The following is a 461,373-nucleotide window of genomic DNA, read 5'->3' on the forward strand; positions in this document are numbered from 1 at the left end:
TTGCAAATCCGTCTGGCTCAATTGGAACGACAATTCCTCTTCATCAATATCCAACGCTTGATTCATCTCGGCTTCCCAATGTTCGCGACCCCATAATTCCAAACGATTGGCGCGCCCTACCAGCGTTACTTCCTTATCGAAATCGACACGGCGGCGCAGGTTGGCAGGCAGCAAAACACGCCCTGCCGTATCCAGTTCCAAAGTATCCGCATTGTGCAACAGCAAATTTTGATAGCGCTGCAACGTGGGATTACCCGCAACTTTCAATGCTAACAATTGGTTAGCCACCCTACCCCACTCCGATTCGGGATAAATCAACAAACGATGGCGCGAATCCAATGTTGCCACGACTGCCGGCGTATAATTGCGCAGCAACAGCTCGCGGAACTTGGCAGGAATCGCCAACCGCCCTTTGCTGTCTATGCTCAATTCATGAACGCCGCCAAACACTTTATCGCACTCCGTTATCAAATTCGGGCAATAGCGACACTTTGACACACATTACCCCACATGCCTACACTATAAGAAATTTCATAGCGTCGGTCAAATCGCTCTTTTCTAAAAAATAAGCGTCCCGACAACCACTTAACCCCTAAAAAATCAGGCATACGCCCTACTTTGGCATATGCCTTGATGCATAAAACACCATATATAGTATCTTGGTAAAAAACAAACCACTATATCTAGTAAAAATAATACCTACAGTAGCATTTTTTAATCCACGTTATAATATGCCTACGCACATATAACATTTACATTATCTAACAATTATGACAGCCCAACTCCCTACCCCCTCCGCAACAGCATTAGCTTCTTCCGAAGCCTTACAAAACCTGATTCGCGAAGCCATCCGCCACAACGGCAACTTCATTCCGTTTTCCCGTTTTATGGAACTGGCACTATATGCCCCCCGATACGGCTACTACACCGGCGGATCTCATAAAATCGGCGCCGCCGGCGACTTTATTACCGCCCCCACGCTTACCCCCTTATTCGCCCAAACCCTTGCCCGACAAATCGCACCGCTGCTATCGCAAACCGACGGCAATGTATATGAATTCGGCGCAGGCACGGGCGAACTGGCCGCAGGCTTGCTACAAAGCCTTTCAGACGGCCTTAAACACTACTACATCATTGAAGTATCAGAAGAATTAGCCGAACGGCAATATCAACATATTCTGGAAAGAGCACCCGATGCTGCCGACAAAGTGATTCACCTCGCCGAACTACCCGAACACTTCGACGGCATCATTATCGGCAACGAAGTATTAGATGCGATGCCCTGCGAAATCATCCGGCATGAACAACACCAACTCCTGCAAACCGGCGTTTCCTTAGAAGGCGAATCCTTTATTCAAAGCACCCGCCCGCTCACAGACCACACGCTATTACAAGCCGCCGCCGAATATTTCCCACCCGACGAACCCTACACCAGCGAACTACACCCCGCCCAACATGCCTTTATCCGCACATTGGCCGAGAAACTGCTTCGCGGCGGCATGATTTTTATCGACTACGGCTTTGATGCCGCCCAGTATTACCATCCGCAACGCAAAATGGGCACCTTTATCGGGCACTACCGCCACCACACCGTACACGACCCGTTTTTCCATATCGGGCTGACCGACCTGACCGCCCATGTCAATTTCACCGATATCGCTCAAGCAGGTACCGATACCGGATTAGATTTAATCGGCTATACCACACAGGCACATTTTTTATTAAACCTAGGCATTACCGGCTTATTGGCGCAAACCGCCGACCCCGAATCTGCCGATTACATCCGCGAAGCCGCCGCCATACACAAACTGCTCGGCCAACATGAAATGGGCGAACTGTTTAAAGTAATTGCATTCGGCCGCGATATCGATATCGACTGGCAAGGCTTTATATCAGGCGATATCTGCCATAAACTTTAAACCCACCATAGGCCGTCTGAATAAAAACCAACAATCAACTTTCAGACGGCCTATCGCAATACATAAAAAATCAACATTCAAACAACACACAAAAGCTCAAGATTTTAGAAAAATTTTTCTATAAAAATCAAATAAAAACAAACATCAGCCTATAAATTGGTTGCCCCGTTTCAAAAAAACCGTATAATCACGTTTTCACGAAACGGCGAATTAGCTCAGTCGGTTAGAGCAGAGGAATCATAATCCTTGTGTCCGGGGTTCGAGTCCCTGATTCGCCACCAAATTTCGGGGGTATAGCTCAGTTGGTAGAGCGCTTGCATGGCATGCAAGAGGTCAGCGGTTCGATCCCGCTTACCTCCACCAGAAGTAAAAATCCCGGTTTATACCGGGTATTTTTATATCTGCCACTAGGAAAATAAATAGCATCAAAAGGCCGTCTGAAAGTTTTTTCAGACGGCCTTTTTGCTGATTTTATTCTTATCACTCAAACAAAGCATCCACAAAAGCACGGGCATCAAACGGGCGCAAGTCGTCGATACTTTCACCCACCCCGATATAGCGGACGGGAATCGGCCGGTTTGAGGCCAGCGCTGCAAGAATACCGCCTTTTGCCGTGCCGTCCAGCTTGGTCACAATCAAACCGGTTACGCCCAAAGCATCATCAAACGCCACGACCTGATTCACTGCGTTTTGGCCGATATTGGCATCCAACACCACCATAATTTCATGCGGGGCATCGGGGATGGATTTTTGCAAAACACGCTTCACTTTTTTAATTTCTTCCATCAAGTGAAGTTGTGTCGGCAAACGGCCTGCCGTATCGGCTAAAACAATATCGATATGGCGGGCTTTGGCTGCCTCTACCGCATCGAAGCACACAGCGGCGGAATCGCCGGTGGTTTGTGAAATCACGGTCACACCGTTACGTGCGCCCCACTCTTGCAATTGTTCGCGGGCAGCGGCTCTAAAGGTATCGCCCGCCGCCAGTAAAACGGATTTTCCCTGCGATTGAAAATATTTGGCCAATTTGCCGATAGAAGTGGTTTTGCCCGCACCGTTGATACCGGCCAACATAATCACAAAAGGCTGATCGCTTTCGGGGATAGGCAAAGGCTCCTGCAAGGGTTTGATTAAATCGTAAATGGCATCTTTTAATGCACCACGCAGCTCGTTGCCGTCTTTCAAACCTCTCAGGCTCACCCGTTTGCGCACATCGTTCATCAAATATTCAGTGGCTTCGATACCCATATCGCTGGTAATCAGCACGGTTTCGAGCTCTTCGTATAAATCTTCATCGATTTTACCGCCGCCGAACACGCCGGCCAGTGATTTGGCCATCTGGTTACGCGATTTGGACAAACCTTGCTTCAAGCGTGCCGCCCAACTGAGTTTTTCTTCCGCCTGCGGTGGTTCCGGTACCGCAGGCACGGCGGGATCCACCGGATCGGCTACCGTAGCAATACTGTCGCCGGTTTTTAATGCCTCTGCCACATCATTACTATTTAACACAGCGGCTTCTTCGGTTGGTACCGCATGACTTTCTTCGGCTGTTGTCGGTGCATGGGTTGCCGTTTCATCGGTTTGTTCCGATACATCTTCATGATCGGTCATAACATCGGATACCAATTGGCTGACGATATTATCTTCAATATGTTCGTCTACTGCCTGCTGTTGTGCTTCGGTTAACGGCTCCACATCCGAAACGTTTACATTGATCTCAACCGAAGGGGTTTCAGGTTCGGCGACGGTTTCCGTTGTCGGGGTTTGCACCGGCTCGGAAGCAGTTTCAACGGTTTCTTGTTTTTTCTTACGTTTAAAAAAACTGAACATGGCGTTCCCTTATTAAATAAAGTGGTTTTTATAAGCTAATTGTAACGTATTTTTAGAGAATGCCAATCCGTAAACCGTATGGTAAATCGCAACACAACCCGCTTTGATACTTCGCCCGCCCCCAAGCCGTTTCTTTCATCTTAATTTTTGATGATAAAATCATTTATTCAAAATCAATCATAAGGGTAAAAAATGGCTTTTGGCTTAGGTAAATTGGTTCAGGGTATGCTCGGCAATATGAGCGAAATTTCCTTAGAAGAATTGGAACAACAGTTTGGCCGTTATCTCTTTGAAGGTGAAAAAATCTCTATCGGCTACAAACTGATTCGCGATTTAATTGTTTTTACCGACCAACGTATTTTATTTATTGACAAACAAGGGGCAACAGGCAAAAAGCAAAGCTTTAAATCCATCTATCTGATGAATATTGTCGATGTGGAAATGGAAACGGCGGGTATGGGCTTGGATGACAGCGAATTAACCATCACCTGCCTGCAAAGCGTGTATCGGAAAGCTTATAACGAACAATTAACCAGCTATACGTTTGAGTTTCCCAAGTCTACCGACATTGTGCCGCTTTATACCATGCTGGGCACTTTGGTGTTACAAAACAGGCAGGATATCAATAACCAACATTAAATACCGGTTGTTTTTTGTCGATATATCAAAGGGCCGTCTGAAAAATATTCAGACGGCCTTGTTTAATCAGACGGCAAAAGCTATTATCACTTTAATGTTTTTAAAGGGAATGCTTATGTTACGCCGAATGATTTTATTGTTTTTGCTCTCTACTTCACCCGCATGGGCGCAAACATTATCCAAAACACTGCCCAACGGATTAAAAGTTATCGTTAAAGAAGACAACCGTGCCCCCGTTGCCGTATCACAAATTTGGTATCGGGTCGGCAGTATAGACGAAAAAGAAGGCAAAACCGGCTTGAGTCATGCGTTGGAACACATGATGTTTAAGGGCACACCGAGCGTACCGTCTGGCGAATTCAGCCGCCGTGTATCGGCATTGGGCGGGCGAAACAATGCCTATACCACACGCAACGAAACGGTATTCTTTGAAAATATAGCGGCAGGCAACCTCCCCGAAGTATTGGCGATGGAAGCCGACCGCATGAAAAATTTAAACTTCAGCGATAAGGATTTCGATAATGAAATGAACGTTATCCGCGAAGAGCGCCGCCTACGCACTGAAGATAGCCCCTACGGCAAACTATGGGAACATATTTTTCTCAACAGCTACCAAACCCCCGCTCTACGCGCACCCGTTATCGGCTATATGAATGATCTCAATATCTTAAAAGCCAACGATTTGCGCCAATGGTATCAGAAGTGGTATGCTCCCAATAACGCCACACTGGTGATTGTTGGTGATGTCGATGCCAAGCAAACACTCAATACGGTCACCAAGCTATTCGCTCCTATCCCCTCGAAAACCCTGCCGGCACGCAATCGGTTTAACAACGAGAAGATGGCCACCAAACCCGTTCGTGCACAAACTTTTTCCGCCGTTACCCGCCAACCGGTCTTCGCCTTGTCTTACCGCGTTCCCAAGCTGAGAAACATTGGCGATAAAATGCCTTATGCCTTGGATGTTTTATCCGATATTCTCAGCGGCAACTCATCCAGTCGGCTGGATAAAAATCTAGTTCGGGGCAAACAAGTGGCTTTAAATGTCGGCACCAATTATGATTTATTCAACCGGGAAATGCCTTTGTTCACCATTGTCGGCATGCCGGGTGCGGGTACGGACGTCGATACCCTCGTCCGCCTTATGCGCAATGAAATTGACGATATCGCCCAAAACGGTATTACACAGGAAGAATTAGACCGAATCCGTAAATTGAGTGCCGCTTCGGAAATTTATGCCAACGACTCCATCACTGCCCAAGCCTCCCTTATGGGCAAATTGGAAACACGCGGCTTCAAATATAGCGATGAAGCAGAACTACGCCGCCGCCTGCAACAAGTAACCATTGCAGAAGTGCAGGCCGCTGCAAAATTGCTGACGCCGGAACGTTCAAGTTTGGTTGTGGTACAACCCCAATCGGCACAAGTACGTTAAAAAGCCTTGATATAAAATATCTGGCTGAATATATACAATAAGCCGTCTGAAAAATTTCAGACGGCTTATTTTTATATCAATATTTAGATTAGTCTAAATTACCTAAAATAATCCGCAACATACGGCGCAGCGGTTCGGCAGCACCCCATAAAAGCTGGTCGCCTACGGTGAATGCGCTGATATATTCGCCACCCATACCCAATTTACGGATACGGCCTACCGGCACGCTTAAGGTTCCGGTAACGGCGGCAGGGGTTAAATCGTTAATACTGGCTTCTTTCTGATTCGGAATCACTTTCACCCAGTCGTTGGCACCGGCCAATAATGATTCGATTTCCTCAACCGGCAAATCTTTTTTCAATTTCAAGGTAATCGCTTGGCTATGGCAGCGCATAGAGCCTACCCGTACACATAAGCCGTCGATAACAATGGGATTCTCACCACCTAAAATCTTATTGGTTTCAACGCCGCCCTTCCATTCCTCTTTAGATTGGCCGTTACCTAAATCGGCATCAATCCAAGGAATCAAACTGCCCGCTAAAGGCACACCGAAGTTGGCTTTCGGATAGCTGCTGCTACGCAAGAAATCGGATACTTTACGGTCGATATCCAAAATAGCACCGGCCGGATCAGCCAATTCTTTTTCTACCTGATGGTGGATAGCGCCCATGCCTTCCAGCAATTCGCGCATATTTTTGGCGCCCGCACCGGATGCGGCCTGATAAGTCATACTGGTTGCCCACTCGACTAATCCGTTTTGGAACAAACCGCCCAGAGCCATAAGCATCAACGATACAGTACAATTGCCGCCGATATAGTTTTTAACACCTTTTTCCAATGCCGCATCAATCACATTGCGGTTAACCGGATCCAACACAATCACCGCTTCATCATCCATACGCAAAGAAGATGCCGCATCAATCCAATAACCCTGCCAACCGCTGTCCCGCAACGGTTTGAAGATGGTTTTGGTGTAGTCGCCGCCTTGGCAGGTCACAATCACATCCATCTCTGCCAACTGGCTAATATCGTTAGCATCTTTTAAAATTTTAGCTTTCTGACCAAAATCAGGGGCACTTCCGCCAACATTTGATGTCGTAAAAAATACTGCTTCGGCAATATGGGCAAAATCATTTTCTTCTCGCATACGTTGCATCAATACAGAGCCGACCATACCACGCCAGCCGACAAATCCTACTTTCATTGTGTGCTCCTCAAAGGAAATATGTTTACAAATATGATAACAATCACAAAAGTAGCGTTTTAACGCCGGCATAAATAAAAGTAAAGTTTTTTTTGATATTTGCTAAGTAAAAGCCGCCGATATCGGCATTTAACAATCAATCTATATAAAAAAGGAGTATTAAAAATGAATGAGATTCATACAAATAATGCTACATTGCCGCCGCTTGAAACAGAGGTTGTTGTCGACCCTGCCACACCGGGTAGTCGTATAGCTGCTTATCTTATCAATGTTGTTTTTACCCTCATTGCCTATATTCCGCTTATGGTGATGATATCCTCTTCCTTTAATGACTTACCGGCTCATAGAGCAGATCTGTCCAATATAGGAGAAGCTTTTAGCTGGACATGGCTTATCGGCTTCTTAATTCTGTTGGTTTATGCCCTGTTGCAAATTCGAATCATGAGCCGTGATGGTCAGTCTTTCGGCAAAAAAATTATGAAAATCCGTTTATTAACAACGGATGGTACCAACCCCGGATTCCGTGGCGCCGTATTGATGCGTGAAATTGTTTTTAATATTGCCCTAACCGCCGCCGCATCATTAATAGGCAGAATGTTAGGAACAGGATCAACAGCTGGTGATATTGCCAATCTGGTATCACTGCTTGTTTGGCTCATCTGTTTTATTATGCTGTTCAATCGTTCGAAAAACCGCAGAACGCTACAAGATTATTTCGCGAAAACAGTAGTGGTTAAACTACCGGGTAAATAATATTTGATTTAAAAACCACAATATAAGGCCGTCTGAAAACTTTTTTCAGACGGCCTTATATTGATTTAACTAAATATTCTTACCCAGCACTACAACAGAAGCAGCTGCCAATATATTCAAAACAACTAAACTATTCCTTTATAAGGTAAAATATAACCTTAATTATTCTTAGTTTAAATAACAGTCTGCTTCATAAAAAGCTAATTTTATCATAATAAATAATATTTTATATTTAAAAGGTTTATATTAAAAATGAATGAAATCTATACAAATAATGCAATATCACAATCGTTTGAAACAGAGGTTGTTGTCGAACCGGCATCAGCAGGTAGCCGTATCGCTGCTTATTGTTTAAACATTCTCTTCACATTTATTGCCTTTCTGCCACTCATCATCACTATAGGCTATTCCTTGGAAGATTTTTTAGGCAGCACAAAAGTGACTGTATATGATCAAAGCTCATTCAATCAAATGGCGGTTGTTGGACTAGTCATCCTACTTGCCTATGCTATTCTCCAAGTCATCATGATGAGTAAAAGCGGGCAGTCTTTGGGTAAAAAAGTAATGAAAATCCGTGTATTGAAAACAGATGGTACCAACCCTGGATTTGGTGGTACGGTATTAATACGCGAGATTGGCTTCAATTTTATTCTTTCCCTTGGTTGTACTCTAATCAGTAAGATATTGGTATTAGCCATAGGGGGCGATGATGAATTAACAGAAGGTATTTCCAGCTTACTTTCAATGATTGTATGGCTGGTATGCTTCATTATGATGTTTAACCGCTCGAAAGACCGTAGAACATTACAAGATTATTTAGCCAATACAGTAGTCGTTAAATTACCTAATAACCGATAATTTCGATTGAAATACTGTAACGTAATAAGGCCGTCTGAAAGCTTTTTTTCAGACGGCTTTATTACATTGCATTGATTAAAAAGTTTTTTCCAAGGTAATAAACCATTGCTTGTTTTGCCGTGAATAGAAAGCAGGAATATTACTTTTTACTTTTAAATACTGAAAATTAAGCTTAGGGGTAATGCCGTATAAATGTACACTGCGGTGCCATATCGCAAAATTAGCCTGATACTCTTTATCGCGCCGGACAATACCAAAATATTGGTTCGGCGCATCAAAATTCCGATGCGTATAACGAAGGTTCACACGAGTACTTAAACCGTTTTGCCACTCTTTCAGCACACCAGTACGCAAGCCTTTACGTTTTGATGATTCCTGGCTTTCTGCTGCTCGTTCTCGACCATAATCAGCACCACTATAAATCATTAATCCGGCTTGGGGCAGCCAAGCGGCTGTTACGGAAAGGTTATTCAAGTGCCCATTATAGCGTTCTGAAAGATAACTTTTGGCATAACGCCTTTGAAGATGGGTAAACGCCCCAACCACCTGCCAGTTATCATTCAACCAACGCCCATGTTGTGTGCTGATACCAAAATTTCGACTGTATGCCTCCCCACCCAAACGGTGATAGCCAATAAAAGGGGTCACCGATGTCCATTGTTGGATATTCTGATTTTTATATCCGGTACCTAAATGGACGCTTTGCTCACTATAATCTTTATTATCCCAATACTGCACACCATCAAATGAAGCTTCTGTTGTTAAATAATGATTACCTGCAATATTCCAATCGCGTTCAGCAGAAAAGTTGTATCTCAGACCATTGGCTTTTTTTGGTAGAGAATCTTCATTACGCTCCAACCTCCCCAATGATGTATCCACATGGCGTATCGAAGAAGCATTATTTACATTATCATTGCGTTCATATTGCACACCGGCATTCACAACCCAACCTTGTTGTTTTTGAATACGCATTAAATAAACATCAGCCATCATTCTGGCTTCCTGCGTAATATCATCCGCCTTGACGCGCTCAAACTGATCTTTAGATGCCTGATATTGCTTGTTTTCATACAACATACCGGCCAAGTCCAAGCGCACATAACTCAAATCCGGATCTTTCGCAATAATCCGCCGATATGCCGCAATAGCCTCTCCATGTTTTTTCTGAGAACGCAGCAATGCACCATTGGCATAGTCATAAAGTATTTCATCATATTGAGACAAGCTACGATAAAGTGGAAGTAAATCGGCCAAAAGCGCCCAATTCTGACTACGTAACGATTGCTCAATTAATTGGGCAGTCAATTCCGGATTTTGGCGTAAATCATGTTCTCCGATTTCTACTGTATTATCTTTTTGAGACGGAACATTAACTGACTCAGCTACTTCTGTTTTTCGAGTTTCAGGTTTAGCTATGGCTTTGTCTGCATTCTCAAAACGAGGAATATCCGACGGAGGTAAAACACCTTGAGTCGTGGGCCCAGCAGCAGTAACAAACGCTGCTGCACTAGATATTATGACAAAAAAATATTTTTGCATGGGGTATTGTCCGAAAGGCCGTCTGAAATATTTCAGACGGCCTTCTAATATTAATAAAAATAGTTTATTTCAAATAAAACATTGTCTTATATCAATACATTATTAAAATAATAACTTAAGATAAATTTTTAAATACTTCGTTGAAATCATTTTTCTTTTCTAAATCAAAAATCACTAAAAAGTATTTATTTAAGATAATTACTTACTATTTACTATTTACTATTTATTCACGATATAGTAACAAAAATTTCAAATTTTAACAAAATTTATGAATTTTAATGCTTACTCAATTATCAATTCAACAACAATAAAGCCTATCTATATTTAAATAATAAATTTAAATCAACTATTCATAAGAATCTATAAATACTTTAAACTAGATACTTTATCCAACTTATATTGAAATCAATTGAATGAACCGCTTATTTTCATCCTTACCCGTTTGGATTATATTAATTGATATGATCTACGGTTTCATATTGAATATTTTACAAAATTTTTATCCTGATCAAAAGAATATATTTAAAGACGGATTAACTATTTCACCTAATATCGCCTTTAACGGGCTACAAGCCATTACGAATGCCGGCATGATTTTAATTATTGGATTTGGACTGTATACCTTAATTCAACTCAATAAAAGTGTATTACAAAAAAATTTTTTATCCATAGGCATATTCCGCACATTAGGGCTAATTGCCGTATTAGCTTTTAGTATTCCTTCTTTATGGCAATGGTTTTGGGCAACCCTTCATTTCATAGATGGTACGCAGACTATAAATTTTGATTCTGTCCGCTATTTAATCGTTGCCCTCTGCCAACCATTAATAGCTATTTTGTGTCTATGGCGCTTATTTGGATGGTATCGTTTAGGAACTACTATCAATTCTTTACATTAAATAAGCTCTCCCCTTAAAAGCTTTTTCCGAAACTAAAGCAGCCGGGCTCATAGACGAATCCGGCTGCTTTATTCTCTCCCAGTCTGCCAAGGCGGCTGTATTTACTTTTTCAGGGCGGGTTTGGCTTTTTTATCGGCATTGTCGGCATTGTCGGCGGTAACGGCCTCTTCGCGCACCTTCGCTAAAATACCGTCGCCAATCCCCTTCACATTCTTCAACTCTGCCACCGACTTAAAGGCACCATTCTCATCACGGTAGGCCACAATCGCCGCCGCCTTCGAGGGCCCGATACCCGGCAGCTCGGCCAACTCCTCCGCCCCCGCCGTATTGATATTCACCGCTGCCGCAGCCATCGTCACCGATAGCGCCGCCCAGATGCCCAACAAATAACGCTTCATCACTGCTCCTTTGTCGTTGTGTATAAGATACCGTCTTCTTCCCAGACAGCAGCCCCATCATAAAGCAGCATACAAGTATTAACAATTATTATCACTGCATTTATCATATCTGTTGTCATGACGTCACAATAAGTATTTGTAATATATCTCTGTAAAAAGCAAAAACCCCTGATAGTATTCTATCAGGGGTTCGGTATAAGTGTCTGGCAGTGACCTACTTTCACATGGGTATCCACACTATCATCGGCGCTGAGTCGTTTCACGGTCCTGTTCGGGATGGGAAGGCGTGGGACCAACTCGCTATGGCCGCCAGACTAAACTGTCAAATCGGTAAAGCCGTTTTTATTTCAATCAACTGTTTCGGTAATGTTTGTATCGTATCCTTTTGAAGGATACAGTAAGCTTTCATCTGAAGTTCTTCAAATGATAGAGTCAAGCCTCACGAGCAATTAGTACAGGTTAGCTCCACGTGTTACCACGCTTCCACACCCTGCCTATCAACGTCCTGGTCTCGAACGACTCTTTAGTGCGGTTAAACCGCAAGGGAAGTCTCATCTTCAGGCGAGTTTCGCGCTTAGATGCCTTCAGCGCTTATCTCTTCCGAACTTAGCTACCCGGCAATGCGACTGGCGTCACAACCGGTACACCAGAGGTTCGTCCACTCCGGTCCTCTCGTACTAGGAGCAGCCCCCGTCAAACTTCCAACGCCCACTGCAGATAGGGACCAAACTGTCTCACGACGTTTTAAACCCAGCTCACGTACCACTTTAAATGGCGAACAGCCATACCCTTGGGACCGACTACAGCCCCAGGATGTGATGAGCCGACATCGAGGTGCCAAACTCCGCCGTCGATATGAACTCTTGGGCGGAATCAGCCTGTTATCCCCGGAGTACCTTTTATCCGTTGAGCGATGGCCCTTCCATACAGAACCACCGGATCACTATGTCCTGCTTTCGCACCTGCTCGACTTGTCGGTCTCGCAGTTAAGCTACCTTTTGCCATTGCACTATCAGTCCGATTTCCGACCGGACCTAGGTAACCTTCGAACTCCTCCGTTACTCTTTGGGAGGAGACCGCCCCAGTCAAACTGCCTACCATGCACGGTCCCCGACCCGGATTACGGGCCTGGGTTAGAACCTCAAAGACACCAGGGTGGTATTTCAAGGACGGCTCCACAGAAACTAGCGTCTCTGCTTCAAAGCCTCCCACCTATCCTACACAAGTGACTTCAAAGTCCAATGCAAAGCTACAGTAAAGGTTCACGGGGTCTTTCCGTCTAGCAGCGGGGAGATTGCATCTTCACAACCATTTCAACTTCGCTGAGTCTCGGGAGGAGACAGTGTGGCCATCGTTACGCCATTCGTGCGGGTCGGAACTTACCCGACAAGGAATTTCGCTACCTTAGGACCGTTATAGTTACGGCCGCCGTTTACTGGGGCTTCGATCCGATGCTCTCACATCTTCAATTAACCTTCCAGCACCGGGCAGGCGTCACACCCTATACGTCCACTTTCGTGTTAGCAGAGTGCTGTGTTTTTAATAAACAGTCGCAGCCACCGATTCTCTGCGACCCTCCAATGCTTACAGAGCAAGTCTTTCACATCGAAGGGCATACCTTCTCCCGAAGTTACGGTATCAATTTGCCGAGTTCCTTCTCCCGAGTTCTCTCAAGCGCCTTAGAATTCTCATCCTGCCCACCTGTGTCGGTTTGCGGTACGGTTCAATTCAAACTGAAGCTTAGTGGCTTTTCCTGGAAGCGTGGTATCGGTTACTTCTTGTCCGTAGACAATCGTTATCGCTTCTCGGTGTTATGAAAGTCCGGATTTGCCTAAACTTTCCACCTACCGGCTTGAACAAGCTATTCCAACAGCTTGCTAACCTAACCTTCTCCGTCCCCACATCGCATTTGAATCAAGTACGGGAATATTAACCCGTTTCCCATCGACTACGCATTTCTGCCTCGCCTTAGGGGCCGACTCACCCTACGCCGATGAACGTTGCGTAGGAAACCTTGGGCTTTCGGCGAGCGGGCTTTTCACCCGCTTTATCGCTACTCATGTCAACATTCGCACTTCTGATACCTCCAGCAACCTTCTCAAGTCACCTTCTTCGGCCTACAGAACGCTCCCCTACCATGCATGCAAGCATGCATCCGCAGCTTCGGTTACAGATTTGAGCCCCGTTACATCTTCCGCGCAGGACGACTCGACCAGTGAGCTATTACGCTTTCTTTAAATGATGGCTGCTTCTAAGCCAACATCCTGGCTGTCTGGGCCTTCCCACTTCGTTTACCACTTAATCTGTCATTTGGGACCTTAGCTGGCGGTCTGGGTTGTTTCCCTTTCGACAACGGACGTTAGCACCCGCTGTCTGTCTCCCATGATTGCACTTTCCGGTATTCTTAGTTTGCCATGGGTTGGTAAGTCGCAATGACCCCCTAGCCATAACAGTGCTTTACCCCCGGAAGTGATACATGAGGCACTACCTAAATAGTTTTCGGGGAGAACCAGCTATCTCCGAGTTTGTTTAGCCTTTCACCCCTATCCACAGCTCATCCCCGCATTTTGCAACATGCGTGGGTTCGGACCTCCAGTGCGTGTTACCGCACCTTCATCCTGGCCATGGATAGATCACTCGGTTTCGGGTCTACACCCAGCAACTAGACGCCCTATTAAGACTCGGTTTCCCTACGCCTCCCCTATCCGGTTAAGCTCGCTACTGAATGTAAGTCGTTGACCCATTATACAAAAGGTACGCAGTCACACCTAAAGGTGCTCCCACTGTTTGTATGCATCAGGTTTCAGGTTCTATTTCACTCCCCTCCCGGGGTTCTTTTCGCCTTTCCCTCACGGTACTGGTTCACTATCGGTCGATGATGAGTATTTAGCCTTGGAGGATGGTCCCCCCATATTCAGACAGGATTTCACGTGTCCCGCCCTACTTGTCGTATATTTAGTACCACCAATGAAATTTCGAATACGGGGCTGTCACCCACTATGGCCAAGCTTCCCAGCTTGTTCTTCTATCTCAATGGCTATCGTATACAGGCTCCTCCGCGTTCGCTCGCCACTACTTGCGGAATCTCGGTTGATTTCTTTTCCTCCGGGTACTTAGATGGTTCAGTTCTCCGGGTTCGCTTCTCACTCCCTATGTATTCAGGAGCGGATACTGCACAGAATGCAGTGGGTTTCCCCATTCGGACATCACCGGATCATAGCTTTATTGCCAGCTCCCCGATGCTTTTCGCAGGCTTACACGTCCTTCTTCGCCTATCATCGCCAAGGCATCCACCTGATGCACTTATTCACTTGACTCTATCATTTCAAGAACCTCTTTGACTTCATCTAAATTACCGTTGACGAGTAATCAGATTAGATGTTCATACTTTGATAAAGCTTACTGCTTTTGTTGTGTGTAACTTATGCCTTTTGTCTTTCATAAGTTACTCGATACAATCATCACCCAAATACTGTACAACTTACCTTTCGGTAAATCGACATTGTCTTTGTTTGTTGATTTCGGCTTTCCAATTTGTTAAAGAGCGATGCATGCCTACTAAACAACGACTGTTGCTTAGTCACTTTGCAAATTAAAAACAGCTTTTAAAGCTGGCTTTAATTTAAAAAGTAGCAATATGTTTTAACCTAGCGGCTTTTGGTGGAGGCAAACGGGATCGAACCGATGACCCCCTGCTTGCAAAGCAGGTGCTCTACCAACTGAGCTATGCCCCCTTATCCGTCCGGACAGCTTCTACAACCTGCCCGAAGAATCTCTGGTGGGTCTGGGAGGACTTGAACCTCCGACCCCACGCTTATCAAGCGTGTGCTCTAACCAGCTGAGCTACAAACCCAAGGTCTCTATTGTCTTAACAACAGACAGCTTATAGCTTGCGCATAAGCATTCTTAAAACTTCTCATGCATCTTTTACACAGCTTACCGATAAGTGTGAGTACCCAACAACCTCTTCTTTTCTCTAGAAAGGAGGTGATCCAGCCGCAGGTTCCCCTACGGCTACCTTGTTACGACTTCACCCCAGTCATGAAGCATACCGTGGTAAGCGGGCTCCTTGCGGTTACCCTACCTACTTCTGGTATCCCCCACTCCCATGGTGTGACGGGCGGTGTGTACAAGACCCGGGAACGTATTCACCGCAGTATGCTGACCTGCGATTACTAGCGATTCCGACTTCATGCACTCGAGTTGCAGAGTGCAATCCGGACTACGATCGGTTTTATGAGATTGGCTCCACCTCGCGGCTTGGCTACCCTCTGTACCGACCATTGTATGACGTGTGAAGCCCTGGTCATAAGGGCCATGAGGACTTGACGTCATCCCCACCTTCCTCCGGCTTGTCACCGGCAGTCTCATTAGAGTGCCCAACTTAATGATGGCAACTAATGACAAGGGTTGCGCTCGTTGCGGGACTTAACCCAACATCTCACGACACGAGCTGACGACAGCCATGCAGCACCTGTGTTACGGCTCCCGAAGGCACTCCTCCGTCTCTGGAGGATTCCGTACATGTCAAGACCAGGTAAGGTTCTTCGCGTTGCATCGAATTAATCCACATCATCCACCGCTTGTGCGGGTCCCCGTCAATTCCTTTGAGTTTTAATCTTGCGACCGTACTCCCCAGGCGGTCAATTTCACGCGTTAGCTACGCTACTAAGGCATCAAGTGCCCCAACAGCTAATTGACATCGTTTAGGGCGTGGACTACCAGGGTATCTAATCCTGTTTGCTACCCACGCTTTCGGGCATGAACGTCAGTATTATCCCAGGGGGCTGCCTTCGCCATCGGTATTCCTCCACATCTCTACGCATTTCACTGCTACACGTGGAATTCTACCCCCCTCTGACATACTCTAGCTACCCAGTTTCAAACGCAGTTCCCAGGTTGAGCCCGGGGATTTCACATCTGACTTAAGTAACCGTCTGCGCCCGCTTTACGCCCAGTAATTCCGATTAACGCTCGCACCCTACGTATTACCGCGGCTGCTGGCACGTAGTTAGCCGGTGCTTATTCTTCAGGTACCGTCATATGTTCGTGGTATTAGCACAAACCCTTTCTTCCCTGACAAAAGTCCTTTACAACCCGAAGGCCTTCTTCAGACACGCGGCATGGCTGGATCAGGGTTGCCCCCATTGTCCAAAATTCCCCACTGCTGCCTCCCGTAGGAGTCTGGGCCGTGTCTCAGTCCCAGTGTGGCGGATCATCCTCTCAGACCCGCTACTGATCGTCGCCTTGGTAGGCTCTTACCCCACCAACTAGCTAATCAGACATCGGCCGCTCGAATAGCGCGAGGTCCTAAGAGCCCCCGCTTTCCTTCTCAAAGCGTATGCGGTATTAGCCATCCTTTCGGACAGTTATCCCCCACTACTCGGTACGTTCCGATGCATTACTCACCCGTTCGCCACTCGCCACCAAAAGAGCAAGCTCTTCCGTGCTGCCGTTCGACTTGCATGTGTAAAGCATGCCGCCAGCGTTCAATCTGAGCCAGGATCAAACTCTTATGTTCAATCTCTAACTTATAACTTCTGGTCTGCTTCAAAGAAACCGACAAGATTTTATTCCTGTCTGTTTTTGTCGCAGTGTGAGGCCGTCAGGCACTCACACTTATCGGTATTCTGTGTTGTTAAAGAGCATTCCCGCCACTGCGTCAGCAGCGAAGAAACCGAACTATACCGACTCAAAAACACCCAGTCAATACCCATAAACTGAAAAAATACACACCCCTTCACCACTACATTGTTTATCTTGAGAATTTTTTTAGAAAAATTTTATAACTGACAATAATGCGAAATAAACGCCTAACAAAATGCCTTTTTATCACACTGTCCAAACATAACCGAACGATGATAAAAAGGCATTTTTAATTTTTAAGCAAATATCAAATACTTTTTGAATATTTAATCTGCAAATTGTTTTTTGAGTTGTTCGCGGCGCTCTTGTGCTTCTACCGACAGCGTAGCGGTTGGACGAGCCAATAATCGCTTCAGGCCAATTGGCTCTCCGGTATCTTGGCAGAATCCATATTCACCCTCATCAATGCGGCGGATAGATGCCTGAATTTTATTCAAAAGCTTACGCTCGCGATCTCGGGTACGCAGTTCTAAAGCATACTCTTCTTCCTGAGTGGCGCGATCGGCAGGGTCGGGGGCAGACTCATGTTCTTTCAGATGACCCGTCGTAGTCGTAGCGTTATCAATTAACTCATCTTGCAGTTTAATCAACAGCTCACGAAAAAATTCTAATTGGTCTGCATTCATGTAGTCTTCTTCAGGACCATTCCAATTGAGGATATCTTGTTCTGTCAGCTTTGCCATGATGATTCTTTCTTCCCTATTGCCATGAGTAACTTTTTAAGCCAGTCATCGCTGTTGTTAGTTTGTTATTGATTATTCGATAAATTAACTCGCCGTTAGGCGGATGGCATCATAACATAATTTTATTTATGTACCTTATATTTCCCATTTGCAAACCATAGTTTGATTTACAATCAGGTGATATAGCCAAGTTAACTTATTGATAAATCAATTCAACAACCATAAATTTAATTTGCTTGTCAGCTGTGGCAAGATTGCACTCAACCAAAACCACAACACAATCACCAGAACGCTTCCTGAAAAATCGTAGCGCCCGAATTTTAAAAAGACAAATGGTTCTGACAATGGTTCAAATATTCTATGCAAAGATACTTGTAAAGAAGCGTATGGGTTTTGAAAACTCATAACCATTCTTAATACCAACCCCAGCAATAAAACATAAGCGATTGCTTTTAAAACGCTTAAAACGGTGAAAAACATATTGGCAGCAATAATTTTGATGCTAAAACCACCCGGTAGGGCAATTAGCGATATCAGGGTAAACGCCAGATAGTAGATTAAAATCGAAGCCAACACACAGGCGGTATCCCAACGGCCGATTGGCGGCGTTACCTTACGCAACGGCTGAACCAGCCAATCGGTCGTATGGGCGCAAAATTGTGCGAGCGGGTGCTTATATTCCAATTGCGCCCATTGCAGCAAACAACGCGCCAAACAGACAATCGAGAGGCCGTCTGAAAACAGAATCAGTAATTTTGCAATCATTTACCACCCTCGAATTGTTGAGCGATTTCTTTCGAACGGGCGACACAGGCATCTACGCCGGCACCAATGGCTTGAGCGACTTTTCGCTCTTTAAAAGTTTCGAGGGCAGCAAAAGTGGTACCACCTTTTGAGGTTACATTTTGTTGCAAAACTATGAAGTCTTCCCCGCCTTGCTCGGCCAAACCGACGGCACCTTTAAAGGTAGCCAGACTGAGCTGCCGTGCGGTTTCGTTATCAAAGCCTTGCGCCAATGCTGCTTCTTGCAGTGCATTCATTAAATAAAACACATAAGCGGGGCCGCTTCCGGTGATTCCGGTAATCGCATGTATTTGCGCTTCATCTTCCAACCAAACCACCTGCCCTATTGCCGACATCACCTCTTCTGCCGCTTGTTTATCGGCATCGCTTGCACCATCGGCGGCAAACAAGCCCGACACGCCCAAACCAACCCGTCCGGGCGTATTCGGCATGGTTCTGATAATACGGCGTGTATCGTTCAAATAACTGCTCAGGGTATTCACACTCAAGCCTGCCGCCACTGACAACACCAGCGCACCATTGGTTTCCACTCCCGCACACGCCGCCTGCATATCTTGTGGTTTCACCGCTAGCACCAAAATATCTTCGGCATTTAATGCCGGTAATTTTTCCGATACGGCCACGCCGAGGCTTTTTGCCAAACGTTCACGTTTTTCCGCACCACGGTTGACAATATGAATCTGATAACCGCCTTGTCGAACCAAGCCACCGGCAATGGCTTCGGCCATATTACCGCCACCTAAAAAATAAATAGTCATATTTAACTTCGAAACCTTTTCAATAATTGAACTGCTGCCACACAAGCCGCCTATTCGCCTGCTTCAAAACATAGTAACAATGCGGCCTGTGTAAAGATAATCACACTATATCTTACCTGATTATGTCAAACACTGTTTTAACAACACGATTGAGTTTCTTTAAGTATAAATTACCTCAATAATCAAACAGGCCGTCTGAAACGGTTTCAGACGGCCTTAGCTGTTTATTCAAATATCTGTTTACTTATGCACGTTGCTCCAATACGGCTACGGCAGGCAGTGTTTTGCCCTCTAAGAATTCCAAGAATGCACCGCCGCCGGTAGAAATATAGCTGATTTGTTCGGTAACGCCGAATTTGGCAATGGCCGCCAAGGTATCGCCGCCACCCGCAATCGAAAATGCTTTACTTTCAGCAATTGCTTTAGCCAATACTTCGGTGCCGCCGGCAAAGGCATCAAACTCAAACACACCGACGGGGCCGTTCCAAACAATGGTGCCGGCAGCATTAAGTGCTTCAGCCAATACCGCAGCAGACTTCGGCCCGATATCCAGAATCATATCGTCTTCGGCCACCTCATCAATTGATTTAACGGTTGCTTCGGCATCAGCGGCAAACGTTTTTGCCACCACCACATCACTCGGCAACGGCACTACGCCGCCTTTGGCCGCCATTTTTTCCATAATCTTTTTAGACTCACCAACCAAATCATGTTCGGCCAATGATTTACCGATAGACTTTCCTTGTGCCAATAAGAAAGTATTGGCAATACCGCCGCCGACAATCAATTGGTCAACCTTATCGGCCAAGCTTTCAAGAATGGTTAATTTGGTAGAAACCTTACTGCCGGCCACAATTGCCACCAACGGGCGGGCGGGATTTTTCAGAGCCGTACCTAAAGCATCCAACTCATCTGCCAACAATACGCCGGCACAAGCCACAGGGGCGAAACGGGCAACAGCTTCGGTGGAAGCTTGCGCACGGTGTGCCGTACCGAAGGCATCGTTCACAAACACATCACACAAAGCCGCATAAGCCTGCCCCAGCTCGGTATCGTTTTTCTTTTCACCTTTATTAATACGTACGTTTTGCAGCATTGCTACTTCACCTGCCGCTAAAACAGGTTTGTTTTCACGCCAGTCGTTCAATACTTTTACTTCCTTGCCCAGCAAGCCGCCCAAATGTGCTGCAACAGGAGCGACATCGTCTTCAGGGTGAAACTCGCCCTCGGTCGGCCGACCCAAATGCGACATCACAATCACGGAAGCACCGTTATCCAAACAATACCGAATCGAAGCCAAAGATGCGCGGATACGGGTATCGTTGCTGATTTTGCCATCTTTAAAAGGCACATTCATATCGGAGCGGATTAATACGGTTTTGCCTTGTACGTTTTGTTCGGTTAATTTCAAAAATGCCATAGCGGTGTTCCTTTTTTGGAAGTCAATTTTCAAAAGTCAATGAAACGAATCAGCCGCATTATGAGGGAAGCGGCAAAAGCGGTAAAGGCACAATAGCCAAAGGGTTGTTTAAAATCATAAAAGGCCGTCTGAAAAAATATTCAGACGGCCTGATTTTGACTAATCAAACTTTAAACAGATATATCCAACTCGACGCGTTTTTAATATTAGTGCTTAATTTCTTCGCGCATCAGGGGATTTTCTACCACCGAAGCCGATATTGACATCTTGGTTGTTAATCTTCAATTGTGCCTGACCGGCAATTTCTTCGCCTTTGGGGCCAAAGAAGCCTAACTTATACGAACCGGAAGTACTATTGCCATTCTTAGCTATGCCTTCTATACCGACTTTACCCTGAATCGCACCACCGGCTTTCAATCCGGCAATACTACCTTTTTCCAAGTCAACCTTACCATATTGACCCAAACCTAAAATCGAACCTGAACCCTGTCTGCGGTCGAAATCAACAAAGTAGCTTAATTGGCCATGGGTGTCTTTACCGGTAAACGCCTGCCCTTCATACAAATAAGAACCTTGAGTAGGCAGATTCGCCATAGCCGTTGCATCACCCTGAACCGCTAGCACACGGAATTTATCTACATTGCGGCTGACATTACTATCGGTTTCTTTATCAACATGTGCAGCCAACACAGCAGAATATTTGTTTTTATAAATTCGTGCCGTACCCGACTCTTTAATCTCGCCTTTATTTCCCACCTTCTGAGCCGTTAGTTCATACGACTGATTATGTACCGTATTCTGATGCAGGGTAGCAATATCAATCTTATCACCGACACGATACGTTTTACCGTTGATTTTCAAGCTTACATCACGGGTATTCGTACTGCTCAAATCGGGCGTGGTAATCACCTGATAACCATTCTTACCGGACGGTGGTCGTATGGAATTAATCGCCTCTTTCGAGCCGCATGCAGAAAGTGTGAACGAAGCAATACCTGCCACCATGAGTAAATTCAAATACGTTTTCATAATATTTCCTTGCTTATTATTAATAGCCTCTATAACCGGATATCCGGCTATTCAGCACAACACTATCGGGTATTTAACCAACTTTTGAAAACACCCTAATAGCAGAAAATTTATTATTAATAAGCTTATGAAATATTTTTTTCAAATGCAATATAAATAGTGCAAAAACACTAGAGAAATTGACCCAACACAATAAAATATGAAGTTTAATATTTTTTTGCAATTTATTTAAAATAATATAGAAAGTATAAGAATAATGTTTGAAATTTCCACATCAACATCTCAAAGCAAATCCCTCAAAACAGCTATATTTTTTTAATATGATTATTAACAATATTGCAAAAGGCCGTCTGAAATATATTCAGACAGCCTTTTTTATCCAACCCTATTCATAAAAAATATTTCCATGAAAAAATCATATTTATATTTTCGATATGACCGACAATTTGCCAATGTATCCAATTCGTACTGTCTTTTTAAGTTTAGTTAATTCATTACACATCGGCACACCTTGGGAGTATGATAATTTTTAAAATATTATTTCTATATTTGTGATTTTTTTGCAACTCATCTTAAAAGGAGTTAGTCATGGAAGGTAAAATTGCCCTTGAAGAGCACTTCTCAACGGAGTTAAACAATAAATACTGGGACGCCAAAGGTGAAGAAGACCGTAACGGCGTGGAATATACTCAAGACGTGAAACGCAAACTGGCCGACCCCGATCTTTGCGTGGCCGAAATGGATCGTGCCGGTATTGAAGTGTGTATTATGTCTTTGACTTCCCCCGGCGTTCAGTCGATTATCGACCCCGAAGAAGCGGTTGAATTGGCACGCTCTGCCAACGATTATGCCCATTCGTTTATTCAAAAACATCCTACCCGCCTGACTTCTTTTGCTTCCGTGGCGCTGCAAAACCCCGAAGCAGCCGCCGACGAGTTGGAACGCGCCGTTACCAAACTGGGCTTGAAAGGCGTATTGATTAACGGCTACACCAATGTAGGTCCCGACGAAAAAGTTCAATACTTAGACGAAGCACCTTTAGATGTATTCTGGGAACGCATGGTGAAATTGAATGTGCCGATGTATCTGCACCCGCGCGAACCGCTGCCCAGCCAACGCCGTTCTATTCAAGGCTATCCCGAATTAGTGGGTTCCGCTTGGGGCTTCGGTTATGAAACAGCCAGCCATGCCGTGAGATTGATGTTGAGCGGTTTATTCGACCGTTATCCTACCCTGCAAGTGATTTTAGGCCACTTGGGCGAAGGCCTGCCTTACATGCTGCCCCGTCTGCAACACAGATTGGATATGCAACGCTTTGGTGCCAAAGGCTCTAAAGCCAAACACCGTGTCGGCTACTATTTGGCCAACAACTTCCACTTAACCACCAGCGGCCATTTCCACTCCAAACCTTTATTGGAAGCCATTGAGCAAGTGGGCATTGAGCGCGTGATGTTCTCTACCGACTATCCTTACGAACACATGGATGCCGGCTCACGCTGGTTTGATGATCTCTTAATGGACAACCAATCCAAACTGCGCATCGGCCGTGACAATGCCAATAAACTATTCTCCTTAGGCTTGCCGCCTTTATCTGAGAGCTTCGCGGCTACTTCTGCTTCTTAAGTAAAAGTATCTGCAATAATGCGCAGTTAAATGATTAGGCCGTCTGAAAACTTTTCAGACGGCCTCTTTAAATCATAAATTGGAGAGGAGCCAGTTTAGTTTATGAGTAAGGAAGTAAAGTCGTGTAATTCGATTACATGGAAAAATAATGAAATAAGTTTTTCTATGCCAGACAAAAATTAACACAAAAAATATAATATAATCACAGAAGAAATAAAGCGTTATTTAGAAAGTGGAATATTTAAAGGGTTATAAAGAAGAAATATTGCCATTAGATAGTCCAAAGTTGATGAAGCATTTTAAAGAAGAAGGAGGTAAATACTATGGGAGCTTGGGGAACAGGTAATTTTGAAAATGATGAGGCATGTGATTGGTTGTATGAATTTGGAGAACAGCCGACTAGAGGTTTTTTAGAAAAAACTTTAGATGCGGTCTACGAAGACGAATATTTAGAGTCTAATATCGCCGTAGAAGTTCTTGCAGCAATTGAAACTATTGCTTTGATAATGGGTAATTCTAAAGAAAATCCACCGGGGTTAGAAGACATTGATATTGATTTTGAAACTATAAAAAATAGTTTTGATAAGGCTTTATTTGATAAAGCTATCAAATCCATTAATCGTATTTTAGATAAAAACGACAATGAACTTTATGAGTTATGGGAAGGAGATGAGGATTGGGAAAATGTTGTTTTAGACTTAAGAAAGCGTATTAATGAGCTAATGAACCAAAATTAGTGATACAGGATATTGTTCTTTGAAATAGAATATATACGGAATATATAAACCATTTAAATTTAGGGGCTAATCTACGTTAGCCCCTAAATTTTATTGGCTGCCTTTACCGGCCAAGTCGGTAATTTTCTCTAATAAACGCGCAACTCTATCCAAACTTGAATCATCCCGACTGCGTTTGTCTTCGCTTTGAGCATCGGCTTGATACTGGAAATGCTGCATAGACAGCAAACGGTCGCGGATTTGGGTAAAGGTTTCCTGTACATATTCGGCGGCTTTATCCGGATTGCCCAACCCTGCGGCAGCGTGTTGCGATGCCTCCAATAAACCACTGTATAACTCGACTTGGTGTTTCATGGCGGAAAAATAGCGCACTTCATTAAGTAAGGCTTTTTGATGGCGCAATAGTGTGGTAGCAATCAGAATTAAAGTAATGACGGGGAAAGTGTAAAATAAAATATGCCAGTTATTTTCAGGAAATAAGTTATGCTGCCATAAGTAATATGGAATAAATAACAATAACACTAAAGAGCCAATTAAAATTAATGTTCCCACAAAACCTAATATCAAAGCATATATTTGATTAATTTTAATTTGTGTATCTGTATTTTTCAGTGCTTTTTCTAAAGATTCTTTAGCGTCTTTGATTTTACCACTCAACTCAGTCTTCAATTTAGTAATTTGCATTTTCAAACTGTTCAACTCATTTTCTTGCTGTCGTTTCTGTTCTTCGAACTGTTGTTTCTGTGCTTCGAGCTGTTGTTTCTGTGCTTCGAGCTGTTGTTTCTGCGCTTCGAGCTGCTCAATTTGACTTTCTAACTCCTTAACTTCTTCTGCATCATTGCCTGCTTGTTTCAATTGTTCCTTTAATTGAGTAATTTCTTGTTCTCTCCGAACAATTTCTTGTTCTCTCCGAACAATTTCTTGTTCTCTCCGAACAATTTCTTGTTCTTTTTGTTGAACACCGGTTTCTAAAGTAATTGTATTGCGGTTAGGAATATTAACTCCTATTGTTCCCTTAAGGTTTACCTCCTCAAGGTTTGCTCTCTCAAGGTTTGCTCCCCAAAGGTTTGCTCCCCAAAGGTTTGCTCCCCAAAGGTTTGCTCCCCAAAGGTTTGCTCTTCTAAGGTTTGCCTCCCCAAGGTTTGCCTCCTCAAGGTTTGCTCCCCAAAGGTTTGCCTCCTCAAGGTTTGCTCCCCAAAGGTTTGCCTCCTCAAGGTTTGCTCTCTCAAGGTTTGCTCCCCAAAGGTTTGCTCTTCTAAGGTTTGCTCCCCAAAGGTTTGCCTCCTCAAGGTTTGCTCTCTCAAGGTTTGCTCCCCAAAGGTTTGCTCTTCTAAGGTTTGCCTCCTCAAGGTTTGCCTCCTCAAGGTTTGCCTCCTCAAGGTTTGCTCTCTCAAGGTTTACTGCTATAAGGATAGCTCCTGCAAGATTTACTCCTTCAAGTCTTACTCTCGCAAAGTTTACTTCTATAAGGATAGCTCCTCGAAGATCCGCTCCTCTAAGGTCCACTCCCTCAAAATTTGCCCTTTCACCTTCCTTACCGCCACTTCTCAACCATAATTCATGTTTTTCAAGAATCTGCTTTAATTCTTCTGGTGTTATTTTTCGTTCCATCTCATTCCCTTAAATCTATTCTCTAACCACTCAAAATATTGCCGCTTATTGTATAAAAATCGTTGGCATATCAACAAAATCTTTTCAGACGGCCTCTAATTTCGCAAACTTGGTATCCAACTCTTTTACCCCTTGTTTGCCAAAGTTCACCGTAAGCCGTGCCGATTCGCCTTTATTGACGGCATCAATAATGACACCGGTGCCGAATTTGGCATGACGTACGTTTTGGCCGATACGGAAACCGGCATATTCCTGCGGCAGGCTGTAGTTTTCGACCACGCGGTTTTTCACTTTGGGTGCGTCGGTAAAGCTATTGAAGCGTTGGGCGGCGGATGATAAGCGGTAAACGACGGCTTCGGGGATTTCTTCGACAAAGCGCGAAACAATGCCGAAATGGGTTTGGCCGTGCAGCAGGCGTTGTTGTGCCATGCTGATATACAGGCGTTTGCGGGCGCGGGTGATGGCGACATACATCAGGCGGCGTTCTTCTTCTAGGCCGCCGCGTTCGGCAAGGCTGTATTCGCTGGGGAAAAGCCCTTCTTCCATGCCGCTGAGGAAAACAATATCAAATTCCAGCCCTTTGGCGGCGTGTACGGTCATTAGCTGTATGGCCTGTTCGCCCTGCCCGGCCTGATTTTCACCCGACTCCAGCGCGGCATTACTGAGAAAGGCGAGAATGGGGAACAACGGATTATCGGCGGCGTTTTCGGGCAGAATCTCAAAATTGCTTTCAGAGGGCTTAAAGGCTACGGCGGCATTGACCAGTTCGTCGAGGTTGTCGAGCCTATCTTGATGGTCGCCTTTTTGGTTTTGGTAATAGTCTATCAGGCCGCTGTCGCGGGTAATGCCGACCATCATCTCTTGCAGGGAAACGTTCGGCGCCTGTTCGCGCAGGCTGTCAATCAGGCGGACAAAGGCGGCGACTTTGGCGGCTTTCGCACCCATACCGCAGGCGGCCTGCCATAGGGAAATACCTTGTTCGGCAGCAGCCGCTTGGATGTTTTCAATGGTGCGGGCGCCGATACCGCGCGGGGGCATATTAATCACACGCAAAAGGGCGTTGTCGTCATCGGGGTTGACCGAAAGCCGCAAATAGGCCAGCGCATGTTTGATTTCCTGCCGCTCATAAAAGCGCAAGCCGCCATAGATTTTATAGGGTACGCCGGCATGAAACAGGGCTTGTTCGAGAATGCGCGATTGGGCATTGCTGCGGTAGAGCACGGCCATTTGATCAAGCGGCCAACCTTCTCGGCGTAGGTTTTGCGCTTCTTCAATAATAAAACGGGCTTCGTCGGTATCAACCGAAGCGGCATAAAAGCGGATTTTTTCACCCTCGGCGGCATCGGTGCGTAGGTTTTTACCCAAGCGTTCGGCATTGTTTTCAATCACGGCATTGGCGGCGGTGAGAATATTGCCGTCCGAACGGTAGTTTTGTTCGAGTTTAATGGGTGCTTCGATATCAAATTCACGCATTAAGGCGGTCATATTACCGACATGCGCACCGCGAAAGCGGTAGATGGATTGGTCGTCGTCGCCTACGGCAAATACGGCGGTATGCTCGCCTGCCATCAGCTTGAGCCATGCGTATTGCAGTTTGTTGGTATCTTGAAATTCATCAACCAAAATATGGTTAAAGCGGTTTTGATAGTGTTGGCGCAGGGTTTCGTCGGCCTGCATGATTTCATAGCTGCGCAACATCAATTCGGCAAAATCCACCACGCCTTCGCGTAAACAGACTTTATCGTATTCGGCATAGCATTCGATCATGCGTTGGGTGTGCGGATCGGGTGCCTGCAAAACAGAAGCGCGCAAACCGCTTTCTTTTTGGGCGTTGATAAAGCCTTGCAGCGAACGCGGGGCGATGATTTCTTCGGCAATATTGAGCTGTTTGAGCAGGCGTTTAATCAGGGCGAGCTGGTCGCTGCTGTCGAGAATCTGAAAGGTAGCGGGCAGGCCGGCGTTTTTATGGTGTAGGCGTAAAAAACGGTGGCATAAGCCGTGAAAAGTGCCTAGCCACATGGCTCGAACATTAACCGGCAGCATGGCACTCAGGCGGGTTTGCATTTCTTTGGCGGCTTTATTGGTAAAGGTTACCGCCATAATGCTATGCACACTGGCCTGCCCGCTTTGCAACAACCAGGCGATGCGGGTGGTGAGTACGCGGGTTTTGCCGCTGCCCGCCCCGGCAAGCACCAGCGCAGATTGGGGCGGCCAAGTAACGGCGGAAAGCTGTTCGGCATTCAAGCCTTGTAAAAGGGCGGAGGCAGTCGGGTCGGAAAACATGGTGATAAGGCCGTCTGAAAAAAAGATACGGTATTGTAATGGATAAGGCCGTCTGAAAGGCTATTGACTGCCCGATAAAGCGGAAAAACTTGATTCGGGTAATGTAAAAACGATTTGCCGATATGCGATTCAGACGGCCTTTTAAAAATAATCACCTTAATGATTTTTCTTTATAGTAGCCCGATGGTTATCAAACTCTAATCAATGCATCAACCGATAAAATACTTTATATTACAAACGTTAAGCATGCGCGAAATCATGTAATCACTGCAACACAGCGGGCTTAACGGAGTCTTATGGTTACCACTGGATTACCGTTGGTGTTTAATGATGCTAAAACCACACCACACTATAATGAACCCATAATGACTCTAATAGGAGCTTCGCTATGAAAAAAATATTATTGGCTGTTTTGATTGCCGGTTCAGCGGCAGCAGTGTCAGCACAATCTATGTCTAGCTTTACCGGCACCGGTGTTGAAATTGGTGCAGGTGTGAGCAAAACCGATTTTAAAAACAGCAATCTGGATGAAAAAAATAGAGCGGATTTTGCAATCCGCGGTAGCCACAATGTGGAATTTGGAAACAATTGGATCGGCGGCGGTGAAATTGCATTGAAACCGATACACCGTAAAGTTGGCACAGCCGGCTCAATTAATTTAAAGCAAAAATATGATGTCGGCCTTTCTTATGTGCACGGCTATCGCTTTGCACAAGATTTGATGGCATACGGTAAAGTAGGCTATCACTATGGCAAATTCTCTAGTACGAATAGCGGCGGAAGCCACGGTATGCATGGTGTTGGCTATGGCGTAGGGATGAAATATGCTCTGGCTCCAAATGTGGAGGCTGGCATAGAGTGGGAACAAACACGCTATAAACGCGATGATAATAAAGCAACCAACAATGCCTATATGGCTACTGTCGGCTACCGCTTCTAATTTGTTTACGAGCGTATATTACTGATTTCTTGATTACAACAAACCGACATAAATATAATATTAGATAATATTATAATAATGTCGGTTTTTTTATTTCATTATTTATCTTACTCAATATTCAAGTCTTTCTATCTTATGCTTACCTACTTATCGAAAATAACTTGATTTCACATCCTGCTATCACATCCGTTGTATTCCGATTACAAAAAAGATTACTAATGTTATCTTTTTATTCTTTTGGTTTATAATTATTTTTTGGAATTTTATGCCATATATTTTTATAATTTGAAATTTTTAATAAATTTAAATAAGATTAAAAATAGATAGTTATAATTTATTTCATTAGTCATAATAATTGTCAGGTAATATATTGATTGCCACTACTGTTTTTTATTAATTAATATTGATATAAGTTATTGTTCGGGATAGGATGTGTACTCTAACCTGCCTATAATCAGGCAATTTTGCTGTGCGCTATGCTGTCATAAGCGACTTTCTCGGTTATTTAAAATTGAATGACCTGTTTATAAACAACCGACAGACTGATAAAGATATGCTGAGTGCCATTATTGTTGAAGATGAAGTTCTTGCTGCAGAGCGCCTGAGAGTGCTGCTGGAAGAATGTAATGTCGTACTACTGAAAATTTTTCACCACGCCCAACCGGCTTTGGATTGGTTGAGCGTTCATGAAACCGATATTGTTTTTGCCGATATAGGCCTGCCGGAAATCACCGGCCTAGAGCTGGTCGAACGTATTAAACGCGTCGCCAAAAAACAACCCGACGTTATTTTTACCACGGCATACGAAGAACACGCCTTGCGTGCCTTTGAACTAGCTGCCGCCGATTATCTGCTCAAACCCATTAAGGTATCCCGTTTACAGACGGCCTTAGAGCGTTTAAATGAAAAACATCGCGAAAAAGCCGATGATTTTACCCACTTCAAAGTGTTTAACCGCAACCGTATGGTTGAAATTCCTTGGCAGCAGGTTCGCTATTTGATGGCCGAACACAAAACAGTATTTCTGTTTACCGGCGACGGCCAAAGCTACGAATTGCCCAAAACGCTGGTTTATTGGGAAGAATTGTTGGGCGATAAAATTATCCGTATCCACCGTAATGCGTTGGTGTTCCGCCATACTTTGGACTGCCTGATACGCTTAGACTCCGGCGACGAAGATGACAATAACGCCACATGGGGTGCCCGTGTTTTAGATATTGAAAAACCATTGGCTGTGAGCCGCCGCCAATTGGCTGCTATCCGTAAAATTCTGCGTGAAGGCTGATTTTGCAATTATCTGATAAAGATATAAACAAGGCCGTCTGAATTTTCAGACGGCCTTGTTTATATGGCTTTTTTATTTGGCTAGTTCCTGATCAATGGCTTTATAGAGTTCGCCAAAATCCGGTTCACCGACAAAGGTTTTTAATAATTCACCTTTTTTATTGATAAAGAAAGAAGTCGGAGCGACTTGTACGCCGAAATCTTTGCCTGTTTTGCCGTCGGCGTCATACATGACGGTAAACGGCAGTTTGCGGTCGGCAGCATAATTGCGCACGCTTTCAATCGGGTCGTATGGCAGGGAAATGGCAATCACTTGAAAATCTTTGCCCTCGTAATCGTGGGCGGTTTTAATAATCTTGGGCATCTCGCTCACACAGCCGGGGCAGGACGGATACCAGAAGTTAATTAAGGTAACTTTGCCCTGCAAATTATCATTGTTCACAACTTGGCCGTTTAAATCAGGCAATGAAAAGGCTTGAACCGGTTCGTTTTTTGGCCAAAGCACCAAACCGAGTAAAACGGCGACAACAAGGGCGGCGGCAATAGTCAGCAATTTTTTCATAATGATCTATATTGAGTAAGGAAATGATAAAGTTCGGGCGGTAAATCGGTTGATCTGCCGCTTCCGCTGCTTACAGGCACCAGTGTAATGTCGGCTTCGGCGACGGTTTTTCCGGTATCGCTGCGGCTGATGGTTTGTGTTAACACTACTTCGCGGCGTTCAACCGAGCGGATATGCGTATTAATACGCAATATCTGGTTTTCTTGTGCCGCCCGTTTATAACGGATATCAATACGTGAAACCACCATCATCAAACCTGTCAGATGATTCAACAGATCATGCTGCTCGAAAAAAGCCCAACGCGCTTCTTCAAGGAACTCAAGATAGCGGGCGTTGTTCACATGGCCGTAACCATCGAGATGATAGCTTCTTACGCGGATTTCCGTCATGGTTTAGTTTAAAGTAATCGGTTGGAAAATCTCACGGCCGAGCGGCTCTTGCTCCAAATCGGTCAAGACGGTGGAAAGCTGCACATCAAACCATTCTTGAAAAATGTCGGCATCCAAGTCGGGCCACTGACTTTCGTCTTCACACCAATCGGCCAATTCGGCTGCAAAAATCTGTTCGAAGCGGGTTTCGATTTCGTCCCACACTTCATCAGCCGTTTCACACGGGCGTATCAGATAAGAATTGGCATCGGCCTGTAAATCTTCGAGGGTAATATCCAGCGGGGTTTCAGGCAGGGATTGCAACCAATTCCAAAAAGGCTCCAATGGGATCAGTAAAAACACACTACGGTTCACTTCATACATGGTCATGCTCCGGCGACAGGTAAGGGGAATTATAACAAATATGTGTGAAAATCCATACGGTAGCATTGCTAAAACCAAAGCTCAAGGCCGTCTGAAAAATTTCAGACGGCCTTGATAATACGCACAATCATTCACGATGATAAGGATGGTTGTGCAAGATAGAAACGGCACGGTAAAGCTGTTCGGTAAGCAATACGCGCACCATGCCGTGTGGTAGCGTTAAACTGGATAAACGTATGCTCAAACGTGCCTGTTGTTTGAGGTGATCGGTCATGCCGTCGGCGCCGCCAATCACAAAACAAACATGTTCGCCGTTTTGCTGCCAGTTTTTCAGATAGTCGGCCAATTCGACCGATGTCGGTGCTTTGCCCCGCTCATCCAGCACCACTAAAAACGCGCCCTGCGGTATGGCTTCGAGAATACGCTTTTCTTCCGCCGCCATACCTTGGGCGGCATTCACGCCCGCACCACGCTTTTCAGGTTTGATTTCTTTTAAGGTGTAGTGGATATCACGGCCAAAACGCTTGGCGTATTCGCCAACGGCTTCATCGACCCAACGCGGCATTTTGGTGCCGACGGCTAAAACGGTTATATTCATTTGTGCTATAAAATTCTTAAATACTGGAAAATAGATTATTCAGGCCGTCTGAAAACGGATTCAGACGGCCTGATATCTGAGTTAAAACTTAAAACAATCGTGTTTGCCGTTTAATAATGCGGCGGTATTTCGTCCATCAAACTATAAGGTTCGTCTGCATCACCCGGGCTTTTTTCCTGCATGCGTTGATACAGCAACCTCAATTGGGCTTGTTGTAAATCCAATGTTTGCTGCATCTTCACAATGGTATCGTTCAACGTGGCCAGCAAATCTTCCTGCAAGGCCGTCTGAATTTCCAATTCGGTAACGCGGGCTTCTAAGTCGTCCATATTACAGCACCATCGCGGCAACCCAGCCGGATATCATCAACGGCAGATTGTAATGCAGGAATGTGGGAATCACCGTGTCGCGTATGTGGTCGTGCTGGCCGTCCATATTCAAACCGGAAGTCGGGCCAAGCGTAGAATCGGAAGCGGGGGAACCAGCATCACCCAATGCACCGGCAGTACCGATAATGGCCAAAGTCGCCATCGGTGAAAAACCCATGCTGATACACAAAGGCACATAAATCGACGCAATAATCGGTAAAGTGGAAAACGAGCTGCCGATACCCATAGTTACCAGCAATCCGACCACCAGCATCACCACAGCCGCCATACCTTTATTGCCGGCAAACATATCTGCAGAAGCTTGAACCAACGGTTCGATCTGTCCGGTGGCTTTCATCACTTCGGCAAAGCCCTGCGCGGCAATCATAATAAAGCCGATCATCGCCATCATTTTAACGCCGCTATTGAATACGGAATCGGCCTCTCCCCAACGCACTACTCCTGCCGCCATAAAGACGGCAAAGCCGATCATGGCACCCAGCAATAAAGAATCCGCCCAAAGTTGCACAACAAAAGAAATCACAATCGCCAACAATGCCACCATGCTGCGATAAAGCGACATTTTCGGTTGGCTTGAAGCCTGATGATTGGCTTCGACATCGGCAGTTGTGTTTTGATAGATACGCGGCTTGCGATAGCTGATAAAAATAGCAATCAACAAACCGGTAATCATGCCTAGAGCAGGAATCGTCATCGCTTGAACAACATTAATATTACCGACATCCAAACCTGCATTATCAATATTGGCGACTAAGATTTGTTTCAAAAAGATTTCACCAAACCCTACGGGCAACCACATATAAGTAGTCACCAAACCGAAAGTCATCACACAGGCCAACAGACGGCGGTCGATTTGGATGCGGTTAAATACTAGCAACAGCGGCGGAATAATCAACGGAATAAAGGCAATATGAATGGGAATCAGGTTTTGGCTCATCACGCTCATTGCAAGCAGTGCCAGCAGTAAACCCCATTTGATGGTATTCACACTGCCGGGCACACTATCGCGCACATGGTTATTATCTAAACGGCGGATAACCGCATTGGCCAACATTTGCGGCAGACCGGAATGGGCAATGGCCACCGCAAATGCGCCCAACATTGCATAAGAAAGCGCAATCTGCGCCCCGTTTGCCAAGCCTGTTTGAAACACTTCCATGGTTTTGGGCAAGCCCAATCCACCTGCCAATCCGCCGGCTAACGCACCCAGCAAAAGACTCAGCACCACATGCACCCGCGCCAGCGACAAAATCAGCATCACGGCAACGGCAATCACAACGGCATTCATATTTCTTCCCTTAGTATTCAGAATATAAAAGCCGTTTCATATTATTTCGTTTGAAACGGCATCAAGACAATATTTTTCTAATCCTTCAACCTACCTATGAATCAGAAACACTACCAAGCTCAAAGGCCAAAACAATACAATCTTACCGCGGCGGCAGATATACCGGCTTGCCACCGACCAATAACATACGGTGGGATTTTACATCTGCCTGATTTGATTTACAAATCAAAACAATCGGCAGCTTAAAATTAAAAAACAGCGCCAATATCTTTTTATTGCACTTTTTTAGCAGGCAATACTTCCTTGCCCGCCCCCACAACAACGGTATGAATACCATTCATTTTCACACGGCGCTGCCATGCGGATTTGATATCATCTACCGTTACCGCCTGAACGGCTTTCGGATAAGCTTCAAGATAATTATTCGGTAAATCATAGAAACCGATAAGGTTGAGATAGCCCAAAAGCTTGGCATTGGTATCAAACCTTAATGGAAAGCTGCCGATAATATTGGCTTTGGCTTGTTGTAACTCTTCTTGAGTCGGGCCGTTGGCAATAAAATCAGCCAATACTTTACGCGCGGCTTCCAATGCCGGGGCAGTATTATTTTTTTGAGTTGCCAAACCAATGGTTAGCGGACCGGCTTCGGTAGCTGGGGAAAGACTGCTGTGTGCACCGTAGGTATAGCCGTATTGATCACGTAATACTTTCATCAAACGACTGTCGAATCCACCGCCGCCAAGAATATAGTTGCCAACCACCAAAGCATAATAATCGGGATCATGGCGTTTGATGAGCGGCATACCCATCATAATTTGCGCCTGCTCACCTGCAAAATCAATATTCTTCTGCTCTGCCGGGCGGAAAGGCACTGCGGGAATATTACCTTTAACCACACTCGCTTCAGGCAATCCCTCTAATACCTGTTTCACTAATGCATCCGTTTCTTGACGGTTAATATCCCCGACAACCGACACAATGGCATTATTTTTAGCATAGCGGCTGAGATAAAATGCATGGATATCGTCTAAATGAACACGACGAATACTGTCTACACTGGTTTCGGCAATCCGACCATAAGGATGGCCGCTATAATTCAATCGGGTTAACTCACGCCCTGCAATAAAATTGGAATCGGTTTCCTGCTGTTGCAACCCGGTTATACTTTGTTTGCGGATACGCTCAAAAACAGCACTATCAAAACTAGGCTGCGTTAAAGCTTGATTTACCAAATTAATGGCTGGTTGAAGATTGGCTTTTTCGCTCAAACTGCGGAAAGTGATACCCGCACCTTCTTCACCACTTGAGCTATGGACTTCGGCTGCCAAATCGTTAATCTTATCTTGAAAGGCTTCTTCATTCAGCTCACGGGTACCGCCGGTTAATAAAGCCGCGGTAAACTCGGCAACTTCATTTTTCCCTTCTGGATTAAACGCACTACCCGCGCCTTTAAAACTGATTTGCACATCCACAATCGGATTCTCATGCCGCTCAACCAATAAAACCTGCGTACCTTCCGGCGTATGCCAACGCTGGATATTAACGGCCGCATGAACGGAAAGCGGTAAAAACATGAGGGAAAGAAGTAGTTTGGCGTACATAAAATCAGCTTTCATGGTGATAACAGGCCGTCTGAAATTATTTGCCTTATCAATATCATCAAATAATAACAACCACTTTCTCTGCTTATCTTCAATCAATATTGTATCGGCAAGCGCTTCAGAAACTTTCAGACGGCCTGAAAGAAAAGTTTAAAGTTTTGTGCATTATAACGAAGAAAACGCTTCATGAAAGCAAACATTAAACTGAAAATAATAGGATTGAAAAGGTGGCTTATTGCAAAAGTTTTTGAGTAATCTCTTTTGGCATAATGAAAACTATATAAAAACAAGCTTCAATACCGCCCTTAGTAGTTGATAAATAAACAAAACAGCCGAAACCCTAAATATTAGGTTTCGGCTGTTTGATGATTTATTTTCATCAATTATTGCATGCTTTTTGCTTATTCCAAAATACTGCAACCTGATGTTTAATAAGAAATTAACCTTTGCGTGCCGGCAATTTTTCTTTAATACGGGCAGCTTTACCGGTCAGGCCGCGCAAGTAGTACAGTTTGGCACGGCGCACGTCACCACGGCGTTTCACTTCGATTTTCACAACATTGGGTGAATACAGTTGGAAAGTACGTTCCACACCTTCACCGCTTGAAATTTTGCGTACGATAAAGTTGCTGTTCAAACCACGATTACGGCGGGCAATCACCACACCTTCATAGGCTTGCAAACGGGTACGGTTACCCTCTGTTACACGCACGGATACGACAACGGTATCGCCCGGTGCAAAAGCAGGAACTTCTTTGTTTAAGCGAGCAATTTCTTCTTGCTCTAATTGTTGGATCAAATTCATTGTATTTTCCTAATTATGATTGGCTGTCCTGTTGCTCTTGTTTGATTTCTGCCAAGAGGCGGGACTCCTTTGGGATTAAAATGCGCTTTTCCAGTAAATCCGGTCTGCGCTGTAATGTGCGCCGCAGCGATTCTTTCAACCGCCACGTTGCAATCAGGCCGTGATTACCCGAACGTAATACTTCGGGAACCGTCATGCCCTGAAACTCTACCGGTTTGGTGTAGTGCGGACAGTCTAACAGGCCGTCTGAAAACGAATCCTGCTCGGCCGACCGGTTATCACCCAACACACCAGGTATCAATCTTAATACGGCATCTGTCAGCATCATGGCAGGCAGTTCGCCCCCCGATACCACAAAATCGCCGATACTGATTTCTTCATCAACACTACTGAGCAAAAGCCGCTCGTCTATACCTTCATAACGACCGCAAAGCAAAATCAGATTATCCAATTTTGCCAATTCTTCTGCTTTGGCATGCGTGAGTGGTGCGCCCTGAGGGCTGAGGTACACCACCCGGCTGCTGCCGGAACCGTTTTTTTTTGCTTCTTCGATGGCGGCCTGCAAAGGCGGTGCCATCATAATCATACCCGGCCCGCCACCAAAAGGCCTGTCGTCGATATAGCCGAGTTTGTTATCGGCAAAGCGGCGCGGATTAATGGCTTGAAACTGCCAAAGCCCCTGCTTTAATGCCCTTCCGGTCACACCGTATCCGGTTATGCTGTCAAACATTTCCGGAAACAGGGTAATGGCTTGAATCAACATCAGTAATCCAAGCCCCAGTCGGCAGTGATGGTTTTATTTTCGGTATCTACTTTGCCGATATACTGCGATACGAACGGAATCAGTTTCCGACCATATTCGCCGCTTATCATTAAGACATCATGTGCGCCGGTTTCCATTAGGTTATCCACCTTACCCAACACGATGCCTTCGGTATTCACCACCGTCATTCCCACTAAATCTGCCCAATAATATTCACCTTCTTCGGTCGGGGCAAAATCTTCGCGGTTGATTTCGATGGTATAGCCGCGCAATGCAAATGCTGCTTCGCGGTCGTCTATTCCTACTAGCTTTACCTGCAATTCACCATTGACGACTTTGCCGGTTTCAACCGTAACCGACAAGCGTTGGCCGTCTTTACTCAGCTGCCATTCCGGATAATCCAGCAGGCTGTCGCTGTATTCGGTATTGGCAGCTACTTTCAGCCAACCTTTAACGCCGAATACGCCTTTAATGTAGCCCATGGCTACGTTTTGCCGGTTATCGGTCATAACAGTATGTTCCGACGATAGATGAATTAAGCAGCGGCTTTTTGTGCTTTAACCAATTTGGCAACGGCTTCGCTTACTTGCGCGCCTTGGCCTACCCAGTGGTTCAGGCGGTCTGCATTCAAGCGTACACGTTCTTGTTTTTCGTTAGCAACGGGGTTATAGAAACCTACGCGCTCAATAAAACGGCCGTCGCGGCGGTTGCGTGAATCGGCAACCACGATATTGAAAAACGGACGGTGTTTTGAGCCGCTGCGGGCTAAACGGATAACTACCATGAAAAATTCCTTTTATAAAAGTCGGATGTATAGAAAACCGCTAATTTTAGAATAGATTACAATTTGAGCGCAAGTATTTGTTGTTTTAAATTTTGCTTTATGTTGTTTACCGGCTTTTCTTCGTCTTCAATCAAACTAAAAACAGCTTCGAGTAAATCTTTATCGTGCGGCGACGGCGTTAGGGCAAAACCGAGTTTTTCCGCCAATTTCTGCATGGCTACGTTCTGCTTCAAGATTTCCGCACTCATGACCGAATAGCCCTGCTGTTTGGCCAATCCGACAATCTGTTTCATCAGATAAACAGCCAAACCCTGCCCCTGCGCCGCTTCCGCCACACTGATGCCAAACTCGCACCGTTCCCTATCTTCCGTGCTGCCGAATCGGGCAACACCCAACCAAGTGCCATCTTCAACGGCTTCAGCAACAATGGCCGCTTCGGAAGCATAATCGAGATTGCAGGCTTGGGCGAGCATGGTCGGACTGAGTTCGTTAAGGTGCGTCATATAGCGGGTATAGCGATCCTCTTTCGACAAATGGCGCACAAAATCCTGCTTGGCTTCGGCATCTTCGGGCAATAGCGGCCGGATACGGGCTTTTTGGCCGTTTTTTAATGTAAACGTGTGTGTTAAAGCAACAGGATATGCTGCCAACACTGTTTCGCTATCGTCTGCGTCGTCTGTTTCCGCTATTTCACATTCCGTATGCGTTTTGCCGTCGGGATACACTTCCATCTGTATCGAGCGGATTTCCGGCACCTGCCCGACAACCGCATTTAAACTGTATAGCCATTGGTAAACCGTTTTATGATGGCGTTTTAACTCAACCTTATCAATCAGCTGTTCGGCATCAAGTGTTGTAAACGGCGGCAGAACGGCCATAGTTTTACCAGCCGAACAGGCAAACACAACCGCGCCATAATACGGATGCCGTCTGAAAATCAATCGGGCGCACAATGGTTGTACCTCGTTATGGTTTTCAGGCAGATACAATGTTTTCAGCAGTTGCGGCAAATCCTCTGCCGCTTGCTTTATCTCTTTAACAGACGGGCTTTCCACATCAGACGGCCACGGCTTCGCCACATGCTGCCGAAGCTGTTTCAATGCTTTGTATTTTTTTTGGAAACCAAATGCCGACAATGCCTGATCAGTGTCTTTAAACTGCATCAGGCCGTCTGAAAGCGGACTGCTAACCAGCAACGGCTTATCAGATTGTTTTTGTATATCCGCCAATAAGCGGATAATGTCGGCGGCTTTATCGGCAGCGGGGGAAACCACTGTCAATAACGCTTCGGTTTGATGATGATGCAGGCTGTTTTCCACACATTCGCGGAAACGCAGGGGCGACGGATTGCTGCCGATATAACCTTCGGTATTTTCGGGCGGTCTTTGTGTTTCATCGGGCAGCTGCAAAGCAATATCTAATTCGTCGGCCTGCGTTTTCAGACGGCCGCAAGGAATATTGGCCACGACTTTCAATGTATCGGCAGCTTGTTTTTTCGCGGCGGCCACATGCACGGCGGCTAAAAATTCTTCGCGGGAAAATGCTACCACACAGCCGCTATAACGCGACAATGCCTGCAATACCGCCCGCTCTTCCGCATCGGCATAACCGCTAACCGAAAGAATCACCGGTTTACGGCGTGCCACCTTGCGCACGACACTAAACAGACGGCGTAAATTTTCATTCGGATTGTATTCCGCCACGATTAAACTTGTGCCCGCATCCCTGCCCAACATTTCGATAATATCGGCCGAAACGGTTGGGCTTAGGGCATATTTCAAACCCACATGGCAAGAAACACCCAACCCCGCCTGCCGTAAACATGCCAGCATATCTACGCTTTCGGCGGCATGTCCGCTAATCAGCCCCACTGTGCCGACCGGCATATCCGGATAAACCCCTGCGTTCAGGCGTATAGCAGGAATCTGAACCGAAGCAGCATGGCAAACCACAATCCGTATATCGGTTTTCCTATTCTTTTTCAATACCGCTTGTGCCTGTTTATATTCTTCGTCGGAAAGGCTGTCCCAATCTTGGGCAAAAACCACATAGCCTATATTTTGTTTGATACACGACCGCAACACGCTCTCATAGCTTTCCGGCCGAGTCAGCACCAAAACCGCATCGGCAGCTTCCGGCACGCGGCCGACATTGCTATACGCTTTCATGCCGCCCACGGTTTTGTGCCGCAGGTTAACCAGTGTGATTTTGCCGGTAAACGGGGCGGCCAGCAGATGAGTAAGCACCCGCTCGCCGACACTATTGGGGCGTTCGCTGGCACCGACCACAATCACATGATGAAAAGGCGGCAGGGGCTGTGGCTGCTGATACTGATGGTTCATAGCAAAATTCCTTCCGTTAACGGATCGGCTTTATTATTATAAAAGCATAAAAACAAGCTTTGAGAAATAGTAACATAGAATCCCGCCTGCCCGAATGCCGATAGCAAGGCTATCCATACGACAGAATAAACAATACCGACAAACAGCATACTGTCCGAGCAATTGAAAAACAGACTGGAGGCCGGGTCTATATTCTCTATCTATTGGATTCAGGCCGTCTGAAAAGTTTCAGACGGCCTGAATGTTTTGTTATCCAAATACCGGCAACTACCGTGCCTTTAAAACATGCTGCAATTTTTTCAACGCCTGCCATGCCTGCCGTTTCAATTGCGGCTGCCTCAACAACCGCGCCGGATGCGGTACGACAAAATAAGGTGTATTACCGCATAACTGCGCAATTGTTTCCGCATAATCAGACTGTTCGAATACCTGTCCCAGAAACAACACCGCGCCAGCTTGAGATGCGGCCAGTTCGGCCGATATCTGCGGCAATGCGGCAGCGGCTTGTTCCGGTGTCGGCTGCGGCATAAAAACCGTGGTTTCCTTTATCCATGTGGTTTTATGCACATCATCGGGCTTCAAACCGACCGCCGCCAACATATTATCCAGCAACACGCCGACACTACCGCTAAACAATACGCCGGCGGTACGGTCTTCGGGTGCCGGGCAAATGCTGACTACCATCACCTCGGCCGACACAATATCTGTCGTATCGAAAACAGGGGCGGCAGGAGCAGTTTCCGCCACCCTATCCGTTGCTTTCACTGCCATTTTTTCAGACGGCCTTGGCTGTTCTGCTATCGGTTGCGGTGTTTGTTCCGCATGTTGTTTATTCAGGCCGTCTGAAACCGTTTCCTTTTGATGGACGGCAGCAATGGCAGCCAGGCGTGCAGGCGCTTTGGCCGTAGCGGCCATATGCGGTTCGGCCGCTACCGTTGCCACCTTGCCGCCGCTATCCGGCCGCACTTCGGCGCTATGGTCGGCAGGCAGCACTTTCGCGCCCTGCTTCAACCACATCGGCCCCAGCCCTAAGGCTTCGTGCAAATGCAGATAACGGCTGCTTAACATGATTTCTCCATCAAAACCGCATCTTCCCGACCACCATCGGGCAATGCATAATAATTTTTGCGACGGCCGCACTCGGTAAACCCGAATTTGCCATAAAGCACTTTTGCCGCTTCGTTAGTGGCACGAACTTCTAAAAACAACCGTGTTACCTGTTGCTCCGAGGCCGTCTGAAACCAATCCTGCATCAATTGCGAAGCGGCACCGCTACGGCGGCGGTTAGGATGAACCGCAATCAAATGCAGTTCCGATTCATCGCATACGGTTTGCCATACCGCAAAACCGATAAGGCTATGCTCGTCTGCCAATACCTTAACCGTATCGACACGACTGTTCAAGGCCGTCTGAAACTGTACGGCCGACCACGGCGAAGGATTGCATAATGCATCCAACGCTGCCAATGCGGCTATATCCCGTTCTTCCGCCAGCCTGATAATCACGGCCGCCCGCCTTTGCGCTCGGCTTGTTCTTTTGCCGTTAACGCGATTTTATTGCGAACATACAATAGCTCGGCATGCGCCGCATCTGTCGCCGGATAGCGCCCCGAAGATGCCAATTGCAAATAATCGGCTGCCGTCGGCATATCGGCACGCCCGGCAAACGGCGGTTTATCATCCAAGGCAAACGCATTGCCGACACCTTGCGGCATGCTTTCTGCTGCCGGTACTTCGATTTCCGCTGCTTTGCCTACCAGATAATCGCTTAAACGTTGTTGCCGTTCCGTATCGAACCAAGCATAAAAGACTTCGCCCATGCGCGCATCGGTTGCCGCCAATACGCATGGTGCCGTTATCTGATAAGCCACCGCATCCAAACACGGTACGCCCACCAAGGGAATATCAAACGGGGTAGCCAAGCCCTGCGCCACACCGGTACCGATACGCAAGCCGGTAAACGCACCCGGCCCTTGTGCATAAACTACTACACCCAAATCGGCGGCGGTCATGCCGGCTTCCGCCAACATAGCGCCGATATGCGGCAAAATCAGTTCGGATTGTTTATTACCTACTTCTTCGTGCCGGATAATCGTTTTGCCGTCCACACGCAACGCCAGCGACAAAAATGATGTGCTGGTATCAATGGCCAAAACAGGGCGCGAGAAATCGGTTTGTATCATAAGGGAACCTGCAATTTTTCAGACGGCTTTATAACGGTAACGGCTTATTCCAAACCGCTTTCTTTAAATAGTATGGCGGACAATCATGCCCGCCGCTATGAAACACTAACAACCATGGCGATATTTGAGACCGCCGTTTTCAGACGGCCTCAAACGGTACTATACACCCTGCTTCAGACTGGCTTCGATAAAGCCGTCCAAATCACCGTCCATTACGGCTTTGATATTGCCGACTTCATAAGAAGTTCTCAAATCTTTAATGCGCGATTGGTCGAATACATACGAACGAATCTGATGCCCCCAACCCACATCGGATTTACTGTCTTCCAACGATTGTTTTTCTTCGTTGCGGCGGCGCATTTCCAATTCAAACAGCTTGGCTTTCAGCATATTCATGGCTTCTTCGCGGTTGCGGTGTTGCGAGCGGTCGTTTTGACATTGCACCACAATGCCGGTGGGGTTGTGGGTAATCCGCACAGCCGAATCGGTTTTATTGATGTGCTGCCCGCCCGCACCCGAAGCACGGTAGGTATCAACACGCAAATCGGCAGGGTTGATTTCCACTTCGAAGCTGTCGTCCACTTCGGGATAAACGAAAACGGAACAGAAAGAAGTGTGGCGTTTATTGTTGGAATCAAACGGGGAATAGCGCACCAAACGGTGGATACCGGTTTCCGTACGCAACAGGCCGTAAGCATATTCGCCTTCCACTTTAATGGTGGCACGGTTAATACCGGCAATGTCGCCTTCGTCTTCTTCCAATACTTCCACTTTAAAGCCTTTGCGCTCGGCATAGCGCAAATACATGCGGTAGAGCATGCCGGCCCAGTCTTCCGCTTCGGTACCGCCCGCGCCGGCGGTAATGTCGATAAAACAGTTGTTCACGTCGGCCGGCTGGTTAAACATCCGTTTGAATTCCAAATCGGCCATCATTTTTTCAAGCTCGCCGACATCCTCTTGTACAGCGGCAAACCCGCTCTCATCTTCTTCTTCGACAACCATTTCAAGCAATTCGCGATTGTCGTCGATACCGGCGGCAATTTTATCAAGCGTTAAGACGATGCCTTCCAATACTTTACGCTCTTTACCGATTTCTTGGGCTTTTTTAGGATCGTTCCAAAGATCGGGGTCTTCCGACAGGCCGACCACTTCTTCAAGGCGGTCTTTTTTGCCGTCGTAGTCAAGATAGCTGCGGATATCTTTGCTGCGTTCGGAAAGGTCGTTCAGCATAGCGTTCAACTGGTTGACGATTTCGGCTTCAATCATGGCGGTTCTCTTTATTATTCCTGAATTCAAGAGGCGTATTGTACTGAATTTTACAATGGCTTGCTATGTAGGATAGGCCGTCTGAAAAGTTTCAGACAGCCTTTTTAGCCCGCTTGTTTTAAGGAAAGATTGTTCCGATATAAACAAAAGCATATACTCAAACATGCTGTACATTCCAATATACGGGGCAATACCATGTGGGACACCATTCTCCACTATATCCAAAACGGGCCGGTCAAACTGGAAATCATTGAATCTATTCTGATGATTGCCGGTATTTTGCTGTTGCGCACTATTTTGCTTCAGGCACATTTCCGCAGCCATCCCACCATGCCGATTGAAGAAAAACGCCGTTGGGCGGTGATGGGGCGCAATGTTACCCTGATTTTGGTGATATTCGGTTTAACGATTATTTGGGCGGCACAAATCCATACTTTAGCCTTATCGATGTTTGCCGTGGCCGCTGCCGTTGTGTTGGCTACAAAAGAACTGATTATGTGTTTGTCGGGCAGTGTTTTACGGGCGACAACCAAGCAATACTCGGTAGGCGATTATATTGAAGTCAACGGCCTGCGCGGGCGTGTGGTCGATATCAACCTGTTTAATACGTTAATGATGCAAATCGGCCCCAATACGCAAGTCGGTCAATTAAGCGGTAAAGCCGTATCGTTTCCCAACAGTCTGCTGCTTTCGCATTCCGTACAACGCGATAATGTGATGGGATCGTATATTATTCATACATTTGATATTCCGGTGCCAATCCATCTGGATTCCGATCAAATCGTGCCGCCGCTACAACAACTCTTGGAAAAACGCTGTGCACCTTTTGTTCCGGCTATTGAAAAACACTTAGAGGCCGTTCAAACCCAAAAACTGTTTATTACACCGGCCGCCCAACCTCGGATTACCCGTGTTCCCCACGATGATAAAGTGTATAACATTGTGGTACGCTTCGCCTCGCCGCTCCAGCTCAGATTGGACATCCAACAAACCGTATTAGACGAATATATCCGCATACAATATCGTTTATTGAATCCGTCTGCTTAACCATACCATGCAATAAAGCCGCATTAAATGCGGCTTTTGTTATTCATATCTCAATAGAATTGGGTATTAAGCTTGTTTAGCCGCCCACTCTGTCGGTGTGGCAGCAACGGTAATCGATAAAGCATGCAGTTCGTTGCTGGCCAATTTGTCGGCCAAGCCGTCTTTAATCAAACGGTGGCGCGCCAAACGTGCTTTTCCTTCAAAACCGGAAGAAACAATCTGAGCGAAAAAATGGTGGCCGTCTCCCTCTACTTCAACGTATTCGCAAGGGGTAACGGCTTCAATCATATCTTTAACTTGTTCGGGTGTGAGCATGGTGGTTCCTTTTTAATCATCATTTTTCAGACGGCCTCTTATCTGATAAAGGCCGTCTGAAACTACGCTGTATTATATAGGATTCCGTCTGTCAGTGGCAGCTGAACAGTTAGGCATTATTCGGTATAATCCGCCGTAATTATTTTCAGACGGCCTCTTTATTACTTAAGGCCGTCTGAATCCCACTTACAACGAGAATGCTTATGATTCGTTTCGAACAAGTTTCTAAAATTTATCCCGGTGGTTTTCAAGCCCTGAAAAATATCAGCTTTAATATCCGCAAGGGTGAAATGATTTTTGTGGCCGGCCATTCCGGTGCGGGAAAATCAACCGTGCTCAAGCTGATTTCCGGTATCACCAAACCGACAAAGGGCAAGGTTTGGATCAATAATCAGGATATCGGCAACCTAAGCGACAACCAAATCGGCTTTTTGCGCCAACATATCGGCATCGTCTTCCAAGACCATAAAATCCTATTTGACCGCAATGTGTTGCAAAACGTATTACTGCCGCTGCGCATTATCGGCTACGACCTCAAACAAGCCGAAAAACGGGCACGGATTGCCATTGAAAAAGTAGGCTTGGGCGGGCGCGAGCTTTCCGACCCGATAACACTTTCCGGCGGCGAACAACAACGTTTGTGTATTGCCCGCGCCGTTGTGCACCAACCCAGCCTGCTGATTGCCGACGAGCCTTCCGCCAACCTAGACCGCGCCTATGCCTTGGATATTATGGAACTCTTCAAAACCTTTCACGAAGTAGGTACCACCGTTATTGTAGCCGCACACGATGAAACCCTGATGGCAGACTACGGCCACCGTATTTTACGTTTGCAGGAAGGCAGGTTTACTTCATGAATCCTTATTTGTCGCTCCACATCGATGCCGCCGTGAATGCTGCCCGACAGCTACTCAAGCAGCCCGTCGGTACCATCCTGATTTTGCTAATGCTGGCCGTAGCCATGACACTGCCGCTCACATTGTATCTCGGCGTAAACAGTGCCCAAGCTGTTTTGGGCAAACTGAACGAGTCGCCGCAAATCACGCTTTATATGGAACTCAATGCCGCCCAAGCTGATAATGAAACGGTTAAATCCCTATTGGCCAAAGATACCCGTATCAGCGAGAGTACATTTATTGGCAAACAGGAAGGTTTGGAAGAATTGCAAACCAGTTTGGGCGGGCAAGACTTGGTTTCCATGCTAGATGAAAATCCGTTGCCCGATGTGTTTATCGTGACACCCGACCCGGCCACACCGCCCGAAGTAATGCAGGCATTGCAACAAGACTTGGCCAAACTGCCGATGGTGGAATCTGCCAAACTGGATACGGAATGGATGCAAACGCTTTATCAAATCAATGATTTTGTCCATAAAATCTTTTGGTTTCTAGCCATTACCCTCAGTGTTGCTTTTGTTTTGGTAGCGCACAATACTATCCGCTTGCAAATTTTAAGCCGCAAAGAAGAAATTGAAATCACCAAGCTACTTGGCGCCCCCGCCTCGTTTATCCGCCGCCCCTTTCTCTATCAGGCAACATGGCAGGGCATATTGTCGGCCGCATTGAGCCTGATTTTATGTGCATGGCTGGTAAACCTTTCACAGCCACTGGTCAATCAAATCTTCAAACCTTACGGCCTGAATATTGTTTGGCGCTATTTTCATATTTGGGAAGTATTGCTGATTATGGCTGCCGTATCCGCATTAGGCATTGCCGGTGCATGGCTGGCGACACAACAGCATTTACTGGGATTTAAAGCAAGAAAATAAAGCTAGCTTAAGTTCATCTATATAAATGGCCGTCTGAAAATTTATTCAGACGGCCATTTGATTTATTTGAAAAATAAAATATCAGCTGTCGACCTATTTAGGCATCTCTCACACTTTAATATCTCACTGCCACTTACATCGGTTAAACAATAGAAAAAGGTACGATATTCATATCGTACCTTTTACAAACGCTACCGACAAAATTATTTATTTTTTTGTGCGCGGATATAATCCAAAGTTTTCAGCTGTGCGATTGCCGCCGCCAATGCCGCATGGGCTTTAGCCAATGATTCATCGTCTTTAGCTTGAGAAATATGTGCTTCGGCAGCTTTTTTAGCCTCCTCAGCTCTGGCTAGATCCATTTCATCACTGCGCACGGCCACGTCGGCCAATACCATCAGTTTATCGGGTTGAACTTCCAATACCCCGCCTGAAATGGCAACCAATATTTCCTCAGACTCTCCCGGTACGGTTAAACGCAATACACCGGGACGCACCAAACTCATAATCGGCTCATGTCGCGGATAAATACCAAGCTCGCCATTCAAGGTCGGCACAACAACAAAACTTGCCTCACCCGAATAGATATTCTGCTCATTACTTACCACTTCAACTTGCATGATATTCATGCCGGCCTCCTTAGTTTATGGTTTTTGCTTTCTCTACAGCTTCTTCAATACCACCAACCATATAGAAAGCTTGTTCCGGCAGATGATCGTATTCGCCGCTCAAAATAGCTTTAAAGCCGGCAATGGTATCGCGTAAAGAAACATATTTACCCGGAGAACCGGTAAATACTTCGGCCACATGGAACGGTTGAGACAAGAAGCGTTGGATCTTACGGGCACGCATCACTGTCAATTTATCTTCGTCAGACAATTCATCCATACCCAAAATGGCAATAATATCACGCAGTTCTTTATATTTTTGCAAAGTAGACTGAACACCGCGCGCAACATCATAGTGCTCTTGACCCAATACCATCGGATCCAATTGACGTGAAGTCGAATCCAACGGGTCTACTGCTGGATAAATACCTAAAGAAGCAATATCACGGCTCAGAACGACGGTTGCATCTAAGTGAGCAAATGTTGTTGCAGGTGACGGGTCAGTCAAGTCATCGGCAGGTACGTATACGGCTTGGATAGAAGTAATAGAACCGGTTTGCGTAGAAGTAATACGCTCTTGCAAACGACCCATCTCTTCAGCCAACGTCGGCTGATAACCCACCGCAGAAGGCATACGGCCTAACAATGCGGATACTTCAGTACCGGCAAGCGTATAACGGTAAATATTATCTACGAAGAATAAAACGTCACGACCTTTGCCGTTTTCGTCTTTTTCATCACGGAAATACTCAGCCATAGTCAAGCCTGTTAAGGCCACACGCAAACGGTTACCGGGTGGTTCGTTCATTTGACCATAAACCATGGCCACCTTATCCAATACATTGGAATCTTTCATCTCGTGGTAGAAGTCGTTACCTTCACGGGTACGTTCACCTACGCCGGCAAATACGGACAAACCACTATGTGCTTTGGCGATGTTATTGATCAATTCCATCATATTAACGGTTTTACCTACACCGGCACCACCGAACAAACCTACTTTACCGCCTTTCGCAAACGGGCACAGTAAGTCGATCACTTTAATACCTGTTTCCAAAAGCTCGGTAGCACTTGATAATTCATCAAATTTCGGAGCTTCTTGGTGGATGGCACGTTTTACATCTGAAGCAACCGGACCGGCTTCGTCAACCGGATTACCGAGTACATCCATAATACGGCCTAATGTTGCCTTACCCACCGGCACGGAAATCGGGGAACCGGTATTGCTTACCATCATTCCACGTTTCAGTCCGTCGGAACTACCCATTGCAATGGTACGGACAACACCATCACCTAGAAGTTGTTGTACTTCTAAAGTGAGATCGGTATCAACCAATTTTAAAGCATCATACACGTGCGGAATGCTGTCTCGTGAAAACTCAACATCAACTACGGCACCGATGATTTGTACGATTTTGCCTTGGCTCATTATCGTATCCTATTTTAATGCACGGTCGCGGCAACCTTATACGGCAGCTGCTCCGGCAACGATTTCTGACAATTCTGTGGTAATTGCAGCTTGGCGTGATTTGTTATATACCAAACGCAACTCTTTAATAGCATTTCCTGCATTATCGGTTGCAGCTTTCATTGCAACCATACGTGCGGCCTGCTCTGAAGCCATATTGTCACTCAATGCCTGATAAACCACAGACTCTAAATAGCGGCGGACCAAATATTCCAAAACAGCCACCGGAGTCGGTTCATAACGATAATCCCAACTATAATTGCTGTCTATATCAACACTTTCAATTGTGTTTTGGCCGATAGGCAGTAAGATTTCGTTACGAGGTTCTTGGCGCATCGTATTCACAAATCCCGAATACACCAAGTGAATGGTATCTAATTGCTTTTTCTCATAACGCTGAAAAATCTCAGTTAAAGCACCGAGCATTTTTTCCATATTAGGGGTATCGCCCAGATTGGTCACGCTGGCAATCACATTCAAGCCGATACGCTGACAAGCTGCCAATCCCTTACTACCCAAACAAACAACATCAACCTCAATGCCTTGTTCTTGATATTCTTGAACTTGTGCTAAGAATTTTTTTAAAACATTAGCATTTAAGCCACCACACAAACCTTTATCGGTTGTGATTAAAACAAACCCGGCACGCTGCACACTACGATGCGGCTCTAACAGCTTAATACCGTGATCGGATTGGGTTTGTGCCAAATGGCTCATTACCATACGTACTTTTTCAGCATACGGACGCGCCAAGCGCATCCGCTCTTGAGTCTTCCGCATTTTGGAGGTCGACACCATTTGCATCGCTTTAGTGATCTTTTGAGTATTTTGAACACTGCGGATTTTGGTGAGAATCTCTTTCCCTACTGCCATTTCAGACTCCTTTCATCTCTAACGACTTACTGATAGTTGTAAGAAGATTTAAAGGATTTCATTGCCTGAACCAACACTTGCTCATTTTCATCAGACATAGCGCCTGAAGCATTGATGGCATCTAAAACGGCAGGATGCTGAGTGCGTACGAAGCTTAAGAATTCAGCTTCGAATGCCAATGCTTTGGGAACCGGAACGTCTTCATACGAACCATTATTGATTGCCCACAATGTCAATGCCATTTCAGCAGTATTCAGGGTACTGAATTGTTTCTGCTTCATGAGTTCGGTAACCACCTCACCATGTTGCAATTGTTTGCGTGTTGCTTCATCCAAATCTGATGCGAACTGAGAGAACGCAGCCAATTCACGATATTGCGCCAGCGCCAAACGAATACCACCACCTAATTTCTTAATAACTTTAGTTTGTGCTGCACCACCAACGCGCGATACGGAAATACCGGCATTGATTGCAGGACGGATACCAGAGTTAAATAAGTCTGTTTCCAAGAAAATTTGGCCGTCGGTAATAGAAATAACGTTGGTCGGTACGAATGCAGACACGTCACCAGCTTGTGTTTCAATAATCGGCAACGCAGTCAATGAACCGGTTTTACCTTTTACTTCGCCATTGGTGAGTTTTTCAACTTCATCGGCATTAATACGCGCAGCACGTTCCAATAAACGGCTGTGTAGATAGAAAACGTCGCCCGGATAAGCTTCACGACCGGGAGGGCGGCGGAGCAATAGGGAAATTTGACGATAAGCAACCGCTTGTTTAGATAAATCGTCATATACAATTAAGGCATCTTCGCCACGATCTCGGAAGAATTCGCCCATAGTACAACCGGCATAAGGTGCGATAAATTGCAACGCAGCGGCTTCAGATGCCGTTGCAGCAACAACAATGGTATGTTTCATTGCACCATGCTCTTCCAATTTACGAACCACGTTGGCAATTGAAGAAGCTTTTTGGCCTACGGCAACATAAATACAAACAACACCGGTATCTTTTTGATTAACAATCGCATCCAAAGCAACGGCTGTTTTACCGGTTTGGCGGTCACCAATAATCAACTCACGCTGACCACGACCAATCGGTACCATAGAGTCAATAGATTTCACACCGGTTTGCATCGGTTGATCCACTGATTGACGGGCAATAACGCCTGGAGCGATTTTTTCAATCGGTGCAGTCAATGTGGTATTGATAGGGCCTTTACCATCGATAGGCTGTCCCAACGCATTAACCACGCGACCGACAAGCTCACGACCAATGGGTACTTCCAAAATCCGGCCGGTACATTTAACTTCGTCGCCTTCTTTAATATGCTCATATTCACCCAACACTACGGCACCTACGGAATCACGTTCCAGGTTCATTGCCAAACCGAAAGTGTTGCCGGGGAACTCAAGCATTTCACCTTGCATAACATCTGATAAGCCATGAACACGTACAATACCGTCTGTTACGGAAATCACAGTACCACGGGTACGAATTTCTGTATTTACAGACAAATTGTCAATTTTGGCTTTAATCAAGTCGCTAATTTCAGCAGGATTAAGCTGCATGAAAACTCTCCTAATTTGTCATAGCCGTAAACAAAGCATTTAATTTACCTTGTAACGACAAGTCCAATACTTGGTCACCTATTTCTACTTTTACACCACCGATGAGATCCGGATCTACTTCGGTTACGGTTTCTAAGTTGGTACCGAAACGTTTTTGTAATTCTGCGGTTAACTCATTCAGCTGTTCATCATTTAAGGCATATGCGCTGTAAATAACGGCACGCTTAGTATGGTTAAGTGCCAAGGTTAAGTCTTGAAATTGTGCATATACTTCCGGGAGAATCTGTAAGCGCTTTTGTTCGGCAAGCACCGATACAAAATTTTTCAAGTTCGAATCGCTTAAATCTACCAGCCCAACCAACATATCTGCTTTTTCTGAAGCATCTTTTTCCGGTTGTTCGATAAATGCGGCAATTTTTTCTTGCTGCACTACAGATGCCAGTTGTTCCAGTCCGCCCAACCAAGACTCTATTTGGTTTTTTTCTTGCGCCAAACCGAACAATGCTTTTGCATAGGGTCTGGCAATCGTTGCGAACTCAGCCATAAGTTACAGCTCCTGTTTTAAGGCGCTAAGCATTTGCGCATGCTTCTCAGCATTAACCTCGCTACGCAAAATAGATTCGGCACCTTTGACAGCCAATACGGCAACTTGCTCACGTAAAGCTTCACGGGCACGGTTAGTTTCCTGCTCCACATCGGCTTTTGCCTGTGCTGTAATACGGGCAGCTTCGGTTGAAGCTTGTGTTTTTGCTTCTTCTACTATTTTAGCTGCACGTTTTTCGGCGTTGGCGACCATTTCGGCAACCTGATTACGCCCATCGGCCAAGAGTTCTGCAACTTTCTTTTCCGCCTGTTCAAAATCACTTTTTCCGCGTTCGGCAGCAGCCAAACCTTCTGCAATTTTGTCGGCACGCTCGTCCAATGCTTTCGCGATAGGCGGCCATACGAATCTCATCGTGAACCACACCAAGCCGAAAAAGACAAGGATCTGCGCAAATAAGGTTGCATTAATATTCACTTTACTTAACCTTCGTAATTAGGGTTAATCAAACAAACGGCGTTTCGTCATTATAATTGAAACACTTACCGTTTGGATTAGCCTGCAAACGGGTTAACGAACGCAAACAACAGAGCAATAGCCACACCAATCAAGAATGCGGCATCAATCAAACCGGCAATCAAGAATAGTTTGGTTTGCAGAGGGCCAATCAATTCAGGCTGACGAGCAGAAGATTCCAGATATTTAGAACCCACCATTGCGATACCGATAGAGGCACCCAATGCGCCTAAAGCAACGATCAAACCACATGCAATAGCAATCAAACCCATTTTAAACTCCTTAATGAAAAACAAAGGTTAAACTACGTTGAAAAAATATAAAATACTCAATACATCAAAAAAACAACTACAAAATCAGTGTGCATCGTGAGCTTGACCTATATATACAAACGCCAATGCCATAAAAATAAATGCCTGAAGGGTAATCACCAAAATATGGAAAATTGCCCACACCATACCGGCAAGGATATGGAATACGAACATAATCGGATCCATAATGCCGACACTACCGGAAGCCGCCCAAGCACCACCTAAGAGTGCAATCAACAGGAATACCAGCTCGCCGGCATACATATTGCCAAACAACCGCATACCATGTGATACGGTTTTAGATAAAAATTCCACAATATTCAAAACAAAGTTTGCCGGAGCCAATGCCGGGCCGAAAGGGGCGGTAAACATTTCATGCATCCAACCGCCAAATCCTTTGATTTTGATATTGTAAAAAATACAAATCAGTAGAACGCCAACAGCCAAAGCCAATGTGGTATTCAAATCAGCAGTAGGTACAACACGCAATAATGCATGATGCTCTCCTGTCGCACCCTGCCACGCCCAAGGTAATAAATCTACCGGCAACATATCCATGGCGTTCATTAGGAAAATCCAAACGAATAATGTCAGACCTAATGGGGCAATAACTTTACGCGACTGCTCGTTGTGGATAATGCTTTTACACATATCATCAACAAACTCAAACAGTATCTCTACTGCCGCTTGAAAACGTCCGGGCACGCCTGCGGTTGCTTTTTTAGCGCCAAGCCATAGAAAAAAACTACCGATCACACCAAGCAATACTGCAAAAAATATGGCATCGATGTTGATAAATGAAAAATCGGCTATATTTTTAAGGCCCTGTCCCTGTGTTATATCCTGCAAACTCGTCAAGCTTTGTAAATGGTGCTTGATGTAGTCGGCAGCGCTCATTGATTCACTTGCCATAGTCTCGAACTCTCAACAATGCTAAAAAAACCAGATGGCTGACGGTAACCAGCCCTAAGATATAGGGTAGAAATTTCAATGTTTCATGCCAAATAGCAAAAACCAACAACATGAACACCAAAGCCAGCATTACTTTTAAACCCTCTCCCAACAGAAAAATCTTTCCCGCCAAATGCGGATAAGGCTTGAAAAGTTTTAAAAGTAAAACTGCTGCCGCCGAGGGCAATAGGTAACTTAAACCGCCGGCGATTGCCGACCAAAAACCGCCTATTCCGCTGACTGCGGCACACAATACGGCGGTGACTGCCAATGCGGCCAATTGCATATATAAAATCTTATTCATACAAAATGACCCTGAGGCATATTAAGCGGGGCTACTATAATCAAGATGTGTTTAAGCGTCAAGACAATTATTAACCTTTGTGACCGATATTTTAATTTTGATTTTCGTTTATTTTACTTAAACTTATTAGCCTACACCCTCAAGTAGACTACATGATACTACATTCTATTAAATATGAGACAGAAGTTTTTATAAAATATATGGATAATCTACTTTTTAACTTCTGGTTATTCCATATATGAATTTTTACACTCGATTCTGTAGATACCAATACAAATAGAGCCGTCTGAAAGAATATTGGGCGACTCTATTTATACTCAAAATATTAGAAATAGTTTCCTTTTTTGATATTAAAATAAGATAAAAGTATTATTTTACTCATCATATTCCACACCCAATTTTTGCAGAAGATTATCCAATGTTTCCGGTGTGTCAAAATACAATACGATCTTACCTTTTTTCTGATTGCTACTTTTCACCTCGGCATTCACACCCAGTTTTTCGGTAATCGCTTCATTTAAACGGCGGATATCAGGATTGATTCTCTTACCTGTAGCGGCAACGGTTTTCTTACCCTGCTGCACCAATTGACTGCGTCGTTCGACTTCTCTGACAGACCAACCGTTTTTAACCGCTTTTTGCGCCAACAGTAATTGCTCGACGACAGGTAGCGTCAACAGCGCACGGGCATGACCCATTTCAAGACGACGCTGATAAAGCATATCTTGAACAGGCTCGGGCAATGCCAATAAGCGCAGGCTATTCGAAATAGCACTACGGCTTTTGCCTACGGCTTTAGCAATAGTTTCGTGTGTTAGGCTGAATTCATCAGCCAAACGTTTTAAACCGCGTGCTTCTTCGATAGGGTTGAGATTTTCCCTTTGCAGGTTTTCAATCAAACCCATGGCCAATGCCGTTTCATCGCTAATGCTTTTAATCACCACGGGAATTTCCGTTAACCCTGCCAATTGGCTAGCACGCCAACGACGTTCACCAGCAATCAATTCGTATTGCGACAGCCCTCTCTCTCTGACAATCACCGGCTGAATCACGCCTTGGGCTTTAATCGACTCTGCCAATTCATGTAAGGCTTCATCATCCATTTGAACACGCGGCTGATAGCGGCCGGGCTGAATATCGGATACTGCCACCGTCGTCAGACGGTCGCTGCCGCCATCATCAATATTATTAGAAATAAGGGAATCTAATCCGCGGCCCAAGCCGCCTTTAGGTTTTGCCATAGTTGAAGTTATCCTTTTTTCAGACGGCCTTAATTGTATCGGATATCGGGCTTGACTGCATTCACTGCTTTTGGGGTGGGTGTCGGTTAGCTTTCAGCCCTGTACACTTTAATATCAATATTGGATATGTAAAAATTTTTTAGAAATTAGTCTGTCATTGTTATTTAAAGGTTTCAGACGGCCTAAAAATTGCTATTCATACCGTTTCACCACAATATATTCAAAACCCTATTTGTATCGCTTAAGCCGCCCACCTGAAAGCCAGTGTATAGTGAAGTTTTTTGACAGCATTTACTATACAATAACGTTTTTTCCATACAACAACAGCCATTATGAAAAAATCTGCCGCCCCGAAATCTTTCGAAGACGCACTCAAGCGTTTGGAAACCCTCACTCAAGCCATGCAAAGTAGCGAAATGCCGCTGGAAGAGGCATTGGCTGCCTATCAGGAAGGCAACGAATTGGTGAAATACTGCCAAGCCAAATTAGCCGAAGTCGAACAAAAACTACAAGTATTGGACGCGGAAGAACTGAAGGAGCTGAATCTTGAGCAAAGCGAATAATGAAACAACATGGCGGCAAAAAGCGCAGGCGCAAACCGAATTGGCACTTGAAAGATTGATGCCGTCTGAAAAGGCTGATCCACAAACACTTCATGAAGCCATGCGCTATGCCGCACTAGACGGCGGCAAACGCCTACGGCCTCTATTGGTTTTAGCCGCATCCGAATTAGGGGAAACCGACCCGATTGCCCTAGAACACGCTATGGCGGCAGTTGAACTGATTCATGTTTATTCGCTTGTTCATGATGATATGCCCGCCATGGACAACGACAGCCTGAGACGCGGCAAACCGACCTGCCATGTGCAATACGGGGAAGCCACTGCTTTATTGGCCGGCGATGCCCTGCAAACCTTGGCTTTTGATGTTCTCAGCCAACCTACCAATCTACCGCCGGCACGGCAATTAAAAATGATGAGCGTGCTGGCACAGGCATCAGGCAGCCTCGGTATGGCCGGTGGCCAAGCGATTGACTTGGCCAATGTCGGCCTACCCATGACACAAACCGAATTAGAACACATGCACAGTTTAAAAACCGGTGCGCTGATTCGTGCCGCCGTAGTATTGGGCGCATTAAGTTGTACCGATGTGAATGACGGTGATATTGAACGGCTGGATCACTATGCCCGTAAACTCGGCTTGGCTTTCCAAGTGATTGATGATGTACTCGACTGCGAAGCCGATACCGCCACACTGGGCAAAACTGCCGGTAAAGATGCCGACAACAATAAGCCGACTTATGTGAAACTGATGGGACTGGCCGAAGCCCGCCATTACGCCGAAACATTAGTTGAAGAAGCTGTTGCTCTGCTTAACCCATTTGGTGATAAAGCAGATCGTTTACGTTCATTGGCACTGTTTGTCACCGAACGAAAAAACTAGCATACGGCCATAAACATCGGTTTAACTGATTTCCTTTAGGCCGTCTGAAAAAAATATTGGCTGCCATACTAAAAGCATATTTAAATAAAGCTGTTTAATATAAGTATCATTTATACCATTTCCCGAGCCTGAATAAAGGGGTATATTTCAAAATATTAATATTTTAACAACCTTTACCATACCATTTATTATGCTGAAATTATCTGATTTTTCCGCCTCACATTTCTCTGCAGCGGTTTCCGCCATATTAGTTTCCTATGTAAGTGCAGCGGCGATTATCTATCAGGCAGCATTGACATTAGGTGCCTCGCCGACACAAATTATTTCATGGTTCACTGTAATGGCTTTGGCTTGCGGACTATTAACCATGATTTTAAGTATCCGCTATCGGATGCCGGTCATGGTTGCTTGGTGTACGCCCGGCGCAGCGATATTGGCCGGGATGACAGGCATGCCGCTTGCTCATGCCATATCGGGATTTATAGCTGCATCGGCTTTAATGTGGCTGATATCGGCATTCGGTTGGTTTGACCGTTTGGTTCGTATGATTCCGACCCCATTGGTTGCCGCTATGTTGGCAGGGATTCTGTTGAACTTCGGCAGCCAAGTATTTGGTGCGATGGAATACCAACCTTTATTAATATTTTTTATGCTGGTGGTATTCTTTCTTAGCAAAATCCGCCTACCCGGCTATAGTGTCATGCTGATGTTATTGGCAGGGGTTGTTTATGCGACTTGGGCGGGGTTGTTCGATTGGAGCCAATTGGAGTGGCGCAATCCTACCCTAGAATGGGTACAGCCTGCTTGGGATTTCGGCCATATTATGAGTGTCGGCCTGCCATTATTTATTGCCTCATTGGCCACACAAAATGTACCGGGTATGGCCATTATGCACGGCTATAATTACCATCCGCCTGCCCGACCTTTGGTAGAAAGTTGTGCAATAACGACGCTGCTCACCGCACCTCTCGGCAACTTTACCGTGAATCTGGCAGCCATCAGTGCCGCTATTACTATGGGTAGTGATGTTGACAAAGATCCGGCACGACGCTACTTATCCAATGTGATTTTAGGGGTGTTCTATATATTAATCGGCTTATTAGGCGGTGTTGCGGTATCCCTCTTATCTGCCCTGCCTGCGGAGCTTACTGCCGCGTTGGCCGGTATTCCTATTTTTGCCGTACTCCAAGCCAATCTGGTGGGGGCATGGAAAGATGAAACCACTCGTGAAGCAGCCTTAGTAACCTTACTCACTTCTGCTTCAGGGATGACACTGCTCGGTATCAGCAGCCCTTTCTGGGGATTAGTTTTCGGTATGATGGTTTACTGGCTACATAAGAAAATGATGAAACACTGTAAGTCATAATTTTGGCAAACGGTGTTTTAGAAAAACCTGTAACAACTAATAATATTTTTTCTAAATAACTCATTCAAAAAACGTTTAAACAAGCTTCAAAAAAGATATCAGGCAGTAACCACATCGTGGTATTTACTGCCTGATCAATCTTCAACCATTATGCTATATAATTAAAAATCTTTATAATCTACAATCATATACTTAGCAGTCAGTTTTTTATCAACATCACCTTCATCGCTCATAAAAATCAATCTTGGCTGGCCGTTGATTTTAATAGAATCAACAGCTTCCACATTAGTCAAATGGCGCAAATTAGGTAAATCTACTGCTTTGGGTGCTGCCTCCGGATCCCCGTTCCATGTCCAGAATTGCGAAAACTTACTACCATCTTCATCTTTAACTTCATTGGTCATAATGAAAGCTTTCAATACCGGATCATAGTTTAATGAACGTATACCGCCACCTTTAATATCTAAAAATACTACATTTGAAAAATGTGGTTGTTCTTTTGATTCAAAAACAGCTTTCGGATTATCAATATAGATAATCATGGATTTTTCATTAAACTCAGGATCGCGGAACCCCAACAGCAAATTATTAGAACGCGGATCATAGGCCAAGCCTTCAATATTAGTTGATTTAAAATCCAACGTTGTGCCGGTTTTTTCTTTAAGCATTGCCGCCAACTCTTCTGAATTTTCCAAAGTATCAACCAAGCTATTGAAAGAACTCAGCTCGACAACATCATTACCTTGAATTTTAAAGCGTAGTAGATGTTCACGATCGGGGCGGCGTAGTCCTTCACGGTTTCGCGAATGTGAAGTAGCAGCATAAATATAACCTTCATTATCTCGGGTCAGCCCCTCCAAGTCGCTAAGTTTACGCTTTAATCCACGGATAATTCTTGTGTCAGCTACATCATTTTCCACTAAAGTACCATCTGCATTAAAAGCCAAAATACTTGCTGCTCTATCCGCTTCGTCTTCTACAACCAACAATCTTCCGTCTGGAATTTGCTGTACTGCTGATGGTTCATAAACACTGCTGAATGTATAAATACCTTCACCACGTAACTTAGCTGCATTTTTCCTAGCTTCAGCATCAGATGAAATACTCGGCAATGTTTTCATACCGATAAATGCCAATACAGATGCCAATAACCCCCAACGGAAAATTGCATAAGAAATGTTGAGATATTTAAATTGTTTGTTGGCCAATAGCCCAAGCCAATACAATTCATCACTCATCTTATGGTAGACCTGTTCTCGATCAGACATAATTTCCTGCATCATCTCCCAATAACGTTGTTTAGGAATTTTCACCCTATCTTCATAAATCAAAATATTCGGCTTTTCATCAAAAAAATGCACACGAGGCGATAAAACTCTTGTCTTAAAATGACGCCATTTAGCCTTACCCTTCAACAAATCTTTCCACCAATTTAAGGCCGCATTTATTTTACCTATACGATCCGGAGAGGCAGAAAACAAAGCAAACACAATCGATGCTGCACCTGTTGCCATAAAAATACCTGCCGGCACAAGAAACTCCGGAGAAGAGGAAAAAATAAAAGCACCTGAAATCATCAAAGCAGATACAATAAAGCCATTTAATGAAATCATAATATTGGCCTTTGTAGCCGCTAATGCCAATAATTCCATTTCCGTACGGAAGGCATTACGAAACATGGTTTCTACACCTTTTGCCGTACCCATTTGCAAAATAGGCTCAGGGGGCTGAATATTAGATTTTGCTTTTTTTGATTTACCGCCTATTTTCTCTTTACCAGCTTTCTTTTTTGATTTTTTTTCTTTTAAATTTCGTATGTTAGCACCTGCCATACTTTCTTCACAAAAGACTTCGTCGGGTAACACTTCAGTTTCTTCAAGATTCTCCAAAAGCAATAACGGCTCTTTATCTAATAAAGAGCTGCTGCCATCAAGATCTTCTTTTTGGCTGTTTTCATTGTTTTTTAATGAGTTATCAACTATTTTAGGATTATTATTTTTATCTTCATTCATATAAAACCTTTTACTATTCTATTTTATAAAAAATGTTATTGTTAATCAGTTTAATTAATATATAGAAATTAGCTTGAAAGTATATTTTGATCACCCAAATAGTCAATCTTATTTACATCATTAATATATGTAAAATAATTTACTAATCATTTCTTTAATAAACATTAAAATATTATTTAATAATAGTTAGCATATTTATATTTATTAAATTTAATAAAAATCAGACTGGAATATTATTGACTTTATGTTAAATAATATTCCAGTCTTTGTAATAGATAACCCATTAACCTATTGGTGATCAGGTTTTCTGCCCAATAAGCAAATAAACGAACTCATACCGCGATGGCGGATACCTTCATTGATTTCCCGTACCTCATGTTCTGCTATTACCCACTCCAAACCGGATAAAGCCTGTTGCATTTCCGTTAATGTTCCCAACATAGCCGGATCACTCGGGCCACCGGTTCCGTAACCGATTTGGTCGGGATGGTAGAAAACACCGGCAAACAGCCCGCCCGGTTTTAAAGTGCTGACAATTTTCTGCATGGTTTGGGTGCGTGTGGGTTCGGCGAAATGACAAAAAACCGAAGTCACGATTTCATAATATTCAGACGGCCATTCCATCGCAGTAATATCCGCCAGGCGGGTATGAAAACGCACACCTTTTTCATCTGCCAGACTTTGTGCTTTTTCTAAACCCTTTGCCGACATATCCACACCTTCCACATCCAAGCCGTGTTGTGCCAGAAAAATACCGTTGCGCCCCTCACCCGTTGCCAAATCCAATGCTTTTCCGGCAGAGGGCAGATAAGGCTCGATACGGGCGATAAATTCATTTGGCTCTGTGCCGAAAACATATTCTTCGGTTTGGTAACGCTCATCCCACTTTGACATACAAAACTCCTTTTATTATTTTTCAGACGGCCTGTATCCGCCATATACTTAAAAATACAGCCGTATCAACTCGGTCGATACGGTCTCACGAATCATTCAAACCATATAGTATAAACGAATAAAACATATCTGCCCGCCCAAGCCTTTCAGACGGCCTAATAAAGACAGGCAGATATACAAGCAAATATTATTCAATGCTTAAACAACCTTAAGCCTGCTCACCATAATGACGGCTACCGAAAATCGCACTGCCGATGCGCACATGCGTAGCCCCGCACGATACGGCCACCGCCATATCTGCCGACATCCCCATCGACAACACATCTGCCGGAATGCCCGCCGCATTCATATCCGCCAACAATTTCTGCATGGTACCGAACTGTTCGCGCAATGATTCATCATCACTGTCGGCTTTAGCCACACACATCAGGCCGCGTACTTTTAAATTCGGCAGTTTGGCTACTTCAAGCGCCAAGGCCACCGCTTCTTCGGGGGCAACGCCGTGTTTGTCCGGTTCGGCCGCAATATTCACCTCGATACACACCTGAAGCGGCGGCATGGATTCGGGGCGTTGATTACTTAATCTTTGAGCGATTTTCAGACGGCTGACCGTATGCACCCAATGCGCACGCTCGGCCACATATTTGGTTTTATTCGATTGGACATCACCGATAACATGCCAAACGATATCCGGCAAATCGGCCAATATTTCGGTTTTTTCATACCATTCCTGAATATAGTTCTCACCAAAATCACGGCACCCCGCCTCATAAACCTGCCGAATCAGTTCGACCGGATGGGTTTTACTCACAGCCACCAAACAAACGCTATCTTCAGGCCGGCCGGCAGCGGCTTCGGCACGGCGTAATTCGGAAAGCACCTGCTGATAATTGTGTTGCACGCTTGTCATAATTACTCCCGTATTCGTCTGTTTTCACCAAATTAGCAAAAATAATTAAATTTTTACTTGGTTTAACAACATTATCTATTTAAAATAAACAGCTATATCAATAGCCGCTGCCGTTAGACAGCCTATCGGCAGTAAAACTTTAACTAAATAAAAATTTTAACTGAAAAAGTAAGGCCACATTATGCAAATTACCGACTTACTCGCATTCGGTGTGAAAAATAAAGCCTCCGACCTCCATTTAAGCTCAGATTTACCGCCGATGATCCGTGTTCACGGCGATGTCCGCCGCATCAACCTGCCCGAAATGAGCAGCGAAGAAGTCGGCAATATGGTTACCTCCGTGATGAACGATTACCAACGTAAAATCTACCAACAAAATATGGAAGTGGATTTTTCGTTCGAACTGCCCAATGTTGCCCGTTTCCGTGTCAACGCCTTTATGACCAACCGCGGCCCGGCAGCGGTATTCCGTACCATTCCCAGCACCGTACTGACCCTTGAAGATTTGAAAGCCCCACGCATTTTCCAAAAAATTTCCGACAACCCGCGCGGCTTAGTTTTGGTTACCGGCCCGACCGGTTCGGGTAAATCCACCACACTGGCGGCCATGATCAACTATATCAACGACACCCAGCCCGCCCATATCCTGACCATCGAAGACCCGATTGAGTTTGTGCACCAAAGTAAAAAAGCTTTGATTAACCAGCGCGAACTGCACCAACACACTCACAGCTTTGCCAACGCCTTGAAATCCGCACTGCGTGAAGACCCCGATGTGATTCTGGTCGGCGAGATGCGCGACCCCGAAACCATTGGCTTGGCACTGACTGCTGCCGAAACCGGCCACTTGGTTTTCGGTACCCTGCACACCACCGGGGCTGCCAAAACCGTTGACCGTATTGTCGACGTATTCCCCGCCGGCGAAAAAGAAATGGTACGCTCCATGCTCTCCGAATCCCTGCGTGCGGTGATTTCACAAACCCTGCTGAAAACCCGCGACGGCAACGGTCGTGTTGCTGCGCATGAAATTTTGGTTTCCACACCTGCCGTGCGTAACCTCATCCGCGAAAACAAAATCGCCCAAATCAACTCGGCACTGCAAACCGGCCAATCATACGGTATGCAAACCCTCGACCAAGCATTGCAGACACTGGTTCGGCAAGGCGTTATCAGCCACGAAGTCGCCCGCAGCAAAGCGCAAAGCGCCGATATGATTGTCTAATCAAACCAAGATATAACACAGATAAGGGTAAAACATCATGAGCGAGTCCAACCAACTGCACAACCTGCTGACGGAAATGGTTCAGGCTTATTCGCAGAAAAACCAACCGCCGCATATCCCTACCCCTGCCGAAATCGGCACCCAACTGCACCCCCTGCTCGACCGTATGTGTCAGGAAGCCGAACAACGCAGTGCATCCGATATTTTCATCAGTGCCGGTTTTCCCCCGTCAATGAAAATCAACGGCGTGCTTACCCCCATGCCGCACAAAGCCCTAAGCGGTGCCGATACCGCCGCGATTACCGAGTCGACCATGAACGACGAACAACGCGAAGCGTTTAATCGTGATTTGGAACTCAACTATTCGGTACAATCGCGCAGCAATACCCGCTACCGTGTCAACGCCTACCATGAACAAGGCCGCCCCGGCATGGTATTGCGTCGTATTAACCAACGTGTGCCCAGTGTCGAAGAACTTTCCCTTCCACAAAAATTAAAAGATCTGGCCCTCACCCGCCGCGGCCTGTTGATTCTGGCCGGCCCGACCGGTTCGGGTAAATCCACTTCGATGGCGGCTATGATTGACCACCGCAATCAAAAAGTGCCCGGCCATATCGTTACCATCGAAGACCCGATCGAATACCTCTACCAACCCCGCCGCTGTATTATCACCCAGCGTGAAGTCGGCATCGATACCGCCGATTGGAAACTGGCTGTACAAAGCGCAATGCGGCAAGCGCCCGATGTGGTCTGTATCGGTGAGGTGCGTAGTGAAAGCAGCATGGAATACGCCCTCCAGCTTGCCCAAACCGGCCACTTGTGCGTGTTTACCATCCACGCCAATAATGCCGTGCAAACCATCGAGCGGATTATCAACTTCTATCCGGAAGAGCGGCAGGCACAAGTATTAATGGATTTAGCCATGAATATGACTGCCATTATCGGCCAACGTTTGGTAATTAAAAAAGGCCGCAACCAACGTACCGCCATTATCGACCTTTTGCTCAACACCCCCGCCGTTCAAGACTTGATTTTCAAAGGCGACTTAATGGATATTAAAGAGCAAATGGTACGTTCCGTCGGCGAAGGTATGCAGACCTTCGATCAAAACCTGTTCGACCTTTATATCAAAGATCAAATCGAATACGACGAAGCATTGCGCCAGGCCGATTCGGCCAACGACTTGCGCCTGCGCATCCAATTGCATGAAGAGGGCGACAACCCCGAACGCTTATACGACCGTATCAGCGATTTAAACCTTATGTAACATTAATTAAATACCTCACTTTTTATCAGGCCGTCTGAAACCGTTTCAGACGGCCTGAGACCTTTGCAAAAACCCTAAAAATCCCTTAAATTCTTCACCAAAGATATTTAAGGGATTTCTCATGAGTACGTTCTTTCAGCAAACCGCCCAAGCCATGATTGCCAAACACATTGACCGCTTTCCTTTATTAAAGCTCGAACAGGTAATTGATTGGCAGCCGGTAGAGCAGTATCTGAATCGTCAGAAAACCCGTTATATCAGAGATCACCGCGGCCGTCCCGCCTATCCCTTATTGGCTATGTTTAAAGCCGTTTTACTCGGCCAATGGCACAGTCTTTCCGACCCCGAACTCGAACACAGTCTCATTACCCGTATTGATTTCAACCTGTTTTGTCATTTTGACGAGATGAATATTCCCGATCACAGTACCCTTTGCCGTTACCGCAACTGGTTAGCACAAGATAATACCTTGGCCGAACTGTTGGATTTGATTAACCGCCAACTGACTGAGAAAGGCTTAAAGGTAGAGAAGGCACAGGCTGCCGTTATTGATGCGACGATTATTCAGACGGCCGGCAGTAAACAACGTCAGTCCATAGAGGTTGATAGCGAAGGAGAGATAACCGGTCAAACCACACCGAGCAAAGATAAAGATGCCCGTTGGGTGAAGAAGAACGGTCATCATCAATTAGGCTATAAGCAGCACACCCGTACCGATGCGGAAGGTTACATTGAGAAGCTGCATATTACAGCGGCCAATGCCCACGAGTGCAAACACCTGTTGCCTTTGTTAGCAGGCATTGCCAAAGAGACCACCGTCTATGCGGATAAAGGTTACGACAGTGCGGAAAACAGAAAGCATCTGGAAGAATATAAACTGAAAGACGGCATTATGAGTAAATCCCATCGCAACCGTCCGCTGACGGAAGCGCAAACCCGCCGCAACAAACATTTATCGAAAACCCGTTATGTAGTGGAACAGAGTTTCGGTACGCTGCACCGTAAATTCCGCTATGCCCGGGCAGCCTACTTCGGGCTGGATAAAGTAGCGGCGCAAAGTCATCTGAAAGCGATATGTTTGAACCTGTTGAAGGCGGCCAACAGGCTACGTGCGCCTATTGCTGCCTAAAAGGCAGCCGGATGCCTATTAATTAGGCATCTGAGGAGTAATAAAGGGGATATTGCGGTCAAAAACAGCCGAAATCCTGTGTTTGGAGTTCGGCTGTCGGGTGAAGGACTATTTCGCAAAGGTCTCAACCTGATACCGTTTGTTTCACAACACTAACGACTCTTTTTAAAATCCTTTATAATCGCGTGTTTATCAAAAGTGAAAAACAGATACGCCGCACCGGAATACACGGTTTATATCCGAATCCTATCATTATCGGGCAATACCAACTGATACGGCTGTTTTCAGACGGCCTATACACAATCTAAAGCTATATTTTCCGGTTGCCCCGCTAAAACATGACAATACAGGCCGTCTGAAACGCCTGTTTTACTACCGAAAGAACCATCGTGGACAAACTCAAAATTTCCGCCAACGGCCCTTTAAACGGGGAAATCACTGTATCCGGTGCCAAAAATGCCGCCCTGCCGCTGATGTGTGCCGGCCTGCTGACCGCCGAAACCCTACGTTTGAAAAACGTGCCGATGCTGCGCGATGTAAAAACCACCCAAAAACTGTTGCAAGGCATGGGCGCACGCGTGTTGACCGACAATATTCACGAATTCGAAATCAACGGCGGTACGGTCAACAATACCGTTGCCCCCTACGAATTGGTGAAGACCATGCGCGCTTCGATTTTGGTACTCGGCCCCACTTTGGCGCGCTTCGGCGAGGCTCAAGTCAGCCTGCCGGGTGGTTGTGCCATCGGCTCCCGCCCTGTCGACCAACACCTCAAAGGTTTGGAAGCCATGGGCGCCGAAATCACTATCGAGCATGGTTATGTTAAGGCCAAAGGCCGTCTGAAAGGCGCGCGAGTGGTTATGGATGTCGTTACCGTCGGCGGTACTGAAAACCTATTAATGGCCGCCACCCTGGCAGAAGGCACCACCATTTTGGAAAACTGCGCCATCGAACCGGAAGTAGTGGATTTGGCCGAATGTCTGGTCAAAATGGGTGCCAAAATCAGCGGTATCGGCACATCGGTAATGACGGTAGAAGGCGTGCCTGAATTACACGGCTGCGAACACAGCGTCGTACCCGACCGTATCGAAGCCGGAACCTTCCTATGTGCCGTTGCCATGACCGGCGGCAAAGTAGTATTACGCCATGCGGCCCCGAAAACCATGGAAGTCATTCTCGACAAACTGGTGGAAGCCGGCGCCATTATCGAAGCGGGCGACGACTGGATTGCCATTGATATGCAGCAACGCCCAAAAGCCGTCGATATCCGCACTGTGCCGCACCCCGGCTTCCCAACCGATATGCAGGCGCAATTTATGGTGATGAATGCCGTTGCCGAAGGAACCGGCAAAGTAGTGGAAACTATTTTTGAAAACCGTTTTATGCATGTGCCCGAATTAAACCGCATGGGCGCGGATATTTTTGCTGAAGGCAATACCGCCATTGTAAAAGGTGTAGACAAGCTTTCCGGTGCAACCGTTATGGCAACCGACTTACGCGCATCCGCCAGCTTGGTAATGGCCGGCTTGGTGGCCGAAGGGGAAACCATTGTCGAACGCATCTACCACCTCGATCGCGGCTATGAAAATATCGAAACCAAATTGGGCAAAGTAGGCGCCAAAATCGAGCGGATTTCTTAATATTCGATACGCAGACAAAAGCGGGCAGATATTTATCTCTAGAACCTTTGCAAAAAACCAAAAATCCCTTAAATTCTTCACCAAGATATTTAAGGGATTTTTGGTTTTTTGCAAAGGTCTCATGCCTGTTTAAAACCGCCTCTCATTCATATTCTCAACAACCGAAGACAAATTTTCTACCATACGATCCGCCATACGCTTACTGGCACCATGATGTTTTTCCACAAACTGTGCTGCATGTTCGGCATATTGTGCTCTGTTTTGCGGGTTGACCAACCACTGTGCCGCTGTATGCTGCCATTCTTGAGCACTAAAAATCTGCTTAGCCGCCCCTGCTTCCACCGCACCTTTACAGGCATCGGCAAAATTATAAGTAGAGGGGCCGAATAAAGTCGGCACGCCGCAGGCCACCGGTTCGATAACATTTTGGCAACCGGCATCCACCAGACTACCGCCGACAAAAGCCACATCGGCCACCAGATAATATGCGGTTAATTCACCCATGCTGTCGCCAATCCAAACCTGCGTTTCAGCGGCAACCGGTGCATCATCACTACGCTTTTGTACGTTAAACCCCAAAGCAGCCGCGGCATCATAGGCCGTCTGAAAGCTTTCGGGATGGCGCGGCACAATTACCAACAACGCATCGCCCTGATAAGTCTGCCAAGCCTTTAACAATAATTGCGCTTCATTCACGCCCTTATAATCGCGCGTACTGCCGCAAACCACCACCGGGCGGCTGCCGATACGTTCTTTAAACCGCGCTGCCCGTTCGTGCATGGCTTCGGTCGGCGTAATGTCGTATTTACTGTTACCGCAAACATGCACATTCGACGCGCCGATTAAATGCAACCGCTCGGCATCGGCCGCCGTTTGCGCATAGCAGCCGCATAAGGTCTGCATGGCGGGCTCTACCAGTTTGCGCACTTTCAGATAACCGTTTTGCGATTTTTCCGATAAACGCGCATTGGCCAAAAACAAAGGCACACCCGCTTCGGCGCAACCGTGCATTAAATTCGGCCAGATTTCCGTTTCCATCAACACCCCGAAACGGGGGCGGTGTTCGTTTAAAAACTGCCGAATCCACTCCGGCTTATCATAAGGCAGATAGCGGCACTGCGCATCGGGATACAGCATCTCGGCCGTGGCACGGCCGGTAGGCGTCATCTGCGTCATCAATAACGGCGCATCGGGGAAATGATGCCGCAATTCGCGGATTAACGGCTGCGCCGCACGGGTTTCCCCCACCGAAACGGCATGCACCCAAATCGGCTGCTGCACCGGATTCGGAAACACCCCGCCGAAACGCTCCGGCCAATGTTCCAGATAAGCCGGTGCTTTTTCTGCGCGCTTTCGCAAATAGCGGCGGATAAAAAACGGGGCGATGTGCCAAAGTTGCGTATAAAACCAACGTGTATTCATAAAATAACTATAACGTCCGACCACCCAAAAGCACGGCAGATAACCGTAGGCGGTGTAAAAATTTATGCGGCCAAGCCAATCCTCTCAAAACCGAGCCACGAATCAAATAAACCTATTGTAACGCAACCGTGCCCTGCCGTTTTAATCGCACAATTCTTAAGAGGCCGTCTGAAAGCGCATGATGCCTTGTTCGCAGACAAAAGCATCCAATTGCCTGTCATGTGCCTCACGAGGCAGTCGTTCGCACAACTGGCAGGCAAAGCCCACACCGACCGTATGCGGTTGCAGCCTGCCGCGCAATGCCGCCAGCGACACATCATAATAACCGCCGCCCTGACCAAGCCGGAAACCCTGTTTATCAATACCCACCAGCGGCACCAGCAAAACATCCAAATGATGGGCACGGATTTTTTTACCTGAAAATTGGGGAATATACAAAGCCGACTTACCGCGCCGCCGTTCTGCGTGCCGGGCATCCGCCCGATAAGGCGTAAACCACAGGCGCAAGGTGTTTTTCTCAATATAGGGCAGATACAGTTTCGCCCCGCGCTGCAAGGCCGTCTGAATAAAACCGTCTAAACGCAACTCGCTGCCAATCGGCCAATAAATACCGATACGCCGCCCCCTGCGGATATAACGCTTGAGCGCACGGCCTGCCGCACGGGTCGCGCGGGTGCGTTCATGCTTATCCAACTGCTGCCGCGCACGGCGGAAGTGGCGGCGTAAATCCGATTTCTCTTGAGCCAGCGACATATTTCAGACGGCCTTTCTAATCAAATAATTGCCATGACACAAGTCGGTACAAACCTAATACTCAACCGACTGGAAACAATAACGCATATAGCAGGCCGTCTGAAAAAATTTTTTCAGACGGCCTATTGTTAAACATCAAGCTTGTTTGGCATCTTTAAACCCGCGTTTCAAATGCACCATCAATAGGGTAACGGCAGCCGGAGTGATGCCGGAAATACGGCTGGCCTGCCCTACGGTTTCGGGGCGGTTTTGGTTGAGTTTTTGCTGCACTTCCGCCGATAAACCTTTCACTTTGCTGTAATCGATATCGGCCGGCAGTTTCAGGCTTTCTAAATCGCGGCGGCCTTCGATTTCTTCGTTTTGGCGGTCGATATAGCCTTGGTATTTCACCTGAATTTCCACCTGTTCCAACACTTGCGGGCTAAGCTCGGTTTCGGGTTGGGCGCCGGGCAGGGTCATCAGGGCGGCGTAGTCGATATTGGGGCGGCGTAATAAATCATGCAGATTGGCTTCGCGGCTGAGTTTTTGGCCGAATACGCGGACTTGGTCGCCCTCGGGCAGTTTGGCCGGGGTGTACCATGTGGTTTTCAGGCGTTGGATTTCGCGTTCGATTTGTTCGCGTTTTTGCTCGAATGCCTGCCATTGGGCTTCGCTCACCAAGCCGATTTTGTAGCCTGCTTCGGTAAGGCGCATGTCGGCGTTGTCTTCGCGTAGTTGCAGGCGGTATTCGGCGCGGCTGGTAAACATGCGGTAGGGTTCGTTCACGCCTTTGGTAATGAGGTCGTCCACCAATACGCCCAAATAAGCCTGCTCGCGGCGCAATAGCAGCGGGTCTTTTTCGCGCACATATTGCACGGCATTGGCACCGGCCAACAGGCCTTGTGCGGCGGCTTCTTCGTAGCCGGTGGTGCCGTTTATCTGGCCGGCGAAAAACAGGCCGGCAATGGTTTTGGTTTCCAAGCTGGCTTTCAGGTTGCGCGGGTCGAAATAATCGTATTCGATGGCATAGCCGGGGCGCAGGATATGGGCGTTTTCCAAGCCTTTCATCGAGCGGACGAGTTCGATTTGGATATCAAACGGCAGGCTGGTAGAAATGCCGTTAGGGTAATATTCGTTGGTGTTTAAACCTTCCGGCTCAAGAAAAATCTGATGGCTGTCTTTATCGGCAAAACGGTTGATTTTGTCTTCAATCGAGGGGCAGTAGCGCGGGCCGACGCCTTCGATTTTGCCGGTGAACATCGGGCTGCGGTCGAAACCGGAACGGATAATATCGTGGGTGCGGCTGTTGGTATGGGTAATCCAGCACGATACCTGATGCGGGTGCATGGCGGCATTGCCGCGTACGGAAAATACCGGTACGGGATTGTCGCCGGGCTGTTCGGTGAGTTGTGAAAAATCAATGGTGCGCCCGTCGATACGCGGCGGCGTACCGGTTTTCAAGCGGCTTTGCGGCAGCTTGAGCTCTTTCAGACGGCCTGATAAGCCTTGTGCGGCCGGATCGCCTGCCCGTCCGCCCGGATAGTTTTCCAAGCCGATATGGATTTTGCCCGCCAAAAACGTACCGGCGGTCAACACCACGGCACGGGCTTTAAATTCCACACCCATAGCGGTTTTCACACCGCTGACGTGTTCGCCTTCCAAAGTAATATCTTCAACGGCCTGTTGGAAAATATCGAGATTGGGCTGGTTTTCCAACATATCGCGGATGGCGGCTTTATAAAGAATGCGGTCGGCCTGTGCACGGGTGGCGCGTACGGCGGCACCTTTGCTGGCGTTTAAACGGCGAAACTGAATACCGGCTTTATCGGTAGCCAGTGCCATCGCGCCGCCGAGTGCATCGACTTCGCGCACCAAGTGGCCTTTGCCGATACCGCCGATAGAGGGGTTGCACGACATTTGGCCGAGGGTTTCGATATTGTGGGTCACCAATAGGGTTTGTGCGCCCATGCGGGCGGCAGCCAATGCGGCTTCGGTTCCGGCGTGTCCGCCGCCAACCACAATGACATCATAAGTTTTAGGGTAAATCATTATCTTGACTGTGCTTTAAAAATGAGCAGAATTGTACGCCCTTTTGAGGCCGTCTGAAACTGGTTTGATATTTTTCAGACGGCCTTAGCGCTATCGGCTGGCTGATGCGTTCTGCTTGATTATTTTAATAAAATGTTTATATCAATAAGCCATATTGATATAAAAGAGTGCCTATATTTCAGACGGCCTGTTCGCTATGATACAGGCCGTCTGAAATCTTAATAAAAACTTTCTTCGCCTTCGGGGCGGGTTTTGAAACGTTTATGTAGCCAGAAATATTGCTCGGGATGTTCACGGATACGCGCTTCGATAAAGTCGTTCATGCGTTGGGTATCGGCTTCAGTATCGTCGGTCGGGAAGTTTTCCCAAGCCGGATAAAAACGCAGGGTAACGGTACCATCATCTTCACGCGTAGGAATAGCGGGAATCACACGGGCTTTCGTCATTGCGGCAATACGGCTTAATCCGGCAATGGTGGCGGTGGGAATACCGAAAAAATTCACAAAAATCGAATCATTGCGACCGAAGTCCTGATCGGGCAGATACAGAAACGGAGCATCGCTTTTTCTCATCTGTTTGATAATCGCGCGCAAGCCTTCGGTGCGGCCAATCAAAAAAACATTATTGTAACGGTGGCGGCCTTTGAGGATTTGTTCGTCTAAGGCTTTGTTTTTTTGATGCGAATACATACTGGTGAGCGGTACATCCTGATTCAGCGTATAAACCGCCATTTCAAAAGCAGTAAAGTGCGGGTAAAGCAAAATCACTTTTTCTCCGGCGGCCAGTGCATCATCTAAATAATGTTTATCGCGATAATGCACTTTTTCACGCAGCTTTTCTGCAGAGCTATACCAATACACACCGTATTCGAGCATCAGCTTGGCCATGTGCTGAAAGTGTCGTTTCAGCAATGCACGGCGTTGTTCTTCGTGCCAATCGGGAAAACATTTGCGCAGGTTGATTTCACCGATTTTCCGTCGCGGTGCTACGGCATAATACGCCAGCGTGCCGATAAAATCGGCCAATTTCTGAATCATGCCGAAAGGCAGCAATTGAATCAGGTAAAGAATAAAAAAAGCAAATTTCATATCATTATTTATATTTCATGGTTATGGCGGCATTCCCTATACATTCAATCTGATAATTCTATATTACAAAGCTTGGTTAACAAACTTCATCAACGTTGGAAGCGCCCGCGTTTCACTTGCAAAGCTCCTTGTTGGAGTTGTGCCCCCAAGCTGTGGTTACGCAAAGCATGGGTCAGGGCAACGGCCAAACCGTCGGCAGCATCGGCTTGCGGTGTACCCGACAGCGACAGCATTTGTACCACCATATGCTGAACCTGCTCTTTGGCCGCCTTCCCTTTGCCGACTACCGCCTGCTTCACCTGAAGCGCGGTATATTCGAATACGGGCAATTGATGCATCACCAAAGCAGCAATAGCCGCCCCGCGCGCCTGCCCGAGCATCAGCGTGGATGCGGGATTCACATTCACGAATACTTGTTCGACTGCCGCCTGATGCGGTTGGTAGTGCCGGATAATTTCATCAATGTGTTTCACAATCACGGCAATCCGTTCTGCCAACGGGGCGGCCGGCGGGGTTTTGATACAACCCGAAGCGACATAAAAATGTTCGCGGCCGCTTACATCAATCACCCCGAAGCCAGTAACGCGGCTGCCGGGGTCGATACCTAAAATACGGATCGTTTTATTCATTTGCACGGTCTTATGGTTTCAGACGGCCTAAACCGACGATTAACGCCGGGTACCGCTCAAACATGCCCAACCGTCATCGGTTTGCACAGGGGCAAGTTCGAACCATTCATTGTAAATACTGCTCATTTCTTCGACTTGTTCGTCAAGAATGCCGGATAACACAATCCGGCCGCCCTGTTTGGTACGTTCGGCCAGCAAACTGCCGAGCATCCGCAAGGGGTTGGCTAAAATATTGGCAACCACAACGTCAAACTGATGCGGCGGCAAGGCATCGGGCAGCAGGAAGGTGGCCGATACATTGTTTTGCGCGGCATTATTGTTGCTGGCACGGATCGCCTGTTCGTCGATATCCACACCGGTGGCACTGCCGGCACCCAGTTTCAGGGCGGCAATGGCGAGAATACCCGAACCGCAACCGTAATCCAAAACGGATTCGCCACCTTTGAGGTTGTTGTCCAGCCACTGCAAACACAGGCGGGTCGTCGGATGGCTGCCGGTGCCGAATGCCAAACCGGGGTCTAATTGCAGGTTAACGGCATTTTCATCGGGTGCATCATGCCATGACGGGGTAATCCATAAACGTTCGGAAATCTGAATCGGATCAAACTGCGCCTGAGTCAGCCGAACCCAATCTTGCTCGGCCAATAATTCTGTTTCATATTCGGGAACGGCGATACCGCAATCTTCGGCGGCTGAGGCCACAGCGGGGGCAACATCGGCGGACTCATCAAACAATGCAATCACTTTGCTCTGCTGCCAAATTTGCTCGGCCGGCATTCCCGGCTCACCGAAAATGGCCTGCTCATTGGCCGTTCCGGCATAAGCATCTTCAATGGCAGCCGAAAGCGCACCGTGTTCCATCAGCGCATCGGCAAGGCGTTCGGCAACATTATCTTTAACGGCAATCGTGATTTGTTGGTAAGACATAGCGGATATTCTTTCTGAGGCCGTCTGAAAACAAAACGGCCGGTGATTGGAAAAACAAAGACAACCGGCAATCTATAAACTTAACACAGCCGGAACCTGAAGCGGTTTGTTGCGCGATTCTAACAAAAAAAGGCATCAGGTCAAACTGAAAAACCATATATCTTGAATAAGATACATCAATAAACACTTTGCCGTTATTCATATAATGAGGCCGTCTGAAACCTTTCAGACGGCCTCCAATAGAAACGGCCAATGCTTACAAAGGCATACAGTTTCTCATTATAATGTCATCAACATCAATCATTTCACTGGCGACTTCTTGTTTTTCAGTACGGGTCAAGAAGCCGTTGCCTTCGGCATATAAATCATTGCTGCCTTGATTGTCTACGCGCCAAGTATAAGTGCCGTTGCCGAATGTAATCGTGTCGGCATTGCTGGCTTCAGTATCATGGTTTAGTTTGAGTGTTTCGTTGTCAAAGCGCACCTCAGCCACCGCACCATTGTTTTCCATATAATAACGGGCATCCAGAGTATTACCGTCGCTACACTGGAAAGAGCGCCAATCCGCATCTTTTTCCGCAGCCAGTTTACCGAGAGAGGCAGGCGCGGCATCGGATGTTTCTACGGCAGAAGTGGCGGCGGCAGATTCGGTTTCCGCAGGTGCGGCCGCTTGTTCCTGACTACAAGCCGCCAAAACAGGCAGCAACATAAAAGGCAAACATAATTTAAGCAGTTTCATATCGATTTCCGAAAATGATGATAAGAATAAACGGATAAGAATCAGGCCGGCTTATCTAACGGCTTGATTCCGCTACAGCAGGCTTCAAACCTAATATTCAAACACCTGTGCCATAACATAATTATTCTAATATAGAATATCAAAACGCAGTATAGAATATTTACAGTCAATTTTATTTATTGACAAGCATAGGGCTTTCAGACGGCCGGTGCATACCCCGCTATACAATCTCTTGCTATAATGACACGCTATACGCCGTTATCCAGCCAAAATAAAGACCACACCATGAGCCAAACCCCTTTACTCGACACCATTAACCTGCCGGAAGATTTACGCGGCCTAGATGCCAAACAACTGCCGCAAGTAGCAGAAGAATTGCGTACCTTTCTCTTGGCATCGGTCGGGCAAACGGGCGGGCATTTCGCCAGCAATCTCGGTGCGGTCGAGCTGACGGTTGCGCTACATTATGTTTACAACACGCCGGAAGACCATTTGGTTTGGGATGTCGGTCATCAAAGCTATCCGCACAAAATCCTGACCGGCCGCAAAGACCGCATGAACACCATGCGCAAATACGGCGGTTTGGCAGGGTTTCCCAAACGCAGCGAATCCGAATACGACGCTTTCGGAGTCGGCCATTCTTCTACTTCGATAGGAGCCGCACTCGGCATGGCAGTGGCAGACAAACTGGCCGGCAATGATAAACGCAGTGTCGCCATTATCGGCGACGGTGCCATGACGGCAGGCCAAGCTTTCGAAGCCTTAAATTGTGCGGGCGATATGGATATTGATCTGCTCGTAATTCTCAATGACAACGAAATGTCGATTTCACCCAATGTCGGCGCCCTGCCCAAATACCTTGCCCGCAATGTGGTGCGCGATATGCACGGGCTGTTGAGCACGATTAAAGCCCAATCCACCAAAGTATTGGATAAACTGCCGGGTGCCTTGGAAATCGCCCAAAAAGTCGAACACAGAATCAAAACCATCGCAGGCGAAGCGGAGCACGTAAAACAATCTTTATCACTGTTTGAAAACTTCGGCTTTCACTATACCGGCCCGGTCGACGGTCATAATGTCGATAATCTGGTGGAAGTACTTCAGGATTTGCGCCATAAAAAAGGCCCGCAAATCCTGCATGTGATTACCAAGAAAGGGCAAGGCTACAAACTGGCCGAAAATGATCCGGTCAAATACCATGCCGTTTCCACACTGGCACAAGACAATAAAGAAACCGTACCCAGCACACCGAAACCGGCCGCCAAACCGACTTATACGCAAATCTTCGGCAAATGGTTGTGCGATCAGGCCGCCGCCGACAGCCGCTTAATCGCCATTACCCCCGCCATGCGGGAAGGCAGCGGCTTGGTCGAATATGAAAAACAGTTCCCCGAGCGTTATTTTGATGTCGGCATTGCCGAACAGCATGCGATTACCTTTGCCGGTGGCTTAGCCTGTTGCGGTAGCAAGCCTGTTGTCGCCATCTACTCCACCTTTTTACAACGCGGCTACGACCAACTGATTCACGATATTGCCTTACAAAACCTACCGGTTTTATTTGCGATCGACCGTGCCGGCATCGTCGGTGCCGACGGCCCTACCCATGCCGGTTTATATGATTTAAGTTTCTTACGCTGCGTACCAAATATGGTCATCGCCGCACCGAGCGATGAAAACGAATGCCGGTTGCTGCTATCAACCTGCTATCAGATAGACGGCCCGGCTGCGGTACGCTATCCGCGTGGTTCGGGTATCGGTGCCGATGTTTCAGACGGCCTGAATACCGTGCCCGTCGGCAAAGGATTAATCAAACGCGAAGGTAGAAAAACCGCATTTATCGCATTCGGCAGTATGGTACAAACCGCACTCGAAGCGGCAGAAACATTGGATGCCACCGTAGCCGATATGCGCTTTGTGAAACCTTTAGACGAAGCCTTAATCTGCAGCTTGGCACAATCGCACGATTATCTGGTTACCATTGAAGAAAATACCGCACAAGGCGGTGCGGGCAGTGCGGTATTGGAAGTATTGGCCAAACACAATATCTGCAAACCGACCCTATTATTGGGCGTGGCCGATACGGTTACCGAACACGGCGACCCCAAACGGCTGATTGATGATTTAGGCTTGAGCACCGAAGGCGTATTACGGCAGGTTCAAAACTGGCAGGCTCAAATTTAATGTGCCTTGCCGTCTGAAAGATTCAACACTTTTTCTAATGCGTTGATTTGCCCGCTACCCAAACGCGGACGTGCCAAATCCAATGTTGCGGCCGCCCAAATACGGTATTTCTGCCGCTCGGCTTCATCCATCACCGACAAATGCCCTTCTACCGTCGAATCGTCTCCCCGCACAATAGGGCCGGTGAGTGCCGATAAAGGCGGCAGTTCGGCCAGATTGTCAACACTCTGCCTCATTAAGCCGGACACCAGCTCTCTCACCAATTCGTCTGAAAAATGTAGCGGTGCCAATAAATCTTGGGCAAACGCCGCCAACGTAACCGAAAAATTAGACGCCGCCGACAAAGCCGCATGATAACGGGCTTTCTGTTGCGAAGAAATTTCAAATGCTCGCAATCCGGCAGCTTCAGCCAACTCATGTAGTTTTGTCATACCCTCGGCATCGGCCGCTTCTAAAGCACATAAATTTCCCGCCAATTCCCGTATGGATTTTTCTACATCGGCAAATGCGAAAACAGGATGTAAACTGCCGACTGTCGCACCGCATTTGACAACTTCATCTAATACGCATATTGTTTTTGCTCCGCTGAAATGCATTACTAAAGTTTCATTGGCCAACCAAGGCAGTTGAGCCACTTGTGCGGCCGTATTTTTCAATACATTATCCGGCGTAGCGATTAATACTGCGTCTGCCGGCGGCAGATCTTGGATACGGGGAACTATCATATTGGCTGAATAGTCTGCCAAAACGCCGGGTTTGTTTTTTCGGGAAACCGCAGCAGCCCATTTCCACCTGCCGCTTTTCGGCAAAACGGCGGCAAAAGTCTGCCCGACACGGCCCATACCGACAATATGGAAGCTTTTTTTCATTTCAGATGGCTCTAACGGATTGAATAGCTAAGGTTAACACGGTAAACTTAGCCCCATTAAATTTTTTTATGACTGCCTTTAAAATGAAAACAGCTTTTGAAGTGAAATCAGCACGTCTTGATGTGCTTTCCGTACAGTTACATACTGCGGACTTAGGGGAATTGGAAGATTTTTTACAACAGCGTGTCAGCCAACACAAAGAACTCGGCAGTATGCTGTTTTTATTGGATGTACAGGAATTCAACAGCCCCGGCGAATTAAATATTCCCGGCATTGTGTCGCTGTTTGCCCGTTACGGCCTGCAAATCATCGGCCTGCGTCATCAAAATGAAGCATGGGCGGCACACGCCCAAGCCTATCATCTGACCTTCAGCCGTAATGACAGTAAAATTTCCGAACCACCGGCTAAAACCGCACCTGCCGCATCCGAACAGGTTCAGGCAACCGTTATCAGCAAGCCGACGGTATTAGTCAGCACCCCGATTCGAACCGGACAACAGGTCTATGCTGAAAATGCCGATTTAATCGTTACCGGCATCGTAAACGAAGGTGCGGAAATTATTGCCGACGGCAATATCCATGTATACGGCGCCATGCGCGGCCGTGCATTGGCCGGCGCAACGGGCAACCGTGATGCCAGAATTTTTATTCATTCCATGCAGGCCGAATTGGTATCGGTAGCGGGAATATACCGTAATTTCGAACAAAGCCTGCCGGCGCACCTCCATAAAAAAGCCGTGCAGGTATCGCTCCAAGAGAACCGTCTGGTCATTAGTGCCATAGACGAAGAATAATTGTTTTGATTGCTCAATAAAGGAAACATCGTGGCAAAAATCATTGTAGTAACTTCAGGTAAAGGCGGCGTAGGCAAAACCACTACCAGCGCCAGTATCGCCTCCGGTTTGGCTCTGCGCGGCCATAAAACCGCCGTTATCGACTTCGACGTGGGTTTGCGTAACCTCGACCTGATTATGGGATGCGAACGTCGTGTGGTTTACGACTTAATCAACGTTATCCAAGGTGAAGCTTCGCTAACTCAGGCACTGATTAAAGACAAACATTCCGACAACCTCTACATCCTCCCCGCTTCGCAAACCCGCGATAAAGACGCTTTAAACCGTGAAGGTGTGGAAAAAGTATTAAAAGAGCTCGCTAATGATATGAGCTTCGAATACATTATCTGCGACTCTCCGGCCGGTATTGAGCAAGGTGCGCTGATGGCACTTTATTTTGCCGATGAAGCCATCATTACCACCAATCCGGAAGTTTCCAGCGTACGCGACTCAGACCGTATTTTGGGCATTCTGCAAAGCAAAAGCCGTAGAGCCGAACAAGGCGAAACCGTTAAAGAACACCTGCTGATTACCCGCTATTCACCCGAACGGGTTGAAAAAGGCGAAATGCTTTCCGTTCAAGATATTTGTGATATTTTACGCATTCCGTTAATCGGCGTGATTCCGGAATCGCAAAACGTATTGCAGGCATCTAACTCGGGCGCACCGGTTATTCATCAAAACGAAGTCGTTGCGGCGGAAGCTTATAAAGATGTCGTGTCGCGATTGTTGGGTGAAAACCGAGAAATGCGTTTCCTCGAAGCCGAGAAAAAAGGCTTCTTCAAACGCTTATTCGGAGGTTAAACAATGTCATTGATTGATTTATTGTTTGGCAAAAAAAATAAAACGGCTGCCGTTGCTCGTGACCGCCTACAAATCATTATTGCGCAAGAGCGTGCCAAAGAACAGGCGCCCGATTATCTGCCAACCCTGCAAAAAGAACTGATGGAAGTATTGTCCAAATACGTTCACGTATCTTTGGACGATATCCGTATTTCCCAAGAAAAACAAAACGGCATGGATGTGCTCGAATTGAATATAACCCTGCCGGAGCAAAAAAAGGCTGAAGAAGCATGACTTTAACAGAATTGCGTTACATTGTCGCAGTAGCACAGGAGCGTCATTTCGGGCGCGCCGCCCGTCGCTGCTTCGTCAGCCAGCCTACTCTTTCGATTGCCATCAAAAAATTGGAAGAGGAGCTGGCCGTATCGCTGTTTGACCGGAGTAGCAACGACATTATCACCACTGAAGCGGGTGAGCGCATTGTTGCTCAGGCCCGTAGGGTGTTAGAAGAAGCCGATATGATTAAGCACCTTGCCAGCGAAGAGCAAAACGAGTTGGAAGGCGCGCTCAAGCTCGGTTTGATTTTTACCGTTGCCCCCTATCTGCTGCCCAAACTGATTCTTTCCTTGCGAAAAACCGCACCCAATATGCCTCTGATGTTGGATGAGAATTACACCCAAATTCTCACTGAATCACTTAAACGCGGCGATTTGGATGCGCTTATCGTAGCCGAGCCTTATCAAGAACCCGGCATTGTCACCGAGCCTTTATATGATGAGCCGTTTTTTGTGATTGTGCCGAAAGGCCATCATTTCGAAGAGCTGGATACGATTACCCCCGAAATGCTGTCACAAGAGCAGGTATTGTTGCTCACCGAGGGGAACTGCATGCGCGATCAGGTGTTGGCAAGCTGCTCCGAATTGGCTTCTCGCCAAAAAATTCAAGGGCTCACTAATACCCTACAGGGTAGTTCCATCAATACCATCCGTCACATGGTTGCCAGCGGATTAAGCATCAGCGTATTGCCGGCTACGGCATTAACCGAAAACGACCATATGCTGTTCAGCATCATTCCCTTTGAGGGCGAAGCGCCGCACCGTCGCGTCGTATTGGCATACCGCCGCAACTTCGTACGCCCCAAAGCACTATCCGCTTTACGCCAAGCAGTGCTGACTTCTCAATTAAATGGTGTGGACTTTATCAATGAAAATGCCGGCTAAGGCCGTCTGAAACAACGATATAAAAATAACCAAACAACCGTATTTCACACTGAGATACGGTTGTTTTATTTTCCACATATCTATTCTTTTATTTCATTCACAACCGCTTCCTTTATACCTTTAATCGCTTGAAAAACAGCATAAAAAGGTTAGCCTATTAAGATCAAGAAGGCCGTCTGAAACAACGATATAAAAATAACCAAACAACCGTATTTCACACTGAGATACGGTTGTTTTATTTTCCACATATCTATTCTTTTATTTCATTCACAACCGCTTCCTTTATACCTTTAATCGCTTGAAAAACAGCATAAAAAGGTTAGCCTATTAAGATCAAGAAGGCCGTCTGAAACTTTTTTCAGACGGCCTTCTTATCCCTTCAATAAACACTCAGTTATTTATTAACGGCTTTCAGTACGACCCAAGTGTTCATAATTATATTGGAAAACAGAATCATCAATTCCGGTACGCGGTGCAATAAATTGGATGCTGTCTTCTTTATTATTATTGGTTGCTTGTAAACCGGCAATCGGGCCTGAATCATTGGCATAGTCGTATTTAGGCATATGCGCACCGCGGGCAGAAGCAAAAGAAGTGGCTAAAGTAGCTAAAGCGGCGAAAGTAAGTATGGTTTTTTTCATGATGATTATCCTCATTATGTATCGTGTTTTATGTAGTTAAAAGTCAAACAACGTTTTGAAACTTGCTGCTTGTTATGTTGATGTGTGTATTTTATAAAACAACCATAAATTGATAAATACCAATTTTATTTAACATTCATTTCCTATTTGGAAACATTAAAATTGTTTATAAACGATATGGAAAACCGATAAATACTATTTTTCAGACAGCCATATTCCTCACAATAGGTAAAAACCAATCTATATACCAATGAAATCTAGTGATATAAAACCGCTTATTAAAACCCAAATAAAAGGCCGTCTGAAAGCTTTCAGACGGCCTCACTTTATCCATTAAATTAGTTTAGAAGTATTATTCCGGACGCATTTGCGGAAACAGAATCACATCGCGGATAGATTGCGCATCGGTTAACAACATCACCAAGCGATCCAAACCGATACCGCTGCCTCCGGTGGGCGGCAAACCGTATTCCATAGCGCGGATATAGTCGGCATCATAATGCATTGCTTCATCATCGCCGGCATCTTTTTGCGCGACTTGCGCTTTAAAGCGGGCGGCCTGATCTTCGGGATCGTTTAACTCCGAATAGCCGTTTGCCAGCTCGCGACCGACGATAAACAGCTCGAAACGGTCGGTTAGGCCGGGCTTGGTATCGGATGCACGCGCCAGCGGGGAAACTTCAACCGGATAATCCACAATAAAGGTCGGGTTCCACAATTGGCCTTCGGCACAACCTTCAAATAGCGCCAATTGCAGGCTGCCGATACCGGGCGACGGTGGAATTTTCTCGCCGTGTTTCACAATTTCCTGCTTCAACCATGCTTCATCGTTAAGCTGTTCGTCAGTATATTGCGGATTGTATTTTTTAATTGCTTCGAGAATGGTTAAGCGTTCAAACGGGCTTTCCAAATCCACTTCCTTGCCGTTGTAGCTTAACTTGGCCGTTCCACACACTTCCAACGCCGCATTGCGGATAACGCCTTCGGTCATTTCCATCATACGCTCGTAGGTTGAAAACGCCTCATAGAATTCCATCATCGTGAATTCGGGGTTATGGCGGGTACTCATGCCCTCATTGCGGAAACTGCGGTTGATTTCAAACACGCGTTCCAAACCGCCGACGACCAACCGTTTCAAATACAATTCCGGTGCAATCCGCAGATAAAGCGGAATATCCAGCGCGTTATGATGAGTAATAAACGGCTTGGCCGTAGCCCCGCCCGGAATCGGGTGCATCATCGGCGTTTCTACTTCCAGATAACGCTCGCCAACCATGTAATTACGCACGGCCTGAATGATTTTACTGCGCTTGATAAACACATCGCGCGAATCTTGGTTCGTAATCAAATCGGCATAGCGCTGGCGGTATTTTTGCTCTTGATCGGTCAGGCCTTTATGCTTATCGGGCAGGGGGCGCAAAGATTTGGTTAACAAATGCAGCTTGCTTGCGCGCACGGTTAATTCACCATGATTGGTTTTAAACAATGTGCCTTCAATGCCGATAATATCGCCCAAATCCCAATGCTTAAACGCATTATGAACGTCTTCACCCACACCCTGATTATTCACATAAACCTGAATCTGGCCGCTCATATCCTGAATGGTGGCAAAACTGGCTTTACCCATCGCCCGCTTCAGCATCATGCGGCCGGCCACTTTAACCGGAATGGCTTGCGGGTCTAACTCGGCTTTTTCCAGATTGCCGTAGCGCTCTTGCAAATCACCGGCAAACGCATCACGCCGATACTGATTAGGGAAAGCAATACCGTTTTTACGGATTTCATTCAGTTTTTCACGACGCAAGGCAATGATTTGGTTTTCATCCAATTGCGTTTCGTTTTGCTCGGGGATAGAAGGCTGTTCACTCATATTATTTTCCAAAAAAAATCAGGCGGTTTGATACTGCCCGAATAGTTGAATATTTGGGTGTTATTGTACGCCTTTTCTGCCTTTTTATCTATTCGGGCAAAGGCCGTCTGAAAACTTAAAAATAGAGAAAAACCTGCTCATACTTATCGGCTGTGCCCGTTATTAAGCAAAAATACCGGATTCATGGTTATATTCATTAAAATATCGTGCATACTCTGCCCAATCAGGCTACCGTTAGCTATAGCATATTTCACCGCCCCTCTATACAATACAACTTTCAGTATTATCGGAGCATTTCCATGACTATCCGCACCCGTTTTGCCCCCAGCCCCACCGGCTACCTACATATCGGCGGCGTCCGCACTGCGCTGTTTTCTTGGGCGTTTGCCAGAAAACACAAAGGTGAATTCCTGCTGCGTATCGAAGATACCGATTTAGAACGTTCCACTGCCGAATCCGTCAATATTATTTTAGACGGCATGCGGTGGGTCGGTTTGGATTACGACAATGCCGATAATGTGATTTATCAAACCCGCCGTTTCGAACGTTATAAAGAAGTGCTGAACGAGCTTTTACAGCAAGGACAGGCTTATCACTGTTATTGCAGCAAAGAAGAGCTGGAAGCCATGCGCGAACAGGCAGAAAAAAACGGCACGGCCACTTACGACCGCCGCTGGCGGCCTGAGTCCGGTAAAACACTTCCGCCGATTCCCGCCGATGTCGAGCCTGTTATCCGCTTTAAAACGCCTATTGAGGGCACAACCACTTGGTATGACTTGGTGAAAGGCGAAATCAGCATTCCTAATTCGGCCTTAGATGATTTGATTATCGCCCGTGCCGACGGTACACCCACTTATAACTTCTGCGTGGTGGTTGACGATTATGATATGGGCGTGACTCATGTGATTCGCGGTGATGATCATGTCAACAACACCCCGAAACAAATCAACATTTTAAAAGCAATGGGCACTAAACTGCCTGAATATGCCCACCTGCCGATGATTCTGAACGAGCAGGGTAAAAAAATATCCAAACGCAGCGGTGATACCGTAGCCATTACCGATTTCGGCCAAATGGGTATTTTGCCGCACGCAATGTTGAACTATCTGGCGCGCTTGGGTTGGGCACACGGCGACGATGAATTCTTCACCATGAAGCAGTTTATCGAATGGTTTGATTTAAAAGACGTTTCGCCGTCTCCCAGCCGTATGGATATGAAAAAACTATATTGGATTAACGGCGAGCACATTAAAGCGACACCCGATAACGAATTGGCGGAATTGATCCGCCCCCGTTTGGCGGTTCGCGGTGTGGAAGAAACCGAGAAGCCCTTGCTGGAAGATGTTTTAGATTTGGTGAAAGACCGCGCCCAAGATTTAAATACTTTGGCCGACGAGTGTATTTATTTCTACCAAAAAGGCACGCCTAGCGAAGCCGATATGCAAAAACATTGGGATGAAGACACTCAGGCGCGGATGTTGCGCTTTGCCGATAAACTGGAAGCATTGAGCGACTGGAATCCCGAAGCCATTCATGATTTATTCAAACCTTTCTGCGAAGAAGAAGGCATTAAAATGGGCAAACTCGGTATGCCCTTGCGGTTGGCCGTGTGCGGCACAGCCAAAACACCGAGCATAGATGCCGTATTGGCATTAATTGGCAAAGAAGAAGTTTTAAACAGAATCCGCAATTAAACATTATTTTTGCCGATTGTTGTTAGAAAAGGCCGTCTGAATATGTTTTCAGACGGCCTTTTAATATCATTTTCAAATAGTTAGCATTATAGAAATAAAGTAACCCATTATTTTATTTTCAGACTTCCATGCTTATAACCGCATGCTTGCCCACACCAATCAAACCCCAACCTTAGCCCAATAAGGCTTTAACGCAGCCGCTTTCCGGTTTCCCCATCAATAATCTGACTGGGGGATTTTTGGTTGCCGATACGCCCGCCGACAATCCATACATCACGCCCGAACTGCCTTTTCGCTTCTCGCAAAGTTTTGCAAGGACGGCGGCCGGAACGGTTGCATGATGTCGAAACCAGCGGCGTATCAAGTATCGCACACACATCCCGCGCACCCTGATGCGCAGGCACGCGTACGGCCAGCTTATCGCGCATCCGTCCGCGCAGGAGCATCGGTAAACGGCGGCAAGGCAGCAGAAAGGTTTTCGCGGCCGGCCATTCGGCAGCGAGCATAGCGGCCGTATTTTCAGACGGCCTTTTTAATAAAGGCAATAATTGCGGCAAGCTGCTGCCAATCACAATCATGCCTTTATGTTGCGGCCGCTTTTTAATACGAACCAGTTTTTGCAACGCCCGCACATGAGTAGGCAGGCAGCCCAAGCCGTAGCACGATTCGGTAGGGTAAGCCAGCAGTCCGCCGCGTTTTAAATGGGCGGAAAGTTTGATACGGGCAGCGGCAGAAAGGAAACAGGTGTGTTTTATCATAGGCGTTTATGCTATCAATTTATTTCACGACAAGCTATTTCTTTTTACGGCATATTCTTGTATTAAACAGTCGGGCTATGCCACAACATAATATATCGAAAAAAACCGACATTCATTATTTGAGATAGATGAAGATTGATATTGTCTTTATAGAAATAAGCCGTCTGAAAACCAATGCATGCAGGCTTGGCATACTGTTTAATACAATCTACTTTATTTTAATTCAATACCAACAATGAGGCCGTCTGAAAAAGTTTTCAGACGGCCTCATTTACCTCAAAACCGATTAACGCTTAATGGCTTTATCGGCAATATCGGTCCGGTATTGCATGCCGTCGAAATGAATTTCAGCTAACGCTCTATATGCTTTGGTTTTTGCCGAAGCAACATCATCGCCCAAGCCAACCACGCACAAAACACGTCCGCCGTTGGTGACAATATTGCCGGATTCATCGGCTGCAGTGCCGGCATGGAATACTTTGCCGATTTGGTTTGCAGCCTCCAAGCCGGTAATCACATCGCCTTTTTTCGGTGATTCGGGATAATTGGCTGCCGCCAAAACCACACCCACCGCAGTTTCGTCATACCATTGCGCTTCAACCTGATCCAGTTTGCCATCAATAGCGGCCGCAACCAAATCGGATAAATCGCTTTTTAAGCGGCTCATAATCGGCTGCGTTTCCGGATCACCGAAACGACAGTTAAATTCAATGGTAAACGGTGCGCCAGACGAATCAATCATTAAACCTGCGTATAAAAACCCTGTAAAATCATTACCTTCTGATTTCATACCTTGCACGGTCGGCAAAATAATTTCATTCATGGCACGCTCGTATACTTCAGGGGTTACCACAGGCGCGGGGCTGTACGCGCCCATACCGCCCGTATTCGGCCCTTGGTCGTTATCCAGCAAACGTTTGTGATCTTGGCTGGTTGCCATCGGTAAAACATGGTCGCCGTCCACCATCACAATAAAGCTGGCTTCCTCGCCCTGCAAAAAGTCTTCAATCACCACACGGGCGCCGGCATTGCCCATTTTATTGCCCAACAACATATCATCAATGGCGGCATGGGCGGCTTCTTCGGTTTCGGCGACAATCACCCCTTTTCCGGCAGCCAAACCATCGGCTTTAATCACAATCGGCGCCCCTTTGCTGCGCACATATTCATGTGCCTGTTCGGCATGTTCAAAGGTTTGATATTGTGCGGTCGGAATTGCATATTTCGCCATAAATGCTTTGGCAAAATCTTTAGAACTTTCCAAACGCGCGGCGGCACGGGTCGGGCCGAAGATTTTCAAACCGGCCGCACGAAAATCATCTACTACGCCGGCTGCCAGCGGTGCTTCGGGGCCTACCAATGTAAAGGCGATATTTTCGCGTTGGCAAAATTCAATCAATTCACGATGAGCGGTTAATTCAAGGTTTTGCAGCTTCGGTTCAACCGCCGTGCCGGCATTACCCGGCGCAACATAAACCGTTTCCACTTTAGAGGATTGTGCCAATTTCCACGCCAACGCATGTTCGCGTCCGCCGCCGCCGATAACGAGTAATTTCATAGGGTTTCCTTGATAAATGAAGGTGCTCTGACCGTGAATTGAAACGTTAGATTATAGCCGATTTCCACATCAACAGGGCAGGCTGTCTGAAACATTTCAAACGGTCTGCCCACAGAATTAAAACCATTTATTAAACGACACCAACCAATAAAAAACAATTGTACAACTACAAACATACCGATTCTATTTTAATCTGCAGTTTCTTCCATTTGTTCAAACCGTATATCAATCGCCCGTGTATGCTGCCAGGCAGCGACACAGGCATCATAGTTTGCCAACGGAATGCTCACAGTTAACCGGCAATCCAGTTGCAAATCCTGTTCAATAATATTGGCCTGATATTGCCCGGCAATTCGGATGGCATCGTTTAAATTCGGGTAATCGCAGCGTAGCCAAACTATTTTTTCAATATTTTTTTCAACAACTTCCGCAGATTTAAGCGCTTCTACCGTGGCCGTTTTATAGGAATGAATCAAACCGGGCACACCCAATAATGTTCCGCCGAAATAGCGAACCACAACCACTAAAATATCGGTGAGTTCCGCCGAATCTATCTGCCCTAAAATCGGCCGCCCGGCACTGCCCGAAGGTTCGCCGTCATCATTGGCACGAAATTGCATGCCGTCGGTACCTAAACGGTAGGCATAGCACCAATGGCGCGCTTTATGATGTTCGTTGCGCAAACTATCCACATATTGCTTCACCTCCGCCGCAGTCCGAACCGGATAAGCAAACGCAATAAAGCGGCTGCCTTTATCTTTAAATTCGGATTGGGCAGGGGAAGCAATGGTTCGATAAGTGGTTACCGCCATTTCAGATGGCCCCGTTAACAGCTTTACGCACCAAAGCTAAAAATAAATCAACATCTTCCGGTTGAGTATCAAAGCTACACATTAGGCGAACCGTACCCTGTTCATCCCAATCATAAAAAGCAAAATGCTCTCGAACCGTATCGGCAACACCTTTCGGCAACCGTGCAAATACACCATTAGCCTGTTGCGGATATTTCAGCGACACCCCTTCAATCTGTTGCAAACCGTCAGCAAGGCGTGTTGCCATTGCATTGGCATGTTGCGCACTCTTCAACCATAAATCTTTTTCCAATAATGCGATTAATTGGGCGGATATAAAGCGCATTTTAGAAGCCAATTGCAGGTTTAATTTACGCAGATATTTCAGGCCGTCTGAAACTTTTTCCGGATTCAAAACCACCACGCACTCGCCAAAAAGCAAACCGTTTTTAGTGCCGCCGAAAGAAAGAATATCCACACCCACATCAGTAGTTATCTCACGCAAAGGCACATTCAACGAAGCGGCGGCATTGGCCAAACGCGCACCATCCATATGCAGCGCCATACCGTGTTTGCGGCACAAAGCACTGATGGCTTCGATTTCAGACGGCTGATAAACCGTACCCCATTCGGTACTTTGCGTGATGCTGACGGCCAAAGGTTGTGCCCGATGCTCAAAGCCGTATCCGTGCGCTTCGCGCGCAATTAGATCAGTATTGATTTTTCCTTCTTCAACAGGAACCGTCCATAATTTAAACCCGCCAACTGCTTGCGGCGCATTGCTTTCATCTTCATTAACATGCGCAGATTCACCACAAATCACCGCGCCCCAACGGGGTAGGCAAGCTTGCAAAGACAACACATTAGCACCTGTACCGTTAAACACCGGCCAGGCCTCGGCCTGTTCGCCGAAATGCTGCTTAACCAAGGTTCGTAAATAAGCGGTGTAGGGATCATTGCCATAAGCGCCAACATGGCCACCATTGGCATCGGAAAGTGCAGAAAGAATCTCAGGATGTACACCTGAATAATTGTCAGAAGCAAAAGAAATTTGCTCGGGGTTATGTAAAGTAGTCATCGTCTCTCTCCCAAAATATCAGGCCGTCTGAACCTACTATTCAGACGGCCTGATGCCTTTGCGAAACAATACCTTTTAATATTAATACATCACCATGAAAGATTAAACCTTCATCGGGTTCTCACGGTTCAGATATGTTTCACGTGAAACAGTTAAGCTTTTAAGGCCGAAATCAGCTCAGGCACAATCTGGAACAAATCGCCCACAAGTGCATAATCTGAAACATTAAAAATCTGTGCATCAGGATCTTTATTAATCGCCACAATCACTTTGCTGTCTTGCATACCGGCAATATGTTGAATGGCACCGGAAATACCAACCGCAATATAAAGTTTCGGCGCCACTACCGTGCCGGTTTGACCGACTTGAGCGGAATTCGGTGCATATTCGGCATCAACTGCAGCACGTGAGGCACCTATCGCCGCACCCAAAGCATCGGCAAGTGGGGTAATCACGGCATTAAATTGCTCCGCACTACCCAAAGCACGACCACCGGAAACCACGATATCGGCCCGTGCCAACTCGGGGCGGTCGGATTGAATCAGTTTTTGCGATACAAAACGGCTTAAATTTTGCTGATCGGCGGCTTCTACCGCAACCACTTCGGCATTACCACCCGAAGAGGGTGCCGCTTCAAAAGCGGTAGCACGGAAAGTCAGCACCAATTTAGCCGCATCGCTTTGCACGGTTTCAAAGGCATTGCCCGCATAAACCGGCCGAATAAATGTTTTATTATCAACCACTTCGGTTAAATCGGAAATTTGTGGCACATCCAAAAGAGCAGCAATTCGCGGCAATAGGTTTTTACCAAAAGTTGTTGCCGTAGCGGCAATATGTTGATAATCACCAGCCAATTTCACTGCCAAAGGCGCAATTTCTTCAGCCAAACCGTTTTCATAGTAGGGCGCATCGGCAAGCAGCACTTTAGCCACACCGGGCACTTGCTTGGCCGCTTCGGCAACACCTGCCGCCTGATGGCCGGCCACTAAAAGGTGCACTTCGCCCAATTTAGCCGCCGCCGTAACTGCATTCAAGGTAGCAGGATTCAATTGCTGGTTATTATGTTCTGCAATAATTAAAACACTCATTTCACAACCCTTCAGATGACTTTGGCTTCGTTTTTCAATTTTTCAACAAGCTCGGCAACGCTACCCACTTTCACCCCGGCCTGACGCTGTTTCGGCTCGGCCACTTTCAGCACTTTTACATTAGCGGCCACATCCACGCCCAAATCGGCAGGGGAAAGTTTTTCCAACGGTTTTTTCTTGGCAGCCATAATATTCGGCAGCTTCACAAAGCGCGGCTCGTTCAAACGCAAATCGGCGCTCACAACAGCAGGCAGTTTCAATGCTAAAGTTTCTTCACCGCCATCTATCTCGCGCGTTACCCATACTTCGCCATCCTTCATTTCCAACTTGCAGGCAAATGTGCCTTGTGGCGCATTCAAAAGGGCGGCCAACATTTGCGCGGTTTGGTTGGCATCATCGTCAATCGCTTGCTTGCCCAACAAAAACAAATCGGGCGATTCTTTTGCGGCTACGGCTTTCAGCAATTTGGCAACATGAAGCGGCTCCAGCTTGGCATCGGTTTCCACATGTATGGCACGATCCGCACCCATGGCCAACGCCGTGCGCAAGGTTTCTTCAGATTTTTTACCACCCAACGATACGGCAACGATTTCATTGACTTTGCCGGCTTCTTTCAAACGAACCGCTTCTTCAACCGCGATTTCATCAAAAGGATTCATCGACATTTTCACATTACCGATATCCACATCCGAACCATCGGCTTTTACCCGCACTTTAACGTTGTAATCCACCACTCTTTTTACTGCAACCAGTGCTTTCATGAACACTCCTTAAAACCGGAAGCTATCCGGTATTGAATCAATTATTATTGCCAAAATAAACTGTTTTTGCAGAAAAAACCCTGCATTTTCTTTGCAAAAACGGCTCGATAGATTTTGGCATTATACCTGAATTAAAACCCTTTTTTCAGGCTTTTACGGTATTTCAAAAACCATATACAGATATATGAATCCGTATTTTTAACTCCCCGTATTTCAGACGGCCTACGCTTTGGCTTCGATACACGCCAACAAACTATCAAACACTTCGTCTGCCGTAGGTATATCCGCCACATTGCCCAAATTCACCGCCCACGGTGATTCTTGAACACCGGTTTTTACCGGATCGGTATCGGTATAAACCCCTACCACCGGCTTATCCAATGCATTGGCCAAATGCAGCAACCCCGTATCCACGCCGACAATACCGGCCGCATTATCCAGCAGATAAGCCGCCTGCAACAGGCTCAATTTATCGCATACCCGCACAAAAGGCCGTTCTGCCGCCATTTGCTCCGCACGCTGTTTTTCAGCTTCATTACCCCACGGCAAATAAACAACCGCTTTATTATGCTGATAAAGCTTATCAAATAACGCCAGCCAGCGGTCTACTGGCCATAGTTTGCTGTCGCGGCTGGTTGCATGCAGGCCGACATAATAATGCGGTGCAAGTTCGGTCAATTCGGCTTCAGGCGGCACAACCAAACCAAACCGCTGTTCAGACGGCATCTCATAACCAAACGTCTGCGCAAACAACGCCCGATTTCGCCAAACTGCACTGCGTCCTTTCGGCACGGCATAGCTCTGGTTATAACTCAACGCCGCCCACCGTTCCCGTGCGCTATGAAAATCCAAACCGACTACCGGCGCATTGGCTACTTTGGCAAACAAAGCACTTTTCAATAACCCTTGTGCATCCAAAACCATATCAAAATGCTGCCCGCGCAAATCGTCTTTCAGACGGCTCATTTCACGCCAAACATCTATTTTTTGTAATTGTTTGCGCCACTGCCGCCAACGCATCACATGGACTTTTTTCACAAAAGGATGTAGGCGGGCAATATCGGCAAAACCCGCCTCGCACAGCCAATGCAACTCAATATCCGGCCGCATGCGCGATAAATCTTCAACAGCAGGCATGGTATGGATTAAATCACCCATACTGGAAAGTCTGACCAACAGCGTTTTCATAACCATGCCTTATTCCGATTTACTATGTTTCACGTGAAACAAAATCAAACTATTGATTTTTAATATATTTATCAATAGCTTCTGCATTTTCTAGCACCACCGCGCCGGCATCCATCATTTCATTCCAAGCCGTTTCGATGGTTTCCGGCGCAATGCCGCGACAAGCTGCCGCATTCACAATCACTTTCCAATCGCCACCTTTAAGCAACTGTAAAACCGTGGTTTTAACGCAATAATCGGTAGCCAATCCGCCCACCAACACAAAATCGGTTTGTTTGCTATGCAGCCATTCCAACAAGCCCGTGCTTAGTTTTTCACCAATATCATGAAAACACGCGCCATAAGGGTGAAATTCAGGGTCGACACCTTTCCACACGCAATAATCGTATTCGGTTGCTTTCGGCAGGCCATCGAGCAATTCATAACCCTCGCTGCCTACCACCGCATGGGCTACCCACGTTAAATCGGCTTCAGGCAGGCCGGTTGGCTGCAACATATCTTCAGTATTGTCTACCAACCACTTGGCCGACATACTATGTGCATCTTTGGTCATCACCCGTAAATCCGCCAATGCAGCCTGAGCATTTAACTCTTCAACAATGGTATCCCCCTCGGCCACCGGCAATTCTTTCGGACACAAAGGGGTAAAGGTTTTCTGAGCATCCACATCAATCGACACGATCATATATACGGCCTTCTTGTTTTAAGCAGACGCCATTATAACAAAGGCCGTCTGAAACCGATAACAGTGTTATGATACCGCTTTTATAACGGCTTTCAGACGGCCTATGCAATACACTATTACCCCCATCGGCACCGTACATTCCCCTTATACACAGAAATTCGGCGTCGCCCGCCAGCCAGGATTGGTGCCTGCCGCCGAAGTTTGTATCGAACTCGACAAACGCTTCACAGCCGACAGTGTGCGCGGCTTAGACAGCTTCGATTATGTATGGATTAGTTTTATTTTTCACGACGTTTTAGATGAAGGCTGGTCGTTATTGGTGCGGCCGCCACGTTTGGGCGGCAAACAGAAAATGGGCGTTTTTGCCACCCGCAGCCCGCACCGCCCCAACCATATCGGCTTGTCGCTACTCAAGCTGGAACGCATCGAAACCGATAAAACCGTACGCCTGTATTGCAGCGGTGCCGATTTATTGGATGCCACCCCCGTTATCGACATCAAACCGTATATTCCTTTTGTCGAAGCCAAGCCCGAGGCCGCCGGCGGTTTCGCTGCCGCCAAACCGGAAGAATTATCCGTTAGCTGGCAGGCTGCCGTAGGGGCGGAATATTTATCCCCATCAGAACGCAACCTGATCAGCCAAAGCATCGCCCAAGACCCGCGCCCCGCTTATCAGGATATTCCCGAACGTATCTATATAATGAATATTGCCGGATATGAAGTGAAATTTCAGATTCAAAACGGTAATGCATCCGTGCTTTCCGTTTCAGCAAGTGCCTAAATATCTGATAAACCAGTCTAAAAAAACAATGAATCTATTAAATATAATCAATAAAAAAATAAATTATCTTGGTTATCTGTTAAAATTAAAGCTAAAGCTCAAAAACAGACCGTCTGAATAATCACGGCTTTCCATTATCCAATCAGATAAAACGGAATATCACAATATGAAAAAACTCATTGCTACCTTATTATGCTGTGCATCCTTCAACGCCCTTGCACAAACTGAAATCACGGTTCCCGTTTCACTGCTTGACCCAACCAATGGCGACACCCCCATCGGTACGGTTCACATCAGCCAAAGCCCCTACGGTGCCGTATTCACACCGAAATTAAAAGGTTTGAAAGCCGGTATCTATGGTTTTCACATTCATGAAAACCCAAGCTGTGCGGCGGCTAAGAAAGATGGCAAAACTGTAGCTGGATTGGCTGCCGGCGGCCATTGGGATCCCACCCATACCGGCGCACATAAAGGCCCGTGGGATGACAGCGGCCATTTGGGCGATTTGCCTGCCTTAGCCGTATCCGCCGACGGTCATGTTCAACCTGTAGTAGCACCCCGTATTAAAAATATTGAGTCGCTACACGGTCATGCCTTAATGATTCATGCCGGTGGCGACAATTACAGCGACCACCCCGCAGCATTAGGCGGTGGCGGCAGCCGTATGGCGTGTGGTGTTATCCGCTGATTGACCAATGATCAAACCAGGCCGTCTGAAAGGCATTCAGACGGCCTTTATGCTTTATGAAAGCGGACAAATGTTTCAGACGGCCTCAACGATTCCTGTTAAAATCACGCGAGTTTTTAAATAATTAAATTATATGAACATATTTTACGAAGAATCCGGCCAGTTCAAAGTGGCTGCTGTCGTTCAAAAAAACGATACCAACTACCAAGCCGACACCATGCACGGCAAGCGTACCAAAGTGAAAGCGGCCAATGTATTCGTCGAATTCGACACACCGGCGGAAGATTTTTTCACTAAAGCCCAAAGTGAAGCCGCCGAAATCGACACTGATTTACTCTGGGAAGTATGCAGCGACACAGAATTCACCGCCGAAGCAATTGCCGAAGAATATTTCGGCCACACACCGACCAAAATCGAATTGGCGGCTACTTTAATCGCCCTATATTCCGCCCCCGTATATTTCTATAAAAAAGGCAAAGGCGTATTCAAAGCCGCGCCCGAAGAAACCCTCAAGCAGGCATTGGCCGCTATCGAACGCAAAAAACAGCAGGAAGCACAAATCGAAAGCTGGGCGGAGCGTTTGCAACAGGGCAAGATGCCCCCTGAAATTGCCGCCGATTTAAAAACCATCCTACACGCGCCCGACAAACAGGCACTAACCTATAAAGCCTTTACCAAAGCAGCGGGTGCCATGAAATCGACACCGCTGGCATTGGCCATGCAAACCGGCGCGGTTCAATCGATTCCCCAATATCTTTACGACGGTTTCGAAGTCAAACACTTTCCGCAAGGCACGGGCTTTCCCCATATCGACATACCCGCCTACACACCGCTGCCGCAAGCCGACGTACAGGCATTTTCCATCGACGACGACAGCACCACCGAAGTCGACGATGCCTTGAGCGTTACCGACTTAGGCAACGGCAGCAAACGCATCGGCATCCACATTGCCGCACCGTCGCTCGCCGTCACTCCCGGCAGCGATATCGAAAAAATCATTATGGCACGCCTGAGCACTGTTTATTTCCCCGGTGGCAAAATCACCATGCTGCCGGAAAACTGGATTGCCGGATTCAGCCTTGATGCCGGCGCACACCGCCCCGCTATCAGCATCTATTTTGATGTGGACAGCGAATTCAATATCAGCGCACCCACCCACAAAATCGAAGCCGTTTATATTAGCGAAAACCTGCGTATTCAAGCCATTGAACCGCATTTCAATGCCCAAACAGGGCTGGATGCCGAAGGCCGCGTCATGTTCAACCACCATCAAGATTTAATCTGGTTGCACCAATTCGCCATTGCCCGTCAAAAAACACGCGGCAAATACGATCCCGAACGGCCTCCGCAATACGATTACAGCATAGAACTCAACGACGACGGCCACGTTGCCGTTGCCCGCCGCGAACGTGGTTCACCTATCGATACTTTAGTGAGCGAAATGATGATTCTCGCCAACAGCACTTGGGCGGAAATGCTTGACCAAAACGACCTGCCCGGGCTGTTCCGCGTGCAGCCCGGCAACAGCAAAGTACGCATGAGCACCCAATCCGAACCGCATAGCGGCATGGGCGTTCAGCATTATGGCTGGTTTACCTCGCCATTGCGCCGCGCCGCCGACTACATCAATCAAAAACAACTCATCAGCCTGATTGATGAAAATGCCGAGCCTTTGTTTCACAACAACGATGCCGAGCTCTTCAGCGCGCTACGCAATTTTGATACCACCTATACCGCTTATGCCGATTTCCAACGCCAGATGGAAAGCTACTGGAGCTTAGTGTATATCCGGCAGGAAAACCTCAAAGAACTCAGCGCCACCCTGTTGAAAGAAGATTTAGTGCGTATCAACGGATTGCCGCTAGTCGTACGCGCCACCGGCATCCCTTTTGACGCATTGCCGAAATCCCAACTATTGCTGGCGGTGACCGAAGTGGACACCGATAAACAATTTATTGCATTAAACTACTTGAAAGCCGTCGCACCGTCGGCTTTGCCGGTGAATTAATCGGGCGGTAACGCCATAAATAAAGCCGTCTGAAACTTTCAGACGGCTTGCTTTATTCAATCAAGGCAAAAAATCAGCGTTTTTTCTGACGGGTATTTTTAGTCCCTTTCGGCTTTTTATCGGCAGCCGCCAAACGCGCCGCCACATAATCCACCATCAAATCTTTTTTCTCCCAAAAAAACTTCTGCATCTTCTCCAGCGAATAAATTTTTCTCACCATCGCAGGCAAGCCGTTATGCACAATGGCCGCCACTTCGCGGTTTAAAGGCTCGCTATCCATCGCCGTTTTCAAATCGGTATTACGGCCGTCGAGAAATTCCTGAAGTTGTTTTTTTACCCCGCCATGTATTTCAAATTGTTTAATCATTTTGTTTTCCTTTCCGTAAAATGCGGATGTATTTTAGCAAAAAAGCCGCCCGTGCCTGCAAATCTTAACCGTTGGGCGTTATTTAACGCTACAATATGTCTGTTATTTTCCAAAGGCCGTCTGAAATGTATTTATGGTTCAAGCTGCTACATATATTTTTTATTATCTCGTGGTTTGCCGGCCTATTTTATCTGCCGCGTATTTATGTGAATCTGGCACAGGTCGAAGCGGGCAACCGCAGCGAATACCAACGTTTGCTCGGTATGTCGGAACGGCTGTTTAAATTTATGACTCCGTTAGGTATCGCCGCCGTGCTCACCGGCTTTACCATTCCCTTTATTAACGGTTGGTGGGGTATGGGCTGGGTGCACACCAAAGTCACTCTGGGCGTGATATTGTTGGCCTACCATTTTTACTGCTACCGCATACTGCTGGATTTTAAAGAAGACCGAAACCGCTATTCGCACAAATGGTTTCGCGTTTTTAACGAAATCCCCGTGCTGATTATGATTGCCGCACTTTATCTTGTTGTTTTCAAACCATTCTAAAAGGCCGTCTGAATCCATGACCATCGAAATCGAACGCCGCTTCTTATTAAAAAACGACAACTGGCGCACCGAAGCCGGTACGCCTGAAAAAATGTTGCAAGGCTATTTGAGTGTAGAAAAAGAAGCCGCCATACGCGTCCGCATCATCGGCGATAAGGCATGGCTCACCCTGAAAGGTTATATTTCCGACGTTACCCGCAGCGAATTCGAATATGAAATTCCGCTACAACATGCCGAGCAAATCATGCAGACCATGTGCCGCTTCAAGCTGGAAAAACACCGCTATAAAATCAACCATCAAGGCTTTATTTTCGAGATTGACGAATATTTCGGCGAAAACGCCCCGTTAATCGTGGCCGAATTGGAATTAGACAGCGAGCAGGCCGAATTCCCCAAACCTGATTGGCTAGGGCGGGAAATCACTTCAGACGGCCGTTTCACCAATGCCTATTTAAGCAAACACCCTTATTCTTCTTGGGTAAATCATACCGCTTGTCATTAAAAAATATATCAATATCATATTCTATATGGATTTTATAACAGTATAGCTATAATCTGCTTCCTTCAACCTCCAAATCAAATAATTATGATCGTTAATAAAATCGCCCATAAAAAGCTTTTTATGGTGTGCGATTTCTTTTTTGTCTCCCAGCGTAGCCCCACCTGTTCTTTTGTTTACCTATTCGGGCAGCACTAAAATCGTTGCCAAAGACGTTCTAAACGGAGATACCATTAACCGATATCGGATGCGGCAAATTACGAAGTTTCAGACGGCTTGGAAGATATACTTATCTATACCGATGCAGGCAGCTACGAATCTTTAGCACAAATCCGCAATTGGAAAAATACGGCTGGGGAAAATTAGAGGAAAAGGCCAATTTAAAAAAATTAAAAACCTTATGCTACGACAAAAATAGGAGACGGTCTGGGCGGAAGGGTAACTGCCAATATTGGATATCAAAAAATTTTAATATAGAAAGTATTTTATGATGGATAGTTTAATTTTATCAATAGCCATACCAGTTGGTTTTTTATGGGTATTTTTTTATTGGTATTGTGCTTATTCTATTTATAAAAAGTATAATACTGTAAATTCTTTTATCGATTTTTTATTTGTAAAAAATATCGAAGCAAATAAATTTATTTGGGGGATTGTTCTTAATAAATCCACTATAACTATAGAAAAAGATTATAAATTTTATGTTGTGAAGTATGGTGTTAGGATATTTTTGATTATATTTATAATCCTTTTATTCAAATCAATATTTATATATTGATTATCTATTAAACATATAAAAGTAAAGAATCTAACTTAAATCCTATTGAAGAAAAAATGCTAATAACTTTTATAATTATCTTTGTTGGTTTAGGATACTGGTTTTTTTTAATGTATGTAAATAGTCGAGTACAAGGGTTTCTTGATGAATTATATAAATACCCTGAATTATATAAGAAAGCAGGAAAACCTTCTGATACTTATTTCTTTTGGGAGTTCATTCGATTAAAGTATAAATTTGCTATATTTTTATATAAAAATAAAGAAGTTCCACCGCCATTACAATTTGATTCAAAAGAATATAACTCTATTAGATTCCTTGTTAAATTATCTCTTTTCTTAGAGTGGACTCGTGGATTAGTCATTATATTAGTACTCATCCTTAGCCAATTATTATATTCTTATAATTAAGACAATATAAGCAATAGGCCATAAATACACATAATAAAGTATGTACTTTTTAAAAATTAAAATTAATTTAGATTATAGATAATATATGTACAAAAAAATAAATAAAAAAATTATTCGAATAATAGGGTATATTATTTTGTTTATAATAAATAATTATAATTTATATATTTGTAGCTTAACCGGATATTGTGGGATGAATCATAGTATAAACTATAATATTGGTAGTTTTGGATATTATTTTTGTATTTCATTATATATACTAGTGGATAGTATAATAATACTTTTATGTTTTAGTATATTAAAAGAAAAAAGTAAATAGTCTGCATAAAACATATCAAAATGGTTTTTTCTATCTTATTTCATTTTTATTTTTCCTATTATTAAATATTTATCCATTTTCCATTCATAAATTTAAAAATAAGGGATAAATATATAGTAGCCTATATTTTTAAATACCTATTCAAATCATAAAAATTACTTTCAGACGGCCTCAAAAAACCTACAACGGTATCAGCTATTATTAAGGTTGGGGTAAGCTGAAGAGTGAACCCAATATTACCGGAACACATCAGCCGTTTAGATTACAAAACCAGTATTGTGATACTGAAACAGATTTTCATTATAACTTTTTTAGCTATTATGAACCTGTTTGCAAGCGGTTTATTAATCAAGATCCGATTAAACCAGAAGAGGTAATAATTCATATACTTTTTCGTTGTGATCAGAATAAAGTATTTGCTGTTCCCGCCAAATGTAAACCCATGAATAAAAAAGATTTTCAAGAAAAATTTATTTTAAAAGAAGGAAGAGTAGTACATTACGTTGATTGATACCTGTCCGAGAGAGTTCACATCCAGACTCAATTCTCGAAACAGTAAAGCTATTGAGTTTTGTACATGGAGGGTCATTTTGGCTTATATGGTAGAAACCCAACTTAATCATATAAATCAATAATTTTAGGATAAATATATGAGAAAGAAATACATGAAGATTTTAAATAGAGACGATATCATGGAAATTTATTTATTATTAGAAGAATTGAATAGAATTTTCCATGACCCATACAGATCTGGAGATATTGATATAATACAAAAATTTGGAGATGAATATTACCCTACAATTCATAAATTATATTATGAAACATTGTGGAATGCATTGACCATAGACCAAAGAAAAGAAATTTTAGGGGAAGATTATGACCATAAAATATATGGACAATATGATTGATTTGGCAAACTAAAAGTATTACAAATAAATCTAATTTATATAGTAGGTTAGAGCTTGCTATGTATAGTACAGATTAAAACTATACTCTACTATTTAAAGCTGTTGGCTCTGACCATCTACTTTTTTAAATAGTTTTTTTTATTAAAAATAAAAGTATACCAATTTTGGGTTTGGTAACCCATTATAAAAAGATGGCATTATGAAAAAAGTTATATCTTTAATTATTTTATCTATTATAAATATATTATTTTCTTATAGTTATGGGTCAAATAAAGATGATATTCAAGTATGTAAACAATATGAAGTTAGATCGGAATTCAAGAGATTAAAAGATTGTTTGTATCCATATGCTAAAAATGGAAATGCAAAAGCTCAATTAATTTTAGGGACACTTTATAGTGATGGATTAGGCACTAAAAAAGATTTATCAAAAGCCCAGAATTGGTATTATCATGCAGCTAATCAAAATATACCTGAAGCACAATATTTATTAGGCTTAACATATAGTGAAAAAAATGAATTTACTAAAAGTAAATTTTGGCTACTCAAAGCTGCAAAACAAAATTATGCACCTGCTCAAAATCAGTTAGGTGTGATGAATTTATATCCTTATAAAATGAAAGAAGTTAAATCATCTCCTAACTATAAAGAAGCATTATATTGGTTTAAAAGAGCAGCATTATTGAATAATACTGATGCTTATTATTGGTTGGGCGTGATGTATTATCAAGGGTTGGGAGTAGATAAAAATCATACATTAGCTTTAAAATATCTCAAAAAAGCAGAACAAAAAGGCAATCAAAAAGCTATTACTGCTTTAGAGACATTAAAAAATAGCTCTTACAATAAACCATAGCTCTATGAGTGTTTTCATCAAAAGTATATCGTATATGCTCTTTAGCACACATACGTTTCTGATACTTATCAAGTTGAGCAAGTTGCAGCCTGCATAAAAATATCTATTCAAAGTGTAGGGGCGGATTAGATATCCGCCCATTTTTTGTATTTTAGGTATGCACCTGCACCAATATGGCATTTCATATAGAAGCAAGAAAATGTTTTGAAACAAGAAAGTGTAATGTAGGCCAATAGAATACATTAAAAAATATGTATAATGATTATCCTGTAGATACTTGGGCAGAATTAAAACGTATTAAAGGCAAACAGTAAGTTTTTAATGCCAATAACAAGGAAATAATATGCAAAATAAAAAATTAATGCTAATCATTTTATTCATTCTCTCAGCTTGCCATTCGGAAAAAAATCAATATGGTAATTGGAGTCAATATGAAGAAGACGGTCCGTCAAAAAGACATTCACATTCAGTAATTAGAAACGAGCATAATGGTTCTTATGTGGGAATTGTGAAAACTGAAAATGGATTAAGTGCCGTAGGCATTACTAATGGAATAATAAATCCAGAAACTCGAATAGGTATCCAATTCGATGAGCGTAATAACAAGATTCAATACATAAGTATAAGTGAGAGAAGCACACAAAATAACCAAACCATTGACATTACTACTTTTTTAGAAAAAAAAGATAATGTTTGGAAATTAAGGGAGGAAAAAAGCATTATTGATTGATAATAGTGAACCATAATGGGTTACATTAAATACTAAAAATGCTGATTCAAAATACAGTAGGCGTACCCAAAGGGTACGCCTACTGAGATTTTTAATGGGATATTAATTATATGAAGAATATAATATTATTTTTACTTATACTAAATATATATTTCTTTTATAAATGTTCTATTTATTCAAAATGTGGAATAAGAACTTGGAGAATAGTAGAAACTGGAGGATTTAATTATTTTTTATATTTATCAATGTATAGCTTAACTATTCTTGGTTGCCTTATAGCATTATTTTATATAATAAATAAAATATTTAATAAAAAATCTAATTCCTAAAAAAATAAAAAGTAATTTTCATTAAATAGATAAAAAATTAATCAATAAATTTTTATATAATAGCAATTATATATTAAGATATACTAAATTTTTCATAGTTAAAATAATACTCATATACATAATCCTGAAACGTCTATTCAATGTAGGAAAATTAAAAAATGACAAGAAAAATCATAATAATAATCAGCATTATTTTAATAGCATTCGGCTATTTATTATCTTATGGTAATAAAAAACAAGAAAATTATAAAAGAATTGCTGGTAAAGATATTTTAGTAATAGAAAGTACTCGCTTGGGACGTGATAATCTTGGAAATTATTTTGTTGTTTCCAAGTGGGATGAATCTTCATTTAGAGATTTAAAAAGCAAAGCAGAAAAAGGAGATATTCCTTCACAACAAATGTTGGGTTATCTGTATTTGAGTGGAGATTTTCCAAATCGTGATTTAATAAAAGCAAAATATTGGCTACAAAAAGCTGCTGATAAAAATAACAGTGTTGCTCAAGCACAATTAGCCTATTTATATCAACAGCAAGGTAATTTTAATGATGCAGAAATATGGTATAGAAAATCGTCGGATAACGGAAATTTTGAAGCGCGTAATAATTTAGTTTTGCTTTTAATGGATCAAGAGGTTAATAACCATAAAAGAATTAATAAACTAGAAATTGTATCTTTATTAGAATCACTTGTTAAAGGGGAATATAAACCGGCATTTTATACTTTAGCGTGGGTTTATTTAGAAGACGATGAGATGAAAAATGAGCAACGTGGATTAGAATTATTAACTAAAGCAGTTGAATATGAAGATGTTGATGCGGAATATATGCTTGCTCAATTGTATGAAGAAGGGGTGCTAGTACAAAAAGATTTAGATAAAAGTAAACAACTATATGCAAGAGCCGCTGCAAAGCAAATGCCGGAAGCAATAAATAAATTAAATCAGTGGAGATATAATTCTAATAAACCGTAACCTAAGATGTTTATTTAGGATACGGCCAATCAGCTATAAGCAAAAGCACAAACACATAACCGCTTTCAGACGGCCTTTTGCTATACTGATATTATTTTTGAGAATATCCTTATGCTTCCGTCTAATCCCACCATTGCCGCTATTGCCACCGCGCCCGGACGCGGGGGTGTTGGTGTTATCCGTTTATCCGGTAAAAATCTGCTGCCGTTGGCGCAAGAAATTAGCGGCGGCAAAAATCCTAAGCCACGTGTTGCCCTTTATACCGATTTTTTTGATTCGGACGGCCAAGCCATTGATAACGGCCTGATGCTTTATTTTGCCGCGCCTGCCAGCTTTACCGGCGAAGATGTTATCGAGCTGCAAGGACATGGCGGGCCGGTGGTGATGGATATGTTGCTACAACGCTGCCTGCAATTGGGTGCGCGTATGGCCGAGCCGGGGGAATTTACCAAACGCGCTTTTCTCAACAATAAACTGGATTTGGCACAGGCCGAAAGTGTGGCCGACCTGATTGATGCTTCCAGCCGTTCCGCCGCCCGTATGGCCGTGCGTTCGCTAAAAGGCGCGTTCTCGCAACATATTCACACTTTGGTTGACGAGCTGATTACCCTGCGCATGTTGGTTGAAGCCACATTAGATTTTCCCGAAGAAGACATTGATTTTCTCGAAGCCGCCGATGCCCGTGGCAAACTGGCCAATCTGCAAAGCCGTCTGAAAACCGTAATCGACAGTGCCCAACAGGGCGCAATTTTGCGCGAGGGCATGAATGTGGTTTTGGTGGGAGCGCCCAATGTCGGCAAATCCAGCCTGCTGAATGCTTTGGCCGGCGATGATATTGCGATTGTTACCGATATTGCCGGCACCACCCGCGATACAGTACGTGAACAAATCACGCTCGACGGTGTGCCGGTTCATATTATCGACACCGCCGGTTTGCGTGAAACCGATGATATTGTCGAAAAAATCGGTATTGAGCGCAGCCAGAAAGCGGTTAGCGAGGCCGATGTCGCTCTGATTCTAATTGATCCGCGCGAGGGCATTAATGCCAAAACACAGGCGATTCTCAACAGCCTGCCGGATGGCCTGAAAAAAATCGAAATCCACAATAAAAGCGATTTAACCGGCGAAACAGTACGCCTGATTTCAGACGGCCGACAAACTGAAACCGGTGCCGATACGCTGATTAAACTTTCTGCCAAAACCGGCGAGGGTTTAGACTTGCTCAAACAGGCATTATTAAAAGAAATCGGTTGGCAGGGCGAAAGCGAAAGCCTGTTTTTAGCCCGCAGTCGCCACCTTACTGCTCTACATGCGGCAGAAATCGAATTGGAAAACGCCGCGCTATGCGGCAACGACCAAATCGAATTGCTGGCTGAGCATTTGCGTTTGGCACAAGCAGCTTGTAGTGAAATTACAGGTGAGTTTACTGCAGATGATTTATTGGGTGTTATCTTTTCCAGATTCTGCATCGGTAAATAAAAAACCATATTAAAAAATAAGGCCGTCTGAAAGCTTTTCAGAACGGCCTGTTTGATTAATGGAGCAATGTAATTAAATATCGTATGTTGTCGACGCGGTGTCACCGCCTTTACCCGTCCAATTAGTGTGGAAAAACTCGCCGCGCGGTTTATCGGTACGCTCATAGGTATGCGCGCCGAAATAATCGCGTTGTGCTTGCAACAGATTGGCCGGTAAGCGCTCGCTGGTATAACCATCAAGGAAAGTAATGGCTGAAGTCATACAAGGCATAGGAATGCCACATTCAATGGCTTTGGCAGTAACCTTACGCCATGCATCCAAACAATTTTCAATGATTTCTTTAAAATAAGGATCGGCACCCAAAAAAACCAAATCGGGATTGGTTTCATAAGCATCGCGGATATTGCCTAAAAATGCACTGCGGATAATACAGCCTTCACGCCACAGTAAAGCGGTTTTGCCGTAATTCAAGGCCCAATCGTGGTTTTCGCTGGCTTCGCGAATCAACATAAAGCCTTGTGCATAAGAAATAATTTTTGATGCCAATAATGCTTCACGCAATGCTTCCACCCATTCGGTTTTATTGCCTTCTATGGGTTTGATGGTTTTATTGAATAGTTTACCTGTTTGGGTACGCTGTTCTTTTAAAGCCGATACGCAGCGGGCGAATACCGATTCGGTAATTAATGTAAGCGGAATACCCAAATCCAAAGCGTTAATGCCCGTCCATTTTCCGGTACCTTTTTGGCCGGCGGTGTCCAAGATTTTTTCTACCAACGGCTCGCCGTTTTCATCTTTGAAGCCTAAAATATCGGCTGTAATTTCAATCAGATAGGAATCCAGTTCGGTACGGTTCCAAATGCTGAAAATTTCATGCATTTGTTGATAATCCAAACCTAGTCCGTCTTTCATAAACTGATAGGCTTCGCAGATGAGCTGCATATCGCCGTATTCAATACCATTATGCACCATTTTTACAAAATGCCCGGCACCGTCACGGCCGACCCAATTACAACAAGGTTCGCCTTCGGGCGTTTTGGCTGCAATCGCCTGCAAAATCGGTTTGACATAAGGCCAGGCCTCTTCATTGCCGCCAGGCATAATCGAAGGGCCGTGTCGCGCGCCTTCTTCACCACCGGAAACACCGGCACCAACAAAACGGATACCTTTTTCAGCCAATTCATGCGTTCGACGGGTTGAATCGGGAAAATTAGCATTACCACCGTCAATAATAATGTCGTCTTTATCGAGAAGGGGAACAAGTTGGCTGATAAAGTCGTCTACTACTTCACCGGCTCTAACCATCAGCATAATTTTTCTGGGTTTTTCCAATTTATCGACTAATTCTTGTAGAGAATGGGCACCAATAATATTTGTGCCTTTGGCAGCGCCGTTGAGAAAATCGTCTACTTTGGAAATAGTACGATTGAAAGCAATGACTTTGAAGCCTTTATCGTTCATATTGAGAATCAGGTTTTGACCCATAACGGCCAAACCAATTACACCGATATCACCTTTCATTGGAAAATCCTTTTGTATGTGGATGTTTATAGTGTGAACTTTAACTGATTCAGTGTAGTTAAACAACGCTTATAAAGAAAAGGCTAAGTAAAGAGATTTTATTTGGAAGCGTGTTTTTAAAGTATTACAACTTATATTTAAATAATAAAAAGATATTGATATTGAAACATAATCTTTTTTGTGAATAACTTATTTTTTAATTTAATTTCAATTTGTTATTTATATTTTTTGGTTTGGGAAAACCCCACTTTTTCTTTACGGATAAATGTGGATGATTTTTCCATTTTTTAAGTGTTTGTGGACTATAAAATAGTTATCCACAGCTTTCAGACGGCTTATCCCTTTTAGACTGTTTTTCTAAAAGCGGTTTTTTGAAGGATGGTAAAGAATTAATATTTTATATTAAACAATTAGTTATATTATTTTTGTGGTATCAGTTAATATTTTTAATAAATATAGATAAAAACAGATGGGAGAAAAATAATGAAGATAAAAGTTTTATGGGGTTTGCTGGCAACCTTAACTTTGGTCTCACAGGCAGCACCTTTACCGGATTTGAACGCTATAACTCAGGGTGTTGAAATTTCCGTTCAAAGTGTTGAAAAACGGGCACCGGAACAAGGTACGGGGCTGACCGATCAGAAATTGGTACGTGCAAAGGAATTTATGGCGGCATCGGCCAATCCGTTAGCAACCGAAGCCGGCTATGACATTTTAAAGCGTGGCGGTAGTGCCATTGATGCCATGATTGCCATGCAGACTACATTAAGCCTTACCGAGCCGCAGTCTTCCGGTTTGGGTGGCGGTGCTTTTTTGGTGTATTGGGACAATAAAGAGAAAAAACTCACCACTTTTGATGCGCGTGAAACCGCGCCGGAATCAGCTACACCTGAGCTTTTCTTAGATGAAGAAGGCAAACCGTTGCAATTTATGGAAGCGGTTGTCGGCGGCCGTTCGGTCGGGGTGCCGGGTATTCCCAAACTATTGGAAGACGTGCATAAACGCTATGGAAAACTGCCGTGGAATATCTTATTCGATAAACCGATTGCATTGGCACAAGAAGGTTTTGCCGTATCGCAGCGGATGGCACGTTCTATCGAGCAGAACCGCGAGCAATTACAACGTTATCCCGCAACAGCAGCTTATTTTTTACCCGGCGGCAAACCACTCGAAGAAGGTATGGTTTTAAAAAATCCTGAATTTGCCACTACAGTGAAATTATTGGCTGAAAAGGGCAGCGAACCATTTTATAGCGGCCAGCCCGCTATGAATATTGCAAAAGCGGTGAGCAATGCACAGGATAATCCTGGCTTGATGACGCCTAGTGATTTGCAAAGCTATCGGGTTATCGAGCGGCCACCGGTTTGTTCACCTTATCGAGAATATGAAATTTGCGGTATGGGCGCACCGAGTTCGGGCGGGATTGCTTTGGGTCAAATTTTCGGTATTCTACAAAATTTCGATATGAAAGCATTGGGGCCGGAAAGTATGTTGAGCTGGCGATTGTTGGGTGATGCTTCCCGCTTGGCATTTGCTGATCGCAATTATTATGTAGCCGATCCTCAATTTACCGATGTACCCGAAAAGATAATGCTTCATCCGGCTTATTTGAAACTGCGTGCCGGTTTGATTGCCGATCATTACGGCGCTTTAAAAAATATTACACCGGGTGGTTTTTCACGAACGGAACAGGCAGGCAAAAGCAATGATTTGGAGCTGCCCTCTACCAGCCATTTGGTGATTGTGGATAAAGAAGGTAATGTGGTTTCCATGACGACATCTATTGAAAATGCTTTTGGTTCGACCCTAATGGCCAATGGTTATCTTCTGAATAACGAATTAACCGATTTTTCGTTTACGCCGGTTGACGAAGAAGGTAGGATTATTGCCAACAGCGTGGCAGGCGGCAAACGGCCGCGTTCTTCCATGTCACCGACTATTGTTCTGAAAAATGGTGAACCTTATCTAGCGCTCGGTTCCCCCGGCGGCAGCCGTATTATCGGCTATGTGGCTAAAACTCTGATGGCACATCTTGATTGGGGTATGGATATCCAGCAGGCAATTTATTATCCAAACTTTTTGAATCGCACCGGTGTTTATGAACTTGAAGAAAATACTTCCGTTGCGACCAAGGCTCCTACTTTGGAAAGGTTGGGCTATCAGGTACAGGTACGCGATTTAAATTCAGGTGTACAGGGCATCGTTATCACACAAGAAGGCTTGGAAGGCGGGGCGGATCCGCGTCGGGAAGGCAAAGTGATGGGGGATTAAAATGATTTGGTAGAATGATTGAAGGCTGTCTGAAAATTTCAGACGGCCTTTTTATTAGAATAAGTTATGCGACATTCGGTAAACCATGAAATGCTGCCGGTAGGTCTTTATCGTTTGGAAATTCCACCCATTCATAAGCAGTTTCATCAGCCAAAATAGCGCGTAATAAAGCATTGTTAATGGCATGACCGGATTTATAGCCTTCGAAAGCGCCGATAATCGGATGGCCTAAAATATATAAATCGCCAATGGCATCTAAAATTTTATGGCGCACAAATTCATCCGGATAGCGCAAACCTTCGGGGTTTAAAACATCGGTATCGTCGATCACAATGGCATTGGAAAGATTGCCGCCCAAGCCAAGATTGTGGGAACGCATCAGCTCAACTTCCTGCATAAAACCAAATGTGCGGGCACGGGCGATTTCGTCGATATAGGATTTACCGGCAAAATCAATTTCAAAAGTCGGATTGCTGCGGTTGAATACCGGATGGTCGAATTCAATTGTTAAGGTTACTTTAAAGCCATTATAAGGCGTGAAGCGTACCCATTTTCCGGTTTCTTTGATTTCTACGGTTTTTAAAACTTTCAAAAAGCGTTTTTGTGCCTTTTGATCGATAATACCGGCATCTTGCAGCAGATAAATAAACGGCAGGCTCGAGCCGTCCATAATCGGGATTTCGGGTGCGTTTAATTCGATTAATACATTATCCACACCATAAGCAGCCAATGCAGACATAATATGTTCGATAGTACCGACGCGAACGCCGTTCTCAGTAACGATGGTTGACGATAAGCGGGTATCGTTAATCAGATAAGGCGTTAACGGAATCACATCGTTTTGTTCACCCACTAAATCGGTTCGACGGAAAGAAATGCCGCTGTTTTCCGCTGCCGGATGCAGGGTAAGCGCGACACGTTCGCCGGAATGGAGGCCAACACCGGTAACATGAATGGATTTTGCCAGTGTTCTTTGTAGCATATTGTTGTCCTTAGTTTCTTGCTTATTTTGATAATACGATAAAATAGAACGACCAACATAATATTTTTAATAGTATTTACTTATTATGAGATAAGAGCTTTATCTATTATCGGTTATTTTAAAAATATAAAGATTATTTTGTATACCTTTGTGTAAAAAATGTGGATAAATTAATTTTATCCACAAAATGAAATTTTATTTCATTCTTTATCCTTTATTACACTACTTTATTACGAATATTTGCCTACAACCTTTTTTGTAAAATAGCCTTCTGTTTTTTATATTTAAAATAGAGTTATCCACAAAAATAACAGCCATTCATTATTATCACCTATTTATATTTTAAATAATATTAAAAGAATTATTTTCAGTAATTTAGCCAACCTATTTACTTAACCTGAATCACATTTTGTACATTTTTATAAAAATAACACTAGGAAGTAATTTTATTTCATGATACAAAGGGTACATCTACTTAAAAATTTTACAATAAGGAGCAAATAAATGAGTATTAAAGTTGCTATCAACGGTTTTGGTCGTATCGGTCGCTTGGTTTTGCGTAAAATGATTGATCACAAAGATTTTGAAGTTGTGGCTGTGAATGATTTAACACCTGCCGATATGTTGTTGCATTTGTTTAAATATGACACCACACAAGGCCGTTTTCAGGGAGAAGCTGCATTAAAAGATAATGCTATAGTGGTAAACGGCAAAGAAATCAAAGTGCTTTCCGAACCGAATCCTGAAAATCTGCCTTGGGCTGAGTTGGGTGTTGATGTAGTTCTGGAATGTACCGGTTTCTTTAATAAACAAGAAAAAGCCGAAAAACACATTCAAGCCGGTGCTAAAAAAGTGATTCTTTCCGCACCCGGCGGCGATATGAAAACCATTGTTTACGGTGTGAATGAAGATACTTTAGATGGTAGTGAAACGGTGATTTCCGCTGCTTCCTGCACCACTAACTGCCTTGCGCCTATGGCCAATGTGTTACAGAAAAAATTCGGTATTGTCGAAGGTCTGATGACCACAATTCATGCTTATACCGGCGATCAGAATACTTTAGATGCACCGCACCGCAAAGGTAATTTCCGCCGTGCCCGTGCTGCTGCTATGAATATTGTGCCGAATACAACCGGTGCGGCTAAAGCCATCGGTTTGGTGATTCCGGAATTGAAAGGCAAACTTGACGGTGCCGCACAACGTGTACCGGTTGCCACCGGCTCTTTAACCGAACTGGTTTGTGTTTTAGAACGCCCTGTGACTATTGAAGAAATCAATGCCGCCATGCAAGAAGCGGCCAGTGAGGTTTATGCTTATAACGAAGATCCGATTGTATCTTCCGATGTGATCGGAATTGAGGCCGGCTCTATGTTTGATGCCACTCAAACCAGAGTGATTACAGTTGGCGATAAACAATTGGTGAAAACTGTTGCTTGGTATGATAATGAAATGTCTTATGCTTGCCAGTTGATACGTGTATTGGCCCATTTTGGCAAATTAATTCGATAATCTTTTATAAAATAATGCAGGCCGTCTGAAAATTGAACTGCACCCCAAAAGTTGGACACTCCTCCAACCCATTAAGGTGCAGTTTTCTTATGAGCAAATATACATTAGACTTTAAATACCAAGCCGTACAATATTATCAGCGCGTACGCAGCCAACAGCGTACTGCCGATCACTTTAATATTTCCCGTACCCATTTACGCCGTTGGATAGCCGCATACAACCAAGGCGGCATCCGCGCACTTGAGCATCCGCAGGCCATTATGATCATCAAACGCAAAAACCCCTTTATCGTCGACAAACCCGACCACGAAAAAACACAGGCGGAACTGATTGAAGAGTTGCGCTATATGCGGGCGGAGAACGACTATCTAAAGGAATTAAAAGCCCTCAGGCAGAAAGAAGCGGCCGCCAAAAAAGCGAAGCCGTCCAAGCACTGAGGGCAAAACATCCGCTTAAATACCTGCTGCACAGCGCCGCTCTGCCCAAAAGCAGCTTTTATTACCGCTTTCAGATGGCCTGTTTTGTTGATGGATAAGCAGCTAAAAGCACAATGCTCTGCTTTAATATAATGAGAAGCAAATACTGTCGATTTAAATACATCAAAGGCCGTCTGAATTTCTTTTTCAGACGGCCTTTGCTTATCATACCGATCCTCTATTACATTTTTCTACTTCAAACCGTAGGTTCAGGTTCCGGTTTTGCTGTTTCCTGTTCCTGTACGATTTGATTTGCATACGCTTGCGCTTCTTCCTCGTCAAACGGTCTGGTGACACCACAATCATTTCGCGGGTCAAGATCGGCCACAGCCGGGCCGGCTGCGGTAGCCGGCATATTAACATGCATACTGCGGCGATCTTCCGGTACTGCCTGCTGGCGCCATGCGAAAACGGCCAAGATAGATGCAAACACTATGAAATAGCCATAAAACCCATAACGTCCGATCTGATCCATAGTCAAACCTAAGATAATCGGTGCCAATAGCGAACCCATACCGTAGCTAAATAATAAGCTGCGGCTCACTTCTACGGTGCTCATTTCATGCGGTATCTGGTCGTTGGCACGGGCCACACTCAATGCATAAAGGGTAAACAGGCCGATACCGAAAAATACGGCGGTCACATAATGAATCCACATAGCCTGAATGCCCATAAACATCAATACAATGCCGGTTACCGCACCTACTGCAGAAATCACCGAACAAATACCAATTGCCGAACGGCGGCCGAAATGGTCGGAAAAACGGGCAATCGGCAATTGCACGACAAACCCCAGTGCCATAGCAATCATCAGATAAAACGAAATCTGGCGCACATTAAACTGTTGTTGCAATAAAAATACCGAAGCCATAGTAAAAAAACCGTTCATCAGCAAACCGGCCACAAAACTGCCGACTAAGGCCAAAGGGGCGATGGCAAACAGGCGCGGCAGGCTGATGCGTTGACGTGGTGGTTGCTCGGGTGCTTTTGAGCCCGTCATGGTCACCGGCAACATTGCCATCATCACCATAATGGCTGCCAGTGTAAAAATATCATGGCTGGAAAGTTTGAAACTCAACAGGCCTATACCGGCGGTAAACGAAATATAGTAAACCACATTATAAAGCGCCAATGTTTTGGCACGCGCTACGGCGGCACTGCGCTCAACCAGCCAGCTTTCCACAATCATCAGCAGGCTGTAATAACAGAAACCGAGCAATACCCGCAATACACCCCATACCCATAAATTATCGGTCATGGTGTGGCCGAGTGCAGCAATAGCAAAGATCGCACCAAATACACTAAAACCACGAATATGCCCGACACCGGAAACAACACGGTGTGCAACTACCGCGCTCAGTGTCGCACCAATAAAAAAGGCGGCATTCAATATACCGATGGCGGTATTATTCACACCCATCTGCGATAATTCCACACCGGCCGAGTTCAAAAACAAACCGAACCCTGCGAATAGAAAAAATACCGAAAAGAAAAGTGAGTAAAATTTATTAGACTGTTCAGCCATTAAAACGCTTTCATTTTATAGTTGTGATAAAAAAATCAGGCACGCACAGCGTACCCTGTCGGAATATTCAATATTGTATTTATAAAGTTATCAGGCCGTCTGAAACCGTTTCAGACGGCCTGTATATATTGTTGCCTCAATTTATTTCAATCCGAAAAAGGCCAATATGCTGTTGCCCCAGCTTTCAAAATAATAAATAAACAAAGCATAGCTTTCCTGAAGCAGAAACTTGGTTTTCTTTTGAGCTTGAGTATAACGGCTGGTCGGCGTACCGGAAGTTTTTGCATCCATACCCAAATCTTTAGCAATCACCGCAGCCCGTGCGGTATGATAAGGATCACTGACGATAATAATGGTGTGAATATCGTTGGCACGTAGCAACGGACGGATATTCAACAAATTTTCATAAGTATTGCGTGAGGTGTTCTCAAACAAAATACGATTCGGTGGCACGCCCTGCTTCATGGCATAACGCCGCCCGACTTCCGCTTCGGTCATAAACCCTTTTTTCGGGGTACCGCCGGTAAACACCAATTTATCGACCCGTCCGCTTTGATAAAGGGTAATCGCATGGTTAATCCGCTCCTGAAAAACCGGTGAAGGGCGTTTATCCCACGCAGCCGCCCCCAATACTACCGCCGCATCGGCATGCACATCGGCAGGCAGCGTTTCATTGCCCGTGCGGTATACCAGCCACACACAGCAAGAGAAAGTAAACACCACCAGCAACAGGCTTAATAAAAAGCCGTTTAACAGGTGATAGCGCAAGCCGTTTCGGCTTCGGTAAATCCGGGAACTCATATTTCGGCGTTTGCAGCGGCTTTAGTCAAATAAAAAATAATGGGATTTTTACAACAATGCTTCAATGTTTTCCAACGGCCTGCCGACGGCGGCTTTATCGCCGATAACGGCAATCGGGCGTTCAAGCAAAGTGGGATGCTCGGCAATGGCTTTTAATAAATCATCATCACTTAATTCGGCGTTATCCAATCCCAGTTCGCGGTATAATGAATCTTTAACCCGCATCATACTACGTGGCGAATCGGTACCCAGTTTGGTAAAAATATTTTGCAGCTCTTCAAAAGTAGGAGCAACATCAAGATAATTCACCACTTGGGTTTTAATACCGCGAACCTGCAACAAGGCAAGCGCGGCACGCGATTTGCTACAACGGTTGTTGTGGTACAGTATAACGATTTTCGACATGGCGGTTCCTGAAAGTTGGTATATTTTACTTGATTGTAAACCAATCTTTACATTTTGTCTTGCCATATCAGGCAATTACATTCATGCTAAAAATCTATGGTTTTACAACTGCCCGAAAACCCTATATAGGCCGTCTGAAAAGATAAAAAATCCAAATTTCAAATATAATCTATCCATTAAAATGATGTTGTAAAACCGCGATAAAATCTATTTTTCCGAAGTGGTTAACAAGAAAGAATATAAAATGAAAGCCTTATCTCTTTTTTTCATTGCCGCTGTTTTCAGCACAGGCACTTATGCCGCCACAAGCGATCTGCAAAATTGGAACAGCACCGCCCCCAGAAGCACCGCTTCATTAAAAGCGCCCGTACGCATTATCAATTTATGGGCGACATGGTGCGGCCCCTGTCGCAAAGAAATGCCTGCTATGTCAAAATGGTACCGTAAGCAGAAAAAAGGCAGTGTCGATATGGTTGGCATTGCACTGGATTCTACCGACAAAATCGGAGCCTTCCTCAAACAAACTCCGGTCAGCTACCCGATATGGCGTTATAGCGGTTCGGACAGCCGTGCCTTTATGAAATCATTCGGCAATACCGTCGGCGCGCTGCCTTTTACTGTAGTCGAAGCGCCGAGATGCGGTTACAAACAAGCGGTTTTAGGCGAAATTACCGAGAAAAAGCTTGATGAAGTATTAAAAGCCGCACGAGCTCAATGCACTGTTTAAACCATTCAAAATCAAATATCAAAGGCCGTCTGAGTGATTCAGACGGCCTTTGATTAGGTGAGTATTTAATAATTAATTACGTCTTTCAGTACGGCCCAAATGGTCGTAGTGGTATTGGAAAACTGCGTCGGAAGTTTCGCCACGGGGTGCAATAAATTTAACACGATCATCATTTTTAGCTGCACGTCTCATGCCCTCATAATGAACTTCTTGTAAACCCGGGATAGGGCCTGAATCGTTAGCATAGTCATATTTAGGCATGTGGGCGCCTTTAGCAGAAGCGAAAGAAGCGGCAAAAGTAGCTAAAGCGGCGAAAGTAAGTACAGTTTTTTTCATGATGGAGATCCTTTTAATATGTGTTTTATATTAGTTAATATGCCAGGCAATATTTGAAATTTGCTGCCTGCTTTGTTGATGTGTGTATTGTATGAAACAACCAATAATTGATAAATACCAATTTTATTTAACATTCATTTCTTAATAAGAAATCATAAAATACTAATGTCTACAAGCATTATTAAAAGGCATAAACCGACATAACAAGGCCAAGTTTAAAACACATCAAAAAGCCAAATAAAACTCGCCCTTATCATTTTATTTTCATATTCGATATCAAAAATTACTTAAATAATTTAAATATAATCAATTTGTTAAAATCAGCTTGATATAAAATAGGCCGTCTGAAAATTTTTTCAGACGGCCTATTGGTATAGAAAATTTATTTTTTATTGTCCGCTTCATCATCTTCGCAAAAAAATGAATACAGCAACTTAATAGTCTGGCCGACACGTTCATCAGCAATATAATACAAACGTTCCCTATGCCTGATTTCACAATCCACCAAACCGGCTTCTCTTAATAAAGCCAGCTGGCTCGACATAGCCGCTTGCGGCAAACCTGTCATATTGGCCAATTCGGTTACATTATATTTCCTGTCTTGCAAACTACATAACACAGCCAACCGGTTTGTATTAGCCATTAACTTTAGAAAAGCAGTAGCTTCATCATATTTGGCAAACATATCCTGCATATTGATTCACTTTATCTAAACTTTCGTGTGAGCAAATTGTATAACCAAACACTGCCAAACGGTGACAATATTTTTTAAATGCTTTTTATTACACCCGCCGGTTCCAAGGCATCAATGCCAAAATCCTTGCCATCCCGCAAAAACCGGTTAACCCCGCAGTCAGCAAACCTGCACCGACAAAAGCACACAATAAATAAAATAACGGCGACACCGCCCACCCCAATAAAGCACCCAATAAAGCCAACGAGCCGGCAGCAATTTGAACCTGACGCATCATTTCTAAAGGTTGGGAATGATCTTTTTGTGTCGGCAGTCCCGATGATTTCCAACCATCCAGACCTTTTTCCAAAATAAATGCCTCTTTACCTGCCGCTTTTTGGCTCAAAACTTCTGCCGCATTACGGGTACGCATACCTGATTTACAATGAAAAATTAGACATTCCGCCTTTTGTAAGGTTTCAGATAAACCATGTTCGTTAATTTGATTTAAAGGCTGCAATACCGCGCCTTCGATATGCTCGCGGCGGTATTCATCCGATTGGCGGATATCCACCAATACCGCGCCTTGCTGTAATTTTCTTTTTGCATCAACTGCATTAATAGTATCTACAGGCATAAAAATTCCTCAATTTAAAATATTTTATTTTTATGATTGTTTAACAAAAAACCAAACCGTCTGAAAAGCTTTCAGACGGCCTGAAACCTCCAGATTTATTTTTTACCGGTCGGGCAAGTATTGATGCCGAATAAAGTATAGAGCAAACAATAAGAAAACAATCCCGTAGCCAACGGAATCACACCCAGCCAGCCCCACCAACCAACTTTACCAGTAGCGGCTGCAATAATTAAAGCCAAACCGACCACAATACGGATAACTCTATCTATACCGCCCACATTAGTTTTCATAAAATGCCCTTTATCAATTTTTTAATATTTCATTTTAAATATATAATAAAAATATTATATTTGATAAATTATATATGATAAAAATAATTTGTCAAAAGAAAAAAGCCGTCTGAACCTTTTCAGACGGCTTTTTTAAATAAATTCAATCATATTTATCAGGCTTTTTTCACAAATTCCGATTTCAAATTCATCGAACTGCCATCAATGCGGCAGGCAATATCATGATCACCTTCCTGCAAACGGATACCTTTCACTTTAGTACCCTGTTTAATCACCATCGAGCTGCCTTTTACCTTTAAATCTTTAATCAAAACCACCGTATCGCCATCCGCCAGCGGCGTACCATTGGCATCTTTTACCGCCAAAATATCTTCGCTATCGGCCGCTTCGCCTTCCTGCCATTCATAAGCACATTCAGGGCAGACAAGCTGGATACCGTCGTGATAAGTGAATTCTGAGCCGCATTGCGGGCAGGCAGGAAAAGTCATATTGTGTTCCTTAAATATCGTTATTTTAAAAACAGCATTATAAGCGATAACACCTACCAGTACTTGATTACTTTATATAAAGAACACCATTTATTTTGGAGCTGAATAAATCTGCCTTTTTATAAATTCCTTTATCCTTTCAGACGGCCGTTTCACCAATACCTATTTAAGCCAATATCCTTACTCTTCTTGGGCAAATCATACCGTTTGTCATTAAAAAATACATCAACATCATATTCTATATGAATTTTATGACAGCGTAGCTATAATCCGGTTTCCTCCCATTTCCGAATCAGATGATTATGGCCGTCAATAAAATCGCCCGTAAAAGCAGTAAATTCAAAGTAATTTTTATGGTGCCCGATTTCTGTTTTGTTCCCGGTGTCGTCCCGCCCGTTCCTTTCCCTTTATTTGCCGATTTGGGTAGTGCCAAAACCGTTGCCAAAGACGTTAAAATCAACCGCAAACCCGCTTTTGTATACAATGCCAGTAAGGCCCCCAATACCTACGGCGACCAGCCCGGTATCCGTAAAGGTGTCGTTTCCCGCACCGTCGGTAAAGCAGCCTGGCCGATGATGCATTCTTCTTCGGTTAAAATCCGCAAGCGCTATATTATCCGCACCGGCGATATGTTTCACATGAACGGCAAGTTCAAAAAACGGTTGCCGCCCAAACCCTGTATTTCCTGTAAAGCCGCCGCAGGGGCAGGCCGCCCGGTCAACCCGATACACGGCCTCAAGTTTTTAACCGACGAAACCGATTTTGCCTTTGAGGGCATACTGCCTCTGGTCTGGAGCCGCAGCTATTATTCCGACCAAGACGGCACCGGCTGGCTGGGTGAAGGTTGGAGCATACCGGGCAGCCAACGTATGGTACGCAGCGCAGCGGGTTTGGCCTATATCGACGATCAGGGGCGGTTGTTTCCGTTGCCGGAAGTGGAGGAAGACGACGAAGAGCCGGTATTGTTTGAGAGCGAGCAGATTTGGTTTAGTAAAAACCCCGACGGCCATTATGTGATTGCCTCTTTAGACGGTTCGGTATCATTGCGTTTCGCCCCGTTAACGGTTTCCGACGACGACCCGAACGGTGAACATTGTGCCGAACTGCCTCTGGTTGCCGTAGAAGACGCCAACGGCAACCACCAGCGTTTTATTTACCATCCCGTTAGCGGACTGCCGCAATACATTATCGACGGCAACGGGCGGGTATTTCATCTGGCCTTCGGCAATGTCGGCGACGCAGCCGACCCCAAAATGCGGCTGCTGTCGGTGTCGTTGCTCGAAGCACTGCCCGCAGCGGGCGCAGATGCCCCAAGCGGTGAGGTATGGGTGCGCTACCAATACAACCGCAGCGGCGATTTAATCCGCGTTATCGGCCGCGACGGCGGCACCAAACGCAGCTTCACCTACCGCAACAACCTGATGGTGTCGCACACCGATGCCGCCGGCCTCAGCTCTTTCTACGAATACGACCATTACACCCCCACCGGCAAAGTGCTGGTTAACCGCACCAGTTTGGGCGAAGAATGGCGTTTCACTTATCACAACGGCTATACCGAAGTCACCGACGTTCTCGGCCGTACCGAACAATACCATTACGACTATAACAACGAGCTGACCAAACGGGTCTATGCCGACGGTAGCGAAGTATTGATGGAGCGCGACCACCTCGGCCGGCTGCTCAGCCACACCGACGCGATGGGGCGCATTACCCGCTACCAATACAGCAACGAAGGCCAAATCGAAAGCCTCACCCGTCCCGACGGTGCCATTCTGCATTTCGACTACGACGACAGCTACCGCCTTATCCGCCAAAGCGATGCCGAAGGAAACTACGACAGCTACAGCTACGACGAAGCCGGCAACCTCCTCACCCACACCAACCCGATGAAGCACATCACCCGCTTCGAGTATGCCGACAACGGCCTACTGCTGTCGGTCACCGATCCCAAAGGCAGCACCACCGGCTATCACTACAACCGCTACAACCAGCCCGACCTCATTACCGACTGTTCCGGCTATGAAACCCGGCTGGCCTACAATCAGGAAGGGCGGCTGACCCGTATTACCGACGCACTCGGCCAATATACCGAATATCAATACGACCCCAACCAAAACCTCACCCTCGCCGTTTATCCCGACGGCAGCAGGGAGCGCTTTCATTACGACACCGCCGGCCGCCTCACCACCCATACCGACGGCGAAGGCCACACCACCGCATACGAATACGGCCAAGACGGACTGCCGACCCAACGCACCAACGCCCTCGGCCACACCTTCGGCTACCACTACGATAAAGCCAGAAGACTGATCGCCCTCACCAATGAAAACGGCGCCCGCTACCGCTTCGCCTACGACGACAACGACCGCCTGATTGCCGAGAGCGGCTTCGACCACAAACTGACCGCCTATCACTACAATCAAGGCGGCGAACTCGTTCAGCAAAACGAATACGGCGACGATACCGCCACCGCCGCCAAACTCATGGCACAACTAAGCGGCCAATCCGCCCCAAGCACAGACAGAACCCCGCTTTCAGACGGCCTCAAAGACAAAACCGCGCTCAGAGTCACCGAATTCCAACGCGACATCTTAGGCCGTCTGACCCGCACCACCGCCCACGACAATCAGGGTCATAGCCAAGAAACCGTTTACGGCTACGACAGCAACGGCAACCTCGTCCGCGCCGCCAACGAAAAAAGCATTACCTGTTTCGACTACAACCCCAACGGCCAACTTATCGGCCAACACCAATGGGCGGTACCGACCCGAGAAGAAAACACCCGAAACGGCCTGCCCGACACCGACTGGCGCGACCCGCAATACGACATGCTGTTTCTGCCGCAGACTCAAAGTATCCATTACCATTACGACTTCAACGGCAACTGCACCGCCACCGTACTACCCGACGGCAGAAGCATCAACCACCTTTATTACGGCAGCGGGCATTTACACCAGATTAACCTAGACGGCGACACCATTACCGACATCGAACGCGACAAACTGCACCGCGAAATCGAACGAACACAGGGCAAACTCACCAGCCGCTACGAACTCGACCCCTTAGGCCGTCTGAAAAAACAGATTGCCGCACTCAACAGCTTGTCGGAAAGCGGCAAAGGTAAAAACAAAACCGCTGCCGGTCATACCGCCGTCAAACGCAGCTACGGTTATGATAAAACCGGCAATCTCATTCACAGCAGCGACCAAAGAAGCGGTGTAACAAAGTTCGAATACGACCAACTCGGCAGAATCACCAAAGCCGGCAAAGAAACCTTTGCCTTCGACCCCGCCCACAATATCCTTTCAGACGGCCTCAAAGACAATATTGCCGATAACCGTTTAAAAACCTATAACGGCATCAGCTATTACTACGACGACTTAGGCAACCTGATTCACCGCGAACTGGCCGACGGCGAAGTGCAGAACTATTTCTACGATCTGCACGACCAACTGGTTAAAGTGGAAATCTTCAAAAAAGATAACAGCAAAGAGACTTGGGTTTATAGCTACGACGCACTAGGCAGAAGAACCGGCAAAGGCCGTCTGAAAAACGGCCAAGAAGTTTCAGACGGCTTGGAAGATAAAACCGACTTCACTTGGGACGGCAGCCATTTAATACAGGAAACCCGTTCAGACGGCCTGTACACCTATATCTATACCGATAAAGATTCTTACGAACCTTTGGCACAAATCCGTAATTGGACAAACGAAGAAGGGGAAAGCTACCAGGAAACCAACTACTTCCACTGCGACCAAATCGGCATTCCGCGAGAGATGACGGATAAAGACGGGAATTTATTGTGGTTTGGGAAATATAAAGGTTGGGGGAAATTAGACCAAGAGACCAATATCACTAATGCCCATCAGCCGTTTAGGTTGCAGAACCAGTATTGCGACCAAGAGACGGGTTTGCATTATAACTTCTTTAGGTATTACGAGCCGGATTGCGGACGGTTTGTGAATCAGGATCCGATTGGGTTGTGGGGTGGGGATAATCTGTATATTTTTGCTGAGAATACACAGGTTTGGATTGACCCATTAGGACTAACGCCTAAAATCGGTTCGTGTTCCTCTTGTGGTTCTAAAAATGTTCAACAAATGGCAGAAGAGTTGGCTAATGAAATTGGTCAAAATAGCCTTTCTTTTATGACACCTACTACAATAGGGCATATTGATTTAAGAGGAAGGGCACATTTTGATAAAAAAATACAACAATCTATAGCTACTCCTCATATTCAAGAATCTCCTAAAGGTAAAAATCCTAAAACTGGAGAATGCTTTCCTGTAAAAAAACATGAAACAGTTAGGCCTGCTACAGTACAAGATATTCGTTGGGCTAGGAAATTAGCTAAAAAGCAAGGATTAATTTTATGAGTAATTTATTAACAAGCCTACAAAATTGGTATAAATCAAAATGTGATGGGGTTTGGGAACATTCGTATGGAATTGAAATTGATACTTTGGATAATCCAGGATGGAGAGTTTCTCTTTCTGGGGAAAATAATAAAAAAAATATAAATATTTTCCTTGAGAGATCTGATAAGAATTGGGTGTCAATAAAAGCCGATAGCAATGAATTTGTAGCCTATGGTGGGATTGATAATTTAGATGAAATGTTACATCACGCTTTGATATGGATTAAAAATGAAAAAATTGTCCTAGATGACTAGTAAATCGTAGCTTGTATTAAATACTTATACAAGAGGTAAGCAAGCCGTAGCCTGCATAAACATATCTATTTAAAGTGTAGAGTGTTGTGCCCTTTGGGCACGCACGCTTTTTTTGGCACTCATCAGGCCGTCTGAAAAATCAAATCGCCGAATTAAATACCGTTACCCAACCCAAAGGCAAAAACCAAACCGCTGCGGGTCATACCGCCATCAAACGCAGTTACGGCTACGATAAAACCGGCAACCTTACCCAAAGCAGCGACCAACGAAGCGGCATAACACAATTCGAATACGACCAACTCAGTCGAATCACCCAAGCCGATAAAGAAACCTTTGCCTTCGACCCCGCCCACAATATCCTTTCAGACGGCCTCAAAGATAAGATTGCCGATAACCGTTTAAAAACCTATAACGGCATCAGCTATTATTATGACGAATCAGCTATTATTATGACGACTTAGGCAACCTGATTCACCGCGAACTGGCCGATGGCGAAGTACAGAACTATTTCTACGATCTGCACGACCAACTGGTGAAAGTGGAAATCTTTAAGCCCGAACAGGAAAAAGAGACTTGGGTTTATAGCTACGACGCGCTAGGCAGAAGAATCGGCAAAGGCCGTCTGAAAAACAGCCAAGAAGTTTCAGACGGCTTGGAAGATAAAACCGACTTCACTTGGGACGGCAGCCATTTAATACAGGAAACCCGTTCAGACGGCCTGTACACTTATATCTATACCGACAAAGATTCTTACGAACCTTTGGCACAAATCCGCAATTGGACAAACGAAGAGGGGGAAAGCCACCAAGAAACCAATTATTTCCACTGCGACCAAATCGGCATTCCGCGTGAGATGACCGATAAAGACGGGAATTTATTGTGGTTTGGAAAATATAAAGGTTGGGGGAAATTAGAGGAAGAGACCAATATCTCTAATACTCATCAGCCGTTTAGGTTGCAGAATCAGTATTGTGATACCGAAACAGGGTTGCATTATAACTTCTTTAGGTATTATGAGCCTGATTGCGGTCGGTTTGTGAATCAGGATCCGATTGGACTAGGAGGGGGGAATAATTTGTACCAGTTTGCGCTTAATGCTCAAACATGGTTTGATTTATTTGGATTAAGTGCAACGGCTGCAGTATTAACTGGATTGGGTACGGATGCCGGAATATTGGAGCCGACGGATGCAGTCCCTCAAAAATGGGCAGGCTGGGGAATTGCACTTGGTGCAGCAGTCGCAGTGGATGTAGGAGTCTGGGCATACTCGAAATTACAAGCAAATTCAAAATCACAAGATGCAGAAAAGCAGCGTGAATATGAAATAGCAAAAAAGTTCTGTGACAATCCCCCGCCAACTGGAGAAAATAAATGCGCATCTTTGCACAATCAAATTGAACATGCGAAAAAATGTATTAATCTTTATGAAGAATGGGATAAAAAATGGCTACCTGGTAGGCATGCTCAAAAAATACAAGAATATAAAAACAGATTAAATAATCTAAAAAATGAGCATAAGAAAAATTGTGTCACTAGTAAGAAATAAATAAGAAATAAAATCTAAAATATTCAATTTATAAATTTACAGTTATAGGTGTTATAAATGGAAAAAGAACTATCAAATATTTTAAAAAGATATGAAATACATCCTGATTTTTTGGGTGTATCTATTGAAGATATCAATCAAGTAGGAGGCATGGATGACACAGTCTTACATATTGCAGCTAGAAATAATTATTTAAACGATGCTCTTATATTTCTTCAAAATGGAGCATTGATTGATATTAAGGGTGATTTAGGATATACGCCACTACATTATGCATGCATGTTTGGAAATATAGAAATGGTGAGATTACTCCTTGATAATGGCGCTAACAAAAATATCCAAAATGAATTTGGAGAAAATGCCATTAAAATTGCAATTAACTCATCAAGTGAAAATAAAGATATGATAGTAAAACTACTAAATAATTTTAAAAGAAAAAAACATAAATAACACAATAGCCTAGTAAGAAAACTTAGTTGCAAAGTGAGTTTCACAACATCTTGAATACAAATTTAGCCGCAGCCTGCATAAAAGTATCTATTCAAAGTATAAGGTGCTGTGCCCTTTGGGCACGCGCGCTTTTCTTAGTACTCATCAGGCCGTCTGAAAAAATAAATCGCCGCATTAAATGCCGTTAGAGGATAAAATAATTATGCATTATTATGATGGAACAAAGATTCAATTGGCAGATAGGGTTAAATTAGGTAATTCTAAAGGTATAGTGGTGGCTTTGATTGGAGAAGGATTGTATGAGAGTGAATATCTTTTAAAAGATTGGTCATATCTTAAACATGGATTACTAATATATTTTGACAAATATGGCTTAATTTATTATGTAAATATTGAACAAGATATTTCTTTCATTGAAAGAGGTTTATCTGCGTAGGTATAGTTAGTTCCATTGAGTGTAACTATATGCATGTTTTTCATGCTGTCTGAAAAACCATCACTCTTTTTTTTCAACAGTATAACTTAGCCCATTGCCTACTGCTTCGAAGCAAGTCGTAGCCTGCATAAAAACATCTATTTATCTATTCAAAGTGTAGGGTGTTGTGCCCTTTGGGTACACTTTTCTTAGCCATCATCAGGCCGTCTGAAAAAACAGATTGCCGAATTAAATGCCGTTACCCAACCCAAAGGCAAAAACCAAACCGCTGCGGGTTATACCGCCGTCAAACGCAGCTACGGTTATGATAAAACCGGCAACCTCATTCACAGCAGCGACCAAAGAAGCGGCGTAACAAAATTCGAATACGACCGACTCGGCAGAATCACCAAAGCCGATAAAGAAACCTTTGCCTTCGACCCCGCCCACAATATCCTTTCAGACGGCCAAAAAGATAAGATTGCCGACAACCGTTTAAAAACCTACAACGGCATCAGCTATTACTATGACGACTTAGGCAATCTGATTCACCACGAACTGGCCGACGGCGAAGTACAGAACTATTTCTATGATCTGCACGACCAACTGGTGAAAGTGGAAATCTTTAAGCCCGAACAGGAAAAAGAGACTTGGGTTTATACTTATGACGCGCTAGGCAGAAGAACCGGCAAAGGCCGTCTGAAAAACGGCCAGAGACCTTTGCGAAATAGTCCTTCACCCGACAGCCGAACTCCAAACACAGGATTTCGGCTGTTTTTGACCGCAATATCCCCTTTATTACTCCTCAGATGCCTAATTAATAGGCATCCGGCTGCCTTTTAGGCAGCAATAGGCGCACGTAGCCTGTTGGCCGCCTTCAACAGGTTCAAACATATCGCTTTCAGATGGCTTTGTGCTGATACTTTATCCAGCCCGAAGTAGGCTGCCCGCGCATAGCGGAATTTACGGTGCAGCGTACCGAAACTCTGTTCCACTACATAACGGGTTTTCGATAAATGTTTGTTGCGGCGGGTTTGCGCTTCCGTCAGCGGACGGTTGCGATGGGATTTACTCATAATGCCGTCTTTCAGTTTATATTCTTCCAGATGCTTTCTGTTTTCTGCACTGTCGTAACCTTTATCCGCATAGACGGTAGTCTCTTTGGCCATGCCTGCCAACAAAGGCAACAGATGTTTGCACTCGTGGGCATTGGCCGCTGTAATATGCAGCTTCTCAATATAACCTTCCGCATCGGTACGGGTGTGCTGCTTATAGCCTAATTGATGATGACCGTTCTTCTTCACCCAACGGGCATCTTTATCTTTGCTCGGTGTGGTTTGACCGGTTATCTCTCCTTCGCTATCAACCTCTATGGACTGACGTTGTTTACTGCCGGCCGTCTGAATAATCGTCGCATCAATAACGGCAGCCTGTGCCTTCTCTACCTTTAAGCCTTTCTCAGTCAGTTGGCGGTTAATCAAATCCAACAGTTCGGCCAAGGTATTATCTTGTGCTAACCAGTTGCGGTAACGGCAAAGGGTACTGTGATCGGGAATATTCATCTCGTCAAAATGACAAAACAGGTTGAAATCAATACGGGTAATGAGACTGTGTTCGAGTTCGGGGTCGGAAAGACTGTGCCATTGGCCGAGTAAAACGGCTTTAAACATAGCCAATAAGGGATAGGCGGGACGGCCGCGGTGATCTCTGATATAACGGGTTTTCTGACGATTCAGATACTGCTCTACCGGCTGCCAATCAATTACCTGTTCGAGCTTTAATAAAGGAAAGCGGTCAATGTGTTTGGCAATCATGGCTTGGGCGGTTTGCTGAAAGAACGTACTCATGAGAAATCCCTTAAATATCTTTGGTGAAGAATTTAAGGGATTTTTAGGGTTTTTGCAAAGGTCTCAGAAAGTGAAATAAATGTTAACCAAAAAAATTGCGAAAATTTTTAAAGATTCATCCATTCAGTTTGAAGAACTTCTTTTTGATTATGAGACATTTGAAGAACCCCCTTTAATTAACAGATATACTAAAGTAAAAAAAATAGCAAAAGATATAGATAGAAAGGATTTAAATACTTTTTTATTTAATTTGGCTTTGGCACATTTAAACAATGTGGTGTTATATGCAAAAAATAAACTAACCTCGGAAGAGTTTGCTAATTTTTTTATTTGTTTGGTTTATCATGGTGATGAAAATAAAGTAGATTCAGGTATAAGCGAATTTGGTTTTTATATGCCAACTTTCTGTGTTACAAGAAAAGAAAAGCAATTAGATATAAAAAATCAAATTAAAAAGGAGGCTATTATTAATCTGGAAAACTACCCTATCATAAAAAAAACGCTAACGGATTTAAACCTAATTCAAATTATGGATGTCCATCTTGAAAGTTTTACTGACCAATTTGGCTCTGAAATTAAAAGATTTTTCTTTTTATATAAGGAAATTTAAATAATTGTATTTTTTATAGAATTTCTATTCAAAGCGTGAGGTATGTGCCCTTTGGGCATGCACGCTTTTTTTTGGTACTCATCCGGCCGTCTGAAAAAATAAATCGCCGCATTAAATGCCGTTACCCAACCCAAAGGCAAAGACAAAACCGCTGCGGGTCATACCGCCGTCAAACACCGCTATGGCTACGACAAAACCGGCAATCTGATCCATTCAACAGACCAAAGAAGCGGCGTAACACAATTCGAATACGACAAACTCGGCCGAATCACTAAAGCCGACAAAGAAACCTTTGCCTTCGACCCCGCCCACAATATCCTTTCAGACGGCCAAACAGATAAGGTTGCCGACAACCGCCTCAAAACCTACAACGGCATCAGCTATTACTACGACGACCTGGGCAACCTAATCCAGCGCGAACTGACCGACGGCGAAATATAGAACTATTTCTACGATCTGCACGACCAACTGGTGAAAGTGGAAATCTTCAAACCCGAACGGGAAAAAGAGACTTGGGTTTATACGTACGACGCACTGGGCAGGAGAATCGGCAAAGAGCGGGCGGACGTTTCAGACAGGCATACTGCAGATAATGCCTGTCTGAAAACCGGATTTATCTGGGACGGCAGCCACCTGATACAGGAAACCCGTTCAGACGGCCTGTATACCTATATTTATACCGACAAAGATTCTTACGAACCTTTGGCGCAAATCCGCAATTGGATAAATGAAGAAAAGGAAAGCTACCAGGAAACGAACTACTTCCACTGCGACCAAATCGGTATCCCTAGAGAGATGACGGATAAAGACGGGAATTTATTGTGGTTTGGAAAATATAAAGGTTGGGGGAAATTAGACCAAGAGACCAATATTACTAATGCCCATCAGCCGTTTAGGTTGCAGAACCAGTATTGTGATACTGAAACGGGTTTGCATTATAACTTTTTTAGGTATTATGAGCCGGATTGTGGTCGGTTTGTGAATCAGGATCCGATTGGGTTGTGGGGTGGGGAGAATTTTTATCAGTTTGCGTTTAATACTCAAGAATGGACTGATCCCCTGGGACTTGCTAGAAGAAGAAAAAATGCTAGCGATGAAGTAGGTAGCTGTGCATCTGATAGTTCCAAAAATGAAAAACATGGGGATGGTGGACGAGCTATTTCAAAATCTCAACAAGATATTGCAAGATTAAGGGAGCAATTAAAAACAGCAACTGGCCGGGAGAAAAAGAAAATAGAGCAAAAAATTCAAAATATTACTAAAGCTGCACAAAGAAAAGCCAAAGGAGAGGAACATAGCAGAGGAGCAAAAAGATGAGATTGGAATTATTTCCTCTAAAGTCGGTGGGGCACTTCAAATTTGGTAATCATATTCAGCACTACACATCTCTGTTAAAGGATTTTAAATGTAGTGAACCTGATGAGTTCGGCTATGTTCACTATGAAGCTCCTGATGAAAGTTTTTTCATTACAGTAAAAGACAATAGAATTGATTCTATATTTTGTTATAAAGAACTTTGGTTTAAGGATGTGAATTTAATTGGGATAAGTATTGAAGAGTTTCAAAAAATAACAGAAAGCAGTTTTGTAGGAGAGATTGATGAATTACATGTTGAAGATGATAGTATTCCCCAGTTAGTTTACCAGTTTGAAGAACTTGGGCTACAAGTTTGGGAGAAAAATAAAGTGATTGTAACTATAGTTGCGGACTCTGGTCGTTAGCTAAAGATACTCTCAGCCGATTGACTGCCGAAAGCGGCTTCGACCACAAACTGACCGCCCCGAGGTCCAACGCACCGTCTACCACTACGATGCCGAAGGCCGTCTGGTACGGGCGGCCAATCCCGCCGCCATCACCTGTTTCGATTACGACAGCCTGGGGCGGCTCATCCAGGAAAGCTTCCGGGCGCACCGCCCGCAGGACGACGTAGCCGAATACCTGCCCGCCACCGACTGGGACAACCCCGAACACGACCTTATCCTACTGCACAAACACCGCCACATCCGCCACCACTACGACTCCAACGGCAACCGTACCGCCACCGAACTGCCCGACGGCAGAAGCATCAACTACCTCTACTACGGCAGCGGGCATTTACACCGGATCGATCTGGACGGAGAAATCATCAGCGACATCGAGCGCGACAAACTGCACCGCGAAATCGAACGGACCCAGGGTAGGCTCACCAGCCGCTACGGCTACGACAAAACCGGCAACCTCACCCAAAGCAGCGACCAACGAAGCGGCACCACACAATTCGAATACGACCCACTCGGCCGAATCACCCAAGCGGATAAAGAAACCTTTGCCTTCGACCCCGCCCACAATATCCTTTCAGACGGCCTCAAAGATAAGATTGCCGACAACCGTTTAAAAACCTACAACGGCATCAGCTATTATTATGACGACTTAGGCAACCTAATCCAGCGCGAACTGACCGACGGCGAAATATAGAACTATTTCTACGATCTGCACGACCAACTGGTGAAAGTGGAAATCTTCAAACCCGAACGGGAAAAAGAGACTTGGGTTTATACGTACGACGCACTGGGCAGGAGAATCGGCAAAGAGCGGGCGGACGTTTCAGACAGGCATACTGCAGATAATGCCTGTCTGAAAACCGGATTTATCTGGGACGGCAGCCACCTGATACAGGAAACCCGTTCAGACGGCCTGTATACCTATATCTACACCGACCAAAACTCTTACGAGCCCTTGGCACAAATCCGCAACTGGACAAATGAAGAAGGGGAAACCCGACAGGAAACCAACTATTTCCACTGCGACCAAATCGGCATCCCGCGGGAGATGACGGATAAAGACGGGAGACTGCTTTGGTTTGGCGATTATTACGGTTGGGGTAAGCTAAAGAGTGAAACCAATATTACCAATGCCCATCAGCCGTTTAGGTTGCAAAACCAATATTGCGACTAAGAAACGGGGCTGCATTATAACTTTTTTAGGTATTACGAGCCTGAATGCGGGCGGTTTGTGAATCAGGATCCGATTAAATATTTTGGAGGTACAAATTTTTATACTTATGCTTTTAATATTACAAATTGGATAGATCTTATAGGTTTGAACCCGTTTAGAATTTATTCACAATTAAAGCAAATATTTAATAAAATAAATAAAAAAAGCAAAAAAACCAATAAACGTGATCAAGAATATCAACTAGCAAAAAGATTTTGTGATACTCCAGTTCCACCGCAGGCATCTAGATGCGCAACTTTAAGTGCACAGATTGAACATGCCAAAAAATGTATTAAACTTTATACGGATTGGGATAAAAAATGGCAACCAGGTAGGCATGCGATTAAAATTAAGGATTGGCAAAATAGATTGAATGCTTTGAAAGAGAAAGAAAAATCTGAATGTTCTAAATAAAGCAAAGATTAATTCGGAGATAAAAAATGAATGATTCATTACTAAAACTTTTTTCTAAATATCAAAATTACCCTAGTTTTTTTACTTATCCTCCCATTACCTCTGTACATGATTTGGGTTCTATGGGAGAAACATTATTAAATTTAGCGGTGAATTCTCAAGCTAAAAAAGATGTTCTTTTATTAATAGAGAATGGTGCAAATGTTAATCAATCAGGAGAATTAAGTTTTACTCCTATCCAAAATGCTTGCCTCAATGGGAATACAGATATTATTATGATTCTTTTAGAAAACAAGGCCAATATAAATATAAAAAATGAGTTTGGATATAATGCTAAACATTATGCTACAGAAGAATATCATGATAAAAAGAAATCGAAAGAAATATTAAACTTATTAAAAAATTACAAATATAAATAGAATATTCTTTTTAGGCCGTCTAACCCACACCACTGTCCACGACAATCAAAGCCATACCCAAGAAACCATTTGCGGCTACGATACCAACGGCCAGTTAATCGGCCAACATTAATGGGCGTTACCCGCTGACGAACCAAACTAACAAAGCGGCCTGCCCACCACCGACTGGGACAACCCCGAACACGACCTTATCCTACTGCACAAACACCGCCACATCCGCCACCACTACGACTCCAACGGCAACCGTACCGCCACCGAACTGCCCGACGGCAGAAGCATCAACTACCTCTACTACGGCAGCGGGCATTTACACCGGATCGATCTGGATGGAGAAATCATCAGCGATATCGAACGCGACAAACTGCACCGCGAAATCGAACGGACCCAGGGTAGGCTCACCAGCCGCTACGAACTCGACCCGCTGGGCCGGCTGAAACAACAAACCGCCATAGCGGACCTTCCCGAAACCGGCACGGGCAAAACCCGTACCCTCACCGCCGTCAAACGCCGCTACGGCTACGACAAAACCGGCAACCTCACCCAAAGCAGCGACCAGAGAAGCGGTGTAACACAATTCGAATACGACAAACTCGGCCGAATCACCAAAGCCGACCAAGAAACCTTTGCCTTCGACCCCACCCACAATATCCTTTCGGACGACCAAACAGATAAGGTTGCCGACAACCGCCTCAAAATCTACAACGGTATCAGCTATTACTACGACGACTTAGGCAATCTGATTCATCGTGAACTGGCCGACGGCGAAGTGCAGAACTATTTCTACGATCTACACGACCAACTGGTTAAAGTGGAAATCTTTAAAAAAGATAACAGCAAAGAGACTTGGGTTTATAGCTACGACGCACTAGACAGAAGAATCGGCAAAGGCCGAGACCTTTGCGAAATAGCCCTTCACCCGACAGCCGAACTCCAAACACAAGATTTCGGCTGTTTCTAACCGCAATACCCCTTTATTACTCCTCAGATGCCTAATTATTAGGCATCCGGCTGCCTTTTAGGCAGCAATAGGCGCACGTAGCCTGTTGGCCGCCTTCAACAGGTTCAAACATATCGCCTTTAGATGGAAATTTATTGTGGTTTGGGAAATATAAAGGTTGGGGGAAATTAGAGGAAGAGACCAATATTGCTAATGCCCATCAGCCGTTTAGGTTGCAGAATCAGTATTGTGATACCGAAATAGGGCTACATTATAACTTCTTTAGGTATTATGAGCCGGAGTGTGGGCGGTTTGTGAATCAGGATCCGATTGGGTTGGATGGTGGGAGAAACTTCTACACTTTTTCGGCTAACTCCCAAATGTGGACCGACCCTTTAGGTTTAGAAGGTGAAAGTCTACTTCAAAAAATTGATAAATGGGTTACAGGGGTAAATATAGAAACAACGGCAGCATTAGGGTTTGGTGTGAATGGTGGTTTGGAATATGCAGGGGAAGGTAAATTCATCTGTAACATTGCATTGACAGCAGGAGCAGTTGCCGAAATTGGGGCTGGTAGATCTATACCTTTAACAGGAAAGAGAGATGACGGCTTCTACAGTGAAATATGTGGGACAGCTAAGTTCTTAGGATCGGTTGGAGCATGTGCCAGTTCTACTTTAAAGAGACATCAAAAGCTTTATACATCAGCAAAAGTAGGGGTTGGTCTGGGAGGAGGTTTGACATATTACCAAGCCTTTTTCTCATACAAAGAAAAGCCAATAACAAAGTTATTAACCATATACCATGGTAATCTAATATAGGAAAGATAATCATATGACTTTAAAATCAATATCAGATTCAATTCTTCTTTTTTATTCATTTTTTAATTTGTATTGTGGGTTTTATCTTTGCAAAAAATATGAGGTTATTGATTCTTTTATCGATTTTCTTTTTTTCAAAAATATAAAAGCAGGTAAATTTCTATGGAAAATTGGACTTAATAAATCTTCTATAAATATAGAAAAAGATTTTAGATTTTATGTGATAAAGTATACAATACATTATTTTATACTACACCATATTGTGTTTATCGCAATAGATTATTTTCTATACAATTAAGTAATAAAGCTTATTTTTTAGGTAAAACTTTAATATAAAATATTTCATTATGGATAGTTTAATTTTATCAATAGCCATACTGGTTGGTTTTTTATGGGTATTTTTTTTATTGGTATAGTGCTTATTCTATTTATAAAAAGTATAATAATGTAAATTCTTTTATCGAATTTTTTATTTGTAAAAATATCGAAGCAAATAAATTTATTTGGGGAATTATTCTTAATAAATCCAGTGTAAATATAGAAAAAGATTATAAATTTTATTTTTTAAAGTATGGTGTCAGAGTATTTTTGATTATATTAATAATATAATTTATATAACAGAACCCCACTTTCAGACGGCCTGTACGTCATTTTACTAATTTCAAAGGGATTACAGGTATTCAATCTTCAAATATTATTATTCCACGTGATCAGAATAAAGTCTTTGCCGTTCCCGCCAAAGGTAAACCCATGAGTGCAAAAGATTTTCAAGAAAAATTTATTTTAAAAGAAGGAAGAGCAAAACATTACGTTGATTTTGATACCTGTCCGGGGGAGTTCACACCGAGACCCAACTCTCTAAACAGTAAAGCTATTGAATTTGTACATGATGGGCCATTTGGCTTATATGGTAGAAACCCAACTTATCATAGAAATCACTGATTTTAGGATGAATATATGAAAAAGAAATATATGAGAAAACAATATGTCAAAAAGAAATACATGAAGATTTTAAATAGAGACGAGATCATGGAAATTTATTTATTAATAGAGGAATTAAACGATATTTTTCATGATTCGGACAGATTCGGAAATATTAATATAATACAAAAATTTGTGGATGAATATTATCCTACAATTCATAAATTATATTATAAAATATTATGGAATGCATTGACCATAGACCAAAGAAAACAAATTCTAGAGGAAGATTATGACCATAAAATAGATGGACAATATGATTGATTTGGCAAACTAAAAAATAAATATAATTTATATAGTGAGTTAAGGACTGTATAGACACTTATGTAGTGTACAGGCTACAACAATACTCTGCTATTTAAAGTTATTAGTTTTGACTATCTACTTTTTTAGATGGTTTTTTTTATTAAAGATAGAAGTATACCAATTTTTTGGTAAAGATGATAAAGACTTTTTATTTTGTCATGGCTGGAACACATAGACAGTAAGTAATTGAAATATATAGAAAGTGAAATAAATGTTAACCAAAAAAATTGCGAAAATTTTTAAAGATTCATCCATTCAGTTTGAAGAACTTCTTTTTGATTATGAGACATTTGAAGAACCACCTTTGATACACGGATACCCTACAGTAAAAAAAATATTAAAAAATAATATAAATAGAGAAGATTTAAATACTTTTTTATTTAATTTGGCTTTGGCACATTTAAACAGTGTGGTGTTATATGCAAAAAATAAACTAACCCCGGAAGAGTTTGCTAATTTTTTTATTTGCTTAACTTATAATGACGATGAAAATGATGAGGTATATTCAGGTGTAAGTGAGTTTGGTTTTTATATGCCATCTTTTTGGGTTACAAGAAAAGAAAAGCAATTAGATATAAAAAATCAAATTAAAAAAGAAGATATTGCTAACTTGGAAGACTATCCCATTATTAAAAAAACGCTAACGGATTTAAACCTTATTCAAATTATGGATGTCCACCTTCAAAGTTGGACTGAACAATTTGGTTCTGAAAGTTATGATAATAAAAGATTTTTCTTTTTATATAAGGAAAATTAAATAATTGTATTTTTTATGGAATTTCTATTCAAAGCGTGAGGTGTGTGCTCTTTGGGCACGCACGCTTTTTTGGCATTCATCAGGCCGTCTGAAAAAACAAATCGCCGAATTAAATGCCGTTACTCAAGCCAAAGGCAAAAAAGTAGGGCGGGTTATACATCCGCCCAAACTGCCGTCAAACGCAGCTACGGCTACGACAAAACCGGCAATCTGACTCACAGCAGCGACCAAAGAAGCGGCGTAACACAATTCGAATACGACCAACTCGGCCGAATCACTAAAGCCAATAAAGAAACCTTTGCCTTCGACCCCGCCCACAATATCCTTTCAGACGGCCAAACAGATAAGATTGCTGACAACCGTTTAAAAACCTATAACGGCATCAGCTTAGAAGATAAAACCGACTTCACTTGGGACGGCAGCCATCTTTATCGTATAAGATTGGTTCAAATGTAAGTGAAATTATTGATTTAATTAATCCTGCTAGTAAAGCTAAAAAAGGATATGAAGTCTATAAAAAAGGAAAAAATGGAAATGCGAGATGAAAAAACTTTCCAAAACAGCAAAAAACAAGGAAAAAAAGATGGAGAAAGGTAAAAATATGATAAAAAAATGCAAGCAAAAAAATATATAAAAGATAAAGTTGAATCTAATATGGTTACTAGAGTTATGGGTAATATATGTCCAAAAAAATAAATAAGAAAATTATTAAAATAATAGGGTATATTATTTTACTTATGGTAAATAATTATAATTTATATATTTGTAGCTTAACTGGATACTGCGGTATGAATATTATTAAAAATTACAATATTGGCAGTTTTGGGTATTATTTTTATATTTTATTATATATACTAGTGGATAGTATAATAATACTTTTATGTTTTAGTATATTAAAAGAAAAAATTAAATAGTCTGCATAGAATAGAAAATAAAGATATGTTTAAAAAATTTTTCAAAAAAACTAAATATTATTTTTATGGATGGACATTTAATAAATATCGTAGGCATTTTATATATTTATTGCTTTTAATCGGATCATCTTTCAAACTATATAGTTGTTATTTATATGGGAAATGTAATACAAATAATAACTATGTGTCTATTACCATAGGAAATATAGAACATATCAAAATGGTTTTTTTCTATCTTATTTCATTTTTATTTTTCCTATTATTAAATATTTATCCATTTTTCATTCATAAATTTAAAAATAAGAGATAAATACATAGTAGCCTATATTTAAATACCTATTCAAGTTATAAAAACCACTTTCAGACGGCTTCAAAGACAAAAAACTGCACCGCGAAATCGAACGGACACAGGGCAAACTCACCAGCCGCTACGAACTCGACCCCTTAGGCCGAGACCTTTGCAAAAACCCTAAAAATCCCTTAAATTCTTCACCAAAGATATTTAAGGGATTTCTCATGAGTACGTTCTTTCAGCAAACCGCCCAAGCCATGATTGCCAAACACATTGACCGCTTTCCTTTATTAAAGCTCGAACAGGTAATTGATTGGCAGCCGGTAGAGCAGTATCTGAATCGTCAGAAAACCCGTTATATCAGAGATCACCGCGGCCGTCCCGCCTATCCCTTATTGGCTATGTTTAAAGCCGTTTTACTCGGCCAATGGCATAGCCTTTCCGACCCCGAACTCGAACACAGTCTCATTACCCGTATTGATTTCAACCTGTTTTGTCATTTTGACGAGATGAATATTCCCGATCACAGTACCCTTTGCCGTTACCGCAACTGGCTGGCATAAGACAATACCTTGGCCGAACTGTTGGATTTGATTAACCGCCAACTGACTGAAAAAGGCTTAAAGGTAGAGAAGGCGCAGGCTGCCGTTATTGATGCGACGATTATTCAGACGGCCGGCAGTAAACAACGTCAGTCCATAGAGGTTGATAGCGAAGGAGAGATAACCGGTCAAACCACACCGAGCAAAGATAAAGATGCCCGTTGGGTGAAGAAGAACGGTCATCATCAATTAGGCTATAAGCAGCACACCCGTACCGATGCGGAAGGTTACATTGAGAAGCTGCATATTACAGCGGCCAATGCCCACGAGTGCAAACACCTGTTGCCTTTGTTAGCAGGCATTGCCAAAGAGACCACCGTCTATGCGGATAAAGGTTACGACAGTGCGGAAAACAGAAAGCATCTGGAAGAATATAAACTGAAAGACGGCATTATGAGTAAATCCCATCGCAACCGTCCGCTGACGGAAGCGCAAACCCGCCGCAACAAACATTTATCGAAAACCCGTTATGTAGTGGAACAGAGTTTCGGTACGCTGCACCGTAAATTCCGCTATGCCCGGGCAGCCTACTTCGGGCTGGATAAAGTAGCGGCGCAAAGTCATCTGAAAGCGATATGTTTGAACCTGTTGAAGGCGGCCAACAGGCTACGTGCGCCTATTGCTGCCTAAAAGGCAGCCGGATGCCTATTAATTAGGCATCTGAGGAGTAATAAAGGGGATATTGCGGTCAAAAACAGCCGAAATCCTGTGTTTGGAGTTCGGCTGTCGGGTGAAGGACTATTTCGCAAAGGTCTCAGGCCGTCTGAAAAAATAAATCGCCGCATTAAATGCCGTTACCCAACCCAAAGGCAAAAACAAAACCACTGCAGGTCATACCGCCGTCCAACGCAGCTACGGCTACGACAAAACCGGCAACCTCATTCACAGCAGCGACCAAAGAAGCGGCGTAACAAAGTTCGAATACGACCGACTCGGCAGAATCACCCAAGCCGACAAAGAAACCTTTGCCTTCGACCCCGCCCACAATATCCTTTCAGACGGCCTCAAAGATAAAATTGCCGACAACCGCCTCAAAAACTATAACGGCATCAGCTATTATTATGACGACTTAGGCAACCTGATTCACCGCGAACTGGCCGACGGCGAAGTACAGAACTATTTCTACGATTTGCACGACCAACTGGTGAAAGTGGAAATCTTTAAACCCGAACGGGAAAAAGAGACTTGGGTTTATACTTATGACGCACTAGGCAGAAGAACCGGTAAAGGCCGTCTGAAAAACGGCCAAGAAGTTTCAGACGGCTTAGAAGATAAAACCGACTTCACTTGGGACGGCAGCCACCTCATACAGGAAACCCGTTCAGACGGCCTGTACACTTATATCTATACCGACAAAGATGCTTACGAACCTTTGGCACAAATCCGTAATTGGACAAACGAAGAAGGGGAAAGCTACCAAGAAACCAATTATTTCCACTGCGACCAAATCGGCATTCCGCGTGAGATGACCGATAAAGATGGAAATTTATTGTGGTTTGGCAAATATAAAGGTTGGGGGAAATTAGAGGAAGAGACCAATATTGCTAATGCTCATCAGCCGTTTAGGTTGCAGAATCAGTATTGCGATACCGAAACGGGGTTACATTATAACTTCTTTAGGTATTATGAGCCGGAGTGTGGTCGGTTTGTGAATCAGGATCCGATTGGGTTGGATGGAGGATTTTATCTTTATGTATATACCCCGAATATACAAATGTGGATAGATGGTCTAGGGCTTTCACCTTATTATGAAATGGGTAGCCAACAAATTTATAATAGTACTTCAAGTATAGGATGGCTTGGGGGAGCAGATTTTAAATTTCATGGCAATTGGTGCGGACCCGGCTGGACAGGCGGTCACCATGAAAGTTATAGCAAAGATATAGATAATAATGGTTATTATAAAAAGCCAATTGGTTTATTAGATAGTGCTTGTAAGCGACATGATATGTGCTACGCTGAATGCAGAGAATTGTTAGCCTGTAATGGATTTGCCAAAAAAGAATGCATGATAAATTGTGATGATCATTTAGTTAATGCAGCTAAAAATATCCAGTCGGATTCAAGTTCTTTTAAAGTAGAAAGAGATCTTCTTGCTTTGGCTATTAATCAAAATATGGGAATTGAAGGCAGTTGCTTAAAAGCATCCCCCTAAATTAATAATTAACCCGATAGGAATTTATAAATAATGATTAAAAAGAGAATTATGTTTGCCATTAAAGCACTTGGTATTTATTGGGCATTTTATATAATTATTTCCCTAATATTTGGACGATTTTTTATGGAAGTGGCATTCAACTTCTTTCTCATTTTACCTACTTCTTTATATTTATATGATATAGTCGAGTGGATTTTAAGACATATGGGTTTTTCTACCGATCTGCCATCAGATTTAATAAGATCACAATGGATACGTACAATTATCCATTATATTTTTTATTCTATTCATATTTTTACTGTTTCTTTTTTATTGACATTTTTTCTTTTTTCTAATGATCATGGTAGTAATGATGAAGATAAGTCATAGAAAAATTTATGTATATTTATTTAGAAATAATACAAGTTTATATAATAATTCCTATCAGCAAATGAGATTTTAAATCAATTTTCTGGGACTTATCCGTGATATTAAAACAACTATTGTTAATTTTAAAATTATCATTAATTTATATTGTAATATATATGTTAATATTAATATTGCAGCCATGGATTGCTGAAATATTAAATATATTTTTTACCTTACCATGGTCAATAATAGAGGAAAATATATTGGGTTTTTTTAATTTAAATTTAGACTCAACCTTGAATAATATTTTTTGGCGTAGAATTATACATTTATTATATAGTTTTTTAAGTATTTTCATTAATTTATTTACAATTGGTTTTATATTAAAGTTAATAAATAAAGTTAAAATCAAATAGAGTATGACTCATAATAATTTATTCAATATTTTTTGGGTAAGACAAATTAGAACAAAGAAATAGTAAAAAAATATTGCTATTCTTACTATTAAGTAGTCATTATTTCTTTGAATAGAAAATATACTTCCTATTTGTAAACACAATATTACATATTAAAAAGAGATTATTTATGAATTTTATAGTTAAAAAAAGAATTAAATTTTCTTTAGCTATACTTTTAATCTATATTTTGATATTTATTCTTCTTCTTCCTATTGCAGATGGTTGGATTGCCGGTATTTATTTATTTTTAACTACTTTACCGATAGCTTTAATTAAAATCTATTTAGTTGATCCACTTTCCATTCATTATGAAATTTTAAACTATCAACTATCTAGTTATCTTGTTAAGGAAATTATTTATTATTTTCTAAGTATTATCTATATTTTTTATATTGGATATTTAATTAGTATATTTTTCTGTCGTAAAGATTAAGAAGCTTTTTAAGCAGAAAGCTGTAGTTGGTTGAAAACAACCTACCTAAAAGCCTATAACAGAATCAGCTATTACTATTATGATGAATTAGTAGCGAAACATATTTTGTATAGAATATCTATTTGTAGAGAGAGTGTACCTTTAATTTTACTAATGGAAAGAATATAACGATACAAAAGGATACTTCATATGATACATAATAAAAATAAATTAGGTATTTATTTATCAGCAATATATGGGGTTATTGCATTGATTATTTTAGGAGGAAATACAGAAGGTAGCTGGGATGGATTTATCTTATTTATTTTAGCAATTCCATTTTCATTTCTATCTATCTTTATTACACATTATCTAAATAATATATTAGGTAATATACTATTTGTTTTTTTGAACATGCTTTGGTGGTATTTTGTAGGGTGGTTATTTACTAAAATTATTCACAAAAAAATTTAATTATGAGTAAACCATAAAGCTCATCATCTATTTAAAATGCAGGGGGGTATCTGCTTTTGAATACAAACTTTTTGCTTGATACTTACCAAGCCGCCTTCTGAAAAAATAAATCCCCCACTCGAATTACTCACTCGGCAAAACTGTAGGCGGCTGGTCAAATATTCTCACTTAGCTCTTCCTTTGATTCCACCTACAATATTCTTTCAGACGGCCATTTCACCAATACCTATTTAAGCAACCACCCTTTTTCTTCTTGGAAAAATCTAGAATAAACGGCTTTGAAAGGTGTATCCGAAACCGTTTCAATACCTATCCAATGCACCGTTTTTCACAATCGCACCGACTTCTCTGAGCAATACCAATAAATAAGCACCGCTATTGTCATAACAATTATGATGATGGGCATAAACCTGAATCTGTTTATCCGGCCATTGGCGGGCGGCCAGCCAGCTTGCACGCGGCATATGGAAGCCCGAACTCACCAATATCACACTATGATCATCTTGCAATAAAGGCGTGCTGTATACGATATTTTTAAAGGTGTCGTCCGCTTCGGTTTCTTGCTGAATGGCTGAAGCAGGCACGCCCATTTTTTCGGCCATCGCCTGCATGGTTTTCGAACCGTGTCGGAAATCGCGGTTAATGCCGCCGCTCATCACCAATTTTTTCACTTTTCCCGCCCGCCAAAGCTCAACAGCAGCGCCGACTCTGGCCGATAAACACGGATTCGGTTTGCCGTTCATATAAACTCTGGTGCTCAACACCAACGCACTATCCGCCGTTTGCATCATATCCGGCGTGCGTTTGCTGATGACGGCATCCTGATAGCCTACCCAAGACACCGCCGCCAATAATAAGATAAAAAATAATGCCATGCATATAAATATGGCTTTTTTGATATTTGATAAATTCCAATTCATTGGCTTTAGAAAAATATATAGCGTAAGCGTTTGTATATTGCAGGTAAAAGTATGGTAGTTAATTCTTCTAACTATTGTTTGACGAGAATATATTTCAGCTTAACTAGCTGTTATTTATAAAGATTAATTTAATGGGTTTATGTCATATCACATATCAAGCAACCCTTTTATTTTTTAATTCATTAATATATAATTTTTCTAAGATTTTGGGCATAACCTTTTTTATTAATTAGGTTTTTTTAGAAACTTTTTAGGGAACAACTATAATGAAAGTTAAAATATTAGCTTCGTTAATTTGCGCTTCTGCCTTTTTAGCAGGTTGCGATCAAATTTCAAGTATCGGCGGGAAAGAAGAACCCAAACAGGAGCAAACGGCAGTACCTCCTTCTTCAGGTGAAAATTTAATCCGCTCGGAAGAAACCCCGCAAGTTTCTCAAAAAGCAGCCGTGGCTATGCCTGAAACAACACCGATTCAAACCCAAGAATACGGCGATGGTGATATGGTGCATTTAACCAAAGCCCGTGTGGTTGGTCAGATTCTGACAGTCGAATTTTTATTCGTACCAAAGCGTAAACCTGATGGTAGCTATCGGTATGTAAGCTACGAGACCAAACTAGACAATGTAAGCTATATTGATGATGCCGCAGCGCAAAAGGTAAGTTTATTACAAGATGAAGCCGGTGTTTACATGGCTTCCCCATTAGCTTCAAATAAAACTGAAATTCGTATCAATGACGACGACCCTATTAAAATGACTTTGAAGTTTCCGGCACCCCCTCCCAGCACTCCCAGCATCAGCATCGATTTACCCCAAATCGGTTCGTTTGACGCTATACCTGTCAGCCGATAATAAACATTATGATATTAAGCTGTTTGAAAGATTCAAGCAGCTTTTTACTTAAATCAATTGTTTCTACAACGGAAGTAAGAATATGATAAATCTGAAAACCGTATCCGGTATTTTAATACCGATGTTTTTGTTATCTGCCTGCAGCCCCCAAGAAATAACGGAATCGGAATCTTCGCAAGAAATACCGACTGATGCAGAAATATCAACTGATGCAGAAATGCCGACTAATCCAAGCATATCAATGGATGAAGATATGCCGACTGATGCGGAAATAAGAGCGGCAGAACGGGCACCTTTACCCAGTAAACTTTCTGCCCGAGCCAGCAAGCTTAGCGGCAATGTAGTGAATATGAATGCAAACCAAGACGGAATCAATGGTGGTAATAATGGTTTGAATTCAGGCGGCTCCCAGCTTCATGGCAACGTTACCGGAATTTCTACCAAAGAAACCGAAAAAGGCGTGGAAGTGAATATGTCGTCCGACGTATTATTTGATTTTGATAAAGCCGATTTAAAACCCGATGCAACTGCCGTATTGCAACAAGCCGCTGCCATTATCAACGAGCAGGGCACAGGCAAAATTACCATCACAGGCCATACGGATAGCAAAGGCGAGGAAGATTATAATATCAAACTCTCTGTTGCAAGGGCCCAATCTGTTAAAGACTGGTTGGCAAAAAACGGCGTAACAAAAGACATGGAAGTCGAAGGCAAAGGCGAAAGCCTCCCCATCGCAGACAATGAAAATGCCGATGGCAGCGACAACCCCGAAGGCCGCGCCCAAAACCGCCGTGTAGAAATTATTATTGCCAAGCAAAAATCTACTCAATAAAAATACACAATTGATGCCTCGGCAAAATAGAATTCAATCTGCTGATGCCTTGGCATCAAATCTTTTTAAATGATGGGTTTAGTCAATCAGAACCTTATCATGCAACATACTTGATAAAGAAACAAAAGCCTCAAATATCTTTTTATTTACCCGGATATTGATATATCCATTCCACATCGGCATGGGTAAAGGCTTCGGGAAACAGGTATTCACCGCCAAAAACGGCAATATCCAAATACTGCCATTGCGGATTGAAATCCGGATTTTGTTGATGTACCGCATCGAAAACCAACAATGTGCAATAAAAAGGCTCTTCGGAACGCTTGGTCATGATAAAAGCCTTTCCCACCATATTTTCCGCACTTTTGGCACTTTGCGCCCGTTGATATCGGTTTAAAAACCTAGGGCGCACAATAGCAATAGCATCGGCTTTGTCTGCCGCCGTAAACTCATTTAATGACGTTAACAATACCTGATTCGGATGTTTGGGATCATCATCGGTGGTTGCGTGGGCAATGATAATATCCGGTTGGGTTTGAACAACCATGCCAATATGCGAATAGCGGCTATGACTCACCCTTTTGATAAATTGGCTATCCGCCGAACGGCCACTTCGAAAAATCCAATCGCCGGTTTGCAATAATTCAGCCGGCGGAAGAATAATAGCCGTACCTTGATTATCTTCCGACTTATCAAAATAAATAATTAAAATAAATAAAAAACATAATGGAATGAACAAAAAAGATGGCTTTAATTTAATATCAGCCATCTTTTTCCGAATATGTTTTTTTATAATCGAACTTTCCATCCGTCGTCGGTTTTGATTAATCTAACATTGTCATCTTTGGTTTCGCCCTGTTTAAAACGGATATGTACCTCTACTTGGGCGGCATCATTATTCTCTCCGGAAATAACCGCGGGATCAGCAGAAATCTCATCTATACCGCCATATTCATCCGCATAAGCTTTTTGTTGAGAAACAGCGGCTTTCACTTTGCCATTCAGCATATCTTCTACACCGGGTTTATTTTTTTCTTGATCGGGAAAATGAATCATCGCAATAACAGCTTCTGCATCGCCTTCATAACTTTTTTGAGTAAAATCTTTAGCGGTATCCTCGGGAGAATGGCCGGAACAAGCAACCAACATCATCACGGCAAGGGTAGAAAGTGACTTTGACAATATACGCATATTAAATGTCTCCTTATAGAAATAATGTATTAATCAGGTATTGGTTGGTTTTAGATTTCTGATTATTTAGAATCATATTCTAAAATCCGGTAATTGCATACTTCCAGTCATATAGTAATCACTCATTATGTAATAAAAGTTAAAACAAACATCGCTTGCCAAAACATATAAACAGAGGCCGTCTGAAAAACTTTCAGACGGAGACCTTTGCGAAATAGTCCTTCACCCGACAGCCGAACTCCAAACACAGGATTTCGGCTGTTTTTGACCGCAATATCCCCTTTATTACTCCTCAGATGCCTAATTAATAGGCATCCGGCTGCCTTTTAGGCAGCAATAGGCGCACGTAGCCTGTTGGCCGCCTTCAACAGGTTCAAACATATCGCTTTCAGATGACTTTGCGCCGCTACTTTCTCCAGCCCGAAGTAGGCTGCCCGGGCATAGCGGAATTTACGGTGCAGCGTACCGAAACTCTGTTCCACTACATAACGGGTTTTCGATAAATATTTGTTGCGGCGGGTTTGCGCTTCCGTCAGCGGACGGTTGCGATGGGATTTACTCATAATGCCGTCTTTCAGTTTATATTCTTCCAGATACTTTCTGTTTTCCGCACTGTCATAACCTTTATCCGCATAGACCGTTGTCTCTTTGGCAATGCCTGCCAATAAAGGCAACAGATGTTTGCACTCATGGGCATTGGCCGCTGTAATATGCAGCTTCTCAATGTAACCTTCCGCATCGGTACGGGTGTGCTGCTTATAGCCTAATTGATGATGACCGTTCTTCTTCACCCAACGGGCATCTTTATCTTTGCTCGGTGTGGTTTGACCGGTTATCTCTCCTTCGCTATCAACCTCTATAGACTGACGTTGCTTACTGCCGGCCGTCTGAATAATCGTCGCATCAATAACGGCAGCCTGCGCCTTCTCTACCTTTAAGCCTTTCTCAGTCAGTTGGCGATTAATCAAATCCAACAGCTCGGCCAAGGTATTGTCTTGTGCCAGCCAGTTGCGGTAACGGCAAAGGGTACTGTGATCGGGAATATTCATCTCGTCAAAATGACAAAACAGGTTGAAATCAATACGGGTAATAAGACTGTGTTCGAGTTCGAGGTCGGAAAGACTGTGCCATTGGCCGAGTAAAACGGCTTTAAACATAGCCAATAAGGGATAGGCGGGACGGCCGCGGTGGTCTCGGATATAACGGGTTTTCTGACGATTCAGATACTGCTCTACCGGCTGCCAATCAATCACCTGTTCGAGCTTTAATAAAGGAAAGCGGTCAATGTGTTTGGCAATCATGGCTTGGGCGGTTTGCTGAAAGAACGTACTCATGAGAAATCCCTTAAATATCTTTGGTGAAGAATTTAAGGGATTTTTGGGGTTTTTGCAAAGGTCTCAGACGGCCTGTTAATGAATATCGAAACAATTATTAATTAAGGGCGATATTCCGGCATAACACCATTCGGTAATAGCTGCCATACATAGCCGGTATGTTTCTGCTTGCCTGCTACCGCGCCGGCTTCGTCACCGTAGCCCCAGAAATAATCGACACGAACCGCGCCTTTAATTGCGCTGCCGGTATCTTGCGCCATAATCAGGCGGTTAAGGGCATATTTTTGGGTTGGGTGAACCGTGGCCACAAATAGCGGTGCGCCCAAGGTAATGTAATGGCGGTCAACCGCGCCGGCATATTGTCCCAATAACGGCGTACCGAGTGCACCAATCGGGCCTTCGCCATTACCCGGCAGTTGGCGGAAGAAAATATAGCTGGGATTTTGCCCCAAAACTTCGGCCAAGCGTTGCGGGTTCTGCTGCATATAGGCTTTGATGCCCTGCATAGTGGTTTGGCCAAGCGTCAAATAACCGCGGTTGGCCATATAGCGGCCGATAGACACATAGGGATATTCGTTTTTATCGGCAAAACCCAAACGGATAAAGCGGCCGTCGGGTGTTCTCAAACGACCCGAACCTTGAATATGTAAGAAAAATAATTCAACCGGATCATCTGCATAACCGAGTATGGGTGCTTTACCGTCGAGTGCGCCGCCGTTAATTTGAGCACGGGTGTAATAGGGTACAAATTGATTGCCGACAAAGCGCCCTTTTAAGGCACGGGTACGATTGCTGATGGGGAATTGTGCCAGATTGGCACTATAAGGGCCGTTGGCATCAATCACGCCTTTATTTTGCCCGGTTTGGCGCACATGTATGGTGCCTTTGCTGTTGCGCAAGTTGGCCGGTAAATCAATGGAAACAAAATCATTGGGAATACCGTATATCGGAAAGCGGGCTTGGCGGGTTTGTTTGGCATCGCCGTGTAAAACCGGCTCGTAATAACCGGTAATCGTGCCGCCCAATTTACCGTTTTCACTTACTTCCCACGAGGTAAAGTATTGCTCAAAAAAAGATTTAGCCTGAGCGTTTTGATAAGGTGTTTGCGCTGCTTGTACACAGACATTACGCCAATTAGGTTGGCCTTGAAGCTTTTCACAACCGAGGCGGAATGCTCGTAAGCTTTCGACAAAATTCTGCTGCTGCCACTGCGGCATGGTTTGGTGCGACACCACCTTATAGCTGGCTCCGCCACCCGGTGTATGGATATAACCTAAAGGAGAGGGGGTACCGGTAGGCATCGGTGCTCCGGGTTTCACGGGCGGCATGGGTTGCGGCGTCGGCAGGGGTTTGGTTTGTTTGGTACCGCAGGCGGCTAAAAAAGCGGCGGTAAGACTCAAAATAGCAAAACGATAGATTTTTTGGTGATTCATAACTCAATTTATCATACAGGCTGTTTAAACACTTGGTTTCAACAGCAAATTTTTAAAATATTTCCACAGCAAAACAGCATAAAACAGGGCTTCGCTGCACCTAAGCAGACTAATCTGCCCCTACTTGGTTCATTTTCAGACGGCCTTGAGAATGTAAAGACTGTCTGAAAACACCAATCTAATCGGAAGCATTCTAACATAAGCATAAATTATGCTGTGCTTTCCTATTTCACATATATAAAATTTTGTTTTAAAAAGTAAGTTTTTTATTATGAGGCCATCTGAAACAGTTTCAGACGGCCTTATTATGGTCATAATTTTAATTGCAATTAATAATAAAAATAATTTGCATTTAAATTTAAACAGGTATACCGTAAAAAAGAATAGCCGTTGAAAAGTTTGGTTTTTATGTTTATTGCTTTTTTAATTATGTTGCGCGAAGGCATTGAGGCCGCGCTGATTGTCGGTATTGTTGCCGGTTTCCTGCAGCAATCCGGAAACAGCAGACTCATGCCTAAAGTTTGGCTGGGGGTTGTTCTAGCCGTGCTGATGTGTGTCATTTTAGGCTATACCATATATACCGTAACAGGTGAAATCCCGCAGAAACAGCAGGAATTGGTTGTCGGCCTTATCGGGCTGGTGGCCGTCGGTATGCTGACCTATATGGTCTTATGGATGAAAAAAGCCGCCCGTTCGATGAAGCAACATCTTCAAGAATCCGTTCAGGCGGCCTTAAATCGAGGGAATGGTCAGGGCTTGGCCTTGGTCGGCATGGCGTTTTTAGCCGTTGCCCGCGAAGGTTTGGAAAGCGTTTTCTTTCTGATTGCGGTTTTCGAACAAAGCCCTTCTTGGCGAATGCCTGTCGGTGCATTGGCCGGCTTGGCCGTTGCCGTTTTAATCGGTGTATTGATTTATCAAGGCGGTATGCGCTTGAATCTGGCCAAGTTTTTCCGTATTACCGGCGCCTTTCTAATTGTGGTGGCCGCAGGGCTTTTGGCCGGTTCGCTGGGTGCTCTGCACGAGGCGGGTGTATGGAACCATCTGCAAACCATCGCATTCGATACTTCGCATATTTTGCATCAAGACAGCCCCTTAGGCGTTTTGCTTGGCGGCTTCTTTGGCTACACCGACCATCCGACCCAAGGCGAAATATTGGTATGGCTGATATATCTCATACCGGTTATGTATTGGTTCTTACGCGGCAGCAAACCTGCTGTTCCTCCACAATCTTTAAAAACACATGAAAAAGAGGTTTAACATGAAAACACTGAATATGACTGCTTTATCAGTCTTACTGGCATTCGGTTTGGCTGCCTGCCAACCGCCCGAAGCGGAACAAACCGCTCAAACAACCGACGGTAGCGGCGCATCGGCGGCTCCTGCAACCAATGAAGACGGTTCGGTGAACGTATCGGTGAACGATACGGCCTGCGAACCGATGGAATTGACTATTCCCAGTGGTAAAGTCGTGTTCAATATTAAAAACAACAGCGGCCGCAAACTGGAATGGGAAATTCTAAAAGGCGTGATGGTGGTAGACGAGCGCGAAAATATCGCCCCCGGCCTGAGCGATAAAATGACCGTCACCCTGCTGCCGGGCGAATACGCCATGACTTGCGGCCTGTTAAACAACCCGCGCGGCAAACTCACCGTAACCGACAGCGGCTTTAAACGTGCGGGCGGCGAAGCCGATTTGGAAAAACTTGCCCAACCGCTGGCCGAATATAAAGTTTATGTTCAAAAAGAAGTGGATCAACTGGTTCCCAAAACCGCTGCATTTGTTGCCGCAGTTAAAGCCGGTGAAATAGAGAAAGCCAAATCCATGTTTGCCGATACCCGTAGCCATTACGAACGTATCGAACCGATTGCCGAATTGTTCAACGAACTCGATCCCGCTATTGACGCGCGTGAAGACGATTTCAAAGCCGGCGCCAAAGACGAAGCCTTTACCGGTTTCCACCGTATCGAATACGGCTTGTGGGTGGATAACAGCACCGAAGGTTTGGCACCGATTGCCGACAAACTTCAGGCTGATGTCAACAAACTTCAAGCAGAAATTAAAGATCTGACCTTCCCGGTAGGCGGCGTGGTCGGCGGAGCTTCCGAATTGATTGAAGAAGTTGCCGGCAGCAAAATCAGCGGCGAAGAAGACCGCTACAGCCATACCGACTTGAGCGACTTTAAAGCCAACGTTGAAGGTTCGCAAAAAATTGTCGAGCTGTTCCGCCCGATGATTGCCGAGAAAAACCAAGAAATCTTGGATAAAACGGATGTTAACTTCAAGCAGGTTAATGAAATTCTGGCGAAATATGAAACTGCCGACGGTGGTTATGAGACCTACGATAAACTCACCGATGCCGACCGCAAAACCCTACAGGCGCCGATTAACGCATTGGCTGAAGATTTATCTAAATTACGCGGTACTTTAGGTCTTGAATAACCCTATCTGAAGTATTTGCCGACCCTTTTCAGACGGCTTAAAAACAATATTTAGGCCGTCTGAAAATCATTTAAGAAATACCAAATAAATATATATCGATTATGAATAAAGACAACCCATCCCCAGCCCAACCCGAAAAACGCACCCTGCTGAAAACCGCATTGGCAGCAGGCGCCACCGGCATTGTCGCCGCAGCAGGCGGTATTGCATGGGGTACAAAAAAGGGCAAAGAGGAAGAAAAAGCCGCCCTTATGCAGCATAATCCGCAAAGCTATGATTGTTATGGTACACATCAGGCCGGCATTACCACGCCACCGCAGCAATTCGGCATTATGGCCGCATTTGATGTGTCCGCCAAAAATCAAAAAGATTTGGAAAAGCTGTTGCGTGTTTTAACCGCACGGATTGAGTTCCTTACCCATGGCGGCGAACTGCAAGACGAAGACATCAAACTCCCGCCTTCCGGCAGCGGTATTCTCGGCAAAGTTTTCCAACCCGACGGCTTAACCATTACCGTTAGCGTCGGCTCCAGCCTGTTTGACGAACGTTTCGGTCTGGCCGATAAAAAGCCCATACATTTGCAGGAATTAAAAGATTTCTTTAACGACAAACTCCAAGCCCAATGGTGCGATGGTGATTTAAGCGTGCAAATTTGTGCATTCTCACCCGAAACATGCCAAAACGCCTTGCGCGATATTATTAAAAATACCGCCAATTGGGCCGTTATCCGTTGGAGTATCGACGGCTTCCTGCCCAAAACCCAACCCGGTTCCGCCCCGCGCAACCTACTCGGTTTCCACGACGGCACCGCCAACCCCGACGTATCCGACCCCAAAATTGCCGACGAGGTATTATGGACGGGCATCGCCGCCAACAGTATGGACGAACCGGCTTGGACCAAAAATGGCACTTATCAGGCCGTGCGCATTATCCGCCATTTTGTCGAATTCTGGGACAGAACACCGTTGCAAGAACAACAAACCATTTTCGGACGTGAAAAATACAGCGGCGCACCCTTGGGTATGAAACATGAGCAAGATGCCCCTGATTACAGCAAAGATCCCGATGGCGAAGTGATTCCGACCGACAGCCATATCCGCGTAGCCAACCCGCGTGATCCGGAATTTATGAAGAAACACCAGCTATTCCGCCGTCCGCTCGATTATTCACGCGGGCTTTCCAAAGCGGGGCAGCTTGATGTCGGTTTGGTCTTTATCTGCTATCAGGCCAATCTTGAAGACGGTTTTATCTTTGTACAGAAACTTTTGGATACCGAGCCTTTAGAAGAATACATCAGCCCGTTTGGCGGCGGTTATTTCTTCACCCTGCCCGGTATTGAAAAAGGCGAATTTTTAGGACAAGGTTTGCTGACTGCTTAAAACAAGCCGATAACGTCAAATATTCAAATCAAATGGGGCGGATAAACTATCCGCCCCATTTTTGTTTACTCAACTACTTAATAACGTGCATCCTTCGGTTTTTTACCATTCGGCCAGTCGTTTACTTTACCGGCAAAATCAGGGCGCGGTTGGTGGGTGAAAAATTCGGCAATATCTACCGCATCTTGTTCACTTAGCAAATTACCTTCCCCCCACATACCTTTGGTGTGAACCCCCATCGGCATAGCGGCTTTAATAAAGGCGGCAGCTTTATAAGTACGCGCCATACCTGCTCCGATATTAAACGATTGATCCCCCCACAAAGGTGGAAAAGCAAAATGGCCCGTTCCGTCTTGCTTACCCTCACCATTACTGCCGTGGCAGCTGGCGCAATATTGAGCATAGAGCTGTTTGCCCCGGCCGGGATTCGGTATTAAATCGGTATTAATAGAAACGGCATTGACAACATCTACTCGCTGACCTTTCGGTACATCCTGCCCCAGCCATTTCATATAAGCAATCATGGCTTGCATCTCTTCACTGTCTTCAGGCAGAGGTTTGCCATTCATAGAACGTTGGAAGCAACCATTAATCCGGCCTGCCAAATCCAATTCTTTACCCGCACGGGGCATTTCGCGCGGATAACTATTATATGTATTGATATAAGGATTACCGCCCGGCACTTTACCTTGGGCAATATGGCAGCTATTACAGTTGAGCTGATTGCCCACATATCCGGGCAACAATCTTTTAGTTTCGTTTAACAAGCGTTGGCCATAACGTATTTGCGTTGCATTAGGCTGTTTGTCTATATCGCTGTCTGATGGTAAAGCATATTCACCAACCACTTTTTTATCTTCACCCTTACCAACAACTACAGGATAACTATCCACTTTATTTTCAAAAGTTTGGCTACTATTATCCCGACATGCAGACAAACTCAACCCTAATCCCACAATCGCCGCAGTCAATATCGTGTATTTATTCATGATGCGCTCCTGATGCGGTATTCGGAACAAAATTTTGGGCTTTCCCATTCACAAATGCACGGATTTCAGCCACTTCTTTACTATTCGTTTCCGGTGCCTGATTGGTCCAGCCGTTACGTACAAAATTCACCACTTCAGCGATATCTTCATCACTAAGATTCTTGAATCCGGGCATACTGAACGCCATCACATCATGACCGTTTTCCGGCATACGACCGCCTTCCAAAGTAATTTGAATCACCGATTGCGGGTAGCCGGCATAAACCGCACTATTTTTATTTAAAGCAGGGAAAATGCGTTCCACACCATTCCCGTCAGCACGATGGCAGACTTGGCAGTGTTCAGCATAAAGTAAAGCTCCTCTCCCCACATACTGACCACTTTGTAACATAGCGGTTGTCTTATCCACTTTAGCGGGTAATGCCGTAACCTTACCGGGAGTAGGAGAGAGTGTTTTTAAATAAGCCGAAATGGCTTGAATATCTTCCGGCAACCAATAACGAGTACTATGTTCTACTACATCAGCCATCGCACCAAAAGCCGCGCTGCGTTCGGTTCTGCCTGTCGCCAGAAAGTCTGCTATTTCTTTGGTATGCCAAGAAGCCAGTCCACGGGCATCACCACGTAAACTTTTGGCTCGCCAACCATCAATCACCGCACCATTTAAGAAATATTTACCATCTTCGCTTAAAGCTTTTTCCTGATAAGCGATACCGCGTGGCGTATGGCATGCGCCACAGTGTCCCGGCCCTTCTACCAAATATTTACCACGGTTGAGCTGTATATTGTAACGACCATCCGGTTCGAAACTGCGTTTGGGCGCAAACATCGCCTGCCAATAAGCCAGCGGCCAGCGCCAATTTAATACAGGTGGAATCGTGCTGCCTGCATTCTTCTGCTTCACACTCTCCACACCCTGCATAAAATAAGCATAAAGTGCCTGAATATCGTCATCCGGCATTACCGCATAAGAAGCATAAGGCATGGCCGGATATAAAGGCGTACCATCCGAACGGATACCATGTTGTACTGCTGCTTTAAATTGATTGTAGGTATATGAACCGATACCTGTTTCTTTATCGGGTGTGATATTGGTGCTGTAAATGGCACCCAGAGGCGTTTGCATTGCCAAACCACCCGCATAAGCACGGCCTTTCGGTGCGGTATGACAAGCAAAACAATCGGAAAGTGCGGCGATATATTCTCCCCGCCGGATTTGCTCTGCATTAATTTTTACGGTAGCTTGGCCGGTTTCATGGCGCTGCCGGGTAAGCAATTCGCTGCCACCATAAGCCAGACCCAGCAATATAGCCGCTGCCAAAACGGTTTTACTGACTGTTTTCATAGTGTTCCTGCTATTCTCATTTGTAGAAATTTTTTCGCAACGGCATACTTTTACATTTGAAATGTATTTCCGCTGCAAAAAATTTATGGATTATTTTTTATAAAAACCATTTATTTTCAATTAATAATCTCTTATATTCTATATATAATATATATCAGCCACAAAAACCACCAGTTATAAATTAAATCTTATATTTTTTGATTTAAATCAATATAAATAACAACTTATAATTATTTATATTATCTTCCTTTATTTTCTATTCATATAAAAATAAGCCGTCTGAACCATATTGCTCAGACGGCTTATAATCATTTCCAACAAAAAATTAATCAATACCTATTTTATTAAAATATCCAATACCATAAGTATTATCATTTCATACAAATAGGATTAAATATAGTATTGTTTTATTTATATTAATCTTGAATTTTTTCAACAATACCGATGCCTATCGCATCTAATCCCGTATATACGCCGACAGCAGGCGAAACCGGAATACCGCTTTCTAAATGTAAACCTGTTTTTTTATTCAATTTACACGCAAACTGATTATACAACGCACCATCACCACAATACCCTCCTGAAATCACAAGATGGGTCGGATTTTTATCTGCCGTTATCACCATGAGCGCTTCAATCAACCGATCAATCATCTGATCATTATTTTGAATACTGGCTAAATGTGAAATACCTTTTTCATTAAACCGTAATACAGTTTTCAAACCCAGCCAATCATTAAAAGCAGCTCCCATGCGCAATAAGCCGTTATTCCGTGTTAATGGTGTTAACGATTGAACTGCCAACAGAATTTCACAACGCGGTTTGAGTCTTTCTAAATAATCCACCACTTCGGCAGATGTTTTTCCCAAAGAAAGCAATCTGATGGCTTCTAATGCAAAAAAACCTTCCGGCATAGCGGTGGTACCGGTATCAATCACGTGAATTTTCAGATCATTGGCCATTTCTTCCGCCAATTGACGTATTAATTCTGCTGTATCGCTCAATCGGCTACTAATTGTCGTAACAATAGCTTCGTGATAACCCTGAGATTTAAGATAATAAAATGTTTTACGCAAAGACTCTTTATCCGGTGGGGAAGTAGTAATGACCTCTTTGGGATGGCTGCGCAACCAATCTGACAACTCTTCTGCTTTTAAATCCAATCCGTCTGCATATTTTTCGCCGCCCATCTGAACGGATAAGCGCAAAATATCGATAGGACTATTACGGTCGAGTACACTATCAAGCATACCGGTAGAAGTTGATAAAACGGCACAACGGTAGAGTGAATACGAGCCGGCCACAATGTTTCCCTTCATTTCTTAAAATAATTAATATGCATAATAAAAAGTCGGATTATTTTCATTGCAGTTACACAGCACTTATATTTTTTATTTTGTTTTTTATAAGAAAATAATCGGTTTAATTTAATGATAAGCGGTATTTTTTATTTTGTCTATGACAATCAATAATAGACTAATATCTAAAATGAAATTTTTATCGTTTAATAGATATTTCATTAAAAATAAATAACGAAATATTTAAAATAAATAAAATTTTGATGTTGGAATATATAAAACCCAAAAATTAAGGAAAAATACAGCTTCAGACAATATTTGGATATTCGATTAAAATCTACTTATTCAAATACCAAATCATGGGAAAATCTATGCAAAAAATCACCCTTATCGCTGCTTGCGCTCAAAACGGCTGCATCGGCATCAACAACACCATGCCTTGGCACTTGCCCGAAGACTTCGCCTTTTTCCGTGCCTATACCACCGGAAAACCCGTTATTATGGGACGCAAAACCTGGGAATCCCTACCGAAGAAACCCCTACCCGGGCGCCGCAATATCGTGATTACCCGACAAGCGGACTATATTGCCGAAGGCGCGGAAACCACGCCTTCTCTAAAAGACGCATTGGCAAAATGTGCCGATGCCGCTGAAATCATGATTATCGGCGGCGCGCAAATCTATGCCGAAGCACTCTCAGTCGCCACTGATTTACGCATCACGGAAGTAGATCTAAAGATAGACGGCGATGCCTTTTTTCCGCCCATAGGCAAAGAATGGCAAATAAAAAACCGTGAACAACATACTGCCGCAAACGGTACCGTATATGCTTTTGTGCATTATGAAAAACCAAATTCAATATAAATAAAAAAGAACTGAATCTGTTTGAATACATGATTCAGTTCTTAATAAAATCAAAAAATTATCGATTTAATAAATAAAATAGACTAGTTTTCAGACGGCCTTTCTTACAAGCCCAATTCCCAAGTATTGTTTTGTGATTCGCACATACTTTCCAAACGGTTTTCATAGTGGGCGAAAATATGTTCGATGATTTCGTCTTCATCATCAATCAGTTGGATTAAATCCAAATCTTCCGGTGAAATCAGGCCGTTGCCGAGCAGTTGTTCTTTAATCCAATCGAGCAGGCCTTTCCAGAAAGCGGAGCCGACTAAAATAATCGGGCGGCTGGGGGTTTTGCCGGTTTGTACCAATGTTAGGCTTTCAAACAATTCGTCCATCGTGCCGAAACCGCCGGGCATCACCACATAGGCAACGGCATGTTTCACAAACATCACTTTGCGTGGGAAAAAATGTTGAAATTTAATAGATAAATTCTGATACGGATTGGCATTTTGTTCGTGCGGCAATACGATATTCAAACCGACAGCCGGGCTTCTGCCGGCAAATGCGCCTTTATTGGCCGCTTCCATAATACCCGGCCCGCCGCCTGAAATCACGGAAAAACCGGCGTCGGAAAGTTTGCGTGACAGGCTTTCGGTAAACAGATAATCGGGGTGCTCGGCTGGTGTACGCGCACTGCCGTAGATACTGACGGCAGGCTGAATCGCCCGCAGCTCTTCACCTGATTCGACAAATTCGGAAATGATTTTCAACACATGATACGATTCGCGCGCCTGAATATCGCGGCGGGTCTCTTCCGGTAAAATCGGTGCGGGTAGTTTATGGTAAAGGTTCATAGTATGACTTTCGCTTTAGGATGCGGCATTTTAACCGAATATGTGGGAAAAGGCCGTCTGAAAAATCGAATATGTTTATTTTATGCTTTTGGGCTATGATATAAACCGTTTATGAAACCTTTTTCAAGGCGCTTATCCGTTCTCTTGCGCCCGGGTGAGAATCATAAAAACGGGCATACCATTTATCGGATACCAAACTGGCGGCATTGCTGCGGTAGAGCTTGATTAAGGCGTTAATCAAGTCGTTGCCGGAAGCGGTTTTGGCGGCGAAACGGTCGGCTTCAAATTCGTTTTTACGCGACATCAAACTGCTTAAAGGTGAAAACGGAAAGGTAAAAAGCGGCAATACCATAAAAAACAGCAGCAGTGCCATGGCATGGCTGGGATAAGCGACCCCCAAGCCCTGATAAAAAGCGGCCTGCGGCATGAGCAGCCCTAGAATAAATAAGATAACCAACGCTAAAACAAAGGTTATTATCATCTGTTTAACAATATGTTTGTGTTTAAAATGGCCGAGTTCGTGTGCCAATACGGCTTCGACTTCGTCCGGCTGCATATCTTCAAGCAGGGTATCGTAAAACACTATCCGCTTATTGGTGCCCAAGCCGGTGAAATAGGCATTGCCGTGCCCCGAGCGCTTGCTGCCGTCCATCACAAAAATGCCGTTGCTTTGAAAACCGGTACGGTTAAGCAGATTTTCAATTTGTTGTTTCAGACGGCCTTCGGGCAGGGGTTCGAAACGATTAAACAAAGGGGCAATCCATTTCGGAAAAGCCCACAACATCAACAGGGAAAAGCCGAGCCACACACACCACACCCAAAGCCACCACAAGCTGCCGGTAACACCCATTAAATAAATCACCGCATACAATAGCGGTACACCAATCACCGCACCCAATAATAAGCCTTTGAAACGGTCGGCAAAAAATGTAACCGGTGTGCTGCGGTTAAAGCCGAAGCGGGCTTCGAGCTTGAATGTCGAATACCATTCCATCGGCAGGCTGAGTATGCTGTTGACCAAAGTAAAAAGAACAATCAGCAATACGCCTTGTGTAATAGGGCCGTCTGAAAACTTGATGCTGAGTGCGGCCAAAACATTCAAACCGCCGCCTAGTGTGAACACCAGCAATAAAAATGCTTCGAATAGAATTCGGTAGCGGGCAAAGCGTTGCTTGGTCAATGTGTAATCAGCGGCTTTCTGATGTTCTTCAAGCGATACGGCCGATACAAAATCGGCAGGCACATTGCCCCGATGCCTCAATACCGCACGGCTTTGGCGGATGGAAAGATACAGTTGCAGCAAAGTGGAAAAGGCGAAGAAAAATAAAAATAAGATATAGATGGTGTGGTTATTCATTTAAAATATAAATCCAATAGAAACAATATTGTAGCGTAAACCCTACAATGTTTTAACCAATATACGGCTATGCTGGCTTTAAATAAACCGCCTCAGTATAATAATTAACAGCAACTTTTCATAACTGTTTATCCTTTCGGAAAAACATGAAGTTCGGCCCTTGATTGATTTCAAGGGTTTTTTTTATGCGTTTATTTTGCTTAAACAATAACGGTTTATTGTATTTTTAAGGCGAATATTTTCAGACGGCCTCTTGCCTAATATGGCCTTCAAACCACATTCTTAGGCGTTCCGGCAACAAAATGCTTAATATTATCCAACAAGATATCAAATAAACGGCTGGTCGCTTCATTGCTGCCCCATGCCATATGCGGCGTAATAATCAAATTCGGCAAACGGGCTTTTAGCAGCGGATTTCCATCACGCGGCGGCTCTTGCGTTAATACGTCTACACCCGCCCCGCCCAGTCCGCCGTATTTCAATGCCGCCACCAAAGCATTTTCATCAACCAAACCGCCACGGCCGCAATTAATCAATACCGCGCCGATTTTCATCTGCTGTAATTCTGTTTCCCCAATCATATTGACGGTTTCCGCCGTAAGCGGGCAATGTAGGGAAATCACATCGGCGGATTGAATCGCTTCATCAAAAGAAACATAATCCTCACGCACGGTTTGCGCGTGTTTGTGTTCGCCGAATATCACATTCATACCGAATGCCCGCGCATAACCGGCCAAAGTGTTTCCGGTACTGCCGCGCCCGAAAATAGCCAGGGTTTTGCCGTTTAAATCGTGTATCGGTGCGCCGAAATGGCAGAAATAAGGCGATTTTTCCCACACCCCTGCTGCGATATCGCGCTGATAAGCCGGCAGATTACGCATAAGCGCAATCATCAGCATAAAAGCATGTTCAGCAACGGAATCATTACCATAATTACGAACATTGCACACGGTAACACCAGCCTGATTGGCCGCCTGCATATCAATATGGTTTACACCGGTCGCCCCCACGGCAATTAGTTTAAGATTTGCGGCGGCAGCAATGCTTGTTTTATCCAACACCACTTTATTGGTAACCACAATATCCGCTTCTTGAATACGCTCGGCGGTTTCTTCGGGTAGGGTATTTTCATATTCTTTGATTTCAAATGGAAAATCAAAAACAAACGGTTTGCCCGGCAATGTGCCGCGATCTAATACCACGATTTTTAAAGTATTCATTATTTCTCTTTCCATTACATTATATTATGCGTTTTTATATTGCTGATTATGATACACGACAAGCCATCGGGAAACACAAACTGTTTCCACGTTTCTTCAATATGCCGAATTTATGATAGCGATAACCGGTTTATGGTTTTTTCACCGCCGGCTCTATGCTATCCTTGCGGCTTAAAAACCGATAAAGAAAGTAAAACACCATGAGTTTGAAAATTGAAGATATTGTTACCGGACACGGTGCCGAAGCCGTTAAAGGTAAAGAAATCACCGTACATTACACCGGTTGGTTGGAAGACGGCACCAAGTTTGATTCCAGTTTAGACCGCCGCCAACCACTCACCATCACTTTAGGCGTCGGCCAAGTGATTGAAGGCTGGGACGAAGGTTTCGGCGGTATGAAAGAAGGCGGCAAACGCAAACTGACCATTCCGCCGGAAATGGGCTATGGTGCACATGGAGCCGGCGGCGTGATTCCGCCTAATGCCACTTTGATTTTCGAAGTGGAATTATTGAAAGTTTATGAATAAAACATTTTGTTTTATCTGATATAAAAGTGGCCGTCTGAAACCTTTCAGACGGCCTTTATAATAAATATCAATTACTTATTATGTTGGGTATGATAATGCGGTGATCTTGGCCCGTACAAAATACCTTTAGGCGTACCGGCCGACAACAAACGAGAACCAGTCATCTGTGCAATATCATAACTTCTATCGCTCACCGAGCTGGCAATCTGTTCAACTACAGCCTGCACCAATGCGCCCAATAACCCCGCTTGATTATTGCCTCTTTCAAGCGAGGAAGCGGTTGCCGAACCTGTCCATAATTCTTTGCCGGTGCGGGCATCTACCAGTTTCGCTTCGGCGCTGACACGGGTATTGCTTTGAATAACCTGATATTTCGTACCATATTCGGTTACCTTGATATACAAAACCGCATCGGCACCGAAAATTTCATTTAGCTTATCCAGTTGCACATCATGAATATCACCCGGATTGGTCAAACCGTTTTGTTTAAACGTTTCTTCCACCACCGCTACCGGAAAAACATAATAACCGGATTCGGCCAAAGGCAAGGTAACCGCAGAAGCCATACCTGCCGTTGCGTTTACATCGGGCGATTCGTTTAAAGGCGGTAAAACCAGAATCGATTTGGGATCACTTTCTTTAAAAGCTGTGTAATCATACGGTTGTTGTGTGGCACAGGCCGATAATGCTAAAGCGGCCACCAAAGGTAATAATTTTAAGCTGCGCATTATAATTGACCTCCACGGGCATTTTTCAACAAGAAATCCATAAATACCCCAGATTCGGGGAACAATTGTTTTTCTTGTTCAAAATGTTGGATAGCCTCATCATTATTGCCGCTATCAATCATCAACAAACCCATGTGAGCATGAGCACCGGGGGCAACGTTTTGTTTTTTACTCTGAGCTTTTTTAAAATATTGCGTCATCGCATCAACTTGTTCGCCAATCGGTTTACCGTCACTCTTTAAATGTTGATAAACGGTTTTGCTGTTGTCACCCCAATAATAGAGGTTTTTATTACCGCCCATCGAACAACCGGCCAAAACAACCGCAGCAGCCACCATCACGGCATATCTGATCTTATGCATTTTCATTTTCAGACGGCCTCTTAACGTAAAGGTGTCCAAGCGCCGTTTTCAATACCGGCTACCAAATTATTCACGGCTTCACGGATGGCTAAATCCAATACTTTGCCGTTTAAGGTTGCGTCGTAACCGGAAGTACCGCCAAAGCCGATAATTTCACGGTTTGATAATGAGTATTCACCGGCACCTTGAACTGAATACACCACTTCGGAAGTACGCACATTCACCACATTTAATGCGACTTTTGCATAAGCAATTTGCGATTTACCACGGCCTAAAATACCGAAGAGCTGATGATCACCGACATCTTTACGGCCGAATTCGGTTACATCGCCGGTAATCACAAAATCGGCTCCTTTTAATGCTTGGCTACGGCCACTGATATTGGCTTCTTGTTTCAATGCGCTCAATTCAGTACGGTTCAATACATTAAAGCGGTTGGTTTGTTGCAGATGTGTTACCAAAATGGTTTTAGCCTGACTGCCCAAACGGTCTTGGCCGTCTGAAAACACACCTCTTTGGAAACTTGAACGGTTGTCGAAATTACCCACAGAAATCGGTGCCCGAACCCCGTGATATTGCGTGTTATAAGAAGCGACCTTAGCTACTTCAACCGCACGGGAAGATTCAGTCGCACAACCGGCAGCCGATAGAGCCACAGCAATCGCCAAGAAAATTTTTTGTTTCATAAACGTACCACTTTCTAGAAAACGTAAGAAATAACAAAATGATATTAAGCTGTTATATAAGCCGCTTTCATATCGCCCATATCCGACAATCTAAAATCGGTTAATCAGATTAAAATTTATCAAAATTTAATTTTAAATTTCTTAAATTAACATTTATATCATACGTTTATAAAGAGAACAACTGTATTTTTTACTTTACATCAATGCTTGGTTCTATAAAAAATTTATCTTTATAAAATATAAAGTTAAATAAAAAAATAATTAGTAATACTGTATTATATCTGCACATATTTAAATCGTAATTTAAGCCTGTGAAAATAGGTTTATTAATCATAAAATTGTTGATAAATGTTAAATTTTAATATTTATCATATAAAAAGGCCGTCTGAAAGGTGAACTGCACCTTAATGGGTTGGAGGTGTCCAACTTTTGGGGTGCAGTTCAACCTTTCAGACGGCCTGATCATTCAAACAACCGGCTTCAATCAAACCACAATATTCACCAAGCGGCCGGGCACGACGATAATTTTCTTCGGTGTTTTGCCGTCCATAAATTTAATCGCGCCGTCGGTGGCCAGTGCGGCGGCTTCAACCGTGGCTTTGTCGGCATCGGCGGCAACGGTGATTTTACCGCGCAGTTTGCCGTTTACCTGCACCATGATTTCGATTTCCGATTTCACTAAGGCGGCTTCATCGGCTTGCGGCCAGCCGTTTTCCCACAAGGCGGTATCGGGGCGCAACGTGCTCCACAATGATTCACAGATATGCGGCACAATCGGCCATAGCAATTGCGTTACCGTTTCCAATACTTCTTGGGCGACGGCGCGGCCTTGTTCGCTGCCGGTGTCGGTTTTGTCGTATTGGTTGAGCAATTCCATGATCGCGGCGATGGCGGTATTGAATTGTTGGCGGCGACTGTAATCGTCGCTGACTTTCACAATGGTGGCGTGCAGTTTGTGGCGTAATTCTTTGAGCGCCTTATCCAAACCGTCTTGGCTGCCTTGGAAGGCTTTTGCCGGTGCGCCGGCTTTAACGTATTCGAAAACGGTACGCCACAGGCGGCGCAGGAAGCGGTGCGCGCCTTCCACGCCGGCATCGCTCCATTCGAGCGACTGTTCGGGCGGCGAAGCAAACATCATAAACAGGCGGGCGGTGTCGGCGCCATAGGCATCAATCAGCTCTTGCGGGTCGACGCCGTTGTTTTTCGATTTCGACATTTTTTCCACGCCGCCGATAATCACCGGTTGGCCGTCGGCACGCAATACCGCAGCAACGGGGCGGCCCTTTTCATCGGTTTGCACATCCACTTCGGCGGGGTTGAACCATTGTTTTTTGCCGCTTTCGGTTTCGCGGTAATAGGTGGCCTGTAATACCATACCTTGTGTGAGCAGGCTGGCAAACGGTTCTTTCACGGGCACAATATTTTCTTCGTTCATCAGCTTGGTAAAGAAACGGGCATACAGCAGGTGCAGAATAGCGTGTTCGATACCGCCGATATATTGGTCGGCCTGTTGCCAGTATTGCGCGGCTTTGGGGGCGACCATGCCGTCTGAAAACTGGGGCGACATATAGCGGAATTGATACCAGCTCGATTCCACAAACGTATCCATGGTATCGGTTTCGCGTTTGGCCGCGCCGCCGCATTTCGGGCAGGTGGTTTCATAAAATTCGGGCATTCTGGCCAACGGCGAGCCGCTGCCGTCGGGTACGACGTCTTCGGGCAACACAACCGGCAGTTGGTCGGCGGGCACGGGCACGTCGCCGCAGTGTTCGCAGTGGATAATCGGAATCGGGCAGCCCCAATAACGTTGGCGTGAGATGCCCCAGTCGCGCAGACGGTATTGGGTTTTCGGTTCGCCCGCACCCAATGATTGCAGTTTGGCGGCAATGGCATCAAAGGCCGTCTGAAAATCCATGCCGTCGAATTCGCCGCTGGCGGTTAGGCGGCCGTTTTCTTTATCGCTATACCAATCCTGCCATTGATCGGCATCAAACTGATTGTCGCCGACGGCAATCACCTGTTTAATCGGCAGGCCGAATGTGTGGGCGAATTCAAAATCGCGTTCATCGTGGGCGGGCACGGCCATAACCGCACCGTCGCCATAACCCCATAAAACATAGTTGGCAATCCACACTTCCAGCCTGTCGCCGTTGAGCGGGTTTACCACATAGCGGCCGGTCGGCACGCCTTTTTTCTCCATGGTCGCCATATCGGCTTCGGCCACGCTGCCGGCTTTGCATTCGGCAATAAAGGTTTGCAAATCAGGGTTTTGAACAGCGGCCGCAGTGGCCAGCGGATGCTCGGCAGCTACGGCAACGTAGGTGGCGCCCATCAGGGTATCGGGGCGGGTGGTATAGACTTGCAGGTATTCGCTGTCTTTGCCGGATAAACCTTGTTTGCTGTCGTCGGCAATGGCGAAGCGTACGGTCATGCCGCGCGATTTGCCTATCCAGTTGCGTTGCATGGTTTTGACTTGCTCGGGCCAGTTTAAGCCTTCCAAATCGGCCAACAGCTGTTCGGCGTAATCGGTGATTTTGAAGTAATACATCGGGATTTCGCGTTTTTCGATTACTGCGCCCGAACGCCAGCCGCGCCCGTCGATAACCTGTTCGTTCGCCAATACGGTTTGGTCGACCGGATCCCAGTTTACGGTGCCGTTTTTACGGTAAATCACGCCTTTTTCAAACAGTTTGGTGAATAAAAGCTGTTCCCAACGGTAATATTCGGGGGTGCAGGTGGCCAATTCGCGTTCCCAGTCGAAAGCAAAACCGAGGCTTTTGAGCTGGTTGCGCATATAGGCGATGTTTTCATACGTCCATTTGGCAGGAGCGATTTTGCGGTCGATGGCGGCATTTTCGGCCGGCATCCCGAAGGCGTCCCAACCCATAGGCTGTAATACGTTGAAGCCGTTGAGCAGTTTGAAACGGCTTAATACGTCGCCGATGGTGTAGTTGCGGACATGCCCCATGTGCAGCTTGCCGCTGGGATAGGGAAACATGGAAAGGCAGTAGTATTTGGGTTTGGAATCGTCTTCGGCCACGTTGAAAATACGGGCGGCTTCCCATTTGGCTTGTGCTGCCGGTTCGACGGCGGATGGTTGGTATTGTTCTTGCATGATTTTTAGCAGCTTATTAAAAGTAAAGAAATAAAGCGGAATTATAGCAGTTTCGGGCAGGGATTCGGGGAAATGTATGCGGGTGCGGTTTTAGTGCGGACGGTGTTTGATGGCCGCGTTCGGCTTGTGGGGATTTCAGGCCGTCTGAAAAGTTTGGTATGCGTGTTGCGGTGCGGATTGCTTCGGGTCGGCAATCCGCACAATATAACTATCAAAATATTGATATTAAAATAATTTTTTCACTTCGGCTTCGATATCGTCGGCGCGCATAAAGGTTTCGCCGATTAAGAAGGTGTGTACGCCGTGGCCGCGCATAAAGTCGATGTCGTCTTTATTGCGGATGCCGCTTTCGGTCACCACGGTTTTTCCGGGCAGTTCGGGCAGCAAATCCAAGGTTTGTTGCAGCGATACCTCGAAGGTGCGCAGGTTGCGGTTGTTTACGCCCCATAAAGGGGTTGTCATATTGCGGCATTTGGCCAGTTCGGACGGGTCGTGCAATTCAAGCAATACCGTCATGCCCAATTCGTGTGCAACCTGTTCGAATCGTTCGAGTTGTTCCGCTTCTAAGGCGGCGGCAATCAGCAACACCGCATCTGCGCCCCATGCGCGCGCCTGATAAATCTGATATTCGTCAATCATAAAATCTTTGCGCAAAACAGGCAGCGGAACGGCGGCTTTTACTTGTTTCAGATAGTCGGGCGAGCCTTGAAAATAGTGTTCGTCGGTTAACACCGAAATACAGGCGGCACCGGCGCGGGCATAGGCTTCGGCAATCGCGGCCGGGTGAAAATCAGGGCGGATTAAGCCTTTAGACGGGCTGGCTTTTTTCACTTCGGCAATCACGGCGGGCAGGTTGTCGGCATGTTTGGCTTGTATGGCGGCAAAAAAGCCGCGCGCAGGCTCGGCGTCGGCCGCTTGTTGTTTGATTTGGTCGAGCGAAACGGCGGCTTTGGCAGCGGCGACTTCTTCGGCTTTGGTCGCCAGAATTTTATTTAAAATATCGGACATAATCGGCTTTCGTTAAACAAAGTGTTTCAGACGGCCTGAAACGCTGTGCCGCCCATAAGGTTGAAGCGGCTTATTATACAAGCTGCGGGCGGGCAGATATAGTTGGCCGTGTTATCGGGTTGGGTAAGGCTAGGCCGTCTGAAACAACAGTATGGTTTTTCAGACGGCCTGATAACAATATCGGCTAAAAGCGGGGCAGCCGCCACGAAACGCGGTATGCCCACAAGCGCAGCAGATAACCGCCGACCAATAACAGATTTAATGTAAACGGGTTAATCCAACCCAGAGCATGCAAGGCATAGATGGCCAGCCCGACAATAATCGATACCGTGCCGTAAAAATCTTGGCGCAAAATCATCGGAATATCGTTCACCAGCGTATCGCGCACAATGCCGCCGCCCACTGCGGTAATAAAGCCGAGCAGCACCACGCCGAAGATATTCAAGTCCATCATCAGGCCGGCTTGGGCGCCGGTAATCGTAAACGCCACCAGCCCCAACGAGTCGGCCAATAGAAAAACCGCCGCCAGTTCGCGCTTTTTGCTTTGTTGCAATTTAAACAGCCACGACAACAACAGCGTCACACCGATCACCCACCAAGCGGTATTGTGGGTAAACGCCAGCGGAATGCGGCCGATAATGGCATCGCGGATAATGCCGCCGCCTACCGCCGTTAATATGGAGGTAATCAATACCCCGAGCAGGTCGAGCCGTTTGCGGACACCCACCAGATAGCCCGACATGGCAAAAGCCGCCGTGCCGATCATGTGGATGATTTCGGTTGCATTCATAAAATAAAACGCTAATTCATTTGTCAAAAAAGAGGCCATTATAAAGGCGTAAACGCTGCCGACTAGAGGCCGTCTGAAATATTTCTGCACCGAGGCGGATACACGGCTATAATCGGCTACTTATTTCTACCGCATTCAGACAGCCTGAATGCTTCCACACAAAGAAAGTATCATGACTCAATATTCCCTATTTGCCACCTGCCCGCGCGGGTTGGAAACCGCACTATCCGAAGAACTCACCGCACAAGGCTGCAAAGATATCCGGCCGACCGACGGCGGGGTATCCTGCAAAGGCACGCTGGAACAGGTTTACCGCATCAACCTGCATTCGCGTACCGCCAGCCGCGTGTTGCTGCAATTAACCAAAGGCAGCTACCGCGATGAAAAAGACATCTACACCCTCGCCCGCAATATCCGTTGGAGCCAGTGGTTTAAACTCGAACAAACCTTTAAAGTGAAAGTGGAAGGCCGCCGCGCCCGTGTGAAGAGTTTGGATTTTGTCGGCCTGAAAATCAAAGATGCCGTGTGCGATGCGTTTCGCGAAACCCATCAGGCGCGCCCCGATGTGGCCAAAATCCGCCCCGATATCCGCATTCATGCGTTTGTGAGCGAAGACAGTGTGCGTATTTTTATCGACACCAGCGGCGAGGCCTTGTTTAAACGCGGTTATCGGCAAGACAGCGGCGAAGCCCCTTTGCGTGAAAACTTAGCCGCCGGATTATTGCTGTTGGCCGGTTATGACGGCTCCCAACCGTTTCAAGACCCGTTTTGCGGCAGCGGCACCATCGCCATCGAAGCAGCATGGATTGCCACCGGCCGCGCGCCCGGCCTGATGCGCCGTTTCGGTTTTGAAAAGCTGCAAGGGTTTGATAAAGCTTTATGGACGGCTATCCGCCGCGAAGCCGAACAGCAGATTCGTTTTCAGACGGCCGCCCCCATCGAAGGCAGCGACAACGACCGTTATATGATCCGCACCGCCCAAACCAATGCGCAGGCGGCAGAAGTGGACGGCTTGATTCGCTGGCAGGTTTGCGATGCGCAAGCCGCCCGCCCGAATGGTGAAAACGGCATTATGATTGCCAATCCGCCTTATGGCGTGCGTTTGGCCGAAGTGCAGGCCCTGCAAGCCTTATATCCGCAACTGGGCACATGGTTGAAACAGCATTATGCCGGCTGGCTGGTCGGCATGTTTACCGGCGACCGCGACATGCCCAAGCTGATGCGGCTGTCGCCCAAACGCAAAATCCCGCTTTATAACGGCAATATCGACTGCCGCCTGTTTTTGATGGATATGGTAAAAGGATCGAACCGCTGATTAAGCCGGAAATCGGCGCATAAACGCCCTTTTCGCAACAGATGATTGTCAGACCTACACAAACTGGCTAAACTTCCCCTCAGGCCGTCTGAAAGATTCAGACGGCCTGAACCACACCGCTGCTGCAAACATTGCGCTTGCAGCCCTGCACGTCAGCGACATTGCGCCGCTGCAAACTTGAAAGAAAGACACGCCATGACCGTATCTCCTGTTGCCCTGCGCCGGAAAACCGAGCGCAAACCGCACCCTACCGCCCGCTACTGGCGCAAATGCCAAGTGGAAGAACTGTTCGAACTGCCGTTTCTCGACTTGGTTTATCAGGCCGCCGAAGTCCACCGCCAACATTTCAATCCGCGCGAAATCCAATTGTCCACCCTGCTGTCTATCAAAACCGGCGGCTGCCCCGAAGATTGCGAATATTGCCCGCAATCGGCGCACTACAACACCGGTTTGGAAAAAGCCCGCATGATGGATGTGGAAGAAATCGTCGAGAAGGCCAAAATCGCCAAAGCACGCGGTGCCAGCCGTTTCTGCATGGGCGCGGCATGGCGCGGCCCCAAACCCAAAGACGTCGAAACCGTATCCGAAATCATCAAGGCCGTTAAAGGCTTGGGTTTGGAAACCTGCGGCACCTTCGGCATGCTCGAAAACGGTATGGCCGAAGACTTAAAACAGGCCGGCCTCGATTACTATAACCACAACCTCGACACCGACCCCGAACGCTACAACGACATTATCCACACCCGCCAACACGAAGACCGCATGGATACATTAGGCAAAGTGCGCAGCGCCGGTTTGAAAGTATGTTGCGGCGGTATTGTCGGCATGAACGAAACCCGCCCTGAACGCGCCGGCCTGATTGCCAGCTTGGCGAATCTCGACCCGCAACCCGAAAGCGTGCCCATCAACCAATTGGTGAAAGTGGAAGGCACGCCGTTGGCCGATGCCGAAGAATTGGACTGGACGGAATTCGTGCGCACCATCGCCGTTGCCCGCATCACCATGCCGCAAAGCTATGTACGCCTTTCCGCCGGCCGCAGCGACATGCCCGAAGCCATGCAGGCCATGTGTTTTATGGCCGGTGCCAATTCGATTTTCTACGGCGACAAACTGCTCACCACCGAAAACCCCGAAGAAGACGGCGACCGCATGCTAATGGAAAAACTGGACTTGTATCCGCTGCAACATCAGAGTGATTCGTAATACCGCTGCCGTTTAAATATAGTGAATATCATCAGGCCGTCTGAAAAACCCTTTTCAGACGGCCTCATCTATTCACCCTTTTGCTACAATATCGTTTCTTTTTGCAATACAAAGGCCGTCTGAAATGACCAAACCCGCCGTTTCACCGATGATGCAGCAATATCTCGACATCAAAGCGCAGCATACCGACAAGCTGGTGTTTTACCGCATGGGCGACTTTTACGAGCTGTTTCTGGATGATGCCGTCGAAGCGGCCAAATTGCTTGACATTACCCTTACCACGCGCGGGCAGCTGAACGGCGAGCCCATTAAAATGGCCGGCGTGCCGTTTCATGCCGCCGAGCAGTATTTGGCGCGGCTGGTGAAGATGGGCAAAAGCGTCGCTATTTGCGAGCAAACCGGTGAAGTAGGGGCAAGTAAAGGGCCGGTAGAGCGCAAGGTCGTGCGCATTGTAACGCCCGGCACCCTAACCGACAGCGCCTTTTTAGAAGACAAAGAAACCAACCGCATTGTGGCCGTGAGCGACGGCAAAAAACACATCGGGCTGGCATGGGCATCGCTACAAAGCGGCGAGTTTAAAGTTAAAATCACCACCGCCGACAAATTGCCTGACGAGCTGGCGCGTTTGCAGGCCGCCGAAATCCTGCTGCCCGACAGCAAAACCGCCCCGCAGATTCAGGGTGCCAATATCACACGGCTCAACCATTGGCAGTTTGCCCCCGATACCGCCGCCAAACTGCTCACCGATTACTTCGGCAGCCAAGACCTGCTCGGCTTCGGTTTGAACCCCGACGAACATGCCGCCGCCATCGGTGCGGCCGGAGCGCTGCTCAACTATATCCGCCTCACTCAAAACCATCTGCCGCAACACCTCGACGGCCTGTCGCTGGAAACCGACCACCAATATATCGGCATGGATGCCGCCACCCGCCGCAACCTTGAAATCACCCAAACCCTCACCGGCAAAAAAGCGCCGACGCTGTTTTCAGTATTGGACGAATGCGCCACCCACATGGGCAGCCGCCTGTTGGCTTTATGGTTGCACCACCCTTTACGCAGCCGCCAACATATTCAGGCACGGCAGCAGGCGGTTCAGGAGTTGCAAGACCATCATGCCGATTTACAGGGCCGTCTGAAAACCATTGCCGATATCGAACGCATTGCCGCGCGGATTGCCGTCGGCAATGCCCGCCCGCGCGATTTGGCATCGTTGCGCGATAGTTTGTTTGTGCTGGCCGAAATCAAGCTGCCCGAAACCGGCGGCAGCCTGTTGCAAACCCTACAAAATATCTTTCCCGAAACCCTGCCGCTGGCCGAAAAGCTTAAAGCCGCCATTCTGCCCGAGCCTGCCGTATGGCTGCGCGACGGCGGCGTGATGAATCAGGGCTTCAATACCGAATTGGACGAATTGCGCCATATTCAAACCCACGGCGATGAATTTTTATTGGCACTCGAAGCACGCGAACGCGAACGCACCGGCCTATCCACCTTAAAAGTGGAATTCAACCGCGTACACGGTTTTTATATCGAGTTATCGAAAATACAGGCCGAACAGGCGCCCGACGACTACCAACGCCGCCAAACCCTGAAAAATACCGAGCGCTTTATTACGCCCGAATTGAAAACCTTTGAAGAGAAAGTGCTCACTGCCCAAGAGCAGGCGCTGGCGTTGGAAAAACAATTATACGAAGCGCTCCTGGCCGATCTTCAGACGGCCTTGCCACAATTGCAAAAAGCCGCCAAAGCCGCCGCATCGCTAGATGTATTGGCCACGTTTGCCAAACAGGCGCAAGAGCGCGCTTATGCCTGCCCCGTGTTTACCGATTATCCCCTTATCGACATCGGCAACGGCCGCCATCCCGTTGTCGAGCAGCAGGTTCGCCATTTTACCGCCAACCATACCTTGCTCGACCACAAACAGCGGCTGATGCTGCTCACCGGCCCCAATATGGGCGGTAAATCCACTTATATGCGGCAGGTCGCGCTGATTGTTTTGCTGGCGCACACCGGCGCGTTTGTGCCGGCCGATTATGCCAAAATCGGGCCTATCGACCAAATTTTCACCCGTATCGGCGCATCCGATGATTTGGCCGGCAACCGTTCCACTTTTATGGTCGAAATGAGTGAAACAGCGTATATCCTCCACCACGCCACCGAGCAATCATTGGTTTTGATGGACGAAGTCGGCCGCGGTACTTCCACTTTCGACGGGCTGGCACTGGCGCAGGCCATTGCCGAACATCTGATACAGAAAAACAAATCGTTCAGCCTGTTTGCCACCCATTACTTCGAGCTGACCCGTTTGCCCGAAGCCCACGCCGGCGCTATAAATATGCATTTATCGGCCTTGGAAGAAGGGCGCGATATTGTTTTTCTACACCATATCGAGCCCGGCCCGGCCAGCAAAAGCTATGGTATTGCCGTTGCCAAACTGGCCGGTATCCCCGCCCGCGCCCTCAAAGCCGCTTATAAACATTTGGGCGAACTCGAAGCCCAAGCCGCCGCCAACCGCCCGCAATTGGATATCTTTGCCATGCAGCCGTCTGAAAATGAAGATAGCGATTCGGATATCACCGCAGAAGAAACCGCCGAACCCAATCCGGCATTGGAAGCTTTGGCTTCTATCCATCCCGACGAACTAACACCGCGCGAAGCCTTAGATTGGGTGTATCGTTTGAAGAAATTGCTTGAAAACGGTGATAGTGAATCATAAAGATAGTTGATTGATTCAGACGGCCTGAGACCTTTTCAAAAAAACCAAAAAACCCCTTAAATTCTTCACCAAGATATTTAAGGGGTTTCTTATGAGTGCTTTCTGCCAACAAACCGCACAAGCCATGATTGCCAAACACATCGACCGCTTTCTTTGAGTAAAGCTTGAGCAGGTGATTGATTGGCAGTCGGTAACACAGTATCTAAACCACCAGAAAACCTGTTTTAAAGTGATATGTTTGAGCCTGTTAGTCGCCTTCTAGGCATCAGAGGAGAGGTGTTTGATGCATAAAAATGCATTTAAATATCTGCAACTAACTAAAAACTTTCTAATTTTTAATAAATATTTTTAGTTTGCCAAATCAATCATATTGTCCACGTATTTTATGGTCATAATCTTCTCCTAAAATTTCTTTTCTTTGGTCTATGGTCAATGCATTCCATAATGTCTCATAATATAATTTATGAATTGTAGGATAATATTCATCTCCAAATTTTTGTATTATATTAATATTTCCGAATCTGTCCGGATCATGAAAAATATCGTTTAATTCCTCTATTAATAAATAAATTTCCATGATCTCGTCTCTATTTAAAATCTTCATGTATTTCTTTCTCATATATTTCTTTTTCATATATTTATCCTAAAATTAATGATTTCTATGGTAAGCTGGGTTTCTACCATATGGACAGGCATCAAAATCAACGTAACGACCTGTTCTTCCTTCTTTTAAAATAAATTTTTCTTGAAAATCTTTTGAATTCATGGGTTTGTATTTGGCAGGACGGTAAATGCTTTATTCTGATCACGTGGAATAATAATATTTAAAGATTGAATACCTTTCATTTTTTTGGAATTAGTAAAATGACGTATCAGTATTATCCGGTTGTAAAAAGGCCGTCTGAACAAACCGGATTAATGGTTTTATTCAGACGGCCTTTGATTGACGTTGGCTAAGCAGTCATTTATTTGTTGATTTGACTACCCACTACGCCACCTAAAGCAGCACCACCTAAAGTAGCACCGGTGTCGCCACCGATCAGGTTGCCGGCTACACCACCGATAACGGCGCCGGTAGCAGTGTTACGTTGAGTGCGAGACATGCTTTCGCAAGCAGTCAATGAACCGGCAACGGCCAGCAAAGCAATAGCTTTAACGATAGTAGATTTCATAATATCCTCCTGGAAGAAAGAGTAAGTGTTGGTATTAAAGGGCAGTTTGCTTGTGTTCATAACTTTATAGTGTTGATTAAGCGGACTACCCATATTGACATGACTCAGTATGGCATATTGGGCAAATAATGGTATATTGTTCGATGTAAAGAGTATTAAAACTGCGAAAGAGTTTGAAAGCATATTTTATGAGCGTTTATTCTGTTGCACATATCATACATCTTTTCTGCGCGATTGCTTTTGTGGGCGGGGTATTTTTTGAAACATTGGTGTTGTCGGTGGTTCACAGCAAGCAGGTGTCGCGGGAAGCGCGGCGCGAAGTGGAAAAAGCGATTGCCCGCCGCGCGGTGCGGGTGATGCCTTGGATTGTGGGCGGGGTATTTTTGTCCGGCTTAACGATGGCACACCGTTATGCCGCCATACTCGCCGATCCGTTTGCTTCTTCTTTCAATACCCAGCTTTTTTTGAAAATATTGCTGGCGTTTAGCGTGTTGGTGCATTTTTTGATTGCAGTCACCAAAATGCGGCGCGACACGCTCACGGTGGCTTGGTCTAAATACATTCACCGGGCGGTATTAGTGCATATGATATTGATTGTATTGCTGGCAAAAACGATGTTTTATGTGACTTGGTAGTGCCAACCTGTTTTCAGACGGCCTGAGATTGCCCTTTGTCGGGTTTATCGGTATCGGTTGTGCTAGAATAACCGGCTTTGATGATTATTGCGTTATTTTAGGAATTTTATGGTTGAGCATCCCTCGGTTGGGACACCCTTGTTTTACGGGGTGTTTTTTATTGCCGTTTTTATTATGATTATTATCGACATGCTGTCTTTGAAGAAGACGGGTGTGCATAAGGTCAGCGTAAAAGAGGCATTAGTATGGTCTTTAATATGGATTAGTGTATCGTGCCTTTTCGGCGGTTGGTTGTATTTCGAGCTGGCAGGCAATCCGCTATACGGGCATGTGGTGGCTAAGCAGAAAGTGCTGGAATTTTTTACCGGCTATGTATTGGAAAAATCATTGGCTGTTGACAATATCTTTGTGTTTTTAATGATTTTTTCTTATTTTAAAGTTCAGCCCAAATATCAGCACCGGGTTTTGCTGTATGGTGTGTTCGGCGCCATTGTGCTCAGAATGTTGATGATCTTTATCGGTGCGGTATTGGTTGAAAAATTCGAGGCGATTCTTTATGTGTTCGGCGCATTCTTGCTATATACCGGCGTGAAGATGATTCGCGAAAGTGATGAAGACGAAGATACGGATTTGTCTCAAAACAAAATGCTGAATTGGATTAAACGGCATGTTCCCGTGAGCCGTAATTTTCATGGTGAAAAATTCTTCACTGTTGAAAACGGCAAGTATATTGCCACACCGATGCTGTTGGTGCTGATGATGGTGGAGGTAAGCGATATTATTTTTGCCGTAGACAGTATCCCGGCGGTTTTTGCAGTTACCACCGACCCCTTTATTGTGCTGACTTCCAATATTTTTGCCATTCTCGGTTTGCGGGCGATGTATTTTCTATTGGCCGACATTGCCGACCGCTTTATTTTCCTGAAATTCGGTCTGGCTTTTGTGTTGAGCTTTATCGGTATTAAGATGTTAATAACGCCGTGGGTACACATACCGATTGCTTTATCTTTGGTGATTGTGTTTGGGGCTTTGGCGGTGTCTATTATTGTTTCACTGATATATAGCCGCCGTCAGCAAAGTTGAATGCGAAATATATTGGAGTCGGGCAGATGCATGAGTATCTGCCCGATTTTTGATGGGATGGAAATTGGGCCGTCTGAAAAAAATGATTTATCGGCCGTGTAAAGCATAAGCAGAAAAAAAGGCAGTCCGTACGGACTGCCCAAATATCTCAATCAGAGATTTACGCTTCACAAACAATACTACACAGGCTGTTGCCTGCCTTTATCTGTGCGGTAAAACCGTAACGGCGGAACCGTACAGATAAAGAGGGCGGCTTCAGAAACCTCCTGGAGTAAAAGGTCGTCTGAAGCCGTTCTCTTACGAGAATTGGTTCATGGTGTTGTCTTTACCGCCTGCTTTCAAAGCAGCTTCGCCGGCAAAGTATTCTTTGTGGTTGTCACCGATATCCGAACCGGCCATATTTTGGTGTTTCACCGTAGCGATGCCGTTGCGGATTTCCTGACGTTGAACGTTTTTCACATAAGAGAGCATGCCTTCTTCTGCGAAGTAGTCTTTTGCCAAGGTGTCGGTAGACAGGGCGGCGGTGTGGTAGGTCGGCAGGGTAATCAGGTGGTGGAAAATACCGGCTTCGCGTGAAGCATCTTTTTGGAAGGTGCGGATTTTCTCATCTGCTTCTTTAGCCAAGTCGCTTTCGTCGTAATCAACACTCATCAGTTTGGCGCGATCATAAGCGGAAACGTCTTTACCGGCTTCTTTCCATGCATCAAACACTTGTTGGCGGAAGTTCAGTGTCCAGTTGAATGACGGGCTGTTGTTGTATACCAGTTTGGCATTCGGAATCACAGCGCGAACTTTATCCATCATTTCTTTAATTTGGCCGACGTGCGGTTTTTCGGTTTCGATCCACAATAAATCGGCGCCGTTTTGCAACGAAGTGATGCAGTCTAAAATCACGCGGTCGATACCGGTACCTTTACGGAATTGGAACAGATTGCTCGCCAAACGGGTTGGTTTGATGGTTTTACCGTTGGTGTTCACAATCAGATCACCCGGTTTGATTTGTGAAAGATCGGTAACTTCTTCGCCTTCCAAAAAGCTGTTGTATTGGTCGCCCAAGTCGCCTTTTTCGGAAGAGAACGCAATTTGTTTGGTTAAGCCGGCACCAAGAGAGTCGGTACGGGCAACGATAATACCGTCGTCTACACCCAATTCTAAGAATGCGTAGCGAACGGCACTGATTTTGGCCAAAAAGTCAGTATGCGGTACGGTTACTTTACCATCTTGGTGGCCGCATTGTTTTTCATCGGATACCTGGTTTTCGATTTGGATACAGCAGGCACCGGCTTCAATCATTTTTTTCGCTAAGAGATAGGTCGCTTCTGCATTACCGAAACCGGCATCAATATCGGCAATAATCGGCACCACGTGGGTTTCAAAATTATCGATTTGATTTTGAATCTCTTTGGCTTTGGCACTGTCGCCAGAACGGTTGGCTTCATCTAAAGCGGTGAACAGCAGATCTAATTCGCGTGCGTCGGCTTGACGCAGGAATGTGTAGATTTCTTCGATTAGTTCAGGCACGGTGGTTTTTTCGTGCATGGATTGGTCGGGCAGGGGGCCGAATTTAGAACGCAAACCGGCAACCATCCAACCTGAAAGGTAGATATAGCGTTTGGCGGTATTTTTTTGGTGTTTCTTAATAGAAATCATTTTTTGCTGGGCAATAAAGCCGTGCCAGCAGCCTAGCGATTGGGTGTATTTGGCATGGTCGGCATCATATTCGTCCATGTCTTTACGCATAATGGCAGCGGTATATTTAGCAATGTCCAAACCTGTTTTGAAGCGGTTTTGCAAACGCATACGGGCAACATATTCGGGGGTGATATTGTGCCAACCCTCGCCATGCTGGGTTTTCAGTTCGTCTGCAACTTTAATCTCGTTTTGATAATTTGCCATTTAAGTAACTCCTTTGTTCTCGCTTGATTTTTGGATAACCGGTGTACATCATTCTTGTAACTCGGTGTAGTCGGAATGTACCTTTTTTTTTCAGGCTTGCCAAGATGTTCAAACAAGGGCATACCAGCTTTTAAAATGAATAGATAATTATATTTTTAAAATATTTGGCATTTATTATCAAATAAATAGCTAATTTTGTTTTTTAATTTTTATATAAGTTGTTATTCAGCATTTATTGTTGTAATGTAAAAATTATAATTTATATGCTTTTAATATAAGAATAGATTAATTTATTGAAATAAAAAGAAATTTATTTTTATTTTTATAAAATGATAATGAATGGGTTAAGATGTTGAAAATAATATTTTTATTTTATTAAGTAGTTTTATGTAGTAATGATATTAATAAATTTCTTTTTAAATAAAAACGTTGTAAATGGTTGTTGTTTCAGGCTTATGATGATTTCAGACGGCTGGGATATAAACAATGTGATATCTCCATACAGTCGGATAGGAATAAAATAAAAGCAGATAGGCTTTGGTATCAATACCGCTTATCTGCTTTTATTAAAGGGCTTGCGCGCACTTTTTTACAGTGTACGTTCTAACAGATTCAACATATTTTGCCATGCGGTGGCAGCGGCTTCTTCGTTATAAGCCAAGTCGGTGCCGTTTTTCTCTGCATTTCGGGTAGCTTGGGGGTTGGTAAAGCCGTGTTTGGCATTGGGGAATATGTCAACATGGTAACGTACTTTGGCGTTATCCATTTCTTGGCGGAATGCGGCAATATTATCCATAGTAACCATGCTGTCTTGACCGGCATGTTCAACGAGTAATTCGCCTTTAATAAAGCCTTCTTGTACAGGGGCTTCTGATGTCACAAAGCCGTGAAAGCTGGTAACCGCTTTTAAATCCATGCCACGCCGTGCCATATCCAAAGCAACGCGGCCGCCAAAGCAGAAACCGATAACACCAATACTGTGTGGGTTGACTTCAGGTTGTGCGGCCAGTGCATCATAAGCCAATTGGGTGCGATCCGCCAAAATAGTGGGGTCAGACAGGGTCTGAGTCATCCATTCATTGGCTTGGGCGGCATCATCTGTTAAGCGTGCTTCGCCATATAAATCCATAGCTAATGCAGCATAACCCTCTTCTGCCAAGCGCTCGGCTGAATGCTTGACATGTTCGCTCAAGCCCCACCATTCCGGTGCCACTAATACGCCGGATAAGTCTTGAACAGTTTGATTAGGCAGATAAAGTTGGCCTTTAAAAACCATGCCGTCGGCAGTGGTATATTCAATGGTTCGGGTGATAACTGACATAAAGAGCTCCTTTGTTGGATGATGAGGTTTCAGACGGCTTAAAGCTTAATAGAAGGTTTTTCGGTAGGCAAGAGGTGTTACCGCAAAGAAGTTTAATGATTTTGAAATCGTGATGGTTTTATTGTGGAAGCCGTGCTGATGAATACAAGTAATGCCTTTATTTTCAAACTGTTTCAGACGGCTTCCTGGTATTTCAGCGGTCGAACCATACAATTTTATCTTCGTCTACCCGCAGCGGCCATTGGCTGCCGGTTTGCAGGTCTAAGCCTTCGGTTTGGGCGGGGTCGGGCAGTAGTAAGATTTCGCCGTATTGGGGGTGTTGCATACCGAGCAGGTTGCGGTCGGGCAGGCGGGAAAATTGGGTTACGGTGCAGATGGTGCCGCCGGCTTGGTTGAAATGCAGTGCTTGTTGGGGAATATAGTGGGTGTCGTTCACATTATAAGCACCGATTAAACGCGCTGCCCGTGCGTTCACCGGTCGGTTAATCAAGGCGTCTGGTGTGGCCGTCTGAAGGATTTTGCCGCTATCCATCAGCGCGATATGGTCGGCGAGGGTAAATGCTTCTTCCGGGTCGTGGGTCACCATCACGGCGGGGATATTGCGGCGGCGGATATGGTCGGCGGTAAATTGCCGCAAATGGTGGCGCAGGCCGGTATCCAAGCTGGAAAAAGATTCGTCGAGCAACATCAGTTTCGGATCGGTGACTAAAGCGCGCGCCAGGGCGACACGTTGCTGTTCGCCGCCGGAAAGGCTTTCCACCCGCCGTTGTGCTTCGTTGCCCAAACCCACTTCGGCCAACATTTCCATGGCTTTGGGATAGGATTCTTTGCGCCCGATGCCTTGCATTTTGAGACCAAAAGCAACGTTTTGCAGGGTGTTGAGGTGGGGCAGTAGGGCATAATCTTGAAACACCAGCGAAATGCCGCGTTGCTCGGGCGGCAGCTGAGTATGGTCGGTGCCGTTTATCCATACTTCGCCGCTATCGGCTTGCACCAATCCGGCGATTATTTTTAATAAAGTGGATTTTCCGCATCCGGAACGCCCGAGGATGGCCAATAGTTTGCCGTCGCCGACTTCAAGGTTAATATCGTCGGCAACGGTTTTTTCGCCATAGTGTTTATGAATGTGTTTGAGTTGCAGCATATTGGCGGATTCCTTTTCAGACGGCCTGTTCGCGTTTTTCAACGGCATCGAGCAAGATAAAAACGATAAAGGCGATAAACATTAAAATGGCCGTCAGCACCATGGCGCGGTCGTGATTGTCGGCACCGGCCGTACCGAGATAATGATAGATTAAAGTGGTAAGTGTTTGCCATTCGGGGCGGGATAAAAATAAGGTGGCGGCAAATTCGCCCACACAAGTGGCGGCGGCCAATGTGAGGCCGCGCCGCAATGAGGGCAGCAATAAAGGGGCGGTAACCGAAACGGCCGTCTGAAAAGGTGTCGCGCCCATACTGCGGGCGGCTGCCGTATAGCCGGCGGGTAGGCCGTCCCATGCGGCCAGTAGGTCTTTGGTGATAAAAGGATAGGCCAACAGCGCGTAGGTGGAAACCAATAAAGGCAGCGAAGCCGTCCATTCGGGATAGAGCAGCAGCAGGCCGAAAGCCACGCAAACGGGCGACACCATAAACGGCAGAAAAGTCAGCCCGCGCACCCATGCCGCCCTTCGAGCCAATGCGGCATGGAAAATGCCGAGCAGCATGGCCAACAGCATGGCCGAAAAAGTAAAGCGCAGCGTATTCCATACCGCATGCAGGGTGTCCGCTTCCCGCCATACCTGCCAAGAGCTGCCGGCCTGAACGGCTTGGAGCAATACTGCCAATAAAGGCAGGGCACAACACACGATCAACAATAGCCATGCAGTGGCCAACAGCGCTTTGGCTGCAGGGCTTCGGGGCGGGGACGGCGGCAACGGCTGTATGCTGCGGCCGCTTGCGGTACGGCGGCTTAACCAAGCGTAAAGCAGCCCTGCCAATGCGGTAATACACAACACCAGCAAAACCAATACCGACGCTTGCGCCATATCCAATTCATAGGCAATCAGTTGGTAAATTTCCACTTCAACCGTTGCATAGCGGTTGCCGCCCAAGAGTATTGCCAGCCCGAATCCTGAGAAACAATACAGAAACACCAAGCACATGCCGCCGGCCAGCCAAGGCTGCAATACCGGCCTTTCCACATACCAAAAGCGTTGCCAAGTGCCCGCACCCAGTGTTTGCGCCGTATAGAGCCGTGCGGCGGGCACTTGTAAAAAGCCCTGATAGGCCGCGCGGATAAGTACGGGCAGATTGAAAAACACATTGCCGTATAGCAATAAATAAGGCGTGCCGTCCCAACCCGCCCACAATAAACCGTGCGGACCGAACAGCGCCAATACACCCATACCGGCCACTAAGGTCGGCATCACAAAAGGCAGCATCAGCAGCCGCAAAATCCAACGCCGCCCCCGAAAGTCCAACCTAGCTAACACCCAAGCAATCGGCACGCCGGTTAATAAGGTGAGCAGACAGGTAATCAATGCTTGCAGGGTCGTCCAGCCGATACGGGTTTGAATGTAAGGGTCTTGCAACACCTGCCACACCGGGCTGGCGTTGTCGTATAGTGCCAGCGCAATCAGCGGCGCCACAACCATTACGGCCAGAAAACCCAGCGGCAACAGGGCGATGAGTAAGGTGGAAATAAAACGGGGGCGTGCCATGAGCGATTATCCGGAAAGCGGCCGTAGCCGACGGGTGGGGCTATTATACAAGCTGCACAGTGCTAGGATAGTGGCGGCCGCTTTGGCTGTTTAAATAGGATGAAATCTGAATGTGAAAGGCCGTCTGAAACATTCAGACGGCCTATGGTTAAAGCATTGTATTGAACATATTTTCAGACGGCCTGATGATGCAACATCATACTTCGCTGCCGCCGACAATCAGGCCGGAATCAATCCGCAACGTCGGCTGACCAACGCCGACGGGTACGCTTTGGCCGTCTTTGCCGCACACGCCCACGCCGCTATCCAAAGCCGTATCGTTGCCGATCATGGAAACGTGTTTCAACACATCGGGGCCGTTGCCGATAATGGTGGCGCCTTTGACCGGATATTGCAGCTTGCCGCCTTCGACCCACCACGCTTCGGAAGCGCTGAACACGAATTTGCCGCTGGTAATATCCACTTGGCCGCCGCCGAAGTTTACGGCGTAAATCCCTTTATCGACCGAAGCGATAATTTCTTCCGGATCATGGCTGCCGTTTTCCATAAAGGTATTGGTCATGCGCGGCATGGGGGCGGACGAATAATTTTCACGGCGGCCGTTGCCGGTTACCGGCACGCCCATTAAGCGGGCATTGGTTTCATCCTGCATATAGCCCGTTAGAATACCGTCTTCGATTAAAACGGTACGGCGGGTTTCGTTGCCTTCGTCGTCGATATTAAGCGAACCGCGGCGGTTGCTAATATCACCCTGATCCACGACGGTAACGCCTTTGGCGGCAACACGTTCGCCGATGCGTCCGGCAAAGGCGCTGGTTTCTTTACGGTTAAAATCCCCTTCCAAACCGTGCCCTACCGCTTCGTGCAGCAGCACGCCCGGCCAGCCGTTGCCCAAAACAACCGTCATGGCGCCGGCCGGAGCGGGGCGGGATTCGAGATTGGTAAGCGCTTGTTTCACCGCTTTTTGCACATAGCTGCTGATGCGTTCGTCGTCGAAATAATCCAAGCCGTAACGCCCGCCGCCACCGGCACTGCCTTGTTCGCGGCGGTCGCCCTGTTTGGCAATCACGGTTACATTCAGGCGGATCATCGGGCGGATATCGGCGGCATGTTTGCCGTCCAAGCGGGCGATATAAATCAAATCATATTCGCAGGTCAGCCCCGCCATCACTTGTACGATACGGGGGTCGGCCGCTTTGGCCAAGGCTTCGACTTTGTGTAAGAGTGCCACTTTGGCGGCGGAATCTAATCCGTTAATAGGATTGTCCATAGTATGGATCTGTTTGCCGTAATAAGGCGTGGGAATCTGAACCTTAGCCGTTTGGCCGCCTGCCGCCCCGATTGCCCGCACGGCTTGGGCGGAGCGTTCAATCGAAGAGGTATCCAAACTATCGGCATAGGCAAACGCGGTTTTATCACCCGACACCGCCCGCACGCCGACGCCTTGGTCTATTTGGAAACTGCCCGATTTCACCATCCCTTCTTCTAAGTGCCAGCTTTCAAAAGCAGTGCGTTGGCAATAAATATCGGCATAATCCACATGATGACTGCCGATAATCTTGAGGTTACGGCTGAGTATTTCAGGTGAAAGTTGGTTGGCTTCCAATAAATCACGTTGTACGGTTTGGTAGGTGTGAGGCATTTTCTGATTCCGTCAAACAGATATCGAGGTATCTGTTTATTATGAAGTGGGTTTGTAATATGGGGATATTATACGGGATTTACAGCCCGATTGTGGGCAGTTTGGTTAAGTTTGGCTATGAGTAATATTAAAAAAACAGCATGGATAAAAATTAAATTATGTTGTTTTTCATATACTTATAAAAACAAAGTAATTTAGTTTGTTTTTATTATTGATAATTATTATTATTTATTGCAAAATAAAGACACTTGGCAGACATCCTAATGCCGAGTCCATTAAACACCCAAATAGCTTAAACTCATTTTTATCCCTCTTAAATCTTATTTAAATCGGAGTGCGCGTATACGAGAAAATTTGTTCCCTTTACACCAAAATACTCAAAACCGAAACACAAAGCCGCTAGTTATATAGCGGCTTTGTGCTTTTGCAGCTTATTTTCATGGTTATCTAGCATTTTTACAGGTTTTCTAAATATCTGCTGCTATTTTATTTATTATTAGAATCACACCTTTCAGACGGCCTTTTTACCATTCGACGGCAAATAACGGTACAATTCAGCCAACTTTAAAAAACAGGCAGCATAAGAATGGGCATCAATATTATCGCCGTTGCCAATCAAAAAGGCGGGGTCGGCAAAACCACAACCGTGGTGAATTTAGCCGCTTCATTGGCGGCGCAGAAAAAACGCGTATTGGTTATCGACCTCGACCCGCAAGGCAATGCCACCACCGGCAGCGGCATCGATAAAAGCAATATTTCCAGCGGCATTTATCAGGTTTTATTGGGTGAGGCCACAATTAAAGAGGCTTTATTGCACAGCAAAAACGGCGGCTACGATATTTTGGCGGCCAACCGCACGCTGGCCGGAGCGGAAGTGGAGCTTGTTCAGGAGCTTGCCCGCGAAATGCGTTTGAAAAACGCCGTGGCTGCGGTGACGGATGATTATGATTTTATATTGATAGACTGCCCGCCCACACTGACGCTACTGACCTTAAACGGCTTGGTGGCGGCCAACGGCGTGATTGTGCCGATGGTGTGCGAATATTATGCGCTTGAAGGGATTTCGGATTTGGTTGCCACCATTCGGAAAATCCGCCAAGCGATTAATCCGAAGCTGGATATTCTCGGCATTGTGCGCACACTTTACGACAGCCGTAGCCGCTTGTCGCAAGAGGTTTCCGAACAGCTTCAGGCGCATTTCGGCAAACAGCTTTTTGAAACGACCATTCCGCGCAATGTGCGCTTGGCCGAAGCCCCCAGCCACGGTATGCCCGCCTTGGCTTATGATGCCAAAGCCAAAGGCACGGTGGCTTATTTGGCTTTGGCAGACGAACTGTTGAAGCGCGTTGCCTCTTAAAAGAAAAGTATTGTGTTAAATCACTGAATAAAATCAATAAAGGCCGTCTGAATGGTTTTCAGACGGCCTTTCATTTGATTGAATCAGATGCAATTGAATTAAAGATAGAATTTATCCAATACTTTCAAATTGTCGTCCAAACGGTATACCAACGGTTGGCCGGTTGGAATTTCAACGCCCATAATATCGTCGTCGGAAATGCCTTCGATATGTTTCACCAAAGCACGCAGGCTGTTGCCGTGTGCGGCGACCAAAACACGTTTGCCGTTCAAAATAGCGGGGGCGATTTGGTCTTCCCAGAAGGGCAAGACGCGCGTTAGGGTTACTTTTAAGTTTTCACCGTCGGGCACCACATCGGCAGGCAGGTGGGCATAGCGGCGGTCGTTGTGTGCTGAAAATTCATCGTTGCTGTCGAGCAGGGGCGGTAAGGTGTCGTAGCTGCGGCGCCAGATATGCACTTGCTCGTCGCCGTATTTTTCAGCGGTTTGTTTTTTATCCAAGCCTTGCAACTGGCCGTAGTGGCGTTCGTTCAAGCGCCAAGTTTTGATTTGCGGCACCCATAATTGGTCGGATTCTTCCAACACGATATTGCAGGTTTTGATGGCACGGGTTAAAACGGAAGTGAACGCGATGTCGAATAAATAGCCTTTTTCTTTCAATTTCCGTCCGGCTTCGGCCGCTTCCGCCAAACCTTTTTCGCTTAATTTTACATCGCGCCAGCCGGTAAACAGGTTTTTGGCATTCCATTCGCTTTGCCCGTGGCGGATAAATACTAATTCCATCGTATTGCTCCAAAGAAAGTGTTGGTTGAAAAGCCTATTTATAACATATTTTCCGTTTTTCGTTATCGATTGCCGCTGTTTTACCGGTATTTTTCTATCGCTTGAAACCGTGTTTGATTTTTCTTAAAAAGGCCGTCTGAAGAGTCTTTCAGACGGCCTCATCATATCGCCGACGCTATGACAGGCCGTCTGAAATATGTTATAAAGAAAAATAAATATCAATAACGCAAAGTGACTATTTGCACACCTATATACGGCAGCCTGCTGCTTTTCTATGCTCGAACACAAATCAAAGCCTCTAAATGTTTCTACTGCCGTATTCGTTTTATTTATCCGTCCGAACCGCCAAGTTTCAAGCCGGTTGGGCATCTGCTAAGAAAGATTACCTGATATGGAAAAATTAACCGCCTATATTAACGGCGCCTATATTGCCGAGAACCCACAAGCCGAAACCCTGCAAAACATTAATCCTGCCAACGGCGAAGTGCTGGCCGAGATTCAGCAAAGCAGTGCTGATGAAATTGAAAGTGCCGTACAGGCCGCAATTGCCGGACAAAGGATTTGGGCGGCGATGACGGCGGTAGAACGCAGCCGTATTTTATTAAAAGCCGTAGCCATTTTGCGCGAACGCAATGACGAATTGGCCAAAATCGAAACCTTGGATACCGGCAAACCGTTGTCGGAAACGCTGTATGTAGATGTGGTAACCGGTGCCGACGTAATTGAATACTATGCCGGATTGGTGCCGGCTATCGAAGGCCGCCAAATTCCGTTGCGCGAAAGCAGCTTTGTTTATACCCGCGAAGAGCCGCTTGGCGTGGTGGCCGGTATCGGCGCGTGGAACTATCCGATTCAGATTGCCATGTGGAAAGCCGCACCGGCTTTGGCAGCCGGCAATGCCATGATTTTCAAGCCCAGCGAAGTCACGCCGAGCGGGGCTTTAAAACTGGCGGAAATTTTCACCGAAGCAGGTTTGCCCGATGGCGTGTTTAACGTGGTGCAGGGCGATTGGCGCGTAGGTGAAGCATTGAGCACCCATCCGCAGATTGCCAAAGTATCGTTTACCGGCGGCGTGGTGACCGGTAAAAAAGTGATGTCGCAAGCAGCCGCTTCATCCTTAAAAGATGTGACGATGGAACTGGGCGGCAAATCACCGCTGATTATTTGCGACGATGCCGATTTAAATCTGGCGGCCGATATTGCCATGATGGCCAATTTTTACAGCTCCGGCCAAGTGTGTACCAACGGTACCCGCGTGTTTGTGCCGGTGAAAATGAAGTCTGCTTTCGAAGCCAAAATTTTAGAACGTGTGGAACGTATCCGTATCGGCGATCCGCTTGATGAGCAAACCAATTTCGGCCCGTTGGCCAGCTTCCCGCATATGGAAAAAGTGTTGGGCTATATTGAAAAAGGCAAAGCGGAAGGCGCAACATTGCTCACCGGCGGCACCCGTTTGCAAGATGGTGCATTGGCGCAGGGGGCTTATGTGGCGCCGACGGTATTCACCGATTGCACCGATGAAATGGCGATTGCCCGCGAAGAAATTTTCGGCCCGGTAATGAGTATTTTGCCCTATACCACCGAAGAAGAAGTGATTGTCCGCGCCAACAATACCGAATATGGTTTGGCGGCAGGCGTGGTATCGCGTGATATTAAGCGCGCCCACCGTGTGATCGGTCAGATTCAGGCCGGTATCTGTTGGGTGAATGCGTGGGGCGAATCGCCGGCGCAAATGCCCGTAGGCGGTTATAAACAATCGGGTGTTGGTCGCGAAAACGGTATTCAAACCCTCATGCACTATACGCAAACCAAATCGGTGCAGGTTGAATTGGGCGATTATCAGTCGGTATTCTGAGAATAGCTTGTGTTATTTCCCAATATAACTCAGCCTATACCGTTGGAGTATCGGCTTTTATGGCAGTAAAAAAGCAGTGATATTGTTTTGTATCGATAAAAAGCTGCTTCAATGACGAACGCAGCTTTTTAGTTGAATACTATTAAATTATTTTTTCAGACGGCTTAAGCCATAAAAAAGCCGGGCAATATACCCGGCTTTCTAGCTTTTACAATCTTATAGATTCAAGATTAGCCATTGTAGGTGTCAAATTTTTCGTTTTCACCAACGATGTCAATATAGCTTGAGTTTAAATCAGACAATTTGGCCGCGCCAGACAACAACATGGCAGATTTCAAGTCGTTGTTGAGGTAGTCAATGACTGATTTCACACCTTGAGCACCGCCCATAGCCAAACCGTAAAGCATAGGACGACCCACGGCAACAGCATCGGCACCCATGGCAATAGCACGGACAATATCGATACCATAGCGAACGCCGCCATCTAAAATAATCGGTACACGTTTGTTAACCGCTTTAGCAATAGCAGGCAATGCAGTCATGCTGGCAGGAACGCCGTCGATTTGGCGGCCACCATGGTTGGAAACCTGAATGGCATCGGCTCCGGCACGGATGAATTTGTCAGCATCGTCAGGACGCAAAATACCTTTAACAATCACAGGCAGGCCGGTAAATTGTTTGATAAATTGAACGTCTTTAGTGGTTAATGATGTTTTTTGGTTAAAGAAGTTGCCTGAACCGCCTTTTTTCGGATCGTGGTTACCGAAGTTTCTATCCGGACGGAAAGGGCTGCCCATAGCTTGGAATTCTTCAGGTTGACCCGGGCCTAAGGCATCGGCAGTTAAAATGATAGCAGTGAAACCGGCTTTTTTGGCACGGGTTAACAGTGAGCGGGTAACGGCTTCGTCATTGTTGTAATACAACTGGAACCATTTTGGGCCGGTAGTGGCGCGGGCGATTTCTTCCAAAGTAGCATTTGATGCACCGGATGAGCAGTATAAGGTATTGGCTAGGCCGGCACCGCGGGATGTATCGATTTCACCTCTTTCGTGAACCATGGCGTGTGCGCCCATAGGTGCAACCATAACAGGAGAAGGCATATTCAAGCCCAGTAATTTGGTAGAGATATCGATGTCGTCGCGAGACAAACCAACCAAACGCTTGGCGGCAATGCGGTAATCATTAAAAGCACGGCGGTTTTCGTGCATGGTCCATTCAGCACCGGCAGCACCTGATACGAATGCGAAACCTGCTTTAGGAATGACTTTGCTGGCTTCTTTTTCCAAACGGTCCAAGCCGACAACTTTAATTGCTTTCTCTGCTGTGCTGGCACCGTAAGCAGAAGAGCGGGCACGTGTTGCCGTAGCTGCAGCAGCCGCAGAATTGTTATTGGCCGCAAATGCGCGGGTTCCCAATAAGGGCAATGCACCCAGTCCGGCACCGGCAGCTAAAAGTTTGCGTCTGGAGATGCCGTTGTCTTTCAGAATGGCTGAAGCGGATTTTTCCTTTTCTTCTGATGGAGTGTTTAATAAGTTTTTGTTTGAACTCATGCTTATATCCTTAATATATAAAATTATTTGGAGGCATAAATAAATTGTATCGGAGCGAATATTGTAAAATATTAAATATGTTAATATTCATAAAATGAAATATCAATAATGCATGATATGTCTATATGTATATAGCTGCTCGAAATAATTTACGATAACCATCATAAGATGATATGTTGCTTAAAGCAAATTTACCAAGTAATTAATTTTGGTAATAGTTAAATTAGTTGCAAAAGAACTGAATTTTGTGATGTTTTATCATCAATTGCTTTAAACTGCTTTATTATTCTGTGACATAGTAAAGAAATTTTCGGTGAATACAACAAATATGAAGAAAAACACTATTCAATATAAGTTAATGTTTTGTAAATATTGGCTTTATTTTTCACTAAAATAAATGAATAACCTATTTTTGTTATATTGATACCAATAAAAACCATACAGATAATGATTGTAATGGCTATATTTGATTTATATTGATGATAGAACCAGTTTTAATAAATATTTAATTAGTTAAAGTGTTGTATGTAAATAATTTTTATTTTTAAATTATTTGATTTTATACAATACGGTTAACACGAATTCTCTATAAAGTTTATTTTAAAAGATAAAGAAAGAAGGAAGCTTAATGTCATTAAAAACTGCTTACGACTACATTATTATCGGTGCCGGTAGTGCCGGTAATGTGTTGGCTGCACGGCTAACCGAAGATGAAAATGTCTCCGTATTACTGCTGGAAGCGGGTCTGCCAGATTATCGTTTGGATTTCCGCACACAAATGCCGGCCGCATTGGCAATGCCGCTGCAAGGCACCACCTATAACTGGGGTTATAAAACCGATCCCGAGCCGCATATGAACAACCGCCGTATGGATTGCGGGCGGGGTAAAGGTTTGGGCGGTTCGTCGTTGATTAACGGTATGTGTTATATCCGCGGCAATGCGATGGATTTCGATAATTGGGCGCAACAGCCCGGTTTGGAAGATTGGACTTATCTCGACTGCCTGCCTTATTTTAAAAAAGCAGAACAGCGCGATGCCGGTGAAAACGATTACCACGGCGGCAGCGGCCCGGTGCATGTAACCACCGCTAAGCCCGGCGTGAATCCGTTGTTTGAAGCGATGATTCAGGCCGGTGTGGATGCGGGCTATCCGCGAACCGACGATTTAAACGGCTATCAGCAGGAAGGTTTCGGCCCGATGGATCGTTTTGTAACGCCTAATGGCCGCCGTTCTTCAACCGCACGCGGTTATTTGGATATGGCCAAACACCGCGACCGCCTAACCATTCTCACCGGCGCACTGACCGACACGATTTTATTCGACGGCAAACGGGCGCGGGGGGTGCGTTTCAGCCATAAAGGGCAAACGCACAGCATTGATGCCCGCCGTGAAGTGTTGTTGTGTGCCGGAGCGATTGCTTCGCCGCAGATTTTACAACGCAGCGGTGTCGGCCCCGGGGCATGGTTGCAAGAAGCCGGCGTGAGCGAAATTCTTGATTTGCCCGGCGTAGGCAATAATTTGCAAGACCATCTCGAGCTTTACATGCAGTATGAATGTAAAGAACCGGTTTCGATTGCACCGGCAACAAACTGGTGGAACAAACCCGCTATCGGTGCCGAATGGATGTTTATGGGCACCGGCCTTGGCGCAACCAACCATTTCGAAGGCGGCGGCTTTATCCGCAGCGATGAAAAATTCGCTTGGCCGAATATCCAATATCATTTTCTACCCATTGCCGTTCGCTACGACGGACGCAATGCCAGCAAGTCGCACAGTTTCCAAGCACACGTTGGATCGATGCGTTCGCCCAGCCGCGGCCGTATTAAACTGAAATCACGCGATCCGGCCGAGCATCCGAGCATTCTGTTTAACTATATGAGCCATGAACAGGATTGGGAAGAATTCCGTGCCGCCATCCGCATCACGCGCGAGATTATGAATCAACCTGCGCTCGACCGTTATCGCGGCGACGTGATAACCCCGGCTGCCAATCTGCAAAGCGATGCCGAGCTGGACGAATATGTGCGCAACCATGCCGAAACCGCTTATCACCCTTCTTGCACCTGTGCGATGGGTGAGGGCAATGATGCTGTGGTGGATAATGAAGGCCGCGTACACGGCATTGAAGCCTTGCGCGTGGTGGATGCTTCGATTATGCCGACCATTATTACCGGCAACCTCAATGCCACCACCATTATGTTGGCAGAAAAAATCGCCGACAAAATCCGTGGCCGCCAACCGTTGCCCAAATCAACTGCGGCTTATTATGTGGCCGGAGATGCGCCGGTGCGCGGAGAAGCCAAGCGCAGTAGTTAAATATTTTTCAGACGGCCTAAAGTATCGTATGGAGGCCGTCTGAAAACCAAGCGGCATTAATTGATTGTCGCCGGATGGCCGTTATGGTTTAGGCCGTCTGAAAAAGGAGAACATAACAAACAGTTTGATCATGTTTATTCAGACGGCCTCACAGGCTGTTTGAGGCCGTCTGAAACTTATTGTTCTTGATTTTAAAATAATATAAGGAGAACGCATGCATAATGCCTCTAATCACACGGAAGCGGAGCTACCGAAGCTGGCGGTGAACAAAACCGTGTTTACCGCCGCTTCGGTAGCATCTGTTGCCCTTATCGTATTTACGATTATGTTCCCCGAGCTCAGCGAAAATGTGCTCGGCAGCGCTTTGCGTTGGATATCGGATAAATTCGGCTGGTATTACATGCTGGTTGTGGCCGCTTATTCGATTTTCGCTATTTTTGTCGGCGCATCGCGCTATGGCGATATCAAATTGGGTAAAGACCAAGACCGTCCCGACTTTCCCTATCTGGCTTGGGCCGCAATGTTGTTCTCGGCCGGTATCGGGATCGATTTGCTGTTTTTCGGTGCTTCCGAACCGCTGACCCACTATCTCACCCCCAATATCGGCGAGGGCGGTACACCCGAAGCGGCACGGGCGGCGATGGCGCAAACTTTCTTACACTGGGGTTTGCACGGTTGGGGTATTTACGCCTTAATCGGTATGGCGCTGGCGTATTTCGCTTACCGCAAAGACATGCCGCTTGCCCTGCGCAGTGCTTTGATGCCTATTTTTGGCCGCAAACGTACTGAAGGCTGGCTGGGGCACACCGTTGATACCTTCGGTGTGGTGTGTACCCTGCTCGGTATTGCCACCAGTCTCGGTATCGGCGTATTGCAGGCCAATGCGGGTTTGAACCATGTATTCGGTATTCCGACCAATAAAATGGTACAAGCCATTATTATTGTTTCGGTGGTGATTGTGGCCGGATTATCGGCGATGTCGGGCGTGGAGCGCGGTGTGCGCCGTCTTTCTGAAATCAATATGTTGGGCGCTACTGTTCTACTAATCGGCCTGCTGTTTATGGGCTCGACCGTGTTCCTATTGAACGCGCTTACTGAAAATATCGGTGATTACTTCCAAACCATTATCGGCAAAACTTTCCAAGTGTATGCCTATAACGGTGATCAAGGCGCGGAATGGAAATCAGGCTGGACCATATTTTTCTGGGCATGGTGGGTAGCATGGGCGCCGTTTGTCGGCCTGTTTATCGCCCGCATTTCACGCGGCCGTACTTTGCGTGAATTTGTGTTCGGCGTGATGTTTATCCCGCTTGGCTTTATCTTTGCCTGGTTCTCGATTTTTGGTAACAGCGCCATTGAAATGGTGAATAACGGTGCGGTGGCTTTAGGCGAAACCGCCCTGCAAGACCCGGCAATGGGCTTGTTCGCACTGCTTGAGCATTATCCGCTTTCCTCTATGTGGTCGTTGTTGGCGGTGGTAATCGGTTTGATTTTCTTTGTTACCTCTGCCGACTCCGGCGCGCTGGTATTGGCAAACTTAAGCTCGAAAAACCTTGCTTCCGGTGCCGATGCGCCGATTTGGATGCGCCTATTCTGGGCGGCTGCCACAGGCCTAATCACCCTCGGCCTGCTTTTTGCCGGCGGCTTTGGCTCGTTGCAATCGGTATCGGTTGTCGCAGGCTTGCCGTTCTCGCTTATTTTGGTGCTTTACATGATTTCTTTGTGGATATGCTTGCAACAAGAAGGCAACAAGCGCAAAGCCAACCTTATCGACCGCGCAATGGTATTGGATAACGGCCGCAACTGGCGCAACCGTTTAAGCCGCTTGGTGAACTTCCCCGATGCCGAAGATGCTTCGCGCTTTATGACTCAAAGCTTGCAACCGGCTATGCTGGAAGTAGCGCATGAATTGCAGGAAAAAGGCATTGAAAGCAGGCTCACGGAAGACAAAGAAAACCGTGCCTTGAAATTGGCTGTATTGCATGGTGAAGAAATTGATTTCTTATATGAAGTCCGCTTATTAGAAGCCGTTAAACCGGTATTCGCTTTGAGTCAGGCTTCTAATCTGGCACCGAAAGGCGAACAAGAAGTCTATTACCGTGCCGAAGTATTCTTGGTTGAAGGCAGTCAGGATTACGATATTGTCGGCTACACCAAAGAGCAAATCATTATTGATATTTTGAATCAATATGAACGGCATATTCAGTTTTTGCATTTTGAGCGTTAAAGTAAAAAACTAGGTTGTTATGCAACTTAAATAAACAAGAGGCCGTCTGAAAGGATTTCAGACGGCCTCTTGTTTATTAATTAAACGTATTACGGATAATTAGCTAATTAGTTTTAACGGAATTTTTTATTGTTTTTCCCAATCTTGTTGGCACGGCATCATCTAGTTTTCTATGCAATAATGATAACAGCGAAAGATAGTCGGCAGTATCATTTTCTCCGCTCCATAGTATTTTAGGTTCATGAGCAAGGGGGTTTCTGATTGCTGCAAAGCATCCTTTTAGTAACTGAGCAAAGCCCTTATGCTCCGATTTTTCTGTTTCAGTACGTAAAGTATTTATTGCTAGAAGTGGCCTTTCGACAGAAAAAACTTTATCAATTAACTGTGCCCCGTCACCGTCTGTACCAGATAATTCCCGAATTCGTTGTGCGAGCCCTTTTGATGCTTCGAAAACGGCATGAAAGTAGTTTTCCTGCATTAATTCTGCACGACAGTATTTCTCAACTTCTGAGTGTATCGCTCGGCCTTTTAAACGTTCACGAATGGTTTGTACTCGTTTCTCTGCCTCATCAAGCGTAGTTGCTGGATGAACAATTCTGAACTGGCCGTCTTTCCCTAACTCAAGCCCAACCATCACAAGAATAGTATTAAGTTTGGTTCGGTGGTTTTCTAATTCTTCGTTACGACCGACAAAGCGGGCAGGGGTTAAAAAAGAGCGGATAAAATCCAATATTTTATTAGGGCTGTTTGTTTCTTTTTGCGAGGTTAGGAATATAAAGTATAAGCGTCGCCATTTGGTCGACTCTCCCGAATGATCAGGTAAACCTCTGTCATTTAGTATCCGTGTAATGTCTGTTCCAGAACCACACTCACCTAAAACTCGGGCAAGTGCTTCTATGGTTCCTTCATTAAATGGTTGTTGTTGGCTCATTGTAGTCTCATATTACTTGATTACATTTGCAATATTCCTGATAAAAATTTCAATCCTTTTATATATCAAGCTTCAAATCCCCATCACGAATCCAACCGCGGCGGCGCATCCAAGCGGCAATCAGCCAGGTTAGCAGGGCGGGGAGTATGAAATGTAGTAGGGCAATGGCGAACCAGATTGTCGGAGTACTGCCCATGGCGTTGATTGTGCCTACTTGGCCGACTAATCCGCTGGTGCCCATTCCTGCGCCGGAGGGGATATTGCTCATTTGAAAGCCTAAGGTGGCTAATGGTGCCAATAATGCGCCGGTTAACGTGGGCGGAATCCAGATTTTCGGGTTTTTAATGATATTGGGCATTTGCAGCATGCTGGTGCCTAGGCCGTGGCTGAGTAGGCCTGCCCAGCGGTTATCCCGAAAGCCCATAATGGCAAAACCTATCATTTGTGCGCAACAGCCTACGGTGGCCGCGCCTGCTGCCAGCCCGCTGAGGGAAAGGGAAATGGCAATGGCGGCGCTTGAGATGGGCAAGGTTAATAATACGCCCATTAATACGGCCACGACCATGCTCATGAGTAAGGGCTGTAATTCTACCGCCCACATCACCAATTCTCCAGTTTGGGTCATTAAGGCGGCAACGGCAGGGCCGATAAATTGGGCAATGGCAATGCCGACGCTTAAGGTGGCAGCCGGGGTAATCACAATATCAATCGGGGTGGTTTTATGAAGTAATTTTCCGGCTTCGGCGCCGGCTGCTGCGGCGAGAAAACAACCGACCGGGCCGCCTAAAGCTGCGCCTGCGGTGCCGGTGACTACGCTGGCGAGCAAGACCAGCGGCGGTGCTTTGAGGGCAAAGGCTACGCCCGTGCCGATGGCCGCGCCCATAGCGCTTTGCGCTTGCGTGCCGACATCTACCAGCCATTGCCATGAGGCCCATGTGCCGATGGTTTTTAAAATCAGTCCGACAATAAGCGAGCTGAATAAGCCTAAAGCCATAAAATTGAGTGCGTCTATACCGTAGCGGCGCAAACTGAATTCAATATTCCGTTCGGCTAAAAAAGCTTTGAAACTCATTGATTTTCCTTTGTTATATTGATGTGCTTTAGAGGTTTATAAAGGCCGTCTGAAAGTTTTCAGACGGCCTGTTTGTTATGTGGCCGGTTTATTTGAGTACGGTTCTTATCCAACGGCTGACCCATTGTTTTTGTTTGTCTGCCATTAGGTTGCTGCTGGGGGTGTAGTGCTGTTTCGGTGTTTGGGCGAATTCAAACACTTGCGGCAATGGTGTGCCTTTGGCGGCAGGGTATACCCACATTTCAGAAGGCAGAGTTTTTTGTACTTCGGCACTTTGCAGGTATGAAGCCAGTTTCATGGCCAACCCGGGGTTTTCTGCCCCATTCAATACAGCAGCCCCTTCTATTTGGCGGAATACGCCGCCTTTTAGGAATAAGTTTCCGGTTGGCGGTACACTGTATTTACCTTTGCTGTAATAGACTTCGGCGGCAGGGCTGGTGGCATAGCTGACGATTAAAGGACGAGAGCCGCCGTTTTGGGTGAAGTCGGTATAGTAGGCATCGCTCCAGCTTTGGCTTACTTTTACACCGTTTTTACGCATATCGGCCCACCATTTGAATGCTTGCTCTTCACCGAGCCCGCCGATATTGGCCATCAGGAAAGATAACCCCGGGCTGGATGTGCTGGGATTAGGTACGACTAATAAATCTTTATAGGCCGGCTTGGCTAAGTCTTCCATTGATTGTGGCAACGGCAGCTTTTTATCTTCAAACCATTTTTTATCGTAGTTCAGCACCACATAGGCGTAGTCAACGGCCAATACACCGGATAAAGAGGCATCGGTGGGCACAGATGTCGGTTGTTTTGAAGATAAAATCCCGTTTTCCCATGCTTTGGTGATGTTGACATTGTCTAAGCCATAGACCACATCAGCAATCGGTTTGGCACGGCTTAAAATCAATTTATTCAGCATTTCATTACCGCTACCGGCTTTAATAATGGTGAGCTTCGTATGATTATCTTGCTCGAATTTTTTGATTTGTTCGTCGGGCAGGCTGAAAGAACCGTGTACAGCCAGTCGGACTTCCGATTGTGCGGCAGCTTGGAAGCTGAGTAGGCATAAGCTCAAGCCTAATAATAATTTCTGTGTTATCTTCATTGTGTATGATCCGGATATATGATGATGCCCTTATGGGAAATAGCTATTTTTCAAAGGGTTTTTCTTTGGAAAATTATTTGTAAAGTATTTTAAATAAGATGAATTGTCAAACAGTTTGGTTGTTCGATCTCGACAACACCCTGCATCATGCCGATGCGGGTATTTTTTCTTTAATCAACAAACAGATGACGGCATATATGGCCCGTCATTTAAATTTAAGTGATGAAGCGGCTTCCGATTTAAGGCAAGACTACTGGCACCGCTATGGCGCAACGCTGGCGGGCCTACAAAAGCACCATCCCGAAATCTGTGTTAATGACTTTTTACAAAAAAGCCATCCTTTACAAGATATATTGCCGGCATTGGTGCCGATGGAAAATGCCATAGAAACTTTAAGCGGTTTGGGTGGTCGAAAAGTTGTATTTTCCAATGCACCGTCATTTTATGTGCAGGCATTGGTTGAGCAGTTGGGTATAGCTGCTTATTTTGATGCTTTGTTCGGCACCGATGATTTCGGCTTGTATTACAAACCGCATCCTCAGGCTTATCGGCATGTGTGCAAAGTATTAGACATAAGCCCGAACTGTTGCATTATGGTTGATGATAGTGCCGACAATCTGCATGCTGCCAAAACATTGGGTATGCATACAGTATGGTTTGGTAAACAAGCACATGCGCTGCCTTTTGTAGATTTTGCCGCACCTGATATGGTTTCGTTGTCCGAGTGGGCAAAAATACCAATGAATGGTTCACTATCAATTGGTACACAATTTGATTAAAATGAATAAGGTTAGACCTAATCATTCATATTTTTCACACCGAAGCAATTTTTAAGGAATCATTATGCGCTCTTTTGCCCTTTTGGCTGTTTTTTCCCTACTGAGTGCCTGCTCTTGGGAAACCTATCAAAAAGCCGACGGCCACACTGCTTTAAAACCAAAATACCAACCCGGCACACCGGTGGTTTACCAAGATGGTACTTATTCGCGCAATATGCGCTATAACCAATTCCGTCCCGAACAACGTGCCGTCACTTCAGGCGGTCACACGGAAAATGTACGCGGCACCAACTGGGAAGCCCCAAGTATGCCAAATACAGTGCAATAAAACGGTATGGAATGATTAAGGCCGTCTGAAAATCATTCAGACGGCCTACTTAAAAATTTAATATCCATTTCTAAAACCTATCAAATTAAGGCAAAACAATAATATGAGCCAATCTTCTTTACATGTCGTTATTCTAGCTGCCGGAAAAGGCACCCGAATGTATTCCAAACTGCCTAAAGTATTACACCAAATCGGTGGCGAGCCGATGGTTCAGCGTGTTATCGACACCGCCCGCAGCTTAAACCCCGAAAGCATCAGTGTTGTGATCGGGCATGGTAAAGAAGCAGTTTTGGCGCAGGTGAAGCGTGATGTGAATTGGGTAGAGCAAAACGAGCAACTGGGCACCGGCCACGCGGTAAAAATTGCGCTACCACATTTGCCGGAAGAAGGCCGTACTTTGGTGCTCTATGGTGATGTGCCGTTAACCGATACCGCTACACTGGAAGCTTTGCTGGAAGCAGCCGGTGATGAAGTCGGCCTGCTAACCGATGTTTTAGACGATCCGACCGGATACGGCCGTATTATCCGCGACAACGGCAAAGTGGTGGCTATTGTCGAAGAAAAAGATGCCGATGCCGCTCAAAAAGCCATTCAAGAAACCAATACCGGTATTTTGGTATTGCCCAATGCCAAGCTTGCCGGATGGCTGAATAGCCTGCAAAGCAACAACGCACAAGGCGAATATTATCTGACCGATTTAATCGCCTTGGCCAATCGTGACGGCATTGCCGTTCACCCCGTGCAAGTTGCCGCATCTTATCTGGCGGCAGGCGTGAACAATAAAGTGCAACTGGCCGAATTAGAACGGATTTTCCAAAAACAACAGGCACAAGCTTTGCTGAAAGCAGGCGTTACCCTGCGCGATCCCGATCGTTTTGATTTAAGAGGCCGTCTGAAACATGGTCAAGATGTGGTGATTGATGTGAATGTGGTATTGGAAGGTGAAGTGGAATTGGGCGACGATGTGGAAATCGGTGCCAATTGTATTATCCGTAATGCCACAATTGCTTCAGGTTCGAAAATTGCCCCGTTCTCTCATTTAGAAGGCTGCGAAGTGGGTGAAGATGCCCGTATCGGCCCGTTTGCCCGCCTGCGCGCCAATACCAAATTGGGCAACGGTGTTCATATCGGTAATTTTGTCGAAACCAAAAATACAACGATGGGCAATGGCAGCAAAGCCAACCATCTGACTTATCTGGGTGATTCCGAAGTCGGCAGCCAAACCAATATCGGCGCCGGTACGATTACTGCCAACTATGATGGCGTAAACAAACATAGAACAAAAATCGGCGATGATGTGCGTATCGGTTCGAATGTTGTGTTGGTGGCACCGGTTAGCTTGGGCAATAAGGTTACTGTGGGCGCGGGCAGTTCGATTACCAAAAGTTGCGAAGACAATACTTTAGTACTCGCACGTGCACGCCAAACCGTTATCGAAGATTGGATACGGCCGGAAAAAAATCAGAAATAAATTTGCTGCTCAATAAAGCAATGGTCCGATCAGGCCGTCTGAAAGTCAGCCTGCCTGATTTTTTTACAACTTGATACTAAGGAACAATTATGTGCGGTATCGTAGGTGCTATACGCGCCAATCACAATGTAGTGGATTTTCTAACAGACGGCTTAGAGCGTCTGGAATATCGTGGCTACGATTCATCAGGTATCGCCGTCAGTATCGACGGCAAAATCAAACGTGTCCGCCGTGTCGGCAGAGTGGCTTTAATGGCACAGGCAGCCAAAGAAAAAAATCTGTTCGGCCGTATCGGTATCGGTCATACCCGTTGGGCGACACACGGTGGTGTTACCGAGCCGAATGCACACCCCCATATTTCAGGCGGCACCGTAGCGGTGGTGCATAACGGTATTATCGAAAACTTCGAAAGCGAGCGTCAGCGCTTACAAAAGCTCGGCTATGTTTTCGAATCACAAACCGATACCGAAGTGATTGCCCACAGCGTGAACCACGAATATCTGCAAACCGGTGATTTGTTTACCGCCGTACAAGCAGCCTGCAAACGTTTTCACGGTGCTTTTGCCATTGCCGTTGTCGCACAAGACAATACCGAAAACATGGTGGTGGCGCGCATGGGTTGCCCGCTTTTGGTGGCTTTCGGTGAAGACGAAACCTTTATTGCTTCCGACGTATCGGCCGTCATCGCCTTTACCCGGCATATTGCTTATCTGGAAGACGGCGATATTGCCCTGCTCAGCACCAAAGGCATTGAAAAACTAATTGATAAAGACGGCCAAGTTGCCGAACGTAAAGTAAAAATTTCCGAGCTTTCTCTTGCCTCATTGGAATTAGGCCCATACAGCCATTTCATGCAAAAAGAAATACACGAGCAGCCGCGCGCAATTGCCGATACGGCTGAAGTATTTCTAGAGGGCGGTTTTGAACCTGAAAACTTCGGCAGTAATGCCCGCGAGGTTTTCGATGATATCCACAGCATTAAGATTTTAGCGTGCGGCACTTCTTATTATTCGGCCTTAACCGCCAAATATTGGCTGGAAAGCATTGCCAAAATGCCGACCGATGTCGAAATTGCCAGCGAATACCGTTATCGCGATGTGATTGCCGACCCCAAGCAAATGGTGATTACCATTTCCCAATCCGGTGAAACATTGGATACGATGGAAGCCTTAAAATACGCCAAATCGCTTGGGCATAAACATAGCTTATCCATTTGTAATGTGATGGAATCCGCCCTGCCGCGCGAAAGCGAACTTGTGCTTTACACCCGCGCCGGTGCCGAAATCGGCGTGGCTTCAACCAAAGCATTTACCACTCAATTGGTGGTATTGTTCGGCTTAACCGTAACCTTAGGCAAAATGCGCGGCCACGTTTCCGCAGAGCAAGAGCAACACTATACGGAAGAGTTGCGCCAACTGCCCGGCAGCATTCAGCACGTATTGAATCTGGAACCGCAAATTACCGCTTGGGCGCAAAAATTTGCTTCCAAACAAAGCGCATTATTCCTAGGCCGCGGCATTCATTATCCGATTGCATTGGAAGGCGCGCTTAAATTAAAAGAAATCACTTATATTCACGCAGAAGCCTACCCGGCAGGCGAATTAAAACACGGCCCGCTGGCGTTGGTAGATGAAAATATGCCCGTTGTCGTGATTGCCCCCAACGATATGTTGCTGGATAAAGTCAAAGCCAATATGCAGGAAGTCGGCGCGCGCGGTGGTGAGCTGTTTGTATTTACCGATCTAGACAGCAATTTTAATGAAGACGAAGGCGTGCATGTTATCCGCACCCCACGCCATGTCGGTGTACTATCCCCGATTGTTCATACTATCCCTGTTCAGCTGTTGTCTTACCATGCCGCGTTGGCTCGTGGTACTGATGTGGATAAACCGAGAAATTTGGCGAAATCTGTTACGGTTGAGTGATTGAAAAAAGAAGATTTTTTGCTAGCAAGTAATAAAATATCAAACTGTTGACACCAATATTTCTACCTACTAAAGTTAATATAACTTTGGTAGGTTTTTTATAATCTTAGGTTTAGTATTTTTAAATTAAAGAGCTATTTTAGTTTTAGATATACAGAGTTTAGGTATATGAAATATCAATCATTTAGTAGTTATTATTTGAACTAAACTATCCGTAAGAGTGATTTTGAAAATTTAAGTTGGAAATTTTAAGCCTAAATTAAAAGGGAATCATATATGCAGCAATATATAACTAAATTAAAATTAACTAATTTCAAAAAGTTTAAACATCTAGAAGTGCAGTTTCAAGATGGTATTAATACTATTATTGGAGATAACGAATCAGGGAAAAGTACGATTTTACAAGCAATCGAATTAGTATCTAAAGCTAGCCGGAATAGAGTTGAAATAATAGGTTTTGAGTCATTAATTAATAAGGAAGCTTGTCAGGAATTCATTCAATTAGAAATTAAATCATTTAATGATTTACCTAGAGTTCATGTCGAGTTGTTTTTAAGTGAGGATATAAAAAGCGAGCTTTCAGGGAAATATAATACTGATGAAATTGAAACGGTGGGATTACATATGGAAATACTGCCTAATGAGAGTTTAACTAGAGAGATAAAACAAGTTATTGAGCAAAATCCTGATAGTTTCCCTTTCGAATTCTATGTGGTTAAATTTTTTACATTTAGCGGGGAGTCTTATACGGGGTATAGTAGATATTTATCAACTTTAATAATTGATAACTCAAATATTAATGGTGAATATGCGAATAAAGAATATACGAAAACAGTATACAAATCAGCCGTTAGTGATGTGCAAAATGTTTGGTTAAAAAACCAATATAGACAACACAAAGAAGATTTCACATCGAACAATTTAAATACCATTAATTCAAGATTACAAGGAGAGTTTACTTTTGCTATACGCTCTAATTCTAAATCCAACTTGGAAACTGATATAGGACTTATACAAGATAATATACCTATTGAGGAAAAGGGTAAGGGGCTACAATGCTTTGTTAAAACAGAATTTGTATTGTCTCAAAATATAGAAAGAAAAATAGATGTTTTATTACTTGAAGAGCCTGAAAATCATTTAAGCCACACTAATATGAAAAGACTTATTTCGAGAATTTCAAAATCAGCGCAAAGTCAAATTATCATTACAACACATAGTAGCTTAATTAGTAGTCGTTTAGATTTAAGAAAGGCAAAACTACTAAATAGTATTAGTGAAAATATTGGGACACTTTCTAATATATCGGAAGATACTGCAAAATTTTTTATTAAAGCACCAGATAGTAATATTTTAGAATTTATTCTATCCTCTAAAGTTATTTTAGTAGAGGGTGATGCTGAATATATGTTGTTTGAGACAATTTATAAAAGTATGGGGCGTAGTATTGAGAATGATAGCTTACATATTATTTCTGTTGATGGTCTTAGTTTTAAAAGGTACTTAGAGTTAGCTAGAATTCTGCAAATTAAAGTTGCTGTTATTAGGGATAATGATGGAAATTGGCAGAAAAACTGTATCGATAACTATAGAGAATACAATGATATAGATAATATTAAGATATTCTATGACGGAGACGAAATTAATAGAACCACTTTTGAAAAATGCATTTATCAAGATAATAAAGAACTTTGTGATGATATATTTAAAAATTTAAGGTCAAATACCCCTGAAGAGTTTATGCTTGCCAATAAAGCTGAATCTGCTTTTAGGATTGCTGATAAATGTGATGAGGAAAATATAACACTAAATGTACCTCAGTATATACAAGAGGCGATTAAATGGATAAACGAGTAATTTTTGCTGTAGCAGGTTCAGGGAAGTCAAAAACTATTATAGATAGAGTTCACGAAGATAGTAGGATTTTAATTTTTACATATACTGAATTAAATACATCGCAATTAAAGCAAAGGATCATTAAAAAATTAGGTTATATTCCTGAAGGTGTTAGGGTCTATACTTACTTTTCATTTCTCTACTCTTTTTGTTATAGACCATTATGTGGCTATGAATTAAAAACTAGAGGTATTGTATTCCCTAAAGAACCTGTTTCAAGGGGTATAAAAAGATATACCCGTGAGTATTATATAGACAGTAATGACCTAGTATATGCTCACAGAATAGCTAAACTTTTAATTGATTTTGAAGTCATGCCCGAAGTAATCAGTAGAGTAGAGCGATATTTTGATTTGATTTGTATTGATGAAGTACAGGACTTTGCTGCAAATGATTTTAATTTTTTATGTGAATTGTCCAAAGCCACAATAGAAATAATGCTAGTTGGTGATTTTTATCAGCATACTTTTGATACTAGCAAAGATGGCAATACTAGACGTAATTTACATGATGATTTTGAAGGTTATTGTAAAGAATTTCGCAAAGCAGGTTATCAAATTGATACGTTTTTATTATCTAAGAGTTATAGATGTAGCCCTACAATTTGTCGCTTTATATCAAATGAATTACATATCAATATTGAGTCGCATAGAAGTGATGAAGTCAATATTAAATTTCTTGAAAATGCGGATGAAATCAAAAATGTTTTTTTAGATGAATCTATAGTTAAGCTGTTCTATCAGAATAGTAACAAATACAAAGGCAATACTCAGAATTGGGGGAAAGTAAAAGGTGTTGATTGCTATGATGATGTGTGTGTGGTCTTAAATAAAAACACTTATGAGGCTTATCAAAACAATGAGCTTTATAATTTGAAACCCCCTACACTAAATAAACTATATGTTGCTTGTACACGGGCAAAACGAAATTTGTATTTTATCGAAGAGCAAAAGTTGAGAGATTATAAAATATAATAAGACAAACAGCCCTTGTTATAATAGGATACTTTATCTTTCTATTAATGTTATAAATCTTATTAAATTTTTGAACGTGACGATCCTTTCGTCACGTTCAAAATTTCCCATGTAACTATATCCAATAAGTACCTACTAACTTACCATACAATTCAATTCTCGTATGCGGTCGGTTTTTATAGATAAATTGATAACCTTAAAGCTCATCAGGCACCCAAATCCCTAAAGCCTGCGGTTGTGCTTCTTCGGGTATGGTTAGGCTGCTTTGTGGTGCCATGTCTGATACAGGTTTATAGGTGTCGACAGATACTTCTTGTTCAACCGTTGAAGACTCAACCGGGGAGGAGGGCTCGTCAACCAAATCATCAATATCAATATCGTCTTCTATACTTTCAGGCAATTTTGCGCCTGTTTGCCGTGCTCTCACTCTCATAAAAATATCACGGGTATAAGTATATTTATCAATGGCTGCATCGTCTAAACTGTCGGTTAAATCTAAATATTGTTCACGTACGCTGACTGCGTTTAAGGTCGCTGTACCGACACGGCCTGCACTGGTTTCAAAAACGGCATTTTTAACCGGGTAAACATAAGTAATGGTATTGCCGATACCGTCACGCACGGTAGAAGGGCCGGCTAGGGGATAAACAAAGTAATTGCTGTTTTTCCAGCCCCATGATGCAAAGGTGTCACCCAATGTATTTTTATTGTTGGGCACTCCTCCGGCACCGGCAACGTCAATCAGGCCGCCTAAGCCGAAAGTGGTGTTAACGCCGACGCGGACGAGATCTTCACTGGCGCGTTTGATATCCAGCCGGAGCAGGTTGCTGCCCATACTGACGACATCGCGTAGGTTGTTGAAAAAATTGCTGACACCGGTACGAACCGGTTTGGGGGTAACCTTGCGGTAGCCGCGTGCTACCGGGCTGAATATATATTTATCCGCTTTCTCGTTTATTTTAAACATGGTGCGGTTATAGGGTTCGTAGGGATCGGCGGGGTTATTTTCGGCTGAAGCAGGCTGTGTTATGGCTAAGCTCAGCATAATAAGAGGTATAGTGGTGGTTTTTTTTATGTTCATGGGGTTACCCATTCTTTTATTTCATATAACTCGGATAAAGCATTCACGGAATCAGGGATGCCACGCAAAGATATTGAATCGGGTTTTAGACGCAATGCGGTGAGTAATAAAGAAATACAGGCTGAATCTGCGCGGGAAACTCCGGATAGATCAATAGCTTCGATTTCTTTCAGACGGCATTGCTGTTCGAATTGCGTGTAAGCAGCTGATGTTACCGTTTTTACGGTAACATCGCCGCTAATATGCAAAATACCGTTGCGTACTTCAGATTTCATGTTTTATTTGCTGCCATTTTTAGATTTCAGTTCGCTAATTAGACCATCAATGCCTTTGGCTTTAATGGTTTCGCCGAATTGATTGCGGTATACGGTTACCAAGCTGGCGCCTTCAACGGCTACATTGTAGGCACGGTATCTGTTGCCGCTTTGATAAGTGGTGAAGTCCATTTTGACAGTTTCACCATTTTCGGGCGTTACATCTGCATGAACGATAACTTCTTTACCTCCACGGTTCACAATCGGTGTATTGCTAACGGTTACTTTGGCATTTTTGAATTTCAACATAGTGCCCGAATAAGTACGGATCAGCAGGGTTTGAAATTCTTTGGTTAATGCCTGTTTTTGAGCCGGAGTGGCTTGGCGCCAGGGATTGCCTACGGCTAAAGCCGTCATGCGTTGGAAGTCGAAATAGGGGATGGCATAATTTTCGGCTTTGCGGCGGACAGCGGCATCATTGCTGCCATTGGCATCCTTCAAGATATTTAATACCTGAGTGGCATTGGTGCGGATTTGATTAACAGCATCGGCAGGTGCGGCAGCGGCAAGGCTGATACTTAAAAGGCCAATACTCAGGGCACTGATAAAAGCTGATTTTTTCATGATGTATGTTTCCTATGTTGTTCTATTAAAGATTATTCAGACGGCGCTTGTACGGGCTCTTCCGTGCTCGAACCGTTTGCGTTTTGCTCGGTAAAGTTGGTCATAAATTTACCGATCAGGTTTTCCAATACTAAGGCAGAAGCAGTGAGGGTAATTGTGTCGCCTGCTTCAAGGTTTTCCATGTCGCCACCTTGCATTAAGCCGATATATTGCTCTCCGAGTAAACCCGAAGTGAGGATTTGTGCGGATACATCGCTGCTGAATTGGTATTGGCTGTTTAAATTTAGACTGACTTTTGCTTGATAAGTTTGTGGGTCGAGACTGATGCTGCCTACCCGACCAACCAATACACCGGCAGCCTTAACAGGGGCATTGGTTTTTAAACCGCCGATATCGGTAAAATCGGCATATACGGTATATGTTTTTCCTGAGCCGCCACCAACTGATACGCCGCCGGCAACGCGGAATGCAAGGAAGCCTATGGCAAAAATACCCAATAAAACAAATAAGCCGACCCAAAATTCTAAAACACTTTTTTTCATCGTATCACTCGGTAAACATTAATGCGGTTAAGATAAAATCAATAGCCAAAACAGTCAGTGCGGAAGAAACAACCGTACGTGTGCTGGCGCGCAGGATTCCTTCGGAAGTGGGAACACTGTGAAAACCTTGATGAACGGCAATCAGTGTTACGGCCAAACCGAAAACGGTTGATTTGATCAAACCGTTCAATACATCATAGCCAAATGAAATATTACTTTGCATTTGCGACCAAAAAATACCGCTGTCCAAACCCAAATATTGAACACCGATTAAATAAGCACCGTAAATACCGGCAACATTAAAAATCGAAGCCAACAACGGCATAGAGAAAACACCTGCCCAAAACCGCGGTACCACAACACGGGCAACGGGATTCACAGCCATCACATTCATGGCTTCAAGTTGTTCGGTTGTTTTCATCAGGCCTATTTCACTGGTCATGGCACCGCCGGCGCTGCTGGCAAATAAAATAGCTGCCAATACTGGGCCGAGTTCGCGCAATAGGCTGGCGGCAACCATATAACCGAGAATATCGGCAGATTTGAATTTGGAAAGTTGCGTATATCCTTGTAATCCTAACACCATACCAACGAACAAACCGGAAACAGCAATAATCAATACTGATAAAACGCCGGCAAAATAAACTTGGCGGACACTTAATTTAAAGCGGATTAGGGCAGTTCCCGATTTAGACAGAATTTGTATAAAAAACAAACAAACGCTGCCCAATGCACGGATAAATTGTAGGGTGTTATACCCAATGGTTTGGATAAAATTCATGGTTTTTCAATATTATCTTTTCAGACGGCCATTAATAATGATTTATGCCGTGCCTAATAAATCCTGTTTTAAATCGGTGCTTGCCGGATAACGGAACGGTACCGGGCCGTTGGGCAGGCCGCCGACAAATTGTTGTACCCAAGGTGAATCCAGTTCGCGCATTTCCTGTGGCGATCCCGAAAACATAATTTCACCATGTGCTAGAAAAATAACTTGATCAACAATGGCTAAAGATTGCTCAATATCGTGCGACACCATAATACTGGTAGAGCGTAGTGCTTTATTGGCACGGCTGATTAAGTGTGCGATTACACCCAACGAAATCGGATCAAGGCCGGTAAATGGTTCGTCATAAATCAGGATTTCCGGATCCAGTGCAATGGTTCGTGCCAATGCGACTCTTCTGGACATGCCGCCTGAAAGCTCGGAGGGCATGAGGTTTTCTACGCCGCGCAGTCCGACGGCATTTAGTTTCAAAATAACCAAGTCACGAATCACAGGCTCAGGTAGTTTTGTTAGTTCGCGCATGGGGAAAGCGATGTTGTCGAATACTGATAAATCGGTAAACAGTGCGCCGTGTTGAAACAATACACCCATACGGCGGCGGTGTTCGTATAATTCGCTTGCATTAAATTCGGCAATATTGCGACCTTCAATCAGAATCTGCCCGCTTTGAGGATGGATTTGACCGGTTATCAGGCGCATCAGCGTTGTTTTACCGCTACCGGAACCACCCATTACCGCGGCAAAATGACCTTGCTCAATGGTAAAGTTGATATTATTGAGAACGGGCCTTCCCCCATAGGCGAAAGCAACGTTTTTCATTTCGATAAAAGGTGTGTTCATGCCTGCGTTGTACTATCCAAATATTCGTATTCTATTAAGTTGGGCCACCTGGGGCAATTTTCCAGACAGCTTTTTATATAAAAATACATATTTGTATGTAAATTGATGAAATAGCTGCTCTGAGTCATAAAATAAATATAAATAGGGTTAAATATTTTTAATTTATAGATATTATCCTTGTTTCAGACGGCCTTTTGATGTCAGCAAACCTCTAAAAATAATTATCTATCATAAAATTAAGTGAGTATAGATATTTTTATAATAAAATGATAGCGGTTGTTTGAGAGATACAAGGCCGTCTGAAAAAATAATTATCTATATTAATTTTGTTCGAAAAATGTTGTGATTAGTGAGGCAAATTCATCGGCTTGAGTGAGAAAGGGCGCATGTGCGGCTTTTTCAATAGTATGAAGTGTACTTTGAGGTAAATGCCGTTGCAGGTATTCTCCCATGCGTGGTGGGGTAATTGAGTCTTTGGCACCGAATATTAATAGTGTTGGAATGTCAATATCAGGTAATAACGGACGGGCATCGGTTTCGGCTACAGTATCTAATGCGGCTTGCATGGCACTGGGCGCACCATGTTTAACAATATCGGGCAAGACTTTTTCTAAAATAGATTGTTGTTCTTTTGCGTATAAAAATTGTAATTGTAGAAACTGTTTCATATATTTGTGATAGTCTTGTTGAAACAAGTCAATCATTTTAGCGAGGGCGGGATTGCTTAAGCCTTCCGGATAGTCTGGCGCTGCTTGAAATTTGGCAAAGCTGGCTGTGATACATAAGGCTTGGATTTTTTCCGGATAACGGGCGGCCATATACAGGGAAATCAGGCCGCCGAGTGACCACCCGAGCAGATAAGCAGGCTCATTGATTTGTTCAGAAAGCTCGTCGGCTATGCCGGCGATATCAAAAGAACCGTCAAAGGGTGCGTCGCCATGGCCCGGTAGGTTTGGGGTGTAGATAGTCCAGTTTGCGGGCAGGCGAGGTATCAAATCATCGAAAACGTGGCGGTTCGCCGCCCAGCCGTGTATCAGATAAACTTTTTTGGCGGAATGTTGCATGAATTTTCTTTCGTGGTTGCGCGAAACATCAGGTATAAAACGATGTGTATTATGCCATGACTATTCCGTTTCAGACGGCCTGTGTTTAGCTTGTACTGCTGATTTACTTGAATTACGTACTGATCCTTCGGGCGTTTGTCCGATCTGTGCCGGCGTTAGTGGCAGCGGTGTAATATGTGGGAAGTGTCAAAAGAAGCCGCCTTCATTTGAGCGATTGTGGACATCGGTTTATTATATGCCGCCTGTTAGTAGTATGATTTACGCGTTTAAGCACCGGGCTGATTTGAGCATGCTGCCACCATTAGCACAGGTATTATTGGCGCATGCACCGCCTTGGTTGGATGATATTCGGATTGATGCTGTATTAGCGGTACCGTTGAGTAAAGAGAGACGGCTATTTCGTGGATTTAACCAAAGTGAAGGATTGGCTGATGCCGTGGGTAAAGCTTATGGTTGGCCGGTGTTGCCGCATCAGACGGTGTTCCGTCGACATCGTACGCCGCAGAGTCTGCTAAAAAGTACGGAGCGCCATAAAAATGTAAAAAATATTTTTGTCATAGAAAAACAATGTGTTAACAATCGTAAAATTTTACTTATTGACGATGTTGCCACAACAGGGGCAACTTTAGAAGAATTGTCCCGAACGCTAAAATTGGCGGGGGCTGACGCAGTTTTCTGTTGGTCGCTTTCGCGTCCGCCAATGAAAAAATAATGAAAAACTTTTTGACGTGCTGCTTCGTTTGCGGCATAGTTCGACACTTAAATATTTGATTTATATGTTTACTGTTGTTTTATATCAACCTGAAATCCCGCCGAATACGGGTAATATCATCCGCTTATGCGCCAATACCGGTGCGGAATTGCACTTGGTCAAACCATTAGGCTTTCCCCTAGACTCAAGTAAAATGAAACGGGCAGGATTGGATTACCATGAGTTTGCTAAATTGGTGGTTCATGAGAATTTTGATGACTGTTTGGCAGTATTAAAGGGACGGCGTATTTTCGCCTTGACAACCAAAGGCCATGCCCGCCCAGATAAAACGGCTTTTCAGGAAGGTGATGTATTTTTATTCGGCCCTGAAACAAGGGGCTTGCCGCAGCAGATTCTTGAAATGCTGCCGGCAGAGCAAAAACTACGTTTGCCGATGATGCCGGATAGCAGAAGCATGAATTTATCAAATACGGTTGCTGTGATGCTTTTTGAAGCTTGGCGGCAAAATGATTATAGGGGCGGTGTATAGAAGCCGTCTGAAAAGACCTTGTTGAACAAGGCATCGCATGTTTAACTCAAGAATTGGAATTCGTTTTGACACAAACCAAACATACTTTATTTTCAGGAATATTTGCTGCTACTGCGTTAGGACTGCTTTTTAGTGGTCAGGCAAATGCTGATGCAATCGTGAAAGTTGAAAAACTCAACCGGGCGGCAAATATGAGTTATAAAGTTGCCGGTAAACGTTATACTCCGCGTAAGAAAGTTTCTTCATTCAGCCAAGTAGGCAGGGCATCATGGTACGGCAAGCAGTTTCATGGCCGTAAAACTTCCAGTGGTGAGCGTTATGATATGAATGAGATGACCGCTGCACATAAAACACTGCCTATCCCCAGCTATGCACGGGTAACCAATTTGCAGAATGGTAAAAGTGTAGTTGTACGTATTAACGATCGCGGCCCATTTCATGGCAAGCGTGTTGTAGACGTTTCAAAGGCTGCTGCTAAAAGATTAGGCTTTATGCATACGGGTACAGCAAAAGTGCGTGTTGAACAGATTGTGCCGGAAAAACGTGCTGAAAATGCGGTTCAAAATAAAGCCCGCACTATCCATGTTAATGGTTCACAAAACACATCGGTGAAAGCAGACACACAAGCTCGTTTGCAACAATCCGGTGGGCATTTAAAGCTTGCTAAACTCTCAGCAGTATTTTAAATCTATTTTTTCAGACGGCCTGTATTGATACAGGTCGTTTTTATTTATTTTAGATAGATATTAAAAATTATTGGTGTATTTGCTTTAGGCGAAGAAACTGAGTAATAAACAGCCGCTATACGGGGTGCTTGTTATTAAGGTTCTTCGCTATAATTCGTTTGGTTGTATAGGCATGAAGGCTGAGAAATTTAAGCCGTCTGAAAAAGATATTGGGAGTAATATCAAATTAAAAATCATATATTTATGATTTATGGTGAGTTTTGAAAGAAATTTATGATAAGCAGATTAACCGGCAAACTGGTTGAAAAGACCCCGCCACAGGTGGTTGTTGATGTGAATGGCGTAGCATACGAAGCAGATGTATCCATGCAAACTTTTTATGTGTTACCCCCTTTGAATGAAACCGTGCAGCTTTATACTCAGTTGGTGGTACGTGAAGATGCGCATTTATTATTTGGTTTTGCCACGGCCGGTGAGCGTGCCACATTTAGACAGTTGGTAAAAGTGAGCGGTATCGGTGCCAAAACGGCTTTGGGTATTTTATCGGCCATGAATACGGAAGAGCTTGCCCAGGCGGTTGCTCGGGAAGATATTAAACGGTTGTCGTCTGCTCCCGGTATTGGTAAAAAAACAGCTGAACGAATGGTTTTAGAGTTGCGTGGAAAGTTGATGCCGGAAGGTGTAACCGATATGCCGTTAAATGTTGGGGAAGAGGAGGCTGTCGATGATATTGTCAGTACCTTATTGGCACTGGGCTATAACGAACGGGAGGCTAAAGCAGCGGTTAAAGGTATTCCTGCGGGAACGGATGTTGGTGAAGGTGTTCGGCTGGCTTTAAAAAATCTATTGAAATAAGCTTTTCAGACGGCCTGAGAATAGTATTAAGCTATAAGCATGGTTTAGATTGATAAAACTTATGGCTATATTGTTAATAAAAATATATTGGATTTTTTGATTTCACATATTGCGATAGATGATCTGCTAGAGGCCGTCTGAAAAGTCATTTTTTTCGTGCCTTATCCTACACAATTTGTTATTTCAGACTATCAATAATAAGGGTACGCCCTATGATACACAAAATTTTTAGTTGGTTTGAGTCACGTATTGATCCTTATCCGGCAATGCCACCCAAAACACCAGAAAAAGGATGGCTGCGTTTTGTTTGGAGTTGTACGGAAGGTGTTCGTTGGTGGATTGTCGGTTTGGCGCTGTTAACAGCCGGAACCGGTATTATGGAGGCCATGCTGTTTCAGTTTATGGGGCAGATTATTGATTGGCTCGGACAGTACACCCCGCAAACGCTATGGAGCGAAAAAGGTGTTTGGCTGTTGGCGATGGCAGGGCTGATGGTATTTGCTATATTTTGGCATTTTCTTCAAACCGCTGTGCAATTACAAACGCTGCAAGGCGTATTTCCTATGCGCTTGCGTTGGAATTTTCACCGTCTGATGTTGGGTCAGAGTCTTGGGTTTTATCAAGACGAATTTGCTGGAAGAGTATCGGCTAAAGTTATGCAAACGGCACTGGCCATACGTGATACGGTGATGACATTGGCTGAGATGGTGGTTTATGTTTTCGTGTATTTTACGACCTCAGGGATTATATTGTCAGTGTTGGATGGTTGGTTGCTGGTGCCGTTTATTTGTTGGATTATTGTTTTTACCGCAACAATGGCGATATTGATTCCGAAATTATCAAAAACAGCCCAGCGCCAGGCTGATGCCCGTTCATTGATGTCGGGCCGGATTACGGATACTTATTCTAATATTGCCACAGTGAAATTATTTTCCCATGGTGCGCGCGAAGCCGGCTATGCCAAACAGTCTATGCAGGAATTTTTGGCTACGGTGCATGCACAAATGCGGTTAGGCAATACTCTGCGTACTTGTAACTTTATTATTAATACCAGTTTAACCTTGTCAACTGCGGCAATGGGTATTGTGTTGTGGCATTATGGACAGGTAGGTGTAGGTGCGATAGCTACCGCTACGGCTATGGCGCTACGTATTAACGGATTATCACAATATATTATGTGGGAAGCTTCACGTCTGTTTGAGAATATTGGTACGGTTAACGACGGCATGGAAACGCTTTCCAAACCACATACAATTATTGATAAACCAAAAGCGTTACCACTAAAAGTAGCTCATGGTGAAATCCGTTTCGAACACGTAGATTTTTCTTATGACTCAAATAAGCCATTATTAAATGGCTTTAATCTGACTGTTAAAGCCGGTGAGAAAGTTGGCTTGATTGGCCGTTCTGGTGCGGGAAAATCGACAATTGTTAATTTATTGCTAAGGTTTTATGAACCGCAAAGCGGCCGTATTACCATTGACGGGCAAGATATTGCCGATATAACTCAAGAAAGCCTGCGTGCACAAATCGGGCTGGTAACTCAAGATACCAGCCTGCTGCACCGTTCGGTGCGGGAAAATATTGTTTATGGACGCCCCAGTGCAACGGATGAAGAAATGATATCGGCCGCCCATCGTGCGGAAGCTGCCGATTTTATTCCTAATCTTTCCGATGCAAAAGGCCGTACAGGCTATGATGCGCATGTTGGTGAGCGTGGTGTTAAGCTTTCAGGTGGTCAAAGGCAGCGTATTGCCATTGCACGGGTAATGTTGAAAGATGCCCCAATTCTATTGCTTGACGAGGCAACCAGTGCGCTAGATTCCGAAGTAGAAGTGGCTATTCAAGAAAGCCTCGATAAGATGATGGAACGAAAAACCGTTATTGCTATTGCCCACCGTTTATCAACAATTGCGGCGATGGATAGGTTGATCGTGCTTGATAAAGGTCGTATTGTCGAAGAGGGCAGTCATGCTGAACTATTGGAGAAAAACGGTTTATACGCCAAATTATGGTCGCATCAAAGCGGTGGTTTTTTGAATAGCGATAAAAGCCTGTGAGTTTTTAAATGATATATTATTTATAATGGGTGTGGTTATTTGAGGCCGTCTGAAGCTTTTCAGGCGGCCTCAAATTATTTTTGAATTTCAATTAGCTAATCAATGTATCAATCAAGTTTTTATTATTTAAAAAAGCAGAGGCAAGCAAGCATTTTTTATTGGTATTTGTAAAAAATGCTATTTTGTAAAATAGAGTTGGATTTTTTTAACAAAGTAGCAAACTGAATTACTAATAACAGTTTTCATTAAATATCAATTAATGATAATCGTTATCGAAAATTGCTTGAAATTATTAGCTTTTTCTAACATTTTTTTGACACTTCAACTTTAAAACAACTTAGAAATTAGATACAATTCAAAAGTATTTTCTAGCATTTTATGTTAACAACTTAGGTGCAAACTCATGTTGGCAAGCTATCTTCCCGTATTAATCTTTCTACTCATCGGTTTGGCCGCCGGTATATTGTTTCTGATCTTAGGAAATGTACTGGGTCCAAAACACCACTATGCCGAAAAAGATGCACCGTTTGAGTGTGGTTTTGAAGCATTTGAAAACGCGCGTATGAAATTTGATGTGCGTTACTATTTGGTGGCGATATTATTTATCCTCTTCGACTTGGAAGTGGCATTTATGATTCCTTGGGCGGTAGTGTTTAAAGACCTGATGGTTACTCATGGACAGTTTGCATTTTGGTCTATGTTTGTGTTTGTCGTGGTTCTCACGGTAGGCTTTATCTACGAATGGAAAAAAGGTGCGCTGGAATGGGAATAGAAGGCGTTTTAAATAAAGGCTTCGTAACCGCCAGTGCGGATACGGTGTTGAATTATGTGCGTACCGGTTCCTTGTGGCCGGTAACGTTCGGTTTGGCCTGTTGTGCGGTAGAGATGATGCAGGCAGGTGCGGCGCGTTACGATTTGGACCGCTTCGGTATTATTTTCCGCCCCTCTCCACGCCAATCCGACTTAATGATTGTAGCAGGCACTTTGTGTAACAAAATGGCGCCTGCTTTAAGACGTGTATATGATCAAATGGCCGAGCCGCGTTGGGTTTTGTCAATGGGTTCGTGTGCCAATGGCGGCGGATATTATCACTACTCTTATTCTGTTGTACGCGGTTGTGACCGCATTGTGCCGGTAGACGTTTACGTACCCGGCTGTCCGCCGACTGCTGAAGCCCTTATTTATGGATTGATTCAGCTGCAAGGTAAAATCAAACGTACTTATACGATTGCCCGTAATTAGGAGAATTGAGATGCATGTAAAAGATTTGTATCCGGTTGTCCAAAATATCTTGGGCGATAAAGCCGATAAAGTGACTTTGGCTTTAGATGAAATAACCGTAGAATGTCGCGCCGAACATTATTTCGAAATCATGAAAACCCTGCGTGATAATGAGCAGACACATTTCGAATCATTGGTTGATTTGTGTGGCGTGGATTACAGCACGTATAAAAACGAGCCTTGGGAAGGTAAGCGTTTTGCCGTTGTCAGCCAATTGGTTTCCGTAAAGAATAATCAGCGTATCCGTGTTCGTGTTTGGGCGGCTGATGATGATTTCCCAGTAGTCGATTCTGTTGTTGAAATCTACAACAGTGCCGATTGGTATGAGCGTGAGGCATTTGACTTATTCGGCATTATGTTCAACAACCATCCCGATTTGCGCCGTATTCTCACCGACTATGGTTTTGTCGGTCATCCTTTCCGTAAAGATTTCCCGATTTCAGGCTATGTCGAAATGCGTTACGACGAAGCCGAGAAACGCGTTATTTACCAACCCGTAACCATCGAGCCGCGCGAAATTACACCGCGCATCGTCCGCGAGGAGAATTACGGTGGCTAATAAATTAAGAAACTACACTATTAACTTCGGCCCTCAACACCCTGCTGCACACGGTGTGTTGCGTATGATTCTTGAGCTGGAAGGCGAAACAATTGTCCGAGCCGACCCTCATATCGGCTTACTGCACCGTGGTACCGAAAAGCTGGCCGAAACCCGTACTTATTTGCAGGCTTTACCTTATATGGATCGTTTAGACTACGTTTCCATGATGGTTAATGAGCAGGCGTATTGTTTGGCGGTAGAAAAGCTAGTCGGTATCGAAGTGCCGGAACGCGCCCGTTATATTCGTGTGATGTTTGCCGAAGTTACCCGTATTTTGAATCACTTAATGGGTATCGGATCGCATGCATTGGATATCGGCGCAATGACCGTATTCTTATATGCATTCCGTGAGCGTGAAGAGCTGATGGATCTATATGAAGCCGTTTCCGGAGCGCGGATGCATGCGGCGTATTTCCGTCCGGGCGGCGTGTATCGTGATTTACCTGACTTTATGCCTAAATATGAGTCAAGCAAATTCCGTAATGCTAAAGTGCTGAAAAAACTGAATGAAGCGCGTGAAGGTACTATGCTTGATTTTATCGAAGCATTTACCGATCGTTTCCCTGCTTGTGTGGATGAATATGAAAGTCTGCTAACCGATAATCGTATCTGGAAACAGCGTACTGTCGGCATTGGCGTGGTTTCTCCGGAACGTGCTTTGCAAAAAGGCTTTACCGGTGTGATGTTGCGTGGTTCCGGTATTGAGTGGGATATCCGCAAAAAAGCCCCTTATGATGCTTATGCCAATGTTGAGTTCGATATTCCTGTCGGACTGAATGGCGATTGTTATGACCGCTATTTGTGCCGTATTAATGAAATGCGTGAATCAAACCGCATTATCAAACAATGCGTGCAATGGCTAAAAGCCAATCCTGGTCCGGTTATTGTTGAAAACCATAAAGTCGCTCCGCCCAAACGTACTGAAATGAAAATGGGTATGGAAGACTTAATTCACCACTTCAAATTGTTTACTGAAGGCATGCACGTGCCGGAAGGTGAAACCTATACAGCCGTCGAGCACCCGAAAGGCGAGTTCGGCATTTATATGATTTCAGACGGCGCAAATAAACCTTACCGCCTGAAAATACGCGCACCCGGCTTTGCACACCTGCAGGGCATGGACGAAATGGCACGCGGCCACATGTTGGCAGACGTTGTTGCCATTATTGGTACGCAAGACATCGTATTCGGGGAGGTAGACCGATAATGTTATCCGCTGAATCTTTAAAAAGAATTGATAGAGAGTTGGCCAAGTATCCGGCTGATCAACGCCGTTCCGCTATTATGGCTGCATTGCGTATTGCTCAAGAAGAAAAACATTGGCTTTCTGCCGAGATAATTGAGTTTGTCGCCAACTATGTCGGTATTGCTCCTGCTGCCGCTTATGAAGTAGCCACTTTCTATAATATGTATGATTTACATCCAGTAGGCAAATATAAGCTTACAGTATGTACTAATCTGCCTTGTGCTTTGCGCGGTGGTGTTAGTGCCGCAGAGTATTTGCAGAAAAAACTCGGCATCGGTTTTGGCGAAACCACTTCAGACGGCCTTTATACTTTAGTTGAAGGTGAGTGTATGGGTGCTTGTGGCGATGCGCCTGTTATGTTGGTGAATAATCATAAAATGTGTAGTTTTATGACTGAAGAAGCTATTGAGAAAAAATTGGCAGAACTGAATTAACGGGATAGGGTACTGTCAGGGTTTATAGAAAATCGATTAAGTATAAAGTGCTGTGTTTGGGAAAGTGTATCGGCTTGTGGCGGACAAAAGCGGTTGTATATATTTGCTAAAAATAATGAAGCCGTCTGAAAACCATACATCTTTCGTACACTAAATATTGAGCACTGTTAAACCGTTTTCTGTTATTAAAAACTTCTTATTGATATTCTTAGATTAAAAAGTTAAAGAAATAGTTAGGGTAAGCACATGGCTATCTACCAATCAGGTGTCATCTTCGAAAATGTTGATACACATACTCCGGACTGCTGGACGCTCGCGGCCTACCAAGAACGTGGCGGCTACCAAGCCTTGCGTAAAATCCTCACTGAAAAAATGTCGCAAGACGACGTAATTTCAGAAGTTAAAACATCCGGTCTGCGCGGACGCGGAGGTGCGGGCTTCCCTACTGGTTTGAAATGGAGCTTTATGCCCCGTTCTTTCCCCGGCGCCAAATATGTAGTCTGCAATACGGATGAAGGCGAGCCTGGTACATTCAAAGACCGCGATATTATCAACTTCAATCCGCATGCTTTGATTGAAGGTATGATTATTGCCGGTTATGCCATGGGCGCCAAAGCTGGATATAACTATATTCATGGTGAAATATTCGAAGGCTACGAACGGTTTGAAAAAGCACTGGATGAGGCGCGTCAGGCTGGCTTCTTAGGTGAAAATATTATGGGCACCGATTTCAGCTTCGATTTGTTTGCAGCCCATGGGTATGGTGCCTATATTTGTGGCGAGGAAACCGCATTATTGGAATCGTTGGAAGGTAAAAAAGGCCAACCCCGTTTCAAACCGCCTTTCCCTGCTTCATACGGTTTATATGGCAAACCGACTACGATTAACAATACCGAAACTTTTGCTTCCGTACCGTTTATTATTCGCGACGGTGGACAAGCATTTGCCGATAAAGGTATTGAAAATGCCGGCGGCACTAAATTGTTTTCTATTTCTGGTCATGTAGAGCGTCCCGGTAACTATGAAGTACCGTTGGGTACTCCGTTTGCTAAATTGTTAGAAATGGCCGGCGGTATGAAAGACGGTAAAAAAATTAAAGCCGTTATCCCCGGTGGTTCGTCTGCGCCTGTGTTGCCCGGTGATGTCATGATGACTTTGAATATGGATTATGACTCTATTTCTAAAGCAGGCTCTATGCTTGGATCTGGTGCGATTATCGTGATGGATGAAGATGTATGCATGGTTAAAGCATTGGAACGCCTGAGCTATTTTTATCATGAAGAATCTTGCGGCCAATGTACGCCTTGTCGTGAAGGTACTGGTTGGTTGTATCGTATCGTGCACCGTATCGCTACCGGTAAAGGCCGCCCTGAAGATTTGGAATTATTGGAATCTGTCGGTAACAATATGGCAGGACGTACGATTTGTGCATTAGCCGATGCGGCGGTATTCCCTGTACGTAGCTTTACCAAGCATTTCAGACATGAGTTTGAACACTATATTGAACACGGTGGACCGGCTAAAGCGCATAAGTGGTGTTAATTTGGAAGAAATAAATAACCAATTAGAACAGCAGTTGCTTGATGCTCATAGATTTGCTTATCACAATGGCAAAATGCTCAAGCAAACACAAATATGTGGCTGCTTTTACTGTCAAAAAATTTTTTCATCAAGTGAGTTACAGGTAGAAGATTTTATACCGGAACAAGATGGTGAAGAAACTGTATGGTGTCCTTATTGTGGGATTGACAGTGTAATTGGTGAGCAAAGTGGTTATGCACTTACTCCTGAATTTTTAGCAAGAATGAATCAATATTGGTTTTACAGTAAAGATTAACACGATATTGCAGGCAGTATGACAGCGTGTCTGAACTTAAAAATTTTTAAATAAATCCGTAACTAGGAACATTAACCATGTTACAAATCGAAATTGATGGTAAACAGATCGAAGTGAGGCAGGGTGCGACCGTCATGGAAGCGGCGCACGAGCTGGGTACTTATATTCCGCATTTCTGCTATCACAAAAAACTATCTATTGCCGCTAACTGCCGCATGTGTTTGGTAGAAGTGGAGAAAGCGCCAAAACCCTTACCGGCTTGTGCAACACCGGTAACAGATGGGATGATCGTTCATACCCATTCCCCGAAAGCCAAACAGGCACAAGAAGGGGTGATGGAGTTCTTGTTGATAAACCACCCGTTAGATTGTCCGATTTGCGACCAAGGCGGTGAGTGTCAGTTACAGGACTTGGCTGTTGGTTATGGTAAATCTTCCAGCCGTTATCAAGAAGAAAAACGCTCTGTTGTTGGTAAAAATATGGGCCCGTTGGTTTCTGCGGAAGAAATGAGCCGCTGCATCCACTGCACCCGTTGTGTACGTTTTACCGAAGAAATTGCCGGTGTTCAGGAAATTGCCATGGCGAACCGTGGTGAGTTTTCTGAGATTATGCCGTTTATTGGTAAAGCGGTAGAGACTGAATTGTCTGGTAATGTGATTGATCTTTGTCCGGTTGGCGCTTTAACAAGCAAACCGTTCCGTTATGATGCCCGTTCTTGGGAACTTTCCCGTCGTAAATCTATTTCTGCTCATGATGCTTTAGGCAGTAATTTAATTGTACAAACCAAAGAACACACCGTCCGTCGCGTACTGCCATTGGAAAATGAAAGTATTAATGAGTGCTGGATTGCCGACCGTGATCGCTTTGCCTATGAAGGTTTATATCACGAGAGCCGTCTGAAAAATCCGAAAATCAAACATGGCGGCGAATGGCACGATGTTGATTGGCCGACTGCATTGGAGTATGTGCGTAAAACTTTAGATTGTATTCAGAAAGAAGATAGTAAAGATGCTGTCGGTATTTGGGCGAACCCCATGAATACTGTTGAAGAACTGTATTTAGCTAAAAAATTGGCCGATGGATTAGGTATTCAACACTTTGATACCCGTTTGCAACAGCAAGACAACCGCCTTGCCGGCACTTTAAAAGGTGCGCAATGGCTTGGTCAGAGTATTGAAGATTTGGGTCGCGCAGATGCCATATTGGTTGTGGGTGCAAACTTGCGTAAAGAGCAACCTTTGTTGACAGCCCGTTTGCGCCATGCGGCTAAAACCGATGCCCAAATCAGCATTATTGCCAGCAGCAAAGAAGAACTGTATATGCCTCTGCTTGCACATGAAACTGTGCATCCTGCCGAATGGGCAGGCCGTCTGAAAGCAGTTGCCCAAGATTTGGAAAATGGTATTGCTGCCAGCCTGAAAAATGCTGAAAAAGCCGCTATTGTGCTGGGTGCCGAAGTACAAAACCACCCTGATTATGCTGCGATTTATGCTGCTGCCCAAGATTTGGCAGCGGCTACCGGTGCTGCATTTGGTATCTTGCCTCAAGCGGCAAACAGTGTAGGTGCCGATATTTTGGCTGTAAATAGTGGTAATACTGTTCAAGAAATGCTGGCACAACCCAAGAAAGCAGTATTGTTAATGAACGTAGAGCCTGAAATTGATGTGGCTCGTGGTGGAAAAGCTGTTGCGGCACTGAAGCAGGCGCAAAGTGTGATGGCATTTACACCTTTTGAAAGCGAAACATTGCGTGAAGTATGCGATGTGATGCTTCCGATCGCTCCGTTTACGGAAACTTCCGGTAGCTTTATCAATATGGAAGGTCGTTTGCAGTCATTCCACGGGGTTGTAAAAGGTTTTGCCGATTCACGTCCGCTTTGGAAAGTACTCCGTGTATTAGGGAATGTATTTGAATTACCGGGCTTTGAATATGACAGCAGTGAGCAAGTTTTAAAAGAAGCGGTTAATAAAGATACTTTGGCTGAAAAATTAAACAATCAAACCACTTGGCAAGGTGAGTCTGTTCAGACTGCTTCAGGTTTGATTCGTGTCGGTGGTGTAGGCATTTATCATTCCGATGCTATTGTTCGTCGCTCTGCGCCACTTCAAGCGACAAGTCATGCCCAAGCGCCGGTTGCGCGCCTGCATCCCGCTACATTGGCTGAGTTGGGCTTGGAAGAGGGAGCTATCGTAAAAGCAGGGCAGGGTATGGATTCCATTCGTGTGACTGTTGAAGCAGATGCTTATTTACCTGAAAAAGTGGTGCATTTGCCATTGCATACTGAAAATGCAATGTTGGGTGCGTTGATGGACAGCATTGAATTGGGGAGGGCTTAATCATGCAGGAGTGGTTCCAAGCCTTATTTGCCACCCAACTCGGTATGGGTGATATCGGCAGCAATATCGGATTGGTGATATCGATTATTGTAAAAATCGTACTTATCCTGATCCCGTTGATTCTGACCGTAGCTTATCTGACCTATTTCGAACGTAAAGTTATCGGTTATATGCAATTGCGTGTCGGCCCGAACGTAACCGGTCCGTTCGGTTTGATTCAACCGTTTGCCGATGTATTAAAATTATTATTTAAAGAAGTAACTCGGCCGAAATTATCGAATAAAGCTTTATTCTATATTGGTCCGATGATGTCTTTGATGCCGGCATTTGCAGCTTGGGCTGTAATTCCGTTTTCAGATGAGTGGCTGCTAACCAATGTTGATGCAGGATTGCTGTATATTTTAATGATTACATCATTGTCGGTTTATGGGGTAATTATTGCCGGTTGGGCATCAAACTCGAAATATTCGTTCCTCGGTGCGATGCGTTCTTCTGCCCAAACCATTTCTTATGAAATTGCTATGGGCGCAGCTTTAGTATGCGTTGTGATGGTTTCCGGTAGTATGAACTTTAATGAAATCGTTGCCGCACAAGCCAAAGGCATTGCAGGTGGTTCGATTTTCTCTTGGAACTGGTTTGCGTTATTCCCGGTATTTATTGTTTATCTGATTTCTGCGGTAGCGGAAACCAACCGTGCTCCGTTTGACGTAGCTGAGGGTGAGTCTGAAATCGTTGCCGGTTTCCATGTTGAATATTCCGGTTTCGCATTCGCCTTGTTCTTCTTGGCCGAATATATTTTCATGATTTTAATTGGTGCTTTGACATCTATTATGTTCTTGGGAGGTTGGTTGTCTCCGTTCCCACAAAGTTGGGGTTTTATCGGCGCACCAAGTGCATTCTGGATGTTTGCCAAAATGGCCTTTATTCTCTATGGCTATTTATGGATTCGTGCCACTTTCCCACGTTACCGTTACGACCAGATTATGCGTTTGGGTTGGAAGGTGTTGATTCCCGTAACATTTGTATGCATTGTGCTGCTTGGTTTATGGATGATTTCACCATTGAGTCTGTGGAAGTAAATCAAGCTGTTTGATCGTAGAAAAATAGAAACGCCCGGTATAACAATTAGGTGTAATAAACAACGGGCTTTCAGGTTATTAGGGCAAAGTTGCTCAATAGCCTGAAGATAAAAGAAATTTGATAAACCATAACCATCATCCCCCAAGAGAGGGTTAACAATGGCTAATTTAGTAAAAACTTTTCTGCTTGGTGAATTAGTAAAAGGTATGGGTGTAACGCTCAAAAACTTTTTCGCCCGCAAAGAAACAATCATGTTCCCCGAAGAAAAAACACCGCAATCGGTACGTTTCAGGGGGTTGCATGCGCAGCGTCGTTATCCTAACGGAGAAGAGCGTTGTATTGCTTGTAAATTGTGTGAGGCGGTTTGTCCGGCTTTGGCAATTAATATCGAATCCGAACAGCGTGAAGACGGAACCCGTAGAACCACTCGTTATGATATTGATTTAACGAAGTGTATTTTCTGCGGTTTCTGCGAAGAAGCCTGTCCGACGGATGCAATTGTAGAAACCCATATTTTGGAATATCACGGTGAGAAACGTGGTGACTTGTACTATACCAAACCAATGCTGCTGGCAATTGGCGATAAATACGAAAGTGAAATCGCCAAGCGCAAAGCGGCAGATGCACCATACCGTTAAAGGAGCAGGAATATGACTTTTTCTCTGATTATGTTCTATGTTCTTGCTGCCATCATTTTATTTGGCGCGGTAAAAACAGTTACTGCTAAAAACCCTGTACACGCTTCTTTATATTTGGTGTTGACTTTCTGTATGTCATCCATGATGTGGATGCTGATGCAAGCTGAGTTTTTAGGCATCACTTTGGTTGTCGTGTATGTGGGTGCGGTCATGGTGTTGTTCCTGTTTGTGGTGATGATGCTGAATATCGATATAGAAGAAATGCGAGCAGGTTTCTGGCGTAACGCGCCTGTTGCCTTTGTTGTCGGTGTATTGATGGCTGTTGTGTTAATTATGATTTTAATTGCACCCGATACCAATCTTGCAGCATTTGGCCCGATGAAAGATATTCCTGCGGATTACAGCAATGTGCGTGATTTAGGCCATCAAATCTATACAACTTATTTATTGCCTTTTGAATTGGCTGCTGTTTTGCTGGTTTTGGGTATGGTTGCTGCTATTGCATTGGTACACCGTAAAACGGTTAATCCAAAATATATTAATCCTGCCGATCAGGTTCGGGTAAATGCTAAAGAAGGCCGTATGCGTATGGTGAAAATGGATGCAGTGATACAGAAGCCGTCTGAAAGTGCTGAAGAAACTTCCGAAAGTCCGAAAGAGGAGGGCAAGGCATGATTACGATTACACATTATTTGGTACTTGCCGCTTTACTGTTCGGCATCAGCGCCATGGGCATTTTTATGAACCGTAAAAATGTACTGGTTTTATTAATGTCGATTGAATTGATGTTGCTTGCGGTTAATTTTAATTTTATTGCATTCTCACAATATTTAGGTGATACGGCCGGTCAGATTTTTGTCTTTTTTGTGTTAACGGTGGCTGCGGCAGAATCAGCGATTGGTTTGGCGATTATGGTGTTGGTGTTCCGTAACCGTAATACGATTAACGTTGTCGATTTGAACAAACTGAAAGGTTAAGCGGAGAAATTATGAGTGATATGAGTTTATATCTGGCCATTGCCCTGCTTCCGTTAGCAGGTTCGCTGCTGGCCGGTTTGTTCGGCAATATCATTGGTCGGGCGGGTGCACATACTATTACTATTTTGGGTGTAGCAATCTCTGCCATTCTGTCAGGATATGTATTGTGGGGCTTTATTGACGGTACACGAGCTCAATTTGATGAAAATGCCTATACATGGTTGACTATGGGTGGTATTGAGTTTTCAGTCGGATTCTTGATTGATACTCTAAGCGCCATGATGATGGTTGTGATTACCAGCGTTTCTTTGTTGGTACATATTTATACCATCGGCTATATGCATGATGAGGAAGTCGGATACCAACGTTTTTTCAGCTACATCTCATTGTTTACGTTTTCTATGTTGATGTTGGTGATGAGCAATAATTTCATCCAACTCTTTTTCGGCTGGGAGGCCGTGGGTTTGGTGTCTTATCTGCTGATTGGTTTCTATTTCAAACGTGAAAGTGCTATTTTTGCCAATTTAAAAGCTTTTTTAGCCAATCGTGTCGGTGACTTTGGTTTTATTTTAGGCATTGGTTTGGTATTAGCTTATTTCGGTGGTAGCTTACGTTATCAAGATGTATTTGCCTATCTGCCTAATGTGGTGGGTATGCAGATTTTTGGTACAGATTTGATTACAGTCACTTGCTTGTTGTTATTTGTGGGTGCTATGGGTAAGTCTGCACAATTTCCCTTGCATGTGTGGTTGCCCGACTCAATGGAAGGTCCTACGCCTATTTCTGCATTGATCCACGCAGCAACAATGGTAACAGCTGGTTTGTTTATGGTGTCTCGTATGTCACCAATTTATGAGCTTTCAACAACTGCGTTAAGTGTGATTATGGTAATCGGAGCAATTACAGCGTTGTTTATGGGCTTTTTGGGTACTATTCAGAACGATATCAAACGCGTTGTTGCCTATTCGACTCTCTCTCAATTGGGGTATATGACTGTTGCTTTAGGCGTGTCTGCTTATTCAATTGCGATGTTTCATGTGATGACGCATGCGTTTTTTAAAGCGTTGTTGTTCTTGGCAGCTGGTAGTGTGATTATCGGTATGCACCATGATCAGGATATGCGTCATATGGGCAATATAAAAAAATATATGCCTATTACTTGGATAACCATGTTAATTGGTAATTTGTCTTTGATTGGAACACCTTTATTTTCTGGTTTCTATTCTAAAGATTCAATTATTGAAGCTGTACAATTGAGTCATTTACCGGGTAGTGGCTTTGCTTATTTTGCAGTATTGGCAAGTGTATTCGTAACAGCATTTTATGCGTTCCGCCAATATTTCATGGTTTTCCATGGTAAGGAAAAATGGCGTGAATTACCTGAGCACCACGATGATCATCATGATGAAGGACATCATCATGGTTTAGGTAAAAATGATAACCCTCATGAAAGCCCATTAGTGGTAATTATTCCATTGATTTTATTGGCTATTCCTTCAGCTGTTATCGGTTATATTGCTATTGAACCAATGTTGTATGGTGATTTCTTTAAAGGCGTGATCCATGTTAATAATGAAATTCATCCTGTGATGGAGCACATGAAAGAAGAGTTTCATGGTCCGTTAGCAATGTTGTCACATAGTTTACATTCTCCTGTGCTTTATTTGGCAATAGCCGGTGTGTTTTCTGCTTGGGTTCTTTATATTAAAGCACCTCATTTGCCGGCAAAAATTGCTTCTACATTCAGCCCGATTTATAAATTACTGGATAATAAATATTACTTAGATATTATTTATTACAATGTTTTTGCAAAAGGTAGCCGTGCATTAGGTACTTTCTTCTGGAAAGTAGGTGATACTGCTATTATTGACAACGGCATTGTGAATGGTTCTGCAAAATTAGTTGGTGCTGTTGCCGCTCAAGTTCGTAAAATGCAGACAGGGTTTATTTATACTTATGCCGCATTTATGGTATTTGGTGTTTTAGTACTTATTGTGGCATTTTTCTGGAATTTATGGTTTCAGTAATACTGGTGCCGTCTGAAAGTAATTTATTTGGGTTAATGAAGTATAGAAATCCTTAAATATAATAATGAGAGATAGTATGGCTAAAAGATTCGATGACATTCTGGTCTTTTATCCATATTACTCGGATTATTTAAAATTTCATTGAATAGTATTTGATAAAAATATTGATAAGTGAAGATTAATATCGGTTTTATTCAGACAAACCATTTGAGAAAAATACAGTTTCCGCAGATTCGGAATAAAGCTGAAAATGCAGCATCTTTGATAACAACAAATTTTTATTTGATAAACCACAGGCTATGACTATGTTTTTCAACAACCTACTCAGCTTGGCAATATGGATGCCGATTATTGCCGGTGTGCTGGTGCTGGCAACGGGATCGGACAATCGGGCCCTTTTGGCACGCATACTTGCCCTTATCGGTTCGCTGGCCGGATTTTTAGTAACACTACCTTTGTTTACAGGGTTTGATCGTTTAAACGGCGGCTATCAGTTTACCGAGTTCCATCAATGGATTCCTGCATTAAATATTAATTATGCATTAGGTGTGGATGGTATATCCGTGTTATTTATCATACTTAATGCCTTTATTACTTTAATGGTAGTGCTTGCAGGTTGGGAAGTGATACAAAAGCGTGTAGCACAATATATGGCCTGCTTCTTAATTATGTCGGGTCTGATTAACGGCGCATTTGCTGCCCAAGATGCTATTCTGTTTTATGTGTTTTTTGAAGGTATGTTAATTCCGTTGTATTTGATTATCGGTATGTGGGGTGGGCCACGCCGTGTTTATGCATCGGTTAAATTATTCTTATATACCTTATTAGGTTCTCTGTTGATGCTGGTAGGCATGGTGTATTTATCTTATCAAGCAGAAGGTAGTTTTTCGATTGTAGATTTCCAAAATCTGAAACAGATTCCACTTGGTATTCAACAACTATTGTTTATCGGGTTCTTCTTATCTTTTGCCGTAAAAGTACCGATGTGGCCGGTACATACATGGTTACCGGATGCGCACGTTGAAGCCCCGACAGGTGGTTCTATGGTTTTGGCTGCTATTACCTTAAAAATCGGTGCATATGGTTTCTTACGTTTTATTTTACCAATACTACCTGATGCAGCACGTTATTTTGCCCCTGTCATTATTGTGTTGAGTTTGATTGCTGTAATTTATATCGGTATGGTTGCTTTGGTACAAACCGATATGAAAAAGCTGGTAGCGTATTCTTCAATCAGCCATATGGGCTTTGTAACATTAGGTATGTTTTTATTTTTAGATGGGCAATTGAATGACTGGGCTTTAAAAGGTGCCATTATTCAGATGATTTCACATGGTTTTGTTTCTGCCGCAATGTTTATGTGTATTGGTGTTATGTATGATCGCCTACATACACGTGAAATTTCAGAATATGGTGGTGTTGTGAATGTCATGCCTAAATTTGCTGCTTTTATGATGTTGTTTGGTATGGCTAATGCCGGGTTGCCTGCTACCTCAGGTTTCGTCGGTGAGTTTATGGTTATTATGGGTGGTATTGAAGTAAATTTCTGGGTAGGTGCTTTAGCAGCCATCACATTAATTTATGGTGCGTCTTATACGTTATGGATGTATAAGCGGGTCATCTTCGGTGAAATTAAAAATCCTGAAGTTCAAAAAATGCAAGATGTTAATGGACGTGAATTTTTAATTTTAACTATTTTGGCAGTATGTGTTTTGGGCATGGGTTTGTATCCGAATATGTTTATTGAAGTTGTCCATCAGGCTGCTAATGACTTAATTAGCCAAGTGGCACAAAGTAAGATTTGAGGTGTGTGAATGAACTGGACAGATTTAAATTTAATCCCTGCCATGCCTGAAATCGTATTGCTTTCGGCATTAGGTATTGTATTGTTAGTAGATTTATGGGTGAAAGATGAGAATCGTTATATTACCCATATTTTAAGCCTGCTTTCTTTAGTGGCAGCTACAGCGGCTCAAATAAACGTGTGGACTACTCAAAGTATTTCTACTTTTAGCGGTATGTATATTGCAGACGGTATGTCACAGTTATCTAAACTGGTAATGTATGCTGTCATATTTGCTATTTTTATTTACAGTAAGCCCTATAACCAGGATCGCAATATTTTCAAAGGCGAGTTTTATACTTTGTCATTTTTTGCCTTGATTGGTATGAGTGTGATGGTAAGTGCAGGGCATTTTCTAACAGCTTATATCGGCTTGGAGCTGCTTTCTCTTTCACTTTATGCCATGATCGCTTTACGTAGAGATTCGGCAAAAGCAGCTGAAGCAGCTTTAAAGTATTTTGTATTGGGTGCATTGGCATCTGGGTTGCTGCTATATGGTATTTCAATGGTTTATGGGGCAACAGGTTCTTTAGAGTTTGCGACTGTATTGGCAACCGACTATGAGGGTCAGGCTCAAAGTTGGTTATTAAAACTTGGTTTGATTTTTATTGTGGTTGCAGTTGCATTTAAATTAGGTGCTGTACCGTTTCATATGTGGGTGCCGGATGTTTATCAAGGTGCGCCAACCTCAGTTGCCGCATTTGTTGGTACAGTTCCTAAAATCGCTGCAGTTATTTTTACTTTCCGCCTGTTAGTTACTGCATTGGGAACGGTACGTCAGGACTGGACACAAATGCTGGCTATTTTAGCCGTTGCTTCTTTAGTCATCGGTAATTTGGCCGCTATTATGCAAACCAATATCAAGCGTATGTTTGCTTATTCTACTATTTCACATATGGGCTTTATTTTATTGGCATTTATGGGTGAGATATTAGGGTTTACTGCCGGTTTGTATTATGCCATTACTTATGTGATTATGAGTTTAGTCGGCTTTGGCGTGTTGATGTTGCTGTCAAACGAATCATTCGAATGCGAAGAAATTCAAGATTTGGCCGGCTTGAATCAAAGAAATGCGTGGTATGCATTTTTAATGATGCTTGCGTTATTCTCGATGGCAGGTATTCCGCCGTTGATGGGTTTTTATGCTAAATTTGTCGTGATTAAAGCATTGCTGGCTCAAGGCCTCGTTGGATTATCGGTATTTGCGGTAATAATGAGTCTGATCGGTGCGTTCTACTACCTGCGTGTCGTTAAAGTCATCTACTTTGATCAGGCTACCAACGACAGATCTATTGGAAGCAATATTACAGCTAAAGTATTTTTATCTGTGAATGCCGTTTTATTATTGGTTTGGGGTGTATTGCCTCAAAGCGTTATGGATTGGTGTTTAAAAGCATTGGAACGAACCTTTTAATTTTGATTTAACGATAAAGGGTTAGTGTTTAAACGGCAGCCTGAAAGCTGCCGTTTTTGTTAATATGATATTTTGTGTATAGATAGATTATTTTTTCAGATAAATCTGTTTTATTGGCTGTCCCAAATAAGCTGCTTGAAAAATTACAGTAGTTTGCAAAATATTAAAAAATACTTTTAATTATTTCATCTTAATGACTTTATTATGATTTAAGGCCATCTGAAAAGGTTTGATATATGACTTCCCCAATGTATATTCTATTATTGTTGGCCTTTATTTTTGCCAATGCTCCATTTTTGACACAACGGCTATTGGGTATTTTTAAGCTGAAACATAAACATATCGGGCATCATTTATTTGAATTGTTTGTGGGCTTTTGTATTACAGCAGCGTTGGCATGGTTGCTTGAATCAAGAGCAGGTATTGTGCATCATCAGGATTGGGAGTTTTATGTTGTTACTATCTGTCTCTATCTGATTTTTGCTTTTCCGGCTTTTGTATGGCGTTATTTTTGGAGTGGCCGTAATAAAGAATAGAGCCGTCTGAAAAAGGATGAATAGTATGAATAAAAAAGGACGCACCTTAAATAATGCAAAATTAATTGTAGTAAAGGTTGGTTCCAGTTTGGTTACCTCTGAGGGGCGTGGTATAGATCAGGCCGCTTTAAACCAGTGGGCAACACAAATTGCACAGTTACAAAAAAACGGTATTGATGTTGTTTTTGTATCCAGCGGGGCGATTGCCGAAGGTATCAAGCGTTTAGGTTGGCCGAAACGGCCAACGGCTTTAAATGAATTACAGGCCGCGGCAGCCGTCGGACAGATGGGGTTGGCGCAGGCTTATGAAACGGCATTTCATCCACATAATATCCATACTGCTCAAATTTTGCTCACCCATGAAGATTTAAGTAACCGTACTCGTTATCTCAATGCGCGCAGCACATTGCGCATGTTGCTTTCCAAAGGCATTGTACCGATTATCAATGAAAATGATACGGTAACCATTGATGAGATCAAGTTGGGCGACAATGATACCTTAGGAGCACTGGTTACCAATTTGGTTGATGCCGATATTCTGATTATTTTGACCGACCAAAAAGGTTTATATGATAGTGATCCGCGTAAAAACCCTCGGGCGCAGTTTATCAATTGTATTGAAGCAGAGCATCCGGAACTAGAGAAAATGGCGGGAGGGGCTGGTAGTGGTGTTGGCACAGGAGGTATGTATACTAAAGTTAGGGCTGCCAAACGGGCGGCATTGAGTGGCGCTTCTACTGTAGTGGCTTCCGGTCATGAAGAAAATATTTTAGTCCGCTTGATGAATGGTGAGCAAATTGGCACTTTATTTACCAGCAGTCATAGTCGGGTGGCGGCACGCAAGCAATGGTTGCTTGGGCATGTTCAACAGGCTGGTAGCATCATAGTTGATGAGGGCGCTGAAAACGCATTAATTCAAGGTCATCGAAGTTTGTTGCCGGTTGGTTGTGTGCGGGTAGACGGGCATTTTCACCGTGGTGAATTGGTTGCAGTTTTGAATACTGAAGGCAAGGAGATTGCCAGAGGATTAGTAAATTATAGTAGTGGGGAAATCAGTAAAATTTTACGCATACCATCGGAATATATTGCTGATAAGCTCGGTTATGTGAACGAACCGGAATTGATACACCGGGATAATATGGCACATTGGTAATATAAATTCTGGCCGTCTGAAATATATTTTCAGACGGCCAGAATAATATACAAGGAAATAAAAATGATGACATTGACCACACTGGTTATTGCAGGCGCCTTTATGGTAGTGGCTATTCTTGCGGCGATTTTTGTTCCTCATCCGATTACATGGATAGCTTCCTTAATATTAGGAGGGTTGTTTTTCTTTGTTTTATTACCAAAATATAAAGGGCAACAGCAAGCTGTCATGCAAGGAGTAGAGATTCAGGCTACGGTACAGGAAGTACGCACATGGAGCCGAAAAAAGGGGGATGATTATATAAACCGATACGAAGTTATTGCTACGGCACATAACCCGGAAACAGCCGAAATTGTCCGTTTTGTCAGCCCGCCAATGGAACAAAATCCCGAGCCTTATTTGAGCGAATATATTACCGTTAAGGTAGATTGGTCAAACCCGAATGCTTATGTGATGGATTTGTCATTTTTACCTTTTGCCATACCGTAAAAGAAAAATCCTGTTGGCCTTTAATGAAGTTTATTGGGAAATAAAAATAGTAAAAAGCCTAAACACATGGTTTAGGCTTTTTAAATTTGGTGGGTCGTGAAGGATTCGAACCTTCGACCAACGGATTAAAAGTCCGCTGCTCTACCAGCTGAGCTAACGACCCTGAAGAATGGCGAATAATATAAAACTTATATTCGTCTGTCAATCCCAAACTTAATATTTTCTTAGCAAACTAGAAAATTTCACGCCAGCTGATACGGCGGATAATACAGTTTCTACCTTGCACTGCCGGTGATTCGCCGGTATTCAGTACTAAGAACCGGTTAGCTTGTTTGGCAAAACATTGGTTTTTAGGTACGGCGCCCGGGCCATTTTTGTGCATATCTGTACCATTTCCACCACTGTCGCCATCTAAAGTCACCGCACTGTCGGTAAGGCGTTGTAAGGGGTCGACATAAGAGAAGTTTACAATACCACCTTTCTTTTGGCCGTTGGCATAATAATGATCGAGAAGAACTGGGCGTTGGATAAAGTCTATATGCGCATCAGTACGTTTTAAGCCACCGCCTGTTTCGGCATTAACTGCCAATATCCAACTGTTGGCTTCTGTTGATACTTCGGTTGTTTCCGGCAGGCACACATCTCCGGCATTGGTTTTTTTCTCGGAAGATGAATAGATTCGGGTGCTGAGTACGGCAGTTCGGAGAATCATGGTTGGTTTGATAACAACACGTTCTCCATCATTTTCACCCAAACTGATTTTCCAACCTTTATGATTGGAGCGGATAAGGTTATTGCTTAAGAAGCGGAATGATTGACCGTCTACATCTTGAGTAGTGAACGTTTGCTCTAATAAATCATCTGTTGTTGCCGGTTGTTCTTCAGATGCATTTTCGTTGTAAGTTAAATCTTCGAAAACACCATATACGGCCTGTCTGTTTCTGTTATTTAAATCGGATTGATACATATCACTACCGGTGCCGAATATCACCACATATTTATTAACCCCGCGGCGTGAAACGGCTGGGGCGGCAGTAATCGGTTGCGTGCTGGTGCCGGTAAAAATACGGGTCACTTTCCAGCTATTGGGTTTGCCGCGTAAGTCAAAGCGATACATATTACCGCCGTAATCGCCTGCATAAGCAATATCGACAATGCCGTCGAAATCCATATCGAGCAGCGTGGGGCTGGATAAGCCACCGACACCGTTAGGCACATTAATTTTTTGAATGACTGTGCCGGCAGCAGCACCGGTTTTCACACCTGTTGATGCTTCCTGACCGAGTAGGTCATAAACATACAAAGCGGTTTCATTCAGGCTGTCGTTAATATCCTGACGGCGGTATCCGCTGCCCATAAATGCGGCATAACGCACATTTTCATTGGTGTTGACGGTTTCATCTGGATTGCGTTGGATAGAAACACGGCCAATTTGAGGTGTACCTACGGTATAGCCTAATGTATTGTTTCTGCCTTTTTCAGTTTCAAATAGAGGAACTTGACTATCCCAAACACTGGAGTTGCTGTTTAGGCCGACGGCTGTACCATTTTTATCTTTACCACCGACTTGTAAAGCGTAGGCACCGCGTCCGCCTTGTCCCATCGCACCGAACATAACTACTTGACGGTATTGGTTGGTTTCAGCATCGGTGCCTGTATTCGTATTGGCCGTACGGCGTACAACAAAACCACCATTAACCATATAACGGTGGGGGTGCTCGGTACCATATCCTTGAATGGCCACTTCTTTTAATGTTTTGCCAAGAGTTTCGCCACCATTTCCCGCATCACGTTCCATTGCTGCAGGGATATAGCTGAGTTTCAGCTCATAAGGATGGTTGTTCATGTTGGAACGTTGGAACAGATGTACCATGCCATCATTGGCAGCGGTAACTAAAAACTCCTGTCGGCCTTTATTGCCGCCGGTATCACCAATGGTCGCGATACCGCTATCCAGAATATCACCTAAGTCACGTTTACCTTGTACTGGGTTTCCTTCTGAATCTAAGTTGCGGTCACGGTATGTTTGGCTATATGGGGCGGTTTCCGATTCACTTTTAATAGCAGCATCATTTTTGGTATTGCTGCGGATGGTCCATGGCATTAACGCAGCTTGCCATTCGTTCGGTTTGGCTGCGGGGAGACCGAAGAAATCATTGCTGCCATATTTGTTGAAATCATCCGCCCAGAAAACACCTTGTCCGTTATTAATCAGTGTCTTACGGTTGCCGAAATAGGGCAGTTGGTATGAGGTGCTGATGGTGCGGTCGGCATTGATATTGTAGAAGCGTAGTTGGCTGCTCCAATATTGAGGATCCAACTGTACGGTAACCGCCGTATCAGGCACATTATCATTGCCGCTATTGCCGGTAATCGCCGGAGCGGATGTGCCGACACCTTCTTCTGCTTGGTTTAGGTTTTGGTTTTCAATGCTGTTGAAAATACCTTGGAATGCTTCAATTAAGCCATCTTCATTCAATGCATTATAAAAATAGCCCTGTTGGCTGGCACCTTTTTCAAGATACTTTCGCCCATCCGGTGACAGGCCACTGCCAAATCCGACTGTGTAAGTTTCAATAATCTGTTGGGCATACCGGCTTCTTCCGTTGCTGTCTCTAGGGTCGGCAGGGTCTCCGTTCCAGCTTTTCCCTGTGCGGTCGGTGCCAGTTGTTTTAAAGTCCCGATTGGCAAGAATATGGCTGAAAAATCTTAAACCGGATGGTTCATTGTTATTATCGCGATCCCAAAAGGTATGGTAGGAATTTACACCACCAACGCACTGACCGGGAACGTTGCGTGTGTTGCCAAAGTATGGGTCGTCAGGATTGAAGGTTTGTCGTGCATTACGGTCACAGCTCAGATTCGCATCACCATCTGATAGAACTACAATATAGTTTTTTTGGCAGCGGTATTGTGTATTGTCCCTTACTGTTTTTGAAATCTCATAATAGCGGGGTGTTGTCGGAGTGCCGCCTCCAGGGTTAATTCTATCTATATGGTTGAGGATGACATTGTAGTCGTCAGTATAGCCTTGTAGATCAACATTACTGTTATTGTTTAAGGTTTTGAAGCCCCAATTGATTTGGTCGGTATATTTATTGACAACAGTTTTGAGCGCATCTCGAGTAATCTGCATTCTTGATTTTAACCTGTTGTTTGCATTAGGGTATACCCCGTCTTTTTCTGGAACCCATTGCATACTGCCCGAGTCATCAATAAATAACATGACATTGGGTTTGACTTGTCCGGCACCACCGGAAATAGTAGTTTGTTTTTGAAGATACAGCGGGGTATCGGCGAATTGGGCAGCTGAACTGCCGGTTGCCAATAGTGGGAATGCGGCAAAAAGACTGTAAATAATCGGACGCACGGGTGTGCGCAGGCGGAGTGATGTTTTTTTCATAATGTGCCGTCTTTCATTTTTAGCGCTGTTTATAGACAGCGGCATATCATTATTGTTGGAAATCGTAACGATTTTAGCATATCTGTTTGGTATGGCTTATTAGTTTGTATCATCAAGATTTTATTCGGCAGTGGTTTTGGCAAAAATGAAACAATATCTACCGTTGTTATGTGATGGAGTAAGTGGTCATCCCAAAGAACAGGGTTACTGCCTCTTTTCTTGAGTTTCGGCCTTTTTTGGCTTAGAATACATTGCTTGTGTGGCATAGCGTTATACCCTGAAAAAGCACGTAACACAGTTTACCGACAAGCTGTGCGGCGTGTTTTTTTTTAGCCGGATACTTTAGGCCGTCTGAAAAATTATTTTTGCTGCTATGCTTTTCAGACGGCTTGCTTACAAAATCAAATCTTACAGGAAATCATCATGACGACCCCCGCAATTCTTGTTCTCGCCGACGGCAGTGTGTTTCACGGTATTTCTATCGGCTATGAAGGCCGAACTTCCGGAGAAGTAGTATTCAATACCTCAATGACAGGATATCAGGAAATTCTGACTGATCCTTCTTACCGCAAGCAGATTGTGACGCTGACTTACCCCCATATCGGCAATACCGGTACCAACGGTGAAGACGTAGAAAGTAAAGAAGTGCATGCGGCCGGTTTGATTATTCGTGACTTGCCGATTTTGCACAGCAATTTCCGCAGCGAAGAAAGCCTGCAAGATTATTTGGTGCGCAACAAAACCGTTGCCATTGCCGATATTGACACCCGTCGTTTGACCCGTATTTTGCGTGATAAAGGTGCGCAAGCAGGGGCGATTCTGACTGGGGAGGATGCTACCGAAGACAAAGCGCATGAATTGATTGCCGCTTTCGGCAGCATGGTAGGCAAAGATTTGGCGCAGGAAGTGACTTGTGAGCAATCTTATGAGTGGACGGAGGGCGAGTGGCATTTGGGTGAAGGTTTCAAACAGCCTGCTACCCAGCCTTATCATGTTGTTGCCTATGATTTTGGTGTGAAAACCAATATTTTGCGGATGTTGGCCGAGCGTGGTTGCCGTTTAACCGTTGTGCCGGCGAAAACGCCTGCCGAAGATGTGTTGGCAATGAATCCTGATGGTGTATTTTTATCCAATGGCCCCGGCGATCCCGAGCCATGCGATTACGCCATTACTGCCGTGAAAACTTTATTGGAAAGTAAAAAACCATTATTCGGCATTTGCTTGGGGCATCAATTATTGGGCTTGGCTGTAGGCGGTAAAACCCGCAAGATGGCATTCGGCCATCATGGTGCCAACCATCCGGTACAGGATTTAGACAGTAAAAAAGTGATGATTACCAGTCAAAACCATGGTTTTGAAGTGGATGCCGACAGCCTGCCGGATTATGTGAAAGTGACCCACCGTTCGCTGTTCGACGGTTCTTTACAAGGCATCGAGTTAACCGACCGTGCCGCTTTCAGTTTCCAAGGCCACCCCGAAGCCAGCCCCGGCCCGCATGATGTGGCTTATCTGTTTGATAAGTTTATCGACAATATCAAAGCTGCTAAGGCCGTCTGAAACCAATAAAGAAGGATGAAATAATGAAACTTGAAACCCAAGCTATTCATGTAGGGTATAGCCCCGAGCCCACTACTAAATCTGTTGCCGTGCCGATTTATCAAACCGCCAGCTATGCTTTTGACAATACTCAGCATGGTGCAGATTTATTTAATCTGAATGTGGCCGGCAATATCTATACCCGCATTATGAACCCCACTACAGCAGTTTTGGAAGAGCGCCTGGCTGCGATTGAGGGCGGTATTGCCGCGTTGTGTGTTGCCAGCGGTATGGCGGCGATTACTTATACCGTGCAAACATTGGCCGAAGCGGGCGATAATATTATCGCTACCAAAACGCTTTACGGCGGTACCTATAACCTATTTGCCCACACCCTGCCCAAACAAGGTATCGAAGTGCGTTTTATTGATGCGGACAAACCGGAAGATATTGTCAAATATACCGACGAACGCACCAAGTTGGTTTATTGCGAGAGTATCGGCAATCCGGCGATTAATGTGGTGGATATTCCCGCTTTCGCGCAAGCGGCTCATGCGCAAGGCTTGCCTCTGGTGGTGGATAATACCGTTGCTTCCCCCGCTTTATGCCGCCCGATCGAGTTGGGTGCGGATATTGTGGTGGAGTCGCTCACCAAATATATTAATGGCCATGGCAACAGTATTGGTGGGGCGATTATCGATAGCGGCAAATTTGATTGGACAAAAGGCGATCGTTTCCACGTATTGACAACGCCCGATGTGTCTTATCATGGCGTGAATTATAGCGAACATTTCGGTGCTGCCGCCTTTATCGCCCGTGCCCGTGTAGTGCCGCTGCGTAATACCGGTGCCGCCATCAGCCCGATGAATGTTTTTTTGATTTTACAGGGCTTGGAAACATTGGCTTTGCGCATGGAGCGACACAGTGAAAACGCTCTGAAAGTAGCCGAGTTTTTGCAAAACCACCCGCAAGTAGCATGGGTCAATTATCCCGGCTTGGCCGATAGCCCATATAAAGCGTTAATCGAACGAGATTTTAGCGGCAAAGCTTCGGGCTTGTTGAGTTTCGGCATTAAAGGCGGCATTGAAGCGGGCGGTAAGTTTATTGATGCACTGCAACTGTTTACCCGCTTGGTGAATATCGGTGATGCCAAATCGTTGGCGACACATCCTGCCAGCACCACTCACCGCCAATTGAATGCGGAAGAATTAGCGCAAGCAGGAGTGGGTGAAGACATGGTGCGCTTGTCTGTCGGCATTGAGCATATTGATGATTTGCTTGCCGATTTAAAGCAGGCTTTAACTGCATCGAGTAATTAAATATTTTATTTCAAAAATAAAATTATGATTGAATAGAAAAAGGCGGATGATTGATTCATCCGCCTTTTTCTAGGTTTTTTGTACAATAGGAAAAATGGTTTTTCAGTATTGCAGTATTTCAAAGCCGTCTGAAAAGTTTTCAGACGGCTTTTAATTTAAATATGATTAATGTTTCATTTCAAATTGCATGGCGCGGATACTGGCTTCATAGTCAAGTACATCGCGTTGCAAACTATTGATTTTAGCTTTATCCCCTTGTTTGCGTGCAGCATTGAGTTGAGCACGTGTTTGGGCTAAAGCAGATTGTTGGTCGCGGATTTCATTTTTTATAATCTGCTGACGTGAAAGCTGCTGTTCGGCAGGTGGAGTAGAAATTTTCGGTACCACAATCACTGGTGTTCGCCGTTTTTGTTTTTCATTACGCAGTTTGATTTCCATATCTTGGGAAGCCGCATCAATAGTATTGGTGATGCTGGTGTTTGGCGTTGACGGGGAAATCTTAATGTCATCATTTGGAATAGATGGTATGGTTTTGAAGATATCATCTATTTCATGCGCTTCGAAAGTTTGTGGTGCTTCTGTTTCGGAAGGATTGACTTTTTTAGGTATGCCGTCTTTTTTAGCAGCAGGGCTATTCGAGGGCTTTTTGGGGGCAGCCGATTCTATAACCGTAGTATCTTCAGATGAAACAGGTTTGGGTGCATTGCGATCCGAACCGCTCATTTGCGACGGTTGGCAGCTGGCATTCAGTTTTTCAGTAGAAAAAACAGCACGATTGCCGTCTTTACAGATATAAGTTACGGCATGGGCGGGTAGGGCGGCAGTTAGGCCGAGACTGAGTGCCATGCAGTATAAAAGCGGTTTCATGAATAAATAGTGAGTATTAGGAGTCATTTGCTCATTATAACGGGATTGTGTGTAAAAATAAGTTTGGGTGGTTAAACGGTTTTATATCTCGCTAAAATAGAAAATCGACTAAAAAAGAACCGGTGTGTTAGTGCTTCGGGTAGTTATGATGTCGTTATTGGAATTCAGACGGCCATATCTAATCTAATTGAGATGGGCAAAAGCCTGTTAAATAGCTTACCGCAAAAAACGGATGATAAGTTGCTATGGTTATTATCGGTTTAACATTTTTTTGCTAAAACAACAATATTGGCATATTAAACCTTACATTATAGGGCGGAAGAAGATGAACCTGTTTTGTTCATTTCATTCCGCCCTACATTTTACAGCTTATAAATAGATAGCTTATTGGCAAACCACATTAATCAATAGCGTGGCTTTCTCAATTAAATTTCTCCGGGCTAAATTTTTGCCATATTTTTCTGCTGTTTCTTGAAGGCCTTCTTGAGTTTCTCTATTTGAAAAACTATGCGTATAGTTACTGACTTTCACTTCTTTGCGGCTGATATTTCCGGAAATAAAACTGGTATAGAAATTCGCATAGTTATCTCCTACATAATAACTGGTTGCCATTTCTACATTAACACCCTGTTTCGATCTGAAGTTTTTACAAATATTGTCTTTGGCAGAATATTGAACATGGGCAGTGCGGCCTTTACCAAACTCATAAAAATCAAATTGTTTGGATTGTGCCAGCTTGCGCATATCATCTTTATTTCTCGGGTTTAATGAATACTCTCCCATTAAGAATAATGTCGATATTTTTGTTCCGTTTTCATCCACTAAATAATAAATATCGCCCAATGCGTGATAGTCATTATTATCGGTACCATTCCTTTTAAATGCCATAGCATCGCTATTGTAGAGTGAAGAGGAATTTGTTTGGTTGCCAATAGTGAAATTTTTCATAAAAGCGATGGCTTGCGTTGATTGATCAATATCTTTATAAACAAGCCAGTCCATATTATCGCTCGATAGGGTGCTACAACCGGCAAGGGTCAATAAGCTGCCTAATCCGAATCCGAGTTTTCTTAACATAACTACATGCCTCCTTTGGTTAAATACAAGTTATATTTTATTATCATACAATATTAAATTGATTTTTTATTGAAAAAGCATAATTTTGATGTTTGGCATGATAAAAATCAATATAAGAATAATTTTTTATTTTTATAACGCTTTTTTATTCGTAACTTTTTGCTTTATCGGCTAAGAACGGTTGAATTTGCTTCGGCCAGCTTTCATCAAGCGGGGCGGTGATGTGGTGGTGTTGATCGTTGAAATCAAAAGAAAGCTGCCAAGCATGTAGAAAAAGCCTTGCTGCTTGAGTGCCGCCGTATAAATTGTCGCCCAGAATAGGGCTGCCGATGCTTTTCATGGCTACGCGCAGTTGGTGGGTTTTGCCTGTATACGGTTGTAAAACAAATAGACGCAAACCTGCTTCAATGCTGATGCTGTGAAACTGTGTAACGGCAGGGTTTTCCATCTCGCGGGTGAGTTTCCATGCGCCGCGCCGGGCTTTGGCCATGCCGCCTTTTATCCAACCTTGTTTTTTTGAAGGCTTGCGGTCGCTTAAAGCCAGATAGGTTTTGCGGATGGTTTTGGCGGCGAATTGTTGCGCCAGTTGGGATGCCGCCTGCTCGTTTAGGGCAAACAGCAAAACGCCGCTGGTGGGCTTGTCTAAGCGGTGCACCAGCCAAACGCGTTCTACACCGAGTTGGGCGGCCAAGAGTCGGGTGAGGCCGTCTGAATCTTTATCTTGGTGAACGCCTATACCCGGCGGTTTGTTGATGGCAATAAAATCGGCATGGCGGAATAATATGGAAAACATGGTTTCAGACGGCTTAATCAATAAGCAGACTATTTTACAGCATATTGATTTAAACCTTAGATGGCTGCCGTATAAGTGCCTTAAGTTTTCAGACGGCCTAATAAAAAAGAGAAATATTGATTAAGGAAATATAAAAAATGGTATAGCTGAAATGATTAAAGGCCGTCTGAAACGATATTTCAGACGGCCTATGCTTTATGAAGCAATCAGATCGGCTGCTTATTTACGACGGCCGAAAATCAATGACAATACTGCTAATACCAAGAACGCGATAAATAAGAATTTAGCAATACCGGCAGCCGTACCGGCAATACCGCCGAAGCCAAAAACCGCAGCAATAATAGCGATCACAAAAAAGATAACAGAATAACGTAACATAATTTTATCCTTTACTTATTAATAATTGATATGTGGTGGCGTGGTGTTGCTGTTGGTAGTAGAAATATTTTCTAGATAAACAGCAATGTATAGATTATTAAAACATGTAGGTTAGGAATGTCAAATTGCATAAGCTTACAAATAATAATAAACAATAAGCATTTTGTTAATAAGTAAATAAATATTTTTACCAATTGTAAATATTTAAATGGGTAGTTGGCTATCATTTTTTGCTTTTTAGTTTAATAATTTATTGTTTATAAATATAAATTATTATTTTGTTTGAAAAATAAATGATTATGAAATTAAAATTTCTTAAATGAAAAAAAGAAAAACGGTATATTTTTAAAATTACTGCAAAATATGAAAAATAATAGTTAAATTTAATAGATAATATTTTGATTTATTTATATTTTTAATTTTTTATCGGGGTTAAATACTTGAAACTAAAAATAAATGCTTTAATATAAAAACACGTATCTAGCAAAAATGTTGCATACGTGAAAATTTAATGAAACAAAATAATGAGAGGAAAAAATATGAATTGGGATCAAATCGAAGGCAAGTGGGATCAATTTGTTGGTAAAGCCAAAGAAAAATGGGGCAAACTGACTGACGACGATTGGAAAGTAGCCGAAGGCAAACGCGATCAATTGGTTGGTAAAATCCAAGAGCGCTACGGCTATACCAAAGAGCAGGCCGAAAAAGAATTGGATGATTGGACAAACAATAACTAATCACCAAACGCATCAAGCAACGAAACCCGCCGCAAGGCGGGTTTTTGGCATTCTCAAGGCGGGTGCAAATACACCGCCGCTTATATCCCTTATAATCCCTTATCTTTTATCTTTTCAGACGGCCTATTATTATGTCTCAAACCCTACTTCTTGTTGACGGTTCTTCCTATCTTTATCGCGCTTTTCACGCTATGGCACCGCTTACCGCGCCCGACGGCACGCCCACCGGCGCCCTATACGGCGTACTCAATATGCTGCGCCGCCTGCGTGCTGATTATGTGCACGATTATTGTGCGGTAGTGTTTGATGCCAAAGGCAAAAACTTCCGCCACGAGCTCTATCCCGACTACAAAGCCACGCGCCCGCCGATGCCTGATGAATTGCGCCCGCAGGCGGAAATGTTGCCCGACTTGGTGCGGCTGATGGGCTGGCCGGTATTGGTGGTGCCCGATGTCGAGGCCGATGACGTTATCGGCACCTTAGCCAAACAGGGCGAAGCCGAAGGGTGGGACGTGGTGATTTCCACCGGCGATAAAGACATGGCGCAGCTTGTGAGCCAACACGTTACCCTAGTCAACACCATGAGCAATGAAACGCTCGACACCGAAGGCGTGCAAAACAAATTCGGCGTGCGCCCCGATCAGATTATTGACTATCTGGCCTTAATGGGCGACAAAGTGGATAACGTGCCCGGCGTTGAAAAATGCGGCCCCAAAACCGCCGCCAAATGGCTGGCGCAATACGGCAGCTTGCAAAACGTGATGGATCATGCCGCCGAAATCAAAGGTAAAGTAGGCGAACACCTACAAGCCGCGCTGCCGCAATTGCCGCTTTCTTATCAATTGGTGACCATCAAAACCGACCTTGATTTGCATAGCGAACTTTCAGACGGCCTCGAAAGCCTGCGCCGCACTACGCCGAAATGGTCGCAACTGGCCGTTGAGTTCAAGCGCCTCAATTTCCGCACATGGCTGAAAGAAGCCGAAGAGCGGCTACACGAAGGCAACGGCGATTTATTCGGCGCCGCCCATATTGGTGAACAGGCTGCTTTAGCCGAAGAGAAGCCTTCTAAAAACACTCCCGCGATTGCCGAAGCCCCAGCAAAGCTTGATTATCAGGCCGTAACCACAGAAGCCCGCTTTGCCGATTTATTAACCAAACTGGCAAAAGCCGAAGCCATCGGTATCGACACCGAAACCACCAGCCTAGACGCAATGCAGGCGCAGTTGGTCGGCATCAGCATTGCCTTTCAGCCCGGCGAAGCCGTTTATATTCCTTTGGGGCATACGCCCACTGCCGTGCCCGAACAACTGGATTTACATAATGTATTAGGCCGTCTGAAACCGCACCTTGAAAACCCCGCCCTCAAAAAAATCGGCCAAAACCTCAAATACGACCAACACATCTTTGCCAACTACGATATCGCCCTCAACGGCATCGGCGGCGATGCCATGCTGGCTTCCTATATTCTCGAAAGCCATTTGGGGCACGGCTTGGACGAACTGGCCGAACGCCATTTAGGCTTGCCGACCATCACCTACGAATCCCTATGCGGCAAAGGCGCCAAGCAAATCAGCTTTGCCGATGTTGCGCTGGAGCAGGCGGTCGAATATGCCGCCCAAGATGCCGATTTCGCCCTGCGTATCGAAAGCCATCTGCTGCAACAAATGGACGACAAACAGCGCGATATGTATCAAAACATGGAGCTGCCCGTTGCCCAAGTGCTGTTTATGATGGAGCGCAACGGCGTATTGATTGATAAAAACGAATTAACGCAACAAAGCCACGAATTAGGCAGCGAACTATTGGCATTGGAAACCGAAGCCTACGAAATCGCCGGCCAGCCGTTTAACCTCAATTCCCCCAAACAGCTGCAAGAAATCCTCTTCGGCAAAATGGGCATTCCCACCAAAGGGCTCAAAAAAACCGCCGGCGGCGGCATTTCCACCAATGAAGCCGTGCTCGAACAATTGGCACTCGACTACCCGCTGCCGAAAATCATTCTGCAAAACCGCAGTTTGGCCAAACTCAAATCGACCTACACCGACAAACTGCCCGAAATGATTAACCCCCAAACCGGCCGCGTTCACACCACTTACGCCCAAGCCGTCGTGATTACCGGACGGCTCGCCAGCAGCAATCCTAACCTGCAAAACATCCCCATCCGCACTGAAGAAGGCCGCCGCGTGCGCCGAGCCTTTACCGCGCCCGAAGGCAGCCGGATTGTATCCGCCGACTATTCCCAAATCGAATTGCGCATTATGGCGCACCTCAGCGGCGATAAAACCCTGCTCGACGCCTTCCAAAACGGCGAAGACATTCACCGCCGCACCGCTGCCGAAGTGTTCGGTGTATCCCCCGAAAGCGTAAACGCCGAGCAGCGCCGCTATGCCAAAACCATCAACTTTGGCCTGATATACGGCATGGGGCAGTATGGCTTGGCCAAATCCTTAGGCATCGACAACCTTTCCGCCAAAAACTTTATCGACCGCTATTTCGCCCGCTATCCCGGCGTGGCCGATTATATGCAGCGCATTAAAGAGCAGGCCGCCCGCGAGGGCTTTGTCGAAACCCTGTTTGGCCGCCGCCTCTATCTGCCCGATATACACGCCAAAAACGCCAACCGCCGCGCCGGCGCCGAACGCGTCGCCATTAACGCCCCCATGCAGGGCACCGCTTCCGACCTGATTAAACGCGCCATGATTGATGTGGCCGACTGGTTGGTTTCAGACGGCCTCAAAAGCAAGCTGATTATGCAGGTGCATGATGAATTGGTATTGGAAGTGCCCGAAGCCGAATTAGCCGCCGTCGAGCAAAAACTACCCGCCATAATGGCCGCCGTAGCCGATGGCAAACTGTCGGTGCCGCTGGTGGCCGAAGTGGGTACGGGGGCGAATTGGGAAGAAGCGCATTGATGGTGGTTTTCACAAGGCAAATAGTTAAATAATCGGGTAAATAAAAAGATGAAAAGATTATGGAATCAAATAATCAATGTTTATAAAAAAACATTGTTATCCAAGCATTCAGACGGCCTAAGTACAAAAACACCAGCTCAAACCATAATAGATTTTTTAAAAAATATAATGTTTATGGTTTGGGAAATGGTGAAAAGCATAGTGAAAACAGCATGGCGCTGGTTCTCTAAATGCCTTGTTCCCGTAAAGTTTATTCTTACAGGGCAGTTATATGATCATTTAAAAAACAATCTTGACATTATATTCGATGATAAAAACCAATATCCGCATATATCCAGATACAAGCGGGTTAGGATAGTTGTCGAATTAGAGCTTATCCCAATAGCTATTTTTATCGTTATATTTTGCATTTGGGGGATGCCGGACTTTTTAAAAGAAAGCAATGGTATTTGGACTTTGATTGTTTTATTGATTTCGGCGCCGGTAGCCTATGTAGTATGGCAGTTCCGAGACCAAAATGCCGTGCATCAGATTGAAAACCAACGCAAAGACGTTAATCTGAAAGAGTTTCATAAAATTGCCGAATGGGTAAGCGGTTTGCATTTGGTGGAAGATAAAATTATCGAAAAAACCAAACCCAGCGAGCAGCCAAATAATGAAACAAAGGATACCGAATCGGAGCAAACCTTATCAGAAACACATTTAACCATTGAAAACGCTCGGGAATACGGCCAAGCAGGGGCAAAACGCCATTTGCCCAGCCATAGCCGCGAAGACGGGGCGGTCGGTTTACAAGTGGCGGCAGTGTATATGCTGCGCCCTTTTTATTGCGGCGAACATGGGGATGATTTTCGTAAACCTGCATTAAACCTGCTAACAGCGGCATGGTTGGCTTTATTTAAACAGGTTGAGAAAAATAAAACTTGTGCTGAAAAATTAAGCAAAAGTCCGTTGGGAATTGCTTTGACCGAAGTATTGTTAGCCGATGGTGGTACGCATCTTCGCTATCATTCGGAGGTATTTCCTAATCTGTATTTGCCTTATTTAGATTTGCATTTGCCCGGTTTGGAAAAGGGTGTCTTGAGTGTGTTTCAAGGAATGAAGTGTTCTGGGATACAGTTATATGGTGCTCATTTGGAGGGAGCTCATTTGAAGGGAGCTGATTTGGTGGGAGCTCATTTGGAGGGAGCTCATTTGAAGGGAGCTGATTTGGTGGGAGCTGATTTGGTGGGAGCTCATTTGGAGGGAGCTGATTTGGAGGGAGCTGATTTGGAGGGAGCTGATTTGGTGGGAACTCATTTGGAGGAAGCTCATTTGGAGGAAGCTCATTTGGAGGGAGCTTATTTGAGGAAAGCTCATTTAGAGGGAGCAATTTTGTGGGGAGCTCATTTGGAGGGAGCTCATCTGGAGGGAGCTCATCTGGAGGGAGCTCATCTGGAGGGAGCTCATCTGGAGGGAGCTCATCTGGAGGGAGCTCATCTGGAGGGAGCCCATTTGGAGGGAGCCCATTTGGAGGGAGCCCATTTGGAGGAAGCAATTTTGTGTGGAGCTCATTTGGAAGGAGCTCATTTGTCAGGTATTTATTTGCAAAGGGCTAATTTACGGATGGCTAAATTGGAGGAGACTAACTTTTTCCCATTAAACGTTCAATATTTGGAGCAAGTAATTTGGACAGGTGCATTAATCAGGCCAAATGATGCAAATTATATAAAAGAAAAAGCTAAATTAACGAATGTTGATTGGATAGTACTACCAAGTCTAGTATTGTCATTTGATCATGATGTTGTTGAATATGAAAATGCTAAATTTGTATTTAGTAATCGAGCACTAGATTATTCAATAACACATACTTTACCGATAGAAGAAAGCAAAGATGAAGTATTGGAAGAACTTCGTCGATTAAATCCATATTGGAATATCACTATAGACGATTCAGATATTCCTAAATGGATACAGATGATTGATCAATTTTCCTAATTATGTTTATGAAGGATTTTTTATCCTCACCCGATCCTCTTAAACGGCGGCAGACAGGCAAGCATCTGTCTGCCGTAGTTTTGTGTTTTCACACGGTTGTCGAGTATGGTCACGCGGCCGTAGTCTTGTTCGGTGCGGATTAGCCGTCCGACCGCCTGCACCAGTTTGATACTGGCTTCGGGCACGGTGATTTCAATAAAGGGATTGCCGCCGCGCTGCTCAATCCAACGGTTTTGGGTTTTTTCAATCGGGTTGTCGGGCATGGAAAACGGCAGTTTGGCAATAATCACCTGTACGCAGGCGATGCCGGGCAGGTCTAAGCCTTCGGCGAAGCTGTCGAGGCCGAAAATAATGCTGGCGCGGCCGTCTGAAATGGCCTGATGGTGTTTTTGCAGCAATACGGCTTTGGGCTGTTCGCCCTGTACCAATAATAAGGGCAGATAATCGGCCGGTAGGCGCAGGGCGACATCTTGCATTTGTTTGCGCGAAGAAAATAAAACCAATGTGCCGATGGCTTCTTCGGCGGAAATCAGCTTCGGCAGCCATTCGACAATGGCGGCGGTGTGGGCGGCCGGGTCTTTGGGGCTGGCGCTCAGCGGCGGAATATAGAGCTCGCCTTGTGCGTCGAAATCAAACGGGCTTTCCAGTGCCAGCGTGGTGGTTTCGGGCAGCCATTGCAGGCCGGTTTGGCGCAGAATCAGGTTGAAGCTGCCGAGCGATTGCAGGGTGGCGGAGGTGAGCACGGCGCCGGCGGCTTTGCGCCATAGATTGTTGGCGAGATAGGCGGCGCTGCTGATGGGGCTGGCGTGGAAAATATAATCGTTTTTGTCGCCGATGCGGCGGCTTATCCACTTGGCGAGCGGGGCTTCTTCTTCGGCCGGTACGGTGGCGAGTAAATCCCATGTGTCGTTGATTTGTTCGACACGGGCGCGGAAAACGCCGAGCTCGGTGCTGAGGCGGTCGATTTGCGCGCTGTCTTGTTCTTTGTCGCGGCGGGCGGCGGCTAGGGCATCGTTGAGGCTGTTGATGTGTTTGTAGAGGCTGCGGGCGGCAACGGCGGTATTGGATACGGTTAAGGCGAGCGCTTCGGGGATTTTGCCGTCTTGCCAGAGCCATACCGATTCGTTGCTTTCAGACGGCCTCAGTGCCGGTTCTTCGGCTAAGTGAAACTGCCATTCTTGCAGGCTTTCGAGTAGTGAGGCGGCAGCTTCGTCGGCAAGGTTGGCCAGCTCCGCTTTGTCGGCAACGGCGGCGATTTTGTCGGTGAGGGCGGGAAGCTTTTCCATCACCCACACGGCTTGGTTCCATGAGTGTTCGGCGGCAAATTGGTTGAGGGCTTTTTTGGGCAGGTGGTGCGCTTCGTCGATGCAGTAGAAGCTGTTTTCGGGGGCGGGCAGAATCACGCCGCCGCCCATGCTGATATCGACCATCAGCAAGTCATGGTTGGTTACGACCACGTCTACGGTTTCGAGGGTGTCGCGGGCAAGGTAAAACGGGCACTCGGGGCGGTTGGGGCAGGCGGCTTTCAGGCAGCCGTAGTTGTCGTTATTGACTTTTGCCCAGAGGGTGTCGTCGATTTTTTCCGGCCATGTGTCGCGGTCGCCGTTAAAGCGGCGCGCGGAAAAGGCGTCGGAAAGGTCGTGCAGCAGTTTCAGGTCTTCGGGCTTGGGTTTGCTGTCCCACAATACGGTGGGGGCTTCGAAGCCGAGCAGGTTTTGTTGGGCGTTGTTTTGGGTGAGTTGGTAGAGTTTGTAGGGGCAGAGGTAGCGCCCGCGGCCTTTGGCCAGTGCAAAGGTGAGTTCCAACCCGCTTTGGGCAACTAAAAAGGGCAGGTCGCGATCGATAAGCTGTTCTTGCAGGGCAACGGTGGCGCTGCTCACTATCAGCCGTTTGTTGCGCGTTTGCGCCATAATGCCGCCCGCCAGCAGATAGGCCAAGCTTTTGCCCACGCCGGTGGGCCCTTCTATCACCACGATGCTTTCGCCTTCGCGCTGCGGGGCTTCGCCGCCTTCGGCACGGGTTTGCGTGCGTGAAAAGGCGTTGGCAACCGCGGCTATCATTTCCCGCTGCGCGGCGCGCGGGCGGAAGTTCGGCAGGTTTTTGCCGATGTTTTGGTAGTGTTCGCGGATGGCGGTTTTTTCTAAATCGGTGAGCATGAAGGCCGTCTGAAAAAGGGTGGGCGGAAAAGGGCTATTTTAGCATTGTTTGGGGTGGAAGCTGGTTAAAACACGGCAGCGGTGCACGGCGGAATAGGGATAAGAGGCCGTCTGAAAAGTATCGGTTTGGCGGTAATAAGGTTTTCAGACGGCCTGACAAATCCTGTAAAACCTGTAAAATAAGCCGTTCACTTATTTATCACGTTTATTCTATCTATGCCCGAAACCGCCCAAATCACCGCCAGCTATGGCCGGCGCTATATTGTCCGCACGCAGGAGGGGAGCACGTTTGATGCGACAACCCGCAAAAAGCGTGTCGATTTTGCCTGCGGTGATTGGGTGCATATCCAGTTAATCAATGGCGAACAGGCGGTAATCGAGGATTTTCTGCCGCGCAAAAGCCTGCTTTATCGGCAGGATAATTGGAAAACCAAGCTGATTGCGGCGAATGTCGATAAGCTGTTTATTGTAACGGCGGCCTCGCCTGCGCCCAATGAAATGTTGTTGCAGCGGGCGTTGCTGGCTGCCGAAGCGGCGGGCATTGAAGCGGTTATTGTGTTAAACAAGGCCGATTTGCCCGAATCGCAAAGCTGGTATGAGAAATTTAGGTTTTATGAGTCTTTGGGCTATCCGGTGGTGCAAACCCGTGCGCTGGAAAGTGCCGATGTGCTCAGGCCGCTGATGCAGGGGCGTACCAATATTTTTTTGGGGCAGAGCGGCATGGGTAAATCTACGCTTACCAATGCGCTGTTGGGCAGCGATACCGCCCGCGTCGGCGAAATTTCAACCGCCCTTGATTCGGGCAAACACACAACCACGCATGCGCGTTTGTATGATGTGAATGCGGAAACCAAGCTGATTGATTCGCCGGGTTTGCAGGAATTCGGGCTGCATCATCTTGAAGTCAGTATCTTGTTGCAGTATTTCCCCGATATGCGCCATCTGATCGGGCAGTGCCGTTTTCACAATTGCACCCATCGTGCGGAGCCGGGTTGCGCGGTTAAAGCAGCGGCGGAAGCGGGCGATATCCGCAAGGAGCGCGTGGCGTTTTTACAGCGGATAACCGATGAATTGCTGCGTTCGTCGTAATCTTTATTGCAAGGCCGTCTGAAAATATTTCGGCAGCGGCAAGCCTTTTCTTTTTTTTTCTTATAGAAGCCGTTATGCTGGAAATCCTTTATCAAGATCATTTGTGTATTGCCGTGAATAAACCGGCCGGTATGTTGGTACACCGAAGCTGGCTCGACCGCCATGAAACCCGTTTTGTGATGCAAACCCTGCGCGACCAAGTCGGCCGCCATGTTTTTCCCGTTCATCGGCTCGACCGCCCGACTTCGGGGGTGTTGTTGTTTGCCTTCGATAGCGACAGTGCGCGCGTTTTAACGCAGCAGTTCGAGCAAAAAAGCATTCAAAAAACCTATTGGGCGGTGGTGCGCGGCCATCTGCACGGAAGCGGCCGCATTGATTATCCGCTGAAAGAAGAGGCCGATAAAATTGCCGACCGCTTGGCCGATCCGGATAAACCCGCTCAAACCGCTATCACCGATTATCGCTGTATTGCCCAAACCGAGCAGCTGTTTGCGTCGTCGCGCCGTTATCCTACTTCGCGCTATTCATGGGTGGAGCTGGTTCCGCATACGGGGCGCAAGCATCAGTTGCGCCGTCATCTAAAACATATTTTTCACCCGATTGTCGGCGATACCACGCATGGCGACAATGCCCAAAACCGTGCCGTTGCCGCCCATACCGGCAGCACAAGATTAATGCTGCATGCCCGCACGCTGGTGTTTTGTAGCCCGGAAACCGGCCAAACGGTTCGGGTTTCGGCACCTGTTGATCATGCTTGGCAGCAGTTGGCGGCGGCCTTTGGTTGGGCGGATATTTTGCAAACGTGAATATAATGCCGCTGTATCGGCGCGCCGCACGCTTGGGCGTGCTATAATCCGCCGCTTACAGGCCGGGCAGACAGCCGCCGCGCCATGCTTCAGGCATGCGGGGAGGAAAGTCCGGGCTCCGAAGAGCAGAATGCCGGCTAACGGCCGGGCGCAGTAATGCGACGGAAAGTGGAGCAGAAAGCAAAACCGCCGATGGCCGTCTGAAAAGGCGGCACAGGTAAGGGTGAAAAGGTGCGGTAAGAGCGCACCGTGCACTTGGTAACAAGACGCAGCAGGCTAAACCCCATTCGGAGCAAGACCAAACAGAACACGATAACGCTGCTCGCCGAGTGTTCGGGTAGGTTGCTGGAGTGCATCAGCAATGGTGTGCCTAGAGGAATGGCTGTCCAACGACAGAACCCGGCTTATCGCCCGACCTGTATGATTGTTTTAAAAATAGGCCGTCTGAAAATGTTTTCAGACGGCCTATTTCATTATATTGGCTCTGCTAAGGTTGAAACATCAGGATTTAAACGCAGGCTTTCAAGCACGCTTTCACCAAGTCTGGCCCTTGATAAATCAAGCCGCTGTATAGCTGAACGGCGGTTGCGCCCAAACGCATTTTTTCTACGGCATCTTCGCCGCTGCCAATTCCGCCAACCCCGATAATCGGCAGCTTGCCTGCAAGATCATGAGCAAGTTGCGCCAACACACGGTTGCTTTTTTCCCGCACCGGTTCACCACTCAAACCACCTTGTTCTTGCGCCAACGGATGTGCGCCTAAGATGGTTTTATCAATGGTGGTATTGGTGGCAATCACCGCATCCATTTCGGTTTGTACCGCTACTTCGGCAATGTCGGCAATTTGGTTGTCTTCCAAATCCGGCGCGATTTTCACCGCCAGCGGCACATAATGGCCAGCTGCGGCGGCAAGCTGTTGCTGTTTGTCTTTTAATTTGCCCAATAATGCCGCCAATTCGTTGCCGCCTTGTAAGTCGCGCAGGTTTTTGGTGTTGGGCGAGGAAATATTCACGGTGATATAGCTGGCGTGGGGATAGGCTTTTTCCAAGCAAATCAGATAATCATCTGCCGCCCGTTCTATCGGGGTGTCGGCATTTTTACCGATATTGATACCGAGAATGCCTTGATAGCGGCTTTGGGTAATGTTGCGGATCATGGCGTCGATACCGTGATTATTAAAGCCCATGCGGTTGATAATCGCTTTGTGTTCGGGCAGGCGGAATAAGCGCGGCTGCGGATTGCCGCTTTGCGGGCGCGGGGTCACGGTGCCGACTTCGATAAATCCGAAACCGAGTGCCGCCAGCGCATCAATATATTCGCCGTTTTTATCCAAACCGGCCGCCAGCCCGACCGGATTGGGCAGGGTAAGCCCCATCAGTTGCACGGGGTGGGTTTGCGGGCTGACTTTAGGCAATACACCTAAACGGTAAGCATAATTTAAGCTGTGTAATGCTAGGTAATGCGATTTTTCAGGGTCTGCTTTAAATAATAAAGGGCGGATAAATGAATACATAAGAAGTTTCACGGCCAGTTTTGTTTTGATGTGATTATTTTACCTGAAGGTAAAGTTTTTCGTGAAAGTTTCTATCAGGCATTGGTATGGGCTGAACAGATGACAATCCAACATAATGATAGGGTCATTAAAAGTTAATTCATTTAAATAAAAATGATATATAAATATTTTATATAGGAAAATTAATTTTTGATGTAGTGAAAAGAAATATGATAGTGCCAATGAATACTGATAAAGTGTAAAAAATGCAACAGTTTCTTGCAAATTAAGGTATTGCAAAAAAATAATATGTAATTTGGAAATATTCAATATTCATAAATAAACAAATATAATATTTCATATATTAAATTAAATTAAACTGTATTTTTTGTAATGACAAATAATTAATTTAATCAAAATAGTTTATTTTAAAATTTTATTAAATTAATGTAAATTATATATTTAAAATCGTTATTAAAATGTAAAGGTAAATCTTTTTATTATTTTAACTTTTATTATAATAAAAAATTATTTATAAAAATTTATCAAATTTACTGTTAATCAAAATTTTTAATTGTTAAATTTTACTTTGGTCTGATGCGGTAAAGTTATATGATGAATCAAGAAAGGCGGTATAGAAAGAATTTTAGTGAGACCTAAGGTAACTTTTCTTTAATTGTATTATCGTAGGTGCTACTTGTTTTTAACTATTTAACCGCATCTAAAATTCTATTTAACTTTTTATTTAACTGTATCGTAAATCGGCTTTGTGGTTATACCGAGATACTGGCTTGTGCCATTGGGGCAAATGTCTTTAATTAATAGGCTGGAACGATACCCTTTATGTGGAGAAGATCATGAACCAAAACATAAAAACTGCCTGCAAAAAATCCAAGCAGCAAATTATTGCTGCTTCAGTTGCCGCTGTTTTATTGGGATTTGCCGCCCAAGCTCAAGCTGAGATGGTTGGGCCTTATTTAGGTATTAAATCAACCCCGGGTGGTGTTGCCGGTAACGCTAATGGTGAAGGTGCAAAAGGGCGCTATTCAATTGCGGCCGGTATTAATGCCGAGGCAACCGATCAAGGCTCGATTGCTGTGGGTACTAATACCCAGTCTACTAAAAATGGCTCAATTGCCATCGGCCCTATATCAAAATCTACCGGTGTGTCATCTACTGCGGTAGGTAATTTGTCGCAAGCGGTAAACAATGCCGATACTGCAGTCGGCCGTCAGGCATTGGCAAGCGGTGGTTCAAGCACTGCTCTGGGTCAAAATGCTAAGGCTACCAACAACTATAGTATTGCCGTTGGTTCGGATGCTAAAGGTGAAGGCCGCTTGTCTACTTCAATCGGTACCCGTTCACAAGCTAGCGGACAATCTTCTATTGCTTTAGGTACATCTGCCCAATCTACTCAAATCGCTTCAACCAGTATCGGTGCCGGTTCGAAAGCTACTGCAGTAGCTGCAACCGCATTGGGTAACAGTGCAAAAGCGACCGGTGCCGCAGCAATTGCGCTCGGACGTAATGCCAACGCTTCTTCTGCAAACAGTATTGCTCAAGGTACCGGTGCGCAAGCGACTGCATTGAATGCCGTTGCTATCGGTACAGGTGCAAATGCATCTCATCCTGGCTCTGTTGCTTTGGGTAGTGCTTCCAGAACAGCTGCTCCTGTTGGTACGAATACTGCAACTGTTGGCGGTTTGACTTATGGTGGCTTTGCCGGTACAGCTCCGGTTGGTACGGTTAGTGTCGGTTCTGCCGGTGCGGAACGTACGGTAACTAATGTTGCAGCTGGTCGTATTACTGCAACCAGCACCGATGCAATTAATGGTAGCCAACTGTACCGTGTGGCTGAGCAAGTGAATAAAAATGCCGGTGATATTACCAATATCAACAACAAGATTACCAATATCGGTGGCAATGTAGATGCATTGAGAAACCGTGTTGATGATATGGATAAAGACTTACGTGCCGGTATTGCCGGAGCGACTGCTATCGGTTTCTTACAACGTCCGAATGAGCCGGGTAAGAGCTTGGTATCTGCTGCAGTTGGCGGCTATAAAGACGAACAGGCATTTGCATTCGGATATGCCCATAATTCGGATAACAATAAATGGTCGACTAAGTTTGGTGTTGGCTTAAATACCCGTAAAGATGTTAACTGGGGTGCCAGCCTGGGCTACCAGTGGTAATAACTGCTGAGGCCGTCTGAAATACAGGCGGCCTGTTGAGAACAGAATAATTGAAAGGAAATATAATGAAACTGTCTGCAATGATTTTACCCGTAGTCGCCGCTTTTGCCTTAGCTGCTTGTGGTAATTTAAGCAAAGTAAGTAAAGAGGGTATGACCGATAACCCGGTATGGCCCAATCCTGAAAAAACTACATTCCGCCACAGTGGTTCACAACATGGTTCATGGCCGAATTGGGATAATGTACGCCAAATCGAAGCCGGTATGAACAAAGATCAAATCTACAACCTGATTGGTCGTCCGCACTTTAACGAAGGCCAATATTTTGTACGTGAGTGGGATTATTTGTTTAATTACCGTGAAGATGGCGAGCATAAAACTTGCCAATACAAAATCTTATTTGATAAAAACATGAATGCGCAAAGCTTCTTCTGGTTGCCGGAAGGTTGCGGCCCGCGTGAAAAAGAGCCGGTACGTGAAGTGATTATCCGTGAAGTGGAAACTTCTCCGAAACGTATTCGTCAATAAGCTTGATGATGAAAAAACAGATTTTGGTCAGCATGTTGCTCGGTCTGACTATGGTTGCACAGGCCGGCAATATTGATCAGTTTAAAAAACGTAAAGCAACGGTTTATCTGGATAAAGCAGAAATGTGTTTGGAAGATAACCGTTGCTACCCCGTGCTCATCGGAAAGACAACGCCGAAAGGTGTATTCGACTTAAATATTGTCAAAACCCATCATCGTGGTTATGGCGGTGATGTGATGAAATTTAAGGAGGAGGGTAATTTTATGTTTGCTGTTCATCGGGTATGGACGTTAAAACCTGAGGAGCGGCGGATGGAAAGAATTGCTTCTTCACGGGTGAAAGACCGGATCATGACCAATGGCTGTATTAATGTGACCAATGATGTATATGAGCAGCTGAAGGCTTATTTTGTATTGGAAGTGGTTTAATACTGCTGATAAGCTGATAAGGCCGTCTGAAAATTATTTCAGACGGCCTTATTTTTGGTTTGGTTGATAATGGTTGTATTGTTTTTCTGAGATGGATCTAGGATGAGATTAGAAGGTAGTTTGATATATTGGCGACCGTATTGGTGCAGCCTAAATGGGATTATGCTTAAACCGTGTGTAAATAGTGTTTGTTTGGTTGGAATTAATCAAAAATGGGTAAGTAAGATTTAACCTTATTTGGTTAAATATGAGCGGCTTAAATAAAAATGGGGCGGATAATATCCGCCCCATTTTGTACTTTATGCTATTAACCTATCATTGATAGCATAGTGCTTTATCCGTTTACCAAATATCTGATTTGAAACGGCGTTTCAATACGGGATGTTCTGAAAGTTTGAATACAGGCTCTTTGCCCATTTTCAATTTGCCGTTGTAGTCTTTCAGTAGCAGGAAAACCAGCGGGCTGAGTGCCAAAATTGCAATCAGATTGATTAAAGCCATAATGCCCATGGATAAGTCGGCCATATCCCAAACCAGTGGTACGCTGTTTACGGCACCGAAGTAAACCATAAACAATACACACATACGGAAGATAGTTAACAGCAGCCAGTGGCTGTTGATAAATTGGATATTGGATTCCGCATAAGCATAATTGCCGATAACGGTTGAGAAGGCAAATAAGAAGAGAACAACGGCTAAGAAATCCGCACCCCATGCGCCAACGTGGTTCACAATAGCTGCTTGGGTGAGTTGTACACCGGTTAAGTCACCCGTGTTGAAGTCGGCGAGCAATACAACAAAGGCAGTACAAGAACACACAATAATCGTATCGACAAACACGCCCAACATTTGAATCACGCCTTGTGATACAGGGTGTTTTACATCTGCCGCCGCTGCCGCGTTCGGTGCAGAACCTTGGCCGGCTTCATTGGAATATAAGCTGCGTTTGATACCATTCATCATTGCTGCAGAAATGGCACCAAATAAGCCACCACCGGCTGCTTTCAGTTCGAATGCAGAGCCAAAAATCATACCGAATACGCGGGGCACTTCAGAGATATTCATAATAATCACATAAAAAGCCAGCAGCAGGTAGATGGTTGCCATAGCAGGAACGATAGCTTCTGCCACACGCGAAACACGACGGATACCACCGAAAATAATCGGTGCGGTTAAAATCACCAAACCGACACCTACCGCGTGTTTGTTCCAGCCCCAAGCCACTTCGGTTGCGGCAACAATAGAGTTGGATTGGACAGCGTTAAAAACCAAACCAAAACAGAAAATCAAGCTTAAGGCAAACAGTATGCCCGCCCATCTTTGTTTGAGACCTTGGCTGATGTAATAAGCAGGGCCGCCACGGAAATGGCCGTTTTTGTGGTCACGGATTTTAAACAATTGAGCTAATGAAGACTCGGCAAAGGCAGAACTCATACCGATTAAAGCAGTAACCCACATCCAGAAAACCGCGCCGGGGCCGCCGAGTGTAATGGCAATGGCCACACCGCCGATATTACCCACGCCCACACGGCTGGCAAGGCCTGTTACAAAGGCTTGAAACGGCGTGATTCCGTGCGGATCATCGCCTGCTTGGCGTCCGCCCAGCATTTCTTTAATACTGCGGGCAAACAGTCTGAATTGAACAAAGCCGGTAGCCAGCGTAAAAAATAAACCGGTGCCGAGCAATAGAAAAATCAGCCACTCCCACAAAGGTCCACTCACGCTATTAATATATTCGTGAAATTTTGATATATCCATAATCACCACTATTCTTGAGTTGAGTTAGTGTATTTTCGGCATTAAGTAGACAAAATGATGTCAAATAAAGCCTTTCGGAAAAGGCATTCTAATATAGCCTTAACAAATAGTGTAGGAATTTACGTAAGAAAATAACAAAATTTAATATTGATAATATATATGATGATGGGAGGCAATTAATTGTATTGTATGTATTTAGGGGGTGTACGGAGAATAAAGCAGGAAGTTTGGATAATAATTATTGAAATGATATTACAATAGAATATTGTATTTCATTTTTGAGTGTTCAAGAAAAAAGGCCGCTAGGTGAACGACCTTTTTTTAAATCTAAAGCCTTAAAAGTATTTCTATTTTAGACGGCTGCTTATTCTTGCATGGTTTGCTTATGATTGGCAGCAACACGCATATAATGTTCGGCGGAATAAACCAAAAAAGCTTTTTCTTCATCACTCAGCGGGCGCACTTGTTTCACTGGAGAACCAACATAAAGAAACCCGCTTTGCAGGCGTTTGCGAGGTGGTATCAAACTGCCTGCGCCAATCATCACATCGTCTTCAATCACCACATCGTCCAGAATAATCGTACCCATGCCGACCAATACGCGGTTGCCAATAGTGCAGCCGTGCAGCATAACTTTATGGCCGATAGTCACATCTTCACCTATCACTAATGGCGAGCCTTCCGGCTTTTCGGGTGTTTTGTGTGAAACGTGGACCATACTTAAATCTTGTACATTACTACGCGCGCCAATCGTAATGCTGTTGACGTCGCCGCGTAATACGGCAAACGGCCAAATAGAGACATTTTCGGCTAAAGATACTTCCCCGATAACGGTAGAAACAGGGTCGATATAGCAGCTTTCGTGAATCTGGGGATAATGTTTGAGGTAGGGGCGGATGTTCACTTTATTTCTCCGTTATTTTGTTTATTAAAATATGCCGTTTCAGACGGCCTGCAATTTCATTTTAAAATTGATTGGTTATACAAAATAAGCAAGCCTGAAAAAGCTTGCTTGGGTTTTATTGTATAGCAAAGTGGTTGAATGATTCCACTGATAAGGTTTATGTTGCCATATCAGGCCGGAAGTAGATTGGATATGAGGCCGTCTGAATATTTTGGAAACCCTATAGCAATATAAAATGCCGCCCCCGATAGCGTTTTCTGTCGGGGCGGCATAGGCTTGCTGCCGCTATTCTTTTTTAACGTAAATTCAAGATACGCTATCAGAGCGCGGCATCGGCAATTTTTAAAATCGGTTTTAAAGTCACGCCGCTATGGCTGTCTGCCACTGCTTGGTTAATGTCTTTAAAATCATAATATTTGACTAATTTGTCAAATGGGAAATCGCCTTTGAGGTAAAGATCGACCAAGTCGGCAATAAATTTTTTCGGTGTTGTTCTGGCTTGAACGTTACCAATAATGCTTTTGCCGTAAATCAATAAGTCGTTAACATCAAATTCAGCCGGGGTGCCCATAGGCGGTGCGCCGACTACTGCAATTTTCCCTAAACGGCCTAATGCATTGACGCCTTGGGTAAGTATGGCCGGAATGCCGGTGGTTTCAAGGGCAAATTTAACCCCGCCGCCGGTAATCTCTCTAATGGCTTCAACCGGATCTTGTTTTTTACTGTTGATAACATGTGTTGCCCCTAACTCTTTGGCAAGCTCTAGGCGCGAGTCGACAATATCAACGGCAATAATGGTGGATGCGCCCAGTAGTTTTGCGCCCAATAATCCGCTTAAACCGACGGAACCTGCACCCCAAACGGCAAAGCTGCTGGCGGGTGTTACTTCCAACGCATTCATCACAGTGCCGGCGCCGGTTTGGATACCGCAGCCTAATGGGCCGAGCAATTCGATAGGTGCATTGTCTGGAACTTTGATGGCATTGCTTTCGCGGGCGATGGCCAAAGTGGCAAAAGAAGATTGTGAGAAGAAGTGGTCGTTAATCGGGTTGTTTTGCTCGTCAAAAATAGCATGGCTGCCATCTGTGTCGCAACCGCCGAAGTTTCGCTCATAAGACTCGACACAGAAAGGTTGTTTACCGGTGTAGCATTCTTCGCAATGTCCGCAATAACCGTAGGTCAGAATCACATGATCACCTACCTTGAGATCCTTCACTTCGCTGCCTACAGCTTGGACAATACCGGCACCTTCATGACCTAATACTACCGGCAATGGCACAGGATAATATTGGTTGCGCGCGCTGACATCCGTATGGCAAATACCTGTTGCTACTATTTTGACCAATACTTCGTCGCCTTTAGGTTGGCGTATTTTTAGAGACCGAATTTCAAAATCAGCTCCTTTCCCTGACACAACAGCGGCTTTCATGTCTAACAAGTCGGTAGGGTTGGCTGATGTATTTTGGTGATGATTATGTGTATTCATTTTTGATACTCCTTATCGGGTTATACGCCATGAGTAGTTAGGATAACTAAACTTTAATTGACAATATAAATTATATTCTATATTAATGGGTTAAGGCGAAAATTTAGTTTAAGGGACAGTTAAGGCGATGTGGTATATTATTGTTGTTGGATATTTGTTTGTAACCATATTATTTTCTGCCGCCCAGCCGAGCATTCCAAGGGCACTGATTTATTTTGTATTTTGGTCGGTATTGCCCAGTCTGTTTACTTTTTGGGCCGTAAAGATTTGGCGGCGCAATCGGCGAATGAAGCGGCATGAGCAACAGATAAACCGAAATAAGGCCGGCTAACCTCTTTTCAGACGGCCGTTTCCCTTATATAATTCTACGGTTTCCCTTCGTTGGGAAAGCATTTTTATAAATCAACGCTCGCACTCTGCGCGAAAGGGTGCCTGCCAAGCAGCAGGTTCTATGCGACGGAGTGTATGCTTTAACCCTTTTATCAAGGAAATTTTATGTCTCAAGTTACTATGCGCCAAATGCTGGAAGCAGGCGTTCACTTTGGTCACCAAACCCGTTACTGGAACCCGAAAATGGCTCAATACATTTTCGGTGCACGCAATAAAATCCATATCATCAACTTGGAAAAAACTTTGCCGATGTTCCAAGAGGCGCAAGAAGCCGTCCGCCGCTTGGTAGCCAATAAAGGTACTGTATTGTTTGTTGGCACCAAACGCCAAGCCCGCGAAATTATCCGCGAAGAAGCCACCCGTGCCGGTATGCCTTTTGTTGATCACCGTTGGTTGGGCGGTATGCTGACTAACTACAAAACAGTGAAACAGTCTATCAAGCGCTTGGAAGAAAAAACAGCGGCTTTGGAAAATGCTGCCGAGAGTGGTTACAGCAAAAAAGAAATTCTGGAAATGCAACGTGATGTTGAAAAACTGGAACGCTCTTTAGGCGGTATTAAAAACATGAAAGGCCTGCCGGATGCAATTTTTGTTATCGATACCGGCTATCAAAAAGGTACTTTGGTTGAAGCTGAAAAATTAGGTATTCCTGTGATTGCTGTGGTGGATAGCAACAACAGCTTCGACGGTGTGAAATATATCATTCCGGGTAACGATGACTCAGCAAAAGCCATCCGTCTGTATTGCCGCGGTATTGCTGATGCCGTATTGGAAGGTAAAAACCAAGCTATTCAAGAAACCGTAGCAGCTGCCCAAGCTGCCGCTGAATAAGGCTTGGATTCAAAGGGGCTTGTTAGCCCCTTCGTTAAATCATAACAGGCCGTCTGAAAGCTGAAATGTATAAACAGATTCAAGCGGTCTTACAGATTTTCAGACACGGCAAAACCGTGTTCCCCAATTTCTAGGAGAGTTAAAATGGCAGAAATTACTGCAAAAATGGTTGCCGATCTGCGCGCCGCTACCGGTTTGGGTATGATGGAGTGTAAAAAAGCTTTGGTTGAAGCTGAAGGCAGCATTGAGAAAGCTGAAGAAATTCTGCGTATTAAATCCGGTGCCAAAGCAGGTAAATTGGCCGGCCGTACTGCTGCCGAAGGTGTATTGGCTTATGTGATCGAAGGCAATGTTGGTGCTTTGGTTGAAGTAAACTGCGAAACCGATTTTGTGGCAAAAGATGCCGGCTTCGTGGCCTTTGCTAACTCCGTAGCAAAAACTGCTGCTGAGAAAAAACCGGCTACACTTGAAGAGTTGAGCGCATTGGTAGAAGAAGAGCGTAAAGCCATTATCGCTAAATTAGGCGAAAACATGTCTGTACGCCGTTTTCAAGTCATTGAAACAGCCAATAGCCTGACTGCTTATATTCATGGTGCTTTAGCTACCGAAGGCGTATTGGTAGAGTTCAAAGGTTCTGAAGATGTTGCGCGTAAAGTCGGTATGCACATTGTTGCCGCTAAACCGCAGTGTGTTTCTGATAGCGAAGTGGATGCGGAAACTATCGAAAAAGAACGTCATATCTATACACAACAAGCTATCGAATCTGGTAAGCCTGCTGAAATCGCTGCCAAAATGGTAGAAGGCCGTATCAAAAAATTCTTGGCTGAAATCACTTTGAATGGTCAGTCTTTTGTGATGAATCCTGATCAAACTGTGGCTCAGTTCTTAAAAGAAAACAATACCGAAGTTTTATCTTTCGTTCGTTATAAAGTGGGCGACGGTATTGAGAAGAAAGAAGTGGATTACGCTGCCGAAGTGGCTGCTGCCGCTAAGGTATAAGCTATGATTTGAAAAAAGCACTCGGATTCAATTGAATCAGGGTGCTTTTTTTTGAGAACTTTTTTTGAAAAGGTTGACCTACGAATAAGCGTTGCCAATATGTAGTGAATATACTTTATCGCTGTTAAAAATAAACCGGATGATTTAAAAAGTTATTTAGCAAAATGATTATAGTTGCCATCGTTGGGCGTTTCACTCTGTGTTATCCTGATTATGAAACTATTAAACCGCCACATCAAAAACTTGTAAATATATAGACTGTCTGAAAGATAAAGTTTTCAGACGGCCTCTTTTCTACCAATCTGAAGAAAGTAAGGTATCTCATGACACAGAAAACCAAATACAACCGTGTTTTATTGAAATTATCCGGTGAAGCCCTAATGGGGAAAGACGCTTTTGGTATTAACCGTGAAACCATTATGCAGATTGTCGGCCAAGTAAAAGAAGTTGTTGATATGGGTGTTCAAGTTGCTGTTGTGATTGGCGGCGGTAATATTTTCCGTGGTGTTGCCACGCAGGCCAAAGGTATGGATCGTGCAACTGCCGATTATATGGGCATGATGGCTACGGTGATGAATGCGCTGGCGTTGAAAGATGCTTTTGAATCGTTGGGTCTTAAAGCACGGGTGCAATCCGCTTTGAGTATGCAACAGATTGCCGAAACCTATGCCCGTCCGAAAGCGATTCAATATCTTGAAGAGGGTAAAGTGGTGATTTTTGCCGCCGGTACGGGCAATCCGTTTTTCACAACCGATACGGCCGCTTCTTTGCGCGGCGCGGAAATGAATTGCGATATTATGCTGAAGGCAACCAATGTCGATGGTGTTTATACTGCCGATCCGAAAAAAGATCCGACTGCAACACGTTATCAAACGATTACTTTTGACGAAGCCATCAGTAAAAATTTACGGGTGATGGATGCCACTGCTTTTGCGCTGTGCCGCGAGCAAAACCTGAATATCGTGGTTTTCGGGATTGCCAAAGAGGGTGCACTTAAACGAGTGATTGCCGGTGAGGATGAAGGCACTTTGGTACATTGTTAAGATATAAGATAGATAATCTTGAAAGGCCGTCTGAAAATCTTTCAGACGGCCTTTTGTTAAGGCTTATATTGGTTAGAAGAAAAAGTATCGTAATGATATGTTTAAAGTAATGTAGTTTTGTATTTCCATTCTCTCTATATTTGAAAATAAAAGCTTTATAGGTATTTCCTATATTTATTAAAAAGCCATATTATATTGATTTAGAGCTTTTGTTTTCGAATGGGTAAACTTGTCGGAAACGCCTAAGCACGGTACTATGAATAGTTATTCTTTAATGCAGGCCGTCTGAAAAAACGGTTTTTAGGGGCTTGTGTATTTATTTAATTGATTTTAATCGTTTTGAAAGTATTGATGATGATTAACGACATTCAAAAAACTGCCGACGGCAAAATGCAACGGTCACTTGAAGTATTGCGTGAAAACTTAGCCAAAGTCCGTACCGGACGTGCTCATACGGGTTTGCTGGACCAAGTTGAAGTAGAGTATTACGGCAGCCCGGTTCCTGTGAGTCAGGTAGCTAATGTGACTTTGTTGGATGCACGCACGATTGGTGTGAAAGTTTATGAAAGCAATATGGCAGCTGCCGTTGAGAAAGCCATTCGCGATTCAAACCTCGGGCTGAATCCGGCGGCAATGGGCGATGTGATACGTGTACCGATGCCGATGCTGACCGAAGAGCGCCGTAAAGATTTGATTAAAGTGGTGCGTTCAGAAGCGGAAGAAGGGCGTGTGGCTATCCGTAATGTGCGTCGTGATGCCAATAATGATTTCAAACGGTTGCTGAAAGATAAAGAAATTTCTGAAGATGATGCTCGCCGTGGTGAAGAACAGATTCAAAAATTGACTGATAAATATATTGGTGAAGTCGATAAAATGCTGGCTGCAAAAGAAGAAGACTTAATGGCGATCTGATCTTATTGACCAGATATGATCAAGCACCCCGTATCGGCTTTGGACAGCCGATACGGATATGGAATGATACAGTAGCAGTATTTTCTGTCTCAAATAGCCAGAGGAAAGTTGCCGGTGAGGGAGTAAACATGACAAGCAGTACCCAAACGATTTTGGAATATACGCGGATTCCACGCCATATCGCTGTGATTATGGATGGTAACGGCCGTTGGGCCAAAAAGCGTTTTTTACCGCGCGTTATCGGCCATAAACGTGGGTTGGATGCGCTTGAAAATATGGTTAGGAATTGTGCGGAGTTGGGTGTGCAATATCTGACGGTGTTTGCTTTTTCTACCGAAAACTGGCGTCGCCCTGAAGATGAAGTATCTTTTCTGATGGGTTTATTTGCACAGGCTTTGCAAAAGCAGGTGTACCGTTTGCACGAAAATAATATGCGCGTCAAAGTAATTGGTAATCGCAGCCGTTTTAATGAAGTGATTTATCGTGGTATTGAAGAAGCTGAAGCTTTAACAGCAGGTAATACAGGATTAACACTTACCATCGCTGTGGATTATGGTGGCAGGTGGGATATTTTACAGGCAGTGAATAGCTTGATTAAGCAAGGCGAAACAGAGATTAATGAAGAAATGTTGGCTGGTAGTCTGATGTCGTCGTATGCGCCTGAACCTGATTTATTTATCCGCACCGGCGGCGAAACCCGCATTAGTAATTTCTTATTGTGGCAAATGGCTTATGCCGAGCTTTATTTTACCGATACTTTATGGCCGGATTTTGACAAGGATGCACTGAATACGGCTATCGAATCTTTTCAAATGCGGGAAAGACGTTTCGGGCGGACATCCGAGCAGCTGCCTGTTGAACAGCAGAGAGATGGGGCATCATGTTGAAACAAAGGGTGATTACGGCTTTAATTCTGTTGCCTATTATGCTGGGTATGCTGTATCAGGCTTCAGACGGCCTGTGGGCAATATTCTGCGGGTTGATTGCATTATTGGTTTTGTGGGAATACGGCCGCCTCTGCGGTATGGCTAAAACACAAAATCATCATTTTTTGGCGGCAACAGCTGTATTCGGTATCACAGCTTATGCCGGCGATTGGATGTTGCCGACCATTTCTTGGCTGATGGTGTTGGCTTTTTGGTTTGTTATCATGCCGCTATGGCTGTATAAAAAGTGGACGCTCAAGCCCGACTGGAAGGCTTATGTGACAGGATTGATGTTGGCGCTGCCGTTTTGGTTTGCGCTAACCGGGTTACGCCCTGATGGCGAGTCTGCGTCTTCTCTGTTGGCTATTATGGGCTTGGTTTGGGTGGCTGATATTTTTGCTTATTTCTTTGGCAAGGCTTTCGGTAAACGTAAGTTGGCGCCGTCTATCAGTCCGGGTAAAAGTTGGGAAGGTGCTATTGGTGGTGCCGCTTGTGTGACTGTTTATATGCTTTGGGTATGGTCTGCCGGTTGGCTGGCGTTTGATGTATCGTGGCCGGGAGCAATATTAATCGGTTGGGTATTGACGGCGGTGAGTATCGGCGGTGATTTATTGGAAAGCTGGTTCAAACGCTCTGCCAATGTGAAAGACAGCAGCCATCTTTTGCCCGGTCACGGCGGCGTATTCGACCGTGTGGATAGTTTGATTGCTGTTTTAAGTGTTTATGCGGCTATTATGGCGATATTGGGGTAACCCCTTTTTTGTTATGTATACAACTATTGTTGTTTGGCTGTTGCATTAGAATTCATGACGTATTCCTCAAGGGACAGGTATATTTCAGACGGCCTGGTATATTATTAAAAGAACACAAACATGACTCAACAAGTATTAACCATCTTAGGCAGTACGGGCAGTATAGGCGAGAGTACGTTGGATGTGGTTGCCCGCCATCCTGAGAAATTTCGTATTTTTGCGTTGGCCGGTAATAAGCAGATACAAAAACTGGCAGAGCAGTGTAAACGGTTTAATCCGCAGTTTGCCGTCGTCGCCGATGCGGAACATGCCGCCGCACTTGAACAATTGTTGGAATCTGCCGATTGTCGTACCGAAGTGCTTTATGGCGTTCAATCTTTATCAGATGTTGCTTCTGCCGATGAAGTCACCGGCGTGATGGCAGCAATTGTTGGTGCAGCAGGGTTGCCTTCGGCATTGGCAGCAGCCCAAAAAGGGAAAACTATTTATTTGGCTAATAAAGAAACATTGGTGATTTCCGGTGCGTTATTTATGGAAACCGCCCATGCCAATGGTGCCAGAATATTGCCGATAGACAGCGAGCATAATGCTATTTACCAAGTGTTGCCCCGAGATTATGCGGGCGGCTTGGATCAGCATGGTATCGAGTCGATTATTTTAACCGCATCGGGCGGCCCGTTTTTGGATACCGATTTAAACGAATTTAATCACATCACCCCGGCTCAGGCGGTCAAACACCCGAATTGGTCTATGGGGCAGAAGATTTCCGTTGATTCGGCTACGATGATGAACAAAGGTTTGGAGCTCATTGAAGCGCATTGGCTGTTTCATTGCCCGCCTGAAAAACTCGAAGTTACCATTCACCCGCAAAGCGTGATTCACAGTATGGTACGTTATCGCGACGGTTCGGTATTGGCGCAGATGGGTAATCCCGATATGCGCACGCCTATTGCGTATTGTTTGGGTTTGCCGGATCGCATTGAGTCGGGCGTGCCCGCATTGGATTTCGGTACTTTATCGGCTTTAACTTTCCGCCAGCCCGACTTTCAACGTTTCCCCTGTTTGAAACTGGCCTATGATGCCATGAAATCGGGCGGCGGCGCGCCGTGTGTGCTGAATGCGGCCAATGAGGAAGCCGTTGCGGCTTTTTTAAGCGGCCGTATCCGTTTTACCGATATTGCCCGTGTCGTCGCACATTGCTTGGAACAAGGCTTTTCAGACGGCTTTAGTGATATTGAAAACTTGCTGGAGCAGGATAAGCAGGCACGCGCTCAGGCGCAAAAAGGCATTGCTGCCTTGGCAGGAAAATAATAGAAAATATATAGGATAGATAAAGTTCTGTAATCTTTGTAGAAATATATTTGGAACAGGGGTTTCTTTCGATAAAATACAGGCCATTGTGACAGAATCATTATCGAGCATAGATTGTTGGATATAGGATAACTGTCCGGTTTGTTGCTAATAGGCCGTCTGAAAAACGGTATCACTCATTATAGGGAATCAGTAGGAAATTTATGTTAACTACCATATTGGCTTTTATTGCCGCTATTTTGATTTTGGTCAGCCTGCACGAGTTTGGCCATTACTTGGTCGCCCGTTTGTGCGGCGTTAAAGTGGTTCGTTTTTCTGTGGGTTTTGGTAAGCCGTTTTTCAAAAAGAAACGCGGTGATACCGAATGGTGCTTGGCGCCGATACCGTTGGGCGGTTATGTAAAAATGGTCGATACCCGTGAGGGTAGTGTCGCTGAGGAAGACTTGCCTTACGCATTTGATAAACAACATCCGGCCAAGCGGATTGCCATTGTGGTGGCAGGCCCCTTAACCAATTTGATTTTAGCGGTTTTATTGTATGGCCTGAGTTTCTCGCTCGGCGTGACCGAGTTGCGCCCGTTTGTCGGCACTGTCGAACCGGCCAGTATTGCAGCCCGTGCCGGATTTGTTCCGGGTGATAAAATCCTGTCGGTTAACGGCAAGCCGGTAAGCGATTGGGCGGATGCACGTAATGAAATGGTGTTGAATTTAGAGTCGAGCGAAGTTAAGGTTGCCGTTCAGACGGCCTCCGGTCAAACCGCTGCACGAAACATCAATATTGCGGGCACGCCGGAAGCGGATCAGGTTATTAAGCAACAAGGCTATATCGGCTTAATGCCTTGGAAAATTACCAATACGCTCGGCGAAGTTGTGGCCGGCAGTCCTGCCGATAAAGCAGGCTTAAAAGCAGGCGACACCTTGTTGGCGGCAGACGGACGCGCCATTCACAGTTGGTCGGAGTGGGCGGTACTGTTCCGTAACAGCCCGGGTAAAAAATTGAATATAGAATACAGTCGCGACGGACAGGTTGCCGAAACGCAGGTGCGCCCGAATTCTGAAGAGTTGCCCGATGGTGCTTTGATAGGTAAAGTAGGTGTGGCACCCAGTGATGATAAGGCGTGGCATGAGACTATTACCCATCACTATACCCCTTCTATCGGTGAAGCTTTTCAGATGGGATGGAACAAAACTGTTAATTATTCTGTCATGACAGTAAAATTCTTTGGTAAGCTGGTGACAGGGCAAGCTTCTTTAAGCCATATTTCAGGTCCGGTGACCATTGCCGATATCGCCGGCAAAACTGCGGCACATGGTTTTCAAAGCTATGTAGAATTTCTTGCTTTGGTTAGTATCAGCTTAGGAATCATGAATTTATTACCTGTTCCTGTTTTGGATGGCGGCCATTTGGTGTATTATGCCGCCGAATGGATACGCGGAAAACCGCTGAGTGAGCGTATACAAGCTATTGGCTTGCGATTTGGTCTCGCTGTAATGCTGCTGATGATGATGGTGGCTTTCTTTAACGATATAACCCGTTTGTTTGGATAATGTTATGAAACTGAAACAAATTGCTTCTACCTTAATGTTAATCGGTCTGTCGCCGCTGGCGATGGCAGACTTTACCATTCAGGATATCCGCGTAGAAGGTTTACAACGCACAGAACCCAGCACCATTTTCAATTATTTGCCGGTTAAAGTAGGCGATACGTTCAGCGATGCTAAGAGCGAAGAGATTATTAAAAATCTTTATGCAACCGGATTTTTTGAAGATATCCGTGTGGAAACTTTGGGTAATCAGGTTTTATTGACAGTGGTGGAACGCCCGACTATCAGTAGCTTGAATATCAGCGGTGCTAAATTATTGCAAAATGATGCCATCAAAAAGAATTTTGATGCATTTGGTTTAGGTATTTCCCAACCCTTCAATCAGGCAACTTTGAATGAAGCTTTAATTGGATTGAAACAGGAGTATGTTAACAGGGGTAAACAGTCGGTAGAAATTACTCCTACCGTCACCCGATTGGCGCGTAACCGTGTTGCCATTGATGTCAAAATAGAAGAAGGTAAAAGCACAACCATTTCTGATATTGAATTCGAGGGTAATGAACATTATTCGGATCGTAAGCTACGCCATCAGATGTCACTTAGTGAGCGGGGTATTTTTACTTGGTTAACTAAGAGTAATGTTTTTAACGAGCAAAAATTTGCCGAAGATATGGAGCGGGTTACTGATTTTTATCAGAATAACGGCTATTTTGAAGCACGTATCTTGGATACCAATATCCAAACCAATGATGATAAAACAAAACAGACCATAACCGTTACCATTCATGAAGGCCCGCGCTATCGCTGGGGTAATGTTCGAATCGAAGGCGATACCCGTGAAGTGCCCAAAGAAGATTTATATAAAGCGTTGACCATGAAAGAAGGCCGTCGTTATGAACGGCAAAAAATGGTCGACAGCTTACAAGCTATGCAAAATACGATGGGTAGTGCCGGTTATGCGTTTAGTGAAATCAACGTTCAGCCGATTCCGAATGCAGAAACACAAACTGTTGATTTTGTATTGAATGTTGAACCCGGTCGTAAAGTTTATGTAAATGAAATCAATATCTCGGGTAACAATAAAACACGCGACGAAGTGGTTCGCCGAGAGTTGCGCCAAATGGAAGCTGCACCTTATGATGTTTCCAAGCTTCAGCGTTCTAAAGAGCGTATTGAGTTATTGGGTTATTTCGATGATGTGCAATTTGATGCCAAGCCGGTTGAAAATACGCCTGACCAGATAGATTTGGATTTATCGTTGAAAGAGCGCTCTACCGGCTCGCTCGATTTGAGTGCAGGTTGGGTGCAAGATACCGGGTTGGTGCTGTCGGTAGGTGTGGCACAAGATAACTTATTCGGTACAGGTAAGTCTGTTTCAACACGTATCTCCCGCAGTAAAACCAATCAAAATGCTTCACTTTCGTTTACCGAACCTTATTTCACACCCGATGGCGTCAGCTTGGGATATGATATTTACGGTAGGGTTTATGATCCGCGTAAATTAACCACCAGCACGACTTATCAATATAAAACCACCACATTGGGTACTGGGTTCCGTGTCGGTGTACCGGTTACAGAATACGACCGAGTGAATTTCGGTTTGGGTGCAGAACACTTGACCGTGAACACTTATGACGGTGCACCTAAGCGGTATCGTGAATTTATTGACGATGTCGGATCCGGTAAAAATGGTATTGGTAAGTTTAAAGGATGGGTATATAAAGGTAATATTGGCTGGGGACGTAATAAAACCGATAGCGCCTTATGGCCGACACGTGGTTATCTGACCAGTGTTAACGGTGAAATAGGTTTGCCGGGCAGTAAGCTTCAATACTATACACTGACACACAATCAAACTTGGTTCTTCCCAATAAGCAACGATTTGACTTTGATGCTGGGTGGTGAAGTCGGTTATGGTAATGGCTATGGCAAAACCAAAAATATGCCGTTCTTTGAAAACTTCTATGGCGGCGGTTTAGGTTCGGTTCGCGGCTTTGAAAGCGGCACTTTAGGTCCTAAAGTTTACGACCAATACGGTGACAGAATCAGCTATGGTGGTAATAAAAAAGCCAATGCCTCTGCTGAATTACTTTTCCCAATGCCGGGTATTAAAGATTCCAGAACGGTGCGTTTGAGCTTATTTGCTGATGCCGGCAGCGTTTGGGATGGTAAAACATACGATGACTCCAGTAGCGATTTGCGTAACGGCAGTAATGCGACGCAAAATATTTATGGGTTAGGCACGAAGCATAAGTCTACATTTAAAGAAGAGTTACGTTATTCGGCCGGTGCTGCAGTAACGTGGTTGTCTCCCTTGGGGCCGATGAAGTTTAGTTACGCTTATCCGATTAAGAAAAAACCGAGCGATGAAATACAACGCTTCCAATTCCAATTGGGTACAACGTTCTAATTTAATATCATAATGCTCGAAAAGGATTTTTATGAATAAAGCAGTACCGTATTTAACACATGTTTTGGTGGCTGCCGCATTGAGCTTGGGTTTAATGGGTAGTGCGGTGGCCGACGGTATTCAAAAACTTGGGTTTATTGATACTGAGCGAGTGTATCGTGAATCACGACAGGCACAGAGTATTCAACAAACATTGGAAAAAGAATTTAGTAGCCGCCACCAAGCGTTGGAAGCACTTCGCCGTAAAGGTGAAAATGTCGAAAAAACATTGGCTTCCGGTAAATTATCTGGTGCTGAGCGAGAAAAAAACGTTAAAGAACTTAGCGAGTTGGTTCGGCAATACCGTACAGAGCAAGCGGCTTTGGCTGAAGAATATAATTTACGCCGTAATGAAGAGTTTGCTTCTTTACAGCAGAATGCCAACCGTGTCATTGTTGAATTGGCTAAAAAAGAAGGGTACGACTTGATTTTGCAAGATGTTATTTATGTCAATAGCAAATATGATATTACTGACAGAGTCATTAAATCAATGAACACACGTTAAGCTGATGCATGTTTAATATCATTGTCTTGAAATTCAGACGGCCTTTATATATATGAAATCAGCTTTTTATACCTTATCCCAAATCGTAGCCGAATTAGGCGGTGAATGGCGTGGTGAAGATATCAGTATCGCCGCCGTACAGCCTTTGGCCGATGCAACAGCCGACCATATTAGTTTTTTGGCCAACCCCAAATATAAGGCTGATGTTGCCGACAGCAATGCCGGTGCCATTATTGTCAGTCAGAAGATGGCTGATGAGTTCGGTGGCCGTAATCTGATTGTGGTACAAGACCCCTATTTATATTTTGCCCGTGTTGCCCGTTTATTTTCACCTATTCAAAAAGCCGTTGCGGGTGTTCACCCTACTGCGGTTATCGAGCCGACCGCAAGTGTGCCGGCAAGCTGTGAGATAGGTGCCCATGTTTATATCGGTGGCAACACGGTTTTAGGCGAAGGGTGCCGTATTTTGGCCGGTGCTGTCGTTGAACATGATTGCGTCTTGGGTAATGAAGTGGTCATTCACCCGAACGCTGTTATTTATCATGGTTGCAAATTAGGGGAGCGGGTTGAAATACATGGCGGAAGCGTGATTGGTGCCGACGGTTTCGGCTTGGCATTTACCGGATCATCATGGTTTAAAATCCCGCAAACAGGCGGGGTGGTATTGCATGATGATGTGGAAATCGGCGCCAACAGTATGATAGATCGTGGCGCTATGTCGGATACAGTTGTCGGACAAGGAACGAAAATCGACAACCAGGTACAAATCGGCCATAACTGTCAGATCGGCGAACATACCGTGATTGCCGCCTGTGCCGGTATTTCGGGCAGCACCAAAATCGGCTCTTATTGCATTATCGGTGGTGCCGCTATGTTTGTCGGCCATATCGAAATTTGCGATAAAACCACCATTGGCGGCGGTACGGCTGTAACCCATTCGATTCACGAACCAGGACATTATGCAACCTGCTATCCGTTGCAAACCCATAAAGAATGGGCGCGTAATGCGGTACATATCCGGCATTTAAGTGAAATGAACAAACGTATCAAACAGCTTGAAAAAACGCTGGAAACGATTCAATCTGTTGAGAAAAATAAGGAATAAACACATGGACATCCAGTTTCCGATTGAAACCAAAGATATACAGAAACTCATCCCACACCGTTATCCGTTTTTACTGATCGACCGTATTACTGCGTTTGAGTCGATGAAAACCTTAACTGCCATCAAAAACGTCACTATGAATGAGCCGCATTTCCAAGGCCATTTTCCAGATTTTCCGGTGATGCCGGGCGTATTGATTATCGAAGCTTTGGCACAGGCTTGCGGCACGTTGGCAATTTTGAGTGAGGGCGGCCGCAATCCGGAAGAAATTTATTTCTTTGCCGGTATTGATAATGCACGTTTTAAACGGCAAGTGGTTCCGGGCGACCAGCTTTTGTTGAAAGTGGAATTGATGGCCAATAAACGCGGTATCGGTAAATTTAAAGCCGTTGCTACCGTTGATGGTCAGGTTGCTGTAGAAGCCGAAATTATGTGTGCTAAACGCGCAGTAGAACTATAAATTTAAAAAGGCCGTCTGAATGAATGTTTTCAGACGGCCTGATAAGGGAAAGAAAGCCTGCATGAGCTTAATTCATCCTACCGCAGTAATTGACCCAAAAGCCGAGCTGGATTCCAGTGTGAAGGTTGGGCCTTATACCGTTATCGGACCAAATGTACAAATCGGTGCCCATACTGAAATCGGCCCCCATACCGTGATAGACGGGCATACCACCATCGGCGAAAATAATAAAATTTTCCAGTTTGCTTCTTTAGGTGCTCAACCGCAAGATAAGAAATATAAAGACGAACCAACCAAACTGATTATTGGTAATGGCAATACTATTCGCGAATTTACCACCTTCAATACCGGTACGGTTACAGGTGCAGGGGAAACCAGAATTGGCGACGACAACTGGATTATGGCGTATGTGCATTTGGCACATGATTGTATCGTCGGCAACCATACTATCTTTGCCAATAATGCTTCTTTGGCAGGGCATGTGGTGATTGGTGATTATGTGGTTTTAGGCGGTTATACCTTAGTGTTCCAATTCTGTCAGATTGGTAACTATGCCATGACCGCATTTGCCGCAGGTGTTCATAAAGATATTCCGCCTTATGTGATGGCGGCGGGATACCGTGCCGAGCCGGCGGGATTGAATTCCGAAGGCATGCGCCGAAACGGGTTTACCGCCGAACAAATTGCCAATGTGAAGCAGGTTTATAAAATTTTATATCGTCAGGGTTTGGGATTGGACGAAGCCAAAGCAGAAGTGTTGAAACTGGCTGAAACCGCCCCTGAGCTTGAAATATTTAAAGATTTCTTTCAAGCCTCGACACGCGGCATTGTGCGTTGATTGTTGATATTTAACCGATAAATAAAATATTGTTTCAGACGGCCTAAATAAATGTGGTAGCCCCATATTTTACTAAAGGCCGTCTGAAATATTTTTGGTGGCATGGGCGTAGAATACAAACTTTATATTGGCTAAAGGAAATGGGTGATGAAACTTCCCGTATTGGCGGTAACCAGTGGCGAACCGGCTGGCATCGGCCCAGATATTTGTTTGGATTTGGCTTTTGCCGAACCAAACTGCCGCTATGTGGTGCTGGGGGATAAAGATTTATTGCGCGAACGTGCCGATAAGTTGGGTAAGAATATTCGTTTGCGCGACTATCGGGCGGAGCAGACACCTGAAAAAGGGGTGTTGGATATCTTGCCGATTCCGTTACGCGCACCGTGTGAGGCAGGCCGTCTGAATGTTGAGAATGCGGCTTATGTGCTGGAATTATTGGATACGGCGTTTGAGGGTGTTCAAAGTGGTGAATTTTCAGCGATGGTAACCGCGCCGTTGCATAAAGGCATTATTAACGATGCGGGGGTTCCGTTTAGCGGCCATACCGAATATTTGGCTGAAAAAAGCCATACTCCGCAAGTGGTGATGATGTTGGCGGGTGGTGGGTTGCGCGTGGCTTTGGCCACGACGCATCTGCCGTTAAAAGATATTGCTCCCGCCATTACCCGCCCGTTGCTGGCGTCGGTTTTGCGGATTTTGCATACGGATTTACAAACCAAGTTCGGTATTGCCGCGCCGCGTATTTTGGTGGCGGGTTTAAATCCCCATGCCGGAGAGGGCGGGCATTTGGGGCATGAAGAAATCGAAGTAATCACACCAACCTTAACCGCATTGCAGGCGGAGGGGCTGGATGTGCGCGGGCCTTATCCGGCGGATACGCTGTTTCAGCCGTTTATTTTGAAAGGTGGCGATGCGGTCTTGGCGATGTATCACGATCAGGGCTTGCCGGTTTTGAAATATGCCAGCTTTGGCAAGGGCGTCAATATTACCTTGGGGCTGCCGTTTATCCGAACGTCGGTGGATCATGGCACGGCGCTGAATTTAGCCGGTACGGGGCGTGCCGATTCGGGCAGTTTGATGGAAGCTGCACATACGGCATTGGCAATGGCGAGGCATTGGAAACCTCAATGATAACGGTATCGGTTTGGTTCGGACAATATCTGCCTAAAAGCGTTATAATGAAAGATTGTTTTAATAAAAGCATCTGAAAACCATGAGCGAACTTGATAATATTCTTTCATTTAATCAAGAATTTGTTGAATCCGGCGAATATTCGCAGTTTTTTACTAATAAATATCCCGAACGGCACTTGGCGATTTTATCGTGTATGGATGCGCGTATGGTCGAATTGCTGCCACGGGCGTTGGGTTTGAAAAACGGCGATGCCAAGCTGATTAAAAATGCCGGTGCATTGGTCACCCACCCTTGGGGCTCAGTGATGCGCAGCCTGTTACTAGCCGTATTTGAACTAAAAGTAACAGAAATTATGGTGATTGCTCATTATGATTGCGGTATGCGTGGATTGAATCCTGATACGTTTTTGAATAGTGTTCGGAAACATGATATTCCCGAAGACCGTATTACGACATTGCGTAATGCGGGTATTGATTTAGACAACTGGCTAACAGGTTTTGATAATGTTGAAGAAAGCGTGCGCCATACGGTCGGCATTATCCGCCGTCATCCGCTGATGCCGGAAAATGTTGCCGTACACGGTTTGGTGATTCACCCGACAACCGGCAAGCTGACGGTGGTTGTGAACGGCAAGCAGGAATGTGCGATTAATACATAATCCTCGAAGTATGGTGTATGGCAGTCGGTAGCCGATATTATGATTGTGCTATATTGCTCAATATGCTTTCTTCGTTATAACGGTATTTCAGACGGCCTTGATTTATGAAAAAAATAGGACTTTTCGGCGGTACTTTCGACCCGATACACAATGGTCATATCCACATTGCGCGGGCGTTTGCCGACGAATTAGGTTTGGATATGGTGGTTTTTTTGCCGGCGGGCGACCCTTACCATAAAGAAACCACCCAAACTGCAGCCGAACACCGTTTGGCGATGACTGAACTGGCCGCCCAAGCCGACAGCCGTTTTGCCGTGAGCGATTGTGATATCGTGCGTGAAGGGGCAACTTATACATTCGATACCGTGCAGATTTTCCGCCAGCAGTTTCCGTCGGCACAATTGTGGTGGCTGCTCGGCAGCGACAGTCTGCTTCAGCTGCATACATGGAAAAAATGGCAAACTTTGGTGCGCCAGATTCATATTGCCGTCGCCGCGCGCGAAGGCGACAATCTTGCCCGTGCGCCCCGCGAATTGCATGGCTGGCTGGGCGATGCTCTGCAAAACGGCAGTCTGCATCTGTTGCAAACGCCGATGTACAATATCAGCTCTACCGAAATACGCCGCCGCTTGGGCAATCATGAAAGCACAGCAGGCTTGATAGGCCCCCAAGTAGAGGCCTATATCACGAAACACGGTCTTTACCGCCGCTAAGGCAGAACAGGCTTTCAGACGGTTGTTATTGAATAAAAAGGCCGTCTGAAAACCTTAACAAACAGGAAACTTTATGAACGAACAAGAATTGAATGATTTGCAAAAAATGGTCGATATTGCTGTGAATGCGTTGGAAGACGTTAAAGGCAAAGACATTACCGTATTGGAAACACAGGAAAAAACCCCGCTGTTTGCCCGTATGATTATTGCCAGCGGCGACAGCAACCGCCAAGTCAAAGCATTGGCCAATAGTGTGGCTGTTGACTTAAAAGAAGCCGGTTTTGAAATTATCGGCAGCGAAGGGCAGGACAGCGGCGATTGGGCGTTGGTGGATGCCGGTGATTTGGTGGTGCATGTGATGCTGCCGGCGGTACGCGATTATTATGATATCGATACCTTATGGGGCGGTGAAAAGCCTTCTTTCCATGAGGGCATGCAAAAGCCTTGGCATGCGGCGGACAACTAAAAACAGTAGTGCTGATAAAGTAAACTGTATAGGCCGTCTGAAACCGTTTTCAGACGGCCTTTTCATCATGCTTTGGCTTTGCCTAAACCATACCTTTAGCGTATGATTGTTTAGTTTATCGTGGGGTTATGCGACAGTATGGCTTAAACCCAAATTAAATTTTTTTACAATTGATTTAAAAGCTATTTTACGCGATAACAGTTAAAATATTTCGTTCAAAAAACTTTTGCAATCGGTTTTCAAAATAGAGAATCTATTGCAAAAGTATTTTCATATTTAAAGAGTAATCATGTTAAACGGTATCCCTTTGCCTAAAGACTCCATACGCCCGCCTGAAACCGTATTGGTGAATATCACGCCGCAAGAAACCCGTGTGGCGGTATTGGAAGAAAACAATGTTTGCGAGTTGCATATCGAGCGCAACAGCGGCCATGGGTTGGTCGGGAATATTTATCTCGGCGTCGTTCGCCGCGTATTGCCCGGTATGCAGAGCGCATTTATCGATATCGGTTTGGAACGCGCCGCTTTTTTACACATTGTCGATGTATTGGAGCAGCGGCGTAACCCCGATGAAACCCAACGCATAGAACATATGCTGTTTGAAGGGCAGTCGGTTTTGGTGCAGGTGATTAAAGACCCGATTAACAGCAAAGGTGCGCGCCTTTCCACCCAAATTTCACTGGCCGGCCGATTTTTGGTTCACCTGCCGCAAGAAGAGCATATCGGCATTTCGCAACGTATCGAAGACGAAGAAGAGCGCAATAGCCTGCGTACCCGTTTGGAAAACCTGCTGCCGGAAGACGGTTCGGGTGGCGGTTATATTATCCGCACCAGTGCCGAAACCGCGACCGATGCCGAATTGCAGGCTGATATCGACTATTTGAGCAAAGTTTGGGAAAACATCTGCCGCCAGTCGAAAACCCTGCCCCCCGAAACCCTGCTGTATCACGATTTGCCTTTAAGTTTACGTGTGTTGCGTGATATGTTCAGCGACAATACCCGTGAAATATTGGTCGATTCCACCGAGAATTATCAGCGAATGAAGGAGTTTTCAGGGCTTTATGTGCCGGGTGCGGCAGAAAAAATCACTTTGTTTAAAGGTGAACGCCCGCTGTTTGAAAGCTATAACGTCGAGCAGGAAATCAACCGTGCCCTACAACCGCGCGTTAATCTGAATTTCGGCAGCTATCTGATTATCGAAGCCACCGAAGCCATGACCACCATCGATGTGAACACCGGTGGTTTTGTCGGTGCGCGCAATTTCGATGAAACCATTTTCCGCACCAATCTTGAAGCCTGTCATACCATTGCCCGCGAATTACGTCTGCGCAATCTGGGCGGTATTATCATTATCGATTTTATCGATATGGCGCATGAAGAGCACCGCGAAGCTGTTTTGCAGGAATTGGCGAAAGCCTTAAGCTTCGACCGCACACGGGTTACCCTGAACGGCTTTACCAGCCTCGGCTTGGTGGAACTGACCCGCAAACGTACCCGTGAAAACCTCAGCCATGTATTGTGCGAGCCGTGCCCGACCTGTCAGGGTAGGGGCCGTCTGAAAACCCCACAAACCGTATGTTATGAAATACAGCGCGAAATCGTACGGGAAGCCAAACGTTATGATGCACGTAGTTTCCGCATTCTCGCTGCGCCATGCGTGATTGACCTGTTTTTAGATGAAGAATCACAATCGCTGGCTATGTTGATAGACTTTATCGGCAAACCGATTTCATTGGCGGTAGAAACCGCTTATACACAAGAACAATACGATATCGTGTTATTGTAATTTATAAGGCCGTCTGAATGATGATTCAGACGGCCTGTTGATAAAAAATAGAACGGAATACAAAACATGAACCATCCGAATTGCCCGCTGTGTCATCCCCAAAACGAAGAAGTGCTATTGCAAACCGAGCACTTGCGGGTGATTGCCGTGGATAACGAGCCGAACGCCCCCGCCTTATGCCGTGTGATTTGGCAGGACCATATTGCCGAGATGACCGATTTGCCGATCGAACAGCGCAATGAAATCATGGATATGGTGTACCGTGTCGAAGCTGCCATGCGGCGGGTATTGAAGCCGACCAAAATTAATCTGGCCAGCTTCGGCAATTTTGTACCGCATCTGCATTGGCATGTGATTGCCCGGTTTCAAAACGATGCCAATTTCCCGGCCGCAATTTGGGCGGCTGCCGAACGCAATGCGGAAGTGGTGCTGCCGGATAATTGGAAAGAGCAGGTAAAAAGGCAGTTAACCGAAGCGGCATAAGCCGTAGTAGGGTTAAAACCACTTTGGCCGTCTGAAATTTTGACCGGATATAAAACCCGGCACCGACAATATACAGTCAGCGCTTAACGGTACGGGATAAAGCCGTTACAATAGCGCGCAAATATTTATCCGAATATACGGGGCGCCTTATTAGAGCTAAGGCCGTCTGAAAAACAAGGAATTTGTATGAGCTGGCAACATTCTCGACGTAGTTTTCTCAAAACATCTGCCGCCGCGGCAGGTGCAGGCGTATTGGCCGCCTGTGGCAGTGTATCTACAACCCAACCCGGCAAACCGTCGGGTCAAGCCAAACCCGTGCCGCCGAGACGCAGTGGCCGTAGTGGTGATACGACTTTGCGTGTAGTTGCGCCGTCAGGCTTTGCCGACAATACCGAACGCACCCAAACCGGTCTGACACGTTTGTATAACGCAGGCTTTACCATTACCAACCAAGAAGCGTCATTCCGCCGTTACCAACGTTTTGCCGGCAGCGATGCCGAACGGATTGCCGATTTTCAAGATGTCGCCACAGGGCGCGTGTCAACCCCGAAAGTATTGATGGGTTTACGCGGCGGTTATGGTGCCATACGCCTGTTGCCACATATTGATTTCGACCGGCTTGGTGGCCGTATGCGCGAGCGCGGCACTTTATTTTTCGGTTTTAGCGACGTATGCGCCGTGCAACTGGCCTTGTTGGCCAAAGGCAATATGTCCAGCTTTGCCGGGCCGATGATATACAGCGGATTTGGCAAGGCCGTGCCCAGCACCTATACGATGGATGCCTTTATCCGTGGTACGACCCATTCTGAAAACACTGTTAGTATTTATAATATCCAACGCAGAAGTGTGAATGCAGAAGGCACGCTTTGGGGCGGCAACCTCAGCGTCTTGGCTTCATTGGTCGGCAGCCCCTATATGCCCGATATTCAGGGCGGTATTCTGTTTTTGGAAGATGTAGGCGAACAGCCCTACCGTATCGAACGTATGCTGCAAACCTTACATCTGGCCGGAATTTTGTCGAAACAGCAGGCTATTGTGTTCGGTGATTTCCGCATGGGCAATACCCGCGACGTATACGACAGCAGCTATGATTTCAGTTCGGTGGTCAACACGGTCGCGCGCGTCGCCAAAGTGCCGGTATTGACCGGATTTCCGTTCGGGCATATCAGCAATAAAGTCACTTTCCCATTAGGCGCGCATGCGAAAATCCGCAGCGAGTCCAACGGCGGCTATTCGGTTACATTCAGCGGCTATCCCACTTTGGATGCAGGCAGTTTGACTTTGGATACCCTGTTGCCGCAAATCAGCTATGATCCGATTGATATATTGGAAGATAATGTTTTGGAATAAAGATAAAGCATATTGATAAAAAGGCCGCCTGAAATGTTTTCAGACGGCCTTAATTTTATTTGGATGGCATTATACTTTATCGTGCAAAGCGGCTGCGTGCAGCGTGTTTTCCAACAGCGTGGCAATCGTCATCGGGCCGACACCGCCGGGCACGGGGGTAATCATCGCGGCGCGCTCTTTGGCGACATCAAACTCCACATCACCGCATAATTTGCCGTTTTCCAAACGGTTGATGCCCACATCAATCACCACGGCACCGGGTTTGATCCATTCGCCTTTCACAAAGTTCGGAATGCCGACACCCACCACCACAATATCGGCAGCAGCCACTTCATCGGCCAGATTTTGCGTGGCACTATGGCAAACTGTTACCGTTGCCCGCGCTAACAGCATTTCCAAAGCCTGCGGACGGCCGACAATATTCGATGCGCCGACAATCACGGCTTTTTTGCCTTTCGGGTCTACACCGTAGGCCTCCAGCAGCGTCATCACCCCTTTGGGTGTACACGGACGCATCAACGGCATTTTTACCGCCAAACGGCCGACATTATAAGGATGGAAACCGTCTACATCTTTATGCGGCAAAATGCGCTCCAACACATCTTGGCTGTTGATTTGCGGCGGCAGCGGCAGTTGCACCAAAATGCCGTCCACTTCCGAATTGGCGTTTAATTCGTCTACCAGTTTCAGCAATTCGTCTTGAGAAGTTTCGGCCGGCAGTTCGTAAGAAAGCGATTTAAAACCCACTTTTTCACAAGCGATTTTTTTATTACGGACATAAACCGCGCTGGCCGGATCATTGCCAACCAATACAACGGCCAAGCAAGGGGTATGCAAGCCCGCTTCACGGCGCTCGGCTGCCTTCTGGGCAACCCATTCCAAACGTTGTTGGGAGATTTCTTTACCGTTAATCAGTTGTGCGCTCATAGCATTAGGTTCCTTGCTGGTGTTGAAGTAAAAAGCGGATTATCGCATTTTTAGCGCTTGATTTCATCCACTACAGTATTGTCGATAGCGGTTTTCTCGGTGTCACTGCTGTAAAAGTTTTACCATTCGAACAATCAGTAGTATGCAGAGTTGTTTATAAACAGGCCGTCTGAAAATACTGAGTACTAAAGCGGCGGATTGGGGGAAATATCCACGACAACAGCTAAGGGTGGAATAAAGTATGACGGCGGGTAAATCCCATATAAAAATAAGCAGATAGCGTTTTTATGTTGAAATTATCGGATAGCAGGCTTGACGTTAAATATCCGTTTCGGTATAGTTCGTTTCTCTCGTCGGGGCGTAGCGCAGTCTGGTTAGCGCACCTGTTTTGGGAACAGGGGGTCGTGAGTTCGAATCCCACCGCCCCGACCAGATTTACCGTTCCGACATTTGTCTGGCAAAGATGAGAACTGCAATGCGCCCGTAGCTCAACCGGATAGAGCACCCGCCTTCTAAGCGGGCGGTTACAGGTTCGAGTCCTGTCGGGCGCGCCAAGTCTTAAAAGTTTTCTTGTGGTGGCTGTAGCTCAGTTGGTAGAGCCCCGGATTGTGATTCCGGTTGTCGTGGGTTCGAGCCCCATCAGCCACCCCATATAATATAAAAACCCCGTGTATATATAAAAAATACACGGGGTTTTTATCGGTTGTATCAAGCCGATGCCACCCCCATCTTTCTAAAAACGTACCGCTTCGGTATGATTCCTACTATATGAATAAAGAAAGCAACAGCATCATGGAAAAATGGCCCCTGCCTGAGTTTGAAAGCAAAATTTGCCCGCCCGAAGCGCTGGTCGAACGCCTTGCCGAGCTGCCGCACCCGCTGGTGTTTACCAACGGCTGCTTCGATATTCTGCACCGCGGCCATGTTACTTATCTGGCGCAGGCACGTTCTACCGGCGCGGCTATGGTATTGGCTCTGAATACCGACGCATCCGTGCGGCGGCAGGGTAAGGGCAGCGACCGCCCGATTAACCCGCTGGAAAACCGCGCTGCTGTTGCCGCAGCTTTGGACAGTGTGGATTTGGTAACATGGTTTGATGAAGATACCCCGGCCAACCTGATTGAATTGGTGAAACCCGATATTTTGGTGAAAGGCGGCGATTGGCCGATAGAAAAAATCGTCGGTTCGGCGGAAACTTTGGCGCGTGGCGGCAAAGTGTATTCCATTCCTTTTCTACATCAAACCTCCACGACGCAAACATTGGCGAAAATCCGCGCATCAGAAACGGCGGATCGCACATGACGGCACTCAAACCGCCGCTTTGGAAACTGTTGGCCACGCTTTCAGACGGCCAACCGCAGCATGTGTCGGCACTGGGGCGGGTAGTCGGTTTGAAACCGCAGCAGATGAACGGCTTGTGGCAGCAAATGCCGCCGCATATCCGCGGTTTGTTGCGCCAGCACGACGGGCAGTGGCGCTTGGTGCGGCCGTTGGCAGTTCTTGATGAAACACGCTTGCAGCAAATTGGTGCCCGATATGGTTTTCAGACGGCCTTATATCATGAATGCACATCCAGCAACGATATTGTGCTGGAAACTGCAAAAACCGATTATCACAAAGCCGACGGGCTGTTGGTGGTGGCACATCATCAAAGCAAAGGGCGCGGACGGCAGGGCAAAACTTGGCAAAACCGTTTGGGTGAGTGCCTGATGTTCAGCTTCGGCAAAGTATTCGAACAGCCGCAAAGCGAATTGGGTGCTTTGGCTTTGGCCGTGGCTTTGGCCTGCCAGCGTGCTTTGGTGAAGCTGGGCGTGGCCGCGCAAATTAAATGGCCGAATGATTTGGTGGTCGGTCGCGGCAAACTCGGCGGCATTCTGATTGAAACGGTACGCAACGGCGGTAAAACCGTTGCCGTGATTGGCATCGGCCTGAATTTTGTGTTGCCCAAAGAAGTCGAAGAGGCCACTTCGGTGCAGGCGGTACTTCAGGCGGCGCCGTTGAACGTTGATAAATTATTGTCGGCTGTATTGGATGAATTGAACAGTGTGTTAACCCAATTCGGCCGCCATGGTTTCGCGCCGTTGATGGGGGCTTATCAGGCCGCCAACCGCGACCAAAACCATCATGTGCGCCTGTTTCAAAACGGAGAAACCCTTTACGAGGGCGTAGTGGCCGGCATCACCGAGCAGGGGGCGTTGCGCTTGCAAACCGAACAAGGCGAACGCTTGGTGGTAAGCGGCGAAATCAGCCTGCGCCCTGATGAGCACCCGCAACCCGTTCAGACGGCCGTTCCCCAGCGCTACCTGCTATTAGATGCGGGCAACAGCCAGTTAAAATGGGCATGGGTGGAAAACGGTGTTATCGGGCATACCGGGCGCGCGCCTTACCGCAACCTTACCCCGCTGGGTAAGGAGTGGCAGGAGCGCGGTGATGATACGGTGCAGATTATTGGTTGTATCGTCAGCGGCGAAGTGAAAAAAGCACAAGTAGCAGAACAACTGCCCAAGCCGGTGCAATGGCTATCTTCAATGCAGCATGCATTGGGCATACGCAACCACTACCGCAATGTTGAAGAACACGGTGCCGACCGTTGGTTTAACGCTTTGGGCAGCCGCCGCTTTACCGCTAATTCTTGCGTGGTGATGAGTTGCGGTACGGCGGTTACCATTGATGCACTCACCGATAATAATCATTATCTGGGCGGCACCATTATGCCCGGTTTTCATCTGATGAAAGAATCGATGGCACTCAAAACCGCCAACTTAAACCGCCCGCACGGAAGGGTTTACCCGTTTCCGACCACCACCGCCAATGCCTTAGCCAGCGGCATGATGGATGCGGTATGCGGTTCGCTGTTGCTGATGCACGCGCGCTTGCGCGAAAAAGTCGGGATGGAAAAACCGGTGGACGTGATCATTACCGGCGGCGGCGCACCGAAAGTCGTGCAGGCGTTACCTCCGTCGTTTGTTTTGGACAACACGGTGAAAATTGTAGATAATCTTGTGATTTTCGGCTTATTGAACTGGATACAACAACCATGAAATGGCTTTTTGCTGTATTGGTGGCATTGAATATTATTGTTTTCGGCGCAACGGTTGCCGGACGTGTGGCGGAAAAACAAAAAACCACCGTCGCACCAACGATACCTGTTGTCGCTGAAGCACAACATGAATTGGCTCCGCCTATGATTGAGGTGGGTAAAGAGGCTTCTGGAAGCGCTGCTTTGGATTGGATAGGTGAAAGCGAATCTATACCTGTTGCCGTTTCGGAGCCGGTAGACGATGAACTGCTGCTGGCAGAAATGGATAAAAAAGCCAAAGAAGAACAGGATCAGGCCGCTAAAGAGAAAAAAGAGCAACAAGAAAAAGCCAAACGCGAGCGCGAGCAGAAAGAAGCTCAAGTGGCGAATAGAAACCGCCAATGTACCAGCAATGCCAGCATCACTTTGGAAGAAGACGATTACCACCGTATTAAAGGGCTGCTGAAACAATGGCCGCATGTGGCTTCGCGCACGGTAGAAAAACGCAGCAGCAAGCCCAAGGCCGCCCAGTCGCAAAAAACCTACCGTGTATTGGTGCCTTCCGGTGGCGACGCAATGGCGCAGTTGGATAATCTGGCCGCCAAAGGCTTCAGCGGTACGTTTTATGAAGGCGATATCAGCGTGGGCGTCACCCGCAGCCGTTCAGCCGCCCAAGTATTGATTTCGCGCTTGGCAACGGCCGGTTTCGGTGGAACGCGTATTGATGAGCAGGACGACCAAAATACGTCGGAAAATAACTCATTGAGCGTAGCTAAAATGCAGGTAATGTTTGTGAACATTGATGATAAAAATGCCGCAGCCATTCAAAATATTGTCGAACGCTATGGCAAATTAAGCCGTGGGGCGTGTAAATAAAACCTGCACAGTAGTTTGAATATAAACAGGCCGTCTGAAAGATTGTTTTCAGACGGCCTGTTTATATGGTATGGCTGAAATAATTAGCTGTTCACCAGTTTATTCACCAAATCTTTAAGCTGATTGCTGATGCTTTCATCGGTGACTTTGCCGTCTTGGAAAACATCGTTGAATTTTTTAACGCTGTATGAATCAATGATTTCGGCACCAAAATGGGGCAGTGTGGTTTTGGTGATTTCTAGTGAGTGCATTGCACCGCCGGGGCCGGTGGAAGTGCTTAACAGCAATACTTTTTTATCTTTTAAAAATGCACGGTTGTGGCGGGACAGCCAATCTAAATGGCTTTTGAAAAAAGCGGTCATATTGCCGTTGTGTTCCGATGTGCTGATAATCAGTTTGTCGGCAGTTTGTAGTTTTTCATATAAAGCCACGGTTTCTTTTGGAATACCGTCGGCTTTTTCGATATCCATACTGTATAAAGGCGAAGGATAGTCTTTTAAACAGATCACTTCGATATCGGATGAGAAGCCGGCAACATAATTTACCAATGCCTGGTTGATAGAAGTGGAGCTATTGCTGCCTGCAAATGCGATGATGGTCATTAATTTTACTCCTTAAAGAGTCTACATAAAAATAAATAAAGCTGATTCGGATACTTATTGTCTGCAAGGTGGTGCCGAATTTGGTAGGGTGCGAAGCCGTTTACGGTCGGATTTTTGCATCAAACATAAATTCTGCGCGTAAGCAGATAATATTGTCAAATATCGGCTGTTCGGTTCAGACGGCCTATATGGTTGCGTTTGGCTAATCGTCGGCAAACAAACGGCCTTGCGCCGCTAAAGCTTTAACAGGGGCGAAGCCCAAGCGGTGTTCTTTTAAAATACCGAATTCGGCCAATGCCGCCAGATGTGCCGCCGTGCCGTAGCCCTTGTGCCGCTCGAAGCCATATTGCGGATAACGCTCGGCTAGGGCATACATTTCCGCATCGCGGGCGGTTTTGGCCAGCACCGAAGCCGCCGATATGGCTAAAACCTTGCTGTCGCCTTTTACAATCGCTTCGGCTTCGATATTTAAGTTTTTCGGGATACGGTTGCCGTCTATCAATACTTTTTGCGGCGGCGTGACTAGGCCGTGTATGGCGCGGGTCATCGCCAACATGGTGGCATGCAAGATATTCAGTTCGGCTATTTCGTTCACATCGGCAGAAGCCACTGCCCAAGCCAGTGCCTGTTCTTTAATCTGTAAGGCCAGTAGGTCGCGTTTTTTTTCACTCAGCTTTTTAGAGTCGGTTAAGCCGGGCAATTCATAATCCGGTGGCAGAATCACGGCGGCGGCAAACACGCTGCCCACTAAGGGGCCGCGGCCTGCTTCGTCCACACCGGCGATTAGAGTAGGGGTCATATCGGGGCTTTCGTACGGCTTGGCGTTACTTGCCCAAGCCGTTGGCGGTTTCAGACGGCCTTAGTTATCGGCAAGCGGCTGGGGTTGGCTTGCCAAACAAGCCTGCTCATTGGCCAATTGCTGTTCAATGGTTTCCCGTTGGCGGATAAGCCGCACATCCGAGCCGTTTATCAATACCTCGGCAGCGCGGTTGCGGGCATTATAGTTGCTGGCCATGCTGCTGCTATATGCACCGGCACTATGCACTACCAGCAAATCGCCTGCTTGGCAGGCAAGGCGGCGGTTTTGGCCTAAGAAGTCGCCCGTTTCGCAAATCGGGCCGACCACATCGGCGGTAAACGCTTCGCCCTCACCCCCGCCGACCGTTTCAATGCGGTGGTGGGCATCATAAAGGGCGGGGCGCATTAAATCGTTCATGGCCGCATCGACAATCACAAAATTTTTCTCTTCGCCCTGCTTGATAAACTCGACACGGGTTAACAACACACCCGCATTGCCGACCAAGCTGCGACCCGGCTCCAGCATTAATTTCAGCTCGCGGCCGTCCAATAGCTTGGCAACGGCATCGGCATAGGCTGCCAAATCGGGCACTTCTTCATTGTCGTACACAATGCCGACACCGCCGCCTAAATCAATATGCTTCAGCATAATCCCTTCGGCGGCCAACTGATCGACCAACAGTAAAATACGCTCGCATGCTTCCACTAAGGGGCTTAAGTCGGTGAGTTGCGAACCGATATGGCAGTCGATACCGATAATGTTCAGATGGCTCAACGCGGCAGCGTGGCGGTATGCCGCTAAAGCATCGGTATAGGCAATGCCGAATTTATTGGCTTTTAATCCGGTGGAAATATAAGGATGGGTTTTGGCATCGACATCGGGGTTAATACGCAGTGAAACCGGCGCTTTTTTACCCAAACGCACGGCCACGGCCTGAATGCGGTCGAGCTCGGGCAGGCTCTCGACATTGAAGCACAAAACGCCCGCATTCAAGGCAAATTCGATTTCCGCCTCGCTTTTGCCGACACCGGAAAAAATGGTTTTGCCCGCATCGCCGCCGGCCGCCAGCACCCGCGCCAATTCGCCGCCGGATACAATATCAAAGCCGCTGCCGAGCGCGGCAAAATGCTTGAGAATACTCAGATTGCCGTTGGCCTTTACCGCATAGCAAACCAAAGGGTTTAATGCCGCAAAAGCATCGGTATAGGCGCGGTAGGCATCGGTGAGTGCCGATTGCTGATAAACATAAAGCGGGGTGCCGAATGTATCGGCCAGTTTGGTGAGTGTGGTTGAATTATCGTGTGTTGTCATGATTATTGTGTGGGTGCGGTAGGTTCTCTGGATTCGAATTGCAAGCCGGTTTGAATCACGCCGAAGCGGGCTTTATCGCCTTCTTTGGGCAGGTATAAATCGTTTTTATAACCGCAGCCGGCCAATAAACAGGCGGCTGCCAGCAAAAATGCAGCGGTTTTCATGATGCTCTTTCGTTGTATGCGCTAATGTGGCAAGATGCGGTATCTTAAACAAAAAAGCCCTTGTGCACAAAGCCCATCATGAATGAAAGTGAATTTTTACAGCAAACCGACGCCTTATTTAACCATATTGAAGACCAAATAGACGAAGGCGGTTGGGATTTCGACTGTCTGCTAAGCGGTAATGTATTAACCATCGAAGCCGACGACGGCACACAAATTATTGTCAACCGCCACACCCCCAATCAGGAATTATGGATTGCGGCCAAAAGCGGCGGCTATCATTTCGCTGAAAACAACGGCCAATGGCTGGCTACGCGCGACGGCAGCGAATTTTTCAGCGTATTGAATCAGGCACTCAGCGCAGCGGCCGGGGAAGATGTTGTTATCGAAGCTTATAAATTTCAATAAAATGGCTGAGGCCGTCTGAAAGATTGTTTTCAGACGGCCTTTGTAGGGGCGGATTAAATATCCGACCGAACCGACATATCAAACCATGCCGACATTATTCAAACATTATCCAACCCAAACAAGCGGGCGGATATATAATCCGCCCCTACATACCATTCAGAACACGATTAAAAAACACCGTAGGGTGTATGGCGAGAGCCACGCACGCGGTTTTTAGTAATCCCAACCAACGCGTGCGTGCCGTCGGCGCACACCCTACACAGATATGGTTTCAATCATTAAAGGCCGTCTGAAAATTGTTTTCAGACGGCCTTTAATCTATGGAACATGATTAGAGCGGGGCGGTCGAATAACTATAAATGGTTTATAAATTAACCATTTTAATACTGATAATCAATAATAGATTTTAGGCTCGCACGACATAGCGCGGGCAGATTGCCAAACGGTTTATAAAGGAGAAAATCATGCGGTATACACGGCCGATTGCTTTGATGTGTTCATTGGTATTAAGTGCTTCCGTTTTTTCGGCGGAACCTGTTAAGACTTTACCCGGCGATATTACTTTGAATCAGGCGCAGCAGGTGGTGCGGGCGGCTTTGCGACATGCGGAAACCATTAAAGTGCCGATGAATATTGCCGTAGTGGATGCGGGTGGTAATTTAAAAGCCTTTGCGCGGATGGATGATGCATATTTGGGCAGCATTGATATTGCCGAACGCAAGGCCCGTACAGCACGTTATTTTAATATGTCTACGCGGGCTTTGGGCAATGCCGCCCAGCCCGGTCAGTCTTTATACGGCATAGAAGCGACCAATAACGGCTTGGCGATTTTTGCCGGTGGCGAATTGCTAATTGATAGAAAAGGCGTGATTGTGGGCAGTGTCGGCGTGAGCGGCGGCACGGTAGACGAAGATGAAAGCGTGGCGAAAGCCGGTGCACGGGCTTTAAGCGGCAGCACCCGCTAATCAACGCTTTCAGACGGCCTGATAAATTATGCTTGCGGCAACAGGCTGCGTACGGCTTCGCCAATATCCGATGCGTGGGTAATGGCGGTAATCACGGCGATGCCGTCGGCGCCGGCGGCGCGGATGGTGTCGGCGGCGTCTGCCTTAATGCCGCCGATGGCAACCAGCGGGCGGTCGAAACCTTTTTCACGGATGGCGCGGACGGTATCAATGCCGACAGTCGGGTTTGGCTGCTCTTTCGATTGGGTGGAAAAAATCGGGCCGATGGCGAAATAGCTTAAATCGGGATTATTGCGGTTTTTTTCGATTTCCGCCCAAGTATTGTTCGACAAACCCAACATCAGCTTGCCACGGCACAAATCAGCGGCTTCTTCAACGGGCATATCTTTTTGGCCGATATGCACACCGTCTGCGCCTAAGGCCAATGCCATCTCTATATTGTCATCAATAAAAAACGGCACTTGATAGTGGCGGCACAAGTCGCGGCACTGTACCGCCAGTTGCTCGATACGCGCCTTATCCTGAATGGCGTTTTTACCTTTTTCGCGCAATTGAAAGCAGGTAATCCCTGCGGCTAAAGCCTGTTCCAATACCGAAAGCAGGTTTTGTTCGGGCGTACCGGATAGATGGTTACAATCTTGTGTACCGGCGACTAGGTAGAGTTTTAGGAAAGAGCGGGGGTTTTGCATTTTTTGAGTCCTTGGGAGATGAGGTTGTTTGTATTAGATAATGTTGGTGTTTGCTGAGGATCGAGTATTTATTTAAAATGAATCGTTTATTATAGTTGTCTCAATAGTCCAATCAGGGTTTAACTTTTGTATTGTAATTATTTTAATAGTCCAATTAGAGTTTAATTCTTGAAGGTGTGCTAATAATTTAATTCGAATTTCTTTTTTCTCAATTGGAAGTTCTGATTTAAAACCTAATATATGCTGTACGGATTCATCTGACGATATCTTTTTAAATTGGAATTCAACTTTTTTTGTGGAATGGCAATCCAAGATTTCTTTTAGGCTTTCCGGAATAATTATCCAATCAATATTAGTGAGTGTGGTTTTATTTTCGATGTTCTCTACAGTTTGTTGCATTAATAATGCACCTGTCCAAGTTATATCATTTAATTTACTTATTTCTAATTCCAGAGCCTTAATATCTTGTAAATTAGCTCCTTTGAGGTTAGTTTTTCCCAATTTAACCCCTTTAAAATTTGCTTCTTGTAAATTTGCTTCTTGTAAATTTGCAAACCGTAAGTCAGCTTCCTCTAAGTCTGCCTCTTGTAAATCTGCTTCTTGTAAATTAGCTAGTAGCAAACTAGCTTTTTGTAAATGAGCAGAACGTAAGTAAGCTTTTTCTAATTTGGCCTGGGATAAGTTTGCATTTTGTAAATCAGTTTCTTCTAAATTAGACTTTTGAAGTTTAGTTTTGGATAAAGTGGCTTTTTGTAAAGTAGCTCCGAATAACTCAGCTTCTTCTAAATTAGCCTCTGTCAAATTAGCTCCTTGTAAATTAGCTCCGAGTAAATCAGCTTTATATAAATTGGATTCTTGCAAATTAACTTCTTGTAACTCAGCTCCTTCTAAGTTAGCATCTTGCAAATTAACCTTATATAAATTAGCCTCTGTCAAGTTAGCTCCTTGTAAATTAGCTCCTTGTAAATTAGCTTTTGTTAATTTAATTTCTTGTAACTCCACTCTTTGTAATTTAGCTCCTTGTAATTGTATCCCTGTACAGTCTGTCTCTTTAAATAGTTCTAAAACTTCTTTACTTAATCCAAGTAAGTGTAAATTTATATAAGATAAATATAGATTAGAGAATACCTCCTTATGGCAGCGAAGATGTTTTCCTCCTTCGGCTAATAATACTTCAGTTAAAGCAATGGCTAATGGGCTATTGCGTACATGTTCTAGTTCCTCATCTTGATTTTCTTTACCTTCAACCTGCTTAAATAAAGCCAGCCATGCAGCAGTCAGCAGATTTAATGCCGGACGGCGAAAGCCATCGCCATGTTCGCCACAAAAAAACGGTTTGAGCATATAGACTGCTGCGACTTGTAAGCCTACCGCCCCATCTTCACGGCTATGGCTGGGCAGATGGCGTTGGTTGCCTGCTTGGCCGTATTCCTGAATATTTTCAGTTTCTAGAGAAACCGTTTTATTGATTAGCTTTCTAGGGGACTCTTTAGTCTTTTTAGTAATTTTATCTTCAACTAAATGTAAACCGCTTACCCATTCGGCAATTTTATGAAACTCTTTTAGATTGACGTCTTTGCGTTGGCTTTCAAGCTGTTTGATGGTGTTTTGGTCTCGAAACAGCCAAATAAAAAAGGCAACGGGGGACGAAATAATTAAAGCGAGTAGCGTCCAAAAACCATTTTTTTCAATTAGTTCACTCCAAAAGTTATTTCCTATACGAGCAGAAAGGAATTGCAAAACACACCATAGAACCGCGCCTGAGAATAGGGCTGCCAAAATGATTAACAATATACGTAAACCATGTTTAGGTTGATCAGATTGCTTGCTCATATTTATCTTTGATTTTCGGGGTGAATAAAAGAACCATGCACTCTATATTTTTCAGACGGCCTGCTTAAAAGGGTCGTCTGGCGGTGATGATTATTGGGCAGGGTGATTATATAAAGGTTTGATGGTTTTGTGGGTTTGCTTTTTGCGGCAGGGGAATGGGCGGCATGGTTTGGGTGTCGGCGCGGGCGGATATGTAATCCGCCCCTACAAAGGCCGTCTGAAAACAATTTTATCTTTCAGACGGCTTGAAATGGTTGAAACCGTATCCGGTAATCGGCATGGGCAGGGTGTGTGCCGCCGGCACGCACGCGTTGGTTGTTTTTTAAAACCGCGTGCGTGGCTATGCCACACACCCTACACTTGTTTTTTAACAGTGTTGGGTTTTGGTTGGTTATGGAAGTAGCGATGGATTGGAACAGTTGTAGGGGCGGATTGTATATCCGCCCGTTTGTTTGGGTTTGGACAATGTTTGGATAATGGCGGCATGGTTTGGGTGTCGGCGCGGGCGGATATGTAATCCGCCCCTACAAAGGCCGTCTGAAAACAATTTTATCTTTCAGACGGCTTGAAATGGTTGAAAACGTATTCGGTAATCGGCATGCGTAGGGTGTGTGCCGACGGCACGCACGCGTTGGTTGGATTTTTTAAAACCGCGTGCGTGGCTTTCGCCACACACCCTACACGTGTTTTTTAATTGTGTTCGGTTTTTATTGGCTAATGCAGCTTATAAAGTGCGGTGCATGAGGGCGGGCAGGCGGTTGCGGACGCTTTTCAAGCGGGCGGCATCAAGTTCGGCCATAACCATGCCTTCGCCTTCGGGCAATACGTCGAGGATTTCGCCCCACGGGTCGATAATCATGCTGTGGCCGTATGTGCGCCGCCCGTTTTGGTGTACGCCGCCTTGTGCGGAAGCGACAACGTAGCATTGGTTTTCAACGGCGCGGGCGCGCAGCAGCAGTTCCCAATGTGCTTTGCCGGTAGTGTAGGTAAAGGCGGCGGGCAGCATGAGGATGTCGAACGGCTGTTGGATGCGGAAAAATTCGGGAAAGCGCAAATCGTAGCAGATGCCGGCAGCTAGGTGGATATCGTCGGCGCTCAGGTGCGGCGGGGTGTGGCCGGCGAGTATGGTGTCGGCTTCGTCGTAGCGCTCGCCCAGGCCGGAATAGCCGAAGAGGTGCATTTTATTGTAGCTGCCGATTAATGCGCCGGTGCGGTCGTATACCTGCATGGTGTTTAATACTTTGTCGGGGTCGGGGCTTTGTAGGGGGATGGAGCCGCCGAATAAAACGATATTGTTTTCTTGCGCGGCTTGGCTGAGGGCGGTTTGCAGCGGGCCGTGGCCGTCTGCTTCGGCAAAGGCGAGTTTGTCGCTGTCTTTTTCGCCCATAATCGGCCAGTATTCGGGCAGCAATACCCATGCGGCACCACGTTCGGCGGCTTCTTTAACAAGACGGCGCATGGTTTGGATATTGGCTTGGGGGTCGGTACCGGAAACCATTTGTATGGCGGCAACGCGAATGGTGTGCATGGGGCTTCTCCTTGTTTGTTTCAGACGGCCTTTTCATTTCTTAATAACTTTTAAACCGTGCTTCTGTTAGACTTTTCATGCTTTATTTTAAATGAGAACGGATAATGAAAAAATGTATTTTAATCTTCTGTGCTGCGTTGCCGTTGGCAGCGTGGGCGGATGTGAATCTTTACGGTAATATCCGCAGCGGCGTGAGCGTGTCGCGTGTGACTGTGGGCGGTGAACGTCATTCCACTACTTCTATTGATGATTTCGGCAGCTATATCGGTATGCGCGGCTCGCATCCGATTGGCGGCAGTAATAATGTTATCTGGCAGTTTGAACAGGATACGCCGGTGAGCAATAGCGGCGGATCGATGCGGGAATATTTCCGCAAGAAAAAAGAGAATAGTATGTTTAGCCGTTGATTGGGTTGAAATGTTGCTGGTAAGGGCGGATTAAATATCCGCCCTTTTTGCGTGGGCGTGGAATGGGGATTAAGACCAGTTTTGTGCGATTTTGTCGGCTTCGGCCAGCCGCTCTACGGTGCCGACATCAAGCCATAAGCCGTTGTGCTGTTCGCCGGAAACCAAGCCTTGCTGCATGGCTTGGCGCAATAAGGGGGCGAGTTTGGCGGCTTGGTGCGGCGGGGTGTCGCGGAATAAATCGGGGTGGTAAACGCCTGTGCCGCTGAAGGTGAGTGCGCTGCCTTCGGCATTATCGGAAGCAATCAGGCCGTTTTGCTGCAAAATAAAGTCGCCTTTGGGATTGTGGGCGGGGTTGGGCACTAACCAAAGATGGGCGAGTTTTTGCTGTTGTGTGAGGGCTTGGGCGCGGTGAAAGGCCGTCTGAAAGTCGATATCGGTGAGTACGTCGCCGTTTACCACTAAAAACGGTTCGCTGCCGAGCAGGGGCAGGGCGGTGGCGATGCCGCCGGCGGTTTCCAAGCCTTTTTCGCCTTCGGGGGAATAGGCGATGCGTACGCCGTAGGCTGCGCCTGTGCCGAGGGTGTCTTCGATTTGGCTGCCGAGCCATGCGTGGTTGATCACGATGTCTTCAATGCCGGCGGCTTTGAGGCGGCGTAAATGCCAGCCGATAAGCGGTTCGCCGCCTGCTTTGAGCAGGGGCTTGGGGCAGGTGTCGGTGAGGGGGCGCATCCGTTCGCCGCGTCCGGCGGCTAATATCATGGCTTTCATAAGGGTTCCGTATCGGTGTGGACGGGTCGGATTGTATAACAAAGGCCGTCTGAAAATATAGGGTTAATCGATTTTGTGTGTTTTGTTGCTGATGTATATTGGGGATAAGGGTGGGTAATATGTATTGCGGGCGGGCTGTAAAATCATAGTTTGTTGAGGTGGGTCAACCCTCTCACTCTTCCTGAACGATTCGGCCACTCTGTATAATGAGTTTGATTTATTCAGAAAAGAAAGGTGTATCTATGAAAAATAAATTATTGTCGTTGTTGTTTCCGGTATTGCTGGGCGCCTGTGTGGTTCCGATTCCTGTGCCCCTGCCGTCGAATACGGCTCCGGCTGCACAAGCATTGGATGGTGCTTGGCAAATTACCGAAGCAGGCGGCCGTCCGATTAGTACGGAAGATGCAGCGATTCGGTTTAATCAGGCCGATAAGCTGTATAGCGTGACAACAGGCTGTAATAATTTGTTTGGCGGTTATACCGATGGCACAAACAATACGTTGCGTTTTGAAGAGGCTGCTTCTACTTTGATGGCCTGTCCGGATATGGAAACCGAGCAGCGTTTGGCCAATACTTTACGCGAAGTACGCGCTTATCGTTTTAAAGGTAAGTATCTGGAAATGACAGACACCCGCGGCACCATAGTGATCCGTGGTGTGCGTAAATAACGATAGCCAGTGAACAGGCTGTTTGGCGATATTTTTTCAAGCGTTGAGTGAAAAAGATAGCATATTCAGACGGCCTTGAAGGAATGGTTATCCGAATAAAAGCCCGACAATCATATTGTCGGGCTTGCTGTTTGTGTGTGTTTGGGTATTTTCAGACGGCTTTAGGCCGTCTGAAAACCTATTTTATTATGAAGTCGGATTAATCGAAAATATCGCGCACTTTGTCGAAGAACGATTTTTGGCGCGGTGTTTGCGAGCGTTCCATACCGGTGGAGATTTTTTCAAACTCTTCCAGCAATTCTTTTTGGCGGTCGGTCAGGTTAACCGGGGTTTCCACCAAGACATGGCAGTATAGGTCGCCCACTGCGCTGGAGCGCAGCGATTTAACGCCTTTACCTTTCACGCGCATACGGCGGCCGGTTTGGGTTTCTTTGGGAATGCTTAATTTGACTTTGCCGTCTAAAGTGGGCACTTCCACTTCGCCGCCTAATGCGGCAGTGGCAAAGCTGATGGGCATTTCGCAATGCAGATCCAAGCCGTTGCGCTCGAATGTTTTATGCTCTTTTACATGCACCACCACATATAAATCGCCGGCAGGCGCGCCGTGCATACCGGGTTCGCCTTCACCGCTCAGGCGGATTTGTTGGCCGTCGTCGATACCGGCAGGGATATTGACTTCAACCGTTTTGGTGGTTTTTACGCGGCCTTCGCCATGACATTTTGCACAAGGCTCTTTGATTTCTTTGCCGGTGCCGTGACAGGTCGGGCAGGTTTGCTGCATTTGGAAAATAGCCTGACGCACATGGATGGTACCGGTACCGTGACAAGTCGAGCAGGTGGTGGGCGACGTGCCGGGTTTTGCGCCTGAGCCGTGGCAGACATCACATTCTTCATAGGTAGGAATTGTGATGCGTTTTTTAATGCCTTTGGCTGCTTCTTCCAAAGTAATGCTGACGCGATATTGCAGGTCTGAACCTTGATAGCTTTGTTGGCGGCCGCCACCTGCGGCACCACCAAACATCTGGCTGAAAATATCGCTGAAGTCGAAGCCTTGCGCACCACTGAATCCGCCGCCAAAACCGCCGCCGAATCCGCCGGCACCCATATTGGGGTCGACACCGGCATGGCCGTATTGGTCGTATGCGCTGCGTTTTTGTTTGTCGGATAAAATATCGTAGGCTTTTTGAACTTCTTTAAATTTCTCTTCCGCTTCGGCATCGCCTTGATTGCGGTCGGGATGATATTTCATGGCAAGTTTGCGATAGGCTTTTTTAATTTCGTCATCGCTTGCGCTGCGGGCAACGCCCAGGGTTTCGTAAAAATCTTTGCTGCTCATAGTATTTATCAGGTAGAAGTATTGTGAAAATTGGCATATAAGTTAGGGCGGTTAAGCAAAAACTCAAGAGTAGGGCGGTATTTTTAACCGATTATTTTGAAACCGCAGCCCATTTCGGCCATCTTACTTTGGTTGGGTTTGGGTTGTTTGTTTTTTGTATCGGCCGATAATGTTTTCAGGCCGTCTGAAAATTTGTTCAGACGGCCTGAAAGTGTATAAGGCATTATTGATAATAAATTGTGGAAAACGCTTTATATCAAAGTAAGGCCGGATACACATATACGGAAAAATTCCGTTTTATTTAGTCGCTTCCTCAGCTGAATTTTTCACTGAATCGGCAGCTTCTTTAGCAGCGTTGATGGCATCTTTAGTGGCATCTTTGGCGGAATCCATTTTTTCTTTGGCTGCGTCCATTTTCTCTTTAGCCGAATCCATCGCATTGGCGGCAGCTTCTTTACCTGCTTCTGTGGTTGCTGCAGCCGCATCTTTTAATTTGTCGCCTGCATCTTTGGCAGCGTCTACCGCATTTTCAGCAGCATCTTTGGTTGCAGCGGCGGCATCTTTAGCCGCATCTTTGGTTGCGTCTACGGCATCGGTTGCCATTGCTTTGCCTGCTTCAACGGCTGAGGCGGCAGAAGCTTTAGCATCTGCACCCGCTTCTTTAGCGGCATCCATTGCACCGTCAACGGCTGAGGCTGCATCTTCTTTCATTTCTGCAGCATTGGTTTGTACGTCGGAAGCAATAGCACTTGCGGCCTCTTGGGTCTCTTGTTGTGCTTCTTGTGAACAAGCCGCTAATGCAGCTGCAGCCATAACGGCAACCAGAAATTTTTTCATCTTGATGATCCTTAATTAATTACTTGAATTTTTAACAATTGCCAACATTTGTTTTGCCAGCAGCAGGAAATAATATCATAATCAGACAATGCTTTAAACAAAAGTGTGTCATTTTTTAACAAAATTCTTTCGAAGAAAAAGCACAATAGGTTGACAGATTGAAATAGGGCGCATAAAATGCGCAGCTTATTCGGGTCGTTAGCTCAGCTGGTAGAGCAGCGGACTTTTAATCCGTTGGTCGAAGGTTCGAATCCTTCACGACCCACCAGATTTAAAAAGCCTAAACCATGTGTTTAGGCTTTTTTCATTGCTATATCCGTTTGGATAATGGAGTAAATAAATTCAGCTGATCGGCTTTTTATTCCTATTTAAATCGGATTTTCTGCTGAACTTTTCAAGTTATATTCTAGTCTTTTATCATAATCTATAAACATAATTTATTTTTAATCAATAAAAATCGGCTGAAAAACGATTAAGTTCGGTACAATAGCCCCCGCGTTCCTAATAATATTGATTTATGAATTCCAACCACCCTATTGATAACCGTAGTATCACTATTGCCTTATGTGCCGGAGAAGCTTCCGGCGATTTGCTTGGTGCCCATTTGATGGATGCGCTCAAGCAACGCTGCCCGAATGCCCGTTTTGTCGGTATCGGCGGGCCCCGTATGATGGCGAAAGGTTTTGAAAGTCTGTACGACCAAGAAAAGTTGGCGGTGCGCGGTTTTGTGGAAGTGGTGAAACGGCTGCCGGAAATTTTAAAAATCCGTAGGGGCTTGGTGAAAAGCCTGAAAAAAATCCGCCCTGATGTGTTTGTGGGCATTGATGCGCCCGATTTTAATTTGGGTGTGGCGGAAAAATTGAAAAAAGCCGGTATTCCGACTTTGCATTATGTCAGCCCTTCGGTGTGGGCATGGCGGCGCGAGCGGGTGGATACGATTGTGCATCAGGTTAACCGGGTGCTGTGTCTGTTTCCAATGGAGCCGCCGCTTTATCAGGATGCCGGCGGAAAGGCTGATTTTGTCGGGCATCCGTTGGCGCAGACCATGCCCATAGATGCAGACCGCGAAGCCGCCCGCAAGCAGATGAAAATCGAACAGTGGGAAACGGTGTTTTGCCTGATGCCGGGCAGCCGTGTCAGTGAAATCGACTATATGGCACCATTGTTTTTTCACACCGCCAAGCTATTGCTGCAAAGATATCCGAGTGCGCGTTTCTTATTGCCGGTGGCTACGGTAGCAACACGGCAGCGGCTTGTTGAAATTTTAAATCAGGGCGAATTCAGGGCATTGCCGATTCAATTAATGTCGGCGCATGCCGATTTGGCGTGTACGGCGGCGGATGTGGTGTTGGTAACCAGCGGTACGGCGACTTTGGAAGTGGCTTTATGCAAGCGGCCGATGGTAATCAGCTATCGGATTTCGCCGCTCACTTATGCTTATGTGAAGCGCAAAGTAAAAGTGCCGCATGTGGGGCTGCCCAATATTTTATTAAACAAAGGTGCCGTGCCCGAATTGTTGCAACATGATGCCCGGCCGGAAAAATTAGCGGCGGCAGTGGCGGAATGGTATGAATCGCCGCGTGATGTGGCTGCATTGCAGCAGGATTTCCACCAATTGCATCTGATATTGAAAAAAGATACTTCGGCATTGGCGGCGGAAGCGGTGTTGGCAGAATCGGGCGTGGCCGCAGCTGCTTGAATATAGCGTAACCAAATCGAAATAGCCGCTGTCGGTAAAGTTAAAATAATGCATCAGGCCGTCTGAAAATGTTTCAGACGGCCTGATTCGTTTAAAAACTGCTTGACAGAAAATAGGCTTATTCAAAAAAATATGCAAGGTTGGCGGCAGTATGATGACTATTGTTTATCCATTTTTAAAGATAAGGCCGTCTGAAAAAATAATTTGAATAATAAGGAGAAAGAATGGAACGCACTTTGTTTAGAAAAAGCACGGTATTGTTGGCGACTTTGGCCGCTTTCGGCTTGGCTGCGTGTGGCGGCGGTGATGAGTCGGCAAACTCAAATACCCAAACAGCGCAAAGCAGCGAGCCGGCGGAACAGCAGGAAGTGGTGATTGGCAACGGGGCGGAACCCGAATCGCTGGATCCGCAAAAAGTATCCGGCGTACCCGAAGCCAATATTCTGCGCCAAATGCTGGTCGGCTTAACCACGACCGACAACGACGGCAACACCGTTGCCGGTATGGCTGAAAAGTGGGAAAGTGCCGATAACAAAGTATGGACGTTTCATTTGCGCGATGCCCAATGGTCGAACGGCGATCCGGTAACCGCCGATGATTTTGTTTACAGTATGCGCCGCCTAACCGACCCTGCTACGGCTTCGCCTTATGCCAGCTATCTGGCGGATGCGAAAGTGGCCAATGCCGCTGCCATTATCGAAGGCAAAGCCAAGCCGGAAACGCTGGGTGTGAAAGCGCTCGACCCGAAAACGCTGGAAATCACGCTCACCGAGCCGGTGCCTTATTTTCCCGATATGCTGATTCACACTTCGGTAAAACCCGTGCATGCCAAAACGGTCGAGCAGTTCGGCAATAAATGGACATCACCTGAAAATATAGTTGTTAACGGCCCGTATAAACTCAAAGATTGGGTGGTAAACAGCCGCATTGTGTTGGAACGCAACCCGAATTATTTCGACGATGCCGCCACGTCTGTTAATCAGATTACCCTGTTGCCGATTTCTTCACCGCCGACCGATGTAAGCCGTTTCCAAGCCGGTGAATCTGACTTTACCTATAACGATATTCCGTCCGAACAGTTTCAAAGCCTGAAGCGGGATATGGGCGATCAGATGAAAGTGTCGCCTTATTTGTGCACTTATTATTATGAATTCAACCATACCAAACCGCCGTTTGATAATGCGAAAGTCCGCAAAGCGCTGCAATTGGCGTTAGACCGCGAAACCTTGGCGGAAAAAGTGGTTGGCCGAGGCGAAACCGCTGCCTATCAATTCACCCCGCCGGCTACGCAGGGCATGCCGACCTTTACGCCCGAATGGCAGCAGCAGGATAAAGCGCAACGGATTGCAACGGCAAAACAATTGCTGAACGAAGCCGGATATGATGAAGCCCATCCGCTCACTTTCGAGCTGCTCTACAACACCAATGAAAACCACAAGAAAAACGCCGTCGCCGCAGCCGCATTGTGGAAAGAGGCGTTGGGTTTTGTGAATGTGGATTTGGTGAACCAAGAATGGAAAACCTATCTGGATACGCGCCGCGACCAGCGTTTCCAAATGGCGCGCGGCGGCTGGTGTGCCGACTATAACGAAGGTTCGGCATTTTTAAATATTTTCAAATCCGACAACAGCAGCAACTACGGCAAATACAACAGCCCCGAGTTTGACAGCTTAATGATGAAAACATTGGCTAATGATGTCAGCCCCGAAGCGCGCGGCGAATTGTATCGTCAGGCCGAAGCGGTGTTGGATAAAGATGCCGCCACGATTTTTGTTTATCATTATGTTAACGGCCGCTTGGTGAAACCGCATGTGGACGGTTATTCCTTGAAAGACCCGCTGGACAACTGGCAGGTGAAAAACTGGAAAATCTTGAAGCATTGATATCAGGCCGTCTGAAAACGGTGGGGCGTAAAGCCAAACGCCCTGCCGTTGAATTGCTAAATAGGCCGTCTGAAAACCATGATAAGTTAATGGTTGTTTGAAAATCGTTTAAACACACAAACCGAAACCCGAACCGCCTTTTTCAACACAAACGCCAAGATAAGGCGTGTCGCCGGAAACGCGGCAGAATAGGGGCGTAAAGGTTTTTTCACTGCCGAAGGTTGTTATGTTCCGATTTATTATCCGCCGCATACTGGAAGCCATTCCCACGCTGCTGGTATTGATTACGGTGTCTTTTTTTATGATGCGGCTGGCTCCGGGCAGCCCGTTTACCGGCGAGCGCAACCTGCCGCCGGCGGTATTGGCCAATATCGAAGCCAAATATCACCTCAACGATCCCATCTGGCTGCAATATGCCGACTATCTCAAGCAATTGGCGCACGGCGATTTCGGCCCTTCTTTCAAATATAAAGACTATACCGTGAACGAACTGCTGTCGCAGGCGTTTCCCGTGTCGCTCGAAATCGGTTTTTATGCGTTTGTGATTGCATTTGTGGTGGGGGTGTCGCTCGGGGTGTTGGCGGCGTTAAAGCAGAATTCATGGCTGGATTACATCACGATGGGCGTGGCCATGACGGGGGTGGTGATTCCCAGCTTTGTGAAAGCGCCGTTGCTGGTGTTGGTGTTTGGGGTGTGGCTGAAATGGCTGCCGGCCGGCGGTTGGAACGGCGGTGCGTTGCCCAATCTGGTGTTGCCGGTGGCGGCTTTGGCCTTTGCCTATATTTCCAGCATCGCACGGATTACGCGCGGTTCGATGATTGAAGTGATGAACAGCCCGTTTATCCGCACCGCCCGCGCCAAAGGTTTGTCTACCCGCTATATTGTTTGGAAACACGCTTTGCGCCCGGCCATGCTGCCGGTGATTTCCTATCTAGGCCCCGCTTTTGTGGGCATTATTACCGGCTCGATTGTGATTGAAACCATTTTCGGCCTGCCCGGTATCGGCCAGCTTTTTGTAAACGGTGCACTCAACCGCGATTACGGCATGGTGTTGAGCCTAACCATTTTGGTGGGCGTGCTCACGATTGTCTTTAATATGGTGGTCGATATTCTTTATGCGGTTATCGACCCGAAAATCCGGTATTAATAATGAATCAGGCCGTCTGAAAAGTTTTCAGACGGCCTCTGCCGTATACGAAAAATAATATTGTTTAAAGGCACAACCATGATGTTCAAAAAAAAGCAGGCCGCCGCATTGGCTGTCGCACTCGACAGCGCCGCGCCCGATATTAAAGGCCGCAGCTTGTGGCAGGATGCGTGGCGGCGTTTCCGCCGCAACCGCGCCGCTTTGGCCAGCGGCCTGATTCTGCTGTTTATCTGTTTGTTTGTCATTATCGTGCCGCTGTTGGCACCTTTTGCCTACGACTATACCGACTGGGGCTCGATGCAGTCGCCGCCGTCGTTTGAAAACCAACATTATTTCGGCACCGATTCGCTCGGGCGCGATTTGCTCACCCGTGTGGCTATCGGCGGGCGCATTTCGCTGATGGTCGGCATTGCCGGCGCGTGGGTGGCAGTGTTGATTGGTGTGGTTTACGGGGCGGTGTCGGGGTTTTTCGGCGGCAAAACCGATATGCTGATGATGCGCTTTTTGGAAATTCTCAATGCTTTTCCGTTTATGTTTTTTGTGATTTTGCTGGTAACGTTTTTCGGCCGTAACCTTGCGTTTATTTTTGTGGCCATCGGCATGGTGTCGTGGCTGGATGTGGCGCGGATTGTGCGCGGGCAGACTTTAAGCCTGAAGCGTAAAGAATTTATCGAAGCGGCGCATGTGGGCGGGGTGTCGGATATCCGAATTGTGTTCCGCCATATTGTGCCGAATGTGTTGGGGGTGGTTGTTGTGTATGCTTCGCTGCTGGTGCCGGGCATGATTTTGTTTGAATCGTTTCTGAGCTTTTTGGGCTTGGGGGTGCAAGAGCCGATGACCAGCTGGGGCGCATTATTACAAGACGGCGCCAATACCATGCAGATTGCGCCGTGGCAGTTGTTGGTGCCGGCCGTGTTTTTAGTGGTAACCCTGTTTTGCTTCAACTTTATCGGCGACGGCCTGCGCGACGCGCTCGACCCGAAAGACCGCTAAATTCCTCAATATTATGTTTTCAGACGGCCTTTTAGCTTTTTAAAAGATAAGGCCGTCTGAACAGGAAAACCGAATGAACACACCATTATTACAAGTCGAAAATCTGGAAGTGCGGTTTCAAACCGAAGACGGATTGGTGACCGCCGTCAATAAATTAAACTTCGATTTATACGAAGGCGAAACCTTGGGGATTGTCGGCGAATCCGGCTCGGGCAAATCGCAAACCGCTTTTGCCATGATGGGGTTGTTGGCCAAAAACGGTAAGGCGGAAGGGGTTGTGCGTTTCAACGGCGACAATATTCTCGGCCTGCCCGAAAAAGCGTTGAACGCCATCCGCGCCCGCCAAATCGCCATGATTTTCCAAGACCCGATGACTTCGCTCAATCCTTATATGCGGGTAGGCGACCAGCTCGCCGAAGTGCTGCGCCTGCATAAAGGCATGGGCAAGGCCGAAGCTTGGGCGGAATCGGTACGCATGCTTGAAGCGGTGAAAATCCCCGAAGCGCAAAAGCGCATCAAAATGTATCCGCACGAATTTTCCGGCGGTATGCGCCAGCGTGTGATGATTGCCATGGCCTTGTTGTGCCGCCCAAAACTGCTAATTGCCGACGAACCGACCACGGCGCTGGATGTTACCGTACAGGCGCAAATTATGACCCTGCTCGAAGAATTAAAACGCGATTTCGGTACCACGATTATTATGATTACCCACGATTTGGGTGTGGTTGCCGGTATTTGCGACCAAGTGCTGGTGATGTATGCCGGCCGCACGATGGAATACGGCGGTGTCGATGATATTTTCTACCGTCCGTCTCATCCCTATACCATCGGCCTGCTCGGTGCCGTGCCGCGTTTGGACGGCGATTCCGATATTTTACCAACCATACCCGGCAATCCGCCCAACCTGTCGCATCTGCCTGCGGGTTGCCCGTTTCAAGAGCGTTGCGCTTATGTGGCAGACATCTGCCGCCATGAAGAGCCAATATTGACGACATGGGCAGGGCAGCGCAAACGTGCCTGCCATAGGCCGTCTGAAACTTTAGAAGGAGTACGGGCATGAGCGAAACCCTGTTATCGGTACGCGATTTAAAAGTAAGCTTCGATGTTAAACCCGATAATGCTTGGTTTTGGCAAAAACCGGCGGCGTTAAAAGCGGTGGACGGCGTATCGTTTGATTTGAAAGCCGGCGAAACGCTCGGCATTGTTGGTGAATCCGGCTGCGGCAAATCCACGCTTGCCCGTGCCGTTATCGGGTTGGTGAAAGCCAAAAGCGGCAGTATTTTATGGGAAAACGAAGAGTTAACCACGCTTTCGGCCAAGGCTTTACGCGAAAAACGGCGTGAAATCCAAATGATATTCCAAGATCCGCTGGCGTCGCTCAATCCGCGTATGACCATCGGCGAAATCATTGCCGAGCCGCTGAAAACGTTTCATCCGCAATACGGCAAAGCTGAAACCGAGCGGCTGGTTAAAGAAATGATGATAAAAGTCGGCCTGCTGCCCGATTTAATCAACCGTTATCCGCATGAGTTTTCAGGCGGCCAGTGCCAGCGTATCGGCATTGCCCGTGCGCTGATACTGAAGCCTAAGCTGATTATTTGCGACGAACCCGTATCGGCATTGGATGTATCCATACAAGCGCAAGTAGTCAACCTGCTCAAAGCGGTACAACAAGAAATGGGGCTGACGCTGATTTTTATCGCCCACGATTTATCGGTGGTAAAACACATTTCCGACCGGGTGTTGGTAATGTATTTGGGCAATGCCGTTGAGTTGGGCACTGATAGCGAAGTTTACGGGCGGCCCGCCCATCCCTATACCCGCGCACTGATGTCGGCCGTGCCGCTGCCCGATCCGGAAGCCGAGCGCAATAAGGTGATACAGCTTTTGCCCGGCGACCTGCCCAGTCCGATAAATCCGCCCAGCGGTTGCGTTTTCCGTACCCGCTGTCCGCAAGCCGACGGCGATTGTGCACAAAGCCGGCCGCAATGGTTGGGGCAGGGCACCCACTTCACGGCTTGTTTGAAAAACAAAGCGGCGTAGCAAACGGCGGCAAACAGGCCGTCTGAAAATATACGCATCCTTAACCACAAGCTTTCAATACAGGCGGAATCTATCCGCCTGTCTCTATATTCATTATTCATTCAGATAAAACCACCAATATATCAATCCGCGCTTAAACCCAACGGTATAGGCCGTCTGAAACCGTTCAAATACTATTTATAGCGTACTTTTTTGAAACCCATCGACTGGAAAATGGATTACGGGAAGTGGGGAAGTAGCCGCGTACAGCCGCACCGTATTTCAGACGGCCTCCGTTCTGCTATGGATTTATTACCAATAGGATGGAACAATTTCAGATAATGGCTATCGTGATAGTTTAAGAAAAATGTTAATTTATTTTAAGTTGATGTAATAGGCCGTCTGAATGTTTTCAGACGGCCTGTTATATCAATTGAGGGGTATAAATTCTAACTTTCCAAATGAATAAACTTATCTATTTGGTTTTTAATTGTTATTTTCGATTTTTATGGTTTCTATAAAAATATTAATTGTGAAAATTATTATTAAAAATAAAATTAGGCATATAAATTGCATGTAATTAAATATACTTATTTTTAATTATTGTAAAAGATAGTTTTGAAAACACAATGATATATTCATAAATAGATGATTTTTTTAACAAATATAATTAATATAATTTTATTTATTATATTTTTATAAATTATCTTTTAAGACATATTTTGTGTATAAGTGACAATAATTGTCAGTTTTATAGTACATAAAGTGACCGTTTTAAATAACCGGGAAAAGATGACAGTCTTTAATCACAGAGAGAAAAACCATGAATAAAAGTTATCGTAGTATTTGGAATGAATCATTAGGCGCATGGGTTGCGGTTTCTGAAATTGAAAACGCTAAAGGAAAGCCCGCAGGCAGTCGGATGGAAGGTGCTGCCCGTAAAGGCGGAAGCATAGGATTAAAAGCCACCTTGCGCATGATTCCGTTTATGTTGTTGGCCATGGGTAGCCAAGCTTTTGCAGCCAATACGAATGTTTATTTTAATGATGGTAATGATAATACCTGTGTGTATGTTAATGAAAATGGTGGTAGTTCAAATATTGCATTGCAAAGCAATAATGCTAATTGTAGTCCGTCTAATAAAACAACTCAAACAGACCATGCATTGTTTTACAAGCAAGATGGCAAAGTTGGTTTGACTATGAGTGGTCAGCTTCATGTGACCAGTGGTGAGATTGGTTTGGGTGGAGCGCCGAATAATAATGGTAAATTTGTTATCGGTTCGGAACCAACATTAGCTGAAAAGGCAAATAATGGTAAGGGTTCAATTGCTATTGGTGCCAGTAATAGTACAGCGACCAAAGCATCGGGATCGGATAGTCTCGCGATTGGTAACGGTTCAGAAAGCTCTGGTGAGCAAGCAATCACATTGGGGCGTAGGAATATTGCCAGTGCGGAAAATGCCATAGCTGCTGGTATTGAGTCTCAGGCAAAAGGAACCAACAGTATTGCAATGGGTAATAAGTCTCGCGCAGGGGTCAATAAGGCGGGTGAGACTCAGGCTGGTTTAAGAAACGATGTGGCAATTGGTAACGGCACAGTGGCCTATGGCGGCAGTACGGTTGCTTTGGGTAACGATGCAAATACGTCTAGTCAAAGTGCCATTGCGATCGGTGACGGTGCTTCGGCAAGAGGGGGTCGTACGATAGCAGTGGGTAATGGTGCCAATTCCACAGGAACAGAAGCAATTGCCGTGGGTATTGCTGCGAAATCCCATGCGTGGCGTACGATTGCCCAAGGGGCGGCTACAGAGGCTACTGCAGATGAGGCTATTGCTATTGGTAATTCCACTAGAGCGACTGACGTGAAAACAACAGCTGTCGGTTCGTCTGCCAATGCGAGCGATGCAAGGGCTTCTGCATTTGGTTCGGAGTCTTTGGCTTCTGGCGAGAGAGCTCTAGCAGCAGGTTTTGCTGCTCGAGCCACCGCATTCAAATCTGTTGCTTTAGGAGGTGGGGCTAACTCAGAAAATTCTTTTTCAACAGCTTTAGGTAATGAAGCGCATGCAGAAGGAAATAAATCAGTAGCATTGGGTGCATTTGCCCATGCATTAGGTAATCAAAGCGTAGCATTAGGCAGTGGAAATACTGGTGGTGCAGGTGCAAATGCAGAAGGTGACCAATCTATAGCAATAGGTGGAAATGTTAACGCAGAAGGTAATTCAAGTATTGCTATTGGTGGCGATGACTTAGATAAGATTGCTACTGAAAATCCAACGGCAGCTGAGAAATTAAGAAGTTTAACTGGTGTAGAAATTAAAGAAAAAGAATATTTTAATACCAGGTCTCAAGGTGATGCTTCTGTCGCTATAGGAGTGAAGACAGTTGCATCGGGACATTTATCTACAGCTTTTGGTACTTTCTCGGAATCGTCCGGTATTGCATCTGTTGCTTTGGGCATTGGTTCTAAAGCAACAAAAGATGGCTCTGTTGCTTTGGGTGCGGGCTCGAAAACAGATGGAACGGCACAGTATTTTCCGGAGGCTACGGTCAAAACTCTGGATGAGACAGGTGCTGAAGATGGTGGCGAAGTTACTTATACAGGTTTCGCAGGCGGAGCAAGGGTCGGTGAAGGAGATCAGGTTTCGGTTGGTTCCGCAGGCTATGAGCGCCAAATTAAAAATGTTGCACCAGGTGCAATTAATAAAAATTCTACAGATGCTATTAATGGTTCGCAATTAGCTGCTATTGTCGGAAAAGGACAATACCAAACGCAAAATTATTTTCATGTCAATGAAGCCAATCCAAATCAGGGAGCAGGAAATCCTACAACCAATTTCGGGAAAATCCGTGATAAAGCGGGAGCTTTGGGCGAGTATGCTTTAACCGCAGGTGTCAATGCGGTAGCTCGGGGAAGTGAAGCAATATCTTTAGGTCATAGTTCGACCGCGGCAGGCTTGAATAGTGTTGCTTTAGGTAGAGAATCAAACGCTCATGTAGAAGATGGTATAGCTATCGGTTATCAGGCACAAACAAACGATGACATTCCTCTTACGCCTAATAATGCTGATTCGTATATCGGTTCGATTGCCATCGGCCGTAACTCACATACATCAGGAAAAGCGGCCGTTGCAATGGGTCTGAATACTAAAGCTTACGGACGCGGAGCTGTTGCTATCGGTGACTATGCAAATGCCACTTCAACAGGGCAGGCTATTGCTTTGGGTGCCGGCTCAGTCTCTAAAGGCGTCGGTTCGATAGCGATAGGTTCTGGTTCGAATACATCAAAAACTTTATCTGTGATTATCGGTAGTGGTACTCAAGCTACTGTAGAACGGGCTGTAGCATTAGGCGCGTCAAGTGTTGCCGATGTAGCAGGTGGTCAGGAAGGTGTGGATCCGCTAGGAACAGATGTAGCTAAAAACAATAGCACATGGACGGCGACAACCTCTGCCGTATCCGTAGGTAAAGGTACTGAGATAACTCGCCAGATTACCAGTGTGGCAGCTGGTACTAAAGACACCGATGCGGTCAATGTGGCTCAATTAAAAGCTGCAGGTTTTAAACTGAATACTACTTCTTCTAACGGTGGAGAAGTATCCGGTCAAGGGGAAGAAAAGGTACAGAATGGTGAGACAGTCACTATTGATGCCGGTAAAAATATTAAGATTACTCAAAATCAAAAGAAAATTTCCGTTGCAACTAAAGACGTGGTTGAGTTTGACAAGGTAACGGCAGGTAACACCGTACTTGATGATTCGGGTGTATCAGTAGGCGGAAACGTTTATGTGAGCGATGCCGGATTGAATGCCAACAATAAAGCATTGAAAGACGTAGCGGCGGGTAAAGACGGAAAAGATGCGGTCAACGTATCGCAACTGAATCCTCTTGCTGAAGCGCTGGGTACGGAAATCGATCAGGCAACCGGTACCATCAACAAACCGTCGTTTGTGGTAAGCAAAGCCGATGGCGGTCAATATGATGCGGCACCGACGCTTCAGGAAGCTTTTGACCATGTAGGCACCGAAATTCGTAAACCGATTACTTTTGCCGGTAATAGCGGGAATACCACCAAAAAGCTGGGAGAAAGCCTGACAATTCAAGGCGGCCTGGATAATAGTGCGGCCGCATCGGACAAAAACCTCCGCACCAAAGTGGAAAACGGAGTGATGAGTATCGAGTTGGCGGAAAGCCCGAAATTCGGTAATGTCACAATCAACAATGACGGTAAGATTACCGGTTTGGCGAATGGTGAAGCACCGACTGATGCGGTAAACAGAAGTCAGCTGGATGCAGCGGCAGCGAAGGCGGCGAACAAAGTCGAAGCCGGTAAAAACATTACTGTGGATGAGACGCCCAATAAAGACGGTAGCACTACTTATACCGTTAAAACCAAAGATATAGTTGAATTCGACAAGGTAACAGCAGGTAACACCGTACTTGATGATTCGGGTGTGTCAGTAGACGGAAACGTTTATATCAGCGATGCCGGATTGAATGCGAACGACAAAGTAATCGGCAATGTAGCGGCAGGTAAAGGCGGAAAAGATGTGGTGAACGTATCGCAACTGAATCCTCTTGCCGAAGCGCTGGGTACGGAAATCGATCCGACTACAGGAGAGGTTGCAGCCCCGTTATTTGTGGTTACTAAAGCAGACGGTAGCAAATATGATGGCACACCGACTATTCAGGGTGCATTGAATAATATCGGCACTGAGATTCAGAACCCGATTACCTTCGTCGGTGATGATGAAGCGAATAAGTTCGATCGTAAGTTGGGCAGCCAAGTCAACTTGAAAGGCGGCGCCGACAAAACCAAACTGAGCGATAATAATATCGGTGTGGTATCCAATGGTACAGATCGTTTGGATATTAAACTATCTAAAGAATTGAAAGAACTGACCAGTGCCGATTTTGTTGATCAGGCAGGTAACCGCAGCACATTAAATGGTGACGGTATCACTATTAATCCAGCCAATAATGGTACGCCGGTAAGCTTGACTTCAAGCGGTTTGAACAACGGTAATAATGTGCTTTCCGGCGTAGCAGAAGGTGTGAACAATACTGATGCAGTCAATAAGGCTCAATTGGATAAAGCGGCAGCGAAAGCAGCCAATAAAGTTGCGGCTGGTAAAAACATTGAAGTGGAAGATGCAGCCAATCCGGATGGTAGCACCACTTATACTGTTAAGACAAAAGATGAAGTCGAGTTTAACCGAGTAACGTTGGGCGATACGGTTATCGATAAAAACAGCGGCGATATTGTTGGTCTGAAAAACACCGACTTGGGCGGTGATACCTTTGCTAAAAACAAACGTGCGGCAACCGAAGAGCAGTTGAACGCTGCTCAGGATAATCTGAAAACCATTTTGGGCGGTAATGCAGCTAATGATAAAGGTAAAATCACAACGACCGATATCGGTGGTACCGGTGCGAACACTATTCATGATGCCATTAAATCAGTACGCGAAACAGCCAATACCGGTTGGAATCTGACTGCACAAGGCCAGAATAAAAGCAATGTGGCACCGGGTGATACGGTTGATTTGAGTAACGAAGATGGCAATATCGTCATTACCAAAAAAGTGGATAGCGAAGATATTACTTTTGATTTGGCTAAAGACATTAAAGTAGACAGTCTGGCAGCAGGCGATACTGTATTGAATAAAGACGGTGTGAAAGTCGGCAACAATACCGCACTAACTTCAGACGGCCTGAAAATAGGTACGGATAACGGTACTAAAGCTCCCGTAGTGTTAAATGCAGACGGTCTGAATAATGGTAATAATGCCATTACCAATGTGGCTGCTGGTAAAAATAATACCGATGCGGTTAACGTATCCCAACTGACGCCTGTGGCTAAGGCTTTGGGTATGAGCTTTGATGTGGCAAACGGTACAGTTAGTGCACCTTCGTTTGTGGTTACCAAAGCAGACGGCAGCAAATATGATGGCACACCGACTATTCAGGGTGCATTGAATAATATCGGCACTGAGATTCAGAACCCGATTACTTTCGTCGGTGATGATGAAGCGAATAAGTTCGATCGTAAGTTGGGCAGCCAAGTCAACTTGAAAGGCGGCGCCGACAAAACCAAACTGAGCGATAATAATATCGGTGTGGTATCCAATGGTACAGATCGTTTGGATATTAAACTATCTAAAGAATTGAAAGAACTGACCAGTGCCGATTTTGTTGATCAGGCAGGTAACCGCAGCACATTAAATGGTGACGGTATCACTATTAATCCAGCCAATAATGGTACGCCGGTAAGCTTGACTTCAAGCGGTTTGAACAACGGTAATAATGTGCTTTCCGGCGTAGCAGAAGGTGTGAACAATACTGATGCAGTCAATAAGGCTCAATTGGATAAAGCGGCAGCGAAAGCAGCCAATAAAGTTGCGGCTGGTAAAAACATTGAAGTGGAAGATGCAGCCAATCCGGATGGTAGCACCACTTATACTGTTAAGACAAAAGATGAAGTCGAGTTTAACCGAGTAACGTTGGGCGATACGGTTATCGATAAAAACAGCGGCGATATTGTTGGTCTGAAAAACACCGACTTGGGCGGTGATACCTTTGCTAAAAACAAACGTGCGGCAACCGAAGAGCAGTTGAACGCTGCTCAGGATAATCTGAAAACCGTTTTAGGCGGTAATGCAAAAAATACCAACGGTAATATCACTATAGATGATATCGGCGGTACCGGTGCGGGCAATATCAATGACGCGATTAAATCAGTACGCGAAACAGCCAATGCCGGTTGGAATCTGACAGCCGAAGGTAAAAACAGCAGTAATGTTGCGGCCGGAGAAACGGTTGATTTGAATAGTGCCGATAAAAATATCGTTATTAGCAAAGCCGACGACAGCGATAAAGTTACTTTTGATTTGGCCGATAACATTAAAGTAGACAGCGCCACTGCTGGTGATACCGTATTGAATAAAGACGGTGTGAAAGTCGGCGACAGTACCGCACTCACTTCAGACGGCCTCACAGTCAAAGATGATGCATCCGGTAAAACCGTTAAGCTGACGGCTAATGGATTGGATAACGGCAATAATGTCGTTGCCAACGTGACTGCCGGTAAAAACAATACCGATGCGGTAAACGTATCCCAGCTGAAGCCTATGGTTCAGGCTTTGGGTATGAACGTTGATCCGAATAGCGGTACGGTAAGTGCACCTTCATTTGTGGTGTCGAAAGTTGATGGTACATCTTACGATGGTGTGAATACTGTTCAGGCAGCTCTGAAACATATCGGTACCGAAATCAGACGACCGATTCATTTCAACGGCAATATCGGCAACGTTTCCCGTAAGGGTGATGAAACATTGAATATTCAAGGTGGCTTAAGCGATAGTGCGGCTGCTTCCGATAGAAATATCCGTACCAAAATAGATGGTGAAACCATGTCCATTGAATTGGCAGAAGCTCCACGCTTCGGTAATGTCACTATTAACGATAACGGTAAGATCAGCGGTGTGGAAGCGGCAACTGTTGCAGCAGGTAGCAAAGAAGCAGTTAACGGCGCCCAACTCTATAAACAGGGTAAAGGTGTAGAAAACATTATCGGCGGTAAAACAGTTTATAACCCCGATAACGGTACTTATACCAATGCCGATATTGGCGGAACTGGTACAGACAATGTTAATGATGCCATTGCCGCGGTGAGAGACTCTGCAACTGCAGGTTGGAATCTGACAGCAGAAGGTCAAAATAGCAGTAACGTGGCGCCGAGCGATACGGTTGATTTAAATAACACGGACGGCAATATCGTCATTACTAAAAAAGCAGACAGCGATAATGTTACCTTTGATTTGGCTAAAACTATTAAGGTAGAGAGTCTGACCGCAGGCGATACGACGGTTAATAATGACGGCGTTAAAGTCGGCGACAATACCGCATTGACTTCAGACGGCCTCACTATTAAAGATGCTGCAAGCGGCCAAACTGTCAGCCTGACAGACAAGGGCTTGAATAACGGTGGCAAGGTGATTTCAGGCGTAGCCAACGGTTTGGTTGCCCAAGGTAGCCAAGAAGCTGTAAATGGTGACCAATTGTTTGCCGTGGATCAGAAAGCTGTGGCTAATGCTGAAACCTTAAGCCGTGGTTTGGATTTCGCCGGCAACAGCGGTAATTTCAACCGTACATTGGGTGAACGGGTAACCGTTAAAGGCGGTTTGGATAATAAGGAGGCTGCTTCTGATACCAATATCCGTACGGTTGCCGACAGCACCGGTAATATTCAAGTATTGCTAGCAGATGCGCCAACCTTTAAAGGCAAGCTGACCGCTCAAGGATTGGATGCGGGCGGCCAGAAAATTACCGGTGTGAAAGATGGTGAAAATGCCGGTGATGCCGTGAATATTGCCCAATTGCAACGTGCTTTGGAAAATCAAGCCATTACACAACAATCATTGGTACAAGCTAATTCACCGTTCTCTTATGTGAATTCGAAAGGCGAAGTGCTTGCCCGCCAAGTGGATAAACAAGGTAACGAACACTTTGTTAAAGTAGAAGACGGTTCTGAATATACTGAAAAAGATATCACGATTTCAGCTCTGAATCCGATTGATCCGCAAACAGCGGTACCTACCGTGGTGGGTAATATTGCCGATGGTAAAAAAGCTAACGATGCCGTTAATGTGGGTCAGCTGAAGAATGTTGTGAAATCGTTGGGTGGTGGTGCTGAAGTTAATCCGGACGGTAGCATTAAAGATCCGGTATACAACATCACTAAAAATAACGGTGGCAATGCAACTGTTAACAATATCGGTGATGCATTGGGCTTATTGAATGATGAAATCAATAAACCGTTAGTATTTGTCGGCGACAATAACACCGTTAAGGTAGCGCGCAAACTGGATACCGAATTGGCGGTTAAAGGTGGGGCAACCGGTAAGTTAACTGACAACAATATTGGTGTGACCGGTAATGCCGACGACAACAGTCTTGAAGTGAAACTGGCTGAGAATATCAACTTGGGTAAAGATGGTAGTGTGACCACAGGCCAGACCGTATTGAATAACGACGGTGTGAAAGTGGGCAATAACGTGGCATTGACTTCAGACGGCCTGAAAGCAGGTGATGTGAATATCACTTATGCAGGTATTGATGCGGGCAATAAGAAAATCACCGGTGTGAAAGCAGGTGAAAATGCGACTGATGCGGTTAATAAAGCCCAGCTTGATGCTGTTCAAGCTGCAGCCAGCAATAAAGTGACTGTAGGCAAAAACCTGACCGCAAAAGAAGTTAAAAATGCCGATGGCAGCTTAACTTATAACGTAGCAACGGCTGATGATGTGGCATTCGACAGTATTGTAGCCGGACAAGGTGACAATCAAGTATTGTTGAACAACAAAGGCGTTAATGTGGGCGGCAATACCTATCTGTCTGATAAAGGTGTCAATGCCAACAATAAAAAAGTCGCCAATGTTGCCAAAGGTGATATTGCGGAAGACAGTACCGACGCTGTTAATGGCAGCCAGCTGTATCAAACTGCGGATTCGGTGGCGAAACTGTTGGGTGGTAATGCCAAAGTTTCACCGGAAGGCAGCTTGAATATGACCGATATTGGCGGCACCGGTGCTAACAATATCAATGATGCCATTCAGTCGTTGAACCGTTCGGTAGCAGGTGCGAAAGTAACCGTTGCCGCGGGCGACAATATCGTGGTGGATAAAACTGTAAAAGCCGGTGGTGCTACGGATTATGTGGTTTCTACAGCCAAAGATTTGAAGGTTGATAGCGTAACAGCAGGCAATACCGTATTGAACGACAACGGATTGTCCATTGCCAATGGCCCGAGTGTTACGGTAAACGGTTTGGATGCAGGAGATAAAAAAGTTACTAATGTGGCAAATGGTGAGGTTTCGGCAACCAGTAAAGATGCCGTAAACGGTAGCCAACTGTATCAGGCATATCAGGTGTTAGGTGGTAACAACACTTCTATCAATACCAAAGATGCACCTGCTAATAATAGTGGCAACGGTAACACTACCCCAGCCGGTACAGTGACGACTGTGGTAACCAATGCTGATGGTTCCAAAACTACGACAACGGAAATCAACCAAAAAGTAGCTGTTTCTGCAGATAAAGGTGGTAATGAATATACGCTTACTACGTATAACGTAGAAGGACAAAACACGTATGTTACCAATGATGTGATTCAAGCTATCGGTAAGATGAACGAACAGGGTATTAAGTTCTTCCATACCAACGACGGTGAAGTAAAACCTGTTGTACAAGGCAGCAATCAAGAAGACTCAAGTGCTTCCGGTGCTTACGCGACAGCTGTCGGTTATCAAACTTCAGCCAGTGGTAAAGGCTCGTTGGCTCTGGGTAATACCTATACTGTCGTGGATCAAAATGGCAATGCTGTACAAGACAGCAATGGCCAGGCTCAGACACAGCGTACCCAAGCAACAGGCGTAAATGCCATTGCGATCGGTAGTGGTGCCCAAGCCAATGAAACCAATACCATCGCCATTGGTACAGGTAATATCGTTAACGGTAAGCACTCAGGTGCCATCGGTGACCCAACGATTATTAAAGGAGATAATACTTATTCTGTTGGTAACAACAATAAGGTAGACAGTAGTAGTACCTTTGTATTCGGTAATAACGTAACGAAAACGATGGATAATTCGGTAATATTGGGTGATGAATCAGCTGCAACTGAGATCCATACAACGGCTAAAGGCGGTAACTACACTTATGCCGGAGTTAATGATGCCAATGTTGCCGGAGTGCAAGATGTTAAAGGCGTTGTGAGCGTAGGTGCTGAAGGCCAAACCCGTCAGGTGCAGAATGTTGCCGCCGGTGTCGTATCGCAAACCTCAACCGATGCGATTAACGGTAGTCAGTTGCACCATACCAACGCCGCGATTAATGCCGTAGGTAACCATGTTGTGAATATGGGTAACCAGCTGAACCAGAAAATTGATGATGTGGAAACACGTTCCAATGCAGGTACCGCTTCCGCTATGGCCGTTGCAGGCTTGCCGCAAGCTTACATGCCCGGTAAGAACATGATGGCAGTTTCTGGTAGTAGCTATCGTGGACAAAGTGCTTATGCCATTGGCTACTCTAGTATTTCCGATAATGGAAACTGGGTAATTAAAGGCACGGCAACCGGTAATTCACGTGGTCACTATGGTGCGACTGCCGGTGTAGGTTATCAGTGGTAATTTAACTGTTCAGACGGCCTGAAGCAGGCCGTCTGAAACAATAAGGAAATCCGATATGCAAACAAAAACAATCATAAAACAAGGCACAAGCCTGCTGATGGCTGCTGTGCTGGCCGCTTGTGCAACAAAAAGCGATGTGAAAACCGATGGTACGACAGACCACCCTGTTTTTCCACCAGTAAATGAAGTGTCATTTTCATTTAAGCATCAAAAAGGTACATTCCCTACGGCGGATGAATTAGCTCAGATTAAAGCGGGTATGACTAAAGATCAGCTTTATAAGTTAATTGGCCGTCCCCATTTTGATGAGGGTATGTTTCACGTACGTGAGTGGGACTATGTATTCCATTTTCACACACCCGGGCAAGGTAAGGATAATGTAACAACATGCCAATTCAAAATCTTATTTGATTCGAATAAGTATGCACGTAGTTTTCATTGGAAAGCAGTAGATCCTCAAAATGCAACCTGTCCTGCGTCTGCATCAGTTGAGGTGATGCCGCAACGTTATACGTTATCTGCAGATGCCTTATTCGACTTTGATCAAAGCGATATTGAACATATACGAGTAGAAGGCAAAGCAGAGCTTGATGAACTGGCCGATAAGCTGAAAACAGTCAGCTATAAGCGGATTAATGTGATTGGCCATACCGATCATTTGGGGGCGGAAGGCTACAATCAGATGTTATCAAAACAACGTGCCGATGCAGTACGCGAATATTTGTCGTCACGAGGTGTGGATAAAGATCGGATTCGTACGAGGGGAGCAGGTGAGTCACAACCGGTAAACCAGTGTATGGAAAATATGGACCGTCAGGCATTGATTGCTTGTCTGGCACCAAACCGTCGTGTTGAAATTGAAGTGGAAGCAACAAACTAGAAATAAATTTACTTCAAAATAGTATGAAAAAGGCCGTCTGAAAATATTTAGACGGTCTTTTATGTAGATTAAAGCACTTTAGCATTTTAATAGAAATTAAAATAATCCTATCTGTTCGGGCAAATCTTGTTGGGTATGTGTGTCTGATGAAGATCGTTGTAATTTGACACGACGTAATGCTATGAGATGCATGACTTGGTGTTTTTGTGCATCAGTCATATTCTGCCAATAAAGGCGCTCTTGGCGGCTGCGCAGGCATCCTTTGCAATAACCTTTATTATTGACTTCGCAAACGCCGATACAGGGGCTGGGAATAGTGAAAAACTCAAGTTGTTCCATTATTTTGCAGAAAAATATAGTAAGCCTATTCTGCTTGAAAAAACTAGCTTATACAATCTTTTCCGTTGCATTTTGTTATATGGAACATAAAAAATATAAAACGGCCCAAATGTAATATTCGGGCCGTCTGAAAGAAAAAGTATAAATTAATGTAATTCGCCACTTTGACGCTTAGCTTTAAAGTCTCGTGTTTCTTTAACAATCACACCAGACAGAAGAAGCAGGGCGATTAAGTTTGGAATTGCCATTAAACCATTAAAGGTATCGGCCGCCAGCCATACCAGATCTAAACTTGCGATAGTACCAATCATCACGCTGGCAACATAAATAGCACGGTAGATATTGGCAAATCCTTCACCAAAAATATAGGCGGCACATTTTTCTCCATAGTAGCACCACCCCAAAATAGTTGAGTAAGCAAAGAAGATCAAACCAATAGTCACTATCCAACCACCAGGCCCGGGTAATAATTGGTCGAATGCAGTCGTAGTGAGAGAAGCACCTGTTAATTCAGGTTTGATAAACTCACCACCGCTACCCATTAAGCCCATTACCAAAACAATACCGGTAATCGAACATACGATAATAGTATCTAAAAATGTACCGGTCATAGATACCAAAGCTTGGCGCACAGGGTGGTCTGTTCTGGCGGCAGCTGCAGCAATAGGGGCGGAACCCATGCCGGCTTCGTTTGAAAATACACCACGTGCAACACCGTAACGGATAACGCTACCGATGGCACCGCCGGCAACCGCTTGGCCGGTAAAGGCGTCACTGACAATCAGTTTGACAGCAGGTATCAGTAAATCAAGATGCAGGAAAATAATAATCAGGCCGCCGGCAACATATAACACAGCCATAATCGGTACAATAAATGAAGAAGCAGTGGCAATACTGCGAATACCGCCTAATACAACGATCGCTGTTAAGATGGTTAAAACAACACCGGTGTAAAGTGGATCAATATTAAAACTGGTTTGAATGGCTTGGGCAACGGAATTAGATTGGACAGAACTACCGATACCGAATGAAGCCACAGTTCCGAATAAAGCAAAAGCATAAGCCATCCATTTCCACTTACTGCCTAAGCCGCGCTCAATGTAATACATGGGGCCACCCGACATTTCTCCCTTTTTATTGGTAGTACGGTATTTTACGGCCAATACACCTTCACCATATTTGGTTGCCATACCGAATATAGCGGTAATCCACATCCAAAATACAGCACCCGGTCCTCCGGCGACAACTGCTGTGGCGACACCGGCAATATTACCGGTACCAATGGTTGCGGAAAGTGCAGTCATCAACGCACCGAAATGTGAAATATCACCATCATGATCACTACCGTCCGCTTTCTTGCGGTGAGGGAAAAATGCCTGCTTCAGTGCAAATCCCAACATAGAGAATTGCAGACCCTTTAACATAATAGTTAATAAGATGCCGGTACCGACAAGCAGTACCAACATTGCAGGCCCCCAAACCCAGTTGCCAACGGTCGTAAAGAACTGACTCAATGCTTCCATAGTTACTCCTGATTGTTAACATTTTGTTCTGATGTGTGCATTTCAGCATAAGGCGTAAAGAATTGCAAGCCTGAGTTAATTAGGCAGTAATTAGGGCAGGGTAGATTGAGAATATGGCAATTAAATTAATTTATTATGTTCAGATTTTGACAATTCCATATCTTAATATGATATTAGGTGGTTTATATTAAATTATTTATACGAATATTTTATAAAAGATTGCAATATGACAAGAAGCCGTCTGAAATATTCAGACGGCTTCTATTTGTTTTATAATTTTAATTATTATTTATAGGGTTAGTGTAGTACAACATCAGCTTTTAAGTTAAATTTTGGAATCGGTACAAAAAAACGATCGCCGTAACTATCCTCAAATTCATAACTGCCCTCCATAGAGCCCCAAGGTGTGGTTAGGCGTGTGCCGCTGCTATAATTATAATGCTCACCCGGATACAATACGGGCTGTTCACCCACTACACCGACACCTGATATTTTTTCCACTGCACCGTGTGCATCAGTAATTTCCCAGTGGCGGTTTCTTAAGGTAATCACGTCGTCACTATGGTTGTGAATCGTAATATCATAGCCGAAAACATAGTTATCTTTAGCAATATTGCTTTCTTCAACCAAAAAACAGGGCTCTACAATAATTTCAATTTCATTCATCTTTGTGTCCAATTTCTTTTCAGACGGCTTTATTATATTATCAGCCAAGCGGTAATTTTGAGTATCAAAATCGTAAATAAAGCAGCAACCGTATCATCTAACATAATACCAAAACCGCCGTGTATCCGCGCATCCAGCCATTTTATAGGCCACGGTTTAATAGCATCGAACAAGCGGAATAAAACAAATGCGGCTAGCCACCAATCCCACCTGAAAGGCATGAATGCCAACACCAATAACATGGCGACGATTTCATCCCATACAATACCACCGTAATCTTGAATACCGAGTTCGCGTTCAGTATGGTTGCAAATTTTGATGCCCCATATAAATAGTACCATGCTTAATACTGCCAACCACCAACCGGAAATACCTATCAGGTATAAAAAAAAGGCAATGGGTAGTGCCGGTAGGGTTCCGAATGTGCCGGGGGCGATAGGTGCAAGGCCGCTACCGAAACCGAACCCCAGAAAGCAAAGTGGCCGTTTTTTCAGCCATGTAAAATCGGGTGTGAAATTAGCCAAAGTGATCGAATCCTAAAGAATTAAGCTGTATCTGAACACCATTTGTGTCAAAAATATTCAAGTGGCGACTTTGAGTGATTTTACCGATACGTGTGACAGATGTATGACTTGCTTCTGCAGCTTGCAGTATATTATTCCGAGAAGCTTCCGGCGCAGTAAACACCAATTCATAATCATCGCCGCCGGCTAAAGTATAATCATACACTAACGGTTTTTCCAATACATCGTATAAAGCCGGTAAAGTCGGTAAATAATCTGTGAAAATATCAGCACCTACTCCGGATGCTTTTAAAATATGCCCTAAATCTTGTGCCAGGCCGTCTGAAATATCTTGGGCTGCATGAGCAAATGGAAGAATAGCCTTCCCAAGTGCAACACGAGGTATTGGCCTTAGGCGGGACTGTTCGCAAATATCGAATATATTTGGTGGTAATATCACTTTGCCCCAGTGATGATTTAATGCGGCTGCAGCTAAGCCAACCCGTCCGGATACCCAAATATCGTCATCTACTTGTGCCGCGTCACGCCGCAAGGCTTGGCCTTCGGGTAGCTCTCCTATAATAGTAACATTGAATGCAAAGTCCCCTTTGGTCGTATCACCGCCGATTAAGGTGATATCAAATTGTTTTGCCAATGAAAAAAATTGATCACTAAATTCGGTTAGCCAAGTTTTCTCTAATTGGGGCAGGGCAACACTGAGCAAAACCCATCGTGGGGTGGCACCCATCGCCGCCATATCTGAAATATTAACGGCCAATACTTTGTGCGCCAAATCAGCAGGCGCAACATCTGCAAAAAAATGTCGGTTTTTAATCAGCATATCGCTACTAAAACATAAATCATGTTTGGGTTGCGGGCGGATAATTGCCGCATCATCACCAATTCCAAGTAATATATTTTTATCGTTTTGCTGTCGGTACAGATATTGCCGGATAAAATCAAATTCTTTCATAAGAATAAAGATACCTGAGGATAAGCGGCAGGTATTTGATTAAAATACTTGCCATGTTATTTATTGAAAACCAATCTAAAAAGATTTAATTAAATAATTTGATAATGAGTTGTGTGTGTATTTGTAACTTGATTCTATATTATTTAAGCCTAATTTTTGATGTGAACTGAATAGGCTTGAATATATTATGATGTGGTTTTTAAGTAAGCTATTGTTTTTAAAAAAATATTCGGTATAAAATAAAAGCCCCACAAAATTGTAGGGCTTTTTATATTTATATGCTTTAATTGATATTCAATTATGGGCGAGTGTAACCATGGTAAGGAGATGCAGGTCCTGGATGCCAGCCATTATCAACGGCAGGACGCTCACCTTGAACTTCACCCGGAGCTACTTGTTTAGTTACCAAAGTACGGATTTTAACATCTACACGGCGGTCAGGTTCAATACATGCAATTAAAGCAGCACGTTTTTTAGCCTTAGAAACTTTGCTACCCAAGTTAGCCACTTCAGCTTCGCAAGAAGCTGTCATGCGTGCTTGAGATTCACCTAAACCAACGGCAGAAATTTTGCTGGAAGGTACACCTTGACCTACCAAGTAGTTTGCTACGACATTGGCACGGCGTTCAGACAGATTTTGGTTATATTCTTCTGAACCCATAAAGTCGGTATGACCTTCTACGCGAACAGTTTCAACATTTGTATTATTCAAGCGTTGAGCCAAAGCGCTTAATGTTTCTGCGCCTTCTGAGCGTAGGTTATCTTTATCAAAACCGAATAAAGTATTGGCAGACAGAGCTACGGTTTCGTCGCTATATTGAGGAGCGGTAGCAACAGGAGTTGCGTCACCACACTCAATACGGCCTTGAGTTTCTTTATCGAAATAGCTGTTTTTCCAGCATTCACCATAGTTATTACGAGTAACAGATTGTTCGCGATCAACAGTGTAACCGGGTTTGGTATGCGGCTCGGAGGCCATTGCGGTACCTGAAGCAACCAAGGCAACGAACAAGGTGCTTAATTTCAGCTGTTTGGTCATTTTATTCCCTCATCAAAGATTGTTAGTGCAACGGATACAAAGCGCAACCGCTACAAATCACCAAATATACAGGCCACTGTTTTCGAATTGTAAACGGCGGCAAATTGGATATATCAGTTTCCACTATAAAGAAGCTGGGGGCAAACTGTCAATAGCGTACCGCCTGTATACAATGGCAAAGACCCGCTTCCTGTTAGGGAATCATGCCGAAAAATCAAGCCTGTGTCATTTATTTGCTGAAAAAAACAAGTCATTAGTATGTTTAAGTTGTACAAAAACCACAAGGATGTTCGGTTTTGCTGTTGCTGTTTGATAATATCATGAGATTGTTTATTAAAAAACAAAAGCTTTTAGATGCTTAGGTAAAACATTAAACGAATTTTTATAAAATATGCTACATTGCAGCGAAATGTCGTAAAGAATCCACAAACTTCTTATTTTTGATTTTTATTATGAAACTGCAGCAACTACGCTATATTCTTGAAGTCTATCGTCACAATCTCAATGTTTCGGAAGCGGCAAATGCATTATTTACTTCGCAACCGGGTATTTCTAAGCAAATCCGCCTTTTAGAAGAAGAACTGGGTATACAGATTTTTATCCGTAGCGGTAAACGTGTCGTTTCGGTTTCTCAGCCGGGTAAAGCGGTTCTCGAACTTGCAGAACGAATTTGGCGAGATGTTCAGAATATTAAAAATATCGGCAATGAATTTAGTGATCAGGATAGTGGTTCGCTAACTATTGCGACAACGCATACCCAAGCGCGTTATGCGTTGCCTGGAATAGTTGCCGAATTTGTAAAACGTTATCCTAAAGTGCAGCTGCATATTAAACAGGGTAATCCTTATGATATTGCCGAAATGGTGATAAGCGGGGAGGTTGATTTTGCTATTGCAACAGAGTTGTCGGATGATAATGACACGTTGAGAAAATTACCATGTAATGATTGGACTTATGCAGTTGTGGTGCCTGAAGGGCATCCATTGTTGCATTTGACCGACTTGAGCATTGAAGATTTAGCTACTTTCCCTTTATTGACTTATGATTTTGCATTTAATCAAAAGAATAATATTGCCAGGGCTTTTCAAAAAGCGCGGCTAAATCCGCCTACGGTTGTATTGTCGTCAACTGATACGGATGTATTGAAAACTTACGTCAAATTGGGATTGGGCGTTGGTTTAATGGCGAAAATGGCCTATGACTTGCAAGTAGACCAAGGTTTGCAGATGATAGATGCTTCTCATTTGTTCGGATCGTCTCTCACTTATATTGCATTACATCCTAATAATTACCTGCGTGGATATGCTTATGATTTTATCCGGCTGTTTGCACCTGATTTGACTAAAGAGAAAATTGATACGATTTTATATGCACCTATTGAAGAAGATTTTTCAATTTAATATTTAAATATGCTTACCTATTATAATTATGGGTAAGTTGGTCAGGAAAGGCCGTCTGAAAATTTTCAGGCGGCCTTCGGTATTCTAGAACTTGTGTTTTTCTGATTTTTGCTCAGGATAATAGTTCTAATCTGCACGGAAAGTTTGATGACAGGATTTACAACTTTGTCCTACATCAGCTAATGGTTTTTTGACATCATCTAAGTTTCCCGAAGCAGTTGCCGTTTTGAGTGCGGCAACGGCAGATGTGAAATTATCAATTTTCTTTTTGAAGTCATCGGGATGGCTCCATACCTCGGGCATGGCTTCTGACTTTTCATCAGTTGCACTTTCTTGTGTATAGTGTTGCCATGGTTGGGTTGAATTGAAGCTTAAATCATCAGCAGCTTGTTGAAAAACTTTGGCATCATAAGCAGTATCACCTTTGGCCATTTTTGTCATAATGCCGATATTTTTTCTAAATAATTTCATGATGCTGATACGCTTATCAACATCAGTTTCAGCAGCCTGTTGAGTAGTTGCCGTATTAGATGTTGAGGTTTTGGTAGGCTCTTCGGATTGATTGTCACAAGCTGTCAGCAAGGTAAGAAGCATGGCTATATAGAAATGATTTCTCATGGTGGTTGTTCCTTTGTTGTTTCAATTATTTTGTAGTTATATTTAAATTTTAGGTATTTGAAGTATTTTCTGCTTGTTTTAATTTACTATAAGCGCCAAATAAAATAAAAGCCTTTACATTTTAAAGTAAAGGCTTTTATTTTATTTGGCACGCCCACGGGGAATCGAACCCCGGTTACCGCCGTGAAAGGGCGATGTCCTAACCGCTAGACGATGGGCGCGGATATAACTTAAATTGTTTGGCGCACCCGGAGCGATTCGAACGCCCGACCCTCTGGTTCGTAGCCAGATACTCTATCCAACTGAGCTACGGGTGCGAGAAAGATTTGCATTATAGAAATGGTGCGGAAGGCTGTCAAGCGTTTTCTATTGAAAAAGTGTAGAATGCTGCCTGTTGTTTGAATGGATTCAGGAAATGTTATGGCGCAAGCCCCTTATTGGCCGCAATTGGCGGCGTATTTTGCCCGTTTGGCGGCACCTGTAGCGGTGTTGGATATTGAATCGACAGGCGGTCATTTTTATCAGGATCGGATTACAGAGGTGGCTTTACTGCGCTTTGATAATGGCCGTGTGAAAAGTTATCAGTGGCTGGTGAATCCACAACAGCCGATTTCTTCCTTTATTACGGGGCTGACTGGCATTAGTAATGAGATGGTGGCGGATGCGCCGGTTTTTTCTGATGTGGCTGCCGAACTGTTGCCTTTGCTGCGTGGTACGGTTTTGGTGGCGCATAATAGCCGTTTTGATTATACCTTTTTACGTCATGAGTTCCATCGTGTTGGCATTGATTTTGCCGCACCGGCTTTATGTACGGTACAGCTTTCGCGCCGGTTATATCCGCAGTTTCATAAACATAATCTAGATAGCATTATCGAGCGGTTTTCGATTGAAGTGGAAAGCCGCCATCGGGCAATGGCGGATGTGGTGGCTTTAGCAGACTTTTTGGAAAAAAGCTTGATAGAGAAGGGCGGTGAGTGGGAAAAACAATATCGTGCACTGATGAATCCGAAGATGCTGCCCGCTTGGTTACCGCCCATGTTGGCACAACAAATTTATGCGTTACCGGATACGCATGGCGTTTCGGTTTGGTTGGATGGCAAGGGCAAGGCTTTGGATATTCGTGTGCATGAAAAAGCATTTTCTGAAATTTCGGCACGTGCTCAGCAGGATAAAAGCAGTTTGTTTATATGCGGTGTCGATCAGTTGGTTTTTGTATCGGCGGTGGGCGGATTGCATGCTATATGGTTGAAGGCGCAATTGATGACCAAATATGGTTTGAGGCCGTCTGAAAGTAGAGGCAAATATTTGACGGTCGATTTCATACCTGATGAGCGACAACGTCTACAAGCCCGGATTGTGCCTATGGTTTGCGGTAATCAGAAAAAACCACCCAATGGTTTGTTTCTGCATAAAAAGTCCGCTAAAAAGGCGTTGTCTATTTGGGCACAGGCATATGGGTTATGTCCTTCATCTTTAGATCTTTTGCCGGTTACACTTGCGCAAGATGCGCCTTGCCCTGTCTATGTGGTGGGCAAATGTGAGGGTGATTGCATATCGGATGAAGGTGTCGATATCCAAAATCAGCGTATTGTGGCGCAGGCAAGTCGCTTGCCGGTTGTGGATTGGGGTAGTGCAAGAAAAGTGGAAATTGTGGAAACCGATGAGGTGTCTGGGCGTTCTGTTGCTTTGTGCTGTGTGTCCGGAGCTTTGGCTTTGCCTGATGGGGCTTGGTATTTCGATGAAAGTCTGCCAGCTTTATTGAAAACCAAATTCAAGCAAGGAAAGCATGTAGTAAGGGTTTTAGAGGCCGTCTGAAATTGTGGATATTTTCAGACGGCCTATAGGTTGGTGCAACTTGTGAAAATGAAAGATATTTATGCAAAACCCTAAGATTGTTTTTTTTGATATTGATGATACTTTGTATCGAAAATATACCGATACGCTGCGGCCCTCAGTGTTTGATGCGGTTCGTGCATTGAAAGCAAAAGGTATTATTGCAGCCATTGCAACGGGGCGGGCATATGTGGCGGTGCCGGAGAAAGTGCGTGAAGTGGTGGCAGCGGCAGATATAGAGCTGTTGCTCACGATCAACGGGCAATTTATTCGTTATCGTGGTGATGTGATAGAACAGAATCCGATGGATAAGGGCAAGATTGAAAAGATATGTGCTTATTTGGATAGTCGGTCGGTTCCGTATGCGTTTGTTGCTGATGATCAGATTGTGGTTTCGGAAGCCGCGCCGGTAGTTACTGAATCTATGTCGCATATTTTTTCTGGCTATACTGTGGATAAAGCGTTTTTCCATTCTCATGATGTTTTTCAGATGCTGGCTTTTTATGATGCTGGACATGAGCAGGAGATCGCTGAAGAGATGGCTTTATATGATTGCAAAACCGTGCGTTGGCATGAGTCATCTGTAGATATATTGAATAGCCAAGGTTCGAAGGCAAGCGGTATTCGTACGGCGGTGAAGCGCTTGGGTATAGATATGAGCGAGGTTATGGCGTTTGGCGATGGTTTGAATGATATTGAAATGCTTCAGACAGTTGGATTTGGTGTGGCGATGGGCAACGGCCATCCCGAAGTAAAAGCCGTTGCTGATTATATTTGCCCGACTGTGGAAGAAGACGGGGTGTATAACGGGTTAAAAGCATTGGGTGTGATATAGCAGATAAATAACCTGTTAATTGAGTATTTTTTAAAAATTATTGTTATATATTATGATTTTCTACGGTCGGCCATTTTTTTACCGATAGCAGCCAATTCTTTTTGTGGAATATGTTTGCCCATTTCGAATAAACGTTCTTCTATATTGAGGTGTGTATCGTAGTCGGCACAAAAACGCTGCAAGATATTATTTTTCAATTGGTAGTTCGGATCGGCTTCAAGTTTGGCGAATTCTTGTGATACCGCTGTCCAGTTGTTATGTAGGGTGTTGTGTTGTTTTAATAGTTGCTCGATATCCGGCTTTGCCTGTGGATAATATTGTAGCAATAATGGGAAAAAATCTTCTTCTTCGTCTTGATGATGCAAGGGGGCAGCGATATTGAAATAGCGGCTGATTTGATGGACGGCTTGTAAGGCGACATTATTGCAGCCGTTTTCATCGATGTATTCGGGCAGCTTGCCTATTTGGCTGCAAAAACGGCGTACCTTGCCATGGCAGGCATAGAGCATTTCGATGGGTTCGTTAAAAGTGGCGCTTTTTGTGTCGAATGGATTCATATTGATGAACTCTATATTTAATTTAGGGTGATGATAGCTCTTTTTTGAAGTGTTGCCGACTGTCTGCAGGTGAAACCTTGTTAATATTTTATTCGAGCTTACGGGTTATGGATAAGGCCGTCTGAAAACGAGGATACAGCACGCACAGTTTGCTTTTTACGTTACAATACGTGCTTGAAACAGACTGAATATTATAGAAGCAGTATATGAAAGAACACAAAGCACGCAAGCGGTTCGGGCAGAATTTTTTGCAGGATACGCGCATTATTCATGACATTGTTAACGCCGTCCGTCCGCAGCCTGAAGATGTCGTGATTGAAATCGGCCCGGGCTTGGCCGCGATAACCGAGCCGTTAGCGGCCAAATTAAACAAACTGCATGTGATTGAGATAGACAGGGATATTGTCGGCCGTCTGAAAACTCTGCCTTTTGCCGATAAATTGGTGATCCATGAAGGTGACGTGCTGCAATTTGATTTTCATAGTGTAGCGGGTAAAAAGAAAATTGTAGGCAACCTGCCGTATAATATTTCTACGCCGTTGCTGTTTCGCCTGAGTGAAGTGGCTGATGATGTGACGGATATGCATTTTATGCTGCAAAAAGAAGTGGTCGAGCGCATGGTGGCTGAGCCTAAAACCAATGATTATGGCCGCCTGAGTGTGATGCTTCAGTATTTTTTTGATATGGAATTATTGATTGATGTGCCACCGGAAGCGTTTAGTCCGGCACCGAAAGTCGATTCGGCGGTGGTGCGGATGATTCCGGTGAAGCACCGTATCGGTGAGGCGCAAGATTTCAACCATTTTGCCAAATTGGTCAAACAGGCTTTTCATCAGCGTAGAAAAACCATACGCAATAATTTAAAAGAATTGGCCGGCGATGATGATTTGCTTGCAGTAGGCATTTCTCCGCAAGATCGTGCGGAGCATATTGCGCCTGAGTTATATGTGGCTTTGAGCAATCATCTTGTTGCAAAGGCCGTCTGAAAAAAAACGGAACAGATAAAACCATTATGATTAAATTTAAAAACGTACATAAACACTTTAAAGACCTGCATGTGATTAACGGGGTGAATTTGGAAGTGAAGCAGGGTGAGGTTGTGGTGGTTTGCGGCCCGTCCGGCAGTGGTAAATCTACTTTAATCCGTACTGTTAACCAGCTTGAAACCATTGAAAGCGGTGAAATTTGGGTGGACGGCATGAATGTGGCCGACCCCAAAACCGATTTGAATAAAGTGCGTGAAGAAGTCGGTTTTGTATTTCAGGGCTTTAACCTTTATCCGCATTTGAGTGTGTTGGAAAATATTATTCTGGCGCCGATGAAAGTGAAGAAACAAAGCCGTGAGCAGGCAGAAAAAAAAGCGATGGAATTATTAGAGCGTGTAGGATTGTCACATAAAAAAGATGCTATGCCCGGCGAGCTTTCCGGTGGGCAGCAGCAGCGTGTTGCCATTGCCCGCGGCTTGGCGATGGAGCCGCGTGTGATGTTGTTTGACGAACCGACTTCGGCACTGGATCCTGAGATGGTCGGTGAAGTATTGAGGGTGATGAAAGATTTAGCTATGAGCGGCATGACCATGATGTGCGTTACGCATGAAATGGGTTTTGCACGTGAGGTAGCTGATCGGGTGATTTTTGTTGATCACGGACAGATTATTGAAGAAGCGGAACCCGAAGAATTTTTTACTCATCCGAAACATGAACGGGCCAAGCAATTTTTGCAGCAGGTTATGAAACATTAAGTTTATGTTGGGGTATGGATAAGGACCGAAAAAACACTTAAAAAAGTTATGACATCAGGTTTGTTTATCGTAAGCTTCATTTTATGTAAAACTTACTGTTTTCTATAGACTGTCGGTTTTTATGGGGAATCAATAATATTATTTATTTGCTAGATAGCTATAACCATTTTGTACTATTTTTTTATAGCATATATAATAATTTTATTTGAATATACGTTGATATAGGAAATCAAAAATACTTATTTCAGTTTGGCTTATAATATGCTTTCTGAAAAGGATTTAATAATAAAATGAAAAAGTTATTGTATTTTTTTACTACGCTATTCACAATACTGATACTGGCCGGTAATGCTTATGCCGAGGTTGATGCTTCTAAGCTCCTGCCTGTTGAAAAAGCTTTTATACCGCAGGTTAATGTTGCCGATGAGGGTATTAACGTTCAGTTTGCTATTGCCGATGGTTATTATCTCTATCAGTCGAAAATTATGGTCGAGACTGAACCGAGCGGCTTATTTGGTGACGGACAATTTAGCCCCGGTGAAGAAAAAGAAGATGAGTTTTTTGGTAAGCAAAAGGTGTATCACCATGCCGCCCAAATAAACTGGCCTTATCAAAATCCACAAACGGTAGGCAATTACCGCTTGATTGTGAAATATCAAGGTTGTGCGGAAGTGGGTGTGTGCTATCCGCCGACTGAAAGTACTTTTAATATTAATAGTAGCGGCTTATACCAACCGGCCGTCGATACACAGGATGGTGCTAACAACCGCTTTCTAAATTCGGCTGTTTCAGACAGCTCTAATATAAATCCGACAGAAAGTAGTACGGTGCAAAACCGCTTTAAACTTTCTTGGGATACTTTAAACGCCAATTTATTGGCGTTTTTTCTAGCAGGGATAGGTTTAAGTTTTACCGCTTGTATGTATCCTTTGCTGCCTATTGTTTCCAGTATTGTTGTCGGTGATAAAAAAGCCGGAAAAGGCCGTGCATTTGCGCTTTCTATGGTTTATGTTCAGGGCTTGGCGTTAACCTATACGATAGTTGGTGTTTTTGCCGGGTTAACCGGTGCGTTGTTGACAGTATGGTTGCAACAGTCGTGGGTTGTGCTTGCCGCTTCGGCCATTATGGTATTGTTGGCATTGTCGATGTTCGGCGTATTCACGTTGCAGTTGCCGGCTACGGTGCAAGGCTACTTTCAAGAGCGGAGCAGTAAACTTAGCGGCGGTAAAATGGTGTCTGTTTTTGTGATGGGCATGCTTTCTGCCTTGATTGTCGGCCCTTGTGTGGCGCCGCCATTGGCCTTTGCTTTGGGTTATATCGGGCAGACCGGTGACGGAGTATTGGGCGGGTTGGCTTTGTATGTACTCGCGCTCGGTACAGGTGTGCCGTTGGTGTTGATTGGTACGTTTGGTGGTCATATCCTGCCTAAAGCAGGTAGTTGGATGAATGGTATTAAGTATGCATTCGGCTTTATTCTGTTGGCTGTAGCAGTTTATTTGGCTACTCCTTATCTACCATACGGTTTTGTGATTGCACTTTATACATTATTGATGCTAGTGCCTGCATTATGGTTGTTGGTGAATGTGATGAAATCATCAGGCCGTCTGAAAGCTGTATCTGCGGTATTGGGCGGTGTTTTACTTGTAAGTAGTGTGTGGTTTGCATATAGAAGTGCAGAGCAGCAAACAACAACTTTGCACCATTTTCTGACATTAATTCCGCCTACATCAGAAACTGTTGCAGGGGATAAGCATGAAAATATATATGCAGATGCTTCGTTATTAAAAGCGGCTATGCAGCAGGCTTTAAAAGACAATCCTGATAAACCTGTTATGCTTGATTTTTATGCAGACTGGTGTATTAGCTGTAAAGAAATGGCTGCCTACACATTGAATCAATCTCAGGTGCAGGATGCTGTTGATATGAGTCGCTTTTTCCAAATAGACGTTACAGATAATACACCCGAACATCAGGCTTTATTAAAAGAATACGGTTTATTCGGGCCACCGGGGATTTTTATTATTCATGCTGATGGCAGCCGTAGTGATGCATTATTGGGCTTTGTGAAACCGGATGCTTTTGTAGAATGGTATCGGCAGAACGAAAAATAATGATTGCTCTTTAAGCCAAATAGCGCTGCTGTTTGGCTTATTTTATTAATTATGCCTAATCAATATTGGGGATTGTTTGAGTCAGATTAGATTCATTGTTAATGTCAATATGAGTAAAAAAAGCCGTCTGAAAGTTACGTTCAGACGGCTTTTACGATGGAAAGCTTAAGGATTAGGATTTACATAATGTATGCAGGTGCTTCATTTTGCATGTATTCATCTTGTATATCCCATGATTGTGCGTATGTCATTATATTTGCATCATTAGCAGGAATAGCATGAGAGGGTACACCCAATACACCGGATAATTCCAAAGCCGGAGCCGATAATAAATCATGCAAATCGGGCATGTTTGCCGTATCCGTATCGAAAGTATGATCATTATCGGCTTGTTGTAATACAACAGATTCCGAACGGTCGATAGTGTGGATATCATGCTCGGTATTTAGCGGTTTCCCGGCAATAGTATCCGTACCGATATCCCAATCTGTTGCCGAAACAGTATCCTCAACGTCGGGTGTGGCACCGGCAGCCGGTTTGGCTGCTTGCCCTTCTTTGGGTAATGTTTGGGTATTGTGGGTATTATCGTCGGCATGGACATTGGCATTGCTGCGCTCAACCCAGTTTTTATACAAGGGTGTCGTTAAATCGGTAAAGATATCGTTACCGGTCACATCCAAGTCGGGTGTGTCGTTGAGGTGGCGGCCAAGCAAACTGATGATAGGCTTATCCATTTTTCCGTGCAGTTCGAAGCGGTTATTGGTGACGAGATAAGACTCTGCATTACCAATCATTTGAATTCCTTCAATACTGCCGTCTGAATGCTGCCGTATTTTAATGCTGTTATTATCAACTGTTACAGATCCGTGAAGATTACCATCATGGTTGTAGTCATTGATAAAAATAGGCATAGCTCCTTTTGTTATCGTACCAATATTTATTTTATTATCAGAGATATCTATTGTGGCAGAGCCACTGCCTTTTATACCGGTTTTTGATTGGGTATTATTGATAATTGCAATAGCATATTTACTAGAAGTTCCCTCAATAATATTTCCTGTTATATCAAGTTGATAGTCCATTTTGTTTTCATGGTTGCGGAATTCAATACCGTAGGTTTGGTATGAGTCTTTATATACATCCAGACCTTTAATGACATTCCCTGTAATTTTGAATGATCCATCTTCTGTATGATTAAAGTCTCTAAATTGGGTATTGGTTTGTAGCTGAATACCGGAATAGCCGTGGTATTTATATTCTGGATTGTCATCTACAGGTAGGCGGAAAGATGGAGTTGGTGAAATGGTATTATTGGTAATTGTAACCGCATCCATAGGAAATAGGCGGTTATAGACGGCAATACCATATAGACGATCACCAATTGATGTATTGTTTTCAATGACAATATTGTCACCATCATGTACATCCAAGCCTTTACGGTAGTTATAGTAGGTTTTATTGTTGGTAAATGTAATACCGTAGTTATAGCTGCCGGCCATACTTGCAATACCATAGCCTGTTCCGCCATCTGCTTTATGGCCGTTCCAAGAGAGTGTGTTCCCATCAGCGATAAAGTCTTTTTGATAGGAAATTAAGACACCTGCGACACGGTTGTGATGTAGGTAGCTGTCAATAATACGGTTATTTTCTCCTAAAGGCAGATGCTCATAATGTTCGTCTACTTCATTGCGGATGAGTCTGGCTTTATAGGTTCTACCGATATTGCTATGCGGGTCGGGTTGCAATGTCTGTGTCGAGGTAAAGTAAACACCGGCACGGTTGGCACCTGATACTTCTACTTTGCTGATTAAAGTATGATCGGCATCATTAACCAAAATACCGCTGACTTTGCCGAAATAGCTCTCGCCCTTCCGGTAGAAATCGGGATTGGTGTATTTGACGGATAGATCCGCAATGGTTTTGTGGTTTTGCCCGTCAATCAGAATGCCTGCATATTCGCGTATATCGTCCTCATTGGAGTTAGAGTTGAAGATACCTTTTTGCGCTTTATTAAAAGAAACGAGCGTTTTACCTCTACCATCACCAAATAAGCCTGTGACACCAGAATTATCCTGATTCAATACAATTTGATCGGAAATATAAAGATTGCCACTTAAATATACGGCGGCATTTTCTTTATGGGCAGCATTAAGGGCAGCATTAATGGCACGCAGGCTATCTTGCCGTCCGGTCGGATCGGTACCGAATTGGGCGGCGTCAATATATTTACCGTATACGGGATGGTTGTAAAGATAATAATTGCCATAGTTTCCAGTTTGATAAATAGGTGCTGCAGCAGCATTTTCAGTGTTTGTTGCAAGGTTTTCTACGATATTTTCAGCTTCAGATGACTGTTGTGATGTAGCTTCTTGTTCTTTATTTTTTGTTTCGAAAATGTTTTCTGTGTTAGAAAGTTGATTGGCTGCTTTTGTGTCAGGTTTAACCAAAGCTGTGGGCTGGGTGTCTTCTGAGGTAGCAGCATTATCTGTTTCAGCATCTTTCGACTGGGCAGCGTTAACTGTTTCCGCCTGACTTTGTGTATCAACTTCGGATAGCAGAGTTAATGTGTTTTCTTGTTCAAGATTTTGTTTATCAAATGTTTTTTCTATTGTTGAAGGCTGATCGACCGCTTCATTTGTCGGCTTTATTGTAACGGAAGATTCGGTTGGCTCTGAAGTTATCTTATTACTTTTAGTTATTGATGGTTGAACAGCGGCATCTTCTTTGAATTGTGACGGAACAGCTATTTCAGACGGCTTAGATTTAGAAGGTACATTGATAACTTTTGTGTCGTTATTGTTGGATGAACCGCTACCACCGCCACTACCGGCTAATGCACCCACTAAGCCCGCGCCAACCAAACCGCCAAGAGCGAGGTGCATTTTATTGCCACCTGTTGGTTGTTGAGGTGTATGGATAGCAACTTCTTCGGCTAATTGGGTTTCTTGTGTTGTTTGAACAGTATATTCTTGAGTATTACCGGATGCATAAAAGCCGATAGGCAGGCTGTTGTTTACCAGCTCAGGATAGTAAGCATAATAATTTTTAATAACAACATCAGGCGTCTCAGTAGTAGAGTCTGCCGTTTGAATATATAAGTCGTTACCGTTTCGGGTAAATTCGAGGTTATCAGGCATTAAACCGGTTTGGGTATCTGTCAAACTGTAGTGTGCCTGCTCGAAAGCTTGTATATAAACAGGTTGTCCTGAGTTGGGATGAACAGAGTGCAGTATAGTATCTGATGAGTTGCTGTTATTTTTGCCTATGGCAATCATGATTGGGTTTGACATTTTTTAGTTTCCGTAATGTTGTTAATCGTTTTTTTATGTTGTGGTTTTTTGTTTTCTTATGTGCCGCTATGGATAAACAATCGGTGCTTTATTTATTTTTTTGTCATGATTAGATTTTTTTAAATTATTAAAAGATCTCCTTTCTTAATATTATTTAACTTTATAGATAATTGATTTTTATATAATTAATAAATTTATTTACATATATTAAATATAACTTATATTATTTTTTCGAAATTTATCATTTATGATAAAATCATGCAAATATTTATATGGTATTTGTGATTAGATATACATTTTATGCAACAGTAATTAATTTTTTAGTGTGAATATGTAAAGAGTAGGCCTAATAAATAAAGCACAGTTAGTTGATAGTAGGAACGGCTTGAAATTTTGATAAATAAAAGATATTTGTTTTTTGTATTTGTTATAGGCTATTGGTTGATTATTAATTTTGATAAAAATATATAAGGCCGTCTGAATACTAAGTTTTCAGACGGCCTTAATTCCCCTACAATAACGAAAATTTATTTTAGAGAGATTAAATAATGCAATACCGTATCCGTCGAGCAGATGATGATTCTTCTACGTCATCACATCAGTCTAATGAAAGTTGGGAACGCAATACCTTGCGCGATGTATTGCTTGAAGCCTATAAAGAGCAACGTCGTGGTCGTCTTTGGCGCAATTTCTGGCGTATTGTGTGGGTATTAATTTTCTTATCGCTGCTTATCAATGTAAGATCGTGCAGTGATTCGGAAAAATCATCCGGTCACGGGCGATTTGTGTCTGCTGCCGGTGAGCATACGGCAGTCATTTCGCTGACGGGTGAAATTGGGAATGAATATGGTGAAGATCAGGTTGAATTGTTGCGTGAAAGTTTAGAAGCGGCATACAGTAATTCGGACGTGAAAGGGATTATTATCCGTGCTAACAGCCCGGGCGGCTCTCCGGTGGTTTCCAATACGGCATTTAATGAAATCCGCCGCTTGAAAGCCGAACATAAAGATATTCCTCTGTATGTGGTTGCCGAAGATATGTGCGCATCGGGTTGTTATTATATTGCTTCGGCTGCCGATAAGATTTATGCGGATCCTTCCAGCTTGGTCGGCAGTATCGGTGTGATTGGTGGTGGTTTTGATGTAACGGAGTTAATGGATAAACTCGGTATCAAACGCCGCTTGAAAATTGCCGGCAGCAATAAAGGTATGGGTGATCCGTTTACGCCTGAAACGCCTGAGCAGGCGAAGATTTGGGAAGGTATGTTGACCGATATTCATCGTGAATTTATTAATGCAGTAAAACTTGGTCGTGGCAAGCGTTTGAAAGAAAAAGAAAATCCTGATTTGTTTAGTGGTCGGGTTTATAGCGGTACCGAAGCTAAAAAAGTTGGATTAATTGATGATTTCGGTAGTATTTATACGGTTTCGCGAGATGTTATTCAGGCGCCGGAAATGGTAGATTATACGGTTGAAGAAGATGATTTCCGTAAGTTATTCAGACGCGGTTTGCGTTCTGAGGTTTCGTCAGCCATAGAGGCAGTTAGCAACCGTCTTTGGTAATTGATTCAGTTAATTTGAAGAAGGCCGTCTGAATTTTTTTCAGACGGCCTTTCTGTTGTCGGTAAGATTCAAATGATTTAAAACGGTTGGTTGTTAAATTATCGGATTAAATGATTTTCAAATTAAGGTGTTTCCCTTGTTTTGAATATACATTGATTTCTTTAAGATAATCACGTATTTTGTCTGATGACACAAAAAAGCTTGAATAATCGGTTGCCTGAATATGGAATTTTTTTATTACAAAGATTCAAAAAGGGCTTGAATTTACCGCTTAAAGCCTTATGTTGCCTTTCGTTCAAATGAGAAATGTTGTGTTGTCCAAAACATGACATTGCATTTTTTAAATAACCTGAATTTAGGTATTTGTTTTTCAATTATTTTATTTGGAGCATACTCATGACCATCCGTCCTCTGCACGACCGCGTAGTTGTTAAACGCTTGGAAGCCGAAGAAAAAACCGCTTCCGGTATCGTATTGCCCGGCTCAGCTGCCGAAAAACCCGATATGGGCGAAGTGATTGCCGTAGGTGCCGGCAAAGTAGGTAAAGGCGGTGAGCGCCGTCCTTTAGATGTTAAAGTCGGTGACAAAGTGATTTTCGGCAAATACAGCGGTCAAACCGTGAAAGCCGACGGTGAAGAGCTGTTGGTAATGCGCGAAGAAGACATTTTCGGTATTGTCGAATAAACCATTATTATTGAGTAAAGATTATTATTAATTTCAAAAATATCAAGAAAATCGGGTTGGTATCTGCCGGTCTGATGATTGCGGCGTGTGCTACCCATATACCGGCCTCCGGCTTTTATGCAGACGAAAGTTATGCAAAACGCAGCGAAGGGTATGATTGGGTCGGCATCGATATTGCGCAAATAGACAGAGAGCACTATCGGGTAACGGTAAATTCCCGCAGCGATACCAATAGACCGACTTGTTCGGGCAACTTTACCGCACGGGTAGTCGGCAGGGATACTTTGCAGGTGGATAGTGAGCAGGGCCCTTTTCAGTTGGTATTCGGAAAAGATTCTTTAACAATAGATTCCGAAGAAGACGACAGAATTCTATATTATTTCTGTCGGGGTGGTGCTTCGCTTATCGGCGAATATCATAAATTCCGATAATTTTCTTATTTTCAGTTTAGTGCAAGCTTATTTAATTTTAGGAGTAATAAAACATGGCAGCAAAAGACGTACAGTTTGGTAATGAAGTCCGCCAAAAAATGGTAAAAGGTGTGAACGTATTGGCGGATGCCGTTAAAGTTACCTTAGGCCCGAAAGGCCGTAATGTTGTGCTTGACCGTGCATTCGGCGGCCCGCAAATCACTAAAGATGGTGTGACTGTCGCCAAAGAAATCGAATTGAAAGACAAATTCGAAAACATGGGCGCACAAATGGTGAAAGAAGTAGCTTCTAAAACCAACGATGTGGCCGGTGACGGTACCACAACCGCAACCGTATTGGCTCAAGCCATTGTGGCCGAAGGTATGAAATATGTAACTGCCGGTATGAACCCGACCGACCTGAAACGCGGTATTGATAAAGCGGTTACTGCGTTGGTAGACGAATTGAAAAACATTTCAAAATCTTGCGAAACTTCTAAAGAAATCGCCCAAGTAGGTTCGATTTCTGCCAATTCCGACGAACAAGTCGGCGCGATTATTGCCGAAGCGATGGAAAAAGTGGGCAAAGAAGGTGTGATTACCGTAGAAGACGGTAAATCTTTGGAAAACGAATTGGATGTTGTAGAAGGTATGCAGTTCGACCGCGGTTATCTGTCTCCTTACTTCATCAATGATGCCGAGAAACAAATTGCCGGTTTGGATAATCCTTTTGTGTTGTTGTTTGATAAAAAAATCAGCAATATCCGTGACTTGTTGCCAGTGTTGGAGCAAGTGGCCAAATCAAGCCGTCCGTTATTGATTATTGCCGAAGATATCGAAGGCGAAGCCTTGGCGACTTTGGTTGTGAACAATATCCGCGGTATTCTGAAAACCGTTGCCGTTAAAGCCCCGGGCTTTGGCGACCGTCGTAAAGCCATGTTGCAAGACATCGCTATTCTGACCGGCGGTACTGTGATTTCCGAAGAAGTCGGTTTGTCTTTGGAAAAAGCCACTTTGGAAGACTTAGGCCAAGCCAAACGCATTGAAATCGCTAAAGAAAACACAACCATTATCGACGGCTTCGGCGATGCGGCACAAATTGAAGGCCGTGTGGCTGAAATCCGCCAACAAATCGAAGTGGCAACCAGCGATTACGATAAAGAAAAACTGCAAGAGCGTGTGGCCAAATTGGCCGGCGGTGTGGCTGTGATTAAAGTAGGTGCGGCTACCGAAGTAGAAATGAAAGAGAAAAAAGACCGCGTTGACGATGCACTGCATGCAACCCGTGCTGCCGTTGAAGAAGGTATTGTAGCCGGTGGTGGTGTGGCTCTGTTGCGCGCCCGTGCTGCTTTGGAAAACCTGCATACCGGTAATGCCGACCAAGATGCCGGCGTACAAATCGTATTGCGTGCCGTTGAATCTCCGCTGCGTCAGATTGTGAAAAATGCCGGTGGCGAGCCTTCAGTTGTGGTAAACAAAGTATTGGAAGGCAAAGGCAACTTCGGTTACAACGCCGGTAATGATTCTTACGGCGATATGCTTGAAATGGGTGTATTGGATCCGGCCAAAGTAACCCGTTCCGCATTGCAACATGCCGCCTCTATTGCCGGCTTGATGCTGACTACCGATTGCATGATTGCTGAAATCCCTGAAGATAAACCTGCTATGCCTGATATGGGCGGCATGGGTGGTATGGGCGGCATGGGCGGTATGATGTAATACTGCTTGTGCTTGGCTCTATGCTGAATAAAAACCGCATATTTTTGAATATGCGGTTTTTATTTCTATAACAAAAAAAGTTAATTTAAGGCCGTCTGAAATATATTTCAGACGGCCTTTTTATTGCTGTTTGATATGATTACATATTCATCATGCGCACAAATACATCTTCTAAATCGGTTTGCGGTAATGAGAGGTTTTTAACTTCAATGCCTGAATATTTTAGCGTTTGCAAAACAAAGGCCAATTGGTCGTAGTCATCCAGTTTCAACACAACCGAACCGTTTTCTTCAGATACCAACCAATGTCGTAAATTATCAGGTAGATTGCCATTAATTAGGAGTTCGGCACATAGTTTTTGCTCCGTGTGCAGCAAATTGGCAGTGTTATCCAATGCTACCAACTCGCCTTGTTTCAGCATGGCAATCCGATCGCAAAAGTTTTGTGCTTCTTCGAGATAGTGGGTGGTTAGAATCACCGTGTGGCCTTGTTTGTTCAGGCTCTCGATAAATACCCATAAGCTTTGTCGCAACTCAACATCCACACCGGCAGTCGGCTCGTCGAGCACGATAACGGGTGGGCGGTGAACCAGGGCTTGTGCCACCATTACCCGCCGTTTCATACCGCCGGATAGATTGCGTGTGTTGGTGTGGGCTTTGTCGGCAAGGCCGAGATTTTCAATAATTTCTTCAATCCAATCATCGTTTTTTCTAATACCGAAATAGCCGGATTGGAGCCGTAATGTTTCGATGACGGTAAAGAAAGGATCGAATACCAGTTCTTGAGGCACGACGCCTAAGTTCATACGGGTATTGCGGCTATCTTTAACAACGTCATAGCCCATGACTTGAATCGTGCCTGAGGTAAGGCGGCTTAAGCCTGCCATAGCAGAAATTAGAGTGGTTTTGCCGGCACCGTTGGAGCCGAGCAGGCCGAAAAATTCGCCTTGATTAATATCGAAGCTGACATCTTTCAGTGCGGTAAAGCCGTTAGGATAGGTTTTAACAGCATTTTGAATGTGTATAGCCGGTTGCATAATGATTTCCGGTTTTCAGACGGCCTGTTTATGGTTTGAGGCCGTCTGAAAACATTTTGATAAATAATAAAAATAGTATTGTGTGTGGTTGGTGTATCAAACTATTCGTTTGCTTATTTTATACGCGCAGCTTCCAGCCGGATTTTAATAAAGCCAATACAAAAACAGCCAATACGGCAGCTGCAGTAGCAACTACAGTTAAAGACAGCCACGGGGAAACGTCTGAGACACCGAAAAAGCCGTAGCGGAAGCCGTCGATCATGTAAAAGACCGGATTGAAATGGCTGACACTACGCCAGAATGGCGGTAGGCTGTTAATGGAATAAAATACGCCCGATAAGAACGTTAGCGGCATAATCAGGAAGTTTTGAAACATGGCCAATTGGTCGAATTTTTCAGCCACAATCCCAGCCAGTAAACCGAATATCCCCATAATGAAACAGCCTAATAGGGCGAAAGTCAGTATCCATGAGATATTATGTGGCATAGGTAGGCCAAACGGTGCGGTAACGGCGACTACGCCGAGGCCGACCAATAGGCCGCGTAATACCGATGCGCCGACATAGGCCGAGAAAAAAGCCGGCACCGACAGCGGCGGCAGCAAAATAAACACTAGATTGCCGGTGATGCGGGATTGAATCAGGCTGCTGGATGCGTTGGCAAAGGCGTTTTGTGTCATGCTCATCATAGCCAAGCCGGGAATCAGGAACGCATTGTAGGGAATATCGGGTAGGGCTTCGATATGCCGGCCGACGGCATGGGAAAAAATCATTTGATAAAGCAGTGCGGTCAGCATGGGGGCGGCAACGGTTTGTAGGCCGACTTTCCAAAAACGCAATACTTCTTTTTTAAACAGGGTATAAAAACCGATCATTTTGGTGTGATTTCTTTTATGTTTGTAGCTATTTGAATATAGGCCGTCTGAAAGGCAAGACACTCCTGTTATTCACTTGGTGTGCTATTCAGACGGCTATTCTTAGATGTGTGGTAAAAAAGTTAACCGACTTTATCGCCCGGCTGTGCGCCTTCGTGTACATCCAGCAGGCGCAGTTTGCCGTCGGCAGTGGCGGCGGAAAGAATCATGCCTTCGGACATGCCGAACTTGGCCATTTTACGCGGCGCAAAGTTAGCCACGGCAATCACCATTTTGCCGTTAAGTGCGGCAGGTTCGGGGTAGCTGGCGGCGATGCCGGAAAAAATAATCCGCTTTTCAAAGCCGAAATCCAAATCGAATTTCAATAGTTTGGTGCTGCCTTCGACCGCTTCGCAGTTCAATACTTTGGCAACACGCATATCGATTTTCATAAAGTCGTCGAAGCTGGCTTGTTCGGCCACGGGTGCATATTTTGATTCTTCGGCAGGTGCGGCTTCGGCGGCGGCCTGCATGCTTTGTTTGTTGGCGTCGATTAAATCATCCACTTGTTTTTGCTCCACTCGTTGCATTAGGTGTTCGTATTTGTTAATGGCGTGCCCTTCGGGCAATACGGTTGCGGTATCTGCCCAGCGCAGGCCGTTTAGGTTGAGGAAAGCGGCGGCACGTTCGGCCACTTTCGGCAACACGGGCGCCAGATAGATACTCAAAATCTTAAAGGCATTAATCAGTTCGCTGCATACTTCGTGCAGGCGTTGCTCTTGACCTTCCTGTTTGGCCAATTCCCACGGCTTGTTGGCATCAACATATTCGTTAACGGTATCGGCCAGTGCCATAATTTCGCGCAGGGCTTTGGCGTATTCGCGGTTTTCAAAATCGGCGGCAATAGCATCGCTTTCCGCAGCCAGTTTTTGAATCAATTGGCTGTCGGCAACATCTTTCAGACGGCCTTCGAAACGTTTGGTAATAAAGCCGGCGGCACGGGCGGCAATATTCACATATTTGCCGACCAAGTCGCTGTTTACGCGGGTGATAAAGTCGTTCAGGTTTAAATCGATGTCTTCGATTTTGCTGTTGAGTTTGGCCGCAATGTAATAGCGCATCCATTCGGGGTTGAGGCCGCCGTCCAAATAGGATTTGGCAGTGATAAACGTGCCGCGCGATTTGGACATTTTTTGCCCGTCCACGGTTAAAAAGCCGTGGGCAAACACGCCGGTAGGGGCGCGGTGGCCGCTGAATTTCAACATGGCAGGCCAGAATAAGGCATGGAAATAGAGAATGTCTTTACCGATAAAGTGATACATCTCGGTTTGGCTGTCGGCTTTGAAATATTCGTCGTAATTCAAACCAATACGGTTGCATAGGTTTTGAAACGAAGCCATATAGCCGACCGGGGCATCCAGCCAAACATAAAAATATTTACCGGGTGCGCCGGGAATTTCAAAACCGAAATAGGGGGCATCACGGCTGATGTCCCAATCGGATAAGGTTCCGTTGCCGTTTTCATCCGTGCCCAGCCATTCGTTCATTTTATTTAATGCTTCGGCTTGCAGGTGCGGTTGGGTACGGTCGTCTGAAAGGGTAGTGGTTCCTGCCGTCCATTCTTTCAGATAATCGGCACATTCGCCCAGCTTGAAGAAGAAATGCTCGGATGTTTTCAGTACGGGGGTGGCGCCGGATACGGCAGAATAAGGGTTAATCAGCTCGGTCGGGCTGTAAGTGGTGCCGCAGACTTCGCAGTTGTCGCCGTATTGGTCTTTGGCATGGCATTTGGGGCATTCGCCTTTTACAAAACGGTCGGGCAGAAACATGTTTTTTTCAGGATCGAACAGCTGTTCGATTACACGGCTTTCGATTTTGCCGTTGGCTTTCAGTGCCAGATAAATCTGCTCGGAAAGGGCTTTGTTTTCAGGTGAGTGGGTGCTGTAATAATTGTCGTAGCCGATATGGAAGCCGGTGAAGTCGGCCAGATGGGCTTCGCGTACTTGGGCAATCATATCTTCGGGGGCGATGCCTTGTTTTTGTGCGGCCAGCATTACCGGCGTGCCATGAGTATCGTCGGCGCAGCAGTAGTAGCATTCATGGCCGCGGATTTTTTGGAAACGCACCCAGATATCGGTTTGAATGTGCTCGACCATGTGCCCTAAGTGAATGCTGCCGTTGGCATAGGGTAGAGCGGAAGTAACAAGGATTTTGCGTGTCATGGTTTGGTGTGTCTTGTATTCGGATGGGTAAAATAAACAGTATAACAAAGAAACCGATGCATTCCACGAATTGCCGGACGATTGTTGCGCTGATGTGGCTTGAACGGCGGAAAGGCCGGTCGGCGGCCTGTGGGGATAACGGTATTGTTCCGGATAATAGGGAATGCGGTGTGTTGCTTTATATATGTACGATAAAAAACCCACTTGAGTAAAGTGGGTTTTTTGAATTTGGTTGCGGGGGCAGGATTCGAACCTACGACCTTCGGGTTATGAGCCCGACGAGCTACCATGCTGCTCCACCCCGCGCTAGATTTGAAAGTATATGCCGGTGCAAAAGTTTTGTCAATGATTAATTGTATTTTTGTTACAACCGTTCGGCGCACCTGTTATCGGATTACTGTATTGAAACGTGCATGCCTTGTTTATTTATCCGGGTTTCAGACGGCCTGATTCTGTTGGAACAAAGCCTTTATCTGTTCGCGCTGTTCGGCATGGTTCACAATGGGGTAAGGATAGCCATGCGTATCAATACTTTCTTTTGCCAGCCACGGGGCATGGATAATATCTTTACCCAAATGTGCCAACTCGGGGATATAACGGCGGATAAATTGTCCGTCGGGGTCGAATTTTTGCGATTGCAACACGGGGTTGAAGATGCGGAAATAAGGTTGTGCATCGCAACCTGTGCTGGCCGACCATTGCCAGCCACCGTTGTTGGCCGATAAATCGTAGTCGATTAATTGCTCGGCAAACCATGCTTCGCCTAGTCGCCAGTCGGTTAACAGGTCTTTCACCAGAAAGCTCGCCGTTATCATGCGCAGGCGGTTGTGCATCCAGCCGGTGCTGGAAAGCTGACGCATGGCGGCATCGACAATCGGAAAGCCGGTTTGCCCTGTTTTCCAACGCTCGAACCATTCGGGATTATTCGGCCATTTGATGGCACGGTATTCGGGGCGGAAGCTTTGGTATGCAGTTTCGGGGTGGTGAAACAATACTTGTTTGAAAAATTCGCGCCAGATTAATTCGCTCAGCCATACGTTTGCCCCTTCGCTGTCGGCCTGTTTGGCAAGGTAAACCAGATGGCGGGGGGAAAGCAGGCCGTGGCTGAGATAGGGCGATAGGCGGCTGGTGCCTTTTTGTGCGGGGAAGTCGCGACTGAGGTGGTAGGTGTCGATGTGTTCGAGAAACCGGCCGAGTTGTTTTTGTGCTTCTGCTTCGCCGCCGGGAAATAAGGTGTTTTGATGGGTGAAGCCGATGGTTTCCGGTTGGGGCGGTATCGGGGTGCGGCGTGCGGCATCCGGCAGTTTGGTTTGTAGTGCCGATAAGGCGGCCCAATCATCGGCGGGTTGCCAGTGGCCGAAATATTGGGTGTAGGTTTGCAACCATGCTTTTTTATAGGGGGTAAACACGGAATAGGGGCGGCCGGTGTGGGTCATCACGGCGGCTTTGGGCAATAAGACTTGGTCGTCAACGCGTATCAATGTGCAGCCGGCTTCATCGAGTGTACGCCAGATAGCATTGTCGTGTGCAGCGGATTGGGGTTCGTAGTCTTCGGCGCATACCACGGACGTTGCATGGAGTTGCGCCGCCAGTTTGGGAATTTCCTGTTCGGCTGAGCCGTGCAGAATATAAAGCGGGATATGCTTTTCGTTTAAGGCCGTCTGAAAAGCGTTCACGCTGTCGTAAATAAAACTGGAACGGCGGGGGTTGGTTTTTAGTAAAGGATCGGCGGTATTGTCGAAAATAAATACGCCGACAACGGGCAGTCCCTGACGTATGGCAGTTTGCAGGGCTGTGTTGTCAAACAGGCGCAGGTCGCGGCGGAACCAGATTAGGGTAGTAGGTTGCATAAGGCCGTCTGAAATAAAATGGGTTGGCAAATATTGTAAAGCGTTTGGCGACATATTGCGTATAGGGTTAGCTGATAATCATCAATTTGCTTGCTAAATAAAAATAAAAATGCCAAACTGGGTTTAAGTATCTAAATAAATATTATAAATTTTTTAATTTTTAGAATTAAAACATAAAAAAATAAATAATTAAGCAATTTAATGCTTAAAAAAGGAGGAGAAGTGACTGCTGCTGCCTGTATCTATACCGCACGAGAAGCCGATTCGGATGGTTTCATTCATTATCCGACCGAAGAACATCAGGTTTGGCATGATCTGATTGTGCGCCAACAACGTAACCTGCCCGGGCGTGCCTGCAACGAATATCTTGAAGGGCTGGCCAAGCTGGCGTTGCCACACGACCATATTCCCCAATTGGCCGATATTGATGCCGTATTGTTAGAAAATACAGGTTGGCGTACCGCGCCGGTGCCCGCGCTGATACCGTTTGGCCGTTTCTTCAAATTGCTTGCTAATAAAGCGTTTCCCGTTGCTACGTTTATACGTCGGCGCGAAGACTTCGATTATATTCAAGAGCCGGATATTTTCCATGAAATTGCCGGCCATTGCCCGTTGCTGACCCATCCGGCTTTCGCGGAGTTTAATGAAATTTATGGCAAACTCGGATTAGATGCCGATAAAACCGAAAGAGTGTTTTTGGCCAGACTGTATTGGTTTACCATTGAATTCGGCTTGGTCGGTCTCAATCCGGCAATGCGGCGTATTTATGGTGGTGGTATTTTAAGCTCGCCTTCGGAAACCGAATATGCTTTGAGCGGAAAGCCGGAATATCGTGAGTTTAATATTTCCGATGTTTTGCGCACGCCTTACCGTATCGACCGCATCCAGCCGATTTATTATGTGCTTGATAAGCTGGATACATTATTCGAAGTGGCCCGGAGCGATATAATGGGCGAGGTGCATAAAGCCATCCAAAAAGGCTTATTCGAGCCGCATCCGAGTTTGGCTGATTGAACACAATTTGGATAAGGCCGTCTGAAAATCATTAAGGCGGATTCAATCATATAAATAGTTAATGAAGGAGAAAACAGATGAACGATTTGGCCAAACAAGCCTGCGAAGCCTGCCGTGCTGATGCGCCTAAAGTCAGCGATGAGGAACTGGCGCAACTGATGAAATTGATTCCGGAATGGCAGCCGGTAGTAGTGGACGGCGTATTGCAATTACAACGGCATTTTAAATTTAAAAATTTCAAACAGGCGATGGCGTTTACCAACCGTTTGGCCGACTTGGCAGAAGAGGAAGGCCATCATCCGGGCATTCTAACCGAGTGGGGCAAAGTAACGGTTACTTGGTGGTCACACAGTATTAAAGGTCTGCACCGTAATGATTTTATTATGGCGGCGAAAACCGATACATTGGCGGCCGTCTGAAAAAAACGCTATCATTCGGTTTACCACATACGGCAAATATTCTTTGCCGTATTTTATTTATTTTTGTGTTCAATCACATAAAACTGCTTAATATACGCTATTTTGATTTAAGGCCTGATATAGGCCGTCTGAAAGGAAAACAATGAATTTTTACCGTTTCTGCCAACGTACCGCTGCCGTTTCACTGGCTTTATGGGTTGCCGCTTGTTCTACAACCGACATGGAAAATGTGGTTCGCAGCAAGTGGAGCAGCATCGGCACCACATCAGACGGCAATATCAAAGCTTATATTGATAAAAACAGCATCAGTAAAAACGGCAATCTGGTGACCTTCCGTGACCGTAAAATCGTGGTGGATCAGGATAAAGAACGTTACGTCAACACGCCGCGTTATAAAACCGCTATCGGTACATGGGAAATGCATTGTGCCAATAAAACCTACCGTTTAACTGCTTTGCAGCTATTGGATGAACGTGGTACGGTTGTGGCTAATGAAAACTACACTGCGGTTGACTTACGCCCGATGAGCGTAATGAACGGGTCGGTGACTGAAAAACAATTCGAGCAAGTGTGCGGGCAAAGCCTCTAGATTTCAGACGGCCTGACTTTATTTAAATATCTATTTGAAATATATTTGAAAATTTTTGAAACCGATGATGTGTTGTATCTTGGTAAGTTTGAGCAGAGTCGGGTAAAAAGTTTCATGCTTTCTTTTACGGGTGTCTGGTATAGTAAAAGATAGACTATGTGAAATAGGGCGGAATGATGGGTAAAAAACTCAGTTTCATCCATTGTGCAGCCGCCTTTATTTACAATAATCGCCTTCCCTGATGCTGTGGGTTTTCACCGTTGCAGACAGGGTCGCCGTCTTGAAAATGCCGTTTACAGCCTCAAAATTGTTTTGACAAGGCTTCAGACGGCATCATATAAATAATATATAAGCACAGTGAACCTATATTTATTTCAGATGGCCTTCCATCTGAAAATTTATTTGTGCGTGAAGTAAAAGACTTTAAAAGGGAAACCGGATTATGGCAAAGAATTTATTAATTGTGGAGTCGCCCTCCAAAGCCAAAACGTTGAAAAAATACCTCGGCAGCGATTTTGAAATCCTCGCTTCCTATGGACACGTGCGCGATTTGGTACCGAAAAACGGTGCGGTCGATCCTGATAACGATTTTGCCATGAAATACCAATTGGTCGCCCGCAACAGCAAACACGTTGACGCCATTGTTGCCGCTGCCAAAGAATCCGAAAACCTTTATCTCGCAACTGACCCGGATAGAGAAGGCGAGGCTATTTCATGGCACTTGCAGGAAATCTTGAAATCCAAACGCGGTTTGAAAAATCTCAAGCCGCAACGTGTTGTGTTTCATGAAATTACCAAAAATGCCGTTTTAGATGCCATCGCCCATCCGCGGGAGTTGGAAGAAAACTTAGTGGATGCGCAACAGGCGCGGCGCGCATTAGATTATTTGGTCGGCTTCAACCTTTCACCGCTGTTGTGGAAAAAAATCCGCCGCGGCCTGAGTGCCGGCCGTGTACAAAGCCCGGCCCTGCGCCTGATTTGCGAGCGTGAAAACGAAATCAAAGCTTTCGAAGCGCAGGAATATTGGACCGTTCACCTCGACAGCCATAAAGGTCGTAGCAAATTCACCGCCAAACTGGTGCAATGGCAGGGCGAAAAGCTGGAACAGTTTTCCCTGCCCGACGAAGCGGCACAACAAGCCGTTTTAAACGGGCTGACCGATAAAGAAGCCGAAGTTGCCAACATTGAAAAGAAAAAACGCAGCCGCAACCCTGCTGCCCCGTTTACCACTTCGACTATGCAACAAGATGCCGTACGCAAACTCGGTATGACCACCGACCGCACCATGCGAACCGCCCAACAGCTTTATGAGGGTATTGATGTCGGGCAGGGCGCAATCGGTTTGATTACCTATATGCGTACCGACAGCGTTACCCTGTCGGATGAAGCTTTGGTGGAAATCCGCCATTATATTGAAAACAAAATCGGCAAAGAATATCTGCCCGCCGCTGTCAAACAATATAAAACCAAGTCGAAAAACGCCCAAGAAGCGCACGAGGCCATCCGCCCGACTTCGGTTTACCGCACCCCCGAAAGCGTAAAACCTTTCCTGAGTGCCGACCAATTCAAGCTTTATCAGATGATTTGGCAGCGTACCGTTGCCTGCCAGATGACGCCTGCAAAATTCGACCAAACCACCGTTGATATTGCTTTGGGCGAAGGTGTTTTCCGCGTTACCGGCCAAGTGCAGACTTTTGCAGGTTTTTTAAATGTGTATGAAGAAGGCACTGACGATAGCGACGAGGGCGAAGACAATAAAAAACTGCCCGAAATGAAAGAGGGCGACAAACTGCCTGTCGATCAGCTTTATGGCGAACAGCATTTCACCACCCCGCCGCCGCGCTTTAACGAGGCTACGTTGGTGAAAGCGTTGGAAGAATTCGGCATCGGCCGCCCGTCGACCTATGCCAGCATTATTTCCACATTGAAAGACCGCGAATACGTTACGCTTGATCAAAAACGGTTTGTGCCGACCGATACCGGCGAAATTGTGAATAAATTCCTAACCGAGCACTTCGCCCAATACGTGGATTATCACTTTACCGCCAAGCTGGAAGACCAACTTGATGAAATCGCCACCGGTAAGCGCCAGTGGATTCCGGTGATGGATAAATTCTGGAAAGGCTTCAGCAAGCAGGTTAAAGAAAAAGAGGGCATCGAACGCGCCAAGATTACCACGGAAGAACTGGACGAAATTTGTCCGAAATGCGGCAATCACAAGCTGCAAATCAAGTTCGGCAAACGCGGCCGCTTTATTGCCTGTTCCGGTTATCCCGAATGTGATTACACCCGCAATATCGGGGAAACCGCCGAAGATGCCGCGAAAGAGGCCGAAGAACCAACAATAGTCGAAGGCCGTGAATGCCCGAAATGTGGCGGACAGCTAGTGTATAAAAAAGGCCGTTACGGTAAGTTTATCGGCTGTTCCAATTATCCGAAATGTAAACATATCGAACCTTTGGAACCGCCGAAAGACACCGGCGTGGCGTGTCCGAAATGCGGCAAAGGCCACTTAATCGAACGCAAATCCCGCTACGGCAAACTGTTTTACAGCTGCAATACTTATCCCGATTGCGATTACGCCGTATGGAATCCGCCCATCGCCGAAACTTGCCCCAACTGCAAATGGCCGGTATTAACCATTAAAACCACCAAACGCTGGGGTGTAGAAAAAGTCTGCCCGCAGAAAGAGTGTGGTTGGAAAGAGCAAATCGAACCGCCGGCACCGAAAGGTTCGAAAGTAGCCGAGTAACTTTTTAAAATAGTTGTTTAAAGGCCGTCTGAAACCGATATTCGTTTCAGACGGCCTTATATATTGCACCCCCATGAAAGGGGGTATTTTTACATAAACACCCCTTGACAAGTTTATTAACCGACTTTTGAAAGGGGTCTCAAATGTCATTAACTTTTTATACTGTTACGCCTGAATCAAAACAGTTTCCCAAGTCGTACATACTTCAAGTATTCAACGAAACACAAGATGATGAAGTCGTTTGTGTTCAGACGGTTAACTTCCCTATTCGAAACCCAGCACTTCCCAACAAGGTATTGAACGAAGCCCATGCTTGCGGCCGAATGCTCGTTAACAAAATCATGAACGCGAATATAGCGCGCATGGGGGGGCTGTAATGGAAGCTGCCCGTAAATACCGCATCAAACCAAACCCCGACCGTTTCGGCGGCGGGTGGAATCTTCAGCTTATCCAAGCAGGCAGAATCATTAAAACGCATACAGAACCGCACAACAAATACCCGCAAGGTTTTGAATTTGATGGGAAGAAACACTATGACCTTTCATTCCTTGCGTGCAAATTGAATGGTGAAACGTGGGTTTCAGATGGGGGTATGCCAGTATGAAACGCCGTTGCCCCGAATGTTTGACTTACCGCCATCCGTCCGCCTTTTCAGGCGGTATCGGTTGCGTCTGTGATGTGTGCGCTGCTGCGGCGCAAAGCGCGAAGCGCGGCGCGCTTCCTTGTCTTAATAGTAATAACTGCATTGGGAATCATGCTGAAAGCATGATTAGTAACAAAAACAAGCAATTACCCGAATTTCATGAAAGGTTAAAAAAAGAAGCTGACAAAAAAAGCGCAAAACTGAATGAGTTCAGTACATCGCACAAAAAATCAGCAACGGCTTTAGAGCTGAACGTTCATCAATTCATCGAAACTTTTGGCATAAATCATGTTGGTTTCCTGACGCTTACTTTCGCTGATGATGTGCAAGACGTGAAAGAAGCAAGCCGCAGATTTCATAGTTTGAGAACAAACTTTTTAAGCAAGCATTTTAAACACTATATCTGCGTGTATGAACGCACCAAGAAAGGAAGAATTCATTTCCATCTGATCGTAAACACCCGTGAAGATATACGTCGCGGCCTGAATTTTGCAGCGATTGCCGCGAGAAACTACACAAGCGCAAACCCCGCATTGCGCCAGTTGTGGAAACTGATACGCGAAAACGTCGGTAAATACGGCTTCGGTCGTTCCGAACTATTGCCCGTAAAGACAAACAGCAAAGGCTTAGCGCGTTATGTGGCTAAGTACATTGCAAAACATATTGATAGCCGCAAGCCTGAAGACAAAGGATACCGCCTGATTAGAACAACGATAGACAAAAAAAGCCTTTGGAAGATTGCAACGTCTAATTTTTCCTTCCGCTCGGTAGGTTCTGCTGAATGGCGGCGTAAGTTGGAAAGCTGGGTTGTCGCTATCGAACCCTATTTAAAACAATATGCTGTTGAAATGAAAGGCTATGAAATACCCGATATAGACCAAGAAAATTACAACATTATTTTAAGCGAAGTAATCAGCCCGAAGTGGGCATTTCTAAACCGTGAAATTATTACCAATTTAGCCTAAGAAAGGATAGCCATGAGTAACGAAAACCAAGACAGACAAGCCCCCGTACAGGGATTATTTATCACTGGGGCATTTGACCGCATGATTGTCAAAGAACGCAAGAATGATGACGGCAGTTATACCAAAACCCATTACGTGGGCATGATTGTTAGAACCGAAACGACAACGAACCTTTATCAGGTTCGCACCAAGACACCCGAAAAATACGCATCTTTAAAACAGAATCAGATTGTAACCCTGTGGGTATTCCCCCGCGCATTTAAAGACAACGTGTATTACTCAGACGAAAGCTAAACAGTAAGTTTTCAAGGTTTAGGCGGTGTACCTTGAATTGACCCCTTAAACACCGTCATTTTTTAAAACCTAATTGAAAGGAATTATCATGAAAAATTTGAAGAAAAAACTGCAATACGGCGTTGCCGTTGTGACTACATCTGCGTTGCCTGCTTTAGCATTGGCGGATGAAAGCATAAATTTGTTGGATATTGTAAAAACTGAAGCTACTGGCCTTAAAGCAGGTGTTTTGGCTATTGGTACATTGGTTATCGGCGTATCCGTTGCCTTTGCCATGATTCGCATCGGTAAACGCGGCTCTAATGCAGTAGGTTAAGGCGCGGTTATGGGTTATCAGGTCGGCAGAATCTGCTATCAAACCTATGAAGAAGCCACAAACGTCTTGATGACCCAAGTTGTGCCGACGATAGACAAAGACGGGGTGCTACATCACCCCGTTTTTAACGGCAAGGACTGGGTTTATAAAGAACAGATAATCAAGCCGACGTATCCGCAATGCGAATATGGAGCGTATGCCAAAGCAGGGAAAGAAATAGGTGTAGGCATGGTATCTGCCATCGCGGTGTTATTGGTGGTCGTTGTGGCGTTAAGGTCTGTTGCATTGATTGAGAGTGAAAGTAATGAAAAATGATACCGGAAATAGAATTTTTACTAGGCTTGCTGCCCGCACTGTGCGTGTCGGTGTGCTTGTGTGTTTTAGCGGTAACGCTGCGCTAATCCCGCTTACGGCATGGGCGGATGTACCACCACCGCCCCCTGCATATCACAAACAGATAGACACAAGCTTTCCGAGTGGTCGGGCGCTGATTAATCAGGGATACGATCCGAAGACAGGCGTGTTAAAGGTACAGGTCGATAACAGCGGCAAGCCGAAAGTGAGCGGTAAAGGCGGCGTGATTACGGGCAGGCAAGATGTAAACGTAACGGTTACCGATACCTATGGTAATAAAGCAAGGATTAAATCAGCAGTTAGTCAAACTGCAAATTCATTAGTTATTGCCGGATATGTAGGTGGTTCTATTGCAAAAGGTATTGATGCTTATGGCAATCAAGCTGTCAATGATGTAAGGGATGGCCGTTATGGCGATGCTATGCGTTCAGCGGCTGGTGTGGTTGCTTCAACTTTAGATGGCCTTTCTGGTGGCGTGCTTTCTTCTGTAACTGGTGTTGCTGACAACATATTGGGCACAAATGCATCAGGGCTTAACCCGTCTGCTAATCCCTCTAGTAGTGTTGATACGGGGAAGCTTAGAGAAGCTGCGGCAAAAGCTGCCTCATCCCAAGCTAAAGCTGAAAGACAAGGCGACGTAAGCGGTGCGGTTGTATCGGCGACAGTAAAAAAAGCGGCAGAAGCTGCTGAAAAAGCGGCATCGGTCGCTGAAAAGATAGACAAAGGAAAAACAACAGAAACTTATTGGGTGGCATCTGCGCAAGGTCAGTATGCCAAATATGGCGATACTCCTGAAAATGCGTGTTCGGGTGAAGCACCGGGTAGCAATGGTTTGAAATTTTTCTATGTTGACGGTTCATGTTTGGGTGGGGTTGATAAGCCGACATGGTTGTGGGGTTTAGAAGCTAAGACGGTTAAGTTAAAGGTACCGGATTTAAAGCAATCTGATGTAAGCCTATCATCTGGTGAGATAGCGGCAATCTTAAAGAACATGGCTGAACAACAGCAAGCTAACCATGAAGAAATGATGCGGCAATTGACAGCGATTGCTGGCAATACAGCAGTACAAAACGCGACCACATCTAAAAGCGTAACCCCTGTTACCGTTTTAACCGATCCATATACACCCGCCGGTTCAAATACACCACAACAAACCGAATTTAGTTTAAAGAGTGACGGCAGTATTTCTGCAAGGTCGATTTCACGTCCAGATTTAGTAGCTGGCAGTTTTCAGGCTCCGCGACGTACTGAAATAGTTAAGAACACTACTTTAAGTCCTGAAAAGCAGCTAACGCCTGAAAGTAGTCAACAGGATACTAATCAGGGAACGACACAAGGCAGCGAACAGGGTACAAATCAGGGAACGACGCAAGGAACCCAACAGGGTACTAATCAGGGAACGACGCAAGGAAGCCAACAGGGAACCACTCAAGGCACTGCACAAGGCAGCAATCAGGGGCAGCAGAATGACAAACAGGATTTTTGCCGTCAAAACCCGAATTCCGCATCTTGTGCCGATTTGGGCGATACCAGTTATGAAGATTTAGATATACCCGAAAAAACCATAGATTTGCAATTTAAGCCGATAGATGTTTTTGCAACCGATGGAACCTGTCCCGCCCCGATTCGGTATGAGTTAGGCTCGCTTGGTAGCTTTGAAATGGGCTATGACTATATTTGCAGCTTTTTGAGAATGATAAGGCCGATTGTCATACTGGGCACAATCATAACCTGCAGCATGATTGCATATAGCGCGGTTAAGGAGTTGTGATATGTGGGGGAAACTCATAACGGGCGTATTAATGAGCGTGGCAGGCAGACTAATTGCCGCACTGGGTTTGTCTTTCGTGTCGTATGTCGGCCTTAATGAAATACAGGGCTACCTGCTGAATCAGGTACAGACGCAAATAGGGGGCATACCGAATGACGCCTTACAACTGGCCTATATAGCCGGAATGGGGGTGGTTTTGAATTGGATATTCGGCACCTTTGCATTTATAGCGTCCATGAAAACCATGTCCAAGCTGTCGGCAGGCATACAAAGAAAATAGAAAGGAATAAGCATGTTGTATTTGATTACGGGCGTTCCGGGTAGCGGCAAAACATTAAAAATGATATCGGATTTAATGAACCGTAAAGACCTGAAAGACAGACCCTTGTATTTGGACGGCATACCAGAAGTAAAAGGCGATATTATTCCGAATCTGCCGATACCAGAGGGCGAAAGTATGCAGACGTGGCACAAATGGGCACCGACTGGCGCAATACTGGTCATAGATGAATGCCAACGCGTATTCAGACCACGCCCAAGCGGTTCAAAAGTACCCGACTACGTGGCCGAATTGGAAACACACCGCCATAAAGGACTAGATATATTTTTGCTGACACAACACCCCCGACTAATTGATATCAACGTTAGAAGCCTGATAGGTCATCATTGCCATATCAGCAAGACTAATCTGGGCGTTAGGCGTATGTTGGAATGGGAAAGTTGTGGCGATCCGACAAGCAAGGCCAGCGTACAAAGTGCCGTAAAAAGCGTTTATACGTTGGATAAAAAAGCATTTGGCGTGTACAAGTCGGCCGAAGAGCATACGAAAATCAATACAAAACTTAGTCGCGTTGTTTATATTACGCCCGTTGTGTTATTGGTTATCATCGCCGCGGCATGGTATCTATATAGCAGTTGGCAAGGATACACAAGCGAAGAAAGCGCGGCACAAGTTGCCGCGGAAGCGGCAAGCCCCGTTGGGGGTGCGGCGGTGGCGGCTCCTGCCGCAAACGACGCAAGCACGGCGGGGCAGTACCCGCCGACGGCAGCCAGTGAACCGGTTACTAAGCCTCATTTGACCGAAGACGATTACAAGCCTGTTATAGACGGCCAGCCGTGGACTGCACCAATATACAACAGTCTTAATAAAAACATACAGACAATGCCGTATCCTGCGGCCTGCGTGAAGAATGGCGACAGATGCACCTGTTATACAGACCAAGCGACGCCGATTAAAGGCATGGATAAAGCTATGTGTATTGATTACGTTGATAACGGTATATACAATCCGTATAAACAAACGTTAGAAAACAGTGTTTCAGCGGATATTCAACCGCCTGTTCAGCCATCTAATCAGGTAGCAACATTAGGCGGAAAGAGCCCGTCTAGTTTGATGTATGACGGTTATGTTGAAGCGGGGGAACAATTTAGATAAGGGGTAGTATGGTTCTTGAGATTGTTGTTGGCGGGGTGATACTTTATGTTTTGTTTAAATGGTTCAATGAATTTGGTATTTTGAAAGTTTTAAAAGAACTTTTGATAGGTGCAATATACTTTCTCATTGTAGCTGTGATTTTATATTTAGTTTATTACCTCTATAACGCCTAACCAAGTCAAGGGGAGAATGTCTGTAAACGATTGTAATGACGAAGTCTTTATAATCGTTTATAGATACCCCTTGACGCCCCGCCCCCTCAAATACGCTCCCTGCTGCACCCGCGGCATACTTGCTGCGGGGGCTGCCACACGGCGAGTGCGGGGTATGGGGTAGCACCCCATAAAAGCGAAGCATTAAGCCCTGATAAATTCAAAACGGATATATCAGGGCTTAGTGTTTGACGAAATGCTAAGTACTGCCCCCGACTTCGTAAGTACGGCCAATGTTAAAGCATGTAGCAAAGATTGAAGCGGGGGCGATTAACAAAAAGAAAGTTTGAACACTATCTAAGGCAAAAAGCCTGTATTCATAAGGTAAAGCAATATGTACTTAGGAATTGACGTAAGCAAAGCAACGATAGACTGCTGTCTGATATCAGGCGGCATTTTTTTTGATCGCCGTTTTACAAACAACACAAGCGGATACAGGAAGCTGAAAGAATGGTTAGACGGCCACAAAGCAACCGAAACGCTGCATTGCTGCTGCGAAGCAACAGGAACCTATTACGAAGCATTGGCGGAATATCTATGCTGTTATTACAAAATGAGTGTAGAGAACCCAAGAAAAATAAAAGGTTTCGGCTCGGCGGTTCTGCAAAGAAGCAAAACGGATAAACAAGACGCCAAACTGATTGCCCAATACTGCAAAGCCATGACTCCTGAAGCATGGCAGCAGCAGTCACCGGAACAAAAACAGTTGCAAGAGTTAACCCGCTATATTGCCCGTATAAAAAAACAACGTGCATCAGAAAGTACAAAACTACAGGCAGCCTCAAGTCATATCAGGCCGCATATTAAAGAAACGATCCAATATTTAGACAGTCTGATAACCAAGCTAAAAAAAGAACTGCAAAACTTTTACAGGCAGAATAAGGAATATCAGAAAAACCGCCAACGCCTGAAAACGATAACGGGTATAGGCGATAGCGCGGCTTCGGTATTGCTCGCGACCATAACGAACAGGTTTCAAAACGCTGGGCAATTGGTCGCCTATTTAGGACTTGACCCGCGCAAGCACCAATCAGGCACAAGCGTTAATGGTAGAAGCCGCATATCGAAAGTAGGGAAATCAGATATACGGGCTTCCCTGTATATGCCGGCTATGGTTGCGTATCGGATGAACGCCTTTCCTGACTTTATAGGCCGTCTGAAAGCAAAGGGGAAGCCGCCGAAGTTAATCATTGTTGCAATAATGCGGAAATTGGTAGTTATTGCGTTTCACCTGCTGAAAAACCAAACGGAATATGACAAAAGCCGTTACAAATAAATAACATAGCTTAACAATGATATATGCAAAAACACCCCGGAAAGGCAGGGTGTGTGGCGATTATTGCCATTTGAATACACAAACGGCATTGACAATACAATACACTATCTTTGCTATACAATACCGTACCATTCAAACCATAACTTCAAATCAAATGATAAATAAAAACCGACATGCCAAACACCAAAACCAAGTCCGTATTATTGGTGGAACGCATCGGGGCAGGAAACTGCACTTTAGCGATGCCGACGGTTTGCGCCCTACGCCGGATAGTGTGCGCGAACGCCTATTTAACTGGTTGGGGCAGGATTTAACCGGGCAGGCAGTGTTGGATTTATTTGCAGGCAGCGGGGCTTTGGGCTTGGAAGCGGCTTCGCGCGGGGCGCGTTCGACGGTATTGGTGGAGCGTAACCGCCAAACTGCGCAAGTGATTAGAGAGAATATCCGCCAATTAGGTGTGGGGCAGGTTGAAGTAGCGGCTGCCGACGGTTTGGCGTATTTGCAGCAAGGGGGTGGCCGTTTTGATACGGTTTTTTTGGATCCGCCGTTTAATTGGCAGCAGTGGCCTGAATTGTGGGCGGTGCTTCAAGGCCGTCTGAATGAGCGGGCTATGGTGTATTTGGAAGCGGGGGTGCTGCCGCAACTGCCTGAGTGGTTGGAAGTATATCGGGAAGGCAAGGCAGGAAAAAGCCGGTTTGTTTTGGCGGTTTATCAGCCGGAAGCAGAAGCTTAATGGTTTGCTATTCCGGTGTTACGTTATTCCGCTAATACGACATATTTCCCTTCAAATTCGGCAACTTTTATATCGTTGCTAAACAATGTGCAGGTGATATGAATTTTGCCTTTACCGCGCGCGGTTAACATGGCGCTGCATTGCGCCCATGCTTCGGGGTCGGTTTTTTCGCAAACGGCGGTTAAATCGCCTCGGGCAGGTTTTAAATAACGGATATGGCTCTCCTGAATCACGATTTTGCCGTGATATTCCGGGTAATTAAGATGTACCAACGACCAGCCGCATAGTGTTGCCAACATCACAATACTGCCGCCGAACACGGTGTGATGGTGGTTGCAATTGGCGGCGATGGGTGCTAGTAGGCCAACCCTTTCGGTTTCTGCTTCGGCAACGCTGAATTGTAAAGCGGCGGAAGCGGGAATATTACGGTGAAGGAAAGCTTGTAGTTTGGTAGGTGTCATAATACGATTGTTGAAATCGGTGAAAAGCCGATTATATAGCAGGGCGTATTACTACGCCGCTTTATTAATAATATATCGATAGGCCGTCTGAAATCTTTCAGACGGCCTATCGATATTATCGGGACAAATGCTTTTATCGCAATGTGTATAAATGTTTTGGTATATTGTTTTTTGTAATTCAATGTGGTTGGCTCGGATTTCTTTGTTATAATGATCTGAACGAAACAGGGGTGCTGCATGGGTTGACCAATGCGGCTGAGAATCACCCTTATACCCGATCAAGGTAATGCTTGCGTGGGAAGATTTCAGCGTTCATTATGGTTTTCAGGCAGTTTGCAAGTATATAGTCTGAAAAAACACGCTCCTGTTTCTTTTTATAACGAAAACAGGAGTTTTTTATGGCTGCCAAAACCACAGGCCGCGAATCGGCACAACTCGACCGCCTTTCGCACGATTTAGGCATTCAATTTGCTTATCCCAATTCTACCAAAATCTATCTTTCAGGCAGCCGTGCGGATATGCGCGTACCGCTGCGCGAAATTGCCCAAGACGATACTGTCACCGATAAAGGCAACGAGCCGAATCCGCCGATTCCGGTATACGACACCAGCGGCGCTTATGGCGATCCGGAAGCACACATTGATTTGAAACAGGGCCTGCCGCATGTGCGTACGGCTTGGCTTGATGAGCGCGGCGATACGGAAATCCTCAACGGTTTATCCAGTGAATACGGTTTGGAACGCGCCCATGATCCGAAAACCGCCCATCTGCGCTTCAATCAGATTACCAACCCGCGCCGTGCCAAAGCAGGCAAAAACGTTTCGCAAATGCACTATGCCCGCCAAGGCATTATTACGCCGGAAATGGAATTTGTGGCGATTCGCGAACGCCTGAGAATGGAAGAAATTTTCCGTGACCCGCGTTATGCCAAAGTGATCAAACAGCATCCGGGCGAATCTTTCGGTGCCAATATTCCGACTCATCCCGACCAAATCACGCCTGAGTTTGTGCGTAGCGAAATTGCCGCCGGCCGTGCCATTATCCCCGCCAATATTAACCACCCCGAATTGGAACCGATGATTATCGGCCGTAATTTTCGTGTGAAAATCAACGGCAACTTGGGTAACTCTGCGGTCACTTCGTCGTTGACCGAAGAGGTGGAAAAAATGGTGTGGTCGCTGCGTTGGGGTGCCGATACCATTATGGACTTGTCTACCGGTGCGCACATTCACGAAACGCGCGAATGGATTATCCGCAATGCGCCCGTTCCGATTGGTACCGTGCCGATTTATCAGGCTTTGGAAAAAACCGGCGGTATCGCCGAAGATTTAACTTGGGATCTGTTCCGCGATACCTTAATCGAGCAGGCGGAACAAGGTGTCGACTATTTCACCATTCACGCCGGCGTATTGTTGCGCTATGTACCGTTAACGGCTGACCGTATCACCGGTATCGTATCGCGTGGCGGTTCGATTATGGCCAAATGGTGTCTGGCACACCATCAGGAAAACTTCCTCTACACCCATTTCGATGAAATCTGCGAAATCATGAAAGCTTATGATGTTTCCTTCAGCTTGGGTGACGGCTTGCGCCCGGGTTGTGTGGCAGACTCTAACGATGCCGCCCAGTTCGGCGAATTGCATACTTTGGGCGAATTAACCCACAAAGCATGGCAACATGATGTTCAGGTGATGATTGAAGGCCCCGGCCATGTGCCTTTACAACGTGTCCGCGCCAATATGGACGAAGAATTGCAACACTGCTTCGAAGCGCCGTTCTACACCCTTGGCCCGTTGGTAACCGATATCGCCCCGGGTTACGACCACATCACTTCGGGTATCGGCGCCGCCAATATCGGTTGGTACGGTACGGCCATGTTGTGCTATGTGACCCCGAAAGAACACCTCGGCCTGCCGGATAAAGAAGACGTCCGCACCGGTATTATTACCTACAAACTCGCCGCCCATGCCGCCGATTTGGCCAAAGGTTGGCCGGGTGCGCAACTGCGCGACAATGCTTTATCGAAAGCCCGTTTCGAATTCCGTTGGCGCGACCAGTTCCGCCTCGGTCTCGACCCGGAACGTGCCGAAAGCTACCACGACCAAACCCTGCCGGCCGAAGGGGCGAAGATTGCCCACTTCTGCTCAATGTGCGGCCCCAAATTCTGTTCGATGAAAATCACGCAGGAAGTACGCGACTACGCCGCCGCACAAAAAGGTATGGAAGAAAAAGCTGTCGAATTTGTGCGTAAGGGTGCCAAAATTTACAGCTGATGTGTGAAGTTTACAGGCCGTCTGAATCTGAATATTTTCAGACGGCCTGATAAATTGCGCCGGTACGTATCCGAATGCATGTCAACATAATATGCGTCAAGCCTTAATCTATTTGTTGTGATGGGCAGCGGCAATGGCCGGCCAATAAAAATGAAAAAAGGAACCATCATGAAACCCTATCAGGTAGCGATTGCCGGCGGCGGTCTGCTCGGACGGCTGACGGCATGGCGCTTGGCGGAACAAGGTATCCGCACGGTATTGTATGATGCCGGATCACCTACCGGTGAAAACAGCGCGGCTTATGTGGCCGCAGCGATGTTGGCCCCTGCTGCGGAAGCGGTAGACGGGGCGCCTGAAGTCATCGCATTGGGATACAGCAGCCTCAAATTGTGGCGGCAGTATCTGAAACGCATCAACAGCCCGGTTTTTTTTCAGGAAAACGGCAGTCTGATTGTTTGGCATAACCAAGATGCCGCCCTCAAAAACCGCTTTTTGCAACACTTAGAGCGCGCCCATAACGGCATGCAGCCTGCGCAACAATGGTCGGCCGACGATATTGCCCGCAATGAACCGCAATTGGGCGGGCGCTTCAGCCAAGGCTTGTTTCTGCCCGAAGAAGGGCAGCTCGACAACCGCCAAACCATCGCCGCCTTAGCAGAAGCCGCACAACAGGCCGGTGTCGATTGCCGTTGGCATGCGCCTGTTGATAACCTTGACGAGCTTCATGCGCAGGCCGATTGGGTGATTGATTGCCGCGGTATCGGTGCGCGGCAGGCGTGGAACCAAAGCGGCGGCACCCGTTTGCGCGGTATCCGTGGCGAAGTAGCCCGCGTGATAGCGCCCGAAGTGAAACTTAACCGCCCCGTCCGCCTGTTGCATCCGCGTTATCCTTTGTATGTTTGCCCGAAAGAAAACGGCCTGTATGTGATTGGTGCGACTCAGATTGACAGTGAAGACGACAGCCCGGTTTCGGTACGCAGCAGCTTGGAATTATTTTCGGCTTTATATGCCGTTCATCCGGCTTTCGGTGAGGGAAGGGTTTTGGAAACCAATGTCGGTTTACGCCCGACGCTGGTACACGACCGCCCTGAAATCCGCTGTCATGCCGAAAAACAGTTAATCGAAGCAAACGGTTTGTTCCGGCATGGCTTTATGATTTCGCCGTCGGTGGCCGAAGCGGTGGTAGAAACCGTTTCCGGCGTGCTTGGCGGCAACCGCCCCGAAACAGCAGGTGAGCTGCCGGTGCTTTATTGCGGTAACTGAATTCAATGTGTATGTGAAACATGATGTAAAGGCAATACTGATGTTGAGTGTGATTAGCCGTCTGAAAACTTTTCAGACGGCCTTAGGTGAAGTAATCACTACTTTATCGGATTTGCATAATCGTTAAGGAACATTGCGTAATGAATATTCAAATAAACGGCGAAAACCGTCCTTTTAGCGGCGCAACGCTTGCCGAGTGGCTTAAAGACAATCCGCCGCAAGCACCGTTTGCCGTATCGGTAAACACGATTTTTATCCCTAAGACCCGTTATGCCGAAACCGCATTGAATGAGGGCGACAAAATAGAGATTGTCCGTCCGGTGGTGGGCGGATAGCCGCTAAGGTAACGGGTGAACAACAAGAGGCCGTCTGAAAAATATTCGGCCGGTTGATATCAAATATGAAAACGGAGCAGGGTTGTGAAAAAATATCTGCCTGTATCAGTCTATAAGGAAGCTCAATTATGCTGACTCTATACGGACAAACTTTTTCGTCGCGCTTATTATTAGGCACGGCGGCTTATCCTTCTTTGGATATTTTGCGTCAGGCCGTCGGCGTTGCCGAACCGGCCATGATTACCGTTGCGCTGCGCCGTCAGAATACGCCTGATGGCAATGGCGGCGGTGCGTTGTGGGCATTGTTGCAGGAAGCGGGCATTCCGCTGCTGCCCAATACTGCCGGCTGTTTGAGTGTGCAGGAAGCGGTGGCCACCGCGCACATGGCACGCGAATTATTTGAAACCGATTGGGTTAAACTCGAATTAATCGGCAACGACGACACTTTGCAGCCGGATGTTTTCCAATTGGTTGAAGCGGCCGATATTTTGATTAAAGAGGGTTTTAAGGTGTTGCCGTATTGCACCGAAGACCTTATCGCCTGCCAACGATTATTAGATGCGGGTTGTCAGGCATTGATGCCGTGGGCGGCGCCGATCGGCACCGGATTGGGTGCCATAAACGGCTATGCGTTGCGGATGTTACGCGAACGTTTGCCGGATACGCCACTGATTGTGGATGCCGGTTTGGGGCTGCCTTCGCATGCTGCGCAAGTGATGGAATGGGGTTTTGACGGTGTATTGCTCAATAGTGCCGTTTCGCGTAGCGGCAATCCCGTACAGATGGCGCAGGCATTTGCCCAAGGCGTGCAGGCGGGGCGCAATGCTTATGAAGCGGTACCGATGCCGCCCTCAGAGCATACACGTGCAAGTACGCCGACTGTCGGCCAGCCGTTCTGGCATAGCGATGAATATGGATACACGTCTTAATATCAAATCAGGTTTTTGGTTTGAATAAAGGATGTGAACCCGTTATCTTAATTTATATTTGTAGATGGTATTTTCAATACAGCCATAAACATGGCCGTCTGAAACTTTTCAGACGGCCATGTTTTTTAATAATGACTGTTTGGCTTATTGCCGAAATATTAACGGTGTTTAACCTTCTACAGTCACTTCCACGCGGCGGCCTTCTACGTCATTACCAATGGCACCGGTAGTATTTTCAGGTTTACGCAATTCGATATTGGCCGTATCGACACCTTGTGCTTCAAAGAAAGCCTTAACCGCATTGGCACGTTGTTTGGATAATTCGGCATTGGCGGCGGCGTTACCGGTACTGTCGGCAAAACCGCTGATGACCAGTTTTTTGCCGGCTTTACCCGCTTCAATCACTTCGCCGACAATTTGTTCCGCACCTTCGGCAATATTGTTTTGAGACGTGGCAAAGTAGAATACGGCCATACCGTTTTGATAAACCACACCGGCTTGGTCAGGCGCAATCGCCGGTGCGGATGCGGCAGTATTATCCATAGGTGCAGATGCCGTACCGATAATATCTTGCTCGGGCGCGGAAGCAACCGGCTCGATAATATTAGAGGGTTCGGAAGGCATCACGCTGGAAGCGGTCATTTCCGTATCTAAATCGGATGCGGTGAGTGCATTGGTTTCTTCCGGTACAGATGCGGCCACGTCTGCAGGCGGAACGGGTTGTTCTTGGGTGCTGCAGCTTTTATAAGCGAATAAAGCCACGAGGGCGGCAATGACCAAGGCAATCCATTTGCCCAAGCCCGAACCTTTGGCTGCCGCCGCGCCGGCCGCATTTGCCGCAGTGCCGGTAGCCCAGCTGCTCAGTCCGCCGAAAATCCCGCTTAAACTGCCAATGCCGAGCGCAGAAAGCATTCCACTGCTTAGTGTACTTGATAACCAGCCGTGTTGATTACTTAATACACCGGCCAGTTGGCGTTGGTTTAGATTTTCTGCTTTTACTTTTTTGCTTAACACAGAAAGAACCAGTGGTAACGATAACGCCAATAGAGAGCCGGCTGTTGCTTTGGCAATGCCGCTTTCATGGGCGATTTGATCGGAAACATCCGCAGCATTTCCGCTAAACCATACGGGCAGCTTTTCACGCCCCCATTGCATAATGCTGTCTAATCCGCTGCCACCTTCTTCAACTTGAATTACTGCACGGTTTAAAGGAGTAGATGCTGTACCGGTAAGGGTATCGTGTAAGTTTTTCAGATGGGCGGGATCATTACTGATGTGTTTAACCAAACCTGCAACGACGGTGGGCAAAACAATTTTAGTTGCGTGTGTACTGTTTTCTGCGCTTTCTCCATGTTGAGTAAGAAAACGGCTTAATACGCCGCCCAATTCGTTTTGCAATACATTGCCAAAGTCAGATGACATTATGCTCTCCTTAATAAATAGAAGTATGATAGTTAAGAAGTTTTGGCTTTCCCCTTCAATGGCATATTAAAACCACCGTTTGCTATAAAACCGCTATTGCAAAAACGGATTATGCTCCTTCTCATGGCCGATAAGTGTTGTTCGGCCGTGTCCTGCAATAACGGTTGTATGTTCGGGTAATACCAGCAACTTATCGGTAATATTACGGATTAAATCGGTATGGTTTCCGCGTGGGAAGTCCGTTCTACCGATAGTTTCATAAAACAAGACATCACCGGCAATCAATAATTCCGCATCTTTACAATAAAACACAACATGACCCGGCGTATGGCCGGGAATATGTAGGACTTCAAAGGTATAACGACCGACGTTCAGCGTATCGCCTTCTTTCAGCCAGTGAGTGGGGGTAAATGAGGGGGATACGGGAAAGCCGTATTGGGCGGTTATCTGAGGCAGTTGTTCGAGTAGGAATAAGTCGTCTTGATGCGGCCCGAATACGGGTACTTCGATTTGCGAGCGCAATTCCACGACGCCGCCGGCATGGTCAAGATGGCCGTGTGTCAGCCAAACGGCTTTTAAGGTCAGGTCGTGTTTTTTAATTTGTTCCAATAAAAAAGACACGTCGCCGCCGACATCGGTGAGTACCGCCTCACGGGTCTCGTCGTCCCAAATTAAGGTGCAGTTTTGGCGGAACGGGGTAACGGCAATGATTTCGCACTGTAAAGCCATAGGTGTTTCCTTTATTTTAAATAAATTGTGTAATAATATTTTAAGTTATTTGTAAATAATAAATGAGGGGAAAACAAAATGAAAACCATCATACTCGTTTGCGGGCTGTTTTTCACGCAGGCGGTGATTGCGGCGGCACCGGATTTGCTGTTGGCTAAAAAATATACCCGTACAAAGCATATTCAAGGGTGGGCGATGAGTGAAAAACTCGACGGCGTCCGCGCTTATTGGGATGGGAAATGGTTAATCAGCCGTCAAGGATATCCGTTTACTCCGCCGGCAGGTTATACGCATTATTTCCCACCTTATCCGCTTGACGGGGAATTATTCAGTAAACGCGGGCAGTTCGAACGGATTTCCGGCGCGGTGCGGTCTGCTACAGGCGATTGGTCGGATATCAAACTTTATGTATTCGATGTGCCACAGGCAAAAGGGAACCTCTATCAGCGTTTGGCGGTATTGCAGGCATGGCTTGAAACCCACTCTAATGCACCGATTGCCGTTATTGCGCAAACACCGGTTCATAATCATGTGCAGGTACAGGCATTTTTAAAACAGGTGGAACAACAAGGCGGGGAAGGGGTAATGCTGCGTCGGCCGGATATTCCGTATCAGGGTGGCAGAAGTCCGCATTTGTTGAAAGTGAAAAGTCGCCATGATGATGAATGTACGGTAACGCGGCATTATGGGGGTAAAGGCAAATACGAGGGCAAATTAGGGGCTTTGGGCTGCCGTAACCGATATGGCGAGTTTCGTATCGGTAGCGGGTTGAAAGATAAGGATAGGGCGGATCCGCCGCCTGTCGGTAGTATCATAACCTATCGTTATCAGGGGTTTACCCAGAAAGGTATACCACGTTTCGCAACCTTTTTAAGGGTTAGACATAAAGTATCTGATTGAATGATATTTTTGTGATAAATTTTATTTTGCCGTTTGAAATTTTTCAGACGGCCTCCATATTCGAAAAGTAAATTTTCAATAAAGTATCCCGTAAGGCGGTGAGTGGTATGGTTTATACTTTTCCGCGCGGGTACTTCTTCCGTTAAAGACGTTATTTTGTTAACGTTTTTTATCCATATATCCTTTGCTCAATCCCTTGCCATACGAAGATGGTTATGGGGATGGTGATGCGTTTGGATACGAAGCTAAAAAAATTAATGAAAGATTTTAATAATGTCCAGAACACAGACACAGACTAGAGTGCTCAGTGACAAACAAATAGCTACATTACTGGCTTTAATGGTTGCCCTGATGCCGTTTTCTATTGATGCCTATTTACCCGCTATACCGGCAATGGCCGAAAGCTTGTCGGCTGATATTCACCACATCGAGCAGAGTTTGAGTAGTTTTTTATTCGGCGTAGCCATAGGACAGATAGTCGGCGGTTCATTATCGGATATTAAAGGCCGCCGTATTGTCGGCTTGATAGGTTTGTTGGTTTATATTGTCAGTGCTGCCGGTTTGATTTTTATTCAGACGGCCGATCAACTATTGTTATTGCGCGTCATACAGGCTTTTGGCGCCGGTATGACGGTGGTAACAGTCGGTGCAACAGTGCGTGATAACTATACGGGGCGTAAGGCTGCACAAATGTTTGCTTTAATCGGTATTATCATGATGGCTGCGCCTTTAATATCGCCGTTATTGGGTGCAGGTTTGCAGAGTTTGGGTGGCTGGCGCACGATTTTTGTATTTTTAACGATTTACGCAACCGTTGTATGGTGTTTGTTATATTGGTTTTTACATTGCCATGAGTCGGTACACGAGGTGAAGGGTAGTATTGTCAGTGTGGTATTGGGGCGCTACCGTAGAGTGTTTGCAACTAAACCGGCTTTGGGTTATTTGTTTTTTCAGGCATTCAGCTTTGCGTCGATGTTTTCTTTTCTCACCGAGTCTTCATTTGTTTATATGGAACTCTATGGTATTTCTTCCCACCAGTATGCTTGGGTTTTCGGTATGAATATTATTACCATGGCTACATTTAACCGTGTAACGGCATGGCGCTTGAAACGCGGCACGCATGCTCAAGATATTCTCAGATGGGGTATTATTGTTCAATTTTCAGCCAATCTGCTGATGGTTGCTTTGGTTTTGATGTTGGGAATGCCGCCTATGTGGATGTTGGTCGGTTGTGTGATGGTTTCGGTCGGTACGCAAGGGCTGATAACGGCAAATACGCAAGCATGTTTTATGTCTTATTTTAAAGAAGAGGGTGGTAGTGCCAATGCGGCTTTAGGTGTATTTCAGACGATAATTGGCGCGCTTGCCGGTATGCTGACTGCTTGGTTGCATAATGGTACGCCTATGGTTATGTCTGGAATGATGTTGGCATCAACATGTGCCGGTATTATGTTGCTATGGCACTATTCTCATTCTACTTGGTATGAAATACCGGATATGGATTAATTTTAAGTTGGATTGTCTTTTTATTTTAGGGCTTAGAAAGCAAGTAAACCATCAATTTGCTTTCTAAGCCCTAGGTTTATTTTGAGTAATGAAATCAAGCCGCACTATTAAGCAGTTATTAAGTAACTGATTGATGTATTTAAATTAAGCATCTGCATCATCTGCTACACCTGCTGCCACTTTATCCGGATTGAAACGAACCGATTGCGGATAGGGGTAAAAATCATCATATAACCCGGCTTCCAGCCGTTCTTTTTTGCCCTGCCAAAATTCAGGCGATAATAAATCTTTATGATGTTCTAAGAATACTTTCCGAACATCCGGTTCGCCCAATAAAAACGGGCCGAACTCTTCGGGGAATACATCGCCTTTATTCACGGGATACCATACTTCACCTGACATTTCATATTCGGGATTCGGGGCAGGAGGAATTTTGCGGAAATTACAGTCGGTCATATATTCGATTTCATCATAATCGTAGAAAATCACCCGACCGAACCGAGTCATACCGAAGTTTTTATACAGCATATCGCCCGGGAAAATATTGGCGGAGGCCAGCTCTTTTAATGCATAACCATAGTCGATAACCGCTGCGGCTTTGTCGGCCGGTTTGGCTTTCTGCATAAAGAGGTTGAGTGGTTTGAGGCGGTATTCGACATAAACATGCTTAATCACCACCCTATCTTCGGTTTCTTCAAACTGACTGGGTGCCAACGTGCGCATTTCATTTAAAAACTCTTCATCACAACGATCTTTGGGCAGGGCGACGTTGGTGAACTCAAGCGTATCCGCCATGCGGCCGACGCGGTCGTGTTTTTTTACCAACAAATATTTTTGCCGTACATAAGCCTGATCAAAATCTTTATTGGGGCCGAAAGTGTCTTTGATGACTTTGAATACATAAGGAAAAGACGGTAGAGTGAAAACGCTCATTACCAAGCCTTTAATGCCCGGCGCGAGAATAAATTTATCGTGGGAATATTCGAGGTGTTGGGCAAATTCGCGCCACCAGATATTTTTACCTTGTTTGTGCAGGCCGACCATGGTGTATAAATCACCCGGTGCGCGCATAGGCAGCATTGCACGCAGGAAGTGAATATAAGCGCTGGGTACTGGCATATCCACTAAGAAATAGGCGCGTGCAAAAGAAAACAATACGGCGATTTGTTGGGCATCGAAAAGGGCGGCATCTATTTTCAGACGGCCTGATTCATCATGCAAGATAGCCAAAGCAAAAGGATGGCGTGCCCCGCCGTTTACGATTTGCCCGAAAATATAAGCGCCTTTATTGCGGTAAAACGGGGCATGCAATACTTGTACATGCAGATTCATTTCTTGAGGCGGCCATTCGGCTTGGAAATAATTCCGCGCGGCTCGTAGAATATTGCAAATATCTTTATTGATATGGGCAAATGGAACCTGCCAGTCGAAATGATGCAAGATATTGCGTAAACAGCCGCGCAAGCCTTGTTTCTCTGGGTAGAAAGAGCAGAAAGTGGGTGGGTCGGAATCGATATATTCGGTACTGGTCGAGGGTTTGACGAAGATAAACTGATTGTTGTAATACTCTTTGGCCAATAGTTTGGTGGAAACTGAGTTGAAAAATGTTTCGGCCAATTCAGGCTGTTTATGGTTTACCAATAAGGCAATGTATTCTGTTTTCGCTGTTGCCCAAACTTCGTCACTGAGTGCCGCGGCGGCCTGCTCGTTGCGTAATATCTCTACGGCTTCCATTACCCGTTGGTCGTACATCTGAATCCGTTCGGCAACCAAGTCCTGAATGCCGCGCCAATTACGTTGTTCAAACATTTCTTTGGCACGGGCGGTAACTTCACGATAAAGACGGTAATGTTTATTGAATCCGGCGAGCATGGTTTCAGCAACCGCACGCCCCAATTGTTGGGTTAGCTGTCGCGACATTTATTTTTCCTTTGTTATATGGTTTACGCGGGTCTTAATGCCTGCTGGTTTAGTTAGAATCCCTGCAGTGTTCTAAAATAAGGTAGGATTAAATTACAGGGTATTTTTATATTGTTTGATGTAACCTTATGAGATTTTATTGGATTCTGCAAGTCTGTTTAATAGTTAATTGGCACAATATTTATATTTGATTTTAGGCCGTCTGAAATATTTTTAATGGGGAGCAAATAAGGGTATATAGCCGGAAATATTGATGGGATAGTTTGCGGTGATGTGTTGATAAATTAAGAGGCCGCCTGAATGGTTCAGACGGCCTCTTAATTATAGATATTTCGGATCAATCTTTATCTTCATGGTCTTTTAAAATTTTATTGTAGACAGGGTCAGGCAAGTAGCGGCGTATCATTTCGCGCCAGCCTTCCGGGCCGACCATTCCTTTAACCATAGTCGATGATACTTCGGCAAACTCACGCGGGGGCATAAGGATAACGGTGGTAATATCCGGATGTAAATCACTATTGATATAACGCATAGAACGCTCGTATTCATAATCCGAATTAGAACGGATACCACGAATGACAAAACGGGCACCGATACTGTCGGCATAGTCTACTAAAAAACGGTTGCCGAATACGGTTACGCGTACATTGGAAAAGTCTTTAGTAATGGCTTCGAGCATTTCGCGGCGTTCGTCTACCGTATAGGTGTGTTGTTTTTCAGGATTGACACCGATAGCAATCACCAATTCGTCAAACATAGCTTGTGCTTTGCTGATCATCCATAAGTGACCGTTGGTAGGGGGATCAAAACTACCGGCATAAACTGCACGGCGGATTGGGCGGGTTGTCATGATGATTTATTCATAAAAATGAGATTTAGAAGGGAAGGATAAAGCTTGATAATGTGAATGTCAAAGTAAAAAGGCCGTCTGAAAAACGTTTTCAGACGGCCTTTAAAGTAATCAGAATTAATCTTCACCGGTTAAAGCGGTAAGAATATGCAGTAGGCTGCTGAAAATATTGTAGATGGCAATAAAGATAGTTAAAGCAGCACTGATATGGCTGGTCTCACCGCCGTCAATAACAGTACGGATTTGCCACATAATTAATAAAGAACTGAAAATGACAAAGCCGGCTGAAATGGTTAGTGCCAATGCCGGAATTTGTAAAAACACATTGGCGACAACAGCAATCATTAATACAACTCCACCAGCCATTAAAAAGCGACCGAGTGAGTTCATATTGGCTTTAGTTCGCCGTGCTGTCGCTGCCATGGTGAAAAATAGGGCGGCTGTCATAACGGCAGCAATACCTACGATTTGTGCGCCATTGCTAAAGCTCAGGCTGTATTGTAATAAGGGGCTGATTAATACACCCATTCCAAAAGTGAACACCATCAAGAGTGTAACGCCAACATTACTATAGCGGTTTTTTTCAATCAGAAAGCACATGCCGTAGAAAAAAGCTAAGACAACTCCGAAAGCAGCCCAACGGCTGTTAAACATACTATATAAGTTAAAGCCTATTTGGCTACTAATAAAAGCACCTGCGGCACAAGGAATAAAGGATAATCCGAGTAGGCCGTATGTTTTGCGCAATACGGTATTTTTTTGCACTGCACCGGCACCCGATGCTTGTGTGTAGTCGTAAACGTCGTTTTTCATGGCGTTTTGGCTCCTGTAAATTGAATACATATAGAATGTGGACAGCGATTTTATCAGTAAATTCTGATTTTTGTTAAAAATTTTTATATGTAATATCTAAAAAGTGGGTAAGTATTTTATATAGTTTATAATAATCATTATTATTTATTGTTAAATTTAGAAAAAAATTAAATAATCGGTTTATTTTTTGAATAAATGGTTGTGGGTGACTGTATTTTTTCGATATGATGCAGTCCCTTTTTTGATTTAAATCTTTCTAACCACTAACTATATGAATATTATGCGCACACATCATGTAAATCTAACTACACTGGCAGCTTTATGTATAACTGCTCTTTCCGCTTGTGGCGGAGGAGGCGGCAATTCTCCGCACCTAGAATCAACTCCAACCTCGATAACAGCAGTTTCTGTTGAGCAAAATCGGGAGGCTTCTCTTAATCAGGAGCAAGAATTACCTGATAGTAAAGAGCCAATATCTTCTATTTCACCTGAATTACCTTATCAGGTAACCATAAACGGCCATACGCATGTGGATAAGCGTCAAATTGTATTAGATGATTTTAAAGAGAATACTTTGAGCGAAATTCCAACGCAAAGCGGCAGTATTCGTGCATACCGTCAACAACACTCTATCATTGCGGGGTATTTGGCACCTCAAACTATTGTAGGAAAGGATAGTGAAGGTGAAGATATTACCATTCGGGATCCGATGAGTATTGGATTGGTGAAAGGTGATATTACGGCTATATTACCTGATGAAGGTCAATATCAGTATACAGGTCGTGCTTTTAGTGATGATGAATCTGGAAGCTTTAATTATAAAGTGGATTTTAATAGGCGTAAGGGAAGCGGCTCAATTACCGGGATTGAAAAAACAGGTATGGTAATGTTGCAAGAAGCGGATATTAAAAATATTGTTTATGACAACACACTAGACGATAGCCATATTATTGCCAAAGGAATCGAAGGTAAAACCTTATCTGAAACGCAAGTGAGAGGTGATTATAGTCTTACTTTTTTTGGCTCTGAAGCCAAAGAAATTGGTGGAATTGTTTATCAACCTTCAATACAAATTGGTGTTGGTGGGGTTGCACGCTAGATTATTTTGATAATTTAAATAAAACATGCGGTTATCTTAATTTTTAGGATAACCGCATGTTTTTTATGATTGCCTATATCAGCTTTTTGCTATTAAACATAGCCGAATATCTAATTAAAACAGTGTATTAGTAGGCTCTTGTAATAATTTATATTGCTGGTTAGATGGTGTTTGTGGTATCGGCTTAATATTAGTAGGAGAAACAGTTTGTTGATCCGCATCGGGAATCACTTGAGGGGCTTCCGCTTCTACTTCTATTTCGGTACCGGCGGGTAATATCTCATCTTGTGTCGGCATAGGAGGAGGTGCAACTTTAGGTTGGGTTGGTAGCTCTGAACCACTTGTCCATGCTATCGACTTTAGAGGCCCTTTGATTTTTACACCTTTGGCACAAGTCAAGCAGTTTATATGACCGGTACGGTTTTTTAGAATAGCATTAACACGTTTGGGATTAATGTTTTTCCCATGTGCTTTTGCCCATGCATCAATACTTTTACGTAATGCTTCTGTGTCTAAATTCTTTTGATTATAAGGATCACGGTAGGCTGCCAGCCAAAGGTTATCGTTGGAATCCATGTTCAATGTTGCCATATGATAAATGACTGAGGCAGGAGAGCCACTATTAATAGTTTTCGCAAACTCTAAGGCATCTGGTGATTTCATTCGTACACAGCCATGGCTGCGAACCCCCGGCACGCTGCTTGGCGCATTAGTGCCGTGGATACCCAAGCCTAACTTAGGATCGCCCATACGTACAAATACAGGGCCAAGAGGATTATTTGGGCCTGGTGGTATGGTTTTAAGGCCGTCTTTCCGCTCTTTCTGGATACTTTTGGGAATATGCCAGGTTGGGTTAAATGCTTTGGGACCAATTGTATGCTCACCTAAATTAGTTTGTGTGCTTGCTTTCCCTACTGTTACGGGGTAAACCTTAGTCAGTTTTCCATCTGTATAAAGAAACAGGCGTTGTTGAGGAATATTGATAACAACATGCTGCCCTAAGGATACTGGTGAAAAGTCTGGAATTGGGGTGTTTGCCAGGGTGGCGGATGTAAGGGATAAAAGAAATACACTAAAACTGATTTTTTTCATTACAAATCTATACTTCATTTTTGTACAAAACGATATAAATCATACCGTAATATTCAGATTTTTGTGAAAAAATACATAAAATTGCTAGTTACCCAGAATAAGTATCGGCTCGCTTTGGATAAAAGAAGTAGTATTCTTTTTAGTTTGTATTCATATAAAGGGAGTATGGTGCAACAAGCTTTGGGTCGGTTATCTCAATTGCTATCTGATGTGGGCGGTAAAAATAAAACTGTATCAGGCTGGTAAAATAAAGTGTTGCTATTTGGGTACATATATTTGAAATTTATAACTGTTTTAATTTTAAAATAAGTTATTATTTCTAAATATATTTATTATATCGTTATCAGTAAAGATGTTTTGATACTATGGAATAGTATATTCCATTTTGGATAAATTAAAATGAATATTTTAAATATAAGTAATTGTTTAATATAATTATTAATTATTTGTTAGATATGATAGATTTGTTTGATTGCAGATTTTTTGTTTTTTATGAATGGTAGATGCGATAGTAATTATCTGTATATAGTGGTTTAATTTTAAAAATGTATAGCCTTTGTTAAGATGTAAACTTTGATTATGCAATTTGGTCATATATCGTTACCTATTATGTGTATTGGTTCTATTATCATTTTTTCGAGAGTATTATTAGAAACTTAAGAAAATAATTTATGTAAAAGCTTTTTAAATAAATTGGTTATCAATTACTATGTATAAAGTATGATTTGTGAATATTTAAAAAGTAGCCATAGTTGTATAAATACCCCATAGATGACATTAAACTATGTTACTGATGTAATAAATGGTTAAATCATGTTATTATTATGCACTTGGGGAATAATATGGTTTTAAAAATATGCTCGACAACTCATTCCAACAGGTTTTTAAATTGGGTTTGTTAGAGCTATTACACTTGTCGGGAGATATCCTTGGATTATTCACTTCTAATTATAGGGTTGCTGGTTGCTTTGTGTGCGTTGTTGTTTCTACGTTATAAACAAAGTACAAATAAAGTATCCAAAAAGCAAAAAGCATCCAAACTTTCTGAACAAAGTCGCCAACAGAATAAAGGTGCGGCTACCTCTTCTTCTGCCGGTGGTGATTGGATGGATCAGGTATCGCAGTCTGTTGCCGATACTGAAAATCAGGATTGGGGATGGGAGAGTGGTGTCTCAGATTCTGCTACTACAGCGGTTTCTGCACAGGAAGTCGATCCCCTTACAGAGTATCAAGTCTATAAGCAATTTGGTTATGAAAGTAAGGCAGCTGCCTCTTTAGCTGGATATTTATCAAGCTTGGGAGATGAAGCTCCTGAAAAGTTAGTACATGAGCTCGTTGGTCTGAGCTTGCGTATTAATGACATCGATTTGTTGGCAGAAACGCTAAACCAGCACAGTAGTTCTTTACAGGAAGAAAGTTTGGCTGAGTATGTCAAGGCTGGCTTGGTTGCAAATCCGACACATTTAATCTTACGGGTTATTGCCGAAAATCGTCTCGGTTGGAGCATGCAGCAGGTTTCACGGATTATTGGTGAAAACAATAGTTTGGATGATATTCAATCGGCATCTGCTGCGCCTACTTTAACGATTCGTACGCGTACAGCAGATACATCTGAAAATAATACAGAATATGCGACAACGAGAAGTAATGAGATTGTTAAAGGAAATATTGATTTAGGAAGTGTTAGCGAAGAAGAAATGGGCGCGGTAATCGGTTTTGTAAAACCAGAAAAAAGTGCCAAAATTCTTAAAGGAAAAGTGGATTATGAAACTGCGCTACGCCAATATAACAAAGCAATTCAAAAATCAACTAAACCTGCTAGCCTAATTATTGATGCACTTAAATTAGATTATCAATATGAAGAAGTTAATCAGTTTGCCAAGCATTTGTGGAAGCTCTACTACTCTTTAGGTCAGTATGGTCGGCAAGTTAAAGAGCGTATGCTGGGTTGGGGATACAGCTTGGGCTATCATGAAGTGTTTGATGATTTGGAAAAGGGGCCGTCTGAACAAAAAGTTCGCGAAATTGGATTAAAAAGAGGTTATTTACAGCCAACTTCTCTTCAATTGAAGTCTAAGTATCGTGATTTGGTTCAAAAAGATTCTTCTCTTATTAGTGAGAATGCTTCTCCGGCAGAAGAGGCTATTAAAGAAGTCGAGTCGTTGTTGATGTATGGTCAGCTGGATCAAGCTATTGGTACTTTGGAGCAGGCAGTATTGCAGTATCCGCAAGAATCACAACTGTACGTTATGTTGTTTGATCTTTATGAACGTGCAGAAGACTGGTCTCGTTTAGAACAGTTCCTAAGATTGTTGCGTGAGCATGTAGCAAGCCTACCTGAGGAAGTGGTATTGGCAATGAGCCGGTTATTACGCCGAATGAATCAATATTCTAATAAATAGTAAATACCTTTTAAATTTAAAGAGTACCGAAAATGGATAACATGTTACCTAAAGTAAAAACAATACGGATTATGTTGCAAGATATGGGTGAGCAGCAAGAAGCTATTTTCCGTATGGCATTTAAAATGCATAATACAACCAATTATGAAATCGTTCAGCCTGATTCTGATATACAACCTGATTTAATTTTAGTAGATACGGATACAGAACAAGGACTAGCTAATTGGAATAAATTAAAAGATACTTATGAAAATGTACCCGTTGCTATTTTTTCCATTAAAGAACCAACAGTCACTTCTCCTTATTTAGCAAAACCGATTAAGTTTGATACTTTGTTTCCTATTTTAAGAAGTCTTTCGCAAGGGGGAAGTATTTATGAAGTATCAGAGCAACAAAAAGAAGATACAAATACAAATCATTCGAGTGGTGTGAGAAAAGCCACTATTCACCGGTTTAATCCACAAAGAGGCTTGTTGGGTGCTTTAAAATTTGCCAGCCAGGGGCATCAAGATATTGCTATATTACATGAAGGAAAGCCTGTATTGATTGTATTTCCCAGTATCCAACGCGTATTACTGACCATCAGTGCCTCTGAGCTTGAGAAACTGAGTAAAGATGATAATTTATCTGTTGTATGTAAAGCTGTTCCTGATAATCCCCAGTGGAAAGAAAAAGCAAAAGTCACCATTATGTCGTGCTTATGGCAAATGGCCATTTGGACGGCGCAAGGTCGCTTGATTTACCCTATGACACCACAAACAGTTTTTACTTTGAAACGTTGGCCAAATTTAACACGCTTGGCTCCTGTGCCTGAATCTATGCGTTTATCAGCATTTCTTACTAAAACATCGGTAAATTTAAACGTACTTTATAAAGTGATGCCTTTAGATATGCCTGATATATTGAATTATTTATCTGCTACTTATGTTACAGGTTTCCTTGCAACCGATACTGAGTTTGACGGACAAAATACAAAAGGACATGTTGCTGGTGAAAGTGTTAACGTAGGCGGTGAATTACCTGATAACCAGATGTCTAGAGATGCGCAAAAAGCAGTGAGTCCTTCTGCGGAGCAGCCACGTAGCTTATTACAACGGTTGATGCGTAAATTGATTGGTAAGAAATAATAAATATTAAAGAGGTTATCGTAATGAAAGAGAATAAAATTATTTTTACCGGTCCTGTCGGTGTAGGTAAAACAACGGCAATTTCTGCATTATCCGACGAACCGCCGGTACAGACTGATGCTGATGCATCGGATATGACGCTTGTTAGAAAAGGGTATACAACTGTTGCAATGGATTATGGTGTTATTCGTTTAGATGAAGAAACCAAAGTACATCTTTATGGTACGCCAGGCCAGGAACGGTTTAACTTTATGTGGGAGATCCTTAGCCAAGGAAGTATGGGGTTAATCTTGTTGTTAGATAATACGAGAACGAATCCTTTAAAAGATTTACAATTTTTTCTAGATGCATTTAAAGAGTTATTAAAAACAGCCCCTTTAGTTGTAGGGGTGACTAAAATGGACATTCGGTCTTTGCCCGGCGTAGATGTGTATCAGAAATATCTGGCACAAAATAATTTTAATGTTCCTGTATTTGAAATTGATGCCCGTCGTGAAGATGATGTTAAACAATTAGTGAGCGCAATGCTCTTCTCAATTGATCCGGGATTAGAGGTATAAGATGGAATCTACACTTTCTTTACAATCAAATTTGTACCCTAAGATTACTCCGGCTGGTGCATATTATGCCGTTTCAGGTGATACGCCTAGTGCCAGCCGAACACTTCTTTATGGTTTATTGAGAGCGAATCCAAATGAAACCATAAGTCAAGAAAAGCTATTAAACTGGGCGGAGACCAATGATTTTGATAGCGCACTGAATTTACTTTATCGCTTACAACGCCTTGAGTTTTTATATGGTGATGAAAATATTAGCAATGAAGATATACATTTATCAGATGAGCAGCTTCCTGATTTGCTAGCAACACTTTCTAATTCGGGAAAAGCATTATTAGCTGATGAAAATGGGCTTTATTTTGCAAATGCCGGATTTCACCATGAGGCCGCTGAGGAATTAGGGATTTTAGCGGGTGAAATTGCAGAAGTTGCAGACAAACATCAACTGCTAATTAAAAATAACTTACATATACATCATAGCGCTTGGGGTATATGTGATCCTTCCGGACAAAGTGAGTTAACTTTTTTCCCTTTGTACATCGGTATGAGTAAGTTGATTTTGGTTGTTGGTGGAATGCCGGATTTAAATAAAGATGAATTTGTAACTTTAGTTAAAGTTTTATATCATCGCTATGGTAAGCTATGATTAATTTTTAAAATAAAAATTATCTACTTTTACCAATCGGGCTAATCAATAAGATTTTTAGAATAAATGGAATAGAAAATGCGCGAACAATTATTAGTTTCTGTATTAAGTGATTTGAATAATACTTCTACAGATATAACAGCTTCTGCTGTTATATCAACAGATGGTTTACCTATTGCAACATTATTACCCGCTAATCTTAATGCGGATCGTGTTGGTGCAATGTCAGCAACTTTGCTTGCTTTAGGAAATCGTGCTGTACATGAGTTGGCTTGTGGGGAGCTAGATCAAGTAATGGTTAAAGGCTCTCATGGTTATGTACTTTTGAGCCAGGCAGGTAGTGGAGCGGTATTGGCATTAATGGCAAAAGAAAGTGGGAAACTGGGTTTAATTCTTCTTGATGCTAAGCGTGCAGCTAAACATATAGCAGATATCTTATAAGATTTTTATTTTCATCATAAGTAATTTTTGAAATGTAATAAAAATTATTTATAACGTAAAATAGCCAATAAAAGCCCACATTGTTTTATATGATAAAACAATGTGGGCTTTTAATTTTATTCGCTTTTAATTGTGCATTATAAAATTGTTCCTAAAGGGTCTTCTGTTGCGATATAAGAATTATTAGGAAGCTCAGTGGATATATAACGCGCATCTACATGTCCCGGTACATACTCTTGGTGGTCATTGTCAGAGTTTAGCTGATTGATATTTAAAGAGTTGCTATGACTATCTAATAAATCAGAAAGTGGATGGGATTGAGATGCTGTCTCCATATCTTCATTTTCTAATGTTTCGGAACTATTTAGCCTAGATACTCCTTCGTTGTGAAGGATGACTTTTTCAGTTAAGTCTGTATCCATTTTAATTTTAGTAGTGCCAATGTCATATATATTTGGTTGACTAGCAGGGGGCATGGAGTGGTCACTTTTATCTTCTTGGGAATAATCTATGACAAATTCATTGTCGTCTGCCGGACTAAATGCCTTTCCTGCACTGGGTGTATTGGCCGCCTTATATGCTTTTAAAATATCAGCTATAGTTGTTCCGTTATCACCAACAATGCCGATAGCCGAGTTATGCGTATTACCATGTATGTTGCCACGTGTATTATGATGTATCAGCCAGTCACCATTTTCAAAAGTATAGCTGCTATCGGTGCGTAGAATATTATCTACAAAATGAAACAGGCTTTTCCCATGCGCATCACCTTCAACACGAATAACAGGTCGGTTTATTTTCCCACCTAAGTCGAAGGTATTATGAGAGGCTAATATGGTTTCCGCGTTACTTGATATGGATATACCCCCTGTAGAACTATTCGAATCTTGTACGGTTAATTTATTTTGCTCAATAACAATTTTACCATGTAGCTGCTTATTGGTATTTTGTTCTTCAATATAAATCGGTGGTGCATGAGTGCTACCAATATTCATTGTATTATTGAGTATGCGGATATGACCGGAACCTGGGCCTTTTTCTGTGTAGGGTGTATCAGGATTGTCTGGATTGCCGAATATACTGATTAAATTGTCTGCCGAACTACCTTTTATCGTGTTGTTATTAATGCTAAGCAGGTAGCTAACATCTTTTTCGTTATTACGTACCTCAATAGCCCTAGTTTGCCCCATGTTGTCGGTTAAGTTGTCAATAATATTGTCACTTATCATAAACCTACCGGATTTAGGGTTATGAAATATTTGCCATGGTTGAGCTTTATTTTCTAGTCTAATGGCACGGAATCCAGCATATAAACTGGCATCATTTAACACTCCGTAGTCATCATCTTTTAAAATATTAAATTTGGGATCGTGTATGACTTTATTGTGCTGAATTGTAACCTTGTCCATGCTGAATTGTCGGTTTTCTACTGCTATACCAAACATTCGGTCACCATTTAAGGTGTTTCCCTTAATAATAAGATTATTAGCATCGTGTGAATCAATCCCTTTTCTATAATTGTGATCAGTTGTATTTTTAATCACAACAATACCGTTGTTATAACTGCCGGCCTGTGTAGCAAATCCATAGCCTGTTCCCCCGTCATGATGATGTCCATTCCAAGCTAGTTTATTATTTTCTGCAGTAAACATTTTTTGATAGGCAACCATTACACCTGCAACACGGTTGTGATGTAAATAGCTGTCAACTATCTTATTATTGTCTCCGGTTGGTAATTGATTGGCATTAATTTTGCCATTGATTAAAGCTGCTTTGGCTCCACTGGAAATGGCATCGGTAGAAGTGAATAAAACACCAGCACGGTTGGCACCAGATACTTCTACTTTGCTAATGAGTGTATGGTCTGCGTTGTTGACGACGATGCCATTGATTTTGCCGAAATAGCTTTGTTTGGCACGATAGAAATCATCATGATGGGTATGTTTGTATTGGATAGAGAGGTCGCTAATAAATTTACCATTTTGGTTGTCTATCCAGATGCCTGCTTTCTCGGGTGGAGTATCATTACTGATATAGTTATGTACACCATTTTGTTTATGGGTAAACAAGATTTTTGTTTGTCCCATGCCATCGCCAAAAATTCCAGTAACATTTTTATTTGATTGATTGATTTCAATCACTTGCTTAATATTTATTGTGCCATGAAGATAGAGTGCGGCTTTTTCTTTGTGAGCAGTGGCTAAGGCTTCTTGTATGGCTTGATCATAAGTATTGGATGGGTTTTTAAAGTCATCAATATCTATATATTTTCCATATTTACTGTGTGTTCTTGGTGTATATGTTTTCATTTATACTCTCTGCAATAATTATTTTTAACATTACTAAATGATTGAGCGAAAAAGTATAATGTAGTTTAGTTACGGCAAAAACGTCTTATTTTAAAATTTGTATTAAAAATAAATCGATATTGACATTTATTAACAATTGTTAATAAATGTGTTTATGAAAATGTAATTAAATTTTCCAAATTTTTTAAGCAATAAAATTTATTTTTAAAAATAAAAAATATACTAAAAAAATATTTTAATTTATAAAATTTAATTTGTTAATTTTTGAAAATAAGTACTTCTGTCTTATTTGGGAATAAATATAGCATTTATATGGGATGAAACTAGATTGGAAAAGCAATTAAATGCTCTAAATTCATACGAATGCCAATATGGCTACCAATAGGGTGATTATGATGATGGGCTGGTATTTGTACAGATACGGTTTCACCACTATTAATTTTGAGCAAATAAACAAAGTGATTGCCTTTAAAGTCTTTATCTATAATTTCAGCAGTAATGGGACTAGTATCATCATAAATGATGTTGTCTGGTCGGATTAATACATTTAAATTATCACCATAATGGTAAGAAGAAGGTAGTGAGCCACGAAATGTGCCTATAGGAAGTTGTATACAGTAATCATTGATTACTTTGCCTCTTAGCATGAAACTTGTACCAATAAAACGGGCTGTATAGATATCAGTCGGCTCATGATATAGTTTGTAAGGGGTGTCCCATTGTTTCAGACGGCCTGTTGACATCAGGCCGATTTTATCGGCTATCGCAAAAGCTTCTTGTTGGTCGTGAGTTACTAAGATAGCGCTAGTATTTTCTTTTTTGAGTAGCTGGCGTATTTCTTTAGAAAGTTGCGCACGTAAGTCTGCATCAAGATTAGAAAAAGGTTCATCAAGTAGAATTAAGTCGGGCTTTGGTGCCAGTGCGCGAGCCAATGCGATACGCTGTTGTTGTCCGCCTGAAAGTTGATGGGGATAGCGTTTTCCGCAATTAGGTAAGTCAATTAAATCAAGTAATTCTGTAACACGCTTGTGACGTTTATCTGCTGGTTGCTTGCTAATGCCAAAAGCAATATTTTGTGCAGCGGTCAAATGTGGGAATAAGGCATAGTCTTGAAAGACCATACCAATACGGCGTTGATGAGGCGGGATAAATGTGAGGCCGTCTGAAAGGATTTTTCCATTTAATATGATTTTACCGCTATCGGGTTGTTCAAAGCCTGCTATCGTACGTAGGGCTGTCGTTTTCCCACATCCGGAAGACCCGAGTAGGCAGGCAATCTCTCCTTTATTCAGTATGAAACTGAAATCTTGTAAAACAGGCTTCTGGTCAAATGATAAGTTTATTTGTTCAACTTCTAAAATCATTGTTTTGACTCCGTACGGGAAAAAAGTATAACGGGTAGCAGTCCGGTTAGCACAATAAATAGGGCGGGAAGGGCGGCATTGGCAAATTGTCCTTCAATCGTAAAAGCATAAACTCTTATGGCCAAAGTATCCCAGTCATAAGGACGTGTCATTAGGGTAATCGGCATTTCTTTCATAACATCAACAAATACCATTAATAAGGCCGTACCGAGAGAACCTTTTAATAGCGGTAGGTAAATACGACGTAATACTCCGATGCTTGTGCAACCGAGTGAGCGGGCAGCTTCCGTTTGTGAAGGGCTTATTCGTTCTAAGCCTGCTTCTGCCGAAGCATAAGCAATAGCAAGAAAACGTATTAAATAAGCGATAAGCATGACGACCAGTGTGCCTTTAAAAATAGCTGTTGTATCTTCCGGTAAATTTAAGTGGGCGATTAAAATATTATCTAACCACGCAACGGGTACAAAAATTCCGACAGCCAATACGGTGCCGGGAATGCCGTAACCTAAGGTTGCAATGCGTGCAGCAACCGCAGCAAAGCGGCTTTTGTCTGTGCGCTTGGCAAGTGCTAGTAACAAAGCAGTTATTGCGGTTAGCACTGCCGCAGCCAAACCAGCAGCAAATGAGTGCCATGCGTGTAACCACAAAGATGTATTGAAGCCGTCATCCCATGTTTCATAAGCCCAAAAGCCAAGTTGTATCAGTGGTATAAAAAAAGCAAATAATAAAATGAGGCTGCAATAAATTGTAGCTAACCATTTTAGGCCGTCTGAAAGTGGTTTCCGGCGATGTTGTTGAGCCTTGCCTGATTGGTTAAAGCGCCTGTTGCCACGGCTCAGTTGTTCTAAGGCTAATAAAATAAATACCAGTGTAATCAGTAGGGCGGCAAGCTGTTTAGCCGTTTCTAATGAATAGAAATCAAACCAAGCTTGATAAATAGCGGTGGTGAAAGTGTCGTAACCGAATACTGAGACGGTACCGAAGTCTGCTAATACTTCCATTAAAGCTAAAATACTGCCACCTGCAACCCAAGGGCGGGCCATAGGTAGGGCTAACTTGAAAAAAGCGCTTTTGGGAGAAAGGCCTAATGATGCACCTGCTTCTAATGCTCGTTGTCCCATGCTCATAAATGCATTTCTGGCAAGTAAGTAAACGTAAGGATAAAACGTTAAACTCATCACTACGGTCAAGCCGAAACCGTTGCGGACTTCGGGGAGAAATTGTTCGATATTGTAGTGCTCTCGGATAATGGTATTAATCGGACCGGTATAGTCGAATAAGCCCAGTTGGGTGAATGCCAGGACATAAGCAGGCACAGCCATGGGTAGCATTAATGCCCAAAAGAAAAAACGTCGAAGTGGAAAGTCATACATGGCCGTCAACCATGCACATGATGTGCCGAGAACGGTTACCCCAATACCGACACCCAGTATGAGAAAAAATGTATTTTTTAATAATTCGGGTAGTTGGTAATCAAGTAAGAATGTCCAGATTTCAGTGTCGAATTCCCCTAAAGCGGCAACGATCACAGATAAAGGGATTAGTAAAAGTATGATGCACAATATCAGCCATATACGTGGTAGTAAAAGCTTGGAAGTATGTAATAATTTCATCAGTTTTCAGACGGCCTGTTAGTTGTAATATCGGTGGCTATTATTCAGAATTTTAGTAAGAGAATATTAAACTTATTATAATAGTTTTTGTTAAGAATGATAATTTTTATTGTTCTTAATGTTATTCTTAATTAAAATAGCCAGTACTTGGCAATCTCCATTGTTTTAAATTAAAACCCTTGTTTTATTTTACATATGGGATTTCTGTCATCCCATCGTTTCCTTAGAAAGGATCATAAAATATGATGAAAAAAACCTTGGCCGTTTCAGTTGCATTATTGCTAGCGGCTCCTGTATTTGCTGAAGAGTTAGTTGTTTACTCTTCTCGCTCTGATAATCTTTTACGTCCGGTTGTTGAGGCTTATCAGAAAAAAACAGGTGTATCCGTTAAGTTGGTGAATGATAAAGCCGGTCCTCTAATGGAAAAACTTAAAGCAGAAGGTAGTAATAGCCCAGCCGATGTATTGATTACTGTTGATGGTGGTAATTTATGGCAAGCTACTCAAATGGGTTTGTTGAGACCAATAAATTCCGCAACATTAAAGAGTAATATTCCCGCTAATCTGCGGGATCCCAAAAATCAGTGGTTCGGTCTTTCTGTGAGAGCGCGTACTATTTTTTACAATACAAATAAAGTAAAACCCTCTGAGCTTTCTACATACGCTGATTTGGCCGATCCGAAATGGAAGGGGCGTTTGTGCTTGCGGACATCTAATAACGTTTATAACCAATCTTTAGTCGGTACAATGATTGCTAACCATGGTCAGGTAAATACTGCCCGAATTGTTAAAGGCTGGGTGAATAATTTAGCAGTCGCTCCTTTCCCTAATGATACTGCTATGATGGAAGCTATTGGTGCAGGTCGTTGTGATGTAGGTATCGGCAACACATATTATTACGGACGCTTGATGGATAAAAAACCTGATTTACCTGTTGGTATTTTCTTTGCTGATCAGCAAGGAAAAGGTACTCATGTAAATGTATCTGGTGCAGGCGTTGCGAAATACTCGAAAAATGTACCACAAGCTCAAAAATTTATTGAGTGGTTGAGTGGTAGTGAAGCACAAAATTTATTTGCTGATTTAAACCATGAATATCCTGCTAACCCCAAAATTAATCCTGATCCCAAAGTGGCAAAATGGGGTAAATTTAAACAAGATCTTATTAATGTATCAGTTGCCGGTAGTAATCAGCAAAAAGCTGTGATGCTCATGAAGCGGGCAGGGTATAAATAATTATAATCTCTGAAAAAGTAAAAAAAGAGGTTCTGAAAAATAACCCATCTGGATTTACCTGCAAAGGTTAAATTCAGATGGGTTATTTTAATATTTAATATGGTCGCTAAAGCTTTAAATGATTTATATAATTTAAATAAGGACGGTCTAGTTAAAAAAATAATATTATTTTTATAATATATTTTAGCTATTCCGGCCATGAAAGTATTTTAAAATTATTTAACTTTACCCTATTGTTAAGTATGCCATAATAATCAGAATTTTTATGCATAATGCTTTAAATTTATTATATTTCTAATAAATATATAATTTTTGCTTTTTAATATAAGCGACATTATTTTCAATATTCTATTGGGAGTTATTGTGAATAAGTTGGTTAATCTTATTTTTCGGATGTTGTCGGTATTGCCGTTACCTTTTTTACACTCTATAGGCAGGTGTCTTGGGAGTCTTAATTTTTATCTATCAGCAAAAAATAGCAATTTGATACGTAATCATTTAAATACTGCGGGTCTTACGGCTGATGATGCAGTGATTAAGGAAATATTGCAGGAAACAGCCAAAAGTGGGTTAGAGTTGCCGGTAGCTTTTTTTAGGAAGCCTGAAGATATTGCGGCACTGTTTCATCAAGTTTATGGTTGGGAACATATTCAGACGGCCTTAAATAATAAGGAAGGCTTATTATTGGTTACTCCTCATATTGGTAGCTATGATCTCGCTGGTCGGTATATCAGCCATTATTTACCATTTCCATTAACTGCTATGTATAAACCGCCTAAAATTAAGGCGTTTGATAAAGTTATGCAGGCTGGGCGCGTACGTGGCAATGGCAGGACAGCACCTACGAATATGCAAGGGGTGAAGCAAATTATTAAAGCACTTCGTTCTTGTGAGGCAGTTGTTTTGTTACCTGATCATGTTCCGGAACCGAAAGAAGGAGGTGAGGGCGTATGGGCAGATTTTTTTGGGCGGCCGGCATATACCATGACTTTGGCTGCCAAATTGGCGCAAGTTAAAGGTGTTCGTACATTATTTTTTTGTGCAGAGAGGCTGCAGAAAGGGAAAGGTTTCATTTTGCATATAGAACCATTGCAGGGAGAGTTGACTGGTGATAAAGCACATGATGCAAAAGTGATTAATGAAAATGTGGAATATTGGATTAAGCGTTTTCCGAAACAATATCTATTTGCTTATAATCGTTATAAACATCCGGCAGGTGCACCTTTCCCACCTTCTGAAGCTGTCTGAAAAATCTGATTATCATGAGTATAGTTAAAAAAAATAAGCAATTTTTAATTATTAAATTACAACATCATGGTGATGTATTATTGACGACACCTTTGATCGATAAAATTAAACATACTTATCCAGATAGCCATATTGATATGTTGGTGTATAAGGAAACGGCTGATATTCTTCATGACAACCATAGGATAAGACAGATTTTTACGATTGATCGTCAATGGAAAAAAGCCGGCATATATACACAGCTAAAACATGAGTATGAGTTATTTTCCAAATTAAAAGTACACCGTTATGATTGGATATTTAATCTTTCAGATCAATGGAGGGCTGCTGCTATAGCAAAATTATGTGGTTTGCAAAGCGTTGGCTTTAAATATGCTAAGCGCAATAATGCATTATGGCGGTTTTGTCATAATGAACTATATGAAGAATTAGGGCCTGAGCATCATATTGTAGAAAATCATCTTACTGTTTTATGTCCATTAGATTTGCAAGATGACTATGTACCGTGTGTGAACATGGAAATTGACCCGGCAACTCGAAAAGAATTACATCATAAATTATATGAGCGTGGTTGGCAGGGTGAAGAATATATATTGATACATCCTGGGTCGCGGTGGATATTTAAATGTTGGGATAATGATAAAACTACTGAGCTTTTACAACGGCTACTTGATGCTGGTTATAACATTGTTGTCACTGCTGCCCCTGATGCTGTAGAGCAGGCAATGTTAGCTGAAATAACAGGCCGTCTGAAAATACCGCAACAAGTTAAGCTGTGGCAGCTATCCGGTGTGCTTAATCTGCGTGAACTGGCGGCAGCTATAGATGGTGCAAAATTGTTTATAGGTGTCGATTCAGTACCAATGCATATGGCGGCAGCACTTGATAAGCCTCAAATAGCTTTATTTGGTCCTAGTTGGGTTAGTCGTTGGCGGCCATATTCCGATAAGGCTACCGTGATATGGGCGGGTGATTTTGGTGATTTGCCTCATCCAGATAGTATTAATACAGCAGATAGCAAACGCTGGTTAAGTAAGATTCCTGTTGATGCCGTATGGTACGCGGTAAAAGAGAGGCTGATGTTAACAAACTGATAAGTGGAAAAAAGCTACTTTGCAATCAATTAATAAAAAATACTGCCATCTATTTTTTAAATTCCTTTGTTCTATATGGCTTATTGAATCATTTATTTATGAAGAAGAGTAGTATGGCTGCCTAGTAACTATATTGTAAAACACCGACCTTGTATCTATATGATTAAAGGTCGGTGTTCTATTTTTTGCCTAAATTTTAAAATAGTGAGTCCAGTTGAGAATTACCAGGGGCAAGAGGTTCTGGCCTATTATTACCACCAGTGTTGCCTTTGCTGTTTAAAGGCTCAAGTGGTTTTTCTATAGGCTTATATTCTTCTGGTGATACTGCATTTGCTTGTTTTTTAGGCTCTGTATTTGCATCCTGCTCTTCGTTTCTAACCGGTCTGCTAGAACGGTTATCTAATGGTAAATCAGGATTGGTTGTTTGTTGCTCTTTGAGGAAGTAATAACCATTACGGCTAACCATTCCCTCTGGAGCTTTCATACCTTTTACTGGTATACCTTTTAAAGCAAATCTCATATATTCAACCCATACTGGCAATGCGATTGTGCCACCATAACCGGCTCGGCCCATGCTGTGAGGTTTGTCATAGCCGATATATACAGCCGTAACAATATCAGGGTTAAAACCGACAAACCAAGCATCCTTATTATCATTGGTTGTTCCTGTCTTACCCGCGATGTCGGAACGCCCTAGTGCACGGGCACGGGTGGCCGTTCCTAGGCGCACAACATCCTGCATCATTTTGTACATGATATAAGCGTTACGAGGATCAATGGCTTGTGGCGCATTCTCACCTGCCACTAAGGGGCGCATTTGTGCTCTCAGGCGTCCTCTACCGTCATAAATACGATCGATAACGTAAGAAGATACTTTATATCCGCCATTGGCAAAAACAGTATAGCCTTCAGCCATTTTCAAAGGTGTTGTTTCACCTGTGCCGAGTGCCATAGAAAGACCGGCGGGTATTTCAGACGGCTTGAAGCCAAAACGCTGAATATATTCTTTTGCATAGTCTGTGCCGATGGCCATTAAAATGCGTATGGAAACCATATTTTTTGAGGCAGTTAAAGCCTGCTTCAAAGTAATGAATCCAGAGTAGCGGCCGTCTGAATTTTTAGGATTCCACGCTCTACCATTTCGTCCCTGTCCAGGTAAGGAAAGTGGTGCATCATTTATAACAGTAGCCATCGTCATACCTTTTGCTAACCCAGCGGAATAAACAAAAGGTTTGAATGATGAGCCTGGTTGGCGTTGAGCCTGAGTGGCGCGGTTAAATGTTTTGCTGTGAAAGTCATAACCACCCACTAAAGCCCGAACTGCACCTGTCTTGGCATCTAAGGAAACCAGTGCTCCTTGTAATAAAGGCTCTTGAGCGACACGCCATTGCTTACCATTTTGCTTCACTCTGATAACGGCACCTTTTCGAATTTGCCGATCTCCCATTTTCTGGTTATTAACGGCTCTTGCAGCAAAGCCTAATTCAGAAGAACTTAAGGTGGTTTGATTGCCGTTTGGAAGTTGTATTTCAACACCTTTTTTTGATGTATTTAAAACAACCGCCGGAACCATACTATCAACTGTATATAGTGTAGAAAGGTATTGCCCGATGGTTTCTTCTACATTATCAGTTTTGCTTAGATCCAGATAGTTTTCAGCACCACGATAGCTGCTGCCTCTATCAAATCCGCGTAATGTTTTTCGCAAGGCCTCAGTTGCTACACGTTGATTTGCTGTGCTGACCGTTGTATAGACTTTAAAGCCTTGAGTGTAGGCTTCTTCTCCATATTTTTCATATAGTTCCTGCCTAACCATTTCGGCTACATAAAGTGCACTTTGATCAATTTTTTGCGTATAACGTTTGTAAGTCAGCTCTTCTGTGAGAGCTTGATCACGTTCTTGCGGAGTGATCATCTTTTCTTCGACCATATTGTTCAGAATATATTTCTGACGTAATTTTGCACGTTCTGGGTTAACAATAGGGTTGAAGGTTGATGGCGCTTTAGGCAGGCCGGCTAAAATTGTAGCCTCAGCCAAAGTTAAATCTCGCGCATCTTTATTAAAATAAATTTGAGAAGCAGCGGCAAAACCATAAGCGCGTTGACCTAAATAAATCTGATTGAAATACAGTTCTAAAATTTGATCTTTAGTTAAAGATTTTTCAATCTTATAGGCCAATAAAGCTTCATTGAATTTACGTGTAAAGGTGCGCTCATTACTTAGATAAAAGTTACGAGCAACTTGTTGGGTTATTGTACTGGCACCGGATTGAACTCCACCAGTCATGTTGCTGATGGCAGCACGCACCACACCAATAGTATCCACACCCCAATGGTCATAGAAGCGCTTATCTTCTGCTGCGATGACAGCGTTTTTTAATACCGTCGGGAAGTCGGTAATTTTGGTAAATGACCTTCTTTCTTCGCCATAAACACCAATAACCTCGCCGTCAGATGAATACACAGTAAGCGGCATTTTGGGTTGGTAGTGTTGGACTGCTTCCAAAGAAGGTAGTTTGGGATAGGTAATTAGAATGGCTATTGCAACCAAACCTACAACAAAAAGTATTAAACCTAAAATCAAACCAATACAGGTCGTTATAATTTTTTTAATCATGACTAATTAATAAAGTTGCCATATGAATCATTAAATAAAGTAAAATAGGTAAATGTTTTATCAACATAAAGTTATATTTTTGTAAACGTAAAAAAATTATTACGGATTCAAAACTGTTACTCACCTATTCAAACACAGGGGCGTTACATTATGCGAATGGTAAAAAACCAAAAAAATACAAATAGTAAAACGTCATCAAGCCTTAGCCAACGCACTGCTATCGGCATCGATATCGGACAGCATGCCATTAAAATGGTACAGCTGTCAGGCCGTAGTTTAAACCAAATTCAGTTGGAAAAATACGTTATTACCAAACTACCTAAAAATATTATTAAAGGTAGCAAGATACAAGACTATGACCAACTTGTTACATATTTGCAACATTCTTATGCACAATTGCATACTGGAGTTCGAAATTTTGTGACGGCATTACCACAAAATTTAGTAACTATGGAAACAGTTGTTTATAGTGACAAAGATAATGATTTGGATATTGAAAGCTTTGCAGAAGCAGAGGTTTCACAAATCGGTCCGATTGAGGAAATGAATTTCGATTATCAGGTTGTCGGTGCCTCAACTATGCCGCCGGGGATGAAAGTCCTTTTGACCGCAGCGAAAAAAGATGACGTTGAGCCACGTATTGAAGCCTTTGATAATGCGGATCTTTCCCTCTCTGCAATGGATATTGATTTATTTGCCCAAAATAATGCTTTTTCATTTTGGATAAATAATCATGCCCCTGAATTAGAGCATGAAAAAATTGCAATTTTCGGCATCCATGCTACACAAATGTATGCCATCGTAACCCAAAACGGCCAAATTTTATACAAACAAGAAGCTAATGTAAGTACAGAACAGTTAAATCAGTTAATTCAGCGTACTTATCAGGTAACTGAAGAAAAAGCTGCACAAATGATGGTTGCTGCTACAAAACCTTCCGATTATCAAACTGCTGTTGCGGACCGTTTCAACATACAAGTAGCTCAAGAAATACAGCGTGTGCTTCAGTTTTATTACACCACGCAAACAAGTGAACAGTATTCTAATGTTAAAAATATTTTATTAACCGGTACAGCATCTCAGCAGCCAGGTTTGGCCGAAACTATTTTCTCGCATACAAATACGGCAACAGAATGTATACATCCTATTTTATATGCAACAAATAGTAATAAAGTCGATCTTTCACAATTACAAATAGATGCACCAACATTAACTTTAGCCTTTGGCTTAGCCTTAAGGGGACTTTAACAATGATTGAATTAACCAAAGTCAACCTTCTTCCTTACCGTGAGGAAATACAGCAGAAGAAGAAACAGCAGTTCAAGACTTTAATTCTACTTGCCTTGGTTGTGGGTATCGGTTTGTCTGCTGTGACATATTTCGGTATTAACCGCGCCATAAGCAGTCAGGAAGCACGTAATGAATTCCTTAATCAAGAAATTAGTAAACTTGATGATAATCTTTTGGAAATTAATAAGCTAGAAAAAGAGAAGGCAGATTTTCTGGCTAGAAAACAAAAGGTTGAGGAGCTTCAAGAAAAACGTTTTCAGGCGGCTTATATTATCGATACGCTCAATGTCCTTATTCCCGAGGGAACATATTTAACAGCGATTACTGCTGAAAATCCAACGACTTATACTATTAGTGGGAAAGCAACTAGCGACAATAAAATTGCTATGTTTATGCGTTCTATCCCCAGTACCGGTATTTTCATGCAGCCCGAGTTAATGAGTATTAAGAAAGTTGATAATACACAAGAATTCTCTCTGAAAGTTTTATTAAACCAATCCTATTATTCATTGCCGGCGGCTTCTGATGTTGCAACCGCTGCAACGGGTAATACAGACAATACAACACAGGGGAAATAATGTATGGCATCAAAATCATTTAAAAACATTGATATTAATACGTTGCATTTATTAGGTATGCCTGCGAAGTTAGCTTTGGCAGGGTTGACCGTTGCAGGTGTATTGGCACTCAGTTATGTCGCTTTGTTTAGAACACAACTGGAAACATTAGATTCAGTAACTTCAAAAGAAGTGGAACTCAAAGAAACATTTACTAAAAAAAGTATTGAATCTGCCAATCTGGATAATTTGAAAGCAGAATTAGATGCAATCCGCTTATCTTTTAATGTACTGCTAAAACAATTACCCACTGATGCCGAAATTCCAAATCTAATTCAAGAGTTGCATCAGGCAGGTGCGACAAACGGCCTACGAATGGATAGTGTAACGCCACAGGCACCTGTAAATGATGGTCCTATTCAAGCGTTACCGTATGAGATTGCAATAACTGGTAAATATAATCAAATCAGTCAATTTGCCCGAGATGTAGGTGCACTTTCTAGGATTATTACTCTGGAAGCACTTAAAGTCAGTAGGAAAGATGAAGGAAGTAATCAACTGACTTTAAGTGCAACAGCAAATACCTATAAAGCACGGCCTGTTGAAGAAGTAGCTGCCGAATTGGAAGCTGCAAAAGCAGCAAGTGAAGCATCACAATAAAGATTGAGAGAAAACCATCATGACAAATAAAATGTTACTTGCAGGCATCTTGGTTTTATCAGCTTGCACACCGGCTCACGAAGATCTTAGTGAATGGATGGACACTACTCGTAAACAGGCAAAAGCGAAAGTCATTCCATTTGAAGCACCTGCTGTGGGTCAGCCGAAATCTTATAACCCTCCTCAATTTAGTGGGTTAAATGCTTTTGAAAGTAAGCGGTTGAATAGCGTACAGCAAGGTACTAATGCACCTGATACAAGTAGGCCCAAAGAAATATTGGAAGGTTTTAGTTTAGAAAATTTAAAATATGTCGGCAGTTTGACCAAAGGGAACCAGACAAAAGGCTATGTAGAAGCTGACGGCCATGTTTATACCGTAAGCCCGGGAAATTATATCGGACAGAACTACGGTAAAATTCAATCTATTACTGCAGATCAAATTATGATAACGGAACTTATTGAAGACAGCTATGGAAATTGGGCTTATCGCAAAGCAGAGTTACCTTTGATGAGTACGGAAACTAATAATGATACTGCTCAGAACAACAAATAAAGGGGTATGACTAAATGAACTCACGTATGACAAAAATTCTTTCAGCCATTACTATGGGCTTTGCCATCCATTCGGCTTATGCAGGTAATATTACAGATATTAATGTATCCTCATTACCTGATAATCAGAAAATCATCAAAATCAAATTTGATAAAGAGGTTGTTACACCTCGCGGGTTTATCACAACAACACCTGCTCGTATTGCACTGGATTTCACTGGAACAAGTATTCAGTTGCCACAGCCTGTGCTGGAATATGCAGATCCATTGTTGAGTCAGATTACCGCGGCACAAAATGAAAATCGGGCACGCATTTTACTGGGGTTGAATAAAGCAGGCCAATATAATACTGAAATTAAAGGTAATGAAGTTTGGGTGTATGTAAACGAAGCCTCAAATACAACCGATGCACCTCCTTCTCGAAATAATGTTCGCGTATCAACTTCACCGGCAGTCCATGCTTCTGCGCCTGTACAAAAAGAGCAAGTTGTTACATCTGCCAATATCGATTTCAGAAAAGGTGTACGTGACTCCGGTATTGTAGAATTGAGCGCACCTTCTTTTACAGGTGAGCCTGAAATTAAGAAGCAAAATGACCGTATTACCATTACTTTGAAAAATCATCCTCTGCCAACTCAAGCCCAGCGTAGTTTGGATGTGTCTGATTTCAATACGCCGGTACGTAATGTCACTATGAAACGTATTGGCAATAACACTCAGATTGTGATTAAAAATAAAGGCAGTTGGGATTCTAAAGTGCAAGCGGCTAACGGTCGTTTCAATATTGAAATTATACCTAAAACCAATATTGCTTCAAAAGGCTTGGATAAAAAGCCTAAGCAGAATTTTAATGGGCGTAAGATTTCTTTAGACTTCCAAGATATTGAAGTACGTACCATATTGCAAATTTTGGCTAAAGAATCTGGTATGAATATTGTTGCCAGCGATACGGTTAATGGCAGAATGACCCTTTCCTTGAAAGATGTGCCTTGGGATCAGGCGCTGGATTTAGTGATGCAGGCGCGTAATCTTGATATGCGTCGTCAAGGCAATATTATTAATGTAGCACCACGCGATGAATTGTTGGCTAAGGATAAAGCAGCATTGCAGGCAGAGAAAGAAATTGAAGATCTTGGCCCGCTGCTTTCACAAACATTTCAATTGAAATATAAAAATGTAGAGGAATTCCGCAATATTTTGCGCTTGGATGAAAATGGTGGTAGCACTGCAGATAGAAACAGTTTATTGAGCAACCGCGGCAGCGCATTAATTGATCCGGCTACCAATACATTAATTGTTACTGATAACCATACAGTAATGCGGAAATTCCAAAAATTAATTGAAGAGCTGGATGTGCCTACCCGCCAGGTGATGGTAGAGGCGCGTATCGTAGAAGCCAATGATGGTTTTTCTCGTGATATCGGTGTGAAATTTGGTTATACAGGTGTACGGAATAATAATAGCTGGGGTTCTAATTGGAACAATGCTGTGAATAATTTTGGTACTCATGTTAATAATCAACGTACGATTGCCAATTCTATTCTAAGCGGATCGAATACCATTCCGAATACAACACCTTTGGAAATGAATCCGAATATCAGCTTGCCGGTTACCTCTGCAACTGCAAGCATCGCATTGGTTCGTGCCATTTCTTCAGGAGCGCTGGGGTTGGAATTGACAGCAATGCAGGAGCAAAGCAAAGGCAAAATTATTTCTAATCCACGTGTTTTGACACAAGACCGTAAAGAAGCCACTATTGAATCTGGTTCTGAGATTCCTTATGAAGAAGCGACCTCTAGCGGTGCGACTTCGATTACTTTCAAAAAGGCTGTGCTTGGTTTGACGGTTACACCTAATATCACGCCTGATGGACAAGTAATCATGAATGTGAAAATCAATAAAGACACTCCGGTGGACTGTGTGACTGGTGGTGTTGCTACAAAATGTATCAGCACGAAACAGTTACAAACACAAGCTATGGTTGAAGATGGTGGCACATTGATTGTCGGCGGTATTTATGAAGAAGAAAACGGCAACACAGTGAGCAAAGTACCTTTACTTGGCGATATCCCTGTGTTGGGTAATTTATTTAAATCACGTACACGTCAAGAAAACCGACGTGAGTTGTTGATCTTCATTACCCCGCGCATTATGGATAATCTTGGCAGCAACTTGCGTTATTAATGTTTCCTAAACGCAAATAAACACTTGCCGTATATTTTCGTTTACAATGCCTGCTATGGAAAACATAGCAGGCAATTTATTTTTAATCGGTTTGATGGGGGCAGGTAAAACGACCTTGGGCAAATACATTGCCCAATCGTTGAATCGGCCTTTCTATGATAGCGATCAAGAAATCTGTAAGCGTACGGGTGTTTCTGTGCCGACTATTTTCGAAGTAGAAGGCGAACAAGGTTTTCGGGAACGTGAGGCTGCTGTTATTGATGAGCTGACATCGTTGCAAAACATTGTATTGGCAACGGGCGGTGGCGCGGTTTTGCGTGATGAGAATTACCGTAAACTAAAAGAACGTGGAACGGTGATTTATTTGCACGTTTATCCGGAAATATTGCTTGAGCGCACCCGCTTTGATAATAATCGGCCTTTGCTTCAAGTTGAAGATCCTTTGGCCAAACTTAAAGAGTTATATGATACCCGTGATGGTATTTATCGATCTGCAGCAGATATTATTATTGAGGCAAACCGGACAAACGGCCATAAAACAGCAGAGCAGTTGCTACACATATTGCAACGAAATGCACAAACTGGACAGCCTTAAAATAATAGACAGGCCGTCTGAAGTATTTTTCAGACGGCCTGATTGCTATGCTGTAACAGTATTCAAGCCAATTTCAAATGTAGCCTAGCCTGTTTATCCTGATTTTCATTATTTTCATTATATTTCTCATAAATTATGCACACTTTGAATGTAGCTACGCCTTCCCATCAGTATCCAATTTTTATCGGTGGCAATTTGATTAATGATGCAGATACACTGCTAAAACCATTTATCAGTAAAAAAGCAGCCATTATTACCAATGAAACCATCGCCCCGTTATATCTGGCAGCTCTTCAGACGGCCTTAGATAAAGCAGGTATTGCCCATTTCAATATCGTTTTACCCGACGGTGAACAATATAAAAATTGGGAAACGCTGAATTTGATTTTTGACGGGCTGATGCAAAACCGAGCCGAACGGAAAACCACTTTAATTGCCCTAGGGGGTGGTGTGATTGGGGATATGGTCGGTTTTGCTGCGGCAACTTACCAGCGTGGCGCACCGTTTATTCAGGTGCCGACTACACTTTTGAGTCAGGTTGATTCATCGGTGGGTGGGAAAACCGCGATTAATCATCCGCTTGGTAAAAATATGATTGGTGCTTTTTATCAGCCGCAAGCTGTTTTGGCCGATTTAAATACCTTATCTACTTTGCCGGATCGCGAATTGTCTGCCGGTATGGCTGAAGTCATTAAGTATGCTTTACTTGGCGATATGGAGTTTCTCGATTGGCTGGAACAAAATATCGGCGGGTTAATGCGTCAGGATAAAACGTTGTTGGCCGATACCGTACATCATTGTTGCCGAATGAAAGCCGATATTGTGGCTAAAGACGAAACCGAGCAGGGCATTCGGGCTTGGTTGAATTTGGGGCACACTTTCGCCCATGCCATCGAAGCGGAAATGGGGTATGGCACATGGCTGCATGGTGAAGCCGTTGCCGCTGGCATGGTTTTAGCCTGCCGTTTATCCGAACAATTGGGCAAGCTTCATCAAAGCGATACGCAGCGTGTCGTCAATTTACTCAAGCAAGCCGCATTGCCGGTAGAACCGCCCCGATTCTTATTCGATAAATGGATTGAGCATATGCAGCATGATAAAAAAGTCAGCAGCGGGATTATGCGCTTTGTCGGGTTGAATAAATTAGGTGAAGCCAATATTACCGAAATCACCGATATGGATATTTTATATCGGACATTGCAACCGTATGTGTCGTAAATCTTGTTTGATTGGGTATAGGCTGTATGAATGGATACAGCCTATATTTTGTTAAAATCATTTGAAAAAATAAGCCGTCTGAAAGGGAATAAACCATGAAGCTTGCTAAATTTCTCAAACTTTCTGCTTCCATACTCCGCCGCCTGGATAAATTATTGCCGCCGGAAGCAGAAGAACCGGATTGGCAGGCATGGGCTTATCGGTGGCAGGCCGTCGGCAGGAAAGGCATCTTAGAAAGTTTACCCAAACCGCACACTTTTCCGCTCAGCCGCTTGGCCGCTGTCGATACACAAATCAAACGCTTGGTTCGCAATACGGAACAATTCTTAAACGGTAAGCCCGCCAATAATGCGCTACTTACCGGTGCTCGCGGTACGGGAAAATCTTCGTTGGTGAAAGCTTTGCTGCATGAATATGGCGATAGGGGCTTACGTTTAATAGAGGTGGATAAAACAGATTTGGTTAACTTGCCGGCTTTGCTGCAAATAATTGAAAAAAGAAAAGAAAAGTACATTATTTTTTGTGATGATTTATCTTTTGATGAAGGTGATTCTTCTTATAAAGCCTTAAAAACCGCTTTAGACGGCGGTTTGTCGCAACGCTGCGATAACGCCTTGGTATATGCCACATCAAACCGCCGCCACTTAATGCCCGAATATATGGATGAAAACACGGCTACTACCGGCATACGCGGCGAAGTGAACCCCAAAGAAGCAATAGAAGAGAAAATATCCTTATCCGACCGCTTTGGTTTGTGGTTAAGCTTTTATCCTTTTGATCAAAACGATTATCTTCAGGCCGTAGAAAATTGGTTAGACAGCTATGGGTTGAGTTTGGACGAGACTACCCGTAAAGCCGCTTTAAATTGGTCATTGGCGCGCGGCAGCCGATCAGGCCGTATTGCATGGCAGTTTGTTTGTGATTGGGCGGGACGTTCTCCGGAAGAGCGTGTTTTGGATTAGGTTGGTATCAGTAGTTATTGCTCAAATAGATAATTTTAAAAAGTTGATTAGGGGGCGGATATCCACATCCGCCCCCTAATCACATTGCAACAATATAAATTTCTATTTAACCAATCAGCGTCACTTCAAACACCCCGCGCAAAGCATTGCTCAAACGTATTTCGTCTGCCCGTTTCAGCATTTCGTCATTAATATGGCTTTCGACAACGGTATCGGTGTTTAAATAAGCTTGCGGGTTATCAATCACCGTTTGGCGCATAACGCCGTTGAGAATATCTAAATCCAGCGACGGCGTGTGCCATTGTTGGCCGATACGGATAAAAACATTACTGCGGCCGCCCTCAAGTAAGAGGCCGTCTGAATTGAAAAACAAACTATCAAACGCGCCTTGTTGTTCGGCTTGTTGCCAGCCGGTATCGTAGGTTGTACGCGATGTGATTTTAAAACGGCGTAGGTAATCATGGGTCGGTAGTCTGGTATCGGCAATAACAATATGGCCAAGCGGTGCTTGGTTATTTAATAGCGCATGGCTTAGGGTGAGGCCGTCTGAAGGATGTAAAACGGCTTTCATTCGATAGGCGTTGTTGTCAGGTAGGTTGTCGATATGGTTTTGAATCGCTTGCTCAAAATCTGATGGAAGATTCAGGTTCAGGGCTTGGGCGGATTGTTTCAGACGGCCTATATGTAAGGATAGCAGCCGGCATTGTTTATTTTGAATATACATGGTTTCAAAGATGCCGAACTCGGGATGAAGACTATTGAGGAAACGGGCTTTCCATGCGCATTCGTTGTATTCGTCTATGGCGATGCTGTCGGCCACAATGCCGGAGCCGACCCCGTACACGCCTTCATAGAGGCCGTCTGAAATCGGGTTTAACTGCAAAGTGCGGATAACCACATTTAAAGTGCCGTGAAAGCCCAAGCCGCTGTCGCACGGTTCGAGAAAACCGATACTGCCGGTATAGAGGCCGCGCGGTGTGGTTTCCAATTCGTTGATGATTTGCATGCTCATGCGTTTGGGTGCGCCGGTAATAGAGCCGCAGGGAAAGGCGGCGCGGAAAATATCGGCGGCATGAATATTCGGTTTGGCTTGTGCTTCGATGGCGGTGGTCATTTGTAGCACGCTACCGAAACGGCGGACTTTAAACGGTTCGGGAACATGCACGCGGCCGGTTTCGGCGATTTTGCCGAGGTCGTTACGCAATAAATCGACAATCATCACATTTTCGGCACGGTTTTTCGGATCGTTGTGTAAATCGTGCGCGCGTTGGTCGTCCAAACCGTCATTCAATATCGGGGCAGTGCCTTTCATTGGTTCGGTAGTAATCAGGCCGTCTGAATCGATATGCAGAAAGAGTTCGGGTGAAAAACACAATGTCCAAATAGGGTTGCCCTGATAGTCGGGTAAGTAGGCCAGCATGGCGTAGGGGACGGGCTGGCGCAAACGGCGGTAGAGCCGGATAGGGTCGCCGTAAGCCGTTAGGTGCAGGCGGGTGGTGTAGTTGATTTGATAAGTGTCGCCGCGTGCAATGGCCGTCTGAATATTGTGTATAGATTGTAGGTAGGTTTCTTTATCAATAATGTTTTCAGGTGTGCTGATGCCTGAAGGTGTGTGTGTATTTTCATGCTGTGCCAGCCATGTTTCCGGATTGGTTTCGATACGGCTTTCAAACCAGTGGATAGCCAAACGGGCAGAGGGAGAGGGCGGCAGCTTCACAAGCGGCAAGCCGAATTCATAGTCGGCAACCAAAACGGCGTGTAATCCCTCTTGCCAACCTTCTCGGAGTTCGTCGTCGAGAAGCTCTAAGTCGGCAGCGGTCAGAAAACGGCTGCGGACATAGTGTTGATAGTGTTTGGCGCGGTTGGAAACGGCATCGTCGGCAAAGGCGAAATAAGACATGATAAAAACAGCGGATAAAGAAGCGGTATTATAGCGGACTACCGGATGGAAAACAGACATTTGGCTGTTCGTTGTTTTTGTTTGTTTGTGTAAAAAAGAGTAGAATAACAGGCATAATACTTAATGAGTTTTGAAACACTTGACTGCAATAAGGAGCGAATATATGACAGACCAATCTGCCGAACAGCAATTACAACCTTTTGAGCCGGTATCGCTGGGTGATAAAAAAGAAGAGTTGAAAGTTTTTGAAAAAGCGGTTCTTGAGCACAAAGGCCGTGCCAGTGGTGAAGACTCAGGCTCGGCACCCTTGCCGGAAAGCTATCCCTACCGTACTCGCATGAGCCGCAGTATTTATGAAAAAGAAAAGAAAAAATTGCAAATTGAGCTGTTAAAAGTTCAAAGCTGGGTGAAAGAGTCAGGCCAGCGTATTGTGAGTATTTTTGAAGGGCGTGATGCGGCAGGTAAGGGTGGTACTATCAAGCGTTATATGGAACACCTGAATCCCCGTGGTGCCCGTGTGGTCGCTTTGGAGAAACCGACCGAAACCGAACGTGGCCAATGGTATTTCCAACGTTATATTCAAAATTTGCCGACTGCCGGCGAGATGGTTTTTTTCGACCGTTCTTGGTATAACCGTGCCGGTGTAGAGCGTGTGATGGGATTCTGTGAACCACACGAATATTTATTGTTTATGCGTCAAACACCTGAATTTGAACGTATGTTGGTAGCCAGCGGTATCCATTTGTTTAAATTCTGGTTCTCTGTCAGCCGTGAAGAGCAGTTGCGCCGCTTTATTTCCCGTCGTGACGATCCGCTGAAACATTGGAAACTGTCTCCTGTCGATATCCAATCGCTTGACCGTTGGGATGATTACACAGATGCAAAAAATGCAATGTTCTTCCATACCCATACCGGCGATGCGCCATGGACGATTATTAAATCGGATGATAAAAAACGGGCCCGTTTGAACTGTATCCGTGCTTTCCTACACCGTCTTGACTATCCGAATAAAGATGTGAAAGCGATTGGTGAAACAGATCCGTTGATTGTAAAAGTGCCTAATACTAAGTTCTCCGATAATAATTTCGATGTGATTGCCGATTAATCGGGTAATAGTTATCTTGGCGTGATAATAAGGCCGTCTGAAAGGTTTCAGACGGCCTTGTTTTATTTTGCCTAATTAAATGTATATCTAAGGGGCATCAAGGTGGGCATGGTCTTTTTGTGAGGCTGTTTGAAAAAACAAAAATTGTCGGTAAGGCAATATAAGAAAAGGGTAAACATTGATAATCCCGCCTCTTTTGTTCGACCGTGCTATATAATCCCGTTATTCATTATTTCCTATTTTCTGCCGATATGCTTTACCTCTATCAGTCGAACCGACTTGAAGATCTGGCTGCATTATTCGCCCGTCTCCATCAGCTCCAACCGCCTGCCAATCCGTTTGCAGCAGAAGAAATTATTGTGCAAAGCCAAGGTATGCGGCGTTATTTGAACAGCTATTTGGCGAAAGAAACCGGCATTGCCGCCAATCTGAATTTCAATTTGCCCGGTCGGCTGACATGGCAATTGATGCGTGACATGATTGCCGATGTGCCTATGCTCAGTCCGTTCGATCCCGAAGTGATACGCTGGCGTTTATTGTCGCTGTTTCAAAGTTCGGATTTTCAGACGGCCTCCGAATATGCCCCCGTGCGCGAAGCCTTGCAAAGCTATTTATATAGCGGGGCGACGGCAGATTATCAGATGGCCGGTCAGCTGGCGGATATTTTCGACCAATATTTGGTTTACCGCCCGCAGTGGATAGATGCTTGGCAGCAGGGGAAAACGGTTGGCTTAGGGGAAGATGAACACTGGCAGGCGCTGTTGTGGCGGTATTTGGACGACGGCAAACAATCCACTCCGCACCGTGTTGCTTTATGGCGGCAACTCTTAGGGGCGTTAGATAAAAACAAACTGCCCGAACGTTATTGTGTGTTTGGTATTGCCACGATGGCACCGGTTTATCTGGAATTGTTGCAGGCATTGGCGGAGCATTGCGATGTACACATTTTCGCCCTGAATCCCAGTAGCGAATATTGGGGCAATGTGATTGAAGCCGCCCAAGTTTTACAGCAGGAAGACGATATCGACCTGAGTCAGACAGGCCACCCGCTTTTGGCTTCATTGGGCAAACAGGGGCGGGATTTTTTCGATGCCTTAGTCGATGTACCCAAACATGAGATTCAGGTTTTTGAAGAAGAACCTTTTCAGACGGACCCTCAAACTTTATTGCACCGCTTGCAATACGATATTCAAACTTTGAATATGCCGTCTGAAAACCCACATCACCTAACGCAGCCGGATTTAAATGACGGTTCGATAACGGTCGTTTCTGCGCACAGTCCTTTGCGCGAATTACAAATTTTAAAAGACCGCCTGCTCACCGTATTGGCCGAACATCCCGATTGGCAGCCGCACGATATTGCCGTACTCACACCCCATATCGAACCGTACAGCCCGTTTATCGAAGCCGTATTCGGGCAGGCGCAGGCAGGTTCGCAGGCATTGCCGTATTCGGTATCCGATGTCAAAATCAGCCGCCGCCAGCCCCTGTTTCAGGCCTTGGCGCAAGTGTTGGTATTGCTGGAAAGCCGTTTCGAAGTGGATTTATTGTTGCCATTGTTGGAAAACGAATTGGTGCGCCGCCGCTTCGGTTTAAACCGCGATGATTTGCCGCTATTGCACGACACTATTGCCAAACTCAGTATCCATTGGGGTTTGGATGAAAATATGCGCGGCAGTAATAATCTGTTTACTTGGCAGCAGGGTTTGGAGCGTCTTGCGCTCGGTTGGATGCTGCCCGAAAGTATGCATGCCTTATGGCACAAAATCAGCGCATGGCACGGTAATCCGGGGCAAACGGAAGTTTACAGCCGTTTTGCCGCATTGGTTCGCACCCTTGCAGAAACTGCCCGTATATGGCGCAAGCCCGTTAGTATTCCTGAATGGGTAGAGCGTATCCGCACCTTAATGACCGCATTAACCGAGCCGGATAGCGAAGACCAACACGCATGGCAACAGTTGAGTCAGGCATTGGCTCGCTGGCAGGAAGAAGCCGAATTGGCCGGATTTGAGGCGGTTTTATCGCAGCCGTCCGTTATTCGTCATATCAGCCGTTTTCTCGATAGTGAAAGTCAGGCCGGTTTCTTACGCGGCGGTATTACCTTTTGCAGCATGGTGCCGATGCGCAGCTTGCCATTTAAAATGATTTGCCTGCTGGGGCTGAATGACGGTGATTTTCCACGTAATACCAAAGCCGCCGCTTTCGACTTAATCGCCCAATACCCGCAAAAAGGCGACCGCGCCCGCCGCGACGACGACCGTTATCTATTTTTAGAAGCCGTGATGAGTGCGCGCGAAATTCTTTATTTGTCGTATGTCGGCCGCGATATCCGCAATGATCAAGAGTTGGCACCTTCGGCATTACTCAATGAGTTAATGGATACCCTCGCAGCGATGACCGGAAAAACCACAGCCGAATTGCATCAAAACTGGGTTGTTCAACATCCCTTGCAAGCCTTTTCACCCCGTTATTTCACGCCTAAATCACGTTCAGACGGCCTATTCGGTACACGGCAGGATTATGCAGGCGCTTTAAATATGCCGGCAGAAGAGGCCACTGAATTTTTTAGTGAGCCGTTATCTGATGGAGTGGCCGCAGAAAACGCCATCCGGCATTATGACTTTATCCGCTTTTGGCAAAACCCCGTACGTTATTGGTTGCAAAATACCTTAAGCTGGCAGGAACCATACCGCGATCAGGCATGGGATGCCGCCGAACCGTTTGAGCCGCATCAAACCGAACGTATTATTGCCGAATATACTGCCGCCCGCCGTCATAACGAAAGTTTCGAACAGACCGCCGAGCGTTTGCAGGCACAAAGCTTAATGCCTACAGGCGTACTCGGTTCGCTATGGCAAACGTATTTTCAGACGGCCGCAAAAACACTCGACAGTACCCTAGTATCCAGCCCTAAACTGCCGACCATAGCCTATACGCTTTTCGATACGCCTTATATGCTTGAAGGCAGCCTTAATCATCTTTATCAACACGGGCAGATTTATTTTCTCGAACAACCGCCTAATTCGCCCCGTCGGCTGGCCATATTATTGGAGCACCTGATATTTTGTGCCGTGAGGCCGTCTGAAACCGAAACCTATCAAACCCATCTGTTATTGCCTAACGAACCGGAAACTTTTGCCGAAATTCCACAATCCGAAGCACAGGCATTATTGCAAAAATGGCTGGCGTTTTATGCCGTCGGGCAAAGTCGGCCGTTACCGTTTTTTGCTCGAACATCATTAGAGGTGGCTAAAAAAATGCACAATGGCGAGGATGAAACCCAAGCAATGAGTACGGCTTCCAATGCTTATTACGGTAATAAAGTCAGCAAAGGGCAGAAAGACTATACCGAAGTGGCGCTGGTGTTCGGCAATAGTGAAACGCCGCCGATTGAGTCGCCTTTATTCTGGAATATGATTCAAGAACTGCTTGTTCCTTTATTGAATGCCGCCATGCAGAAGCCTGAAGAGGAAGAGAGCGAATAGGAAGTTAAACGGTATCTTGATTCATATCGGGTAAAATAGACTGGCAACAGGATAGGCCGTCTGAAAGAGTGGTGGATTTTGTGGCATAATAAACATACTGAAACCGGTATATTGATGCAATAAAGCGTTTCACTCATTTTATACGGCAGAATCCGTTTCCATTTAACCCCAAGTGTTTGTTGCAATATGCAAAAACAGCAGAGCAATAGTCGTTGAAACAGCGTGATTCTGTGATATCGGTCGGCAGTTGTCCGTACCGCCTTAATTTATTTACCTAACCCTATAACTATTCAGACGGCCTGATTAAAACCCCTTATTTGATATCCGATAAACAGGCCAGAACATCATAGCCGGCTTCGTCGGTTGATTACAGGCCGTCTGAAACGGAAACCGTACCATGACCCAAACTTTTACATCACTCGGTTTAGGCAGTGAAATTATTGCCGCATTAACCGAGCAAGGCTATGAAACGCCTACCCCCATTCAGGCCGCCGCCATCCCCAAAGCTTTGGCAGGCCATGATCTCTTGGCCGCCGCCCAAACCGGCACAGGCAAAACTGCCGCTTTTATGTTGCCGAGCCTTGAGCGGTTAAAACGTTATGCGACCCCCAGCACGTCTCCGGCCATGCATCCGGTGCGTATGTTGGTATTGACCCCGACCCGCGAGCTGGCCGACCAGATTGATCAAAACGTACAAAACTATATTAAAAACCTACCGCTGCGCCATACCGTGCTGTTCGGCGGAGTTAATATGGATAAGCAAACGGCTGATCTTCGTGCCGGCAGTGAAATTGTGGTTGCTACCGTCGGTCGCCTGCTTGATCATGTCAAACAAAAAAACCTGAATTTCAGTAAAGTTGAAATTGTCGTGCTTGACGAAGCAGACCGCATGTTGGATATGGGTTTTATCGACGATATCCGCAAAATCATGCAGATGCTGCCCAAACAACGCCAAACCCTACTGTTTTCCGCTACCTTTTCCCCGCCTATCCGCAAGCTGGCTCAAGATTTTATGAGCAGTCCCGAATTGATAGAGGTTGCGGCGCAAAATACGGCCAATGCCAATGTCGAGCAACATGTGATTGCCGTAGATACCATGCGTAAGCGCAATTTACTCGAACGCCTGATTCTGGATTTGGATATGAACCAAGTGATTGTGTTTTGTAAAACCAAACAAAGCGTCGATCAGGTCACCCGTGATCTCAAGCGCAGAGAAATTGCCGCCCAAGCCATTCATGGCGATAAATCACAACAAAACCGCTTAGAAACCCTGAGCGCATTTAAAGAGGGCAGTCTGCGCGTGTTGGTGGCTACCGACGTGGCCGCACGCGGCTTGGATATTGCCGAATTACCTTTTGTGATTAACTACGAGCTGCCGACGCAGCCGGAAGACTATGTTCACCGTATCGGTCGGACAGGGCGTGCCGGTGCCGATGGTGTGGCCATTTCTTTAATGGATCAATACGAACAAAAAATGTTTGAAGCCATTAAAACGCTTACGGGCAGCACTATAGATATCGAGCGTATAGAAGGATTCGAACCGACTTGGTGGCAAAATGGCAGCAGTGTTGTGGAGGTTGGTAAAGGTACTTCGGTTGAAAAGCGCGGTACACAACGAGAAGTGCGCAATAAAGAGCACAAGAAAAACAATCGTAATGAGCAGCCGCGTTTATCTGATCGGAATAATGATCCTAGTGCAGCTTGCGGCAAAATTGCGGGGCGTTCACGTCGCAGTAGAAGAGAACGACAGCCTTGTGCTTTATTGCAACCTGATTATGGAGCTCAATGACTTTATTCGGGCCGTCTGAATAATTTAAGTTTGAAATAAGTCTGTATTTTTACTTTGAACACGGGGTGATAAACTCACCTCCTGTTTCTTATAGTTAGGGTAGGTATCATAGCGCATCATAGAATGATATAGCTCCCAAAAAAAATCATTAATATCTATAAAGGCAGATTGAAAGGCATATTTTGCTTTTATAGCCTACCATTATTGTCATACACAGATTAAAGAACTTACTCTATATCCCTTGTAGTATTGGGATGCTAGGTATAGTAATTAAATAGTTTAATACGATTGGCATTTTTATTTGTGTGGGGATGAGTCTCACTTTGGTTTGTTGAAAACCAACAAAATGAATAATTTGTTGCAAATGTGCCAATTGTGCTGAGAATTATATTATCTTATTGATTATAATAAAAATAAATAAGAAATGTAGGTTGAGTTGTATATATTTTTTTTAAAATCAACTAAGCGAAACACGATAAAGTTTGTTTTTTTGCAATGAAGCAATTATATTAGCAGACATGAAATCGCTAATCTTGCGATGAATGCAAAAGCTTGGATGGTTTCATGTCCATTTAAGTTTGTTTTCTCAAACGATAGAAAAGGAATACAGCAATGAAAAAATCTCTGATTGCTTTGTCTTTGGCTGCTTTGCCTGTTGCAGCAATGGCTGACGTTACTTTGTACGGTCAAATCAAAGCGGGCGTAGAAATTTCTAAAGTTAAAACAGGTTCTAAAGTTGCCGGTGCTCAAGTAAGTGGTAGCTCTAAAACAGCAACTGAAATTGTTGACTTGGATTCACGCATCGGCTTTAAAGGCCATGAACACTTAGGTTCTAATTTGAATGCGATTTGGCAAGTTGAAAACTCAGTAAGCGTTGCTGGTGGTGGTGAATGGGCCGGTCGTGATTCATTCATCGGCCTTGAGGGTGGTTTCGGTAAATTCCGTGCCGGTAAACTCAGCACTCAAATTAAAGAAATGGATACATTGGATGCGTGGGAATATAACAACAATGCTTTAGGCTTGGGTGTATTCACTCGTCATGGTAGTCGTGAAGTTTCTGCTCGTTACGATACTCCGGTATTTGGTGGTTTTAGCGCAAACGTACAATACGTTCCGCGTGATAATGCAAACCCTGCTGATAAATACACGCACGCTCAAAAATCTCGAGAAGCCTACTACGGTGGTTTGAATTATGACAATGCAGGTTTCTTTGCTCAGTATGGTACTGGGTTTAAGAAAAATGCTTATACTAACAATGCTGGAACAGATGGCAAATATGGTCAAATTCATCGCTTAGATGTTGGCTATGATGCTAATAATCTGTTTGCTGGTATCGGTGCTCAATACGCTAAAGGTGTAGACACTGAGGGTTCATATATGGAAGCATTATCTAATGGTGCTCTGCAAAATGTTACCCCTCCTAATGCTCCTGCTCCTACTGCTAGTCAAGCACTCAAAACTACTGAGGTTGCCGCTACTGCTGCATACCGTTTCGGTAACGTAACACCTCGCATTTCTTACGCTCATGGTTTTGAAGCTAAACCTGTTAGCGGTGGTGATAAGTTGAAAAACACTAAGTATGACCAAGTAGTTTTAGGTGCAGATTATGACTTCTCTAAACGTACCTCTGCTGTTATCTCTGCTGGTTGGTTGAGAGCTGGTAAAGGTGATATGAAAGTTGAGAACACTGCCGGTTTGGTTGGTCTGCGTCACAAATTCTAATTTCTCTTAAGAAATTAGTTTAAAAATAAAGAGTCCGCTTTGTTAAGCGGACTCTTTTTATTGTTTGCTGTGTTTGGATTAAAAATAAGAGAAGTTATACAACATTTTTAAGTGAAATTATCTTGTCAATTGTCTTGATGCTTGACTAAATGGTTGCATTAAAACTATAATTCCGCTCTTGCGGACATGGTGTCTGCAAATATTTCACTCAACAGGACGAGAAAAATATGCCAACTATTAATCAATTAGTACGCAAAGGCCGTCAAAAGCCGGTGTACATTAACAAAGTGCCGGCACTGGAAGCGTGCCCGCAAAAACGCGGTGTATGTACCCGTGTTTATACTACTACCCCTAAAAAACCAAACTCAGCATTGCGTAAAGTATGTAAAGTGCGTTTGACCAATGGTTTTGAAGTCATTTCATATATCGGTGGTGAAGGCCATAACTTGCAAGAGCACAGTGTTGTATTGATTCGCGGTGGTCGTGTAAAAGACTTGCCGGGTGTGCGTTATCATACCGTTCGCGGTTCGTTGGATACTGCGGGTGTGAAAGATCGTAAACAAGCCCGTTCTAAATACGGTGCGAAACGCCCTAAATAATCTAATTAACATTATGGCACGTCGGTTGTGTCCTTTAGCAATGCAGCCGAGTAAGTGAATATCTTGATGGGTATTCATGGGATTGCCCCAACTGAATAGACTAAGTAAGGAATTAAAATGCCAAGACGTAGAGAAGTCCCCAAGCGCGATATATTGCCGGATCCTAAATTCGGTAGCGTTGAGTTGACTAAATTTATGAATGTATTGATGATTGACGGTAAAAAATCTGTTGCTGAGCGCATTGTTTACGGTGCATTGGAGCAGATTGAGAAAAAAACCGGTAAAGCAGCAATCGAAGTGTTCAATGAAGCTATCGCCAATGCTAAGCCCGTTGTTGAAGTGAAAAGCCGCCGTGTAGGTGGTGCTAACTACCAAGTTCCTGTTGAGGTTCGCCCTTCACGTCGCTTGGCTTTGGCTATGCGTTGGGTGCGTGACGCTGCGCGCAAACGTGGTGAAAAATCTATGGATTTGCGTTTGGCCGGTGAGTTGATTGATGCAGCTGAAGGTCGTGGCGGTGCTATGAAAAAACGTGAAGAAGTACACCGTATGGCTGAAGCCAACAAAGCCTTCTCTCACTTCCGTTTCTAATTTTGAAAGGCGAATAAAATGGCTCGCAAAACCCCGATTAGCTTATATAGAAATATCGGTATTTCCGCACATATTGATGCGGGAAAAACCACTACTACAGAACGTATTTTGTTTTATACCGGCCTGACTCACAAATTAGGCGAGGTACATGATGGTGCTGCTACTACAGACTATATGGAACAAGAGCAGGAGCGTGGTATTACGATTACCTCTGCGGCTGTGACTTCCTATTGGAAAGGTATGGCCGGCCAATTCCCCGAGCATCGTTTTAATATCATTGATACTCCGGGGCACGTTGACTTTACCGTTGAAGTAGAGCGTTCAATGCGTGTATTGGATGGTGCTGTAATGGTTTATTGTGCTGTGGGCGGTGTGCAGCCTCAGTCTGAAACCGTATGGCGTCAAGCCAATAAATACAAAGTGCCTCGTTTGGCTTTTGTGAATAAAATGGACCGTCAGGGTGCAAACTTCTTCCGGGTGGTAGAGCAAATGCGTACCCGTCTACGTGCTAATCCTGTGCCGATTGTTATTCCTGTTGGTGCGGAAGATAAGTTCGAAGGCGTAGTCGATTTGTTGAAAATGAAAGCTATTATTTGGAATGAAGCTGATAAAGGTGCGACTTTCGAATATGGCGATATTCCTGCCGATTTGGTTGAGACTGCTGAGGAATGGCGTAACAATATGGTTGAAGCTGCAGCAGAAGCCAGTGAAGAATTGATGGACAAGTATTTAGGTGGAGAAGAGCTGACTGAAGAAGAAATTATTTCTGCTATCCGTCAACGTACTTTGGCTGGTGAAATTCAACCAATGCTTTGTGGTTCTGCCTTTAAAAACAAAGGTGTTCAACGTATGTTGGATGCTGTGGTAGAGTTTTTGCCTGCACCTACAGATATCCCACCTGTACAGGGTGTGAATCCAGCCAATGAAGAAGCAGATAATCGTGAAGCCAGTGATGATGCTAAATTTTCAGCATTGGCATTCAAAATGCTTAATGATAAATATGTTGGTCAGTTAACATTTATTCGTGTTTATTCTGGCGTGGTGAAATCAGGTGATACCGTTGTTAACTCTGTAAAAGGCACACGTGAGCGTATCGGTCGTTTGGTTCAAATGACTGCTGCCGACCGTACGGAAATTGAAGAAGTACGTGCTGGCGATATCGCAGCTGCCATTGGTTTGAAAGATGTTACTACTGGTGAAACCTTATGTGCTGAAGATGCGCCGATTGTTTTAGAGCGCATGGAATTCCCTGAGCCGGTTATTCACGTTGCCGTAGAGCCTAAAACCAAAGCTGACCAAGAGAAAATGGGTATCGCTTTGAATCGTTTGGCAAAAGAAGACCCTTCTTTCCGCGTTCGTACTGATGAAGAATCAGGCCAAACTATTATTTCCGGTATGGGTGAACTGCACTTGGAAATTATTGTTGACCGTATGAAGCGTGAATTTGGTGTAGATGCAAACGTAGGTGCTCCTCAAGTAGCTTATCGTGAAACGATTCGCAAAGAGGTTGAATCTGAAGCTAAACATGTTAAGCAATCTGGTGGTAAAGGTCAGTATGGTCACGTTGTGATTAAAATGGAACCTATGGAACCAGGTGGTGCAGGTTATGAGTTTATCGATGAAATCAAAGGTGGTGTGATTCCGCGTGAATTTATTCCTTCTGTCGATAAAGGTATTCGTGATACACTGACCAACGGTATCGTGGCCGGTTATCCGGTGGTAGATGTCCGTGTGCGTTTGACTTTTGGTTCTTACCATGATGTCGACTCTTCGCAAATTGCTTTTGAATTAGCTGCATCAATGGCATTTAAAGAGGGTATGAAAAAAGCATCTCCTGTTTTACTTGAGCCGATTATGGCTGTTGAAGTTGAAACACCGGAAGAGTATATGGGCGATGTGATGGGTGATTTAAACCGTCGTCGTGGTATTGTTCTAGGTATGGATGATGATGGAATCGGCGGTAAAAAAGTCCGTGCAGAAGTACCATTGGCAGAAATGTTCGGTTATTCAACAGATCTGCGTTCAGCCACCCAAGGCCGCGCTACTTACTCTATGGAATTTAAAAAATATGCTGAAGCGCCTGCACACGTTGCAGCACAAGTAACAGAAGCCCGTAAAGGTTAATCTGTTGTAGTAAAACCGTCTGAAAAAATTCAGACGGTTATATTCTGATCTTTAATCGTTCTTTAATAAGGAAATTAGCTCATGGCTAAAGAAAAATTCGAGCGGAGTAAACCGCACGTAAACGTTGGCACCATTGGTCACGTTGACCATGGTAAAACCACATTGACTGCTGCATTGACCACTATCTTGTCTGAGAAATTTGGCGGTCAGGCTAAAGGTTACGATCAAATTGATAATGCTCCGGAAGAAAAAGCCCGTGGTATTACCATTAATACTTCACACGTAGAATACGAAACTGAAACCCGTCACTATGCACACGTAGACTGTCCGGGACACGCCGACTATGTGAAAAACATGATTACCGGTGCTGCTCAAATGGATGGTGCGATTTTGGTATGTTCTGCAGCAGACGGTCCTATGCCGCAAACTCGTGAACACATCTTGTTGGCTCGCCAAGTAGGTGTTCCTTACATTATCGTATTTATGAACAAATGCGATATGGTTGATGATGAAGAGTTGTTGGAATTGGTTGAAATGGAAATCCGCGACTTGTTGTCTAGCTATGATTTCCCTGGTGATGACTGTCCGATCGTTCAAGGTTCTGCATTGCGTGCTTTGGAAGGCGATGCTGGTTACAAAGAAAAAATTTATGAATTGGCAGCAGCTTTGGATAGCTACATTCCGACACCTGAGCGTGCTGTTGACAAACCGTTCTTGTTGCCGATTGAGGATGTATTCTCTATTTCAGGTCGTGGTACTGTCGTAACAGGCCGTGTTGAGCGTGGTATTATCAATGTTGGTGACGAGATTGAGATTGTAGGTCTGAAAGAGACTCAAAAAACCACTTGTACCGGTGTTGAGATGTTCCGCAAGCTGTTGGATCAAGGTCAGGCTGGTGATAACGTAGGTGTGTTGCTGCGTGGTACTAAACGTGAAGACGTTGAACGTGGTCAAGTATTGGCTAAACCTGGTTCTATTACGCCGCATACTAAGTTCAAAGCTGAAGTATATGTGTTGAGTAAAGAAGAGGGTGGTCGTCATACTCCGTTCTTTGCGAACTATCGTCCTCAATTCTATTTCCGTACGACCGACGTAACTGGAGCGGTATCTTTGGAAGAAGGTGTGGAAATGGTAATGCCGGGTGAGAATGTAACGATTTCAGTAGAGCTGATTGCTCCGATTGCTATGGAAGAAGGTTTACGCTTTGCCATTCGCGAGGGTGGTCGTACCGTAGGTGCCGGTGTAGTGTCTTCTATCATTGCTTAATCGGAAGGATATAGATAAATGGCAAACCAAAAAATCCGTATCCGTTTGAAAGCTTATGATTACAGCTTGATCGATCGTTCTGCTCAAGAAATTGTTGAAACGGCGAAACGCACTGGTGCTGTGGTTAAAGGCCCGATTCCTTTGCCAACTAAAATCGAACGCTTTAATATCCTGCGCTCTCCTCATGTGAATAAAACTTCTCGTGAGCAATTGGAGATTCGTACTCATTTGCGCTTAATGGATATTGTTGACTGGACAGATAAAACTACAGATGCTTTGATGAAGCTCGACTTACCTGCCGGTGTAGATGTAGAGATTAAAGTTCAGTAATGAAGCTTTAATCTTAATAAAACCTCAAGCTATTAATTAAATAGCTTGAGGTTTTTGGTTTATGCTTTACCTTAAAATTTATTTTAACTTATGTGTTTAATATGCTTAATTATTGTAAAAGTTAGATAGTTATTCATGATTGTTTTAAATAGCTATTTTGTCCAAGAAGAGTTTTTTTGAAAATAATAGTTATATGGCATATATTTAAGATGGATTCAATTTTATTTTGAGTATTTGTAGTCGTTAGATTAGATATGTGTTTTTAATAGAGGTTTAAACGTTGTGTTACAATCTCAAAACTATTTATTAAGTATATAAGGATCAGTTATGTCTGATTTTCGCCAAGATTTTTTACAATTTGCATTGGCACAAAGTGTATTGAAGTTCGGTGAGTTTACGACTAAAGCAGGTCGTCAGTCTCCTTATTTTTTTAATGCGGGCTTGTTTAATGATGGTGCTTCAACTTTGGCGCTGGCAAAGTTTTATGCGCAAGCTATTCTTGCGAGCAAAATTGAGTTTGATATGTTGTTCGGCCCTGCTTATAAAGGTATTATTTTGGCGGCAGCAACAGCGATGATGTTGTCGGAACAAGGGGTAAATGTGCCTTTTGCTTATAATCGTAAAGAGGCGAAAGATCATGGTGAAGGTGGTGTATTAGTTGGTGCACCGCTTAAAGGCCGTGTATTGATTATTGATGATGTGATTTCTGCAGGTACTTCGGTGCGAGAGTCTGTTAAATTGATTCAAGCCGAGGGTGCGGAGCCTGCTGCCGTCGCAATTGCATTAGATCGTATGGAAAAAGGAACGGGTGATTTATCAGCAGTCCAGGAAGTTGAAAAACAGTATGGATTACCTGTTGTCGCCATCGCTAATCTAAATGATTTATTTACGCTTTTGAAAAATAATACGGAATTTAGTGACTATTTGGAACCTGTACGTGCTTACCGAGATCGTTATGGTGTAGTATAGTTTGCGGAAAATTTATTTTTATTGATAAATTTACGCTAAGTTAATGAAAAATAATGATGATTAAGTTATTTAAGAACTGAAGTAGAAAAAGGTTTCGCATAACTTATCGGAAAATATTACCAATTTCTGTTAAATTAGTACTATTAATGCCTGACCTGCCAAAATTAAAGAGAAAAAATATGTTCAAACGGATTGCCTTTGTGACTTTATTATTCACTACATGCTTACCTGCTTATGCAGAAACACTTAATTATAATGTTGTTGAGTTTTCAGAGACTGCAGGCATTGAAGTAGTTCGTGATACCGCTTCTGCACAATTACGCGTGCATGAAGAGGGAGTTAGTCGTGAAGTAGTGAGTGCTAATTTTATTAAAAAACTGGATAGTGTTACCCGTAAAGCAATGGGAAATTCTTTTAAGACAAAGTTGATAAACCGTAGTGCCTCACCACGTTATGAGTTTTCTGATAAAGGTAATCGTACTCAGACCGGATGGGAGGAAGAGGCTTTATTGCAGGTAGAAAGCCAAAACTTCGATGCGATAAATCAATTGATAGCGGATACGCAACAAGATGCACATTTAGAAAGTTTGGTTTTCAGTGTGTCTAAGCAAAACCGTCAAGATGCTGTTGACGAGGTAAGTAAATCTGCATTGCGTCGTTTTAAAGATAGAGCGGCTGCTTTAACCAAAGAAATGGGATTTAGGAATTATAAGATTGTTCATCTTGATTTTGGGCGGATTGGTCATCGTACAGTGAATAGCAGTGCGGCTATGATGCGTGCTGCACCGGAAGGTGCAATGGCTTCACCGGCGGTGCCGGCACAAAATGTACCGGGTACAGAAGAAGTCAGCATTACTGTACATGGTACAATTCAGATGTAATTTTTATAATAATTAATTTTTCAGATAACCTTTTTACTAGGCCGTCTGAAAACTATAACGGTCAACCTTAGGAGTGATTGTATGAAACCGAATTTATATCTTAGCAGCCTTGTTTGCTCCGCAGCGTTAGCGTTGGCCGGATGTACATCTGTAGCCGAGATGGTAGGTTATGATAGTGCTACATTAAATGAAGATGCTGCTAAAAGTTATAACCAAGTAATGCAGGAAGCGCGCAGTAAACGGGCATTAGATACGACATCCAGAACATCTCGTAGAGTTCATGCTATATTTAACCGATTAAAACCTCATGCAGAACGTGCGAATCAGACAGGTGTGCCGTTCAAATGGCAAATGAGCGTTATTCGTTCGGATGAAATGAATGCTTGGGCTATGCCTGGTGGGAAAATGGCGGTCTATACCGGAATTGTAGAGCGTTTGAAGCTAACTGATGATGAAATTGCTGCTATTGTTGGCCATGAAATGACCCATGCTTTACTTGAGCATAGTAAAAAAGCCATTGGGCAGCAGGTGTTGACCAATTTGGCAGTGGGTGTTGGTGGTTCATTGGTAGCTTCGCAAACAGGGGTTAGTCAAGATGCTATCGGGTTATCTTCTAATTTACTCAGCCAGTATGGTGTGAATATGCCTTTTTCTCGCAGTCAGGAACGTGAAGCAGACGCTGGTGGTGTACGCTTGATGGCTCAGGCAGGTTATAACCCGCAGGCAGCAATTAGTGTTTGGGAAAAAATGAATCGTATAAACGATAACAACAATACTTTAAATGCGATTACTTCGTCTCACCCGACTAATAATGCACGAATGCAGGCAATCCGCAATATGTTACCGGAAGTGATGCCGATTTATGAGCGTAACAAGAGGCGTTAAATAATAGGTGTTTTAGAAAAATAACAAGGCCGTCTGAAATGTTGATCTGCCCCCCAAATCTTGGACAAACATAAAAGCCTTTTCAGGCTGCCTTTTCGAGCTGGGTTCTGTATGCCACAGGACTCAGCTTTTTCAATTTCAAACTACATCTGTCATGATTGTAGTACCGTATATAGTCATCTATTGTCTGCATCAGCTCTGTTGTCGAAAGTTTGCCTTCTTGATAAAAGCATTCCGTCTTCAGTATCGCAAAGAAGCTTTCCATCGGTGCATTGTCCCAACAATTGCCTTTACGCGACATACTCTTCACTATGCCGTGTTCCGCCAACGTGCGGCGGTAGGCTTCCGTACGGTACAGCACACCTTGATCGGAATGCAGCAGCACTTTATCTGCCTTTGTCAGCTTACAGACCGCATCATTCAGCATTCTTTCCACCATCTCGCTGTTCGGGCGGCGGCTCATCGCATAAGCGACGATTTCGCGGTTAAATACATCCAATATCGGTGACAGATACAGTTTACCATTGCTGCACTTGAATTCGGTGGCATCAGTCAGCCATTTCTCATTAGGTTTTTGCGCCTCAAAGCGGCGGTTCAGAATATTATCCGACGGTTCTCCCATTGCCGGATGGCGGTAGGCTTTTTTCGGACGCACTTTGGCTTTCAATTGCAACAGTTTCATCAAACGGGCAACCTTTTTCTTATTCCATGACAAAGTGGCGGCAATCCGCCTGTATCCGTAACGCCCTTGATGTCGGGCATAAACTTCGGCAACGGCGGCTTTGTCCTGTTCGTCCGGGTCGGGACGGCCGTGGTGGTAATAAAAGCTGCTTTTGGGCAGTGCAGCACTGTGCAGCAGGTATTTAAGCGGATGTTTTGCCCTCAGTGCTTGGACGGCTTCGCTTTTTTGGCGACCGCTTCTTTCTGCCTGAGGGCTTTTAATTCCTTTAGATAGTCGTTCTCCGCCCGCATATAGCGCAACTCTTCGATTAGTTCCGCCTGTGTTTTTTCGTGGTCGGGTTTATCGACGATAAAGGGGTTTTTGCGTTTGATGATCATAATGGCCTGCGGATGCTCAAGTGCGCGGATGCCGCCTTGGTTGTATGCGGCTATCCAACGGCGTAAATGGGTACGGGAAATATTAAAGTGATCGGCAGTACGCTGTTGGCTGCGTACGCGCTGATAATATTGTACGGCTTGGTATTTAAAGTCTAATGTATATTTGCTCATAAGAAAACTGCACCTTAATGGATTGGAGAAGTGTCCAACTTTTGGGGTGCAGTTCAATGTTTCAGACGGCCTTGTTATTTTAAATACATCAATTTTTACTTATCTTCCATAACCACTATTTGAAATGCTTTCTAGGTATATAAAATTCAAATAGTAGCAGATAGAAGGCTTAAAAAGTTTTTATATTTTGGGAGGCTCTATTGTTGATTCAGTTGGCTCTGACTCAACATTTTTGGGTTCGATGGCATCGGTTGTATCCATACTGTTGTGGGTTATGATTTCTTGAGTTTCGGGATAATTTATAGGACTGTCACTACTTTCTAACGAGTATTCATTAGTTGCTACCGCTAACTCAGCTTCTGAGGCAATGGGATGATTTTGTTGTTCATCAGGCGAGAGAGTGGTATCGATAGGATGATCAAGGGGAAGAGTAGGTTCTTTTATGTTGTCAGTAGCTGTAGATGCGGCTAGATAGGCTACGGTGACGGATGTATCACCTCTTAGCGCAAGTTGCTGTTGTAACGTTTTTTTATCCATTAAAGTATGTGCACCATCGCTTAAATGACGGACAACTTTCTGATAGCTTTTATTGAGCTCATCTACTGCGGCTGCTGTTTCAATAAAATGTTCGTCTACTTTTTGCCGGTACTGCCCGAATTCTTGTTTTAAAGCTTCATGTTCTTTTTTACTCTTGCCGTTTTTTCCGCGTAATCCAAGCCACATCAGTAAGAGGCCGATCACAAGGCCGATAAGTGCGGCAATAGCAAGTTGGGCAGCCCAAGGTAAAGTTGTATTCATATTTTTCCTTTCATTAAATCAAGTACTATCTTACCAATGATATGGCTGAAAAACCAATGAAACAGGTAATAAGCTGAAAATTTCATAGGATATAGTTCCTAATTTCAATATAGCTTACATTTGATTTAACTGAATTAGGTAATGGCTGCCACCGTAATTTTGGAAAGGCCGTCTGAAAAACCGATGGAATAACGACGAGGTAGTACGCCGCTGACGATACCGTTTTGTACAGTGGTTTCATAAGTACAGATCAAACGTTCTTCAGATAATAGATTGATAGAATAATCTGGGTTTAATAAAGGGGAAATACGGCTGAATAAACGCCAGATAACACGGCTTCCTTCGGGTAGATTCGGATTGGCTTGAAAGCCGACATTGCCTTCATTACATCCCACATGATAATGATCATAATCAAACGGTTCTGTATCAGGGAAAGGGTGGGCATCACAAAAACCAAAAATACGATCATGTGCGTATAGGCTTTGGCGAGCATAAGGCCATACGTTTTCGCGTAGGAAAAATTGGTCGGCAAAATGTCTTGATTCAACCGGCTTGTTTAAATAAGCTATTATTTTTGCTTCTATATCGGGTACGCTACCGGCTATTGCGCCCCATAGTCCGGCTAGAATTAATTCGGTATGTGTGCCGGCATCGCGCATGGTGTGGAAACGTTTACCGCTGTTTACCCAAGCTTCAACGGCATGTGCTTCGCGCTGGGAAATAACAGAGTCGGCATCACGGAAAATGACCCGTTCTGCTTCGGGATCGTTAATAGCTAAAAAACGCCACATAGTGCCCGGCCATGGCTCCTGTTGCGGTGAAACGCGCACAATTTCAGCACCGTGTTGCCGTAAACGTTGTAGGGCTTGTTCCGGAACGCTACCGTCAACATAAAAACGGCATACCCAACCCGGATAGATGGTACCGGCTAATTCGGTATTGATAACGGCCGGTTCAATGTATCCGGCATGATTGCCAAATAAAGAGAACGAAATTATTTTCTTACCGGTTGGATTGGGGATGATCTCAGGTTGGGGTGGACGGTCTTTTATATTATGACTCCGGTTTTCCAATGCTTGCCGTCCGTACAGACGGCAATTTTCCCAGTCATGTAGTCCACCGTAGGCATGGGCAAGGACATCGAGTGAATTGATATGGTTAGGGTTGCGTTGCAAGGCTTTTTTAGCATAGGAAATTCCTTCTTGCCATAATCCACCTTTTACGGCTGCTGTAGCGGCATCACTAAGTGGGGCAACGGCGCGGGGAATCAGTTTATGTGCTTTTAGTGCTTCGGATAATGCCTGTTGATACTGATTAATAGCCATGTAATGGTGGAATGCATCAGAAATTTGATCAAGTTGTTGCTGGATTTTTTGTTGTGATAGTGAGAGACGTTTTTTCATATTAAGAGGGTTTCCTATTTCAGACGGCCTGTTTGATTATTTAAAACTTGATATATAAGCCAAGCCATATAAAATTCTATAGGCATAGAATAAATCTTGCTTGATGGTGATGGCAAATAAATTTCACGATAGTGAACAATTCGGGCTATGTGGTGGTAAAAATGCTTTATTGCAGGTTTATATAAATTAATTAAGCCAAAATGAAAGATAGTTTGAGTACGGTTTTGTCGAACACTCCGCGATATTTTTCAGACGGCATTAGAGTAAATACTTATAATATTTACAAGCTTTTCAGATGTAAAAAGATTTATGCTATTATCGGCGTTTAGCTGCTAAAGCTGCCTTTTTCTGATATTTTACTGGACATTTAACAGCAACTTGGTGAAAATAGCCAAATATCTTTTTTTGTTACCGCTTGTAAAGGCGTCTCATTTCCAACAGCTGGGCACGTTATTTTCATAGTAAAAAAACAGTGTTGCGGTATAGCTTTAAAATAAGCAAAAGGAACCCTAATGGACTTACGCAAACTAAAAAAACTGATTGATTTGGTTGAAGACTCTGGTATCGCCGAAATAGAAGTTACCGAAGGCGAGGAGAAAGTGCGTATTACGCGTGCGACCGTTCAGCAACAAGCTATTTATACAACGCAGCCTATGCAGTTGCAGCATGCTGCCCCCGCTCCGGCTGCGGCACCCGTTGCGGCAACTGCTGAAGCACCTACATCACGTGATCTTTCCAATGCGCAAAAATCACCTATGGTTGGTACATTCTATCGCGCACCCAGCCCGAGTTCTCCTCCGTTTGTGGAAGTCGGCCAATCCGTTCAGGTGGGCGAAACATTGTGTATTATTGAGGCCATGAAGCTGATGAATGAAATTGAGGCTGAAAAATCAGGTGTGGTCAAAGAAATTTTGGTTGAGAACGGCCAACCCGTCGAATACGGCGAACCCTTGTTTATCATCGAATAACCTGTTTCAGACGGCCTGTCGGTAAGGCTTTGGCCGTTTGAATATTGGCATTCAGAGCAAAGCAAGCGCTTTGACACTTCTTCTGAAAGAATCCCTATGCTGAAAAAAGTATTGATTGCCAACCGCGGTGAAATCGCACTCCGTGTATTACGTGCCTGTCGTGAAATGGGCATTGCTACAGTGTCTGTGCACTCCGAGGCAGACCATGATAGTCTACATGTGAAACTGGCCGACGAATCGGTATGTATCGGCCCCGCGCCGTCACCCCAAAGCTATTTGAATATTCCTGCCTTGATTGCGGCGGCAGAGGTAACTGGAGCTGATGCGATTCACCCAGGTTACGGTTTCTTAGCTGAAAATGCTGATTTTGCTGAGCAGGTGGAGCAATCTGGTTTTGTATTTATCGGCCCACGTCCTGAAACCATCCGCCTGATGGGGGATAAAGTATCGGCTAAGCGTGCCATGATTGAGGCCGGTGTGCCGTGTGTTCCAGGTTCGGAAGGTGCATTGCCTGATGATGACAAGGAAATTTTGAGTATCGCCGATACTGTCGGTTTTCCTGTAATTATTAAAGCATCCGGCGGCGGCGGCGGGCGTGGTATGCGTGTCGTTGAGAAAAAAGAAGACTTACTTAAAGCTGTAGAAATGACGAAAACCGAAGCCGGTATGGCATTTGGTAACCCTATGGTGTATATGGAGCGTTATCTGCAGAAACCACGCCATATTGAAATTCAGGTAATGGCCGATGAACAAGGTAATGCCATTTATTTGGGCGAGCGCGATTGCTCTATGCAGCGCCGTCATCAAAAAGTTATTGAAGAAGCACCTGCCCCCGGTATTACCGAAGCAGAACGCCGAAAAATTGGTGAAGCTTGTGTGGCGGCCTGTAAACGTATTGGCTATCGTGGCGCCGGTACATTTGAGTTTTTGTATGAAGACGGCGAGTTTTTCTTTATTGAAATGAATACCCGTGTTCAGGTTGAGCATCCGGTTACCGAGTTGATTACTGGGGTAGATATCGTTCAAGAGCAAATCCGTGTGGCGGGTGGCGCTGCTTTGCAATATCAACAAAAAGATATTGTATTACAAGGCCATGCTTTTGAATGCCGTATCAATGCTGAAGACCCGTATAATTTTATTCCCAGTCCGGGCTTGATTGCCAGCTGCCATTTGCCGGGTGGGTTGGGTGTTCGTGTCGATAGTCATATTTATCAGGGCTACCGCATTCCACCTAATTACGACAGCCTGATCGGTAAAATTTGTGTACATGGTAAAAGCCGTCAGCAAGCTATGGCGAAAATGCGCGTTGCTTTAGCAGAGTTAGCGGTTACCGGTATTAAAACCAATACACCGTTACATCGTGATTTATTTATCGATAATGACTTCCAGAAGGGCGGGGTAAGTATTCATTACCTTGAGCATTGGTTGGAAGAGAGGAAAGCGCAAGCAGCTAAATAAAATGAGTGCTTGCTTGATAACTTAACAAATGGCCGTCTGAAATGTTTCAGACGGCCATTTGTTGTAATGGCATGTTTTAAACGCTGAGTTGACCGGTAAACACTTTTTTGGATTTCCAAAAAGCGCGGCTAGCTTTGGCTTTAATAGTGAGGCAGCCACCTTGAACGCCATCGGTCATAATATGCAGTTTTTTCAGACGGCCTTGTCGGAGTGACTGCCAAAGCGGCTCAAACCAACGCTGTTCCCAGCTTTCTAAAATATCTTTATAGGCCCATGCATCCGCAGTATAACCGGGAGTGGTAAGTTCGTCTAAAAACAATAGGCCGTCTGAAACATCGGTTTCCATTTCGGTAATAATATCTTGCCACGCCTTGAAGTCGTAGGGTGCATCTACAATATTAGCAGGATAAAATTGTGCCCAAGGGCTGCTGCTACCGAGTAGTGCCGTGCCCTTTTGCGAGCCGTTGATACCTTGCCATAACCATATTCCGTTGACGGCGGGCATCCCATTGACTGAACGTTCATTATTTAGCGCGTGAGTGTATAGCCACATTTGGATTTCAGTTTGTTTTTGCAGCCATTGGCGAGCGTCATGGCCTTCTGCGCGGGCAGTGCCGTCAAGTTGCCCCAATACATCAAGTATAGGGGCAACTTGCCAGTCGGGTTCCGCGGGTAGGGTAGCTAACCATAAATCGGGACGTAGCGGATAGAAAAACCAACCGTCGTCTTGTAAAAAAATATTCAAACCGTTACAGAAGGCTTCTGCCTCGTCTTGCCGTATCTGAATATCATGACCGCTGAGTATGTCCATATGATGCATGCCCATTTGCTGCCAAACGGGGCTGGCAAATATTGCTGGCTTACCGACTGGAATTCCTAATGTTTTCTTGGCATGATCCAACAAACTCCCGTTCCAAAGTAACTTACCATGAAATTCAGAAGGTTTTGACGGAATCGCCTGAAAAGTGCCGAAACGCAACATTTTGTTGAGATAAGGCAAATTTAAATTGGGTAGAGGGCTTTCAGTATTGAAGTTAAGAGAAGGAAGGGCTAAAGTTAAATTCATAGGTATGAAGTGTTTCCGAAAAGTTTGAATTATTTTATGCGGATAGTCGGCAGACCTGATAATTTATATGGACGCTTGATGTCGCAATATAGATTTCAATATAGTGCACATCAATTGTTACACCTGTGCGGTTTCTTTACCATATTACGTGTATTTTTCACGCAGTAAAACATCTGCTTAAAGCAGGGATGATGGATTTATGGTAAACTAAAACCATTAATAAATGTATAAAATATTTGTGAAAATCAAAGCTATAGCGTAATAAGTGTAATGATTTCATATATAAAGAACCACCTAGAGGCATGACATGACCAAGCCCTTAAGTCATTTTCTAAAGGCACCTGACCAAAACAATGATACCAATCACCAATCGGCAGCCTTTTTAAAAACCAATTCCGACTCTGCTTCTGTATTAGAAAATACAAAAACAGAGTACATTGACATTCCTGTGTTCGATTCTGAGGATGCTGTTAATGCTGCCTTTTTAGCAGCAGAGCCAATGATGACTGCGCCCGCATCAGCAAAATTTATATCGGCAGAACCGATATTGATTAGGCATTTAGGGAATGTACAAGAAAATGCACAACTTCAAACAGACGAATTAGCACATATTGATTCTTCTGTCGCGCAGCAAGCGCCGGTAGTTGCAACAGAACCAGCCAAACTTGTCGTTAGGGCAAAAGTTGGTGCGGCCAAATCATTGGCTCCGGCTTTTAAACCTGCTAAAAATATCAAACCAACAGTATTTATTAAGCCAAAAGCAGCAGAGTCTGTGAATTTAGAAAAAACAGCCGCCGCTTTAGCTGTAGAAGATGCTGATATTCCAGTAAATCCGACTCATGCTGTCGAAACTGAACAGTATTTGACAACAGCAGATTTCGTTACGGAGACGCAGGTTGAGAAAAGTAAGCTTGCAGAGATAGCGGAACGAGAAAAAATAGAAGCTGTATCGGTATTCTCTGAGCAAAGTGAAACAAATACTGCTGAAGTAAGTGTAGAAAATATTACTCCCCATGCTGCTTTAGAAGTAAACGAAAAGCAAGTTGATCTTCAAGCAGGTAAACTATCATTTAATACAAAAGTAGTATTTGCTGAATCGCTTAGTACTGCATTTAAGCCTGCAATGAATGTGAAACCAGCAGATTCAGATATAGCTTTAATGGGCAAGCGTATAGTGTCTGATTCGCCTAAAGCTTCTGAAACCAAACCGGTTGCTTCGGAGCAGTTGGCCAATACCCAAACAGTAGAACAGACTGTGTCGGAAGTGCCTTTGATAGAGGTTGAAAACGCCACAGCCGTTGAACCAATAAGCGTAGAAACAAGTGAACCGGCAGTCGTTGGGGACGCTCCATTAGTTCGTGCCAATAGTATTACTGAAACAACCCCTGTTGTTGCTTTAGAAAAAGAAGCTGAACCAGAAGAACTGATGGTAGTTGAAGAGGGTATTGCTGCAGCTGATATTGGCTTAAACGAGCAAATAACTGTATCTCAAGTAGCTGCAGAATTGCCTATTGCAGAAAAAGCAGAATCAACAACTCATGTTGATGAATTACAATTACCTGCCCAGTTTGCCGAGGTTGCAGAGAACGATGTGGCTATGGCTACTGCTGAAATAACTGTTTCTGAAAAGAAATCAGCAGATTGTGTTGTACAAAAGATTATTCCTATCGTACCTGCATCACAACCGGAAGAAGCGTTAAAAAACAAATGGCGGTTGCCTGCTTTTAAAATGAAGTCAAATCCGATAAAAGCAGCTATTGCCACTTTAGCAGGTGCATCTGCTACAGCTACTTTTAGTCGTTTCTGGCAAAATAAACCGGTTCGTTGGTCGATTCTAGGCGTGTTGCTACCGGTTTCGGGTGTGGTGGCTGCTTATGCTGTTACCGACCCTAGACCTGAAAAAACACTTTATCATGCATCGAGAATGGTTGAAGAGTTACCTTCTGTATATGTGGAAAGTGGTACTTCGCACGGTAGTTATTGGGCACAAGAGGCAGTACAACCCGGCGATTCATTGACTGATGTTCTGTTTCGTATGGATGTTCCCGAAACCACTATCCGCGAGGTTCTGACACACAGTTCGATTGACCGTAATGTTATCCAATTACGTGCCGGTCAATCTGTTAATGTTCGTTTTGATGCATCCGGTGATGTTACTGATGTTCAATTTTTCCATGATGATGATAATGGCTTCCGTGATTTGGTGGCATTGGAAAAAGTGAATGGTAAATGGGGTGCTTCGACATCTTCGATTGATACGGAATCCTTGCCGACTTTACGCTCTATTCATGTACGGACTTCCGCTCGCGGAGCGATGGCTCAGGCAGGTGTGCCAGTAGAGATTCGTGAGTCTCTGAATGAAATATTTACAGAACTTGTGAATATTGATGAATTGTCACGTGGTGACTCTATCCACTTATTGTATGACAGTTTATATTTCCGCGGACAGGAAATGGCAACCGGTGATATTTTGGCGGCTGAGGTTGTGAAAGATGGCAAAACGTATCAAGCCTATTATTATAGTCAGGGCAAAGGTGATGAAGAGAGTGGCAGTTACTATGATCAAAATGGTAAGTCATTGAGAATGCGTGAAGGTTTTAATATTAAACCCGTTGAATATACGCGTATTTCTTCACCTTATGGTGTGCGTATTCACCCAGTTCTCCATACGGTAAAAATGCATACCGGTGTTGACTATGCTGCCCCTACCGGTACGCCTATTCGAGCAACTGCTGATGGTATATTGACATTTAAAGGCTGGAAAGGTGGTTATGGCAATACGGTTATGCTTCAGCATAGTAATGGTATTGAAACGCTATATGCCCATATGAGTGCTTTCTCATCTGCGCAAGGTAAAGTAAAAGCGGGTGATATTATCGGCTTTGTAGGTACTTCAGGACGTTCGACAGGCCCACATTTGCACTATGAAGTACGTAAAAACGGTCAGCATATGAATCCAAGTGCCATTGCATTGCCAACGCCTAAGTTAACACCGACCAATATGGCTGAGTTCCGTAAGCAGCAAAAAGAGTATTCGATTACTATGGCTGCAGTGCGAGATCTTCCGGTTACCGTAACACAATTGGATTAAAGTGATTAAAAAATACCTGCTCAAGAAGCAGGTATTTTTTATGGTTTTTATATTGGCAGAGAGGCCGAGACCTTTGCAAAAACCCTAAAAATCCCTTAAATTTTTCACCAAAGATATTTAAGGGATTTCTCATGAGTACGTTCTTTCAGCAAACCGCCCAAGCCATGATTGCCAAACACATTGACCGCTTTCCTTTATTAAAGCTCGAACAGGTGATTGATTGGCAGCCGGTAGAACAGTATCTGAACCGTCAGAAAACCCGTTATATCAGAGACCACCGCGGCCGCCCCGCCTATCCCTTATTGGCTATGTTTAAAGCCGTTTTACTCGGCCAATGGCACAGTCTTTCCGACCCCGAACTCGAGCACAGTCTTATTACCCGTATTGATTTCAACCTGTTTTGTCATTTTGACGAGATGAATATTCCCGATCACAGTACCCTTTGCCGTTACCGCAACTGGCTGGCACAAGACAATACCTTGGCCGAACTGTTGGATTTGATTAACCGCCAACTGACTGAGAAAGGCTTAAAGGTAGAGAAGGCACAGGCTGCCGTTATTGATGCGACGATTATTCAGACGGCCGGCAGTAAACAACGTCAGTCCATAGAGGTTGATAGCGAAGGAGAGATAACCGGTCAAACCACACCGAGCAAAGATAAAGATGCCCGTTGGGTGAAGAAGAACGGTCATCATCAATTAGGCTATAAGCAGCACACCCGTACCGATGCGGAAGGTTACATTGAGAAGCTGCATATTACAGCGGGCAATGCCCATGAGTGCAAACATCTGTTGCCTTTATTGGCAGGCATTGCCAAAGAGACAACGGTCTATGCGGATAAAGGTTATGACAGTGCGGAAAACAGAAAGTATCTGGAAGAATATAAACTGAAAGACGGCATTATGAGTAAATCCCATCGCAACCGTCCGCTGACGGAAGCGCAAACCCGCCGCAACAAATATTTATCGAAAACCCGTTATGTAGTGGAACAGAGTTTCGGTACGCTGCACCGTAAATTCCGCTATGCCCGGGCAGCCTACTTCGGGCTGGAGAAAGTAGCGGCGCAAAGTCATCTGAAAGCGATATGTTTGAACCTGTTGAAGGCGGCCAACAGGCTACGTGCGCCTATTGCTGCCTAAAAGGCAGCCGGATGCCTATTAATTAGGCATCTGAGGAGTAATAAAGGGGATATTGCGGTCAAAAACAGCCGAAATCCTGTGTTTGGAGTTCGGCTGTCGGGTGAAGGACTATTTCGCAAAGGTCTCAGGCCGTCTGAAAACTGTTTTTCAGACGGCCTCTTACTATTACCCAATACATTTCAGACGGCCTATAAGAGATATTTCTGATAATAGGCTCTAAATTTGAAATCTACTCTATTTAATCAACAGATGTTAGTTGTTCCAATAAGGCTTGACTGCCGGCTGAAACCAAGCGAAAAGTTTCATCGAAATCACCCGTATGCCAAGGGTCGGGTACATAGGTGTAGCCAATTTCAGGTATCAGGTCGGTAAGTTTAAAGATTTTATTAGGCTGCTTGCCAAATAAGCGCTCTAGCTCGGCCAGATTGTTGTTATCCATGGCAATTATGTAATCATATTTATCGTCGTCTCCCGGCTGAACTTGGCTACTGGTGAAGCCGGATGGGTCGATACCCTGTTGCTTAAGTTTTTTTAAAGTACCTTGATGCATATTTTCACCATTGTGCCAACCGGATGTTCCGGCACTGGAAGTGATGAATATGTCAGATAAACCCGATTGTGATACTTGATGGCGAAATACATATTCTGCCATCGGCGATCGGCAGATATTGCCGAGACAAACAAATAGAATTTTGTGCTTTTTCATGGTTATTGCTCTGAGAATAGAGGATTGTGACCTGGTCGGCGTAGTGATTCTGCATAATCTGGCATTTCAGCGTCTTCCGGTAAGATGTCGTGTAACAGTCGGATATTTTCTACTTGGCATTCCACCATTAAATCTAAAAAGTTTTGCTGTATGGTTTCAATGCGGTCGGTTGGTGATAAAGGCCAAGTGAATACTTGCCCGGCCAGCTCAAATGCACTTTCTGCCGCATTAAAACCAAATTCTAGTTTTCCGCTTTGCCGTGCCGCCATCACTACACCGACACGCGGGCTTTGCAAGCGTATTGCACGGATAGCATTTGCCGCAAATACATCCATGGCCATTCGTTGGCGCATATGGCTGCCTTCGGTTAGAGCATTTAGTGGTGTTGTGGGGGCCAGCGGATTGGTGAATAGGGTAAGCTTTGGGCGAGAAAGGCTTTTATGCCAAACCTGCATCAGGGGTAGGGCGGCTTCGCGTAGATTGTTGGAAAGAGCTGCTTGAATATCCTTGCTACCATAGCCTAAGGCAAAAACAACATGAACGGATTGACCAGAAGGTATTTCTAAATCGGATTGTGGTAGTTCGGCGGCAAATGTTTCGGCCGCTTCTTTATTTTGTTTGGCTGCAAACCATTTTCCCGCTTTAATGGCCGCTAAGTCTGCAGAATGTATTAATTTGGGTAGCCATGTGGCCTGAAGTAGCGGGCGTAAATTAGGATAGTCGGCTAAGCAGGCACAAAGTTCTACGGATGGTGTGTCAAGTGGGATGGTAAGTGGTTGATTGGAGCCAGCTACTAAAACTACGGGTAGGGCAAACCATTGGATTTCTTCATCAGTTTTAGCTTTTAGGGTGTCATCCAAGTTTTCTAATAAAGCGATATAACTATTTGTGTCAGAAGCCATACTCATGGCAACAGATAGGCCGAGATAATGGTTTTGTTGGAGCATGGTATAGATTTCTGCTTTTAGTGATTCGGACGCTAATTTCTTTTGGGCGGCAGAGGTGCTATTGGCTATTTGGTTAGCGTAAACCAGCAAACTGTTTTTTACGGGATCGCTGGGGTAGGGGCGGGTGTCGGGTAGGATAAAGGGCGGCATAATTTTTACTTTCAATTTTGGTTTTATGATGTTTAACTTTAAATGTCGATATTGTTTAGAAAAAGGATGTGGGGGCAAATCGGGGAAAATCTATACTCATTTATTGGCGTTGTCGAAAGTTTTATAGATTATCGAACATTGATGGTTATGGATACCGGCTAAAGAAAATATTTTATACGATTGATTTTGATACTGAAGAAAGATATAGGTTTGGATTGTTGGGCTGTTCCTACTTAATAAAATACCGTTAATTCGAGAAGTAAACTCTTGAATTAACGGTATTTGATTGTAATGCTAACTATTTTGTATCAGTCTTAAGGTACCAACCAACCGATAAAGAAGGATAAGGTCAGAATACCGGCTACTGATGACACCAGTAGTGTTGCACCGGAAACCGCCGGGCGTACATTGACTGTTGCTCCGAAGACCAATCCGAAGAACGCTGATGGAATGGCCATTAGGATAACGGCACGAACAGTGGTTTCGTGATCAATGCCCATTGCCAATGCGATACCGAAGGTTAGGAAGGGTTGGATTACATTACCCAGAACGGTACTCCAAGTGACATTGCTATCAATCTTGATAGATTGGGCAGAGAGTAACAATCCAGTCAGGAACAGACCAACACCCCCGGTAGCCATTGTAATCGGTCCGAATGCAGTACCGACAATTGCCGGCATTGGAATGCCGAGAATCGCCCATATCAAACCGAGTACAGGTAAGAAGAATACCGGTGTCTTCACTGCACCTGCGAGCCCTTTCAGAAACTCTTGTCCGACAGATACTTGAGTGCCGGGTGATGAAGTTCCCATTCTTAATTGAGCCAAGGCAATCGGTGTAACGAAGATAGAACCTGCGGCGATGGCAATAGCAACCAATAAAGCAGCTTGGTCACCATATAACGGCAGCATCAGCGGGATACCAATTGATGCATAGTTGGGGAAAGCAATGGTTAACGATTGTACGACACCATCAGACAGATTAAGTCCGAAATACTTACGCTGCATCCACAGTGAACCCATATACAGAATAAGCATGGAGATACCAATCACAATAATCAGTGCCAGATTCGGCATGATTACTTCTCTCGGTGTCCGTGAAATCGCAATAAACATGGTTAACGGTACCATGAACGTCATCAACATAACGTTGATAGTTTTTACGTTCTTGTTATCAACCATTCCCCGTTTTCCGGCAACATAACCGATTAACAAACCAACGTAAATCGGCAATAGTGCGCTAACGATGATATTAAACATTGTATTGCGCCTCCGTTTTTAGTAGATGTCGCCTTTGTTGGGATCTACGACCACATCAATGAGGTGGGTATGCGGATCGTTTAATGCTTTTGTCAGCGCATTATCTAAGTCTGCAGTATTATCCACACGAGAGGTATTGCAGCCATAACCTTCAGCAATTTTAACCATATCGATAGACGGCAGATCCATGCCGGGTGTGTTGGTTGCACCCAAGAATTTTGAGAAAGATTTCAATGCACCATATCCGCCATTATTGAGAACAATGACAGTCAGAGGTAGTTTATGTTGCGCAGCAGTCCACAATGCTTGGATAGAATATTGCATAGAACCATCACCAATCAATGCTACTACTTTGCGTTTGTCTTGTGCTAAAGCAACACCGACAGAGGCGGGTAAGCCGTAACCCAAACCACCGCTAGACATAGTATAGAAACCACCTTGCTGTGTGATTGGCAAGTTTTTCTGCATGGCCGGACGGTGAGAAGGTGTTTCTTCTACCAAAACGGCATCCTTGGGCATCAGTGCAGATAGACGAGATAAAACATAAGCTGCCGAAGGCATACCGTCTTCTTTTTCCGGAGTGCTTCGTGCTACTTTTAAAGGTTCTGCAACGTCGGCAGCCGGTTTTTCAGGTAGGAATGAAACTAAGCGGTCAAGTGATTCATTTAATTCACCCACTAAGCTCAGTTCGGCTCTGGCTCTTGCTGCAGCATTTGGATCAGAAGTCAGGTGCAGAATCCGTGTATCCGGGCTGGTCAATACGTCGGCTTTGCCGTCTACGTGGAAGGTAAATACCGGTGCACCGGCTACCAATACAACGTCGTGACGTTCAAGCATTTTAGATAAGCCGGCAGGAATGGCAGGCAGGAAACCGCCAAATTGAGGATGGTTTTCCGGGAATGCAGCAGCAGCTGCAACAGGTGCAGTGTAGACAGTAGCACCGGTGCGTTCAGCCAAACGAACAGCATTATCAAAAGCATTGAAAGTATCGATTTCCGTACCAAATACTAAAGCGGGGCGTTTTGCACTGGCTAAGGCTTTGGCAATATCCTTCAGGCCTTCTTCACGGGCGGGGCCGAAACCGATGGATTTTCCTACCGGATAAGGTTCGCATGGTTGATCCCAGTCATCATTCGGAACGGAAATATATGTGGGGCCGTATGGAGGTTGCATAGCCACTTCAAAACAGCGAACTAATGCAGCCGGTACGTCTTGTGCGTTAGCAGGTTGAACAGCCCATTTCACATAAGGTTTGGGGAAGAGTGTAGGATCGTCGGCTGCCAAATAGGCATCGGACGAAAGCAGAGAGCGCGATTGTTGTCCGGCTAAAATGACAACAGGTGCTTGGTTTTTATAGCTAGTAAAGAGATTGCCCAAACTATTGCCTAATCCTGCTGCAGTATGAAGGTTAACTAGTGTGGGGCGCCCTGTAACACGGGCTTCGCCATCAGCCATGCTGACTGCTGATGCTTCGTGCAAACCTAGAACATATTCAAAATCTTCCGGCCAGTTTCCTAAAAAGGCAAGTTCGGTAGAGCCGGGATTACCGTAAACTCGATGAACACCAAGATCACGTAAAACCTGAATAACAACATCACGAACGGTTAATTGATTAGACGACATGATTTTTCCTTTTCTGTTTGTTGTTGGATAAATAATATTATTGTTCATAAAGCATCAATATTTATAAGTTATCCATTATTTCAGGCATGGTAATTGCACACCATGTCAGCAAGCAATATTTTATCTTGCTGATAAAATTATAAGACTTGTGATAAAAATGACGCAATGCTTATAAAGGAAACAGTTTATGTCTTGTGAGTTGATGTAGTTGAGTTTTATTAAGTTTAAAGTGTGATTTGTTAGATATTATTATTTATATGTTAAACAATGCATGATTAACTAAATAAATTTAAAAAAATGATATGGATAAATAAAATTTTCTGCATATTTTTTGATTGGAGTCATATTCATAGGTTATTTTGTAAAGTTTATGTTTTTTCAGACGGCCTATTGTAATTTGCCGCAATATACTGAAATTAACGAATTTTAGTATATTGCGGCAAACTGGGTTTTAGAATGTGTATTTTGATTTAATAATTAAATCAATTCCAAGTCCGGTCCTGCGTTTTGTGCACGACGACTGCGTAGTTGAATATCTAAGCGCAGATCATGGGCGGAATCGGCATTTTTAATGGCATCTTGGAAGCTGATATGACCTTGTTCGTACAATTCGTATAATGCTTGGTCGAAAGTCTGCATACCCATGCTTTGCGATTTTTTCATGATTTCTTTAATCGAATGCACATCACCTTCATGAATCAACTCGGCGATTAAGGGCGAATTCAGCAATACTTCTACCGCAGCCACACGTCCCTTGCCGCCCTCGCGCGGAATCAGGCGTTGCGATACAAATGCCTGAAGGTTGAGCGATAAATCGGTTAATAGTTGGGTACGTCGTTCTTCCGGGAAGAAGTTGATAATACGGTCGAGTGCCTGGTTGGTACTGTTGGCGTGAAGCGTGGCCATACAGAGGTGGCCTGTTTCTGCAAAAGCAATGGCGTAGTCCATGGTTTCACGGTCGCGAATCTCACCGATAAGAATCACATCGGGTGCTTGGCGCAGCGTATTTTTCAGTGCGGCAAACCAGTTTTCGGTGTCTACGCCGACTTCACGCTGGGTAATGATGCAGCTTTTGTGATTGTGAACAAACTCAATCGGGTCTTCAATGGTAATAATATGATCTTGGCTGTTTTCATTGCGATAGTCGATCATCGAAGCCAAAGAAGTCGATTTACCCGAACCTGTACCACCTACAAAAATCACCAAACCACGTTTTTTCATGGCGATTTGTTGCAAAATGGGCGGCAGATTAAGGCTTTCGAATTTGGGGATGTTGCTGGTGATGGTACGGAATACCAATGCGGTCGCGCCGCGCTGCACCATGGCATTGACGCGGAAACGGCTGGTGTCAGGTAAACTAATGGCAAAGTTGCATTCATTGGTATTGGTAAACTCTTCCATTTGTTTGGGCGACATAATGGAAAATGCAATTTCCATACAGCGTTCTGGTGTTAGCGGTGTTTCATTGATGCGTGTGATTTTGCCGTCCAGTTTCATGGCCGGTGGAAAATTAGCGGTAATAAAGAGATCCGAGCCTTTATATTTCGTTAATGTTCTGAGCAAAGAATAAATCTCTTCTTTTGCAGGTAACGGATTTTCATTCATTTTTTTGTCCCTTACTGATTTTTGTCAAACAAGTGATTATATCAAAATTTAAGTTTTATATTGAAATATGATAACGGATATGGCGCTGTAATGGCATTACTTTATTTGGTGGGTAGTAGCGTTGTGCCATTTTATCCAAGTGTTGGATAGTACATGGGTGGGAAAGTGCTTAAGTATAGTGTGCAGCAGTAGTTTATCTGTCGCGCGATACGTATAATAAGCACATTTATATCAAATGGGAAAATGTGATGTCGAAACAACAATTATATCAAACCGTAGCCGTCATCGGCGCAATGGAGCCTGAAATCGAACTGTTGAAAAACAGTATGGAAAATGTGCAGACGGAAACCTTCGGCCAATTTGCCGTACATTGCGGTATGTTAAACGGTAAACAGGTGGTGTTGGCTTTAAGCGGTATCGGTAAGGCTAATGCGGCAGCGGTTACCGCCTTGGTGGTGAGCCGTTTTGCGCCGGATTGTGTGATTAATACGGGTAGTGCCGGCGGTGTCGGGCAAGGGCTGAAAACCGGTGATGTGGTGATTGGTACGCAGGTTGCCCATCATGATGTCGATGTTACGGCGTTCGGTTATAAGATAGGGCAGGTTCCGCAGCTTCCCGCCGTATTTGAAAGCGATATTAATTTGGTAGAACGTGCGGAAAAAGCGGCGGCGGCTTTTGAGGGTGCGGCCGTGTATCGCGGTTTGATTGTGAGTGGCGACCAGTTTGTTCATAGCCGTGACAAAGTCGCTACTATACGGTCGAATTTCGATGGTGTGTTGGCGTTAGAAATGGAAGCAGCAGCGATTGCGCAAACGTGTTTTCAGTTGAATGTGCCGTTTGTGGTGGTTCGTGCGGTGTCGGATGGAGCGGATGAAGAAGCGGAAACCAGTTTTGAAACATTCCTGCAAACCGCTTCGGTTAATTCCGCACGCATGGTAATGGCGATTTTATAAGTTTGAGGCCGTCTGAAAAGATTTCAGACGGCCTTTATTGAAACAGTCTGATGGTTGGATGATGACTGTATGGATATGTGATTAGATGTGTCGATGGCGGAAATACTGCCACTAAAAATCATTTTGTTTTGGAGAGGTTTCATGTTTCATTTTGCCCATTCCCAATCTGAATTACGCCGTGCCGTTACGGCAGCTTATCGCCGCGATGAGCAAGAAGCCGTTGCCGATTTATTAGAGCGTGCGGCAATGAGTGCGTCTGAAAAAGAAGCGGCGGCCGTGTTGGCGCGGCGCTTGGTGGCGCAGGTGCGTGCCGGACGCAGCAAGGCCAGCGGTGTGGATGCCTTGATGCATGAGTTTGCCTTGTCAAGCGAAGAAGGTGTGGCATTAATGTGTTTGGCCGAAGCTTTATTGCGGATTCCCGATAATGCGACGCGTAATAAACTGATTCGGGATAAATTATCCGGTGGCAATTGGAAGAGTCATTTGAACAATAGTCCGTCGTTGTTTGTGAATGCGGCTGCATGGGGGTTGTTGGTAACCGGTAAATTAACGTCTGCTAACAATGAGCAGAATTTGGGTATGGCGTTGACTCGGATTATCGGCAAAGGCGGCGAGCCGGTGATTCGCAAAGGCGTGGACTATGCGATGCGGCTGTTGGGCAAGCAGTTTGTTACCGGGCAAACCATTGAAGAGGCATTGCAAAATGGTAAAGAGCGCGAAAAAGCAGGTTATCGTTTTTCTTTCGATATGCTTGGCGAAGCGGCCATGACGCAGGCTGATGCCGATCGTTATTATCAGGATTATGTACAGGCGATTCATGCCATCGGTAAGGATTCGGCAGGGGCCGGTGTTTATGAAGGCAACGGCATTTCAGTAAAACTATCGGCGATTCATCCACGCTATTCACGTGCCCAGCGCGACCGTGTTATGAATGAATTATTGCCACGCTTGAAGGCGTTATTTTTATTGGCAAAACAATACAATATCGGGCTGAACATTGATGCGGAAGAAGCCAATCGTTTGGAATTGTCGCTGGATTTGATGGAAGCTTTAGTATCCGATCCCGAATTGGCGGGTTTTAACGGTATTGGTTTTGTAGTGCAGGCTTATCAGAAACGTTGCCCGTTTGTGATTGATTATTTAGTTGATTTGGCACGGCGCAACGGCCAGAAGCTGATGATACGTTTGGTTAAAGGGGCGTATTGGGACAGTGAAATCAAATGGGCGCAGGTGGACGGCTTGGACGGCTATCCCGTTTATACCCGCAAAGTGCATACCGATGTTTCTTATCTGGCTTGCGCACGCAAATTATTGTCTGCACAAGATGCCGTTTTCCCACAATTCGCTACCCATAATGCCTATACATTATCGGCCGTTTACCAAATGGGCGAGGGCAAGGATTATGAGTTCCAATGCTTACACGGCATGGGCGAAACCTTATATGACCAAGTGGTCGGGGCAAAAAACTTAGGCCGCCGCGTGCGTATTTATGCGCCGGTCGGTACACATGAAACGCTGTTGGCTTATTTAGTACGTCGTTTATTGGAAAACGGAGCAAACTCGTCGTTTGTGAACCAGATTGTGGATGAAAAAGTCAGTATCGACGATTTAATCAAATGTCCGCTGGATGCGGCTGCGCAAACACAAGGCAAAATGCATGCGGCTTTACCATTGCCGCGCCATCTGTATGGTTCGGGCCGTCTGAATTCATACGGTTTGGATTTGAGCAATGAATCGGTATTACAAAAGCTCGAAGAAGAAATGAACGCTGCAGCCCAACAAAACTTTCAGACGGCCTCTATCACTGCTGCCACGATTCAAAGTGATGAGCCGCATCCGGTTTTGAGTCCTGCTAATCATAATGATGTGGTGGGAACGGTGGCTTTTATTCAGACGGCCTCTATTGCCGATGTGGTTGCGGCAGCCAAGCAGGCCGAACAGGCATGGGCGGCTAAACAACCGTCTGAAAGGGCGGAATGCTTGCGCCGTTTTGCAGATTTGTTGGAAGAGCATATGCCGCAGTTGATGATGTTGGCGGTACGCGAAGCCGGCAAAACCTTGAATAACGCTATTGCCGAAGTGCGCGAAGCGGTGGATTTTTGCCGTTATTATGCCGATGAAGCCGAAACGACATGCGCAGCCAGAGCGCCGGTCGGCACGGTTGTGACGATTAGCCCGTGGAATTTTCCGTTGGCTATTTTCGTCGGTGAAGTTACAGCAGCGTTGGCGGTCGGCAATACCGTGATTGCCAAGCCTGCCGAACAGACCAGTTTAATCGCCCATTATGCAGTACGCCTGTTGCATGAGTCCGGTGTGCCGGAAAATGTTTTGCAGTTGGTATTGGGTGCAGGGGAGGCAGGTGCCGCTTTAACGCAAGATACGCGGATTAACGGCGTGGTATTTACCGGTTCTACCGAAGTGGCCAAACTGATTAATCAGACTCTAAGCAAACGTACCGATTCCCCTGTGTTGATTGCCGAAACGGGCGGTATGAATGCCATGATTGTCGACAGTACCGCTCTAGCCGAGCAGGTGTGTGTCGATGTATTGAATTCCGCATTTGATAGTGCCGGACAACGGTGTTCAGCCTTGCGCATTTTGTGCGTACAGGAAGAAGTGGCCGACCATATGATTCAGATGACTAAAGGGGCGATGAGTGAGTTGGTGGTGGATGATCCGAGCAGATTGGCGACCGATGTCGGCCCGGTGATTGATGAAGAAGCTCGGCAGAATCTATTGGCGCATATTAATAAAATGAAAGGTATTGCCAAGTCTTATCATGAAATCAGACCGTCTGAAACGAGTAAGAAAGGTACTTTCGTTGCGCCCGTTTTGTTTGAACTCAATGATTTAAATGAGTTACAACGCGAAGTATTCGGCCCCGTGTTGCATGTTGTCCGTTATCAGGCGCATGAGTTGGACGGATTGATTCAACAAATCAACAGCAAAGGCTACGCGCTGACACACGGTATTCATAGCCGTATCGACGATACCATCCGCTATATTTCCAGCCGTATCGAAGCAGGTAATATTTATGTGAACCGTAATATTGTCGGAGCCGTTGTCGGGGTGCAACCTTTCGGCGGACATGGCTTGTCGGGTACAGGTCCTAAAGCCGGTGGGGCGTTTTATCTTCAAAAACTCAGTCAGGGCGCATGGCAGATACCTGAATTAAGCAAACAGGGGCAGGCCGACGAAAGCAAGTTGACGGTATTGGAAAAACTGATGCGGCAAATGGGGTTTAATCATGAAACGCAAGTACGCTTGGGCGGTCTGATGGGGCAGGCGCGCATACATACCTTGCGCGGCGCCGAAACGTTATTGCCAGGCCCGACCGGTGAGCGAAATACCGTCGTTTGGCGCGCACCGGAAAAAGTACGCTTATACGGCGGCAGCTTAGAGCAGGCTTTTGCCGCCCTTATTCAAATTGCTGCCGCAGGCTCTTCTACCATTGTGGTGCCGGAACATCCGTTGGCGATTTGGCAGGAACATTCAGACGGCCTGATTGAAGTCAGCAACCGTAAAATACCTGAAAGCACTGCTTATTGGATTGCATTGGAAACGCCCGGGGTCGAACTGAAGCAACAGGCTGCGTTACAGGATGGTGCGATTATTAAAATTATTCATGCGGCTGAGCATTTGGATGTTTTGCAAATTTTTGAAGAAATCAGCATCAGCGTCAATACTACTGCGGCAGGCGGTAATGCCAGTTTGATGGCAATGGCGGATAGTTGATCGACATCATATTAAGGAGACTATCAGGCCGTTTGAAATGTTTTCATATGGTCTGATAATATTTAATTAGTTCAAAAGCAGTATGGTTTGGGTTTAATGTTTGGATTTAAATTTTCGATCGTAATAATATTGGTTCTGCAGGTTGATGTATTGCCGGGAGCGCGTGATGTTTATTACCTGAAAAAATAGTCTGTTAGCAAATGAAAACGTGTTTTCTGATAAAAAAGCTTGCATAGGCAAGCCGATTCTGATTTAATACGACTCTCTTTTGAGCAAGGCCAGATAGCTCAGTCGGTAGAGCAACGGATTGAAAATCCGTGTGTCGGCGGTTCGATCCCGCCTCTGGCCACCATTAACCGCTAAGCAGCGGTTATTTTTTTATCTGTTGTTTTTCAGTCGAATAAAATATCTAAACATTATATTTACATATAGGCCGGGGTAGGTTTGCCCGGCCTGTTCGCTTATAATGACATGGTTTTTACAAGAGTATTATCTTTTGTTTATAAATATATAACATTACGGGATTATTGCTGATTAAACGGTTAGTGCCGTTTTAGAGGCAAAATAAATAATAAAAGACTCAACAACCGCATAGTGCGGATTGTCACGCAGGAGTTACAAAAATGAGTGTCGGTATATTAAGAGTATTGGTGCAAAGTAAGTTAATCGACAGTAGCCAGGTCGAACATTATCAAAATGTATTAAAGTCTAATAAATCGATCCTTCCTTTGCTGTTTGAAGAAAATGTGATCACCCCAAAAGCCTTAGGCGAGTTGCTTGCCAAGGTGTTCAGTTATCCTCTTTTGGATTTGAGCCATTATCCACGTACTAATATCTTGTCGGATGTGCTTACTGAAGAGCAGATGTTGCAAAACCGCTGTATTCCTATTTTTCAGCGGGGGCGGAAGGTTTATTTTGCTGTTTCCGATCCTACTCAAATTCAAAATTTCCAAAAAATCGGGTTTACATCCGGTGTTTCCGTTGACTTGGTGATTGTACGGGAAGACCAGTTAAATACTTTACTCGAATGGTTGGGACAGCGCTCCACTTCCATCTTGAATGAAATGAGTAAAGAGCATGAAGCCGCAGCGGCCGCACAAGCTTTATTTATTGATAATGAAGAGGCGGAAGACGGCCCGATTCCGCGTTTTATTCATAAAACCTTATCGGATGCATTGAATGCGGGTGCTTCCGATATCCACTTCGAATTCTATGAGCAAATGGCACGCGTACGTTTCCGTGTCGACGGGCAATTGCGCGAAGTGGTTCAACCACCCGTAGCTGTACGCGGACAGTTGGCATCGCGTATCAAAGTAATGGCACGCTTGGATATTTCCGAAAAACGGGTGCCGCAAGATGGACGTATTCAAATTGCATTCCATAAACACGGACGTCCGATTGATTTCCGTGTCAGCACATTGCCGACTTTGTTCGGTGAAAAAGTAGTGATGCGTATTTTGAACTCTGATGCCGGCTCGTTGAATATCGACCAACTCGGATTCGAGCCGTTCCAAAAAGAAATGCTGCTGGAGGCGATTCACCGCCCTTACGGCATGGTATTGGTAACTGGCCCGACGGGTTCGGGTAAAACGGTATCGCTTTATACTTGTTTGAATATTCTGAATACAGAAAGCGTGAATATTTCCACAGCAGAAGATCCGGCCGAGATTAATTTGCCCGGTATCAATCAGGTAAACGTAAATGATAAGCAGGGCTTGACCTTTGCTGCCGCTTTGAAATCCTTTCTCCGTCAGGATCCCGATATCATCATGGTGGGTGAGATTCGTGACTTGGAAACTGCCGATATTGCTATTAAAGCAGCGCAAACCGGCCATATGGTGTTTTCAACACTGCATACCAATAATGCCCCGGCAACTTTATCGCGTATGTTGAATATGGGGGTGGCGCCATTTAATATTGCAAGCTCAGTCAGTTTGATTATGGCGCAGCGGCTGTTGCGTCGGCTGTGTCCGAATTGTAAAGCCCCGATGGAACGTCCGCCTGAGTATGCTTTGAAAAAAGCTGGGTTTACCGATGAAGACTTAGCTAAAGATTGGACTATGTACCGTGCCGTTGGTTGCGATAGCTGCCGCGGTAAGGGTTATAAAGGCCGTGCCGGTATTTATGAAGTCATGCCGATAAGTGAAGAAATGCAGCGCGTTATTATGGAAAACGGCACAGAAGTAGATATTATGAATATGGCCTATAAAGAAGGTATGGTCGATTTGCGCCGTGCCGGTTTGCTGAAGGTGATGCAGGGGATTACTTCTTTGGAAGAAGTTCTGGCACATACTAACGATTAATCAAAATGAATTTGTATCAAACCATATTTTTAAGGGGTAAACATGAGTAAGACCACAATGGGGCGGCGCTCTGCCAAACCGACCAAAAAAGATAAGGGTGTCCGTTTTTCTTTCGAAGGCCGCAATATCGAAACCGAGCAAATGGTGCGTGGTGAAGTGGTAGCGAAAAACGAAGAAGAAGCGCGCAAGAAGATTCAACGTCGTGGCATTAAACCGTTGCGTGTCAGCAAAGTGAAAGCTGTGCGTAAAAAAAGGATTACACAAGAAGATATCACAGTATTTACCCGTCAATTGGCAACCATGATGAAAGCCGGCCTGCCGTTAATGCAGGCGTTTGAAATTGTGGCCAAAGGGCATTCAAATCCATCTGTGACTCAAATGCTGATGGAAATTCGGGCTGATGTGGAGCAGGGTAGTGCTTTGGGTAAGGCTTTTAGCAAACATCCAAAATATTTCGACCGCTTTTATTGCAATCTGATTGCCGCCGGTGAGGCGGGCGGTGTATTGGAAACCTTATTAGATAAGTTGGCAGTATATAAAGAAAAAACCCAAGCGATTAAGAAAAAAGTAAAAAGTGCACTGACCTATCCGATTGCTATTGTGGTGGTTGCCATTGTATTGGTGTTTATTATGATGGTATTCGTGCTACCGGCATTCGGCCAGGTTTACAGCAGTATGGGGGCGGAGTTGCCGGGTCTGACACAGATTGTGATGAGCATATCGGACTTCTTTGTTGAGTATGCTTGGGTGATTGTGGTCGGCACCGTAGCGATATGTTATGCAGCATTTCAATGGTATAAAAAATCACCGACACTACAAAAACGTGTTGATGCCGTATTGTTGCGATTGCCTATTTTCGGGCCGATTGTAAAAAAAGCCACTATTGCACGTTGGGCAAGAACGACTTCCACGCTGTTTGCTGCCGGTGTGCCTTTGGTTGAGGTATTGGATTCGGTATCCGGTGCGGCAGGCAATATTCTTTATGAAGAAGCCACGCAGGATATCCGTGCGAAGGTAACGCAGGGTTTGTCACTTACATCCAGTATGCAGGGAACTGATATGTTCCCCAATATGGTGCTGCAAATGGCATCTATCGGGGAAGAGTCTGGCTCTCTAGATGATATGTTAAATAAAGCCGCCGAATTTTATGAAGATGAAGTGGATAATTCTGTTGCACAGTTATCTTCATTGATGGAGCCGATTATTATGGTGGTGCTCGGTTCGATTATCGGGGTGATTTTGGTTGCCATGTATCTGCCGCTGTTTAACTTGGGTAACGTGGTGGGCTGATATATGTTACAAGCGTTCAACGAGCTGGCACCGTTTGTGGTGCCGCTTTCTATATTATTTGGGTTGTTGGTCGGCAGTTTTTTAAATGTGGTGATTTACCGTGTACCAGTGATGATGGAACGTAGTTGGACAGTATTTGCCAAAGAACATCTTGGTATGCAAGCAACAGAAGAAGAACTACGGCCGTTTAATTTAATCAAACCCGATTCCCGTTGCCCTAAATGCGAAAGCCCGGTTAAGCCTTGGCAGAATATTCCTGTTATTAGTTATTTGCTGCTGCGCGGTCGGTGTGGAACATGCAAGACACCGATTAGCAAACGTTATCCGGCCATAGAGTTGTTGACGGCACTATTATTCGGTATTGTGGCTTGGCGTTATGGCTGGAGTATGGTGACATTGGGCGGGTTACTTTTTACCGCCATGTTGGTGGCGTTGACTTTTATCGATGCCGATACGCAATATTTGCCCGACCAGTTAACTTTACCGTTGATATGGATCGGGTTGCTGTTTAACTTAAATGGTGCTTTTGTACCGCTTTATTCGGCGGTATTAGGCGCATTTTGGGGTTATATGGCTTTATGGCTATTGTGTTATATCTATAAACTCCTGACCGGCAAAATCGGTATGGGTGGCGGTGATTTTAAATTGTTGGCTGCTTTGGGTGCCTGGCTCGGTGTCGGTATTTTACCGGTATTGGTTTTTATGTCGGCATTTATCGGTATAATCATGGCTGTGATTATGAAGGTGGCTAAAGGCCAGCAGTTTGCATTCGGCCCCAGCTTGGCAATTGCCGGGTGGATTATTTTTATTGCCAATGACGAAGTGATGGCATTAGTTCGTTGGTGGTTGAACAGCTCAGGGTTTTAATATGGCATATTGGGTAGGGCTGACTGGTGGAATTGGTAGCGGTAAATCACAGGTTGCGGCAGCTTTTGCCGATGCCGGTGTGCCTGTTATCGATGCCGATGTTATCAGCCGTTCTTTAACGGCTGATAACGGCAAAGCCTTGCCAGAAATTCGAACACAGTTCGGCGACGATATTTTTGATCAAGACGGCCGTCTGAATCGTGCACAATTACGTGATTTGGTTTTCAGACGGCCTGAAGCCAAACAGCAGTTGGAAGCTTTAATGTTTCCTTTGATTTTGTCGGAAATAAAACAACAGCAGCAGAAATATTCTCAGGCAGTTTATGGTGTGATTGACATACCGTTACTGATTGAACAGCCTGAGTTTATGGTTTTGGCTAATCGTATTTTGGTTGTTGATACCTTGGAGCAAAATCAAATCGAACGGGTACGTCGCCGCAGCCACCTTGAAGATGCTGAAATAAGGCGTATTATGGCATCACAGGCATCACGAAAAGAAAAATTATTGGTTGCCGATGATGTCTTACCAAATAATGGTACGATTCAAGAGCTGACAGGTAAAGTTGATCGGTTACACTGTTATTATCAGGCGCGGTTTTTATATTTATCCAGAGTAAATCTATGATTCGTTTCGAGCATCCGCTTTCCGAGCGGGTACGCAGCTTTCTGCGGATAGAGCATTTGTTTAACCGCTTCCATTCCGAAAGTGAGCGGAAAGACAATAGCCCATGGCCGCACCATCTGGCTTTGTTTTCCCTGTTTGAAATTATGGAATGCGCTGGGCGGGCGGAATTAAAACTGGATATTTTGCAAGAGTTGGAACGACAGAAACAACTTTTATCCGATAGCCGTTTTCAAAACGAATCACCGGTGATTACAAAAGAGCGGCTACAGGAAGTAGCAGAAAATTTGCAAGGTGTACAGCAGAAATTTGGGCAGCATTTGCGTGAAAATGACTGGCTGATGGCGATTAAGCAGCGGATGATGGTGCCGGGTGGAACCAGCCCGTTTGATTTGTCTTCTTATTATTTCTGGCAGCAGTTGCCATGCGAGCACCGTTTACAGGATTTGCAACGGTGGATTGCCACCTTATTGCCGACCCGTGAAGCGATTCGTGTATTACTGGATATTTTAAGAGCGAATACGCGTGCAGTGGATTGCGTGGCACAAAAGGGTAATTATCAAAGAAATAGCTTGGCACAGAATATCCACATGCTGACGATTGAAGTGGACATTGAACACAAGGCATTGCCGGAAGTTTCGGCCAATAAATACATTACTCACATCCGTTTCTTAGAAGCTTCTCAGGAATATGCGCGCGGTAAACAACTAACACATGATGTGCCGTTTCAACTTATTATGTGTAGTTTTGATCCGATTTTAGAGTAAAAAATGAACCATCAAAAAATAAAAATTACCTGTCCGACCTGTCGAAAGCAGACAGAATGGCATCTGGATAACCCGTTTCGTCCGTTTTGCAGTGAGCGGTGCAAATTGATTGATTTGGGCGCGTGGGTGGATGAAGCATTTGCAATAGAGGCAGAAGAAGATTTTCAGGATTTATCGCCGAACTTTTAATAAATAATTCAATTAGATTGTTTAAAGGCTGAAGTGGCAATTCTATTAAGCTACTTCAGCCTATATTTTTGACCATAGTTTTACAGGGAAGCATGTTTCGAATATTTCAATCAAATCTATTTTTATAATCCTTTTATCATAAGAATTATAAGGTACGTTGTGTTTGAGTACGGCATGTTTTTATAGTTTATTGAAAAATATAAAATATTATTTATTTTAATTTAGGATATTAGGATGCTATTCCTCCAAAAATTAGTGGTTATTTTAATAACTGCTTTTTGATTTTAAGTTATGATGGTAATTAGGTTATTGTCAATATTTGCTAAGTTTTTATTTTTTAATTTTATAAAAGGATACGAAATGCTTTTTTCGTTATTAATGCAAGGTCGTTTATTGAAAATATTATCTGGGCTGGCTGTAATTCCCACAACAGCTCAAGCGGCACAATGTATGAATGCAGGGTTAGATGTTGTTGTACTTGGTTCAGGGGGGCCAGAATTGACTGATAAAAGAGCTTCTACCGGCTATTTGCTGAGGGAGAATGGTAAGGCTCGTTTTATAATTGATTTTGGTGCTGGGTCGTCGTTGAATTTTGAGCGGGCAAAAGGTGAAATTAAAGATTTGAATGCTTTATTATTTACCCATTTCCATGTTGACCATTCAAATGATTTGCCTGCTTTGGTTAAAGCCTCTTTTTTCTCAGACCGTAACCGAGATTTACCGATTTACGGGCCGACGGGAAATCATGTTATTCCTACTACTCCTGTATTTATTGAGCGGCATTTTAGTGAAAAAGGTGTTTACCCTTATCTATCGGACTTTCTCAGTGGAGAAGCGGCATTTTCATTAAAACCAATGGCTGTAAATGCTGATAAAAGTAAGCCTAGATTATTTCAAACCAAACTGAACGGCTTTACTTTGAAAGCTATTCCGATTGAACATGGATTAATGCCGTCTATTGGTTGGCGGATTGAAAAAGACGGTTGTGCTGTAACATTTTCCGGTGATACCAGCAATATAGGGAAAACATTGGATATTTTGGCTAAAGATACGGATATTTTTATTGCTCATAATGCCGTTCCTGAGAGCAGCACGGATAAAGTAGCCGTGAAATTACATATGAAGCCATCTGAGATCGGCCGGATTGCAAGAAATACAAACAGCCGTAGTGTGGTTTTATCTCATTTTATGCGTCGTACGGTCAATGTTAAACAGGATACTGCCAAGGCGGTTCGCAAACAATATCAGGGTAAGCTGGCTTTTGCCGAGGATTGTGATATTTTTTCATTGAAAAGTGGATTAAAAGTGGGTAGTTGTAAGCAATAAATTGTAGTTATGTTAATGATGGCGTAAGAATGTTGCCAGTTATATAGTAAAGGGTTTTATATATTTGTTTTTAGGGCATATTTAGCTAAAAATAAAAACGGCTTTCGTATATATCGAAAGCCGTTTTGGATAGGTTGGGTTGAGATGGTTAGCGTAATTCAGTATGAAGCCGGCTCAACCAAGTTGATGCATCGCGCCCTTGATAGGCTGTACCATCTTTATTTAATAGATGCAAACGGGTTCCGTTTGCAACCGGTTCAACATAAACGATTAATTCCGGCCGTTCTTGTTGTACCGGTTCGGCTGCTTTTTTTCTACCAAAGATACGTTTGAAAAAGCCGGGTTTTTTTTCGGTAACTGCTTGGCCTTCTTGAGGGGCAGGTTGAACCAACAATGCATGGCGTTCTGTATTTTGACCGATAACGGTTAAGCCGATGCGGTCAAGTGCCAATGCGGTACGGCGCCAGTTTCGTTCATAGTTACCTTGTAACAACAGCGTATTGCCTTCGAGCTTAGCTAAATCAGAAGCAGTGCGTGATGTTGCGGCGACGCTATTTCCCAAAGCTTGTTCAGTTTGTGCGGCATCTACACCCAAGTATTGCATAAAGCGGGCAAGGAACGCAGCTTCAAGATTAGGGTTATTGGGGCGGGGCTGCCACATGGTCGTGTCTTCATTTTTATCGGCATAAACTTCTATCATGCCTTTATGGGCAAAGAATACATCGGTCGTATTGTTTCTACCTTGCTCGACACGGATAATAAATTTATCGCGCTCACCCGTAGAATAAATACCACCTAAGCCGACACGCTCAAACAAACGGCGCAGGCCGTCTTGCGGGATTTTGGCACGGTTTTCGGCCCATTCGGTTTCCATTTGACCGATAGCCGGTTCTTCCGATTGGATGTTAAAGCCGTTTTCCTGCCAGAATACTTTCAGCAACGGCCAAATTTCAGCAGGTTGTTTTCCGTCGATAACCAACCAGCGTTGGCTGCCGTCACGCTCTAAATGAACGCCTTTGACATTTTGTAACACGGTTTGGTTGGCAGGTTGTTGTACATTACTTCTACGATTCAGATCGCTGGCACGTACGGCACCGCTGCCGGCCGGGATGTTATACATATTGCCTTGGTCGGGATTTGTCAGATCAGGTGGGACTTCAAGGCTGACAATCTTACGGGTTTGGCTTTGATAATCCAGTTGGGGTTGTTCTTGTTTGTTGCTTGAGCAGGCTGCAAGGCTGATAAGTGCAGTGGTTAATATTACCGGTTTGATACGGTTCATACGGTTATTCCTATATTCCTATGGTTAAATCAGTTTGGCTTTTTTCAAGGCGTTATATACTTTGTCTTGGCCGTCTGAAGAAAGTTCAACAATGGGTAGGCGGACACAATGGTTGCATTTGCCTAATTGGGCAAGCGCCCATTTAGGTGCTGCCGGACTAGGTTCGCAAAACATAACGTCATAAATGGGAATCAATTGCTTGTTTAATAAACGTGCTTGAGCATTATTGCCGGCAACCGCTTCGTGGCACATTTGGGCAAATTCTTTAGGAGCGACATTGGCAGCCACACTGATGACACCGTCGCCGCCACACAGCATAAACGCTAATGCAGTAGGGTCGTCACCTGAATAAACGGCAAAGTCGTCGGGTACTTGGTTAATCAGATCGGTTTCGCGGGCGATATCGCCACTGGCTTCTTTTACGCCGATAATATTGGGAATTTTAGCCAGTCTTAAAATGGTTTCATTGCTCATATTCACAACGGTGCGACCAGGCACGTTGTAGAGAATCATGGGAATGGATGTAGCCTCGGCGATGGCTTTGAAATGCCGATACATGCCTTCTTGAGAAGGTTTGTTGTAGTAGGGAACAACAGAAAGGGTATAGTCTGCCCCTAAACGTTCGGTGGCTTTGGAAAGCTCAATGGCTTCGGCAGTGTTGTTGGCACCGGTGCCGGCAATAACGGGAATGCGTTTATTGGTATGACGGACAGTGGCTTCGATAACGGCCAAATGTTCTTCAACCGGTAAGGTCGCGCTTTCTCCGGTTGTACCTACGGCAACAATGGCATCGGTTCCGTTTTCTATATGCCAGTCGATGAGGATTCTGAGTTGGTCGAAATTGACGCTGCCATCCTGATTCATGGGGGTAACCAGAGCAACCACACTGCCTTTTAACATGGTAAAGCCTTTATTTCTCAAACGTTCGGTAAAATTAGGCTGATTGTAGCCTACTTTGTAATTGATGTGAAACATTGATTACAGACGGCCTGAAAAGGTTTGCAAAGGTTTTTGAGGCCGTCTGAAAGCTGATATCCGTCTTCAGACGGCCTCCTGTCTATGCTGTTATGCTGAACAGGCAATGCTTTTTCAGTAGTGCGATGGTAATGAAAATTGAAGTAGGCGGCCAAATTGCTTACAATCCATGCTTACATTTTTTATCGTTCGATTACATATAACCGAAAACCTGATGCCTGATAAACCGTGTGATACCCGCACCGTTAGCTCGGTTTTCTATATGTTGGGTTCGAATTATCGAATTTAAATATGAAAAGGAATGGACTATGGCTGCTGTGCCGAATTCGAAAAACCACGATATGGATTTGGTTTACCGGTTAGAAGACAAACCACCGTTTGCGAATGCACTTCTTAGCGCCATCACGCATTTATTGGCGATTTTTGTGCCGATGATTACACCGGCGTTGATTGTCGGCGGGGCGTTGAAATTACCGCCTGAGATGACGGCATATCTGGTGTCGATGGCGATGGTGGCTTCGGGTATCGGCACCTTTCTTCAGGTGAACCGCTTCGGACCGGTCGGGTCAGGGTTGTTGTCGATTCAATCGGTGAACTTCTCTTTTGTCGGTGTGATGATTTCTTTGGGTTTGGGTATGCAGGAGCAGGGGCTGGACGAACATGCCATGGTGTCGGCACTATTGGGCGTGGCTTTTGTTGGCGCTTTTTTGGTAGCCGGTTCGGCATGGTTGCTGCCTTATCTGAAAAAAGTGATTACACCGACGGTGAGCGGTGTGGTAGTGATGATGATCGGTTTGAGCCTGATTGGCGTGGCGATTACTGAATTCGGCGGCGGTTTTGCCGCGATGGGTAATAACACATTCGGCTCTTGGCAAAATATTGCATTGGCGGCATTTGTGTTGGCGGTGGTGCTGTTTTTCAACAGTCTGAAAAACCCGTTATTACGCATGAGCGGCATTGCGGTGGGCATGATTGCCGGCTATGTGGTGGCTTTATTTTTGGGTATGGTGGATTTTTCCGTATTAAACGATTTGCCGCTGATTACCGTGCCGGTGCCGTTTAAGTATGGTTTTGATTTTCAATGGACCGCATTTCTGGTGGCAGGCTTGGTGTATCTGTTGAGTATTTTTGAGGCAGTCGGCGACTTAACGGCAACGGCAATGGTATCCGGTGAGGATTATGAGGGGGAAGAATTTCGGAAACGTCTGCGTGGTGGCGTGTTGGCCGACGGCTTGGTTTCCGTGATTGCGACGGCACTCGGTTCGCTTCCATTGACAACGTTTGCCCAAAATAACGGCGTGATTCAGATGACGGGTGTGGCTTCGCGTCATGTCGGCAAATATATTGCGGTGATTTTGGTATTGCTGGGTTTGTTTCCTGTGGTTGGTCGTGCTTTTACAACGATTCCGAGCCCTGTGATTGGCGGTGCGATGGTATTGATGTTCGGCCTGATTGCCATTGCCGGCGTACGGATTATTATGACCAACGGTATTAACCGCAGGGAAGCGGTGATTGCGGCTACTTCTATCGGATTGGGTTTGGGGGTGAGCTTCAAGCCGGAAGTGTTTGCCCTGCTGCCGTTGAAAGAGCTTTTCCAAAATCCGATTTGTATGGGCGGCGTAGCGGCTTTACTGATGAATCTGATTATGCCGCGTGATCACGGTGAAAAAGTATATCTGACGGATGATTCGGATATTTGATTCGATAGGCAATAAAAAAGCCGTCTGAAACAATTTTCAGACGGCTTTTTTATTGCCTATCGCACTGGCTATTTGGAGGGGTGGTTAAGCTCATATACCGTGGTTTCGGGGCGCATCTCTACACTGTCTCGATAGCCTTCTTTAACACAGGCGGGATTGCCTAAACCATAACATGTTTCGGGTGATGTGCCAGTGTAATATTCCTCAAGGGTTGAGCAGGCTGAGAGTGATAATAATGTGGCTAGACTTAAGAATAAATATCTCATTTTTATAACTTTATTTAAGTATGGGATTGTAAGAAATAAAAAAAGCTTTAAGAATTCAGTAAAAAATAATTTATTCTTTACGCAATGCCTTGGGTAATACAAACACAATGCTTTCTTCTACGCCTTCGCCTTCGCGTACGGTATCGTGTCCCCAGCTTTGAATGGTTTCAATCACTTCCTGTACCAAAACTTCCGGTGCCGACGCACCGGCGGTCACGCCGACACGGCTTTTGTTTTCAAACCATTCGCGTTGCAGATAGCCGGCATTGTCGACCATATAAGCATCAACACCGCGTAAAGCTGCCACTTCGCGCAAACGGTTGCTGTTGGAGGAATTGGGCGAGCCGACTACAATCACAATATCGCATTCAGCGGCCAATTCTTTGACCGCTTCCTGACGGTTGGTGGTGGCATAGCAGATATCTTCTTTATGCGGGCTGCGGATATTCGGAAAGCGTGCTTGCAAAGCTTCGATAATATCGCGTGTTTCGTCTACCGATAAGGTGGTTTGGCTGACATGGGCGAGCTTGTCGGCATTGCGTACGTTTAACCGGGCAACATCATCTACAGTTTCTACCAGCAGCATAGAATCTTTCGGCAATTGCCCCATCGTGCCTTCTACTTCGGGGTGTCCCGCATGGCCGATCATAATAATCTGATAACCTTGTGCATCTAAGCGGGAAACTTCTTTGTGTACTTTCGTAACCAGCGGACAGGTTGCATCGAATACCTGAAAACCGCGTTCGGCCGCTTCATCTTGAACGGCTTTGGAAACGCCGTGTGCCGAATAAATCAGCGTCGCCCCTTCCGGCACGTCGGCTAAATCTTCGATAAAAATAGCGCCTTTTTCACGCAGGTTGTCGACAACGAATTTATTGTGCACCACTTCGTGGCGTACATAAATCGGTGCGCCGAATTCTTCCAGCGCACGTTCCACAATACTGATGGCGCGATCCACGCCGGCACAAAAGCCGCGCGGGTTGGCTAAAATAATGGTTTTTTTCATCATAAAATTTTCATTAAACGTCTTTTCAGACGGCCTCTTGAGTTTGTGTATCGTTTTTCTTATGTTTAAAGCCGTCTAAAACCAATAGAACGGCACCGACGCAAATAAAGCTATCGGCAATATTGAAAGCCGGATAATACCAGTCTTTCCAATAAAACAATAAAAAATCAACTACATGGCCGTAAAACAAACGGTCGATAACATTGCCGAAAGCGCCGCCGATAACCATAGCAGCTCCGATTTTTCCCCAAGAGCCAAAGTCATCTTTAATAATGGCCCGTGCCAAATAAAGGCTGATAACAACAGCTAAGGCCAGAAAAAAATATTTTTGCCAGCCGCCGGCATCGGCCAAAAAGCTGAATGCGGCACCGGTGTTGTAAACCAAAGTCAGGTCAAAAAAATCGGGGATAATATTAAGGCGTTCGGCGAATTGAAAATTTTTCAATACGGCCAGTTTGGTGATTTGGTCGAGCACAATGGCAACAGCGGCCAACAGCCAGTATCGGATTTTAGAAGGTTTCTGAGTGGTCATGCGTATGTTGTGATGTGGATAACAAAAAACGCATTTTACCCGAATCACAAGGCGGCGTGGTCGATTTGCACTTTATTCTAAAATAATCTTACCAATCCGCTTGATTTATCCGCTTTACACGCCATGTGTTTCAGACGGCCTTTAGGTATAATCCGAACCATACGTTATCGCTGTTTATTTAAACAGGCCGTCTGAAACACTTCAAACAGGAAACCGATATGACTGCTGCACCGGAAGCCAAATACACCGAAGAAACCGTATTATGGGTAAAACACCACACTCCAAAACTAATGACTTTTGCCATTACCCGCCCTGAGGCCTACCGTTTTGCCGCCGGCCAATTTTCGCGCTTGGGATTTCACGACGGCGAAGGCTTTATCTGGCGTGCGTATTCGGTGGTTTCAGCAGAGTATGCGGATACTTTGGAATATTTTGCAGTTTTGATTGAAAACGGCTCAATGTCTGCCAAGCTGGCTGTTTTAAAAGAGGGCGACAAAATACTATTGGATAAAACCGCGACCGGCTTTTTGCTGCCCGAACGCTTCCCCGATGGCAAGGATTTGATTTTGCTGTGTACCGGTTCAGGTATCGCACCGTTTTTATCGATTTTGGAGCAGCCCGAAATTTGGCAGCGGTTCGAACATATCAGATTGGCACATTCCGTTTCTTATGCCGACGAGTTGATTTTTAGCGACCGTATTGCCGCTTTGGCGGAGCACCCGCTGATTGACGAACATTTCCACAAACTGCACTTTGTGCCTGTGGTTACACGCGAAGCTGCCGATGGTGCGCTTGGCAAACGGCTGCCGGAGTTGTTGCGAAACGGCGAACTTTCCGATGCCATGAAGCTGACGTTTACACCGGAAGATACCCGCTTTATGGTATGCGGCAATCCCGCTATGGTGAAAGATACTTTCCAAGCCCTGATGGATATGGGTTTTGCCATGCACCGTAACCGTGTTCCGGGGCAGATTATGATGGAAAACGGGTTTTAAATTGGGAAAATCGCGTAACGAATAGATGGGTTTGTTTCGCAAACATTAAATTTATCGGGCATTGCTATACGAATTATTATCCGTATAGAAATGCCCGATAGCTTATTGGGTGCGTATATTTAAAAAATTAAAACCCTATTTTTAAAGTGCAAACTCCGCCCAAACCGGCGCATGGTCGCTGGGGCGTTCTTGGGCACGGGCTTCTAAATCGACCTGTACGTCTTGCAGGCTGTCGCGCAGGGCAGGGGTGACCAATAAATGATCGATACGCAGCCCCTGTTTGCGTTGGAACATAGCGCCCCGATAATCCCACCATGTATACATCACCTCTTCGGGATAGCGGTGGCGCTGGCTGTCGGTTAAGCCTAAATCCAGCAGTTTTTGGAACCATGAACGTTCGATGCTGGTGCAGTGGATTTTTTCATGCCATTTTTCAGGGTCGTAGCAATCCAAATCGGTCGGGGCGATATTGAAATCGCCGAGTAAGATTAATTTTTCATGCTGTGCCATTTGGTCGCGCACAAATTCTGTGAGTGCTTCGAACCATTGTTTTTTATATTGGAATTTCGGGCTGTCGGGCGATTCGCCGTTCACACAATAGACATTAATCACGCGTACGCCGCCGATGGTGGCGGTAATCACGCGCCGTTGCGGGTCGTCGGGTAGGGCGGGCAGGCCGACAATCACATCTTGCGGCTGCTCTTTGCTGATAATGGCCACGCCGTTATAGGTTTTTTGCCCGCTCCAAACGGTTTGCCAGCCGCCCATTTGAAAAACGGCGGCGGGGTATTTGTCTTGATCGAGTTTTAATTCTTGCAAAACAAGAATATCGGGGCTGTGTTGTTGCAGCCAGTCTTGCACTTGCGGCAGGCGGACATTGAGGGAATTAACATTCCAAGTGGCAATTTTCATTGAATCGGTTCGCAATCTTGTTTATGTTGTTTCAGACGGCCCTTTCGGGTTTTGTAGCTCCCGAATGGTTTTTAAGACATTGATAATCAGTGGTGACACCAGCCGATACTCTATCACACGGTGATAGCGAGTGAAATCTACCACGCCGCCACTGCGTAGTTTATTTAAATGATTGGATACGGATGTAACGTGTGTATCGGTTGCTTGTGCGATTTCCGCTGCACTAAGCTCACTTTCCAACAGCAGCAAAACAATATCCAACCGTTGCGGATTGGCGATTAATTTGAGCTGTGAGGCCACGTTTGATGTGTGTTGCAATGATGTTTCCATAGTTATAGTTAACCTTGGTGTTTTGCTTATTTATACCAACCTGCTTCAAAAAAAACAACCTTTTAAATAAATATACTACATTTAATTTACTGCTGTGGTAAGCGGTTTAACATTGAGGCTATAAATAAAGTTACCATAATGTTTTTTTATTATAGTCTTAAACTATCTATTCTATACATTATGCAATTTCTGCTTTACTCTGCCTTTTAATTTGAGGCAACGGTACTATATACTTTTGCAAATACCGTAAAAATGACCGTTCAGACGGCTTGTAGTTAAGAGAGGCCGTCTGAAACCATGAAAAGGAAAAACATGAGCAACGTATTATTGAATCTGGGCGACGAACCCCGTTATCCGGATATTCAAACCACCGATATCCGTCCGGCGATGGAAGCCGTTATGAACGAGGCGCGGGCGGGAATTGCGGCGATTAAGGCGCAAAGTGAAATCACTTGGGCGAATACGGTAGAACCGTTAACCGATATTACCGAACGGGTCGGCCGTATTTGGGGAGTGGTGGCGCATTTGAATTCGGTTGCCGATACGCCCGAACTGCGTGCCGTTTATAACGAATTAATGCCGGAAGTGACGGTATTTTTTACGGAAATCGGGCAGGATATCGAGCTTTACGAGCGCTTTAAAGCCATTAAAGCATCCTCAGAATTCGCCAAACTGGAGGCCGCGCAACAAACCAAACTGAATCATGATTTGCGTGATTTTGTCTTGAGCGGTGCGGAATTACCGCCGGAACAACAAGAGGCATTTGCTCAATTGCAAACCAAAAGTGCCCAATTAGGCGCGCAATTTTCCCAAAATGTTTTAGACGCAACCGATGCCTTCGCCCTTTATTTTGACAATGCGGACGCGCTTGCCGGTTTGCCGGAAGATGCCTTGGCTATGTTTGCCGCCGCAGCGCAGGCAGAGGACAAAGAAGGTTATAAAATCGGTTTGCAAATGCCGCACTATATTGCCGTGATGCAATATGCCGATAACCGCGAACTACGTGAGAAGCTATACCATGCGTATGTTACCCGTGCCAGTGAGCTGGGCGATGGTCAATTCGATAATACCGACAATATCAACCGCCGTTTGGAAGTGGCTTTGGAGGAGGCGCAATTATTGGGCTTTAAGAATTTTGCCGAGCTGTCGCTATACACCAAAATGGCCGATACGCCCGAACAAGTCTTGGATTTCCTGCATGACCTAGCCCGCCGCGCCAAACCGTTTGCCGAAAAAGACCTGGCCGAAGTGCAAGCCTTTGCCCGCGAAAATTTGGGTATTGCCGAGCCGCAAGCATGGGATTTGAGCTATGCCAGTGAAAAGCTCCGTCAGGCCAAATATGCGTTTAGCGAAACCGAAGTGAAAAAATATTTTCCGGTGAGTAAAGTGCTGGCAGGTTTGTTTGCCCAAATAAACCGTTTGTATGGCGTAAACTTTATTGAGAAAAACGTACCTGTTTGGCACAAAGATGTACGCTATTTCGAATTGGAAAAAGGCGGCGGTATTATCGGCGGCGTTTATATGGATTTATATGCGCGCGAAGGTAAACGCGGCGGAGCATGGATGAATGACTACCGCGGCCGCAGACGCTTTATTTCCGGCAATAAAACCGGTCAGATGCAAACCCCGATAGCCTATCTGGTTTGCAATTTCACACCGCCTGTGAACGGCAAAGAATCGCGTTTGAGCCATAATGAAATCACCACGCTGTATCACGAAACCGGCCACGGACTGCATCATTTGCTAACTCAGGTGGATGAGTTGGGCGTTTCCGGTATTAACGGCGTGGAATGGGATGCGGTCGAGCTGCCGAGCCAGTTTATGGAAAACTTTGCTTGGGAATACGATGTATTGGCGGAAATGTCGTCTCACGAAGATGACGGTTCCGTATTGCCGCGCGAGTTGTTCGATAAAATGGTGGCGGCCAAAAACTTCCAACGCGGTATGTTCTTGGTGCGCCAAATGGAATTTGCACTGTTTGATATGTTGATATACAGCGAAAATGATCCGAGCCGTCTGAAAGATTGGCCGAAAGTATTGGATAATGTGCGCCGTGAAGTAGCTGTTATCCAACCACCGAGCTATAACCGCTTTGCCAACAGCTTCGGCCATATTTTCGCCGGTGGTTATGCGGCAGGCTATTATAGCTATGCTTGGGCGGAAGTGTTGTCTGCCGATGCGTATGCCGCCTTTGAAGAAAGCGATGATGTGAAAGCGACAGGCAAACGCTTCTGGATGGAAGTTTTGGCCGTTGGCGGCTCGCGTAGTGCGCTGGAGTCGTTTAAAGCATTCAGAGGCCGCGAACCGAAAATTGATGCGTTGCTCCGCCATAGCGGGTTTGATGCCGAAGCCGCTTAACTATTTTTGTATCATGTTACAAGCCCCCGTTAGGAAATGGTTTAGCCTGAGGGGGCTTTTCTTATTGGCTATTTGGTTTTATCGCTTTGTTATGGTATCGGTATAAAATTTTGCGCCATTGATTTTATATTGTTGCATCTTGGTATGTGGAACAGAAGGTAAAAACGGGTTGCATAAAATGCGCTAATTATTCTGGTTTGTGGTGAAAAATATTAGTATTTTTATTGTTTTTAGCATTTTATTGAGATGGTGTTTGGGTGGTATTTTTGATTTATTCAGACGGCTTGTGAGTGTATAGGCCGTCTGAATCTTATAAATAAATTGATCGATAGTCTTGAGAAAATATGATGACAGGGTGGCATTTTGCGCTTTTTTAGACGAAGACTTGTTGGCATGATCGTGCGCCACTTTGTTTTGATTGTTGGTGCAGTGTGAAACCTTTCTTTATCGTTTTTGCCACAAGAGTAAACGGTCTGTCTTTATAATGGTCAGCAAAAGACATTACCGGCGAATATGTGCCGACGGCATATTCAAGCAATAACCATTATTCTCACCCGAGCCGTAATGTGGTTTGGGTTGTACCGCCAAAGGTTGGTTTTATGAAGTTTTTAAAATATTTGTATTTTGTTATGGTGCTGATGCTCACCGCCCCGTTTGCTGCCGCGGCTTGTGAGGATGGGCAAACCATTAAATTGGCCGGCTTGGATTGGGAAAGCGGCCAGTTTACAACGGCGGTTTTGAATACCATTTTGCAAGATGGCTACGGCTGCCAAACTTCTACGGTACCCGGTACGGGCACGGCATTGGAAACGGCATTGGCGCAGAATGATATTCAGATTATTGCCGAGCAATGGATTGGCCGTTCGCCTGTGATGCAAAAAGCGGTTGATGAGCATAAAGCAGCAGTTGTCGGGGATACGCTGAAAGGCGGGGCTACACAGGGATGGTATGTGCCGGACTATGTGAAGCAGGAACATTCTGATTTAAATAGCATAGAAGATTTGAAAAAATTTGCTTATTTGTTCCCCGATCCCGAAGCTCCGCAACGGGCACGCTTTTTAAATTGTCCGTCGGGCTGGACGTGTGAAATTGCCAACAGCCGCCTGCTGGATAACACAGGGTTGGGCGAGGTGTTTGATAATGTCCGTCCCGGCACAGGCGCGGCATTGGATGCAGAGATAACGTCGGCATACGAACAAAAAAGGCCGATTTTGTTTTATTACTGGCAGCCGACCGGCTTAATGGCTAAATACCGTTTCGAACCGCTGGAATTTCCCGAACATAATGCCGCATGTTGGGCGACCATATTAGATGCCAATAGTCAAAACCGTTGTGTATCCGGTTATCCGGTTTCTAAGTTGGCGGTGGCAGTTTCCACACCTTTTATGGAAGCGCATCCCGATTTGGTTGAGATGATTAAGCGGCTGCAATTCGAGCCGGATATGCTTAACCGTGCCATTTTGGAAATGTCTGAAAACCAACGCAGCGGTGAAGAGCAGGCGCAGCTTTTTTTGAAGCAAAACCCCCATGTTTGGCAGCAATGGGTTTCCGAAGAAGCGGCAGGCCGTCTGAGTGAGGCGCTCGGTGTGGCTGCGCCGGAAAGCAGTGGGATTTTCCGTACTTGGTCTATTTCAGACGGCCTGAATAAAAGCTTGAAAAATACCGTACAAAAACACGGTGAACAGCTACGCAGCGCCGGTGAAGTGACTTTACGGATTTTGCTGCCATTGGAACGGTTGTTACAAACTGTTCCCGCATGGTTGGTGATTTTGGTGGTCGGCGCTATCGGGCTGCATGCAACGCATAAATGGTGGTTTGCCTTGTTGTGTATGTTCGGTTTTTATACCATCGGTTCGTTTGGTTTGTGGGAAGCCTTGATGCAGACTATCGCGCTGTTGACGGCATCGGTGTTGCTGACCATGATAATCGGTATTCCGGTCGGTATTTTTACTGCATACCGCAAACGGCTGTACCAATTGCTGTCGCCGGTGTTGGATGTGATGCAGACCATGCCCAGTTTTGTGTATCTGATTCCGGTGTTGATGTTGTTCGGTATCGGTAAAGTGCCGGCGCTGTTTGCGACGGTGGTGTATGCACTGGCTCCGCTTATCCGACTGACTGCACTCGGTATTCGTCAAGTCAGCCCGCAAATGATTGAAGCGGCGATTGCTTTCGGCAGCAACCGTTGGCAGCTGCTCAAATGGGTATTGTTGCCGCAGGCCAAGCCCAGCATTATGGCGGGTATTAATCAGGCGGTGATGATGTCGTTGGGTATGGTGGTGCTGGCGTCTATGATTGGTGCGCGCGGCTTGGGCGAATATGTTTTGCAGGCGGTTCAAACGTTGAATATCGGGCAGGGTGTCGAAGCAGGGGCGGCAATTGTGATTTTGGCGATTATTATCGACCGTATTACGCAGGCTTATGGCAGTAGGGAAAAAGGTAGCCGTCATGAATGATGCGGAGTGATTCGAACCTATACAATCAGGCCGTCTGAAAGGTTTCAGACGGCCTGATTGTATAGATTTAATGCTCGCTCAATTTATGTTTTATCAAAGTGGTAGCGATTGGTTTGATATTAGGAAACAGTTATTTTAAGCATGATAGTTGTATCTGCTTTTTGTTTTATGTAGGATAGCTGCCTGACCGTGTTTTATGTAAACAATTTAAATAAAGGAGCGATATGATGAATACCCGTACCGAACACGACACGATGGGTGAGGTGGAAGTCCCTTCGGAGGCCTATTGGGGTGCACAGACCCAACGCAGCCGTGATAATTTTAAAATCGGTGGTGAGACTTTACCGCAGCCGTTAATCAATGCCATGGCTTTGGTGAAAAAAGCAGCGGCTTATACCAATTCCTCTTTAGGCCGTATCGAGCAAAAACAGGCGGATTTGATTGTTCAGGCGGCTGATGATGTATTGGCCGGTAAATTAAACGGGCAGTTCCCCTTGGTCGTGTGGCAAACCGGTTCGGGCACACAATCCAATATGAATATGAACGAAGTGTTGGCCAACCGCGCCAATGAAATTGCCGGAACAGGCTTGGCTGCTTACAAACCTGTTCACCCGAATGATCATGTCAACCATGCGCAATCCACCAACGATTCGTTCCCAACCTCTATTCATGTTGCCGCTGCTATTGAAATCAACCGTTTGTTGATTCCAGCCGTTAAAGCTTTGCGTGATACTTTAGACAAAAAAGCTCAAGAGTTCGCATCTATTGTGAAAATCGGCCGTACGCACTTACAAGATGCGACGCCGTTGACTTTGGGGCAAGAGTTTTCAGGTTATGTAAGCCAACTGGATCATGGTTTGGATCGTTTGAATGATGCCTTGAAAGGCTTGTATGAGCTGCCTTTGGGCGGTACGGCTGTCGGCACCGGTTTGAACAGTCATCCGGAGTATGCCGTAAAAGCGGCTGCCAAACTAGCTGAGCTATCCGGTTTGCCGTTTGTGACCGCACCGAATAAATTCGAAGCTTTGGCCGGCCGTGATGCTAGTGTTTACGCTTCGGGCGCACTGAAAACTTTGGCTGCCAGCTTGAATAAAATCGCCAATGATATCCGTTGGTTGTCTAGCGGTCCGCGTTGCGGCTTGGGCGAGATTAAGATTCCTGAAAATGAGCCAGGTTCTTCTATTATGCCGGGTAAAGTGAATCCGACCCAGTGCGAAGCAATGACGATGGTGTGCTGCCAAGTATTCGGTAACGATGTGACTATCGGCATGGCCGGTGCTTCCGGTAACTTCGAGTTGAATGTTTATATGCCTGTTATCGGCTACAACCTGTTGCAATCTATCCGCCTGCTCGGCGATGCCTGCAACAGCTTCAACGACAACTGCGCCGTAGGTATCGAACCAGTACCGGAAAAAATCGACTACTTCCTGCATCATTCATTGATGTTGGTGACTGCATTGAACCGTCAAATCGGTTATGAAAATGCTGCCAAAGTAGCGAAAACCGCTTATAAAAACAACAAGTCTTTGCGTGAAACCGCAATTGAATTGAATTTGCTGACTGGTGAACAGTTTGATGAGTTGGTAAAACCTGAAGATATGGTGGCACCACGCTAATCAAAGCTACACAATCCAAAGGCCGTCTGAAATCTTGAAAATTTTCAGACGGCCTTTTTGAACATAGATGAGTTTGATTGTTTCGCTATAAATATTATTACTGTTAAATAACCTTAAATCATAAAATCAATAAAATCCATACTTTGATCCATTTCTTTGGCGGGATTGTTAGCAGATTTTCCCGTTGCTTTGGCTGGTACACCTACAACCGTGCTGTGCGGTGGTACATCATATACAACCACACTGCCGGCACCGACTTTGGCATATTCGCCAATGTAGATATTGCCTAAAATCGAAGCATTGGCACCAATCATCACACCATCGCCGACTTTCGGATGGCGGTCGCCGCTTTCTTTGCCCGAACCACCAAGGGTAACACCATGAAGAATAGAAATATTATTGCCAAGCACGGCGGTTTCACCCGCTACAAATCCGGTCGCATGGTCAAGCATCAAACCGTGGCCGAAACGTGCGGCAGGGTGGATATCGACACCAAAAACTTCAGATGAGCGGTTTTGTAGGAAATAAGCCAGTGTTTTACGGCCGTCGTTATACAGCCAATGGTTGATGCGGTGCGCCTGAATAGCATGAAAACCTTTGAAATACAGCAATGGCAGTGAATATTCGTCACAAGCAGGGTCGCGCTCATAACAGGCCAGCAAATCCAGTTTGACAGCCTCGATAATATTGCTGTCGCAGCATAATGCCTGTTGGTACATTTCAAATAAAGCGCGCGCATCCATAACCGGGCTGGAAAGTTTGCTTGATAAATGATAAGCCAAAACCGAATCAAGCGATTGGTGGCGTAATACGGTTTGGTGTAGGAAGCTGGCCAGCAACGGCTCGGACTGGACAGCTTGCTCGGTTTCTTGACGGAGTGTTTGCCATAAATCAAAATCTTGGCTGTTGAGATGATCTTTTTTCATAATAAGGCCGTCTGAAAAATAAGAGGAAACACGTTTATATTATAAGTTTGCCGCATTTGGCAAGTTTGCTCGGGAAACATATCAGAAGGGAAATATCGGTTTCACTGCTAGCAATAACTATAAATTTACAGCCTGCCGAATGTTGTTTCGACAGGCTGTGAAAATCAAAGACAGATAAACTTATCTGCATAGGCAGATTGAATATGATTTTACGTTACTCTTGAGGGACATAGCCTGCTGCCTGGTCGGCAGTACCGTCTCCAAAAAAGTAATTTTCCATTTGCTGGGCAAGATACTCTCTGGCACGCGGATCGGCTAAGCTCAACCGATTTTCATTAATCAGCATGGTTTGATGGCGGGTCCAAGCTTCCCATGCTTCTTGGGATACATTTTCAAAAATCCGTTTACCTAATGCATTGGGCAGAGGGGGGAATTTCATGCCGGGGGCTTCTTTGCCCAGTTTGACACAGTAAACCATACGAGACATGGTCGTTTCCTTTTTTGTGTGTTTCAGACGGCCTAGATTTTAACGGAGCAGTACGGCTTTGTATATGCAAGGGCGTACTATCTTGTTCGATTTATATTGACTTAACAGTTTATTGGCTTCTTCAAGCCATCACCTCAAGCTTTTACAGTACAATGCGCCCGAGATTGGAGATTAAATCAAAAAGTGTTTAATGGCATATTTTGTTTATTAGTCTGAAATCAAAAAGTAAAACTCAATCTGATTTTTATCAACAGTTGTTGATAGCTGTAATGGTAAAGTATTTAAATTCAAATCTCTATGTTTTAACAGTCAATTTAAAGAAAGAAAATGTATGATCACGCGACAGACCATATTGGACTGGTGCAGCGAAACTTTACAGATATCGCTATTTCAAGATTATGCACCTAATGGGTTGCAAGTTGAAGGTAGAAACGAAATCCGAAAAGTTGTCACCGCTGTTACCGCTAGTTTGGCTGCGGTTAACTACGCAGTGGAGCAAAAGGCCGATATGTTATTGGTACATCACGGCTTGTTTTGGAAAAGCGAACCCATAACCATTACAGGCTGGAAAAAAGCACGTATTGAAACGTTGCTCAAAAATGAAATCAATATGGCAGGCTATCATCTGCCTTTAGATGCCCATCCGGTGCTCGGCAATAATGCCCAGCTGGCTAAATTGATGGACTGGGAAACAGAAAAACGATTTGGTGAACAGAATTTGTTGAATTCAGGCCGTCTGAAACAGCCGCAAACGCTTGATGAGTTATGCCGACAGCTGCAGCAAAAGCTTGGTCGTGTTCCGACAGCAGTGGGGCAGGGCAACCGTTTGGTAGAAAAGATTGTTTGGTGTACGGGCGGGGCGCAAGGTTTCTTTCAGACGGCCATCGACGAAAGAGCCGATGTGTATCTGACCGGTGAGATTTCTGAGGCGCAATTTCATTTGGCCAATGAAACTGACACCGCTTTTATCAGTGCAGGCCACCATGCCACCGAGCGCTATGGTATTCGTGCATTAGGAGATGCGTTGGCGGCAAAATTTGATATTGAAAATGTATTTTTCGATGAACAAAACCCCGCATAAAATCAAAAAACACACGAAAACTTTTACCTTATTTTAAATAATACTTTAAGTATCCCTACAAAATCAGGTAGAATTAAAGAGTTTAATGGCTCGGTATTCCCAATAATTAGGATGACTGAATAATGGAAAATCAAGAAATCAACCAAAGCCGCCGCCGCTTTCTGACGTTGGCGACAGCCGGTGCCGGCGGTGTGGCCGCGCTCGGTGTCGCTACGCCGTTTTTGGCCAGCTTTTTCCCTTCCGAAAAAGCAAAAGCTGCCGGTGCGCCTATCGAAGTAGATGTGAGTAAAATCGAACCCGGACAACTGATTACTGCCGAATGGCAGGGCAAACCGATTTGGGTTCTGAATCGTACTGAAACACAACAAAAAGACTTAGTCAGTCTGAATGGTGAAATGGTCGACCCAAATTCTGAGGTGGAGCAACAGCCGGAATACTGTAAAAACGAAACCCGTTCGATTAAGCCTAATATTTTTGTTGCAATCGGTATTTGTACTCATTTGGGCTGTTCACCCACTTTCCGTCCTGATGTCGCCCCTGCAGACTTGGGCCCGGGCTGGAAAGGTGGCTTTTTCTGCCCGTGTCACGGCTCTAAATTCGATTTGGCCGGCCGTGTTTTCAAAGGTGTACCTGCACCTACCAATCTGATTATTCCACCCTATAAATACTTGAGCGATACCACCATTTTGGTTGGTGACGACAAATAAAGGGACTTATCATGGCAAACCAAACCAATAATGAAAAAAAATCATTGTTAGGCTGGGTGGACGCACGGTTCCCTTTGTCTTCAATGATGAAAGAGCACGTAACCGAGTATTACGCGCCTAAAAACTTTAATTTCTGGTACTTCTTCGGCTCGTTGGCAATGTTGGTGCTCGTTATCCAAATTGTCAGTGGTATCTTCTTAACCATGAACTATAAGCCGGATGGTAATCTGAATGAGTACCATCTGCCTGCCGCATTTACCGCTGTTGAATACATTATGCGAGATGTATCCGGTGGTTGGATTATCCGTTATATGCACTCTACTGGTGCATCTATGTTCTTCATTGTGGTTTATCTGCATATGTTCCGCGGATTGATTTACGGTTCGTTTAAAAAGCCGCGCGAATTGGTGTGGGTATTCGGCTCTCTGATTTTCCTTGCATTGATGGCTGAAGCCTTTATGGGTTATCTGCTGCCTTGGGGGCAAATGTCTTTCTGGGGCGCGCAGGTGATTATTAATCTGTTTGCGGCAATTCCCGTTATCGGTCCTGACTTATCTACATGGATTCGTGGCGACTTCAATGTTTCGGATGTAACCTTAAACCGTTTCTTTGCATTGCATGTGATTGCCGTACCGCTGGTATTGGTAGGCTTGGTTGCCGCCCACCTGATTGCCTTGCATGAAGTAGGTTCAAATAACCCGGATGGCATTGAAATCAAAAAACTCAAAGATGAAAACGGTATTCCGTTAGATGGTATTCCTTTCCATCCTTACTATACGGTTAAAGATATTTTAGGCGTGGTGGTATTCCTGATTGTATTCTGCGCAGTGATGTTCTTTGCGCCGGAAGGTGGGGGCTACTTCCTTGAAGCACCAAACTTTGACCCTGCTAACCCGTTGAAAACACCTGCTCATATTGCACCGGTATGGTACTTCACACCATTCTATGCCATTTTG

At 44.8% G+C, this 461,373-nt stretch carries 410 protein-coding genes, 13 tRNA genes, 3 rRNA genes, 1 other RNA gene, 6 pseudogenes and 1 riboswitch (2 of these 434 only partly in view); of the genes and pseudogenes, 246 read left to right on the forward strand and 187 right to left on the reverse strand.

Annotation, left to right across the window (positions count from 1 at the left end; all coding sequences use genetic code 11):
- Window positions 1–450, reverse strand: the 5' portion of a protein-coding gene (mraZ, locus tag D0T92_RS00700) for a division/cell wall cluster transcriptional repressor MraZ (protein ID WP_151052924.1). 6 nt of this gene lie to the left of the window's left edge; 450 of the gene's 456 nt are visible here — the first part of the coding sequence; it begins with the start codon at window positions 448–450; the stop codon falls past the left edge of the window.
- 320 nt (window positions 451–770) lie between these two features.
- Here mraZ and D0T92_RS00705 point away from each other — a divergent pair, with 320 nt between their 5' ends.
- The 3 genes from D0T92_RS00705 (at window position 771) to D0T92_RS00715 (ending at window position 2,282) form a co-directional block, all read left to right on the forward strand.
- Window positions 771–1,919: a class I SAM-dependent methyltransferase gene (locus D0T92_RS00705; protein ID WP_151049277.1), complete on the forward strand. Its 1,149-nt coding sequence runs from the start codon at window positions 771–773 to the stop codon at window positions 1,917–1,919.
- A gap of 204 nt (window positions 1,920–2,123) precedes the next feature.
- Window positions 2,124–2,200: transfer RNA gene (locus D0T92_RS00710), tRNA-Met, on the forward strand.
- 6 nt (window positions 2,201–2,206) lie between these two features.
- Window positions 2,207–2,282, forward strand: a tRNA-Ala gene (locus D0T92_RS00715).
- Window positions 2,283–2,399: 117 nt separating this feature from the next.
- On the opposite strand, the gene ftsY is transcribed toward D0T92_RS00715, so the two are convergent.
- Window positions 2,400–3,749, reverse strand: a complete 1,350-nt coding sequence (ftsY, locus tag D0T92_RS00720) for a signal recognition particle-docking protein FtsY (RefSeq protein ID WP_151049279.1) — start codon at window positions 3,747–3,749, stop codon at window positions 2,400–2,402.
- Window positions 3,750–3,941: 192 nt separating this feature from the next.
- On the opposite strand from ftsY, the gene D0T92_RS00725 reads away from it, so the two are divergent.
- Window positions 3,942–4,388, forward strand: coding sequence for a PH domain-containing protein (locus tag D0T92_RS00725; protein ID WP_151049281.1), 447 nt, complete (start codon window positions 3,942–3,944; stop codon window positions 4,386–4,388).
- Window positions 4,389–4,497: 109 nt separating this feature from the next.
- Window positions 4,498–5,823 (forward strand): M16 family metallopeptidase, encoded by a 1,326-nt coding sequence (locus D0T92_RS00730; protein ID WP_404821655.1) that lies wholly within the window; start codon window positions 4,498–4,500, stop codon window positions 5,821–5,823.
- Between the two features lie 88 nt (window positions 5,824–5,911).
- Here the strand turns inward: D0T92_RS00730 and asd are convergent, their stop codons facing one another.
- The gene (gene asd / locus D0T92_RS00735) at window positions 5,912–7,027 is read right to left on the reverse strand and encodes an aspartate-semialdehyde dehydrogenase (protein WP_151049285.1); all 1,116 of its coding nucleotides are present in this window, start codon (window positions 7,025–7,027) and stop codon (window positions 5,912–5,914) included.
- Window positions 7,028–7,192: 165 nt separating this feature from the next.
- Between asd and D0T92_RS00740 the strand changes: the two genes are divergently transcribed.
- Both D0T92_RS00740 and D0T92_RS00745 read left to right on the forward strand, forming a co-directional pair.
- Window positions 7,193–7,780, forward strand: coding sequence for an RDD family protein (locus D0T92_RS00740; RefSeq protein ID WP_151049287.1), 588 nt, complete (start codon window positions 7,193–7,195; stop codon window positions 7,778–7,780).
- A 252-nt stretch (window positions 7,781–8,032) separates the two neighbouring features.
- The gene (locus D0T92_RS00745; protein ID WP_151049289.1) at window positions 8,033–8,638 is read left to right on the forward strand and encodes an RDD family protein; all 606 of its coding nucleotides are present in this window, start codon (window positions 8,033–8,035) and stop codon (window positions 8,636–8,638) included.
- Window positions 8,639–8,713: 75 nt separating this feature from the next.
- On the opposite strand, the gene D0T92_RS00750 is transcribed toward D0T92_RS00745, so the two are convergent.
- A complete protein-coding gene (locus D0T92_RS00750; RefSeq protein WP_151049291.1) occupies window positions 8,714–10,180 on the reverse strand; it encodes a surface lipoprotein assembly modifier in 1,467 nt (488 codons plus the stop codon).
- Window positions 10,181–10,659: 479 nt separating this feature from the next.
- Here D0T92_RS00750 and D0T92_RS00755 point away from each other — a divergent pair, with 479 nt between their 5' ends.
- Window positions 10,660–11,079: a hypothetical protein gene (locus tag D0T92_RS00755; protein ID WP_225315120.1), complete on the forward strand. Its 420-nt coding sequence runs from the start codon at window positions 10,660–10,662 to the stop codon at window positions 11,077–11,079.
- 101 nt (window positions 11,080–11,180) lie between these two features.
- On the opposite strand, the gene D0T92_RS00760 is transcribed toward D0T92_RS00755, so the two are convergent.
- The 11 genes from D0T92_RS00760 to D0T92_RS00810 form a co-directional block, all read right to left on the reverse strand.
- Window positions 11,181–11,477: a ComEA family DNA-binding protein gene (locus D0T92_RS00760; RefSeq protein ID WP_151049093.1), complete on the reverse strand. Its 297-nt coding sequence runs from the start codon at window positions 11,475–11,477 to the stop codon at window positions 11,181–11,183.
- Window positions 11,478–11,678: 201 nt separating this feature from the next.
- Window positions 11,679–11,791: ribosomal RNA gene (rrf, locus tag D0T92_RS00765) — 5S ribosomal RNA — on the reverse strand.
- A 114-nt stretch (window positions 11,792–11,905) separates the two neighbouring features.
- Window positions 11,906–14,794, reverse strand: a 23S ribosomal RNA gene (locus D0T92_RS00770).
- A 341-nt stretch (window positions 14,795–15,135) separates the two neighbouring features.
- A tRNA-Ala gene (locus D0T92_RS00775) sits at window positions 15,136–15,211 on the reverse strand.
- A gap of 42 nt (window positions 15,212–15,253) precedes the next feature.
- Window positions 15,254–15,330 (reverse strand) — tRNA-Ile (locus D0T92_RS00780).
- A 127-nt stretch (window positions 15,331–15,457) separates the two neighbouring features.
- Window positions 15,458–16,998: ribosomal RNA gene (locus tag D0T92_RS00785) — 16S ribosomal RNA — on the reverse strand.
- Together the 16S, 23S and 5S rRNA genes with 2 tRNA genes alongside form the textbook arrangement of a ribosomal RNA operon.
- Window positions 16,999–17,389: 391 nt before the next feature.
- Window positions 17,390–17,806: an RNA polymerase-binding protein DksA gene (gene dksA, locus D0T92_RS00790; protein WP_151049295.1), complete on the reverse strand. Its 417-nt coding sequence runs from the start codon at window positions 17,804–17,806 to the stop codon at window positions 17,390–17,392.
- Between the two features lie 207 nt (window positions 17,807–18,013).
- On the reverse strand, window positions 18,014–18,571 hold the full coding sequence (locus tag D0T92_RS00795; protein ID WP_151049297.1) for a YggT family protein: 558 nt from the start codon (window positions 18,569–18,571) through the stop codon (window positions 18,014–18,016).
- Window positions 18,568–19,368, reverse strand: coding sequence for a pyrroline-5-carboxylate reductase (proC, locus tag D0T92_RS00800; RefSeq protein ID WP_151049299.1), 801 nt, complete (start codon window positions 19,366–19,368; stop codon window positions 18,568–18,570). The genes D0T92_RS00795 and proC overlap by 4 nt, the downstream gene beginning before the upstream one ends.
- Before the next feature lie 244 nt (window positions 19,369–19,612).
- Window positions 19,613–20,788 (reverse strand): phosphoglycerate kinase, encoded by a 1,176-nt coding sequence (locus D0T92_RS00805; protein ID WP_151049301.1) that lies wholly within the window; start codon window positions 20,786–20,788, stop codon window positions 19,613–19,615.
- 213 nt (window positions 20,789–21,001) lie between these two features.
- Window positions 21,002–21,817: a factor H binding protein domain-containing protein gene (locus tag D0T92_RS00810; RefSeq protein WP_151049303.1), complete on the reverse strand. Its 816-nt coding sequence runs from the start codon at window positions 21,815–21,817 to the stop codon at window positions 21,002–21,004.
- Window positions 21,818–22,405: 588 nt separating this feature from the next.
- On the opposite strand from D0T92_RS00810, the gene D0T92_RS00815 reads away from it, so the two are divergent.
- Together D0T92_RS00815 and D0T92_RS00820 are read left to right on the forward strand one after the other, a co-directional pair.
- Entirely contained in the window at window positions 22,406–23,440 is a 1,035-nt protein-coding gene (locus D0T92_RS00815) for an amidohydrolase family protein (protein WP_151049305.1), read from the forward strand.
- Between the two features lie 323 nt (window positions 23,441–23,763).
- On the forward strand, window positions 23,764–24,177 hold the full coding sequence (locus D0T92_RS00820) for a DUF4259 domain-containing protein (protein WP_151049307.1): 414 nt from the start codon (window positions 23,764–23,766) through the stop codon (window positions 24,175–24,177).
- A 90-nt stretch (window positions 24,178–24,267) separates the two neighbouring features.
- On the opposite strand, the gene D0T92_RS00825 is transcribed toward D0T92_RS00820, so the two are convergent.
- Window positions 24,268–25,788, reverse strand: coding sequence for a pentapeptide repeat-containing protein (locus tag D0T92_RS00825; RefSeq protein WP_151049309.1), 1,521 nt, complete (start codon window positions 25,786–25,788; stop codon window positions 24,268–24,270).
- Window positions 25,789–25,872: 84 nt separating this feature from the next.
- Window positions 25,873–28,071 carry a UvrD-helicase domain-containing protein gene (locus tag D0T92_RS00830; RefSeq protein WP_151049311.1) on the reverse strand — a complete coding sequence of 733 codons (2,199 nt, stop codon included), beginning with the start codon at window positions 28,069–28,071 and terminating at the stop codon, window positions 25,873–25,875.
- Between the two features lie 388 nt (window positions 28,072–28,459).
- Between D0T92_RS00830 and D0T92_RS00835 the strand changes: the two genes are divergently transcribed.
- Both D0T92_RS00835 and D0T92_RS00840 read left to right on the forward strand, forming a co-directional pair.
- Window positions 28,460–29,011, forward strand: coding sequence for a porin family protein (locus D0T92_RS00835; protein ID WP_151049313.1), 552 nt, complete (start codon window positions 28,460–28,462; stop codon window positions 29,009–29,011).
- A gap of 553 nt (window positions 29,012–29,564) precedes the next feature.
- Window positions 29,565–30,296, forward strand: coding sequence for a LytR/AlgR family response regulator transcription factor (locus tag D0T92_RS00840; protein ID WP_151049315.1), 732 nt, complete (start codon window positions 29,565–29,567; stop codon window positions 30,294–30,296).
- 72 nt (window positions 30,297–30,368) lie between these two features.
- Here the strand turns inward: D0T92_RS00840 and D0T92_RS00845 are convergent, their stop codons facing one another.
- From D0T92_RS00845 to prfB, 16 genes are all read right to left on the reverse strand, one after another.
- Window positions 30,369–30,857 (reverse strand): TlpA disulfide reductase family protein, encoded by a 489-nt coding sequence (locus D0T92_RS00845; RefSeq protein WP_151049317.1) that lies wholly within the window; start codon window positions 30,855–30,857, stop codon window positions 30,369–30,371.
- Window positions 30,854–31,246 (reverse strand): acyl-CoA thioesterase, encoded by a 393-nt coding sequence (locus D0T92_RS00850; protein WP_151049319.1) that lies wholly within the window; start codon window positions 31,244–31,246, stop codon window positions 30,854–30,856. Before D0T92_RS00850 ends, D0T92_RS00845 begins: the two co-directional genes overlap by 4 nt.
- 3 nt (window positions 31,247–31,249) lie before the next feature.
- On the reverse strand, window positions 31,250–31,609 hold the full coding sequence (locus D0T92_RS00855) for a VacJ (protein ID WP_151049322.1): 360 nt from the start codon (window positions 31,607–31,609) through the stop codon (window positions 31,250–31,252).
- A 127-nt stretch (window positions 31,610–31,736) separates the two neighbouring features.
- Window positions 31,737–32,207, reverse strand: coding sequence for a 23S rRNA (pseudouridine(1915)-N(3))-methyltransferase RlmH (gene rlmH / locus D0T92_RS00860; protein WP_151049324.1), 471 nt, complete (start codon window positions 32,205–32,207; stop codon window positions 31,737–31,739).
- 110 nt (window positions 32,208–32,317) lie between these two features.
- On the reverse strand, window positions 32,318–32,536 hold the full coding sequence (locus tag D0T92_RS00865; protein ID WP_151049326.1) for a SlyX family protein: 219 nt from the start codon (window positions 32,534–32,536) through the stop codon (window positions 32,318–32,320).
- A gap of 1 nt (window position 32,537) precedes the next feature.
- Window positions 32,538–33,884: a Na+/H+ antiporter family protein gene (locus tag D0T92_RS00870; protein WP_151049328.1), complete on the reverse strand. Its 1,347-nt coding sequence runs from the start codon at window positions 33,882–33,884 to the stop codon at window positions 32,538–32,540.
- 272 nt (window positions 33,885–34,156) lie between these two features.
- The gene (locus D0T92_RS00875; RefSeq protein ID WP_225315121.1) at window positions 34,157–35,500 is read right to left on the reverse strand and encodes a M16 family metallopeptidase; all 1,344 of its coding nucleotides are present in this window, start codon (window positions 35,498–35,500) and stop codon (window positions 34,157–34,159) included.
- Window positions 35,501–35,924: 424 nt separating this feature from the next.
- Window positions 35,925–36,290, reverse strand: coding sequence for a 50S ribosomal protein L19 (rplS, locus tag D0T92_RS00880; RefSeq protein WP_151049330.1), 366 nt, complete (start codon window positions 36,288–36,290; stop codon window positions 35,925–35,927).
- 13 nt (window positions 36,291–36,303) lie between these two features.
- Window positions 36,304–37,053: a tRNA (guanosine(37)-N1)-methyltransferase TrmD gene (trmD, locus tag D0T92_RS00885; RefSeq protein WP_151049332.1), complete on the reverse strand. Its 750-nt coding sequence runs from the start codon at window positions 37,051–37,053 to the stop codon at window positions 36,304–36,306.
- Window positions 37,053–37,562 carry a ribosome maturation factor RimM gene (gene rimM / locus D0T92_RS00890; RefSeq protein ID WP_151049334.1) on the reverse strand — a complete coding sequence of 170 codons (510 nt, stop codon included), beginning with the start codon at window positions 37,560–37,562 and terminating at the stop codon, window positions 37,053–37,055. The genes trmD and rimM overlap by 1 nt, the downstream gene beginning before the upstream one ends.
- A gap of 26 nt (window positions 37,563–37,588) precedes the next feature.
- Window positions 37,589–37,837, reverse strand: a complete 249-nt coding sequence (gene rpsP / locus D0T92_RS00895; protein ID WP_151049336.1) for a 30S ribosomal protein S16 — start codon at window positions 37,835–37,837, stop codon at window positions 37,589–37,591.
- A gap of 56 nt (window positions 37,838–37,893) precedes the next feature.
- A complete protein-coding gene (locus D0T92_RS00900) occupies window positions 37,894–40,179 on the reverse strand; it encodes a GNAT family N-acetyltransferase (RefSeq protein ID WP_151049338.1) in 2,286 nt (761 codons plus the stop codon).
- Between the two features lie 267 nt (window positions 40,180–40,446).
- Window positions 40,447–41,247, reverse strand: coding sequence for a uracil-DNA glycosylase family protein (locus D0T92_RS00905; protein WP_151049340.1), 801 nt, complete (start codon window positions 41,245–41,247; stop codon window positions 40,447–40,449).
- Complete coding sequence (gene rimI / locus D0T92_RS00910) at window positions 41,241–41,684, reverse strand: ribosomal protein S18-alanine N-acetyltransferase (protein ID WP_151049342.1); 444 nt, start codon at window positions 41,682–41,684, stop codon at window positions 41,241–41,243. The genes D0T92_RS00905 and rimI overlap by 7 nt, the downstream gene beginning before the upstream one ends.
- A complete protein-coding gene (gene tsaB / locus D0T92_RS00915) occupies window positions 41,681–42,358 on the reverse strand; it encodes a tRNA (adenosine(37)-N6)-threonylcarbamoyltransferase complex dimerization subunit type 1 TsaB (RefSeq protein ID WP_151052926.1) in 678 nt (225 codons plus the stop codon). The genes rimI and tsaB overlap by 4 nt, the downstream gene beginning before the upstream one ends.
- A gap of 162 nt (window positions 42,359–42,520) precedes the next feature.
- Entirely contained in the window at window positions 42,521–43,624 is a 1,104-nt protein-coding gene (gene prfB / locus D0T92_RS00920; protein ID WP_151052927.1) for a peptide chain release factor 2, read from the reverse strand.
- Between the two features lie 198 nt (window positions 43,625–43,822).
- Between prfB and D0T92_RS00925 the strand changes: the two genes are divergently transcribed.
- Window positions 43,823–44,674, forward strand: a complete 852-nt coding sequence (locus D0T92_RS00925; protein ID WP_151049344.1) for a mechanosensitive ion channel family protein — start codon at window positions 43,823–43,825, stop codon at window positions 44,672–44,674.
- A 66-nt stretch (window positions 44,675–44,740) separates the two neighbouring features.
- Here D0T92_RS00925 and D0T92_RS00930 read toward each other — a convergent pair whose 3' ends face one another.
- Window positions 44,741–44,989: a BolA family protein gene (locus D0T92_RS00930; protein ID WP_151049346.1), complete on the reverse strand. Its 249-nt coding sequence runs from the start codon at window positions 44,987–44,989 to the stop codon at window positions 44,741–44,743.
- Window positions 44,990–45,192: 203 nt separating this feature from the next.
- Here D0T92_RS00930 and ftsE point away from each other — a divergent pair, with 203 nt between their 5' ends.
- The gene (ftsE, locus tag D0T92_RS00935) at window positions 45,193–45,846 is read left to right on the forward strand and encodes a cell division ATP-binding protein FtsE (protein WP_151049348.1); all 654 of its coding nucleotides are present in this window, start codon (window positions 45,193–45,195) and stop codon (window positions 45,844–45,846) included.
- Window positions 45,843–46,757 (forward strand): permease-like cell division protein FtsX, encoded by a 915-nt coding sequence (ftsX, locus tag D0T92_RS00940; protein ID WP_151049350.1) that lies wholly within the window; start codon window positions 45,843–45,845, stop codon window positions 46,755–46,757. The genes ftsE and ftsX overlap by 4 nt, the downstream gene beginning before the upstream one ends.
- A 203-nt stretch (window positions 46,758–46,960) precedes the next feature.
- Here ftsX and D0T92_RS00945 read toward each other — a convergent pair whose 3' ends face one another.
- From D0T92_RS00945 to D0T92_RS00990, 10 genes are all read right to left on the reverse strand, one after another.
- On the reverse strand, window positions 46,961–47,386 hold the full coding sequence (locus tag D0T92_RS00945; RefSeq protein ID WP_151049352.1) for a F0F1 ATP synthase subunit epsilon: 426 nt from the start codon (window positions 47,384–47,386) through the stop codon (window positions 46,961–46,963).
- 10 nt (window positions 47,387–47,396) lie between these two features.
- A complete protein-coding gene (gene atpD, locus D0T92_RS00950) occupies window positions 47,397–48,794 on the reverse strand; it encodes a F0F1 ATP synthase subunit beta (RefSeq protein ID WP_151049354.1) in 1,398 nt (465 codons plus the stop codon).
- Between the two features lie 36 nt (window positions 48,795–48,830).
- On the reverse strand, window positions 48,831–49,706 hold the full coding sequence (gene atpG, locus D0T92_RS00955; RefSeq protein WP_151049356.1) for a F0F1 ATP synthase subunit gamma: 876 nt from the start codon (window positions 49,704–49,706) through the stop codon (window positions 48,831–48,833).
- Window positions 49,707–49,732: 26 nt separating this feature from the next.
- The gene (atpA, locus tag D0T92_RS00960; RefSeq protein ID WP_151049358.1) at window positions 49,733–51,277 is read right to left on the reverse strand and encodes a F0F1 ATP synthase subunit alpha; all 1,545 of its coding nucleotides are present in this window, start codon (window positions 51,275–51,277) and stop codon (window positions 49,733–49,735) included.
- A 10-nt stretch (window positions 51,278–51,287) separates the two neighbouring features.
- Window positions 51,288–51,821, reverse strand: coding sequence for a F0F1 ATP synthase subunit delta (locus D0T92_RS00965; protein ID WP_151049360.1), 534 nt, complete (start codon window positions 51,819–51,821; stop codon window positions 51,288–51,290).
- 3 nt (window positions 51,822–51,824) lie between these two features.
- Complete coding sequence (locus D0T92_RS00970) at window positions 51,825–52,295, reverse strand: F0F1 ATP synthase subunit B (RefSeq protein ID WP_151049362.1); 471 nt, start codon at window positions 52,293–52,295, stop codon at window positions 51,825–51,827.
- Window positions 52,296–52,372: 77 nt separating this feature from the next.
- Window positions 52,373–52,606: a F0F1 ATP synthase subunit C gene (gene atpE / locus D0T92_RS00975; protein ID WP_004284425.1), complete on the reverse strand. Its 234-nt coding sequence runs from the start codon at window positions 52,604–52,606 to the stop codon at window positions 52,373–52,375.
- Between the two features lie 84 nt (window positions 52,607–52,690).
- Window positions 52,691–53,557, reverse strand: a complete 867-nt coding sequence (gene atpB / locus D0T92_RS00980) for a F0F1 ATP synthase subunit A (RefSeq protein WP_151049364.1) — start codon at window positions 53,555–53,557, stop codon at window positions 52,691–52,693.
- A complete protein-coding gene (locus D0T92_RS00985; protein ID WP_151049366.1) occupies window positions 53,547–53,900 on the reverse strand; it encodes an ATP synthase subunit I in 354 nt (117 codons plus the stop codon). The genes atpB and D0T92_RS00985 overlap by 11 nt, the downstream gene beginning before the upstream one ends.
- 374 nt (window positions 53,901–54,274) lie before the next feature.
- Window positions 54,275–55,141: a ParB/RepB/Spo0J family partition protein gene (locus tag D0T92_RS00990; RefSeq protein WP_151049368.1), complete on the reverse strand. Its 867-nt coding sequence runs from the start codon at window positions 55,139–55,141 to the stop codon at window positions 54,275–54,277.
- A gap of 332 nt (window positions 55,142–55,473) precedes the next feature.
- On the opposite strand from D0T92_RS00990, the gene D0T92_RS00995 reads away from it, so the two are divergent.
- From D0T92_RS00995 to D0T92_RS01005, 3 genes are all read left to right on the forward strand, one after another.
- Window positions 55,474–55,704 carry an exodeoxyribonuclease VII small subunit gene (locus D0T92_RS00995; protein ID WP_151049370.1) on the forward strand — a complete coding sequence of 77 codons (231 nt, stop codon included), beginning with the start codon at window positions 55,474–55,476 and terminating at the stop codon, window positions 55,702–55,704.
- Window positions 55,705–55,762: 58 nt separating this feature from the next.
- Entirely contained in the window at window positions 55,763–56,584 is an 822-nt protein-coding gene (locus D0T92_RS01000) for a polyprenyl synthetase family protein (protein WP_151052928.1), read from the forward strand.
- Between the two features lie 190 nt (window positions 56,585–56,774).
- Entirely contained in the window at window positions 56,775–57,950 is a 1,176-nt protein-coding gene (locus D0T92_RS01005; RefSeq protein ID WP_151049372.1) for a benzoate/H(+) symporter BenE family transporter, read from the forward strand.
- Between the two features lie 161 nt (window positions 57,951–58,111).
- Here the strand turns inward: D0T92_RS01005 and D0T92_RS01010 are convergent, their stop codons facing one another.
- The 3 genes from D0T92_RS01010 to D0T92_RS01020 form a co-directional block, all read right to left on the reverse strand.
- Window positions 58,112–59,962, reverse strand: a complete 1,851-nt coding sequence (locus tag D0T92_RS01010; RefSeq protein ID WP_191963651.1) for a Pycsar system effector family protein — start codon at window positions 59,960–59,962, stop codon at window positions 58,112–58,114.
- 288 nt (window positions 59,963–60,250) lie between these two features.
- Complete coding sequence (locus D0T92_RS01015) at window positions 60,251–60,856, reverse strand: class I SAM-dependent methyltransferase (RefSeq protein ID WP_151049374.1); 606 nt, start codon at window positions 60,854–60,856, stop codon at window positions 60,251–60,253.
- 208 nt (window positions 60,857–61,064) lie between these two features.
- Window positions 61,065–61,766, reverse strand: a complete 702-nt coding sequence (locus tag D0T92_RS01020; protein ID WP_151049376.1) for a YggS family pyridoxal phosphate-dependent enzyme — start codon at window positions 61,764–61,766, stop codon at window positions 61,065–61,067.
- A 181-nt stretch (window positions 61,767–61,947) separates the two neighbouring features.
- Between D0T92_RS01020 and D0T92_RS01025 the strand changes: the two genes are divergently transcribed.
- From D0T92_RS01025 to murA, 4 genes are all read left to right on the forward strand, one after another.
- Entirely contained in the window at window positions 61,948–62,988 is a 1,041-nt protein-coding gene (locus D0T92_RS01025) for a type IV pilus twitching motility protein PilT (protein ID WP_151049378.1), read from the forward strand.
- A 37-nt stretch (window positions 62,989–63,025) separates the two neighbouring features.
- Window positions 63,026–64,255: a PilT/PilU family type 4a pilus ATPase gene (locus tag D0T92_RS01030; RefSeq protein WP_151049380.1), complete on the forward strand. Its 1,230-nt coding sequence runs from the start codon at window positions 63,026–63,028 to the stop codon at window positions 64,253–64,255.
- Window positions 64,256–64,376: 121 nt separating this feature from the next.
- Complete coding sequence (locus tag D0T92_RS01035; RefSeq protein ID WP_151049382.1) at window positions 64,377–65,384, forward strand: IS5 family transposase; 1,008 nt, start codon at window positions 64,377–64,379, stop codon at window positions 65,382–65,384.
- Window positions 65,385–65,773: 389 nt separating this feature from the next.
- Window positions 65,774–67,024, forward strand: coding sequence for a UDP-N-acetylglucosamine 1-carboxyvinyltransferase (murA, locus tag D0T92_RS01040; RefSeq protein WP_151049384.1), 1,251 nt, complete (start codon window positions 65,774–65,776; stop codon window positions 67,022–67,024).
- A gap of 129 nt (window positions 67,025–67,153) precedes the next feature.
- On the opposite strand, the gene waaA is transcribed toward murA, so the two are convergent.
- The 7 genes from waaA to D0T92_RS01075 all read right to left on the reverse strand — a co-directional run bounded on the left by waaA (window position 67,154) and on the right by D0T92_RS01075 (window position 74,610).
- Window positions 67,154–68,446 carry a lipid IV(A) 3-deoxy-D-manno-octulosonic acid transferase gene (gene waaA / locus D0T92_RS01045; RefSeq protein WP_151049386.1) on the reverse strand — a complete coding sequence of 431 codons (1,293 nt, stop codon included), beginning with the start codon at window positions 68,444–68,446 and terminating at the stop codon, window positions 67,154–67,156.
- A gap of 156 nt (window positions 68,447–68,602) precedes the next feature.
- Window positions 68,603–69,199: a 5-formyltetrahydrofolate cyclo-ligase gene (locus D0T92_RS01050; protein ID WP_151049388.1), complete on the reverse strand. Its 597-nt coding sequence runs from the start codon at window positions 69,197–69,199 to the stop codon at window positions 68,603–68,605.
- 135 nt (window positions 69,200–69,334) lie between these two features.
- A complete protein-coding gene (gene mnmG, locus D0T92_RS01055; RefSeq protein ID WP_151049390.1) occupies window positions 69,335–71,227 on the reverse strand; it encodes a tRNA uridine-5-carboxymethylaminomethyl(34) synthesis enzyme MnmG in 1,893 nt (630 codons plus the stop codon).
- Window positions 71,228–71,445: 218 nt separating this feature from the next.
- Complete coding sequence (locus D0T92_RS01060) at window positions 71,446–72,315, reverse strand: lipid A biosynthesis lauroyl acyltransferase (RefSeq protein WP_151049392.1); 870 nt, start codon at window positions 72,313–72,315, stop codon at window positions 71,446–71,448.
- 89 nt (window positions 72,316–72,404) lie between these two features.
- A complete protein-coding gene (gene ruvC / locus D0T92_RS01065; protein WP_151049394.1) occupies window positions 72,405–72,944 on the reverse strand; it encodes a crossover junction endodeoxyribonuclease RuvC in 540 nt (179 codons plus the stop codon).
- 39 nt (window positions 72,945–72,983) lie between these two features.
- The gene (gene prmA, locus D0T92_RS01070; RefSeq protein WP_151049396.1) at window positions 72,984–73,871 is read right to left on the reverse strand and encodes a 50S ribosomal protein L11 methyltransferase; all 888 of its coding nucleotides are present in this window, start codon (window positions 73,869–73,871) and stop codon (window positions 72,984–72,986) included.
- A gap of 256 nt (window positions 73,872–74,127) precedes the next feature.
- Window positions 74,128–74,610, reverse strand: a complete 483-nt coding sequence (locus tag D0T92_RS01075) for an MliC family protein (protein WP_151049398.1) — start codon at window positions 74,608–74,610, stop codon at window positions 74,128–74,130.
- A gap of 285 nt (window positions 74,611–74,895) precedes the next feature.
- Here D0T92_RS01075 and dxs point away from each other — a divergent pair, with 285 nt between their 5' ends.
- A complete protein-coding gene (gene dxs, locus D0T92_RS01080; protein ID WP_151049400.1) occupies window positions 74,896–76,791 on the forward strand; it encodes a 1-deoxy-D-xylulose-5-phosphate synthase in 1,896 nt (631 codons plus the stop codon).
- On the opposite strand, the gene D0T92_RS01085 is transcribed toward dxs, so the two are convergent.
- On the reverse strand, window positions 76,788–77,660 hold the full coding sequence (locus D0T92_RS01085) for a Rossmann-like and DUF2520 domain-containing protein (protein ID WP_151049402.1): 873 nt from the start codon (window positions 77,658–77,660) through the stop codon (window positions 76,788–76,790). The genes dxs and D0T92_RS01085 overlap by 4 nt on opposite strands.
- Window positions 77,661–77,743: 83 nt before the next feature.
- Between D0T92_RS01085 and minC the strand changes: the two genes are divergently transcribed.
- From minC to D0T92_RS01105, 4 genes are read left to right on the forward strand one after another with little or no spacing between them, the layout of a single operon-like run.
- Window positions 77,744–78,454: a septum site-determining protein MinC gene (gene minC, locus D0T92_RS01090; protein ID WP_151049404.1), complete on the forward strand. Its 711-nt coding sequence runs from the start codon at window positions 77,744–77,746 to the stop codon at window positions 78,452–78,454.
- A gap of 30 nt (window positions 78,455–78,484) precedes the next feature.
- On the forward strand, window positions 78,485–79,297 hold the full coding sequence (minD, locus tag D0T92_RS01095) for a septum site-determining protein MinD (protein ID WP_151049406.1): 813 nt from the start codon (window positions 78,485–78,487) through the stop codon (window positions 79,295–79,297).
- A gap of 3 nt (window positions 79,298–79,300) precedes the next feature.
- The gene (gene minE / locus D0T92_RS01100; protein WP_151049408.1) at window positions 79,301–79,570 is read left to right on the forward strand and encodes a cell division topological specificity factor MinE; all 270 of its coding nucleotides are present in this window, start codon (window positions 79,301–79,303) and stop codon (window positions 79,568–79,570) included.
- The gene (locus tag D0T92_RS01105) at window positions 79,567–80,496 is read left to right on the forward strand and encodes a hydrogen peroxide-inducible genes activator (RefSeq protein ID WP_151049410.1); all 930 of its coding nucleotides are present in this window, start codon (window positions 79,567–79,569) and stop codon (window positions 80,494–80,496) included. The genes minE and D0T92_RS01105 overlap by 4 nt, the downstream gene beginning before the upstream one ends.
- Window positions 80,497–80,897: 401 nt before the next feature.
- On the opposite strand, the gene D0T92_RS01110 is transcribed toward D0T92_RS01105, so the two are convergent.
- Window positions 80,898–81,137 (reverse strand): hypothetical protein, encoded by a 240-nt coding sequence (locus D0T92_RS01110; protein WP_151049412.1) that lies wholly within the window; start codon window positions 81,135–81,137, stop codon window positions 80,898–80,900.
- Between the two features lie 352 nt (window positions 81,138–81,489).
- Window positions 81,490–83,007, reverse strand: coding sequence for a lysine--tRNA ligase (gene lysS, locus D0T92_RS01115; RefSeq protein WP_151049414.1), 1,518 nt, complete (start codon window positions 83,005–83,007; stop codon window positions 81,490–81,492).
- Window positions 83,008–83,306: 299 nt separating this feature from the next.
- Here lysS and gltX point away from each other — a divergent pair, with 299 nt between their 5' ends.
- Window positions 83,307–84,701: a glutamate--tRNA ligase gene (gltX, locus tag D0T92_RS01120; protein ID WP_151049416.1), complete on the forward strand. Its 1,395-nt coding sequence runs from the start codon at window positions 83,307–83,309 to the stop codon at window positions 84,699–84,701.
- Window positions 84,702–84,889: 188 nt separating this feature from the next.
- Here gltX and D0T92_RS01125 read toward each other — a convergent pair whose 3' ends face one another.
- From D0T92_RS01125 to D0T92_RS01160, 8 genes are all read right to left on the reverse strand, one after another.
- A complete protein-coding gene (locus D0T92_RS01125) occupies window positions 84,890–85,459 on the reverse strand; it encodes an L-threonylcarbamoyladenylate synthase (RefSeq protein WP_151049418.1) in 570 nt (189 codons plus the stop codon).
- Between the two features lie 286 nt (window positions 85,460–85,745).
- Window positions 85,746–87,017, reverse strand: coding sequence for a phosphoribosylamine--glycine ligase (purD, locus tag D0T92_RS01130; RefSeq protein ID WP_151049420.1), 1,272 nt, complete (start codon window positions 87,015–87,017; stop codon window positions 85,746–85,748).
- A gap of 188 nt (window positions 87,018–87,205) precedes the next feature.
- Window positions 87,206–87,829 carry an IMPACT family protein gene (locus D0T92_RS01135; RefSeq protein WP_151049422.1) on the reverse strand — a complete coding sequence of 208 codons (624 nt, stop codon included), beginning with the start codon at window positions 87,827–87,829 and terminating at the stop codon, window positions 87,206–87,208.
- A gap of 1 nt (window position 87,830) precedes the next feature.
- Entirely contained in the window at window positions 87,831–88,886 is a 1,056-nt protein-coding gene (locus D0T92_RS01140; RefSeq protein ID WP_151049424.1) for a threonine aldolase family protein, read from the reverse strand.
- Between the two features lie 152 nt (window positions 88,887–89,038).
- The gene (locus tag D0T92_RS01145; protein ID WP_151049426.1) at window positions 89,039–89,974 is read right to left on the reverse strand and encodes an electron transfer flavoprotein subunit alpha/FixB family protein; all 936 of its coding nucleotides are present in this window, start codon (window positions 89,972–89,974) and stop codon (window positions 89,039–89,041) included.
- An 11-nt stretch (window positions 89,975–89,985) separates the two neighbouring features.
- Window positions 89,986–90,735 (reverse strand): electron transfer flavoprotein subunit beta/FixA family protein, encoded by a 750-nt coding sequence (locus D0T92_RS01150; RefSeq protein ID WP_151049428.1) that lies wholly within the window; start codon window positions 90,733–90,735, stop codon window positions 89,986–89,988.
- Between the two features lie 222 nt (window positions 90,736–90,957).
- Window positions 90,958–91,923, reverse strand: a complete 966-nt coding sequence (gene waaC, locus D0T92_RS01155) for a lipopolysaccharide heptosyltransferase I (protein ID WP_151049430.1) — start codon at window positions 91,921–91,923, stop codon at window positions 90,958–90,960.
- Window positions 91,924–91,972: 49 nt separating this feature from the next.
- The gene (locus D0T92_RS01160; RefSeq protein ID WP_151049434.1) at window positions 91,973–92,608 is read right to left on the reverse strand and encodes a nicotinamidase; all 636 of its coding nucleotides are present in this window, start codon (window positions 92,606–92,608) and stop codon (window positions 91,973–91,975) included.
- Window positions 92,609–92,711: 103 nt separating this feature from the next.
- Here D0T92_RS01160 and tsaA point away from each other — a divergent pair, with 103 nt between their 5' ends.
- The 3 genes from tsaA to D0T92_RS01175 all read left to right on the forward strand — a co-directional run bounded on the left by tsaA (window position 92,712) and on the right by D0T92_RS01175 (window position 96,085).
- Entirely contained in the window at window positions 92,712–93,389 is a 678-nt protein-coding gene (tsaA, locus tag D0T92_RS01165) for a tRNA (N6-threonylcarbamoyladenosine(37)-N6)-methyltransferase TrmO (protein WP_151049436.1), read from the forward strand.
- A 166-nt stretch (window positions 93,390–93,555) separates the two neighbouring features.
- The gene (sodC, locus tag D0T92_RS01170; RefSeq protein ID WP_151049438.1) at window positions 93,556–94,077 is read left to right on the forward strand and encodes a superoxide dismutase family protein; all 522 of its coding nucleotides are present in this window, start codon (window positions 93,556–93,558) and stop codon (window positions 94,075–94,077) included.
- A 133-nt stretch (window positions 94,078–94,210) separates the two neighbouring features.
- Window positions 94,211–96,085 carry a ribonuclease catalytic domain-containing protein gene (locus D0T92_RS01175; RefSeq protein ID WP_151049440.1) on the forward strand — a complete coding sequence of 625 codons (1,875 nt, stop codon included), beginning with the start codon at window positions 94,211–94,213 and terminating at the stop codon, window positions 96,083–96,085.
- Between the two features lie 73 nt (window positions 96,086–96,158).
- Here D0T92_RS01175 and D0T92_RS01180 read toward each other — a convergent pair whose 3' ends face one another.
- On the reverse strand, window positions 96,159–96,452 hold the full coding sequence (locus D0T92_RS01180) for a hypothetical protein (protein ID WP_151049442.1): 294 nt from the start codon (window positions 96,450–96,452) through the stop codon (window positions 96,159–96,161).
- Between the two features lie 125 nt (window positions 96,453–96,577).
- Here D0T92_RS01180 and D0T92_RS01185 point away from each other — a divergent pair, with 125 nt between their 5' ends.
- The 8 genes from D0T92_RS01185 to mnmE all read left to right on the forward strand — a co-directional run bounded on the left by D0T92_RS01185 (window position 96,578) and on the right by mnmE (window position 104,282).
- The gene (locus D0T92_RS01185) at window positions 96,578–97,000 is read left to right on the forward strand and encodes a CopD family protein (RefSeq protein WP_151052929.1); all 423 of its coding nucleotides are present in this window, start codon (window positions 96,578–96,580) and stop codon (window positions 96,998–97,000) included.
- A 16-nt stretch (window positions 97,001–97,016) separates the two neighbouring features.
- On the forward strand, window positions 97,017–97,502 hold the full coding sequence (locus D0T92_RS01190; RefSeq protein WP_151049444.1) for a CYTH domain-containing protein: 486 nt from the start codon (window positions 97,017–97,019) through the stop codon (window positions 97,500–97,502).
- Window positions 97,503–99,241: 1,739 nt separating this feature from the next.
- Window positions 99,242–99,517 (forward strand): RHS repeat-associated core domain-containing protein, encoded by a 276-nt coding sequence (locus tag D0T92_RS01195; RefSeq protein ID WP_263641698.1) that lies wholly within the window; start codon window positions 99,242–99,244, stop codon window positions 99,515–99,517.
- A gap of 139 nt (window positions 99,518–99,656) precedes the next feature.
- Window positions 99,657–99,914 (forward strand): hypothetical protein, encoded by a 258-nt coding sequence (locus D0T92_RS01200; protein ID WP_151049446.1) that lies wholly within the window; start codon window positions 99,657–99,659, stop codon window positions 99,912–99,914.
- Window positions 99,915–100,113: 199 nt separating this feature from the next.
- Window positions 100,114–100,770, forward strand: a complete 657-nt coding sequence (locus tag D0T92_RS01205; protein ID WP_151049448.1) for a tetratricopeptide repeat protein — start codon at window positions 100,114–100,116, stop codon at window positions 100,768–100,770.
- A gap of 343 nt (window positions 100,771–101,113) precedes the next feature.
- A complete protein-coding gene (locus tag D0T92_RS01210; RefSeq protein ID WP_151049450.1) occupies window positions 101,114–101,500 on the forward strand; it encodes a hypothetical protein in 387 nt (128 codons plus the stop codon).
- 487 nt (window positions 101,501–101,987) lie between these two features.
- Window positions 101,988–102,803, forward strand: coding sequence for a tetratricopeptide repeat protein (locus D0T92_RS01215; protein ID WP_151049452.1), 816 nt, complete (start codon window positions 101,988–101,990; stop codon window positions 102,801–102,803).
- Window positions 102,804–102,914: 111 nt separating this feature from the next.
- On the forward strand, window positions 102,915–104,282 hold the full coding sequence (mnmE, locus tag D0T92_RS01220) for a tRNA uridine-5-carboxymethylaminomethyl(34) synthesis GTPase MnmE (protein WP_151049454.1): 1,368 nt from the start codon (window positions 102,915–102,917) through the stop codon (window positions 104,280–104,282).
- A gap of 72 nt (window positions 104,283–104,354) precedes the next feature.
- Here mnmE and gnd read toward each other — a convergent pair whose 3' ends face one another.
- Window positions 104,355–105,803, reverse strand: coding sequence for a decarboxylating NADP(+)-dependent phosphogluconate dehydrogenase (gnd, locus tag D0T92_RS01225; protein ID WP_151049456.1), 1,449 nt, complete (start codon window positions 105,801–105,803; stop codon window positions 104,355–104,357).
- Between the two features lie 483 nt (window positions 105,804–106,286).
- Here gnd and ggt point away from each other — a divergent pair, with 483 nt between their 5' ends.
- Entirely contained in the window at window positions 106,287–108,074 is a 1,788-nt protein-coding gene (gene ggt, locus D0T92_RS01230) for a gamma-glutamyltransferase (RefSeq protein WP_151049458.1), read from the forward strand.
- Window positions 108,075–108,138: 64 nt separating this feature from the next.
- Here the strand turns inward: ggt and lpxC are convergent, their stop codons facing one another.
- Window positions 108,139–109,056: a UDP-3-O-acyl-N-acetylglucosamine deacetylase gene (lpxC, locus tag D0T92_RS01235; protein ID WP_151049460.1), complete on the reverse strand. Its 918-nt coding sequence runs from the start codon at window positions 109,054–109,056 to the stop codon at window positions 108,139–108,141.
- 504 nt (window positions 109,057–109,560) lie between these two features.
- On the opposite strand from lpxC, the gene gap reads away from it, so the two are divergent.
- Together gap and D0T92_RS01245 are read left to right on the forward strand one after the other, a co-directional pair.
- The gene (gap, locus tag D0T92_RS01240) at window positions 109,561–110,565 is read left to right on the forward strand and encodes a type I glyceraldehyde-3-phosphate dehydrogenase (RefSeq protein ID WP_151049462.1); all 1,005 of its coding nucleotides are present in this window, start codon (window positions 109,561–109,563) and stop codon (window positions 110,563–110,565) included.
- Between the two features lie 89 nt (window positions 110,566–110,654).
- Window positions 110,655–111,002, forward strand: coding sequence for a helix-turn-helix domain-containing protein (locus D0T92_RS01245; RefSeq protein ID WP_151049464.1), 348 nt, complete (start codon window positions 110,655–110,657; stop codon window positions 111,000–111,002).
- Between the two features lie 235 nt (window positions 111,003–111,237).
- Here the strand turns inward: D0T92_RS01245 and D0T92_RS01250 are convergent, their stop codons facing one another.
- The 3 genes from D0T92_RS01250 to arsC form a co-directional block, all read right to left on the reverse strand.
- Complete coding sequence (locus tag D0T92_RS01250; RefSeq protein WP_151049466.1) at window positions 111,238–112,566, reverse strand: MFS transporter; 1,329 nt, start codon at window positions 112,564–112,566, stop codon at window positions 111,238–111,240.
- A gap of 141 nt (window positions 112,567–112,707) precedes the next feature.
- Window positions 112,708–113,367 carry a YdcF family protein gene (locus tag D0T92_RS01255; RefSeq protein WP_151049468.1) on the reverse strand — a complete coding sequence of 220 codons (660 nt, stop codon included), beginning with the start codon at window positions 113,365–113,367 and terminating at the stop codon, window positions 112,708–112,710.
- A gap of 48 nt (window positions 113,368–113,415) precedes the next feature.
- Entirely contained in the window at window positions 113,416–113,772 is a 357-nt protein-coding gene (gene arsC / locus D0T92_RS01260; protein WP_151049470.1) for an arsenate reductase (glutaredoxin), read from the reverse strand.
- A gap of 244 nt (window positions 113,773–114,016) precedes the next feature.
- Between arsC and D0T92_RS01265 the strand changes: the two genes are divergently transcribed.
- On the forward strand, window positions 114,017–114,499 hold the full coding sequence (locus D0T92_RS01265; RefSeq protein WP_151049472.1) for a TlpA disulfide reductase family protein: 483 nt from the start codon (window positions 114,017–114,019) through the stop codon (window positions 114,497–114,499).
- A 72-nt stretch (window positions 114,500–114,571) separates the two neighbouring features.
- Here the strand turns inward: D0T92_RS01265 and D0T92_RS01270 are convergent, their stop codons facing one another.
- The 5 genes from D0T92_RS01270 to D0T92_RS01290 form a co-directional block, all read right to left on the reverse strand.
- The gene (locus tag D0T92_RS01270; RefSeq protein WP_151049474.1) at window positions 114,572–114,835 is read right to left on the reverse strand and encodes a hypothetical protein; all 264 of its coding nucleotides are present in this window, start codon (window positions 114,833–114,835) and stop codon (window positions 114,572–114,574) included.
- A 382-nt stretch (window positions 114,836–115,217) separates the two neighbouring features.
- Window positions 115,218–115,529, reverse strand: a complete 312-nt coding sequence (locus tag D0T92_RS01275) for an ArsR/SmtB family transcription factor (RefSeq protein WP_151049476.1) — start codon at window positions 115,527–115,529, stop codon at window positions 115,218–115,220.
- A gap of 88 nt (window positions 115,530–115,617) precedes the next feature.
- The gene (locus D0T92_RS01280) at window positions 115,618–116,145 is read right to left on the reverse strand and encodes a rhodanese family protein (RefSeq protein WP_151049478.1); all 528 of its coding nucleotides are present in this window, start codon (window positions 116,143–116,145) and stop codon (window positions 115,618–115,620) included.
- 95 nt (window positions 116,146–116,240) lie between these two features.
- A complete protein-coding gene (locus tag D0T92_RS01285; RefSeq protein ID WP_151049480.1) occupies window positions 116,241–116,435 on the reverse strand; it encodes a YgaP family membrane protein in 195 nt (64 codons plus the stop codon).
- Window positions 116,436–116,590: 155 nt separating this feature from the next.
- Window positions 116,591–116,923 (reverse strand): zinc ribbon domain-containing protein YjdM, encoded by a 333-nt coding sequence (locus D0T92_RS01290; RefSeq protein WP_151049482.1) that lies wholly within the window; start codon window positions 116,921–116,923, stop codon window positions 116,591–116,593.
- Window positions 116,924–117,225: 302 nt separating this feature from the next.
- On the opposite strand from D0T92_RS01290, the gene D0T92_RS01295 reads away from it, so the two are divergent.
- The 6 genes from D0T92_RS01295 to D0T92_RS01315 all read left to right on the forward strand — a co-directional run bounded on the left by D0T92_RS01295 (window position 117,226) and on the right by D0T92_RS01315 (window position 124,027).
- The gene (locus D0T92_RS01295) at window positions 117,226–121,299 is read left to right on the forward strand and encodes a PAAR-like domain-containing protein (protein WP_151049484.1); all 4,074 of its coding nucleotides are present in this window, start codon (window positions 117,226–117,228) and stop codon (window positions 121,297–121,299) included.
- A complete protein-coding gene (locus tag D0T92_RS01300) occupies window positions 121,296–121,595 on the forward strand; it encodes an Imm53 family immunity protein (RefSeq protein ID WP_151049487.1) in 300 nt (99 codons plus the stop codon). Before D0T92_RS01295 ends, D0T92_RS01300 begins: the two co-directional genes overlap by 4 nt.
- 86 nt (window positions 121,596–121,681) lie before the next feature.
- Window positions 121,682–122,056 (forward strand): RHS repeat domain-containing protein, encoded by a 375-nt coding sequence (locus D0T92_RS11465; RefSeq protein ID WP_225315122.1) that lies wholly within the window; start codon window positions 121,682–121,684, stop codon window positions 122,054–122,056.
- 71 nt (window positions 122,057–122,127) lie between these two features.
- Window positions 122,128–123,141, forward strand: a complete 1,014-nt coding sequence (locus tag D0T92_RS01305; protein WP_263641690.1) for an RHS repeat domain-containing protein — start codon at window positions 122,128–122,130, stop codon at window positions 123,139–123,141.
- 57 nt (window positions 123,142–123,198) lie between these two features.
- A complete protein-coding gene (locus D0T92_RS01310) occupies window positions 123,199–123,591 on the forward strand; it encodes an ankyrin repeat domain-containing protein (protein ID WP_151049489.1) in 393 nt (130 codons plus the stop codon).
- A gap of 178 nt (window positions 123,592–123,769) precedes the next feature.
- Window positions 123,770–124,027 (forward strand): hypothetical protein, encoded by a 258-nt coding sequence (locus D0T92_RS01315; protein ID WP_151049491.1) that lies wholly within the window; start codon window positions 123,770–123,772, stop codon window positions 124,025–124,027.
- 228 nt (window positions 124,028–124,255) lie between these two features.
- On the opposite strand, the gene D0T92_RS11865 is transcribed toward D0T92_RS01315, so the two are convergent.
- Entirely contained in the window at window positions 124,256–124,456 is a 201-nt protein-coding gene (locus D0T92_RS11865; RefSeq protein WP_449866975.1) for a hypothetical protein, read from the reverse strand.
- A 389-nt stretch (window positions 124,457–124,845) separates the two neighbouring features.
- A complete protein-coding gene (locus D0T92_RS01325; RefSeq protein ID WP_151049493.1) occupies window positions 124,846–125,853 on the reverse strand; it encodes an IS5 family transposase in 1,008 nt (335 codons plus the stop codon).
- Between the two features lie 79 nt (window positions 125,854–125,932).
- Here D0T92_RS01325 and D0T92_RS01330 point away from each other — a divergent pair, with 79 nt between their 5' ends.
- The 3 genes and pseudogenes from D0T92_RS01330 to D0T92_RS01340 all read left to right on the forward strand — a co-directional run bounded on the left by D0T92_RS01330 (window position 125,933) and on the right by D0T92_RS01340 (window position 128,184).
- Complete coding sequence (locus tag D0T92_RS01330; protein ID WP_151049495.1) at window positions 125,933–126,463, forward strand: Imm15 family immunity protein; 531 nt, start codon at window positions 125,933–125,935, stop codon at window positions 126,461–126,463.
- A gap of 102 nt (window positions 126,464–126,565) precedes the next feature.
- A pseudogene (locus D0T92_RS11785) lies at window positions 126,566–127,534 on the forward strand (RHS repeat-associated core domain-containing protein); the annotation flags it as partial.
- Window positions 127,535–127,776: 242 nt separating this feature from the next.
- Window positions 127,777–128,184 (forward strand): hypothetical protein, encoded by a 408-nt coding sequence (locus D0T92_RS01340; RefSeq protein WP_151049497.1) that lies wholly within the window; start codon window positions 127,777–127,779, stop codon window positions 128,182–128,184.
- Between the two features lie 373 nt (window positions 128,185–128,557).
- Here D0T92_RS01340 and D0T92_RS11790 read toward each other — a convergent pair whose 3' ends face one another.
- The gene (locus D0T92_RS11790; RefSeq protein ID WP_404821657.1) at window positions 128,558–128,788 is read right to left on the reverse strand and encodes a hypothetical protein; all 231 of its coding nucleotides are present in this window, start codon (window positions 128,786–128,788) and stop codon (window positions 128,558–128,560) included.
- Window positions 128,789–128,947: 159 nt separating this feature from the next.
- Between D0T92_RS11790 and D0T92_RS11755 the strand changes: the two genes are divergently transcribed.
- The 9 genes and pseudogenes from D0T92_RS11755 (at window position 128,948) to D0T92_RS01385 (ending at window position 136,509) form a co-directional block, all read left to right on the forward strand.
- Complete coding sequence (locus D0T92_RS11755) at window positions 128,948–129,397, forward strand: RHS domain-containing protein (RefSeq protein WP_318527725.1); 450 nt, start codon at window positions 128,948–128,950, stop codon at window positions 129,395–129,397.
- A 57-nt stretch (window positions 129,398–129,454) separates the two neighbouring features.
- Window positions 129,455–129,850, forward strand: coding sequence for a hypothetical protein (locus tag D0T92_RS11760; RefSeq protein ID WP_318527726.1), 396 nt, complete (start codon window positions 129,455–129,457; stop codon window positions 129,848–129,850).
- 26 nt (window positions 129,851–129,876) lie between these two features.
- The gene (locus D0T92_RS01350) at window positions 129,877–130,269 is read left to right on the forward strand and encodes an ankyrin repeat domain-containing protein (protein ID WP_151049499.1); all 393 of its coding nucleotides are present in this window, start codon (window positions 129,877–129,879) and stop codon (window positions 130,267–130,269) included.
- 82 nt (window positions 130,270–130,351) lie between these two features.
- A pseudogene (locus tag D0T92_RS11870) lies at window positions 130,352–131,610 on the forward strand (RHS repeat domain-containing protein); the annotation flags it as partial.
- A gap of 1,116 nt (window positions 131,611–132,726) precedes the next feature.
- Window positions 132,727–132,969 carry a hypothetical protein gene (locus D0T92_RS01365; protein WP_263641700.1) on the forward strand — a complete coding sequence of 81 codons (243 nt, stop codon included), beginning with the start codon at window positions 132,727–132,729 and terminating at the stop codon, window positions 132,967–132,969.
- Between the two features lie 15 nt (window positions 132,970–132,984).
- Window positions 132,985–133,272, forward strand: a complete 288-nt coding sequence (locus tag D0T92_RS01370; RefSeq protein WP_225315123.1) for a hypothetical protein — start codon at window positions 132,985–132,987, stop codon at window positions 133,270–133,272.
- 253 nt (window positions 133,273–133,525) lie between these two features.
- The gene (locus D0T92_RS01375; RefSeq protein ID WP_151049507.1) at window positions 133,526–134,071 is read left to right on the forward strand and encodes an Imm15 family immunity protein; all 546 of its coding nucleotides are present in this window, start codon (window positions 133,526–133,528) and stop codon (window positions 134,069–134,071) included.
- A 51-nt stretch (window positions 134,072–134,122) separates the two neighbouring features.
- Window positions 134,123–134,527 carry an RHS repeat domain-containing protein gene (locus D0T92_RS01380; protein ID WP_225315124.1) on the forward strand — a complete coding sequence of 135 codons (405 nt, stop codon included), beginning with the start codon at window positions 134,123–134,125 and terminating at the stop codon, window positions 134,525–134,527.
- Between the two features lie 974 nt (window positions 134,528–135,501).
- Window positions 135,502–136,509 (forward strand): annotated as a pseudogene (locus D0T92_RS01385) (IS5 family transposase).
- 154 nt (window positions 136,510–136,663) lie between these two features.
- Here D0T92_RS01385 and D0T92_RS11875 read toward each other — a convergent pair.
- Window positions 136,664–136,864, reverse strand: coding sequence for a hypothetical protein (locus tag D0T92_RS11875; RefSeq protein ID WP_449866976.1), 201 nt, complete (start codon window positions 136,862–136,864; stop codon window positions 136,664–136,666).
- Between the two features lie 144 nt (window positions 136,865–137,008).
- Between D0T92_RS11875 and D0T92_RS01390 the strand changes: the two genes are divergently transcribed.
- The 4 genes from D0T92_RS01390 to D0T92_RS01410 all read left to right on the forward strand — a co-directional run bounded on the left by D0T92_RS01390 (window position 137,009) and on the right by D0T92_RS01410 (window position 139,729).
- Window positions 137,009–138,034, forward strand: coding sequence for an RHS repeat-associated core domain-containing protein (locus D0T92_RS01390; protein ID WP_404821660.1), 1,026 nt, complete (start codon window positions 137,009–137,011; stop codon window positions 138,032–138,034).
- Window positions 138,035–138,085: 51 nt separating this feature from the next.
- Window positions 138,086–138,406, forward strand: coding sequence for a hypothetical protein (locus D0T92_RS01395; RefSeq protein ID WP_151049511.1), 321 nt, complete (start codon window positions 138,086–138,088; stop codon window positions 138,404–138,406).
- A 564-nt stretch (window positions 138,407–138,970) separates the two neighbouring features.
- Window positions 138,971–139,276: a hypothetical protein gene (locus D0T92_RS01405; protein ID WP_151049513.1), complete on the forward strand. Its 306-nt coding sequence runs from the start codon at window positions 138,971–138,973 to the stop codon at window positions 139,274–139,276.
- Between the two features lie 189 nt (window positions 139,277–139,465).
- A complete protein-coding gene (locus tag D0T92_RS01410) occupies window positions 139,466–139,729 on the forward strand; it encodes a succinate dehydrogenase (protein ID WP_151049515.1) in 264 nt (87 codons plus the stop codon).
- 302 nt (window positions 139,730–140,031) lie between these two features.
- On the opposite strand, the gene D0T92_RS01415 is transcribed toward D0T92_RS01410, so the two are convergent.
- Complete coding sequence (locus D0T92_RS01415) at window positions 140,032–140,604, reverse strand: YdcF family protein (protein ID WP_191963652.1); 573 nt, start codon at window positions 140,602–140,604, stop codon at window positions 140,032–140,034.
- A gap of 311 nt (window positions 140,605–140,915) precedes the next feature.
- Here D0T92_RS01415 and D0T92_RS01420 point away from each other — a divergent pair, with 311 nt between their 5' ends.
- Both D0T92_RS01420 and D0T92_RS01425 read left to right on the forward strand, forming a co-directional pair.
- On the forward strand, window positions 140,916–141,500 hold the full coding sequence (locus D0T92_RS01420) for a phosphoribosylglycinamide synthetase (RefSeq protein WP_151049519.1): 585 nt from the start codon (window positions 140,916–140,918) through the stop codon (window positions 141,498–141,500).
- A gap of 82 nt (window positions 141,501–141,582) precedes the next feature.
- A complete protein-coding gene (locus tag D0T92_RS01425) occupies window positions 141,583–142,332 on the forward strand; it encodes an OmpA family protein (protein WP_151049520.1) in 750 nt (249 codons plus the stop codon).
- Window positions 142,333–142,474: 142 nt separating this feature from the next.
- On the opposite strand, the gene D0T92_RS01430 is transcribed toward D0T92_RS01425, so the two are convergent.
- The 4 genes from D0T92_RS01430 to mltA all read right to left on the reverse strand — a co-directional run bounded on the left by D0T92_RS01430 (window position 142,475) and on the right by mltA (window position 146,290).
- Complete coding sequence (locus D0T92_RS01430) at window positions 142,475–143,071, reverse strand: C40 family peptidase (RefSeq protein ID WP_225315125.1); 597 nt, start codon at window positions 143,069–143,071, stop codon at window positions 142,475–142,477.
- Between the two features lie 50 nt (window positions 143,072–143,121).
- Window positions 143,122–143,523, reverse strand: a complete 402-nt coding sequence (locus D0T92_RS01435; protein ID WP_151049524.1) for a DUF4878 domain-containing protein — start codon at window positions 143,521–143,523, stop codon at window positions 143,122–143,124.
- A 326-nt stretch (window positions 143,524–143,849) separates the two neighbouring features.
- Entirely contained in the window at window positions 143,850–144,857 is a 1,008-nt protein-coding gene (locus tag D0T92_RS01440; RefSeq protein ID WP_151049527.1) for an IS5 family transposase, read from the reverse strand.
- A 101-nt stretch (window positions 144,858–144,958) separates the two neighbouring features.
- The gene (gene mltA / locus D0T92_RS01445; RefSeq protein ID WP_151049529.1) at window positions 144,959–146,290 is read right to left on the reverse strand and encodes a murein transglycosylase A; all 1,332 of its coding nucleotides are present in this window, start codon (window positions 146,288–146,290) and stop codon (window positions 144,959–144,961) included.
- Between the two features lie 408 nt (window positions 146,291–146,698).
- Here mltA and efeU point away from each other — a divergent pair, with 408 nt between their 5' ends.
- The 3 genes from efeU (at window position 146,699) to efeB (ending at window position 150,109) form a co-directional block, all read left to right on the forward strand.
- Window positions 146,699–147,547: an iron uptake transporter permease EfeU gene (efeU, locus tag D0T92_RS01450; RefSeq protein WP_151049531.1), complete on the forward strand. Its 849-nt coding sequence runs from the start codon at window positions 146,699–146,701 to the stop codon at window positions 147,545–147,547.
- A 1-nt stretch (window position 147,548) separates the two neighbouring features.
- On the forward strand, window positions 147,549–148,730 hold the full coding sequence (gene efeO, locus D0T92_RS01455) for an iron uptake system protein EfeO (RefSeq protein ID WP_151049533.1): 1,182 nt from the start codon (window positions 147,549–147,551) through the stop codon (window positions 148,728–148,730).
- A gap of 101 nt (window positions 148,731–148,831) precedes the next feature.
- The gene (gene efeB, locus D0T92_RS01460; protein WP_151049536.1) at window positions 148,832–150,109 is read left to right on the forward strand and encodes an iron uptake transporter deferrochelatase/peroxidase subunit; all 1,278 of its coding nucleotides are present in this window, start codon (window positions 148,832–148,834) and stop codon (window positions 150,107–150,109) included.
- Window positions 150,110–150,186: 77 nt separating this feature from the next.
- Here efeB and D0T92_RS01465 read toward each other — a convergent pair whose 3' ends face one another.
- The 3 genes from D0T92_RS01465 to D0T92_RS01475 all read right to left on the reverse strand — a co-directional run bounded on the left by D0T92_RS01465 (window position 150,187) and on the right by D0T92_RS01475 (window position 153,747).
- On the reverse strand, window positions 150,187–151,098 hold the full coding sequence (locus D0T92_RS01465) for a c-type cytochrome (RefSeq protein ID WP_151049538.1): 912 nt from the start codon (window positions 151,096–151,098) through the stop codon (window positions 150,187–150,189).
- Window positions 151,091–152,443, reverse strand: a complete 1,353-nt coding sequence (locus D0T92_RS01470) for a c-type cytochrome (protein ID WP_151049540.1) — start codon at window positions 152,441–152,443, stop codon at window positions 151,091–151,093. The genes D0T92_RS01465 and D0T92_RS01470 overlap by 8 nt, the downstream gene beginning before the upstream one ends.
- 416 nt (window positions 152,444–152,859) lie before the next feature.
- Window positions 152,860–153,747 carry a DegV family protein gene (locus D0T92_RS01475; RefSeq protein WP_151049542.1) on the reverse strand — a complete coding sequence of 296 codons (888 nt, stop codon included), beginning with the start codon at window positions 153,745–153,747 and terminating at the stop codon, window positions 152,860–152,862.
- 365 nt (window positions 153,748–154,112) lie between these two features.
- On the opposite strand from D0T92_RS01475, the gene D0T92_RS01480 reads away from it, so the two are divergent.
- Complete coding sequence (locus D0T92_RS01480) at window positions 154,113–154,604, forward strand: dihydrofolate reductase (RefSeq protein WP_151049544.1); 492 nt, start codon at window positions 154,113–154,115, stop codon at window positions 154,602–154,604.
- 104 nt (window positions 154,605–154,708) lie between these two features.
- Here D0T92_RS01480 and D0T92_RS01485 read toward each other — a convergent pair whose 3' ends face one another.
- From D0T92_RS01485 to D0T92_RS01495, 3 genes are all read right to left on the reverse strand, one after another.
- Window positions 154,709–155,440 (reverse strand): LOG family protein, encoded by a 732-nt coding sequence (locus D0T92_RS01485; RefSeq protein ID WP_151049546.1) that lies wholly within the window; start codon window positions 155,438–155,440, stop codon window positions 154,709–154,711.
- A 109-nt stretch (window positions 155,441–155,549) separates the two neighbouring features.
- Entirely contained in the window at window positions 155,550–156,797 is a 1,248-nt protein-coding gene (locus D0T92_RS01490) for a M48 family metallopeptidase (protein ID WP_151049548.1), read from the reverse strand.
- Between the two features lie 269 nt (window positions 156,798–157,066).
- Window positions 157,067–158,017: a D-2-hydroxyacid dehydrogenase gene (locus tag D0T92_RS01495; protein WP_151049550.1), complete on the reverse strand. Its 951-nt coding sequence runs from the start codon at window positions 158,015–158,017 to the stop codon at window positions 157,067–157,069.
- 200 nt (window positions 158,018–158,217) lie between these two features.
- Here D0T92_RS01495 and D0T92_RS01500 point away from each other — a divergent pair, with 200 nt between their 5' ends.
- Window positions 158,218–158,544, forward strand: a complete 327-nt coding sequence (locus D0T92_RS01500; RefSeq protein ID WP_151049552.1) for an FKBP-type peptidyl-prolyl cis-trans isomerase — start codon at window positions 158,218–158,220, stop codon at window positions 158,542–158,544.
- A 71-nt stretch (window positions 158,545–158,615) separates the two neighbouring features.
- Here D0T92_RS01500 and D0T92_RS01505 read toward each other — a convergent pair whose 3' ends face one another.
- The 6 genes from D0T92_RS01505 to D0T92_RS01530 form a co-directional block, all read right to left on the reverse strand.
- The gene (locus tag D0T92_RS01505) at window positions 158,616–159,272 is read right to left on the reverse strand and encodes a DUF799 domain-containing protein (RefSeq protein WP_151049554.1); all 657 of its coding nucleotides are present in this window, start codon (window positions 159,270–159,272) and stop codon (window positions 158,616–158,618) included.
- Entirely contained in the window at window positions 159,272–159,640 is a 369-nt protein-coding gene (locus D0T92_RS01510; protein ID WP_404821662.1) for a DUF4810 domain-containing protein, read from the reverse strand. Before D0T92_RS01510 ends, D0T92_RS01505 begins: the two co-directional genes overlap by 1 nt.
- A 14-nt stretch (window positions 159,641–159,654) precedes the next feature.
- On the reverse strand, window positions 159,655–160,320 hold the full coding sequence (locus D0T92_RS01515) for a CsgG/HfaB family protein (RefSeq protein ID WP_151049558.1): 666 nt from the start codon (window positions 160,318–160,320) through the stop codon (window positions 159,655–159,657).
- Between the two features lie 484 nt (window positions 160,321–160,804).
- The gene (leuS, locus tag D0T92_RS01520; protein WP_151049560.1) at window positions 160,805–163,435 is read right to left on the reverse strand and encodes a leucine--tRNA ligase; all 2,631 of its coding nucleotides are present in this window, start codon (window positions 163,433–163,435) and stop codon (window positions 160,805–160,807) included.
- Between the two features lie 225 nt (window positions 163,436–163,660).
- The gene (trpC, locus tag D0T92_RS01525; RefSeq protein WP_151049562.1) at window positions 163,661–164,443 is read right to left on the reverse strand and encodes an indole-3-glycerol phosphate synthase TrpC; all 783 of its coding nucleotides are present in this window, start codon (window positions 164,441–164,443) and stop codon (window positions 163,661–163,663) included.
- A gap of 184 nt (window positions 164,444–164,627) precedes the next feature.
- Window positions 164,628–165,233 (reverse strand): trimeric intracellular cation channel family protein, encoded by a 606-nt coding sequence (locus tag D0T92_RS01530; RefSeq protein ID WP_151049564.1) that lies wholly within the window; start codon window positions 165,231–165,233, stop codon window positions 164,628–164,630.
- Window positions 165,234–165,402: 169 nt separating this feature from the next.
- Here D0T92_RS01530 and D0T92_RS01535 point away from each other — a divergent pair, with 169 nt between their 5' ends.
- The 4 genes and pseudogenes from D0T92_RS01535 to D0T92_RS01555 all read left to right on the forward strand — a co-directional run.
- Window positions 165,403–166,548, forward strand: a complete 1,146-nt coding sequence (locus D0T92_RS01535; protein WP_191963681.1) for a THUMP domain-containing class I SAM-dependent RNA methyltransferase — start codon at window positions 165,403–165,405, stop codon at window positions 166,546–166,548.
- Between the two features lie 195 nt (window positions 166,549–166,743).
- Window positions 166,744–167,751, forward strand: coding sequence for a biotin synthase BioB (gene bioB, locus D0T92_RS01545; protein ID WP_151049571.1), 1,008 nt, complete (start codon window positions 166,744–166,746; stop codon window positions 167,749–167,751).
- Between the two features lie 124 nt (window positions 167,752–167,875).
- Entirely contained in the window at window positions 167,876–170,464 is a 2,589-nt protein-coding gene (gene mutS, locus D0T92_RS01550; protein ID WP_151049574.1) for a DNA mismatch repair protein MutS, read from the forward strand.
- Window positions 170,465–170,555: 91 nt separating this feature from the next.
- A pseudogene (locus D0T92_RS01555) lies at window positions 170,556–170,684 on the forward strand (IS5/IS1182 family transposase); the annotation flags it as partial.
- Window positions 170,685–170,825: 141 nt separating this feature from the next.
- Here the strand turns inward: D0T92_RS01555 and D0T92_RS01560 are convergent.
- Together D0T92_RS01560 and D0T92_RS01565 are read right to left on the reverse strand one after the other, a co-directional pair.
- Window positions 170,826–171,098 carry a hypothetical protein gene (locus D0T92_RS01560; protein ID WP_151049576.1) on the reverse strand — a complete coding sequence of 91 codons (273 nt, stop codon included), beginning with the start codon at window positions 171,096–171,098 and terminating at the stop codon, window positions 170,826–170,828.
- A gap of 331 nt (window positions 171,099–171,429) precedes the next feature.
- A complete protein-coding gene (locus tag D0T92_RS01565; RefSeq protein WP_151049579.1) occupies window positions 171,430–171,636 on the reverse strand; it encodes a glycine zipper 2TM domain-containing protein in 207 nt (68 codons plus the stop codon).
- Between the two features lie 188 nt (window positions 171,637–171,824).
- On the opposite strand from D0T92_RS01565, the gene D0T92_RS01570 reads away from it, so the two are divergent.
- Both D0T92_RS01570 and D0T92_RS01575 read left to right on the forward strand, forming a co-directional pair.
- Entirely contained in the window at window positions 171,825–172,271 is a 447-nt protein-coding gene (locus D0T92_RS01570) for a CopD family copper resistance protein (RefSeq protein WP_151049581.1), read from the forward strand.
- Between the two features lie 108 nt (window positions 172,272–172,379).
- A complete protein-coding gene (locus D0T92_RS01575) occupies window positions 172,380–173,354 on the forward strand; it encodes a TerC family protein (protein WP_151049583.1) in 975 nt (324 codons plus the stop codon).
- 297 nt (window positions 173,355–173,651) lie between these two features.
- On the opposite strand, the gene D0T92_RS01580 is transcribed toward D0T92_RS01575, so the two are convergent.
- The 5 genes from D0T92_RS01580 to tldD all read right to left on the reverse strand — a co-directional run bounded on the left by D0T92_RS01580 (window position 173,652) and on the right by tldD (window position 180,912).
- Window positions 173,652–175,250 (reverse strand): isocitrate lyase, encoded by a 1,599-nt coding sequence (locus D0T92_RS01580; RefSeq protein ID WP_151049585.1) that lies wholly within the window; start codon window positions 175,248–175,250, stop codon window positions 173,652–173,654.
- 589 nt (window positions 175,251–175,839) lie between these two features.
- Entirely contained in the window at window positions 175,840–176,571 is a 732-nt protein-coding gene (locus tag D0T92_RS01585; protein WP_151049587.1) for a dienelactone hydrolase family protein, read from the reverse strand.
- Window positions 176,572–176,764: 193 nt separating this feature from the next.
- Window positions 176,765–177,715, reverse strand: coding sequence for an ABC transporter ATP-binding protein (locus tag D0T92_RS01590; protein ID WP_151049588.1), 951 nt, complete (start codon window positions 177,713–177,715; stop codon window positions 176,765–176,767).
- Window positions 177,716–177,731: 16 nt separating this feature from the next.
- Window positions 177,732–179,270: an ABC transporter permease gene (locus D0T92_RS01595; RefSeq protein ID WP_151049590.1), complete on the reverse strand. Its 1,539-nt coding sequence runs from the start codon at window positions 179,268–179,270 to the stop codon at window positions 177,732–177,734.
- Window positions 179,271–179,466: 196 nt separating this feature from the next.
- The gene (gene tldD / locus D0T92_RS01600) at window positions 179,467–180,912 is read right to left on the reverse strand and encodes a metalloprotease TldD (protein ID WP_151049592.1); all 1,446 of its coding nucleotides are present in this window, start codon (window positions 180,910–180,912) and stop codon (window positions 179,467–179,469) included.
- Between the two features lie 586 nt (window positions 180,913–181,498).
- On the opposite strand from tldD, the gene D0T92_RS01605 reads away from it, so the two are divergent.
- Complete coding sequence (locus D0T92_RS01605) at window positions 181,499–182,269, forward strand: ParA family protein (RefSeq protein WP_151049594.1); 771 nt, start codon at window positions 181,499–181,501, stop codon at window positions 182,267–182,269.
- A 98-nt stretch (window positions 182,270–182,367) separates the two neighbouring features.
- On the opposite strand, the gene D0T92_RS01610 is transcribed toward D0T92_RS01605, so the two are convergent.
- Window positions 182,368–183,051 carry a 2,3-diphosphoglycerate-dependent phosphoglycerate mutase gene (locus D0T92_RS01610; protein ID WP_151049596.1) on the reverse strand — a complete coding sequence of 228 codons (684 nt, stop codon included), beginning with the start codon at window positions 183,049–183,051 and terminating at the stop codon, window positions 182,368–182,370.
- A gap of 391 nt (window positions 183,052–183,442) precedes the next feature.
- On the opposite strand from D0T92_RS01610, the gene betB reads away from it, so the two are divergent.
- Window positions 183,443–184,906, forward strand: a complete 1,464-nt coding sequence (betB, locus tag D0T92_RS01615; protein ID WP_151049598.1) for a betaine-aldehyde dehydrogenase — start codon at window positions 183,443–183,445, stop codon at window positions 184,904–184,906.
- Between the two features lie 230 nt (window positions 184,907–185,136).
- Here the strand turns inward: betB and D0T92_RS01620 are convergent, their stop codons facing one another.
- Window positions 185,137–186,456, reverse strand: coding sequence for an alpha-hydroxy-acid oxidizing protein (locus D0T92_RS01620; RefSeq protein WP_151049600.1), 1,320 nt, complete (start codon window positions 186,454–186,456; stop codon window positions 185,137–185,139).
- A 628-nt stretch (window positions 186,457–187,084) separates the two neighbouring features.
- Between D0T92_RS01620 and betA the strand changes: the two genes are divergently transcribed.
- Window positions 187,085–188,773, forward strand: coding sequence for a choline dehydrogenase (betA, locus tag D0T92_RS01625; RefSeq protein WP_151049602.1), 1,689 nt, complete (start codon window positions 187,085–187,087; stop codon window positions 188,771–188,773).
- 214 nt (window positions 188,774–188,987) lie between these two features.
- Window positions 188,988–191,000 (forward strand): choline BCCT transporter BetT, encoded by a 2,013-nt coding sequence (betT, locus tag D0T92_RS01630; RefSeq protein ID WP_151049604.1) that lies wholly within the window; start codon window positions 188,988–188,990, stop codon window positions 190,998–191,000.
- 103 nt (window positions 191,001–191,103) lie between these two features.
- Here betT and D0T92_RS01635 read toward each other — a convergent pair whose 3' ends face one another.
- The 3 genes from D0T92_RS01635 to D0T92_RS01645 form a co-directional block, all read right to left on the reverse strand.
- On the reverse strand, window positions 191,104–191,931 hold the full coding sequence (locus tag D0T92_RS01635; protein WP_151049606.1) for a TIGR02391 family protein: 828 nt from the start codon (window positions 191,929–191,931) through the stop codon (window positions 191,104–191,106).
- 58 nt (window positions 191,932–191,989) lie between these two features.
- Complete coding sequence (locus D0T92_RS01640; RefSeq protein WP_151049608.1) at window positions 191,990–193,003, reverse strand: PTS transporter subunit IIC; 1,014 nt, start codon at window positions 193,001–193,003, stop codon at window positions 191,990–191,992.
- An 88-nt stretch (window positions 193,004–193,091) separates the two neighbouring features.
- On the reverse strand, window positions 193,092–194,096 hold the full coding sequence (locus D0T92_RS01645; protein WP_151052933.1) for a thiamine ABC transporter substrate-binding protein: 1,005 nt from the start codon (window positions 194,094–194,096) through the stop codon (window positions 193,092–193,094).
- A 104-nt stretch (window positions 194,097–194,200) separates the two neighbouring features.
- Between D0T92_RS01645 and D0T92_RS01650 the strand changes: the two genes are divergently transcribed.
- From D0T92_RS01650 to D0T92_RS01675, 6 genes are all read left to right on the forward strand, one after another.
- Window positions 194,201–194,881, forward strand: coding sequence for a pyrimidine 5'-nucleotidase (locus D0T92_RS01650; protein ID WP_151049610.1), 681 nt, complete (start codon window positions 194,201–194,203; stop codon window positions 194,879–194,881).
- A 64-nt stretch (window positions 194,882–194,945) separates the two neighbouring features.
- Entirely contained in the window at window positions 194,946–195,209 is a 264-nt protein-coding gene (locus tag D0T92_RS01655) for a spore cortex protein (protein ID WP_151049612.1), read from the forward strand.
- Window positions 195,210–195,312: 103 nt separating this feature from the next.
- On the forward strand, window positions 195,313–196,680 hold the full coding sequence (gene glmU / locus D0T92_RS01660; protein ID WP_151049614.1) for a bifunctional UDP-N-acetylglucosamine diphosphorylase/glucosamine-1-phosphate N-acetyltransferase GlmU: 1,368 nt from the start codon (window positions 195,313–195,315) through the stop codon (window positions 196,678–196,680).
- Between the two features lie 89 nt (window positions 196,681–196,769).
- On the forward strand, window positions 196,770–198,605 hold the full coding sequence (glmS, locus tag D0T92_RS01665; protein WP_151049617.1) for a glutamine--fructose-6-phosphate transaminase (isomerizing): 1,836 nt from the start codon (window positions 196,770–196,772) through the stop codon (window positions 198,603–198,605).
- A gap of 276 nt (window positions 198,606–198,881) precedes the next feature.
- The gene (locus tag D0T92_RS01670; protein WP_151049619.1) at window positions 198,882–200,462 is read left to right on the forward strand and encodes an ATP-dependent nuclease; all 1,581 of its coding nucleotides are present in this window, start codon (window positions 198,882–198,884) and stop codon (window positions 200,460–200,462) included.
- A complete protein-coding gene (locus D0T92_RS01675; RefSeq protein ID WP_151049621.1) occupies window positions 200,447–201,475 on the forward strand; it encodes a UvrD-helicase domain-containing protein in 1,029 nt (342 codons plus the stop codon). Before D0T92_RS01670 ends, D0T92_RS01675 begins: the two co-directional genes overlap by 16 nt.
- A gap of 196 nt (window positions 201,476–201,671) precedes the next feature.
- Here D0T92_RS01675 and D0T92_RS01680 read toward each other — a convergent pair whose 3' ends face one another.
- From D0T92_RS01680 to bioH, 7 genes are all read right to left on the reverse strand, one after another.
- On the reverse strand, window positions 201,672–202,520 hold the full coding sequence (locus tag D0T92_RS01680) for an MlaA family lipoprotein (protein ID WP_404821673.1): 849 nt from the start codon (window positions 202,518–202,520) through the stop codon (window positions 201,672–201,674).
- Between the two features lie 32 nt (window positions 202,521–202,552).
- Window positions 202,553–202,831, reverse strand: coding sequence for an STAS domain-containing protein (locus tag D0T92_RS01685; protein ID WP_151049625.1), 279 nt, complete (start codon window positions 202,829–202,831; stop codon window positions 202,553–202,555).
- 3 nt (window positions 202,832–202,834) lie between these two features.
- Complete coding sequence (locus D0T92_RS01690; RefSeq protein ID WP_151049626.1) at window positions 202,835–203,434, reverse strand: MlaC/ttg2D family ABC transporter substrate-binding protein; 600 nt, start codon at window positions 203,432–203,434, stop codon at window positions 202,835–202,837.
- Between the two features lie 32 nt (window positions 203,435–203,466).
- Window positions 203,467–203,976: an outer membrane lipid asymmetry maintenance protein MlaD gene (gene mlaD, locus D0T92_RS01695; protein WP_151049628.1), complete on the reverse strand. Its 510-nt coding sequence runs from the start codon at window positions 203,974–203,976 to the stop codon at window positions 203,467–203,469.
- Window positions 203,977–203,980: 4 nt separating this feature from the next.
- Window positions 203,981–204,757 carry a lipid asymmetry maintenance ABC transporter permease subunit MlaE gene (gene mlaE, locus D0T92_RS01700; protein WP_151049630.1) on the reverse strand — a complete coding sequence of 259 codons (777 nt, stop codon included), beginning with the start codon at window positions 204,755–204,757 and terminating at the stop codon, window positions 203,981–203,983.
- A gap of 42 nt (window positions 204,758–204,799) precedes the next feature.
- Window positions 204,800–205,603: an ABC transporter ATP-binding protein gene (locus D0T92_RS01705; RefSeq protein ID WP_151049632.1), complete on the reverse strand. Its 804-nt coding sequence runs from the start codon at window positions 205,601–205,603 to the stop codon at window positions 204,800–204,802.
- 320 nt (window positions 205,604–205,923) lie between these two features.
- Window positions 205,924–206,667, reverse strand: a complete 744-nt coding sequence (gene bioH, locus D0T92_RS01710) for a pimeloyl-ACP methyl ester esterase BioH (RefSeq protein ID WP_151049634.1) — start codon at window positions 206,665–206,667, stop codon at window positions 205,924–205,926.
- Between bioH and D0T92_RS01715 the strand changes: the two genes are divergently transcribed.
- The 23 genes and pseudogenes from D0T92_RS01715 to D0T92_RS01825 all read left to right on the forward strand — a co-directional run bounded on the left by D0T92_RS01715 (window position 206,666) and on the right by D0T92_RS01825 (window position 229,401).
- Entirely contained in the window at window positions 206,666–207,379 is a 714-nt protein-coding gene (locus D0T92_RS01715) for a ComF family protein (protein ID WP_151049636.1), read from the forward strand. The two genes, bioH and D0T92_RS01715, sit on opposite strands and share 2 nt — an antisense overlap.
- A 64-nt stretch (window positions 207,380–207,443) precedes the next feature.
- Window positions 207,444–207,908 carry a tRNA (uridine(34)/cytosine(34)/5-carboxymethylaminomethyluridine(34)-2'-O)-methyltransferase TrmL gene (gene trmL / locus D0T92_RS01720; RefSeq protein ID WP_151049638.1) on the forward strand — a complete coding sequence of 155 codons (465 nt, stop codon included), beginning with the start codon at window positions 207,444–207,446 and terminating at the stop codon, window positions 207,906–207,908.
- Window positions 207,909–207,973: 65 nt separating this feature from the next.
- Window positions 207,974–208,552 (forward strand): annotated as a pseudogene (locus tag D0T92_RS01725) (septal ring lytic transglycosylase RlpA family protein); the annotation flags it as partial.
- A 315-nt stretch (window positions 208,553–208,867) separates the two neighbouring features.
- Complete coding sequence (ruvA, locus tag D0T92_RS01730) at window positions 208,868–209,449, forward strand: Holliday junction branch migration protein RuvA (RefSeq protein ID WP_151049642.1); 582 nt, start codon at window positions 208,868–208,870, stop codon at window positions 209,447–209,449.
- A 212-nt stretch (window positions 209,450–209,661) separates the two neighbouring features.
- The gene (locus D0T92_RS01735; protein WP_151049644.1) at window positions 209,662–211,509 is read left to right on the forward strand and encodes an ABC transporter ATP-binding protein; all 1,848 of its coding nucleotides are present in this window, start codon (window positions 209,662–209,664) and stop codon (window positions 211,507–211,509) included.
- A gap of 403 nt (window positions 211,510–211,912) precedes the next feature.
- Window positions 211,913–212,281, forward strand: a complete 369-nt coding sequence (locus tag D0T92_RS01740) for an NADH-quinone oxidoreductase subunit A (RefSeq protein ID WP_151049646.1) — start codon at window positions 211,913–211,915, stop codon at window positions 212,279–212,281.
- Window positions 212,272–212,751 carry a NuoB/complex I 20 kDa subunit family protein gene (locus tag D0T92_RS01745; RefSeq protein WP_151049648.1) on the forward strand — a complete coding sequence of 160 codons (480 nt, stop codon included), beginning with the start codon at window positions 212,272–212,274 and terminating at the stop codon, window positions 212,749–212,751. Before D0T92_RS01740 ends, D0T92_RS01745 begins: the two co-directional genes overlap by 10 nt.
- Window positions 212,752–212,761: 10 nt before the next feature.
- Complete coding sequence (locus D0T92_RS01750) at window positions 212,762–213,349, forward strand: NADH-quinone oxidoreductase subunit C (protein ID WP_151049650.1); 588 nt, start codon at window positions 212,762–212,764, stop codon at window positions 213,347–213,349.
- On the forward strand, window positions 213,342–214,598 hold the full coding sequence (gene nuoD, locus D0T92_RS01755) for an NADH dehydrogenase (quinone) subunit D (protein ID WP_151049652.1): 1,257 nt from the start codon (window positions 213,342–213,344) through the stop codon (window positions 214,596–214,598). Before D0T92_RS01750 ends, nuoD begins: the two co-directional genes overlap by 8 nt.
- Window positions 214,598–215,071 carry an NADH-quinone oxidoreductase subunit NuoE gene (gene nuoE, locus D0T92_RS01760; protein ID WP_151049654.1) on the forward strand — a complete coding sequence of 158 codons (474 nt, stop codon included), beginning with the start codon at window positions 214,598–214,600 and terminating at the stop codon, window positions 215,069–215,071. Before nuoD ends, nuoE begins: the two co-directional genes overlap by 1 nt.
- A gap of 246 nt (window positions 215,072–215,317) precedes the next feature.
- Window positions 215,318–216,613, forward strand: coding sequence for an NADH-quinone oxidoreductase subunit NuoF (gene nuoF / locus D0T92_RS01765; protein WP_151049656.1), 1,296 nt, complete (start codon window positions 215,318–215,320; stop codon window positions 216,611–216,613).
- 1 nt (window position 216,614) lies between these two features.
- The gene (locus D0T92_RS01770) at window positions 216,615–216,908 is read left to right on the forward strand and encodes a hypothetical protein (protein ID WP_225315126.1); all 294 of its coding nucleotides are present in this window, start codon (window positions 216,615–216,617) and stop codon (window positions 216,906–216,908) included.
- 77 nt (window positions 216,909–216,985) lie between these two features.
- A complete protein-coding gene (gene nuoG, locus D0T92_RS01775) occupies window positions 216,986–219,244 on the forward strand; it encodes an NADH-quinone oxidoreductase subunit NuoG (RefSeq protein ID WP_151049658.1) in 2,259 nt (752 codons plus the stop codon).
- Between the two features lie 2 nt (window positions 219,245–219,246).
- Window positions 219,247–220,323: an NADH-quinone oxidoreductase subunit NuoH gene (gene nuoH, locus D0T92_RS01780; RefSeq protein WP_151049660.1), complete on the forward strand. Its 1,077-nt coding sequence runs from the start codon at window positions 219,247–219,249 to the stop codon at window positions 220,321–220,323.
- 159 nt (window positions 220,324–220,482) lie between these two features.
- Complete coding sequence (gene nuoI / locus D0T92_RS01785; RefSeq protein WP_151049662.1) at window positions 220,483–220,962, forward strand: NADH-quinone oxidoreductase subunit NuoI; 480 nt, start codon at window positions 220,483–220,485, stop codon at window positions 220,960–220,962.
- Between the two features lie 12 nt (window positions 220,963–220,974).
- Window positions 220,975–221,637, forward strand: a complete 663-nt coding sequence (locus tag D0T92_RS01790; RefSeq protein WP_151049664.1) for an NADH-quinone oxidoreductase subunit J — start codon at window positions 220,975–220,977, stop codon at window positions 221,635–221,637.
- Window positions 221,634–221,939 (forward strand): NADH-quinone oxidoreductase subunit NuoK, encoded by a 306-nt coding sequence (gene nuoK / locus D0T92_RS01795; protein ID WP_151049666.1) that lies wholly within the window; start codon window positions 221,634–221,636, stop codon window positions 221,937–221,939. The genes D0T92_RS01790 and nuoK overlap by 4 nt, the downstream gene beginning before the upstream one ends.
- An 11-nt stretch (window positions 221,940–221,950) precedes the next feature.
- Entirely contained in the window at window positions 221,951–223,966 is a 2,016-nt protein-coding gene (gene nuoL, locus D0T92_RS01800; RefSeq protein WP_151049668.1) for an NADH-quinone oxidoreductase subunit L, read from the forward strand.
- Window positions 223,967–224,271: 305 nt separating this feature from the next.
- Window positions 224,272–225,771, forward strand: a complete 1,500-nt coding sequence (locus tag D0T92_RS01805; RefSeq protein WP_151049670.1) for an NADH-quinone oxidoreductase subunit M — start codon at window positions 224,272–224,274, stop codon at window positions 225,769–225,771.
- Window positions 225,772–225,780: 9 nt separating this feature from the next.
- Complete coding sequence (gene nuoN, locus D0T92_RS01810) at window positions 225,781–227,223, forward strand: NADH-quinone oxidoreductase subunit NuoN (RefSeq protein WP_151049672.1); 1,443 nt, start codon at window positions 225,781–225,783, stop codon at window positions 227,221–227,223.
- A gap of 236 nt (window positions 227,224–227,459) precedes the next feature.
- Window positions 227,460–227,759: a DUF2818 family protein gene (locus tag D0T92_RS01815; RefSeq protein ID WP_151049673.1), complete on the forward strand. Its 300-nt coding sequence runs from the start codon at window positions 227,460–227,462 to the stop codon at window positions 227,757–227,759.
- A 25-nt stretch (window positions 227,760–227,784) separates the two neighbouring features.
- Window positions 227,785–228,912, forward strand: a complete 1,128-nt coding sequence (proB, locus tag D0T92_RS01820; RefSeq protein ID WP_151049675.1) for a glutamate 5-kinase — start codon at window positions 227,785–227,787, stop codon at window positions 228,910–228,912.
- A gap of 63 nt (window positions 228,913–228,975) precedes the next feature.
- Window positions 228,976–229,401 carry a hypothetical protein gene (locus tag D0T92_RS01825; protein ID WP_151049677.1) on the forward strand — a complete coding sequence of 142 codons (426 nt, stop codon included), beginning with the start codon at window positions 228,976–228,978 and terminating at the stop codon, window positions 229,399–229,401.
- Window positions 229,402–229,488: 87 nt separating this feature from the next.
- Here D0T92_RS01825 and D0T92_RS01830 read toward each other — a convergent pair.
- Window positions 229,489–229,564, reverse strand: a tRNA-Lys gene (locus tag D0T92_RS01830).
- A gap of 69 nt (window positions 229,565–229,633) precedes the next feature.
- A complete protein-coding gene (pilC, locus tag D0T92_RS01835; protein ID WP_151049679.1) occupies window positions 229,634–232,804 on the reverse strand; it encodes a PilC family type IV pilus tip adhesin in 3,171 nt (1,056 codons plus the stop codon).
- 423 nt (window positions 232,805–233,227) lie between these two features.
- On the opposite strand from pilC, the gene carA reads away from it, so the two are divergent.
- Both carA and D0T92_RS01845 read left to right on the forward strand, forming a co-directional pair.
- A complete protein-coding gene (carA, locus tag D0T92_RS01840) occupies window positions 233,228–234,361 on the forward strand; it encodes a glutamine-hydrolyzing carbamoyl-phosphate synthase small subunit (RefSeq protein WP_151049681.1) in 1,134 nt (377 codons plus the stop codon).
- 23 nt (window positions 234,362–234,384) lie between these two features.
- Entirely contained in the window at window positions 234,385–235,659 is a 1,275-nt protein-coding gene (locus D0T92_RS01845) for an O-acetylhomoserine aminocarboxypropyltransferase/cysteine synthase family protein (protein WP_151049683.1), read from the forward strand.
- A gap of 165 nt (window positions 235,660–235,824) precedes the next feature.
- Here the strand turns inward: D0T92_RS01845 and D0T92_RS01850 are convergent, their stop codons facing one another.
- From D0T92_RS01850 to D0T92_RS01865, 4 genes are all read right to left on the reverse strand, one after another.
- On the reverse strand, window positions 235,825–236,526 hold the full coding sequence (locus D0T92_RS01850; protein ID WP_151049685.1) for a hypothetical protein: 702 nt from the start codon (window positions 236,524–236,526) through the stop codon (window positions 235,825–235,827).
- Between the two features lie 384 nt (window positions 236,527–236,910).
- Window positions 236,911–237,603, reverse strand: coding sequence for a hypothetical protein (locus D0T92_RS01855; RefSeq protein WP_151049687.1), 693 nt, complete (start codon window positions 237,601–237,603; stop codon window positions 236,911–236,913).
- Between the two features lie 145 nt (window positions 237,604–237,748).
- The gene (locus D0T92_RS01860; protein ID WP_151049689.1) at window positions 237,749–238,396 is read right to left on the reverse strand and encodes a TIGR01621 family pseudouridine synthase; all 648 of its coding nucleotides are present in this window, start codon (window positions 238,394–238,396) and stop codon (window positions 237,749–237,751) included.
- A gap of 219 nt (window positions 238,397–238,615) precedes the next feature.
- Complete coding sequence (locus D0T92_RS01865; RefSeq protein ID WP_151049691.1) at window positions 238,616–238,774, reverse strand: DUF1328 domain-containing protein; 159 nt, start codon at window positions 238,772–238,774, stop codon at window positions 238,616–238,618.
- 539 nt (window positions 238,775–239,313) lie between these two features.
- On the opposite strand from D0T92_RS01865, the gene D0T92_RS01870 reads away from it, so the two are divergent.
- From D0T92_RS01870 to D0T92_RS11880, 3 genes are all read left to right on the forward strand, one after another.
- Window positions 239,314–239,511, forward strand: coding sequence for a CsbD family protein (locus tag D0T92_RS01870; RefSeq protein WP_151049693.1), 198 nt, complete (start codon window positions 239,314–239,316; stop codon window positions 239,509–239,511).
- Between the two features lie 131 nt (window positions 239,512–239,642).
- Window positions 239,643–242,426, forward strand: coding sequence for a DNA polymerase I (gene polA, locus D0T92_RS01875; protein WP_151049695.1), 2,784 nt, complete (start codon window positions 239,643–239,645; stop codon window positions 242,424–242,426).
- A gap of 417 nt (window positions 242,427–242,843) precedes the next feature.
- Complete coding sequence (locus D0T92_RS11880; protein WP_191963653.1) at window positions 242,844–244,403, forward strand: pentapeptide repeat-containing protein; 1,560 nt, start codon at window positions 242,844–242,846, stop codon at window positions 244,401–244,403.
- A gap of 26 nt (window positions 244,404–244,429) precedes the next feature.
- On the opposite strand, the gene dinG is transcribed toward D0T92_RS11880, so the two are convergent.
- Window positions 244,430–246,559: an ATP-dependent DNA helicase DinG gene (dinG, locus tag D0T92_RS01885; RefSeq protein WP_151049699.1), complete on the reverse strand. Its 2,130-nt coding sequence runs from the start codon at window positions 246,557–246,559 to the stop codon at window positions 244,430–244,432.
- A gap of 216 nt (window positions 246,560–246,775) precedes the next feature.
- On the opposite strand from dinG, the gene rsgA reads away from it, so the two are divergent.
- The 3 genes from rsgA to rnpB all read left to right on the forward strand — a co-directional run bounded on the left by rsgA (window position 246,776) and on the right by rnpB (window position 248,877).
- Entirely contained in the window at window positions 246,776–247,648 is an 873-nt protein-coding gene (gene rsgA, locus D0T92_RS01890) for a ribosome small subunit-dependent GTPase A (RefSeq protein WP_151049701.1), read from the forward strand.
- A gap of 74 nt (window positions 247,649–247,722) precedes the next feature.
- Window positions 247,723–248,454 carry a tRNA pseudouridine(65) synthase TruC gene (gene truC / locus D0T92_RS01895; RefSeq protein WP_151049703.1) on the forward strand — a complete coding sequence of 244 codons (732 nt, stop codon included), beginning with the start codon at window positions 247,723–247,725 and terminating at the stop codon, window positions 248,452–248,454.
- A gap of 58 nt (window positions 248,455–248,512) precedes the next feature.
- Window positions 248,513–248,877, forward strand: an RNA gene (gene rnpB / locus D0T92_RS01900) — RNase P RNA component class A.
- 85 nt (window positions 248,878–248,962) lie between these two features.
- Here the strand turns inward: rnpB and D0T92_RS01905 are convergent.
- Entirely contained in the window at window positions 248,963–249,967 is a 1,005-nt protein-coding gene (locus tag D0T92_RS01905; RefSeq protein WP_151052935.1) for a quinone-dependent dihydroorotate dehydrogenase, read from the reverse strand.
- 836 nt (window positions 249,968–250,803) lie between these two features.
- Between D0T92_RS01905 and D0T92_RS01910 the strand changes: the two genes are divergently transcribed.
- The 3 genes from D0T92_RS01910 to D0T92_RS01920 all read left to right on the forward strand — a co-directional run bounded on the left by D0T92_RS01910 (window position 250,804) and on the right by D0T92_RS01920 (window position 253,096).
- A complete protein-coding gene (locus D0T92_RS01910; RefSeq protein WP_151049705.1) occupies window positions 250,804–252,141 on the forward strand; it encodes a YadA family autotransporter adhesin in 1,338 nt (445 codons plus the stop codon).
- A gap of 65 nt (window positions 252,142–252,206) precedes the next feature.
- Complete coding sequence (locus tag D0T92_RS01915; RefSeq protein ID WP_151049707.1) at window positions 252,207–252,668, forward strand: outer membrane protein assembly factor BamE; 462 nt, start codon at window positions 252,207–252,209, stop codon at window positions 252,666–252,668.
- Between the two features lie 5 nt (window positions 252,669–252,673).
- Window positions 252,674–253,096, forward strand: coding sequence for a murein L,D-transpeptidase (locus D0T92_RS01920; RefSeq protein WP_151049709.1), 423 nt, complete (start codon window positions 252,674–252,676; stop codon window positions 253,094–253,096).
- 342 nt (window positions 253,097–253,438) lie between these two features.
- Here D0T92_RS01920 and D0T92_RS01925 read toward each other — a convergent pair whose 3' ends face one another.
- The 3 genes from D0T92_RS01925 to D0T92_RS01935 form a co-directional block, all read right to left on the reverse strand.
- Window positions 253,439–254,854 (reverse strand): alanine/glycine:cation symporter family protein, encoded by a 1,416-nt coding sequence (locus tag D0T92_RS01925; RefSeq protein WP_151049711.1) that lies wholly within the window; start codon window positions 254,852–254,854, stop codon window positions 253,439–253,441.
- 364 nt (window positions 254,855–255,218) lie between these two features.
- Entirely contained in the window at window positions 255,219–255,758 is a 540-nt protein-coding gene (locus D0T92_RS01930) for a gamma carbonic anhydrase family protein (RefSeq protein WP_151049713.1), read from the reverse strand.
- Window positions 255,759–256,077: 319 nt separating this feature from the next.
- Window positions 256,078–257,244: an NAD(P)-dependent alcohol dehydrogenase gene (locus D0T92_RS01935; RefSeq protein ID WP_151049716.1), complete on the reverse strand. Its 1,167-nt coding sequence runs from the start codon at window positions 257,242–257,244 to the stop codon at window positions 256,078–256,080.
- Between the two features lie 127 nt (window positions 257,245–257,371).
- Between D0T92_RS01935 and D0T92_RS01940 the strand changes: the two genes are divergently transcribed.
- From D0T92_RS01940 to D0T92_RS02040, 21 genes are all read left to right on the forward strand, one after another.
- The gene (locus tag D0T92_RS01940; protein WP_151049718.1) at window positions 257,372–257,575 is read left to right on the forward strand and encodes a hypothetical protein; all 204 of its coding nucleotides are present in this window, start codon (window positions 257,372–257,374) and stop codon (window positions 257,573–257,575) included.
- A gap of 164 nt (window positions 257,576–257,739) precedes the next feature.
- A complete protein-coding gene (gene rpsB / locus D0T92_RS01945) occupies window positions 257,740–258,465 on the forward strand; it encodes a 30S ribosomal protein S2 (RefSeq protein WP_151049720.1) in 726 nt (241 codons plus the stop codon).
- A 144-nt stretch (window positions 258,466–258,609) separates the two neighbouring features.
- Window positions 258,610–259,464: a translation elongation factor Ts gene (gene tsf, locus D0T92_RS01950; protein ID WP_151049723.1), complete on the forward strand. Its 855-nt coding sequence runs from the start codon at window positions 258,610–258,612 to the stop codon at window positions 259,462–259,464.
- A 323-nt stretch (window positions 259,465–259,787) separates the two neighbouring features.
- Window positions 259,788–260,507: a UMP kinase gene (gene pyrH, locus D0T92_RS01955; protein ID WP_151049725.1), complete on the forward strand. Its 720-nt coding sequence runs from the start codon at window positions 259,788–259,790 to the stop codon at window positions 260,505–260,507.
- Between the two features lie 354 nt (window positions 260,508–260,861).
- A complete protein-coding gene (gene frr, locus D0T92_RS01960) occupies window positions 260,862–261,419 on the forward strand; it encodes a ribosome recycling factor (protein ID WP_151052936.1) in 558 nt (185 codons plus the stop codon).
- A 128-nt stretch (window positions 261,420–261,547) separates the two neighbouring features.
- Window positions 261,548–262,306 (forward strand): isoprenyl transferase, encoded by a 759-nt coding sequence (locus D0T92_RS01965; RefSeq protein ID WP_151049727.1) that lies wholly within the window; start codon window positions 261,548–261,550, stop codon window positions 262,304–262,306.
- Window positions 262,300–263,097, forward strand: a complete 798-nt coding sequence (locus D0T92_RS01970; RefSeq protein ID WP_151049729.1) for a phosphatidate cytidylyltransferase — start codon at window positions 262,300–262,302, stop codon at window positions 263,095–263,097. Before D0T92_RS01965 ends, D0T92_RS01970 begins: the two co-directional genes overlap by 7 nt.
- 120 nt (window positions 263,098–263,217) lie before the next feature.
- Window positions 263,218–264,408 (forward strand): 1-deoxy-D-xylulose-5-phosphate reductoisomerase, encoded by a 1,191-nt coding sequence (gene ispC, locus D0T92_RS01975; RefSeq protein WP_151049731.1) that lies wholly within the window; start codon window positions 263,218–263,220, stop codon window positions 264,406–264,408.
- Window positions 264,409–264,611: 203 nt separating this feature from the next.
- Window positions 264,612–265,955 (forward strand): RIP metalloprotease RseP, encoded by a 1,344-nt coding sequence (gene rseP, locus D0T92_RS01980; RefSeq protein ID WP_151049733.1) that lies wholly within the window; start codon window positions 264,612–264,614, stop codon window positions 265,953–265,955.
- A 4-nt stretch (window positions 265,956–265,959) separates the two neighbouring features.
- Entirely contained in the window at window positions 265,960–268,362 is a 2,403-nt protein-coding gene (gene bamA, locus D0T92_RS01985) for an outer membrane protein assembly factor BamA (protein WP_151049735.1), read from the forward strand.
- Window positions 268,363–268,393: 31 nt separating this feature from the next.
- Window positions 268,394–268,906 (forward strand): OmpH family outer membrane protein, encoded by a 513-nt coding sequence (locus D0T92_RS01990; RefSeq protein ID WP_151049737.1) that lies wholly within the window; start codon window positions 268,394–268,396, stop codon window positions 268,904–268,906.
- Window positions 268,907–268,958: 52 nt separating this feature from the next.
- A complete protein-coding gene (gene lpxD, locus D0T92_RS01995; protein ID WP_151049739.1) occupies window positions 268,959–270,011 on the forward strand; it encodes a UDP-3-O-(3-hydroxymyristoyl)glucosamine N-acyltransferase in 1,053 nt (350 codons plus the stop codon).
- Between the two features lie 4 nt (window positions 270,012–270,015).
- Window positions 270,016–270,471 (forward strand): 3-hydroxyacyl-ACP dehydratase FabZ, encoded by a 456-nt coding sequence (gene fabZ / locus D0T92_RS02000; RefSeq protein WP_151049742.1) that lies wholly within the window; start codon window positions 270,016–270,018, stop codon window positions 270,469–270,471.
- A 61-nt stretch (window positions 270,472–270,532) separates the two neighbouring features.
- The gene (lpxA, locus tag D0T92_RS02005; protein WP_151049744.1) at window positions 270,533–271,309 is read left to right on the forward strand and encodes an acyl-ACP--UDP-N-acetylglucosamine O-acyltransferase; all 777 of its coding nucleotides are present in this window, start codon (window positions 270,533–270,535) and stop codon (window positions 271,307–271,309) included.
- 147 nt (window positions 271,310–271,456) lie between these two features.
- On the forward strand, window positions 271,457–272,440 hold the full coding sequence (gene pdxA / locus D0T92_RS02010; protein WP_151049745.1) for a 4-hydroxythreonine-4-phosphate dehydrogenase PdxA: 984 nt from the start codon (window positions 271,457–271,459) through the stop codon (window positions 272,438–272,440).
- 82 nt (window positions 272,441–272,522) lie between these two features.
- Complete coding sequence (locus tag D0T92_RS02015; protein ID WP_151049747.1) at window positions 272,523–273,101, forward strand: beta-class carbonic anhydrase; 579 nt, start codon at window positions 272,523–272,525, stop codon at window positions 273,099–273,101.
- 104 nt (window positions 273,102–273,205) lie between these two features.
- The gene (gene nadD / locus D0T92_RS02020) at window positions 273,206–273,814 is read left to right on the forward strand and encodes a nicotinate-nucleotide adenylyltransferase (protein WP_151049749.1); all 609 of its coding nucleotides are present in this window, start codon (window positions 273,206–273,208) and stop codon (window positions 273,812–273,814) included.
- Window positions 273,815–273,887: 73 nt separating this feature from the next.
- Window positions 273,888–274,280: a ribosome silencing factor gene (rsfS, locus tag D0T92_RS02025; RefSeq protein WP_151049752.1), complete on the forward strand. Its 393-nt coding sequence runs from the start codon at window positions 273,888–273,890 to the stop codon at window positions 274,278–274,280.
- Window positions 274,281–274,569: 289 nt separating this feature from the next.
- Window positions 274,570–276,066 (forward strand): ribonuclease G, encoded by a 1,497-nt coding sequence (gene rng, locus D0T92_RS02030; protein ID WP_151049754.1) that lies wholly within the window; start codon window positions 274,570–274,572, stop codon window positions 276,064–276,066.
- Between the two features lie 66 nt (window positions 276,067–276,132).
- Entirely contained in the window at window positions 276,133–276,549 is a 417-nt protein-coding gene (locus D0T92_RS02035; RefSeq protein WP_151049756.1) for an HIT family protein, read from the forward strand.
- A gap of 186 nt (window positions 276,550–276,735) precedes the next feature.
- Window positions 276,736–277,899, forward strand: a complete 1,164-nt coding sequence (locus D0T92_RS02040; RefSeq protein ID WP_151049758.1) for an LD-carboxypeptidase — start codon at window positions 276,736–276,738, stop codon at window positions 277,897–277,899.
- A gap of 69 nt (window positions 277,900–277,968) precedes the next feature.
- Here the strand turns inward: D0T92_RS02040 and folD are convergent, their stop codons facing one another.
- Entirely contained in the window at window positions 277,969–278,826 is an 858-nt protein-coding gene (gene folD / locus D0T92_RS02045; protein ID WP_151049760.1) for a bifunctional methylenetetrahydrofolate dehydrogenase/methenyltetrahydrofolate cyclohydrolase FolD, read from the reverse strand.
- 354 nt (window positions 278,827–279,180) lie between these two features.
- Between folD and D0T92_RS02050 the strand changes: the two genes are divergently transcribed.
- From D0T92_RS02050 to D0T92_RS02075, 6 genes are all read left to right on the forward strand, one after another.
- A tRNA-Pro gene (locus D0T92_RS02050) sits at window positions 279,181–279,258 on the forward strand.
- A gap of 45 nt (window positions 279,259–279,303) precedes the next feature.
- A tRNA-Arg gene (locus D0T92_RS02055) sits at window positions 279,304–279,380 on the forward strand.
- 21 nt (window positions 279,381–279,401) lie between these two features.
- Window positions 279,402–279,477 (forward strand) — tRNA-His (locus tag D0T92_RS02060).
- Window positions 279,478–279,618: 141 nt separating this feature from the next.
- On the forward strand, window positions 279,619–280,128 hold the full coding sequence (rfaE2, locus tag D0T92_RS02065) for a D-glycero-beta-D-manno-heptose 1-phosphate adenylyltransferase (protein WP_404821663.1): 510 nt from the start codon (window positions 279,619–279,621) through the stop codon (window positions 280,126–280,128).
- Window positions 280,125–281,867: a bifunctional biotin--[acetyl-CoA-carboxylase] ligase/type III pantothenate kinase gene (locus D0T92_RS02070; protein WP_151049762.1), complete on the forward strand. Its 1,743-nt coding sequence runs from the start codon at window positions 280,125–280,127 to the stop codon at window positions 281,865–281,867. Before rfaE2 ends, D0T92_RS02070 begins: the two co-directional genes overlap by 4 nt.
- Window positions 281,864–282,721, forward strand: a complete 858-nt coding sequence (locus D0T92_RS02075; protein WP_151049764.1) for a hypothetical protein — start codon at window positions 281,864–281,866, stop codon at window positions 282,719–282,721. Before D0T92_RS02070 ends, D0T92_RS02075 begins: the two co-directional genes overlap by 4 nt.
- A gap of 83 nt (window positions 282,722–282,804) precedes the next feature.
- Here the strand turns inward: D0T92_RS02075 and D0T92_RS02080 are convergent, their stop codons facing one another.
- The 4 genes from D0T92_RS02080 to lptM form a co-directional block, all read right to left on the reverse strand.
- Window positions 282,805–283,323, reverse strand: coding sequence for an NADPH-dependent FMN reductase (locus D0T92_RS02080; RefSeq protein ID WP_151049766.1), 519 nt, complete (start codon window positions 283,321–283,323; stop codon window positions 282,805–282,807).
- Between the two features lie 202 nt (window positions 283,324–283,525).
- Window positions 283,526–284,122, reverse strand: a complete 597-nt coding sequence (gene rnhB, locus D0T92_RS02085) for a ribonuclease HII (RefSeq protein WP_151049768.1) — start codon at window positions 284,120–284,122, stop codon at window positions 283,526–283,528.
- Between the two features lie 60 nt (window positions 284,123–284,182).
- Window positions 284,183–285,433: a diaminopimelate decarboxylase gene (lysA, locus tag D0T92_RS02090; RefSeq protein WP_151049770.1), complete on the reverse strand. Its 1,251-nt coding sequence runs from the start codon at window positions 285,431–285,433 to the stop codon at window positions 284,183–284,185.
- A gap of 2 nt (window positions 285,434–285,435) precedes the next feature.
- Window positions 285,436–285,597 (reverse strand): LPS translocon maturation chaperone LptM, encoded by a 162-nt coding sequence (gene lptM, locus D0T92_RS02095; protein ID WP_151049772.1) that lies wholly within the window; start codon window positions 285,595–285,597, stop codon window positions 285,436–285,438.
- 75 nt (window positions 285,598–285,672) lie between these two features.
- On the opposite strand from lptM, the gene cyaY reads away from it, so the two are divergent.
- Together cyaY and D0T92_RS02105 are read left to right on the forward strand one after the other, a co-directional pair.
- Window positions 285,673–286,005 carry an iron donor protein CyaY gene (gene cyaY, locus D0T92_RS02100; RefSeq protein WP_151052938.1) on the forward strand — a complete coding sequence of 111 codons (333 nt, stop codon included), beginning with the start codon at window positions 285,673–285,675 and terminating at the stop codon, window positions 286,003–286,005.
- Between the two features lie 464 nt (window positions 286,006–286,469).
- Window positions 286,470–286,970 (forward strand): GlcG/HbpS family heme-binding protein, encoded by a 501-nt coding sequence (locus D0T92_RS02105; protein WP_151049774.1) that lies wholly within the window; start codon window positions 286,470–286,472, stop codon window positions 286,968–286,970.
- A 26-nt stretch (window positions 286,971–286,996) separates the two neighbouring features.
- Here the strand turns inward: D0T92_RS02105 and thiE are convergent, their stop codons facing one another.
- Both thiE and D0T92_RS02115 read right to left on the reverse strand, forming a co-directional pair.
- Entirely contained in the window at window positions 286,997–287,659 is a 663-nt protein-coding gene (gene thiE / locus D0T92_RS02110) for a thiamine phosphate synthase (protein WP_151049776.1), read from the reverse strand.
- A 72-nt stretch (window positions 287,660–287,731) separates the two neighbouring features.
- A complete protein-coding gene (locus D0T92_RS02115) occupies window positions 287,732–289,492 on the reverse strand; it encodes a pentapeptide repeat-containing protein (RefSeq protein WP_151049778.1) in 1,761 nt (586 codons plus the stop codon).
- Window positions 289,493–289,613: 121 nt separating this feature from the next.
- Here D0T92_RS02115 and D0T92_RS02120 point away from each other — a divergent pair, with 121 nt between their 5' ends.
- Window positions 289,614–289,895, forward strand: a complete 282-nt coding sequence (locus D0T92_RS02120; protein WP_151049780.1) for a hypothetical protein — start codon at window positions 289,614–289,616, stop codon at window positions 289,893–289,895.
- A gap of 146 nt (window positions 289,896–290,041) precedes the next feature.
- Here D0T92_RS02120 and D0T92_RS11685 read toward each other — a convergent pair whose 3' ends face one another.
- Window positions 290,042–290,164 carry a hypothetical protein gene (locus tag D0T92_RS11685; protein WP_263641691.1) on the reverse strand — a complete coding sequence of 41 codons (123 nt, stop codon included), beginning with the start codon at window positions 290,162–290,164 and terminating at the stop codon, window positions 290,042–290,044.
- 52 nt (window positions 290,165–290,216) lie between these two features.
- Entirely contained in the window at window positions 290,217–291,020 is an 804-nt protein-coding gene (locus D0T92_RS02125) for a carbon-nitrogen hydrolase family protein (protein ID WP_151049782.1), read from the reverse strand.
- 104 nt (window positions 291,021–291,124) lie between these two features.
- Here D0T92_RS02125 and D0T92_RS02130 point away from each other — a divergent pair, with 104 nt between their 5' ends.
- A complete protein-coding gene (locus D0T92_RS02130) occupies window positions 291,125–291,427 on the forward strand; it encodes a porin family protein (protein WP_151049784.1) in 303 nt (100 codons plus the stop codon).
- Window positions 291,428–291,496: 69 nt separating this feature from the next.
- Here D0T92_RS02130 and murU read toward each other — a convergent pair whose 3' ends face one another.
- Entirely contained in the window at window positions 291,497–292,195 is a 699-nt protein-coding gene (murU, locus tag D0T92_RS02135) for an N-acetylmuramate alpha-1-phosphate uridylyltransferase MurU (protein WP_151049785.1), read from the reverse strand.
- 242 nt (window positions 292,196–292,437) lie between these two features.
- Here murU and D0T92_RS02140 point away from each other — a divergent pair, with 242 nt between their 5' ends.
- A complete protein-coding gene (locus D0T92_RS02140) occupies window positions 292,438–292,863 on the forward strand; it encodes an META domain-containing protein (protein WP_191963654.1) in 426 nt (141 codons plus the stop codon).
- A 199-nt stretch (window positions 292,864–293,062) separates the two neighbouring features.
- On the opposite strand, the gene dnaJ is transcribed toward D0T92_RS02140, so the two are convergent.
- From dnaJ to D0T92_RS02150, 3 genes and pseudogenes are all read right to left on the reverse strand, one after another.
- Window positions 293,063–294,199, reverse strand: a complete 1,137-nt coding sequence (gene dnaJ / locus D0T92_RS02145; protein WP_151049789.1) for a molecular chaperone DnaJ — start codon at window positions 294,197–294,199, stop codon at window positions 293,063–293,065.
- Between the two features lie 83 nt (window positions 294,200–294,282).
- Window positions 294,283–294,423, reverse strand: coding sequence for a hypothetical protein (locus D0T92_RS11335; RefSeq protein WP_191963655.1), 141 nt, complete (start codon window positions 294,421–294,423; stop codon window positions 294,283–294,285).
- Between the two features lie 253 nt (window positions 294,424–294,676).
- Window positions 294,677–295,036: pseudogene (locus D0T92_RS02150) on the reverse strand (Ag473 family lipoprotein); the annotation flags it as partial.
- Window positions 295,037–295,228: 192 nt separating this feature from the next.
- On the opposite strand from D0T92_RS02150, the gene D0T92_RS02155 reads away from it, so the two are divergent.
- From D0T92_RS02155 to D0T92_RS02195, 10 genes are all read left to right on the forward strand, one after another.
- Window positions 295,229–295,304 (forward strand) — tRNA-Lys (locus tag D0T92_RS02155).
- Between the two features lie 249 nt (window positions 295,305–295,553).
- Window positions 295,554–296,735 carry a lipid-A-disaccharide synthase gene (gene lpxB / locus D0T92_RS02160; protein WP_151049793.1) on the forward strand — a complete coding sequence of 394 codons (1,182 nt, stop codon included), beginning with the start codon at window positions 295,554–295,556 and terminating at the stop codon, window positions 296,733–296,735.
- A 224-nt stretch (window positions 296,736–296,959) separates the two neighbouring features.
- A complete protein-coding gene (locus D0T92_RS02165; protein WP_151049795.1) occupies window positions 296,960–298,618 on the forward strand; it encodes an ABC transporter substrate-binding protein in 1,659 nt (552 codons plus the stop codon).
- Window positions 298,619–298,844: 226 nt separating this feature from the next.
- Window positions 298,845–299,765 (forward strand): oligopeptide ABC transporter permease OppB, encoded by a 921-nt coding sequence (gene oppB / locus D0T92_RS02170; protein ID WP_151049797.1) that lies wholly within the window; start codon window positions 298,845–298,847, stop codon window positions 299,763–299,765.
- 78 nt (window positions 299,766–299,843) lie between these two features.
- Window positions 299,844–300,758 (forward strand): oligopeptide ABC transporter permease OppC, encoded by a 915-nt coding sequence (gene oppC, locus D0T92_RS02175; RefSeq protein WP_151049799.1) that lies wholly within the window; start codon window positions 299,844–299,846, stop codon window positions 300,756–300,758.
- Between the two features lie 73 nt (window positions 300,759–300,831).
- Complete coding sequence (gene oppD, locus D0T92_RS02180; RefSeq protein WP_151049801.1) at window positions 300,832–301,818, forward strand: oligopeptide ABC transporter ATP-binding protein OppD; 987 nt, start codon at window positions 300,832–300,834, stop codon at window positions 301,816–301,818.
- Window positions 301,815–302,801 (forward strand): murein tripeptide/oligopeptide ABC transporter ATP binding protein OppF, encoded by a 987-nt coding sequence (gene oppF / locus D0T92_RS02185; protein WP_151049803.1) that lies wholly within the window; start codon window positions 301,815–301,817, stop codon window positions 302,799–302,801. The genes oppD and oppF overlap by 4 nt, the downstream gene beginning before the upstream one ends.
- Before the next feature lie 192 nt (window positions 302,802–302,993).
- Window positions 302,994–303,122: a hypothetical protein gene (locus D0T92_RS11690; RefSeq protein WP_263641692.1), complete on the forward strand. Its 129-nt coding sequence runs from the start codon at window positions 302,994–302,996 to the stop codon at window positions 303,120–303,122.
- Window positions 303,123–303,603: 481 nt separating this feature from the next.
- On the forward strand, window positions 303,604–313,971 hold the full coding sequence (locus D0T92_RS02190) for a YadA-like family protein (protein WP_151049805.1): 10,368 nt from the start codon (window positions 303,604–303,606) through the stop codon (window positions 313,969–313,971).
- Window positions 313,972–314,026: 55 nt separating this feature from the next.
- Window positions 314,027–314,851 carry an OmpA family protein gene (locus D0T92_RS02195; protein ID WP_151049807.1) on the forward strand — a complete coding sequence of 275 codons (825 nt, stop codon included), beginning with the start codon at window positions 314,027–314,029 and terminating at the stop codon, window positions 314,849–314,851.
- Window positions 314,852–314,947: 96 nt separating this feature from the next.
- Here the strand turns inward: D0T92_RS02195 and D0T92_RS02200 are convergent, their stop codons facing one another.
- The 6 genes from D0T92_RS02200 to D0T92_RS02225 all read right to left on the reverse strand — a co-directional run bounded on the left by D0T92_RS02200 (window position 314,948) and on the right by D0T92_RS02225 (window position 319,894).
- Window positions 314,948–315,190, reverse strand: a complete 243-nt coding sequence (locus tag D0T92_RS02200; protein WP_151049809.1) for a DUF1289 domain-containing protein — start codon at window positions 315,188–315,190, stop codon at window positions 314,948–314,950.
- 146 nt (window positions 315,191–315,336) lie between these two features.
- Window positions 315,337–316,713 (reverse strand): alanine/glycine:cation symporter family protein, encoded by a 1,377-nt coding sequence (locus D0T92_RS02205; protein WP_151049811.1) that lies wholly within the window; start codon window positions 316,711–316,713, stop codon window positions 315,337–315,339.
- A 297-nt stretch (window positions 316,714–317,010) separates the two neighbouring features.
- A complete protein-coding gene (apaG, locus tag D0T92_RS02210; RefSeq protein WP_151049813.1) occupies window positions 317,011–317,379 on the reverse strand; it encodes a Co2+/Mg2+ efflux protein ApaG in 369 nt (122 codons plus the stop codon).
- Between the two features lie 32 nt (window positions 317,380–317,411).
- Window positions 317,412–317,903 carry a phosphatidylglycerophosphatase A family protein gene (locus D0T92_RS02215; protein WP_151049815.1) on the reverse strand — a complete coding sequence of 164 codons (492 nt, stop codon included), beginning with the start codon at window positions 317,901–317,903 and terminating at the stop codon, window positions 317,412–317,414.
- The gene (thiL, locus tag D0T92_RS02220; RefSeq protein ID WP_151049817.1) at window positions 317,896–318,855 is read right to left on the reverse strand and encodes a thiamine-phosphate kinase; all 960 of its coding nucleotides are present in this window, start codon (window positions 318,853–318,855) and stop codon (window positions 317,896–317,898) included. The genes D0T92_RS02215 and thiL overlap by 8 nt, the downstream gene beginning before the upstream one ends.
- Before the next feature lie 298 nt (window positions 318,856–319,153).
- Window positions 319,154–319,894 carry an OmpA family protein gene (locus D0T92_RS02225; protein WP_151049819.1) on the reverse strand — a complete coding sequence of 247 codons (741 nt, stop codon included), beginning with the start codon at window positions 319,892–319,894 and terminating at the stop codon, window positions 319,154–319,156.
- A gap of 452 nt (window positions 319,895–320,346) precedes the next feature.
- Between D0T92_RS02225 and D0T92_RS02235 the strand changes: the two genes are divergently transcribed.
- Window positions 320,347–321,294, forward strand: coding sequence for a CysB family HTH-type transcriptional regulator (locus D0T92_RS02235; protein ID WP_151049821.1), 948 nt, complete (start codon window positions 320,347–320,349; stop codon window positions 321,292–321,294).
- A gap of 126 nt (window positions 321,295–321,420) precedes the next feature.
- On the opposite strand, the gene D0T92_RS02240 is transcribed toward D0T92_RS02235, so the two are convergent.
- The 3 genes from D0T92_RS02240 to D0T92_RS02250 form a co-directional block, all read right to left on the reverse strand.
- The gene (locus D0T92_RS02240; protein WP_151049823.1) at window positions 321,421–321,912 is read right to left on the reverse strand and encodes a c-type cytochrome; all 492 of its coding nucleotides are present in this window, start codon (window positions 321,910–321,912) and stop codon (window positions 321,421–321,423) included.
- Window positions 321,913–322,058: 146 nt separating this feature from the next.
- Window positions 322,059–322,133: transfer RNA gene (locus D0T92_RS02245), tRNA-Glu, on the reverse strand.
- Between the two features lie 19 nt (window positions 322,134–322,152).
- Window positions 322,153–322,229, reverse strand: a tRNA-Arg gene (locus tag D0T92_RS02250).
- 103 nt (window positions 322,230–322,332) lie between these two features.
- Between D0T92_RS02250 and D0T92_RS02255 the strand changes: the two genes are divergently transcribed.
- Window positions 322,333–323,727 carry a 3'-5' exonuclease family protein gene (locus D0T92_RS02255; protein WP_151049825.1) on the forward strand — a complete coding sequence of 465 codons (1,395 nt, stop codon included), beginning with the start codon at window positions 322,333–322,335 and terminating at the stop codon, window positions 323,725–323,727.
- 61 nt (window positions 323,728–323,788) lie between these two features.
- Entirely contained in the window at window positions 323,789–324,580 is a 792-nt protein-coding gene (locus D0T92_RS02260) for a Cof-type HAD-IIB family hydrolase (RefSeq protein WP_151049827.1), read from the forward strand.
- 50 nt (window positions 324,581–324,630) lie between these two features.
- On the opposite strand, the gene D0T92_RS02265 is transcribed toward D0T92_RS02260, so the two are convergent.
- The gene (locus tag D0T92_RS02265; protein WP_151049829.1) at window positions 324,631–325,137 is read right to left on the reverse strand and encodes a hemerythrin domain-containing protein; all 507 of its coding nucleotides are present in this window, start codon (window positions 325,135–325,137) and stop codon (window positions 324,631–324,633) included.
- 206 nt (window positions 325,138–325,343) lie between these two features.
- Here D0T92_RS02265 and rsmA point away from each other — a divergent pair, with 206 nt between their 5' ends.
- From rsmA to dsbD, 3 genes are all read left to right on the forward strand, one after another.
- The gene (gene rsmA, locus D0T92_RS02270) at window positions 325,344–326,123 is read left to right on the forward strand and encodes a 16S rRNA (adenine(1518)-N(6)/adenine(1519)-N(6))-dimethyltransferase RsmA (protein WP_151049831.1); all 780 of its coding nucleotides are present in this window, start codon (window positions 325,344–325,346) and stop codon (window positions 326,121–326,123) included.
- Between the two features lie 26 nt (window positions 326,124–326,149).
- Window positions 326,150–326,878 carry an amino acid ABC transporter ATP-binding protein gene (locus tag D0T92_RS02275; protein ID WP_151049833.1) on the forward strand — a complete coding sequence of 243 codons (729 nt, stop codon included), beginning with the start codon at window positions 326,150–326,152 and terminating at the stop codon, window positions 326,876–326,878.
- A 290-nt stretch (window positions 326,879–327,168) separates the two neighbouring features.
- Complete coding sequence (dsbD, locus tag D0T92_RS02280; protein WP_151049835.1) at window positions 327,169–328,989, forward strand: protein-disulfide reductase DsbD; 1,821 nt, start codon at window positions 327,169–327,171, stop codon at window positions 328,987–328,989.
- 179 nt (window positions 328,990–329,168) lie between these two features.
- Here dsbD and D0T92_RS02285 read toward each other — a convergent pair whose 3' ends face one another.
- On the reverse strand, window positions 329,169–332,279 hold the full coding sequence (locus D0T92_RS02285) for a right-handed parallel beta-helix repeat-containing protein (RefSeq protein WP_225315127.1): 3,111 nt from the start codon (window positions 332,277–332,279) through the stop codon (window positions 329,169–329,171).
- Between the two features lie 548 nt (window positions 332,280–332,827).
- On the opposite strand from D0T92_RS02285, the gene D0T92_RS02290 reads away from it, so the two are divergent.
- The 4 genes from D0T92_RS02290 (at window position 332,828) to groL (ending at window position 336,653) form a co-directional block, all read left to right on the forward strand.
- On the forward strand, window positions 332,828–333,841 hold the full coding sequence (locus D0T92_RS02290; RefSeq protein ID WP_151049837.1) for a S49 family peptidase: 1,014 nt from the start codon (window positions 332,828–332,830) through the stop codon (window positions 333,839–333,841).
- Between the two features lie 396 nt (window positions 333,842–334,237).
- The gene (gene groES / locus D0T92_RS02295) at window positions 334,238–334,525 is read left to right on the forward strand and encodes a co-chaperone GroES (RefSeq protein WP_151049839.1); all 288 of its coding nucleotides are present in this window, start codon (window positions 334,238–334,240) and stop codon (window positions 334,523–334,525) included.
- Window positions 334,526–334,581: 56 nt separating this feature from the next.
- A complete protein-coding gene (locus D0T92_RS02300) occupies window positions 334,582–334,956 on the forward strand; it encodes a hypothetical protein (protein WP_225315128.1) in 375 nt (124 codons plus the stop codon).
- A gap of 53 nt (window positions 334,957–335,009) precedes the next feature.
- Complete coding sequence (gene groL, locus D0T92_RS02305; protein WP_151049841.1) at window positions 335,010–336,653, forward strand: chaperonin GroEL; 1,644 nt, start codon at window positions 335,010–335,012, stop codon at window positions 336,651–336,653.
- Between the two features lie 139 nt (window positions 336,654–336,792).
- Here groL and D0T92_RS02310 read toward each other — a convergent pair whose 3' ends face one another.
- From D0T92_RS02310 to D0T92_RS02330, 5 genes are all read right to left on the reverse strand, one after another.
- A complete protein-coding gene (locus D0T92_RS02310) occupies window positions 336,793–337,689 on the reverse strand; it encodes an ABC transporter ATP-binding protein (protein ID WP_151049843.1) in 897 nt (298 codons plus the stop codon).
- A 118-nt stretch (window positions 337,690–337,807) separates the two neighbouring features.
- Window positions 337,808–338,563: an ABC transporter permease gene (locus D0T92_RS02315; RefSeq protein ID WP_151049845.1), complete on the reverse strand. Its 756-nt coding sequence runs from the start codon at window positions 338,561–338,563 to the stop codon at window positions 337,808–337,810.
- Window positions 338,564–338,685: 122 nt separating this feature from the next.
- On the reverse strand, window positions 338,686–340,764 hold the full coding sequence (metG, locus tag D0T92_RS02320) for a methionine--tRNA ligase (RefSeq protein ID WP_151049847.1): 2,079 nt from the start codon (window positions 340,762–340,764) through the stop codon (window positions 338,686–338,688).
- Between the two features lie 229 nt (window positions 340,765–340,993).
- Window positions 340,994–341,070, reverse strand: a tRNA-Met gene (locus D0T92_RS02325).
- A 131-nt stretch (window positions 341,071–341,201) separates the two neighbouring features.
- Complete coding sequence (locus D0T92_RS02330; RefSeq protein WP_151049849.1) at window positions 341,202–342,614, reverse strand: cryptochrome/photolyase family protein; 1,413 nt, start codon at window positions 342,612–342,614, stop codon at window positions 341,202–341,204.
- Window positions 342,615–342,815: 201 nt separating this feature from the next.
- On the opposite strand from D0T92_RS02330, the gene phhA reads away from it, so the two are divergent.
- The 15 genes from phhA to rsmD all read left to right on the forward strand — a co-directional run bounded on the left by phhA (window position 342,816) and on the right by rsmD (window position 355,387).
- A complete protein-coding gene (phhA, locus tag D0T92_RS02335; protein ID WP_151049851.1) occupies window positions 342,816–343,628 on the forward strand; it encodes a phenylalanine 4-monooxygenase in 813 nt (270 codons plus the stop codon).
- Between the two features lie 77 nt (window positions 343,629–343,705).
- On the forward strand, window positions 343,706–344,047 hold the full coding sequence (locus D0T92_RS02340; RefSeq protein WP_151049853.1) for a 4a-hydroxytetrahydrobiopterin dehydratase: 342 nt from the start codon (window positions 343,706–343,708) through the stop codon (window positions 344,045–344,047).
- A gap of 142 nt (window positions 344,048–344,189) precedes the next feature.
- Window positions 344,190–344,636, forward strand: a complete 447-nt coding sequence (locus tag D0T92_RS02345; protein WP_151049855.1) for a surface-adhesin E family protein — start codon at window positions 344,190–344,192, stop codon at window positions 344,634–344,636.
- Between the two features lie 442 nt (window positions 344,637–345,078).
- On the forward strand, window positions 345,079–347,388 hold the full coding sequence (gene topA / locus D0T92_RS02350; RefSeq protein WP_151049857.1) for a type I DNA topoisomerase: 2,310 nt from the start codon (window positions 345,079–345,081) through the stop codon (window positions 347,386–347,388).
- Window positions 347,389–347,531: 143 nt separating this feature from the next.
- Window positions 347,532–347,765: a hypothetical protein gene (locus D0T92_RS02355; RefSeq protein WP_151049859.1), complete on the forward strand. Its 234-nt coding sequence runs from the start codon at window positions 347,532–347,534 to the stop codon at window positions 347,763–347,765.
- Complete coding sequence (locus D0T92_RS02360; protein ID WP_151049862.1) at window positions 347,765–347,992, forward strand: hypothetical protein; 228 nt, start codon at window positions 347,765–347,767, stop codon at window positions 347,990–347,992. The genes D0T92_RS02355 and D0T92_RS02360 overlap by 1 nt, the downstream gene beginning before the upstream one ends.
- Entirely contained in the window at window positions 347,989–348,996 is a 1,008-nt protein-coding gene (locus tag D0T92_RS02365; RefSeq protein WP_151049863.1) for a rolling circle replication-associated protein, read from the forward strand. The genes D0T92_RS02360 and D0T92_RS02365 overlap by 4 nt, the downstream gene beginning before the upstream one ends.
- Window positions 348,997–349,008: 12 nt before the next feature.
- Window positions 349,009–349,290: a hypothetical protein gene (locus D0T92_RS02370; RefSeq protein WP_151049865.1), complete on the forward strand. Its 282-nt coding sequence runs from the start codon at window positions 349,009–349,011 to the stop codon at window positions 349,288–349,290.
- A gap of 88 nt (window positions 349,291–349,378) precedes the next feature.
- Entirely contained in the window at window positions 349,379–349,606 is a 228-nt protein-coding gene (locus D0T92_RS02375) for a hypothetical protein (protein WP_151049867.1), read from the forward strand.
- Between the two features lie 9 nt (window positions 349,607–349,615).
- Entirely contained in the window at window positions 349,616–349,921 is a 306-nt protein-coding gene (locus tag D0T92_RS02380; protein ID WP_151049869.1) for a hypothetical protein, read from the forward strand.
- A complete protein-coding gene (locus tag D0T92_RS02385; protein WP_151049871.1) occupies window positions 349,911–351,731 on the forward strand; it encodes a virulence factor TspB C-terminal domain-related protein in 1,821 nt (606 codons plus the stop codon). The genes D0T92_RS02380 and D0T92_RS02385 overlap by 11 nt, the downstream gene beginning before the upstream one ends.
- Window position 351,732: 1 nt before the next feature.
- Window positions 351,733–352,011 carry a DUF2523 family protein gene (locus D0T92_RS02390; protein WP_151049873.1) on the forward strand — a complete coding sequence of 93 codons (279 nt, stop codon included), beginning with the start codon at window positions 351,733–351,735 and terminating at the stop codon, window positions 352,009–352,011.
- A 12-nt stretch (window positions 352,012–352,023) separates the two neighbouring features.
- Window positions 352,024–353,166 (forward strand): zonular occludens toxin family protein, encoded by a 1,143-nt coding sequence (locus tag D0T92_RS02395; RefSeq protein ID WP_151049875.1) that lies wholly within the window; start codon window positions 352,024–352,026, stop codon window positions 353,164–353,166.
- Window positions 353,167–353,712: 546 nt separating this feature from the next.
- The gene (locus D0T92_RS02400; protein ID WP_151049877.1) at window positions 353,713–354,654 is read left to right on the forward strand and encodes an IS110 family transposase; all 942 of its coding nucleotides are present in this window, start codon (window positions 353,713–353,715) and stop codon (window positions 354,652–354,654) included.
- Between the two features lie 154 nt (window positions 354,655–354,808).
- Window positions 354,809–355,387 carry a 16S rRNA (guanine(966)-N(2))-methyltransferase RsmD gene (gene rsmD, locus D0T92_RS02405; RefSeq protein WP_151049879.1) on the forward strand — a complete coding sequence of 193 codons (579 nt, stop codon included), beginning with the start codon at window positions 354,809–354,811 and terminating at the stop codon, window positions 355,385–355,387.
- A 23-nt stretch (window positions 355,388–355,410) separates the two neighbouring features.
- Here the strand turns inward: rsmD and D0T92_RS02410 are convergent, their stop codons facing one another.
- Window positions 355,411–355,848 carry a YiiD C-terminal domain-containing protein gene (locus D0T92_RS02410; protein WP_151049882.1) on the reverse strand — a complete coding sequence of 146 codons (438 nt, stop codon included), beginning with the start codon at window positions 355,846–355,848 and terminating at the stop codon, window positions 355,411–355,413.
- A gap of 216 nt (window positions 355,849–356,064) precedes the next feature.
- A riboswitch (TPP riboswitch) is annotated at window positions 356,065–356,167 on the forward strand.
- 79 nt (window positions 356,168–356,246) lie between these two features.
- Between D0T92_RS02410 and thiC the strand changes: the two genes are divergently transcribed.
- The 4 genes from thiC to D0T92_RS02430 all read left to right on the forward strand — a co-directional run bounded on the left by thiC (window position 356,247) and on the right by D0T92_RS02430 (window position 360,648).
- On the forward strand, window positions 356,247–358,121 hold the full coding sequence (gene thiC / locus D0T92_RS02415; protein WP_151049884.1) for a phosphomethylpyrimidine synthase ThiC: 1,875 nt from the start codon (window positions 356,247–356,249) through the stop codon (window positions 358,119–358,121).
- 168 nt (window positions 358,122–358,289) lie between these two features.
- Window positions 358,290–359,384 (forward strand): glycine oxidase ThiO, encoded by a 1,095-nt coding sequence (thiO, locus tag D0T92_RS02420; RefSeq protein WP_151049886.1) that lies wholly within the window; start codon window positions 358,290–358,292, stop codon window positions 359,382–359,384.
- 140 nt (window positions 359,385–359,524) lie between these two features.
- Window positions 359,525–359,719: a sulfur carrier protein ThiS gene (gene thiS, locus D0T92_RS02425; protein WP_151049888.1), complete on the forward strand. Its 195-nt coding sequence runs from the start codon at window positions 359,525–359,527 to the stop codon at window positions 359,717–359,719.
- Between the two features lie 128 nt (window positions 359,720–359,847).
- Entirely contained in the window at window positions 359,848–360,648 is an 801-nt protein-coding gene (locus D0T92_RS02430) for a thiazole synthase (RefSeq protein ID WP_151049890.1), read from the forward strand.
- A gap of 168 nt (window positions 360,649–360,816) precedes the next feature.
- On the opposite strand, the gene D0T92_RS02435 is transcribed toward D0T92_RS02430, so the two are convergent.
- Both D0T92_RS02435 and D0T92_RS02440 read right to left on the reverse strand, forming a co-directional pair.
- Window positions 360,817–362,070, reverse strand: coding sequence for an OmpA family protein (locus D0T92_RS02435; RefSeq protein ID WP_151049892.1), 1,254 nt, complete (start codon window positions 362,068–362,070; stop codon window positions 360,817–360,819).
- A 93-nt stretch (window positions 362,071–362,163) separates the two neighbouring features.
- Window positions 362,164–362,799, reverse strand: coding sequence for an MBL fold metallo-hydrolase (locus D0T92_RS02440; RefSeq protein WP_151049894.1), 636 nt, complete (start codon window positions 362,797–362,799; stop codon window positions 362,164–362,166).
- Between the two features lie 78 nt (window positions 362,800–362,877).
- On the opposite strand from D0T92_RS02440, the gene D0T92_RS02445 reads away from it, so the two are divergent.
- A complete protein-coding gene (locus tag D0T92_RS02445; protein WP_151049896.1) occupies window positions 362,878–363,699 on the forward strand; it encodes a DNA ligase in 822 nt (273 codons plus the stop codon).
- Between the two features lie 273 nt (window positions 363,700–363,972).
- Window positions 363,973–365,205: a multidrug effflux MFS transporter gene (locus tag D0T92_RS02450; RefSeq protein ID WP_191963656.1), complete on the forward strand. Its 1,233-nt coding sequence runs from the start codon at window positions 363,973–363,975 to the stop codon at window positions 365,203–365,205.
- Between the two features lie 144 nt (window positions 365,206–365,349).
- On the opposite strand, the gene aceK is transcribed toward D0T92_RS02450, so the two are convergent.
- The 3 genes from aceK to D0T92_RS02465 form a co-directional block, all read right to left on the reverse strand.
- A complete protein-coding gene (gene aceK / locus D0T92_RS02455) occupies window positions 365,350–367,125 on the reverse strand; it encodes a bifunctional isocitrate dehydrogenase kinase/phosphatase (protein ID WP_151049898.1) in 1,776 nt (591 codons plus the stop codon).
- 337 nt (window positions 367,126–367,462) lie between these two features.
- A complete protein-coding gene (gene coaD, locus D0T92_RS02460) occupies window positions 367,463–367,975 on the reverse strand; it encodes a pantetheine-phosphate adenylyltransferase (protein ID WP_151049900.1) in 513 nt (170 codons plus the stop codon).
- A gap of 117 nt (window positions 367,976–368,092) precedes the next feature.
- Complete coding sequence (locus tag D0T92_RS02465) at window positions 368,093–368,788, reverse strand: Bax inhibitor-1/YccA family protein (RefSeq protein WP_151049902.1); 696 nt, start codon at window positions 368,786–368,788, stop codon at window positions 368,093–368,095.
- A 280-nt stretch (window positions 368,789–369,068) separates the two neighbouring features.
- Between D0T92_RS02465 and D0T92_RS02470 the strand changes: the two genes are divergently transcribed.
- Window positions 369,069–369,887: a factor H binding protein domain-containing protein gene (locus D0T92_RS02470; RefSeq protein WP_191963657.1), complete on the forward strand. Its 819-nt coding sequence runs from the start codon at window positions 369,069–369,071 to the stop codon at window positions 369,885–369,887.
- A gap of 114 nt (window positions 369,888–370,001) precedes the next feature.
- Here D0T92_RS02470 and D0T92_RS02475 read toward each other — a convergent pair whose 3' ends face one another.
- Window positions 370,002–370,979, reverse strand: coding sequence for a L,D-transpeptidase (locus D0T92_RS02475; RefSeq protein ID WP_151049906.1), 978 nt, complete (start codon window positions 370,977–370,979; stop codon window positions 370,002–370,004).
- Between the two features lie 929 nt (window positions 370,980–371,908).
- Here D0T92_RS02475 and D0T92_RS02480 point away from each other — a divergent pair.
- The 5 genes from D0T92_RS02480 (at window position 371,909) to D0T92_RS02500 (ending at window position 376,152) form a co-directional block, all read left to right on the forward strand.
- Window positions 371,909–373,381 (forward strand): 23S rRNA methyltransferase, encoded by a 1,473-nt coding sequence (locus D0T92_RS02480; protein ID WP_225315129.1) that lies wholly within the window; start codon window positions 371,909–371,911, stop codon window positions 373,379–373,381.
- Window positions 373,382–373,413: 32 nt separating this feature from the next.
- Window positions 373,414–374,508 (forward strand): response regulator, encoded by a 1,095-nt coding sequence (locus tag D0T92_RS02485; RefSeq protein WP_151049910.1) that lies wholly within the window; start codon window positions 373,414–373,416, stop codon window positions 374,506–374,508.
- Window positions 374,509–374,531: 23 nt separating this feature from the next.
- Window positions 374,532–375,068 carry a GTP-binding protein gene (locus D0T92_RS02490; protein WP_151049912.1) on the forward strand — a complete coding sequence of 179 codons (537 nt, stop codon included), beginning with the start codon at window positions 374,532–374,534 and terminating at the stop codon, window positions 375,066–375,068.
- Between the two features lies 1 nt (window position 375,069).
- Window positions 375,070–375,711 (forward strand): peptidase M23, encoded by a 642-nt coding sequence (locus D0T92_RS02495; RefSeq protein ID WP_151049914.1) that lies wholly within the window; start codon window positions 375,070–375,072, stop codon window positions 375,709–375,711.
- Window positions 375,712–375,789: 78 nt separating this feature from the next.
- The gene (locus tag D0T92_RS02500) at window positions 375,790–376,152 is read left to right on the forward strand and encodes a roadblock/LC7 domain-containing protein (RefSeq protein ID WP_151049916.1); all 363 of its coding nucleotides are present in this window, start codon (window positions 375,790–375,792) and stop codon (window positions 376,150–376,152) included.
- Between the two features lie 137 nt (window positions 376,153–376,289).
- Here the strand turns inward: D0T92_RS02500 and D0T92_RS02505 are convergent, their stop codons facing one another.
- The 3 genes from D0T92_RS02505 to D0T92_RS02515 all read right to left on the reverse strand — a co-directional run bounded on the left by D0T92_RS02505 (window position 376,290) and on the right by D0T92_RS02515 (window position 381,438).
- A complete protein-coding gene (locus D0T92_RS02505; protein WP_151049919.1) occupies window positions 376,290–378,461 on the reverse strand; it encodes a right-handed parallel beta-helix repeat-containing protein in 2,172 nt (723 codons plus the stop codon).
- Between the two features lie 323 nt (window positions 378,462–378,784).
- Complete coding sequence (locus D0T92_RS02510; RefSeq protein ID WP_151049921.1) at window positions 378,785–379,825, reverse strand: ABC transporter ATP-binding protein; 1,041 nt, start codon at window positions 379,823–379,825, stop codon at window positions 378,785–378,787.
- On the reverse strand, window positions 379,822–381,438 hold the full coding sequence (locus tag D0T92_RS02515) for an ABC transporter permease (RefSeq protein ID WP_151049922.1): 1,617 nt from the start codon (window positions 381,436–381,438) through the stop codon (window positions 379,822–379,824). The genes D0T92_RS02510 and D0T92_RS02515 overlap by 4 nt, the downstream gene beginning before the upstream one ends.
- 242 nt (window positions 381,439–381,680) lie before the next feature.
- Here D0T92_RS02515 and D0T92_RS02520 point away from each other — a divergent pair, with 242 nt between their 5' ends.
- From D0T92_RS02520 to rfaQ, 3 genes are all read left to right on the forward strand, one after another.
- Window positions 381,681–382,673 carry a Fe(3+) ABC transporter substrate-binding protein gene (locus D0T92_RS02520; protein ID WP_151049924.1) on the forward strand — a complete coding sequence of 331 codons (993 nt, stop codon included), beginning with the start codon at window positions 381,681–381,683 and terminating at the stop codon, window positions 382,671–382,673.
- A 363-nt stretch (window positions 382,674–383,036) separates the two neighbouring features.
- The gene (locus D0T92_RS02525; protein WP_151049926.1) at window positions 383,037–383,921 is read left to right on the forward strand and encodes a lysophospholipid acyltransferase family protein; all 885 of its coding nucleotides are present in this window, start codon (window positions 383,037–383,039) and stop codon (window positions 383,919–383,921) included.
- A gap of 14 nt (window positions 383,922–383,935) precedes the next feature.
- The gene (gene rfaQ / locus D0T92_RS02530) at window positions 383,936–385,015 is read left to right on the forward strand and encodes a putative lipopolysaccharide heptosyltransferase III (RefSeq protein WP_151049928.1); all 1,080 of its coding nucleotides are present in this window, start codon (window positions 383,936–383,938) and stop codon (window positions 385,013–385,015) included.
- 196 nt (window positions 385,016–385,211) lie between these two features.
- On the opposite strand, the gene D0T92_RS02535 is transcribed toward rfaQ, so the two are convergent.
- A complete protein-coding gene (locus D0T92_RS02535) occupies window positions 385,212–387,632 on the reverse strand; it encodes a penicillin-binding protein 1A (RefSeq protein WP_151049930.1) in 2,421 nt (806 codons plus the stop codon).
- 150 nt (window positions 387,633–387,782) lie between these two features.
- Here D0T92_RS02535 and pilM point away from each other — a divergent pair, with 150 nt between their 5' ends.
- The 8 genes from pilM (at window position 387,783) to D0T92_RS02575 (ending at window position 395,650) form a co-directional block, all read left to right on the forward strand.
- The gene (pilM, locus tag D0T92_RS02540; RefSeq protein WP_404821665.1) at window positions 387,783–388,880 is read left to right on the forward strand and encodes a type IV pilus assembly protein PilM; all 1,098 of its coding nucleotides are present in this window, start codon (window positions 387,783–387,785) and stop codon (window positions 388,878–388,880) included.
- A 2-nt stretch (window positions 388,881–388,882) separates the two neighbouring features.
- Window positions 388,883–389,500, forward strand: a complete 618-nt coding sequence (locus D0T92_RS02545; RefSeq protein ID WP_151049933.1) for a PilN domain-containing protein — start codon at window positions 388,883–388,885, stop codon at window positions 389,498–389,500.
- Window positions 389,501–389,503: 3 nt separating this feature from the next.
- Entirely contained in the window at window positions 389,504–390,139 is a 636-nt protein-coding gene (gene pilO, locus D0T92_RS02550; protein ID WP_151049935.1) for a type IV pilus inner membrane component PilO, read from the forward strand.
- 19 nt (window positions 390,140–390,158) lie between these two features.
- Window positions 390,159–390,692: a pilus assembly protein PilP gene (locus D0T92_RS02555; protein ID WP_151049937.1), complete on the forward strand. Its 534-nt coding sequence runs from the start codon at window positions 390,159–390,161 to the stop codon at window positions 390,690–390,692.
- Window positions 390,693–390,706: 14 nt separating this feature from the next.
- Window positions 390,707–392,875, forward strand: a complete 2,169-nt coding sequence (pilQ, locus tag D0T92_RS02560; protein ID WP_151049939.1) for a type IV pilus secretin PilQ — start codon at window positions 390,707–390,709, stop codon at window positions 392,873–392,875.
- Between the two features lie 46 nt (window positions 392,876–392,921).
- Complete coding sequence (locus D0T92_RS02565; protein WP_151049941.1) at window positions 392,922–393,470, forward strand: shikimate kinase; 549 nt, start codon at window positions 392,922–392,924, stop codon at window positions 393,468–393,470.
- 135 nt (window positions 393,471–393,605) lie between these two features.
- A complete protein-coding gene (gene aroB / locus D0T92_RS02570) occupies window positions 393,606–394,688 on the forward strand; it encodes a 3-dehydroquinate synthase (RefSeq protein ID WP_151049943.1) in 1,083 nt (360 codons plus the stop codon).
- Window positions 394,689–394,783: 95 nt separating this feature from the next.
- The gene (locus D0T92_RS02575) at window positions 394,784–395,650 is read left to right on the forward strand and encodes an ATP-binding protein (RefSeq protein WP_151049945.1); all 867 of its coding nucleotides are present in this window, start codon (window positions 394,784–394,786) and stop codon (window positions 395,648–395,650) included.
- Window positions 395,651–395,756: 106 nt separating this feature from the next.
- Here D0T92_RS02575 and D0T92_RS02580 read toward each other — a convergent pair whose 3' ends face one another.
- On the reverse strand, window positions 395,757–397,550 hold the full coding sequence (locus D0T92_RS02580) for a bifunctional chorismate-binding protein/class IV aminotransferase (protein ID WP_151052943.1): 1,794 nt from the start codon (window positions 397,548–397,550) through the stop codon (window positions 395,757–395,759).
- Window positions 397,551–397,713: 163 nt separating this feature from the next.
- Between D0T92_RS02580 and ppk2 the strand changes: the two genes are divergently transcribed.
- The 12 genes from ppk2 to D0T92_RS02640 all read left to right on the forward strand — a co-directional run bounded on the left by ppk2 (window position 397,714) and on the right by D0T92_RS02640 (window position 413,293).
- Window positions 397,714–398,655: a polyphosphate kinase 2 gene (gene ppk2 / locus D0T92_RS02585; protein ID WP_151049947.1), complete on the forward strand. Its 942-nt coding sequence runs from the start codon at window positions 397,714–397,716 to the stop codon at window positions 398,653–398,655.
- Window positions 398,656–398,906: 251 nt separating this feature from the next.
- Window positions 398,907–402,140, forward strand: a complete 3,234-nt coding sequence (gene recC, locus D0T92_RS02590) for an exodeoxyribonuclease V subunit gamma (RefSeq protein ID WP_151049949.1) — start codon at window positions 398,907–398,909, stop codon at window positions 402,138–402,140.
- Window positions 402,141–402,537: 397 nt separating this feature from the next.
- Window positions 402,538–403,929 carry a DEAD/DEAH box helicase gene (locus D0T92_RS02595; RefSeq protein WP_151049951.1) on the forward strand — a complete coding sequence of 464 codons (1,392 nt, stop codon included), beginning with the start codon at window positions 402,538–402,540 and terminating at the stop codon, window positions 403,927–403,929.
- 612 nt (window positions 403,930–404,541) lie between these two features.
- Complete coding sequence (gene porB / locus D0T92_RS02600; RefSeq protein WP_151049953.1) at window positions 404,542–405,651, forward strand: trimeric porin PorB; 1,110 nt, start codon at window positions 404,542–404,544, stop codon at window positions 405,649–405,651.
- 227 nt (window positions 405,652–405,878) lie between these two features.
- A complete protein-coding gene (gene rpsL, locus D0T92_RS02605; RefSeq protein WP_002242163.1) occupies window positions 405,879–406,250 on the forward strand; it encodes a 30S ribosomal protein S12 in 372 nt (123 codons plus the stop codon).
- Between the two features lie 117 nt (window positions 406,251–406,367).
- Window positions 406,368–406,838: a 30S ribosomal protein S7 gene (gene rpsG, locus D0T92_RS02610; RefSeq protein WP_151049955.1), complete on the forward strand. Its 471-nt coding sequence runs from the start codon at window positions 406,368–406,370 to the stop codon at window positions 406,836–406,838.
- A gap of 18 nt (window positions 406,839–406,856) precedes the next feature.
- Window positions 406,857–408,962 carry an elongation factor G gene (gene fusA, locus D0T92_RS02615; protein ID WP_151049957.1) on the forward strand — a complete coding sequence of 702 codons (2,106 nt, stop codon included), beginning with the start codon at window positions 406,857–406,859 and terminating at the stop codon, window positions 408,960–408,962.
- Window positions 408,963–409,043: 81 nt separating this feature from the next.
- Window positions 409,044–410,228, forward strand: a complete 1,185-nt coding sequence (gene tuf, locus D0T92_RS02620; protein WP_151049960.1) for an elongation factor Tu — start codon at window positions 409,044–409,046, stop codon at window positions 410,226–410,228.
- An 18-nt stretch (window positions 410,229–410,246) separates the two neighbouring features.
- On the forward strand, window positions 410,247–410,558 hold the full coding sequence (gene rpsJ, locus D0T92_RS02625; RefSeq protein ID WP_002642322.1) for a 30S ribosomal protein S10: 312 nt from the start codon (window positions 410,247–410,249) through the stop codon (window positions 410,556–410,558).
- Between the two features lie 327 nt (window positions 410,559–410,885).
- Window positions 410,886–411,527 (forward strand): orotate phosphoribosyltransferase, encoded by a 642-nt coding sequence (gene pyrE / locus D0T92_RS02630; protein ID WP_151049962.1) that lies wholly within the window; start codon window positions 410,886–410,888, stop codon window positions 411,525–411,527.
- A 179-nt stretch (window positions 411,528–411,706) separates the two neighbouring features.
- Complete coding sequence (locus D0T92_RS02635) at window positions 411,707–412,408, forward strand: SIMPL domain-containing protein (protein WP_151049964.1); 702 nt, start codon at window positions 411,707–411,709, stop codon at window positions 412,406–412,408.
- Window positions 412,409–412,489: 81 nt separating this feature from the next.
- Window positions 412,490–413,293, forward strand: a complete 804-nt coding sequence (locus D0T92_RS02640; RefSeq protein ID WP_151049966.1) for a M48 family metallopeptidase — start codon at window positions 412,490–412,492, stop codon at window positions 413,291–413,293.
- An 82-nt stretch (window positions 413,294–413,375) separates the two neighbouring features.
- Here the strand turns inward: D0T92_RS02640 and D0T92_RS02645 are convergent, their stop codons facing one another.
- The 4 genes from D0T92_RS02645 to D0T92_RS02660 form a co-directional block, all read right to left on the reverse strand.
- A complete protein-coding gene (locus D0T92_RS02645) occupies window positions 413,376–414,236 on the reverse strand; it encodes an IS3 family transposase (protein WP_151049968.1) in 861 nt (286 codons plus the stop codon).
- The gene (locus D0T92_RS02650; protein ID WP_151049971.1) at window positions 414,176–414,523 is read right to left on the reverse strand and encodes a helix-turn-helix domain-containing protein; all 348 of its coding nucleotides are present in this window, start codon (window positions 414,521–414,523) and stop codon (window positions 414,176–414,178) included. The genes D0T92_RS02645 and D0T92_RS02650 overlap by 61 nt, the downstream gene beginning before the upstream one ends.
- Before the next feature lie 180 nt (window positions 414,524–414,703).
- Window positions 414,704–415,321 (reverse strand): ZapG family protein, encoded by a 618-nt coding sequence (locus D0T92_RS02655; protein WP_151049972.1) that lies wholly within the window; start codon window positions 415,319–415,321, stop codon window positions 414,704–414,706.
- 134 nt (window positions 415,322–415,455) lie between these two features.
- A complete protein-coding gene (locus D0T92_RS02660) occupies window positions 415,456–416,724 on the reverse strand; it encodes a tetratricopeptide repeat protein (protein ID WP_151049974.1) in 1,269 nt (422 codons plus the stop codon).
- Between the two features lie 512 nt (window positions 416,725–417,236).
- Here D0T92_RS02660 and accB point away from each other — a divergent pair.
- Together accB and accC are read left to right on the forward strand one after the other, a co-directional pair.
- Window positions 417,237–417,692: an acetyl-CoA carboxylase biotin carboxyl carrier protein gene (gene accB / locus D0T92_RS02665; protein WP_151049976.1), complete on the forward strand. Its 456-nt coding sequence runs from the start codon at window positions 417,237–417,239 to the stop codon at window positions 417,690–417,692.
- A 96-nt stretch (window positions 417,693–417,788) separates the two neighbouring features.
- On the forward strand, window positions 417,789–419,150 hold the full coding sequence (accC, locus tag D0T92_RS02670; RefSeq protein ID WP_151049978.1) for an acetyl-CoA carboxylase biotin carboxylase subunit: 1,362 nt from the start codon (window positions 417,789–417,791) through the stop codon (window positions 419,148–419,150).
- A gap of 76 nt (window positions 419,151–419,226) precedes the next feature.
- On the opposite strand, the gene D0T92_RS02675 is transcribed toward accC, so the two are convergent.
- Window positions 419,227–420,216, reverse strand: a complete 990-nt coding sequence (locus tag D0T92_RS02675; protein WP_151049981.1) for a hypothetical protein — start codon at window positions 420,214–420,216, stop codon at window positions 419,227–419,229.
- Window positions 420,217–421,945: 1,729 nt separating this feature from the next.
- Between D0T92_RS02675 and D0T92_RS02680 the strand changes: the two genes are divergently transcribed.
- Together D0T92_RS02680 and D0T92_RS02685 are read left to right on the forward strand one after the other, a co-directional pair.
- A complete protein-coding gene (locus D0T92_RS02680) occupies window positions 421,946–423,307 on the forward strand; it encodes a M23 family metallopeptidase (RefSeq protein ID WP_151052944.1) in 1,362 nt (453 codons plus the stop codon).
- Between the two features lie 131 nt (window positions 423,308–423,438).
- Complete coding sequence (locus D0T92_RS02685) at window positions 423,439–424,446, forward strand: IS5 family transposase (RefSeq protein WP_151049983.1); 1,008 nt, start codon at window positions 423,439–423,441, stop codon at window positions 424,444–424,446.
- Window positions 424,447–424,684: 238 nt separating this feature from the next.
- On the opposite strand, the gene D0T92_RS02690 is transcribed toward D0T92_RS02685, so the two are convergent.
- The 5 genes from D0T92_RS02690 to D0T92_RS02710 form a co-directional block, all read right to left on the reverse strand.
- Window positions 424,685–425,152, reverse strand: coding sequence for a low molecular weight protein-tyrosine-phosphatase (locus D0T92_RS02690; RefSeq protein ID WP_151049985.1), 468 nt, complete (start codon window positions 425,150–425,152; stop codon window positions 424,685–424,687).
- A gap of 2 nt (window positions 425,153–425,154) precedes the next feature.
- Window positions 425,155–426,249 (reverse strand): conjugal transfer protein, encoded by a 1,095-nt coding sequence (locus D0T92_RS02695; protein WP_151049987.1) that lies wholly within the window; start codon window positions 426,247–426,249, stop codon window positions 425,155–425,157.
- A gap of 314 nt (window positions 426,250–426,563) precedes the next feature.
- Window positions 426,564–427,508: an AEC family transporter gene (locus D0T92_RS02700; RefSeq protein WP_151049989.1), complete on the reverse strand. Its 945-nt coding sequence runs from the start codon at window positions 427,506–427,508 to the stop codon at window positions 426,564–426,566.
- 18 nt (window positions 427,509–427,526) lie between these two features.
- Window positions 427,527–429,131, reverse strand: coding sequence for a benzoylformate decarboxylase (gene mdlC, locus D0T92_RS02705; RefSeq protein WP_151049991.1), 1,605 nt, complete (start codon window positions 429,129–429,131; stop codon window positions 427,527–427,529).
- Window positions 429,132–429,608: 477 nt separating this feature from the next.
- A complete protein-coding gene (locus tag D0T92_RS02710; RefSeq protein WP_151049993.1) occupies window positions 429,609–430,736 on the reverse strand; it encodes a PilT/PilU family type 4a pilus ATPase in 1,128 nt (375 codons plus the stop codon).
- A 248-nt stretch (window positions 430,737–430,984) separates the two neighbouring features.
- Here D0T92_RS02710 and D0T92_RS02715 point away from each other — a divergent pair, with 248 nt between their 5' ends.
- The 10 genes from D0T92_RS02715 to D0T92_RS02760 all read left to right on the forward strand — a co-directional run bounded on the left by D0T92_RS02715 (window position 430,985) and on the right by D0T92_RS02760 (window position 442,788).
- Window positions 430,985–431,689 carry a 5'-methylthioadenosine/adenosylhomocysteine nucleosidase gene (locus D0T92_RS02715; protein ID WP_151049995.1) on the forward strand — a complete coding sequence of 235 codons (705 nt, stop codon included), beginning with the start codon at window positions 430,985–430,987 and terminating at the stop codon, window positions 431,687–431,689.
- A 141-nt stretch (window positions 431,690–431,830) separates the two neighbouring features.
- Entirely contained in the window at window positions 431,831–435,424 is a 3,594-nt protein-coding gene (gene putA, locus D0T92_RS02720) for a bifunctional proline dehydrogenase/L-glutamate gamma-semialdehyde dehydrogenase PutA (protein ID WP_151049997.1), read from the forward strand.
- A 276-nt stretch (window positions 435,425–435,700) separates the two neighbouring features.
- Window positions 435,701–435,776: transfer RNA gene (locus D0T92_RS02725), tRNA-Phe, on the forward strand.
- 271 nt (window positions 435,777–436,047) lie between these two features.
- The gene (gene pilB, locus D0T92_RS02730) at window positions 436,048–437,727 is read left to right on the forward strand and encodes a type IV-A pilus assembly ATPase PilB (RefSeq protein WP_151049999.1); all 1,680 of its coding nucleotides are present in this window, start codon (window positions 436,048–436,050) and stop codon (window positions 437,725–437,727) included.
- A gap of 42 nt (window positions 437,728–437,769) precedes the next feature.
- Complete coding sequence (locus D0T92_RS02735) at window positions 437,770–439,017, forward strand: type II secretion system F family protein (RefSeq protein WP_318527727.1); 1,248 nt, start codon at window positions 437,770–437,772, stop codon at window positions 439,015–439,017.
- A 3-nt stretch (window positions 439,018–439,020) separates the two neighbouring features.
- Entirely contained in the window at window positions 439,021–439,884 is an 864-nt protein-coding gene (locus D0T92_RS02740; protein ID WP_151050001.1) for a prepilin peptidase, read from the forward strand.
- 1 nt (window position 439,885) lies between these two features.
- Complete coding sequence (gene coaE, locus D0T92_RS02745; RefSeq protein ID WP_151050003.1) at window positions 439,886–440,509, forward strand: dephospho-CoA kinase; 624 nt, start codon at window positions 439,886–439,888, stop codon at window positions 440,507–440,509.
- Window positions 440,506–441,273, forward strand: coding sequence for a cell division protein ZapD (gene zapD, locus D0T92_RS02750; RefSeq protein ID WP_151050005.1), 768 nt, complete (start codon window positions 440,506–440,508; stop codon window positions 441,271–441,273). The genes coaE and zapD overlap by 4 nt, the downstream gene beginning before the upstream one ends.
- A 3-nt stretch (window positions 441,274–441,276) precedes the next feature.
- Window positions 441,277–441,462 (forward strand): DNA gyrase inhibitor YacG, encoded by a 186-nt coding sequence (locus D0T92_RS02755; RefSeq protein WP_151050007.1) that lies wholly within the window; start codon window positions 441,277–441,279, stop codon window positions 441,460–441,462.
- A gap of 360 nt (window positions 441,463–441,822) precedes the next feature.
- Window positions 441,823–442,788, forward strand: a complete 966-nt coding sequence (locus tag D0T92_RS02760; RefSeq protein WP_191963658.1) for an MBL fold metallo-hydrolase — start codon at window positions 441,823–441,825, stop codon at window positions 442,786–442,788.
- A gap of 148 nt (window positions 442,789–442,936) precedes the next feature.
- On the opposite strand, the gene bamC is transcribed toward D0T92_RS02760, so the two are convergent.
- Together bamC and dapA are read right to left on the reverse strand one after the other, a co-directional pair.
- Window positions 442,937–444,070 (reverse strand): outer membrane protein assembly factor BamC, encoded by a 1,134-nt coding sequence (gene bamC / locus D0T92_RS02765; RefSeq protein ID WP_151050009.1) that lies wholly within the window; start codon window positions 444,068–444,070, stop codon window positions 442,937–442,939.
- A gap of 24 nt (window positions 444,071–444,094) precedes the next feature.
- The gene (dapA, locus tag D0T92_RS02770; RefSeq protein WP_151052947.1) at window positions 444,095–444,970 is read right to left on the reverse strand and encodes a 4-hydroxy-tetrahydrodipicolinate synthase; all 876 of its coding nucleotides are present in this window, start codon (window positions 444,968–444,970) and stop codon (window positions 444,095–444,097) included.
- A 383-nt stretch (window positions 444,971–445,353) separates the two neighbouring features.
- On the opposite strand from dapA, the gene D0T92_RS02775 reads away from it, so the two are divergent.
- A complete protein-coding gene (locus tag D0T92_RS02775; protein ID WP_151050011.1) occupies window positions 445,354–446,745 on the forward strand; it encodes a nucleobase:cation symporter-2 family protein in 1,392 nt (463 codons plus the stop codon).
- Between the two features lie 68 nt (window positions 446,746–446,813).
- Here D0T92_RS02775 and D0T92_RS02780 read toward each other — a convergent pair whose 3' ends face one another.
- The 3 genes from D0T92_RS02780 to lspA form a co-directional block, all read right to left on the reverse strand.
- Window positions 446,814–447,011 carry a hypothetical protein gene (locus D0T92_RS02780; RefSeq protein ID WP_151050013.1) on the reverse strand — a complete coding sequence of 66 codons (198 nt, stop codon included), beginning with the start codon at window positions 447,009–447,011 and terminating at the stop codon, window positions 446,814–446,816.
- Window positions 447,012–447,081: 70 nt separating this feature from the next.
- On the reverse strand, window positions 447,082–448,020 hold the full coding sequence (gene ispH / locus D0T92_RS02785) for a 4-hydroxy-3-methylbut-2-enyl diphosphate reductase (protein ID WP_151050015.1): 939 nt from the start codon (window positions 448,018–448,020) through the stop codon (window positions 447,082–447,084).
- 22 nt (window positions 448,021–448,042) lie between these two features.
- The gene (gene lspA / locus D0T92_RS02790; RefSeq protein WP_151050017.1) at window positions 448,043–448,549 is read right to left on the reverse strand and encodes a signal peptidase II; all 507 of its coding nucleotides are present in this window, start codon (window positions 448,547–448,549) and stop codon (window positions 448,043–448,045) included.
- A gap of 218 nt (window positions 448,550–448,767) precedes the next feature.
- Here lspA and D0T92_RS02795 point away from each other — a divergent pair, with 218 nt between their 5' ends.
- Window positions 448,768–449,544: a ferredoxin--NADP reductase gene (locus D0T92_RS02795; protein ID WP_151050019.1), complete on the forward strand. Its 777-nt coding sequence runs from the start codon at window positions 448,768–448,770 to the stop codon at window positions 449,542–449,544.
- Between the two features lie 141 nt (window positions 449,545–449,685).
- On the opposite strand, the gene xth is transcribed toward D0T92_RS02795, so the two are convergent.
- Window positions 449,686–450,456 (reverse strand): exodeoxyribonuclease III, encoded by a 771-nt coding sequence (xth, locus tag D0T92_RS02800; protein ID WP_151050021.1) that lies wholly within the window; start codon window positions 450,454–450,456, stop codon window positions 449,686–449,688.
- A 21-nt stretch (window positions 450,457–450,477) separates the two neighbouring features.
- Window positions 450,478–450,786, reverse strand: coding sequence for an ArsR/SmtB family transcription factor (locus D0T92_RS02805; protein ID WP_151050023.1), 309 nt, complete (start codon window positions 450,784–450,786; stop codon window positions 450,478–450,480).
- Between the two features lie 312 nt (window positions 450,787–451,098).
- On the opposite strand from D0T92_RS02805, the gene D0T92_RS02810 reads away from it, so the two are divergent.
- From D0T92_RS02810 to fumC, 3 genes are all read left to right on the forward strand, one after another.
- Entirely contained in the window at window positions 451,099–453,144 is a 2,046-nt protein-coding gene (locus D0T92_RS02810) for a M3 family metallopeptidase (protein ID WP_151050024.1), read from the forward strand.
- A gap of 599 nt (window positions 453,145–453,743) precedes the next feature.
- The gene (locus tag D0T92_RS02815; protein ID WP_151050026.1) at window positions 453,744–455,600 is read left to right on the forward strand and encodes a glycine betaine ABC transporter substrate-binding protein; all 1,857 of its coding nucleotides are present in this window, start codon (window positions 453,744–453,746) and stop codon (window positions 455,598–455,600) included.
- Between the two features lie 227 nt (window positions 455,601–455,827).
- A complete protein-coding gene (gene fumC, locus D0T92_RS02820) occupies window positions 455,828–457,216 on the forward strand; it encodes a class II fumarate hydratase (RefSeq protein WP_151052948.1) in 1,389 nt (462 codons plus the stop codon).
- A 113-nt stretch (window positions 457,217–457,329) separates the two neighbouring features.
- Here the strand turns inward: fumC and cysE are convergent, their stop codons facing one another.
- Window positions 457,330–458,142: a serine O-acetyltransferase gene (gene cysE / locus D0T92_RS02825; protein WP_151050028.1), complete on the reverse strand. Its 813-nt coding sequence runs from the start codon at window positions 458,140–458,142 to the stop codon at window positions 457,330–457,332.
- Between the two features lie 214 nt (window positions 458,143–458,356).
- On the reverse strand, window positions 458,357–458,629 hold the full coding sequence (locus D0T92_RS02830) for an oxidative damage protection protein (protein WP_151050030.1): 273 nt from the start codon (window positions 458,627–458,629) through the stop codon (window positions 458,357–458,359).
- A gap of 331 nt (window positions 458,630–458,960) precedes the next feature.
- On the opposite strand from D0T92_RS02830, the gene D0T92_RS02835 reads away from it, so the two are divergent.
- From D0T92_RS02835 to D0T92_RS02845, 3 genes are all read left to right on the forward strand, one after another.
- Complete coding sequence (locus tag D0T92_RS02835; RefSeq protein WP_151050032.1) at window positions 458,961–459,710, forward strand: Nif3-like dinuclear metal center hexameric protein; 750 nt, start codon at window positions 458,961–458,963, stop codon at window positions 459,708–459,710.
- 122 nt (window positions 459,711–459,832) lie between these two features.
- Window positions 459,833–460,417: a ubiquinol-cytochrome c reductase iron-sulfur subunit gene (petA, locus tag D0T92_RS02840; RefSeq protein WP_151050034.1), complete on the forward strand. Its 585-nt coding sequence runs from the start codon at window positions 459,833–459,835 to the stop codon at window positions 460,415–460,417.
- A gap of 11 nt (window positions 460,418–460,428) precedes the next feature.
- On the forward strand, window positions 460,429–461,373 hold the 5' portion of the coding sequence (locus D0T92_RS02845) for a cytochrome b (protein ID WP_151050035.1). It continues 405 nt past the right edge of the window; only the first 945 of its 1,350 coding nucleotides appear in the window; it begins with the start codon at window positions 460,429–460,431; its stop codon lies beyond the right edge, outside the window.

Source organism: Neisseria zalophi, from assembly GCF_008807015.1.
GTDB classification, from domain to species: Bacteria; Pseudomonadota; Gammaproteobacteria; order Burkholderiales; family Neisseriaceae; genus Neisseria; species Neisseria zalophi.

Coding starts and splice junctions, on each gene's coding strand:
- D0T92_RS00705 (WP_151049277.1), top strand. CDS start 771: ATGACAGCCCAACTCCCTACCCCCTCCGCAACAGCATTAGCTTCTTCC.
- ftsY (WP_151049279.1), bottom strand. CDS start 3,749: ATGTTCAGTTTTTTTAAACGTAAGAAAAAACAAGAAACCGTTGAAACT.
- D0T92_RS00725 (WP_151049281.1), top strand. CDS start 3,942: ATGGCTTTTGGCTTAGGTAAATTGGTTCAGGGTATGCTCGGCAATATG.
- D0T92_RS00730 (WP_404821655.1), top strand. CDS start 4,498: ATGCTTATGTTACGCCGAATGATTTTATTGTTTTTGCTCTCTACTTCA.
- asd (WP_151049285.1), bottom strand. CDS start 7,027: ATGAAAGTAGGATTTGTCGGCTGGCGTGGTATGGTCGGCTCTGTATTG.
- D0T92_RS00740 (WP_151049287.1), top strand. CDS start 7,193: ATGAATGAGATTCATACAAATAATGCTACATTGCCGCCGCTTGAAACA.
- D0T92_RS00745 (WP_151049289.1), top strand. CDS start 8,033: ATGAATGAAATCTATACAAATAATGCAATATCACAATCGTTTGAAACA.
- D0T92_RS00750 (WP_151049291.1), bottom strand. CDS start 10,180: ATGCAAAAATATTTTTTTGTCATAATATCTAGTGCAGCAGCGTTTGTT.
- D0T92_RS00760 (WP_151049093.1), bottom strand. CDS start 11,477: ATGAAGCGTTATTTGTTGGGCATCTGGGCGGCGCTATCGGTGACGATG.
- dksA (WP_151049295.1), bottom strand. CDS start 17,806: ATGGCAAAGCTGACAGAACAAGATATCCTCAATTGGAATGGTCCTGAA.
- D0T92_RS00795 (WP_151049297.1), bottom strand. CDS start 18,571: ATGATTGCAAAATTACTGATTCTGTTTTCAGACGGCCTCTCGATTGTC.
- proC (WP_151049299.1), bottom strand. CDS start 19,368: ATGACTATTTATTTTTTAGGTGGCGGTAATATGGCCGAAGCCATTGCC.
- D0T92_RS00805 (WP_151049301.1), bottom strand. CDS start 20,788: ATGGCATTTTTGAAATTAACCGAACAAAACGTACAAGGCAAAACCGTA.
- D0T92_RS00810 (WP_151049303.1), bottom strand. CDS start 21,817: ATGAAAACGTATTTGAATTTACTCATGGTGGCAGGTATTGCTTCGTTC.
- D0T92_RS00815 (WP_151049305.1), top strand. CDS start 22,406: ATGGAAGGTAAAATTGCCCTTGAAGAGCACTTCTCAACGGAGTTAAAC.
- D0T92_RS00820 (WP_151049307.1), top strand. CDS start 23,764: ATGGGAGCTTGGGGAACAGGTAATTTTGAAAATGATGAGGCATGTGAT.
- D0T92_RS00825 (WP_151049309.1), bottom strand. CDS start 25,788: ATGGAACGAAAAATAACACCAGAAGAATTAAAGCAGATTCTTGAAAAA.
- D0T92_RS00830 (WP_151049311.1), bottom strand. CDS start 28,071: ATGTTTTCCGACCCGACTGCCTCCGCCCTTTTACAAGGCTTGAATGCC.
- D0T92_RS00835 (WP_151049313.1), top strand. CDS start 28,460: ATGAAAAAAATATTATTGGCTGTTTTGATTGCCGGTTCAGCGGCAGCA.
- D0T92_RS00840 (WP_151049315.1), top strand. CDS start 29,565: ATGCTGAGTGCCATTATTGTTGAAGATGAAGTTCTTGCTGCAGAGCGC.
- D0T92_RS00845 (WP_151049317.1), bottom strand. CDS start 30,857: ATGAAAAAATTGCTGACTATTGCCGCCGCCCTTGTTGTCGCCGTTTTA.
- D0T92_RS00850 (WP_151049319.1), bottom strand. CDS start 31,246: ATGACGGAAATCCGCGTAAGAAGCTATCATCTCGATGGTTACGGCCAT.
- D0T92_RS00855 (WP_151049322.1), bottom strand. CDS start 31,609: ATGTATGAAGTGAACCGTAGTGTGTTTTTACTGATCCCATTGGAGCCT.
- rlmH (WP_151049324.1), bottom strand. CDS start 32,207: ATGAATATAACCGTTTTAGCCGTCGGCACCAAAATGCCGCGTTGGGTC.
- D0T92_RS00865 (WP_151049326.1), bottom strand. CDS start 32,536: ATGGACGACTTAGAAGCCCGCGTTACCGAATTGGAAATTCAGACGGCC.
- D0T92_RS00870 (WP_151049328.1), bottom strand. CDS start 33,884: ATGAATGCCGTTGTGATTGCCGTTGCCGTGATGCTGATTTTGTCGCTG.
- D0T92_RS00875 (WP_225315121.1), bottom strand. CDS start 35,500: ATGAAAGCTGATTTTATGTACGCCAAACTACTTCTTTCCCTCATGTTT.
- rplS (WP_151049330.1), bottom strand. CDS start 36,290: ATGAATTTGATCCAACAATTAGAGCAAGAAGAAATTGCTCGCTTAAAC.
- trmD (WP_151049332.1), bottom strand. CDS start 37,053: ATGTTGATTCAAGCCATTACCCTGTTTCCGGAAATGTTTGACAGCATA.
- rimM (WP_151049334.1), bottom strand. CDS start 37,562: ATGACCGATAACCGGCAAAACGTAGCCATGGGCTACATTAAAGGCGTA.
- rpsP (WP_151049336.1), bottom strand. CDS start 37,837: ATGGTAGTTATCCGTTTAGCCCGCAGCGGCTCAAAACACCGTCCGTTT.
- D0T92_RS00900 (WP_151049338.1), bottom strand. CDS start 40,179: ATGAACCATCAGTATCAGCAGCCACAGCCCCTGCCGCCTTTTCATCAT.
- D0T92_RS00905 (WP_151049340.1), bottom strand. CDS start 41,247: ATGTTAAGCAGCCGTTATCTGCATTTGCACGAAGCCTTAGGGCTGGGG.
- D0T92_RS00925 (WP_151049344.1), top strand. CDS start 43,823: ATGTGGGACACCATTCTCCACTATATCCAAAACGGGCCGGTCAAACTG.
- D0T92_RS00930 (WP_151049346.1), bottom strand. CDS start 44,989: ATGCTCACACCCGAACAAGTTAAAGATATGATTGAAGCCGTTACCCCT.
- ftsE (WP_151049348.1), top strand. CDS start 45,193: ATGATTCGTTTCGAACAAGTTTCTAAAATTTATCCCGGTGGTTTTCAA.
- ftsX (WP_151049350.1), top strand. CDS start 45,843: ATGAATCCTTATTTGTCGCTCCACATCGATGCCGCCGTGAATGCTGCC.
- D0T92_RS00945 (WP_151049352.1), bottom strand. CDS start 47,386: ATGAATATCATGCAAGTTGAAGTGGTAAGTAATGAGCAGAATATCTAT.
- atpD (WP_151049354.1), bottom strand. CDS start 48,794: ATGAGCCAAGGCAAAATCGTACAAATCATCGGTGCCGTAGTTGATGTT.
- atpG (WP_151049356.1), bottom strand. CDS start 49,706: ATGGCAGTAGGGAAAGAGATTCTCACCAAAATCCGCAGTGTTCAAAAT.
- atpA (WP_151049358.1), bottom strand. CDS start 51,277: ATGCAGCTTAATCCTGCTGAAATTAGCGACTTGATTAAAGCCAAAATT.
- D0T92_RS00965 (WP_151049360.1), bottom strand. CDS start 51,821: ATGGCTGAGTTCGCAACGATTGCCAGACCCTATGCAAAAGCATTGTTC.
- atpE (WP_004284425.1), bottom strand. CDS start 52,606: ATGGGTTTGATTGCTATTGCATGTGGTTTGATCGTTGCTTTAGGCGCA.
- atpB (WP_151049364.1), bottom strand. CDS start 53,557: ATGGCAAGTGAATCAATGAGCGCTGCCGACTACATCAAGCACCATTTA.
- D0T92_RS00985 (WP_151049366.1), bottom strand. CDS start 53,900: ATGAATAAGATTTTATATATGCAATTGGCCGCATTGGCAGTCACCGCC.
- D0T92_RS00990 (WP_151049368.1), bottom strand. CDS start 55,141: ATGGCAAAACCTAAAGGCGGCTTGGGCCGCGGATTAGATTCCCTTATT.
- D0T92_RS00995 (WP_151049370.1), top strand. CDS start 55,474: ATGAAAAAATCTGCCGCCCCGAAATCTTTCGAAGACGCACTCAAGCGT.
- D0T92_RS01000 (WP_151052928.1), top strand. CDS start 55,763: ATGCCGTCTGAAAAGGCTGATCCACAAACACTTCATGAAGCCATGCGC.
- D0T92_RS01005 (WP_151049372.1), top strand. CDS start 56,775: ATGCTGAAATTATCTGATTTTTCCGCCTCACATTTCTCTGCAGCGGTT.
- D0T92_RS01010 (WP_191963651.1), bottom strand. CDS start 59,962: ATGAATGAAGATAAAAATAATAATCCTAAAATAGTTGATAACTCATTA.
- D0T92_RS01015 (WP_151049374.1), bottom strand. CDS start 60,856: ATGTCAAAGTGGGATGAGCGTTACCAAACCGAAGAATATGTTTTCGGC.
- D0T92_RS01020 (WP_151049376.1), bottom strand. CDS start 61,766: ATGACAAGCGTGCAACACAATTATCAGCAGGTGCTTTCCGAATTACGC.
- D0T92_RS01025 (WP_151049378.1), top strand. CDS start 61,948: ATGCAAATTACCGACTTACTCGCATTCGGTGTGAAAAATAAAGCCTCC.
- D0T92_RS01030 (WP_151049380.1), top strand. CDS start 63,026: ATGAGCGAGTCCAACCAACTGCACAACCTGCTGACGGAAATGGTTCAG.
- D0T92_RS01035 (WP_151049382.1), top strand. CDS start 64,377: ATGAGTACGTTCTTTCAGCAAACCGCCCAAGCCATGATTGCCAAACAC.
- waaA (WP_151049386.1), bottom strand. CDS start 68,446: ATGAATACACGTTGGTTTTATACGCAACTTTGGCACATCGCCCCGTTT.
- D0T92_RS01050 (WP_151049388.1), bottom strand. CDS start 69,199: ATGTCGCTGGCTCAAGAGAAATCGGATTTACGCCGCCACTTCCGCCGT.
- mnmG (WP_151049390.1), bottom strand. CDS start 71,227: ATGATTTACCCTAAAACTTATGATGTCATTGTGGTTGGCGGCGGACAC.
- D0T92_RS01060 (WP_151049392.1), bottom strand. CDS start 72,315: ATGAAATTTGCTTTTTTTATTCTTTACCTGATTCAATTGCTGCCTTTC.
- ruvC (WP_151049394.1), bottom strand. CDS start 72,944: ATGAATAAAACGATCCGTATTTTAGGTATCGACCCCGGCAGCCGCGTT.
- prmA (WP_151049396.1), bottom strand. CDS start 73,871: ATGTCTTACCAACAAATCACGATTGCCGTTAAAGATAATGTTGCCGAA.
- D0T92_RS01075 (WP_151049398.1), bottom strand. CDS start 74,610: ATGAAACTGCTTAAATTATGTTTGCCTTTTATGTTGCTGCCTGTTTTG.
- dxs (WP_151049400.1), top strand. CDS start 74,896: ATGAGCCAAACCCCTTTACTCGACACCATTAACCTGCCGGAAGATTTA.
- D0T92_RS01085 (WP_151049402.1), bottom strand. CDS start 77,660: ATGAAAAAAAGCTTCCATATTGTCGGTATGGGCCGTGTCGGGCAGACT.
- minC (WP_151049404.1), top strand. CDS start 77,744: ATGAAAACAGCTTTTGAAGTGAAATCAGCACGTCTTGATGTGCTTTCC.
- minE (WP_151049408.1), top strand. CDS start 79,301: ATGTCATTGATTGATTTATTGTTTGGCAAAAAAAATAAAACGGCTGCC.
- D0T92_RS01105 (WP_151049410.1), top strand. CDS start 79,567: ATGACTTTAACAGAATTGCGTTACATTGTCGCAGTAGCACAGGAGCGT.
- D0T92_RS01110 (WP_151049412.1), bottom strand. CDS start 81,137: ATGAAAAAAACCATACTTACTTTCGCCGCTTTAGCTACTTTAGCCACT.
- lysS (WP_151049414.1), bottom strand. CDS start 83,007: ATGAGTGAACAGCCTTCTATCCCCGAGCAAAACGAAACGCAATTGGAT.
- gltX (WP_151049416.1), top strand. CDS start 83,307: ATGACTATCCGCACCCGTTTTGCCCCCAGCCCCACCGGCTACCTACAT.
- D0T92_RS01125 (WP_151049418.1), bottom strand. CDS start 85,459: ATGATAAAACACACCTGTTTCCTTTCTGCCGCTGCCCGTATCAAACTT.
- purD (WP_151049420.1), bottom strand. CDS start 87,017: ATGAAATTACTCGTTATCGGCGGCGGCGGACGCGAACATGCGTTGGCG.
- D0T92_RS01135 (WP_151049422.1), bottom strand. CDS start 87,829: ATGGCGGTAACCACTTATCGAACCATTGCTTCCCCTGCCCAATCCGAA.
- D0T92_RS01140 (WP_151049424.1), bottom strand. CDS start 88,886: ATGACTACTTTACATAACCCCGAGCAAATTTCTTTTGCTTCTGACAAT.
- D0T92_RS01145 (WP_151049426.1), bottom strand. CDS start 89,974: ATGAGTGTTTTAATTATTGCAGAACATAATAACCAGCAATTGAATCCT.
- D0T92_RS01150 (WP_151049428.1), bottom strand. CDS start 90,735: ATGAAAGCACTGGTTGCAGTAAAAAGAGTGGTGGATTACAACGTTAAA.
- waaC (WP_151049430.1), bottom strand. CDS start 91,923: ATGAAAACGCTGTTGGTCAGACTTTCCAGTATGGGTGATTTAATCCAT.
- D0T92_RS01160 (WP_151049434.1), bottom strand. CDS start 92,608: ATGATCGTGTCGATTGATGTGGATGCTCAGAAAACCTTTACCCCTTTG.
- tsaA (WP_151049436.1), top strand. CDS start 92,712: ATGCAATACACTATTACCCCCATCGGCACCGTACATTCCCCTTATACA.
- sodC (WP_151049438.1), top strand. CDS start 93,556: ATGAAAAAACTCATTGCTACCTTATTATGCTGTGCATCCTTCAACGCC.
- D0T92_RS01175 (WP_151049440.1), top strand. CDS start 94,211: ATGAACATATTTTACGAAGAATCCGGCCAGTTCAAAGTGGCTGCTGTC.
- D0T92_RS01180 (WP_151049442.1), bottom strand. CDS start 96,452: ATGATTAAACAATTTGAAATACATGGCGGGGTAAAAAAACAACTTCAG.
- D0T92_RS01185 (WP_151052929.1), top strand. CDS start 96,578: ATGTATTTATGGTTCAAGCTGCTACATATATTTTTTATTATCTCGTGG.
- D0T92_RS01190 (WP_151049444.1), top strand. CDS start 97,017: ATGACCATCGAAATCGAACGCCGCTTCTTATTAAAAAACGACAACTGG.
- D0T92_RS01200 (WP_151049446.1), top strand. CDS start 99,657: ATGAGAAAGAAATACATGAAGATTTTAAATAGAGACGATATCATGGAA.
- D0T92_RS01205 (WP_151049448.1), top strand. CDS start 100,114: ATGAAAAAAGTTATATCTTTAATTATTTTATCTATTATAAATATATTA.
- D0T92_RS01210 (WP_151049450.1), top strand. CDS start 101,114: ATGCAAAATAAAAAATTAATGCTAATCATTTTATTCATTCTCTCAGCT.
- D0T92_RS01215 (WP_151049452.1), top strand. CDS start 101,988: ATGACAAGAAAAATCATAATAATAATCAGCATTATTTTAATAGCATTC.
- mnmE (WP_151049454.1), top strand. CDS start 102,915: ATGCTTCCGTCTAATCCCACCATTGCCGCTATTGCCACCGCGCCCGGA.
- gnd (WP_151049456.1), bottom strand. CDS start 105,803: ATGAAAGGTGATATCGGTGTAATTGGTTTGGCCGTTATGGGTCAAAAC.
- ggt (WP_151049458.1), top strand. CDS start 106,287: ATGAAGATAAAAGTTTTATGGGGTTTGCTGGCAACCTTAACTTTGGTC.
- lpxC (WP_151049460.1), bottom strand. CDS start 109,056: ATGCTACAAAGAACACTGGCAAAATCCATTCATGTTACCGGTGTTGGC.
- gap (WP_151049462.1), top strand. CDS start 109,561: ATGAGTATTAAAGTTGCTATCAACGGTTTTGGTCGTATCGGTCGCTTG.
- D0T92_RS01245 (WP_151049464.1), top strand. CDS start 110,655: ATGAGCAAATATACATTAGACTTTAAATACCAAGCCGTACAATATTAT.
- D0T92_RS01250 (WP_151049466.1), bottom strand. CDS start 112,566: ATGGCTGAACAGTCTAATAAATTTTACTCACTTTTCTTTTCGGTATTT.
- D0T92_RS01255 (WP_151049468.1), bottom strand. CDS start 113,367: ATGAGTTCCCGGATTTACCGAAGCCGAAACGGCTTGCGCTATCACCTG.
- arsC (WP_151049470.1), bottom strand. CDS start 113,772: ATGTCGAAAATCGTTATACTGTACCACAACAACCGTTGTAGCAAATCG.
- D0T92_RS01265 (WP_151049472.1), top strand. CDS start 114,017: ATGAAAGCCTTATCTCTTTTTTTCATTGCCGCTGTTTTCAGCACAGGC.
- D0T92_RS01270 (WP_151049474.1), bottom strand. CDS start 114,835: ATGAAAAAAACTGTACTTACTTTCGCCGCTTTAGCTACTTTTGCCGCT.
- D0T92_RS01275 (WP_151049476.1), bottom strand. CDS start 115,529: ATGCAGGATATGTTTGCCAAATATGATGAAGCTACTGCTTTTCTAAAG.
- D0T92_RS01280 (WP_151049478.1), bottom strand. CDS start 116,145: ATGCCTGTAGATACTATTAATGCAGTTGATGCAAAAAGAAAATTACAG.
- D0T92_RS01285 (WP_151049480.1), bottom strand. CDS start 116,435: ATGAAAACTAATGTGGGCGGTATAGATAGAGTTATCCGTATTGTGGTC.
- D0T92_RS01290 (WP_151049482.1), bottom strand. CDS start 116,923: ATGACTTTTCCTGCCTGCCCGCAATGCGGCTCAGAATTCACTTATCAC.
- D0T92_RS01295 (WP_151049484.1), top strand. CDS start 117,226: ATGGCCGTCAATAAAATCGCCCGTAAAAGCAGTAAATTCAAAGTAATT.
- D0T92_RS01300 (WP_151049487.1), top strand. CDS start 121,296: ATGAGTAATTTATTAACAAGCCTACAAAATTGGTATAAATCAAAATGT.
- D0T92_RS01310 (WP_151049489.1), top strand. CDS start 123,199: ATGGAAAAAGAACTATCAAATATTTTAAAAAGATATGAAATACATCCT.
- D0T92_RS01315 (WP_151049491.1), top strand. CDS start 123,770: ATGCCGTTAGAGGATAAAATAATTATGCATTATTATGATGGAACAAAG.
- D0T92_RS01325 (WP_151049493.1), bottom strand. CDS start 125,853: ATGAGTACGTTCTTTCAGCAAACCGCCCAAGCCATGATTGCCAAACAC.
- D0T92_RS01330 (WP_151049495.1), top strand. CDS start 125,933: ATGTTAACCAAAAAAATTGCGAAAATTTTTAAAGATTCATCCATTCAG.
- D0T92_RS01340 (WP_151049497.1), top strand. CDS start 127,777: ATGAGATTGGAATTATTTCCTCTAAAGTCGGTGGGGCACTTCAAATTT.
- D0T92_RS01350 (WP_151049499.1), top strand. CDS start 129,877: ATGAATGATTCATTACTAAAACTTTTTTCTAAATATCAAAATTACCCT.
- D0T92_RS01370 (WP_225315123.1), top strand. CDS start 132,985: ATGAAAAAGAAATATATGAGAAAACAATATGTCAAAAAGAAATACATG.
- D0T92_RS01375 (WP_151049507.1), top strand. CDS start 133,526: ATGTTAACCAAAAAAATTGCGAAAATTTTTAAAGATTCATCCATTCAG.
- D0T92_RS01395 (WP_151049511.1), top strand. CDS start 138,086: ATGTTTGCCATTAAAGCACTTGGTATTTATTGGGCATTTTATATAATT.
- D0T92_RS01405 (WP_151049513.1), top strand. CDS start 138,971: ATGAATTTTATAGTTAAAAAAAGAATTAAATTTTCTTTAGCTATACTT.
- D0T92_RS01410 (WP_151049515.1), top strand. CDS start 139,466: ATGATACATAATAAAAATAAATTAGGTATTTATTTATCAGCAATATAT.
- D0T92_RS01415 (WP_191963652.1), bottom strand. CDS start 140,604: ATGGCATTATTTTTTATCTTATTATTGGCGGCGGTGTCTTGGGTAGGC.
- D0T92_RS01420 (WP_151049519.1), top strand. CDS start 140,916: ATGAAAGTTAAAATATTAGCTTCGTTAATTTGCGCTTCTGCCTTTTTA.
- D0T92_RS01425 (WP_151049520.1), top strand. CDS start 141,583: ATGATAAATCTGAAAACCGTATCCGGTATTTTAATACCGATGTTTTTG.
- D0T92_RS01435 (WP_151049524.1), bottom strand. CDS start 143,523: ATGCGTATATTGTCAAAGTCACTTTCTACCCTTGCCGTGATGATGTTG.
- D0T92_RS01440 (WP_151049527.1), bottom strand. CDS start 144,857: ATGAGTACGTTCTTTCAGCAAACCGCCCAAGCCATGATTGCCAAACAC.
- mltA (WP_151049529.1), bottom strand. CDS start 146,290: ATGAATCACCAAAAAATCTATCGTTTTGCTATTTTGAGTCTTACCGCC.
- efeU (WP_151049531.1), top strand. CDS start 146,699: ATGTTTATTGCTTTTTTAATTATGTTGCGCGAAGGCATTGAGGCCGCG.
- efeO (WP_151049533.1), top strand. CDS start 147,549: ATGAAAACACTGAATATGACTGCTTTATCAGTCTTACTGGCATTCGGT.
- efeB (WP_151049536.1), top strand. CDS start 148,832: ATGAATAAAGACAACCCATCCCCAGCCCAACCCGAAAAACGCACCCTG.
- D0T92_RS01465 (WP_151049538.1), bottom strand. CDS start 151,098: ATGAATAAATACACGATATTGACTGCGGCGATTGTGGGATTAGGGTTG.
- D0T92_RS01470 (WP_151049540.1), bottom strand. CDS start 152,443: ATGAAAACAGTCAGTAAAACCGTTTTGGCAGCGGCTATATTGCTGGGT.
- D0T92_RS01480 (WP_151049544.1), top strand. CDS start 154,113: ATGCAAAAAATCACCCTTATCGCTGCTTGCGCTCAAAACGGCTGCATC.
- D0T92_RS01485 (WP_151049546.1), bottom strand. CDS start 155,440: ATGAACCTTTACCATAAACTACCCGCACCGATTTTACCGGAAGAGACC.
- D0T92_RS01490 (WP_151049548.1), bottom strand. CDS start 156,797: ATGAATAACCACACCATCTATATCTTATTTTTATTTTTCTTCGCCTTT.
- D0T92_RS01495 (WP_151049550.1), bottom strand. CDS start 158,017: ATGAATACTTTAAAAATCGTGGTATTAGATCGCGGCACATTGCCGGGC.
- D0T92_RS01500 (WP_151049552.1), top strand. CDS start 158,218: ATGAGTTTGAAAATTGAAGATATTGTTACCGGACACGGTGCCGAAGCC.
- D0T92_RS01505 (WP_151049554.1), bottom strand. CDS start 159,272: ATGCGCAGCTTAAAATTATTACCTTTGGTGGCCGCTTTAGCATTATCG.
- D0T92_RS01510 (WP_404821662.1), bottom strand. CDS start 159,640: ATGAAAATGCATAAGATCAGATATGCCGTGATGGTGGCTGCTGCGGTT.
- D0T92_RS01515 (WP_151049558.1), bottom strand. CDS start 160,320: ATGAAACAAAAAATTTTCTTGGCGATTGCTGTGGCTCTATCGGCTGCC.
- leuS (WP_151049560.1), bottom strand. CDS start 163,435: ATGCAAGAACAATACCAACCATCCGCCGTCGAACCGGCAGCACAAGCC.
- trpC (WP_151049562.1), bottom strand. CDS start 164,443: ATGTCCGATATTTTAAATAAAATTCTGGCGACCAAAGCCGAAGAAGTC.
- D0T92_RS01530 (WP_151049564.1), bottom strand. CDS start 165,233: ATGAATGCAACCGAAATCATCCACATGATCGGCACGGCGGCTTTTGCC.
- bioB (WP_151049571.1), top strand. CDS start 166,744: ATGACCGTATCTCCTGTTGCCCTGCGCCGGAAAACCGAGCGCAAACCG.
- mutS (WP_151049574.1), top strand. CDS start 167,876: ATGACCAAACCCGCCGTTTCACCGATGATGCAGCAATATCTCGACATC.
- D0T92_RS01560 (WP_151049576.1), bottom strand. CDS start 171,098: ATGAAAAAGAAATATATGAGAAAGAAATACATGAAGATTTTAAATAGA.
- D0T92_RS01565 (WP_151049579.1), bottom strand. CDS start 171,636: ATGAAATCTACTATCGTTAAAGCTATTGCTTTGCTGGCCGTTGCCGGT.
- D0T92_RS01570 (WP_151049581.1), top strand. CDS start 171,825: ATGAGCGTTTATTCTGTTGCACATATCATACATCTTTTCTGCGCGATT.
- D0T92_RS01575 (WP_151049583.1), top strand. CDS start 172,380: ATGGTTGAGCATCCCTCGGTTGGGACACCCTTGTTTTACGGGGTGTTT.
- D0T92_RS01580 (WP_151049585.1), bottom strand. CDS start 175,250: ATGGCAAATTATCAAAACGAGATTAAAGTTGCAGACGAACTGAAAACC.
- D0T92_RS01585 (WP_151049587.1), bottom strand. CDS start 176,571: ATGTCAGTTATCACCCGAACCATTGAATATACCACTGCCGACGGCATG.
- D0T92_RS01590 (WP_151049588.1), bottom strand. CDS start 177,715: ATGCTGCAACTCAAACACATTCATAAACACTATGGCGAAAAAACCGTT.
- D0T92_RS01595 (WP_151049590.1), bottom strand. CDS start 179,270: ATGGCACGCCCCCGTTTTATTTCCACCTTACTCATCGCCCTGTTGCCG.
- tldD (WP_151049592.1), bottom strand. CDS start 180,912: ATGCCTCACACCTACCAAACCGTACAACGTGATTTATTGGAAGCCAAC.
- D0T92_RS01605 (WP_151049594.1), top strand. CDS start 181,499: ATGGGCATCAATATTATCGCCGTTGCCAATCAAAAAGGCGGGGTCGGC.
- D0T92_RS01610 (WP_151049596.1), bottom strand. CDS start 183,051: ATGGAATTAGTATTTATCCGCCACGGGCAAAGCGAATGGAATGCCAAA.
- betB (WP_151049598.1), top strand. CDS start 183,443: ATGGAAAAATTAACCGCCTATATTAACGGCGCCTATATTGCCGAGAAC.
- D0T92_RS01620 (WP_151049600.1), bottom strand. CDS start 186,456: ATGAGTTCAAACAAAAACTTATTAAACACTCCATCAGAAGAAAAGGAA.
- betA (WP_151049602.1), top strand. CDS start 187,085: ATGTCATTAAAAACTGCTTACGACTACATTATTATCGGTGCCGGTAGT.
- betT (WP_151049604.1), top strand. CDS start 188,988: ATGCATAATGCCTCTAATCACACGGAAGCGGAGCTACCGAAGCTGGCG.
- D0T92_RS01635 (WP_151049606.1), bottom strand. CDS start 191,931: ATGAGCCAACAACAACCATTTAATGAAGGAACCATAGAAGCACTTGCC.
- D0T92_RS01640 (WP_151049608.1), bottom strand. CDS start 193,003: ATGAGTTTCAAAGCTTTTTTAGCCGAACGGAATATTGAATTCAGTTTG.
- D0T92_RS01650 (WP_151049610.1), top strand. CDS start 194,201: ATGAATTGTCAAACAGTTTGGTTGTTCGATCTCGACAACACCCTGCAT.
- D0T92_RS01655 (WP_151049612.1), top strand. CDS start 194,946: ATGCGCTCTTTTGCCCTTTTGGCTGTTTTTTCCCTACTGAGTGCCTGC.
- glmU (WP_151049614.1), top strand. CDS start 195,313: ATGAGCCAATCTTCTTTACATGTCGTTATTCTAGCTGCCGGAAAAGGC.
- glmS (WP_151049617.1), top strand. CDS start 196,770: ATGTGCGGTATCGTAGGTGCTATACGCGCCAATCACAATGTAGTGGAT.
- D0T92_RS01670 (WP_151049619.1), top strand. CDS start 198,882: ATGCAGCAATATATAACTAAATTAAAATTAACTAATTTCAAAAAGTTT.
- D0T92_RS01675 (WP_151049621.1), top strand. CDS start 200,447: ATGGATAAACGAGTAATTTTTGCTGTAGCAGGTTCAGGGAAGTCAAAA.
- D0T92_RS01680 (WP_404821673.1), bottom strand. CDS start 202,520: ATGCTGAGCTTAGCCATAACACAGCCTGCTTCAGCCGAAAATAACCCC.
- D0T92_RS01685 (WP_151049625.1), bottom strand. CDS start 202,831: ATGAAATCTGAAGTACGCAACGGTATTTTGCATATTAGCGGCGATGTT.
- D0T92_RS01690 (WP_151049626.1), bottom strand. CDS start 203,434: ATGAAAAAATCAGCTTTTATCAGTGCCCTGAGTATTGGCCTTTTAAGT.
- mlaD (WP_151049628.1), bottom strand. CDS start 203,976: ATGAAAAAAAGTGTTTTAGAATTTTGGGTCGGCTTATTTGTTTTATTG.
- mlaE (WP_151049630.1), bottom strand. CDS start 204,757: ATGAATTTTATCCAAACCATTGGGTATAACACCCTACAATTTATCCGT.
- D0T92_RS01705 (WP_151049632.1), bottom strand. CDS start 205,603: ATGAACACACCTTTTATCGAAATGAAAAACGTTGCTTTCGCCTATGGG.
- D0T92_RS01715 (WP_151049636.1), top strand. CDS start 206,666: ATGAATTTTCTTTCGTGGTTGCGCGAAACATCAGGTATAAAACGATGT.
- bioH (WP_151049634.1), bottom strand. CDS start 206,667: ATGCAACATTCCGCCAAAAAAGTTTATCTGATACACGGCTGGGCGGCG.
- trmL (WP_151049638.1), top strand. CDS start 207,444: ATGTTTACTGTTGTTTTATATCAACCTGAAATCCCGCCGAATACGGGT.
- ruvA (WP_151049642.1), top strand. CDS start 208,868: ATGATAAGCAGATTAACCGGCAAACTGGTTGAAAAGACCCCGCCACAG.
- D0T92_RS01735 (WP_151049644.1), top strand. CDS start 209,662: ATGATACACAAAATTTTTAGTTGGTTTGAGTCACGTATTGATCCTTAT.
- D0T92_RS01740 (WP_151049646.1), top strand. CDS start 211,913: ATGTTGGCAAGCTATCTTCCCGTATTAATCTTTCTACTCATCGGTTTG.
- D0T92_RS01745 (WP_151049648.1), top strand. CDS start 212,272: ATGGGAATAGAAGGCGTTTTAAATAAAGGCTTCGTAACCGCCAGTGCG.
- D0T92_RS01750 (WP_151049650.1), top strand. CDS start 212,762: ATGCATGTAAAAGATTTGTATCCGGTTGTCCAAAATATCTTGGGCGAT.
- nuoE (WP_151049654.1), top strand. CDS start 214,598: ATGTTATCCGCTGAATCTTTAAAAAGAATTGATAGAGAGTTGGCCAAG.
- nuoF (WP_151049656.1), top strand. CDS start 215,318: ATGGCTATCTACCAATCAGGTGTCATCTTCGAAAATGTTGATACACAT.
- nuoG (WP_151049658.1), top strand. CDS start 216,986: ATGTTACAAATCGAAATTGATGGTAAACAGATCGAAGTGAGGCAGGGT.
- nuoH (WP_151049660.1), top strand. CDS start 219,247: ATGCAGGAGTGGTTCCAAGCCTTATTTGCCACCCAACTCGGTATGGGT.
- nuoI (WP_151049662.1), top strand. CDS start 220,483: ATGGCTAATTTAGTAAAAACTTTTCTGCTTGGTGAATTAGTAAAAGGT.
- D0T92_RS01790 (WP_151049664.1), top strand. CDS start 220,975: ATGACTTTTTCTCTGATTATGTTCTATGTTCTTGCTGCCATCATTTTA.
- nuoK (WP_151049666.1), top strand. CDS start 221,634: ATGATTACGATTACACATTATTTGGTACTTGCCGCTTTACTGTTCGGC.
- nuoL (WP_151049668.1), top strand. CDS start 221,951: ATGAGTGATATGAGTTTATATCTGGCCATTGCCCTGCTTCCGTTAGCA.
- D0T92_RS01805 (WP_151049670.1), top strand. CDS start 224,272: ATGTTTTTCAACAACCTACTCAGCTTGGCAATATGGATGCCGATTATT.
- nuoN (WP_151049672.1), top strand. CDS start 225,781: ATGAACTGGACAGATTTAAATTTAATCCCTGCCATGCCTGAAATCGTA.
- D0T92_RS01815 (WP_151049673.1), top strand. CDS start 227,460: ATGACTTCCCCAATGTATATTCTATTATTGTTGGCCTTTATTTTTGCC.
- proB (WP_151049675.1), top strand. CDS start 227,785: ATGAATAAAAAAGGACGCACCTTAAATAATGCAAAATTAATTGTAGTA.
- D0T92_RS01825 (WP_151049677.1), top strand. CDS start 228,976: ATGATGACATTGACCACACTGGTTATTGCAGGCGCCTTTATGGTAGTG.
- pilC (WP_151049679.1), bottom strand. CDS start 232,804: ATGAAAAAAACATCACTCCGCCTGCGCACACCCGTGCGTCCGATTATT.
- carA (WP_151049681.1), top strand. CDS start 233,228: ATGACGACCCCCGCAATTCTTGTTCTCGCCGACGGCAGTGTGTTTCAC.
- D0T92_RS01845 (WP_151049683.1), top strand. CDS start 234,385: ATGAAACTTGAAACCCAAGCTATTCATGTAGGGTATAGCCCCGAGCCC.
- D0T92_RS01850 (WP_151049685.1), bottom strand. CDS start 236,526: ATGAAACCGCTTTTATACTGCATGGCACTCAGTCTCGGCCTAACTGCC.
- D0T92_RS01855 (WP_151049687.1), bottom strand. CDS start 237,603: ATGTTAAGAAAACTCGGATTCGGATTAGGCAGCTTATTGACCCTTGCC.
- D0T92_RS01860 (WP_151049689.1), bottom strand. CDS start 238,396: ATGTTTTCCATATTATTCCGCCATGCCGATTTTATTGCCATCAACAAA.
- D0T92_RS01865 (WP_151049691.1), bottom strand. CDS start 238,774: ATGTTACGTTATTCTGTTATCTTTTTTGTGATCGCTATTATTGCTGCG.
- D0T92_RS01870 (WP_151049693.1), top strand. CDS start 239,314: ATGAATTGGGATCAAATCGAAGGCAAGTGGGATCAATTTGTTGGTAAA.
- polA (WP_151049695.1), top strand. CDS start 239,643: ATGTCTCAAACCCTACTTCTTGTTGACGGTTCTTCCTATCTTTATCGC.
- D0T92_RS11880 (WP_191963653.1), top strand. CDS start 242,844: ATGCCGGACTTTTTAAAAGAAAGCAATGGTATTTGGACTTTGATTGTT.
- dinG (WP_151049699.1), bottom strand. CDS start 246,559: ATGCTCACCGATTTAGAAAAAACCGCCATCCGCGAACACTACCAAAAC.
- rsgA (WP_151049701.1), top strand. CDS start 246,776: ATGCCCGAAACCGCCCAAATCACCGCCAGCTATGGCCGGCGCTATATT.
- truC (WP_151049703.1), top strand. CDS start 247,723: ATGCTGGAAATCCTTTATCAAGATCATTTGTGTATTGCCGTGAATAAA.
- D0T92_RS01905 (WP_151052935.1), bottom strand. CDS start 249,967: ATGTATTCATTTATCCGCCCTTTATTATTTAAAGCAGACCCTGAAAAA.
- D0T92_RS01910 (WP_151049705.1), top strand. CDS start 250,804: ATGAACCAAAACATAAAAACTGCCTGCAAAAAATCCAAGCAGCAAATT.
- D0T92_RS01915 (WP_151049707.1), top strand. CDS start 252,207: ATGAAACTGTCTGCAATGATTTTACCCGTAGTCGCCGCTTTTGCCTTA.
- D0T92_RS01920 (WP_151049709.1), top strand. CDS start 252,674: ATGATGAAAAAACAGATTTTGGTCAGCATGTTGCTCGGTCTGACTATG.
- D0T92_RS01925 (WP_151049711.1), bottom strand. CDS start 254,854: ATGGATATATCAAAATTTCACGAATATATTAATAGCGTGAGTGGACCT.
- D0T92_RS01935 (WP_151049716.1), bottom strand. CDS start 257,244: ATGAATACACATAATCATCACCAAAATACATCAGCCAACCCTACCGAC.
- D0T92_RS01940 (WP_151049718.1), top strand. CDS start 257,372: ATGTGGTATATTATTGTTGTTGGATATTTGTTTGTAACCATATTATTT.
- rpsB (WP_151049720.1), top strand. CDS start 257,740: ATGTCTCAAGTTACTATGCGCCAAATGCTGGAAGCAGGCGTTCACTTT.
- tsf (WP_151049723.1), top strand. CDS start 258,610: ATGGCAGAAATTACTGCAAAAATGGTTGCCGATCTGCGCGCCGCTACC.
- pyrH (WP_151049725.1), top strand. CDS start 259,788: ATGACACAGAAAACCAAATACAACCGTGTTTTATTGAAATTATCCGGT.
- frr (WP_151052936.1), top strand. CDS start 260,862: ATGATTAACGACATTCAAAAAACTGCCGACGGCAAAATGCAACGGTCA.
- D0T92_RS01965 (WP_151049727.1), top strand. CDS start 261,548: ATGACAAGCAGTACCCAAACGATTTTGGAATATACGCGGATTCCACGC.
- D0T92_RS01970 (WP_151049729.1), top strand. CDS start 262,300: ATGTTGAAACAAAGGGTGATTACGGCTTTAATTCTGTTGCCTATTATG.
- ispC (WP_151049731.1), top strand. CDS start 263,218: ATGACTCAACAAGTATTAACCATCTTAGGCAGTACGGGCAGTATAGGC.
- rseP (WP_151049733.1), top strand. CDS start 264,612: ATGTTAACTACCATATTGGCTTTTATTGCCGCTATTTTGATTTTGGTC.
- bamA (WP_151049735.1), top strand. CDS start 265,960: ATGAAACTGAAACAAATTGCTTCTACCTTAATGTTAATCGGTCTGTCG.
- D0T92_RS01990 (WP_151049737.1), top strand. CDS start 268,394: ATGAATAAAGCAGTACCGTATTTAACACATGTTTTGGTGGCTGCCGCA.
- lpxD (WP_151049739.1), top strand. CDS start 268,959: ATGAAATCAGCTTTTTATACCTTATCCCAAATCGTAGCCGAATTAGGC.
- fabZ (WP_151049742.1), top strand. CDS start 270,016: ATGGACATCCAGTTTCCGATTGAAACCAAAGATATACAGAAACTCATC.
- lpxA (WP_151049744.1), top strand. CDS start 270,533: ATGAGCTTAATTCATCCTACCGCAGTAATTGACCCAAAAGCCGAGCTG.
- pdxA (WP_151049745.1), top strand. CDS start 271,457: ATGAAACTTCCCGTATTGGCGGTAACCAGTGGCGAACCGGCTGGCATC.
- D0T92_RS02015 (WP_151049747.1), top strand. CDS start 272,523: ATGAGCGAACTTGATAATATTCTTTCATTTAATCAAGAATTTGTTGAA.
- nadD (WP_151049749.1), top strand. CDS start 273,206: ATGAAAAAAATAGGACTTTTCGGCGGTACTTTCGACCCGATACACAAT.
- rsfS (WP_151049752.1), top strand. CDS start 273,888: ATGAACGAACAAGAATTGAATGATTTGCAAAAAATGGTCGATATTGCT.
- rng (WP_151049754.1), top strand. CDS start 274,570: ATGTTAAACGGTATCCCTTTGCCTAAAGACTCCATACGCCCGCCTGAA.
- D0T92_RS02035 (WP_151049756.1), top strand. CDS start 276,133: ATGAACCATCCGAATTGCCCGCTGTGTCATCCCCAAAACGAAGAAGTG.
- D0T92_RS02040 (WP_151049758.1), top strand. CDS start 276,736: ATGAGCTGGCAACATTCTCGACGTAGTTTTCTCAAAACATCTGCCGCC.
- folD (WP_151049760.1), bottom strand. CDS start 278,826: ATGAGCGCACAACTGATTAACGGTAAAGAAATCTCCCAACAACGTTTG.
- rfaE2 (WP_404821663.1), top strand. CDS start 279,619: ATGGAAAAATGGCCCCTGCCTGAGTTTGAAAGCAAAATTTGCCCGCCC.
- D0T92_RS02070 (WP_151049762.1), top strand. CDS start 280,125: ATGACGGCACTCAAACCGCCGCTTTGGAAACTGTTGGCCACGCTTTCA.
- D0T92_RS02075 (WP_151049764.1), top strand. CDS start 281,864: ATGAAATGGCTTTTTGCTGTATTGGTGGCATTGAATATTATTGTTTTC.
- D0T92_RS02080 (WP_151049766.1), bottom strand. CDS start 283,323: ATGACCATCATCGCATTTGCAGGCAGCAATAGCTCCACTTCTATCAAC.
- rnhB (WP_151049768.1), bottom strand. CDS start 284,122: ATGACCCCTACTCTAATCGCCGGTGTGGACGAAGCAGGCCGCGGCCCC.
- lysA (WP_151049770.1), bottom strand. CDS start 285,433: ATGACAACACACGATAATTCAACCACACTCACCAAACTGGCCGATACA.
- lptM (WP_151049772.1), bottom strand. CDS start 285,597: ATGAAAACCGCTGCATTTTTGCTGGCAGCCGCCTGTTTATTGGCCGGC.
- D0T92_RS02105 (WP_151049774.1), top strand. CDS start 286,470: ATGCGGTATACACGGCCGATTGCTTTGATGTGTTCATTGGTATTAAGT.
- thiE (WP_151049776.1), bottom strand. CDS start 287,659: ATGCAAAACCCCCGCTCTTTCCTAAAACTCTACCTAGTCGCCGGTACA.
- D0T92_RS02115 (WP_151049778.1), bottom strand. CDS start 289,492: ATGAGCAAGCAATCTGATCAACCTAAACATGGTTTACGTATATTGTTA.
- D0T92_RS02120 (WP_151049780.1), top strand. CDS start 289,614: ATGGTTTTGTGGGTTTGCTTTTTGCGGCAGGGGAATGGGCGGCATGGT.
- D0T92_RS02125 (WP_151049782.1), bottom strand. CDS start 291,020: ATGCACACCATTCGCGTTGCCGCCATACAAATGGTTTCCGGTACCGAC.
- D0T92_RS02130 (WP_151049784.1), top strand. CDS start 291,125: ATGAAAAAATGTATTTTAATCTTCTGTGCTGCGTTGCCGTTGGCAGCG.
- murU (WP_151049785.1), bottom strand. CDS start 292,195: ATGAAAGCCATGATATTAGCCGCCGGACGCGGCGAACGGATGCGCCCC.
- D0T92_RS02140 (WP_191963654.1), top strand. CDS start 292,438: ATGAAAAATAAATTATTGTCGTTGTTGTTTCCGGTATTGCTGGGCGCC.
- dnaJ (WP_151049789.1), bottom strand. CDS start 294,199: ATGAGCAGCAAAGATTTTTACGAAACCCTGGGCGTTGCCCGCAGCGCA.
- D0T92_RS11335 (WP_191963655.1), bottom strand. CDS start 294,423: ATGCCTTATACACTTTCAGGCCGTCTGAACAAATTTTCAGACGGCCTG.
- lpxB (WP_151049793.1), top strand. CDS start 295,554: ATGAATTCCAACCACCCTATTGATAACCGTAGTATCACTATTGCCTTA.
- D0T92_RS02165 (WP_151049795.1), top strand. CDS start 296,960: ATGGAACGCACTTTGTTTAGAAAAAGCACGGTATTGTTGGCGACTTTG.
- oppB (WP_151049797.1), top strand. CDS start 298,845: ATGTTCCGATTTATTATCCGCCGCATACTGGAAGCCATTCCCACGCTG.
- oppC (WP_151049799.1), top strand. CDS start 299,844: ATGATGTTCAAAAAAAAGCAGGCCGCCGCATTGGCTGTCGCACTCGAC.
- oppD (WP_151049801.1), top strand. CDS start 300,832: ATGAACACACCATTATTACAAGTCGAAAATCTGGAAGTGCGGTTTCAA.
- oppF (WP_151049803.1), top strand. CDS start 301,815: ATGAGCGAAACCCTGTTATCGGTACGCGATTTAAAAGTAAGCTTCGAT.
- D0T92_RS02190 (WP_151049805.1), top strand. CDS start 303,604: ATGAATAAAAGTTATCGTAGTATTTGGAATGAATCATTAGGCGCATGG.
- D0T92_RS02195 (WP_151049807.1), top strand. CDS start 314,027: ATGCAAACAAAAACAATCATAAAACAAGGCACAAGCCTGCTGATGGCT.
- D0T92_RS02200 (WP_151049809.1), bottom strand. CDS start 315,190: ATGGAACAACTTGAGTTTTTCACTATTCCCAGCCCCTGTATCGGCGTT.
- D0T92_RS02205 (WP_151049811.1), bottom strand. CDS start 316,713: ATGGAAGCATTGAGTCAGTTCTTTACGACCGTTGGCAACTGGGTTTGG.
- apaG (WP_151049813.1), bottom strand. CDS start 317,379: ATGAATGAAATTGAAATTATTGTAGAGCCCTGTTTTTTGGTTGAAGAA.
- thiL (WP_151049817.1), bottom strand. CDS start 318,855: ATGAAAGAATTTGATTTTATCCGGCAATATCTGTACCGACAGCAAAAC.
- D0T92_RS02225 (WP_151049819.1), bottom strand. CDS start 319,894: ATGACCAAACAGCTGAAATTAAGCACCTTGTTCGTTGCCTTGGTTGCT.
- D0T92_RS02235 (WP_151049821.1), top strand. CDS start 320,347: ATGAAACTGCAGCAACTACGCTATATTCTTGAAGTCTATCGTCACAAT.
- D0T92_RS02240 (WP_151049823.1), bottom strand. CDS start 321,912: ATGAGAAATCATTTCTATATAGCCATGCTTCTTACCTTGCTGACAGCT.
- D0T92_RS02255 (WP_151049825.1), top strand. CDS start 322,333: ATGGCGCAAGCCCCTTATTGGCCGCAATTGGCGGCGTATTTTGCCCGT.
- D0T92_RS02260 (WP_151049827.1), top strand. CDS start 323,789: ATGCAAAACCCTAAGATTGTTTTTTTTGATATTGATGATACTTTGTAT.
- D0T92_RS02265 (WP_151049829.1), bottom strand. CDS start 325,137: ATGAATCCATTCGACACAAAAAGCGCCACTTTTAACGAACCCATCGAA.
- rsmA (WP_151049831.1), top strand. CDS start 325,344: ATGAAAGAACACAAAGCACGCAAGCGGTTCGGGCAGAATTTTTTGCAG.
- D0T92_RS02275 (WP_151049833.1), top strand. CDS start 326,150: ATGATTAAATTTAAAAACGTACATAAACACTTTAAAGACCTGCATGTG.
- dsbD (WP_151049835.1), top strand. CDS start 327,169: ATGAAAAAGTTATTGTATTTTTTTACTACGCTATTCACAATACTGATA.
- D0T92_RS02285 (WP_225315127.1), bottom strand. CDS start 332,279: ATGTCAAACCCAATCATGATTGCCATAGGCAAAAATAACAGCAACTCA.
- D0T92_RS02290 (WP_151049837.1), top strand. CDS start 332,828: ATGCAATACCGTATCCGTCGAGCAGATGATGATTCTTCTACGTCATCA.
- groES (WP_151049839.1), top strand. CDS start 334,238: ATGACCATCCGTCCTCTGCACGACCGCGTAGTTGTTAAACGCTTGGAA.
- groL (WP_151049841.1), top strand. CDS start 335,010: ATGGCAGCAAAAGACGTACAGTTTGGTAATGAAGTCCGCCAAAAAATG.
- D0T92_RS02310 (WP_151049843.1), bottom strand. CDS start 337,689: ATGCAACCGGCTATACACATTCAAAATGCTGTTAAAACCTATCCTAAC.
- D0T92_RS02315 (WP_151049845.1), bottom strand. CDS start 338,563: ATGATCGGTTTTTATACCCTGTTTAAAAAAGAAGTATTGCGTTTTTGG.
- metG (WP_151049847.1), bottom strand. CDS start 340,764: ATGACACGCAAAATCCTTGTTACTTCCGCTCTACCCTATGCCAACGGC.
- D0T92_RS02330 (WP_151049849.1), bottom strand. CDS start 342,614: ATGCAACCTACTACCCTAATCTGGTTCCGCCGCGACCTGCGCCTGTTT.
- phhA (WP_151049851.1), top strand. CDS start 342,816: ATGCTTAAAAAAGGAGGAGAAGTGACTGCTGCTGCCTGTATCTATACC.
- D0T92_RS02340 (WP_151049853.1), top strand. CDS start 343,706: ATGAACGATTTGGCCAAACAAGCCTGCGAAGCCTGCCGTGCTGATGCG.
- D0T92_RS02345 (WP_151049855.1), top strand. CDS start 344,190: ATGAATTTTTACCGTTTCTGCCAACGTACCGCTGCCGTTTCACTGGCT.
- topA (WP_151049857.1), top strand. CDS start 345,079: ATGGCAAAGAATTTATTAATTGTGGAGTCGCCCTCCAAAGCCAAAACG.
- D0T92_RS02355 (WP_151049859.1), top strand. CDS start 347,532: ATGTCATTAACTTTTTATACTGTTACGCCTGAATCAAAACAGTTTCCC.
- D0T92_RS02360 (WP_151049862.1), top strand. CDS start 347,765: ATGGAAGCTGCCCGTAAATACCGCATCAAACCAAACCCCGACCGTTTC.
- D0T92_RS02365 (WP_151049863.1), top strand. CDS start 347,989: ATGAAACGCCGTTGCCCCGAATGTTTGACTTACCGCCATCCGTCCGCC.
- D0T92_RS02370 (WP_151049865.1), top strand. CDS start 349,009: ATGAGTAACGAAAACCAAGACAGACAAGCCCCCGTACAGGGATTATTT.
- D0T92_RS02375 (WP_151049867.1), top strand. CDS start 349,379: ATGAAAAATTTGAAGAAAAAACTGCAATACGGCGTTGCCGTTGTGACT.
- D0T92_RS02380 (WP_151049869.1), top strand. CDS start 349,616: ATGGGTTATCAGGTCGGCAGAATCTGCTATCAAACCTATGAAGAAGCC.
- D0T92_RS02385 (WP_151049871.1), top strand. CDS start 349,911: ATGAAAAATGATACCGGAAATAGAATTTTTACTAGGCTTGCTGCCCGC.
- D0T92_RS02390 (WP_151049873.1), top strand. CDS start 351,733: ATGTGGGGGAAACTCATAACGGGCGTATTAATGAGCGTGGCAGGCAGA.
- D0T92_RS02395 (WP_151049875.1), top strand. CDS start 352,024: ATGTTGTATTTGATTACGGGCGTTCCGGGTAGCGGCAAAACATTAAAA.
- D0T92_RS02400 (WP_151049877.1), top strand. CDS start 353,713: ATGTACTTAGGAATTGACGTAAGCAAAGCAACGATAGACTGCTGTCTG.
- rsmD (WP_151049879.1), top strand. CDS start 354,809: ATGATAAATAAAAACCGACATGCCAAACACCAAAACCAAGTCCGTATT.
- D0T92_RS02410 (WP_151049882.1), bottom strand. CDS start 355,848: ATGACACCTACCAAACTACAAGCTTTCCTTCACCGTAATATTCCCGCT.
- thiC (WP_151049884.1), top strand. CDS start 356,247: ATGGCTGCCAAAACCACAGGCCGCGAATCGGCACAACTCGACCGCCTT.
- thiO (WP_151049886.1), top strand. CDS start 358,290: ATGAAACCCTATCAGGTAGCGATTGCCGGCGGCGGTCTGCTCGGACGG.
- thiS (WP_151049888.1), top strand. CDS start 359,525: ATGAATATTCAAATAAACGGCGAAAACCGTCCTTTTAGCGGCGCAACG.
- D0T92_RS02430 (WP_151049890.1), top strand. CDS start 359,848: ATGCTGACTCTATACGGACAAACTTTTTCGTCGCGCTTATTATTAGGC.
- D0T92_RS02435 (WP_151049892.1), bottom strand. CDS start 362,070: ATGTCATCTGACTTTGGCAATGTATTGCAAAACGAATTGGGCGGCGTA.
- D0T92_RS02440 (WP_151049894.1), bottom strand. CDS start 362,799: ATGGCTTTACAGTGCGAAATCATTGCCGTTACCCCGTTCCGCCAAAAC.
- D0T92_RS02445 (WP_151049896.1), top strand. CDS start 362,878: ATGAAAACCATCATACTCGTTTGCGGGCTGTTTTTCACGCAGGCGGTG.
- D0T92_RS02450 (WP_191963656.1), top strand. CDS start 363,973: ATGTCCAGAACACAGACACAGACTAGAGTGCTCAGTGACAAACAAATA.
- aceK (WP_151049898.1), bottom strand. CDS start 367,125: ATGTCGCGACAGCTAACCCAACAATTGGGGCGTGCGGTTGCTGAAACC.
- coaD (WP_151049900.1), bottom strand. CDS start 367,975: ATGACAACCCGCCCAATCCGCCGTGCAGTTTATGCCGGTAGTTTTGAT.
- D0T92_RS02465 (WP_151049902.1), bottom strand. CDS start 368,788: ATGAAAAACGACGTTTACGACTACACACAAGCATCGGGTGCCGGTGCA.
- D0T92_RS02470 (WP_191963657.1), top strand. CDS start 369,069: ATGCGCACACATCATGTAAATCTAACTACACTGGCAGCTTTATGTATA.
- D0T92_RS02475 (WP_151049906.1), bottom strand. CDS start 370,979: ATGAAAAAAATCAGTTTTAGTGTATTTCTTTTATCCCTTACATCCGCC.
- D0T92_RS02485 (WP_151049910.1), top strand. CDS start 373,414: ATGGATAACATGTTACCTAAAGTAAAAACAATACGGATTATGTTGCAA.
- D0T92_RS02490 (WP_151049912.1), top strand. CDS start 374,532: ATGAAAGAGAATAAAATTATTTTTACCGGTCCTGTCGGTGTAGGTAAA.
- D0T92_RS02495 (WP_151049914.1), top strand. CDS start 375,070: ATGGAATCTACACTTTCTTTACAATCAAATTTGTACCCTAAGATTACT.
- D0T92_RS02500 (WP_151049916.1), top strand. CDS start 375,790: ATGCGCGAACAATTATTAGTTTCTGTATTAAGTGATTTGAATAATACT.
- D0T92_RS02505 (WP_151049919.1), bottom strand. CDS start 378,461: ATGAAAACATATACACCAAGAACACACAGTAAATATGGAAAATATATA.
- D0T92_RS02510 (WP_151049921.1), bottom strand. CDS start 379,825: ATGATTTTAGAAGTTGAACAAATAAACTTATCATTTGACCAGAAGCCT.
- D0T92_RS02515 (WP_151049922.1), bottom strand. CDS start 381,438: ATGAAATTATTACATACTTCCAAGCTTTTACTACCACGTATATGGCTG.
- D0T92_RS02520 (WP_151049924.1), top strand. CDS start 381,681: ATGATGAAAAAAACCTTGGCCGTTTCAGTTGCATTATTGCTAGCGGCT.
- rfaQ (WP_151049928.1), top strand. CDS start 383,936: ATGAGTATAGTTAAAAAAAATAAGCAATTTTTAATTATTAAATTACAA.
- D0T92_RS02535 (WP_151049930.1), bottom strand. CDS start 387,632: ATGATTAAAAAAATTATAACGACCTGTATTGGTTTGATTTTAGGTTTA.
- pilM (WP_404821665.1), top strand. CDS start 387,783: ATGCGAATGGTAAAAAACCAAAAAAATACAAATAGTAAAACGTCATCA.
- D0T92_RS02545 (WP_151049933.1), top strand. CDS start 388,883: ATGATTGAATTAACCAAAGTCAACCTTCTTCCTTACCGTGAGGAAATA.
- pilO (WP_151049935.1), top strand. CDS start 389,504: ATGGCATCAAAATCATTTAAAAACATTGATATTAATACGTTGCATTTA.
- D0T92_RS02555 (WP_151049937.1), top strand. CDS start 390,159: ATGACAAATAAAATGTTACTTGCAGGCATCTTGGTTTTATCAGCTTGC.
- pilQ (WP_151049939.1), top strand. CDS start 390,707: ATGAACTCACGTATGACAAAAATTCTTTCAGCCATTACTATGGGCTTT.
- D0T92_RS02565 (WP_151049941.1), top strand. CDS start 392,922: ATGCCTGCTATGGAAAACATAGCAGGCAATTTATTTTTAATCGGTTTG.
- aroB (WP_151049943.1), top strand. CDS start 393,606: ATGCACACTTTGAATGTAGCTACGCCTTCCCATCAGTATCCAATTTTT.
- D0T92_RS02575 (WP_151049945.1), top strand. CDS start 394,784: ATGAAGCTTGCTAAATTTCTCAAACTTTCTGCTTCCATACTCCGCCGC.
- D0T92_RS02580 (WP_151052943.1), bottom strand. CDS start 397,550: ATGTCTTATTTCGCCTTTGCCGACGATGCCGTTTCCAACCGCGCCAAA.
- ppk2 (WP_151049947.1), top strand. CDS start 397,714: ATGACAGACCAATCTGCCGAACAGCAATTACAACCTTTTGAGCCGGTA.
- recC (WP_151049949.1), top strand. CDS start 398,907: ATGCTTTACCTCTATCAGTCGAACCGACTTGAAGATCTGGCTGCATTA.
- D0T92_RS02595 (WP_151049951.1), top strand. CDS start 402,538: ATGACCCAAACTTTTACATCACTCGGTTTAGGCAGTGAAATTATTGCC.
- porB (WP_151049953.1), top strand. CDS start 404,542: ATGAAAAAATCTCTGATTGCTTTGTCTTTGGCTGCTTTGCCTGTTGCA.
- rpsL (WP_002242163.1), top strand. CDS start 405,879: ATGCCAACTATTAATCAATTAGTACGCAAAGGCCGTCAAAAGCCGGTG.
- rpsG (WP_151049955.1), top strand. CDS start 406,368: ATGCCAAGACGTAGAGAAGTCCCCAAGCGCGATATATTGCCGGATCCT.
- fusA (WP_151049957.1), top strand. CDS start 406,857: ATGGCTCGCAAAACCCCGATTAGCTTATATAGAAATATCGGTATTTCC.
- tuf (WP_151049960.1), top strand. CDS start 409,044: ATGGCTAAAGAAAAATTCGAGCGGAGTAAACCGCACGTAAACGTTGGC.
- rpsJ (WP_002642322.1), top strand. CDS start 410,247: ATGGCAAACCAAAAAATCCGTATCCGTTTGAAAGCTTATGATTACAGC.
- pyrE (WP_151049962.1), top strand. CDS start 410,886: ATGTCTGATTTTCGCCAAGATTTTTTACAATTTGCATTGGCACAAAGT.
- D0T92_RS02635 (WP_151049964.1), top strand. CDS start 411,707: ATGTTCAAACGGATTGCCTTTGTGACTTTATTATTCACTACATGCTTA.
- D0T92_RS02640 (WP_151049966.1), top strand. CDS start 412,490: ATGAAACCGAATTTATATCTTAGCAGCCTTGTTTGCTCCGCAGCGTTA.
- D0T92_RS02650 (WP_151049971.1), bottom strand. CDS start 414,523: ATGAGCAAATATACATTAGACTTTAAATACCAAGCCGTACAATATTAT.
- D0T92_RS02655 (WP_151049972.1), bottom strand. CDS start 415,321: ATGAATACAACTTTACCTTGGGCTGCCCAACTTGCTATTGCCGCACTT.
- D0T92_RS02660 (WP_151049974.1), bottom strand. CDS start 416,724: ATGAAAAAACGTCTCTCACTATCACAACAAAAAATCCAGCAACAACTT.
- accB (WP_151049976.1), top strand. CDS start 417,237: ATGGACTTACGCAAACTAAAAAAACTGATTGATTTGGTTGAAGACTCT.
- accC (WP_151049978.1), top strand. CDS start 417,789: ATGCTGAAAAAAGTATTGATTGCCAACCGCGGTGAAATCGCACTCCGT.
- D0T92_RS02675 (WP_151049981.1), bottom strand. CDS start 420,216: ATGAATTTAACTTTAGCCCTTCCTTCTCTTAACTTCAATACTGAAAGC.
- D0T92_RS02680 (WP_151052944.1), top strand. CDS start 421,946: ATGAAGTCAAATCCGATAAAAGCAGCTATTGCCACTTTAGCAGGTGCA.
- D0T92_RS02685 (WP_151049983.1), top strand. CDS start 423,439: ATGAGTACGTTCTTTCAGCAAACCGCCCAAGCCATGATTGCCAAACAC.
- D0T92_RS02690 (WP_151049985.1), bottom strand. CDS start 425,152: ATGAAAAAGCACAAAATTCTATTTGTTTGTCTCGGCAATATCTGCCGA.
- D0T92_RS02695 (WP_151049987.1), bottom strand. CDS start 426,249: ATGCCGCCCTTTATCCTACCCGACACCCGCCCCTACCCCAGCGATCCC.
- D0T92_RS02700 (WP_151049989.1), bottom strand. CDS start 427,508: ATGTTTAATATCATCGTTAGCGCACTATTGCCGATTTACGTTGGTTTG.
- mdlC (WP_151049991.1), bottom strand. CDS start 429,131: ATGTCGTCTAATCAATTAACCGTTCGTGATGTTGTTATTCAGGTTTTA.
- D0T92_RS02710 (WP_151049993.1), bottom strand. CDS start 430,736: ATGAATGAAAATCCGTTACCTGCAAAAGAAGAGATTTATTCTTTGCTC.
- D0T92_RS02715 (WP_151049995.1), top strand. CDS start 430,985: ATGTCGAAACAACAATTATATCAAACCGTAGCCGTCATCGGCGCAATG.
- putA (WP_151049997.1), top strand. CDS start 431,831: ATGTTTCATTTTGCCCATTCCCAATCTGAATTACGCCGTGCCGTTACG.
- pilB (WP_151049999.1), top strand. CDS start 436,048: ATGAGTGTCGGTATATTAAGAGTATTGGTGCAAAGTAAGTTAATCGAC.
- D0T92_RS02735 (WP_318527727.1), top strand. CDS start 437,770: ATGAGTAAGACCACAATGGGGCGGCGCTCTGCCAAACCGACCAAAAAA.
- D0T92_RS02740 (WP_151050001.1), top strand. CDS start 439,021: ATGTTACAAGCGTTCAACGAGCTGGCACCGTTTGTGGTGCCGCTTTCT.
- coaE (WP_151050003.1), top strand. CDS start 439,886: ATGGCATATTGGGTAGGGCTGACTGGTGGAATTGGTAGCGGTAAATCA.
- zapD (WP_151050005.1), top strand. CDS start 440,506: ATGATTCGTTTCGAGCATCCGCTTTCCGAGCGGGTACGCAGCTTTCTG.
- D0T92_RS02755 (WP_151050007.1), top strand. CDS start 441,277: ATGAACCATCAAAAAATAAAAATTACCTGTCCGACCTGTCGAAAGCAG.
- D0T92_RS02760 (WP_191963658.1), top strand. CDS start 441,823: ATGCTTTTTTCGTTATTAATGCAAGGTCGTTTATTGAAAATATTATCT.
- bamC (WP_151050009.1), bottom strand. CDS start 444,070: ATGAACCGTATCAAACCGGTAATATTAACCACTGCACTTATCAGCCTT.
- dapA (WP_151052947.1), bottom strand. CDS start 444,970: ATGTTAAAAGGCAGTGTGGTTGCTCTGGTTACCCCCATGAATCAGGAT.
- D0T92_RS02775 (WP_151050011.1), top strand. CDS start 445,354: ATGGCTGCTGTGCCGAATTCGAAAAACCACGATATGGATTTGGTTTAC.
- D0T92_RS02780 (WP_151050013.1), bottom strand. CDS start 447,011: ATGAGATATTTATTCTTAAGTCTAGCCACATTATTATCACTCTCAGCC.
- ispH (WP_151050015.1), bottom strand. CDS start 448,020: ATGATGAAAAAAACCATTATTTTAGCCAACCCGCGCGGCTTTTGTGCC.
- lspA (WP_151050017.1), bottom strand. CDS start 448,549: ATGACCACTCAGAAACCTTCTAAAATCCGATACTGGCTGTTGGCCGCT.
- D0T92_RS02795 (WP_151050019.1), top strand. CDS start 448,768: ATGACTGCTGCACCGGAAGCCAAATACACCGAAGAAACCGTATTATGG.
- xth (WP_151050021.1), bottom strand. CDS start 450,456: ATGAAAATTGCCACTTGGAATGTTAATTCCCTCAATGTCCGCCTGCCG.
- D0T92_RS02805 (WP_151050023.1), bottom strand. CDS start 450,786: ATGGAAACATCATTGCAACACACATCAAACGTGGCCTCACAGCTCAAA.
- D0T92_RS02810 (WP_151050024.1), top strand. CDS start 451,099: ATGAGCAACGTATTATTGAATCTGGGCGACGAACCCCGTTATCCGGAT.
- D0T92_RS02815 (WP_151050026.1), top strand. CDS start 453,744: ATGAAGTTTTTAAAATATTTGTATTTTGTTATGGTGCTGATGCTCACC.
- fumC (WP_151052948.1), top strand. CDS start 455,828: ATGAATACCCGTACCGAACACGACACGATGGGTGAGGTGGAAGTCCCT.
- cysE (WP_151050028.1), bottom strand. CDS start 458,142: ATGAAAAAAGATCATCTCAACAGCCAAGATTTTGATTTATGGCAAACA.
- D0T92_RS02830 (WP_151050030.1), bottom strand. CDS start 458,629: ATGTCTCGTATGGTTTACTGTGTCAAACTGGGCAAAGAAGCCCCCGGC.
- D0T92_RS02835 (WP_151050032.1), top strand. CDS start 458,961: ATGATCACGCGACAGACCATATTGGACTGGTGCAGCGAAACTTTACAG.
- petA (WP_151050034.1), top strand. CDS start 459,833: ATGGAAAATCAAGAAATCAACCAAAGCCGCCGCCGCTTTCTGACGTTG.